Origin of the sequence: Pseudomonas putida (genome assembly GCF_002906855.1) — a bacterium.
Lineage (GTDB): Bacteria > Pseudomonadota > Gammaproteobacteria > Pseudomonadales > Pseudomonadaceae > Aquipseudomonas > Aquipseudomonas putida_N.
Map to the genome: position 1 here is coordinate 168,839 of NZ_MINI01000028.1, position 451,664 is coordinate 620,502.

Here is a 451,664-nt window from a genome sequence, read left to right on the forward strand (position 1 = left end):
GGCCGCCGGTCTTGACCAGATCAGCAATTTCAGAGGTGACGAACAGGATTTTGCGCTTGTTCGGGTTGTGCTGGCGCTGGGCGCCGGGTGCCGTGCCTGTCTTGGCGAAGTCCGGGGTGAGCGGTTCGCGGTTGTCCGGGTTGAATGAATCTACGTGAGGCTCGACAGCGGCACTGATCATACTTCTCTCCGTCCCTAAGTGTTGGCAGGGTGCTGGCACCCGTTGCGATCTTTCGTGTTGGTCTCTCTGAATTTTGTCGTTGCGTAAAGCGATCCATGCCCCGAAGTCGTGCGCACAGGCACAACGCGATCAGCATTCCGGCCGACGGCGATTGGACTGGCTGGGGTAGGCGGGCCGTGCGAAGGAAGTCCTTTTGCGTTTGGCCTACTCAGTAGCTGACACGCCCCCGTTTCCAAAAGTTCGACTTTTTTACGTCGCTCTTCCTCTGAGCAAATGGCGGGCCGAAACCTGAGTGTAGGAGAGCGGGAGATAAAAAAGTGACCCATTGGTCACTTTCGTTATGACGCGAGATAGACGCAAACGTTGGCGTGTGTGACCGAATGTGAACCGAGGTGTTCTAGGGTGGGGCAGGGCTAATTTACGCGTGCGCCATCGGGTGGCCGGCCAGCGTGTTGTGCACCATGATGGGGCGAGATTTCAGCAGTGTGGGAGCGGGAAGCTCCCACCGGGGAGGGGATAAATCAGAGGCTGACGGTTTTGCCGTCGCTACGCGCCTGTTCCAGCAACATATGCAACTGAGCAACCTGCTGGCGCAGCTGGTCACGTTCGTCCTTGAGTTTACGCAGCTCATCGCGGCGCACGGAGACATAGAGGGTCTGGGTTGGAGTAGCAGGCATCAAGGTACCCATGAGCACACCTCGCGGTTTTGGCTGGTGACAGTTAAAGCGTAGTCGCTTCACGCGGCGCGCATTCTGAATTCTTTCTCGGCTCATGGGAACTTTTTTGTTTAACGTTGTCGCGCCGTTCGTCGCTGAACCCTCAGGCGTCGTGCTGGACTAATCTGGAAAGTTGAACTGTGTTTGTCATCCATTTCGAAAGGGGAGCATCGGCTCATGCAATTGGGAATCGTCGGGCTGGGCCGCATGGGCGGCAATATCGCAAGGCGGCTGATGCGCGCCGGCCACCAAACCGTGGTGCACGATCGTAACCGTGATGCCGTCGATACCTTGCATCGCGAGGGCGCCCTGGGCGCCCATGACCTCGGCGCGCTGGTGCAGAAGCTCAAGGCGCCACGCGCGGTGTGGGTGATGCTGCCGGCGGGCGAGCCTACCGAGCAGACCATCGCCCAGCTGGCCGAGCTGCTGGAGCCGGGCGATGCCATCATCGACGGTGGCAACACCTTCTATAAGGATGACATGCGCCGTGCGGCCGAGCTGAGCAAGCGCGGCCTGCATTACCTGGACGTCGGCACCTCTGGCGGTGTCTGGGGCCTGGACCGCGGTTACTGCATGATGATCGGTGGCGAGCAGGAGGTCTTCGAGCGCCTGGAACCGCTGTTCAAGGCGCTGGCACCGGGTGTCGGCGACATTCCGCGTACCCACGGCCGCAACGGTGAGCACCAGCGTGCCGAGCACGGCTACATCCATGCCGGCCCACCGGGCGCCGGGCATTACGTGAAGATGGTGCACAACGGTATCGAGTACGGCCTGATGCAGGCCTACGCCGAAGGCTTCGACCTGCTGCGCAGCAAGGGCGGCAACGAGCTGCCGGAAGACCAGCGCTTCGACCTGAACGTGGCCGAGATCGCCGAGGTCTGGCGACGTGGCAGCGTGGTCACCTCCTGGCTGCTCGACCTCACCGCCGATGCGCTGGTAGCGGACCCACAGCTGGCGCAGTTCAGTGGCTCGGTGTCCGACAGCGGCGAAGGTCGCTGGACCATTGACGCCGCCGTTGAACAAGCGGTGCCGGTGCCGGTGCTGTCCAGCGCGCTGTTCGCCCGCTTCCGCTCGCGTCAGCAGCAGGGCACCTATGGCGACAAGATTCTCTCGGCCATGCGCCTGGGCTTCGGTGGCCACGTCGAGAAAAAAGACTGATGAGCAAACAGACCATTCCTGCTGCTCCGCCCTGCACGCTGTTCCTGTTTGGCGCCAACGGTGACCTGGTCAAGCGCCTGCTGATGCCGGCGCTTTACAACCTCAGCCGTGACGGTTTGCTGGACCGCAACCTGCGCATTGTCGGCGTCGACCACAACCCGGCCACGGCCGATGAATTCGCCGGGCGCCTGCATGCCTTCATGCAGGAACGCGACAAAGGCGGCGAGGGCGCTGCCAAATGCCTGGACGAAAAACTCTGGGCCCGGCTGGCGAAACGTCTGGACTACCAGACTGGCGACTTTCTCGACCCTGCGACCTATGCGGCGTTGGCCAAACGTATCGAAAAAACCAGCCACGGCAACGCCATCTTTTACCTGGCCACTTCGCCGCGCTTCTTCCCCGAGGTGGCTCAACGCCTGGGCGCAGCCGGCCTGCTCGACGAGTCTGCCGGCGGCTTCCGACGTGTGGTGGTGGAAAAGCCCTTCGGCACCGACCTGGCCAGTGCCGAGGCGCTCAATGCCTGCCTGCTGAAGGTGATGAGCGAGCGGCAGATCTACCGCATCGACCATTACCTGGGCAAGGAAACGGTGCAGAACATTCTGGTCAGCCGTTTCTCCAACGGCCTGTTCGAGTCGTTCTGGAACAACCACTACATCGACCATGTACAGATCACCGCCGCCGAGACGGTTGGTGTCGAGACCCGCGGCGCGTTCTATGACACCACCGGTGCCCTGCGTGACATGGTACCCAACCACCTGTTCCAGCTGCTGGCGATGGTGGCCATGGAGCCACCGGCGGCGTTTGGCGCCGATGCCGTGCGTGGCGAGAAGGCCAAGGTGATCGGTGCCATCCGCCCCTGGTCGGCAAAGATGGCCCTGAAGAACTCGGTGCGTGGCCAATACGTGGCGTGCAGGCAGGGCCGCAAGCCGCTGCCGGGGTATCGCCAGGAAAACAACGTCGCAGCCGACAGCCAGACCGAAACCTACGTGGCGCTCAAGGTGATGATCGACAACTGGCGCTGGGCCGGGGTGCCGTTCTACTTGCGTACCGGCAAGCGCATGAGCGTACGCGACACCGAGATCGCCATCTGCTTCAAGCCGGCGCCCTACGCGCAGTTTCGCGAGTCGGAACTGGAACGGCCCAAGCCCAATTACCTGAAGATCCAGATCCAGCCCAACGAAGGCATGTGGTTCGACCTGCAGGCCAAGCGGCCAGGGCCGGAGCTGGTGATGGAGAACATCGAACTGGGCTTTGCCTACAAGGACTTCTTCAAGATGACCCCGGCCACGGGCTACGAAACACTGATCTATGACTGCCTGACCGGCGACCAGACTTTGTTCCAGCGGGCCGACAACATCGAGAATGGCTGGCGCGCGGTACAGCCATTTCTCGATGCCTGGGCCCAGGGGGGCGAGGTGCATGAGTACCCGGCAGGGCAGGATGGCCCCGAAGAAGGCAATGAACTGCTGACTCGCGACAAGCGCGAGTGGCACAAGCTGGGGTGACAGTGCTTTGTTGCCTGCTCGGGCCCCTTCGCGGGGCAAGCCCGCTCCTACAGGAGTACGCAACTCCCTGTAGGAGCGGGCTTGCCCCGCGAAGAGGCCGGCACAGGCAACCTCATAAAGGAGGTTGAATGCCCGCCCACATCGAAGACTACGCCCTGCTCGGCAATTGTCGCAGCGCCGCCTTGGTCAGCCGCGATGGCTCGCTCGACTGGTTATGCCTGCCGCGCTTCGACGCCCCGGCCGTGTTTGCCGCGCTGCTGGGCAACGAAGAGAACGGCCGCTGGCGCCTGGCACCCAGCGACCCCGTCGAGCACTGCAGCCGCCAGTACCTGGGCGACACTCTGGTGCTGGAAACCACCTGGGTCACCGCCAGCGGCCGCGCCCGGGTGCTCGACTTCATGCCGCTGGACGAGGTCAACTCGGTAGTGCGCATCGTCGAGGGGCTGTCCGGCGAGACCAACTTTGAAATGGACCTGGTGCTGCGCTTCGACTACGGTCGCAGCGTGCCGTGGGTAGAGAAAATCGACCCGCTGACGCTCAGCGCGGTGGCCGGCCCCGATCGTGTGATCCTGCGCAGCAGCGTGGTACCCCACGGCCTCGACCACCACACCGTCGCCCGTTTTCGCGTGGGGGCTGGTGAGCGCCAGCTCTTCAGCATGCGTCACCAGCCCTCGCACTTACCGGTGCAACCCGACTGCGACATCGACCAGGCGCTGCATCACACCCTTACCCACTGGCAGGCGTTTGCCGACCGTTGTCCCGAGGTCGGCCCCTACACCGGCCTGGTCCGCCGTTCGCTGCTCACCCTAAAGGCCATGACCTACGCGCCCACCGGCGGCATCGTCGCAGCGGTCACCACCTCGCTGCCCGAACGCATCGGTCACGAGCGCAACTGGGATTACCGCTTCTGCTGGCTGCGCGACGCCACCATGACCTTGCTGGCGTTCATGAACCTCGGCTATTTCGACGAAGCCCAGGCCTGGCGCGAATGGCTGCTGCGCTCGGTGGCCGGCAACCCTGAACAGATGCAGATCATGTATGGCCTGGCCGGCGAGCGCGACCTCACCGAGTACACCTTGCCCTGGCTGGCCGGCTACGAACACTCGCAGCCGGTGCGGGTCGGCAATGCCGCGTCGGAACAGGTGCAGCTGGACATCTATGGCGAACTGGCCGATGCCATGACCCAGGCGATCAAGGGCGGCCTGCCGCGCCACCCGCGCAGTGCGGCGATCTCCCGGCTGATCCTGCCTTATGTCGAGCGCATCTGGCGCGACCCTGACGAAGGTATCTGGGAAGTGCGCGGTGGCCGTCAGCATTTCGTCCACTCCAAGGTCATGGCCTGGGTCGCCTTCGACCGTGCGGCGGGGCTGGCCGACACCACCGAGGAAGGCCGTGAGCATGGCCGCCACTATCGGCAGGTGGCTGACGAGATTCATCGGGAGGTCTGCGCGCGCGGGCTCGATGACAGCGGCCAGCACTTCGTCCAGGCTTACGGTTCGAGTGAGATGGACGCCAGCCTGTTGCAGATCGCCTTGACCGGTTTCCTGCCAGCCCAGGACCCACGCTTTCAGCGCACCTTGGCGCAGATCGAGCAGCGCCTGCTGAAGAATGGCCTGCTGCTGCGCTACGACAGCGACAGCGACAGCTGCAGCGACGGGCTGACGCCGGGGGAGGGCACGTTCCTGGTGTGCTCGTTCTGGCTGGCGGATGTGTACGTGCTGCTGGGGCGCGAGGCCGAGGCCCGGGCGCTGTACGAAAAGCTCACCGGGCTATGCAACGACGTCGGCCTGCTGGCCGAACAGTACGACCCTGCTGGCAAGCGCATGCTCGGCAACTTCCCCCAGGCGTTCAGCCATATCGGCATCATCAACACGGCGCTGAACCTGCACCGGGCAGAGTGCCCGGTGCGCGATCGGGCACGTTGTGGCTAGGGATCAACTTAGTGTGTGACGCATTGCGTCACACATGATACTTTGCTTCGTGTGATGCATGGGGTCACACTCTGGCTGTCTCCCAAATGGACGCGGCGAGCTACCCATGATCATCAGTTTTCGACACAAGGGACTGCGATTCTTCTACGAAACGGGTAACACCCGGGGTATTCAGGCCACTCACGCAAAACGCTTGCAGCGGCAGCTGCAGTTTCTCGACCGCGCCATCGTTGCGCAGGACTTGAGTCTGCCAGGCTGGCAACTGCATCCGCTCAAGGGTGAGCTTTCGGGCTTCTGGTCAGTGAGTGTTTCCGGTAACTGGAGGTTGATCTTTCGTTTCGTGGGTTCGGATGCCGAATTGGTCGATTACCTTGATTATCACTGAACAGGAGGGCTGATCATGCCTTTGCACAATCCGCCGCATCCCGGCGAAACCTTGCGTGAGGATGTCTTGCCAGCGCTTGGCCTGACGGTTAAGGACTTCGCAGCGCATCTGGGTTTTTCTCGAGAAGCGCTTTCGCGGGTACTGCATGGCCGCGCGGCCATGTCGCCAGACTTGGCAGTGCGCCTGGAAATGGCAGGTATCAGCACTGCACGGCTGTGGCTGGCCATTCAGGCCGACTATGACATCTGGCAGGCTCGCCATCGCCATCAGCCCGTAATCACCCGGTTGTTTCAGGCGGCCTGATTCTATCGGGTGAACGTACCGGAGTAGACTAAGGCAACCCCATTCGGCAAGGAGCACGCATGAGCGTTCGTGGCCACGATCGGCAGATCGACAACATCGAGTTCAACGTCAGCGACATCGCACGGAGCAAGGCTTTCTACGGCAGCGTGTTCGGCTGGCGCTTCACCGACTACGGGCCGACCTACACCGAGTTCAGCGATGGTCGCTTGACCGGCGGCTTCTCCACCGGCGAAGCGGTGCGGCCGGGCGGGCCACTGGTGATCCTGTATGCGGACGACCTGGAAGCCACGCTACAGCGGGTCGAGGCGGCCGGGGCAAGCATCAGCCGGGCGACCTTCGCCTTTCCGGGTGGCCGGCGTTTCCACTTCATCGACCCGGACGGGTACGAACTCGCTGTGTGGACGGCCCAAGCCTGATGGCCAACCACAAGATCGAAATCCGCCGTCGCAATATCGAGAAAATCCTCATCGCAGCGGAAAAGGTGTTCGCCGAAAAAGGCTACGGCGCCACCTCGATGGGTGACATTGCCGAACAGGCCGAGCTGCCGCGCTCCAACCTGCACTACTACTTCAGCACCAAGGACGAGTTGTTCCGCGCAGTGCTGCAGGACCTGCTGGATGTGTGGAAACAGGACGCGCTGTGCTTCGAGAACTTCGATGACCCGCGGGTGGTGTTGACCAGCTACATTCGCGCCAAGATGGGCCACTCACGTTCACGGCCGCTGGGCTCGAAGATCTGGGCCGAGGAGATGCTGCATGGGGCACCGGTGCTGGGGGTGAACCTCGCTGAGAGCCTGGTGCCTTGGGCGAAACTCAAGGAAGACAAGATCCGTCGCTGGGTGGCGGAGGGGCGCATCCTGCCGGTGGAACCTTCGGCGCTGCTCTACATGATCTGGGCGTCGACCCAGCACTATGCCGATTTTGGTTATCAAGTGATGTTGCTGAACGAGGGTGAGCCTTTGTCGGACATGGCATTCGAGAGTGCGGTGCAGACGGTGACCTGTGTGATCTTGCGCGGTATCGGGCTGGAGCCATGAGTGGATGGGGCTGCGAAGCAGCCCCATCGACCGCCAGTATTCAGCTGGCCTCGCGGTAGGGGTTGCGCGGATCCTGGGTCCAGTTCAGGTAAGGCTTGCCGGTATCCTGTGGCACCATCTCGATGCAGTTCTCCACCGGGCAGGTGATCTGGCACAGGTTGCAGCCCACGCATTCGTCCTCGATCACGCTGTAGGCATGCGTCCCGTCTGCCTTCAGCGAGCTGGCAATCGCCTGATGTGAGGTGTCCTCACAGGCGATGTGGCAACGCCCGCAACCAATGCACGCCTCCTGGTCGATCTGCGCCACCGACTTGTAGTTGATGTCCAGGTACTTCCAGTCAGTGGTGTGCCCCACGGCCTGGCCGCGGAAGGCCTCCAGGTTGCGGTGGCCGTGCTGGTCCATCCAGCGTTCCAGGCCATCTTTCATGTCTTCGACGATGCGGAAGCCATGCAGCATCGCCGCCGTGCACACTTGCACCGCACCGCTGCCCAGGGCGATGAACTCGGCAGCATCGCGCCAGTTGCCGATCCCGCCGATCCCGCAGATCGGCAAACCTCGGGTTTCCGGGTCGCGAGCGATTTCGGCAACCATGTTCAGGGCGATCGGCTTGACTGCCGAGCCGCAGTAACCGCCGTGGGTGCTCTGGTCGCCAACGATGGGGTGGGCGACCATGCGGTCCAGGTCGACGCTGGTGATCGAGTTGATGGTGTTGATCAGCGACACCGCATCCGCGCCACCGCGATGGGCCGCACGGGCCGACTGGCGAATGTCGGTGATGTTTGGCGTGAGCTTGACGATCACCGGCAGCGAGCAGTGCAGCTTGCACCAGCGGGTGACCATCTCCACGTACTCCGGCACCTGGCCGACCGCCGCCCCCATGCCGCGTTCAGGCATGCCGTGGGGGCAGCCGAAGTTCAGCTCGATGCCATCGGCGCCGGTGGCTTCCACCAGTGGCAGGATGAACTTCCACGACTCCTCCACGCAGGGCACCATCAGCGACACGACCAGTGCGCGGTCGGGCCAGTCCTTCTTCACCTGAGTGATTTCCCGCAGGTTGATCTCCAGCGAACGGTCGGTGATCAGCTCGATGTTGTTGATGCCCTGCACCTGGCGGTTGGGGCCGTAGTGCGCGGAATAACGTGACGACACGTTGACCGCCGCCGGGTCCTCGCCCAAGGTCTTCCAGACCACGCCGCCCCAGCCGGCTTCGAAGGCGCGGACCACGTTGTAGGCCTTGTCGGTCGGTGGCGCGGAGGCCAGCCAGAAGGGGTTGGGCGCCTTGATGCCGGCGAATTCGATGGACAGGTCGGCCATTTACGCTGCCTCCACGTTGAGCATGAGTTGGGCATGGATGGCTTCGGCGGCCAGCTTGCCGTGTTGCACGGCCTGGACGGTGAGGTCCTGGCCCAGGGCGGTGCAGTCGCCGCCGGCGTACACGCCTGGGAGGCTGGTGCGCATGTGGTCATCGACGCGGATACGCTCGCCGTCGCGCGCCAGTTGCGCAGCGACCGGGTCGCCGAGGCTGGCGTCGTCGAAGCGCTGGCCGATGGCCTTGAAGATGGCGTCGGCGGCCAGCTCGAACGTTTCGCCAGTGTCGCGCAGGCGGTCGTCGGCCAGTTCGGTACGCATGAAGCGCATGCCGCACACAAGGCCGTCGTCATCGAGCAGCACGGCATCGGGGCGGGCCCAGGTGTGCAAGCGCACCTGATTGGCCTTGGCAATGTCCTGCTCATGGCCGGTGGCGCCCATGTCGCCGTGGCCACGGCGGTACACCAGGTTGACGTCGCGGGCACCCAGGCGGCTCATCTGCACGGCCATGTCGATGGCGGTGTTGCCGGCACCGATCACCAGGCAGCGGTCGGCCAGTGGCAGTTGCGCCAGGTCGTCGGCCTGACGCAGTTCGCGGATGTATGCAGTGGCGGCGAGCAGGCCAGGGGCTTCTTCGTCGGCCAGGCCGAGCTGGCGCACGGCGTTCAGGCCCAGGCCGAGGAACACTGCGTCGTACTGGTCGCGCAACTCGCCCAGGCCGAGGTTGGCGCCCAGGCGCTGGCCGTGACGGATCTCGATACCGCCGATGCCGAGCAGGAATTCCACTTCACGCTGGGCGTAGTCATCCACCAGCTTGTAGCGGGCGATACCGTATTCGTTGAGGCCGCCGGCTTTCTCGCAGGCCTCGAACACCACCACGTCATGGCCATGCATGGCCAGGCGATGGGCACACGACAGCCCGGCGGGGCCGGCACCGACCACGGCGATGCGCTTGCCGGTGGCGGGTGAGCGCTTGAACGGGTGCTCGCTGAAGTGGGCATTGTCCAAGGCGTAGCGCTGCAACTGGCCGATCAGCACCGGGGCGCATTCCTGGGCGTTGTTACGCACGCAGGCTTGTTGGCAGAGGATTTCGGTGGGGCACACGCGGGCGCAGCTGCCACCGAGGATATTGGCCGAGAGGATACGCTCGGCGGCGCCTTGCAGGTTCTCGTCGCTGATGCGGTGGATGAACGACGGGATGTCGATTTCGCTCGGGCAGGCGTTCACGCAAGGGGCGTCGTAGCAGTACAGGCAGCGGGCACTCTCGACCGCAGCCTGGCGGGCGGTGAGCGGCGGGGCCAGGTCGGTGAAGCGCTCGGCCAGTTGGTCGCTGCCGGCACGCGGGCGCGGCAAATGGTTCAGGGCATCGATCACGGTTGTAGCCTCTCTTTTCTTTTTTGGTTGTGGCAGTCAACGGCAATACGGCGCCGCCCGGCCTCTGGGGGCTGGTACGGCAATGCGGGTCAGCTCAGCGCTGAACGGGTGTCGGGCGCTGTTGCTCGGCGCGCCGGCCCAGCACCTCGTACACCGAAGGGTAGGCCGGGCGCTCTACGTAACGACCGGCGCCCGGCTCGGCACGCAGGTCGCCATCTGCCCAGAGCACCTTGCCCTGGCTGATGGTGTGGCTGGGGATGCCGCGCACGGTGCGGCCTTCGAAAATGTTGAAGTCGACCCGCTGGTGGTGGGTCTGGGCGGAAATGGTACGCGTGCCCTGCGGGTCCCACAGTACCAGGTCGGCGTCGGCACCGACGCGGATGGCACCTTTGCGCGGGAACAGGTTGAAGATCTTCGCGGTGTTGGTCGAGGTCAGCGCGACGAACTCGTGCATCGACAGTCGACCGCTGTTGACCCCGGCGTCCCACAGCACCGCCATGCGGTCCTCGATGCCGGCAGTGCCGTTGGGGATGCGGCTGAAGTCGTTGCGGCCCATGGCCTTCTGCTCGGCGCAGAAGCAGCAATGGTCGGTGGCGGTGGTGTGCAGGTTGCCCGATTGCAGTCCGCGCCACAGCGCCTCCTGATGTTCGCGCGGGCGGAATGGTGGGCTCATCACATAGCCGGCGGCGGTCGCCCAGTCCGGGTGGCGGTAGACGCTGTCGTCGATCAGCAGGTGGCCTGGCAGCACCTCGCCGTACACTGGCTGGCCCTTGGCCCGGGCGTAGGTGATTTCGTCCAGCGCTTCACGGCTGGAGATGTGCACCACGTAAAGCGGCGTGCCGATGGTCTCGGCGATGCGGATGGCGCGGCTGGCGGCTTCGCCTTCGACTTGTGACGGGCGCGACAGCGGGTGCGCCTCAGGCCCGCTCAGGCCCTGGGCCAGCAGCTTCTGTTGCAGGTGATAGACCAGTTCGCCGTTCTCGGCATGCACCGTGGGCACGGCGCCCAACTGCAGGCAGCGCTCGAAGCTGGCCACCAGGGTGTCGTCGGCCGCCATGATGGCGTTCTTGTAGGCCATGAAGTGCTTGAAGCTGTTGACCCCATGTTTGCTCACCAGCTCGCCCATTTCTTCGGCGACCTGCTCGCTCCACCAGGTGATAGCGACGTGGAAACCATAGTCGGACGCACTTTTCTGCGCCCAGCCGCGCCAAGTGTGGAAGGCCTCCAGCAGCGACTGCTGGGGGTTGGGGATGACGAAATCGATGATCGAGGTGGTGCCACCGGCCAGCCCTGCGGCGGTGCCGCTGAAGAAGTCCTCGCTGGCGACCGTGCCCATGAAGGGCAACTGCATGTGGGTGTGCGGGTCGATGCCGCCGGGCATCAGGTACCGGCCGCTGCCGTCGAGGATCTCGCAGTCGGTCGGAGCTTCGAGGTCTTTGCCGATGGCGCGGATCTGGCCATCGACACACAGGACATCGGCGGGATAGCTCTCTTCATGGGTAACCACGGTGGCGCCACGGATCAACAGGGACATGCCGTCTTCCTCGCAGGCTGACCGGTCTGTGCCGGTTCTTGAAGTTGTTATGTGCCAGGGGCTGAAGGCGGCGTACTAATCCTGTCAGACCTGACAAGATTGGAATTTAGATGCAGTTTCAGGATTGTTCAAGAAAATAATTTATATGCTTATGACACTAATAACTAATTGATAATTAACGATTAATTGTTGAAATCACCAAAATGGTGAGGCCTTTCACCATTTTGACGCACTTGACAAGAAGCCAAATTGGTCAAGATTTTCCATGCAAAATCAGCTGCTTGATTCCTGGCTTCGAGGCGCAGGCCGCGCCGTTGAAAAACCAGGCTGCACCAGTTTGAACCTGTTGCAGGGGCCAAGGCCGGCCCACGGCGGCGCAAGCGGCAGGCGAGGGGATAACCGTGCCCGCGCCTGCCGCGCAACAATGCTATGCAGATCAGTTGTTTACCTCCGGTCGGCGGCGGCCGGCCGGGTAGGCGCAAGCCAACCCGGCACGCAATTTGAGTACGGCCACAACCGCCAGGCCGGACCGGAGGAGCAGTACTGGTGGTGTGTGTACTCCGGCCATCGCGTTAGCCCGATGAGCAAACAACTAGAAGAAATCTGGAGAAGGCCCCATGCAACAGAGCAGATCGGAAGTGATCGAGCAGGCAGGCCTGTTCGAGCTGTCCGCGGGCAGTGACGTCCTCGACAGCCCGCGCTACAACCACGACATCGCGCCGACCAAGGTGCACCAGCGCACCTGGAACAAATGGCACATCACTGCGCTGTGGGTGGGCATGTCCATCTGCGTGCCCACCTACACCCTCGGCGGCGTGCTCACGGCCTACTTCGGCCTGAGCGTGGGCGAGGCACTGCTAGCGATCCTGCTGGCCAACCTCATCGTGCTGATCCCGCTGACCCTCAACGCCTTTCCCGGCACCAAGTACGGCATTCCGTTCCCGGTGTTGCTGCGCTCGTCGTTCGGCATCCTCGGCTCCAACGTGCCGTGCCTGATCCGCGCGGTGGTGGCCTGCGGCTGGTTCGGCATCCAGACGATGTTCGGCGGCCTGGCCATCCACCTGTTCCTCGGCTCGATCTTCGACGGCTGGAAGGCGCTGGAAGGTACCGGCGAGGTGATCGGATTCATGATCTTCTGGGCGCTGAACCTGTGGGTGGTGCTGCGTGGCGCCGAGTCGATCAAGTGGCTGGAAACACTGTCGGCACCGCTGCTGGTAGCGGTCGGGTTCGGCCTGCTGTTCTGGGCCTTGCCGCACATGTCGATGAGCGAACTGCTGGCGCAGCCGCCCAAGCGCCCAGAAGGGGCAAGCGTGGTCGGTTACTTCTGCGCCGGGCTCACCGCCATGGTCGGCTTCTGGGCCACCTTGTCGCTGAACATTCCCGATTTCAGCCGCTATGCCAAGAGCCAGAAGGACCAGATTCTCGGGCAGATCTTCGGCTTGCCGTTGACCATGTTCCTGTTCGCTTCGCTGGGGGTGGTGATGACCGCCGCCTCGGCGTCGCTGGTGGGGGAAACGGTGTCCGACCCGGTCAGCCTGATCGGCAAGATCCACAGCCCTGGCTGGGTGGCGCTGGCCATGGCGCTGATCGTGATCGCCACGCTGTCGACCAACACCGCCGCCAATATCGTTTCGCCAACCAACGACTTCCAGAACATCGCCCCACGCCTGATCGGGCGCAGCCGCGCCGTGTGGCTGACCGGCTTCATCGGCCTGGCGCTGATGAGCCACGAACTGCTGAAGAAGCTTGGCTGGATCGTTTCCGACCTGAGCCTGGAGAGCGTCTATTCCAACTGGTTGCTGGGTTACTCCAGCCTGCTTGGGCCGATCGCCGGGATCATGGTGGTGGACTACTTCCTGGTCCGCCGCCAGCGCCTGGACCTGGCCGGGCTGTACCGCGACGACGTGTACCCGGCGTGGAACTGGGCGGGCTTCGCCGCCTTCGCCTTGCCGGTGGCGCTGACCGTGCTGGCCATCGGCAACAGCAGTTTCAGCTGGTTCTACGACTATGGCTGGTTCACCGGGTCGCTGCTGGGCGGGGTGCTGTACTACGCCCTGGGCGGCATGGCGGTGCGCGGGCCGGCGATCGCGCCAGTACAAACCAATAAAAGTGCCTGAGGAGAAACACCATGAGCCAATCCCAGCATGTCTTGAAATCTACCGAACGCCACGTCGACAGCGCACGCCTGTGGCAGTCGCTGATGGACCTTGCCCGCCTCGGCGCCACGGCCAAGGGCGGCGTGTGCCGGCTGGCACTGACCGACCTCGATCGCCAGGCGCGCGACCTGTTTGTTCAGTGGACGGAGGCCGCTGGTTGCACCGTCAGCGTCGACGCGGTGGGCAACATCTTCGCCCGCCGCCCCGGGCGTAACCCCAAGCTGCCACCGGTGATGACCGGCAGCCATATCGACACCCAGCCAACCGGCGGCAAGTTCGATGGCTGTTTCGGCGTGATGGCCGGGCTGGAAGTGCTGCGTACCCTCAACGACCTGGGCATCGAGACCGAGGCACCGCTGGAAGTGGTGGTGTGGACCAACGAAGAAGGTTCACGCTTCGCGCCCTGCATGATGGGCTCGGGTGTGTTCGCCGGCAAATTCACCCTGGAAGAAACCCTGGCCAAGCGCGATGCCCAGGGCGTTTCGGTCGGCGAGGCGCTGAACGCCATCGGCTATGCCGGCCAGCGCGCGGTGCTCGGCCACCCGGTCGGTGCCTATTTCGAAGCGCATATCGAACAGGGGCCGATCCTTGAGGACCAGGCCAAGACCATCGGCGTGGTGCTCGGTGCCCTGGGGCAGAAGTGGTTCGACCTGACCCTGCGTGGCGTCGAAGCCCACGCCGGGCCGACGCCGATGCACCTGCGCAAGGACGCCCTGGTAGGCGCCGCGGCCGTGGTCGAAGCGGTCAACCGCACCGCCCACGCGCATCAGCCGCACGCCTGCGGCACGGTCGGGTGCCTGCAGGCCTACCCCGGCTCGCGCAACGTGATCCCGGGCGAGGTGCGCATGACCCTGGACTTTCGTCACCTGGAGGGCGACCAGCTGGATGCGATGATCGCTGATGTGCGTGCAGTGATCGAGACGACCTGTGCCAAGCATGGCCTGAGCCATGAGCTGGTCCCCACGGCGGACTTCCCGGCGCTGTACTTCGACCGCGGTTGCGTCGGTGCCGTTCGCCAGTCAGCGCAAGCGCTGGGGTTGCCGCACATGGACATCGTCAGCGGGGCAGGGCATGACGCGATCTTCCTCGCCGAACTGGGGCCGGCGGGGATGATCTTCGTGCCTTGCGAGAATGGCATCAGCCACAACGAGATCGAGAACGCCACGCCGGAGGATCTTGCAGCAGGTTGCGCGGTGCTGCTGCGGGCCATGCTGGCGGCGTCGGAGGCGATTGCCAACGGGCGCTTGGCGGCATAGCAGCGCACTGACAGGGGCCGCCATGCGGCCCCAGCGATCTCAAGACTGAACGGTGACCAGGCAGCCATCACGGTCGATATGATAACGCTGCAGATCCTGGGCCAAAGTCAGGTGCCCACTGTAGTGTGCCAACGCCTCATCCCGCACATCTTCAATGGATGGGCTGCGTTTCGGGTCTCCCTGGTACCGCGCACTGAAATGCGTCAGCACCAGATTGCGCACCCCAGCCGCTTCAGCGAACTGCGCTACCGCCGCCGCCGTACTGTGGCCAAACGCATTGCCGCTGCGCTCGACAATGGGCTGGGTATAGGTCGCCTCATGCACCAGCACATCCGCGTCCTTGGCAACCTCGGCGAGCAATGCCGGGCTGTCGTTATCGCCACAGACGATCACCCGCTGCGGCGGCCGCGAGGCTTTCAGGTAGTCACGCGGCTCTAGCCGCTTTCCGTCCAGCTCGACCACCAGTCCCTTGGCCAGGTCACCCCACAACGGCCCGCGCGGGACCCCTTCGGCTTCCAGCCGCTGAATGTCCAGGCGTGGTTCAGGGTTAAGTTCGGTAAACACGAAGCCAACGCTCGGCACCCGGTGCGACAGTCGCACGGTACTGACCTGGACGTGCTCGCTCTGCCACTGCCCCAGGTGCTCGACCGGCACCAGGCGCAGTTCGAACGGCAGGTAGGTTTCGCTGGCTGCCAGGCTCAGGCGCACCCAATCCTGCAAGGCGGCGGGCAGGATCAGGTCGAGCGGTTCGCTGCGCCCGCCCATCCCGGCACTGGCCAGCAGCCCCGGCAGGCCGAAGCAATGGTCGCCATGCACATGGGTGATGAAGATGCCGCGCAGGTCGCGGACCGAGAGTGAGCTGCGCAGCAACTGCTGCTGGGTGCCTTCGCCGCAATCGACCAGGTACCAGTGCTTGCCGCTGGCTTCAATGACAGCGGTGGCGCTGACGTTGCGGGCTTTGGTGGGCACCCCGGAAGAGGTGCCCAGAAACTGCAGGTCCAATGTTTCGCTCCATGCGTGGGGGAGCCACACCTTAGACGGATTGCTGCAGGGCGTCGATGCTCATGGCACGGTAGGGGCGTCCTGACGCCAGATCAGCTTGCTGGTGTCGTAACCCTGCTTGCGGGCAATCGCCAGCAGTTGGTCGCGGGTCTGGTCGGTGATCGCCGGCGTGCGCGACAGCAGCCACAGGTATTCGCGGTTGGGGTGCCCGACCAGCGCCACGCGGTAGTCCTTGTCGTGGTACAGCACCCAGTACTCGCCCTTGGTCATCTCTGGCGCCAGGCGGCTGAACCAGTTGTCGAAACGCACCCAGAGCTTGTCGGTCTTGCCCGGCACCTGGGCTTCGGCAATGCCGCGGGCTTCGTTCCATGTGCCGTCTTTTTCCTTGCAGCGGTTGGTCACGTCGATGCGGCCATCCTCGCGTAGGCCGTAATGGGCTTCGGACTGCACGCAGTTGCGCTGGAAGAACATCGGCAGGCGCGCCAGCTCGTACCAGGTACCCTGGTAGCGTTGCAGGTCGACCTGTTCGGTGGTCGGCGGGGTGTGGTGATCGTCGTTGGAACCGACGCAGCCCATCAGGGCCAGGGTCATGCAGGAAAGCATCAGGGCCGTGCGCATCGCCATGGCAAACCTCCTGTCAGTGAATGTGGGGCTCACCCTTGGTTCGATGCGGTCACCGCGCAAAAGTTGTATCGGTTCAGGCATTGTCCGGTGGCAGGTCGAATGAGCCGGTCTGTACTTCGCCCACTAGCACATAGCGGGCAATGATCACGCCCTTGGGCGTAACCCGCGAATGTTGCAGAGTGAAGGCCCCTGGTGCAGCATCGTCGCCGAACAGGCGCTTGCCATGGCCCAGTAACACGGGGTGAATAAGCAACTGAAGCTCATCGACCAGCCCGGCAGCGAGCAGTTGTTGCACCACATCGGCACTGCCCTGGGTCAGCAGATCGGCACCCTCCTGCTGCTTGAGGGCACGTACCGCCGCGACAATGTCCGCAGCCAGCGCATGGCTGTTGTGCCAATCGAGGCTGTCGGGATGATGGGTGGCGACGTGCTTGGCCACGCTGTTGAACAGTTTCGCGATGGAAAAATCCTCGGTATCGTCTTTCACCTTCGGCCAGTAGCCGGCAAAGATCTCGTAGGTGCGCCGGCCTAACAGCAATTCGAAAGGCTGGCTGAACAGCGCCTGCATGGCCTGGCCGAACACTTCCTCGGCATGGGGCACGAGCCAGCCGCCTAAGGTGAAACCGCCGCTGGTGTCTTCCTGTGGGCCGCCGGGGGCCTGCATGACGCCGTCGAGGCTGACGAAGGCGGCTACGATGAGTTTGCGCATGGGGGGCTCTCCTGAAAGGCTTGTCGAGGGTGATGATTCACCTATGGTCGAACGGCGTGCGGCGATTTCGACAGGGCATGCAGTCCCGTTTTTGGCACAAGCACGGTCATCCGCCTGGGTTACCATCCACGCCGTGAACCCTATCCCCACAGGAGTGCCGCCCGTGACCGAATACACCGCGTTCAAGGTCGAACTGACCGACAACATCGCCCATGTACAGATCAACCGCCCGGAAAAGATCAACGCGATGAACGCGGCCTTCTGGTCGGAAATCGTCGACATCTTCCAATGGATCGACGACACCGATGCCGTGCGCGCGGTGGTGATCAGCGGTGCCGGCAAGCATTTCTCCGCCGGTATCGACCTGATGATGCTGGCCTCGCTGGCCGGGCAGATGGGCAAGGATATCGGCCGCAACGCACGCTTCCTGCGCAAGACCATCCAGCGCCTGCAGGCATCCTTCAATGCCGTGGACAACTGCCGCAAGCCGGTGCTGGCGGCGGTCCAGGGCTACTGCATTGGCGGTGCCATCGACCTGATCTCCGCCTGCGACATGCGCTACTGCAGCCGCGATGTACAATTCTCGATCAAGGAAATCGACATGGGCATGGCCGCCGATGTCGGCACCTTGCAACGTTTGCCACGTATCATCGGCGACGGCATGATGCGTGAGCTGGCCTTCACCGGGCGCAATGTAGAGGCCGACGAGGCCCTGCGTATCGGCCTGGTCAACCGGGTCTATGATGATCAGGCCGCGTTGCTCGACGGGGTCTTTGCCATTGCCCGCGAGATTGCCGCAAAATCGCCGATCGCCGTGGCCGGCACCAAGGAGATGCTCAGCTACATGCGTGACCATCGCATCGACGATGGCCTGGATTACATCGCCACCTGGAACGCCGCGATGCTGCAGTCCGAAGACCTGCGCGTGGCCGTGGCGGCGCACATGAGCAAACAGAAACCGACGTTCGCCGACTGACCGGGCCGGGGGACGCGCAGTAAAGGAACCCCCGACATGTCAGCTCGCTGGACTACCGCAGTACTTGACCCACAGCTCACCGGGGGGCTGGCCGTGGCCCGCAGCCCGGAAGGGTTCCTGGTGGACGCCAACGGTGCGCTGTTCCCCCGTGACTGGCTCAAACGCCAGGACCTGGACGTGCTGTGCGAGCACGGTATCGGCCACTTCGACGGCGAGCCGGTATTTCTGTTGGAGTTGCGCAGCGCGGTCGAGGTGCCGGGCTGTAGCTGGCATGGCTTGCGTGCATTCATGCTGGAAGGCGACTTCGACACCTACAAAGTGCTCGGCTATGCCGCGCAGATCGGCACCTGGGCCCGCGAACACCGCTTCTGCGGCAGCTGCGGCCAGGCGATGACGCAGATCCGCTGGGAGCGGGCGATGTACTGCCAGCCCTGCGACCTGCGCAGCTACCCGCGCATCTCGCCGAGCATGATCGTGCTGGTGACCCGTGGCGACGAGATCCTGCTGGCCCGCTCGCCGCGCTTCGTCACGGGCGTTTACAGCACCCTGGCGGGCTTTGCCGAGCCGGGCGAATCCGCCGAGGACTGCCTGGTGCGCGAGGTGCGCGAAGAGGTGGCGGTGGAGGTGCGCAACATCCAGTACGTCGGCAGCCAGTGCTGGCCGTTCCCGCACTCGATGATGCTGGGCTTCCATGCTGAATATGCCGGTGGCGAGATCGTCATGCAGCCGGATGAGATCGAGGACGCCAAGTGGTTCAGCGTCCACGAACTGCCGCCGCTGCCGGCCGGGCGATCCATTGCCCGGTACTTGATCGACCTTTATGTCGCCAGACGTTTAGGCCTGCCCGAACCAGTGCTGCCACGCTAGGCGCACGGTCAAGGCCAGCACCACGGTGATGAACACCGGGCGGATGAACTTGCTGCCACCGCTGATCGCCGTGCGTGCGCCGAAGAAGGCGCCGACCATGACCGACAGGCCCATGCACAGGCCGACGATGTAATCCACCTGCCCGGAAATGATGAACACCGTCAGCGCCGCGATGTTGCTGACGAAGTTCATGCTGCGCGCCACGCCGCTGGCGCGGACCAGGTCGATGGGGTAGAGCAGCAACGTGCTCACGGTCCAGAACGCACCAGTGCCAGGGCCGGCCACGCCATCGTAGAAACCGAGGGTGAAGCCTTGGGGGAACTGCCACTTCTTCTTGATCGGCGCATCGGCATCCAGCGGTGCCTTGGGCGTGCCGCCGAACAGCAGGTAGATGCCGCAGGCGAAGACGATCACCGGCAGCATCTTGTTCAGCCACTCGGCCGGCATGTAATGGGCCACCACCGCACCGATCGAGGCACCGACCAGCGTTGCGAACAGGGCCGGGCGCCATTGTGCCGGGTGGAACAGCTTGCGCTTGTAGTAGGTGAAGCCGGCGGTGGCTGAGCCGAAGGTCGAGCTGAGCTTGTTGGTGCCGAGCACCAAGTGCGGCGGCATGCCAGCGGTGAGCAGCGCTGGCGTAGTCAGCAGGCCGCCGCCGCCGGCGATGGCATCGATGAAGCCGGCGACAAAGGCGACCAGGGCGAGGATCAGCAGGGTAAGCGGTTCTACGGTAAGTTCGAAGGGCATGGGTGTCTGGCAGGCAGAGGGTATGGCATGCGGCAAATGGCCGCACTGGAAGGGAGACATGGTAAGCCTGGGTGCAAACGGTTGCCAGTGCCGGCCTCTTCGCGGGACAAGCCCGCTTCCACAAACTCTGTAGGAGCGGGCTTGTCCCGCGAAGAGGCCGGTACAGGTAAACCAATCAGCTCTGGATGAATGCCAGCAGATCCGCGTTGATCACATCGGCATGGGTAGTCGGCATGCCATGCGGGTAGCCCTTGTAGGTCTTCAAGGTTCCATTGGGCAGCAACTTGGCCGACAGCGGCCCGGAGTTTTCATAAGGCACGATCTGGTCATCATCCCCATGCATCACCAGCACCGGCTGCTTGATGCCCTTGAGATCCTCGGTGAAATCAGTCTGCGAGAACGCCACGATGCCGTCGAAATGCGCCTTGGCGCTGCCGATCATGCCTTGGCGCCACCAGTTGCCGATGATGCCTTCCGACGCCTCCACACCCGGCCGGTTGTAGCCATAGAACGGCCCGGTCGGCACATCACGATAGAACTGCGCGCGGTTGCTGGCGACCTGGGCCTGGAAGCCATCGAACACCGACTTGGGCAGGCCGCCAGGGTTGGCCGGTGTCTGCACCATCAGCGGTGGCACGGCGGCGATGAGCACGGCCTTGGCCACCGGGTCACCAGGGTGCCGAGCCATGTAGCGCACCACTTCGCCGCCACCGGTGGAGTGGCCGACATGCACCGCGCCCTGGGTACCGAGGTGCGCGACTACGGCGGCCACATCGTCGGCATAGTGGTCCATGTCGTGGCCATCCCACACCTGGCTGGAGCGCCCGTGGCCGCGGCGGTCGTGGGCGACCACGCGAAAGCCCTTGGCGAGGAAGAACAGCATCTGCGCGTCCCAGTCGTCAGCGCTGAGCGGCCAGCCGTGGTGGAAGTGGATGACCGGCGCATCGCGCGGGCCCCAGTCCTTGTAGAAGATCTGAACGCCATCCTTCGTGGTTACATAGCTCATGGTCGTGTCTCCTCAGTGCAGGAACCGAAGTGAGCTGTTGAGAATAGGAGGGATTTCGAAATTTGTGCTGGTAGTCCGGGCCTTTTCGCGGGCAAGCCCGCGAAGAGGCATTCACTTATGTCACATGAACCAGCGATACTCCCGCGCACTGACTTCCTGCATGAACGCCAGATGGTCCTGGCGCTTGTTCTCGCAATACACCATCACGAACTCTTCCCCCAGCCCTTCGTTCACCGCCGGGTGGCTGCGCATGGCCGCGACCGCGCCGAGCATGTCCTTGGGGAAATCGATGCCGCTGCTGCGATCTTCGTTCAGCGGTGCAATGGGTTCCTGCCCGGCATCCAGCCCATGCTCCATGCCGCACAGGATCGCCGCCAGCACTAGGTACGGGTTGGCATCCGCCCCTGCCAGCCGATGTTCGATGCGCAAGTTGCGGGCATCCGATTCGGGAATGCGAATGCACGCATCGCGGTCTTCGAAGCCCCAACTGGCGCGGCTGGCAGCATTGACCATGGCGCCATAGCGGCGGAACGCGTTGTGGTTGGCGGCGAAGATCGGCATGCAGTGCGGCAGCAGCGCCAGGCAGCCGGCCACGGCATGGCGCAGCGGGCGTTGCTGGTCGGCGGCCAGCAGGTTGTTGCCGGCCTGGTCATACAGGCTCACGTGCACATGCATGCCGCTGCCCGGTGCCTGCAGGTAGGGCTTGCTCATGAACGAGGCGCGCAAACCGTGCTTGAGCGCCACACCCCGGGTGCTGCGGCAGAACAGGGCGGCCCAATCGGCGGCTTGCAGGCCGTCGTCGCAGTGGCCGAAGTTGATCTCGAACTGGCCGGGGCCCAGCTCGGCGGTGATGACGTTGGCGTCCACACCTTGCGCATTGGCGGTCTCGACCATGTCGTGCAGCACGTCGCTGAAGCGCGACAGCCGTTCGATGTGCATGTTGGGCTGGTCGTCCGGGTCATCGCTGAGCGGGTCGCGGGGGAACTGTGGCAGGCCTTGCTTGAGCGCGCGGTCGAACAGATAGAACTCCAGTTCGAACGCCACCACCGGGCGAATGCCGCGTCGCTCCAGGCGCTGCAGCACCCGGGCGAGGACCTCGCGGGGTTCGAACTCGATCGGTGCGCCAGTGCCGTCAGAGCTGATCAGCATCTGCCCCAGCGGCTCGCGCTCCCAGGTCACCGGCTTGAGCGTGCCTGGGATCAGGCGGCGGATGGCATCCGGGTCGCCGTCGTTGAAGCAGTAGTCGCCAATCGGGAACAGCCCACCTTGCACGCCCAGCAGCACGCAGTTCTGCGGCAGTTTCAGCGGGCTGCCGGCGGCGACTTTTTCCAGCATGTCGATGGGGTAGCGCTTGCCATAGAAGTGCCCGGGGATGTCCAGGCTGAGCAGGTCGACATGGCTGACGTCGGGGTAGCGGGCACGGAACGCGCGGACTTCACTGAGCAGATCGGGAAAGCCTGTTGTTATGGTCATGCTGTGCTCTCATCGGAAAACCCAGAGGACGCGGGTCGTCTGGTCGGTCAGGTTGGCGTAGCGGAAATGACGGTTGGGCGGCAGCTGGAAGCTATCGTTGGGCGCGAGGGTCACGGCTTGCTCGTCGTCTGCCAGCCAGAGGGTCAGTTCACCTTCGAGGACGAAGCCGCCTTGCTCGGAGCTGTCGTTCAGGTGCCCCTCGCCACTGCTGGCGCCGGGCGCCAGGTGGCTTTCGAGCATGGCGAAACGACCGTTGAGGGTGGGCGAGACCAGCACGTCGCTGATGCCTTCGGCGTAGTAGATGGTGCGCCGCTCGCCGGGGCGGGTGACCCAGTCCAGCGCGGGTGGCTGGCTGGCCTGGTAGAAGTAGGTGGTCGGCACCTGCAGGGCTTCGCTGATCGCTGTCAGGTCGGCCACGGTAGGTTGCGACAGGCCGCGTTCGACCTGGGACAGAAAGCCCAGCGAGCGTTTGACCTTGCCCGCCAGCTCATCGAGGGTCAGCCCGCGGTGCTTGCGCAGGTCGCGGATCAGCAGGGCCAGGCCCTGGGCGTCTTCAGACATGATCGCGCATCCGGTACCAGGCCTTGGCCGCAGCCTCCAGCGGTGCAGCCAACAGATCGCCGCCCGGGAAGCGGCCGTTGTCGATGCCCTGGTACAAGGCCAGCAGGTCGTCGTCGCCGAGGATGGCATCGCTCACTGCCCGCGCGGCGGCCAGGGTCGGCAGCACGCCGTGGCCGGAGAAACCTTGCAGCCAGTAGCGCTGGCCCTCGCGACCGACGTCCGGGGTGCGCTGGATGCTGCAGTCGATGTGGCCGCCCCAGGCATAGTCGATGGCCACCCCGGCCAGTTGCGGGAACACCCGTTCCAGGTAGGGGCGGGTGGCGCTGGCGACGTCCTTGGGGATACCGCCCAGGTAGGTGCAGCCGCCGCCGAACAGCAGGCGGTGGTCGGGGGTGATGCGGAAATAGTCGGGCACGAACTGGTTGTCGATCACGCAGCTGTTGCGCGGCAGCAGCGAGCGGGCAAACTCGGCATCCAGCGGCGCGGTGGCCACCTGGTACGAGCCGACCGGGAGCAGCCGGCGCGAAAGGCCGCGGTCGAGGCGGTCGATGTAGGCGTTGCAGGCCAGTACCAGCACCCCGCAACGTACCTCGCCATGCTCGGTGCGGGCCACGTAGCCGTCGGCGCCGGGTTGATAGTCGAGCACCTGGCTCTGCTCGAAGATGCGCCCGCCATGGGCTTCGATTGTCGCGGCCAGGCCCTGGGCCAGTTTCAGCGGGTTGAGGTGCGCGCCCCTGGCGTCGTACAGCGCGGCCTGGTAGCGCGGGCTGTCGATCCATTGCGGCAGCTCGTCGCGACCGATCAGGCGCAGGGCGTCGTAGCCCCATTTGTGCTCAGCATCGTGCAGGGCTTCTTCGAGCATCTTGATCCGCCGAGGCAGCACGGCGGTCCACAGGCTGCCAAGCCGGTAGTCGATGTCGAAGCCATGGCGCAGTGGCAGCTCGCGCATCTCGTCGGCGGCCCAGCACATGCTATCCCATAGGCGCCGGGTGCGTTCCACGCCCAGCGCTTTCTCCAGTGGCGGCATGTCGCACGACCAGCCCAGCAAGGCCTGGCCACCGTTGCGCCCGGAGGCGGCCCAGGCAACCCGGCTGGCTTCCAGCAGGGTCACGCGCTTGCCGGCAAGGGTCAGGCGCAGGGCGGTGTGCAGGCCGCTGAAGCCGGCGCCGACGATCAGCACATCGGTGTCTTGCGGGCCTTGCAGGGTAGGGCGCAGGGGGATGCTGGCGGGGTAGGTCTGGGCGTAGTAGCTGGCGACGTGCTGGGCGGATTGCTTGAACATGCCTTGGCCTCGTGAAATTTATTGTGGTTATTTTCATGAAAATTTAGCAGGTAATTTTCATGGTGCCAGCACCGTTCGTCTTTCTTGATGGGTTGTATATGATCCGCAGGCCGCTCTGACAGGAGATCCCGATGCGCCGTCTGCCTTCCCTGACTGCCCTGCGTACCTTCGAATGCGCCGCCCGCCATGGCCATTTCGGCCGCGCCGCCGCCGAGCTGTGCGTCACCGACAGTGCCGTCAGCCACCAGATTCGCCAGCTCGAAGAGCAGCTCGGCGTTGCCCTGTTCGAACGCGTGGGGCGCCAGGTGCGCCCCAGTGCCGAAGCCGAACGCCTGCTGCATCATTTGCAACAGGCCTTCGAGCTGATCGGCAAGGCCTGCGACGAACTGCGCGACCCGGCCTCGCAAGCGGTGCTGCGGGTCGCGGTGACGGCGGAGCTGGCGCAAAAGTGGCTGGTCGCACGCCTGGCCGACTTCAGCAGCCGTTACCCGCACATCACCTTGCACCTGCTCGATCAACCGATCGATGCTGGCGCCCCGGCGCTGGACGTCGACCTGGCCATCACCTACGGCACCAGCGCCCTGGACGCCAGTACCCACTTCGTCCGGCCATTGCCGCTGCTGCAGTTCTTCCCCGTCTGCAGCCCGGGCCTGTTCAACCAGGGCGGCCTCAAGCGCCCGCGCGACCTGGTCCGCCACTGCCTGCTGCACGACGACCAGGATGGCCGCACCTGGACCACCTGGCTGGCGACCCATGCCGAGGACGCCTTGCCCACCCGCCAGCTGTACTTCCCCCATGCTGCGCTGGCGCTGGAGGCCGCGTTGCTGGGGCAGGGCGTGGCGATGGGCGATAACCTGACCTGCCAGGCCGACCTGCAGAGCGGCCGGCTGGTGCGCCCTTTCAGTGCCAGCGTGACGGCCCAGGGGCAGTACGCACTAGTGTGCGAACGGCTGCGGCTGGAGCGGGCGCCAGTGGCTGATTTCATCGAATGGTTCATAGAACAGCTGGGCGATAGCTGAATTTAATTCAGCTATCGCTGAGTTTTCATCGTTGGATGCCGCAAGCGGGGCGGCGTAGCGTGCAGCCATCACTCACCGACACGAGGTTGACCCATGGCACGTTCGCTCACCACCACTCCCAAGGCCGATGGTTTCCGCCTGCCCGGCGAATTCGAGCGCAAGGCAGGCTGCTGGCTCGGCTGGCCAGAGCGACCGGATGTCTGGCGCAATGGTGCCAAGCCTGCGCAGAAAGTCTGGGTCGAGATCGTCAGCGCGATCGCCTCCAGCGAGCCGGTCACGGTCTGCGCCTCCGCTGCCCAGTACGCCAATGCCCGGCGCCTGCTGCCACCGCAGGTGCGGGTGGTGGAAATGACCTGCAACGACACCTGGTTCCGTGACAGCGGTGCCTGCTTCGTGGTCAATGACAACAGTGGTGAAGTACGTGGCGTCGACTTCGAGTTCAACGCTTACGGCGGGCTCGAGGGTGGCCTTTACTACCCGTGGGACAAGGACGACCAGATCGCCCAGAAGATACTCGAGATCGAAGGCCTGGACCGCTACCGCGCGCCGCTGATCGCCGAGCTGGGCGGCATCCAGAGTGATGGCCAGGGCAGCTTGCTGACCACCGAGCAATGCCTGCTCAACCGCAACCGCAACGCCCACCTGGGCAAGGCCGAAGTGACCCGTCGCCTGGAAGACTACCTGGGTGCCGAGCAGGTTATCTGGCTGCCGCGTGGCTGCAAGTTCGACGAAACCGATGGCCACGTCGACGACCTGGCCTGCTTCGTACGGCCTGGTGAAGTGGTGCTGCAATGGACGGACAAGCGTGACGACCCGCAGTGGGAAATCTACCAGGAGGCCTACGACATCCTGCGCAGCACCCGCGATGTCCGTGGCCGTGAACTGAAAGTGCACAAGCTGCCACAGCCCGACGTGCTGCAATGGACAGCCGAAGAAGCCGCAGGGCTGGACCAGGTCGAAGGCACTCACTTGCGCGAGGCAGGCACCCAGATTTGTGCTTCGTACATCAACTACTACGCGGGCAACTCGGCCATTGTCGTGCCGCTGTTTGGCGACCGCAATGACGCCATTGCCCAGGCGACCCTGGCGGAGCTGTTCCCCGGTCACCGCATCATCGGTATCGAGAACTCCCGCGAGATCCTGCTCGGTGGCGGTAACGTCGCCTGCATCACCATGCCGCAATACGCTGGAGGCCGCCGCTGATGAAGCTGAGCGCACTCACCCTTGCGCTCGCCCTGGGCTGCGCCGCCTCGGCGGCCCAGGCTGCCGACGCACAACAGCCGACCGTCAACCTGTACATCTGGGGCGAGTACCTTGCCCCCGATACCTTGACCCAGTTCGAGAAGGAAACCGGCATCCGCGTGGTCGCCGACCACTTCGACTCGCTGGAAACTGCCGAGACCAAGCTGTTGACCGGTGGTAGTGGCTATGACGTGGTGCTCACTGCCGGCCAGCACCTGAGCCGGGCTATTGCCAGCGGCGCCCTGCAGCCGCTGGACAAAGCCCAGTTGCCGCACTTGGCAGGGGTGGGTGAAGAGTTTCGCCAGCACATGGCCCTGTTCGACCCAGGCAACCGCTATGCCGGGACCTATGCCTGGGGCACCACCGGGGTGGGCTACCAGCAGCAGGCGGTGACTGCGCGCATGGGCGATGCACCACTGGACAGCTGGGCGATGCTGTTCGACCCGCAGGTGGTGGCGAAATTCGCTGACTGCGGGGTGAGCCTGCTCAACGACCCCAACGAAGTGTTCGCCGCGGTGATGCGCTACATGGGCCTGGACATTAACCAGCAGCGCCTTGAGGACCTGAAGGCGGCAGAGGTGCAACTGCGCAAGGTGCGCCCGTACATTCGCTACTTCGACAATGACCGCAACATCAACGACCTGGCCAATGGCGAAACCTGCGTGGCGATGTCGTGGAACGGCAACGTGGCCATCGCCGAAGGACAGGCGCAGCAGGCCGGCAAGGCGTTTGTGCTGGACTACAGCATCCCGAAGGAGGGCACGTTGATCTGGCTGGACGCGCTGGTGGTGCCCAAAGATGCGCCGCATCCGGATGCGGCGTGGAAGCTGGTGGATTACCTGATGCGGCCGGATGTGATTGCGCCGATTACCGACACCATTCATTACGCCAATGCGATAACGGCGGCGGATGGGCTTGTGGATGCACGGATCAGGAATGCGCCAGGGACCTATCCACCGGCCGAGGTGCGGGCGCGGTTGTATGGCAAGAATGATAATGGCAAGGCGTTCAACCGCGAGTTGACACGGGCATTCAGCCGGTTGAAGAGTGGGACCTAGCTTGTGTGGTGGCTGTACCGGCCTCTTCGCAGGACAAGCCCGTTCCTACAGGAGTACGCAAATCCCTGTAGGAGCGGGCTTGTCCCGCGAAGAGGCCGGTGCAGGCAACCCATCAACTGGAGGCTTTACGCTTCGGTTGTCGTGGCTTGCCACCGGTCGCCTTGGCCTTCCCGCTGCTCCGCCGCTTCTTCTTCCAGGGCGCCGCCTTGCCCACCGCTGGCCCGGTAATGGTCATGCGCATCCCGCGGCAACGCTCCACCAGCTTGCCCATCCACGCCGACTGCCGGGCAACGAACTCCTCCAGGCTCATCTCGCCATTCTGCACCATGTCCAGCGCCTGCTCCCAGATTGCCGTTGTGCCAGGGTCGGCAATGGCGCGGGGCACGGCGTCGATCAGGCTGAACGCTGCTGGGGTGGCGGACAAGGCCTTGCCGTTCTTCACCAGGTAGCCGCGGTCAAGCAAGCCCTGGATGATGCTGGCACGGGTGGCTTCGGTGCCGATGCCGGTGGTTTCCTTGAGCTTCTGTTTCAGCCTTGGGTCATCCACCAGCTTGGCGACGTTCTTCATCGCCTTGATCAGGTCGCCTTCGGTGAAAGGTTTGGGCGGCTGGGTCCACAGGTCCTTCAGTTGCAAACCGTGCACATTGCAGTCCTGTCCCTCACGCAGGATTGGCAGCACCTGGGTTGGCTGGGCCTCGCGGCCCTTGGCCGGGGTCAGTGCCTCGGGCAGGGCGCGGCGCCAGCCGAGTTCGACGATCTGCTTGCCGACGGCGCGCAGGGCATTGCCGGCGCAGTCGAATTCGGCCTGGGTACGGTCGTATTCGTGGTTGGGCAGGAACTGCGCCAGGTAGCGGGCACGGATCAGGGTGTAGACCGCCTTGTGCTTGGCTGGCAGGCGTGCCGGGTCGCTGGCGGCTGCCGTGGGGATGATGCCGTGGTGGGCGCTGACCTTGGCGTCGTTCCACGCGCGTGAGCGGCGCTGCGGCTCCAGATGCGCTTGCAGCGGCGCCAGGCTGGCGTCGGCACGTTGCAGCGCGGCAAGGATGGCTGGCGCCTCGCCGTGCTGGCTGACCGGCAGGTAACCGCAGTCGCTGCGCGGGTAGGTGATCAGCTTGTGGGTTTCGTACAGCGCCTGGGCGATGTCGAGGGTTTCCTGTGCGCCGAGGCCGAACTTTTTCGAGCACAGCTCCTGCAGGGTGCCGAGGTCGAAGGGCAGCGGTGCGGCCTCGCGCACGCGTTCTGTGGCAACTTTCAGTACTCGCGCCGTACCCGCATTGCTCATGTCGGCAGCGGCCTGCTGGGCCAGCGCCTGATTCAGGCAGCGGCCCTGGTCGTCGCAGGTGTCTTCCGGTGCGCGCCACTGGGCGTTGAAAACCTGGCCCGCGCTTTCCAGTTGGACATCGATGGCCCAGAACGGCACCGGCACGAAGTCAGCGATGCTGCGGTCGCGGTCCACCACCAGGCGCAGAGTCGGAGTTTGTACCCGCCCCACCGGCAGTACGCCCTGGTAGCCGGACTGGCGGCCGAGCAGGGTGAACAGCCGGCTCATGTTCATGCCGATCAGCCAGTCGGCGCGGGAGCGGCCCAGGGCCGAGTGGTACAGGTTGAAGGTTTCCTGGCCAGGCAACAGGCGCGCCAGGGCCTTGCGGATCGAGGCGTCATCCAGGGCCGACAGCCACAGGCGCTGGATCGGGCCACGGTAGCGACAGTGCTCGACCAGCTCGCGGGCGATCATCTCGCCTTCGCGGTCGGCGTCGGTGGCGATCACCAGTTCGCGGGCTTCGCCAAGCAGGCGCTTGACCGCCTTGTACTGGCTGGCGGTCTTGGGCTTGACCAGCATCTTCCACTTTTCCGGAATGATCGGCAGGTCGGCGAGGTTCCAGCGCTTGTAGCGGTCGTCGTAGCTGTCGGGCGGGGCGGTTTCCAGCAGGTGGCCAATGCACCAGGTCACGCAGACGTCGGTACCCTGCCAGCAGCCGTCAGCCTTGCGGTTGGCACCGAGCACCTTGGCGATGTCTTTGGCCTGGGAGGGTTTTTCGCAGAGGAACAGGCGCATGGCCGGGAACGCTTCATCGGGGAATGATGGGCACTAGGATGCGCAAGCGGGGGCGCGGAGGCAAGTTTTATCTGGATGGATGTACAGGTTTTTGTCAGCTGATGTGTTGCTACCTGTGCCGCCCTTCGCGGGACAAGCCCGCTCCTGCAGGCCCGTGCGGTACCTGTAGGAGCGGGCTTGTCACGCGAAGAGGCCAGTGCAGGGATCAGGCGCGCGAGTCGCGCACCATGTCCACATGCGGGATGCCGGCTTCGAGGAATTCTTCGCTGACTACGCGAAAGCCCAGGCGCTCGTAGAACGGCGTGGCATGCACCTGGGCACTGAGCATCTGCTGCTTCAGGTCACGGTCCTGCGCCTCGACGATCACTGCATTCATCAGCGCATCGCCGACCTTCAGGCCGCGCCAGTCCTTGAGCACCGAGACCCGACCAATGGTGCCGTCGGGCAGCAGGCGCGCAGTGCCGATCGGGTAGTCGCCTTCCAGCGCCAGGAAGTGCGCGGCGCTCGGATCGTCCGAGTCCCACTCCAGCTCTGGCGGTACATGCTGCTCGGCAATGAACACGGCTTCGCGGATACGGCGGATATCAGCGTTGTCCTTGTGCCAGTCGGCTAGGCGCACACGAATCTTATTCATTGGCGAATCCCAGGCTTCCTTGTTTGATCAGCTGCTGTACCAGCATAAGGCCATCTTCATCCTGCAACCACTGCTCAAGGTTGTCGATGTGTAACGCATCGGCCGAGCACACCAGCTTCAGCAGTTCGCGCAGCTTGGCCGGCAGTGGGCAGCTGCGGCCGCTGGCGAACAGCATCAGGTCGTCGCCGAGCTCGGACCAGGCCATGCGGGCGCTAGGATTGCGGATCAGGATGGCACCGTCTTCCAGGGCTTCGATCAGCTCGTCTTCGTCCATTTCTTCACCAACCACCTGCTCCGGGTAGCGCGGCTCGGTCATGAACTGGCCGAACCAGGTCAGCAGCAGGTCCTTGTCGTTGGTGTGCTTGTCGATCAGCGCCTTGAGGCGGTCGAGAGCGTCGTGCTGGATCTGGTGCGGGTCGCTGGCAGGCTGCGCGTCGGCGTCGCTGTAGCGCTCTTCTTCCGGCAGGAACTGGCCGAGGAAGTCGGTGAAGTGGGTCAGCACTTCGGCGGCGCTTGGGGCGCGGAAGCCGACCGAGTAGGTCAGGCAGTTGTCCACGGCGACGCCGTAGTGGGCCAGGCGCGGTGGCAGATAGAGCATGTCGCCGGGCTCCAGAGTCCACTCGTCGCTCTGTTCGAATTCGGCGAGGATGCGCAGGTCGGCGTGCTCCAGCAGCGGGCTGTCGCTGTTGCACATCTGGCCGACTTTCCAGTTGCGCTCGCCGTGGCCCTGCAGCAGGAACACGTCGTAGTTGTCGAAGTGCGGACCGACGCTGCCACCCGGGGTGGCAAAGCTGATCATCACGTCATCGATACGCCAGCTTGGCAGGAAGCGGAAGTGCTCCAGCAGCTCGGCGACTTCCGGGACGAACTGGTCGACGGCCTGCACCAGCAGGGTCCAGTCCTGTTCCGGCAGCTCGGCGAAGGTGTCTTCGGTGAACGGGCCGCGGCGCAGTTCCCACGGGTGGGCGCCGTGTTCAAGGACGATGCGCGACTCGACTTCCTCTTCCAGGGCCAGGCCGGCCAGCTCGTCGGGGTCGATCGGGCTTTCGAAGTCCGGGAAGGCCTGGCGCACCAGCAGCGGCTTCTTCTGCCAGTAGTCGCGCATGAATTCGCGGGCCGAGATGCCGCCGAGCAGCTGCAGTGGAGTATCAGGATTCATGTTCAACCTATTGAAAAAACGTAATTTTCGTCCGGGAATAAAAACGCCCGGCCAGGCCGGGCGTTGAACGCGACGGTCAGCTTAGATGCGTTTGGCCTGGGCTGCCGCGTTACCGATGTAGGTAGCGGGGGTCAGCAGCTTCAGTTCGGCCTTGGCGTCGGCCGGCATGTCGAGGCCGTCGATGAAGGTCAGCAGCGCTTCTGGCGTGATGCCCTTGCCACGGGTCAGCTCCTTGAGCTTCTCGTAGGGGTTCTCGATGTTGAAGCGGCGCATCACGGTCTGGATCGGCTCGGCGAGGACTTCCCAGCAGGCGTCCAGGTCGGCAGCGATACGGGCTTCGTTGACTTCCAGCTTGCCGATGCCTTTCAGGCTGGCTTCGTAGGCGATGACGCTGTGGGCAAAGCCCACGCCCAGGTTGCGCAGCACGGTGGAGTCGGTCAGGTCACGCTGCCAGCGCGAGATCGGCAGCTTGCTGGCCAGGTGCTGGAACAGTGCGTTGGCGATGCCCAGGTTGCCTTCGGAGTTTTCGAAGTCGATCGGGTTGACCTTGTGCGGCATGGTCGACGAGCCGATTTCGCCGGCCACGGTCTTCTGCTTGAAGTAGCCCAGCGAGATGTAGCCCCAGACGTCGCGGTCGAAGTCGATGAGGATGGTGTTGAAGCGGGCGATCGCGTCGAACAGCTCGGCGATGTAGTCGTGCGGCTCGATCTGGGTGGTGTACGGATTGAACTGCAGGCCCAGTTCGTCTTCGATGAAGGCGCGGGCGTTCTGCTCCCAATCGATCTGCGAGTAGGCCGACAGGTGGGCGTTGTAGTTGCCCACGGCGCCGTTGATCTTGCCCAGCAGCGGCACGGCAGCGACCTGGGCGATCTGGCGCTCCAGGCGGTACACGACGTTGGCCAGTTCTTTGCCCAGGGTGGTCGGCGAAGCCGGCTGGCCGTGGGTGCGCGACAGCATCGGCACGTCGGCGTGGGCGTGGGCCAGGGCGCGGATGGCGTCGGCGATCTGGCGCATCAGCGGCAGCAGCACGTCGTCACGGCCAGCGCGCAGCATCAGGGCGTGGGACAGGTTGTTGATGTCCTCGCTGGTGCAGGCGAAGTGGATGAACTCGCTGACCTTGGCCAGCTCAGGCAGCTTGGCGGCCTGCTCCTTGAGGAGATATTCGATCGCCTTGACGTCGTGGTTGGTGGTGCGCTCGATTTCCTTGACGCGTTCGGCGTGCTCGAGCTTGAAGTCGGTGGCCAGGCTGTCCAGCAGGGCGTTGGCTTCGGCGGAGAACGCCGGCACTTCACCAATCTGCGGGTGGGCGGCCAGGCGCTGCAGCCAGCGCACTTCGACCAGGGCGCGGAAACGGATCAGGCCGAATTCGCTGAAAATGGGGCGCAAGGCCTGGGTTTTGCCGGCGTAACGGCCGTCTACAGGGGAAACCGCAGTGAGCGAAGAAAGCTGCATGGGGTGTTCTCGGACAGTCAGGCTTTTGGAAGGGCGCATATCATACATGAAAATTGCGCCCGAGTCGGTGTCGCCTATCAGGAAGGCGAACGCATCATGTCGTACAGTTCGTTGAGCAGCTTGCGCCGGCTGAACACCAGCTGCCAGCGATGCCCGCCCAGCTGGCGCCACAGGCGCGCGGCGCGGATGCCGGCGAGCAGCAGGGCGCGGATCTTCGAGGCGTTGCTGGCCTGCTGCAGGAAGCGCATGTCGCCGTGCACCTGGATGCGCTGGCGCAAGGTGCTCAGGGTGTCCTGGTACAAGGCTCCGCTGGAGGCGATGACATTTTCGTGAACCAGGCCGAAATGGTCGGCCTGGGACTGGATCTGTGGCAGGCGGTTGCCGATGGTGTCGAGCAGGTCGTCGCGTTTGTTCAGCTGGCGCTCCAGGCCGAGCATCGACAGCGCGTAGCGCAGCGGCTCGCGCTGCAGGCTGCTGGGGTCGCGTTCGAGGGCGCCAACCAGGGCACGATAACCGTCACGCAGGTTGAGGTCGTCGCCGCCGAACACCTCCAAGGTATCCTTGGGGTCACGTACCAGCAGGCTGCCAAGCATGCAGCCAATGTTGGCTTCGCTGGCCTGGCCGGTGCGGGCGATGCGGTCGACCAGCACGGCGGCCTGGAACACACCGCCCAGGGCAATCAACTGCTCCTGCAGGTTGCTCATGCGCGCGGGCTCCACGGCTCGGCGGTTTCGATCACGCCGCCGCCCAGGCACACCTCGCCGTCATAGAACACCACGGACTGGCCCGGGGTCACGGCGCGCTGCGGCTCGTCGAACACGGCACGGTAGCCGGTTTCGGTCAGCTCCAGGGTGCATTGCTGGTCGCTCTGGCGGTAGCGCACTTTGGCGGTCAGCTGGCGCGGGCTGCTCAGGTCGATCGGGTTGACCCAGAAGATTTCCGAGGCGAGCAGGGCGCGGGAGAACAGCCATGGGTGTTCGTTGCCCTGGCCTACCACCAGCACATTGCGGGTCAGGTCCTTGTGCAGCACGTACCACGGCTCGTCACCAGCGTCCTTCAGGCCGCCGATGCCCAGGCCCTGGCGCTGGCCGATGGTGTGGTACATCAGGCCGTGGTGGCGGCCGATCACTTCACCTTCGGTAGTTTCGATGTTGCCTGGCTGGGCCGGCAGGTATTGCTTGAGGAAGTCGCTGAAACGGCGCTCGCCGATGAAGCAGATCCCGGTGGAATCCTTCTTCTTGGCGGTGGCCAGGCCGTGTTTTTCGGCGATGGCGCGCACTTCCGGCTTTTCCAGTTCACCGACCGGGAACAAGGTACGGGCAATCTCTTTGCCGCCGACGGCGTGCAGGAAGTAGCTCTGGTCCTTGTTCGGGTCCAGGCCCTTGAGCAGTTCGGTCAGTTCGTCAGTGTCGCGGCGGCGCACGTAGTGGCCGGTGGCGATCAGGTCGGCACCCAGCGACAGGGCGTAGTCGAGGAACGCCTTGAACTTGATTTCGCGGTTGCAGAGGATGTCCGGGTTGGGCGTGCGGCCGGCCTTGTATTCCTCGAGGAAGTGCTCGAACACGTTGTCCCAGTATTCGGCGGCGAAGTTGGCGGTGTGCAGCTTGATGCCGATGCGGTCGCACACGGCCTGGGCGTCGGCCAGGTCTTCACGGGCGGTGCAGTATTCGGTGCCGTCGTCTTCTTCCCAGTTCTTCATGAACAGCCCTTCCACCTGGTAGCCCTGTTCCATGAGCAGAAGGGCGGAGACGGAAGAGTCCACGCCGCCGGACATGCCGACGATGACGCGGGTCTTGGCGGGGTCTTTGAGTGCTGGGCTGGTCATGGGTACCGGTGTGTATCAAGGGGGAAAAACGCCGATTCTATCAAAACCGGCGCGGCGCGTCAGTCACGCAGCAATTCGAGGCTGTGCAGCGGGCCAGCGAGGTAGTCGTCGAGGCAGCGCGGGACGAGCTCGCTGCGCCAGCGGGTGGGGTCGGCCAGCAGTTCTTCGCGGGTCAGCCACACGGCGCGGACGATGTCGCTGTCCAGGGCCAGGTCCTGGTGGTGGCGCACGGGGCGGGCGGCGAAGCAGATGCGCTGGTAGGTCACGCCGTTGCTTGGGGCGGTATAGAGGTAGATGCCGACCACGCCAGTGAGCTCGACTTCCCAGGCGGTTTCTTCCAGGGTTTCGCGCAGGGCGGCCTGGGGCAGGGTCTCGTTGGGTTCGAGGTGGCCGGCGGGCTGGTTGAAGACGTGCTGGTCGGCCTTGAATTCTTCGACGAAGAGGAACTTGCCCTCGTGTTCGACGATGGTGGCGACGGTGATGTGGGGTTGCCAGGTCATTAACAGCTCCATCAGGGCCAGCGCGAACCCTGTGGGAGCGGGTTTGCGTTGGCCGCTGGAAATCATTAATCCAGAAAGCACAAACCCCGGTGCGTGGCCGGGGTTTGTGCTGTTACTTCAAGCGAACCTTACAGGGCGGCAATGGCGCTGTTAAGGGTCTTGCTTGGGCGCATCACCTTGGCGGTCAGCGCGGCATCCGGAGCATAGTAGCCACCGATGTCGGCTGGCTTGCCCTGGACGGCGTTGAGCTCGGCGACGATGGTCTCCTCGTTCTCGGACAGGGTCTTGGCCAGTGGGGCGAAGCGCGCCTGCAGGGCGGCGTCGTCGCTCTGGGTAGCCAGGGCCTGGGCCCAGTACAGGGTCAGGTAGAAGTGGCTGCCGCGGTTGTCGATACCACCGACTTTGCGCGAAGGCGACTTGTTGGTGTCGAGGAACTTGCCGGTAGCCTGGTCCAGGGTGTTGGCCAGGACCTTGGCGCGCGGGTTGTCGTAGGTGTTGCCCAGGTGCTCCAGGGAAGCGGCCAGGGCCAGGAATTCACCCAGCGAGTCCCAGCGCAGGAAGTTCTCTTCCACCAACTGCTGCACGTGCTTTGGTGCCGAACCACCGGCGCCGGTTTCGAACAGGCCACCGCCGTTCATCAGCGGCACGATCGACAGCATCTTGGCGCTGGTGCCCAGTTCCATGATCGGGAACAGGTCGGTCAGGTAGTCGCGCAGCACGTTGCCGGTCACCGAGATGGTGTCCTTGCCTTCGCGGATGCGAGCCAGGGAGAACTTGATCGCGTCGACCGGTGCCAGGACGCGGATGTCCAGGCCTGCGGTGTCGTGATCCTTCAGGTACTGCTGCACCTTCTCGATCATCACGCCGTCGTGAGCGCGGGCCGGGTCCAGCCAGAACACCGCCGGGGTGTTGCTCAGGCGGGCACGGTTGACGGCCAGCTTGACCCAGTCCTGGATCGGCGCGTCTTTGGTCTGGCACATGCGGAAGATGTCACCGGCTTCGACGTTCTGCTCCAGAACGACCTTGCCCTTGCCATCGACCACACGGACAACGCCGTCGGCCTGAATCTGGAAGGTCTTGTCGTGGGAACCGTACTCTTCGGCCTTCTGCGCCATCAGGCCGACGTTCGGTACGCTGCCCATGGTGGTCGGGTCGAAGGCACCGTTGGCCTTGCAGTCTTCGATGGTGGCCTGGTAGATGCCGGCGTAGCAACGATCCGGGATGATCGCCTTGGCATCCTGCAGTTCACCGGCGGTGTTCCACATCTTGCCCGAGTCACGGATCATCGCTGGCATCGAGGCGTCGACGATGACGTCGCTCGGCACGTGCAGGTTGGTAATGCCCTTGTCGGAGTTGACCATGGCCAGCGCTGGGCGCTCGGCGTACAGGGCCTGGATGTCGGCTTCGATCTCGGCCTGCTTGTCAGCTGGCAGGTCCTTGATGCGGGCGTACAGGTCGCCGATACCGTTGTTGGCGTTGAAGCCGACTTCAGCCAGGACAGCGGCGTGCTTGGCCAGCACGTCGTTGTAGAACTCTTCGACGATGACGCCGAACATGATCGGGTCGGAGACCTTCATCATGGTGGCTTTCAGGTGCACCGACAGCAGCACGCCGGAGGCCTTGGCATCGGCGATCTGCTCGGCGATGAAGGCTTTCAGGGCTTTGCGGCTCATGGTGGCGCAGTCGACGATTTCGGCGGCCTTGACGGCGGTCTTGGCTTTGAGCACGGTGGTGCTGCCATCTTTGCCGACCAGCTCGATGCGCAGGCTGTCGTCAGCCTCGATCAGTGCAGCTTTTTCGCTGCCGTAGAAGTCGCCGTTGTTCATGTGGGCAACGTGCGACTGCGAGTCGGCAGCCCAGGCGCCCATCTTGTGCGGGTGCTTGCGAGCATAGTTCTTGACCGACAGCGGCGCGCGGCGGTCGGAGTTGCCTTCGCGCAGCACCGGGTTCACCGCGGAGCCCTTGATGCGGTCGTAGCGGGCGCGGGATTCTTTCTCGGCCTCGGTGGACGGCTCGTCGGCGTAGTCAGGGATGTTGAACCCCTTGCCTTGCAGTTCCTTGATCGCGGCCTTGAGTTGCGGTACCGAGGCGCTGATGTTCGGCAGCTTGATGATGTTGGCTTCAGGGGTGGTAGCCAGCTGGCCCAGTTCCGCCAGGTGATCGCCTACTTGCTTCTCTGCGCCCAGTTGCTCCGGGAAGGCGGCAAGGATACGGCCAGCCAGGGAGATGTCGCGAGTTTCGACGGCGATGTCAGCGCAAGCTGTAAAGGCTTCGACAATCGGCAGCAGCGAGTAGGTGGCGAGGGCGGGGGCTTCGTCGGTGAAGGTATAGATGATCTTGGAACGGGTGGGCATGCGGGTTAACTCTCTGTGTGCTGAGCGTGCTCGAGTCTCGTGTTGCGCAGGGTAGGCGCATCGCCCTGGCAACGCCATGAGCGGAAAGTCGAGAGGCTGCGAGCGGTGATGGTGGATGCATCAGTCGAGCGTCAATGCTGAGCTGCGGTAACAGTCCAGACTTTTCTGGCCAGGCTTTTCGGCCATTCATGGCCAAGGGCGGTCCGCATTTTCCTGGGATTCGCCCCGATGACCCTTCGGTCGCGGCGGAGTATACCAAACCATTCGGGCTAATCAGCAAGGCGAAGTGACATCGGCGCCATTTATAAGACCAAAGACGTAGGGGCAATGTGGTGTATTGCCGCACTGCTTGCAGGTCAGCAGATGTGGTTTAGGCTCAGTGGATCGCACGATGTCCAATCACACCCGACAGCGGAGTAGTGCAAGCATGGGATACCAGAAAATCAAGGTTCCGACCGACGGCACCAAGATCACCGTCAATGCAGATCATTCGCTCAACGTTCCTGACAACCCGATCATTCCTTATATCGAAGGCGACGGGATTGGCGTCGATGTCTCGCCGGTGATGATCAAGGTGGTCGATGCCGCCGTGCACAAGGCCTACGGCGGCAAGCGCAAGATTGCCTGGATGGAGGTGTACGCTGGCGAGAAGGCCACCCAGGTGTATGACCAGGACACCTGGCTGCCCCAGGAGACCTTGGATGCGGTGAAAGACTATGTGGTCTCGATCAAGGGGCCGCTGACCACGCCAGTCGGTGGCGGTATCCGTTCGCTCAACGTGGCCCTGCGCCAGCAGCTCGACCTGTATGTGTGCCTGCGTCCGGTGCTGTGGTTCCAGGGGGTGCCGAGCCCGGTGAAGAAGCCCGGCGACGTCGACATGGTGATCTTCCGCGAGAACTCCGAAGACATCTATGCCGGGATCGAGTGGAAGGCCGGCTCGCCCGAGGCGAACAAGGTGATCAAGTTCCTAAAGGAGGAAATGGGCGTCACCAAGATCCGTTTCGACCAGGACTGCGGCATCGGCGTCAAGCCGGTCTCGCGCGAGGGCACCAAGCGCCTGGTGCGCAAGGCCCTGCAATACGTGGTCGACAACGACCGCGAGTCGCTGACCCTGGTGCACAAGGGCAACATCATGAAGTTCACCGAAGGGGCCTTCAAGGACTGGGGCTATGAAGTGGCCCGCGACGAGTTCGGTGCCGAGCTGCTCGATGGTGGTCCGTGGATGAAGTTCAAGAACCCGAAAACCGGCCGTGAGGTGATCGTCAAGGATGCCATTGCCGACGCCATGCTCCAGCAGATCCTGCTGCGCCCGGCCGAGTACGACGTGATCGCCACCCTCAACCTCAACGGTGACTACCTGTCCGACGCCTTGGCGGCGGAGGTGGGCGGCATCGGCATTGCGCCGGGTGCCAACCTGTCCGATACCGTGGCCATGTTCGAGGCTACCCACGGCACTGCGCCCAAGTATGCGGGGCAGGACAAGGTCAACCCCGGTTCGGTGATCCTCTCCGCAGAGATGATGCTGAGGCACATGGGCTGGACCGAGGCGGCTGACCTGATCATCAAGGGCACCAATGGCGCGATTGCGGCCAAGACCGTGACCTACGACTTCGAGCGCTTGATGGATGGCGCTACATTGGTGGGCAGCTCGGGCTTTGGTGATGCAATGATCAAACATATGTAAGGCAATTGAAAACCGGCCGCTTCTGCTAAAGAAGCGGCCGGTTCTTTCGTATACCGGCAGAGAGCGGGGTGGTCAGACTTGCACGGTCTCGTCCTCGGACTGGCCAACAGCCTTGGCGGCTGCAGCCGTTGCGGCGTCGATGATCTTGATCGCGTGCAGGCCTTTGGGGCCCTGGATGATCTCGAATTCCACGGACTGGCCGGCCTTGAGCGTCTTGTAGCCGTCCATCATGATCGCCGTGTAGTGGGCGAACAGATCCTCGGCTTTACCCTCCTCATTGACGAATCCGTAGCCCTTGGCATTGTTGAACCACTTGACTTTACCGCTTGCCATCCCTATGTCCCTCTGCAAAGGACTCCATCACTGGAGTATCATCCACTTCATCCGCATACGAACCATGCGAAAAATCTGGTTGACTGCGCGGATCTTTATCGACCACGGTGGGTTCTTATTGGTTGTAACACCGTTTTGCCGATAGTCAAGGTCAGGTGGCGCGTGCGCCAGCGGCCGCAATTGCAGTCAACCCACAACCTTAACCTGACGCTCATGATGAAATTCTTTCCATGCATGCACCCAGTGAGATTCGACTAACATTCAATCAGGATCGCCCGCAAACGAACGAGGACGACGGCTCAGGTCTTGCCGTTCAGGAAGCCAAGCCGATCCTGCAGGCACCACCTATGTACAAGGTGGTTTTGTTCAACGATGACTACACGCCGATGGATTTCGTCGTCGAAGTGCTCGAAACGTTCTTCAGTCTGAACCGCGAGCTGGCGACCAAGATCATGCTGACCGTCCATACCGAAGGGCGGGCAGTGTGCGGATTGTTTACCCGTGACATCGCCGAAACAAAGGCCATGCAGGTCAACCAATACGCCAGGGAAAGCCAGCATCCGCTACTCTGTGAAATCGAGAAGGACGGTTAATCGCCGACCACTTGGGTATGAGGTGAAGCTATGTTAAACCGCGAGCTCGAAGTCACCCTCAATCTTGCCTTCAAGGAGGCTCGTTCGAAGCGTCATGAGTTCATGACCGTCGAACATCTGCTGCTGGCACTCCTTGACAATGAGGCTGCTGCGACCGTTCTGCGCGCCTGTGGCGCCAATCTCGACAAACTCAAGCACGACCTGCAAGAGTTCATCGACTCCACTACACCCCTGATCCCCGTCAACGACGAAGACCGCGAAACCCAGCCGACCCTGGGCTTCCAGCGTGTGCTGCAACGTGCCGTGTTCCATGTGCAGAGTTCCGGCAAGCGCGAAGTCACCGGTGCCAATGTGCTGGTGGCGATCTTCAGCGAACAGGAAAGCCAGGCCGTGTTCCTGCTCAAGCAGCAGAGCGTGGCCCGTATTGATGTGGTCAACTACATTGCCCATGGCATCTCCAAGGTGCCGGGCCATGGTTCGCATTCCGAAAGCGACCAGGAAATGCAGGACGAAGAAGGTGGCGAAACCTCCTCTTCGAGCAACCCGCTGGATGCCTACGCCAGCAATCTGAACGAGCTGGCCCGTGCCGGCCGTATCGACCCTCTGGTGGGGCGCGAGCAGGAAGTCGAGCGCGTGGCGCAGATTCTGGCCCGCCGGCGCAAGAACAACCCGCTGCTGGTCGGTGAGGCCGGCGTCGGCAAAACCGCCATCGCCGAAGGCCTGGCCAAACGTATTGTCGACGGCCAGGTGCCTGACCTGCTGGCACAGAGCGTGGTCTATTCGCTGGACCTCGGTGCACTGCTGGCCGGTACCAAGTACCGCGGTGATTTCGAAAAGCGCTTCAAGGCGCTGCTCGGTGAGCTGAAGAAGCGCCCGCAAGCGATTCTGTTCATTGACGAGATCCACACCATCATCGGTGCCGGTGCGGCGTCGGGCGGGGTGATGGATGCGTCCAACCTGCTCAAACCACTGCTGTCGTCTGGCGAAATCCGTTGCATCGGTTCGACCACCTTCCAGGAATTCCGCGGCATCTTCGAGAAGGACCGTGCCCTGGCGCGGCGCTTCCAGAAGGTCGATGTCAGCGAGCCATCGGTGGAAGACACCGTTGGCATCCTGCGTGGGCTGAAAGGCCGCTTCGAGAGCCACCACAACATCGAGTACAGCGACGAAGCCCTGCGCGCCGCCGCCGAACTGGCCTCGCGCTACATCAATGACCGGCACATGCCGGACAAGGCCATCGACGTGATCGACGAGGCAGGTGCCTATCAGCGCCTGCAGCCCGAAGCCAATCGGGTCAAACGCATCGATGTGCCGCAGGTCGAAGACATTGTCGCCAAGATCGCGCGGATTCCGCCGAAGCATGTCACCAGTTCCGACAAGGAGCTGCTGCGTAACCTCGAGCGCGACCTGAAGCTGACCGTGTTCGGCCAGGACCAGGCCATCGACTCGTTGGCCACCGCCATCAAGCTGTCCCGGGCCGGCCTCAAATCGCCGGACAAACCGGTCGGTTCGTTCCTGTTCGCCGGCCCGACCGGTGTGGGCAAGACCCAAGCGGCGCGGCAGCTGGCCAAGGCGTTGGGGGTCGAGCTGGTGCGCTTCGACATGTCCGAGTACATGGAGCGTCACACCGTGTCGCGCCTGATCGGTGCGCCGCCTGGCTATGTTGGTTTCGACCAGGGTGGCCTGCTGACCGAGGCGATCACCAAGCAACCGCACTGCGTGCTGCTGCTCGATGAAATCGAGAAGGCCCACCCGGAAGTCTTCAACTTGCTGCTGCAGGTGATGGACCACGGTACCCTGACCGACAACAACGGGCGCAAAGCCGACTTCCGTAACGTGATCCTGATCATGACCACCAACGCTGGTGCCGAAACCGCCGCGCGGGCCTCGATCGGCTTTACCCATCAGGACCACGCGTCCGATGCCATGGAAGTCATCCGCAAGAGCTTCACGCCGGAGTTCCGCAACCGTCTGGACACCATCATCCAGTTTGGCCGCCTGAGCACCGAGACGATCAAGAGCATTGTCGACAAGTTCCTCATCGAACTGCAGGCACAGTTGGAAGACAAGCGTGTGCTGCTGGAGGTCAGTGATGCCGCCCGCGGCTGGCTGGCGGTTTCCGGCTACGACGTGCAGATGGGTGCACGGCCGATGGCGCGGCTTATCCAGGATAAGATCAAGCGGCCGCTGGCCGAGGAGATCCTGTTTGGCGAGCTGGCCGAGCACGGTGGCGTGGTGCATGTCGACCTGCGCGATGGCGAACTGGTGTTCGACTTCGAGACCACGGCTGAGGTGGCTTGATCGTACGGGGCCGCTTTGCGGCCCCCTCTGCAATCTGGCAGGCACAAAAAAGCCCGGCACATCGCCGGGCTTTTTCATGGCTAGAACTTAGCGCGCACGGTAAGTGATGCGGCCCTTGCTCAGGTCGTAAGGCGTCAGTTCGACGCGGACCTTGTCGCCAGTGAGAATACGGATGTAGTTTTTGCGCATCTTTCCGGAGATATGCGCGGTTACGACGTGCCCGTTTTCCAACTCCACGCGGAACATGGTGTTGGGCAGGGTGTCGACGACAGTGCCTTCCATTTCGAAGCTGTCTTCTTTCGACATGCAGTAGAGCCCTCGGATCCAGTGTTGGCCCGACGCATAACCGCACCGGGCAAAAAAGTGGCGTGGATTATGCCCGAAAACTGTGTGTCAAGCCAATGCTTTCAGTTGAGGGTGACCCAGCGCTGGTTTATCAACAACTCGATAGGCCGATACTGCGTCTTGTAGTTCATTTTCTTGCAGTTTTTGATCCAGTAGCCCAGGTACACCGCCTCCAGGTCCTGGCGCAGGGCTTCGGTGATCTGCCAGAGGATGGCAAAGCGCCCGAGGCTGCGGCGTTCTTCTTCAGGCTCGTAGAACGTGTACACCGCCGACAGGCCGTTGGGCAGCAGGTCGCAGACGGCGACTGCCAGCAGGCGGCCTTCCAGGCGGAACTCGTAGAACCAGCAGAACGGCAGGTCGCGGACCAGGAAGGTGGAAAACTGGTCGCGGCTCGGCGGATACATGTCGCCATCGGCGTGGCGGGTTTCGATGTAGCGCCGGTACAGGTCGAAATACTCTTCCTTGAACGCCGGGCGGGCAGCGGTCACGGTCAGGTCGGCGTTGCGCTTGAGGATGCGCCGCTGCTGGCGGTTGGGAATGAAGCGTGCGGCGGGGATGCGCGCCGGTACGCAGGCATTGCAGTTCTGGCAGTGCGGGCGGTACAGGTGGTCGCCGCTGCGGCGGAAGCCCATTTCCGACAGGTCGGCATACACATGCACGTCCATCGGCTGGCTGGGGTCGAGGAACAGCGTGGTGGCCTGTTCGTCCGGCAGGTAGCTGCAGGAGTGGGGTTGAGTGGCATAGAACTTCAACCGCGCCAACTCTGTCATGATCAACCCCCTCGGTGAGACTTTGCTTTAAGTGTAAGCCAGCTGGCAGAACTCGCCTAGCAAACCCAGGTGGCGCTGTTGGGCTGGTCGAGGTGGTGCGCCAGGTAGTCGGCGAAGCGGGCGCGGCTGATGGCGCGGGCGCCAAGGCTGTGCAGATGGTTGGTTGGCATCTGGCAGTCGATCAGCACGAAACCGGCCTGGCGCAAATGTTCGACCAGCGTCACGAAGCCAACCTTGGAGGCATTGTCGGCGCGGCTGAACATCGATTCGCCGAAGAACAGCTGCCCGATGGCCAGGCCGTACAAGCCGCCGACCAGCTCGCCGCGCTCGCGCACTTCCACCGAGTGGGCGATGCCGCGTCGGTGCAGTTCGCAGTAGGCATTGCGCATGGTGTCGGTGATCCAGGTACCGTCCGCGTAGTCGCGCGGCGCCGCGCAGGCGGCAATCACCGCCGGGAAGTCGCTGTCGAAGCTGACCTGGTAGCGGCCCTGGCGCATCAGCTTGGCCAGCGAGCGCGAGACGTGCAGCTCGTCCGGGAACAGCACCGTGCGTGGGTCGGGCGACCACCAGAGGATCGGCTGGCCGTCCTGGTACCAGGGGAAGCAGCCATGCCGGTAGGCTTGCTCCAGGCGCTCGGGGCTCAGGTCGCCGCCGGCGGCGAGCAGGCCGTTGGGGTCGTGCAGGGCCTTTTCCAGCGGCGGGAAGGTCAGCGAGTCGCGGGTTAGCCAGGTGAGCATGGTCTATTGTGCGGTGGGGGAGGGGAGAGCGCAGCATGGCGCGCAGGGCTTGCGGGGTCAATGCTGGCAGGGTCAAGAGTCATTGGCGGGCAGCAGAATGGGTAATTTCCTACACATTCATGAAAGCATAGGCACCATCCGCTACATTTGCTGTCACACCTGTGCAAAAACACAGCATAAGCCTTTGTCACAAAAGAAAATGCATGCTCAAATTGCACCTATACGAAAGTCGCCCCCACGCGAGAGCCATACGGCGTGCCGTCATGGCGGCTGGCGGGCAGTAATGTTAAAAGTAGTGGTTCATTGGCCAGACACCGGCCGATCACTACTGGACGCGCAGCACGCGCAGGAATAGACGCGTTTTGAAGAAATCCACCGCAACTCCAGCTCCCTTGCCCGTGCCCCTGTGGCGCCAGCAGCTGCATTACCGCCTCAAGGAAGGTGCGTTGATCGCTGTCGGTGCCCTGTGCCTGTACCTGTGGATGGCACTGCTGACCTACGACACGTCGGATCCGGGCTTCAGCCACACCAGCAACATCGACCAGGTGCAGAACGCCGCCGGGCGTGCCGGTGCGTACTTCGCCGACATCCTGTTCATGGTGCTGGGCTACTTCGCCTACATCTTCCCGCTGCTGCTGGCGATCAAGACCTGGCAAATCTTCCGCGAGCGTCATCAGCCGTGGCAGTGGAGCGGCTGGCTGTTCTCCTGGCGGCTGATTGGCCTGGTGTTTCTGGTGCTGTCGGGCGCGGCCCTGGCGCATATTCATTTCCATCCGCCGGCGAGCCTGCCGTTTTCTGCGGGCGGTGCGCTGGGCGAAAGCCTCGGCGACCTGGCGCGCAACCTGCTGAACGTGCAGGGCAGCACGCTGATGTTCATTGCTCTGTTCCTGTTCGGCCTGACCGTGTTCACCGACCTGTCGTGGTTCAAGGTGATGGACATGACCGGCAAGATCACCCTCGACCTGTTCGAACTGGTGCAGGGCGCGGCCAGCCGCTGGTGGGAAGCACGCAACGAGCGCAAGCGCCTGGAAGCGCAACTGCGTGAAGTTGACGAGCCGGTGTTCGACCTGGCGCCGAAGGCCACCGACAAGCGTGAACCAGCCAAGCCGGCCTTGCGTGAGCGTATCTTCAAGCGTGAGGAAGCGCCGGCCCAGCCCGCTGAACCCCGCGAGCCGACCCTTGGCCGTGAGCCTGTCGTGCGCAGTGAACCGACACTTTCCCGCGAACCTGTCGTGCCGCGTGAACCCGTGGTCCCGCGCGAGCAGCCGCCTGCAGTGGCCCCGACGATTGTGCCACCGGCCGCGGCCAGGGCGCCGGAGCCGAGCAAGCGGGTGATGAAGGAAAAACAGGCGCCGCTGTTCGTCGACAGCGCCGTGGAAGGCACCTTGCCGTCGATTTCCATTCTCGACCCGGCCGAACAGAAGAAGATCGAGTACTCGCCAGAATCCCTGGCCGGGGTTGGCCAGTTGCTGGAAATCAAACTCAAGGAATTCGGCGTGGAAGTCTCGGTGGACTCCATCCACCCGGGTCCGGTGATTACCCGTTACGAAATCCAGCCGGCTGCTGGCGTCAAGGTTAGCCGCATCGCCAACCTGGCCAAGGACCTGGCGCGATCGCTGGCGGTGACCAGTGTGCGGGTGGTCGAGGTGATCCCCGGCAAGACCACCGTGGGTATCGAGATCCCCAACGAAAACCGGCAGATGGTGCGCTTCTCGGAAGTACTTGCCACGCCGCAGTACGACGAGCAGAAGTCGCCGGTCACCCTGGCCCTGGGTCACGACATCGGCGGCAAGCCGGTGATTACCGACCTGGCCAAGATGCCGCACCTGTTGGTGGCCGGTACTACCGGTTCCGGTAAGTCGGTGGGTGTCAACGCGATGATCCTGTCGATCCTGTTCAAGTCCAGCCCGGAAGACGCGCGGCTGATCATGATCGACCCGAAAATGCTCGAACTGTCGATCTACGAGGGCATTCCGCACTTGCTGTGCCCGGTGGTCACCGACATGAAGGACGCCGCCAACGCCCTGCGCTGGAGCGTGGCCGAGATGGAGCGGCGCTACAAGCTGATGGCGGCCATGGGCGTGCGTAACCTGGCCGGCTTCAACCGCAAGATCAAGGACGCCCAGGAAGCCGGCGAGATCATCCATGACCCGCTGTACCGCCGCGAGAGCATGGACGACGAGCCGCCAGCGCTGAAGACCCTGCCGACCATCGTCGTGGTGGTCGACGAATTCGCCGACATGATGATGATCGTCGGCAAGAAGGTCGAAGAGCTGATTGCCCGTATCGCCCAGAAGGCGCGGGCCGCCGGTATCCACCTGATCCTCGCCACCCAGCGCCCGTCGGTGGACGTGATTACCGGCCTGATCAAGGCCAACATCCCGACCCGCATGGCGTTCCAGGTATCGAGCAAGATCGACTCGCGGACCATCATCGACCAGGGCGGCGCCGAACAGTTGCTCGGTCACGGTGACATGCTGTACATGCCGCCGGGCACCAGCCTGCCGATCCGTGTCCACGGTGCATTCGTCTCCGACGATGAAGTGCATCGCACGGTCGAGGCGTGGAAGCTGCGTGGCGCGCCGGACTACAACGACGACATCCTCAATGGCGTCGAAGAGGCCGGCAGCGGCTTCGACGGTGGCGGCGGCGGTGGCGATGGTGACGATGCCGAAACCGATGCCCTGTATGATGAAGCCGTGCAGTTCGTGTTGGAAAGCCGCCGCGCTTCCATCTCGGCGGTACAGCGCAAGCTGAAGATCGGCTACAACCGCGCCGCGCGGATGATCGAGTCGATGGAGATGGCCGGCGTGGTCACCCCGATGAACAGCAACGGCTCGCGGGAAGTGATTGCCCCGGGCGGCCCGCGCGACTGATGAACACCTTGCCGGGCGCCAACGGTGGCGCCCGGCCATTTCAATGCTCAATGAGGATTCCCATGCGCGCGATTCGCATGCTGTTGGTTTCTGCCCTGACCCTGGGCTCGGTTACTGCTTATGCCGGTGAGCAAGACGTACAACGCTTGACCCAGTTGCTGGAAAAATCCCAGACCATCGAGGCCAATTTCTCCCAGCTGACCCTGGACGCCGGCGGCACTAGCCTGCAGGAAACGTCCGGCAAGATGACCGTGAAGCGCCCAGGCTTGTTCTACTGGCACACCAATGCGCCGCAGGAGCAGGTGGTGGTGTCCGACGGCAAGAACGTCACTCTGTGGGACCCGGACCTGGAACAGGCGACCATCAAGAAGCTCGACCAGCGTCTGAACCAGACCCCGGCATTGCTGCTGTCCGGTGACGTGTCGAAGATCAGCCAGAGCTTCGACATCACCTCCAAGCAGCAGGGCGACGTGATGGACTTCACCCTCAAGCCGAAGACCAAGGACACCTTGTTCGACTCGCTGCGTGTGTCGTTCCGCAAGGGCCTGATCAATGACATGCAGCTGATCGACAGTGTCGGCCAGCGCACCAACATCCTGTTCAATGGCGTCAAAGCCAACCAGGCGGTGCCGGACAGCCAGTTCAAGTTCGACATCCCCAAAGGCGCCGACGTCATCAAGGAGTAAGCAGAGCTCGCCATGGACCTGTTTCGAAGCGAACCCGTCGCCCAGCCTCTGGCAGCCCGCCTGCGCCCGTCCAATCTGGACGAGTACGTCGGCCAGGAACACCTGCTGGCGCGCGGCAAACCGTTGCGCGAGGCGCTGGAGCAGGGTGCGCTGCACTCGATGATCTTCTGGGGGCCGCCGGGTGTGGGCAAGACCACCCTGGCGCGGCTGCTGGCACAGTTCTGCGATGCGCACTTCGAGACGGTGTCGGCGGTGCTGGCCGGGGTCAAGGAGATCCGCCAGGCCGTCGAAGTGGCCAAGCAGCAGGCCGGCCAGTATGGCCGGCGCACCATCCTGTTCGTCGACGAAGTGCACCGCTTCAACAAGTCCCAGCAGGATGCCTTCCTGCCCTACGTGGAAGACGGCACGCTGCTGTTCATCGGTGCCACCACCGAGAACCCGTCGTTCGAACTGAACAACGCCTTGCTGTCGCGGGCGCGGGTGTATGTGCTCAAGAGCCTGGACGAAGCGGCGTTGCGCAAGCTGGTCAACCGTGCCCTGACCGAGGAGCGGGGCTTGGGCAAGCGCAACCTGCGTGTGGGTGACGACGCCTTCAAGATGCTCATGGCCGCCGCCGATGGCGATGGCCGGCGCATGCTCAACTTCCTTGAGAATGCCTCGGACCTTGCCGAAGATGGCAGCGAGATCGACGTCGAGATGCTGCAAAGCCTGCTCGGCGACAGCCGTCGGCGCTTCGACAAGGGCGGCGAGGCGTTTTACGACCAGATCTCCGCGCTGCACAAGTCGGTGCGCGGCTCCAACCCCGATGGCGCCCTGTACTGGTTCGCACGCATGCTCGACGGCGGCTGCGATCCGCTGTACATCGCCCGCCGCGTGGTGCGCATGGCCAGCGAGGACATCGGCAACGCCGACCCACGGGCCCTGAGCCTGTGCCTGGCCGCCTGGGACGTGCAGGAGCGCCTGGGCAGCCCCGAGGGCGAGCTAGCGGTGGCCCAGGCCATCACCTACATCGCCTGTGCGCCAAAAAGCAATGCGGTGTACGTGGGCTTCAAGACCGCGTTGCGCGAGGCCGCCGAACATGGCTCGCTGGAAGTGCCGCTGCACCTGCGCAATGCCCCGACCAAGCTGATGAAGCAACTCGGCTACGGCGACGAATACCGCTACGCCCACGACGAGCCCGATGCCTACGCTGCCGGCGAAGATTACTTCCCGGAAGAACTCGAGCCGCGTCAGTACTACCAGCCCGTGCCGCGAGGCCTGGAGCTGAAGATCGGCGAGAAGCTGCGCCACCTGGCCGACCTCGACCGCAACAGCCCCCGCCAACGGAGAAAACCGTGATTGCACTGATAGCCGCCGTCAGCGCGGGCGGTATTGCCGGTACCTTGTTGCGCTTCGCCACCACCAACTGGGTCGCGACCCACTGGCCACGGCACTTCTATCTCGGTACGCTGGCGGTCAACCTGGTCGGCTGCCTGCTGATCGGCCTGCTCTATGGCCTGTTCCTGCACAAGCCGCTGGTGCCGGTCGAACTGCGCGCCGGCCTGATCGTCGGCTTCCTTGGCGGCCTGACGACCTTTTCCTCCTTCTCGCTCGATACCGTGCGCCTGATCGAAAGTGGGCAAGTGCCCCTCGCCTTGGGCTATACCAGTATCAGCGTGGTGGGCGGGCTCCTGGCCACCTGGGCCGGCCTGTCCCTGACCCGATTCTGAACCAACACCTACCTATAACGAGAGAACGATATGCTCGATTCCAAACTGTTACGCGGCCAACTTCAGGAAGTGGCGGATCGCCTGGCCTCCCGTGGCTTCAGCCTGGATGTCGCGCGCATCGAATCACTGGAAGAGCGCCGCAAGGCGGTGCAGACCCGCACTGAGCAGCTGCAGGCCGAGCGTAACGCCCGTTCCAAGTCGATCGGCCAGGCCAAGGCCAAGGGCGAGGACATCGCCCCGCTGATGGCTGACGTCGAGCGCATGGCCAATGAACTGGCCGCCGGCAAGGTTGAACTGGACGGTATCCAGGCCGAACTGGACGGCATCCTGCTGACCATCCCCAACCTGCCGGACGCCAGCGTACCGGTCGGTGCCAGCGAAGACGACAACGTCGAAGTGCGCCGCTGGGGCACCCCGGCCTCCTTCGATTTCGAGATCAAGGACCACGTCGCCCTGGGCGAAGTCAGCGGTGGGCTGGACTTCGAGGCCGCGGCCAAGCTGTCCGGCGCGCGCTTTGCCGTGCTGCGTGGGCCGATCGCCCGCCTGCACCGTGCCCTGGCGCAGTTCATGATCAACCTGCACACCGGCGAGCACGGCTACGAGGAGCACTACACCCCGTACCTGGTGCAGGCCCCAGCCCTGCAGGGCACCGGCCAGCTGCCGAAGTTCGAGGAAGACCTGTTCAAGATCACCCGCGAAGGCGAAGCCGACTTCTATCTGATCCCGACGGCCGAAGTGTCGCTGACCAACCTGGTCGCCGACCAGATCCTCGACGCCAAGCAGCTGCCATTGAAACTGGTTGCCCACACCCCGTGCTTCCGCAGCGAAGCCGGTGCGTCCGGCCGTGACACCCGTGGCATGATCCGCCAGCACCAGTTCGACAAGGTCGAGATGGTCCAGGTGGTCGAGCCGTCCAAGTCGATGGAAGCCCTGGAAGGCCTGACCGCCAACGCCGAGCGCGTGCTGCAGCTGCTGGAGCTGCCGTACCGCGTACTGGCCCTGTGCACCGGCGACATGGGCTTCGGCGCCGTGAAGACCTACGACCTGGAAGTGTGGGTGCCGAGCCAGGACAAGTACCGCGAAATCAGCTCCTGCTCCAACTGTGGTGACTTCCAGGCGCGCCGCATGCAGGCCCGCTGGCGCAACCCGGAAACCGGCAAACCTGAGCTGGTGCACACCCTCAACGGTTCCGGCCTGGCTGTAGGCCGTACCCTGGTGGCCGTGCTGGAAAACTACCAGCAGGCCGACGGTTCGATCCGCGTACCGGACGTGCTGAAGCCGTACATGGGCGGCGTCGAGGTCATCCGCTAAATGGATTACCTGCCGCTGTTCCACAAGCTGCAGGGCGGCCGGGTTCTGGTCGTCGGCGGCGGTGAGATCGCCTTGCGCAAGGCGCGCCTGCTGGCAGATGCCGGCGCCGCGCTGCGCGTGGTGGCGCCGGATGTCGACGGCCAGCTGGCTGCGTTGGCCCGGGAAGGTGGCGGTGAAGTGCTGGTGCGTGGCTATCAGGCGGCCGACCTGGTCGGTTGCCGGCTGGTGATCGCGGCCACCGACGACCCTGGGCTCAACGCCCAGGTGTCGGCCGATGCGCAGGCGTTGAGCCTGCCGGTCAACGTGGTGGATGCGCCGGCCCTGTGCACGGTGATCTTCCCTGCCATCGTCGACCGTTCACCGTTGGTGATCGCGGTGTCCAGTGGCGGTGACGCCCCGGTGCTGGCGCGGCTGATCCGCGCCAAGCTGGAAGCCTGGATTCCGTCGGCCTATGGCGAACTGGCCGGGCTGGCAGCGCGTTTCCGGCACAAGGTCAAATCCTTGTACCCGGACGTCAATCAGCGCCGTGGCTTCTGGGAAACAGTGTTTCAGGGCCCGATTGCCGAGCGCCAGCTGGCCGGGCAGGGCGCCGAAGCCGAACGCCTGTTGCAGGCGATGGTCGAGGGTGCGCCGGTGCAGCAGGGCGGTGAGGTGTATCTGGTGGGGGCGGGGCCGGGCGATCCGGACTTGCTGACCTTCCGTGCCTTGCGCCTGATGCAGCAGGCCGACGTGGTGCTGTACGACCGCCTGGTGGCACCTGCCATCATCGAGATGTGCCGGCGTGATGCCGAGCGTATCTACGTTGGCAAGCGCCGCGCTGACCATGCCGTGCCGCAGGACCAGATCAACCGCCTGCTGGTCGACCTCGCCCAACAGGGCAAGCGTGTGTTGCGCCTCAAGGGTGGCGACCCGTTCATCTTCGGCCGGGGTGGCGAAGAGATCGAGGAGCTGGCCGAGCACGGCATTCCGTTCCAGGTGGTGCCGGGGATTACCGCGGCCAGTGGTTGCTCCGCCTATGGCGGCATTCCGCTGACTCACCGTGACTATGCCCAGTCGGTGCGCTTCGTTACCGGGCACCTCAAGGATGGCACCAGCAACCTGCCGTGGGATGACTTGGTGGCGCCGGCCCAGACCCTGGTGTTCTACATGGGGCTGGTGGGGTTGCCGACCATCTGTGCCGAGCTGATTCGCCATGGGCGGGCGGCGAGTACGCCGGCGGCACTGGTGCAGCAGGGGACTACGCGCAATCAGCGCGTGTTCACCGGTACCTTGGCGGATTTGCCGGAGCTGGTGGCCCGGCATGAAGTGCATGCGCCGACCTTGGTGATTGTCGGGGAAGTGGTGCAGTTGCGCGACAAGCTGGCTTGGTTCGAAGGTTCGCAGAACAGCTGAAGCCGTCGGGGCCGCAAGGCGGCCCCGGCTATCTCAACCCTGCCAGATCCCGTTGCCCACCAACCGTTCCCGATCATGGGGCGCAGTGAAGTCCTGCAACGGCCCCTTGGGCACGATCCCGTTCGGGTTGATGGTCTTGTGGCTCATGTAATAGTGCTTCTGGATATGCTCCATATCCACCGTCCCAGCCACCCCCGGCCACTGGTACAGCTCGCGCAGCCAGTTGGACAGGTTGTGGTAGTCGCTCAATCGCCGTAGGTTGCACTTGAAGTGCCCGTGGTACACCGCATCGAAGCGCACCAGGGTAGTGAACAGGCGCACATCGGCCTCGGTCAGGTACCCGCCAGCCAGGTAGCGATTGCGGCCCAGCAGCGCTTCCAGGTGGTCCAGCTCGTTGAATACCTCGTCGAACGCCGCCTCGTAGGCATCCTGCGTGGTGGCGAAGCCTGCGCGGTACACGCCATTGTTCACCGCCGGGTAGATGCGTTCGTTCAGCGCCTCGATGGTCGGGCGCAGCGGCTCGGGGTAGAGGTCCAGGGTATTGCCTGTCAGCTCGTTGAACGCGCTGTTGAAGATGCGGATGATCTCCGACGACTCGTTGTTGACGATGCGCTTCTCTTGCTTGTCCCACAGCACGGGCACGGTCACGCGGCCGGTGTAGTGCGGGTCGTCCTGGGTGTAGCGCTGGTGCAGATACTGCAGGGCATCGAGGTGGTCGCCGGTGGAGCCTTGCTGCTGGTCGAAGGTCCAGCCATGGTCCTGCATCAGCCAGCTCACCACGGATACGTCGATCAGCGGCTCCAGACCTTTGATGGCGCGCAGAATCAGGGTGCGGTGAGCCCATGGGCAGGCCAGTGAAACGTACAGATGATAACGGCCGGCTTCTGGCGCGGGCAGCTGATTGCGGCGCTGGGCGTTCTCCCGTTTGAAGGTGCCGTCCTTGCCGTTTTCATACCACTGGTCGTGCCAGCGGCCGTCGATCAAAAGGCCCATGGTGAGCTCCTCGGAAACAAAGTTGTTTGTCGTTGGAGCCCAGTCTAGGGCAAATCGTTCGAATAACTAACGCAAAGACAGCGCCTTTATTATCTATTTATTCGATTAGTTTCGTGCGGCCCAGTAAGCACGTGCGGTGGCGAAAGCCTGTTCGCGATCCTGGCCCAGGCCACGCAGCGCCAGGGCCATGGTTGCTACCACGGCCATTTCGCCGTAGCTGTCTTCGGCTTCGCCACGCCAGACTGCCAGTAGCTGCTCGGGTAGCAGGCTCGGTGGTTTCACATGGCGGCGTTCGCTCAGCGCCGGCCATTCCTCGTCCCAGGCTTCGCCTGCGCTGGTGCCATACAGGTGGCTGATGACATCAGGATTGACCTCAATCTCGCCGCCATCGCCCTTGATCACCACGGCATGGTCGCCGAGCAGGCGGCTGGCTTCGCGGTGCACCGCCTGGTAGCCGGGGTGGAAGATGCTTTGCAGGCCACAGCGTGCTCCCAGCGGATTCAACACCCGCGCCAGAGAATGGATTGGCGAGCGCAGGCCAAGGGTGTTGCGCAGGTCGATCATTCGCTGCAACTGCGGCGCCCAGTCGTGCAGCGGGGCAAAGGCCAGGCGCTGCTGGTCGAGCGCCTGGCTGACCGCAGGCCAGTCACGGCACAGCGGAATCTCCAGCAGTGCCAGCAGCTGTTCGGTATACATGCGCCCGGCGGTGTGGGCGCCGCCGCCATGCATGAGGATACGCACGCCATTGGCGGCCAGGCACTTGGCGCTCAGCAGATACCAGGGCAGGTGGCGCTTCTTGCCGGCGTAGGTCGGCCAGTCGATGTCCACGGCGATGCGCGGCGCCTGCAGGTGGGCACGCAGGGCTTCGGTGAAGCCGGCAAGCTCTTCGGCGCTTTCTTCCTTGTGCCGCAGCAGCATCAGGAAGGCACCCAGTTGGGTGTCCTCGACTTTGCCTTCGAGCAGCAAGGTCATGGCGGCGCGGGCTTCTTCGCGGGTCAGGCCGCGGGCACCGCGCTTGCCTTTGCCAAGGATGCGCACGAATTCGGCGAACGGGTGTTCGGCTGGGGTTTCCAGGGTCAGCGGGCGGGCGTCGGTCATATGCAATTGGTCGGCTTGGGCAGGCCCGCCAGCTTGGCGGCGAGTTTGGCGGGGGTGCCGTTGAACAGGCGGTTGAGGTGCGGGCTGTTGCCCTTTTCCGAGCCCAGCTTGAGCGCGGTGTACTTGATCAGCGGGCGGGTGGCCGGCGACAGCTGGTATTCATCGTAGAACTGGCGCAGCAGCTCGAGGACTTCCCAGTGGTCGGCGGTCAGGGCAATGCTTTCGCGCTCGGCCAGCGCCTCGGCGACGGGGTGCGACCAGTCTTGCAGGTCGACCAGGAAACCGTCCTTGTCCAGGGCGATGGCGCGATCGCCAACGTTCAGCGTACTCATAGCCAGCTGTTGACCTTGTCGTAGTGCAGCGACAGCTCGACGAAGGCCTGGTAGCCCACGGCCTTGGCCAGCGCGCCGCTGATGCCACGGGCCTGCAGGTCTTCGTCGAGGGCGAACAGGCGTTGTGCCAAGTTGGCAGCCTGCAGCTGGCGTTGAGTGTCACTGCCCTCGCGCAGGGCATAGACCGCATCGCCGCATAACAGCACGCCGTCGTCAGCGCCCAACAGGCGCAGGCAGCTGTCCAGGCGCTCGTCGCCGAACGGGGAGTGGGATAACACGTGCAGGGTTGCCATCAGAGCGTCACCACTTGGTCGAAACGGGCAATCAGGGTTTGCAGGGCAGTGTCGTCCAGCACTTCCACCGGCAGCTCCAGGCCATCGGCGGCCAGGCCACGGCGCGCCAAGCTGTGCTGGCAGGCAAACAGCTCTTCGACGCCGAACATCGGCAGCGCCTGCAGGTTGGCAGCGAGGTTCTTCTGCTCCACGGCGGCGGGTTGCTGGCCGGGCGCCAACTGGAACACGCCGTCATCGAGAAACAGCATGGCCAGCGGCAGGTCGAAGGCGCCGCCGGCCAGGGCGATATCCAGCGCCTCACGGGCGGACGGACCGTTCCACGGTGCCTGGCGGCTGATGATCAACATGGATTTGGCCATTTCAGTCGCCTCCGAAGCAGACCAGGCGGTCGGCCGTTTGTGCAGCTTCATGCAGCTGGCCGAGGCCAGACAGCTCCCACGGCTTGGGCAGGTTCACTGCCGGGCGCTGGTAGCGGCTGGCTTCGGCTTCATCGAGCACGCCACGGCGCAGGGCGGCGGCGATGCACGCTACCGCGTCGAGCCGGTTGATTTCGATGAAGGCCCGCCACTGGGCGGCGATGTCCTGTTCATCCTGGGGCGTGACCACGTTGGCCGAGGCGCTGTGCACCCCGTCCTGGTAGAAGAACAGCCGGGCAATCTCATGCCCGCCAGCCAGCACTGCCTCGGCGAAGCGCAGGGCGCGGCGCGAGGAGGGCGCATGGGCCGGGGAAAAAACCGCGATAGCGAATTTCATGGGCAACTCGTGTAAAGGAATGCCGCCATGATAAAGCAAAAAGCCCGCGCAAGTGGGCGCGGGCTTCGTCGGCAGGGCAGGCGCGGATCAGGCGTTTTCCTTGCTCTCCGGCAGGAACCAGTTCAGCACCAGGGCGCAGATGCCACCGGTAGCCACACCCGATTCCAGCACATTGCGGATCGCCGCCGGCATGTGCGCCAGGAACTCCGGCACCTGTGCCACACCCAGGCCCAGCGCCAGCGACACGGCGATGATCAGCAGGGCGCGACGGTCCAGGCGAGTACTGGCCAGAATGTTGATGCCCGACGCGGCAACCGCCCCGAACATCACCATCGCTGCGCCACCCAGCACTGGCTCAGGCACCGCCTGGATCACACCGGCCACGCTCGGGAACAGGCCCAGCAGCACCAGCATGACGGCAATCCAGATACCGATATGGCGGCTGGCAATACCGGTCAGCTGAATCACGCCGTTGTTCTGGGCGAAGATCGAACTCGGGAAGGTGTTGAACAGGCCGGCCAGCAGCGAGTTGGCACCGTTGACCAGCACGCCGCCCTTGATGCGCGACATCCACAGCGGGCCTTCGACTGGCTGGCGCGAAACCTTGCTGGTGGCCGTTACGTCACCAATGGCTTCCAGCGAGGTCACCAGGTAGATCACCAGCATCGGGATGAACAGCGCCCAGGAGAAGCCCAGGCCGAAGTGCAGCGGCGTTGGCACCTGGAACAGCGCGGCTTCGTGCATGCCGGTGAAGTCCAGGCGGCCGAGGTAACCCGCCAGGGCGTAGCCGACCGCCAGGGCAATGACGATCGCGCAGCTGCGCATCCACACCACCGGGATGCGGTTGAGGATCACGATCACCGCCAGCACGGCGCCCGACAGCAGCAGGTTTTCACCGTTGGCAAAGGTGCCATTGGCCATGGCGCCGAAGCCGCCGCCCATGCTGATCAGGCCGACCTTGATCAAGGTCAGGCCGATCATTAGCACGACAATACCGGTCACCAGCGGGGTGATCAGGCGTTTGACGAACGGCAGGATGCGCGACACGCCCATCTCGACGAACGAGCCCGCAATCACTACTCCGAAGATCGCCGCCATCACGCTTTCGACCGGCGTGCCCTGCTTGACCATCAGCGCGCCACCGGCAATCAGCGGCCCGACGAAGTTGAAGCTGGTGCCCTGCACGATCAGCAGCCCTGCACCGAATGGGCCGAAACGCTTGCACTGGACGAAGGTGGCAATACCGGAGATCACCAGCGACATGGAGACGATGAGGTTGGTATCGCGAGCCGAAACGCCCAACGCCTGGCAGATCAGCAGGCCAGGGGTGACGATTGGCACGATGATCGCCAGCAGATGCTGCAGCGCTGCCAGCAGGCCGATCAACAGCCGTGGCTTGTCCTCAAGGCCAAGTACCAGTTCGTTGGCAGGCGCCGTGGCGCCCGGGCTGTGTTCGTGTGAGCTCATCGCTGAAGCTGCCCCCGGAAGAAAAAAGGAGCGCATTCTACGGGCAGAAGTGCGATTGCGGTAGGGGAATGCACGATGCCGACAAGATCGGCGATCATTTGCATAGTTATCTGACTTTTAAGTCAAAGAATGGGCGCAAAAAAGCCCGCCGAAGCGGGCTCTTCCGTAAAGCCAACCCAATCAGTCGTCGCGGCCCATGATGCCGAACAGCTGCAGCAGGCTGATGAACAGGTTGTAGATCGATACATACAGGCTGATGGTCGCCATGATGTAGTTGCGCTCACCGCCATGAATGATCGCGCTGGTCTGGAACAGGATGCAGACCGACGAGAACAGCACGAAGCCAGCACTGATCGCCAGTTGCAGGCCGCTGATCTGGAAGAAGAAGCTGGCGACCACCGCGCCCAGCAACACAAAGAAGCCAGCAGTGATGAAGCCGCTGAGGAAGCTCATGTCCTTGCGGGTGATCAGCACATAGGCCGACAGACCACCGAACACCAGCGCGGTCATGGCGAAGGCCGAACTGACCACTTCGGCGCCACCGGCCATGCCCAGGTAACGGTTGAGGATCGGGCCGAGGATAAAGCCCATGAAGCCGGTGAGGGCGAAGGTGGACACCAGACCCCAGACCGAATCACGCAGTTTGTTGGTCAGGAAGAACAGACCGTAGAAGCCGATCAGCACGACGAACACGTTCGGGTAACCGACGCGCATCTGCTGGGCAACGAAGGCCATGACACCGCTGAAGGCGAGGGTGAGTGCCAGCAGGCTGTACGTGTTGCGCAGGACCTTGCTGACCTCCTGCTGCTCGGCTTGCTGGCCGTGGTGTACGGCGTAATCCTGTTCGCGCATGGCGACACTCCTTATGGATCCATGGTTTTGGACGTTCAGATGCAAGCAGTCTAACAGAGGCTCCGCAACCCGCGACACAGAGAGTTTGACAGCGTGTTTCATTACGGTATTATGGCGGCCGCAAAACGAGCTGGAAGCGTGGCCGAGTGGTTTAAGGCAACGGTCTTGAAAACCGTCGATGGGCAACTATCCTAGAGTTCGAATCTCTACGCTTCCGCCATATTCAAAGCCCTGATTATTCAGGGCTTTTTGCGTTTCTGGGGCATGGAAAAACCTCCCGTGGGAACACACTTGGGAATGGCTGTGATGATCGATCTACCGATGCTCCTCGCCTTCATCGCCGCTGCCTCGGTACTTGCCGTAACTCCGGGTGTCGATACGGCCATGGTGCTCCGGGCTGCGGCAGTAGATGGACGTCGTACGGCGCTCCTGGCAGCCGTGGGTGTCGCGCTTGGCTGCCTGGCCTGGGGCGGCGCCGTTTCGCTGGGACTGGGTGTGCTGCTGCAACGTTCCGAGGTTGCCTACACCGTGCTGAAGTCAGCCGGTGCCGCATACCTCCTGTGGGTTGGGATCAAGCTCCTGCTCAAACCCCGTCAGTCCTTCCAGAACAAATTGGAGGGCGATAACACCGTGTCAGGCTGGAGCGCCTTTGCCCGTGGCCTTCTGACCAATCTCCTGAACCCCAAGGTCGGTATCTTCTACGTGACCCTTCTACCTCAATTCATCCCGGCCGGTGTTGCACTGTCGATGTACTCGTTCTTCCTGGCGTCCATTCACGTGCTCTTGACAGTCGTCTGGTTCGGCCTGCTGATCGCGGCCACGATGCCTCTGAAAAACCTGCTGAGTCAGCCGTCAACTGTCAAAGCGCTGGATAGGGTCACTGGGGGTATCTTCATCGCATTCGGGCTGAAAATCGCGGCCTCGTCTGCTCGATAGTCCCCAAGCCTTCCCTGAGATTCCGCAGCGCGGTCGGCATCTGCACCTGAATCAATGCCGCCTCAAGGAACAACCGTAGCGACTCAAGTTCACGTGTCGACGCCACATCATGCCGCGGCTGGCGACTTGGGCTGTAGCAGCATCGCTTGCAAGGCTGACGCTGCTGCAGACGAGTGAGCAAGCTGCAAGAAAGCGAAAAATCTGGTTTCCTGACACGTTCGAACGAATGGTTTCCGAATGCCGACAAGCCACCAGGAATGAAATGAGAAAGTACCTCACCGTAGCAATCTCACTACTGGCCCCGCTGGTGCTCTCTGCCTGCTCCACAACGGGCACCGCAAAGTCGCCCAGCGAAACGGCCATCACAACGCCCAAATACCTGAAAAGTGACCTGTACGGCGTCTGGTACTCCAACGCCGATGACGGCACTTCCCAGGCGCTGGCACTGTTGCTGCTCAAGGCGGACGGTACAGCCACCGACTTCATGATCCTCAACGAAAAAGACTCGATGCAAAAAATCGTACAACAGTCGTCATGGTCGTACGACGCTGAACGTAATGTCTTCGAGCAGACAATCAGCGAGGTATCCGTCCAGAAGGGCAAGGCCCCCGCGCAGGTCACTCATCCGCATGAAGTCATCCGGGCGTCGGTCGAGTTGGTAAAGCTGGATAACAAAGTGATGGGCATCAGGTTCAAGCGGGAAGATGGCGAGGTCACCGGTTACCTCAAAGGCAGCGCCGCCATGCTTGAGAAACTCAAGCACATCCAGTAAGCACTAATCGAAAGCCCGCCGAAGCGGGCTGATTGCTTTCACTGTTCCATGACCGATCATTCCACTCGCAAGAAGGGAAAAAGCTCGTCTGGATTTCGGCATTCATCGTTGAATTTCACGCGTGCCGCTTCTGCCAGCGAACGGGTCGAGTAGCTCGGCTTAAGGCGCAGTTTTTCTTGATTGTCGTAAATGTCGAAACCGCCTGAAATGGTTGCGGCGTAGAAGCGCGACCCTGCTTGAAAGGATTCTTTTTCGATGGGTACAGCTGGAACGATAACAAATCTTGTTTGCATGATTCGCGCCTCCCCAGGCATTAACCTTAGTATTAGCCTGAGGTGTGAAGGCATCAATATGACTCATCGAGACGATTCAATGGCGCGTCGTGTCAGTGCTGACAGGCAACCGTTTGCGGCGTGGGCAGCTGATCAACGTTGGGCTTTCTGCCGCTGCGAGCGCTGGATACGGTTGACCGCGATCTGTACGCAGGCTGCCACAACGCAGAGCAAACCGACTTTCCAGCTACCCTCAAGGCCAAAATGCTCAGCCAGTTTCCCCGCGATGATCACACACACGAAGATGGCCACAGGTAGGATCAGTTTGTTCATCAGGTTTTCCAGGGAGGGGCAAAGAAAGGCGCCAGTCTACTTCACTGGGCTAGCCCCGTGACAACGGACACCAATAAGCGCTTCCCCGTGGCCCAGCTTCAGGCATCATGCTCCCAGCCTCACTCGAAAACCGACCTCAGCCAATGACCGACAGCACCAAACCCAACCGCGCCATCTACGACCTGGACATGCTCCGCGCCGTGGTCATGGTGGCCGACTGCGGCAGCTTCACCACCGCCGCCGCACGCTTGCATTCCACCCAGTCCACGGTCAGCCAGAAGGTGCGCCGGCTGGAGGAAATGGTCGGCCACCAGCTGCTCGACCGGAGCAACCGCGAGGTGCATCCGACCGACGCCGGGGAAACCCTGCTGCGTTACGCACGGCATCTGCTTTCGGTGAGCAACCAGCTGAGCGAAGTGATGTCGGGCGGGGTCTCGGTCACGGTGCGCATCGGCCTGCCGGACGATTTTGTCGCCGGCAAGACGATGCAGGCGCTGGCGGCCTTCAACCGGCTCAACCCGACGGTCAAGCTGGAAATCACCGGCGGCCTGAGCCGTGACCTGATGAGTACCTACGACCGTGGTGAGCTGGACCTGGTGCTGGTCAAGCAGCGGCGTCACAGCCGCGAGGCCAATGCCTGCCAGCCGGAGCGCATCGAGTGGATCGACAGCGCGCAGTATCCGAGCTTTGCCCAGGACCCGATCCCGCTGGTGACCTTTCCGCCGCGTGGCCTGTACCGCGATGACATGATCAGCGCGGTCGAGGCCATGGGCCGCAGTTGGCGCATCGGTTTTACCAGTTCGAGCCTGGCGGGTATCCAGGCGGCGGTGGCCAATGGCTTGGGCGTCAGCCTGTTGCCGTCGCGGGTGGTGACAGATGCGCATCGGGTGCTGGGGGCGGAGCAGGGGTTCAAGCCGATCCGGGTGTTCGAGGCGGCGATCTTCCATCGGCCTACGGCGGACCCGATGGTCAAGGAGCTGGCCGAGATTCTGATCGGCATCCTGCGGGCGGAGGCTGAGTGAGAGGGGGCTGCTTCGCAGCCCATCACCGCATTCGTAGCAGCGCTTGCCGGCGATGGACCGCAAAGCGGCCCTAAAGAACTCGCTAGCGACGCAGTTCAGTGGCGAACTGCGCAGCCTTCAACTGCAACTGCGCAGGCCCGCCCCAGAACGCGCCGTGGCGCACGATCACCCGTTCATGGATGGCTGCCGCCACCGCAGCCGCCGCATTTGGCGCCTTGAACAGGATGAAGCTGGCTTCATTGCCCACCTTCAACCCGTAATCCTGCTTGCCCATCACCTCGGCACTGGCCACGGTCGCCATCTCCAGCGCGACCCGCAGTTCCTCGTCGGTATTGAATCCGGAGCGGTAGCTGACCAGCATTGCCCGTTGCAGCATGTCGCCGTTGCCGTAGGGCCACCAGGCGTCCTGGATATTGTCGTTGCCGGTAAATACTCTCACGCCACCCGCGCGCAGGCGCAGTACGGGCGGGAAGTCGTGCTCGCCGGGGGCGTTGGTCATGATCGACACGCCAGCAGTAGCCAGCACCTCGGCAGTGCGGTCAACCACGGTGTCGGTGACATCACCCAGGCCGTAGGCGTGGCTGACCGCCACCAGGCCCTGCATGCCCAGTGCCTGGGTACGGGCGGCGATGCGCTCGAGCTGGGCGATGCAGATGTCGCCCGGTTCGTGCAGGTGGATATCGACCTTCACACCCTGCCGGTCGGCAATGCCGAAAACGATATCAAGCTGGGCTTCGGCGTCGCCGTCCAAGGTGGTCGGGTCGATGCCGCCAACCACCTGAACGCCTTCGCGCACGGCGGCTTCCATCACTTCGGCAGTGCCGGGGCAGCTCACTACACCGGCTTGCGGGAAAGCCACCAGCTCGATGTCGATCAGGTCTTTCCACTTGTCGCGGGCTTCGAGGATGGCGCTCAGGTTGGTCAGGCCGGTGGTGGCGTCGACGTCGACATGGCAGCGCATGGCCAGGGTACCGAACGAGGTGGCCTGGCGCATCAGCGCTTCGGCGCGCTCGACGATCGGCGGGGCGCTGGCGAGTTCGCGCTTCTCCACGGCCAGGCGTTCGCGCAGGCTGGCCACGGGCTGGTGCGGGCGCCAGCGGTCGCCGACGAAGCTCTTGTCCAGGTGGATGTGGCCATCGACGAAGCCAGGCAGCACCAGCAGGCCTTCGAGGTCGATGGTTTCACCGGCTGCGGTGCTGGCGCGTTGCGGGCCGATGTGGCTGATGCGGCCGCCGCGCACGGCGATATTCAGGGGGTGGCCATCGGCGTCGATGGCATTGATGAACTCACGGTCGTTCATGATGGGGGCCTTTTTTCCGAGGCTTGTGTACCGCCATACGGTAGGGATGATCCAGGCCCCCCACAAATTAATTATCAGGATCGACCGCAGTGCATTTCTTGATGCAGTTGGCCTGCATTAAAAAGTCCACTGAAGTGGATTCCGATAATTAACTTCCAATGCTTTCGAACTCGGCCCAGGATTCACTGCGTGACCGGCCTGGCCGCCTGATACGGCGCTTTCAGGGCTGCTCAACACCCACAATAAAAACAAATGCCGTGTCGGAGTCCTCCCATGATCAATGATTCCAAGCTGCTGCGTGCCGCCTTGATTTTCATTGCCTGTACTTCATTCATCGTCTGTGGCGTGCAACCCATTTTCATGGGGTTGGTCACCGAGCAACTGAGCCTGTCGCTCGACCAGCAAGGCTGGGTGGTGTCGGTCGAGATGATTGGCATGACCCTGGGCACCTTGCTATGCCCGACCCTGATGAAGCGCCACGCAGGGCGCAGCCTGTGCCTGTCGGTCGGTGCGCTGTGTGTGGCCCTGAGTGTCGCCACTGCCTTCGCCAGCACCAATGCGGTGTTGCTGATCGTGCGCCTGGCAGCCGGCACCTGCGCCGGGCTGGTGTATGCCTATGCAGTGTCGACGCTGGGTCGCCTGCCCAACCAGGACCGTTCGTTCGGGCTGATGCTGTTGCTGCAGACCCCTGAGTACTCGCTGTTTTCCGCAGCCTTGCCGATGCTTGCCGCGCAGAGCGGGACGGTGACCGCCTTGTGCGCATTCGGCCTGTGGTACCTGTTGATCTGTGGCGCCAGCCTGGTGTTGCCGCGTCGCCCGGCAGTATCACTGGCAAGCGGCGAAGGCTCGCCTGCCCAAGGGGGGCGGCGCGCACGGGGCGCACGGCGCTGGTGGGCATGCTGTTCATGCAGATCGCCATCTATTGCGTGTGGGGCTTCATCGATCAATTGGCGCGTGACCAGGGCATCGACGCTGTCGATATCGGCTGGGCGTTCGGCCTGTCGGCCATCGGTGGCCTGCCAGGGGCAGGGCTGCCAAGCCTGCTGGGGGCGCGGGTCAACCGTCAGCTGATGATCGCGGTGGGGCTGGTCGCGGTGTTCATCTCGATTGCCATGCTCACCGGTCACACCCGCACGCCGATGCAGCTGTTCGTCGCGCTGCTGCTGATCAACTTTGGCTGGGTGCTGTCGCTGTCGTACTACATGGCGCTGATCACCACCAATGACCCGACTGGCAAGCTCACGCCGCTGGTCAGCATCACCTTGATGGGCGCTGCGGCGGTGACCCCAGCGTTGATCGCCTTGCTGGTGGAGGGCTCCAACCAGCAACTGATCTTCCTGCTGGGCACTGCGGCGTTGCTGGTTGCCTTCGCCGTGACCTGCCTGGGGGCGGGGACCCGGGCGGTCCGCAGCAAGGCAGCCATCTGAACCATCGCGCGTTGGTAATGGTCATTCAATCGACACATTACCCCCCTACAGTCGGGACAGGAGCCTTGCACGGCTCCTGACCGATCAACCGAATGGGATCGCGCGCGCATGAAGGCAATGGACACGGCTACAGCCAGACGCAAGGGCATCAAGCTTCGCGCCACGGTGATCTACCGCAAGGATGGCGAGGTGCTGTTCGTACGCAAGCGCAACGCCAAATGGAACCTGCCTGGCGGCACGGTGGAACACGATGAAACGCCGTTGCAGGCGGCGCATCGCGAGATGGTCGAAGAGACAGGCCTGGCCTTCGACGAGTTGCGCTACATCGCCGAGTTCAGGGAAGACAAGGTCATCCACTACCTGTTCGAGGCCCGAAAGAGCGCGTCTAAACCGCGCCCTTGCAACGAAATCGACGCCTGTCGCTGGATCAAGCCAAAGGCAGTATCGAAGCGTCGGGTGAGGCGCCCGATCAAGACCATTCTCAAGCGCTGCGCCTGAGCTGGCGCACGCGCAAAACGCCCCGTGTTGACGGGGCGTTGGCTTTTCTACTGCAGCGTCGGCGGTTTGGCCGCCTCTGGCAACGCAGCCACCACGGCTTCGATCCGCGAAATTTCCTGCGCAAGCCGTTCAGCTTCCTTGTGCTTGCCCTCGGCTTTCAAGCGATCGCGCTCTCGGCGCAGGTTGAGTAAGTTCTTCTGCAAGGCCAAGCCAGATTTATTGTATTTATCCATGTTTCTCTCGTGCCATTTGCATCCATGCTGTTGTAGGAAAAATGGACCGTAGCAGCGATAAAACCCTGCGGAAACTGAGGTTTCATACAGGAAAATCCAGAAGTCATGATTCTTCTTACATAGCCTGGAAGAAACGTCCTACAAATAGGCTTGCAACCTGTTTCAAGTCATTTAAGTCAGATATCTACCCGATAGCCGAATTTGCCGTGTGTTGCGGCACAGTTTCAGTTTCTGGCGCAGGCGTAAGGCGGCAAGGCGATTCAGCCTTGGCTGAAACGTTATGTAGTAATTGTCACGTCTACTACCGCCATCCAAGCTGCGTGGCCGAGCGCTGTTGCGCCATGGCTACTTGAAGAACTGGCTTGGCGTGATGCCGAACTGGCGCTTGAACATGCTGGCGAAGGCGCTGGGGCTGTCATAGCCGAGCGTGCCTGCAACATCGATGATGCGCTCGCCCAGGGCGATGCGCTCCAGTGCCTGCATCAGCCGCGCCTGCTGGCGCCACTGGCCGAAGGTCATGCCGGTTTCCTTGCGGAACAGGCGCTGGATGGTCTTCTCGTCTATGCCCAGGTGCGCGCCCCAGTCGGCCACGGTCGAGGTGTCGTGGGGCCGCTCGTGCAGGGCCGAACAGATGGCCCGCAGGCGTTTGTCGCTGGGGTGCAGCAGTTTCAGCGGCAGGGTCGGCAGCACGCAGATCTCGTCGAGGATCAGGCGCATGATCCGCGCCTCTCGCGAGTCCTCGACAAATGGCCCTGCAAAGTCGACCGAGGCCTTGATCAGTTCACTGAGCAGCGGCGAGATGCTGATGGCCTTGCTTTCCAGCGGCAGCCCGCACGCCGCATCGGGGCGCACGAACACGCTGCGCATCTTCACGTCACCGACGCAGCGAATGGCATGCACCTGCCCGCAGGGCATCCATATGCCGCGGCTGGGCGGCACGGTCCAGCGCTCGGCCTCGGACTCGACCAGCATCAGGCCCTTGATGGCGTAGATCAGCTGGTGCTTGGCATGCGAGTGGGGGGCGATGTGCCAGTCCGACGGGTAGTCGGTTGCCCGGCTGCCCACCTCCCAGGTCCAGTCATCGACCTCCATCAGCAGTTCGTGCTGGGGTTTGACCATGATGCTCTCGTCCAGTCCAACAAGCGTGGCCATGTTAGCAGCAGCGGGTGGGCCGCGCCTTCGAACGGGTTGCCGGCAGCAGTGCGGTGGCAAGGCCGAGCAGCGGCAGGAACGAGATCACTTGGTACACCCACTCGATGCCATGCAGGTCGGCCAGCTCGCCAAGGCCCGCAGCACCGATGCCGCTGATGCCGAACATCAGGCCGAACATCACCCCCGACACCATGCCGACGCGGCCAGGCACGGCTTCCTGGGCGTACACCACCAGCGCGGCGAAGGCCGACGACATCACCAGGCCGATGGCCACCGCCAGCACCGCGGTCCAGGCCAGGTTGGCGTAGGGCAGGGCGAGGGCGAATGGGGCAACGCCAAGGAACGAGATCCAGATCACTGCCTTGCGCCCGATACGGTCACCGACCGGCCCGCCGGCAAAGGTGCCCAGGGCCACGGCGGCGAGGAACACGAACAGGTACAGCTGGCTTTGCTGCACGCTCAGGCCGAAGTGCTCGATCAGGTAGAAGGTGAAGTAGTTGGTGAAAGACGCAATGTAGACGAACTTGGCGAACATCAGCACGGCAATCACGCCCACGGCGCGCCACATGGCACCTTTCGAAAGGCCGGGCGCCTGTTGCCCTGCCAGGCCCTTGAGCTGGGTCTGCCCGTGGCGGATGGTCCATCCGGTAACGCGCAGCAGCACGAAGATCGCCAGCCCTGCCGCCAGCATGAACCAGGCAATGGCGGGCTGGCCATGGGGGATGACGATGGCGGCGGTCAGCAGCGGGCCGATCGCCGAGCCGGTGTTGCCACCGACCTGGAAGGTCGACTGCGCGGTGCCGAAGCGCCCGCCGGAGGCCATGCGCGCGACCCGTGAGGCTTCGGGGTGGAAGGTTGCCGAACCGATACCCACCACAGCAGCGGCGAACAGCAGCATCTCGTAGCTGTTGGCGAAGGCGAGCAGGGCGATGCCGACCAGGGTGAACAGCATGCCGGTGGGCAGCAGGTACGGCATGGGGCGCTTGTCGGTGTACATGCCGACCCAGGGCTGCAGCAGCGAGGCGGTGACCTGGTAGATCAGGGCGATCCAGCCGATCTGGGCGAAACTCAGCGAGAAGTCACTCTTGAGCATTGGGTAGATCGACGGCAGCACGGCCTGGATCAGGTCGTTGAGCAAATGGGCGAAGGCGGCGGCACCGACGATCCTGACCAGGAAGCCCTGGGGTTGGTCGGCGGCTGTGGCGGGTTGGGCCAAGGAGGCGGCAGGAGTCGTCATGGGCGAGGCTCTTTTTCGAGTGGTGGCAAGGCATTGCCCGACGGAGGTTATCCAGCCGGGCAATGCCTGTCTCACGCCGAACAGGCACTCACTGTCGCGATTCGGGCATTTCGGGCTTTGGTCTGTACTGGCCTCCAGATTCCGACAACCAGCCAGGCAACCGGCTGTCCATCCTGCTATGCCTAAATATGGCGCATTCACCCGCCCCAGGCCCCGGCGCCCCCGGGGTGGGTGTCTGGCACAGGTGCCGAACAACTGGGAGGTGCCATATGCTTTTCATCATTCAATGGAGCATTGCCCCGGAAAACCGCAACGCCGTGATGGCCCGCTTCGCCGAGACCGGCGGCAAGCCGCCCGCTGAGCTCAAGGTCCATGGCCGTTGGCATGCGGTAGGCGAGCTGCAGGGTTTTGCAGTGGTCGAAAGCAATGATCTGCAGCCGGTATTGCACTGGACGATGGACTGGAGTGACCTGGCGCACATGCAGGTCAGCCCGGCGATGACTGATGCCGAGCTGGCTCCGATACTGGTGGCCGCAGTGAGCAAGATGACCCGCTGAGCAACGTCATCAGGATGGCTGGGGGGGCGTGCCTGCTCTGGCCATCCACTTCAACAGCATGGCGATCGGTACGCGGCGATGTACCTCGTGACGCCGGGTATCGCCACCGTCGGCATATCGTTCCCGATAACGGCTGACAATCAGTTCGCGCCCATCCTCCGAGACGCGGGCTTCGAGCTCGTGCAACAGTACAGGCTGCTCGGTCCCGCACTCCACGCGGCGGAACAGTGACACGGCATCATTCACTGGCAGGCCCTCGCTGGCACTGGCCCGGGCGCTTGCCTGGCGCGCCGAGCTGGCCCTCGACCACCCGGTTGGCGCGCTGTTGCGCGGTGAAATCGCGCACGGCCTGGTAGTAATCCGGCTGAGTGCGCAGTTTGTCGGTCAGCGGTAACACCTGCGCTCGACCATCCACCATGCCACCGGCCAGGGCCACAGTGCCCAGGGTCTCGACCGTATCGCTGTTGTCGCCGAACGGGTCCAGTGCCAGGCCCAGTATCCGGCCCGTCGCATCGCGCAGGTTGTGCGAGCCAAGCAGCGGCAACTCGACGATCGGGCCATCGGCGATGTTCCACACACCGAAGGTCTGGCCGAAGTCCGACTCATGGCGGGCAAGTCCCATCTTGCCGGAGACATCGATCAGGCCAGCCACGCCGAGGGTGGTGTTGAAGATGAAGCGGCTCAGGCTGGTCATCGCCCGCTCGCCGTTGCCTTGTAGCAGGTCGTTGGCGAACACCTTTGGCTCACCGAAGTTGGCGGCGAAGTTGTGTACGCCTTGCTGGGCGAAGTTCGGCAAGGCGGTATAGCCGCGGGCGACCGGCGCCAGCAGGTAATCGTCGACGCTGCGGTTGAAGGCGAACACGGCGCGGTTGGCAGGTTCGGCCGGGTCGCTGAGTTGATAGGCGACCGGGCCGCAGGCAGTGGCCGGCGGGCGCTGGCTGCAGCCGCTGGCGGCCAGCAGTGACAAGGCCAGGACCGTGTTGCGGGCAGATAACCAGGCAGCGGAAGGGGTAGGCATGGGCACATTCCTGTGAAGAAGTGGCGCCGATGCTGCGGGGGTTTGATTGCTTGGGAATGTCCAAATTATCTCGCGGCTGACACTTTGTTTCCGGGTTGAAATATATGACGGCAGCCCGCTGATGGCCTTACAGTACACGGTAATTGCCTTTGTTTTCGGTGCCTGTTTTGAGCCATTTGCTGATTGTCGACGATGATGTCGAAGTACTCGATCTGCTGCAGAAGTTTCTCCGCCAGCATGGCTACGAGGTCGACGTGGCCCGCGATGGCAAAGGGCTTTGGCAAGCCCTGGAGCGGAGGGTGCCGGACCTGGTCATTCTCGATGTAATGCTGCCGGGTGACAGTGGCCTGGTGCTGTGCCAGCGCCTGCGTGCCGAGCACAAAGTGGCGGTGATCATGCTCACCGCCATGGCCGAGCTGAGCGATCGCGTGGTCGGCCTGGAGCTGGGCGCCGACGATTACTTGACCAAGCCATTTGCCGCCCGCGAGCTGCTGGCGCGGGTGCGGGCGGTGTTGCGCCGGGCAGGCGAAGCAGCGGACGGCGCGGCTGACGCCCCGCGCACGCTGCTGGAGTTTTCCGGCTGGCAACTGGATGTGGTGCGGCGTGAACTGCGCTCGCCGGAGCAGGTGATGATCCCCCTGTCCAACGGTGAATTCGAGCTGCTGCTGGTGTTCGCCGAGCATCCCCGGCGAGTGCTCAGCCGCCAGCAGTTGCTCGATCTGGCCAGGGGTGAGTCCTATGAAGCCTATGACCGTAGCATCGACGTGCAGGTCAGTCGGCTGCGGCGCAAGCTGGAGAGCGAGGCGGGCGCCGAACCGCTGATCCGCACCCTGCGCAATGTCGGTTACCTGTTCACTGCCACCGTGGTCAGGCGATGAAGTTGTTGGCCAAGCTGCACAAGGCCCTGCCGCGGCCACGCATCACCATCGCCCGCTGGATTGCCCTGACCACCCTGACGGCGATGTTCATCCTGCTGCTGCTCAAAGGGCTTTTCAGCCTGTTGCTGAGCGTGTGGGCACTGCCGCCGTTGCTGGAGAGCGGGGTAATCGAGAAGGTCGCCACCGTCACCCGCATCCTCGATGCCGCGCCCGTGGCGCAGCGCGCCAGCATTGCCAACGCGGCAGGGGATGGCTCTTACTCCGTGCATTGGTTGCGCAGCCATGACGAAGCCGGAATGCCTGAGCTGGTCGATGCCGAGTCTCGCAAGGGCACGCCAACCCTGCGTGCCTTGTTGAAGCGGCCCGAGGCACGGATCGAAGCCTTCGAGCCGTCCGACCTGCTGGAGTATGAACCGGCGCGCGGCTATGCGCTGATGATCGAATTGAGTGACAAGAGCTGGGTGCTGTACCGTGCCACGGACCGCAGCTGGGGCCTGGACGAACTGCCACGCAACCTGATCATCCTCACCTTGATGCTGCTTTCCAGCCTGGTGGTCGCGCTGTTCGCCACGCGCTATCTGGCCCGTCCGCTGGAGCGCTTCGCTGAAGGCGCACGGCGTTTCGGCAAGGACTTCAATGCGCCGCCGATCCCGGTAGTCGGCCCCCATGACCTGCGCCAGGCCATTCTCGCCTTCAATGCCACCCAGGCGCAGCTCAAGCACTTCGTGAATGATCGCACGCAGATGCTGGCGGCGATTTCCCATGACCTGCGCGCGCCATTGACGCGCATGCGCCTGCGCGGCGAGTTCATCGAGGACGCTGAACTGCAGGCCAAGCTGTTCAAGGATGTCGACGAAATGCAGACCATGGTCGATGCCGCACTGGAGTTCTTTCGCGACGATGCGCGGCTCGAACAGAGCACGGCGTTCGACCTGGCCGAGATGCTGCAAACGGTGGTGGACGACTTCAAGGACGCGGGTATAAAGGTTGCGCTCGATGCGCCGCGGCGCTGCGTCTACGTCGGCCGGCCGGTGGGTATCAAGCGGGTGCTGGTGAACCTGGTCGATAACGCCGTCAAGTATGGCCTGGCGCCCGAAATGCGGCTGGTGGTCACTGCCGAGCAACTGGAAATCACCGTGCTGGATCGTGGGCCGGGCATCGCGCCTGAATTGCAGGAGCGTGTGTTCGCGCCCTTTTTCCGTATTGAGGTTTCGCGCAATCGCGACACCGGTGGCGTCGGGCTCGGCTTGCCGGCGGTGCGCGCGATCGTGCTGGAGCAAGGCGGCAGCGTGACCTTGGCCAATCGCCCAGGCGGCGGGCTGGAGGTCAAGGTCAGCTTGCCAGTGGGCTGATCAGAGCCCCAGGTCGCTCAGGCCCGGATGATCATCCGGGCGCCGGCCCAGCGGCCAGTGGAACTTGCGCTCTGCTTCGCTGATAGGCTGTTCATTGATGCTGGAAAAGCGGTTTTGCATCAGGCCATCTTCGGCAAATTCCCAGTTCTCGTTGCCATAGGCACGGAACCACTGGCCGCTGTCGTCGTGGTATTCGTAGGCATAGCGCACGGCGATGCGGTTACCGGTGAAGGCCCACAGCTCCTTGATCAGGCGATATTCCAGTTCGTGGTTCCATTTGCGGGTCAGAAACGCCTCGACCTCGGTGCGGCCACGGGGGAATTCGACGCGGTTGCGCCAGGCAGTATCGACGGTGTAGGCCAGTGCCACTTTGGCAGCGTCGCGGCTGTTCCAGCCGTCTTCGGCGAGGCGGACCTTCTGGATGGCGGTTTCGTGGGTGAACGGAGGCAGTGGAGGGCGGGACATCGGGTGGCTCCTGGGAGTGGTTGGCAGGGAGTAGCGTAGTACTCGCTGGCATAGCCGAGAATCCGTGCCTTTGGCATTTCATTGCTGCGCTTGGTGGAATAGTGGGCGGAAGCGGGGGCATCAAGCGCATGCCTGACGGCAGGCCGTTACCGGCCCGCACACAAAAAATCTGACACCCCCGCGGCGCTCGATTTCACGGGCGCAAAAAGCCCTAAGTCAGGCCCTCAGCGCAACCGCAACGCCCCATCCAGCCCGTCGAGCATCACCTTGAAAAACGGATTCGAGGTCGCCCGCGAAAAGCTCCCCGCATCCACGATCAGCGCCCCACGCTCCCCGCGCATGTTCAAGTTGCCCAGGTTCACCCCGTAATTTTCCTGGCCATCAGGCTGCTGCCCATAAAGCGGATCATCGATGGGAAAGGGCAGTGCCACATGGGACAGCGAGATCAGGCTGGGCGGATACACCGCATCCAGCATCTGTTCGTCAGCCGTGGTTGCCAGGGCCGCGAAATGTGTCGACTTGAGCTGCGCATTGCCCAGGCCTCGGGTCGCAATCAAGGTGCGCGCATAGGGGCGGGCCTGGGGTTTGAACATCCTGTCGCGCAGGGCCGCCACCGACGGCCTGAGCATGTCATCGATACCCAGCGAGCCATTGGTGTCGAACACAACCAGCGCACTGCCATTGGCGGGCAGGCGGTCGTACAGATCGGTCTGGATGGCTTCGGTGCTGACCGTGCCATCAACCAGCGATTGGTAGGTGAGAACCGGTGGCAGCGTAGCCAGACGCTGCGGTTCGCGGGTTTGCGCGAGCAGCTGTTGGCGCACGGCTTCGGTCAGTTCGTAGGACTGGCGCGCGGCATTGACCGGGAACGAGTTGTACTTGAAAGGGTTGAACTCAGGCAGCACGCTCAGCCAGGCGGCTTTGGCGAACGCTGGGAACAACGCCGGCAGGCCGGCGATGCCGGCAAAGCGGGCAAAGCGACTGACGCCGATCATGGGCGAGATCAGCACCAGATGGGTGGGCTTGACCAGGTGCGGGTCCTCCAGCGCGTCGAGGCTGTATTTGACGGCCAATGCACCGCCATTGGAGAAGCCGACGATGTACAGCGGGGTGCCTGCGGGGGCGCGGCGGGTAGCTTCGCGCACGGCCAGGCGGGTGGCGGCCATCCAGTCTTCCCAGTGGGCAGCGGTGAGGCCGGCCGGGACTGTGCCATGCCCGGGCAGGCGTGGGGCGACTACCACATAGCCCAGGTCCTGAAAGTGCCGGGCGAAATGGCGCAGGCTGTACGGCGAGTCGGTCAAACCGTGCAGCAGCACCACCGAGCCTTTGGCGGTTTGGCTGGGTTCGCTGATATAGGAGCGGTTCCAGTCATGGCTGAGATTGCCCGGAAACACCCGGCTGCCGGCTACGAAGCGGTTGTAGGCGGACGGCTGCTCGCTGGCCAGCTGCTCGCGCATTTCCCGGTTGACCTGGTTGAGCACGCGTTGCTCGGCAGCGAGGTAGTCGCCCCAGCTGGCGTGGTCGATGTCGCTGGCCGGCATCTCGTCCGGCACGTAGGTGTGCCACGGCTCCAGCTGGAAATCGGCAATCGCGGTAATGCGCAGGGCGAACAGCGCACTGACCAACAGGGCCAGTACCACCAGTACCACAGCTACCAGCAGACGGCGTATCGGCATCATTGCTCCCTGGACTTTCCCTATGGCGCGATCGGGCGGGCCCGGCTAGTGTCACTGGATTGTCCAGCGAGGCATCGAGCATGAACAGGACGTCAATTGCAGCGATCGGGCTGCTGGCAGTGAGTCTGGCCGCAATTGCCGAAGATGGCGAGCGCGAGGGGGATTATTGGTACGTGCAGACCAGCGCCTATACCAAGCACTGGACCCACGACCCGGAGCACAACAACCACCAGGAGCTGATCGGCATCGAGCGCATCTACACCGACGGCCTGCTGTGGGGCGCGGCGACCTTCAAGAACTCGTTCTCCCAACGCTCCTACTATGCCTATCTGGGCAAGGTCTGGGAGCACGAGCGCTATCCCGTGTACGCCAAGCTGAGCGCGGGGTTGATCGAGGGCTACAAGGGCGAATATGACGACAAGATCCCGTTGAACCATTTCGGCGTTGCGCCGGTGATCATTCCGTCGTTCGGCGTGCATTGGGGGCCGGTGGGGGCCATGGGGGCTGCAAGGCAGCCCCGCTATCAATGTCTCAGTCCCAGGCCGGGGCCAGGTTGGCGGGGCTGACTTCGCGGCCATTGCGTTCGAGCGCGGCAATGCGCGCCATGTCGTCGGCATCCAGGCGCAGGCTCTGGGCAAGCAGATTGCTGGCCAGGTTCTCGCGCTTGGTCGATGACGGGATCACCGCGTAACCCAACTGCATGGCCCAGGCCAGGGCGACTTGGGCGACCGTGGCCTTGTGCTTGCTGGCGATCGCGGCCAGCACCGGGTCTTTCAGGACCTTGCCATAAGCCAGGGTCATGTAGGAGGTGATGGTAATGCCTTGCTCCTTGAGGAACGCGGTCAGCTTGCTGTTCTGCAGGTATGGGCTGAGTTCGATCTGGTTGGTGGCGATTTCGCCTTTGCCAACCACGGCGATGGCTTGCCTGGTCAGCTCGATGTTGAAATTGGACACGCCAATCTGACGGGTCAGGCCCAGCTTCTTGGCCTCAGCCAGGGCTGTCATGTATTCGACCAGTTCAACGCCGTTGCCCGGGGCCGGCCAATGGATCAGCAGCAGGTCGACATGGTCGGTGCGCAGTTTCTGCAGGCTGTCGCGCAGGCTGGGGATGAGCTTGTCCGCGGCGTAGTTATCAACCCAGATCTTGGTGGTGATGAACAGCTCGCTGCGCGGCACGCCGCTCTCGGCGATGGCCTGGCCGATGTCGGCTTCGTTCTTGTAGATCTGCGCGGTGTCGATGACCCGGTAACCCAGTTCCAGCGCCGACTTGACCGAATCTATGACGGTTTGGCCGGTCAGGCGGAAAGTGCCGAGGCCGAAGGATGGAATGCTCATGAATCTGCTCCTGGAGAGTGAAAGGCGAACCGACTGAGCCTAGTCGCTCAGTGGCGGTCGAGCGTCGAATGGGGAGCAGTGTGCGGGTTTCAGCGTGTTCGATTAAGGCAGGGCACGGCCAAGGTCATTTGACGTGAAGTCACGAATGGATCATTGGCTCATGCAGATCCGACAAGGCGACGCTATCAATCCTTGATCAGTGTCGGGCTGGACTGCAGCAACCACAGCTGGCTCAGGCCCAGCAGCTGTTGCTCCAGCGTGGACTGTGCACCGATGCGCTGTGCTTTACGGTCCTGGCGCAGCAATGCGTCGAGGGAGCCCAGCAGGTCACGGTCCTTGCTGCTGGAAGCATTGTTGACTACGTCCGAAAGCTCGATGCCATTCTGGTAGGTGCGAACCCGCTCTTTCTGGGTCGCCTGCTGCGACACACTGGCGTCGGTCAGCACGCCATTGCGCAAGCCCAGGCGAGTAGTGCTGTTCGACTGATCGTTGACTTCGTGGTAGCGGTAGTTCTGCGATTCGCTGTCGCGGGTCAGTTGCAGGGCCACCAGTGGCTTGAACCTTTCGTGCCAGGCGGCCTTGAGGTTGGCCTGTTGTTGCTGCTCCACGCTCAGGTTGGCGCCGCCCTTGATCCTGGTCGACTGTGAAACCTGGTAGTTGAAGCTATCTGGCTCGTCCGGCTTCGCCGGGTTGGGCTGCTGCGTGGGCTGGCTGATCGATGCGTTGAAGTCGGCCAAGCCGCTGAGCAGCAGGCGGCTGTTCTTGTTCATGGCCGTTGCCGAGTTGGCCAGGCGGTTGTTGTCGTCGACGCTGTTGAGCTGGCTGAAAGCATCCTTGAACAGGCTCATCAGCTGTTCGTCGCCGTGGCCGCGCGCTTGTGCGGCGTCAAATTGGCTCAGGTAGTTGGCCACTGCAGCCTGACGCATGGCCTGGCTGCCCAGCAACGCGCCGCCCTGAGTGTCGAAGTTCATCTTCACTTCACCACCGGGGCCCTGCAGTTTCAGGCTACGGGTCTGGTCGTCCAGGCGCAGTTCGAAGGCTTGCTGCTCGCCGCTGCTGGTCACCAGCTGCGCGTCGAGTTGCAGGCCGGTGAACAGGCTCGGGTCGAGCTTGACCAGTGCGCCCAGCTGGAAGCTCGGCGGTTCCTGGGTCAGGCCGTTGATAGCCGACTGGAAGCTGCTGGCCAGCGCGGCCAGGCCATCAAGCTCCTTGGCACTGAGCGTGCCGCCCTGCACCTGTGCATCCACGGCCAGGCCTTGCTCGCTGCTGTACAGTCCCAGAGACACGGTCGCGCCGGAGGCCGTGGTGAGGTTGAAGGTGATGCTGTTGCTGGCGTATTCGCGTAGGCGCGACTGCTGCAGGCCCAGTATCAGCTCATTTGGCGTAGATGCGTCGTTTATCAGCAAGCCGGATTGGGCAATGGTCGCACCGCCATTGGCGGCCAGTTGCGCCAGCAGCGCTGCCCCCAGGCCCTGGAAGCGCGTGCTGGTCGAACTCGACTGCACGACGCCGGCCATGTACTGGCTGAGCTTGTCGACACCTGGCGTTTCCCAGACGTAGCGGCTGGATGAGCTCTCGAGGGTACCTTTGGCAGAGTAGATGTCGCTGCCCATGCTGATCGATTGCTGGCCGAGAACCACCTGTGTACTGGCACGGGTCAACGTGCCGGCGGCTTGGCTGGTTGCGTCCAGCTGAGCAGTCGCTGCAGGCGCAATCTGGACGGGGAGGGTACGAACGGTAGCAATCGGGTTCATCTTCGGCTTTCCATGCAGATTTTGTGGGTATCCATGCTATCGGCGTGCCATCAGGAAACCTGAGTGTGTATTGCGTACAAAAGAAACGGCCCGCCAAAAGGCGGGCCGTCGGGCATTGCTGGTGACGATCAGCGGCGGCGGAACAGTGGCAGCGGCTCATCGGTGGCGCCCTGATAGGTCACCGAGAAGTCCTTCAGGCCCTGCAGTGCGTCTTCCGGGTCCTTGTCGGCACGGATGGCGAACGCGTCGAAGCCGCAACGGGCCATGAAGAACAGCTGGTCGCGCAGCACGTCGCCGATGGCGCGCAGCTCGCCCTTGTAGCCGTAGCGGTCACGCAGCAGGCGCGCATTCGAATAGCTGCGCCCGTCGGTGAAGGCCGGGAAGTTCAGGGCGATGACCTGGAAGTGCTGCACGTCGTCGCCGATTTCTTCCGCTTCCTGGTCGCTGTCCAGCCACACGCCCAGGCCGCCGTCGCGGGCCTTGAGCACGTGGGCATGGTCGCGCCACATCTGCAGCGGGACGATGTAGTCGTCGCAGTTGCTCAGCTCGTCGAACGAGAAGTCCTTGGGCAGCAGGTGCCAGGTTTCGTCGACGATCTGGTTGTTCTTAATGATTCGCTGCATAGACGCGTTCCTTGAAGGGGTCGATGCCGATACGCTGGTAGGTGTCGATGAAACGCTCTTCCTCGGTACGTTCTTCGATGTACACGGTGATCAGCTTCTCGATCACATCGGCCATGTCATTCTGGGCGAAGGACGGGCCGAGGATCTTGCCCAGGCTTGCGTCGCGCGCGGCATTGCCGCCCAGCGATACCTGGTAGAACTCTTCGCCCTTCTTGTCCACCCCGAGGATGCCGATATGGCCGACGTGGTGGTGGCCGCAGGCGTTCATGCAGCCAGAGATGTTCAGGTCGATCTCGCCGATGTCGAACAGATAGTCCAGGTCGTCGAAACGGCGCTGGATGGATTCGGCGATCGGGATCGACTTGGCATTGGCCAGCGAGCAATAGTCACCGCCCGGGCAGCAGATGATATCGGTCAGCAGGCCGATGTTCGGCGTGGCGAAGCCGCCCTCGCGCAGTTCCATCCACAGCGCGTGCAGCTGGCGCTGCTCGACGTCGGCGAGGATGATGTTCTGCTCGTGGGAGGTCCGCAGGAAGCCGAAGCTGTAGCGCTCGGCGAGGTCTGCCACGGCGTCCAGCTGCTTGTCGGTCAGGTCGCCAGGGGCAACGCCGGTCGGCTTGAGCGACAGGGTCACGGCTACGTAGCCAGGGCGCTTGTGGGCGCGAGTGTTGCGCGAGCGCCAGCGGGCGAAGCCTGGGAATTCGGCATCCTGGGCGCTGTAGTCGACGTTGTCGAGGGCCAAGTAGTCCGGGTCGACGAAGTGGCGCGAGACGCGCTGGACTTCGGCTTCGGTCAGGGTGGTGCTGCCGCCACGCAGGTGGGCCATTTCGGCCTCGACCTTCTCGGCGAACACTTCCGGGGTCAGTGCCTTGACCAGGATCTTGATCCGCGCCTTGTACTTGTTGTCACGGCGACCGTAACGGTTGTACACGCGCAGGATGGCGTCGAGGTAGCTGATCAGGTCCTGCCATGGCAGGAACTCGTTGATGAACGAGCCGATCACCGGGGTACGGCCCAGGCCACCACCGACCAGCACGCGGAAGCCCAGCTCGCCAGCGGCGTTGCGCACCGGCTCCAGGCCGATGTCGTGCACTTCGATGGCGGCGCGGTCTTCCTTCGAGCCGTTGATGGCAATCTTGAACTTGCGCGGCAGGTAGGCAAATTCCGGGTGGAAAGTGGTCCACTGGCGGACGATTTCGCACCATGGGCGCGGGTCGACCAGTTCATCCGCGGCAACACCGGCGAACTGGTCGGTGGTGGTGTTGCGCAGGCAGTTGCCGCTGGTCTGGATCGCGTGCATCTGCACGGTGGCCAGCTCGGCGAGGATGTCCGGGATGTCTTCCAGCGCCGGCCAGTTGAACTGCACGTTCTGGCGGGTGGAAATGTGGGCGTAGCCTTTGTCGTAGTCGCGGGCGATCTTGGCCAGGGTGCGAACCTGATTGGCGTTCAGCTGGCCGTACGGCACGGCGACACGCAGCATCGGCGCGAAACGTTGGATATAGAGGCCGTTCTGCAGGCGCAGAGGGCGGAATTCTTCTTCGCTCAGCTCACCGGCCAGGTAGCGGCGGGTCTGATCCCGGAACTGCTTGACGCGGTCCTCGATGATCCGCTGATCGTACTCGTCGTATACGTACATAAAAGTCCTGTCTCAGGCTGCATGCAGCTATTCGCGCGCACGGCCGCGCACTCCGGTTCGGAGCCGGGAAACGATAGCAGGTTGGGTTTATGCGCTAAAGTGATGTTTTTGCATATGAAAAGAACCAAAAGAACTAAGTGAGACTGACTGCCATTTGTTACCCCAGGGTGCGACAGGTTTATACTCGGCGGTTTGTTTCAAAAGGTGTATCCGCATGCTCAAGGTGCTTTGCCAAAGCTTGTGCCTGGGCCTGCCACTGGCAGCCTCCGCTCAGGCCGCCTCGGTGGTCTTTCTCAACCCAGGCCTGTCGGACGAGACGTTCTGGACCAGCTATTCGCGTTTCATGCAGGCCGCTGCAGATGAGCTGGGCATGTCGCTGCGGGTGGAGTACAGCGAGCGCGATGCAGCGCTGGCGATGAGCCAGGCGCGGGCCATTCTCAAGGGGCCGCAGCGGCCGGACTACTTGGTGCTGGTCAATGAGCAATACGTCGCGCCGGAGATCATCCGCCTGTCACAGGGCACAGGGGTCAAGCTGTTCCTGGTCAACAACGGCCTCACCGCCACCCAAGCCAGAAGCATCCAGGCCCAGCCCGACCGTTACGGGCAGATACTCGGCACCTTGACTTCCAATGACGAGCAGGCAGGCTTTCGCATGTTGCACGAGATGGTCGCCTTGCTGCCGCGTGACAATGAGCCGATCGACCTGGTGGCCTTTGCCGGGGTCAAGACCACACCGGCTTCACAATTGCGAGAAGCGGGCATGCGCCGGGCACTGGCCGACTTCCCCCAGGTGCGCCTGCGCCAGGTGGTGTACGGCGGCTGGAACCGTGAACGCGCCTACGAGCAGGCGCAGCAATTGCTGCAGCGCTACCCGAAGACCCGGCTGGTGTGGGCGGCCAACGACCAGATGGCCCTCGGTGCGATGCAGGCGTTCGAGGAGGCCGGGCGCAAGCCTGGGCGCGATGCAGTGTTTGCCGCCGTCAACAGTTCAGCGCAAGCCTTGCGCGCCCGTATCGATGGGCGCCTGGGCGTGCTGATGGGCGGGCACACCACGCTGGGTGGCTGGGCCATGGTGATGCTGCACGACGATGCCCAGGGCCTGGAGGTGAATCGCGACGGCAAGCGTGAGCACACGCTGCCGGTGCTGCAGTCGATCGACCCGGCCAAGGCGCGGCGATGGCTGAAGCTGCTGGAGCGGGACGACTACGGCGTCGATTTCCAGCATTACAGCGCCGAAGGGCGTCCGCCGAGCTACCAATACCCGTTTCTGACGTCACCCGTCGACTATTGAAAGACCTTGATTGAGAGAAGGGCATTGCTCGTCTTAACTGCTGGTGGTGAAGTGCATTCCCATAACCACTACAAGAGGCAATGCAATGGGAAACTCTACCAAAGTCCGCAAAGCTGACAGCAGTGTCGATGCCTGGGCGATCCTCTGCCTGATCGTCCTGGTGGTGGTCACTGCCGTGTATTGGGTCAGCCACCAGTGACTTGAATCTCAAGATCGTGATGCCGCCAGAACGCCTGCGGGAGGGAACCCGCAGGCGTTTTACTTTTTGTAGAGCGCTCAGTGGGCGGTGAGGTGCAGCGCCAGTTGTACCAGGCCGATCAGCACGGCGATGAACACCAAGGTGAACAGCGTGCCCATCACGATGAAGTGGCTGGCCTTGCCGTGGGTGAAGTCGCGGGCGCGGTTCTTGCCGCTCTGCACGCCGAAGGCGGCGGCGAGGATGCTGTGCAGCATCTGCCAGAAGGTTGGGGGTTTGCCCTGGCTGGAATCGTCCATGGTGGCTCCTGAAGAAGCAGAGGCAATCAGGGACAGTGTAGGCAATGAGTGAGAGGTTGCTGTGCTGGCCTCTTCGCGGGGCAAGCCCGATCCTACAGGCGCATGCGTTACCTGTGGAGGAGCGGGCTTGTCCCGCGAAGAGGCCAACGCGGTCTTAGCTGTCGTACCCGAGGTTAGGCGCCAACCAGCGTTCGCTCACGCTGATGTCCTGCCCCTTGCGCACGCTGTAACGCTCGATCTGGTCCTTGTCGACCTTGCCCACCGCAAAGTACTGCGCCTGCGGGTGAGCGAAGTACCAGCCGCTGACCGCCGCTGCCGGGAACATCGCGAAGTGCTCGGTCAGGAACACACCGCTCGGCCCGGTTTCGCCGATGGCGGTGCCATCGAGCAGGCGGAACAGGGTTTCTTTCTCGGTGTGGTCCGGGCAAGCCGGGTAGCCCGGGGCAGGGCGGATGCCGCTGTACTGCTCCTTGATCAGTGCCTCGTTGTCCAGCTGCTCGTTGCGGGCATAGCCCCAGTGCTCTTTGCGCACCTGCTCGTGCAGCCACTCGGCACAGGCCTCGGCCAGGCGGTCGGCCAGGGCCTTGACCATGATCGAGCTGTAGTCGTCGCCCTTGTCCTGATAAGCCTTGGCCACTTCCTCGGCACCGATGCCGGCGGTGGTGATGAAACCGCCGACGTAGTCGGTGACGCCGCTGGCCTTCGGCGCGACGAAGTCGGCCAGGGACAGGTTCGGCTTGCCATCGGGCTTGATGGTCTGCTGGCGCAGGTGGTGCAGGGTGGCCAGGGCCTGGCCGTCCGCACCGTAGACTTCGATGTCGTCATCGGCGACCTGGTTGGCCGGCCAGAAGCCGAACACCGCACGGGCACTGATCAGTTTCTCGTCGATCAGCTTGTCGAGCATCTCGCAGGCATCCTTGTACAGCGCGGTGGCGGCCTCGCCAACCACTTCGTCGGTGAGGATGCGCGGGAACTTGCCGGCCAGGTCCCAGGAGATGAAGAACGGCGTCCAGTCAATGTACTCGGCCAAGGTGCGCAGATCGATGTCTTCCAGCACCTTGACACCGGTGAAAGAGGGCACTGCTGGCTGGTAGCCTGCCCAGTCGTACTTTGGCTTGGCGGCAATGGCCTGGGCGTAGCTCAGGCGCTCGGTGCGGGCGCTGCGGTTGGCGGTGCGCTCACGCACTTCCACGTAGTCCTGGCGGGTCTTCTCGACGAAGCCGGGCTTGAGTTCCTTGGACAGCAGCTGGGTGGCCACACCCACCGCACGCGAGGCGTCGGTGACGTAGACCACAGCGTCGTTGCTGTACTTGGGTTCGATCTTGACCGCGGTGTGTGCCTTGGAGGTGGTGGCACCACCGATCATCAGCGGCAGGTGGAAATCCTGGCGCTGCATCTCGCGGGCGACGTGGACCATCTCGTCCAGCGACGGGGTGATCAGGCCGGACAGGCCGATGATGTCGCACTTCTGTTCGCGGGCGGTCTGCAGGATCTTCTCGGCCGGCACCATCACGCCAAGGTCGACGATGTCATAGCCGTTGCAGCCCAGTACTACGCCGACGATGTTCTTGCCGATGTCGTGCACGTCACCCTTGACCGTGGCCATGAGGATCTTGCCCTTGGCTTCGGGCTTGTCGCCTTTCTCGGCTTCGATGAACGGGATCAGGTGCGCCACGGCCTGCTTCATCACCCGGGCCGACTTGACCACCTGTGGCAGGAACATCTTGCCGGCGCCGAACAGGTCGCCAACCACGTTCATGCCGTTCATCAGCGGGCCTTCGATAACTTCGATCGGGCGTGCGCACTGCTGGCGGCATTCTTCGGTGTCTTCGACGATGAAGGCGGTGATGCCCTTGACCAGCGCGTGTTCCAGGCGCTTTTCAACGGGCAGCGAACGCCACTCTTCGTTTTCCACTTCCTTGGTTGCGCCGCCGCCCTTGTAGTCGTCGGCAATCGCCAGCAGGGCGTCGGTGCCGTGCGGGGTGCGGTTGAGCACCACGTCCTCGACCTTCTCGCGCAGCGCGGCCGGGATCTCGTCGTAGATCTCCAGCTGGCCGGCGTTGACGATACCCATGGTCAGGCCGTTCTGGATCGCGTGGTACAGGAAGACCGAGTGGATCGCCTCGCGCACCGGGTTGTTGCCGCGGAACGAGAACGACACGTTGGACACGCCGCCCGAGCTCAGCGCGTGGGGTAGGTGATCGCGGATGTAGGCACAGGCCTCGATGAAATCGACGGCGTAGTTGTTGTGCTCTTCGATGCCGGTGGCGACGGCGAAGATGTTCGGGTCGAAGATGATGTCTTCCGGCGGGAAGCCCACTTCATTGACCAGGATGTCGTAGCTGCGCTGGCAGATTTCCTTCTTGCGCGCGGCGGTGTCGGCCTGGCCGACCTCGTCGAAGGCCATCACCACCACGGCGGCGCCATAGCGCTTGCACAGGCGGGCGTGGTGCTTGAACTGCTCGACGCCTTCCTTCATGGAGATCGAGTTGACGATGCCCTTGCCCTGGATGCACTTCAGGCCCGCTTCGATCACTTCCCACTTGGAGGAGTCGATCATGATCGGCACGCGGGAGATGTCCGGCTCACCGGCGATCAGGTTGAGGAAGCGGACCATGGCGGCCTGGGAATCGAGCATCCCTTCGTCCATGTTGATGTCGATCACCTGGGCGCCGGCCTCGACTTGCTGAAGGGCGACTTCCAGGGCCTCGGTGTAATTCTCTTCACGGATCAACCGGGCGAACTTGGCGGAGCCGGTGATGTTGGTGCGCTCGCCGACGTTGACGAACAGCGACTGGCGGTCGATGGTGAACGGCTCCAGGCCGGACAGGCGGCAGGCCTTGGCGATTTCCGGGATCTCGCGCGGTTTGTACTTGGCCACGGCCTCGGCGATGGCCTGGATGTGGCCCGGGGTGGTGCCGCAGCAACCGCCGATGATGTTGAGGAAGCCGCTGGCGGCAAATTCCTCGACCACCGCCGCCATCTCGGCCGGGGTCTCGTCGTATTCACCGAAGGCGTTCGGCAGGCCGGCGTTGGGGTGGGCGGACACGTGGGTGTCGGCCTTGGTCGCCAGCTCTTCCAGGTACGGGCGCAGGTCCTTGGCGCCGAGGGCGCAGTTCAGGCCCACGGAAATCGGCTTGGCGTGCCGCACCGAGTTCCAGAACGCTTCGGTGGTCTGGCCCGACAGTGTCCGGCCGGAGGCATCGGTAATGGTGCCCGAGATCATGATCGGCAGTTCGATGCCATCGTCCTCGAACACCTGTTGCACGGCGAAGATCGCCGCCTTGGCGTTGAGGGTGTCGAAGATGGTCTCGATCAGTATCAGGTCGGCGCCGCCCTCGATCAGGCCGCGGGTGGCCTCGATGTAGTTTTCCACCAGCTCGTCGAAGGTGACGTTGCGGTAGCCGGGGTCGTTGACGTCCGGGGAGATCGAGCAGGTGCGGCTGGTCGGGCCGAGCACGCCGGCGACGAAGCGCGGCTTGTCCGGGGTTTCCAGGGTCTTGGCATCGGCCACCTGGCGGGCGATGCGCGCACCTTGGACGTTCAGCTCGTAGACCAGCGATTCCATGCCGTAGTCGGCCTGGGAGATCTGCGTGGCGTTGAAGGTGTTGGTTTCGAGGATATCGGCGCCGGCATCCAGATAGGCTTTCTCGATGGCGGCGATCACGTCCGGGCGGCTGAGCAGCAGCAGGTCGTTGTTGCCTTTCACGTCGCTTGGCCAATCGGCGAAGCGCGTGCCACGATAGTCGTGTTCCTCGAGGCGATAGCTTTGGATCATAGTACCCATGCCGCCGTCGAGGATCAGGATGCGCTCTTTGAGTGCGTGCTGGAGTGCTTGAAGACGAGCGCTGCGGTCGGACATAGGAACTACCTGGTCGGGCAAATATCAGAAGGTGCCGAATCATAACAAAGCTGCGCGGTTTTTAGGCGTATTGCCCATTTGCATGAATTCTGTTCATGTTGGACGGTCGTTGCGCAAGCTATGCAAACAGAGCACCCAAGGACGACCAGGCAAATCGTGATGGCTTTCAATACCCAGGACTTTCCGCACATGGTGCATCGTATCCTTGTCAGCGTCTTCGCCCTGCTCATCAGCAGCGTGGCGTTCGGACAGGCCCCCCAATCGAGCCCGGTCATTTCCTACACCCGGGACATCCAGCCGATCTTCACCGAGAAATGCGTGGCCTGCCACGCCTGCAACGACGCCGCCTGCCAGCTCAAGCTGGAAAGCCCCGAAGGCGCGGTGCGCGGTGCCACCAAGGTGCCGGTGTACCAGGGCGAACGCAGCAAGGCCGTGCCCCCCACGCGGTTGTTCTACGACGCCCACAGTGAAGATGCATGGCGCAAGAAGGGCTTCTACTCGGTGCTCGACAACCAGGGCAGCCAGGCGGCGCTGATGGCGCGCATGCTCGAGCTGGGGCACAAGACCCCTCTCACGCCCAACGCCAAACTGCCCGAGGAGATTGTCCTGGGGCTTAGCCGCAACAACATGTGCCCGCTACCCGAAGAGTTCGACGCCTATGCCGGCGCCCACCCCAAGGAGGGCATGCCATTGGCGGTCACCGGCCTGACCGACAAGGAATACGACACGATGCGCCGCTGGCTGGCCGCCGGCGCGCCGGTCGAGTACCAGCCGATTCAGCCAAGTGCGGCCGAGGCCAGGCAGATCGCCGACTGGGAAGAGTTGCTCAATCGTCCGGGCTCCACCGAGGCGCTGGTCGCCCGCTGGCTGTACGAGCACCTGTTCCTGGCGCACATCTACTTCGTCGGCGGCGAGCAGGGCCACTTCTTCCAGTGGGTACGCTCGCGCACGCCAAGCGGCAAGCCGGTCGATATTATCGCCACGCGCCGCCCCAACGACCCGCCAGGCACCGACTTCTATTACCGGCTGATCCCGGTGCAAGGCGTGATCGTCCACAAGACCCACATCACCTACCCAATGGGGCCGCAAAAGCTCAAGCGCGTGAAGCAGCTGTTCTACGCCGGCGACTGGCATGCCAGCGCGCTGCCGGGCTACGGCCCTCGCCACCGGGCCAACCCGTTTGAAACCTTCGAGGCGATCCCGGCGGTGGCGCGCTACCAGTTCATGCTGGATAACGCCGAGTACTTCGTGCGCACCTTCATTCGTGGGCCGGTGTGCCGCGGGCAGATCGCCACCGATGTGATTCGCGACAATTTCTGGGCGCTGTTCCAGGAACCGGCCCACGACCGCTACATCACCGATGCCAAGTACCGCGGCGAAGCCACGCCGCTGCTGGCCATGCCAGGCCAGATCGACGATGTCGGCAGCGTGCTGAACCTGTGGCATGCCTACCGCGACAAGCGCAACGAGTACGAAAAACTGCGCCGCGAGGCCTATGCTGAAATGCCGGCGCCGGGCTGGGCAACCCTGTGGGCCGGCAACGACAATGCACTGCTGAGCATTTTCCGCCACTTCGACAGCGCCTCGGTGACCAAGGGCCTGATTGGCGACGTGCCGCTGACCGTGTGGTTGTTCGACTACCCGCTGTTCGAGCGCACCTATTACCAGTTGGCGGTCAACTTCGATGTGTACGGCAACGTCTCGCACCAGCTGCAGACGCGCCTGTACTTCGACCTGATCCGCAACGGCGCCGAGGTCAACTTCCTGCGCCTGATGCCGGCCGACCAGCGTGGCGAGATCCTCGGCAGCTGGTACCAGAACAGCGGCAAGGTGAAGATGTGGCTGGACTACGAGGACATCGACACCGACACGCCGAGCGGCATCAAGCTTGACCCGCGCGACCCCAAGCGCGACTTCGGCCTCAAGCTGCTGCAACGCACCGGCAGCCTGAACGCCGCGCCGGACCCGATCAACCGCTGCACCGGCGCCTATTGCTCGCGGCCGCAGATGAACGAGGAATTCCGCAACGTCGAGCAGTCGCTCAGCCGCCTGGTGTCGCGCCCGGCCGCCGGCCTGAAAGTCATCAGCCAGCTGCCCGAGGCGACCATGCTGCGCATCGAAGGCGAGGGCGGCCAGCGCCAGGTCTACAGCCTGCTGCGCAACCGTGCGCACAGCAACGTGGCGTTCCTGCTCGGCGAGGCGTACCGCTACCAGCCGGGGCTGGACACTCTGACGCTGTACCCGGGCGTGCTCAGCAGCTACCCGAACTTCATCTTCAACATCCCGGCCAAGGATGTGCCAGAGTTCGTCGAGGACATGGAGTACGCCAAGGATGACCCGGCGAAGTTCGAGCGCATCGTCATGCGCTGGGGCGTGCGTCGCAGTCATCCGGAGTTCTGGCGCTACTTCCATGACCTCAGCACCTACATCGAGGAAACCGATCCGGTGGAGGACGGGGTGCTGGACATGAACCGCTACGAGAACCTCTGATCGGGTCGGTTGACCTTTGCCAATACGCTGCGGTCGGAAACGGTAGGTGGCCCGGGGGCTGTATAGCCTTCGGGCCTCAATACACCGGCAATCGCAGGTATTCCATGCTGTATTCGCTTCAGGCACTGCGGGCGTTCGCCGCCTGGGTGGTGGTCTGCCACCACTTCATGCAGATCTTCTTCGACTTCCATGCCACCGGCCCCATTGGCCAGCTGCTCACCGACCGCGGCGCTGTAGGCGTCGACATCTTCTTCATCATCAGCGGGCTGGTGATCTACCTGTCGACTCGCGACAAACCCATCGAACCGCGCCAGTTCCTCCTCAACCGGGCCCTGCGCATCGTCCCCGCTTATTGGTTCTACACCGCGCTGATGGCGGCGTTGCTGTTGGCGTTCAGCCAGTGGATGCCGCACCAGGCCTTCAACTGGCATCACCTGCTGCTGTCGCTGTTGTTCATCCCGGCGGAAAACCCCGGCGGTTACGGTTTATATCCGACCCTGAACGTGGGCTGGACGCTGAATTTCGAGATGTTCTTCTACCTGTTGTTCGGCCTGGCTTTCCTCGTGCGCCAGCGCCACCACCTGCTGCTGGTGACCGCTGCATTGCTGCTGGTCAGTGAAGTGCTCGGCCGCATGGGCGTGCTCAGCCGCTTCTACAGCAACGACATCATCTACGAATTCCTGCTGGGCATCGGCCTGGGCGTGATCCAGCGTCGCGGGCTGATCCGCGAGGGCCTGTGGCTGCCACTGGCGGTGCTGGGCGTGGCGGGCTACGCGCTCTATCACCTGGACGCTTCGCAGCGCCTGCTGCACTGGGGCGTGCCAAGCGCCATGATCGTGCTGGCGTTCATCGCCCTGGAGCCGTACTTCAAGGGCAATCGCCTGCTCAAGGCACTGGGTGACTGCTCCTATTCGGTGTACCTGATCCACGTGCTGGTGCTGTATGCCGGCTGGTTCGCCGCCCAGCGCCTGCACCTGAACCCGTACCTGGTATTCGCCGTGTGCGTGCCGTCCATTGGACTAATGTCTTGGTTCAGCTACCAGTGGCTGGAGCGCGGCCTGTACCGGCGGATGCAGGCCTGGCTGGCGGCACCACGGGAGCAAACTCGCGAATTTGCGCTTTCCCGAGTCAAATACTAGGACTTTGTACAAAGGCCAGGTTGGCGTACACTTGGCCGCAAGTCTGTGAGGAACTTCCATGAGCGCTATAACCATTACTGACGCCGCCCATGATTACCTGGCCGATCTGCTCTCCAAGCAGAACACGCCTGGCATTGGCATCCGTATTTTCATCACCCAGCCGGGCACCCAGTACGCCGAGACCTGCATCGCCTACTGCAAGCCGGGCGAAGAGAAGCCCGACGACGAGCCGGTCGGCCTGAAGAGTTTCACCGCCTACCTCGACGCGGTCAGCGTGCCGTTCCTGGAAGACGCGCTGGTCGACTACGCCACCGACCGTATGGGTGGCCAGCTGACCATCAAGGCGCCGAACGCCAAGGTGCCGATGGTCAACGAAGACAGTCCGATCAACGAGCGTATCAACTACTACCTGCAGACCGAGATCAACCCGGGCCTGGCCAGCCACGGCGGCCAGGTGAGCCTGGTGGACGTGGTCGACGACGGCATCGCCGTGCTGCAGTTCGGTGGCGGCTGCCAGGGCTGCGGCCAGGCCGACGTGACCCTCAAGGAAGGCATCGAACGCACCCTGCTCGAGCGCATTCCGGAGCTCAAGGGCGTGCGTGACGTGACTGACCACACCCAGAAAGAGAACGCCTACTACTGATCTTTCCAGGTCAAGGCCTAGCAACAAAGTGTTACGGTTTCAACCCCTGCGACAACAGGCCGCAGCCCGTATTCAAAGGGCTGCGGGCCATCACCGCCTTGGTCGGGTAGAAGCCCACCGGGTGTCATGCCAGAATGCCCCGGTTTTTCGGCCGGCCCGTCCCGAGGGCCGGCACCTTCCCTGTAAAGGATGGTTCAATGAATGATCAGTTTACCCGGCGCGCGGTTGTCGCCGGGATGGGCGTTCTCGGGCTTGGCCTGCTGGCAGGCTGCAACCCGGCCCGGGGGCTCGAGTTCAAGTACGGCAAGAACATGAGCAACGAGATCCTTGGGCGCAAGTTCAGCCTCAAGGACCCCCAAGGCAATGTCCGCACCCTGTCGAGCTTCTACGGCAGCATGCCGATGATCTTCTTCGGTTTCACCCAGTGCCCGGCCGTGTGCCCGACCACCCTGGCGCGTGCGGCACAGATCAAGAAGCTGCTCAGGGGCCGCGACCGCGAGATTTTCCAGGTGGTGTTCATCACCCTGGACCCGGAACGCGACACCCCCGAAGTGCTCGACGCCTACGTCAAGGCCTTCGACCCGTCGTTCACCGCCCTGACCGGCACCCCGGAAGAAATCGCAGCGGTGGCCAAGGAGTTCAAGGTGTTCTACGAAAAGGTCCCGGCCGGTGACACCTACACCATCTCTCATTCGTCCACCAGCTACGTCTACGATACACGTGGCACCCTGCGCCTGAGCCTGGGCCATTCGCTCAATGCCAAGGAATGCGCTGAAGACCTGGCAACCCTGATGGAGATCTGCTGAATGTCGATGCAACCAATCAAGCGCGGCCTGGCCGCCCTGGTACTGATGGGCCTGGCCCTGCCGGCCCTGGCGCAGACCACCGTGAGCGACGCCTGGGTACGCGCCAGCGTGCCGCACCAGCCGTCCACTGGCGCCTTCATGACCCTGACCGCCAGCACTGACAGCAAGCTGGTCGGCGTGGCTTCGCCAGTGGCCAAGACCGTGCAGGTGCACGAGATGACCATGAACGGCGACGTGATGGGCATGAAGCAAGTGAAGGCCGTGGAGCTGCCTGCGGGCAAGCCGGTGAGCCTGGACCCCAATGGCTACCACGTGATGCTGATGGGCTTGACCCAGCAGGTGAAAGAAGGCGAGAAGGTACCGCTGACCCTGACCATCGAAGATGCCAAGGGCGCCAAGGAAACCGTCGAGGTACAGGCAGAAGTGCGTCCGCTCAATGCCGATGCCGGCGGTGGGCATGACCACATGCACATGAACCACTGACCAACGAAAGGGCCGCATCAGCGGCCCTTTTTCATTGTGCTGCGCGCTTCAGCTACGGAAGCGTGGCAGCGGCCTGTCGAGGGTGAGCGAGGTCAGCGTCTTGCGGACCTGGGCCTCATCGGCCTCCAGCGCCTTCAGGCTGGCGCGGATCTTGCCCGCAGCGGGCACATCGCCCTGGCGGTCGATCCAGTCGGCAATTTCCTTGCAGGCACTGCTCAGGCAGGCTTGGCGCTGGTTCATCAGCGATATCAGGGTGGTGAGTTCTCTTTCGGACATGACAGATCCTCCGTTCTGCTCTGTCAGTGTAGCAGTGGCTTGCCGGCTTGCCTGAGGCCTGGCGTCGCAGGCGCTAGCTGTGCAGGCAGGCGCTGCGATAGGCGCCCGGCGTCACGCCAAAGGTCTGCTTGAACTGCCGGCTCAAGTGACTCTGGTCGGCAAAACCCAGGGTAAAGGCCACGTCAGAGGCTGCCAGGCCGCTTTTCAGAAATTCCCGTGCTCGCGCCAGGCGCCGTTGCTTCAACCAGGCATGCGGCGGCAGGCCGGTGGCCTGGCGGAACACCCGGGCGAAATGGAACGGCGAAAGATTGACCGCAGCTGCCAGGGCTTCCAGTGATGGTGGATCTGCCAGTTGGCTTTCCAGCATCTCCCGGGCACGTGCCACCGCCAGCGGTTCATTGCCGGGGGCCGTGGGTTCCGGGCAGTGGCCGTGGCGCTGCACCAGCGCCAGCACCGCCTGGCGCCAGGCGGTCTGTTGTTCCAGGGCGCTGGCGCCGGCTTCCGATAGCTGATGCAGTTGGCTGAAGGCCCGGGCCAGGGCCGGGTCCTGGATCACGCTGTCCTTGAAACGCGGCATGCCGTGCTGGCCCAGTTCCAATTCGTCCAGCACGCCAGTAACCCGTTCATGCTCCGGATAGAAACCCCGGTAGCGCCAACCGGCTTCGTGGGCGGTGGCGCCGGTGTGCAGCTCGTCCGGGTTGATCAGCACCATGCTGCCGACCGGCGCCAGGTGCTCGCTACCGCGGTGCCAGAAGCGTTGTGCGCCCGACTCGATCACGGTGAACACATAGCCTTCATGCACATGCGGGGCGAAGCGCTGCTGGAAGTAGCGCGCGTGCAGCATTTCGACGTCGCCGAGGGCCGGCGCCTGCCAGAGGTGGGTCTGTTCGCGCAGGGGCGTGCTCATGCCAGCCAGCTGCGCAGCAGGAAGAAGATCAACATGCTCGCCAGCATGCTCAGCAATACGCTGCGGGTCAACAGCACCAGCGCAACGGCCACCAGCGCGCCGAGCAGGTAGGGGTTGAGCGGGCTCAGGTCGAGCTGGTGGCCGGGCAGGAAGATGATCGGCCCACAGATCGCCGTGAGCATGCCGGGCACGGCAAAGCCGAGGAACTGCCGGGCGTTCGAGCTCAGGCGCAAGGGCAGGCGCGGTTCCAGGAAGGCGTAGCGGTTGAGGAATACCACGGCGCCCATGGCGAAAATCAGCAGCCAGATCATGGGCGGCCTCCGGTGAATTTCTGGCAGACGAAGCCAGCAGCCATGCCCAGCAGGCCGGCGGCGACCAAGGCGGTTTCCCAGTGCCAGTAGCTGAACAGCACCGAGCAGAACAGCGACACCGCCACGCATACTACGGTGGGGAGGTTGCGCACCAGTGGCGCGATCAGCGCGACGAAGGTGGCGACGATAGAGAAGTCCAGGCCGAGCTGGTCGAGGTGCGGGATGTTCTGGCCCAGCACGATGCCGGCCAGGGTGAACAGGTTCCAGGCGACGTAGAAAGTCAGGCCCACGCCCAAGGCGTACCAGCGGTTGAATTGCTGCTGGTCGTAGTGGCTGGTCAGGGCGAAGAACTCGTCGGTGAGCAGGAAGCCCAGGCCCAGTCGCCAGCGCAACGGCTGGTTGGACAGCACCGGGCGCATGGACAGGCCATAGAGAAGGTGTTGGGAGGTCAGCAGCAGGGTCGTGAGCAGGATCGACAGCAGGCTGGCGCCGCCCTTGAGCATGCCGATGGCAACCAGTTGCGCGGCACCGGCGAAGACGATCGCCGACAGGCCTTGGCCTTGCCAGGCGCTGAGGTTGGCCTCGATGGCCATGGAACCGGCGAGCAAGCCCCAGGGGGCGACGGCCAGGGACAGCGGCAGGATGGCGATGGCGCCGTGCAGGAAGGCTTGGCGGGCGATGGGGGGACTGCTGGGCATGATGGCTGCGACACATTTTGCGAGGTAGGGCAGCATGACAGAGCCGTGGGGTGGGTGGCTTGAACGATCTTGCTTGTTTGCTGCCTGTACCGTGCTCAGCGGCGACTGGTCAGCCGGTGCTGCGCCGCCATGCAGCCATTGATGTCCACGGCCCTCTGCAGCAGTACCTGGCGATGCTGTGGATCGAGGTCGCTCAGCAGCCGGTAGACCTCGGCCTGGTAGTCGCGTTGGCGCCCCCATTGCATCTCCAAGCCCTGCGGGTGGCTGCGACTGCACGCCAGGCGGGTGGCTGGCTGCGGGTAGTAGGGCGCATACAGGGTTGCCATGCTCGGGATCGCTTCCAGCGCTTCGCGGTAGGCCGGGCTGGCATTGTAGTTTGGGCACCAGGTCGCAATCGCTGTCGCCGGCGGTGCAAAACCTTGACTCAGGCTGGCTTCCAGCAGCGGGCAGGCGGCATCGGCGATCTGTGCCGCGGGCAGGTAGGTGGTGTAGTAAAGCGCCAGGCGATACTGCGCCACCGGGTGACCAAGCTCCACTGACTTTTTCAGTAAGGCCACTGCTGTCGGCAGGGTGTGTGCCAGCGCCCGGCCCTGGCGGTTGAGCTCCGGATCGACGCCCATGGCGGTGCGCAGGGGGCCGGTGTCATCCTGCGTGTCGGCCTGCTCCAGCAGCGGCAGCGCCTGGCGGTAGAGCAGGTCGGCGTGTGGATCGATACGGACCTCGAGCGCGTTTGCGGCCATCGGGGCCAGCGCGACGAACATTGCCGATGCCAGAGCGACGCGGCTCACAGGTGTGCCTCGCGCGATGAACGGGGCCGGCAGGCTGCCAGGTAAGGGAGGGCGGCTTGATGATTGATCACAACTTCGCGTACGCCTCGGGCGAATCGGAACGACGGGTATTCTAGCCAAGCGAGGGCCGAAACCGAAACCCCGTCGCTCGTCTGTCAGACGAGCTTGATCGGTGTGACCTTGCGCCGGGCGTATCGTTCCTGGGCCAGCCCCAGCTTGGCGGTGATCACCTTGGCCAGGGCATTGTTGCCCAGGTCGTTCAGGTGCAGGCGGTCGATGAACAGATCGGCACCAAATACCAGCGAGCTGCTGAGCATGCTGTTCATGTCATAGCAGGGCACGGGATCTGCCTGGCTCTTGATGCGACGGAAGAATGCCATGTGCAGTTGGCTGTCGAATGCCCCGTCGAGTAGGCGATCGAAATTCCCCGGGTGTTGCTTGAGGGCGGCCAGCATCGCCTGTTCACCCGCCGGCAGGGTTTCCCGACACCAGGGCAGCAGGGGCTGGAGGATGAAGGTCAGGGTGGCGTGGCTGTCAGCCAGCATGCGCTCCCATTGGCGCAAGGTGCGGCCGATGTTGTCGGCCGCCCGGGCCAGGCGTTCTTCCGGAGCAGACAGCGACCAGTTGGGGAGCGGTTCGTGACGCCGTGGTGCCAGTGCCTGGCCCAGGCGCTGCCACAGCGACTCGCGGCGAGCCGGGCCTACAGGTGGCATGCCTTCGTTGAAACTGTTCAGGTAAGCCTGGTGAGCCTTGGCCTTTTGCGGGTCGTGCGGGCCGGCCAGGACTTCGCCGAGGGCTTCATGGGCCAAGGTGTTGAGGCCGCTGAGCAGCACCACATGGCCCACTTCGCCCAGGCGGTGCTGGTGGGTCAGGAACAGCAACAGTTCCTGGCTGGCATTGAGCCCGCAGCCGGCCAGGCTCAGCCATACCTCACCGGTCAGCATCGACAGGTGCGAGGCCACCGTATGTTCATCGGAGCTGGCGCCGATGCCCAAGGCGGTCGAACCGCCGACCAGCAGGTTGATGCGCGGTGCACTGCCGCGTTCGGCGGCCGAGAAGCGCTTGCCGGCGCAGTGGCTGTAGCGCAGGCCAAAGGCATCGGTGTTGATGGTGCCGGAGCGGTAGCCGCTTTCATGCACATGCAGGGTATGCGGTGCGCGGCGGTTGCCCAGCAGCAGAAAACGCTGGTAGTCGTGATGCAGTGGCGAAGCGAGGCCCTGGATGTGCGTGGCGGTTACGGACGGTGTCATGGGCGCTCCTTCTCGGCTGGCGTGCGGCGGTGCAGGGCTTCAGCCCGCCAGTTCCTTGAGGTTATAGGCCAGGCCACCGACGGCGATCAGCAGCAGGACGACCCCTGAAGCCAGGGAAATCAGGCGGTTGCTGCGCTGCGAGGTGATCTTGCCGATGGCGAAGATGTACAGGCTGAGCACGGCGAAATCGATCAGCACCCACAGCAGCGACAGCACCACCATGCTCTTGCCGAACGACTCGGTGATCTGGATGAACTGCGGGAAGAAGGCGATGAAGAAGATGATGTCCTTCGGGTTGGAAATGCCCACCATGAAGCCTTGCCACAAACCGCCGCGGCCGGGCTTGGCCGGCTGCAGTTCGGCCTCCTCGGCGACAGGCGCCTGCAGGCACTCGCGCAAGGTGCCGACGGCGATGTAACCGATGAACAGGCAGCCCAGCAGGCTCATGCCGCTGAGCCAGGCCTTGTCGATGGCTGCGCTGGTGAGGATGACCCAGGCAGCGGCGCCGATCAGCACCAGTGACGCCCAGTTGGTGCCGACGGCGGTGAACATGGCCTTGCGCGAGCCGGAGGCCGCAGCGGTGTTGACGATCAGTGCCACCACCGGGCCGGGGGTGGCGATCAACAGCAGGACGGTGAGTGCATAAGTCAGAGTCAGGGCGGTATTCACGGTCAATTCTCGATCAGAGTGTCGGGTGTCGCGTGGGCGTGTGCATGAAAGGGGCAGCGCGACGGATTGAGCGAGCCTGCTTCCTGCAGTTGGTACTGCTTCCATTCGAAGTTGTCGTCCTGGCCAAAGAAGCCCAGGGTTTCGGGCATGACCCCGTCGTTGTAATGGCGTACGCGGTCACGAATGCGGGCACGAATGCGTTGCCCGCTTTCGGTGCTGGCGTTGGCCACTTCGTCGAAGTTTTCCCGCGGGTTGATGACGAAAGTGATGTGCGGGCCGAGATTGCGGCTTTTCATCTGCTGGTGGCCGGGGAAGTTCATGTTGATGAACAGCGGCATGCCGGCATAGCAGAACGACCAGGCGTTGTCGTGCGGGTCGGTGGGAACTGCTTGAGGCCACGGATGCGGGTCTCGGGCATGTACCCCGCGCAGTACTTTCCAGGCCAGTGCCTGTTGTTCGGCCAGGCTGCTGTCGGCGGCAGTTTCGAGAAACACCACCAGCGGGCTGCCGATGCGTTGCTTGATCGGCACAGGCGTGATGGTGCGGATATAGTCGGCCAGGCCCTGAGCGATATCGTCGGCCAGTTGTTCGGCACGGGCGAAGAGGATGTGGCAGGATGCGCCGGCTACCGCCTTGCGCCCGAACAGGCACGGAAAGTCGGGGTTGGCGAGTACGCTGCGAAAATGTTGTAAGGTTTGTCGCGTCCAGTGCTGAGTGTTCCGTACATGTTCATCGGCCAGCTCTAGCGCATCCAGGCGATAGCAGTTTCCATAAACCGTAAACATGATTTCCCCAGGAGATTAAAGTAAGAGAGAGTTCCACTCACTATGCAGGCAGGTTGGTTACTTATCTTTGTTATTTACCTGCATTTTCTGAGACGCTCTTCACGTTGTAAAACGCGTGGAACTATGACCTACTATTAGTCTCACTCATGCTTCGAGGGCATCATGTCGGAACGGATTCAAGCACTGCACGCCTTGCGTGCCTTCGAGGTTGCCTCGCGCTACGGCTCGTTCACCCGCGCCGCCGAGGAGCTGGCGCTGACCCAGGGGGCGGTCAGCCATCACATCAAGACGCTCGAATCCATGTTCGGCTGCGACCTGTTCGAACGCCGTGGCCCCAAGCTGAGCCTCACCGAGCATGGGCGGCTGCTGGCCCAGGAGCTCAAGGTCGGTTTCAAGATCATCGAAAACGCCTGTGCGCTGCTGCGCCAGGACCGCTATGGGCTGCGTCTGAAAGCCCCCTCGACGCTGACCGTACGTTGGCTGCTGCGGGCGCTGGACGGTTTCAAGAAGCTCGAAGACAACTGCAGCGTGCAGCTGTCGAGCGTGTGGATGGACATCGACTCGGTGGACTTCTACTCCGAGCCCTACGACTGCGCCATCCTCCTGGCCAACGGCCGTTTCCCGGCCGACGTCGAGAGCGTCAAGCTGTTCGATGAGTGGCTGATCCCGGTGTGCCACCCGGACTACATGACGCAGGCGCAACCGGAGCTGGCCGACCTGCGTCAGTGTGAATTCCTCCACCCATCACCGGACCGCCGCGACTGGCGGCGCTGGTTGGCGCGCATGGATGCGCTGGACATCAGCATCGACCAGGGCCAGGTGTTCGATACCCTCGACCAGGGCATCTCGGCGGCACAGCAGGGCCTCGGTATTTCCGTGGTCGACCTGGTGCTGGCCAGTGCCGATCTCGCGGCCGGGCGCCTGGTGACGCCGTTCAAGCATGCGGTGTCGACCGGTGACGGTTATTACATGACCTGGCTCAAGAGCAGCCCCAAGGCGCGGCAGATGCACAAGCTGCGTGACTACCTGCTCGGCCAGGTGCCACCGCTGAGCTACAAGGACATCAACTACCTGTACGGTTGAACACGCGTTCCAGCATGAAGTCTATGAACACCCGCAGCTTGGGCGGCACGTGGCGCCCGGACGGCCACAACAGGTAGAAGCTGCCACGCCGTTCGATGAAGTCGTCGAGCACGCTCACCAGCGACCCTGCGGCCAGTTCGCGGCGCACGCTGAAGTCCGGCAGGCAGGTAATGCCACGGTGGTTGAGGGCGAAGCAGATACGTGTCTCGACATGGTTGCAGACCATCGAGATGGGGATGTCGTAGCCCTGTTCCGGGTGCTCCTGGCGCAGCGGCCAGATTTCCAGCTTGCCGTTGCTGGGGAAGCGGTAGTGCAGGCAGGTGTGAGCGCTGAGTTCACGCGGGTGTTGCGGCGTGCCGCGCGCGTGCAGGTACTCGGGCGAGGCCACCAGGCAATGCTGGAAGTGCCCGAGAAACTTGGCGTTGAGCCGCGAGTCCAGCGGCTGGCCGCCGCGCATCACCACATCGAAACCTTCACCGACGATGTCGACCATGCGGTCGGTGAACTCCAGGTCCAGCTCCACCTGCGGATAGCGCTCCATGAACTCGGCCAGGGCCGGCATCACCAGCCCGGTCACTTGCGGCAGGCTCACGCGCAGGCGGCCGCGTGGTGTTTCACTGGCCTGCGACAGTGCCTGTTCGGTGGCCTCGATCTCGGCCAGGATGCGCCGGCTGCGTTCGAGAAACAGTGTGCCCTCAGCGGTCAGGGTGATGCTGCGGGTGCTGCGGTGGAACAGGCGCACACCGAGGCGGCTCTCCAGGCGCGCCACACGCTTGCCCACAGCCGAGGCGCTGATGCCCAGCGACTGGCCGGCTGCGACGAAGCTGCGGGTTTCGGCGACCCGGTTGAAGACCACGAAGCCGCTGAGGCTGTCCATCCTGTGCTCCTGATTACGGACATCCACGTCCGGGGTGAGCGGCATTGTAACCATCTTTTTCCGTAATGGCGGGCCTTGCAGACTGTCGGCCTTGATCGAAACCACAAGGCATCCTGCAATGTCCCAGACATCGACTATCCCCCTGACCCGCGCCGAGCGCCTGCCTTTGAGCGGCCTGCTGGCACTGGCCATGACCGGCTTCATCGCCATCCTCAGCGAAACCTTGCCAGCGGGCCTGCTCGACCAGATCGCCGCGGGCATGCATATCAGCCAGGCCATGGCCGGGCAATGGGTGACGGCCTATGCGCTCGGCTCCTTGCTGACGGCCATCCCGTTGGTGACCCTGACCCAGGGCTGGTACCGGCGCCGGGCGCTGCTGCTGGCGATCATCGGTTTCGTGCTGTTCAACGGCCTGACCGCGGTGTCGCCCTCCAACCACCTGACGCTGTTGCTGCGGTTTCTCACCGGCGCCGCTGCGGGCCTGGCCTGGGGCCTGATCGCCGGGCATGCCCGGCGCATGGTGCCGGCGGCCCTGCAGGGGCGGGCGATGGCTGTGGCCATGCTCGGCCAGCCGATTGCCTTGTCGCTGGGCTTGCCGATAGCGACCTGGCTGGGCGCCGGGCTGGGCTGGCGCGCCACCTTTGTCGTGGTCACGCTGGTGGCGCTGCTGCTGGTGTTCTGGGTGCTCAGGGCGGTGCCGGACTATCCGGGGCAGGCGAGCGGCCAGCGCCCGTCGGCGGCGCAGGTGCTGCGCACGCCGGGCGTGGCCCTGGTGCTGCTGGTGATCCTCGCCTGGGTCTTGGGCCACAACATCCTCTACACCTACATCGTGCCGCTGTTGGCGGCGGCGGGCATGACGGCCGAAGTCGGCCAGGTGCTGATGCTGTTCGGGCTCTCGGCGCTGGCCGGGATCGGCCTGGTCGGGCTGATGGTCGATCGGCACCTGCGCAAGCTGGTCGTGCTGAGCCTGGCAGGGTTTGCCCTGGCCACCCTGTTGCTGGGGCAGGCCACACCCTGGGCCATCTACCTGAGTGTGGCGCTGTGGGGCCTGACCTATGGCGGTGCGCCCACCCTGCTGCAGACCGCCTGCGCCGATGCGGCGGGTGAGGGCGGCGATGTAGCGCAGTCGATGCTGGTGACGGTATGGAACAGCGCCATTGCCCTGGGCGGGATCGTTGGTGGCGTGTTGCTCGCCGGCGTGGGCGTCAAGGCATTTGGCAGCGTGGTACTGGCGCTGATCGCAGTGGCGGTGCTGACGGTGCTGGCAGCACGCAGAAGCGGCTTCGTGGCGGGGCCTCGCTAGCGTAGAATCGTGCTTTTCAGCAGAGGTCGACGCGGTGGAGTTGCAGCAGGGCTTTGTCCTCACCCGGCATTGGCATGACACGCCCGAGGGCACCTGCGTGGAATTCTGGCTGGCCACCGATGCCGGGCCACGGCTGCTGCGCCTGGCCCCCCAGGAATCGGTGGCCTTCATCCCGCAGGCGCAGGCCGAGCACGCCCGGGTGTTGTTGGCCAAGGAGCAAGGCGTGCAACTCAAGCCGCTGCGCCTGAAGGACTTTGACCAGCGCACGATGCTCGGCCTCTACACCCGTCAGCACCGCCAGCTGATGCAACTGGAGCAGCGCCTGCGTACGGCCGGTATCGACGTCTTCGAAGCCGATATCCGCCCGCCGGAGCGCTACCTGATGGAGCGCTTCATCACCGCCCCAGTGCAGTTCACCGGCCAGCGCGACGAGCAGGGCGTGTACTGCGAAGCCCAGCTCAAGCCGTTGCAGGGCTACCGCCCGACGTTGCGCCTGGCGTCGCTGGACATCGAGACCAGCGAGCGCGGCGAGCTGTACAGCATCGCCCTGGAAGGCTGCGGCCAGCGCCAGGTGTACATGCTCGGGCCGGCCAATGGTGATGCCGATGGCGTCGATTTCGACCTGCACTATTGCGCTGACCGCGCCGAGTTGCTGACTTGCCTCAACCAGTGGATGGCCGAACATGACCCGGACGCAATCATCGGCTGGAACCTGATCCAGTTCGACCTGCGCCTGCTGCATGAGCACGCCAAGGCGCTGCAGGTGCCGCTGGCGCTGGGGCGCAACGGCGCGCCGATGACCCTGCGTACCCATGCCGGCGGCGGCCACGTGTTCGCCGATGCCCCCGGGCGACTGTTGATCGACGGCATCGAGGCGTTGCGCTCGGCGACCTGGAATTTCCCTTCGTTCAGCTTGGAAAACGTCGCCCAGACCTTGCTCGGCGAGGGCAAGGACAGTGACACGCCTTACCAGCGCATGGATGAGATCAACCGCCGCTTCGCTGAAGACAAACCGGCCCTGGCGCGCTACAACCTCAAGGACTGCGAGTTGGTCACCCGCATCTTTGCCCATACCCGGTTGCTCGACTTCCTGCTGGAGCGTTCGTCGGTCACCGGCCTGGCGGTAGATCGCAGTGGCGGCTCGGTCGCCGCGTTCTGCCACCTGTACATCCCGCACATGCACCGCCTGGGCTTTGTCGCGCCCAGCCTCGGCAGCCGTCCGGACGAGGCCAGCCCCGGCGGCTTCGTCATGGATTCTCGCCCAGGGTTGTACGACTCAGTGCTGGTGCTTGACTACAAGAGCCTGTACCCGTCGATCATCCGCACCTTCCTGATCGACCCGGTGGGCCTGGTGGAGGGCTTGCGCCTGCCCGAAGACGAACACTCGGTGGAAGGCTTTCGCGGTGGGCGGTTTTCGCGCACCGAACATTGCCTGCCGGCCATCGTCGAGCGTGTATGGCAGGGGCGCGAAGCGGCCAAGCGGGAGGGCAACGCACCGCTGTCGCAAGCGCTGAAGATCATCATGAATGCCTTCTACGGCGTGCTTGGCTCCAGCGGTTGCCGCTTTTTCGACCCGCGCCTGGCCTCGTCGATCACCATGCGAGGTCACCAGATCATGCGCCAGACCCGTGCACTGATCGAGACGCAGGGTTATGAAGTGATCTATGGGGACACCGACTCCACCTTCGTCTGGCTCAAGGGTGCCCATGGCGAAGAGGCCGCGGCCCGGATTGGTCGTGATCTGGTGGCGCAGGTCAACGCGTGGTGGCGCGAGCACCTGCAGGCGACCTTGAAGCTGGACAGCGCGCTGGAGCTGCAGTTCGAGGTGCACTACCGGCGTTTCCTGATGCCGACCATCCGCGGCACCGACGAGGGCAGCAAGAAGCGCTATGCCGGCCTGGTGCAACGAGGCGATGGTCGTGAAGACGTGGTTTACAAGGGCCTGGAGTCGGTGCGCACCGACTGGTCGCCACTGGCCCAGCGCTTTCAGCAGGAGTTGTACGGGCGGATCTTCCGCGGCCAGCCGTATCGCGATTACCTGCGCGAGTACGTGCGTCAGACCCTGGCGGGCGAGCTCGACGAGCTGCTGGTGTATCGCAAGCGCCTGCGCCGGCCTCTGGCCGATTACCAGCGCAATGTTCCGCCGCACGTGCGCGCCGCGCGCCTGGCGGATGACTACAACAGTCGTATCGGGCGCCCCAGGCAGTATCAGCGCGGCGGCTGGATCAGCTACCTGATCACCACCGCAGGCCCTGAGCCGTTGGAAAACCAGCAGGCCCCGATCGACTACGAACACTACCTGAGCCGCCAACTGCAACCGGTGGCAGATGCCATCCTGCCTTTTGTCGGTGATGACTTCGCTGCTTTGACCGATCGCCAGCTGCTGTTGTTCTGACAGCGCGGTAACTATCTAGCCCTTGGCGCTAAAGGCCGGCGATTAGCGTCGCACTTCCAGACATTCGGAGGTGCGCCATGCATAGCAGTGATAACCAGACATCCATACGCTCGGCCAACCTGGCGCTGGAGCAACGCTTTCAGGATGGCTTGGTTGCCGGTCGCCTGCCGGCCTGGATCCGCAACCTGCGTGTCGCCAGCAACACGCCCGGCCAGCCACCTGCAGGTGCTTCGCTGACTGCCGAGCAACTCAGGTTCGTGCTCGATGCGCTCGCAACCAGCTACGCCTGCCGTCAGCGCCTGAGCCGCGAGTTTGGACGTATACAGGACATACGCCAGTATTGCGGGCAGTTGTTGCAGCGTGAGCTAAGCAACAGACTGTATGCGTCGGTCGACAGTGAGGCATTGTTCCTGCGCCACTTCTATTACAGCATTGCGCCCGAGCCAGAGTTCGCAACCGGCCACCAGCCACAGCAGGAAAAGAACAGCTACGACATCCCTTTGCTCGACGCGGCAATGGCCAATTTTACCGAGGACGAAGCCCGGGAGGGTGGCCTGCGGCGCAACGACCGCGTGGTGACAGGCGATGGCAGCACGTTCAAGCAGATGAGCGCTTCGGCGTTTGCCAAAGGCTGTCGCAAGCTTGATGTGGGCCAGCGCTATCAGCAGCACCTGGACGCGATCCTGTTTGCACCAGCCGTGGATGGCCACAGTTTCATGTCTTCGATCAAGGATATGCAGGCTGCCTCGATGTTGCTGGATGCCTGCAAGGCCAAGACCGAGGGGATATTGTCGGCCGATGAGCTGGCTGTAGTGATCGCAATCTGTCAGGGCGCGAATGCTGCCACGTTGCAAGGCAAGCCGGTGATTGCCAGGCAAATGAGCGTCTTCGGGTGCAAAGTCGAGCAGTTGGTGGTGTTCGACCAGACCACGACATCGTTGGGTTTCGGCGTCAGTGAGCGCGTACTGGTGTACATCCCAGGTGATCCGGTCAGCCCCTGGAGTGCCGCCCGGGATCTGGATACGTTCATCCGGCGAATTCTGGGTAAACGGTTGGCAGATAACGCCTACCAGCGCTTTTTCAGCCGGTTCATCCGCCTACGAGATAACGCAGCGTTTTTTGCCAAGGTTGCCAGTGAGTTGATGGATGTCGCCATTTGGGCGTCCCGGGACATGGACCAGCACATGGCTGCCTATCCATTGCCTTTGTTCGACCATCTGGCGCAGGCGTACATAGACCGGGTCAAGGATGATGCGGCGTTCATTGCCGTGCCCGTGAAGGTCATCGACGACAGTCAGCGCCAAGCCGAGCACGACCGCCTGATCGCGGCCGCCTGGGCCGTGGCCAGCCTGGCGGGTCTGTTCGTGCCCGGCATTGGCGCCATGCTCGGTGCGGTGATGGTCTGGGACATGCTCAAAGATGTTTTTCATGCCGTCGAGGACTGGCAGGAGGGCGATACCCAGGCGGCGCTGGACCACCTGGTGAAGATTGCCGAAACGGTAGCCATGGTCGGTGTCACTGCAGCGGTCGCAGGTTCAGCAGCGCGGGAGTGGCATCTGGTTGATGGCTTGGCAACGGCCCGCCTTGAGGACGGTAGCGAGAAACTGTGGCGCTTCGACCTGACACCTTTTCATAGCGCGGCACCGCCCCTGCAAGCCCTTGCCGATGCTACTGGGGTCTACCGCCTGAAAGGGCGTTGCTGGGTAAAGATGGATGGCTATTTTTATCAAGTGATGGAGCAGGGCGACGAACAGTGGCAGATCGTGCCGAAGCAAGGGCATGGCCCGCAACTACGAAACAACGGCGCTGGGGCCTGGCGCGTCTGGTGCGAGCAACCTGTCGAGTGGGACGAGCCCCAGCGTCTGTTTCGTCGCCTGGGCAATGAATTCAGCGATCTTGGGGCTGAACAGATCGATCAGGTGCTGGCCATTCATGGCCTGGACGCCAGCCATTTGCGGGGGCTGCATATCTGTGGCCAGGCGCCGGAGGCCTGCGTGGTCGATTCAGTCAGCCGCGTCGCGCTGGTGGCGCGGGTCCAGGCGCTGGTCAGGCAACTGCGCACGGGCAGCCAGGTGGCGGACTCCGTGTTGCTTGCCAGAGTGCGCCGATGGCAGGGAGCCGAGTCGATGCCCGATGCCCGCTTGGCCGAGCTGGTTGAAACCAGGCAGCGGTCATTGGTGGGCCAGCTTTACTATGAAAAGTATCCCGTGACGGCTGCCACCCAGGAGCTGCAAAGGGACTTTGTCAGCCTGCATCGACTTGGGGCCGAAGCGCTGCTGGACACGGTCGACCGGGATGGCATAGGCCTGGCGGCCGCAGCGCTGGTCAGGCGCATCCGCTGCATACGGGTGCATGAGGCATTGCTGTTTGATACGCCGCAGAGCCTGGACCTTGCCCGTGTGGTGCTGAAGTTGCTCGAGACAACACCGGGTGCTGAAAAGGGGCCGTATTGGCAGCTGTTCGATGGTGACCTGGCGGCACCCCTGTTGAGCAATAGCGGCCAGGGACGCATCTTGCGTCTTCGCTATCGGGACGGGGCATATCAATTGTTTGATGAACGGGATCAGGCGCTGGGGGAGCCAGGTGAGCTATTTGATCAGTTGGCTGCCGGGTATACGTATGAGCAGCGCGCTGCGCTGGGTGTGGGTGAGCCGTTTGTGCGGCAGTTGCGATCGCAGATGGCAAGCCGGGTTGCTCAGCGGCGGGAGGTGATCGCAGAGTTGCTCGACATCAAGCAGGACGCTGTTGGTTTCAACGCGCCACAGCGTCTGGCCAACGGCCGGATCGGTTACCCGTTGAGTGGCTGGCGGCAGCGGTTTCATCGCGGCCGGGGCGCGGTGAGAAACCTCTCTGCGGAATTGCGCGATCTGTACCCCGGCTTCGATGATGACGACGTCGAGCGATGGCTGACTCATTTGCGCCAAGCGCAGCGTGATCCGGGGGCCGAGCTGGTCGATCTGAAGCGTCAGCTCAACACACTGCGCAAGGCCCTTGGCGTCTGGCGTATTTCGACGCTCAAGGGCTGGAACTGGAAAGCGCGTCGGGAGTTTGCGCAAGGGCTGATCGCGTGCTGGCGGTATCTGATACCCAAGCAGTTGATAGCGGCAGAAGAGAGCGCGGGATACCTCTTGAGCACCTACCACAGTAACCTGGACGAGTTGCCCGATATTCCGCAGGGGGTTCGTTTTTCACACGTATCGGACCTGGCGCTGCGATCAGTGCAGATACGCCGAGTGCCTGACAGCTTCCTGCGCGCATTCGATGCGTTGCAATCCCTGAGCATTACCAATTGCCGGCTGACCCATCTGCCGCTGACTGCGCAGATGGCACAGCGCCTGCGCATCCTCGACCTGTCGGGTAACCAGTTGAGCCTGGACGACGATGGCGTTGAGCTGCTCGCCAGCTGTCAGCATCTGATCTACCTCAATCTTTCCCACAATCCGTTGCAACGGGTGATTTCCATCGCTCGGATACCCAGCCTCAACGCCTTGATGCTGCGCAATACGCAATTGACTGCGATTCCCGTTGGCGTGATGGAGGCTGGGAGCTTGCACACGCTTGATGTAGGAGACAACGCGATCCGTTCGCTGCCATTTGGCTTCTATCGTTCTGCGCTGTGGCGTTCCGGCCGGGTCAGATTGGCCGACAACCCGCTGCAGGGGGTGGAGGATGCCTGGAGTGAAATGCTCGATAATCAGGTACCCGTGAAGCAGCGCTGGCTGGATTTGGTGGCAGACAACCAGCGAGATCACCTGGCCAATCTCTGGGGCAAGTTGAATGGCAATCCCGCCGCTCGGCAGTTCTTTCATCTGTTGGAACGTTTGACGACTTCGGCGGATTTCCAGAGTGAATTTCTCTCCCGGTACCTGGCAATGCGCGTGCTGCGCATGCTCGACTACATGAGCGAACGACCCGCGTTGCAAACCGAACTGTATGAAAATGCACTGACGGAGCACTGCCAGGACAACGCCACGCTGCGCTTCAGCGACCTTGAAGTGCGCGTTCGTGTGTGGAAGGCCCTCAACCGCGACATGCCCGGCAATCAGGTCCGGGCACTGCTGCACCTGGGAGGGCAATGCTGGCGGCTGGACATGCTCGATGAAGTGGCAGGGCTGCATGCCGCTCGGGTCGGCATGCCCGAGGAATCGCTCGAGTTTGCCCTGGCTTATCGCCTGGGGCTGGCTGACCAGCTGGATTTGCCCATCGAGCACGACGAGATGCTCAACCCTGGTGTGGCCAACCTGTCGAGCACGGACCTGCGCGCGGGCGCAGATATCGTCAGGAGTGCGCAGTCCAGGGATGCGTTGGTCGATTACCTGGCGACGACGCGCTTCTGGCGCGATTACCTGGCGCAAACCTATCCCGGGCGCTTGCAGGTGCCGCAGGTCTTTCACGACGAACGAGAAGCACTGGAGGCACGCCAGGCGACAGCCCAAGCATTCAATCTTCTGCAGGATCGCGTGCAGCAGCGGGAGCTCAACATCTACAAGCAGCTCACCCGGGAAGCCTTGGGCCAGCACTTGACGGCGGTCATGGTTGCGCCGGCAACCCGGTGGCAGTGAGGCCAGACGTTCTGGATGAGGGCACGGTGGCCTCGCGTTTTCGTTCTCGTGCAGGCTTGTGCATGCACGGCGGGAACGATGCAGTGAATACGAAGGTGCATCGATGAACTATGCTCAGGTCGAGTACCGGCATTTTGCGTTTGGCAGCGACTTGGGGGACATGCGAAGTTACTTTTGTGTCAGAGATCCACCGGGTGAGTTGGTTTAGTCTCGCACGTCGGATCTTTCTCCCTGATCTGTAGTCTTTGGTTTATCGAGAGAATAAGGAGATTTGCATGCTCGTCCGCTCACTGACCCTCGCCATCTTGCTCGCTGTTGCCGGTCCGCTGCTAGCGGCCGACAGTGATGCGCCGCTGGCCAAGGAACTGGGCAAGGCCAGGCCATTGGTCGTCATCGCTCCAAGCAGCGCCGACCCCACCCTGCGAGGGTTGAACGAGGCCCTCAAGGATCCGGCGACCCAGGCGGGCTTCAAGGAGCGCAACCTGGTGCTGTTCAGCGTTGCCCAGATGATGGGCAAGCGTGAAGACAAGAACCTCGAGCAACAGACCACGATGGCCTTGATTCGCGAACTCAAGTTGGGCGCCAGCAAGGGCACCAAGGTGATCCTGGTGGGCCTGGACGGTGAGCGTCACGTGCTCAAGGATGATGAGTCAGGCGACAAGATCGACCCGAAGGTGATCTTCGATGCAGTCGACAAGCTGCCCGCGACTGAAAAAGCAGCGACTGCGCCAGAGCCCGTAGCGGCTGCTGTAGCCGAACCGAAGGCCAAGGACAGCAAATCCGCGAAACCTGCGAAGCCGGCCAAACCGGCAGCCCCTCCAAAGCCGTTGGATGACTGAGTGGCGCCAACTGTTGCCAATGGTTGGTGAGCTCCTACATGAGTAGCCGAATCCGGCGATATCGGCCAGGCCTTGAGCACGGTTGAATAGCTCCACTTCCTGACCACAGTGGAGCTTTACCATGACTCATACCCATAACAAACTCGGACTGTTCGGCGCTGCGCTTATCGGCAGCATGGCCGTTGGCAGCCAGGCGTTGGCTGTCGAACCGCTTGCCCACGGTTACCAGCTGGCTTCGGCCAAGGCCCAGGGTGAGGGCAAGTGTGGCGAAGGCAAGTGCGGTAGCAGCGGCAAAGCCGTCCAGGGCGAAGGCAAGTGTGGCGGCAGTGACAAGGCCGGCAAAAGCGAAGGCAAGTGCGGCGAAGGCAAATGCGGTGGCAGTGGCAACCATGGCAAGAGCCAGTCCTGATTCGAATTCCTGAGAAATGTGACGACGCCCCGTCTGCTGGTCAGACGGGGCGTTGTGCTTGTTATGGAGACGCAAAGATGAACACCTCGCCCATGCACGCCGGCCTTGGCCTGCGTCGTAGTCTTTTGCCCGACTTGCTCACACTGGACCCAGGCGCAGTAGACTTTCTGGAGTGCGCCCCGGAAAACTGGATCGGTGTCGGTGGTGCTTTCGGCCGCGACCTTGCGCAGTTGGCCGAGCGCTTTCCCCTGGCCTGTCATGGTTTGTCGCTGTCGCTGGGCGGCAGCTTGCCACTGGATCGTGAGTTGCTCGAGCAGATCCGGCAGTTCCTTGAGCGCCATCAGGTACGCCATTACAGCGAGCACCTGAGTTACTGCTGCGATGATGGCCAACTCTATGATCTGCTGCCGTTACCCTTCACTGAAGCGGCCGTGCGGCAGGTCAGTGCGCGTATTCGCCAGGTGCAGGATGTACTGCAGCGGCGCATCGCCATCGAAAACATCAGCTACTACGCCGCGCCTTACCAGGCGATGAGCGAGCTGGAGTTCATCCGGGCGGTGCTCGACGAAGCAGACTGCGAGCTGTTGCTGGACGTCAACAATGTTTACGTCAACGCCTGCAACCATGGGTACGACGCGTTGGCCTTTCTGCAGGGGCTTCCTGTGATGCGGGTTACCGGCATGCATCTGGCTGGGCACCATGACGAGGCACCCGATCTTAAGGTCGACACGCATGGTGCAGCGGTCAAGCCTCAGGTCTGGTCACTGTTCGCCAGCGCTTGCGAGCGTTTCGGCATCCAGCCGACGGTGCTCGAACGCGACTTCAACTACCCGACCATGGATGAACTGCTGGCAGAAGTTGCGCACATTCGCACCGTGCAGCAGGAGGTGGTGCATGCACCATGTATTGCGTGAGCAGCAATTCTGTCTGGCTCGTCACCTGCGAGATCCTGAACGCCATGCGCCACCGGAGGGGCTCGAGGATCGACGCTTGAGGCTGTACAGGGAATTGTTCTACGGAGGCATCGAGGCCCTGTTGGCGGGGAACTTCCCCGTGCTGCGCAAGACGCTGGGCGATCAGCTTTGGCATGCGCGGGTGCATGATTTCTATGCCAGCTACCGCTGCCGCTCGCCGTTGTTTACCAAAGTCGCGGAGGCCTTCGTTGACTATCTGCAGGGTACCGAACCTGATACCCCCTGGCAGCGGGAGTTGGCCCATTACGAGCTGATCGAGTCGCAGCTCTACCTGAGCGATGTCCAGGACCCTGATCACGATCCGCAAGGTGACCTGCTGCAAGGCGAGCCAGTGTTGTCAGGCACGGCCAGCGTTGTAGCCTACCGCTGGCCAGTGGAGCGTATCGGTCCGGCGTTCCAGCCGCTTGAGGCGCCTGCATTGCCCACTCTGCTGCTGGTCTACCGCGATGCTGCATTGCAGGTGCGTTTCGCACGGCTTTCGCCCATGGCCTACTGCTTGCTGATGCAGGTTCAGGGCAATGGGCGGGAGCGGTTGCAAGCGCTGGCTGCGGATCAGCAGGAGGGCTTGGCATTGCTCGAAAACCTGCGTGAGCTGGGTGTCGTCATCGGTACGCGATAACGGCTGAAGGGGCTGCCTGGCAGCCCCCTGATCTTTACCCCAGTACGCGGTTCCTGATCCAGTGGTCCAGGCTCAAGCGCCCCGACCCTTTGAGCAGCAGCGGCAGCAGGGCGACCAGATAAATGAGCGGCAATTTGAAGTTGCCGAAGCCCTGGTCGGTGATGGCATAACCCTGCGCCAGTTCTGCCAGGCTCGACCAGTGGCTTGGCCAATGCACTGCCGCGATCGCCACCACGGTAACCACCATCAGCCCGGCCGATGCGAGCCGTGTGCCCAGGCCAAGCAACAGCAGCAGGGGGAGCAGCAGCTCTGCCCACATCGACAACTGCCAGTTGAGCTCCGCTGGCAGCACATTGAAAGGGAACGGAAAGCTCGACTGCAGATCGCCGAACCAGTTGCTGCCGTTGAATTTCTCCCAGCCGGACTCGAAAAACTCCCAGGCCAGGAACAGCCTTAACGGCAGGTCGGCACTCCAGCTGCCAAAGCGTTCGAAGGTGGTGAAGGTACGGGTCAGTGTGGTCATGGTGATCATCTCGTTTCAGGAAAGGGCAGAAGCCGTTCGGCGTTGCTGTTGGGCCAGCTTGGCGGTGAGCTTGAAGGTGATGGCGCTGAAGATCAGGGCGAAGGCCAGCGGGTACCAGCCGCCCATGGGGATGCGCTTGTAGAACGACAGGCAGAACACCCCGGCCAGCACCCACATGCCGCTACTGTGCAGGGCCTTCCAGGCGCGGCCGCCGAGCAGGCGCATCGGTGCCTTGAACGAGGTCAGGGTGAGCAGCAGCAGGAACAGGTAGCCGATGCTTCCCGGCAGGCTCGAGGTGACCGTACGCCCGGCCCAGAACAGCTCCGGGAATTGCTGGGCGTAACGGTAGATCAGCAGCCCATGCACGGTGTGCGAGAAGGCGAAGGCCAGGCCCAGGTAGCGTCGCTCGCGGAGCACGCGCCGGCTGCCGCTGCCGGGCAGGAACGTGACCAGTGTCGAGGCCAGGAAGGCCAGCAGGAACAATGCGAAAGAACTTCGGGCGGTGGCGCGGATGGCGCTGCGCAGGCCATCCGCACCGGGCGGGTAGTTGAGCAGTACCGCGGCGGTCATGAGCAAGGTCAGGGCAGCAAGGGCGGCGAACAGCTTCCAGCCGGAGGGCAGGGTGAGCGGCTTCATGGGTGAGGTCTCCCGGAGTGTCGTTGTGTGACCGGGAGTGTGTGGGGAATGGGTATCTGCAGTGTGTCGGTGAAAGCAGTTTTATGTATCGGACTGTAGCCCCAAGGGCTGTAGGGTGGCCCGAGGGGCCACCGTCCAGGGCGTTACAGCTCGATCTGGGCGCACAACCCGCCGGTTTTGCGGTTGCTCAAGGTCAGCCTGCCGCCCATGGCCTGGGTCAGTTGCTGGGCGATGGCCAGCCCCAGGCCAGTGCCTCCGGTGCTGCGATTACGCGAGCTTTCTACCCGGTAGAACGGCTTGAGTACTTCGTCCAGTTCGTCGGCGGGGATCCCCGGGCCTTCATCGAGGACGCGAATCAATGTCCTGCCTTGCTCGCGGCTGACTTCAAGTTGAGCTTTGCCTGCAAACTTCAGGGCATTGTCCACCAGGTTCACCAGCACGCGGCGCAACGCGTGCGGGCGGGTTTCCAACAGGCTGCCGGTATTGCCGTGGCGCTCCACCTGGGCACCGCTGTCCTGGTAGTCGAACACCACGCTGTCGAGGAAGGCGTCGAGGTTGATCCGGCATGGCGCCTCGGTGTTGATGTCCATGCTGCGGGCGTAGGCTACACCTTCGCGGACCAGGTGCTCCATGGCGTCAAGGTCATGCCAGAGCTTGTCCTTCTCGACGCCATCGTCCATGACCTCGACCCGCAGCTTCATGCGCGTGATCGGTGTTTGCAGATCGTGGGAGATGGCGGCCAGTAATTGCATGCGTTCTTTCAGGTAGGCAGCGATGCGTGCCTGCAGGGCATTGAACGCCACGGCGGCGTACTTGACCTCGCGCGGGCCGCTTTCATCCAGCTGTACGCCGGGTTTGTCCGGGTCGAGGTCGTCCACGGCCTGGGCCAGGCGGGTGAGAGGCCCGATGGCCAGGCGCACCGCCAGCCAGGTGCAGAACAGCAGCACGGCCAGCTGGATCAGCAATATCAGCGGCAGCCAGCGCGCCACCGGGACGGGGGATGGCGTGACATCGATGGTCAGCGGCGCACCATCGGCCAGGCGCAAGTGGGCCTGGAAGTGAGCGTTGGGACCGGGGATGTCCTGGAAGGTCAGCGGGTACTGGGCGCCGATGGCCTTGACGATCGATTCGGCGGCCATCGGCGGGTCGGCGCTGGGCATCGCTGACCCCGGCTGGCCTTCGTCCAGCCGGTAACGGTAGGTGCGCCGTTCCAGCCGCGGCAGCCAGGCAGCACGTTCGGCGGCAGGCAGGCGTTCAAGGATGGCCACCGAAGTGCTCACGTCCTGTTCAAGGTTGCTGAGCATCATCGAGCGGCTGCTGATGTAGCGCTCGTAGGCCTGCAGGCTGAACGACAGCCCATAGGCCAGTACCAGCCCGGTGAAGAAGATCAGGGCCAGGCGCGAGGCGAGGGTGCGGGGCCATTTCATGAGGGTGACTCAAGCAGTTGTACGGCCAGCGAGAACACATAGCCCTCGCTGCGCACGGTCTTGATGCAGCTCGGCTCGCGGGCATCGTCGCCCAGGCGTTGGCGCAGGCGGCTGACCAGCAGGTCGATGGAGCGGTCGAAAATGTCTGCCTCGCGCCCCTGGGTCAGGTTCAGCAGCTGCTCGCGGCTGAGCACCCGCTGTGGATGGTCGAGGAACACCCGTAACAAACGGTACTCGGCACCACTGAGGGCCACCAGGGTGCCTTCATTGTCGAGCAGGTGACGGGCGGTGGTATCCAGGCGCCACTGGCCGAAGGCGAGCAGGCGGCTGCTTTCGCTGATGGTCAGGTTCGGTGGCAGCATGCGCGTGCGGCGCAGCACGGCATTGATGCGGGCCAGCAGTTCGCGAGCGGAGAACGGCTTGGTCAGGTAGTCGTCGGCGCCCATTTCCAGGCCGATGATACGGTCGGTCTCGTCATTGCGTGCCGTCAGCATCAATACCGGCGTGTTGCGGTGCTTGCCGGCACGCAGTTCGCGGCACAGCAGCAGGCCGTCGTCGCCGGGCATCATGATGTCGAGAACGATCAGGTCGACACTGTTGGCTTCGAGGAAGGCGCGCATCTGCCGCCCGTCGGCGACGATGCTGGTGCGCAGGCCGTTCTTTTTCAGGTAGTTGCCGACCAGTTCGCGGATCTCACGGTCGTCGTCGACGATCAGGATGTGATCGACATGTTCCATTCGCGGCGTTCCTGTTCAAGGGGGAGTGGGCGCAGTGTACCGAGCACATGGGGGCTTGCCTGCGGGGTTTTGTATTGCAGTGTATCTGGCCTGGGTAGAGATACAGCAGGAAGCAGATCACAGCCTGCGGCGACACAAGCGAGATACCTGGCGGACGTGAAATGGCTCTCGACCGGGGAGCACAGATCCCCCCCCTGAAAGTGTTGCCAAGGAGAGATGCCATGAACTTCAAGACTATCGCCAGCGCCAGCCTGTTCGCCGTGCTCAGCCTCGGTGCCGTTGCCGCCAATGCCAGCTCCACCTCGATGAACGACGCCAGCGTGATGCAGTATCGCTATGGTGATCTTCTGGATGTTAAGAAAGTACTGTCGGTGAAAGATGACCAGAGCAATGCCTGCGGCCCGGTCAAGACGCGCATGGACTACCTCGACTCCAAAGGCCAGCGTGAGAGCGTCGAATACCGCACCTATGCCACGAGCGGTTGCCATGACAACTGATCGCCGACCGCTGTTGAAAGTGGGGGGCGTGGCCTTGGCGCTGGTCGGCCTGGGCCTCGCGGGTGGTCAACTGATGGCTCACGATAACTACGGCGCCATGCCGTCACTGGCTGGCGCCAGCCAATGGCTCAACTCACCGCCACTGGACGCCCCGGCGCTCAAGGGCAAGGTGGTGCTGGTGGACTTCTGGACCTGGGACTGCATCAACTGCCAGCGCAGCCTGCCGCACGTCAACGACTGGGCGCGGCGCTATGCCGACCAGGGCTTGGTGGTGGTGGGGGTGCATACGCCGGAGTACGACTATGAGCATGACGTGGGGCTGCTGAAAAGTAAGGTGGCCAGCCTGGGTATCGCTTATCCGGTGGCGGTGGATAACGACTATCAGGTGTGGAATGCCTGGGGTAACCAGTTCTGGCCGGCGCATTACTTTGTCGATCGGCAAGGGCAGGTGCGGCATGTGCACTTTGGTGAGGGCGACTATGCCGGGCAGGAGAAAGTCATACAGGCGCTGCTGGATGAGAAAGGGTAAGCCTGTGCTGGCCTCTTCGCGGGACAAGCCCGCTCCTACAGGCCCTTGTAGGAGCGGGCTTGTCCCGCGAAGAAGGCGGTGCGATGTGTCAGGAGAAGCTGGCGAAATGCGCCTGCATCCGCTCAGCATCCGCCTGTTTGCCACTGAACAGCTCGAATGCCTTCACCGCCTGGAACACCGCCATGTTGCTGCCATCCAGCGTGCGGCAACCCAGCGCCCGTGCTGCTTTCAACAGTTCGGTCTGCAGCGGGAAATAGATGATTTCAGCCACCCACAAGCGCGGGTGCAACAGCGCCACGGGCAGAGGCGTGCCGGGCAACTTGGCCATGCCCACCGGCGTGGTGTTGACCAGGCCATCGGCTTCGGCCACCTCTACCGCAAGGTCCGTTCCCAGCACCGCACGACCTGGGCCGAAATGGCCGTTGAGGTTGTCCACCAGCGCCTGGGCGCGCGCCGAATCCACTTCGAACAGCACCAGTTGCTCGACGCCTTCGCCCAGCAGCGCATGGGCCACCGCCGAGCCGGCACCGCCAGCACCCATCTGCACCACACGCCGCCGCGACACATCCGGCAGGCCACGGCGCAGGCCTTCGGCAAAGCCCAGGCAGTCGGTATTGTGGCCGACCCGCCTGCCATCCTTGAGCACCACGGTGTTCACCGCGCCAATGCCGCGCGCCTCCTCTGACAGCTCATCGAGCAGTGGCAGGATTGCCTGCTTGAACGGGTAGGTGATGTTGAGCCCGGTAAAACCGGTGTGCTGGGCGGCATCGAGCAGCTGCGCCAGGGCGCTGTCCTCAAGCTTGAGCTGGTCGGCATCAATCAGGCGATAGAGGTAACGCAGGTGCTGGGCGTCGCCTTCGTGTTCGTGCAGGGCAGGGGTGCGCGACAGCTGAATGCCACGCCCGATCAGGCCGGCAAGGATGGCGGGCTGGCTCATGCGCGCGGCTCCTTGAACATCTCGGCAAAGTGGCTCAGGGCCATGCGGTAGCCGTGGCTGCCCAGGCCGCAGATCACGCCCACGGCAATCGACGAGACGAACGACAGGTGGCGGAACGGTTCGCGTTTGTGGACGTTGGACAGGTGTACTTCGATGACTGGGAGCTCACTGGCCACCAGGGCGTCACGGATGGCTATGGAGGTGTGGGTCCAGGCGCCGGGGTTGATCACGATACCGGCGCAGCGACCGCGTGCGGCGTGGATCCAGTCGATCAGCTCACCTTCGTGGTTGGTCTGGCGGAATTCGATTTCCAGGCCGTGGGCATGGGCAGTGTCGGCGCAACCCTGGGCCAGGTCGGCGAGGGTTTCATGGCCATACTGGGTAGGCTCACGGGTCCCCAGCATGTTCAGGTTGGGGCCGTTGAGCACGAGAATAAGGGGCTTCATGGCGAGCATCGCTTTGTTGTTGTTGGATGCCTCTATGTTTGTACCGGGTGGTTAATTTCGTCAATTGGATCAGGGGTCGCAGCTGGGCAAAGTGGGCGATTATCGAACTTGCTCGGTCAGCTCGCCGGATTACGCAATTGTAATGTTCGCGCCACCGCCTCGATAACCAGCCCTCCTTACAGTCCCTCGCCAATGCTTGCCGACGAGGACTTCCGAAGTGCCCACCCCCCGCAAGATCGCCTTGCTCAGCCTGTTGCTGGCTGCCACCGCAAGCGCCCAGGCCGGGCCTGGCATAAGCCTGCCCGAGGCGCTGAGCGCCGCCTTCGCCAACAACCCCGAACTGGCCGCTGCCGGTCGCGAAATCGGTATCGCCGAGGGCGAGCGGCGTCAGGCCGGGTTGATCCCCAACCCTGAACTGGCCTGGGAAATGGAGGACACCCGCCGCGATACCAGCACCAGTACCGTCACCCTCAGCCAGCCACTGGAGTTGGGCGGCAAGCGCGGTGCACGCATCGCGGTGGCCGGTGCCGGCCAGGCCATTGCCCAACTGGACCTCGAACGCCAGCGCAACGGCCTGCGTGCCGATGTGGTCCAGGCGTACCACGCCGCCCTGCGCGCGCAGACTGGCGTGGAACTGGCGCAGCAGTCGCAGGCGCTGACCGAGCGTGGTTTACGGGTGGTCCAGGGCCGGGTCACGGCCGGCCAGTCGTCACCGGTGGAAGCCACCCGTGCTCAGGTGCAACTGGCCCAGGCCCAGGCCGAGGTACGTCGCGCCGAAACCCAGCGCACGGTGGCCTACCAGGCCTTGGCGCGGTTGACCGGCAGCCCGCTGGCGACCTTCGACACGCTGTCGGCGGCCAGCCTGTCACCTGGAGCTGCTCCTTCAGCCGATGCCTTGCTCGGCCAGGTCGAGCGTACCGCCGAATGGCGCCTGGCTGCCGCTCAGGTCGAGCGCGGCGAAGCATCGCTTGGCTCGGAAAAGGCCCTGCGCATTCCCAACCTCACCGTCAGCGTTGGTAGCCAGTACAGCCGCGAGGACCGCGAGCGGGTCAACGTGGTCGGGCTGTCGATGCCCTTGCCGTTGTTCGACCGTAACCAGGGCAATGTGCTGGCCGCCGCACGCCGCGCCGACCAGGCCCGCGACCTGCGCAACGCGGTCGAACTGCGCCTGCGCAGCGAAACCCGCAGCGCCGTCGATCAGTGGCGCACGGCGATGCAGGAGGTGCAGGCCTACGACCGCACCATCCTGCCGTCGGCGCAGCAGGCTGTGGACACCGCCACCCGTGGCTTCGAGATGGGCAAGTTCGCCTTCCTCGACGTGCTCGATGCCCAGCGCACCTTGATCGACGCGCGCGGGCTTTACCTGGAGGCCTTGGCCGCGGCAACCGATGCACGGGCACAGGTCGAGCGGATCTACGGCGACCTGGATGGTTTGAGCAACATTTCGAGCAGCAGGAGCAACAATGACTAACCCCCGCAAACTCGCCCTCCTGGCCACTGCCATTGCTGCTCTCGGCATGGGCGGCCTGGCCTGGACCGGCAACCTTGGCCAGGCCAGTAAAGGCCAAGCCAGTACAGCAGAGCCCCGCCATGACGATCATGGCGAAGACAGCCACGGCCACACTGATGAGGTTGACGATGAGCACCAGGAAAAGGAAGGCGCACTGCACCTGTCGATCGCCCAGATCGAGTCGGCCGGTATCCAGCTAGCCGCCGCCGCCCCCCGCGAGCTGGGCACCGCCATCAGCTTCCCCGGCGAGATCCGTTTCGATGAAGACCGCACGGCCCATGTGGTGCCACGGGTGCCTGGAGTGGTCGAGGCGGTGCAGGCCGAGCTTGGCCAGTCGGTCAATCGCGGGCAGGTGCTGGCGGTGATCGCCAGCCAGCAGATTTCCGACCTGCGCAGCGAACAGCAGGCTGCCCAGCGCCGCCTCGAACTGGCCCGCCTGACCTTCCAGCGCGAGCAGCAACTGTGGCAGGAGCGCATCAGCGCCGAGCAGGACTACCTGCAGGCGCGCCAGGCCTTGCAAGAAGCCGAGATCGCGCTGGCCAATGCCCGGGAGAAGGTGGCTGCGGTCGGCCCGGCAGGTGCCGGTAACCGCTACGAATTGCGCGCCCCCTTCGATGCCGTGGTGGTGGAAAAGCACCTGACCGTGGGCGAAGTGGTCGACGTGACCAGCAATGCCTTCACCTTGTCCGACTTGAGCCGGGTCTGGGCCACTTTCGCCGTCGCTCCCCGCGACCTGGCCCGGGTTACCAGCGGGCGCAGCGTGACCGTCAGCGCACCGGACCTCGGCGCCGAAGTCGAGGGCGAGGTCAACTACGTCGGTAGCCTGCTCGGCGAGCAGAACCGCGCCGCCACCGTGCGCGCCACCCTGGCCAACCCCAACGGTGCCTGGCGCCCTGGGTTGTTCGTCAACATCGCGGTCAATGTCGAGCGCTTCAAGGCTGCCGTTGTCGTGCCTGAGAGCGCGTTGCAGAGCTGGGAGGAGCAGACCGTGGTGTTCGCCCGCACCGATGAAGGCTTCGAGGCCCGCCCGGTGAAGACTGGCCGCCGCGACGCTGGCCAGGTGGAGATCACCGCAGGCCTGGCAGCCGGTACCCAGGTGGCTGCCGCCGGCAGCTTCGTCCTCAAGTCCGAGCTCGGCAAGGCTTCTGCCGAGCACAGCCATTGATCGCGGGGACGCTTGCATGTTCGAACGCCTGATCCAATTCGCCATCGAGCAGCGCCTGGTGGTGATGCTCGCCGTGGTGCTGATGGCTGCCGTGGGCATCCACAGCTACCAGAAACTGCCGATCGATGCGGTGCCAGATATCACCAACGTCCAGGTGCAGATCAACACCGCTGCGCCGGGCTATACGCCGCTGGAGGCCGAGCAGCGCATCACCTTCGCCATCGAGACCGCCATGGCTGGCCTGCCAGGCCTGAAGCAGACCCGCTCGCTGTCGCGCTCGGGGCTTTCGCAGGTGACGGTGATCTTCGACGATGGCACTGATATCTTCTTTGCCCGGCAACTGGTCAACGAGCGCCTGCAGGTAGCCCGCGAGCAATTGCCCGAGGGCATCGAGGCCAGCATGGGCCCGATCTCCACGGGGTTGGGGGAAATCTTCCTGTGGACCGTGGAGGCTGAGCAGGGCGCACTCAAGGACGACGGCACCCCCTACACGCCGACCGACCTGCGGGTGATCCAGGACTGGATCATCAAGCCGCAGTTGCGCAATGTGCCCGGCGTCGCCGAGGTCAACAGCATCGGCGGCCACGCCAAGCAGTACCTGATCGCCCCCGAGCCCAAGCGGCTGGCGGCCTACAAGCTCACCCTCAACGACCTGATCGCGGCGTTGGAGCGCAACAATGCCAACGTCGGCGCCGGCTACATCGAGCGCAACGGCGAACAGTTGCTGATCCGTGCGCCGGGGCAGGTCGCCTCGGCCGAGGATATCGCCAACATCGTCATCTCCAGCGTCGACGGCACGCCGATCCGCGTCAGCCATGTCGCGCAGGTTGGCTTGGGCGAAGAGCTGCGCTCCGGCGCGGCCACCGAGAATGGCCGCGAAGTGGTGCTTGGTACGGTGTTCATGTTGATCGGCGAGAACAGCCGCACGGTGTCCCAGGCGGTGGCGGCCAAGCTCGCAGAGATCAACCGCAACTTGCCCGAGGGCGTGGTGGCGGTCACGGTCTATGACCGCACTCACCTGGTGGAAAAAGCCATTGCCACGGTGAAGAAGAACCTGGTCGAAGGCGCGATCCTGGTGATTGCCGTGCTGTTCCTGTTCCTCGGCAACATCCGCGCCGCACTGATCACGGCCATGGTCATCCCGCTGTCGATGCTGTTCACCTTTACTGGCATGTTCAGCAACAAGGTCAGTGCCAACCTGATGAGCCTCGGTGCCCTGGACTTCGGCATCATCGTCGATGGCGCGGTGGTAATCGTCGAAAACGCCATCCGCCGCCTGGCCCATGCCCAGCAGCGCCATGGCCGCATGCTGACCCGTGCCGAGCGCTTCCACGAGGTGTTCGCCGCTGCCCGCGAGGCGCGTCGGCCGCTGATTTATGGGCAGTTGATCATCATGGTGGTGTACCTGCCGATCTTTGCCCTGACCGGGGTCGAGGGCAAGATGTTTCACCCGATGGCGTTCACCGTGGTGATGGCACTGCTGGGTGCCATGATCCTTTCGGTGACCTTCGTGCCGGCGGCCATCGCGCTGTTCGTCACCGGCAAGGTCAAGGAAGAAGAGGGCGTGGTCATGCGCACTGCTCGCCGGCGTTATGCGCCGGTGCTCGACTGGGTGCTGGGCCGGCGCAAGCTGGCGTTCGCCGCCGCCACGGGGCTGGTGCTGCTGTCCGGGCTGGTGGCCAGCCGCATGGGCAGCGAGTTCATCCCCAGCCTCAGCGAGGGCGACTTCGCCTTGCAGGCGCTGCGGGTGCCAGGCACCAGCCTGTCGCAGTCGGTGGACATGCAGCAGCGCCTGGAACAGGCGATCATCGCCCAGGTGCCGGAAGTGGAGCGGGTGTTTGCTCGCACCGGCACCGCCGAGATCGCCTCCGACCCCATGCCGCCGAACATCTCCGATGCCTACGTGATGCTGCGCCCGCGCGAACAGTGGGGCGACCCCGGCAAACCCCGTGAGGAACTGATTGCCGAGGTCCAGCGTGCTGCTGCCAGCGTGCCGGGCAGCAACCACGAGCTGTCGCAGCCGATCCAGTTGCGTTTCAACGAGCTGATTTCCGGCGTGCGCAGCGATGTGGCGGTGAAGGTGTTCGGTGATGACATGGACGTGCTCAACCGCACCGCCGCGCAAATCGCCAGCAGCTTGCAACAGGTGCCCGGCGCCTCGGAAGTGAAGGTCGAACAGACCACCGGCCTGCCGGTGCTGACCATTAACATCGACCGCGACAAGGCTGCACGCCATGGCCTGAATGTGGGTGACGTGCAGGACGCCATCGCCATTGCCGTTGGCGGGCGCACGGCGGGCACGTTGTATGAGGGCGATCGTCGCTTCGACATGGTGGTGCGCCTCCCCGAAACCCTGCGTACCGATGTCGATGGCCTGGGCAGCCTGCTGATTCCGGTACCCGCCAGTGCTGCAGTCGGCGCGGCACAGATCGGCTTCATCCCGCTGTCGCAGGTGGCCACGTTGAACCTGCAACTGGGGCCGAACCAGGTCAGCCGCGAGGATGGCAAGCGCGTGGTGGTGGTCAGCGCCAACGTGCGTGGGCGTGATCTGGGGTCGTTCGTCGAGCAGGCCGAGCAGACATTGCGCGAGCAGGTGCAGATCCCGGCGGGTTACTGGACCCGCTGGGGCGGCCAGTTCGAGCAGCTGCAGTCGGCGGCCGAGCGCCTGCGGGTGGTGGTGCCAGTGTCGCTGTTGCTGGTGATGGCGTTGCTGCTGATGATGTTCAACAACCTCAAGGACGGCCTGCTGGTGTTCACCGGGATTCCGTTTGCCTTGACCGGCGGGGTGCTGGCGCTGTGGCTGCGGGATATCCCGCTGTCGATTTCCGCAGGGGTGGGCTTCATTGCATTGTCGGGTGTGGCGGTGCTCAATGGCCTGGTGATGATTGCCTTCATCCGCAGCCTGCGAGAGCAAGGGCGCGGTCTGCGTGCGGCAGTCGAAGAGGGGGCGTTGACGCGCTTGCGGCCGGTGTTGATGACCGCTTTGGTGGCGTCGCTAGGGTTCGTTCCAATGGCGCTGGCCACCGGAACCGGGGCAGAAGTTCAGCGGCCGCTGGCGACGGTAGTGATTGGCGGGATTCTGTCGTCGACGGCGCTGACCTTGCTGGTGTTGCCGGCCTTGTATCAATGGGCATACCGGCGCGAAGAGGATTGAGATCGCCGGGGCCGCATAGCGGCCCCGAGTGCCTCAAGTCGAAGTGCGGACCTGAGGGCTCACATCATTTCCGGCTTCATCATGCAACGATATCCGCGATGTCTCCGGCAGCGCCAAGCCGCCCACCAAGGCCACCAGCGCAATCACCACCAGATAGAACGCCGGCGCCAGGCTGCTGCCGGTCTGCCCTATCAACCAGGTCGCCACCAGCGGCGCAGTACCGCCAAACAAGGTGTAGGCCACGTTGTAGGTAATCGCCGAAGCGGTATAGCGGGTACGGGTCGGGAAACTCTCCGACAGCAACGCCGCCGTCACCACGCCGCTGCACAGCGCGCCCACCGCCAGCAGGATCACCCCCAGCAGCGCCCCCGACATCGACCCGGAGCTGGCCAGCCAGTAAGCGGGGAACACGCAAACCATCACCCACAGGCAGGTAAAACCAATGGTCTTGCGCCGCCCGACCCGGTCCGAAAAGGCCCCGGCCAGCGGGCAGCCAACGGCCGCGAACAGCAACGCCACGGTGGTCACCAGCAGCGACTGGGCACGGGTCAGGTTGCCGACCAGTTGCAGGTAAGTGGCGAAGTAAGTGGTGAACATGTAGAACGACAATGCCGTCAGCGAGATGAACATGCCCAGGTTGCGGATCGCCCGGCCGTGGTTGCGCAGGGTTTCCTTGAGCGGCGAGTGTTCATGTTCCTTGCCCTGGGCGACCGCTTCGCGAAACGCTGGGGTTTCCTCCATGCGCCAGCGCAGGTACAAACCCACCAGCCCCAGCGGCGCGGCCACCAGGAACGGGATGCGCCAGCCCCAGGCGGCCATGGCCTCGGCCGACAGGCTGGCCTCCAGGCCATAAGCGATCACCGCCGCACAGGCAAAGGCGGAGAAGGTCGACACCGGCACGAAGCTGCCATAGAACGCACGCTTGTTCCGGGGCGCATGCTCCATCAGGTAGGCGCAGGCGCCGGCGTATTCACCACCGGCGGAGAAGCCCTGCAGGCAGCGCGCCAAGGTCAGCAGCGCCGGTGCCGCAAGGCCGATGCTGGCATAGGTCGGCAGCAGGCCGATCAAGGTGGTGGAGCCGGCCATCAGCAGGATGGTCAGCGACAGGATGCGCTTGCGCCCCAGGCGATCGCCAAGCGCGCCGAACACGATGCCGCCGAGCGGGCGCAAGGCGAAGGCCACGGCGAACACGGCGAAGGTCTTGAGCAGGGCGACGCTGGCATCTTCGCTGGCGAAGAACTGGCTGGCGATCAGCGTGGCGAGGAAGCCATAGACGGCGAAGTCGAACCATTCCACGAAGTTGCCAATGGCCGAGGCGGCGATGACCCTGCGCAGGGTGGCGGGGGATACCTCATGCGATGCAGACATACGGAAGCTCTCCGGTTTCCATAGGCAGCCTGAATGAATGTGGCGCACTCAGGGCGCGCCATCGTTGTTATCAGGGCCAGTAGACCGAGGAGCGTGGTGGGGCGCTTCGTTCAGGGCGACATCGGGATATCTGTTTCGACCGCAGGCGATTATTGCCGGCCGACCCGCCACGCCGTGCATGTCTGCCGAAAACAAAGGAACCACCTTGACTTGCCTGAGCCGGTGCTTCATGTGCCGGCGTGGATGAGGTTGCACATTATCAGAGATGGTGAGCTAGGAATTGAGAGGCAAGAGCTGTAGAAAATTTCTTAAAGTCTATGCCGGCTCGATAGCCGGCATAGACTTGAGCGTCAGAAGCGCAGATCCAGCGCTACTTCGAATGTGCGCGGTGCCCCCATGTAGTACTGCAGCCCATAGGCCTGCTTGGCATACACCTCGTCGGTCAGGTTGCGGACGCGGCCGGTGATGGTGGTGTGTTCATCCAGCCGGTAGCGGGCAAAGGTGCCGAACAAGGTATAGGCAGGCGCCTTGAGGGTGTTGGCGTTGTCGGCGTACACCGGGCCGACATAGCGTGCATCCACCCCCGCCGACCAGGCCGAGGTGAAGCTGTAGGTCAGCCACAGGTTGGCGACATTGGCCGGCACGTTGACCGGGGCATTGCCCTTGCGCGATACCGACACGCCGTTGACTGCTTCATTGAACTCGTCGTATTGCGCATCGACATAGGCGTAGTTGCCCTCGGCCAGCAGCTTTGGCGTGACCTGCAGCCGCCCGGACAGCTCGACCCCGCGCGAGGTCTGCTGCCCGGCCTGGACAGTCAGGTTGGGGTTGCTCGAATCGCGCACGGCAAAGTCCTTGCGCACGATCTGGTACAAGGCCACGGTCGCCGCGCCGCGCCCTTCAAGGAAGTCGAACTTGCTGCCCACTTCCCATTGCTCGCCCTTGGACAGGTCGAAGGTGCCGACGTTGGCATAGGTGGCCGCCGCCAGCGAACCGGCTGGCAGATCGGCGGCGGTGCTGTACTGGGCGTAGATGCTGGCCGACGGCGTCAATTCGTAGGTCAGCCCGACGCGCCCGGACAGCGGTTCCCAGCGCCGCTCGAAGAACGCCGGCGAGGTCGGTGTCACCGCGCCGTAGTTGGTTACCTCCATGTCCAGGTAGTCGTAGCGCAGGGCCGTGAGCAAGGCCAGGCGCTCGGTCAGTTGCAGGCGGTTTTCGGCGAACACGGCGCGGTTGCTGGTGACATGCCGGCGCTGCTTGGTCAGCCCGGCGTTTACCCCGGGGATGTCGTTGAAACTGCCCGGGTCGAAGTGGTCCGGGTCGACCACATCGGTCCAGCTCCCGGACGTCGGGTATACGCTCTGGCGCATGTGCGAGTAGTCCAGGCCCAGCGACCACTGGCTGGCCAGGCCGAACAGCTGGTTGTCGTGGCGCAGTTCGATGCGGTCGCCCAGCACGTTCTGTTCATGGCGCTGCAGGTAAGGGCTGCCACGCTGCACATTGCCGTCGCCGGTGTAGCTGTAGCGCTCGACGTTGCGGTAGTCGCGCTGGGCGCGGTAGTGGTACAGGGTGTTGTGCACGCTGGTGCTGTCGTTGACCTGGTAATCGAGCATCGAGCGCAGCCAGCGCACCCGTTGTTCGTAGCGGCCGTCGGCGACGTTGTAGTTGTCGAAGCGGCGGCTGTTGTCGATCTTCATGGTGCTGCGCCCTGGCAGGATCGGCGCGCCCCAGTAGGGGCTGTCTTCGCGGTCCTCCTGGTATTCCAGCGCCAGGGTGTGGGTCAGGTCGGGCGTCAGGTCGCTGAGCAGGGAAAACGCCAGGCTGTCGGTGTTGCGCTGGTTTCGGTCGATGTAGCCATTGCTGCCGGTATGGCTGAAGTCCAGGCGCATGAAATGGCGGGCATCGGCCGGGTGGCTGGCCAGTGCCTGGTTGATCCCGAAGGCCACTTCCGAGTCGTCGTAGCTGCCATAGCGCACGCGGCCATCGATGATCTGCTGGTCGCGGCTGGCGGTCTTGGTGATGTAGTTGATCGAGCCACCCACGGCGCCTGCGCCATGCAGGAAGGACGACGGCCCGCCAAGCAACTCGACGCGGTCCAGCACCCAGGCGTCCACCGGCCGGGTAGCGCTGCTGTAGCCGAGGTTGATGCCGTTGTAGAGCTGGGTCACCTGGTTCTGGGTGAAGCCGCGGTAGCTGACGAAACCGCCGTAGCCGGGGTTGGCCGATGCGTTCACGCCGGTCATGGCGTTGATCACATCCTGGCTGTCCTTGGCGCCGCGTTCTTCGATGATGCGCCGGTCCGATACGCTGACCGACGCGGGGGTCTCCCGTGCGGTGAGGCCAAGGCGCGAGCCGGTGCTGATCGGCACGTCCAGTTGCACGCCGGAAGGTGCATCGCGCTCGCCATCGATGGTGGTGGCGGTGAGTTCGACGGCGGCATCGTCCGCCCAGGCAAAGGTGCAGGTGCCCATGAGGAGCACCAGGGAGGTATTGCGGAGCATGTTGTTCTGTCTTCCACGCAAAGGTCATGGCTGACGGCGAGCGCGCAGGCAGGCGCGCCCGGCTGAAGTCAGGCGATATGAGTGATGGCTGCGGGGAGTACGACAGGGGGAGCGCGGGGGTGAGGGCAGGGCGTTGGTAACGGGGCGGCGGTTGCGCCCAGCTGCGTACGACGATGGGCGAGATGGCAGCGGCGTGTGCAGGGCTGAGCGACCAGCTGCTGCTGGCGAGCGGCACGGCCAGGCCGAACGAGGAGCATACCGGGCAGTCGAGCTGGGCCATGTGCTGGTCGCCGCCGGCGCCGTCGAGGTCGATGGCCACGCCGTGCTCGCTGTTGATCGAGCAGAAGCCACCTTCCAGGCCGGCCAGGCGCAGTCCGCCCATTTGGCCATGGTGCAGGCCACACAGCAACAGGCTGAACAGGACGCTGGCATAGAGCGTCCAGGCAGTCAGCGTGCGAGTGTGCCGGGTGATTTTCATGGCGGCGAATCTATCACCCGGACGAACGGCGGGGTAGTGCGAGGCTGTGGTGTGTTGTCGCAGTTCAGGCAGCGCGTTCGAGCACGTCCAGCAGCTCGATGAACTCCTGCGTTAGCTTGTGGCGGGGCGCCATGTGCACCAGCGGCACCGAAACCAAGTGCGATTCGCGCATCTTGATCGAGCTGCTGAGGTACACCGGCAGCACCGGCATGCCCTCGTCGCGCAACTGCTCGACCAGGGTCTGGTGCAGCGCGGTGCGCCCGGCGAACTGGTTGACCACTACGCCCTCCACCTGCAGCGCCGGGTTGTGGTCCTGGCGCAGTTCCTCGACTTGGGCCATGACGCTGAGCAGCGCCTGGCGCGAGAAGCTGTCGCAGTCGAACGGGATCAGCAGGCGCTCGGCAGCCACCAGGGCGCTGAAGGTGTAGAAGTTCAGCGCCGGCGGGGTGTCGATGTAGATTCGCTCGTAGTCGTCGCCCAGCTCTATCAGTAGCTTGCGCAGCTTGTTGATCTTGTACTTGCTCTCCAGTTTGCTCTGAAGGTCGCTGAGGTCGGGGCTGGCCGTTACCAGGTGCAGGTTGTCGTAGCGGGTTTCGGTGATCGCCACGCGGTGCTTCTTGCCGGAGGCGGTGACCGGCGAGAGGGTCTGGCGGAAGAAGTCGGCGATACCGGCGGGGATGGCATCGTCGGTCAGCCCGGTGAGGTAGTAGGTGGCGTTGGCCTGAGGGTCGAGGTCGACCAGTAACGTGCGATAGCCTTCGGCGGCGCTTGCCGCGGCGAGGTTGCAGGCGATACTCGATTTGCCCACGCCACCTTTCTGATTGAAAACCACACGACGCATGAGACGCTCATCCATGAAGAGAGAAAATGTCAGGTTGGGGTCAATCCTATGACTGAAACACGACAGATTTATGACAAGTCTTGAAACAATAGTTAAGTTCATCTTTTTCGAAGCGCAAGCGCTCTGTTACGGCGTTTTTACGGTCATGGTCGCTCGACATATCGCCGGTAGAAATCCAGGGTCGCCAGGTTCTTGTCCTTGGCCTCGAACATGATGTCGAAGCGATCGATGAACTGCAGGGCGTAGTGGTTGGTCCAGTCGTTCCACATCTGCGCGCTGTGCTGATACAGGTCACGCTTGTTCACCTTCTCCAGCAACGCCGGGATGGTCAGCTTGCGGTCAGCGTCGAAGCCCAGTGCCAGCAAGCTCTCCGGCGGCTGTGAGTAGTGCATGGTCGGCCGCACTCCTCGCCAACTGTCGATGATGCGCGCCACGCGCGGGTCGTGGGGGGCGATGTAGTCGCCCTCGTGGATCCAGCAGTGGTGAATGTCCAGCACCACCGGCGCAAGGTCGGCCAGTGCCAGGCAATCGTCGACGCCATAGGTCTTCTCGTCGTTCTCGAAGGTGATCACGTGGCGCGCTACCTGCGATAACCTTGGCCACACCTGGCGTACCCCGGCTGCGCCGAGGCGCCCGGCAATATGCACATTGCACTTGAAGTCCTGAAAGCGCTGACCAAAGCCCATCATGCGGATCATGTCGGCGTGGTATTCGAATTCGGCCAGGCTGTTCTCCACCACCTCGGGGCGGTCCGAGCCGAGCACGCAGTACTGGCCTGGGTGGAATGACAGGCGGATATCCTGATCGCGGGCCAGCTTGCCGATGGCCGCAAAGCGTTCAGCCATCAGGGCCTGAAACTCGGTGTCGCGATAGATCGGCCCTACGCTGGGGTGGCTGTAGAGCGGCAGCAGGTCGCTGCTCAGGCGCACCATGCGCAGCATCGGCGGCAGTTCACTGACGTAGGCCAGCAGGCGCAATTGGGCGTCGAGGTTGTGCTGCACCAGCTCCAGCAGCTTGAGCCGGGCCGCTTCCTGGCTGGCACTGGACAGCCAGCGCAGCGTGGTAGTGCGCGGGTTGAAGGTGCGTTCGATGGCCTCAAGCTCTTTCACCGACAGGCTGCGGTGAGGGTGGCGGTACATGCAGGCGAAGCCCAGACGGGGCATGGTTGGTCTCCAGTTTTTGAATGATGGTTGGACACGTCAGCCGAGTGAACGATCAGTTCAACCTGTGCCATGCAGGCACATCAGGAGCCCGGCTTCTCCAGCTCTTCCAGTTCATCCTCCACCTGCTGCATGCGCTGCTCGGCCAGTGCCTGCACCTTCTCATCCCGCGCTGTCTCGCGCATCAGCCCGGTGAGCTTGTTGCTCAGGTGCTTGCCTTCGTCGGTCTGTTCAAGCGCCTTGGCCTTGGCCGGGTCGCGGGTGGCGGCGACGATGGTGGCGAATTCGGCGTCGCTGAAGTTCTTCTCGCTGTAGAGCTTGAACAGGTCCTGACGCTGGTCCTCGACGGTGAGGTGCTTGCGCAGGACCTGGCTGATGGTGGCTGCATCCAGCTGCGGGTGGGTGCGTGTGAGCAGCGCGGCCATACGCTCGATGTTGTGGTCGTAGGCTTCCTGCAGCGGCAGGTTGGCCAGGATCTGCTCTTCGCGGGTGGGCTTCTGGTCGCAGGCGGCGAGGGCGGTAATGAACAGCAAGGGCAACAGCAGCTTCTGGATGGGGGGCATGGGGTGGCCTTGGGCGCGTTTTGCAGAGGGTGATTATAGCTGTGTCGGGTTGCCAGCCATCAGTCCCTGAGGTAGAAAACCCGCCGTTCAGACCACGTTTCCACGCCCATGCCCCACTTGATCATCCAACCGCCCACTCACGAGCACATCAGTGAAGTCGTGGCCTTCATCGACAATGCCCGTCGCGGGCTGTTCCCGATGCTCGCTGGGTCGCTATTGCCGAAGGACCTGGCCCATTTTGCCGAGACTTACCTGTACGGCCATGGCCATTTTCTGGAAGCACGTGATCAAGGCCGGTTGATTGCAGGCATCGGCTATTTGCCCTACGACCATCGCTTCAACCAGCTCGACTATCACGGCAAGCGCGTGGTCGAGGTGGTGCGCCTGTTCGTGCTGCCCGAGTACCGTCGTCGTGGCCTGGCGGCGGCATTGTTCGCCGCCTTGCGCGAGCACGCCCGTGCCGCTGCGGTCGAATGCCTGTACCTGCATACCCATCCGTTTTTGCCTGGTGCAATACGCTTCTGGGAGCGGCAGGGCTTTGCGTTGATCGACGTGGAGGACGACCCGCTGTGGGGCACGACGCACATGGAGCACTGGATCGCCAGGTAGGACCATTCCTACTTCCTGCGGCTGACCGTCACCACCTCGTTCATTTCAATTGCCGGGCGATTTGCTTACCGTCTTCTCCTTCACGATGAAAGAGGAAGGATGCCCATGGCACATCTCGCGCTGTACAAACTCGACCTGCTCGACGCGTTCGAGAATCGCAGGGACGACTGGACCTATGTCGATTTCGAGAAACTGCTGACCAAGGTCAGGCCGTCAGCCAATTACCAGGATGCCAAGGGCATCATCATTGCGGCGCACAAGGATGGCAGCTGGCCGAAGACTGTGAAACGCTACCTGCTGAGCAACTATCGCGCACACCAGAACGTCAGCTCCGAGTTCAACGAGGTGTTTGCCGCCGTCGTGGCGACGCTGACCGAGCAGGAGAAGCAGGTCTGGGGGCTGTCAGAAACCGCCTGATAACGGCCATTCCACCGCCAGGCGGATCTGGTTGCCATCGAGCTCCGCCTGCGCCGTGTTGCCCCGGTGCACGTTGTGCCGCAGTGAGAACGTGGTGCCTTTGGCCTTGCCACTCTGCACCACGTAGCGCGCTTCGAGGTCCCGCTCCCAATGTTTGCCACCCTTGCCATAACCCAGGTACGCATAGCCGCCGTTTGGGTCGACGTGGGTGCCGTCGATATCGAAGCCGCGCACATACAGGGCGGTCAGGTTCAGCCCCGCAATGCCATAACCGCCCATGTCCAGGTCATAGCGCGCCCGCCATGATTTTTCGTTCGGCGCGTTGAAGTCGGACATCTGCACGGCGTTGGCGATGTAGATCGCCCCACGGGTGACGTAGTCGAACGGCGTGTTGCCATCCACCTGCTGCCAGCCGAGGCTGACGCTGTGCGGGCCCTGGCTGTAGCGCGAGACCAGGCTCCAGGTGGTGTTGTCGATGCGCCCGGACAGCGCCTTGCCGGTGTCGGTGGTGCGGTACAGGTTGAGGTCCAGGCTCAGGCTGCGGCGGTCGTCCAGGGCGTGGGTGAGGGTGCTGCCAAGGTAATGCTGGTTCCAGGTGTCTTGGTAGCACGAGGTGTACAGGCTGCCGGTGAAGGCGGCACCGGGGTTCCACACCAGGCCGGCGAGGTCGAAGCTGTTGCCCTGGCGGCCGTCGGAGTAGTTCACCACAAAGCCCTGGTCGTGGCTGGACGCATTGCGGTCGGTGCTTTCGTTGAAGTGGCCAGCGACCAGCTTGAGGGTGTCGATCTCGCCGCTGGTCAGGAAGAAGCCCGTGGCGGTCTCGGGCAGCAGGCGGCTGTCCGAGGAGCTGAACACCGGCGTCTTCACCCGCTGTTCGCCCCATGACAGTACGGTATTGGATACCCGCAGTTTCAGCGCCGCGCCGCCCCGGCTGTATTCGTTCTTGGGATGGCCGTGGTTGTCCAGGCTCAGCAGGCGCGCCTTGCCGGCACGGCCGCCACCGCTGTCGAGCTGCACGCCCTGATAGGCGTGGGCATCGACGCCGACGCCGATCAGGCCTTGGGTAAAACCGGACTGGAACGTGCCCATCAGGCCGTAGGCCCATTCCTCGGCCAGGCCGTTACGTTCGCTGCGTGGCTTGTAGGCATTGCGCGCGCCGCTATTGCGCCCGCCGTGCTTGTAGTCACGCTGGTCGTAGACAGTGCGGTTGAGAATGTTCCAGCTGCTGTCTTCGACGAAGCCGTTGCTTTGTGGTTGCGCCGAATCTGCCTGGGCAAACGGGGCGAGGGTTGCCAGTGGCAAGGCGAGCAGAGCAGCGGGGCGCAACAACATGCGGCAATGGCCTGTCATTCAAGGGGCGCGAAAGCGCAGGATGCGCGCGCCGTCGAAAGGGTCGGTGAGGTAGTGGGCGTGCACGCCGAAGGTGCTCAGCAAGCGTTCGGGGGTGAGCACCTCCAGCGGCTTGCCGAGGGCCACCAGGTGGCCTTTGTCGAGCACCGCCACGCGGTCGCAGGTCAGCGCCTGGTTGAGGTCGTGCAGGGCCACCAGGGTGGTCACCGGCAGGGCCTGTACCTGTTGCAGCAGGCTCAGCTGGTGCTGGATGTCGAGGTGGTTGGTCGGCTCGTCGAGCAGCAGTACCTGCGGGCGCTGGGCCAAGGCGCGGGCGATGTGCACGCGCTGGCGCTCGCCGCCTGACAGCGAACTCCAGACCCGTTCACCCAGGTGCGTGGCGTCGAGGTCGGCCAGGGCCTGTTCGACGATGGCACGGTCCTCCCGGGAGAATGGTGCCAGCGCCGACAGCCAGGGTGTGCGCCCCAGGGCGACGGCATTGAACACGCTGATCGCATCGAGGGTGTCGGCCTGCTGCTCGACCAGCGCCAGCGCCTGTGCGATGCGCCTTCGTGGCAGACGCGCCAGGGGTTCGCCGAGTAGTTGCACACTGCCGGTGCCCGGCGTGCGCAGCCCGGCCAGCAACTTGAGCAGGGACGATTTGCCCGAACCGTTGGGGCCGACGATGCCCAGGGTTTCACCGGCCACCACGTTGAGGTCGATGTTGCACAGCACGGTGTTGCCCGACAGTTGCAGCCCCAGCCCCCGGCAGGTGAGTGGAGCGACGTGCACGGTATTCATGACGGTCATGGGCGCCCCCGGCGGCTGACCAGGATCAGCGCGAACACCGGCGCGCCGATCAAGGCGGTGACCACGCCGACCGGAATCACCTGGCCAGTTATCAACGTGCGCGACAGCACATCGGCGGCAATCAGGAACAGCGCGCCGCCCAGGGCGCTGGCCGGCAGCAGCCGGCCATGGCCGGGACCGAGCAGTAGGCGCAGGGCGTGGGGGATGACCAGGCCGACGAAACCGATGGCACCGACGATCGACACCATCACGGCCGTTACCAGTGCCGCGCAACTGATCAGCAGCAACTGCGTGCGGCGCACGGCGATGCCCAGCGAGGCCGCCGAGTCGGCGCCGAAGGTGAAGGCATCCAGCGCCCTGCGGTGCCACAGGCACACCAGCAGCCCGAACAGCGCCACCGGCAACGCCATCCACACCGACGGCCAGCGCACACCGCTGAGGTTGCCCAGCAACCAGAACAGGATGCCGCGCGCCTGCTCGGCGGTGGCCGACTTGGTGATGAGGAAGGCGGTAAGTGCCGTGAACAGCTGCGAGCCGGCAATGCCGGCGAGGATCACCTGGGCGTTGTTGTTGCTTGGCCCGGCCGCACGGGCCAGCACCAGCACCAGGGCAAAGGCTGCCAGGGCACCGATGAAGGCGCCGCCGGACATGCTCAGGGTGACACTGCCCAAGCCCAGCAGGCCGACCAGCACTGCACCGGTCGAAGCGCCGGCGGACAGCCCGAGCAGGTAGGGCTCGGCCAGAGGGTTACGCAGCAGAGCCTGCAGGATCACCCCGCAGGTCGCCAGACCTGCACCGCAAGCGGCAGCGACCAGCGAGCGGGTCAGGCGGTAGTTCCAGACGATGCCGGCATCGATCGGGTCGACCGGGTAGCCGGCCTGCCACAGGTGGTTGGCCAGCACCTGGCAGACCAAGTTCGGTGGCAGGTTGGTCTCGCCGATGGCGGTACCAGCCAGCACGGCCGCGAGCAGGGCCAGCACGGCCAGGGCGGTGTAGGGCAGGGCGTTCATCGCTGCGCCGCTTTACCGCTGGCGAAGGCCGCAGACAAGGTCTGCAGGCCACGGAACAGGCGGATGCCGGCCTGCATGGCGTCGGCGTCGAGGATGATGATGCGGTCGTTCTTTACCGCGTCCATGTTCTTCGTCACCGGGTCGCTGCGCAGGAATTCGAGCTTCTTCTGGTAGTCGTCTGCAGGGAAGCGGCGGCGGTCCATGCGCGCGATGATCAGCCAGGTCGGGTTGGCCTTGGCCAGGGTTTCCCAGCCCACGGTCGGCCATTCCTCGGTCGATTCGACCACGTTGCGCACGCCCAGGGTGCGCAGCATGAAGTCGGCCACGCCCTGGCGGCCGGCGACGTAGGGGTCGATGTCGAGGTCGGCGCTGGAGAACCAGAACAGTGCCGAAGTCTGCGACAGGTCCTTGCCTGCCAGCTGCTGCTTCGCACTATTCAGGCGTGCCTTGAGGTCGTTGTTCAGCGCCGCGCCACGGTCCTGCACGTCGAAGATCTCGGCCAGCTGGCTGACACTCTTGTAGAGGCTCTCGACCTGAAACGCCTGCAGGCGGGTGCCGTCGGCGCCGACCAGGTTGTCCTTGCCTTCGCAGTCCGAGGGCAGCAGGTAAGTGGGGATCTTCAGCTCACTGAACTGCTCGCGGGTGGCGACCACGCCTTGAGCGCCGACCATCCACTCGAACTGCACGGCCACCAGTTGTGGGCGCTTGCCGACCACCGCCTCGAAGCTTGGGTCGTTGTCGGCCAGGCGCGGCACCTTGGCGTTCACCGCCTGGTATTCGGGGAGCACGTTGTTGAACCACAGCGAGGTGCCGGCCAGCTTGTCGCCCAGGCCCAGGGCATAGAGCATCTCGGTGCCGGCCTGGCCGATGGTGACCGCGCGCTCGGGCGCCTGAGCGAAGGTCTGCGGCGCGCCGCAGTTGTCGACGGTCAGCGGGTAGTGGGTGGCGGCAGCCTGGGCCAGGCCAGTCAGGCTCAGGCCCGCCAGCAAGGATGTGAAGCGCAGCAGCATGCGGGGCGATCTCCTATCGGTCAGTTCTGGTGAGGAACGCACGGACAGGCATCGCCGGCCCTCGCAGGCGCGAGGGCAGCACAGATGGCCATCCCGGACACCCCGCCGGTCGGTGAATGTATGCCGGCAGGTCTCCTGACTGGTGCGTCGTCACCTGGCCCCGGCCTTCCCGGATCATTGATCCAGTGGCATCGATGGAGCAGGCTCGGCACCTACAGTTGCGGGGGCAGTTCCGTTTGGCGCGCCAATTGTGGCGGGCCTGGGATTCCCTGTTAGTTCCGTGGCGGAAACCGGCGGGCCGCATGGTAGACCATCAGACCTCCGGGTGAAAACGTCTAAATCAGAAGTACTTGAGCCAGGCGATGTCACGCCGACGCGCCTTGAGCCGGGCGAACCAGCGCACGGGCAGGTACAGCGCCACGGCCAGCAACACCGCGCTTAGCCACACCGCGCCGATGCCGTCGAAGCCGAAGTAGTCACCATGGTTGAGGCCCTGCAGCGCCACGCACGCCAGGTACAGCAACTTGAGTACGTACAGGTGCAGCAGGTAGAAGAACATTGGCGCTGACCCGAACACCGCCAGGGCGCTGATCCAGCGGGCCAGCCCGGCGCGCTCGAAGGCGCGCAGCAACAGCAGGCCGCAACCCAGGGTCAGGGCCAGGAACAGCAGCGAGGGTGGGTACTTGGTGATGTTGAAGAAGCTCATCAGCGTCTGGGTGACGCTCGGGTAGCCGCTCCACGGCGCCTCGCCGTAGCCGTTGTAGATGCGCAGCACCATGAAGCCGAGCAAGGCGATGACACCGGCCAGCAGCAGGCGGTGCTGGCGCTCGCCGCCGTCGCTGCCACGGGCGAACCACGGGCCGAGGCCGTAGCCCAGGGCGATCACGCCGATCCACGGCAGCACCGGGTAGGAGGTGCGCAGGCGCAGGTTCTCCGAGACGTCGAGCCAGCCGCGGTCATGCAGGATCGCCCACGGCACATGCAGGGCCGATTCCACGCCGAAGTGCAGGCCATCGAACAGGTTGTGCCCGGCGATGATCAGCGCGCCCAGGGCGAGCAGGGCAGGACGCGGCAGCCACACCAGCAGCGACAGCGCGATCATGCTTACGCCAATGGCCCAGATCACCTGCATGTAGACCACGCTCGGCGGCAGCTGGAAGGTCCAGGCGAAGTTGACCAGAGTGAACTCCAGCACCACCAGGAACAGCCCGCGCTTGAACAGGAACGCCGACACATCGCTGCGGCCTTGGTATTTCTCGCCATACAGCCAGGCCGACAGGCCGGTGAGCAGGACGAACACCGGGGCGCACAGATGCGCCAGGGTGCGGCTGGCGAACAGCGACGGGTCGGTGGCATCGATGGTCATCGGATCGCTGACCTGGCGGTGCAGGAAGAAGGTTTCACGTACGTGGTCGAGCAGCATGAACAGGATCACCAGGCCGCGCAGGGCATCGATGCTCTGCAGGCGCTGGGTGAGCTGAGTGGGGAGGGCTGAGGCGCTGGTCATGGAGGGGTCGCAGGCAGGAATGAATGTCAAATGAAACGTTATCTTATAACTATTTCATTTTCTTCCGATAGCGTTTTTTTGTGTCGCCTGTGCCGGCCTCTTCGCGGGGCGATCCGACTTGTCCCGCGAATGGCCACCAAGTCAGAAGGTGTAATCCACGGTAGCGAAGTAGGACCGCGGCGCGCCCATCACCCACTGCTCGTCACTGAATACCGACGCCACATACTCGCGATCGAACAGGTTGTTCACCTGCAACCCCAGGCGCACATCCGGCAGCACCTGCCAGCCAATGTTGGCATCGACCACGGTATATCCCGGCGCACTTTGGCTATTGGCCGTGTTGGCATAACGCTCATCCACATACCGCGCGCCAATCCCGGCCTCGACTTGCTGGTCGAAGCCTTTGCTCAGCCACAGGTTGGCCGTGCGCCGTGGCACATTGGCCGGGCGGTTGCCGGCACGGTCTAGTGCAACGCCATCGACCACCTCGTCGAAATCATCGTACTTCGCCCGTACCAGCGCGGCATTGGCCGACACCTGCCACTGCTGCCCCAGGGCCAGTTCCAGCGACGCCTCCAGGCCGTTGGAGGTCTGCTGCCCGGCCTGTTGCGCCTCGTGGGTGATCGGGTCATCCACCAGCAGCTTCTTCTTGACGATATGGAACGCCGCCAGCGTCCACTCGCCACGGCCCTCCCAGAAGCGCTGCTTGAGGCCTAGTTCGGTCTGCTTCGCTTCGGTCAGGTCGTAGTGCATCTGCGACGGGCTGAGGCTGACCAGGTTATCCACGCCGTCCTCGCTGGTGGAGTACTGGCCGTACAGCGACAGATTGTCGTTGAGCGCGAACACCAGCCCGGCGCGCCAGTTGCCGCCCTGCAGGCTGCGGTCGCTGCGGCTGCCGTCAACCAGGTTGTCGCGGTCGATGTTGTTCTGGTCGCGGCGTACGCCGGTCACCAGCGACAGGCGCTCGCTGAGCTGCAGGCGGTTCTCGGCGAACATGGCAAAGGTGTGGGTGGTGGACAGCGTCTGCGGGCGGGTTGGCGAGTCGCTGTGGAACCAGCCTGCGGTCGGCTGCCACGGGTCGATGTAGTCGCCGCCCACGTCGTTGTAGGGCCGGTTGCTGTCGACGTTGAAACGCACCTTGTTGTATTCGACACCGACCAGCGTCTTGCTGGCCAGGCCGAACAGGCTGTGGTCGAAGGTGAAGGTCTGGCGGTCGCCGATCTGCTCCTGATTGTGCTTGATCTCCAGGTAGCTCTGGCGCTCCAGCATCGCGCGATCGGCGTCCCAGCTGTAGTTTTCGGCATTGCGCCAGTGGCGGCGGCTCTTGATGTAGTAGAGCTGGTTGCTGGCACTGAGCTGGTCGTTGATCGTCCAGTCGGTGGTGAAGCGGGTCCACTCGTCGTGGTAGCGTTGCTCGTCGTTCTGGATGTTGTAGTTCTTCTTGCGCAGGCTGCTGCGGTAATGGCCGTCGATCAGCGGCGTGCCGTAGTAGTTGGCGGGCTGGGCGTCGCCGCGCTCGTGGGCGAGGGTGAAGCTCAGGTCGTCGCTGGCATCGAAGCGCAGCGCGGCACTGAGCGCCAGGCTGCGCGAGTCGGTGCGGTCGACCCAGCCGTTGCCGCCCTGCTGGTTCAGGGTCAGGCGGTAGCTCAGGCGTTCACTGAGGCTGCCGCCGCTGTCCAGCCCCAGTTGTTGGCGATCCCAGGAACCGTAGCCCAGCCGCACGCGGTTGCGGATGTCGCCAGCGAAGGTTTTTTTCGGGATCACGTTGACCACCGCGCCGGTCGCGCCTTCGCCATACAGCACCGAAGCCGGGCCGCGGATGATGTCGATCTGCTCGACCATCCACGGGTCGACCGGGAAGGTCTGGGTGCCGGCCCCGGTATACAGGCGCGCGCCATCGAACAGGGTCATCACCGAGCCATGGCCGGTGAAACCACGCGCCGACAGGCCGGTGCCGCCATCGCCCGGGTTGCCGATGAAGGTGATGCCGGGCGAGCGGGTCACGGCGTCCTGCACGGTGAGGTTGTTGCGCTGCTTGATCTGTTCGGCAGTGATACTGCTGGTGCTGGCCGGGGTTTCCAGGGCAGTGAGGTTCAGCCGTGAACCGGCCTCGGTCGGCGTGGCCAGGTCGACGCGTTGTGGGTCACCGCTATCGGTGATGGCCGTGGAGGGGAGGTTCAGCACGGGTTCGTCGGCCAGGGCTGGCAGCGTGACGGCCAGGCAGGCCGCCAGGGGTTGAAGCTTGAGGAATCGGGACATGTCGTTCCACTGCTGCAGGAATGAATGGATCCCGGTGGAAAACACGCAAAGGCACACCACGCGTGCAGGGGCGCACGCGGATACCGGCCTGCGCCCGCCCACCGCGGGTTGCCAAGTGAGGCTTCAGGCCGGTCTCCGGGCTTGCGAGGGGCATGAGGCCTTCACCTTCCCATGCTGGCGCACAGTGGTGTGTCGAAGGCATCGCTCGCTTACCGTTGCGGGGGCAGCGCCGGACTTGTCGTGAACCACGACGCACCGGCTTCCCGTTTCACCCTGCGTACGGCGGCGCAGGACACCTGAAACTGGCGGGCATCTGACCATCGAATGGCCAGCACGTCAAATGTGCGTGTCAGCGCCCTCGGCGGCGCGACACCCGTGCTTCGATGTTCTTGCGCCCGATCAGCAGGGGAGGCTTTTCCACCACCGGCTCATCGGCCAGCCACTTGTACATCACCAGGCAGTCGACCAACCCGAGGCGGGCATGGCGATAGGCTTTGGGCAGGCGGCCAACGGTCTCGAAGCCGAGCTTGGTCCACAAAGCCACCGCCACTTCGTTGCTCGCCACCACCGAATTGAACTGCAATGCCAAAAAACCTTCCTGGCGCGCCAACTTCTGCGAGTGCTCGCACATCAGCCGGGCCACGCCACGGCCACGGGCGGCGTCGCAGACCATGTAGCCGCAGTTGCCGACATGGGCGCCAGGGCCGGCGGCGTTGGCCTTGAGGTAGTAGGAGCCGAGCAGCTCACCATCGGCTTCGGCCACCAGGGTGTGCAGTGGCAGTTGCAGCCACAGCTGGCGTGCCTGCTCGACGTCCAGTTCGGGGTCGAAGGCGTAGGTTTCGCGGGCCTGGACGATGGCCTGGAAGGTCGGCCAGAAACGCTCGAAGTCTTCGGGCGTCATGGGGCGGATGTGGATCATGGCGGTTCCTGCAATGGCTAGGCCGCCAAGTCTGGGTGGCGCGGCGCCGTCGCGCAAGGGCGGCGACGCCGTCGGGCTTCAGCCGTTGGCCTTGCCCACCGCATCCATGGCGCGGGCCGAATAGACCAGCGCGGCCCCGGCATTCATCGCCACGGCCACACCCAGCGCCTCGGCGATCTCTTCACGGGTGGCGCCGTGCTTGACGGCCTGTTGCGAGTGCACGGCGATGCAGCCGTCGCAACGGGTGGTGACGGCCACGGCCAGGGAGATCAGTTCGCGGGTTTTGGCGTCCAGGTGGTTGGTCTTGGCGCCCGCGCCGCTGGCGGTCATGTAGCCGGCCACGGTGTCGGGGGACAATTGCTTGAGATCGCCGATGCCGGCCATCAGCTGCTTACGGTAGGCGTCCCAGTCCATCATGCTCATCGTCTTCACCTTGGAAAGGTTGCGAGTGGAGCTTTCATGCTAGTCGAAGCGTGGGAAGTGAGGCTTGTACTTTGGTGCTGGCTGGCTTGAAACGGCCAAACAAGGCCGTTTCTGCCATTGCCAACGTGCGTCAGATGTAGACGAACACCAGCACCAGAGCGGCGACCACCAGCCACTTTTCCAGGTAGTAGCGCATGCGGTTGCGCTTCTTCAGCGCCTTGCCACGCTCGCGAATCTTGTAGATACGGGTGAACAGGCGGTTGATGCCACCGGTCTTGTCGCCGGCGTCGTTGGGCGCGGCGGCGGCGGCCATGACGTTGCGGCTGAACCAGCGGTTGAACGCGGTGGCCCAGCGGTACTTCAGCGGGCGCTCGATGTCGCAGAAGAGGATGATGCGGTTGTGCTCGGTGGTGTTGGCGGCATAGTGGATGTAGGTCTCGTCGAAGACCACGCCCTCGCCATCGCGCCAGGAGTACTTCTCGCCGTCCACGTCGATGTAGCAACCGTCATCGTTCGGCGTGTCCAGGCCGAGGTGGAAGCGGTACGAACCGGCGTACGGGTCACGGTGGCGGACCAGCTTGGCACCCGGTGGCAGGGTGGCGAACATCGCCGCCTTGACCGTGCCGATGCCTTGCAGCAGCTCGGTAGTGCGGGGGCACAGGGTCATGGCCGACGGGTGGCTTTCGCCGTACCACTTCAGGTAGAAGCGCTTCCAGCCGGTCTTGAAGAACGAATTGAAACCGACGTCGTCATAATTGTCGGACTTCTTGATCTCGCCCACGTGCAGCAGCTGCTGGCCTTCGGCACGAATCTCCTGCCAGTGCTCCATGAGCGGCTGCAGTTCCGGGAACGCCTCGACCGGCAGGTAGGGCTTGGCCGGGTGCTTGGAAAACAGGTACAGGAAGCTGTTGACCGGGGCCAGGAAGCTGGAATGGTCGCCCAGCTGACGGGTCAGCTTGTGGCGCACCCGACCGCGCAGGTGAACATAGGCGATCGAAAGGACGAAGATCAGTACGAGTGCAATTTTCATGGACGGTTACTTGTCGAAAAATGGCCATGCGCCATGGCATAAGCTCGCCAGCATAAACAATCATGGGGGCAGTTTGTACTTATTGTTACGTTAATGCGGGGCGACATTGGTGTAAGGCCCTATAGCGTGCAAAAACGTTTCACGTGATGGAGTTCACATGATTCAGGACATTCGCCCGAGTGGCACCCCGTTCAAAAGGTTGTTCTTCGCCTTGCCTGTCAGCGACGCCCAGCGCCGTGCGATCAGCCAGTGGCGGCGCGGTTTGAACCTGCGCAGCGGCAAGCCGGTGCCGAGCGAAAACTTCCACCTGACCTTGCTGTTTCTGGGGGATGTAGATGCGGCGCAGGTGCCGGCCATCTGCGCGGCGGTAGACAACTTGGTGCGGCCGGGGGCGCCGCTGCGCCTGCTGCTGGACCAGCTGAAGACTTGGCAGCGCGCCAATGTGCTGGTGCTGGAGCCGCAGGACACGCCGGCCGCCTTGCGCCAGCTGATCTATGGCCTGCAGCAGGCGTTGCTGCCGATGGGGTTCGAAGAACAGGCCCGCGAGTACCGCCCGCACCTCACCCTGTCACGGGACTTTCGCGGCCAGGCCCCGGAGGCGGCTGTGGCGCCTGAGTTCCATCTCAGCGCCAGGCATTTCACCTTGTATGAATCGCGCAAGGGCCGCTACTGGCCGCTGGCGCAATGGCCGCTAACCGACTAGCGCCGCTCAGGCGATCTGGCTGCGGGCCGGCGTGAACAACTGCTCGCCCAAGGTGCGGGCGGTACGCAGGTGCAGGGCGGCATCCGGCCCTTCGCTGTCATCCAGGAGGGTCGAACTGAGCACCTCGGCGCCGCAATAATCGAAGATGCCATGCTCGATCTGCACGCGCATCGCCTCACCGTAGCCATGGCGCTCGAAGCTGCTGGCATCGGCACCTGCCACACCGACCAGGTGCACCTTCATGCCACGCAGTTTCTTGGTAGTGACGCCGCCCTGGTAGTCGAACGCCCAGCCATTGCTGAACACCCGCTCGACCCAGCCTTTGAGCAAGGCCGGCAGCGACCACCAGTAGATCGGGTAGACAAGCACCAGGGTATCGGCGCGGTCGATGCGGGCTTGCTCCAGCAGCACGTCGGCCGGTGGAGCGGCCAGGCCCCGGTGCACGGCGTGGTCAGCCAGACCGAAACGAGGGTCGAAGCCTTCGCGGGCCAGGTCGGCGATTTCGCTACCGTGGCCGGCGCTGGCCAGGCCGTCGGCAATCTGCCGGGCCAGGGCATGGGTAAGGGACTCGGGGTCGTGATGGCCGATGACGATCAAGGCTTGCATGGTGGTCTCTCCAGTGTGAAGGTGCTTTGCTGCCTTGAGCGCTATATACTCAAGGCAAGTTACGTTTAGTAAGTTACTTTTGGTAGGTAATTGATGTCAAGCGATGACAAGGCTCAGCCACGCAAGCGACTTTCCCGGGAAGAGCGGCGGCGCCAGCTACTCGACGTGGCCTGGCAACTGGTGCGCGAGGAAGGCACCGAGGCCCTGAGCCTCGGCCGCCTGGCGGAGCAGGCCGGAGTCACCAAGCCGGTGGTGTATGACCATTTCGAGACCCGCACCGGGCTGCTGGCGGCGCTGTACCAGGATTACGATGCGCGCCAGTCGGTGATGCTCGCGCAGGCCCTGGACGGCTGTGAGGCGACCTTGCCGGGGCGTGCCGGGGTCATTGCCGCGGCCTATGTCGATTGTGTGATGAGCCAGGGGCGGGAGATGCCTGGGGTGTCGGCGGCGCTGGCCGGGTCGCCGGAGCTGGAGGCGTTGAAGCGGGCCTATGAACAGCCGTTTCTAGACAAATGCCGCGCAGCGTTGGGCGAGTTTGCACCGACAAGGGGTGAGATTGGCGCGGCGGGCATGCGCCTGCTGGTGGGCGCGGCCGAGGCGCTGTCGCAGGCGGCTGCGGCAGGTGAACTGGAGGCGAAGCAGGCCAAGGCCGAGTTGCAGGCTGCGATCATTGCCATGGTCGAGCGGCAGTGAACCGGGCCGGGGTCAGACCGGCAGGCTCTGGTAGGGCAGCTCATCCCCCGGGCTGCGGGCAAACTGGCGCTTGTACTCGCGGCTGAACTGCGAGGTGCTCTGGTAGCCCACCCGATGCGCCGCCTGCGCCACCCCCAGCCCTTCACCGATCAGCATCTGCTGCGCCTTGAGCAGGCGCAGGCGCTTGAGGTACTGCATCGGCGCCATGTCGGTGCAGCGTTTGAAGTGCTCGTGGAAGGTCGACACGCTCATGTTGGCGCAGGCCGCCAGCGCCTCGACACTCAGCGGCTCGGTGTAGTGCTCGCGCAAGTGCATGAGTGCCGCACCGATGCGGGCGAAGTGCCCCTGTTGCTCCACCAGTGCCCGCAGCACCCCTGCCTGGGGGCCGCGCAGGGCGGTATACAACACCTCGCGGATGCGCGCCGGGCCCAGCACCTTGGCATCTAATGGGTCCTGCAGGCAGTGCAGCAGGCGTTCCACGGACTCACGCATCGGTGCATCGAGCGCCGCCGAGGTCATCGACTGTGGCGTTTGCGCCTGTACCGCCGGGTCGGGTGCCAGGTCCATGCTCTGCACCAGTTCGCCAAGCACACCACGGTCGATATCCACCGCCACGCCCAGGAGTGGCTCGTCGGCGGTGGCAAAGGTTTCGCACATGAATGGCACCGACAGCGCCTGCACCAGATAATGGCCGGCACCGTACTCCAGGGTGCGCGGGCCCAGGCGCGCCAGTTTGCTGCCCTGGGCCAGGATCATCAGGCTCGGCTCGTAGATCTGCGGGCTGCTGGCCACGTAGTGGTCCCAGCTCAGTACCTGCACCTGGGGCAAGTACGTGGGCGCGAAACCGGGGCGGGTGGCCAGGCTGCGGATCAGCGAACACAGCGGGGCGTTGGCGTCGACGTGGCGGGTCAATTGCATGATGAAACCAGGGCAGAGAATCAGACAGTTTCATGATCGCAGATTGGCTGGCCAGCGCCAGATGGCCGCTGGCAGGTTCGGAGAATCAGGCATGGATGCCGGAGAATCAGCCGTGGGCCGGGAGGACGATGGCGAGCAGAATGCGCGCCCTGAATCGTTTCACTATCCCGTGAGGTCCCGCATGTACACCGCCATCGGTTACGCCGCCCAAACCCCGACCAGCCCTTTGGCCCCCATGACCTTCGAGCGCCGTGCGCCGCGCCCGGACGATGTCGCCATCGAGATCCTCTACTGTGGCGTGTGTCACTCCGACATCCACCAGGCACGCAACGAGTGGGGCATCGCCGTCTACCCGCTGATGCCTGGCCACGAGATCATCGGCCGGGTCACCGCCGTGGGTGACCAGGTCAGCTCGCACAAGGTCGGCGACCTGGTCGGCGTCGGTTGCATGGTCGACTCCTGCCGCCACTGCGAGGCCTGTGCCAAGGACCTTGAGCAATACTGCCTGGAAGGCCCGACCATGACCTACGCCACCCCGGACCGGGTCGATGGCAGCAACACCATGGGTGGTTACTCCAGCAGCATCGTGGTCAGCGAGCACTTCGTGGTGCGCATCCCGGCCGGCATGGACCTGCCCAGCGCAGCGCCGATCCTCTGTGCGGGCATCACCACCTACTCGCCGCTCAAGCACCATGGCGTCGGCCCCGGTCACAAGATCGGCATCCTCGGCATGGGCGGGCTGGGCCACATGGGCATCAAGCTGGCCAAGGCCCTGGGCGCCGAAGTGACCCTGTTCACCCGCTCCCAGGCCAAGGCCGAGGAAGCCCGCCGCCAGGGCGCCGACCACGTGATCGTGTCCACCGATGCCGAGCAGATGCGTGCCGCCGCCGGCCGTTTCGACTTCCTGCTCGACACCATCCCGGTGCAGCACGACCTCAACCCGTACCTGGAGACCCTGAAGTTCGACGGCGTGCACATCCTGGTTGGCCTGATCGAGCCGATCGATCCGGCCGTGCATGCCGCCAACCTGGTAATGAAGCGTCGGGTGCTGGCCGGTTCGCTGATTGGCGGCATTGCCGAAACCCAGGAAGTGCTGGACTTCTGTGCCGCCCATGACATCCGTTGCGACATCGAGATGCTGGACATCCGCAACATCAACCAGGCCTATGAGCGCATGATCGCGGGCGATGTGAAGTACCGCTTCGTGATCGACATGGCGACCCTGCAGGGCTGAACCTGGCGATAGCCTGGCTTGGCCTTCTCGTGGTTGTGAGGGCCAGGCTTGGCGCGTACCATGCGGGCAATCCTTCCAATAACAAACCCGTGCCTCAGCGCGGCCGATACTTGGCCCCTGACGCGCGTCCTTTCGCCTTGCCTGCGGAGAACAGATTCCAGCCCATGAACGGACCCATACCCACCGACCTGCCCCCGACTGCGGGTGACGGCAGCTGGCTGAGCGTGATCGCCCTGGCCCTGGCGGCCTTCATCTTCAACACCACCGAGTTCGTCCCGGTGGCGCTGCTCAGTGACATTGGCAGCAGCTTCGACATGACCACCGCGCAGGTCGGCCTGATGCTGACCATCTATGCCTGGGTGGTGGCGCTGGCTTCGTTGCCGATGATGCTGCTCACCCGCAACATCGAGCGCCGGCGCCTGCTGCTGTTCGTGTTTCTGGTGTTCATTCTCAGCCACCTGCTGTCATGGTTGTCGCAGAGTTTTGCCATGCTGCTGGTCAGCCGAATTGGCATCGCCCTGGCCCACGCCGTGTTCTGGGCCATCACCGCGTCGCTGGCCGTGCGCGTGGCACCGCCGGGGCAGCAGGCCAAGGCACTGGGGTTGCTGGCGACGGGCACGACCCTGGCGATGGTACTGGGCATACCGTTGGGCCGCGTGGTAGGCGAAGCACTGGGCTGGCGCATCACCTTCCTCAGCATTGCCGGTGTAGCGCTGGTGACCATGCTGTGCCTGATGAAGTCGCTGCCGTTGCTGCCGAGCCAGAACTCCGGTTCGCTGCGCAGCCTGCCGATTTTGTTCAAGCGCCCGGCGCTGGTGATTACCTACCTGCTGGTGACCCTGGTGATCACCGCGCAATTCACCGCCTACAGCTACATCGAGCCATTCGCCCTGCACGTGGCGCAGATCGGCGGCGAGCGCACCACGCTGTTGCTGCTGTTGTTCGGTGGCGCTGGCGTGTTCGGCTCGCTGTTGTTCAGCCGTTACAGCGAGCGCTTCCCCCATGGCTTCCTGGTGGGCTCGATCGGCGTGTTGGCGGCTTGTCTGCTGTTGCTGCTGCCGTTGTCCGGCAACTTCTATGTGTTCTCGGCGTTGAGCATGTTCTGGGGCGTGGCGATCCTCAGCTTCAGCTTGTCGCTGCAGTCCAAGACTTTGAAGCTGGCGTCCGATGCCACCGACGTGGCCATGGCGCTGTTCTCCGGCATCTACAACATCGGCATCGGTGGCGGGGCACTGCTGGGCAGTATCGTCAGTAGCCAGATGGGCGTGGCCGATATTGGCATGGTTGGCGGCAGTGTGGCGGTGGTCGGGTTGATCCTGGCAGTGGCCAGTACCCGGCGGTTTCGTGAGGCCCTGAGTCACTGAATACCTGCACCGGCCCAGTTCCTGGCCATGCACCGCAGCTCGTGTCCAGCCAGTTCGGTTCCAGGTACAGGGTCGAATAAGTGAAGCCTTCGGCAGTCGGCGCGTGGCCGTCGTGAAGGTCGCCGGGTTCGAGCAGAAAGACCGGGCCTGCGGTGCTCTGATGTTGCTCATGGCGCTGCGCTGCTGACGGATAGGGCAGTTCACCTTACTGCAGATGCGTCAGCCGGTTTAGAACAATTGTGCAGGCTGCAGCGCGGCAAAACGCTCGCGCAGCCACAGGTGCAGTTGCGTCACGGCGGGCGACAGCTGCTTGCGGTGCGGGCACACCAGCGTCACCGGCGTGGCTTCGCCCTGATGCTCCGGCAGCAGGATTTCCAGTTCACCGGCGGCGATGTTGGCGCTGACGTCCAGCCACGACTTGTAGACGATGCCTTCACCCTCCAGCGCCCACCGCCGCACCACGTCGGCATCGTCGCTGACCAGCGGCCCGCGTACCTGCACGGTGCGGTTGCCAAGCTGCCACTTGTCGTACACGCGATTGTGCTGCAGGTACAGCAGGCAATCATGTTGCTGCAGGTCATCAGGTGTGCGGGGGTGGCCGTGGCGGGCCAGGTAGCCGGGCGCGGCCACCACCACCCGACGGTTCCAGGGGGCCAGCGGCAGGGCAATGTAGTTGGCGTCCTGGTTGAGGCCATAGCGGATGGCGATGTCCACCGGATCACGGCTGAAATCGGCCATCTGGTCGGAGAGGAAGAAGCGCAGGCTCAATGCCGGGTGCTCGCGGCGAAAGGCGCTGAGCCACGGCAGCAACAGGTTGCGGCCGATGTCGGAAGGCGCGGACACCTGCAACACCCCGCGCAAGGTGCTGTGGCTAGCGTGAAGCTGCTCGTGGCTCTGGCGCAGGGTGTCCAGTACACGCTGGGCGGTGGGCAGGTACAGCTCGCCCTCGGCGGTCAGGCGCAGGCTGCGGGTGGTGCGGGCGAACAGGCGCACGTCGAGGTCGCGCTCCAGGCGCTTGATCGCGGCGGCCACTTGCCCCGGCAGCAGGTCGGCTTCATGGGCGGCAGCGGTGAAACTGCCCAGGGCGCTGCTGCGCACAAACAGTTCGAGGTCGGTGAAACGGAGCATTTTCACTCCAAGGGTGAAAGTGTTGCTGCATTCTGCCGCTTTTTTCGGTTTGCAGGAAAGATAAGATGCGCGACAGATCCCGTTTAGTTGATTGGAGTTGCAGCATGGATACCGTCTCCCTGGCCAAGCGCCGCTATACCACCAAGGCCTACGATGCCACCCGCAGGATTCCCCAGGCTACGGTCGATGCGCTGCTCGAACAGCTGCGCCACAGCCCGTCCTCGGTCAACTCGCAGCCTTGGCATTTCGTTGTCGCCGACAGCGCCGAAGGCAAGGCCCGCCTGGCCAAGGCCACCGACGGCCGTTTTGCCTACAACTCGCCGAAAATCCTCGATGCTTCGCATGTGATCGTATTCTGCACCCGTACCGAGATGACCGAGGCGCACCTGAATGCGGTGCTTGACCAGGAACAGGCCGATGGCCGCTTCCGCGACGAGCAGGCACGGGCAGGGCAGAACCAGAGCCGTCGCGGCTATGTGGACCTGCACCGTTTCGATCAGAAAGACCTGCAGCACTGGATGGAGAAGCAGACCTACCTGGCCTTGGGTACCGCGCTGCTCGGTGCAGCGGCCCATGGCCTGGATGCCACGCCGATCGAAGGGTTCGACAGCAAGGTGCTGGATGCCGAATTGGGTCTGCGTGAGCAGGGCTACAGCAGCGTCGTGGTATTGAGCCTGGGCTATCGCAGCGAGGCGGACTTCAATGCCGGCCTGAACAAGTCGCGTCTGCCGGCTTCGACGGTATTTACCTTCCTGTAAGTGCGTTGTCGGCAGTGCCGGCTTGTCCCGCGAAGAGGCCAGCACTGCCAACACAATCCTCAAGCATGAACGATACTGAGAAGCCCACTGAGCGCTTCTGGATCTTGCCATGCCTGACCTGACCCCCAGCGAACAGATCGACACCCGCATCGCCGCCTTGGGCGACTGGCGCGGCCCGGCCCTCGCACGCCTGCGAGCCCTGATCCACCAGGCCGACCCCGAGGTGCTGGAGGAAGTGAAATGGCGTGGCGTCCCGGTCTGGTCCCACGCCGGCATCCTGTGCACCGGTGAAAGTTACAAGGACAAGCTCAAGCTGACCTTCGCCAAAGGCGCACACCTGGCCGACCCGACGGGCCTGTTCAATGCCAGTCTCGACGGCAATACGCGCCGCGCCATCGACGTGTTCGAAGGGGATGATATCGACGAGCAGGCGTTCATCAGCCTGATCCGGGCAGCCGTGGCACTCAACGCGAGCAAGGGCTGAGTGCGCGTTACCAAAGCGCAGCCGAAGCCGCCGTCAAAGCCCGCCCGAACACCGCGATCGCCGTGTCCACTTCGGCCTCGCTGGTAAACCGCCCGATACTCACGCGCACGCTCTTGCGTGCCCGCGCTTCATCCAGCCCCAGCGCCAACAGCACATGCGAGGCGGCGTTGCTCGCCGAGTTGCAGGCCGAGGTGGTCGACAGCGCCAGCTCACTGGCCAAGGCCATGCTGTTGAAGCCGTTGGCTTCGATGCACAGGTTCAGGGTGTGAGGTATCCGCTGCAGGGCACAGCCATTGAGGCTGACCCCCGGCAATGCCAGCAAGCCTTCACGTAGGCGCATGGCCAAGCGTTCGATACGCTGGTGCTCGCTGTCTCCCGGCTCACCGGCCAGGGCAAAGGCACTGCCCATGCCGACGATCTGGTGCGTCGGCAAGGTCCCCGAGCGCAGCCCTTGCTCATGCCCGCCACCGTGGATCTGCGCGCACATCAGCTCACGGGCACGAGGCCCGACATACAGCGCGCCGATGCCTTTTGGCCCATACACCTTGTGCGCCGAGAACGACATCAGGTCCACCGCCATTGCCTGCAGGTCAATGGCCAGCTTGCCGACCGCCTGGGCCGCATCCACATGCAGCAGGGCGCCATGGGCGCGAACCCGTTCGCCTATGGCAGCGAAATCGGTGACGGTACCCAGTTCATTGTTGACGGCCATCAGCGACACCAGGCGGGTGTCCGCGCGCAGCGCTGCCTGCACAGCGTAGGGCTGGATCAGGCCGCTGGCGTCCGGCGCCAGACGGGTGATGGCCCAGCCTTGGCGCTCCAGTTCCTTGACCGTGTCGAGCACGGCCTTGTGCTCCAGCTGGCTGGTGATCAGGTGGCCCGGCTGGGCCATGCCCTGGGCGATGCCCTTGAGTGCCAGGTTGTTGGACTCGGTGGCGCCCGATGTCCAGACGATGTCGTCGGCGCGGGCACCGACCCGCTCGGCCACTTGCCGACGGGCCTGTTCGACTACTTCGCGTGCTGCTTGACCGTAGGCGTGGCCACGGGATGCGGGGTTGCCGAAGTTAACCTGGCGACCGAGACAGGTGAGCATGGTTTCGATGACCCGGTCATCGACCGGAGTGGTGGCGGCGTAGTCGAAATAGAGCGGGGCGCTAGGCATGGGGCGGGTCCGTGCAATGTTACCGTGGTGTCGGCAATCGTTGCATCAAGCCTAAGCGCTGGGGAGAAAATGATTTTGCTTTTTATGCTGCAGATAGCCGGTTAATGGAGAATATTTTTCTCTATCGTTAGACCATTTAAGAATGGTTTTTCTCTCTGTGGGCCCAGGCGAGCCCACAGTGCCATGAGCGCTTCAGGCAGGCTCCAGCGCACGTTCTTCTTCGGCCACCACGCGCTCGCACAATTCGATGATTTGCTCGCGCATCCAGCGGTTGGCCGGGTCCTGGTCGGTGCTCTCATGCCAGTACAGGTGAGTCTCCAGCGCTGGCACCTCCACCGGTAGCGGCTGGAAACGCAGCTGGTGACGGCGGGCGAAGCGCTCGGGTACGGTCATGGCCATGTCGGTCTGCTGCAACACCTGCGAAGCCATCAGGTAATGCTGGGAGCGCAGCGCGACCTTGCGTTGCACGCCCATCTTGCCCAGTGCCAGGTCGACGTAGCCCAGGCCGTTGCGGCGGCTGGAGATATGGATGTGGGTCATGCCCAGGTAATTGTCGAGGGTCAGCTTGGCATCCGCGAGCGGGTGGCCCTGGCGCAGGGCGCAGACGTAGCGGTCCTGCATCAACTTGACGTGGCGCACCTGCGGGTCGGTGTTCAGCGGGGCATCGACGGCGAAGTCCAGGCGCCCGGCGGCCAGTTCCTTGGTGGTTTCGCGGCGTTTGCACAGGAAGCTTTCAATCAGCACTGCCGGGGCCAGGCGGCGCAGGCGCTGGAACAGCGGCGGCAGGATCACCGCCTCGGTGAGGTCGGTCATGCTGATGCGGAAGGTCTTGTTGGCCTGCTGCGGATTGAAAATGCGGCTTTCCTGCACCGAGGTGCGCAGGAGTGCCAGGGCATTGCGCACCGGGCCAATGATGTTCTGGGCCATGGGTGTGGGCACCATGCCCTGGGCGGTACGTACGAACAGCGGGTCGTTGAAGGTTTCGCGCAGTCGCGACAGGGCGTTGGACACTGCCGGCTGGGTGATGCCGACGATCTGCCCGGCGCGGGTCAGGTTGGCTTCGGTGTAGATCGCGTCGAAGACGATGAACAGGTTGAGGTCGACCTTGCTGAGGTTCATGGCGCCGCTCTTTGTTGGAATTATTGGCCGATCATATATCGGTTATGAATGTTTATACACGCGGAAAATAGACTAGGTAGATCGAGGCTGGCTGCTCTAGGCTCTGCCCATGTACTTCGAACCGTGAAGGTAACCCCGATGGATTTCGCCTATTCGCCCAAGGTCCAGGCACTGCGAGAGCGCGTCAGCGCCTTCATGGATGCTTATGTCTATCCTGCCGAACCGGTGTTCGAGCGCCAGGTCGCCGAGGGCGACCGCTGGCAACCCACCGCGATCATGGAAGAACTCAAGGCCAAGGCCCGGGCCGAGGGTTTGTGGAACCTGTTCCTCCCGGAGTCGGAATACGGCGCCGGTCTGAGCAACCTGGAGTACGCGCCGCTGGCCGAAATCATGGGCCGTTCGCTGCTGGGCCCGGAGCCTTTCAACTGCTCGGCGCCGGACACCGGCAATATGGAAGTGCTGGTGCGCTATGGCAGCGAGGCACAGAAGCGCCAGTGGCTGGAGCCGTTGCTGCGCGGCGAGATCCGTTCGGCATTCGCCATGACCGAACCGGACGTGGCTTCTTCGGACGCAACCAACATGGCTGCCACAGCCGTGCGTGACGGTGACGAGTGGGTGATCAATGGTCGCAAGTGGTGGACATCCGGCGCCTGCGACCCGCGCTGCAAGGTGATGATCTTCATGGGCCTGTCGAACCCCGACGGCCCGCGCCATCAGCAGCATTCGATGGTGCTGGTACCGACCGATGCGCCGGGGGTGAAGATCGTTCGCCCATTGCCGGTGTTCGGTTATGACGATGCGCCCCATGGCCATGCCGAAGTGCTGTTCGAGAACGTGCGGGTGCCCTATGAGAACGTGGTCCTCGGCGAGGGGCGTGGTTTCGAGATCGCCCAGGGCCGCCTTGGCCCAGGCCGCATCCACCATTGCATGCGTTCGATCGGCATGGCAGAGCGGGCACTGGAGCTGATGTGCAGGCGCTCGGTCGAGCGCACGGCTTTCGGCCGGCCCTTGGCGCGGCTGGGCGGCAACGTCGACAAGATCGCCGACTCGCGCATGGAGATCGACATGGCGCGCCTGCTGACGCTGAAGGCGGCGTACATGATGGACACCGTCGGCAACAAGGTCGCGCGAAGCGAGATCGCGCAGATCAAGGTGGTGGCGCCGAACGTGGCGTTGAAGGTGATCGACCGGGCCATCCAGATGCACGGTGGGGCTGGGGTGAGCGGCGATTTCCCGTTGGCCTACATGTACGCCATGCAACGAACGCTGCGCCTGGCTGATGGGCCGGATGAGGTGCACCGGGCGGCGATCGGCAAGTACGAGATCGGCAAGTATGTGCCGGTTGAGATGTTGCGTAGCGGAAGGTGATGCAAGCCTGTACTGGCCTCTTCGAGGCGTAAGTTCATCGAACCTGTAGGAAACGTCTATTTTCCCACTTCAGGCACTAAAAGCCTCTGGGCAGCTGTTAGGTTTCAAGCCTGATAAATGCACAGGGATTATTGCCAATGCGGGTCAATCTGGATGGCAGAGGCCAGGCGGTCGATGGTGACGCCACGACCACCGGGGCCATTTGCATCGCCACCGGTACTGGGTACACGTCCGATGGACGCGAGGTGCTCAGGGAAGGCGACCCCACTACGGAGTGTCCGCTTTGTGGGCAGGAGGGGGTGGTTGCTGAAGGGGTGGAGTTCTTCATCTCTTCCGGCAGGCGGGTGGCGATGGATGGCGCGCTGGTCGTCTGTGCCTGTTCGCCTGGCAGTAACCGGGTGGTTGCACCGTTGAATCAGGCACCGCCATCGAGGCAGGCCAGGCCAGCCGTACAGGTGTCTGGGGCTCACACTGAGCACTTCGCGCAATCTGCGATGACATCCATGCCCGGCTCGTTGGAGCCGGGGTTCTATGTGGTGCCCCGGCACATGTCGTTCCCGCAGGTGCTGCTGCAGTTGCAGGCACACGACAGCACCCTGCCGATCTCGCATTTGCAGCGGCTCAACCCCACCTTCGAGCAAGGGTTCAAGGCAGGGGAGATTTTCGTTATTGGTGACCCGGACAATGGCAACGCCTGCACCCGCGAAGAGGCCCAGCTGATGGCGGCCGCCGAGCATGCGCGGCGGGCACTGGCAGCGCTTGATATTGCCGAATCGGATTTCATGATGCAGCACCAGGCCGAGATTGCGGGATTGCTTGCCAACGCCAGCCAATCCATGGGGGTGGGCAAGGACATGCTCGATCAAGGGCTAAAGCAAGTCAGCGGGACATTGACCAAGATCGAGCAGCTGCATCAACGCGAATTCTTGCGCCATGGCCATCTGAACAGCCCGGGTTTCTTTGCTGAGCGGCGGCAGTTGTTGCAGCAACTGGACGGGCAGTTGAAAGCGGCGTTTCTCAACAAAAAGCTCAATCTTGGGAGCTATGAACGGCTGAAGAAGAGTTTGAATATTTCGACCAAAAGCCTTGTGCATCATTGGTCGAAAGCCGGCGGCCCGGGGCAGATACCGGGGTATGCGACGCATCTGGATAAGGTGGCAAAGCTTGGTAAGTACCTTCAGTGGGGGGGGCATGCTGCGGTTGGGCTAGCTGGTACTTCGTCATACATGAAAGTGCAAGAAGTTTGTCGTGCCGGCGAAACCGAGGCTTGTAGGAAGGTGCGGCTAACTGAGACAGGCAGTTTTACTGCTGGTGTTGCCGGGGCAACGCTTGGATCATATGCGGCGACCGCAGCGGTGGGTACATTATGCGGTGTTTTTGCAGCGGGAACAGGAGGTCTAGGCACTCCGCTGTGTGGCATCGTGTTAGTCGGGGGAGGTGGGTTGGCAGGAGGCCTCTTGGGCGCGGACTTTGGAGAGTCAGCGGGTGAGTTTATCTACGAGGTGATCAATGATTGATATTTCAACTTGGTCCTCAGGTCTTAAGCTAATCATTTTGCTTAGCCCCTTCATTGTGGGACTGCCCGGCCTTGTCATGGGTGCTTACATTACGCTGTCCAAAGACTATGGCACTGTCTGCTCTTCAATTACCAGTAATCCATATCTAGAATTATTGAAGAGCACTTGGGGCAATGGTAGCTTCAAGTGGCGATGGATGTTGGTGGGGGCAGTGGGCGGATTGGTTTCATTTCCTTGGTTGGTATTGCGAACTGGGAAGTTGGATGTAGAAGAGTTGAAGGCGTTTCCACTCAGCCTCAAACGAAGGCTCGTAATCTCATCTTGGCTGACTGTGAGCGGATTCGTCGGGATGGCGGCTATGTGGGCATTTGTCCAATTCAAGTAGATCTATGAATCACACAGTGGTTGATATAAATATGTGGCCACTAAATCTTCAGTTGGTCTTCGCAATAACACCTTTTGCATTCATAGTGATTGGTCTGAGCGTCTGCGCGAGTGTCGCCTTCTCCCGCGAGTTTGAAGTCGTAAACCGCTCCATACGTAGCAGCGCTTATCTAGAGCAAATTAAAATGCATTTGGGTACGAGTAGCCATCGCGCGCGGTGGATGATCGTCTGTGGAGTTTGTGCAGCTCTTAATTCTCCTGGGTTCCATTCCCGGATTGGGGTTGTTAGTGCTGATGAGATAAAAAATTCCCATCTGCGATCAAGCGTAAGCTTGTTTTTTCTTCCTGGATGACAATTGTTGGTTCATGTTGGTTGTTACTTGTTTTTCTGTTGATCAAGCTAGCCTGAATTCATAGAATAAGCGCAACGCTTGAAACGAGAGGCAGAGAGCCAGCCACCGGTAGAATCCAGGCTCTCACACCGAAGGATTCAAGCGCAGATGACCAGTAGCGAGGATCAATCTACGCCCGCGCAAGCGCTTGGGCTGGAAGACGCCGTACGAAGTGCATACAGGGGTGAGCGTTGCACTTATGTGTTGAATTCAGGTAGCAAAAAATTAAAAAATGTATCTTTAGACCCGCAACTGCGGGTCCTCCTCCTTCTTCCCTGCTTTGTCATTCCCATCCGATACCTGTTCCAACGCCGTACCGTCCACCACCACCTTCTTCCCCCGCGTCTTGATCAACGAAACCACCACCCCTCCCAGCAACAACCCGAACGTCACCCCCAACGACAGCAACGCCGGCACCTTGCCCACCATGCCGTGGTAGAAAATCTTGCAGCCAATGAAGATCAACACCAGCGCCAACGCATACTTGAGGTAGACGAACCGGTGCATCAGTGCCGACAAGGCAAAGTACAGCGAGCGCAAGCCGAGGATGGCGAAGATGTTCGAGGTGTAGACGATGAACGGATCCTGGGTGATGGCGAAGATCGCCGGCACGCTGTCGACGGCGAACACCAGGTCGGCCAGTTCGATCAGCACCAGCGCCAGGAACAGCGGTGTGGCATAACGCAGTGCCTTGCTTTCGCCGGGCGGGGTAAGGCGCACGAAGAAGTGCGAGCCATGGATCTGGTCGGTCACGCGCATGTGCCGTCGGACAAATCTCAAGATCGGATTATTGGCCAGGTCCGGGTGGCTGTCCTCCTTCGACAGGGCCATCTTCACCCCCGTGAACAGCAGGAAGGCGCCGAAGATATAGAGCACCCAGGCAAAGTTCTGCACCAGCGCCGCCCCCACGCCGATCATGATCGCACGCAGGAACACCACGCCCAGAATGCCCCAGAACAGTACGCGGTGCTGGTAGCGGCGGGGGATGGCGAAAAAGCCGAAGATCATCGCCATGACGAACACGTTGTCCATCGACAACGACTGCTCGACCAGGAACCCGGTGTAGAACTCCAGCGCCGACTGCGCGCCCAGCTCATGCCAGACCCACAGGCCAAACAGCACGCCGACGCTGAAATACCCCGAATACAGCAGCAGACTCTCGCGCATTTCGATCTCGCGGTCCTGGCGGTGCAGCACACCCAGGTCGAGTACCAGCAAACCGATGACGATGGCCATGAACACCAGCCACAACCAAGTGCTGGTGCCAAGAAACGGGGAGGTGAGGAATGTCTGCAGAGCTGTCATGAGCCCCTCCTTGAATGTCGACGTTGCCAAGTGAAGATCGCAACAGTGATCCGACATCACGGCTTGGCAGCCGTCAGAGGGGCCCGGTATCACATGAGCTTGAGCCTAGACCCGTTTGCCAGTGATGCCGAATGGTGAGCTGTTACATTTCTTTGCCTGTCAGTACACCCAGACTTCAACACGACGGTTACGCAAGCGGCCTTGCTCCATGTCATTGCCGGCGATCGGCAACTCGTCGCCCATGCCGGTCACTTCCAGCACCTCGACGCCGCCGCGTGCCAATTCGCGGCGTACGGCCTGGGCACGCAAGCGCGACAGCAACGCTGCACGGCCGGGCGTTTCCTTAGGGTCGCCGAAACCTACCAGCACCGCCTTGCTTTGCAGCTTGCCAGCCTGGCGCAGGTATTCGGCAACCCGCTGCACATCGCGCAGGGCCTTGTTGTCGAGGCTGGCGCTGCCTTCCTGGAAGCGGAAATTGACGCTCAAGCGTTGCGCCTTCTGGGCCAGGCTGCGATAGCGCGGCGGCATGTCGGCCTGCGCTGCTACTGGTTGCGCCTTGACCTGCTGCGAGACGAAGCCCTGTTCGGCGACAATGGCTTGGCCGGCCGCAGTCTGGGCGAAGTCGGCCAGCGCCCGGGCCTGGGGTTTGGCATTGGCTGGCAGGTAGAAGTACAGCCGCCGCGACAGCGGATAGTCCTCACTGGCGACCAGTGGGCGGTCAGGCAGCATGGCCGGTGCATCGCCCTCGGCCACTGCCAGCACCTTGGCCCCATGCACCGCTGCCAGGCTGCTGAAACCGATGGCGTGACGATCAGCGCCGACCCGCTCGGCCAGTGCTTCGCTGGACTCGAAGCGCTGCGCCTGCCTGGCCAGCGCGCCATGGTGCGGTTCCAATACCAGTGCCTTGAAGGTCTCATAGGTCCCAGAGCGATCATCGCGGGCATACAGGTGAATGGCCCCACCCGCCACACCCAGTTGCTCCCAGCGCTGAATCTGCCCGGAGAAGATCTGCGCCAGTTGCTGGGTGGTCAGTTGCGGCAGCGGGTTGTCGGGGTGGACGATGACGGCCACACCATCCAGGCCGATGACCTGTTCGGCACTGGCTGAGCGCAGGTCGCCCAGGACCTTGAGCTGGTTCACTTCGGCATCGCTGATGGGACGCGAGGCCGCCGCCAGGTCTGCCTGGCCCTGGCCGAGGGCGACAAAACCGGTGCTCGAGCCGTGGGCGGCAATCTCGATACGCAAGGGTTGGCCATGCGCATCGCGGGCCTTGATCATGGTTTCGTTGGCCACCTCGCCTGGCAATTGCTCGATGTTCGTCGCCTGCTGCGCGCGCAGCTGCGCTTGCACCAATGCCGGCAGCAACGCCGCGCCAATAGTGTTGGAGCCCTGCACGCGCAATTGCGCAGGTTCGGCCTGGGCCGTCAGGGTCAGCAGGGGAAGCAGCAGGAGCAGCAGGCGGCGCATGCCGGGCAACCTTTGGCATAGAGTTGCCCGGCAGATTACGACGGTGGCGTGACCGAAATGTGACAGTCAGGCGGCATCCAGTGCATCGGCGATGGCCTGGCCGACCGCCTGGGTCGAGCGGCTACCTCGATTCTTCCTTCAAGTGGCCCGCCGTGCGAGCTTTGCGGCGGTGGCCGAGGCCCGTGGCATGTCGGCTGCCTTCGTCACCAAGCGCATCCGCCCACTCGGATCAGTGCGCGCCGGCCGACTTGCTCAGATCACTCTCAGCCCACTCGGTATAGATGCAGGCATCCGCCACCGCCCAGCGCACTTTCACGGTATCCCCAGGCTGCATCGGCATCCCGGCGGCAGACAGCGCCTTCACCGTCAGCTCGGTACCGCCCGCTGTCACCACGTGGCAGGTCTGGCTCTCACCCAGGAACAGCACTTCACCGACCTTGGCACTGACCTCGTTCCAGCCCGCAGGCAATGGCTCGCGCGTGGCCTGTTCGGCGGTCAGGGCCAGGGCTTTCTCCGGGCGCACCATGATCAGTGCATCCTGCTGTGCGCTGAGGCCCGGGGTCAGGCGAATCGCCACCGGCTGGCCTTCGAAGCTGCCCGCGCCATTGCTGCTGGCCTTGATCCGCAGGAAGTTGGAGTTGCCCAGGAACGACGCGACAAAGGCATTCGGCGGGTTCTGATAAAGGTCGTAGCCGGTACCCAGGCCAACGATCTTGCCATGGCTGAAGATGGCGATGCGCTGGGACAGGCGCATGGCCTCTTCCTGGTCATGGGTCACGTAGACGATGGTGATGCCCAGCCGGCGGTGCAGCTGGCGCAGTTCGTCCTGCAGGTCTTCTCGCAGCTTTTTGTCCAGCGCACCGAGGGGCTCGTCCATCAGCAGGATGCGTGGTTCGTACACCAGCGCCCGGGCAATCGCCACGCGCTGCTGCTGGCCACCGGACATCTGCGATGGCTTGCGGTGGGCGAACTTCTCCAGCTGCACCAGCTTGAGCATGGCATCGACGCGCTTGCTGGTCTCGGTGGCGCTGAGCTTGCGGATGGCCAGCGGGAAGCCGATGTTGTCGCGCACGTTCAAGTGCGGGAACAGCGAATAGCGCTGGAACACCATGCCGATGTCACGCTTGTGCGGCGGTACGTTGACCAGCGACTGGCCCTCGACCAGGATCTCACCGCTGCTCGGCGTTTCGAAGCCGGCCAGCATCGACAGCGTGGTGGACTTGCCCGAGCCGCTGGAGCCGAGGAAGGTCAGGAACTCGCCGTCCTGGATCTCCAGGTCGAGGTTGTCCACGGCGGTGAAGTCGCCGTAGTGCTTGTTCAGGCCACGCAGGCTGACCAGGGTCTTGCCGTGGGCGTTGTCTTTGATGACTGCACTCATTGTTGTTTTCTCCGCACGCTCAGGCGTTGACTTCGGTGCGCCGGCGCAAGGCGGCGGCAATGAACATGACAAGCAGCGACAGGCCGATCAGCAGGGTCGAAGCCACGGCAATCACCGGGCTCAGGTCCTGGCGCAGGGTGGTCCACATCTTCACCGGCAGGGTCTGCAGGTCGGGGCTGGCCATCATCACGCTCAGCACCACCTCGTCCCACGACACCAGGAAGGCGAACAGGCCACCGGCGATCATGCCCGGGCGAATCGCCGGGAAGGTCACCTTGAAGATCGCCTGCAGGCGCGAGGCACCGCAGATCACCGCAGCATCTTCGATCGACTGGTCGAACAGCTTCAGCGAGTTGATGATCGAGATGATGGTGAAGGGCAGGGCGACGATCACATGGCTAACCACGAAGGCGAACAGCGTGCCGGTGTAGCCCAGCTTGAGGAACAGCGCGTACACCGCCACGGCGATGATCACCAGCGGCACGATCATCGGCATGGTGAACAGCCCGTAGAGCATTTCGCGGCCGGGGAAGCGGCCACGCACCAGGGCGAAGGCGGTGGGCAGGCCCAGCAGCACCGCGGCGATGGTGGTCAGCACGGCGACCTTGAGGCTGGCCAGGGCGGCGTCCATCCACTCCGGGTTGGAGAAGAACTGGCCGTACCACTTGAAGGTCCAGCCCGGTGGCGGGAACACCAGCCACTGAGACGAGCCGAACGACAGCAGCACGATGAACACCACCGGCAGCAGCAAGAAGGCCGCAATGACCCCGGTGGTCAGGTACAGGCCCGTCCGCAGCGGGCGGCCCATGGCATTGGGAGACAGGAGCATGGCGGTTTACCTCGCATTGCCAACCGGGGATTCCGGCTGCAGCTTCAGGTACAGGTAGAAGAGCACCAGGGTGATCACCACCAGCAGTGCGGCGGCGGCGCTGGCCAGGCCCCAGTTGAGGAACGACTGCACCTGCTGGATGATGAATTCAGGCAGCATCATGTTCTGCGCACCGCCGAGCAGCGCTGGGGTGACGTAGTAACCGAGCGACATCACGAACACCATCAGCGCCCCGGAAAACAGCCCCGAGCGGCACAGCGGCAGAAACACCTTCCAGAAGTTGGTCCAGGGGCCGGCGCCGCAGATTGAGCCGGCCTGCAGCACCATCGGGTCGATGGCATGCATGATCGCTTGCAGCGGCAGCACGATGAACGGGATCATGATGTAGCTCATGCCGATCACCACGCCGGTGAGGTTGTGCACCATCTCCAGCGGGGTATCGATGATGCCCATGGCCATCAACGCCTTGTTGATCACCCCCGAGCTCTGCAGCAGCACCAGCCACGAGTAGGTGCGCGCCAGCAGGCTGGTCCACATCGACAGCAGCACGATGTTCAGCAGCCAACGGCCCCAGCCCTGGGGCACCAGGGTGATCGCCCAGGCCAGCGGGAAGCCCAGCAGCACACTGATCAGGGTGACCACGCCGGCCACCGAGAAGGTGTTGAACAGCACCCGTGCATAGGCCGAGTTGGCGAACAACTGCTCGTAGTTGCCCAGCCCTGGCGTTGGCTCCAGCACCCCGCGCAGCAACAGGCCGACCAGCGGGGCGAAGAAGAACAGGCCGAGGAACAGCAGGGCCGGCAGCAGGTTGCGGCTGCCTTTCCAGCGCTGGCCCAGGCTCACGCGGCGAGGGGCCGTTCCCGGGGCGCCGGTGCCCGTGGGGGCACCTTGCGCGTTCTGCAGGGCATTGATGGCGACTTTCATTTGACCAACCACTCATTCCAGCGGGCTGCGATGGCCTGGCCGTTTTTCGCCCAGTAGGCGAAGTCCAGGGTGACCTGGTCCTGGGCGTAGGCGGTCGGCAGGTTCGGGGCGAGGTCTTTGTCGAGCTTGGCCACGCTGTCGACGTTCACCGGGGCGTAGGCGGTCTTGTTGGCGAACGCGGCCTGGCCTTCGGCGCTGCTGGCATTGGCCAGGAACTTCATGGCAGCGTCCTTGTTCTTCGAGCCTTTCGGGATGACCAGGAAGTCGGCCATGACCAGGTTCTGCTTCCAGCTCACGCCCACTGGTGCACCGTCTTGCTGCAGGGCATAGACGCGGCCGTTCCAGAACTGGCCGAGCGACGCTTCACCCGAGGCCAGCAGCTGCTGCGACTGGGCGCCACCGCCCCACCAGACGATGTCTTTCTTGATGGTGTCGAGCTTCTTGAAGGCGCGGTCCAGGTCCAGCGGGTAGAGGTCCTTGGGCGCTACGCCGTCGGCCAGCAGGGCCAGTTCCAGCACGCCGGGGCTTGGCCATTTGTACAGGGCGCGCTTGCCTGGGTAGGTCTTGGTGTCGAACAGCGCGGTCCAGTCGACTGGCTTGTTGGCACCGAGCTTGCCTTCGTTGTAGCCGAGCACGAAGGAGAAGAAGAACGAGCCGACGCCGTGGTCTGAGACGAAACGCGGGTCGATCTTGTCGCGTTTGATCTGGTTGAAATCGAGGGGTTCAAGCAGGCCTTCGCTGGCGGCACGCAGGGCGAAGTCGGCTTCGACGTCGACTACGTCCCATTGCACGTTGCCGCTCTCGACCATGGCCTTGAGCTTGCCGTAGTCGGTCGGGCCGTCCTGGACGACTTTGATGTCGGTGCTTTTGCTGAAGGGGATGGCCCATGCTTCTTTCTGGGCGTCCTGGGTGGTACCGCCCCAGCTGACGAAGTTCAGGCTGTCAGCGGCCTGGGCGGCCTGACAGGCCAGGGTCAGCAGGCTGGCGGACAGCACTGCGGTTACACGTTTGCTCAACAGCATGGTTACGCCCTCGTTGCTTTTGTTATTCGAGGCGGGGCTTCTGGTGCGCCCGCCAACAGTATTCGGGGAGCAGCTAAAACAAAGTGTCTGGTGGCCGTTTGTAATTGTAGGTGCCGGCCTGCAGATTCAAGGTCTACGGGATATCATATTATGGTATTCCAAACTTTTGGCAAGAGGAATGAGGCTACCGGCCATCACTCCGTTGTCAGTTCGGGGTGGTCTTGCAAGGGAACGAAAGGTTTGCCTGGTTCCTGTAGGAGCGGGCTTGCCCCGCGAACACGGGTGAAGCCCGTGCCATGCACCGCGTCGCCTGCTTCGCGGGACAAGCCCGCTCCTATGGGAGTATGTATTTCAGCCAACCATCCCTGGCTCGAACGGAATGCTCTGCACCACTTCCAGCTCGTACCCGGCCAACCCTGCATATTTCAGCGGCGGGCCCAGGTGACGCAGCTTGCCTACGCCCAGGTCCTGCAGAATCTGCGCTCCGGTACCGACCTCCGAGTACACCTTGGACTGCCCACGCTGATAAGGCCGCACCGGCTGAGTCAGCTGCGGTACGCGTTCGAGCAAGGCTTGTGAGGATTCGTGGTTGGCGAGGATCACCACCACCCCGGCACCTTCCTCCGCCACTCTCTGCAGTGCCGCCCACAGCGTCCAGTTGGCGGGGCCGGCGTATTCGGCACCCACCAGGTCGCGCAGCGGGTCGATCACGTGCACCCGCACCAGAGTCGGCTGCTCACGGCGGATATCACCCATGACCATGGCCATGTGCACGCCGCCTTCGATGCGGTCCTCGTAGGTCACCAGGCGGAACGTGCCGTGCACGGTCGGCAGTTCGCGCTCGCCGATGCGCTTGATGGTCTGCTCGTTGCTCAGGCGATAGTGGATCAGGTCAGCGATGGTGCCGATCTTGATGCCGTGCTGCGCGGCGAACACTTCCAGGTCCGGGCGGCGAGCCATGGTGCCGTCATCGTTGAGTACCTCGACGATCACCGAAGCCGGGGTGAAACCGGCCAGGCGGGCCAGGTCGCAACCGGCTTCGGTATGCCCGGCACGGGTCAGCACGCCGCCTTCGCGGGCACGCAGGGGGAAGATGTGGCCAGGCTGCACCAGGTCTTCGGGGCGGGCATCGGGCGCCATGGCCGCAGCCACGGTGCGCGCCCGGTCGGCGGCGGAAATGCCGGTGGTGACGCCGCTGGCGGCTTCGATCGACACGGTGAAGGCGGTGCTGAACACGCTGCCGTTGGCCGGTACCATCTGCTCAAGGCCCAGGCGCTGGCAGTGGTCGTCAGTCAGGGTCAGGCAGATCAGCCCGCGCGCTTCGCGGGCCATGAAGTTGATGGCCTGGGCATCACAGCGCTCGGCGGCGATCAGCAGGTCGCCTTCATTTTCCCGGTCCTCGTCGTCCACCAGCAGGACCATCTTGCCTTGCCGGTAGTCCTCGAGGAGTTCCTCGATGGTGTTGAAAGCCATGTTGCACGCTCACTGTGGTGGGGTGATTTTTATGGTATACCATCATACACAAAAATCGTTGTAACAGGAGAGCAGCGGATGAAAGCCTATTGGATCGCCCACGTCGATGTGACCGACCCCGAGCAGTACCAGCAGTACACCCAGCGCGCTCCCGCTGCCTTCAAGGCATTCGGCGGCCGCTTTCTGGCCCGCGGCGGGCGCAGCGAGGCGATGGAAGGGCGGCCCACTCCACAGCGTAGCGTGGTGATCGAGTTCGATTCGTATGAGCAGGCGCTAGCGTGCTACCGGTCGGAGCTGTATCAGGAGGCGTGCAGCCATCGCCAGGGGGTGGCCAAGGCTGAGGTGATCATTGTCGAAGGGTTCGAGCCTTGAGGTAAAAGCTGACGGCCCTTTCGCGGGGCAAGCCCGCTCCTACAGGATCGCGCAGTGCCTGTAGGAGCGGGCTTGCCCCGCGAAGAGGCCGGTCCTGTTTATGGCATGCCAGGCAATTCATGCGGTCGCAGGTCGAACACCAGCACCTCGGCATCCACGCCATTGCTCAGGTCCAGCAGCTGTTCATGCCTTACCCGCACCCCATCCCCCTCATTCAGCACCTGGCCATTGAGCTCGATGCTGCCGCGAGCCACATGTACATAGGCATGACGGTTCTCCGGCAAGCTCAGCGTCGCGCGCTCCGCGCCATCGAACAGCCCGGCATATACCCGCGCGTTCTGTCGCACCTGCAATGATCCTTCGGCACCATCTGGCGAGATGATCAGGCGCAACGTGCCGCGCTTCTCCTCGGCACTGAAGTGCTGCTGCTGATAACGCGGCGTCGCCCCTTTGACGTTGGGTACGATCCAGATCTGCAGGAAGTGCACCGGCTGCGCCTGGCTGTGGTTGAACTCGCTGTGCGCCACGCCATGGCCAGCGCTCATCAGCTGCACGTCACCCGGGCGGATCACCGAGCCCGTACCCAGGGTGTCCTTGTGCTCCAGCGCGCCTTCGAGAACGTAGGAGAAGATTTCCATATCGCGGTGCGGGTGCTGGCCAAAGCCCTTGCCAGGGATGACGCGGTCGTCGTTGATCACCAGCAGGTCGGAAAAACCTTGCTCGTCGGGGTTGCGGTAGTGGCCGAAGGAGAAGGTGTGGAAGGATTTCAGCCAGCCGTGGAAGGCCAGGCCGCGGTCTTGGGCGTTACGGACGGTGAGCATGACGAATCTCCAGTAAGGGCAGGGCACCTGGGCCCTGCCGTGCGGTTGGCTGGCGTTATTGCAAGTGCACGTTCAGTTCGTTTGCGGCCTGGCGCATCGCCGCTTTCACCGCCGGCACCTGGCTCAGCGGGTTGAGCAACCCATAGTCATGGATCATGCCGTTGTAGCGCACCGAGGTAACGGTCACGCCGGCCGCATTCAGCTTGCGTGCATAGGCCTCACCTTCATCCCGCAGCACATCGAACTCGGCGGTCTGCACCAGTGTCGGCGGCAGGCCCTTGAGCTGTTCGCTGCTGGCACGCAGCGGCGAGGCGTAGATCTGCTCCCGCGCCTTGGCATCGGTGGTGTAGTTGTCCCAGAACCACTTCATCATCCCGGTGGTGAGGAAGTGCCCCTCGGCGAACTGCTTGTACGACGCTGTCTCGAAGCTGGCATCGGTCACCGGCCACAGCAGCAGCTGGAAGCGCAGGGCCGGGGTGCCGGCCTCTTTGGCCTTGAGGGCGACCACCGCCGCCATGTTGCCGCCGACGCTGTTGCCGGCCACGGCCAGGCGCTTGCCGTCGACACCGATTTCCTTGCCGTGCTCGGCGACCCATTGGGTGGCGGCATAGGCCTGGTTGATCGCCGTCGGGTAGTGCGCCTCGGGTGACGGGGTGTAGTCCACATAGACCGCCACCGCGCCTGAGCCAACCACCAGGTCGCGGATCAGCCGCTTGTGGGTCGGGAAGTCGCCAAGCACCCAGCCGCCGCCGTGGAAGAACATGAACACCGGCAACTCACCTTTGACATTGGCCGGGCGCACCACCTGCAGCGTGATCGACTGGCCGTTGGCCTGGATGGTGCGTTGCTTGACCTCGATACCGGACAGGTCGACCTGCACCGAAGCCTGGGCACCGGTCAGCACGGCGCGGGCGTCTTTCGGGCTGAGCTGTTCGAGCGGTTTGCCGCCACCCTGTGCCAGCGCTTCGAGGAAGGCCTGGGTGTGCTGTTCGACGCCTGGGCTGCCGGCGGCGAAGGCGCTGGAGACGGACAGGGCGAGGAGGGAAGCGGTGAGGGTCTTGTGGACAATGTTCATGAGCGAATCCTTTTCTGGGTAAGTGCTGGTAATGGGCGTCTTGCCTGGCCTTCAGGGCCATCGCTGCGACCTGTGTGTAGATTAGGGAGATGCACTGACGGGAAAAAGCCGCTATAAAGCGTTTGACTGTCACCAAGAGCGAGACAATGAACCCCTACGAAGACATGCGCATCTTTGCCCAGGTCATGGAGGCCGGCAGTTTCACTGCCGCCGCCGAGCGCCTTGGCATGTCCAAACAATCGGTCAGCCGCCGCCTGATGCAGCTTGAAGAGCGCCTCGGCGTGCGCCTGCTCAACCGCTCCACCCGTCGGCTGGACGCCACGCCGCTGGGCCAGCACTACTACCAGTCGGCGCTGCGCCTGCTGGGCGAGGTGCAACAGGTAGAACACGACATCAGCGGCCAGGCCCAGGCTCTGCGCGGCACCTTGCGCCTGAGTGCACCGCTGTCGTTCGCCGTGGCCCACCTGGGCTGCCTGCTGACCGAGTTTCTGCAGTTGCATCCGCAGGTGGATGTGGAGGTGGACCTCAGTGATCGTGCCGTGGACCTGATCGGCGAGGGGTACGACCTGGCGCTGCGCATTGGCGCGCTGGAAGACTCCAGCCTGATCGCTCGGCGCATTGCCGATGTCGAGCGGGTGTATTGCGCGAGCCCGGCGTACCTCGATGTACATGGCGTACCGACAAAGCCTGAGCAACTGGCCGAGCATGATTGCCTGCCCTATGGGCATTCGCGGCAAGTGCAGTGGCAGTTCAGGCAGGGCGGCAAGGTCCAGGTGATTCAGGTGACCGGGCGGATGCGCGCGAACAACGGCGAGTTGCTCCGGGATGCGGCGATTGCCGGGATGGGGGTGACCTATTTGCCGACCTTCATCGTCGGCCAGGCGCTGGCAGACGGGCGGCTGGTGACGGTTCTGGATGAGTGGGTGCCGCCGGCGTTGCAGTTGTCGGCGGTGTACCCGCAGCACCGACAGGTGGCGCGGCCGGTGCAGGGGTTTGTGAGCTTCCTGCGCGAGCGGTTGACTCAACTCTGAGGCCAGGCTGGGCCCTTCGCGGGACAAGCCCGCTCCTACAGAGTCGCGATTCCCTGTAGGAGCGGGCTTGTCCCGCGAAAGGGCCAGTGCAGGTCAACGCATCAATTGATCCACCCCAATCCACCCGCCATCGAACTCATCCATGGCATCCAGCACCGCTTCCTGGAAGTAGGCCAGCGATGCCCGGTCAAACAGCAGCTGTAACGCCGGCAACTCATCACTGCCGACATTCACCACAATCACATTGATCCGCGCCGCTGAAGTCTGCGCCACGGCCCCGACCGCAAACGCCTGCGCCCGCAGGTCGACCCCGCACAACTTGGCCATCACCGCACTGCAATGCTCCCCCGACAGCTGCAACCAGGCGTGGCTGTCCTGACGCGGCAGCAGATAGTTGCGCCGGGCATCCTGCCTCCACGCAGCCTCTTCGGCAGCTACCCGTGCGCCCTGATCGGCAACGCTGCCCAGCAACAGGTACTCGCTGGCCGACAGGCGCGCCACCCAGCCCCCGTCATCCTGGCGCGAGGCCTGGTTGGACTGCGCTGGCAAACGGTAGCCACGCGCCTCCAGATACGCCGCACTGTCCCCGCCGCGAAACCCGACCCGCGCCAGTTCCGTCAGGTCGGTCAACGCACAGCTGTGCAGCAGCTCGGCCCTCGGGGTGCGTGGAATGAAGGCTTCAGCTTTCAAACTGGTCATGGTTCAGAGCTCCTGGCGCAGGTTGTCGGGATCATGGAAGGGCAGTTGCACCACCTTGGCATTGACCATCACGCCGCCTTCCACGCGGATCGGGATGTGCATGCCAGGCGTCGCCTGATGGGCGCCGGCGTAGGCCAGGCCGATGATCTGCCCCAGGGTCTGCGAATACTCGCAGGAGGTGACGTTGCCGCTGATGTTCGGGCCGTCCAGCACCAGGTGGCCTTCCAGCGGCTGCGGGCTGCCCTTGGGCAGGGTGAAGCCGACCAGCTTGCGCTTGAGCGGCTGCGCTTCGAGGATTTCGATCGAACGCTTGCCGACGAAGAATGGCTTCTTGCGGCCGATCGCCCACTGCATGTCGATCTCCGCCGGGTGGGTCATGCCGTCGGTGTCCTGGCTGATGATCACGTGGCCCTTTTCCAGGCGCAGCAGGCGCTGGGTCTCGACGCCGAACGGGCGTATGCCCAGCCCGGCACCGGCCTGCATCAGCGCGTCCCACAGGCGCTCGGCATGACGCGCCGGCACGTGCACTTCATAACCCAGCTCGCCGACGAAGCCGACCCGCAGGATGCGCGCCGGAATGCCGGCCACCGTACCCAGGCGTACCCCCAGGTAGGGGAACGCTTCGGCCGATAGCTCGACATCGCCACACACCTTGGTCAGCACCTGGCGCGACAGCGGCCCGGCCAAGTTGACCGCGGCCAGGGCGGCGGTGACGTTGGTGATGTCCACGTCCAGCCGCCACTGCGCGTTCCACTTGAGCATCTGCTGGTAGATACGATCAACGCCGCTGGTGGTGGCGGTGACGTAGAAGTGCTGCTCGGCCAGGCGCGCGCAGACGCCGTCGTCGATTACCACGCCGTGCTCGTTGGTCATCAGTGCATAGCGGGTGCGACCGATGGCCAGTTTGGCGAAGCCGAAGGTGTACAGGCGTTCCAGCAGTTCGGCGGCGTCAGGGCCGCGCACGTCCAGGCCGCCCAAGGTGGAAACGTCGATCAGGCCGACCTTCTCACGCACATGGCGGGCTTCCTCCTGCATGCAGCGCTCGCGTGCTTCCGGCTTGCCATAGTAGGCCGGGCGCTGCCAGATGCCTGCAGGCATCATCTTCGCGCCCGCTTGCAGGTGGCGGTGGTGCATCGGCGTCTGCCGGTAAGGGTCGAACGCACGGCCGGCGACGTGCGCCAGCTTCTCTGCCTGGAATGGCGGGCGGGCGGTGGTCACGCCGGTATCGCTGATGCTGCGGCCGGTGGCCTGGGCCACCAGGCGTGCAGTGGGCAGCGCCGAGTGGCGGCCCTGGGACGGGCCCATGCCGACCGTGGAGAAGCGCTTGACCAGTTGCACGTCGCGGTAGCCGCTGCGGGTGGCGTTGACGATATCGCGCACTTGCAGGTCCTCGTCGAAGTCGACGAAGTCCTTGCCCTTGGGGTGTGGGAAGATCGGCCAGGGGAAGTTGACCTTGGCCTCGGCAACGTAGGCCGACGGCGTTGCTGCTTGCAGGCCCAGTGCCGCGAGGGCTTCGGCGGCGCTGCGGCTGGCGTCGGTGAGCACGTTGTCCAGGCGATGGCGGCCGTTCACCGAACCGGCGATATCCAGGCCAGTGGGCAGGTTGCTGATGGCAAACTCGTCACGGTTGACGTCATAGGCCAGCTTGCCACCGGCCTGGCACAGCAACTGATACACCGGCATGTAACCGGCGGACATGCACAACAGGTCGCAGGCCACGCGCAGGCCGTGTTCGCCAACTTTGCCTTGGCCGGTGATCGGGCGAATGTCCACGCCCGTAACGTGGCGCATACCTGCTTCGTGCAGGGCTTCATAGACGGTACTGCCCAGGTGCACGGGAATGTCGCGACGCTTGAGCTCGCTGGCCAGTGCAACATCGGCAGGTGCGGCGCGCATGTCGACCAGGGCGGCGACTGCCACGCCTTGCTCCTGCAGGTCGAGCGCGGCCAAGTAGCCGTCATCGTGGCCGGTGAGAATTACCGCGCGTTGCCCCGGCTTGACCGCGTACAGCTTCATCAACCGCTGCGCGGCGCTGGTCAGCAGCACCCCGGGCAGGTCGTTGTTGCGGAACACCACCGGCTGGTCGAACGACCCGGCCGCCACCAGGCAGCGAGTGGCGCGTACCTTGTACAGGCGCTTGTGCTGGATCACAGGCAGGTAGTTGTCGGTGAACCAGCCATTGCAGGTGGCCTCGCACAGCACCTGGATGTTCGGGTGGCCTTCGACGGCGGCGAGCAGTTCCTGGCGCAGGCTGGCGGCGCGGGTGCCGGCGATGTCGAAGCGGGCGTAGGTCAGCGAGCCGCCGAGCACCGGCTGTTGCTCGATCAGCAGCACCTTGGCCCCGGCATTGGCGGCGTCCAGCGCGGCGCGCAGGCCGGCCGGGCCGGCACCGATCACCGCCAGGTCGACAAACAGATAGGCCTTGTCGTAGTACTGCGGCCTGAAGCCGAGGTCGAGCACGCCGAGGCCGGCCTTCTTGCGGATCAGCGGCTCCCACACCTTCCACATGCCCTTGGGCTTGTAGAACGAGCGGTAGTAGAAGCCCACCGGCATGAAGCGCGAGAACTTGCCCAGGTAGGCGTCGCGGTCGTGTTCCAGGCTGCCGTTGAAGTTCTGCCCGGCGACCACCAGGCCATCACGGGCGGCCTCCAGGTCGGCCAGCACGTTGGGCTCTTCGGCGAGCTGCACCAGGGTGTTGGCGTCCTGCCCGGCCATGCTCAGCGGGCCACGCGGGCGGTGGTACTTGAACGAGCGCGACAGCAGCCAGCGGCCGTTGCCGAGCAGGGCACTGGCAATGGTGTCACCGGCAAAACCCGGGCAGGCCTGGCCATCGAATTCGAAACGCAGGGGTCGCTCGCGGTCGATCAGCAGGCCCATGGGCGCGGGGAGGCGAGTGAGGCTGTTCATCCGGCGATCTCCGGGGTGGCGGCGGGGGTGAAGTCGACGCGGCGGTCGAACAGATCTTTCGGGTCGAAGGTGCGCAGCACCTGGTCGCTGACGGTGTGGCGCTCGGCCAGGAACCAATAGCTCGAGGCGTTGTGCAGCCACCACTCGATGACCACGCCGGCCAGGTTGTCGCTGTTGAACACGTAGTCGGCCCACTCGGCGTCAGTGCAACTGGCCGGGTCGGGCATGGGCTTGAACTCGCCGCCGTAGGTGAACTCGCTGATGTTGCGCGGGCCGTTCAAGGGGCAGGTCAGGATTTTCATCGTCGTGTGCTCCTAGTGGCTGGCCGCGGTGGCGCCCATCTCGTTGACTTGCTGGAAGCGGCTGAAGCGCTCCAGGGCAAAGGGCGCGATCATGTCCGGGACCTTGCCGCCGCTGGCAACCAGCTCGGCCATGGTCTTGCCGCAAATAGGCGTGGCCTTGAAACCCCAGGTGCCCCAGCCGGCGTCGAGGTAGTAGTTGTCGACCGGCGACAGGCCCATGATCGGGCTGTAGTCCGGGGTCATGTCGGTGATCCCGGCCCACTGGCGCATCAGCTTGGCGTTGGCCATGAACGGGAACATCTCGATGGCGTGGGCCAGCAGGCTTTCCTTGAGGTCGAGGGTGGAGCGGGTGTTGTACAGCGGGTACGGGTCGGAGCCGCCACCGAAGACAATCTCGCCACGGCTGGTCTGCTGCACGTAGCAGTGCAGCGCCGAAGAGCTCACCAGCGGGTCGAGGAATGGCTTGAACGGTTGGGTGACCATGGCCTGCAGCGGGTAGGTTTGGATCGGCGCACGGATGCCGGCCTTGGCCAACAGCTGCGAACTGGCCCCGGCCACCGCCTGCACCACGCAGCCGCACTGCACGGTGCCGCGGTTGGTCTTGACCGCTTCGATGCGGCCATTGCGGATCAGCAGATCCTGCACTTCGGTGAGCTGGTGAATTTCTACGCCGCGCTTGGCGGCCTGCTTGGCGTAGCCCCAGGCCACCGCATCGTGGCGCGCGGTGGCGCCGTCGATGTGCCAGAGGCCCGCCTGCACCGGCAGATGGCCGGGGTCGAGGTTCAGGCTCGGCACCAGCTCGCGGATCTGCTGGCGGTCGATCATTTCGCTGCGCCCGCCAAAGTGCTTGTTGACCTCGGCGCGCTGGCGGAAGGCACGCACGGTGGCGTCGGTATGCGCCAGCGTCAGCTGGCCGCGCTCGGAGTACATGATGTTGAAGTCGAACTCGTTGGACAGGTTCTGGAACATCCGCACCGATTCTGCGTAGAAGCGCACGCCCTCGGAAGTGAGGTAGTTGGAGCGGATCACGGCGGTGTTGCGCGCCGTGTTGCCGCCACCCAGGTAGGACTTCTCCAGCACGGCGACATTGGTCACGCCGTGGTACTTGGCCAGGTAGTAGGCGATGGCCAGGCCGTGGCCGCCGCCACCGATGATCACCACGTCATAGCGCGGCTTGAGTTCGCACGGTGGCGGCAGGTCGACCTCCACCGGGTAGTCGGCGCTCAGGCCGTATTTCAGCAGGGCGAAAGGCATGGGGTGCGCTCCTGGTGGGCGGCCTGCTGCTGCAGGTCGAGGGCGAGCAGGGTGTTTTTCATCAGGTAGGCGATGGTCATCGGGCCAACGCCGCCGGGCACCGGGGTGATGGCGGCGACCTGGGGCAGGGCGGCGGCGAAATCGACATCGCCGACCAGGCGGCTGTGGCCGCCTTCCTCGATGCGGTTGATGCCGACATCGATCACCACCGCACCGGGCTTGAGCCACTCGGCGCCGATCAGCTTCGGCTTGCCTACCGCTGCGACAAGGATGTCGGCCTGGCGGCATAGCACCGGCAAGTCACGACTACGTGAATGCACCACGGTTACCGTACAGTCGGCCTGCAGCAGCAGTGCGGCCATGGGTTTGCCGACGATGTTCGAGCGGCCGACCACCACCGCATGCTTGCCGCGCAGCTCGCCACAAGCATCGCGCAGCAGGCGCATGCAGCCGCTGGGAGTGCAGGGCGTGAGCACATCGCGCCCTTGGGCCAGGCCGCCGACGTTTTCGCTGTGGAAACCGTCCACGTCCTTCAGCGGGCTGATCGCCTGGAGAATGCGGTGCTCATCGACATGCTCGGGCAGCGGCAACTGCACGAGGATGCCGTTGACCTCGCTGTCACGGTTGAGCCTGTCGATCAGGGTCAACAGCTGCGCCTGGCTGGTGTCGGCCGGCAGGCGATGTTGCAGCGAGCGAATGCCCACTTCCTCGGCGCGCAGCACCTTGTTGCGCACATACACCTGGCTGGCCGCGTCGGCCCCGACCAATACCACCGCCAGGCCCGGCTGCACACCGCCTTGGCGCAAGGTCTGCACCTGCTCGCGAACCTCTGCCAGCACCCGTGCCGCGGTGGCCTTGCCGTCGATCAGCTTGATGCTGGGGATGGTGTTCATTTGAAGATCACCGTGCGGTCGTGGTTGAGGAACACCCGGTGTTCGAGGTGGTACTTGACGGCGCGGGACAGGGCGATGGTCTCGGTGTCGCGGCCGATCGCCACCAGGTCGTCGGGGGCGTAGGCGTGGTCCACGCGCTGCACTTCCTGTTCGATAATCGGGCCCTCGTCGAGGTCGCGGGTGACGTAGTGGGCGGTGGCACCGATCAGCTTGACCCCGCGCTGATAGGCCTGGTGGTACGGCTTCGCGCCCTTGAACCCGGGCAGGAACGAGTGGTGGATGTTGATCGCCCGGCCCGACAGCTGGCGGCACAGGTCGTCGGAGAGGATCTGCATGTAGCGCGCCAGCACCACCAGTTCGGTGCCGGTGTCCTCGACGATGCGCATCAGTGCGGCTTCCTGCTCGGCTTTGGTCTCCTTGGTCACCGGCAGGTAGACGAAGCGGATGCCCTGGCGCTCGGCCATTGGCCGCAGGTCGAGGTGGTTGGAGACCACGGCGGTGATCTGCATGTCCAGTTCGCCCTTGGCATGGCGGTAGAGCAAGTCGGCCAGGCAGTGGTCGAACTTGCTGACCATCAGCAGCACGCGCAGTGGCCGGGCGCTGCTGTGCAGGCTCCAGTCCATGTCGAAGCGCTGGGCGACATCGGCGAAGCCTGCTTCCAGTTGTGGTGTATCACCGCTGACGCCGGTGTTGTAGCGGAACACCGCACGCATGAAGAAGCGGCCATTGTCCTCGTCGTCGAACTGCGCCATCTCGCTGATGTAGCAACCGTGCTCGGCCAGGTAGGTGGTCACCGCCGCGACGATGCCGGACACGGCCGGGCAACTGACGCGCAGGATGAAGTGATCGGGAGCGGGGTGCATGTCGGATAGGCCTCGTGATGGAGTGGGGCAGGTCTGGCACAAGGGCAAAAGAAGCTTCGCGGCGGGCGAAGTGGTGTTTCTTGGTGGGAATATAAATTTCCCTTGGGCGATTTATAGGCGAAGCGAGGGGGCGAGGTCCAGCGGTTTATGAAATTTTTTATCCTGTCAGGAAAGTTTTTCTGAAGCGTTTACTGAGAACGGGACGGTGAAGCTATGCTTGCTCCATGAGCACCCCACCCCCTCTTCGCCAACCGTGCCCCCCTGGCGCCTGTGACTGCGGCCGCGACCACCTGGCCGAACAGCCGCCAGCGGCCCAGCGCATCCTCCTGCTCACCCGCCAGGAAGAAAAGCGCCTGCTCGAACGCCTGGAAAACCTCAAGGACCTGGAAGACCTGCAGCGCCTGCAGCTGCGGCTGTACGAAAACCTCGGCATCCGCGTGCACATCAGCCCCGGCTTCAACGAAGTGCGCACCATGCGCGGCATCGTCATCGAACTCGACGACCAGCCCGGCCTGTGCCGCAAGACCCGCCAGTCGATCCCGGCCGCGATCCGCCGGGGCCTGGAGCGCAATCCGCAGGTGGCGTTCCGGTTGCTTGATGCGCATGACCTGCTGAGAGACGCCTGAGGCTAATTTTTCCGTAGTGCCCTACGTCTACCTGAGAACCTCCCTGCGCCAGGCGCGCAGCGGCAGCCATCACTCAAGGAGACAGGCAATGACTTCCGTATTCGACCGCGACGATATCCAGTTCCAGGTAGTGGTCAACCACGAAGAGCAATATTCCATCTGGCCGGACTACAAGGCCATCCCAGAAGGCTGGCGCGCGGTGGGCAAGAGCGGCCTGAAGAAGGACTGCCTGGCCTACATCGACGAAGTCTGGACCGACATGCGCCCCTTGAGCCTGCGCCAGCAGATGGCCGCAGCTACTGCCCAGTGACCACACTCAACTTGCTGTGCCTGCCGTATTCCGGGGCCAGTGCCATGGTCTACAGCCGCTGGCGGCGCAAGCTGCCGGCCTGGCTGCAGGTGCGCCCGGTCGAGTTGCCCGGGCGCGGCTCGCGCATGGGCGAGCCGCTGCAGACCGACATGCAGGCACTGGCCCGGCAACTGGCCAACGAGCAACGCCTGGCCGCCAACGCGCCTTATGCCTTGCTCGGCCATAGCCTGGGCGCACTGCTGGCCTTCGAACTGGCCCACGAACTGCGCGTGCTGGGCTGCCCGCCGCCGCTGGCACTGTTCGCCTGCGGCACGGCGGCGCCCACCCGGCGCGAGGATTATGACGGCAACAACTGGCGCGACCCCAAGACCGATGAGCAGCTCAAGTCCGAACTGCGCGAGCTCAATGGCACGCCGGAGGAGGTGCTGGCCAACGCCGAGCTAATGAGCCTGACCTTGCCGACCTTGCGTGCAGACTTCCTGCTCTGCGGCCGTTACCTCTACCGTCAACGGCCTGCCTTGCAGTGCCCGCTGCACGTGCTCGGTGGCGAAGCGGACCGGGCCAGCGCAGAGCAACTGCAGGCCTGGCGCAAGGAAACCCTCGGTGATTTCTCGCTGCAGATGTTCCCCGGCGGCCACTTCTTCATCCATGAGCATGAGGACCGGGTGCTCGGTGCGCTGACGCAGGCCCTTGAAGCACATCGGCTTTCTGCCTGATTGACGGCGTCGCCTGCCTGGGGGAGGCTAGGCCTTTTCCCAGGCAAGGGGCAGACAATGCTGATCGAACATCACAAGGCCACGCTGCTGGTCGTCGACATCCAGGAAAAGCTCATCGGCGCCATGAGCGACCCACAGGGCACCCGCGCCCGAGCGCGCTGGCTGCTCTCGGCCTGCAACGACCTGGAACTGCCGATCGTGATTTCCGAGCAGTATCCCAAAGGCCTGGGCCATACTCTGGCGGAACTCATCGCAGTGGCCCCGGCGGCCGAAGTCGTGGAAAAGACCCATTTCTCCTGCGTGGCCGCCGAGTGCCTGCCGGCCAGCCTGATGGCCCGTGAGTAGGTGATCGTCTGCGGCATGGAAAGCCACGTCTGCGTGCTGCAGACCGTGCTCGGCCTGCTGGCCCTGGGCAAGCAGGTGTTCGTGGTCGAGGATGCCTGCGACAGCCGCACCCCGGGCAACAAGGCCGCGGGCCTTACGCGCATGCGCCAGGCCGGAGCACAGGTGGTGACTCGGGAAATGGTGCTGTTCGAGCTCATGGGCAGCGCCAGCCACCCGCAGTTCCGCCACATCAGCAAGACCTACATGGTCGGTGAACAGCCCTGAACGGCCGACTTTTGGCGGCAGGGCTGATGGCCCTGGCGCTGCTGCAGGGCTGCGCCGGGCGCCGCGAGGAAGAGCCTGAGGCCGACCCGGCCAAGGTGCGTGCCCTGTTGCTGCGCCTGTTGCCGGCCCAGGCCAAGGACCGCGAAGGCTGGGCCAAGGATATCCAGGTGGCGTTCGAGGCCCAGCGCATCGCGCCAAGCAAACGCAACCTGTGTGCGGTGTTGGCGGTGACCGAGCAAGAGTCGACCTTCAACGCCGACCCACAGGTACCCAACCTGGGGCGCATCGCCCGTGAGGAAATCGACCGCCGTGCGGCGCGCCTGCACATTCCCACGCTGCTGGTCGACGGTGCACTGAAGACGCCCTCAGGCAATGGCCAGAGCTATCAGCAGCGCCTGCTGGCGGTGCGCAGTGAGAAGCAGCTGAGCGCGCTGTACGACGAGTTCATCGCTCGCCTGCCGTTGGGCAAGACGCTGCTAGGCGGGTTGAACCCGGTGCACACCGGTGGGCCGATGCAGGTCAGCATCGAGTTCGCGGAAAAGCACGCCAAGGATTATCCCTACACCTATGACGGCACTATCCGCCAGGAAGTCTTCAGTCGCCGTGGCGGCATGTACTTCGGCATTGCCCATTTGCTCGGCTACCCCGCGCATTACGAGCGCCAACTGTACCGCTTCGCCGATTTCAACGCGGGCTGGTACGCCAGCCGCAATGCCGCGTTCCAGGCCGCATTGAGCAAGGTCACGGGGGCGGACCTGGCACTGGATGGCGACTTGATCGCCCCAGGTTCGATCTTGCCCGGCAGCACCGAGCAGGCGGCGCGCAAGCTCGGGGCCAAGCTGGGGCTGCGTAATCCACAGATCCGCAGCCAGCTGGAGCTGGGCGACAGCCTGGCATTCGAGGACAGCAAGCTGTACAGCGGGGTGTTTGCCCTGGCCGATGCGGCGGCGGGCAAACCGGTGGCGCGGGCAATGCTGCCGGGGATCGAGCTGAAGAGCCCGAAGATTACCCGCAAATTGACCACCGCCTGGTTTGCCGGGCGAGTGGATGAGCGCTACGAGCGGTGCATGAACCGATAGATTTATGCCAGTGCCGGCCTCTTCGCGGGACAAGCCGGTGCTGGCGACATCACCCTTCGCTCAATGCCCCGACCACCTGCTCGACACTGGCCTTGAGCCCAGCCACCGCATTCTCCGGATCACTCTCCACCACCAGCAACTTCGCCCCGGCCGCCTCGATCACCTTGGCCAGCGCCGCATCCGGCTGCCGATGGTCCAGCACCAGCGCCACGTCCTGCCCCTTGAGGTTCTCACCCAGTGCTTTCAGCGCAGCCTCATCCCACTTGCCATCCGCCGGCAACGGCTGCTCCACCACATCCAGGTTCAAGCCGCTGGCCAGATACCCCAGGCGCTCGGACAGGCTGACCACACTCAGGTTGTCGACCTTGGCCAGCTGCGTCTGGCTGCTGGCGGTCAGCTCCAGCAACTGGCGCTTGAGCCCCGCCAGGTTGCCTTGGATCCTGCCCTTGTCGGCGGGTGCCAGGCGCTCCAGGTCATTGGCCAGCACATCGGCCATGCGCCCCAGGTTGGTCGGGTTCAGCCAGGGGTAGGCACCATAGGCGTCATCGCCACTCACGGCGATGCCCGGCAGTGCGCCATCGACCGGCCGCGCGGCATCGATCTCGACGATGCGAATGTTGCTGCGCCGCGCCATCGGGTACAGCGGGTCGTCACGCCAGATCGAGCGCACGCCGATCACCGCGTCGGCCTGCTGCGCGGCCTTGGCCAGTGCTGCGCCTCCACGGCTGCTGAAGTATGACGGTTGGCGGCTGGCCGGCAGGTTGGCCGGCGCGGCGCGCGTGAGCTGCACGGCGGTACCGTCGAGCAGGGCACTGGCCAGGCTGTGGGTCACCGGCAGAGTGGCCAGCACTTGTGTGGCCGAGGCGAGTGCGGGCACGCCGGCGAGGGCGACGGCCAGGGTGAGGTGTTTCAGGTTCATGCCGGGTTTCCTTGCAAGCGAGGGACGAGGGCGCGGGCCAGCGCGGCGAGGGCGAAGCAGATGCCGGCGACCAGAATGATCGCCGCGCCCGAGGGCACCGGCAGGTCGAGGACGATCGGCAGGAGGATGCCGAGCAGTGTGCTCAGGGTGGCAATCAGCACTGAGACGAAGAAAAACCCCTTCAACGACTGGCTGACCAGGCGCGCCGCCGCAGCCGGGATCACCAGCAGAGCACCGACCAGTATCGCCCCGATTACCTTCACCGAGGCCACCGTGACCAGGGTCACCAGCACCACGAACAGATAGTCCAGGGTTTTCACCGCCACCCCGCGCACGGCAGCCAACTGTGGGTTGAAGCTGGCCAGCATGATGCGGTTGTAAAGCGGCAGGGCCAGGGCCAGCACTAGCAGCGCGATGATGCCCAGCACCACCAGGTCCTGGGCACTGACGGTCAGTACCGAGCCGAACAGCACGTTCTCGAGAATGTGCACGTTGATCTTGCCGGCCAGCATCAGCAGCAAGCTGGCGCCGAGGGCCAGCGACACCGAAAGGAACACGCCGATCAGCGTGTCCGGCGACAGCCCGGTGCGGTTGCGCAGGAAGTTGAGCAGGATGCCGAACAGCAGGCAGTAGCCGAACAGGCTGCCATAGGGGCCGGTATACGGTTCGCCAAGCAGGATGCCGATGGCGACCCCGGTCAGCGCGGCATGGCCGACCGCTTCGGAGAAGAAGGCAAAGCGCTTGACCACCACCAAGGTGCCGAGGCCGCCCAGCACCGGGCCGATCATCAGGCCGGCCAGCAAGGCATTGATCACGAAACCGTAGGCCAGCGCCTCCGGCAGGTAGCCAGCGCCGGCCCATTCCTGGATCAGCTGGCGGAATGCTTCGAAGCTCATCAGGCAAGGCTCTCGCTGCGGGGATGGACGGAGAACAGGCCGAGCAGGCGCTCCGGGGTCAGTGCTTGGGCGGGTGGGGCGTCGAACAGCACTTGGCGGCTCAGGCCGGTGACCCGATCGGCCAGGCGCAGCACGGCCTCAAGGTCATGCTCGATCCACAGCACGGTGGTGCCGGCCTGGCGCCAGCCTTGCAGCAGTTGTTCGAACACCTGGATACCGGCTTCGTCGAGCGCCGACATCGGCTCGTCGAGCACCAGCAATTGCGGCTCGGGAATCAGGCCCTGAGCCAGCAGCACGCGCTGGCGTTCGCCACCAGACAGCGCGCCCATGCGCCGCTTGCGTTTGTCGAGCAAGCCGACCCGTGCCAGCGCCGCATCGACTGCCGGCTGCACTCGGCGTGACAGGCCGAGGAACGCCGGGCGCCGCTGGCACATGGCAGCCATGAAGTCGTCCACGGTCATCGGCAGCCCGCGGTCGAATTCCAAGGCCTGCGGCACATAACCGATCACCTGCTGCGCGCCTGGCCAGTGCAGGCTCAGCTGGCCCTGATGCGGCATCTGCCCGAGCAGGGTCTTGATCAGCGAGCTCTTGCCGCCGCCATTGGGGCCGACGATGGCATGCACGCTGCCCGCGGCGACGCTGAAGTGCACCTGTTCGAGAATACGCGTGCGGCCCAGGGTCAGGTCGATGCCGGCAAATTCGATGCGTGGCCCGCCGGGCGCCGTGAGGTTGGCAGCGGCGGTCATGCGCGGTTCTCCTGGATGGCGCGGACCACGGTGTCGAGGTTGCGCTTCATCTCCACTTCGTATTTGTCCTTGGTGTATTCGCCGTAGGAAATGTGCGTCAGCGGATACAGGCGCACGCCGGATTCGCGCTGGATGGTTTCGACATAGGCCGAAGGGAAGTCCATCTCCGAGAAAATCACTTTCACGTCCAGCGCCTTGAGCTGGTCGATGGTCTTCTTCAGCTGTGCCGGGCTCGGTTCGATGCCATGGGCGGGCTCGACCACCGCGGTCACTTCCAGCCCGAAGTCACGCACCAGGTAGTCGTAGGCAGCATGGATGGTGGCCACGCGCAAGGTTGCGCTGGGCGCCTCGGTCACCTTGGCCAGCGCCTCGGCACGCAAGGCGCGCAGGCGCTTGGCGTAGGCGCGGGCGTTCTGCGTGTAGAGCTTGGCGTTGTCCGGGTCGAGTTTGCCCAGCTCGCGGGCGATGTTGTTGACCTGGGCGATGGTGGTGCTGATCGACAGGAAGGTATGCGGGTTGACCACCTTGCCGGCGCCGCGGGCGGCGATGCCGGTGGCCGCCAGCAACGGCACGTTCTGGTTGGCTTCGATGGTCTTGATGCCGGGCTTTTCGCTGGCGGCGATCATGCGGTCGGCGAAGTCGTCATGGCCGACGCCATTGAGCACCACTACGTCCAGCGTGCCGATGCGCTTGATGTCCTCGGCGCGGGGCTCGTACGCATGGGGGTTGAAGCCCGCCGGAATCAACGGCACCACTTCGGCCTTGTCACCGACGATGTTGCTCACGTAGCTGTAGTAAGGGTGCAGGGTGATGCCGATGCGTAGGGGCTTGCCGGTGTCGGCCAGGGCCAGTGCCGGCAGGACGCAGGCCAGGAGCAGTGCGAGGGCTTTGCGGAACATGGGGAATCCTTGGGTTCAATGGCGGTGTTCGCGGGTAACCCCGGCGTCGTAGTGGCTGACTACCTGCTGCCAGCCGGCGGCGATCAGCGCGGCCTGGCCGAGGTCGTCGGGGAGCACGGCGGTGCTGTCGCGGCGCAGCCAGACGTCGACCTCGGCACTGTCGGCAGCGGGCAGAATCATCAGGAAGCTGCCTGCCACGTGCGGCGCCTGGCTGCGGCCCAGATAGGCACCGCTGGCCAGCCACTGCCACTGGTGATTGCCACGGCTCTGGCTTCCCGCGTCTGCAACGAACGGTGGCAGGCCTTCCTCGGCCAGTATTTCGACACTGGGCGTGGCGGCGCTTTCATCGCGCAGCAGCTGGATTTCGTCGAAGGCCACGCGCAGGTCGGTATAGATACCCTGTTCGGCGGCGGTCAGGTCGCGGCGGGCGTCGATCTGGTGGCTGGCGATGGTCTGCTCGTCGTCGCGCTCGCCGCGCAACAGCACCACGCTGGCGGCGAGGGCGACGATCAACAGGCTGACCAGCAGCACGTAGAGGGTTTCGTGCCCGGCACCAGCCGGGCGCACCACATGGGTATGGCGCATGGCTGGGCTGCTCATGTCTGTGCTGCTCATGGCTGCGCGATGTCGGCGTGGTCGACTTCCACGATATGGCCCGGGCCTGCGTCGAACAGCACGTAGAACTCGCCGTCGGGGCGCTTGAAGGTCAGGCTCGAGTCGTCACCGAGCTTGCCGCCGACCAGTACCTGTTCATCGTAGCCAATCACGTCGAGGGTCACCCCTGGCGCGCCGCTGCCATCGGAAAAGCCGCCGGTGCATTTCACCTGGCCACCCGCCACTTCCTCGCACTCGCACATCGGGTTGTGGGCCAGGGCCGGGCCTGCGACCAGTACCAGCCAGGGCAGGGCGAGCCTGCGCATCAGGTGTTTCATGGTTTGCCTCCTTGTTTTTCAAGCCAGGCCACAGTGGCTGGCGAAGCCTTGGCCAGCGGAACGGAGGCCTGGTGCAGGCTGCCGTCCCAGCCTTCGAGGGTGATCCAGATCTGCGCATCGGCGGGGGTGCGCGGTGGTATGGGCAGGTTGGTGACCATGCGGTACGGCGCGCCGAAGAAAATGGTGCCGGCGGCGCGCAGGCTGCGCGGCTTGCCGATGCGCAGGTAGATCGCCTTGACCTCGTTCACGCAGGCCTTGCACAGCGCCGCGTTGAACAGCTTGAAATGGCCGGCGGGGCCATCGGCGCGCGGGGGCTCGTTGCGCAGTTCGGCGAGATCGAGGCGGTAGGGGCCGACCTGAATGTCGCTGATCGGGTTGGCACCGAGCCCGGCGTCACCGCGCAACAGCCTGACGTCGGCGAAGTACTTGGGCATGAACCCCAGGGGAATGAGGATCAGCAGGATGTTCAGGTGGAAGCGCCACTTCAACCACCATTGCTTGAATGGGCGTACGGGCAGGGCGTTGGCCTGGCTCATGGGCGGACCTCCAGGGTGGTTTCGCGGCTCGTGTTGCGCGGTGCACGCTCGCCGCGCTTGAGCGCCGCGGCGGTGGCCTGGGCGGTGCGTTTGGTCCAGATCAGCAGGCCGCTGAACACCATCAGGGTCAGGATCAGGCCGAAGAAGAACCACACCAGCTTGATCGGCAGGCCACCGAAGTCGCCGGTGTGCAGCGGGCGCATGGATTCGGTGAAGAACTCCAGGGCCGAGCGATCGCTGAGCAGGAACTGGCTGTCGACCTGGCGGGTATAGGGGTTGACCGACGCGCTCTGGAACATCAGCGGGTACCAGCCACGCCCGCCCATTTCGATGTGGCTGTAGGCGGTAGCCGGCAGCGAGACGGAGGTGATGTCCAGGCTCGGGATGGCCAGACCGGCAATACGTGCGGCCTCGTCTACGTCGATACGCGGTGCCGGGCTGCCATCGGCGGTCTGCGGCACCTGCTCACGCGCGATCACCGGGACGATCGGTTCGCTGGAAATGGTGATCTGGTTGTCGAAGAGGATCGCCCGGGTCAGGAACCAGATGCTGGTGATGGAAATTACCGCAATGAACCAGATCGACCAGACCCCGGCCAGGCGGTGCAGGTCGCCCCAGAAGATGCGCGCGCCATGGCCGGTGCGTACCGGTTTGAAGAAGCCTTTCCAGAACTTCTTGTACACCACCAGGCCGGTGACCAGCGACGCCAGCATCGGCAGGCCGAGTAGCGAGACCATGTACCAGCCCCAGCTGAAGCCATTGGTGAACGGCACCAGCCACCAGCCATGCAGGGCGCGGGTGAAGGCTTCGAAGTTGAAGTCCGGCATCTTGCCCTGGATGGCCCCGGTATACGGGTTGACGTAGAGCATCGGGCTGGCGCCATCGGCATAGGTGACCCGCGCCGTCAGCGCGAAATGCGAACCGTCCGGCTGGCTGAGCGAATTGACGGCCATGTCCGGTTCGGCCTTGTGCAGGGCATCGAGCACTTGCTGGAAGCTCAGGCGTTTGGCGTTGTCGTCGGGCTTGCTGGCACGCACGTCGGGGTTGGCCAGCCAGACGATCTCCTGGCTGACCACGGCCAGCATGCCGGTGAAGCAGACGATCAGCACGAAGAACCAGATCGGCAGGGCGAGCCAGCTGTGGACCAGGAACCACAGCTTGGACTTGGATTTTTTCGGGGATTTGGCCATCGGTCCGTCTTCTGAAAAGGTGGGCGAGCACAGGCCCAACCAAGGGGGCTGCTTTAGAAAGGACGAATGAGAATGAAAATCCTGCTGGTTTAAGTGCAAGCAAATGTTTCAGAGGGCACAAAGGCCGACCGGGCGCATGGCGCCCTGTCGGTGGGTGTGCAGCGTGAATCAGGCGCTGGTCAGGGCCACGGCGGGTTGTGCCATACCCTGCTGGCGAGCCAAGTCGTGATATAGCGCCTGGCCGATCTCTGCGGCACGGGAGGGCAGTACCGACAGCAAGGTGTCGCTGAGGCCGTGGCTGTTCTCGCAGAAGCCTTGCAGGTAGACCGAAGCCTGCAAGTCGGGGCTTGCCAGTACCCGGTAGTTGCGATCGACGCTGAAGTCTTCCACGTAGTTGGCCAGTGGTGCCAGCAGGTCGCGGTGCGAGCGGCGTTCGTAGCCGGTGGCGAGGATTACTGCGTCGTAGCGGTGGGTCTGCTGCTGGCCGGTGGCCAGGTCGCGCAGGGTCAGTTCGATGCCGTCGCGGGTGGCCACCACGGCTTCCACCTGGCGACGGCACAGCACGTTGTGGCGGAACTGGTGGGCGACCTTCTGCCGGTAGAGGATGCCGTAGATGCGCTCGATCAGGTCGAGGTCGACCACCGAGTAGTTGGTGTTGTGGTACTCGCCGAGCAATTTGGCGCGTTGGTCGGCCGGTTCGTTGTAGACCAGTTCGGTGTAGTCAGGGGAGAAGATCTCGTTGACGAACGGGCTGTCATCGGCCGGCTTGAGGGCAGAACCGCGCAGCACCATGTCGACCTTGACCGACGGGTAGCTGTCGTTGAGGTCGATGAAGGCCTCGGCGGCGCTCTGGCCCGAGCCGATCACCGCGATGCGCATCGGTTTGCCGGCCGTGCACGGCAGCTTGTTCAGGCTGCTCAGGTACTGGGAATGGTGGAAGACCCGTGGATCATCCTTGAACGCACCGAATTTTTCCGGGATTTTCGGTGTGCCGCCGCTACCGACCACCACCGAACGCGTGCGTCGGCTGAATTCGCGGCCCTGCATATCACGCGATACCAGGCGCAGGTGCTCGACGCGCCCGGCCTTCACTTCAGGCTCGATGCGCAGCACTTCTTCGCCGTACACCGCCTGGCTGGCGAAATGCTCGGCGGCCCAGCGCAGGTAGTCGTTGTACTCCAGGCGGCAGGGGTAGAAGGTGCCGAGGTTGATGAAGTCGGCCAGGCGCTGCTTCTGGTGCAGGTAGTTGACGAAGCTGTACGGGCTGGTCGGGTTGCGCAGCGAGACCAGGTCCTTGAGGAACGAGATCTGCAGTTCGCTCTGGGTGGCCAGGGTATCGCCGTGCCAGCGGTATTCCTTCTGCTTGTCGATGAACAGCGCATCGAGGGCGTGGCCCTGGCTCTGGGCGAGTTCTTCCAGGGCGATGGCCAGGGCCAGGTTGGACGGGCCGAAGCCCACGCCGATCAGGTCCTTGATAGTTTCCGGGTGTGCAGACTGGCTCATGGCTGCGATTCCATAATGGGTCGAATGTGGGCGCATGCCGGGGCTCCGGCGCCTGCGCTTGTACATTGGGTGGAACGAGCCAGTGGCAGGGGAATTTACTGCCTGGGAGCGCGTCTGCGGCCAACCGGGCCTAAAGGTTTTTGCCTGCCGGCCGATACGCAGGTCAACTCAAGGACCCTTTGCAAGGCAGGGAGAAAGACATGGTAGGCATCGCGGCAGTCAGCATCAGTAACACTTCGGCCCAGACGGCCAGCGCTTCGCAGGTCAGCGACACCGAAAAGACTGAATCGGGCAGCTCGACGCTGCAGGTTGACACTTCGAAGCTGCGTGGCGACGGCCAGGCCAAAGGCGCCGAGGGTGCCGAAGGCAGCAGTGGCAGTGGGGAGCCGGCGCATATCACGCAATTGCGCGAGATGATCAAGAAACTGCAGAAGCAGCTGGCGGACGAGCAGAAACAACTGGCCATCCTGATGGCACAGAAAACCGACGAAACCACCAAGCTGGCGGCCGTCGCTGGCAAGCAAGCCAGCATCGCCACTATCAGCGGCGAAATCATGGAGGCTACTGCGCAGCTGCTGGAAGCGCTGCAGAAAACAGGCGGCAACAGTGCCGGCGGGATGGTCGATACCCAGGCCTGAGTTCGACTGCACTGGCCTCATCGCCGCACGCCGCAGATGAGGCCAGCAAGGCCTGCCGTCACTCCGACGCCAGGCGCCCCTTGCCGTGTTTGTCCGTCTTGTACTGCATGGCCACGGCCGGTGCCGGTTTGGTCGCGCCGGTCTCCAGCCATTGACGCATGCGAGTGGCGTCGGCGAAGTGGGTGTATTTGCCGAAGGCGTCAAGGATCACCATGGCCACCGGGCGGTTGTCCATCTTGGTCAACAGCACCAGGCAGTGGCCGGCATCGTTGGTGAAACCGGTCTTGGTCAGCGTGATGTCCCAGTTGCTCTTGTTTACCAGGTGGTCGGTGTTACGGAAGCCCAGCGTGTAGTTCGGCTTGCGGAAGGCCACGGTCTTTTCGCGGGTGGTCGACAGCTCGCTCAGCATCGGGTACTTGCGCGATGCCATCAGCAACTTGGCGAGGTCATGGGCGGTGGAGACGTTCTGTGTCGACAGGCCGGTTGGCTCGATGTAGCGGGTGTGCGCCATGCCCAGGCTGCGGGCCTTGGCGTTCATTGCCTTGATGAAGGCCGGGTAGCCGCCCGGATAATGGTTGGCCAGGGTGGTGGCGGCGCGGTTTTCCGATGACATCAGGGTGATCAGCAGGGTTTCCCGGCGGTTCAGCTCGCTCCCCAGGCGCACACGCGAATACACGCCTTTCATGTCTGGGTTGTTGGCGATGGTCATGGTGAGCATCTCATCCATGGGCAGCTTGGCATCCAGCACCACCATCGCCGTCATCAGTTTGGTCACCGAGGCAATGGGCACCACACGGTCGGCGTGGTTCGAATACAGCTCCTGGTTGGTGTTCAGGTCGATCAGCAGGGCGCTGCCAGACGCCAGGTGCAGCTTGGACGGGTCGCGTTGGACCTGGGCCGGGGGTTGTGCAGCAGCGGTCGACGGAAGGGTCGCAGTTCCTGTGAGCAACAGCAGCAGGCTGAGGATGGACAGGGATGTTTTCACGTTGAGGCTCACTAAAGGTTGGTATGTCGTTGGCTGTGCAAGGGTTTTCCCCCAAAAAACCGATGCATTGTGGAGTATGGCCTAAGTGCTGTCGATTGCTCGTTGAGCCGCTCCCACGAAATGAAAAAAGCTTCATGCTGTATCGGTTTTCCTGGCTCCGTTCGTCGGTTCGCCCAGATAAAAAAAGACCCGCCAACGGGCGGGTCAGAAGAGGCGTAGGGAGCAACGCACAACAAATTCGGTCAAGCGATCAGGCAATCGGCCTGGAGCTGTTCAGCCAGGGCCTGGGCCGAGGCGCGGGTAGCCAGCGGGCCGCTGACGGCCTCGCCATTGCTCATCAGGTACCAGCAGGCCAGCAGGCCTTGCTCACGCAGGGTGACGGGGACGGCAGTGCCGACGACTGACATGATCTGAATAGTGGCCATGGGGACCTCCTGTGAAACATGGCCCTACCTTACGCATCAGCCGACAGGGTTTGAAATCAACACGCTCAATAGTGCTCATCAGTTTTATCAACGGTCACCAGCGTGGCGGGCCGTAATACACCGGTGGCGGGCCATAGTAGGGGTGGTACGCAGGCGGTGGTGGTGCCGGTACGTAGTACGGCTGGTAGTACACCGGCTGCGGTGGGGCCTGCACGTAGACGGGCGGTGGCCCATAGTAGGCAGGCTGGCGCTCAACGTAGACCGTGCGGTCGCGGCCGCCATACACCGTCGCCCCGACCACGGCCCCGACCACGGCAGCGCCGAGCAGCGGCCCTGGGCCATACCAGCCACGGCCGCCGCCACCATGGGCAGAGGCTGGCCCGCTGACGGCCAGGGCACCGACCAGCAGGGCGATTCCGGGGAGAAGACGGTTCATGAGACTTCCTCACAAGGTAACCCCACGCTTGGGGCCTTAATACTATGACTCCGGTCTCTGTCAGCCGAGCGCAGGGAAACGGTAAAGGTTGTGTAAGGGACGACCAGTGGTTGCGTCTGGTAGGCTGAATAAACGATTCAGTTATGAAAAAGGAGCAAGTTATGGCGACAACTCCCAGCAGAGACACCGTGCTGTGCATTTCCTTGGCCGGGCGGCCTGGCACCTTCGGCGTGCGTTTTCATAATCACCTCTACCAGCAGCTTGGGCTCGACTACTACTACAAGGCCATGAGCACCAACGACCTGCCGGCAGCCGTCGCAGGTATCCGCGCGCTAGGCATTCGCGGTTGTGGCGTGTCGATGCCGTACAAGGAGGCTTGCATGGCGCTGGTTGACGAAATCGACCCGTCGGCGGCGGCGATCGAGTCGATCAATACCTTGGTCAACACCGCGGGCCATCTGAAGGCCTACAACACCGATTACCTGGCCGTGCGGCAACTGCTCGAAGAGCACCAGGTCGACCCTGCCACCGCGTTTGCCTTGCGCGGCAGTGGCGGCATGGCCAAGGCTGTGGCCAGTGCCCTGCGTGATGCCGGGTTCCGCGAAGGCATCATCGTCGCCCGCAACGAGCAGGCCGGGCGGCAGCTCGCGGATGTCTGCGGTTATCGTTGGGTGGCTGAACTGGGCGACCTGTGCCCGCCGATGCTGGTGAATGTGACACCGATCGGCATGGCTGGCGGGCCGGAGGCGGATGAGCTGGCCTTCAGCGAGAATGCTATTGCGGCGGCCGAGCGGGTGTTCGACGTGGTGGCGATGCCGGCGCGCACGCCGCTGATCCAGCGGGCCGAGGCGCTGGGCAAGCCGGTGATTACCGGGCTGGAGGTGATTGCGCTGCAGGCCTTGGAGCAGTTTGTGTTGTATACCGGCGTGCGGCCCAGTCGTGAACAGGTTGAAGCGGCGGTAGCTTATGCGCGCGCCGCTCCTGCAGCGAAGTGACCGTGCCGGTCAGAAGGCTTTGTGCCCCTTGTCCAGTTGCTCATCCACCAATGCCCGACCATGTGCCAGCGACACATGCTGCGCATTCTCAAGGTCCGAGAAGAACTTCATCGGCATGGACATTCGCTTGCTGGTGTGCCCCTGAGGATCGGTGATCAGGCAACCGGCGGCGTAGGGCAGGGGGGAGTCGGGGTGGGGCATCACGCTGGCGGTGATGGTGTGGTCGCGGTATTCACAGTGAAGAGATTGCATCGTCCTTACCTCGCTGTGGTATGTGAAGCAGTTACCTTCATATACCACAGCAAGGGGCCAGGAGTTCCCGGCCCGACGAGCGCGAGCTGACGGCGATCAGCCCTTCAGTTCGGTGGGCTGGATCACTTCCACCCAGTAACCGTCCGGGTCCTTGACGAAGGCCAGGTGGTTCATGCGGCCATCTTGCAGGCGTTTCTGGAACGGTACGTCGAGGGCTTCGAAACGGGCACAGGCCTCACGCACGTCCGGCACCGAAATACAGATGTGGCCAAAGCCGCGCGGGTCGGTGTTGCCGTTATGGTAGGCGAATTCCGGGTCGTTCTCGGTGCCGTGGTTGTGGGTCAGTTCCAGTACGCCCGGGATCGACTTCATCCACTGGTGGCGCGCGGTGTCGTCGGCAGGGATCTGCGCCGGGTCGACCAGGGCCAGGAAGTACAGGCTGAAGGCCGCTTCAGGGAAGTCGCGCTTGTCGACCAGGCGGAAGCCCAGCACACGGGTGTAGAAGTCCAGCGACTTCTCGATGTCCTTGACGCGCAGCATGGTGTGGTTAAAGACGAACTGGGCGGTGGCGGCGTCTGGCTGCGCGGTGACGCCAGGCAGGGTTTGCAGATCGTGCAGGCTCATGGGTACTCCAGAGACGGGGCTGGCAACCAGGTGCCAGCGAAACAGACAGGGGGCCATGATACGTCAGTGAAGCGTTTGCGCAAATGAAAGCGCCCTGCTCGGGTGAGCAGGGCGCCGGAATTAGAGGCCCGCATGTGCGGGCGCGTGATGGGGTCGCTAGTCCTTTAGCTGTCTCGATACTGCTGCAGCCGTTGTGAAAAAAGTGTGAAGTGGGTGTTGACGTTTCATCAGCGAACCCAGCTCTCCACGGTAGCGGCCCCATACTGTTCTTTCCACGCCTTGAGGCCGCGGTGGTTGCCGCCTTTGGTCTCGATCAGTTCGCCGGTGTGTGGGTTCTCGTAGACTTTCACCACGCGCGGGCGGCGCTGTTGTTTCGGTGCACTGGCAGCGCCACGGGTAACCGCCTTCGGGTCGAGGATGGCGATGATGTCGCGCAGACTTTTGTCATAGCTTTTCATCAGGCCGACTAGTTTCTGCTCGAATTCGATTTCGCGTTTGAGGCCGGCATCCTTTTTCAGCGCCTCCAGTTGTGCCATCTGTTCCTGGAGCGCTTTCTCGGCAGCACGAAACTCTGCAAGTCTGGACACTGTAATCACTCCTGTACGTCTTCCGTGGCAGGGCGTGACGAACATTGATAAGGACTAAACGCCAGCCACGCGGGTGGGTAAAACTGTTCGCTGAGATCGAGTGTAGACACTTGCAGGACTTCGGTAAACCGCAAACTTTTTATAAGTAATCGGGAACTTTCCAAGTTTTCCACGCTGTAATTCAGATGGTTTTTCGATGCCTCTTCGAGGGGTTCTAGACCATGGTCCAATAGCCTGTGGCAGAGCGGCTGGGCGATGATTTCAGATGATGGTCGACTCATGTTCGGCCGCGACGCATTAGCGTGACGCAGGTGCGTCACGATTCGTTTTTTTGCCTTACTTGTGGATGTGCCCTCGCATGTTTTCCCCCCTTCCTCTCGCCCCCGGGCGCCGTGTTGCCGGCGTGTTCCTCATGTGCGCCGGCGCGCAGGCCCAGGCCGCCGGTTTTGTTGAAGACGCTAGTGCCAAGGTCGAAGCACGCAATGTCTATTTCAACCGGGATTTTCGTGACGGCCACAGCAGTTCCAGCCAGGGTGCGTCAAAACGTGAAGAATGGGCGCAAGGCTTCATTCTGAATGTGCAATCGGGTTATACCCAGGGCCCGGTTGGCTTTGGTGTTGATGCACTGGGCATGTTAGGGATCAAGCTTGATTCCAGCCCGGCCGACAGTAACAGTGGTTTGCTGCCATCTTCCGGCCACGACCCACGGCACTCCGCCGACCAATACGCGAAAATGGGCCTGGCGGCCAAGGTCAAGGTGTCCAACACCGTGCTTAAGTACGGCTCGATGATGCCGGACGTACCGCTGTTGAAATACAACGATGGTCGCCTGCTGCCGACCATGTTCCACGGCGCGATGCTGACCTCCGAGGAAGTGCGTGACCTGAAGTTCACCCTGGCCCGCCTGGACAAGTACACTGCGCGTGATTCCACCGATCGCCAGGATATTCGCGTGCATTGCAAGAACAAGCGCTATGCCTGCGATATCCAAGCCGACCACTTTGACCTGGCCGGCCTGGACTACCGTTTCAATGATCGGCTCAGTGCCCAGTATCAAGTCGCCAAACTGGAAAACATCTACCGCCAGCACTTCCTTGGGCTGGTCGCCAGCCAGCCGCTCGCTGTCGGTAGCCTGTCGGCAGACCTGCGGCTGATCAAGAGCGATGACATCGGCAACGCCCGCGCCGGTGAGATCGACCACCGTGCCTTCAGTGGCATGCTCGGCTACAGCCTGGGCGGGCACAAGATCAGCGCCGGCTGGCAGCGCATGTACGGCGAAAGTGCCATGCCATACCTTGATGGCAGCAACCCGTACCTGGTCAGCTACGCCCAGGTCAACGACTTCGCCGCCGCCCAGGAGCGCTCCTGGCAGCTGCGTTACGACTACGACTTCAAAGCCCTTGGCGTGCCCGGCCTGAGCTTCTTCACCCGCTACATCAACGGCGACCACATCAAGGTGCCGGGCAGCAATGCCGAAGGCAAGGAATGGGAACGCGACACCGAGCTCAAGTACCAGGTGCAGAGCGGCACCTTCAAGGATGTCAGCGTGCGCCTGCGTAACTCCACGTACCGCAGCAACTACGAGAAGTGGGCGCGGGACATGGATGAGACGCGGGTCATCGTCAGCTATAACTTCTCTATCTTCTGAGTCGAGATCGCGGGCGGTGCCATGAAAGACGTTCTGTTGATTGGCATCGGCCCGGGCGACCCCCGGCAGATCACCGTCGAGGCAGTCGAGGCACTGCGTCGCGCCAGTGTTTTGTTCATGCTCGACAAAGGCGCTGGCAAGGGTGAACTGCTGCGCTTGCGCAAGGCGATCCTCGAGCGCTACCGGCCCGAGGGTGGCTACCGCCTGGTGCAGGTGGCAGACCCTCGGCGCGATGCCGAGGCGGATGACTACACAGGCGCGGTGCACGACTGGCATCGCCAGCGTGCTGCGCTGTATGCCCGGTTGATCAGCGAAGAGATGGGCGCCGAGGATATCGGCGCCTTTTTGCTCTGGGGTGAGCCCGGGCTCTATGACAGCACCTTGCGCATTCTTGACCTGGTCCGCGAACGCGGAGTGGCGCTACGCCTGCAGGTGATTCCCGGTATCAGCAGTGTGCAGGCCCTGGCGGCGCGGCATCAGATCCCCCTCAACCGCATTGGCGAGCCGCTGACCGTGCTGCCAGGGCGGCGCCTGGCCGAGCAGGGGCAGGTGGATAATGTGGTGGTGATGCTCGACGGGCAATGCGCCTTTGCCACGCTAGAGGATCCGGCGCTGGTGATCTACTGGGGCGCTTACCTGGGCACCGAGGATGAAGTGCTGATCGCCGGGCCCTTGCAGGCAGTGAAGGCACGGATACTGGAGGTGCGCGAGCGGGAGAGGGTGCGGATTGGGTGGATCATGGATACTTATCTGTTACGCCGAGAGCTTTGAGTTACCTGGCCGCTGCTCAAGGCGTACCCAGAATCTCCACCACCTTGTCGCGCAACTGGTCGATGCTGAACGGCTTGCCGATCATGTGCATGCCCTCCGGCACAGGGAAACTCTCGGCATAACCGCTGGCAAACAGCACCGGCAGCAACGGCCGCTCCGCACGGGCCTTGGCCGCCAACTCTTCACCGCGCATGTCCGGCAAGCCCACGTCGGTCACCAGCAGGGCCAGTGATTGGCTGGCATCCTCGATTACCTTCAGCGCTGCCTTGGCATTTTCCGCTTCGAGGGTGCTGTAGCCCAATTCATCGAGCACTTCGACCATCAGCATACGTACGATGTCGTCGTCTTCGACTACCAGAAGTTGCATGGGAGGTTTCCTGTTGAAAAAGTCATGTCCCTACTCTGTGCGCCAGGCAGTGACAGAAGTTCCCGAGGATACCGACTGTGGCACATCGAGGGAACGATTCTCACACGGGGGCTTCAAATACTGGCTAAATGCCCTGCCGAAGCCGCCCAAGCGGGTTAGACTCGCTTGTTAATCGGTGAGCGCAGCGGCAGAGCCGCCACACTTTTCAATGGACCTTTTTCGCGCGGGCGTTTTCAGATGATTCAAGCAGCCTCGATGGACCAGCAAAGCTTCCGCAAGCTGTTGAGCCGAAATATCAGCCTGCCCCTGGCAGTGGGCCTGCTCGGCGCCGTGGCCTTTGTCGCGGTGATCAACTACCTGCTTTCGGCCATGCAGTGGGTCGAGCACACCGATCGGGTGATCGGCAATGCCAACGAAACGGTCAAGCTGTCGATCGACATGGAAACCGGCATGCGCGGTTTTCTGATCACCGGAGACGAACGCTTCCTCGACCCCTACGAGGTAGCCAAGCCGCGCATCCTCGGTAGCTTGCAGAGCCTGCGCGGCATGGTCGAGGACAACTCGCAGCAGGTCGACCGTATCGACCGGCTGATTGCCTTGCAGCATGCCTGGAATGCATTCGCCGGCGAGATGATCAGCCAGCGCCGCAGTGGCGGCGACTACAGTGCTTCGGTCGGCAATGGCCGCGGCAAGCGCATCACCGACGAAATACGCAAGGAATTCGACGACCTGGTCGTCACTGAACAGCAGCTGCGCATGACGCGCACCGAGAAGGTCAGCGCGGTCACCGTTACCGCCATATCTGGCTTCGTGCTGTTGATTGTCGGCCTCAGCGCCTTGCTCGCCTACCTCGGTCGCCGCGATCTGCTGGCCCTGTCGGGCAGCTACAGCGAAAACCTGCAGGCTCAGCAGCGTGCTGCCGAGCGCCTGGAACACCAGGCCTGGTTGCGCAATGGCCAGACCCAGCTGGCCGAACAAGTGCTGGGCCAACTGACCCTGCCGATGCTCGGCGACAACATCCTGCGCTTCTTCGCCAGCTACCTGGGCAGCGTGGTCGGTGCGCTCTACGTGCGCGACGAACATGGTCGCTTGGTACGCGTGGCCACCTACGGCCTGGCAGCCGAGGAGCAGGCCCGTCAGCAGGTGCTGGGTGACCACGACGGCCTGCTGGCCCAGGCCGTGCGCGAGGGGCGCCTGCTGCGCCTGGACGAACTGCCAGAAGATTACTACCAGCTCAGTTCGGGCCTGGGTCGCGGCCTGCCGCGCAGTGCACTGCTGATGCCGGCCCGCGATGACGGCCAGATCAACGGAGTGATTGAACTGGGCTTCCTGCGCCCGCTGCAGGCGCGCGACGACGAGCTGATGCAGCGGGTCGGCGAAAACCTCGGTATTTCCATCGAAAGCGCCCGATACCGCCAGCGCCTGCAGGAAGTACTGGCCGAGACCCAGCAGCTCAACGAAGAGCTGCAGGTGCAGCAGGAAGAACTCAAGACCGCCAACGAAGAGCTCGAAGAGCAATCGCGGGTGCTCAAGGAGTCCCAGGCCCACCTGGAAACCCAGCAGGCCGAGCTTGAACAGACCAATGAGCAGCTGTCCGAGCGTACCGAGGCGCTGGACCGCAAGAACGACGAGCTCAGCCAGGCCCAGGAAGAACTGCAGGCCCGCGCCGACGAGCTGCAGCGTTCGAGCAAGTACAAGTCCGAGTTTCTCGCCAACATGTCCCACGAGCTGCGCACGCCGCTCAATAGCTCGCTGATCCTGGCCAAGCTGCTGGCCGAGAACGGCGAGGGCAACCTCAGCGCCGAGCAGGTCAAGTTCGCCGAGTCCATCTACTCCGCTGGCAACGACCTGCTGAACCTGATCAACGACATCCTCGACATTGCCAAGGTCGAGGCCGGCAAGCTCGAAGTGCGTCCCGAAAGCACGCAGTTGGAGCGCCTGGTCGAAGGTTTGCGTGGCATGTTCCTGCCATTGGCCGAGCACAAGGGCCTGAGCTTCGACGTCACAGTTGAAGCCCAGGTACCGGCCACCTTGTTCACCGACCGCCAGCGCCTGGAGCAGATCCTCAAGAACCTGCTGTCCAACGCCATCAAGTTTACCGAGCGCGGCCAGGTCAGCCTGAACATCGGCTACCAGGCGGGCAGTGGCATTATCTTCTCGGTGCGCGACAGCGGCATTGGCATCGCCGCCGACCAGCAGCAGGCGATCTTCGGCGCCTTCCATCAGGTCGACGGCACCAGTAACCGTCGCTACGGCGGCACCGGCCTGGGGCTGTCGATCTCGCGCGACCTGGCGCATCTGCTTGGCGGGCACATCAGCGTCGACAGCAGCCCCGGCAAAGGCAGCGTGTTCAGCCTGAGCCTGCCCGAGCGCTATGAGGCACAAGGCGAAGAAATCGAAGCCCTGAGCTTGCGTCCGACCGTCGACAGCCTGCCACCGGCACCCAAGGTCGTCGCGCCGGCGGTGGTCAAGCATCCGCTACTGACGTTCGCCGACGACCGCGAGCGGGCGCCGTTCGGCAACCGTTGCATCCTGGTGGTCGAGGACGAACCGAACTTCGCCCGCATCCTCTTCGACCTGGCCCACGAGCTGGGCTACAGCTGCCTGGTGGCCCAGGGTGCCGATGAAGGCTTCGAATTGGCCGTGCAGTACGTACCCGACGCGATCCTGCTGGACATGCGCCTGCCCGACCACTCCGGCCTGACCGTGCTGCAGCGCCTCAAGGAGCAGGCCAGCACCCGGCACATCCCGGTGCACATCATCTCGGTGGAAGACCGCGTCGAGGCGGCGATGCACATGGGCGCGGTGGGCTACGCGGTCAAACCGACCAGCCGGGAAGAACTCAAGGACGTCTTCGCCCGCCTGGAAGCCAAGCTCACCCAGAAGCTCAAGCATATCCTGCTGGTGGAGGACGACGACCTGCAGCGTGAGAGCATCGCCCGGCTGATCGGCGACGAGGATGTCGAGATCACCGCCGTGGCCATGGCCCAGGATGCCCTGGCGTTGCTGCGCGAGAACATCTACGACTGCATGATCATCGACCTCAAGCTGCCCGACATGCTTGGCAACGAGCTGCTCAAGCGCATGACGGCCGAGGATATCCGGTCGTTCCCGCCGGTGATCGTCTACACCGGGCGCAACCTCACCCGCGAAGAAGAAGCCGACCTGCTCAAGTATTCGCGCTCGATCATCATCAAGGGCGCGCGTTCGCCGGAGCGCCTGCTCGATGAGGTGACGCTGTTCCTGCACAAAGTCGAATCGCAGCTGTCCCATGAACGCCAGCGCATGCTCAAGACCGCGCGCAGCCGCGACAAGGTGTTCGAAGGGCGCAAGGTGCTGCTGGTGGACGATGATGTGCGCAACATCTTTGCCCTCACCAGTGCCCTGGAGCACAAGGGTGCCATCGTCGAGATCGGCCGCAATGGTCGCGAAGCCATCGAGCGCCTGGAGCAGCACGATGACATCGACCTGGTGCTGATGGACGTGATGATGCCGGAGATGGACGGCTTCGAGGCCACCCGCCTGATCCGCCAGCAGCCGCGCTGGCGCAAGTTGCCGATCATCGCCGTCACCGCCAAGGCGATGAAGGATGACCAGCAGCGTTGCCTGCAGGCCGGCGCCAATGATTACCTGGCCAAACCGATCGACCTGGACCGCCTGTTCTCGTTGATCCGCGTGTGGCTGCCGCAACTGGAGCGAATTTGACTAGCGAGCGCAATACCGACATTGAGATCCGACTGCTGATCGAGGCGATCTACCTCAAGTACAGCTACGATTTTCGCAATTACTCCGGCGCTTCAATCAAGCGCCGGATCCTCCATGCACTGCGCCAGTTCGACTGCCTCACGGTATCGGCACTGCAGGAGCGGGTGCTGCACGACCCGGGCATGTTCATGCAGTTGCTGCAGTACCTGACGATCCCGGTCAGCGAGATGTTCCGCGACCCCAGCCACTTCCTCGCGCTGCGCCAGGAAGTGGTGCCGCTACTGCGCACCTGGCCTTCGATCAAGGTGTGGATTGCCGGCTGCAGCACCGGTGAAGAGGTGTATTCGATGGCCATCCTGCTGCGCGAAGAGGGCCTGCTGGAACGCACCATCATTTACGCCACCGACATCAACCCGCATTCACTGGACCGCGCCAAGCAGGGCATCTACTCGATGCAGAGCATGCGCGAGTACGAAGAAAACTACCGCCTCGCCGGCGGGCGCCGTGACTTTGCCGAGTACTACACCGCGGCCTACGGCAACGCCATCATGGATAGCAGCCTGCGTGACAATGTGACCTTCGCCGACCACAGCCTGGCCACCGACAGCGTGTTTTCCGAAACCCAGCTGGTGTCGTGCCGGAACGTGCTGATCTATTTCAACAAGGAGCTGCAGGACCGCGCACTCGGGCTGTTCCACGAGTCCTTGTGCCACCGGGGTTTCCTGGTGCTGGGCAGCAAGGAGTCGGTGGACTTCTCGGCCTACAGCAATTGCTTCGAGCCGCTGGTCAAGCCCGAACGGATCTACCGCAAATCATGAACGGCGTACGCGCGGTGGTCATCGGCGCCTCGGCGGGCGGCGTCACGGCACTGTTCACGGTGCTCGGTGCGCTGCCGGCCAGTTTTGCCATTCCGGTACTGTGCGTGCTGCACCTGCCGGACGGCCGCCACAGCCAGCTGGCCGAGGTGCTGCAGCGGCGCTTGCAGCGGCCGGTGCGCCAGGCGTGTGACAAGGAAACCATTGACCCGGGGCAGATCTACGTAGCCGGACCGGGTTATCACCTGTCGGTGGAAGCCGACTTCAGCCTGTCGCTCAGCCAGGAAGAACCGGTGCACTTCTCGCGCCCGGCCATCGATTATCTCTTCACTTCGGCGGCCGATGCATATGGCCCCGGGTTGCTCGGCGTGCTGCTCACCGGGGCCAACGAAGATGGCGCCGAAGGGCTTGCCTACATCCAGAACAGCGGCGGCCGGACCGTGGTCCAGGACCCCCGCGACGCACAGGTGGCGTTGATGCCGGAGGCCGCCCTGGCCCGGCACGAACCCGACCTTATCCTTTCTCTGAGTGGTATCGGGCAGTTGCTCGCGACCCTGGAACCCAGCGCATGCTAAGCCACACCCCTGCCAAACTGCTGATCGTCGACGACCTGCCGGAAAACCTGCTGGCGCTGGCCGCCCTGATCCAGGGCGAAGACCGCGAGGTGCACCAGGCGCAGTCGGCGGAAGCGGCCTTGTCGCTGTTGCTCGAGCACGAGTTCGCCCTGGCCATTCTCGACGTGCAGATGCCGGGCATGAACGGCTTCGAGTTGGCCGAGCTGATGCGCGGCACGGAAAAGACCCGCAACATCCCGATCGTCTTCGTCACCGCTGCCGGGCGTGAAATGAACTATGCCTTCAAGGGCTACGAGAGCGGCGCGGTGGACTTCCTGCACAAGCCCCTCGACACCCTGGCGGTGAAGAGCAAGGTGTCGGTGTTCGTCGACCTGTACCGCCAGCGCAAGGTGCTCGACCGGCAGCTGCAAGCGCTCGAGCGCAGCCGCCAGGAGCAGGAGCTGCTGCTGGGCCAGTTGCAGGTGGCGCGTGGTGAGCTTGAGCATGCGGTGCGTATGCGCGACGACTTCATGTCGATCGTTGCCCACGAGGTGCGCACCCCGCTCAACGGCCTGATCCTGGAAACCCAGTTGCGCAAGATGCACCTGGCCCGCGGCAACCTCGACGCGTTCAGCGCCGACAAACTGAAGGTCATGGTCGAGCGTGACGAGCGTCAGATAAACAGCCTGATCCGCCTGATCGAGGACATGCTCGACGTGTCGCGCATTCGCACCGGCAAACTGTCGCTGCGGCCGAAGGCGTTCGACCTGGGGCAGCTGGTGGCAGGTCTGGTGGAGAACTTCTCTGCTCAGGCCGCGGCCCTGGACACCCACATCGAACTGCAGCGTTGCGACGCCTTGCAGGGCCTGTGGGACGAATTCCGTATTGAGCAAGTACTGGCCAATCTGTTGTCCAATGCGTTGCGCTATGGCGAGCACAAACCGGTGCATGTGCAGGTATTCGCTCAAGGCGACATGGCCTGGGTGCAGGTGCGGGACCACGGGATCGGCATCAGCGCCAGTAACCAGCAGCGTATTTTCCAGCAGTTCGAGCGGGTTGCCACCCAGCAGGCCAGTGCTGGGCTTGGGCTGGGGCTGTACATATCGGAACAGATCGTCCAGGCGCACGGTGGGCGGATACAGGTCGAGAGCGAGGTGGGGCAGGGCGCGACCTTCAGCCTGGTGCTGCCGTTGGCAGGGGTCAGCGAACAAAACGACCAGCTGCGGGCAACCTCCGCGTAAGCCTGGGGTCAGATGGCAAACTGTATGAATTTCAAGGCGTTGTCATGAGTGAAGATGCACAAGATGTAGTGCTGGTGGTCGAGGATGAACCGGCGATCCGGATGATCCTGCGTGATTACCTGGCGGGAGAGGGCTACCACGTGCTGGTTGCCGAGGACGGTGAGCAGGCCTTTGCGATTCTGGCGAGCAAGCCGCACCTGGACCTGATGGTGACCGACTTCCGCTTGCCCGGTGGTATTTCCGGGGTGGAGATCGCTGAACCTGCGGTGAAGCTGCGGCCGGACCTGAAGGTGATCTTCATCAGCGGCTACCCGGCGGAGATCCTCGAGTCCGGCAGCCCGATCGCGCGCAAGGCGCCGATCCTGGCCAAGCCGTTCGACCTCGATACCCTGCACGAGCAGATCCAGGCCCTGCTGCGTTAGCCTGCACCGGCCTCTTCGCGGGGCTTGTCCCGCGAAATGGCCTGGCCTGTCTATCGCAGGGTCCGCTCGATTCCGCCGACCAACAGGCTTTCCATCAACCCCAGCCCCTGTTCCTCGGGTAAGCCTTTGAGCATCCCCGGCAGTTGGTTCAGCAATGTCGCCACCACATGCGAGGTCGCCACCAATGCCTCGCCCTGCAAGGTCGCCCGTGGCGCGATCAGGCGCAGCAAACCGGCCTCATAGCGCTTGCGCAGCAAACCCAGGCGCGCCTGCTGCTCCTCGCTCAAGCAGCACAGGTCGCGCTCGGCCAGGCGAAACTGCATGGGCCGCTCGGCATGCAACTGCCAGTGCGCGGCAATCAGGCAGCCCATCGCCGAAGCCCCTCGGGCCATGGCCCGGCGCCCTTGCTCCAAGGTGGCCTGCAGTTCCTCGTACAGCTCTTCGATCAGGTCGAACAGCAGGTCCTGCTTGCTGGGGAAATGGTGATACAGCGAGCCGGCGGTCAGGCCCACATGCGCCGCCAGCTCGCGCATGCTGACCTGGCCAAAGCCCTTTTCGGCGAACAGCGCCATGGCCCGGTCGCGTCGCTCTTCGAAGTTGGCACAGCGCATGGCGGCATTGACCGGGGGCATGGCGTGCGCTCCTCAGTAGGTGAAGAAGCCGCGGCCGGTCTTGCGCCCCAGCCATCCGGCCGCGACCATTTCCTTGAGCAGCGGGGCAGGGCGGTATTTGCTGTCGTTGAAGCCTTCGTGGAAGGCCTCCATGATCGCCAGCAGGGTATCCAGGCCGATCAGGTCGGCCAGGGCCAGCGGGCCGATCGGCTGGTTGCAGCCCAGGCGCATGCCGGTGTCGATGTCCTCGGCACTGGCCAGGCCTTCCTGGCGCACGAAGATCGCTTCGTTGATCATCGGCACTAGGATGCGGTTGACCACGAAACCCGGGCGGTTGCCGGCGGTGATCGGCGTCTTGCCAAGCTTCTCGGTGACCACCAGTGCCTGGGCATAGGTGCTGTCACTGGTCTGCAGGCCGCGGATGATCTCGACCAGGGCCATCAGCGGCACCGGGTTGAAGAAGTGCACGCCGATGAAGCGCTCGGGGTGCTCGATGCTGGCGGCTAGCTGGGTCACCGACAGTGACGAGGTGTTGGTGGCGATCAGGCAGTCGGCGGCCACGTTGGCTGCCACCTGCTGCAGGATGCGCTGCTTGAGCTGCAGGTTTTCGGTGGCCGCCTCGATCACCAGCTGCGCACTGCTCAGCTGGGCGTAGTCGGTGCTGGTACGGATGCGGGTTTTTGCCGCCTCGGCGCGCTCGGCGTCGAGCGTGCCCTTGCTCACCTGGCGCTCCAGGTTCTTGCTCAAGGTGGCCACGCCACGCTCCAGCGCGGCGTCGGAAACGTCCACCATCAATACCTGGTAGCCGGCCACCGCGCACACCTGGGCGATACCGTTGCCCATGGTGCCGGCGCCGATCACGGCAATCTGTTCAATCGTCATGGTTCAGTTCCCTCAGACGCGCTCGAAGACCACGGCAATGCCCTGGCCGCCGCCGATGCACATGGTGGCCAGCGCGTAGCGGCCCTGGATGCGTTGCAGTTCGTGGATGGCCTTGGTGGCGATGATCGCCCCGGTGGCGCCGACCGGGTGGCCCAGGGAAATGCCCGAACCGTTCGGGTTGACCTTCTCCGGGTCGAAGCCGAGTTCGCGAGCCACGGCGCAGGCTTGGGCGGCGAAGGCTTCGTTGGACTCGATCACGTCCAGGTCGCTGACATTCAGGCCGGCCTTTTCCAGCACTTTGCGGGTTGCCGGGATAGGGCCCAGGCCCATCAGTTCCGGCTCGACGCCAGCGTGGGCATAGGCCACCAGGCGCGCCAGCGGCTTCAGGCCCAGCCGGCGCACGGCATCACCGGTGGCCAGCACCAGGCCGGCGGCGCCATCGTTGATGCCGCTGGCATTGCCGGCGGTGACGGTGCCGTCTTTCTTGAACACCGTCTTCATGCCGGCCAGTTGCTCGGCAGTCACATCGGCGCGCACATGCTCGTCGACGGCGAATTGCACGGTGCCTTTACGGGTTTTCAGCTCCAGCGGCACGATCTGGCTGTCGAAGCGGCCTTCGGCCTGGGCGCGGGCGGCGCGGCGCTGGCTGGTGAGGGCCAGCTCGTCCTGCATCTCGCGGCTGATGCCGTGTTTGGCCGCGACGTTTTCCGCAGTGATACCCATGTGGAAATGTTCGAACGGATCCTGCAATACGCCGACGGTATAGTCGATGCCTTGCAGGTCGCCCATGCGTGCGCCCCAGCGTGCCTGCGGCAGCAGGTACGGGCCGCGGCTCATGGACTCGGCACCGGCGGCCAGGGCCACGTCGGCGTCACCCAGCAGCAGGCACTGGGCGGCCGAGACGATGGCCTGCAGGCCCGAACCACACAGGCGGTTGACGTTGAAGGCCGGGGTTTCCTTAGGGATGCCTGCGTTCATCGCCGCTACCCGCGACAGGTAGGCATCGCGTGGCTCGGTAGGGATGACGGTGGCCATCACCATGTGGCCGATCTGCTCGGCGGGCACACCCGAGCGCTCGATGGCGGCGCGGGTCACGGCGGTGGCCAGGTCGGCCAGTGGCAGGTCCTTGAGGGAACCACCGAAACCACCGATGGCGGTACGGACGGCACTGACGACGTAGATTTCTGCGCTGCTCATAGAAGCTCCGGTTGCGAAGGCATGGCGGGAGCGGGCCAGGCTCTGCGAGAATGGCCGACGATCCCGAGGTGGGTTCGAGTCTAGGCAAAGGCTCTGTTGCAGCCTATGCCGGATCTGTTCAATCAACCTGGCATTTTTTGCCACTCAGCATAGACAGCGAATTCCGCCATGCGCGATAGCGATTCGGTCGCGGTGTACTTTCTCAATGCCATGCTGCATGCCCTGCGTGACCAGCCCGAAGTGCTGGAGGCGCGGCTGCGTGGGGTGGGCATCGACCCGGTTTTGATCGGCCAACCCCAGGCCCGGGTGCCGGCCAAGGCCTTCGCGCGCTTGTGGCTGGAGCTGATCGAGCTGTTGGACGACGAGTTCTTCCGCCTCGACAGTCATGGCATGCCGCTGGGCAGCTTTGCCCTGATCTGCCGTGGCTTGATCCAGGAACCCAACCTGGAGAAGGCCCTGCGCCAATGCATGAGCAGTTTCGCCCTGTTCCTGCGTGACCTGCGCGGCAGCCTCACGATACGCGGCGGGCGCGCGGTGATCAGCGTGCAGTCGGCGATCGCCGACCCGCTGACCCGGGTGTACGCCGAGGAAACCTATTTGGTGCTGATGATCGGCCTGCTGTGCTGGCTGGCCGGGCGGCGCATCTCTATCGACCGCACGGAGCTGGCGGTGGCGCGCCCGGCCCAGGACGACGACCCGCTGCTGTGGGGGCCGGACCTGCGCCTGGGCAGCGGGCGTACCGAGGTCGAGTTCGACAGTGCCTGGCTGCGCCTGCCGGTGGTGCAGGACCTGGCCGGCCTGAAAACCTTCCTGCGCAGCGCGCCGCAGGGCCTGGTGATCCGTTTTCGCAATCAGAACGGGCTGGTGGCAGAGGTTTATCGGCATTTGCGCGCACGCCGCTATGGGCAATGGCCGACGCTTGCGGCCATGGCCGAGCAGCAGGGGATCAGTGCCAGCACCTTCCGCCGCCAGATGGAGCGCGAAGGGCGTTCGTACCAGCAGATCAAGGATGAAGTGCGCCGGGCGATGGCCTTCGAGCGCTTGCGCGAAGGCACCTTGAGCATCGCCGAGATTGCCGAGCAGGCCGGCTTCCAGGAGCCCAGTGCGTTTCACCGGGCGTTCAAGAAGTGGACAGGGCAAAGCCCGGGCAGCTATCGGGCCAAGTTGGCCGGGCCTGCAAATGTCAATCCTGCAGGTCGGCTGCCAGTGCCTTGACCCGCTTCAGGCTGCCCCCGGCAATTTTTGTAACCCTCGTCCCGTAATCGGCGTCGGCTTTGTACAGGAACGACAGGATGATGTGCTTGCTTTGCTCATCAGCGACGGCCAGCGACTGACCAAAGCTGTTGACCAGATCGCGCTGCTCGCTTTTCGAGTAGGCGCGGTAAAGATCACCGGCCTGCTTGAAGTTCTGTTCCCGGGTGATGCCTCGTTGCTCAGTGGTGCCGCTCAAGGCCAGTTCACTGTAGCGGGCCGAGTCGGTGGTGCTACGCGGCTGCAGGCGGCTGGGCTGGTAGTTGACCATGTCACGGGTGCGGTTGGGGTTGAGTGCACCATCCTGGTTCCCATTGTTGACTGCCGCCCGGGGCTGGTTGATCGGCAGGCTGCCTGCGTTGGCACCGATCCGGTACATCTGGGTGTCGGCGTAGGAGAACAGTCGGCCCTGCAGCAAGCGGTCTTCGGAGGGCTCTATACCTTTGATCAAGTTGGACGGTGCCAGGGCGACCTGTTCGGTTTCCTGGAAGAAATTGCCGACATTGCGCTTGAGCACCATCTGCCCGACCCGGCGCTCGGGCACATCCGGCCAGACCTTGGTGGCGTCCAGCGGGTCGAAATCGAAGGCCGCCAGCTCCTCAGGGCGCAGTGTCTGGATGTAGAGATCCCACTTGGGATAGTCGCCACGGGCAATGGCAGCCACCAGATCCTCGGTCATGTGACTGAAGCTTTTGCCCTGGATCTGCTCGACAGCCTTGGGGTCGAGATTTTCCTGGCCTTGCAGGCTTTTCCAGCGGAATTTGACGTAGGTGGGTTCACCGTTGGCGTTGATGAACTTGTAGGCATGCACACTGTTGCCATCCATGTGCCGATAGCTCTTTGGCGTACCTTCGTTGGAGTAGAGCAGGGTCAGGGTGCGGGTGGCCTCCGGCATGTGCGAGAACAGGTCGAAGCGCCGGGCGTCGTTGCCCAGGTTGTTGCGCGGGTCGGGCTTGAACGCGTGGACCATGTCCGGGAACTTGATGGCGTCGCGAATGAAGAAGGTCGGGAAGTTGTTGCCAACCAGGTCCCAGTTGCCTGCCGTGGTGTAGAAACGGGTTGCGAAGCCTCGCGGGTCGCGCAGGGTTTCCGGCGAGTGCACGCCATGTACAACCGACGAGAAACGCACAAATACCGGGGTCTTTTCACCCGGTGTGAACAGCGGCGCAGAAGTCAGCGCAGACAAGTCTTCGGACGCGGTGAACTCGCCATGGGCGCCAGTGCCACGGGCGTGCACCACGCGTTCGGGGATGCGTTCGCGGTCGAAGCGTTGCAGCTTCTGGATCAGCTGCACGTCCTGCAGCAAGGTCGGGCCAGTGGCGCCGGCCGTCTGGGAGTGCTGGTTGTCGCCTACCGCCGCACCGTTGTCGCGGGTCAGGGGCATGGCGAGGAGCGCGGGGCTTGCAAGAACGGTTGCACACAGCAGCGTCAACGCAGAGCGATGGGAGCGGGTCGGTAGCATGGTCGTGGCACTCGCTAGATCAAGAGAGTGCCGATGCTAGTAATCCTGCAGCAGCCACACAGTAAGGCGGCTCATCTCATGTTGTAGGACATGTCGAGTAGATAGGCAGGTGCAACAGCGTCAATAGCCATCGTCGTTCAACGCCAGGCTCTGGCGCAGCTGTTCGACCATCGACACGCGCAGTGTTTCCGGTGCCTTGACCCGGATCGAGCCGGCCTGGGACAGCAGCCAGCCCATCAGCGCACGGCTGTCTTCGACTGTGGCCGCGAGCATCGCGCCGCCTTTGTCATGCGGAGCCAGGCGCATGTCCTCGGACAGCGGCTGGTCTTCCAGGCGACGGGCGAGGCCATCGTCGACCCAGGCCTGCAGTTCGATCTGTTGCGAGGGGGTGAGTTGGTCTGGTTGCAGTTGCTCGGCCTCATCCAGGCTCAGGCCTGGCTGCCAGTACCAGCCGTAGGGCATGCCCTTGCTGTTGCAGTGCAGCGGGAACAGCGTTGCCAGTTCGTTGAGGTCGCGCTCGACCGTGCGCTTGCTGGTCTTGTGGCCGGCCCTGGCCAGTGCGGCCTGCAATTGCGTGGAGCTCATCCCGGGATGTCGGTCTGGCAGCAGTTTCAGTAACTGCCATTGTCGGGCAATGGTGTGGCGGGTCGGGTGGCTGGGCACGGGAGTTTCGTCCTTGAAGACCAGGTAAAGATACCTGGGTGATGGCACATGGCTACCTCAAGAGCATACTCTGTCAGTGGATGGGATCCAAGTTTAGTGTGTTTTCACATGCTGTGGGAACGCATAGCAAGCCCGCCGACGACAGCTCTCTGAGCAGTTGCGACTCGTTTGTGTCCTATAGATAGACCAAAATATCGTTCTTTATTGAGGTTTTAATTCATGCAGAATATTTTCGCTGACGTGGCCGTAAGCGTGTCGGAGCTGAAAAAGAACCCATCCGCAGTGATGACAGGTGCTGCGGGCATGCCCGTCGCTGTGCTCAATCACAATCGTGTTTTGGGTTACATGGTGCCTGCCGAACTGTACGAAGCCATGATGGAGCGTCTGGGGGATCTTGAATTGACCGAGCTGGCCAAGTCGAGGCTGGGTGAAAAGGGCGTACCGGTAACTCTGGATGATTTATAAGCTCGAATTTCTGCCTTCTGCGATGAAGGAGTGGAGCAAGCTAGGGCACACCGTCCGCGAGCAGATCAAGAAAAAGCTTGGCGAACGCTTGCAGTCACCCAAGGTCCAGGCCGATGCGCTGCGTGACCTGCCGAACCACTACAAGATCAAGCTGAAAGCTTCAGGTTATCGACTGGTGTACAGAGTCGAGGATGAGCGGATCGTTGTAGTCGTGGTATAGGCTGGCAAACGTGAGCGTAGCGAGGTCTACCAAACCGCTCAAAAGCGTTAGGTGACCGCGCCGGAAAGGCACTCCTGCAGGGCCCCGATAAACACCTCTTCGGCCCGGCTCAACCGCTGTTCTCTGTTCCACAACAGGTGAATATCCACATCGGCTATCCCTTCCGCAGGCGGCAGCTTCCACAGCAACCCCGCCACCACATCCGGCGCCACCACATGCTCGGGCAGGCAGCCGATGCCGAACCCGGCAATCACCAGCCGGCGCACCTCTTCAAGGCTGGGCGACGACGCCACGATCCGCCCGGAAAACCCTTGCTGGTCGCGGAAAATGGTCAGCGGCGACAGCATGCCGCCAATCTGGTCGCTGGTGAAACTGACGAAATTCTCCCGCTGCAGATCGCCTTCGTCCTGGCCGAACAGGGCATGGTGTTTGCCGCAGAAAAACGCATAGCGCTGGCGCAGGAACAGGCGCTGTTCCAGCCGTGGCTGCGGCCGGCGGTTGAGGCTCAGGCCAGCGGTGGCGGTCTTTTCCTGCAAGGCGGCGACGATGTCCGAGCTGCGCATCACGTCGATTTCCAGGTCTACCCGTGGGTGCTGGCGGTGGAAGTCCGCCAGAAAGTCATCGAACCGCTCACTGACGATGCGGCTAATCATCAGCAATCGCACCTTGCCTACCAATTCGTCCGCCGGCTGCTCCAGCAAGCCGCCGATCTGCGACATTTGCCCATATACCTCACCGGCCAACTGAAACAGTTGTTCGCCCATGTCGGTGAGTACGAAGCGAGGCCCGCGGCGGGCAATCAACTGGCGACCAAGCTGGTCCTCCAGCCGCTTGAGCGCCTGGCTCACAGCCGGTTGGGTCAGGTGCAGGCGCGCGGCGGCGCGACTGATGGACAACTCCTGGCCAATCACCCGAAAGGTGCGCAGCAGGTTCCAGTCGAGGCGGTCGTTGAGCAGGCGGTCGGACATGGCAGGCTCGATGATAAGCAGGGTTAATAGTTCGAATAATAAATAGAAAATTGACTAATCATAGCCCTGGGACGATAAATCGCACTCATAGCGCCGCCAGAGCGCCACCGTGACCCCGTCAACTCCTGCCAGAAAAACAAGCAAAGGAGCTCCCATGAAGCCTATCGCTTCACCCCAGCCGCGTCGTGCCGCCGCCGCCGCGTTCATCGGCACCATGATCGAATGGTACGACTTCTACATCTACGCCACCGCCGCTGCGCTGGTGTTCGGTGCCTTGTTCTTCCCCTCCGACGACAGCCTGTTCAGCACCATGGCCGCCTTCGGCACCTTTGCCGTGGGCTTCTTCGCGCGGCCGCTGGGCGGCATCGTGTTCGGCCATGTGGGTGACCGCATCGGGCGCAAGAAGTCGCTGGTCATCACCCTGTTGATGATGGGCATCGTCACCGTATGCATCGGCCTGTTGCCGACCTACGCACAGATCGGTGCCGCCGCACCGGTGCTGCTGATCATCCTGCGGGTGATTCAGGGTATTGCCGTGGGTGGCGAGTGGGGCGGCGCCGTGCTCATGGCCGGTGAACATGCGCCCAAAGGGCGGCGCAACTTCTTCGCCTCGTTTGCCCAGCTGGGCAGCCCGGCGGGCCTGATCCTGTCGCTGCTGGCCTTTGGCGCAGTGACCCGCCTGCCCGAGGAAGACCTGATGAGCTGGGGCTGGCGCGTGCCGTTCCTGGCCAGCGCGTTGCTGCTGCTGGTGGGCCTGGCGATTCGCCTGGGGGTCAATGAGTCGCCTGAGTTCATCGCCAGCCGCGAGCAGGCGGCCAGGGCCCAGCGTAAGGAACAGGCGCCGGTACTTGAAGTGCTGCGCACCGCCTGGCGCCCGCTGCTGTTGTGCATTGGTGCCAACACCCTGGGCATCGCCGGGGTCTACTTCACCAACACCTTCATGATCAGCTACGCCACCCAGCAGCTGCACCTGGAGCGCTCGCTGATCCTTGAATGCCTGTTCTTCGTGGCGATCATCCAGTTCTGCGTGCAGCCCCTGGCCGCGTGGCTCTCGGAGAAGCTCGGCGCCACCCGCTTCCTGGCCCTGATCGCACTGCTGGCGATGGCTTCGCCATACCCGATGTTCGTGCTGGTCAGCAGCGGCGAAGGCCCGCTGATCGTGCTTGGCATTGCCCTGGCGGCGGCCTGCATGGCCTCGTTCTACGCGGTGATCGCCGGCTACGTCAGCGGCATGTTCGAAACCCGCGTGCGCTACACCGCGATTTCCCTGGCCTACCAGGTGTGTGGCGCCATCGCTGGCGGCCTCACGCCGCTGATCGGCACCTGGCTGGCCCACAGCTTCACAGGCCAATGGTGGCCGATGGCAGTGTTCTACACCCTGATCGCCACCATTTCACTGGTCTGCGTGCTTGCCCTGGCGCGCCAGTACGCCCGTAGCCAGCGCCTGGAACTGGCCTGATCGATTCACCTGATTTGGAGTACCCGCACATGTTGAAAAGCAATGGCGAACGCCTGTGGGCGAGCCTGATGGCCATGGCCGAAGTCGGCGCCACCGCCCGCGGCGGCAGCTGCCGCCTGGCCCTGAGCGACGAGGACAAGGCTGGCCGTGAACTGTTCAGCCACTGGTGCCGCGAGGCTGGCCTGACGCTGAGCGTGGATGCCATCGGCAACCTGTTCGCCCGACGCGCCGGCAGCGACCCGGCGGCCGCCCCGGTGATGATGGGCAGCCACCTCGACACCCAGCCAGAGGGCGGCCGTTTCGATGGTGTCTATGGTGTGCTGGCCGGCCTTGAGGTGGTGCGCAGCCTCAACGACCTGAACATCCAGACTCGCAAACCGCTGGAAATCGCGGTGTGGACCAACGAGGAGGGCGCCCGCTTCACTCCGGCCATGTTCGGCTCGGCGGTGTTCACCGGCACCCTTGCGCTGGACCAGGCCCTGGCCATCCGTGATGCCGATGGCATCAGCGTCGCCGACGAACTGCAGCGCACGGGTTACGCCGGCCAACGCCCGCTAGGCGGCCAGGTCGATGCCTATTTCGAGGCGCATATCGAGCAAGGCCCGATCCTTGAAGACAACGCCAAGGCCATTGGCGTGGTCAGCGGTGGCCAGGCCATCCGCTGGCTGGACGTGACCGTCGAAGGCATGGCCGCCCACGCCGGCACCACGCCGATGCCGCTGCGCAAGGACGCCCTGTACGGCGCCGCGCGGATGATCCAGGCAGTCGAGCAACTGGCGGCTGATTTTGCGCCAGAAGGCCTGACCACCGTGGGCGAACTGTCGATTGCCAAGTCCTCGCGCAACACCATCCCCGGCGTGCTGCGCTTCACTGTCGACCTGCGCCACCACCGTGACGAAGCCATCGAGGCCATGGAGCGTGACCTGACCCTGAAGCTGCAGGCCATCGCCAACCAGCGCGGCCTGCAGGTGCGCATCGAGCGCCACTGGGTCAGCCCGGCCACGCCATTCGATACCGACTGCGTGGCCGCCGTGCAGCAGGCGGTGGACGGCCTTGGCTATGCCCAGCAATCCATCGTCAGCGGCGCCGGCCACGACGCCATCCTGTTGGCCCGCTACTGCCCGACGGCGATGGTGTTCATCCCCTGCGTCGGCGGCCTGAGCCACAACGAAGCCGAAGACGTGCTGCCCGAGGATGCCCGCCAGGGCGTCGACGTACTGCTCAACGCCGTGCTGGCCCGCGCCGGCCAAGTCGAACAAGGAGAAGCCTGATGCGTTGCTACTTCCACCCCGAACAGCTGCTGCACCACCCGCGCAGCTACTACTCGCGCGGCGCCATGCGCACCCCGCAGGAAATCCCCGAACGCGCCCAGCGCCTGCTGCAGGCGGCCAAGGACCTGGGCTTCGACATCCGCCAGCCCGCCGATGCCGGCCTGGCGCCGCTCAAGGCGGTGCATGGCGAGGCCTACCTGGCGTTCCTCGAAGAAGCCCATGCGCGCTGGAAGGAAGTGCCCGAGGACTGGGGCGACGAGGTGATGTCGAACATCTTCGTCCGCGAGCCTAACGCCTTGCGCGGCATCCTCGCGCAAGCTGGCCGCTACCTGGCCGATGGCAGCTGCCCGGTGGGTGAGTACACCTGGCGTTCGGCGTACTGGTCGGCGCAGAGCGCGGTTGCCGGAGCCCAGGCCATTCTCGATGGCGAACCCGCAGCCTATGCGCTGTGCCGGCCACCGGGGCACCATGCGCGGTTCGATGCGGCGGGTGGTTTCTGCTACATCAACAATGCCGCCCGACGGAAGGGTTTGCGGCGTTGGGTGAGCGGATTCGAGCGCTGCGGTTGCCTTGCGTGATTGTTCAGGAAGGGGGGTATCACCTGGAGAGTCTGGAGGCGAATGCGCAGGCGTTCTTTCAAGGCCAAGAGCAGTGGTTTTAACTAAGCAGTAAAGTGGCTGATTTATTAAAGTTTTCTCCCGCAGGCCCAGTCAGGGGTGAAATGGATTAGGCCTGGGGGAGTTTTTGAACATTAATTATGCTTTACTCAAAGGTGTATTTTTTTTCTAGCAAGAATGCGGGGGCTTCCCAGTTTGGACCCCTGACATAGCGGCCGTCTTGATTCTGGATGAGTCCCTTGCTTTTCATGTCTCTAATGAGTTCGATGAGTTTCATGTTGTCGCCGATGTTTGCCCAATTATTTTGATTGTAGAGCCTGTCGAGCCGTGGATGGTCAATGCCGCTCTTGCTGGTCAGAAACAAGACAACATCAACAGGGTTTTCGTTCTTGATAATGTCACTGATGGTACTCATTTGTATCCTCGCTGAGTTTGCGCCGCGTCAGCCTCTAAGGCCTCGGGTGTGTAGAGCAGTTGGAAGTCAGAGCTTAACCTATAATCTTCGAGTGTGGCGGTGTGAGTGTTATTCCATGTTTCCGACTCGTCGTCAGGCTCGATGCCGTCTGCAATCCCGAGACGGCGGTAGCGCTCTAGCTCTCGGACTTCATGTGTGTAAAATCGTTTATCCGTGTCTGTCACTGCCATTTCTCCATATAGGATTTTTTCAAGCCTGTCGATCATTGTTTTATTTCCATCTGACGATCCGAAACGACTTGTGTGTAATTTCACAAGGTCAATGCCGTCCTGTGTTATTAGAGCTTCCTCCCAGTCTAACTTTTCGATGGGGCCTCCAGCTTTCTCGGGGTTGTAGTAGCGCCCGCTAAACGCACCCAGTATCGTTGCGCCGGGATAGGGAGAACTGAATACAATGTACAAAGGCGGTAGGCCTGACTCCGGTGGGAAGCAGTAGATGCAGTCTTCGAAGTCTTCGGGTTCTAGCGCGGGTAGAGGGGAGGCCTCGATGTGCAGTGGGGTGAGCGTTACGCCGCGATAGGGATAAACAGGTATCTGCTCGCCGGGCTTGATTGTCGAAGCGTTGCCCGGCGTGTGGGCGGGGAACGTTAGCTTGATTGGGAACTGCTGCGAAGGAACAGAGGTATAACTGTTCGTCTCCTTGTCAAAGTGGAGCGGGCGAAGCGGTACTTTATTTTTAGCTCTTGCTGTCTGCGGCTGTTTGATAAGTGTGTAAGTGCCATTTTTTGTATAAACCCGATAGTGCGACTCTGCCACGTCATTGCTAAGGGCTTTTTCGTAAAGCTGATCGGGTAGGTCGGGTATTAATGAGTCTGCCGGAATGCTCAGCGCCGTTTCATGATAGAGGTCACCGTTTCCCAGTTCGGGGGAATAGAAGAGAGCACCTATGCCTACTTTGAAAATTCGCGTTGCCACCGCTCCGGCTAAGCCTGCCAGCAGCTGATACCAGCGCGTAACGCTTTTACTAGTTGACGGTCGTAATGAGAGTCGGCGGCTATCGAGCCCAGGGGGGTGGTGAGTTGGATCGAAGAGGTTGTACTTAAGGTTATGGTGTTGCTTTTCGAGGTGTCAGCAGCGTTGCGGTAATTATAAGATGCAAGTGTTGAATTGAGAGCTCTTATCTCGTGATGGATTGATTTCAGGCTCTGACCTAAAATGATCTCGACTTGTGCGGCGGTAACGCTTCGCATAAGGGCGTACAGGAAACCCTGCACAATGTCGAACTCTTCTTCAATGTCAATGTGGGCGTCGGTATAGAGGTCGAAGAGGTGAGCTGGAGCTTCGCCTTCGGTGTATATATGTATACCCGAGAACTCATCAGTGGGTAGGCGCTTGTAGATGAGCATTTCTTGGAGCTCTTGCAGAAATTGTCTCTTGGCCTTCAGTTTGCTTGGTTCGTCAGTATGGCGAGTATCAATTGCTGCGTAATGACTGTGCAGGTATTGCTTCAGGCCCGGTGGTTCGGAGGGGCGACTTGCTTCAATTGCATCAATGATCGTTTGTGCGATAGCCTCCGGGTCCCAGCCAACTTCGCTATCGAGTAACGCTTCTATGCTCGGAGGCGCTATCGGAAGCGTATATGGCTTTGCCCAATTCAAAAGGGATTCGATGTCATAGCGGAACGGAGCTGGCGAATAGATTTCTTCAATTTCTGAAGCGGTCATTATCCTGCGGGAGGTCATTCAGCTCTCCTGATCACGTGGTGTAGGACAGTGGAATGCTCCAGTGCACGACTATGCCCGCAAAGATGGAATTACTTCGTAGGGATTCTGGTCGAGTAGGCTCTCTGCAAAAAGCTTGTGGTAGTCAACCCATTCAAGGATGAAAGGTCTTGCACGCACCGCTCGACCCTTCACGGCTATGGTGCATGGCCTCGACGGCCTGGCGGCTGCCTTGCTGCAAGGCCTCGATGATGGTCCTGATCTCCTGAGTCGACACCGCTGTGCGCTTGGCCAGTTTGGACAGGGAGAGCGTAGCCGTTTGCCATCATTGTTCCAGAAAGGGTATGCGAATGGATGGTTGGACTGACAGGTGCTTGCCACATTATTTTCAGCGCCTTTGAAATCGAGCGCCGCCCGCGCGGCGCTCGATCTCCCAGGCTCTGAAAATGCCAAGGCGAACACCCCGGCCACACCCCAATCCCTAAATCCCACCCCGCCGCACATGCTTCACCAACACCTTCTCCAACAACTCCCACATCGCAGGATCGGTACTGAACGCCACATTGAAGCGCATCCACCCGGTCGCCTTGGCATCGACCATGAACAACTGTCCAGGTCCGAGCATGATGCCTTTCTCCAACGCATCATCGAGCAACGCCGCGCTGTCCGGAATCGCCGGGTGGCGGGTCCAGATATACATCCCTTCATCCGACTCGATGAACAGTTCGAAGCCCAATCGATGCAGATGCCGGCCGACTTCCTGATGCGCCTCGGCCAGGCGCTGGCGCAGGCGCTTGAGGTGCTTGCGCCAGCGCCCGTCGATGATCGCGGCGTATACCACCCGCTCCATCACCTGCGAGGTGGTCAGCCCCGAGCGCATCTTCAAGTGCAGCAGTTTCTGCATCAGCTCCGGGTTGGCCAGCAGGTAGCCGACCCGCACGTTCGGCGAGATGCTCTTCGAGTAGCTGCCCACGTAGACCACTTGCTGCAGGTGGTCGAGGCTGGCCAGGCACGGCTGCGGTTCGGCAACCATGTCGGCGTACAGGTTGTTTTCCACCAAGCGGAAGCCGTGCTGGCTGGCCAGCTGCAGCAGGCGGTGCAGCTGCGGCAGCGGGGTGCGTGAGCAGGTCGGGCTATGCAGGTGCGGCTGGGTGAAGAAGGCGGTCGGGCGGTGGTGCGCCAGCAGCTGCTCAAGGTGATTGAGGTCATAACCGTTCGGCGTGCGCGGTACGCCGATCAGTGTTGCGCCCTGGGTGCGCAGGATGCTCATCAGGTTGGGGTAGCCCGGGTCGTCCACCAGCACCACGTCACCGGGGCGTACCAAGGTGCGCACGGCCAGGTCCAGCGCCTGGCTGGCGCCGTGGGTCAGCATCAGCTGCGCCGGATTGCAGACGATCGACAGCTCCTGCTGCAGGTTCTGTGCGGTCAGCGCGCGCAGCTCCGGCAGGCCCATCGGGTCGCCGTAGCCAGACAGCTCCAGCGGGCTGCCGGCAACTTGGCGCAGGCCGCGGCGCAGGCCTTCTTCGTACATCCAGTCGTTGGGCAACCAGCCGCAGCCGGGCTTGTACGGCAGTTGGCGGGTTTCGAAGATCTGTTGCAGGTACCACTCGGAATTGAACGTCGGTCGGCCGCTCTCGGCCTCGCTGTTCTGGTTTTCCAGCAGCTCGTTCGCCGCACGATTGACGAAGAACCCCGCATTGCCCTTGCTCACCAGCAGGCCCTGGGCGACCAAGCGGTCGTACGCCTCGACCACGGTGAAGGTGCTCACCGAATAGCTCGCGGCGAAGGCGCGGATCGACGGCACCTTGGTGCCCGGCTTGAGGGTCTGGTTGTCGATCAGCTCGCGCAGGCCGTCGATGATCTGGTTGACCAACGGCGTGGAAGAGTCTGGATGTAATTCGAACATTCGGGGCCTTCAAGAGTGCGAAACGCCAGGTGCAGCGGGGTGTATTGCATCGGCGGCCTGTACAGTGCAGTGCGAGATTCATGCCACTGTGCATGGCTCTCTACGTCGGACATTTTTACATTAGGTGTCAGATATCGCCACATAAAGCATGTTCAGTTCGCCCGAGGTGCCAACCCTGGGGCGCGTCAGCAGGCCGCCACGGAAGGCCTGCGTGTGTTTGCGCACACCATCCTGCCCGCATTAGCACTGATGTACAGGTGAAACCGAGAGCCATCGGGGTTTCACAGTTTTCCTTGGATAAAAAGAAGCACGGGGTACACAACTGATGGACGCAACATCCACAACAACCACCGAGAAAAGCGGGCACGAGAGCAAGCTCAGTGCCTCGCTCAAGTCGCGCCACCTGACGATGATGTCGATCGCCGGGGTTATCGGCGGCGCCTTGTTCGTCGGTTCCGGCAGCGTGATCCACAGCGCCGGCCCGGCCGCAGTGCTGGCCTACCTGGCCGGCGGCATCCTGGTGGTGCTGATCATGCGCATGCTGGGTGAAATGGCGACTTCCTCGCCTGACACCGGCTCGTTCTCCACCTACGCCGACCGCGCGATCGGCCGCTGGGCCGGTTTCACCATCGGCTGGTTGTACTGGTGGTACTGGGTCATCCTGATGGCCTGGGAAGCCTATGTGGCGGGCAAGATCCTGCATGGCTTCTTCCCCGACGTGAGCGTCAACGTGTTCGTGCTGGCCACGACCCTGCTGCTGATCACCGTCAACTTCTTCAACGTCAAGCACTATGGTGAGTTCGAATTCTGGTTCGCGCTGATCAAGGTGGTGGCGATCGTCTGCTTCCTGATCGTGTGTGGCGCTGCCGTGATGAACATCTGGCAGTTCGGTGAAGTACGCGGCATCACCCATTTGACCGCCGAAGGCTTCATGCCCAACGGTATCACCACGGTCATTGGTGCGTTGCTGGGTGTGATGTTCGCTTTCCTCGGCGCTGAAATCGTCACCATCGCCGCTTCCGAAGCCAAGGACCCGGCCACCCAGATCGTCAAGGCCACCAACTCGGTGGTATGGCGTGTGTGCCTGTTCTACGTCGGCTCGATCTTCCTGATCGTCTGCCTGGTTCCGTGGAACGATCCGCAACTGGGCGTTTCCGGCTATGGCGCCTACCGCCGTACCCTGGAGCTGCTGGGCGTGCCGCACGCCGAGCTGCTGATGAACTTCGTGGTGCTGACCTCGGTGAGCAGCTGCCTGATCTCGGGCCACTACACCGCTTCGCGCATGCTGTTCTCCCTGGCTCAGCGTGGCGACGCGCCGTCGTTCTTCAAGATCACCCGCGCCGGCACCGGTGTACCGGTCTACGCGATCATCGGCTCCTGCGCCGTGGCCGTGGTCTGCGCGCTGATCAACTTCAGCGAGACCCTGCGCCCGAAAGACGTGCTGGAAACCCTGATGAATACCACCGGCATGATCGCCCTGCTGGTGTACCTGGTGATCGCCTTCTCGCAGTTGCGTATGCGCCGCAAGCTGATTGCCGAAGGCAAGGAAGTGCGCCTGCAGATGTGGCTGTTCCCGTGGCTGACCTACCTGGTGATCGGTTTCATCATCGCCGCCCTGGTGACCATGGCCTTCATGCCTGACTACCAGATCCTGGTGATCTCCACCGGCATCGCCGCGGCGGTCGTGGTGGCCATGGGCGTGGTCCACCAGATCCGCTCTGCCAAGCAGCAGCACTAAGCGTCATTCGCTGTTGGAAACGGCCGGCTCCCTTGGGGACCCGGCCGTTTCGCGTTGTTGGGGCGGGTGTTTTTCCTCGGGCATGTGAAATCGCTGGTTCATCCATGGCGAACCAAGCAGGGCAGCGGCGGCGATCAGGGCCAGGATGGCAAGGGCCAGGGATAGCTTCATCGGCAGGCGCATGTAGGAACTGACCTGAAGCATAGGCTGACAGTTCAGGTTCATCGGAAACGGTACATGGCTTATGCTCAAGCCACTGCCCGCCAGAAAGGAGCCTTCCATGGCCTGGTCCGCCACCCAGTATTCCCTCTTCGAAGATGAACGCACCCGCGCCGTGCGCGACTTGCTGGCCGCCGTGCCGCCGCGGCCGGTGCGCCATGCCACCGACCTGGGCTGTGGCCCCGGCAACTCGACCGAAGTGCTGCTGCAGCGTTGCCCGGATGCCCAGGTGACGGCGCTGGACAGCGACAAGGACATGATCGACAAGGCTCGCGAACGCAAGCGCCTGCACATTCCGCGGGTACGCTGCGAAATTGCCGATATCAGCGAGTGGTCGGCGCCCGAGCCGCAGGATCTGATCCTGGCCAATGCCTCGCTGCAGTGGGTGCCTGACCACGGCTCACTGTACCCGCACCTGGTACGCCAGCTGAGCGAGGGTGGCAGCCTGGCCGTGCAGACCCCGGACAACCTCGACGAGCCGGCCCATCGGCAGTTGCGCGAAATCGCCAGCCAGGGCCCGTGGGCGGACAAGTTCGTCGACTTCCAGCTGCCACTGCGGCACAACGCAGCCTTCTACTACGACCTGCTCACGCCGTTGTGCGCGCGGGTAGATGTGTGGCGCACTACCTATCACCACCCGTTGGCGGGCGGTGCCGAGGCGGTGGTGGAATGGTTCAAGGGCTCGGCGCTACGGCCTTATCTGGCCAGGCTGGATGTGCAGGAGCAGGCGGACTTCCTGCAGATGTACCTGCAGGCCATGCAGCGTGACTACCCGCCAGCCACCGACGGCAAAGTGCTGCTGCCGTTTCCGCGGCTGTTTGTCGTCGCCACCTGTTAAAAGCGACGCCAGCGCCAGATGACACAGGCGTAGATGGCCAGGTTCAGCACCAGCACGACGCCGCCCAGCAGCAGCTGGATCTGCGGCGTCAGGCCGGCGGGGTAGATCAGCGGCCAGATGTAGTGTTCGACGAAGCCGCCGTGGTAGCCCGCGTCACCGGCAGCCTGGCGCATGCGGTTTTCCCAGTCGGTGAGCGGGCATTGCAGGTGCAGGCCTTCCACCGCCAGGCCCCAGGCCAGGGCGGGGAGGTGCAGAAGCAGGGCGGGGCGCCACTTGAGCACCAGCAGGCCGCCGAACAGAACCAGCAGGATGAAGGCCAGGTGCAGCAGGACCAGGGCGTCGGCGGCCAGGCGGAAAAGCATGGTGGGTGGGCCTGGAAATGAGGTATTCCCAGCATAGTTGTATTGCCTGTGATGGCCTCTTCGCGGGGCAAGCCCGCTCTTACAGGACAGCGGGGTCTCTGTAGGAGCGGGCTTGCCCCGCGAAGGGGCCGGTACAGGCGCTACAACTCTTCCTGAACCATCTGCAGGAAGGTGGCCACCACCCGGCGCGATCGCTGCTCGCTCAGGCACACCAGTGTCTCGGTCAGATGCCGCTGACAGTCGACGATCGGCAACGCACATACCCGCGCATCCGCACCAAACTCGGCCGCCGACACCACCCCCACGCCAATCCCCACTACCACTGCCTCACGCGCTGCCTCGCGGCCTTCCACCTGGATCGCCGGTCGAATCCGCAAGCCAGCGCGCTGCATCTCTTCCTCCAGCGTCTGCCGCGTCACCGACCCCGGCTCGCGCAGCACCAGTGGGGTGTCGTCCAGGTCTGCCAGGCTGATCGACCCGCGGCTGGCCCACGGGTGGTTGTGCGAGACGAACGCCACCATCGGGTCGCGGCGCAGCGGCACGCAGTACAGCCGCTCGTCATCGACATCGCGCCCGAGCAGCGCCAGGTCGGCCTGGTAGCTGAACAGCCGTGCCAGCGACTCATCGGTGTTGCCGGTCTCGACCTTGACCTGGATACCCGGGTAGCGCTGGCAGAAGCGCGCAATCTGCGGCAGCACGTGCACCGGTGCATCCACAGCCAGCACCAGGCTGCCAGTATGCAGGGCGCGTGAGTCCTGCAGCAGGTCATGGGCTTCAGCCTCGCAGGCGAACAGCCGCTGACTGATGCCCAACAGGCGCTCGCCCAGGTCGGTCAGTTGCACCGAGCGCTTGTTGCGGTGAAACAGCAGCACGCCGAAGCGCTCTTCGAGCTTGCGCACCTGGTCGGATACCGCCGGCTGGGTCAGAAACAGCTTTTCCGCCGCGCGGGTGAAGCTGCCGTGCACGGCCACTGCATGGAATGCCTTGAGTTGAGCGTGGGATACCGACATGCCGACTCCAGTAACAAGCTGAGCTTATGTGTGAAATACGATAAATCGATTTTCTTTATCAGTCAGCAACTGTTTCCATACGTTTCAACCCGAGGCCGTCGCCACAAGCAGCGGCCGGGCCATGGCCCGCACACGGTGCCATCTGACCAGATGACGAGCCTTCGTCATGCAGTGCGCAACACAACAACAAGACAGGCGTTTTTTAACAATCTGCCGGCACACTTGAGCAAGAGGTCAGAGTCAATGAATCAATCACTAGCCGCGTTGAAACGCTGGCGCATCCAGATTTTTGCTATCACTTGGCTGGCCTACGCCGCCTTCTACTTCACCCGCAAAGCCTTCTCGGTGGCCAAGCTCGGCATCGCTGAAGACCCGACGTTCATGCTCGACAAGGCCGCCATGGCCAACCTCGACGCCATCTACCTGGCCGCCTATGCCGTGGGCCAGTTCACCTGGGGCATGCTCGCCGACCGCTTCGGCCCGCGTGTGGTGGTGTTGGGCGGGCTGCTGATTTCGGCAGTGGCCGCGGTGGTGATGGGCAGTTACGCGACTTTCCCGATCTTCGCCACCTGCATGCTGATCCAGGGCCTGGCGCAATCCACCGGCTGGGCCGGGCTGTGCAAGAACATCGGCAGCTTCTTCCCGGCCTCGCAGCGTGGGCGGGTGCTGGGGCTGTGGAGTTCGTGCTACGCCTTCGGCGGCCTGGTCGCTTCGCCGTTCGCCGGCTGGTGGGCCTATACCCTGGTGGGCACCTGGCATGCGGCGTTCTTCTCCAGTGCCGCAGTGGTGGCCGGCGTGGCCGTGCTGTTCTTCTTCCTGCAGCGCAACAAGCCCGAAGATGTCGGCCTGGCAGCGGTCGAGCCGGAGCCACAGAGCATGGCCCCGGCCGGCAACCTGTGCAGCGTCTGGGCGCCATTGCGCGAAATCCTGCGCAACCGCACGGTGCTGACCTTGGGCATGGCGTACTTCCTGTTGAAGCCGGCACGCTACGCCATCCTGCTGTGGGGGCCGGTGATTGTCTTCGAGCAGATGCCGTCGGTGGGCAAGGTTGGCGCGGCGATCATCCCGACCGCCTTCGAGCTGGCCGGGCTGCTGGGCCCGATCATCATCGGCCTGGCTTCGGACAAACTGTTCGGTGCCCGGCGCATGCCGGCCTGCGTGATCAGCCTGGTGCTGCTGACCGTGACCCTGGCAGCGTTCATGGGGGCCATGCACAGCGGCAGCATCGTGCTGGTAGTCGCTTTGCTGTTCGTCATGGGCCTGACCCTGTACGGGCCGGACTCGATGATCAGCGGCGCGGCTGCCATCGACTTCGGCACGGCCAAGGCCGGCGCCACCGCGGCAGGCTTCGTCAATGGCTGCGGCTCGGTGGGTGCGGTGCTCGGTGGCCTGCTGCCAGGCTACTTCGACAGTGTCACGGTGTTCATCGTTTTTGCCGGCTGCGCGTTGTTCTCGGCTCTGGTGCTGCTGCCGCACTGGAACAGCCGCCCGGCCAGTACGCCGCAGGCCGAGGACGTGGCACCCAATACCAGCATGGCGATCAAGCCATTGCGTACCTGAAGCAAAGCGCGCAAGGCCGACAAACCGTGAGATTACTTGTCGATCCACTGCCCGAGGGCGTATAAACTGCTCCCACTTTTGGCCGGTCGCTTCCTGAACCGGCCGTTGAAACAAAGAGAGTCGACATGGGCGCACAGTGGAAAGCCAAACATAGAGAAACAGCTGCCAATGCCAAGGGCAAGATCATGGGCAAGCTGGCCAAGGAAATCCAGATCGCGGCCAAATCCGGCGCCGACCCGGACATGAACCCGCGCCTGCGCCTGGCCATCGTCCAGGCCAAGAAAGCCTCGATGACCCGTGAAACCCTGGAGCGTGCCATCAAGAAAGGCGCCGGCCTGGACGGTGAGGCCGTGCAGTACCATGCCGTCAGCTATGAAGGCTTCGCCCCGCACCAGGTGCCCCTGATCGTCGAGTGCCTGACCGACAACGTCAACCGCACCGTGGCGCAGATTCGCGTGCTGTTCCGCAAGGGCCAGCTGGGCGCCAGCGGCTCGGTGACCTGGGACTTCAACCACGTCGGCCTGATCGAAGCCACACCGGAAGGCGATGCCGACCCGGAAATGGCCGCTATCGAAGCCGGTGCCCAGGACTTCGAGGAAGGTGAAGAAGAAGGCTCGACCCTCTTCATCACCGACACCACCGACTTGGATGCCGTGCAGAAGGCGCTGCCGGAGCATGGTTTCACCGTGACTTCGGCGAAGATCGGTTATACCCCGAAGAACCCGGTGAGCGCGGCCAGCCTGAGCGCTGAAGCATTGGCCGAGGTTGAAGCGTTCCTTGAGGCTATCGACGAGAACGATGACGTGCAGAACGTCTACGTTGGCCTGACCGCTTAATCAGCCGGGGCCGCTTTGCGGCCCATTCGCGGGACAAGCCCGCTCCTACAGGAATACGCGTTTGTCTGTAGGAGCGGGCTTGTCCCGCGAATGGGCTAGCAAAACCTACAGAAGGGAGCCTGCATGAACCCGACCTTCGCCTCCCTCAGCCTCGCCCACCTGCGCACCCTCGACTGCCTCCTGCAACTGAAGAACCTCAGCCACGCTGCCGAGCGCCTGGGTGTCAGCCAATCGGCCTTGAGCCGCCAGCTGGCCCACCTGCGCGAAGCCTTCGACGACCCGTTGCTGGTGCGCCAGGGCCGTGGTTATGTGCTCAGCGAATACGCCGAAGCCCTGGTCGAGCCCCTGCGGCAGGTGCTCGAAGAACTCCAGGCCCTGCGGCAACCCGCCGCCTTCGACCCGGCCCGCTGCGAGCGGCGCTTCTGCCTGGCCGCCTCCGACTACGTGGCCGAGCACATGCTGCCGCTGCTGGTGGCTGCCTTGGAACAGGAAGCCCCGGGCGTGTCCATCGATTACCGCACCTGGCAGGCCGGGCAGTACGCCTTGCTCGCCAGTGGCGAGATCGACCTGGCCACCACCTTGTTCGACGAGTCGCCGCCCAACCTGCATGGGCGCCTGCTCGGCGAAGATCGCGCGGTGTGCCTGATGCGCCAGGATCATCCGCTGACCGCGCTGGACGTGCTTGGCCAGGACGACTACCTGGCCTGCAAGCATGTGCGCATTTCCGGTGGTGGCGACAAGGACAGTTTCATCGATCGCCACCTGCGCGCCCAGGGTTTGCAGCGGCGCATCAGCCTGGAAGTACCGTTCTTCTCGGCCACCGTACAGGTGATCGGCAACAGCCAGGCGCTGGCCACGGTGCCCGAGCACATCGCCCGGCAGCTGTGCCGCCTGCATGGGCTGGCGTGGCGGCCGTTGGGGTTTGTCGAGCATACCCAGCGCTATTGGGTGGTGTGGCATCAGCGCTTGCAGGCTTCGGCCGAGCACCGCTGGTTGCGCAACCGGGTGTTCGAGCTGTGGCGGCGGTCGCAGTTCGGGGTGCAGGGCGGGATTGCAGGTTTGCCATAGCAGGTATGCGCGAAGCGGGGTTATTCGCTTGGGCGCAGGCGCCTAGACTGGGGGCACTGGACAATCCTCAGGAGAGCGCGCGTGACCCCAGAACAATTCCGCCAGTACGGCCACCAGCTGATCGACCTGATCGCCGACTACCGCCAATCCGTCGGTGCACGCCCGGTCATGGCCCAGGTCGAGCCCGGCTACCTCAAGGCCCAGCTGCCCCAGGGCGCCCCTCAGCAGGGCGAGTCGTTCGAGGCGATCCTCGACGACGTCAGCCAACTGGTCATGCCCGGCCTGTCGCACTGGCAGCACCCGGACTTCTACGGTTACTTCCCGTCCAACGGCACCCTGTCGTCGGTACTCGGCGATTTCCTCAGCACCGGCCTCGGCGTGCTCGGCCTGTCGTGGCAATCCAGCCCGGCGCTGAGCGAGCTGGAAGAAACCACCCTCGACTGGCTGCGCCAGCTGCTCGGCTTGTCGGCCCAATGGAGCGGGGTGATCCAGGACACGGCGTCCACCAGCACCCTGGTGGCGCTGATCAGCGCCCGTGAGCGTGCCACCGACTACGCGCTGGTGCGCGGCGGCCTGCAGGCCGAGGCCAAGCCGTTGATCGTCTATGTCAGCGCCCATGCCCACAGCTCGGTGGACAAGGCCGCACTGCTGGCCGGCTTTGGCCGCGCCAACATTCGCCTGATCGCGACCGACGAACAGTTCGCCATGCGCCCGCAGGCACTGCAGGCGGCCATCGAGCAAGACCTTGCCGCTGGCAACCAGCCCTGCGCCGTGGTCGCCACCACCGGCACCACCACCACCACCGCCCTCGATCCACTGCGTCCGATCGGCGAAATCGCCCAGGCCAACGCGCTGTGGCTGCATGTCGACTCGGCCATGGCCGGTTCGGCGATGATCCTGCCGGAATGCCGCTGGATGTGGGATGGCATCGAACTGGCCGACTCCGTGGTGGTCAACGCGCACAAATGGCTGGGTGTGGCGTTCGATTGCTCGATCTACTACGTGCGTGATCCGCAGCACTTGATCCGGGTAATGAGCACCAACCCGAGCTACCTGCAGTCGGCGGTGGATGGCGAGGTGAAGAACCTGAGGGATTGGGGGATTCCGTTGGGGCGCCGGTTCCGTGCGCTGAAGTTATGGTTCATGTTGCGCAGCGAAGGCGTGGAGGCATTGCAGCAGCGCTTGCGGCGGGACCTGGAGAACGCCCGCTGGCTGGCGGAGCAAGTGAATGCAGCGGCGGAATGGGATGTGCTGGCGCCGGTGCAACTGCAGACCTTGTGCATTCGCCACCGGCCAGCGGGGCTGGAGGGGGAGGCGCTGGATGCGCATACCAAGGCGTGGGCTGAGCGGCTGAATGCGTCCGGGGCGGCGTATGTGACACCGGCGACGCTGGAAGGGCGATGGATGGTGCGGGTGTCGGTGGGGGCCTTGCCGACCGAGCGCGAGCATGTCGAGAAGCTTTGGGCGAACCTGCAGGAAGTGGTCAAAGGCTGAAATTGTTGGGGCCGCAGAGCGGCCCCCCCCGCAATCTATCAGTTGCTTACCGCCTGAAAGCTGCCTTTGCGGCTGGCCTCGAAGGCTTCTTTCTCCATCGGCTTGGCATCCGGATTACCCAGGTCTTCCATCGCCAACCGGTGGGTCTCCGGCGCAATGTAGGCCGCCAGTGCACACACGCAGGTGATGAAGAACGCCAGGCCACCGATCACCAGCGGAATGTTCTCCGACCCCGGTGGCGCCACCAGGGCGAACAGCGCCGGCAGCATGGCGGTGAGCATGGTGCCGATGTTCTGCGCGATGGCCATGGCCGATACGCGGTAGCGGGTGTGGAACAGCTCCGGGTAGAAGCTTGGGAACACCGCGTTATAGCCCTGGTAGACCATGCCCCACATCACGATCGAGGCAGCGAAGGCCAGTGGCACGTTCTGGATGCTGATCGCATACAGGTAGACAAAGGCCAGCAGGCCAGAGCCCAGGCAGCCGGCGATCATGGTCGGGCGGCGGCCGATCTTGTCGGACAGGTTGCCCACGAACGGGATCACCAGCACCGCGACGATGTTGCCCACTACCGGGATCCACAGGTACACGCTCTTGTCGAAGCCGATGCCGTAGGCCGGCTGCACCGCGTAGGCTGCGCCGAAGATGGTTGCAACCACCGGGATCACGTTCATCAGCGCCATGAACATCACCAGCACCATGTGCTTCCAGCTGTGGCGGAAGGCCTCGCTGATCGGCGACTTGGCAACCTTGTCCTGCTTCTCTTCCTCCACGAACGCCGGGGTCTCGTGCACTTCCTTGCGGATGATGAAGCCCGCGATCAGGACGAAGGCGCTCATCAGGAAAGGAATGCGCCAGCCCCAGTCATTGAAGGCGTCACTCGGCATGAAGTAAGCCAGTGGCAGGAACACCGCCGCTGCCAGCACCTGGCCGGCCTGCACGCCCTGCAAGGTGAAGCTGGCGTAGTAACCCCGTCGCCCGAACGGGGCGTGCTCCATGATCATGGAACTTGCACCGGAGATTTCACCGGCAACGGCAAAGCCCTGGACCAGGCGCAGCAGCACCAGCAAGGCGGGGGCCAGCAGGCCGATGTCGTGGTAGGTCGGCAGCAGGCCCACGGCCATGGTCGACAGGCCCATCAGGAACATGCACAGCAGCAGCACGTTCTTGCGCCCGCGGGTGTCACCCCAGTGGCCCAGCACGAAGGCGCCGATCGGGCGCGCCAGGTAGCCCACGCCGTAGGTGGCCAGCGAGGCGATGATGGCCATTTTCGGGTCGGTATTGGGGAAGAAGATCTGCGGGAAGATCAGCGCCGCAGCCTGGGCATAGATGAAGAAATCGTAGTATTCGAGTGCCGAGCCAATCCATCCGCTGGCGGTCGCTTTCTTGGCTTGAGAGCTTGAGTGAGCCATCGTTGTCTCCGTTGTTCTTGTAGGTCGCCGCACGGCTGGCGTTGCCCAGGGGGCGGCCAAAGGGGGTGCGATCGCTTGTCGGGAGTAGGGCGGTTATAGCGCTGACGATCGCAGGCGGTGTCTGCAAAGGGAGGACGAACGAGCAGGTGCGGATCGCAAGGCGATGGAGGTGTGCATAGGTCGGTACCCGGTTTATTGAACTTATTATGTCGTGACGTTGGGCTTGTCTGCGCAGGTGCTGCCGGACGCCCGTCTGGGCAGAAGAGGGCGGCCGGTGTGCCTGCGTCTGGGTCCATGTTTGCCTAGGGTTGGCAGTGAATCAATTCGCCAAAATCGGTTTTGTGCGGTAATCGAACGCAAAACTAACCATTCCGTACAAACAGATTGCCGGGCCGACTTTACCTGCGAATAATTGACAGTGCCAGAAACCCCACGGGGTTTCGGCGCGTCGTCCGTCCAATAACAAGGAACTTCCCCATGCAGCGTTCGATAGCCACCGTGTCCTTGAGCGGCACCCTGCCGGAAAAGCTCGAGGCCATCGCCGCCGCCGGTTTCGACGGCGTCGAGATCTTCGAGAACGACCTCTTGTACTACGCCGGCAGCCCCCGTGAAGTACGGCAGATGTGCGCCGACCTCGGCATTGCCATCACCCTGTTCCAGCCGTTCCGCGATTTCGAAGGCTGCCGCCGCGACCGCCTGCAGAAGAACCTCGACCGTGCCGAGCGCAAGTTTGACCTGATGCAAGAGCTGGGCACCGACCTGGTGCTGGTGTGCAGTAACGTCCAGGCCGACGCTCTGGGCGATGAACAGCTCCTGGTGGACGATCTGCGCCTGCTCGGCGAACACGCAGGCAAACGCGGCCTGCGCATCGGCTACGAAGCCCTGGCCTGGGGCCGTCACGTCAATACCTATCAGCAAGTCTGGAACCTGGTGCGCCAGGCTGACCACCCGGCGCTGGGCGTGATCCTCGACAGTTTCCACACCTTGTCGCTCAAGGGCGACGCTGCGGCGATCCGCGACATCCCCGGCGACAAGATCTTCTTCGTGCAGATGGCCGACGCGCCGATCCTGAACATGGACGTGCTGGAGTGGAGCCGCCACTTCCGCAACTTCCCGGGGCAGGGCGAAATGGACCTGGCCGGCTTCCTCGCGCCGATCCTCGCCACTGGCTACCGCGGCCCGCTGTCACTGGAAATCTTCAACGACGGTTTCCGCGCCGCACCACCGCGGCAGACCGCCGCAGACGGCCTGCGCTCGCTGCTGTACCTCGAAGAGCAGACCCGCCTGCGCCTGCAGCAGGAAGGCACCGCGATCGAGCCGGGCGTGCTGTTCAGCCCGCCGGCCGCCAGCGCCTATGACGGCGTGGAGTTCCTCGAATTCGCCGTCGACGAAGCCGTCGGCGCGCGCCTGAGCGGTTGGCTCAAGCGCCTGGGCTTTGCCGAAGCCGGCAAACACCGCAGCAAGGATGTGCGCCTGCTGCGCCAGAACGACATCAACATTGTGCTCAACGCCGAGCCGTACTCGTTCGGCCACAACTTCTTCGAGGCCCACGGCCCGTCGCTGTGCGCCACCGCCCTGCGGGTGAAGAACGAGCACGCGGCGCTGCAGCGCGCCACCGACTACCGTGGTCAGCCGTTCCGTGGCCTGGTCGGCCCCAATGAATGCGAAGTGCCAGCTGTGCGCGCGCCCGACGGCAGCCTGCTCTACCTGGTGGAGCAGGGCAAGGAAGGCCCTTCGTTGTACGACACCGACTTCCGCCTCGACCCGGCCGCCAGCGCCACCGGTGGCCTGCAGCGCATCGACCACATGGCCCTGGCACTGCCGGCCGAGTCGCTGGACAGCTGGGTGCTGTTCTACAAGAGCCTGTTCGACTTTGCCGCCGACGACGAAGTGGTGCTGCCCGACCCATACGGCCTGGTCAAGAGCCGCGCCTTGCGCAGCCCGTGCGGCAGCCTGCGCTTGCCGCTGAACATCTCGGAAAACCGCAACACCGCCATCGCCCATGCACTGTCCAGCTATCGTGGCTCGGGTGTGCATCACATTGCCTTCGATTGCGCGGACATCTTCAGCGAAGTGGCGCGGGCGAGGGAGTCCGGGGTGCCGCTGCTGGAAATCCCGCTGAACTACTACGACGACCTCGCGGCGCGCTTCGATTTCAACGACGAGTTCCTCAGCGAACTGGCGTACTACAACGTGCTGTACGACCGTGATGCCCAGGGCGGTGAGCTGTTCCACGTGTACACCGAACCGTTCGAGGAGCGCTTCTTCTTCGAGATCATCCAACGCAAGGGCGGCTATGCCGGATATGGCGCGGCGAACGTGGCAGTGCGCCTGGCGGCGATGGCCAAGCGCCGCAGTGGAGCGGCGCGCAAGCCGGTGTTGTGATTGCGAGGTGCCTGCCGACGGGTCTATGGCGTCTGTGAGATCGAGCGCCGCCCGCGCGGCGCTCGATCTCACCGGCGCCGCAAATATGTCGGCGTGCCACTCGGCGATGCGCCGCTGCAGGGTCAGCGTCGCAACAAATGGCTGACCACCAGCGCAAGCCCTGCAGCCACCGCAAGCGCCGTCAGTGGTTTCTCCCTGACGAATGCCGAGACGTTTTCGAGGGCATCGCCGTAGCGCTTGGTCAGTTCCCCGGACGCCTGACGGGCATCACCTTCAGCTTCCAAGGCCGGGTCCTCCAGCCACTGCCCAGCCGCGCTCTGCGCCTTGCCAGCCAGTTTCTCTGCCACACCTTCGATCTGTTCACGCTTCATGATTAATCAAACCTTCCTGTGAATGGCCATGGGGTTGTCGCACAGGGTTAGGGGGCAGTGGCTATGGCTTAGTTCCCAATACGTATCCTGCACCTCGCACGGCGAGCGAATTCTGGTCACCTATGCTTATGTGACTTCTATCCGGAAGTTGTGAACTGTCCAGTCGAGAGGGCAATCATGAGCAAGGTATTCGTCAACATCGGCCTCAGCCTCGACGGCTACATGGCCCCGGAAGGCATGGATATCGCGCACTGGGACAGCCCCGAGTACAAGCACTGGGGCGCCCGGTGGGGCGAGCTGATGAGCTGGATCCTCAAGCAGCAATACTTCCGCGAGCACCTCATGTTCGCCTCGGGCGGCGAGACCGGCCCGGTCAACGACATGCTCTGCCACACCCTGGAGCGTACCGGCGCCGCCATCATGGGCAAGCGCATGTTCGAGCAGGGCGAGCGCAGCTGGCCGGAGGAAGCGCCTTTCCATTGCCCGGTGTACGTGCTCACCCACGAAAAGCGCGAACCGTGGATGCGCCCGGGCGGGACGACGTTCCACTTCTGCAACGAGGGGCCAGCGCAAGCCCTCGAGAAGGCCAGGGCGGTTGCAGGCGGTCGTGACATCCGCATCTGCGGTGGCGCGGACGTGATACAGCAGTATTTGCGCATGGATGCCATCGACGAACTGGAAGTTGCCCTGGCCCCGGTGCTCTTCGGTAGCGGAAGACGCCTGTTCGACAACCTGCATGAGCCCGTGGCCAAGTTTCGAGTCGAAAAAGCATTCCATACGCCAGACGCCACGCACCTGCGCTATGTGCGAGCGTGAGGGATGTCGAGCCTGGCTATTCGCGTATTCGCGCTGATCGCCTTGCTGGCGTTGGTACCGCCCGCAAGCGCGGATTGGCGCGCGTCACTGCCTGCCGCGCAGGTGGCGGGCAGTGGCGATTTCACCTGGTTCGGCCTGCGCCTTTACAGCGCCCGCCTGTGGCGTGCCAGTGCCTCGTGGAGCTGGGATGAGCCATTCGCCCTCGAACTGGTCTACCACCGGTCGCTATCACGGAACACACTGGTGCAGGCCAGCATCGATGAAATACAACGGCTGGCGAAGCAGCCATTGCCCAGCGACACCGTCAAGCGCTGGTCAGCCGCCATGGCTGAAGCCTTCGTGGATGTGCGCCCGGGCATGAACATCACCGGCCTGTATCTGCCCGGCCTGGGGTGCCGTTTCTACGTCGATGGCCAACTCAGCCGGGAAGTGACGGACCCGGCCTTCGCCCGTGCATTCTTCGCCATCTGGCTGGATCCCCGGGCCCGCGATGCACAGCTGCGCGAGCGCCTGCTAGGGGTGGGCGGGAGCGAACGAGGAGGTTGAGGCATGTACAAGGCACTCATGTTGATCGCCTGCCTGCTGCTGGGCAGTTGCAAGGTCGGGGTCGAGCAGTATGCCCAGGAGCAACCGCGCCTGGACCTGGTGGCGTTCTTTTCTCAGCCGGTGCAGGCTTGGGGCATGTTCCAGAAGCGCTCGGGGGAGGTGGTCAAGCGCTTCCATGTGCGTATCGACAGCCGCCGCGAAGGTGAGCGACTGATCCTCGACGAGCATTTCGTTTACAGCGACGGTACCCGCCAGCAGCGAACCTGGACCCTGACCCCCGACGGCCCCAACCGCTGGCGCGGCACGGCAGGCGATGTGATCGGTGAGGCCACTGGCATCATGGCCGGCAACGCCCTGCAATGGCGCTACCAGCTGGACCTGCCGGTCGATGGTCGGCACTGGACCATGGACATGGATGACTGGATGTACCTGATGGACGAGGACACCCTGATCAACCGCACGCGCATGAGCAAGCTGGGCGTGGAAGTCGGGCAGATCACCTTGTTCTTCCGCCGCATGGCGCAAAGCTCGCCATGAACAAGGGTGAGCTGCCCAGCAAGAACTGTGTCGTCTGCGGCTTGCCGTTCACCTGGCGCAAGCGCTGGGCGCGCTGTTGGGATGAGGTGCGCTACTGCTCCGAGCGCTGCCGCCGCGCAGCCAAACGCCGCGAGCCGCAGGCGAGTGAAGCATCATCTGGTGCAAGGTGAACATGCGCTGAGCCAGCCTAAACAAAAGCCTGCTTCCCAGCCCCTCGCCACTCACGGATAATCCCCCAAATCCCAAAAAATACCCCGTGAGCCGCCATGAGCAACCCCGTAGCCCCTCTCAGCCCGCCTGAACCCTCGGCTACGCGCCAACCGCGCAAGAACAACCCCGAGAAAACCCGCGAGGACATCCTCCAGGCCGCCATCAACGAGTTCGTCCAGCAGGGCCTGGCCGGCGCGCGTGTGGACGCCATCGCCGAGCGCACGGCCACTTCCAAGCGCATGATCTACTACTACTTCGGTAGCAAGGAGCAGCTGTACGTCGAGTGCCTGGTCAAGCTGTATGGCGACATCCGCAAGACCGAGCAGAGCCTGGACCTGGAGTCGCTGCCGGCCGAGCAGGCCATTCGCCGGCTGTCCGAGTTCACTTTCGACCACCACGACCGCAACGTCGATTTCGTGCGCATGGTCTGCACCGAGAACATCCATTACGGCGAGTACGTCAAGAAGTCCCCGGCCATTCGCGAGATGAGCAGCCTGGTGCTGCAGGCATTGGGCAGCACCCTGGCGCGTGGCGTGAAAGAGGGCGTGTTCCGCGAAGGCATCGAGGTCATCGACCTGCACATGCTGATGAGTTCGTTCTGCTTCTACCGCGTGTCCAACCGCCACACCTTCGGTGACATCTTCCAGATCGACCTGGCTGACGAGCAGGTCAAGCAACGCCACCGGCAGATGATCTGCGATGTGGTGCTCAGCTACATCCGCGCCTGAACCCTTTTACTCGCCTAGCCGTTGCTCGCGTGACGGCGGGTAGCCGAAGTAGGCGGCATAGCACTTGCTGAAGTGCGACACTGAGACAAAGCCGCAGGCCACTGCCACCTCCATCACCGACAGGTCGGAGTACTGCAGCAGGCGGCGGCTCTTGGTGATGCGCAGTTCCATGTAGTAGCGCCGCGGCGAAGTGCCGAGCTGGGCCTGGAACAGGCGGTCGATCTGCCGACGCGAGCGGCCGCTGTAGGCCGCCAGCTGGTCGAGGCTCAGGGTCTCTTCGAGGTTGTTTTCCATCAGCTCGACGATGGTGCGCAGGTGCAGGCTCATGGACTTTTTCGCCCCGGGGCCGACCTGACGGTAGCGGGCGCCGGAGAACGACAGGATTTCTTCCACGCCCTCGGCCAGGCCATCGCCATACAGGCGGCGCACCAGGCCGAGCATCAGCTCCATGGCTCCGTTGGGACTGGCGGCGCTGAGGCGGTCTCGATCCAGGGTGAAGCTGGCCGGGGTGATGCGGGTTTGCGGGCTGCGCTCGGACAGGCTGGCGCGCTGTTCGGGGTGGATGCTGCAGCCGTAGTCGTCGAGCACGCCGGCCCGGCCGAGGAACCAGGCGCCGTTCCACAGCCCGCCCAAGGCCATGCCGTGGCTGGCGCAGTCGTCCAGCAGGCGGTCGAGTTCGGGGTATTTCAGCGGTGTGCGCAGGCCGCCGCAGACGATCAGCAGGTCAAGTTCCTTGAGTTCGCTGGCAGACAGTTCGCTGGCGACCAGTTCCAGGCCCAGGTCGCTCAGGACCCGGTCACCCTTGAGTGACAGTGGAGTGAAGCGGAAGCTGTCGGCGCGCAGCAGGTTGGCGGTGACCAGCACGTCCATGGCCACGGTGAAGCTGGCCATCGAGAAGTGCTCGAGCAGGATGAAGTCGACGCGGTAGGGGGCCTCGGGGCTACCGGCGCTGGCCTTGAGCCGCAGCATGTTGCTGGTGCTGGTCTTCTTGCTGAACTGACGTGGGGTGGGCACTCTGGACTCCGCTTCCTGGCTGGCCAGCAGAGTGTGGCGGGAGCGTGCGGGAAAGACAACTTCCGGTGGGCGCGTGTCGTATTGCAGGTCGTGTTGAGGCAAGTGGGCTATGCTGGCGATCCTGTTCTGGAGAACCTCGATGAAATACGCCATCGCATTACTGTTCGGTCTGCTGCCGTTGCTGGCCCAAGCCCTTGAGACAGGCGAGCGGTTGGCGCCCTGGACGCTGCTTGACCAGTACGACCAGCCTTACAGCCTGAACGCCGACACTCACATACTGCTGGTGGCCCGCGACATGGATGGCGCCAAGCTGGTCAAGGCCGCCCTGGCCGATGCGCCCAAGGGCTACCTGGAGGCGCGCGATGCGGTGTTCGTCGCTGATATCCAGCGGATGCCAGCGCTGATCAGCAAGCTGTTCGCCATTCCGGCGATGCGCGATTACAGCTATCGGGTGTTGCTCGACCGCGAAGGCCGTATTGCCAGTCGCTATCCGGGGCAGGCAGGGCAGGTTTCATGGCTGCGCTTGAAGGATGGGGTGCTGGTGAGCGAGCAGGCCTTTGCAGATGCCGTAGCGCTCAAGGCGGCCCTGGACGGGGTGCCGGGGCCCTGATGATGTGCCAGAGCCCTGTCCGTGACAGGGCTCTGGCCGTGGTGACGCAACTGATTGCCCTCATCGTCCAGGCCGCCCGACACTCGGAGACTTGAGACGCACGGGTTGTCACTGAACGCACGCAGCAAATCCGAGTGAACCCTCACGGCTGACTGTAACCCAAACCAGTACATGCCAACGGGAGAGTGCTCATGGAAATCGGAACCATCTGGATCATTGTCGCGGCCCTGGTCATCCTGCTGGAGGTCTTCGCCATCTGGCACATCATCGGCAGCGAACGGCGCGCGGAGCGCAAGATGCTGTGGATCGTGTTCGTGGTCTATGCACCGTTCCCGGGGTTGCTGTTCTGGGCCTGGCGGGGGCCGCGGGCGGTGAAGGGCAGGGCGGTGCTGCAGGAGAAATGACCGGGTAGGTATCAGGCGCAAGGCGCCTGATACCGAAGGTTTCAGTCTGGCGTTATACCGATCTTGATGGCTGGGTCGAGGCCACTGACCATCAGGCTGCCGGCGAAGCTGACCGTCTTGTCTACCTCAAGCGCCTTGAACGCATCGTGGATGCGGGTGCGAATCGACTTGCTGGCTTCTTTGCGTTTTTCCTCCTTCGTACCGGGCGACAGAACCAGCTTACCGTGTAGCGTCGTTTCGACCTTGCCGGAGGTCTTCCAGCCCATCTCTTCACGTAGGTGAGTGCGCGCTACTGCGGCGTCACCTTCGTGCTCTTTGCTCTCAGGGCTGATGGTGTAGGCGAGTTGGAATTCGTATGACGTGCTCATGGCTTTTCCTTCAGTGAAGCGGCGCTACGCCGCGGCTCTGGCCTCCATGCTGGGAGCTGCAATCTAGCGAACTGTGCGGAGCAATCCTACATACGCGGTGTTGAGCTTCTATGCAGTAATAGCGAAATTTCCTACAGCAGCTTGACCTCTACCTAACTCGAGCCCACAGACTCGGATGCTCATTCACACGAAGGAGCGTTCCATGACCCACGCATTCCAGCTGTCCAATCCACAAGGCCTGTACGACCCCAGCGCCAATGCCTACTCCCATGTTGCCGAGGTGACCGCCGGCAGCCGCCTGCTGTTTATCGCCGGGCAGGGTGGGGAGGATGCCGATGGGCAGCTTTCTCCCGAATTTGCAGGGCAGGCCCGCCAGGCGCTGGCCAATCTGCAGACTGCGCTGGCTTCGAAAGGGGCGGAGTTGGCACAGGTGTTCAAGCTGACATTGCTGATTGTCGATCACAGTGAGGAACGCCTGGCGCAGTGGGTGGCTGAAGCGGATCTTGCGTGGGGAGGGCACATGAAGCCGACCTGCACGCTGATACCGGTGCCGCGCCTGGCGCTGGATGGAATGCTGGTGGAGATCGAGGCTGTCGCGGCTATTGCATAAGCTTGCCCCGCGAAAGGGCCAGTACAGGCACTACAAAAGCCTTAGAATGACCTTTTGCCCGAGCCATCCCAGCCATGCTGCCCATTGAACTGCTGCCGACCACCCCCGACCAGGCCGAGCTGATTCGCAACCTCTATCAGTTCTATGCCTACGAGTCCTCCGACTGGGAGCAGGAAGATGTCGAGGTGGACGGCCGTTTCTACATTCACGAAGAGCACCTGCAGCGCTACTGGCAGTCCCCAGGCTGGAGCGCCAGCCTGGTGCTGGTGGACGGTTACATCGCCGGCTTCGTGCTGATCGAACGCAGTGAGCTGGCCGGCATCGAGGCGCTGGAACTGGCCGACCTGTTCATCCTCAAGCGCTATCGGCGCCAGGGCATCGGCCGCGCCGTGGCCAACCAATTTCTCGCCAGCCCGGGTGACTGGCTGCTGCGCTGCTACGCCCTGGACCCGATCGCAGTGGCCTTCTGCAAGGCGGTGCTAGCCGACCTGCATCGGCCAGTGCAACAGATCTTCCCCGGCGATGACCCGGACCTGCTCACCTACCAGGTGACCTCCACTCGGCACTGAATGCCAGTACCGGCTGTTGATCCAGAGCGTGGTGGATTATGCCATCTACCTGCTCACCCCCGACGGTATTGTCGCCAACGGGCGGCCGGCGCCGGCCAGTGAGCGCTCGAAGCAGGTGGCGGTGCTTGGCTGAAGTGCCACTGGGGCTGCTTTGCAGCCCATTCGCGGGACAGGCCCGTTCCTACAGGGATTCGCGTTCCCCTGTAGGAACGGGCTTGTCCCGCGAAGAGGCCCTTGCAGGGCTCAGCTATTCCAGTCCGGGGCAAAGTTCGGGCTGACCACCCGCTGATCCTTCGGCAACCCGGCAATCAGTGCGCGGTCAGCAGCATCCAGTTGTAGCTCGAGCGCCGCCAGGTTGGCCAGCTGATTTTCCCGGCTGCTGGCCTTGGGAATCACCGCCACCCCATCCTGGTCCAGCAACCACTTCAACGCCACCTGGCTCGGCAGCACATCATGCTTGCGCGCAATCTCGCGGATCACCGCCTGCTCCGCCGCACGGCCGCGGGCCAACGGGGTATAGGCGGTCAGCAGCAGGTCATGCTGGCGGGCGTAGTCGAGCAGCGGTTGCTGGCTGAGCAATACGTGGTATTCGACCTGGATCGCCGACAGCGGCGCGCCCAGATCCTCGATCACGCGGCGCAGCAGGCCAAGCGGGAAGTTGGCCACGCCAATGCTGCGCGCCTTGCCTTCATCACGCAGGGCCACCAGGGTTTCGATGCTGCGGGCCAGGTCCCAATCCTTGCCGGGCCAGTGGATGTGGAACAGGTCGACCTGTTCGGTGCCCAGCGCGCGCAGGCTGTCTTCCAGCGACTGGCGCATGGCCTGGGGCGCCAGGCGGTCCCACCAGACCTTGGTGGTCAGGTGGATCTGCTCGCGGGGCACGCGGCTGTCGCGCAGCGCCTGGCCGACGGCAGCCTCGTTGTCGTAGGCAGTGGCTGTGTCGATGTGCCGGTAACCCAGTTCCAGCGCCTGGTGCACGGCGCGGGTGCAGGCGTCGCCGGTCATCGGCCAGGTGCCCAGGCCAATGCAGGGCAGGTCGAGGCCGTTGCGGGTGGTGAGCCGTTGCATGAAAACTCCTTGTTCGAGGTCGAGGGTCCGTCATCGATGGTGCGCGCATTGCCGGTCACGGACCATGCAGCCGGGGCGGAAAGTGGTCGATCAGCGAACGGTATGGCAAACGTGACACGCAAAGCCTGGAAATGAACTTCCTCAAGTCGTCGTATCTCTTCTAGAATCCGTGCTGTCGCACCTTTCCCTGGCGCAGCATGCAGCCGCGCCGCCGTCGAGAACGCCATGAGTTCCAGCACACCGCTGTCCGGAGTCAACCAACCCCTGCGCGGCATCGCCCTGGTGGTGGTGGCGACGTTCCTGTTCGCCAGTCACGATGCCTTGTCCAAGTTCCTCGGTGGGCTGTACCCGATCATCATGGTGGTGTGGGCCCGCTACGTGGTGCACACGCTGCTGATGGCCGGGATCTTCCTGCCCAAGTCGGGCCTCAATGTGCTGCGCACCCGCCGTCCGGTGCTGCAGACCTTGCGGGCGCTAAGCCTGCTGAGTACCAGCCTGCTGTTCACCACTGGCCTGCAATACCTGCCGCTGGCCGAAGCAACCTCGGTCAACTTCCTCGCCCCGGTGCTGGTTACCGCGTTGTCGGCGCCCTTGCTCAAGGAGCGGGTGACGACCGGGCAATGGGTGGCGGTGGTACTGGGTTTCATCGGTGTGCTGGTGGTGGTGCACCCCGGTGGTGCGATGTTCACCCCGGCGATCCTCTATCCATTCGGTTCGGCATTGGGCTTCTGCTTCTATCAACTGCTCACGCGCATCCTGGCAGCCTACGACAGCCCGACCACCAGCAACTTCTACGCCGGGCTGTGCAACACTCTGGTGATGAGTGCGCTGGTGCCGTTCTTCTGGGAAGTGCCGCGTTGGGAGCATGGGTTGCTGATGCTGGCCCTGGGCGGCTTTGGCATGAGCGCGCACCTGCTGCTGACTCAGGCCTTCCGCCATGCCGCGCCAGCGCTGCTGGCGCCGTTCAGCTACTGCCAGATCGTGTTTGCCGGGTTGCTGGGGCTGCTGATCTACGGTCAGGTGCCCGACAGCGCGAGCTTGCTGGGTATCGCCATCATCTGCCTGAGTGGCTTGGGCGCTGCATGGATGCAGCGCAAAAAGTAAATGGGCTTGAGATTGCCGGGGCTGCTGCGCAGTCCTTTCGCGGCACAAGGCCGCTCACAGAAGAATGCAGTTCCATGTGGGAGCCGCGCTTGCCGGCGATGGGCCGCAAAGCGGCCCCATGGCCCTGTCAGGCCAATTGGTAAGTGGTCTTCACCCGAGTAAAGAACTGCCGCGCATGGGTGCCTTGTTCCCGCGACCCCAGGCTCTAAGCACCATTGCCACCAAACGGCACATGGTAAGAGCCTCATATTGACCTGCGCCTGCAACGGCGGTAAAGGGGGCGCGGTGTACTGGGATCCAGTTCGTTCAGTTGGCTGCCGGCCGCGACGAACCCGGCATGTTCGGCCAGGCGCTGGCTGGCGAGGTTGTCGATGTCGGTGGTCAGCCACACCGGGGCATCGATGGAGTCCAGCAGGCAGGTCAGCGCTTCGCGCAACAGGCCCTGGCCGCTGCTGGCCTGGTTCGCCCAATAGCCCACTTCGTATTCGTCATTGCCCGGGCGCAGGCCAATGCAGCCGATGACATCCCCGCTGTCTGCGGCGAGCACGAAATAGCGCTTTTCCTTGGCCGGGTCGAGAAATTCCTCCGCGCTCAGTTGCAGCGTTTCCTGCACTTCCTTCAAGGTCCAGTCGGGCTTGGCCCAGGCCAGGAACGGCTGGTGCAGCGCGTAGCTGTCGAGCAGTGCCTGCCGCAATTGCTGGGCGAACGCCGGCGCGGGGCGGACCACCAGGGTACGGGGCGTGGACAAGGTACGGGGTAGATCGGGGTAGGGCATTACAGGCCTTCCTGGCGGGTTGATCGGGCAAGCTAAGCACATTTTTGTGTAATCTGTGCGAGCTGTTTCGCGGTTTGCCGTGAACGCCCAAACCGATCATTCAAAGGAAACTGAAGGTCCGCCCATGCCCGACTACACGCTGCATTGCTTCGCCGAATCCGGCAACGCCTACAAAGCTGCGCTGATGCTCGAACTCACCGGCCAGGACTGGCAACCGGTGTTCGTCGATTTCTTCAACGGCCAGACCCGCGACCCGCAGTGGCGCGACGAGGTCAACGAGCAGGGCGAAGTGCCGGTGCTGGAACACGCAGGGCAACGGCTCACCCAGTCGGCACTGATTCTCGAATACCTCGCCGAACTTACCGGCCAGTTCGGCCCGCGTGACGACGACGAGAAACGGGAGATCTGGCGCTGGATGCTGTTCGACAACCACAAGTTCACCAGCTACTACGCGGCGCTGCGGTTCCTGCTGTGCCTGAAGAAGACCGGTGAGACCGATGTAACCGGCTTCTTGCGCGAGCGTGCCACGGCGGCATACCGGATTGTCGATGCGCACCTGGCGAAGACACCGTTCATGGTCGGTGGGCGGCTGACCATCGCTGACCTGTCGCTGGCGGGGTATGTGTTCATGCCGGAGGATACCGGGATCGTACTGACCGAGTTCAGCCATATCGAGGCGTGGAAGCAGCGGATTCAGGCAGTGCCGGGGTGGAAACACCCTTATGATCTGATGCCCCGCACGGCGTAAGCCTGTACCGGCCTCTTCGCGGGACAGGAAAAACCAGTCAGTACCTGACTTCAACCCCTACATAAGCCCCGATCCCGTCCCCTGGCCAGAACGACGCGGTATCCAGCCCGCGCGCGTTGTACACCGGCGTCACCGCCGTCACGTAAGCCTTGTTCGCCAGGTTCTTCAGGTCCAGCGACACCTTCCAGTTGCCTTTCGGTGCCTCATAACCCAGGTTCGCCCCCCAGATCGTATACGACGGTGCATAAAGGCTGTGGGCATAGTCCACCGCCGTGCGCGATGCCGATTGCACCTTGACCCCGGTGTACCAGCCGCTGTGGTCCTGGTATTGCATCTCGCCCTGGTAGATGTGCTTGGGCGCGCCCGGCAGCCGGTTGTTGCCGAAGGTCTGTCGACCAATCTGGGCCAGTGCAGGCACATGCAAATTTCAGATGGACAACCGCACCACCCGATTATCCAGCACCTGCGGTGCCTGCGCCCGGCGCTTGTTCACCACCAGCTCGCCGATCGCAATCAGCCGCGTGCGCGTGACGTTGCGCGACAGTCCCAGCAACTGCGCGGTATGCACCTGGTTGTAATGGCAGAAGTGATACGCCGAACGCAGCAGGGCGTTCTCGACCTTCTCGTACAAATCCCCGGGCTGTTCCTCATACAGCCGACTGAACGCCTGCAGTAGCAGATCGTCCACGCCATGGCTCGTCGGCTCCTCCTCCCGGCGTTCCAGGCGCAGGTTGGACAGGCGCAGGTCCTGAGCCTGTACCACCCCGTCGCCGGAGGTCAGCAGGCTGTGGTGAATCACATTCTCCAGCTCGCGAATATTGCCCGGCCAGCTGTACTCGACCAGCTTGGCCTGGGCCTTGGGGCTCAGTTCCACCGGCCCATAGCCCAGCCGCTCGCTGTAGCTGCGGATGAAGTGCCGGGCCAGCGGCAGGATGTCCCCCGGCCGGTCGCGCAGCGGGTGCAGTTGCAGGGTGACCACGTTCAGCCGGTAATACAGGTCTTCGCGGAAGTGCCCGGCATTGATGGCTTTCTCCAACTGCACGTTGGTCGCCGCCAGCACCCGCACATTGATCGGGATGCTCTTGCGCGAGCCCAGGCGCACCACTTCCCGCTCCTGCAACACGCGCAGCAGCTTGACCTGGATCGGCAGTGGCAGGTCGCCGATCTCGTCGAGGAACAGCGTGCCGCCGTTGGCCTCTTCAAACCAGCCGGCCTTGGCCGCCAGGGCGCCGGTGAAGGCTCCCTTTTCATGGCCAAACAACTCGGCCTCGACCAGCGATTCGGCGAACGCACCGCAGTTGACCGCGATGAACGGGCCTTTGCGCCGGCCGCTGAGGTTGTGGATGTGGCGCGCGACCAGCTCCTTGCCCGTGCCGGTTTCGCCAATGATCAGGACGCTGGCCTCACTGGGGGCGACCTGTTGCAGGTGGGCGAGCAGCGCCTGCGACCTGGGGTCTTCGAAGACCTGTGCGGTCGCCCTGATCGAGGTAGCCAGTGTCGGTGACGGGGGGAGGGTCAGCAGTTGCATGGGCGATACTCAGGAATAGAAGGATGGGGCAGGGCGCTTGCCACCGAGGGCCCACTCGCCGAGCTCGTGGAGGCGGTAATCCACCGGGTCGTGCAGGGTTTGCGTCCTCAGGTTGCGCCAGTGGCGGTCGAAGCGCAGCGAGGCATGGGTGGCGCGGGCGCCGGTCACCTCGAACAGGCGGTTGCAGATGTCCAGGCCGTGGCGCGTGGCCGCGGCCTTGGCGGTGCCGATGGCCAGGGCCAGGTCGCCGCGTTCTTCGGCGCTCAGCGCCTGCTCCTTGGCCCAGGCGCTGTCGAGCTGACGGGTGGCGCGGGCGATCAGCAGGCGCACGCTCTCAAGGCCCACCCAGAACTCGCCGTAGTGGCGCAGCACGTAGGGGTCTTCGGCGCTGCTGGCAGCGCTGGAGCGGAACCATGGCCGGCTTTCCTTGAGGCTGTACTGGCGCGCTTCGTCGAAGGCACCTTCGGCAATGCCGAGGAACAGGTTGGCGAAGTGTAACTGGGCGATCAGCGGGCGCAGGGCGGCGAACGGCGTGCTCAACGGGCCGGGGTCGAGCAGCAGCTCGTTTTGTTCGACCCGTACCCGTTCGAAGCTGGCGCTGCCACTGTCGGTCTGGCGCTGGCCGATGTTGTTCCAGTCATTGTGCAAGGTGATGCCGGTGCGTCCACTGGGGATCGCGGCGATCAGCAGCTTGCCGCCAGCACGCTCGTCCACCGCCGAGGCGATCAGCATTTCCGAGTCGCTGGCGCCGGAGCAGAAGCTCTTCTTGCCAGAGAATTCGCACCAGCCATCGAAGTGCTTGACCACGGTGCGGGTGTCCAGCGGGTTGAGTGCGTTGCCCCAGAACCAGTGCTTGCGTGCGGTCTGCTCGAACCACGGCTGCCACTGCTCCGGGCGCGAGAACAGGCGCACGGTGGCCAGCATCAGGTGGTGGAAGCCGAACACGTGAGCGATCGAACTGTCGACCCGGGCGAACTCGCGCACTACCTCGAAGGTGTCGTGCCAATTCGCACCCTGGCCGCCGAACGCCTGCGGAATCACCAACGACAGTAGGCCGCTGCTGCGCAGGGCATCGCGTTCGGCCTTGGGCGTGCCGCCGCGCTCGTCGCGTTCCACCGCGTTCTGGGCGAACTGCGTGGCCAACTCGCGCGCGACCGCCAGTGCTGGCCGGGCCGCATTCAAAGGTGCATTCATGGCAGCTCCTCAGGCGCTTTCACGGAGTGCGTGATGGGCGCCGAACAGCGGCACAGCGCGCTCGGCGGCCAGGCGGATACGCGCGCCAAGGGCATCGCTGGAAACCCGGTAGTCGGCAAGCTCCGCCTGGCTGGCGTAGACGCCGATCGGCAAGGTCAGCGCCTGCAGGAAGCTGAACAGCGGGCGCAGCTGGTGGTCGAGCACCAGCGCATGGCGTTCGCTGCCACCGGTGGCGGCGAGCAGCACCGGGGTATCGACCAGTGCGTCCTGGCCGATCAGGTCGAACAGGTGCTTGAAGTGGCCGGGGAAGCTGCCGCGGTAGACGGGCGCGGCCACCACCAGCAAGTCGGCCGTTTCCACTAGGCGCAGCTGGTGTTCCACTGCTTCGGGCAGCTCGCTACGCCACAGTGCGGCGCCCAGTGGCCGGGCGATGTCGCCCAGTTCGATCAGGTGCGTCTTGATGAGCAGGTGCTGACCCAGTTCGGCGAGGATGGCCTCGGTCAGGGCCAAGGTACGAGAGGGGCGGGTAGTACCGCCAGACAGCGCTACGACGTTCAAAGGGCGGCTCATGGGCTGGTCTCCGGATGAATAAGCGGGACTTTGCTTGAGCAATCGTCGTGCCTGTTTGAAGTTTGTTGAAAATCAACGCCTGGCAGCCTTGATGCGCACTTTGAGTGTTGGCTTTTGGCTGTTTGCTGTTGATCGGCTGTTGCGCTGCAGACAGTTGGCCAGGTGTTGGCGGCTGTACAGTGAGAGCCTTTATAGCGAATGCTGGATAGGTGTTAAAATAATAATAAAAGATATTTATATTCCATTTGGTTATTAATGGTGGTGAGCATACAGTTCCTGCTTAGCGGATTGTCAGAACGGGCTTTAAATCGCTTGGTGCACGCGTCAGTGCAACGCCAATAATCGAGTCTGAGGACAATCAACGATGTCAGTTATTAAGGGGTATTCTGTAATCGGCGGGATCGCGCTCATGAGCGCATTGTCGAATTCCGTTTTGGCGGAATCTTTAATCGACACATTCGCACTCACGCCCGGGGATCAGGTGATTGAAACCGGTGTCAATGACTGCCTGGGTGCTTATCACGCCATGAACGAGCGCATGCTCGATAAACTATCCGGTTTTGATGTTGGCATAGGCATCGGGGTACGGCTCTCTCCCAAAGAGCACAGAGAAGCAATAGACGCACTGAAAGATTTCTGGGACAAAAACGCTCATCGCTACTCCCCGGATAATTCCGCCTTGAATAGTGAACTTAAGCTTTTGAGGGATGCGCTGAACGCAGCCAATCAGAGGTATCTGCGCAGAGGAGCGGATGAGGGGTACATGAAGTCTTTAAGTAGAACGCATTCGGATTTTATATCGGAACGTTTCAGGCTTCGTGAACAGCTGGATGACGTTACTTATGCGTGGGCTCAATGCCCGGCCAAGCGGGCAGGGGCAGCGACTTGCCGGGGCGAGGCGATCAGGCAGCTTGAGGCATATTTCCAGGATGCTCATAAACAACTTGGGAAATTTTTGCCGCGCATGATGAATGCCTACGTGCCGATGGAGAGCGAATGGTGGGTTGCATGCCGGGCGCCAGATTTTACAGGTGCGCGTTGAGGGAGAACATTGACCGGATAGGTTTCCCGATTATTAAAGGTATTGCTGGGCACTAACATCTGTCCGCTTTTCAGGCATCAAGGCCCGCAGGTTGACTCTATGAAGGGTCTGGGTTGCTTTACTCATGTGCGCGCGATTGGACTCAGGCTTGTTGGTTCGCAGGGCTTGGTCGCGCCTAGGGCAATTTCTATTTATTGGGGTTCATGCTCATGTCGAACGTCGTTTCTTTCACTAATCGTAATGTGCTGTTGGAAAATGATATTGCTCGCGAGGTTGCTGATATCATTGGACAGGAAAAACTGCAATTGCCGACAGCTCAATCGCCCTTGGTCGACAGATTTGTCAGTAAGATCGAGGGTAACTACGACACTTCACGGGCGAAGACGGATACTGATCATGCAATCAGTCTTTTGTATATTGCCTATAATACGACGCCGCAGGAACACGGCGACATTCGGGTTAAGATAAGTCGCATCATGAGCCAGTTGGTCGAGGCTCAGCAGGACAGTGAGCTCCGGATCAAGGATTCGGTTCGCATTGCCGCTACGATCGGCAAGCAGCTGACGTCACTGCTGCCGGACTGGCTGGATGTCCGCGATAGCGCCGATCCTGAAGAAATCAAACAGTTCGTCAAGGCAGAGCTGCTGGACATGGCCAAGCGCATCAGCACGGCTGCCTTGGGCGTTCGCAGCAGCCTGACTACGATCATTGTCAAGTACGACAGTATTCTCAAGGACATCAAAGACGTTACTGATAGCAGCGAAATCGCCTTGAGCGAGACCATCGCAGCCAATAAGGCAATCCAGGATGAGATTGTTCAGGCCACGGCGCGTAAAGAAGAACTGGATTCACTGGTCAGTGCGCTGCAGGAGCAGATAGCGCGATTCGAGAAAATGGCCTTCGAGTATGGCAAGCAAGCCCAAAGTGCCGAGCAGAAGTCCTTCTGGGCCTCGGTGATCAAGACCGTCACACAAGTGGTGTCCGCTGTACTGCCGATTGCCGCCATGGCGGCGACGGGCGGGGTTGGTGGAGCGCTCGGGGTTGCCGCCGCAGGTACACCGGGGCTGCTCGGGAACACCAATGTCGACCCGAAGCAGGTGGTGGAAAAGTCCAACCTTGAAGCGGCGCGCAATGCTCAATCAAAGATTGTCGAGGCACGCCAGCAACGCGTCGATGAACTTGAGCAGCAGCAGGTGGCGGCAACCACCGATGCCGAAAGACAGGCATTGAGCAGTGCGCTTGAAAAGGCTCAGGTTGAATTGCGTGAGGGGCAGAACCAGCTGAGCCAAGCTGAAAATCAATTGGGCGCATTTCTGCGTCAACTGGGCGCTGCGGCAGATGAGGCAGGCGCAGAGCAGCAGCGTCAAGGTGCTTCGCTGCGCGAACTAGAGCGGCAGATGCTCGACAATGTCGAGAAGTACGAAGAGGTCAAGCGCGGGCAGGTTGCGGAGTTGGCCAAGATTACCGTGCTGCTCGATGCCAAGCGCAGTGAAGAGCAAACCATCGAGCTTGCAGTCAGGTCGCTGAACCTGAGTGTTTCGGCACTCAAGCGCAGCAAGGAAATCGTCGAAGAGATTGCCTTCTTCTTCAAATCCTTCGCGGACTTCATGCAGTGCATCGTCGATGAAGCCACGATTCGCATGGAAGAGTACGAAAAGGCAGGCAATAGTGCAGTGTTGCGCAAGAGCCGCCTGGAAGCGATCCGGCTAAGTACCGATGAATTCTTCGTCACCCAGGCTGCGGAATGGCTTGCTGTAGGGGTTGTTTCGGAGCGTTTCGCGCAATTGTTCAACGATGGCTGGAGCAAGTTGAACAAGCTGTCGGGTCAATACATTACAGGTGATGAGCTTCAGGCTTACCTGGTACAGGCGTCGCAGCAACTCAAGGTGATCATCGAGGAGCGTGAGGCCGCGAGCAATCAGCGTATCGCCTCCCTGCAGAGCTATCGCGAGGAGCGCGAGGCAACTGCTTGACCTACCGTTACCGCTGAGCGCACGGGTGGAGCCCTGGTTGGCCAGGGCTTCATGTATGGACGAAAAAAAGTCCGCTGACCGAGCGGGCGAAAGATACAACGCTTGCGTGATTCAGTGGGAGCGCATAGTCATCGCAGTGTGTCGCTCGACCTAGCGCGGCCATTTGGCCTGCGTGACATTCTCTTTCGGTTGCCTGACAAAACGCCGTGCGGGGCTGGCAGATGGGTAGGCGCGCGTTTGAAGATCGCTCGGCACACCTTCTTGCACTGCCTCCAGGAGTCATGTCATGAGCGATATCCAGCTGTTACCTGCCGTGGTCGAGTTCCTCGCCAGGCCCCATGGCCACTTCATCGAGGGCCAGTACCTGGCGGGCGAGGCGGGGCCGTCGATCGTCATCCATAACCCATCCAGCGGCACGGTCATCGCTCAAGTGGCCGAGGCCAGCGATGCCGAAGTCGAGCGCGCGGTGCGCAGCGCGCGGCACGCCTTCAAGGGCGACTGGGCCGAGGCTTCGCCATATCATAAAGGCGTGGTGTTGAACCGGCTGGCCGACCTGATCGAGGCCAATGCCGAAGAGCTGGCGCAGTTGGAAACCCTGTGCTCGGGCAAGTCGATCAACCTCACCCGCGGCCTGGAGATCGCCCAGAGCGTGGTGTTCCTGCGCTACTTCGCCGGTTGGGCGAGCAAGATCACCGGGCAGACCATGACGCCTTCGATCCCCTCGTTCGCCGGGGAGCGTTATACCGCGTTCACCCTGCGCGAGCCGGTGGGCGTGGTGGCCGGGATCGTGCCATGGAACTTCTCGGTGATGATCGGCATCTGGAAGATCGCCTCGGCGTTGGTCACCGGTTGCACCATCGTCATCAAGCCGAGCGAGTTTACCCCGCTGACGCTGCTGCGCATTGCCGAGTTGGCGATCGAGGCCGGTGTGCCGGCGGGCGCGCTCAACGTGCTGAATGGCCGGGGGCAGGCCGGGCAGCGGCTGATCGAACACCCGGACGTGGCCAAAGTGGCCTTCACCGGTTCCGTGCCAACCGGTATCGCGGTGGGCAAGGCGGCCATGGCGGCCAACCTGACCCGCGCCACCCTGGAACTGGGCGGCAAGAATGCTGCGGCGCTGCTGGCCGATGTCGACGTCGATGTTGCTGTGGCCGGTATCGTGCAAACGGCCTATGTGCACCAGGGGCAGGTGTGCGCATCGCCCGAACGCCTGTATGTGCACCACAGCAAGGTCGAGGAATTCACCCGCAAGCTGGGTGCCGCGCTGGGGCAGATGAAGATTGGTTCGGCACTGGACCCCGAGGCGCAGTTCGGGCCCTTGGCCAATGCCGCGCACTTGCAGAAGATTCTCGGCTTCTTCGAGCGGGCGCGGGCCAACAACACGGTGGTGTGTGGTGCCAGGGCAGTGGACCGGCCGGGCTACTTCGTCGAGCCGACCGTGGTCCTGGCCAACGGTGCCAGTGACCCGCTGCTGCATGAGGAAACCTTTGGGCCGATCGTCTGCGTGCTGCCGTTCGACAACGAGCAAGAGCTGGTCGAGCTGATCAACGACAGCCCTTTTGGCCTGACCGCGAGCCTGTGGACCAACGACCTGTCCAGGGCGCTGCGGCTGATTCCGCAGATCGAGGCCGGCACGGTGTGGGTCAATATGCACACTTTCCTCGACCCGGCGGTGCCGTTTGGCGGGACCAAGGCCTCGGGGGTGGGGCGCGAGTTCGGCAGCGCGTTCATCGAGGACTACACCGAGCTGAAGTCGGTGATGATCCGGTACTGAGTCATTCCAGGCTTGTGGGCGCGCCTAACGGCGGCTGCGCCCATACGCCTGGCTGATCCGGTCGATCACCATTGCCAGGGCTACGATGGCCAACCCAGCTTCGACCCCTTGGCCGACGTTGAGGGTCTGGATTCCGGCCAGCACATCCTCACCCAGCCCGCGGGCGCCAATCATCGAAGCCACCACTACCATCGACAAGGCCATCATCACCGACTGGTTGAGCCCGGCCATGATGCTCGGCAGCGCCAGCGGCAGGGCGATGCGCCGCAGCCGCTGCCAGCGGCCGGCACCCAGGCCGTGGGCGGCCTGCAGCAGCGAGGGGTCGATCTGGCTCAGGCCCAGCTCGGTCAGCCTCACCAACGGCGGCAGGGCATAGATCAAGGTGGCGAACACCGCCGGCACCTTGCCCAGGCCGAACAGCATCAGCACCGGGATCAGGTAGACGAAGGCCGGCAGCGTCTGCATCACGTCCAGTACCGGCAGCAGCAGGCGCCGGGCCAGTGGGCGGGTGGCCAGGAGGATGCCCAGCGGCACACCGATCAGCACGCACAGCCCGGTACTGACCAGCACCAGGGCCAGGGTCTGCAGCAGTTTGTCCCACAGCCCTAGCATGCCGATGAATGCCAGCAGCGCGGCCAGCACCACGCTGCGCACTAGGCTGCGGCTGGCGTGCCAGGCCAGCAGGCCGACCAGCAGCAACAACAGCCACCAGGGCATCAGGCGCAACAGGCTCTCCAGGCCGACCAGCAATTGCAGCAGCTGGTCGGAGACACTGCGCAGGTGGTCGCCATAGTGCAATACCAACCAATCGACCAGGCGGTTGATGGTGTCGGCGAAGGACAGTTGCAGGGCTTCGGGGAAGCCCGTGCTCATAGGCTGGCCTCGACCTTGCCGGCCACGTCAGCGGGTAGCCAGGCCTTCCACACATCCGGGTTGGCGCGCAGGAAGGCCTTGGCGGCATCGGTGGCTGGCAGGCGTTTTTCGTTCATCTCGGCCAGGGCCTTGTTCAACCGGTCGATGGGCAAATCGACTTTTTCGAACACCGCCACCAGCTGTGGATAGCCATCGCGAAATGCCTTGGACACGCCGATCGACAGCTTTGCCGGCAACGACTGGCTGCCTTTGGGGTTGGGGTTTTTCGCGTCGGTCAGGGTCGCCCAGGCTGCCGCGTCGAACGGGGGTTCCTGCAGACGCACCAAGTCGTAGCGCCCGATCAGTGCAGTGGGGCTCCAGTAGTAGAACAGCACGGGTTTCTTGCGGCGAATCGCCGAGTCCACTTCGGCATCCAATGCCGCGCCTGAGCCAGTGCGGAAGTTGGTGTACAGGTCTTCCAGGCCGTAGGCCTTCAGCTTCTGGCTGTTGACGATCTCCGAGGTCCAGCCGCTGGGGCTGTTGAGGAAGCGGCCTTTGACCGGGTCCTCAGGGTCCTTGAACACCGACGCATAGCGCTTGAGGTCCTCGACACTGCGCAGGCCAGGGGCAGGGGCTTTGTCGCCCTTGACCACGTAGGCGGGGACCCACCAGCCCTCTTCAGCATTCTTCACCGTGTCACCCAGGGCGAACACCTCGCCGGCCTTTTCGGCGTTGACCCAGGCGGGGCTGCGCCCGGCCCATTCTTCGGCGATCACTTGCAGGTCATTGCGCGCCAGCGCCACTTCCATGCTCACGGTGCTACCGGGCAGCGTGTCGGTAGGGTAGCCGTAACCGTGCTCGACGATGTGGCGCAGGATTTCCGTGGTCAGGGCGCCGCTTTCCCAGCCAAGCGCGCCGAAGTGAATGGGTTTGGTTTGTTCCGCCGATGCGGCGCTGTCGGTGCTGGCCAGGCCGATGGTAAGCAGCAGGCCGGCCAGCAGCGCAGGGATTTTCTTCATGGGGGCCTCGTAGGTTGCCACTCATTGGGTTGGGGGCAAGTGTAGACGACGGTTTTTCGCTTCCTGCCGGAAGGCCTTCGCGATGGGCGCAGCCGGGGCATGCGAGAACAATCCTCAGGCGCTGGTCGATCATGGTTGCCCGGCTACGCGGGTGGCGAGCCTGCTGCGGGTACGTACAGAATTCGACCGAGGGTGGTGCTGATCGATGCCCATGCCACTGCGTTGGGGAGGCCTGCAGGCACTGCCGGGGTCTTTGATCTCGAACCGCTGCGGGTAGAGGTGAGCGAGCAGGTCTACCTCAACGCCGACCAGATGCAACACTGCCCGGCACCGAGGTGTTGCCGATGGGTGCCGGGCCCAACGTGCATGGCGCGTTGGTCATGCTTGACCAGATCGTGGCAGGCGGGCGTTTTCACGCCACCTGAGCGCGTGCAGCGCAGGCACGCAGTCGGTCAGACGCGGAACTGGTCCATCAGCGCCTGCTGCTGGTTGGCCAGGCTGTTCAGCGACTGGCTGACCCGCGCCGATTCGTTGGCCTGGCCGGACAGCGATTCGGTGACATCGCGGATGGTCGCGACGTTGCTGTTGATCTCTTCGGCCACCGCACTCTGCTCTTCGGCGGCCGAGGCGATCTGCAAGTTCATGTCGGTGATCACGCTGACCGCCTGGCCGATGCGTTGCAGCGCAGTCACGGCCTGGCCGACCTGCTCGACACCGCCTTGAGCCTGGCGATGGCTGTGGTCCATGCTGCCGACCACATCGCGGGTGCCGGTCTGCAGGGCTTCGATCACCTGGCGGGTTTCTTCCACCGACTCCTGGGTGCGCTGGGCCAGGTTGCGCACTTCATCGGCGACCACGGCAAAACCACGGCCGGCTTCACCGGCACGAGCCGCTTCGATGGCAGCGTTGAGCGCCAGCAGGTTGGTCTGCTCGGCGATCGAACGGATCACCTCCAGCACCGAACCGATTTTTTCGCTGTTCTGCGCCAGGCCTTCGACCTCGGCCATGGCCTGGCTCATGTTGGCGGCCAGGGCATCGATGCTGGTGGTGGTGCGGTCGATTACCGCCAGGCCTTCACGGGTGGCCTGGTCGGCCTCGCGGGCGGCTTGCGCGGCCTGGGCGGCGCTGCGGGCGACGTCCTGGGCGGTGGCGCTCATTTCGTGGGAGGCGGTGGCCACCTGGTCGACCTGGCGGTACTGCTGCTCCATGCCGGCACTGGTTTCAGTGGCGATGGCCGAGGACTGGTCGGCGGTGCCGCGGGCGGCCTGCACCGAGCGCTTCACCTCGGCGATGGTCGGTTGCAGTTTGTCGAGGAAGCGGTTGAACCAGCCGGCCAGCTCACCGAGTTCGTCGCGCTTGTCGTAGGTCAGGCGGCGGGTCAGGTCGCCTTCTCCGCTGGCGATGTCCTTGAGCATCGCCGCCACGCCGAGGATTGGTTTGGTCACGCCTCGGGCCATCAGCCACACCAGCAGCAGGCCGGCGATCGCCGCGGCCAGGCCCAGGCCCAGCTCCAGCAGGGTGCCGCTGGTGTTCAGGGTGTCCAGCTCTCGCTTGAGCGCTTCGGCGGGGCCGGTCAGGGCATTTTCCGGCACATCCAGCAGCACGCCCCAGGGCTGGGCGCCGGGGATCGGCTCGAACGCAGCCAGCACTTTCAGGCGTGCCTGGTCGTGGAGGATGCTCAACTTGCCAGTGGCCAGCTTGCGCACCAGTTCGGCGCCCTGGCGCGGGTCGACTTGGTCGAAACGCTGGGCCAGCTTGCTGGCGTCGGCGCTGTAGCCGGCCAGCAGGCCGACCGGGCTGAGGATGCCGACCGTGGTGCGGCCTTCGTAGAGGCTGCGGCTGGCGTCCTGGCTCAGGGCCTGCAGGCTGTTGAGGTTGATGTCGATGGACAGGGTGGCAATGATCTTGCCGTTGACCGCCAGCGGGAAGACGATGCTGGTCATCAGCACGCGCTGGCCGTCGATGTCGTAGAAGTACGGCTCCACCACGCAGACCTTGCCGGTGCTGCGCGGGCAGCTCCACCAGGTGTTGGCCGGCTGGCCGCTGGGGCCGATCTCGGTGTTGGCCATGTCGTGCTCGGGCAGGGCCATGGCGGTCAGCTGGCCGGCGCGCGGTTGCGACCAGTACAGGGCGAAGCGCCCGGTTTCGTTGCTGCCCAGCTCGGCTTTGCCGACGAACAGGCTGTCCTTGTTGTCCAGCGCATTGGGCTCGAACACCAGCGACAGGCCGAGCAGATCGGGGTTGGCCTGCAGCGCGGCGCGCACCTGGCGGGTCAGGTCCTCACGCAGGTCGAAGGCATCGAGGAAGCGTTTTTCTGCCTGTTCACGCAGGAACAGCACCTGGCGCGAGAAGCCCGCGCCGTACTGGTACGCATCCATGAACTGGCGGCGGATGTTCAGGGCCTGGACTTCACCTTGCGACTCGATCCGCGACTGCGCAGCTTCGGTGAGCATCTGCATGCTGCTGGCCTTGACCAGGTCCGAGCTGTGGTCCATGCGGTACAGTGAAAGGCCGACGAGAAGGGTGACGATGCCGGCGAGGCAGAGACCGGCGAGCAGGGTGATCTTCCACTGGATGGAAAGTTGTCGCAAAGGCATGGGGGTGAATCCCTTTTTTTGGCAGTAAGGGTTTGGTGGTGGGGCTGAGAGGTGTTTGCCTTGGGGTTTTTGGCGCCTGGGAGATCGAGCGCCGCCCGCGCGGCGCATCGCGAGCTGCGCTCGCTCCTACGTTTGTTTCTGGCCAGTAACGCCTGTGACAGGCGCGCGCGACCGCCTTGTTGGTACAACGCAATACCGCGCCATGCGCCAAGGCGTACGCGCAAATCCCACAGGAAAAATTGGCCCGAAACAAACGTAGGAGCGAGCGCAGCTCGCGATGCGCCGCGCGGGCGGCGCTCGATCTCACAGGCACTGAAGACCTAAAGGCAAGCCCCTCTGAGCCTCCTCCTATATCGGCTCAGGCCCTTTTTTCTTTATTCAAACATTCAATTTAAATTACCAGCGAAACTCGCCGTAATATGGCGCTTTTGACATCTCCCTCCCACTCCGTCACAGTGCGCGCTTTTTTGTCTGCCACCATGAGGAACCCCAAACCATGAACGCAGTGATCGCCGCCGTCGGCATCATGCTCATTCTCAGCCTGTCCCGCGTGCATGTGGTCATCGCCCTGATCATCGGCGCACTGGCCGGTGGCCTGGTCGGCGGGCTGGGAATCGAAGGCACGCTCAAGGCCTTCAACGGCGGCCTTGGTGGCGGTGCCACGGTGGCAATGTCCTACGCCTTGCTCGGCGCCTTCGCCGTGGCCATCGCCAAGTCGGGCCTGGCCCATGCCCTGGCCGACCGCGCATTGAACATGATCGACCGCCAGGGCCATGCCAACGGTGGCAAGGTCAAATGGCTACTGATCGGCCTGATGCTGGTGGTGGCGGTGTCGTCGCAGAACATCCTGCCCATCCACATCGCCTTCATCCCGCTGCTGGTGCCGCCGCTGCTGTACGTGCTGACGCGCCTGCGCATCGACCGCCGGCTGATCGCCTGCGTGATCACCTTCGGCCTGATCACGCCGTACATGTTCCTGCCGGTTGGCTTTGGCAACATCTTCCTCAACGAGATCCTGCTGGCCAACGTCGCCCGTGCCGGGGTCGATGTCAGCGGGGTCAACGTCACCCACGCCATGGCCATCCCGGCTGCCGGCATGTTCGCCGGCCTGCTGCTGGCGGTGTTCATCAGCTACCGCAAGAAGCGCGACTACGACCTGGCGCGCATCGAGCAGGTCGAGCAGGTCAACGTGCAGTACAACCCGCTGACCCTGCTGGTGGCGGGGCTGGCAATCGCTGCGGCATTCATCGTGCAGCTATGGCTGGACTCGATGATCATCGGCGCCATGGTCGGTTTCCTGATCTTCTCGCTGTCGGGCATCGTGCGCTGGAAGGATACCGACGACCTGTTCACCGAAGGCATGAAGATGATGGCCATGATCGGCTTCATCATGATTGCCGCGTCCGGCTTTGCGGATGTGATGAAAGCCACCGGCGAAGTGCAGAGCCTGGTCGAGACTTCGGCACAGTGGATCGACCACAGCAAAGTCATTGGCGCCTTGCTGATGCTGCTGGTGGGGTTGCTGGTGACCATGGGCATCGGTTCTTCGTTCTCGACGGTGCCGATCCTGGCGGCGATCTTCGTGCCGCTGTGCGTGCAGCTGGGCTTCGACCCGCTGGCCACGGTGTGCATTGTCGGTACCGCAGGTGCCTTGGGCGATGCTGGCTCGCCGGCGTCGGATTCGACCCTCGGCCCGACCTCGGGGCTGAACGTGGATGGCCAGCACCACCACATCTGGGACACCGTGGTTCCTACCTTCCTCCACTACAACCTGCCGTTGCTGGCATTCGGCTGGCTGGCGGCAATGACCCTGTAAGGCGTCAGCCCTTGTTTGGCGGTGGCGAGATGCTGTTGAGGACGGTACTGCCGTCCTTGCTGCGGGTCAGGTAGATCGGCAGCACCTTGGGCAGGTTGTCCACCAGCCGGGCGACCTCGCGGGTGTTGTAGATGCCGCTGATACGGATGCGCCCGGTGCCGGGGTCGGCCAGCAGCAGCGGAGCGTCGAGGTAGCGGTTGATTACTGGCAGGGCCTGTTCCAGGCTCAGGTTGTCGAGCACCAGCTTGCCGTTGCGCCAGGCCAGGCTGTTGTCGTAATCGTCGTTCTCGGCGAGTTGCGGTTCGAAATCACCCGTGTGGTAGCTGGCCTGCATGCCAGGGCCCAGGCGGTAGCCACCAGCACCGCCGTCGCTGCTGACCAGCACCGAACCCTGCACCAGTGTGACCTTGACCTGATCCTGATACTTCCAGACATTGAACTGGGTGCCGGTGACCCGGGTCTGGCCGCGGCCGGCGCGGACGATGAACGGGTGGCTGCTGTCGTGCTGCACCTTGAAGAAGGCTTCGCCACGCTTGAGCGTAACCTGACGCTGGTCCTTGTAGTTGAGGTAGGTCAGTTCGGTGTGCAGGTTGAGCTCGACCGTGCTGCCGTCACTCAACTGCACGGTCTGCATCTGGTTGCCCGCTTCGAAGTGCTCGTAGTGGTTGGGCAACCAGCCTTGCTCCCAGCCCACCCAGCCGGCCAGCGGCAAGACCAGCAGGGCCAGTGCGGCTGCCGATGCCAGTGGCCGCCAGTTGCGTGCCCGTCGCACATGCCGCGCAGGCGGGTCGAAGTCGATGACCGTGGCGGTGCGTGGCAGCATATCGGCGGTCTGCCAGATTTCCAGCATCGCCTGGTATTCCTCTGCGTGACGCGGGTCGGCTGCCAGCCAGCGGGCGAAGGCTTCACGTTCGACCAGCGTGCAATCGTCGGCGTGCAGGCGCATGCACCAATGCGCGGCGGCATCGGTGATGGCATCGTCTGGGCTGGGATTGAGGCGGTCTTGGTTCATCATGGCTCCGGGTTTTGCGCATTCTACCCCTGGAAGGGGCTCCCGAGAACCGAGGTAATGGCGAATGACTATCAGTTATGTGTGTTTTTCGTCGGTTGCGCAAGGGATTTCCAGCGTTTGAGAACGCTTCGCGGCAAGCACGAAGCGCTCCCTTGCTGCCTCAGAATTGCTCGGCCGCCATCGCATACAGGCTGGCGCTACCGGCGCGGATGCTGGCATCCAGGGCCAGGCTGCGCGGCAGCAGGCGCTGGAAGAAGAACGCCGCACAGGCCAGCTTGGCGCCATGGAAGGCCGGGTCTTCGGCGTGCCTGGCCTGGGCCACCGCCGCCATGCGCGCCCACATGTAAGCATAGGCGGTCAGGCCGAACAGGTGCAGGTATTCCACGGCCACGGCATTGACCAGGTTGGCGTCCTCGCGTGCCCGTGCCTGCAGCCATTCGCTGGTGGCTTCCAGGCGCGCCAGGCTGGCTTGCAAGGCCTCGCGGTGCAGCGGTGCCCCGGCGCTGAAGACCCGTACTTCAGCCGCGAAACAGGCCAAGGCCTGACCGCCATCGGCTAGCACCTTGCGCCCGAGCAGGTCGAGGGCCTGGATGCCGTTGGTGCCTTCGTAGATCTGCGCGATGCGCACATCGCGCACGCGCTGCTCCTGGCCCCACTCGCGGATGTAGCCATGGCCACCGTACACCTGCTGGCCGAGCACGCAGCTTTCCAGACCGTTGTCGGTGAAGAACGCCTTGGCCACCGGGGTCAGCAGCGCGACCAGGCGCTGGGCATGCTCGCGCTCGCCACCGTCCTCGGCGTAGCGCGCCAGGTCGAGCTGCTGGCCGACATAGGCGGCGAAGGCACGGCCGCCTTCGGTGAGGGCGCGCATGGTCAGCAGCATGCGCCGTACATCGCCATGTTCGATGATCGGGTCGGCGGCTTTCTCTGACGCCTTTGGGCCGCTGGCGGCTCGGCTTTGCAGGCGCTCGTTGGCATAGCGTGCGGCGCTCTGGTACGACGCTTCGGCGCATCCGATGCCCTGGATGCCGATGGACAGGCGCTCGTAGTTCATCATGGTGAACATCGCCGCCAGGCCCTTGTTCGGCTCACCGACCAGGTAACCACTGGCGCCATCGAAGTTCATCACGCAGGTGGCCGAGGCCTTGATGCCCATCTTGTGTTCGATCGAACCACAGTAAGCGGCGTTGCGCGGGCCGAGGCTGCCGTCGGCCTCGACCCGATACTTGGGCACCAGGAACAGCGAGATGCCCTTGGCTCCGGCCGGGGCGTCCGGCAGCTTGGCCAGCACCAAGTGAACGATGTTCTCGGTGAGGTCCTGTTCGCCACCGGTGATGAAAATCTTGCTGCCGCTGATGCGATAGCTGCCGTCAGCTTGGGGTTCGGCGCGGCTGCGGATCAGCCCCAGGTCGGTGCCGGCGTGGGACTCGGTCAGGCACATGGTGCCGGCCCAGCGGCCTTCGTATAGCGGCGGCAGGTAGGTGGCCTTGAGTGCTTCACTGGCATGGGCGTCGATGGCCAGGCAGCTGCCGGCGCTCAGCGCCGAATACAGGCTGAAGCTGCAGTCGGCGGCGTAGAGCATTTCTTCAAACAGCACGCCGAGCATTTTCGGCATGCCCATGCCGCCGTACTCGGGGTTGCCGCCCAAGCCGACCCAGCCGCCTTCGCGATAGGTACGCCAGGCGTCGCGGAAACCGTCTGGGGTGGTGACGTTGCCGGCGTCGAAGTGCACACCTTGCTCGTCGCCGTTGCGGCTGAGCGGGGCGATCAGCTGGCTGGTGACCTTGGCGGCCTCTTCGAGAATGGCGTCGGCGGTTTCGCCGTCGACGCGCTCGGCCAGGGCGGGCATGCGCGCCCACAGGGCAGGGCCCTGGAGCACGTCATGGAGGATGAAGCGCATGTCGCGCAATGGAGCGGTGTAGTCGGTCATGTCAGGCTCGATAACGGTTCACAGGTCCTTGGCGCGGTCGCGCAGGACGTATTTCTGGATCTTGCCGGTGGAGGTCTTGGGCAGCTCGCCGAAGACCACGGTCTTGGGCACCTTGAACCCGGCCAGGTGTTCGCGGCACCAGTTGATGATGTCGCTCTCGCGGGTCTGCTCGTGGCCGGGCTTGAGGGCGACGAAGGCGCAGGGCGTTTCGCCCCACTTGTCGTCGGCGCGGGCGACCACGGCGGCTTCCAGCACGGCGTGGTGCTTGTACAGGGTGTCTTCGACTTCGATGGTCGAGATGTTCTCGCCGCCGGAAATGATGATGTCCTTGAGCCGGTCCTTGATCTCGACATAGCCATCGGCGTGCCACACGGCCAGGTCGCCGGTGTGGAACCAGCCACCGCGGAAGGCCTCGGCGGTGGCTTCGGGGTTTTTCAGGTAGCCCTTCATCACCGTGTTGCCGCGCATGAAGATCTCGCCCAGGGTGTTGCCGTCTTGCGGTACCGGCTGCAGGGTCTGCGGGTCGGCGACCATCAGGCCGTCGAGGGTGGGGTAGCGCACGCCCTGGCGCGACTTGATCCGCGCCCGCTCTTCAAGCGGCAGTTCGTCCCATTCATCATGCCAGGCGCAGACGGTGACCGGCCCGTAGACTTCGGTCAGGCCATAGGTGTGGGTGACCCGGATGCCCATCTGCTCGACTGCACCGATGACCTTGGCTGGCGGTGCGGCGCCGGCGACCATGGCCTGTACCGGGTGTTCGATGGCGGCTTTGGCAGCTTCCGGCATGTTGACCAGGGCGTTGAGCACGATGGGCGCACCGCACAGGTGGCTGACCCGGTGCTCGCGGATCAGGGTGAGGATCTTCTGCGGGTCGACCCGGCGCAGGAACACATGGGTGCCGGCCAGTGCGGTGATGGTCCAGGGGTAGCACCAGCCGTTGCAGTGGAACATCGGCAAGGTCCACAGGTACACCGGGCGGTGGCCCATGGCCCAGGTCATCTGGTTGCCGATGGCATTCAGGTAGGCGCCACGGTGGTGATAGACCACGCCTTTGGGGTTGCCGGTGGTGCCCGAGGTGTAGTTCAGCGAGATTGCCTGCCATTCGTCCTCGGGCCACTCCCAGGCGAAGTCCGGGTCGCCTTCGGCCAGCAGGGCTTCATAGTCGAGGTCGCTGACCGCACGGCCTTCGCCGTATTCGGGGTCATCCACGTCGATCACCAGCGGCGGGTGTTCGAGCAAGGCCAGTGCAGCAGCAATCACGCCGTGGAACTCGCGGTCGGTGATCAGCACCTTGGCCTCGCCGTGCTGCAGCATGAAGGCGATGGCTTCGGCGTCCAGGCGCACGTTGAGGGTGTTGAGCACGGCGCCGATCATCGGTACGCCGAAGTGTGCTTCGAGCATGGCCGGAATGTTCGGCAGCATCACCGCCACCGTGTCGCCGCGGCCGATACCACGCCCGGCCAGGGCGCTGGCCAGGCGCCGGCAGCGCTGGTAGGTCTCGCGCCAGTCGCGGCGAATGGCGCCGTGGATCACGGCCGGGTAATCGCCGTACACGGCGGCGGTGCGTTCGATGAAACTCAGCGGGGTGAGGGCGACGTGGTTGACGGCAGCGGGCATCAAGCCCTGGGCGAAGATCGACATACGGTAATCCTGTAGGGGAGGCAGACGCAGCCTGTGCGTGTGGCCCCCCGGTGGCTGATTGTTAGCTCTGATCAGGGTGCGGGCAGCGCGCCGATGGCCGCTTGCCCCTGTCGCAGTTTTACGCGAACCGCTATCCTAGATGGAATATCAACTATAGCAATATAGTAAAACTACTATAAGAACGAGCGGCGACAGTGGATCAGACCTTTTCACCCTTGCTCGCCAAGGACCCACAACCCAGCGTGCTGCTGGCCGCCGATGCCTGCGCCCTGGCAAGCAACCCGGCCCTGCAGGGGTTGATCGGCGCAGGTACCGCGTTGGCCGACTGGCTGCCGAGCAATGCTGCGGCGCTGGTGCGTGCCTGCCTGCGCCAGCACAGGGCAATCGCCGATGTGGAAAAACAGGTCGGCGAACGCATCCTGCTGTGGACCTTCATCCCCGATGACCAGGGCCAGTGGGTGCTGGCACGCTGCCGCGATGCCAGCGAAGAGCGCCAGGGCGCACGTGAGGCCAGCCGCGCCCGGCGCCTGTATCGGCTGATTATCGAGAACACCACCGACCTCATTTCCCGGCACAGCCCGGACGGCCGTTTTCTCGATGCCTCGCCGGCTGCCTATCGCCTGCTCGGCCTGTGGCCGGAGCAACTGCGTGGCATGCCGGTGCGCGCCCTGCTGCACCCGCGCGAGCGGCGCCAGGTGCTACGCCAGGCCGCCGCCGCCCTGGACCAGGACGGTTACCACACCACGACTTGCCGCGTTCGCCATGCCAGCGGCGCCTATCGCTGGTTCGAGATCGCCAGCCGCGCGATCCGCGAGACCTACACGGGCGCCGTGGTGGAAGTGGTCAGCGTGTCGCGGGACATCACCTTGCGCATCGAGGCCCAGGAAAACCTGGCCCACAGCGCCCGGCTCGCCACCCTGGGCGAACTGGCGTCGGGGATTGCCCACGAGATGAATCAGCCGCTGGCGGCGGTGGTCAACTATGCCAATGCCAGCCAACGCTACCTGCAAGGCCTGGAGCGCGACCCGCAGGCGCGTGAGCGGGTCGGCCAGGGCCTGCAACGTATAACCGAGCAGGCGACCCACGCAGCCGAGGTGATTCGCCGCCTGCGTGCGTTCCTGCGCAAGGGGCCGCGGCGCCTGCAGGCGGTGGAAGTGGCCGAGGTGGCGGCCGAAGCCATGCGCCTGTGCGCCTGGGAAGCCGCACGTGATCAGGTCGTGGTCGAGCTGCGCCTCAACGGGCAATTGCCGGCGGTGTTCGCCGACCAGGTATTGCTCGAACAAGTGTTGCTCAACCTGCTGCGCAATGCCATCGAGGCCAACCGCGAGCAGCATGGCGTGCAGCCGTCACGTATCCTGCTCGGCGCCGTGCGCGAGGGGGATGGGGTGCTGATCGAGGTCGCCGACCAGGGGCCTGGCGTGGCTGCCGAGCGCCTGGATGAGATCTTTACGCCGTTCAGTACCAGCAAGGCCGATGGGCTGGGCTTGGGCCTGAGCATGAGCCGCAGCCTGATCGAAGGGTTTGGCGGCAGCCTCTGGGCGCGTGCGGGCGAGGCGGGCGGGTTGGTGTTGTGCTGCCGCCTGGCAGTGAACCGGGGATAAGGAGAGAGCAGGGTGCAAGCGAAGGTATATGTAGTCGATGACGACCAGGGCATGCGTGATTCGACGGTGTGGTTGCTGGAATCGGTCGGCCTGCAGGGCGTGCCGTTCGCCAGCGGCCAGGCGTTCCTGGATGCTTGTGTGGAGGATGGGCCGGCCTGCGTGCTGCTTGATGTGCGCATGCCTGGGCTGGGCGGCATGGCGGTGCAGCAGGCACTGCGCGAGCGCGGCGTGCAGATGCCGGTGATCTTCGTCAGCGGCCATGCCGACGTGCCGATCGTGGTGCGGGCGTTCAAGGCCGGGGCGAGCGACTTCATCGAAAAACCCTACAGCGACCAGCTGCTGCTCGACAGTGTGCAGGCCGCGCTGGAACGGGCAGGGCAGGCGCGCCAGGACGACCTGGTGCTGGCCGCAGTGCAGGCACGCGTGGATGCCCTGACGCCCCGTGAGCGCGACGTGTTCGTGCCGCTGGCCCAGGGCTTGAACAACCGCGAGATTGCCGAGCGCCTGGGTATCAGCGTGAAGACCGTGGACCTCTATCGAGGGCGGGTGATGAAGCGCCTGGAGGCGGGTAGCCTGGCCGAGCTGGTGGGCATGGCGATTGCCTGCGGGGCCGTGCAGGCGCTGGGTTTGCGCGCCCTGTGAAACGTCTCCGGCAACGGCCGTTTCATGAATATTTGCATAGCACCCTAATCAAGGCTTTGACATTCACTGCCTAGGCAGTAATATTTTTATACAATTGCCTGAGCAGACCCGATGTCTCATTTCACCCCGGAAAACTTCCAGACCTGCGCCATCGGCATGCTGCTGGGCCGTGCGGCGATCCTCAAGGACCGCATTCTCGACTGGCACCTCGAATCAGAGGGCGTCACCGCCGCACAGTTCAAGGTGCTGATCATCGTCACCCAGTACCAGGTGGATACCCCGGCCGAACTGTGCCGCTACCTGGGCCTGGACAGCGGTTCGATGACCCGCATGCTCGACCGCCTCGAGCAGAAGGGCCTGATCTTGCGCAACCGCTGCGCCGATGACCGCCGCCAGGTGCGCCTGGGGCTGACCGCCGATGGCCAGCGCCTGGCCGACCGCCTGCCGGAGATCGGCGCGGCGGCGATGAACGAATTGGTCGGCGTATTGCAGCCAGACGAATTGAAGACCCTCGAAGGGTTGCTGGCCAAAGTCCTGCTGGGTGCCGGTGACCCTCTGACGATCCGCCGCTTCGGCGATCGTTGATCCCTGTTACGCATATTCCAAGGTATTGTCATGGCCACTCCCACAGACACCGCAACTCCCTCCGCCGACGCGCCAGCGTCGGGCAAGCGCAAGGCCTGGCTGCTCGGCCTGCTGTTGCTGGTGCTGCTAGCCGGCGCCGGCACCTGGGCCTGGTACAGCCTGGTCGGGCGCTGGCACGAAAGCACCGACGACGCCTACGTCAATGGCAACGTGGTGGAGATCACCCCGCTGGTGACCGGCACCGTCACCAGCATTGGCGCCGATGATGGCGACCTGGTGCATGCCGGCCAGGTGCTGTTGCAGTTCGACCCGTCCGACAGCGAGGTGGCCCTGCAGTCCGCCGAAGCCAAACTGGCCCGCACGGTGCGCCAGGTGCGCGGGCTGTACAGCAACGTCGACTCGCTCAAGGCCCAGCTGGAAACCCGCCAGGCCGAACTGCAGAAGGCCCAGCAGAACTACAACCGGCGCAAGGTGCTGGCCGACAGCGGCGCGATCGCCGCAGAAGAAATCTCCCACGCCCGTGACGACCTGACCGTGGCTCAGGCTGCCGTCAACGCCGCCCGCCAGCAACTCAACACCAGCACCGCGCTGGTCGACGATACCGTGGTGTCCTCGCACCCCGAGGTCATGGCGGCCGCTGCCGACCTGCGCCAGGCCTACCTCGACAACGCCCGCACCACCCTGGTGGCGCCAGTGACCGGCTATGTCGCCAAGCGTACCGTGCAGCTAGGCCAGCGCCTGCAGCCGGGCACCGCGACCATGGCGGTGATCCCGCTGAACGAAGTGTGGATCGACGCCAACTTCAAGGAAACCCAGCTGCGCGACATGCGCATCGGCCAGCCGGTGGAAGTCAGCGCCGACCTGTACGGCAGCGAGGTCAAGTACAGCGGTACGGTCGACAGCCTTGGCGCCGGCACCGGCAGCGCCTTCGCCCTGCTGCCGGCGCAGAACGCCACCGGCAACTGGATCAAGATCGTCCAGCGCGTACCCGTACGCATTCACCTCAGCCCCGACCAGCTCAAGGACCACCCGCTGCGCATCGGCCTGTCCACCGTGGTCGAGGTCGACCTGCACGACCAGAGTGGCCCGACCCTGGCCCAGCAGCCACCGCAGCAGGCCAGCTACACCACCCAGGTGTACGACCGCCAGCTGGTCGAGGCCGATAACCTGATCGCCCGGCTGATCCACGAGAACAGCGCCACCGGCAAGACGGCGCAGCGATGAGCAACAACGCCCCGGCCCAGTTCACGCCGCCGAGTCTGCTGCTGACCACCATCGGCCTGTCGCTGGCGACTTTCATGCAGGTGCTCGACACCACCATCGCCAACGTGGCGCTGCCGACCATTTCCGGCAACCTGGGGGTGAGCTACGAGCAGGGCACCTGGGTGATCACCTCGTTCGCGGTGAGCAATGCCATTGCCTTGCCGCTGACTGGTTGGCTGAGCCGGCGCTTTGGCGAGGTAAAGCTGTTCATCTGGGCCACGCTGCTGTTCGTGCTGGCATCGTTCCTCTGCGGTGTCGCCCAGTCGATGCCGGAACTGGTGGGCTTCCGCGTTTTGCAGGGTGTGGTGGCCGGGCCGTTGTACCCGATGACCCAGACCTTGCTGATTGCCGTGTACCCACCCGCGAAGAGGGGCATGGCCCTGGCCTTGCTGGCGATGGTCACGGTGGTGGCGCCGATTGCCGGGCCGATATTGGGTGGCTGGATCACCGACAGCTACAGCTGGCCGTGGATCTTCTTCATCAACGTGCCGATCGGCCTGTTCGCCGCTGCCGTGGTGCGCCAGCAGATGCGCACGCGGCCAGTGGTCACCAGCCGCCAGCCGATGGACTACATCGGCCTGTTGACTTTGATTGTCGGCGTCGGTGCGCTGCAGGTGGTGCTGGACAAGGGCAATGACCTGGACTGGTTCGAGTCGTCGTTCATCATCATCGGCACGCTGATTTCGGTGGTGTTCCTGGCGATCTTCATCATCTGGGAGCTCACCGACCGCCACCCGGTGGTCAACCTGCGGCTGTTCGTGCACCGCAACTTCCGGGTCGGCACCATCGTGCTGGTCGGCGGTTATGCGGGGTTCTTTGGCATCAACCTGATCCTGCCGCAGTGGCTGCAGACGCAGATGGGCTACACCGCCACCTGGGCGGGGCTGGCGGTGGCGCCGATCGGCTTGCTGCCGGTGATCATGTCGCCGTTCGTGGGCAAGTACGCGCACCGCTTCGACTTGCGGGTGCTGGCGGGGCTGGCGTTCCTGGCGATTGGCACCAGCTGCTTCATGCGTGCCGGGTTCACCAGCGAGGTGGACTTCCAGCACATCGCCCTGGTGCAGTTGTTCATGGGGATTGGCGTGGCGCTGTTCTTCATGCCGACCTTGAGCATACTGCTGTCGGACCTGCCGCCGCATCAGATTGCCGATGGTTCGGGGCTGGCGACTTTCCTGCGTACGTTGGGGGGGAGCTTTGCGGCTTCGTTGACGACCTGGATCTGGATTCGTCGGGCGGATCAGCATCATGCGTATCTGAGCGAGCACATCAGCCAGTTCGACCCGGCGACGAGGCATACACTGGAGCAACTGGGTGGGGCGAGTTCGCAGAACTATGCGCAGCTTGAGCAGATCGTGAATGCGCAGGCATACATGATGTCGACGGTGGATTACTTCACTTTGATGACCTGGGTGTTTGCAGGGTTGATTCTGCTGGTGTGGCTGGCCAAGCCGCCGTTTACCGCCAAGGCAGGGCCGGCTTCGGCGGGGCATTGAGGCAGTAACGCTGCTCTTGCTCTTGCTCTTGCTTTTGCTTTTGCTCTTAAGCGCGCGATAGTTCAGGCGACGCAAATTGCGACTTCAGGAGGCCGAACGCAGGCGTCTGGAGGGCCAGGGTGCGTAGCACCCCTTCGGCGTAGCCGAAGGCGCGAGATGTAGACTTGCGTAGCAAGTCGTAGGCCGCGCGGGCCCGGAGGGCGCCGGAGTGAGGGGACCCCGGAGCGCAGCGTAGGGGCCGGATGATGGGAGCGGGGGGTTTTGCCTACTTTTTGCCCAGTCAAAAAGTAGGTCGCCGTAAAGGCGAAAAGCTGATTCAGCGCCACCATGGCGAATGAATGTTGAGCTGATTTGAAAGCCCACTTCCAAAAGCCAAAAGCCAAAAGCCAAAAGCCAAAAGCCAAAAGCCAAAAGCCAAAAGCCAAAAGCCAAAAGCACGAGCGCGATGGTTTTGATTTAGTCGAATGCATTCATTTGTGATGGCGACGCATAGTCACCTTTCCGCCCTTACGGCGGGTCACTTTTTGACGGGGCAAAAAGTAACCATGAGTGGATTGAGGCGGGTCATTCCAATGACATGCCTTTTCCCCTATTGTCGAGCCTCCCATCCCAAACGATCGGCAGTCCCATGGAGAAAGTCATCGTCATCACCGGTGCCAGCCGTGGCATCGGTGCCGCCACCGCGTTGCAGGCCGCCCGCGAGGGCTACCGCATCTGCATCAACTACCACGCCGACGACCAGGCCGCTGAGCGCATCCTCGCCCAGGTCCGCGCGCTGGGCGCCGAAGCCATTACCGTGCGTGCCGACGCCAGTGTCGAAGACGAGGTGATCCAACTGTTCCACCGCGTCGACCAGGAACTCGGCCCGGTGACCGCACTGGTCAACAACGCTGGCACCATCGGCCAGCAAAGCCGCGTCGAGGCCATGTCCGAGTTTCGCCTGCTCAAGGTGATGAAGACCAACGTCGTCGGCCCCATGCTCTGCGCCAAGCACGCCCTGCTGCGCATGGCCCGCTGCCATGGCGGGCAGGGCGGGGCGATCGTCAATGTGTCCTCGGTCGCGGCGCGCCTGGGGTCACCCAACGAGTACGTCGACTACGCCGCCTCCAAAGGTGCGCTGGATACCTTCACCATCGGCCTGGCCAAGGAAGTGGCGGGCGAGGGCGTGCGGGTCAACGGCGTGCGACCGGGTTACATCCATACCGGTTTCCATGCCCTGTCCGGTGACCCCGACCGGGTGAGCAAGCTCGAACCCGGCCTGCCCATGGGCCGCGGCGGCCGTGCCGAAGAAGTGGCCGAGGCGATCCTCTGGCTGCTGTCGGACAAGGCCTCGTACTCCACCGGCAGCTTCATCGACCTGGGCGGCGGGCGCTGAGTGCTGCCCCTCAGGGCAGCTCATCCGCCAGCAGCTGACGGACCCGTTCGGCCAGTGCCTCCAGCTCGAAAGGCTTGGTCAGCACGCTGGTACCCTGCAGCAACTGGCCGTCGCTGAGCGCCGCACTTTCGTCGTAGCCGGTAATGAACAGCACTTTCAGGTCCGGGTACAGTTGCCGGCAACGTTCAGCCACCTGGCGACCATTGGGGCCGTCGGGCAGGCCGATATCGCTCAGCAGCAGGTCCGGTTGCTCGCACTGCTGCAGGTGCGCCAGCGCGGCAGTGCCATTCTCGAAGACCTCGACCTGATAGCCCAGTTCTTCCAGCACCTCACCAACCACCAGGCGCAGCGCTGCCTGGTCCTCCACCAGCACGATGCGTTGCCCGCCCGAGCTGCCGGCCAGCGCCTTGCGCGCAGACGGCCGGGGGGCCGCAACAGGCTGTTGGTGGTGGCGCGGCAGATACAGCTCGACCCGCGTGCCCTCGCCTGGCGCGGAGTGCAAGCGCAGCTGGCCGCCAGACTGGCGCACGAAACCGTAGGTCATCGATAACCCCAGGCCGGTGCCCTGGCCCATGGGCTTGGTGGAGAAGAACGGGTCGATGGCCCGGGCCGCCACTGCGGCGCTCATGCCATAACCGGTGTCGGCCACGCTCAGGCGCACATAGTCCCCGGCGGCCAGTTCGAGCGGGCGCGCCTGCTCGTTGTCGAGCGTGATGTTGTCGCCCTGGATATCGATGCTGCCGCCGCCCGGCATGGCGTCGCGCGCGTTGATGCACAGGTTGAGCAGGGCGCTTTCCAGTTGCGGTGGGTCGATGAAGCTTGGCCACAGCCGGGCGGCGAAGCGGCTGCGCAAGGTAATTGACGGGCCGATACTGCGGCGTATCAGCTCTTCCATGTCGTTGACCAGCGCCGAGATCTCGGTTGAGCACGGTTGCAGGGTCTGCTGTCGGGAGAAGGCCAGCAACCGGTGCACCAGCGATGAAGCCCGTTGCGCGGAGCCGCTGGACAGTTCGAGCAGCGGCTCCAGCTCTGCATAACGCTGCTGGCCGAGGCGCTGTTGCATCAGCTCTTGGGCATTGATGATGCCACCCAGCAGGTTGTTGAAGTCGTGGGCGATGCCGCCGCTGAGCTGGCCCACTGCCTCCATCTTCTGCGCCTGGCGCAACGCATGCTCGGCCTTGGCCAGGCGTTGCTGTTCCTGGACCCGCTCGGTGATGTCATAGGCGAACAGGTAGGCGCCTTGCACGTTTTCGTGCTGGTCGCGCAAGGCGTTGAAACGCAGTTCGTAGTGGCGAAGTCCGAAAGCGCCGATCTCGATAAACTGTTCGCCTGCCAGCGCCCGTTGCCACATCGGCATTATCAGCTCACGGTCCGCTGGGTGGCCGTCAACAAATGCTGGCAGGTACTCGCCGACTTCGGGCGTGCGGCCGTACAAAGCATGGAAGTCATGCTTGGCCTGGCGGTTGACTGCGAGCCAGCGCAGGTTCGTGTCGACTACATGCACGTTGACTACGCTATCGTCGACCAGCTCGGCAAACAGGCGGCGCTCGGCCAAGGCTGCGCTGACCCGCTGCTCAAGCTCTTCGTTGAGCTGCTGCAGAGCCAGCTCGGCCTTGCGCCGCTCGGTAACGTCTTTGAACAGCACTGCGACCTGGCGGCGCTCCGCCGGCTCCACGCGGAAGGTGGTCACCGACAGCACATGGCCCGTGGCGACCAGCTCCTGTTCGAACTGCAGCGGCTCGCCAGTGCGCAGTACCGCACCGTAGCGGGCGACCCAGTCGTCCGCCTCGTCGGGCACCATCTCGCGCAGCTTCTGCCCGACCACGTTGGGGATGCCGGCATGCTTGGCGTAGGCGGCGTTGGCCAGGATATGCACGTAATCGCTGAGCGGGCCATGGGGGCCGTCGAAGAATTCGATGATGCAGAAGCCTTCGTCCATGGTGTCGAACAGAAATCGATAGATGTTCTGGTCCTGATCGGCGTGTTGCAGCAGCTGGTCTTCCAGCTGCGCATTACGCTGGCGCAGGGTTTCGATTTCCTGACGCAGGGCAAGCAGGTCGCGGTGGGGCATGGCGACGTCCGACAGAAATGAAGGGGCAGACTTTACCTGTCCACGCGGCGAGCGCATAGCGGGCTACAGTGGCAAGCGGCGGTTTTCCAGCAACTGGGCGACGTGCTGGTTAAGGGCTGCCAGTTCGAACGGTTTGTACAACACGGCGCAGTGCTTGCCAGGGTTGACGTCGACCCGGTTGCTGGCATAGCCGGTGATGTACAGCACCGCGACGCTGCCGGGGCGCTTCTGGCAGGCGGCTGCTACCTGGTAGCCATCGATGCCACCCGGCAGGCCGATATCGGTGATCAGCAGGTCCGGGTGCAAGCCTGCCTGCAGGGCTTCCAGTGCGCCTCGGCCATCGCTGAAGGCATGCACAAGGTGCCCTTGGTCCTCGAGTACCTCGCGGATCAGCAGCCGGAGGATGTCCTGGTCTTCCACCAGCATGACCACCTGAGGCGCTGCCTGGGACTGTTGGCTTGGCGTCTGCGGTTGCGCGCACGCGTGCCCGGCAGTGTCGCAGGAGGCCCGTGGCAAGTAGAGGTGGATGCAGGCCCCTTGCCCCGGTTTGCTGGCGATGCGCAACTGCCCACCGGACTGGCGCACAAAGCCATACACGATCGATAGCCCAAGGCCTGAGCCCTGCCCCAGTGGCTTGGTGGTGAAGAAGGGCTCACATGCCCTTTGCAACACATCGGCCGGCATGCCGATGCCGTTGTCGCAGACACTGAGATGCAGATAGGCGCCACCGGTCATGTCCAGCGCGCGTGCCTGCAGCTCATCGAGTTGGGCATTCTCGCTGGCGATACGCAATGTCCCCCCCAGCGGCATGGCGTCGCGGGCATTGATGCACAGGTTGAGCAGTGCGCTTTCCAGTTGGTGCGGATCGATCTGCACCAGCCACTGGTCGCTCTGGGTCTGGTCGATGAAGGTGATGCGCGCATCGAGCGAACTGGCGATCAGTTCGCCCATGCCGGCCACCAGCTGCTGCACGTCCACCGCCTGGGGCACCAGCGTCTGTTGACGCGAGAAGGCCAGCAGGCGCTGCACCAGTGCGGCAGCCCGTTGGGCGTTGTGCCGGGCGACACCAAGCAACCGGCTGGTGTCGTGGTAGCGCTGTTCGGCCTGGCGTTGTTCGGCCATTTCCAGGGCACCGAAAATACCGCCGAGCAGGTTGTTGAAGTCGTGGGCGATACCGCCTGTCAACTGGCCGACCGCTTCCATCTTCTGCGATTGGCGCAGGGCCTCTTCGATCTTGCGCACACGCTCCTGCTCGGCGACCCGTTCGCTGATGTCGTAGGCGAACAGGTAACCGCCCTGGATCCGCTGTTGGGCGTCGCGCAATGTGTTGTAGCTGATTTCGTAATGGCGCAGGGCGTCGGGCGGGCCAAGGGCGATGGTGTCGGTGAACGCTTCGCCGGCCAGCACGCGTGGCCATACCGGCTCCAGCCATTTGACGATGTCGGGCTGGTTGGCGATGAACTGGGGAATGTAGTCGCCCACCTGCGGCACGAAGCCGCGCAGGCGTTTGAAGGTTTCCTGTGCGGTGCGGTTGATCGCCAGCAGGCGGAAGTTGCAATCGGCCGCGAACACGTTGGCCTGGCTGTGGTCGACCAGTTCGCCCAGCAGCTTGCTGTTGGCCTGAGCTTGGTCGATGCGATCCTGCAGTTGTTGTTTGGAAGGCGTCGAGTCATCAGGCTGCATGGGGACGATCCAGCGTGTGGGTCGCCCAACTATAGCCGCACTTTTTCAGGCATTCCTTCAGAACGAGCGGATGATGCGCCCCAAGGTTTCCATGGCGCGTTCGGCGGCCTCGTTCCACGGTGTGCCGTAGTTCAGCCGAATGCAGTTGCCAAAGCGCCGGGTCGGCGAAAAGATCGGCCCCGGTGCGATGCTGATGCCTTGGGCCAGGGCCATGTGGAACAGTTTCAGGGCGTCCATCTGTTCGGGCAGTTCCAGCCACAGGAAGTAGCCGCCGGAAGGCTGGCTGACGCGGGTCTGTGCCGGGAAATGGCGGGCGATGGCGGCCAGCATGTTGGCCTGCTGACCCTCCAGGGCGTAGCGCAGCTTGCGCAGGTGGCGGTCGTAGCCGCCGTGCTGCAGGTAGTCGGCGATGGCCGCCTGGGCTGGCATCGAGGCACACAGCGAGGTCATCAGTTTCAGCCGCTCGATCTTCTGCGCAAAGCGCCCGGCGGCCACCCAGCCGATGCGGTAACCCGGTGCCAGGCTCTTGGCGAACGAGCCACAGTGCATCACCAGGCCTTGGGTATCGAATGCCTTGGCCGGTTTCGGGGCCTGTTGCGAGTAGTACAGCTCGGCGTAGACATCGTCCTCGATCAACGGCACCTGGTGGCGGCGCAGCAGCTCGACCAGGGCCTGTTTCTTCGCCTCGGGCATACTCGCGCCCACAGGGTTCTGGAAGTTGGTCATGCACCACACGGCCTTGACCGGGTGCTTGTCCAGGGTCTGCGCCAGCACTGCCAGGTCCATGCCTTCGCGCGGGTGCACCGGGATCTCCACGGCCTTGAGCTTGAGCCGCTCCAGCACCTGCAGGCAGGCATAGAAGGCCGGCGCTTCGATGGCCACCAGGTCGCCTGGTTCGGTAACCGCCTGCAGGCAAAGGTTCAGGGCTTCCAGCGCGCCATTGGTTATCAGCAGCTCTTCCATCGGCAGCATCAGCCCACCGACCATGTAGCGCAGGGCGATCTGCCGGCGCAGTTGCGGGTTGCCCGGCGACAGGTCGGTGACCACCATGCGTGGGTCCATGGCCCGGCTGGCACTGGCCAGCGAGCGCGACAGGCGTTGCAGCGGGAACAGTTCAGGGCTGGGGAAGGCCGAGCCGAACGGTACGGTGCTCGGGTCCTTGATCGAATCGAGGATGGAGAACACCAGGCCGCTGACGTCCACCTCGGTCGATTCGCTCAGTGGCTCCAGCGCCTGGGGTTCGCTGAACTGGCGCGGCGCGTGGGCGTTGACGAAGTAGCCCGAGCGCGGCCGTGCGCGGATCAGCCCACGGCGCTCAAGCAGGTAGTAGGCCTGGAACACCGTGGATGGGCTGACACCGTGGGTCTGGCTGGCATAGCGTACCGAAGGCACGCGCTGGCCTGGGCCGAGCACCCCGGAGCGGATCAGTTCGGCAATGTCGTCGGCGAAGCGTTCGTAGCGTTTCATGGAGGCTCGGCAGGCAAGGTGAACAAGCAGTGTAAGGGATCAGCGGTTCAGTGGCGCCACGAAGCGGCTGCGGGCCACGCTGCGCACGGCAGGCTGGTCGCTGTCGCGGATTTCGAAGGCCAGCTCCTGTGAGCTGCTGGCCGCGCGCTCGGCCAGCAGCGCCACCGACACCGGCAGCTGGCTCATTTCGCCGGCCGGGATGCTGAGCTCGGTGGTGCCGTGCAGTTCGAAGCCCTCGGCATCGAGCAGGCGCAGGTGGTAACGCTGGGGCTGCGCGGTCTTGTTGATGACCTTGAGCAGGTAGATGTTCTCGATCTGGCCCTGGGCGTTCTCGCGGAACAGGCTGCGGTCCTTGATCACGTCCAGCGACACCATCGGGCGCAACTGCAGGGCCATCACCAGGGCGCCGATCATCAGCATCAGGGCAACGACGTAGCCCAGCAGGCGCGGGCGCAGCCAGTGGGTGGTGCCGCCTTGCAGGCTGTGTTCGGACTTGTAGCCAATCAGGCCGCGGGGGTAACCCATCTTGTCCATGACGTTGTCACAGGCATCGATACAGGCGGCGCAGCCGATGCAGGCCATCTGCAGGCCGTCACGGATATCGATGCCGGTGGGGCAGACCTGCACGCACAGGGTGCAGTCGATGCAATCGCCCAGGCCATGGGCGCGGGCGTCGCTGCCTTTCTTGCGCGGGCCACGGGATTCGCCACGGCGCGGGTCGTAGGCCACGGCCAGGGTGTCCTTGTCGAACATCACGCTCTGGAAGCGCGCATAAGGGCACATGTGCAGGCACACCGCCTCGCGCAGCAATCCGGCGTTGATATAGGTGGCCGCGGTGAAGAACAGCACCCAGAACAGTGCCACGCCGCCCAGCTGTAGGGTGAACAGTTCATGGGTCAGCGGGCGGATCGGTGTGAAGTAGCCGACAAAGGTCAGCCCGGTAAGCACGCCGATGGCCAGCCACAGGCTGTGCTTGAGCGTGCGCCGGGCCAGCTTGTTCAGGCTCCAGGGTGCGGCGGCAAGCTTGATGCGCTGGTTACGGTCGCCTTCGGTGACCTTCTCGCACCACATGAACAGCCAGGTCCAGGTGCTCTGCGGGCAGCTGTAGCCGCACCACACCCGGCCGGCGTAGACGGTGATGGCGAACAGGCCGAAGGCACAGATGATCAGCAGTGCCGAGAGCAGGATGAAGTCCTGCGGCCAGAAGGTGGCGCCGAAGATGTGGAACTTACTTTCGGCCAAGTCCCACAGCACGGCCTGGCGCCCGTTCCAGTCGAGCCAGGCGGTGCCGAAGAACAGCGCGAACAGTGCGCCGGCGAAGGCAATCCGCAGCGTGCGGTACAGGCCGCTGAAGCTACGGGTGTGGATGCCTTGGGGGGCAATCTGGATGGCATGGATTCTATCGGTCATGGCTTCGGTGCTCTCACGGCCTCTATCAGGCACGAGCACTATGGCCCCCGAACTGTTTTCAGCACAGGCTCAGGTCAGGCGATAAAAACCATATCAGATTGCCGCGAAATGTGTCCGCAACCCTAGATCACTGAGCCTGGCGTGCTGGCCTTGAGGTGCCTGCGGCTATCCACCGCACCTGCCACCGTCAGCGCGTCGGCTTCGGCTTCGGTGATCGGGAAGCGCTCGCCGGCGAGGATGGCCACGGACATGCGTAGCTGTTCGTCGGTGATGATTTCGATCTCCGGGCCTGTGCCTTCGATGCGCAGCTTGTCGCCAATCAGGGTGCAGCGTTGGTTGCTTTCTTCGATCTCGATGGGCATGGTCGGGTCCTCCGGGGGCGGTTACAGGTTGTGACCGCAGGCGCAGGGCGGTTGCTGCATCGGGATGCCGGGTGGGCACTTTGCGGGCTGTGCAAGGGTCAACTTTCTTAGGCACAGGCAATAACCAACCAACCCGGTATCTGACCATGGACTTCATCTGGCAAACCATCCAGGCCGAATTCGCCGATGTCACCGATGAGCGCGAGGTCGTGCGGATTCTCGTGCGCCTATTGATGGCGGCCGTGCTCGGCGCGGTACTGGGCTTCGAGCGCGAACACCGGGGCAAGTCCGCCGGAGTGCGTACGCACATGCTGGTATCGCTGGGCGCGGCGTTGTTCGTGCTGGCACCGAGCATGGCCGGTGCCGATGAGCAGGCCTTGAGCCGGGTGATCCAGGGTATCGTGGCCGGCATCGGCTTTCTCGGTGCGGGCACCATCCTAAAGGGTAACGGCCAGGACACCAGCCACGTCAAAGGCCTGACCACCGCTGCGGGGCTGTGGATGACGGCGGCAATCGGTACGGCTGCGGGCATGGGGCGAGAAGCCACGGCGCTGATCAGCACGGTGCTGGCGCTGTTGGTATTGGGCACGATGCCGCTGCTGGTGGGGAAGATCGAGGGGCAGGACGAGGAGAAGCAGAAAGAGGAGGAGGGCAGGAAGCACTGAGGGGAGCCGAAGCTCCCCTCATAAGCGTTGTGGCTTGCTCTTTTTTTATTATTGAGGCCGGCCTTTTGTTGTTTTTGTAGGCTAGCCTGGGTGTCGCGTGCGACCCCCATCCGGGGTCAAGAGCAAACGTATTTTTTTGAGCGCTGACCTGCTTTCATCCTGTGGATCCGAGCCTGACTGCCGCTACCTTCAGGTAGTTTTATTGTTCTGTGTCAGTCCGCGGGGCGAACCCCTGAAAAGCCTGTCGACTCCAAAAAAATCTGCTTGCTGCGCCTCTGCCGTGTTGTTCTTGTTATGTCAGAGCCGTTACATGTTGTTTTTATTGGTTATCGCGTTTTTCTTGTTGTTGTACCAAAGATATAGCAGGTGCCGTGCCAACTTTTGAAAATCATTTAAAATCAATGCCTTGGTGCGAGTTGGCAGAATCGGATAACCTGAAAATCTGTCGATTTGTTTCCCTGTTACCCGATTTTTTGCTGAAAACTGTGGGGGCGGTAACACTCACCCACACTCATGTGACACCTGCATGAAACTCATTGTGCGCTGCGTGCACGTGCCACCCGCGAACCGTTGGCCCGGCCCAGCACGGCGCTGATGCGCTGCCCGGCGGCAATCAGCCGGTCTAGGTCGATACCGGTCTTGATACCCAGCCCCTGCAGCAGGTACAGCACATCTTCGGTGGCGATGTTGCCGGTAGCGCCCTTGGCATAGGGGCAGCCACCCAGCCCGGCGACCGAGCTGTCGAACACACTGATGCCTTCGAGCAGGCTGGCATACACGTTGGCCAGGGCTTGGCCATAGGTGTCGTGGAAGTGACCGGCCAGTTGCGCGCGGGGCACCACGGCCGACACCACCTCGAACAGTCGACGGGTGTCACCGGCCGTGCCGGTGCCGATGGTGTCACCCAGCGATACTTCATAGCAGCCCATCTCGTGCAGCGCTTTGGCCACCGGTGCTACCTGCTCGGCACTGACCTTGCCTTCATACGGGCAACCCAGCACACAAGACACGTAACCGCGCACCCGCACGCCATGGCTGTGCGCGGCCTCCATGATCGGCTCGAAGCGCTGCAGGCTTTCGCTGATCGAGCAGTTGATGTTGCGCTGGGAGAAGGCCTCGGAGGCGGCGGCAAACACTGCCACTTCCTTCACCCCGGCTGCCAGGGCGTCCTCGAAACCGCGCAGGTTGGGGGCCAGCGCGGCATAGGTAACACCGTCGCGCTGCTGGATGCCGGCGAATACCTCGGCGGAGCCGGCCATCTGTGGCACCCACTTGGGCGAAACGAAGCTGCCGACCTCGATGTAGCTCAGCCCGGCGTCGGTCAGGTCGTCGACCAGGCGCACCTTGTCGGCGACGCTGATGGGCTGGGCTTCATTCTGCAGGCCGTCGCGGGGGCCTACTTCGACCAGGCGGACTGTTGCGGGCATGGGCATGGTGGGGTTCCTGTCAGCGTTTGTCATTGTTGTTCAGGGTGGCCGCCAGGGCCTGTTCGCAGCGCTCCTGGGCAGTGTCCAGTTCCAGTTGCATCTGGTGGATGTCGAGCATCTGCTGTTCCAGCTGGGCGCGCCGCTCGGCGATCTTCGCCAGCATGCTGTGCAGCTGCTTGAGGTTGCCGCTGCTGGGGTCGTACAGCTCGATCAGCTCACGGCATTCGGCCAGCGAGAAGCCGATGCGCTTGCCGCGCAGGATGAGCTTCAAGCTGACTTTGTCACGGGCCGAATAGATGCGTTCCAGCCCACGCCGCTCGGGGCTCAGCAGGCCCTGTTCCTCATAGAAGCGGATGGCGCGGGTGGTGATGTCCAGTTCGCGGGAGAGGTCGGAGATGCTGTAGGTCTGGCTGCTCATGCTCGGGCTCGGCGTGGGGTATGCCAGTATCCTGAAGGCAGGTTGACGTATACGTCAAGCAGATCAGTCGGGCTGCACCGCACGCCGGTAACCATTGGGCGTCTGCCCGCTCAGGCGCTTGAAGAAGCGGGCAAAGTAGGTCGGGTCGCTGAAGCCGAGGTTGTCCGACAGCTGGCCGATGCTCATGCGCGTATAGATGAGGTTGCGCCGTGCCTCCAGCAGCAGGCGCTGGTGGATCACCTGCAACGCGGTCTGCCCGCTCAGCGCCCGGCACAGCTGGTTGAGTTGCAGGCTGGGAATGTTCAGGCGCGCGGCGAAGTCCTCCACCGACAGGTGTTCGCGGTAATGCGCTTCGACCAGCCGCAGGTACTGCCCGAGCAACTGCCGGTCACGCTCGTCACGGTTGCGTGGGGCCTGCCCCAGTTGCTGGCGGCGGCTGATCCACACCATCAGCGCGGTCACCAGCGCTTCGAGCATGGTCGCCCGCGCGGGGGCGTTGCCCTGGTATTCCTGTTGCAGCGTTTCGATCAGGCCGCGCAGCTGGACGCGGTCCTTGCCCAATGGGTAACACGCCGCTTTCGCCAGCACCCCTAGCGGTGCGCCCAGGCGCTGTTCGAGGTCGGCCACCAGCGCGGTGCCGAAGGTCAGCACATGGCCCTGGATATCGGCGCTGAAGCGAAAGCCATGCACGGTCAGGGGCGGCACCACCTGTATTGCAGCCTCGAGGATGGTGCTGCGCACACCTTCGATTTCCACCTGGGCTCTGCCGCGTTGGACATACAGCAGCTGAAACAGCTCGGCGTGCTGATGCGGCTTGATCTCCCAGTGGTGCAGGCGGCTGCGTGCCGGGATCGACTCGCAATGCAGCAGGTCGGTGCCGGGCCAGTGCTGGTTTTCGCCGTACAGCTGGAACAGCGGAACGCCGAGGAGGGTGGATCTCATGTCGTGATCGTCTGTCCGCTAATCGAACGTTTTTTGTAAAAGTGCATTTTTTGCATGGGATAACACACTTATTTGCCGGTTAGTACTAGTAAAAATGCAAGAGTACACCCTCTTGATGAGATAAAAACAATGAAAACTCAGGTTGCAATCATTGGCGCCGGTCCGTCCGGCCTGCTGCTCGGCCAGTTGCTGCACAAGGCCGGTATCGACACCGTCATCCTCGAACGCCAGACCCCCGAATACGTACTTGGCCGCATCCGCGCCGGGGTGCTGGAACAAGGCACCGTCGACCTGCTGCGCGAAGCCGGCGTCGCCGAGCGCATGGACCGTGAAGGGCTGGTCCATGAAGGCGTCGAACTGCTGGTTGCAGGCCGTCGCCAGCGCCTGGACCTGAAGGGCCTGACCGGCGGCAAGACGGTGATGGTCTACGGCCAGACCGAAGTCACCCGCGACCTGATGCAGGCCCGCGAAGCCAGCGGCGCGCCGATCATCTACGCCGCCAGCAACGTGCAGCCGCACGAACTCAAGGGCGAACGGCCGTACGTGACCTTTGAAAAGGACGGCCAGACCCACCACCTGGACTGCGACTACGTCGCCGGCTGCGATGGCTTCCACGGCGTATCGCGCAAGAGCATCCCCGAAGGTGTGCTCAAGGAGTACGAGCGGGTCTACCCATTCGGTTGGCTGGGCATGCTGTCCGATACCCCGCCGGTGAACCACGAACTGATCTACGCCCACCACGAACGGGGTTTCTCCCTGTGCAGCCAGCGCTCGCAGACGCGCAGCCGCTATTACCTGCAGGTGCCGCTGGAAGAGCGGGTGGAAGACTGGTCCGACGAGCGCTTCTGGAACGAACTCAAGGCGCGCCTGCCCGCAGACGTGGCACAGCAGCTGGTCACCGGGCCCGCACTGGAAAAGAGCATCGCGCCACTGCGCAGCCTGGTGGTCGAGCCGATGCAGTACGGCCACCTGTTCCTGGTCGGCGATGCCGCGCACATCGTCCCGCCAACGGGCGCGAAGGGCCTGAACCTGGCGGCGTCCGACGTCAACTACCTGTATCGGATCCTGGTCAAGGTGTACCGCGAGGGGCGTACCGACCTGTTGGAACAGTATTCGCCGCTGGCCCTGCGCCGGGTCTGGAAGGGCGAGCGTTTCAGCTGGTTCATGACCCAGCTGCTGCATGACTTCGGCGAGCACAAGGATGCCTGGGACCAGAAGATGCAGGAGGCCGACCGCGAGTACTTCCTCACATCGCCAGCGGGGCTGGTGAACATCGCCGAGAACTATGTGGGGTTGCCGTACGAAGAGGTGGTTTAGGGGTTTTGAGGGGAGGGCGAAAGAGGTTTGTCGCCTGTGAAATCAAGCGCCGCCCGCGCGGCGCATCGCGAGCTGCGCTCGCTCCTACGTTTGTTTCGGGCCAATGATGCCTGCGGGACTCGATATCGAGCCGTACTTCAAAGCGGCCGCGCGCGTTTGTTGCAGGTAAACTGGCCCGAAAGGACGCCGAATACCTTTCGGCGACCCCCCCGAAAGGACGCAACCCAATGCCCCGCCACCTCCCATCCCTCAAACTGCTGATCACCGTGCTGTGCCTGTCTGCCACCAGTGCCGTCACCTGGGCCGACCAGCCGCTGCCCACGCCCCCAGAGCTGCAGTCCGGCTACCGCAGTGGCCTGCATCCGGTGCAGGCCAGCCGGCACATGGTGGCGGCTGCCAACCCGCTTGCAAGCGAGGCCGGACGGGCGATGCTGCGTGCCGGTGGCAGCGCCATTGATGCGGCGATCGCCATGCAGATGGTGCTGACCTTGGTCGAGCCGCAATCCAGTGGTATCGGTGGTGGGGCATTCATCCTGTATTGGGATGGCCAGCGCGTGCAGGCCTTCGACGGCCGCGAAGCTGCACCGGCAGGGGTGACGGAAACGTTGTTCCTGCAAGCGGACGGGGCGCCCATGCCGTTTCGTGCAGCGCAGATCGGCGGCCGTTCCGTGGGTGTTCCGGGCGTGCTGCGGGCATTGAAACTGGCCCATGATCAGCACGGCAAACTGCCATGGAAGGACCTGTTCGGCCCTGCCATCGCCCTTGCACGCAATGGTTTTGCCGTTTCCGAGCGGCTGCACACGTTGGTCGCCGGCGATCCCTTCATTGCCCGCTCGCCGGCCATGGCGCGCTACTTCCTGGATGACCGGGGCAAGCCGCTGGCAGTCGGCACGATCCTGCGCAACTTGGCGCTCGCGCAGACCTTCGAGCGTATTGCAGAGCAGGGCGTCGATGCTTTCTACAGCGGTGAGATTGCCCAAGCCATGGTCGCTGAAGTGCGTCACCACGCCAATGCCGGGCAGTTGTCGCTCGAAGACTTGCAGCGTTACCAGGCCAAGGAGCGCGAACCGGTCTGTGGCCCCTACAAGGCCTGGAACATCTGCGGCATGCCACCGCCGTCGTCCGGTGGGGTGACCGTGTTGCAGACCCTGGGCATTCTCGACGCCTTGCAGCGCAGCTCGGCGCAGCGTGACCTGGCCGACCTGCCGCCGCGCCAGGTGGCCTCCGTGGCGGGGCTCGAACCCGCGCCGCAGGCCGTGCACCTGGTGGCCGAAGCCGAGCGCCTGGCCTACGCCGACCGCGCTCAGTACCTGGCCGACAGCGACTACGTGCCGGTGCCGGTCAAGTCGTTGCTCGACCCGGCCTACCTTGCCGAGCGCGCCAAGCAGGTGGGTGAGTACAGCCTGAAGCACGCCCGCCCGGGCACCCCGCAGGATGCCAACCTGGCCCTGGCGCCCGACCGCTCGCCGCTGCGGATTTCCACCTCGCACCTGTCTGCCGTCGATGACAATGGCCAGGCCCTGGCCATGACCACGTCGGTAGAATCGGCATTCGGTTCGCACCTGATGGTCGGCGGCTTTTTGCTGAATAACCACCTGACCGACTTTTCCTTCCTGCCCGCGGAAAACGGCAAGCCGGTGGCCAACCGGGTGCAGCCCGGCAAGCGGCCGTTGTCGGCGATGGCGCCAACCCTGGTGTTTTCGCGTGCCTCGGGCGAGCTGGTGGCGAGCCTCGGCTCCCCCGGCGGCTCGCAGATCATCGGCTACGTGAACAAGGCGTTGATTGGCCTGCTGGACTGGCATCTTGATCCGCAACAGGCAGCCAACCTGCCCAATTTCGGCAGCCGCAATGCCGGGACCGAAGTAGAAGCCGGGCTGGTCAGCCCGGCGCTGATCCGCCAGTTGGCCGCCTGGGGCCACGAGGTAACGCCGATGACCATGACCAGTGGCATGCAGATCATCCAGCGCACCGCCGAGGGTTGGGCCGGTGGCGCCGACCCGCGGCGCGAGGGTGTGGCGCTCGGCGACTAACGCGTTGCCGGGCCTGGAGTGGCGTGGTAGAAGTCAGTCTTGCCATTCAGTAGTTGAATACCAAGATGTCCATCAGCGTTAAATCGAATAGAGCCCTGTTCGACCTCGACCTGTTGCGCGCCATCGTCGTGGTGGCCGATTGCGGCAGCTTCACCACGGCCGCCGCGCGCCTGCACTCGACCCAGTCGACCATCAGCCAGAAGGTGCGCCGCCTCGAAGACATGGTCGGCCATCGCCTGCTGGTGCGCGGCAACCGCGACGTGTTGCCGACCGACGCCGGCCAGACCTTGCTCGGTTATGCCCGGCACATGCTGGCGCTGAACGACCAGATGCTCGAAGCCCTGGCCGGGGCCATGGTCGGGGTCACAGTGCGCCTGGGCGTGCCCGAGGATTTCGTCGGCGGGCGCACCACCAATGCGCTGTCGGCGTTCAGCCGCCTGCACCCGCAGGTCAAGCTGGAAGTCACCAGTGGCCTGTGCCGCGACCTCAGCCAGGCCTACGACAATGGCGAGCTCGACCTGGTGCTGCTCAAGCAGCGGCGCAACAGCCGCGAAGGCGTGGCCTGCTGGCCCGAGCGCCTGCAGTGGATCGACAGTGCACGCATGCCGGCGTTCGAGCTCGACCCGATTCCGCTGGTGACCTTCCCGCCACGGGGGCTGTACCGCGAAGACATGATCAGTGTCATCGAAGGCATGGGCCGGCGCTGGCGCATCAGCTTCACCAGTTCCAGCCTCAGCGGCATCCAGGCGGCAGTGGCCGACGGCATGGGCATCAGCCTGCTGCCACCGCGGGCGGCGACCGCTGAGCACCGGGTGCTGGGGCAGACGCAGGGGTTGCCGGAGGTGGACAGCTACGAGATCGTCATCGTGCACAAGCCGACGGCGGATGTGATGGTCAAGGATCTGGCCGGGGTGATGAGTCAGCTGTTGGCTGGCGGAGGGATCTGACTCTACTTTCAAGGCTTGCACAATTCCTTGCAGGAGCGGCCTTGCCCCGCGAACACCGGCGAGGCCGGTGCCAGACTATGCGGTTCATGGCAACGGCTTCGCCGGTGTTCGCGGGGCAAGCCCGCTCCTACACGTATCTCATCAGCCCTGGCGTCAAGGCATACCCAACCACTCCGGCAGCGCCAGCGAGATGAATGGCACATAGGTCACCAGCACCAGGAACAGCAGCAGGATCGACAGCCACGGCAGCGCGGCGCGGATTGTCTGCCCCAGCGTCAGCCCGGTCACCGCCGAGGTGACGAACAGGTTCAGCCCCACTGGCGGGTGCACCAGGCCGATCTCCATGTTCACCACCATCACGATGCCCAGGTGAATCGGGTCGATGCCCAGCTTCATGGCGATCGGGAAGAAGATCGGCGCCAGGATCAGGATGATCGCCGACGGCTCCATGAAGCTGCCGGCCACCAGCAGCACGATGTTGACCATGATCAGGAAACCGATCGGGGTCAGTCCCTCGGACATCACCCACTGGGTGATCTGCTGGGGGATCTGCTCGGTGGTCAGCACATGGGCGAAGAGCATGGCGTTGGCGATGATGAACAGCAGCATGATGGTCAGCCGGCCCGACTCCAGCAGCACTTTCGGGCAGTCACGCAGGCGCATGTCCTTGTACACGAACAGCGCGATGAACGCCGAGTAAACCGCCGCCACTGCCGCCGCTTCGGTGGGGGTGAACATGCCGCTGTAGATGCCGCCGAGGATGATCACCAGTAGCAACAGACCCCAGAACGCGCGCCGGGCGGTGCTCAGCCATTCAGTGAAGCTGGCCCGTGGCTGTGCCGGCAGTTTCTTGATGCGGGCGACGATGTAGATCGTCACCATCAGCGCTACACCGAGCAGGATGCCCGGCACCACGCCGGCCATGAACAGCTTGCCGACCGAGGTCTCGGTGGCCGCCGAGTACACCACCATGACGATCGACGGCGGGATCAGGATGCCCAGGGTGCCGGCGTTGCAGATGATCCCTGCGCCGAATTCGCGTGGGTAGCCAGAGCGCACCATGCCGGCCACGGCAATCGAACCGACGGCGGCCACGGTGGCCGGCGACGAACCCGATAGTGCGGCGAACAGCATGCACGCCAGCACCGCGGCTATCGCCAGGCCACCACGGATATGGCCGACACAGGCGTTGGCGAAGTCGATCAGGCGCTGGGCTACCCCACCGGTGGTCATGAACGCGCCCGACAGCAGGAAGAAGGGGATGGCCAGGAAGGTGTAGCTGTCGGAGGTCTCGAACAACTTGATCGCCAGCGAGCTGAGCGAGTCCTGGCTGAACAGCAGGATCGACAGCGCTCCCGACAGGCCCAGGGAGATGGCGATGGGCACGCCGAGGAACATGAACACGAACAGCAGCAGGAACAGGCAGATAACCGTCATCAGTGGTGCTCCTCACCGGGGTTGGCCAGCTTGCTGGCTTCGGCGGCCTCGTCGGCCAGGCCCAGGCCGTACTGGCGGTGGGTGAACAGGCGGTAGAGGATTTCCAGGTAGCGGATGATCACCAGGGCGAAACCGAACGGTACGATCAGCGCGATATGGCCGACCTTGATGCCGTAGCGGTCGAGGTCCTCTGCACCGATGCCGGCCACCAGCACCGCGCTGACCCACTTGATGCTGGCTACCAGGAACAGCCCGGCATAGGCCAGGCAGCAGGCGCAGGCAATCATCGCCAGCACCCGTTGCACCGGCTTGGGCGTGCGTCGCACCAGCACATCGACGCCGAGGTGGCCGGCGGTGCGCACGCCATAAGAGATACCGAAAAAGATCAGCCAGCCGAACAGCGCCTTGGTCAGGGCGATGCTCCAGGTCATTTCCTGGGCGTAGGCCATCAAGTGATCGCCGATGCTCAGCAGGGCGTCACTGGCGAAAGCCCAGTGATCACTGAGCGTGTAGAACATCGTGTAGAGGTTGTTCAGCGCCACGTAGAGAAAGGTCACCAAGGTCATGGCCGCCAGGAGAAAGGCGATCATGCCTTCCTCGAAGTGCTCCCAGACACGCCTGAGCGATTGCATAGGAATTCTCCAGACAGAGAGAGGGCAGGCCACCCGTGGAGCGGGTGGCCGGGGCAGGGCGCAAGAAGGGTCAGGAGGCCTTGTTGGCGTCGTCGGCGGCCTTGATCAGGTCGGCGCCGATCTGGTCGGAGAACTTCTCCCACACCGGACGCATGGCTTCACGCCATTGCTCGCGCTGCTCGGCGGTCAGCGAGTCGATCTCGCTGGTCTTGGCGTCGATGATCTTCTGCCTGGAGGTCTGGTTGAGGGCTTCGGCCTGCTTGTTCACCTCGACGGTGACCTCGTCCATGATCTTCTGCAATTCGCCGCGCACGTCTTCGGGGAGGCCGTTCCAGAACTTGGCGTTGGTGATCACCATGTAGTCGATCAGGCCGTGGTTGGTCTCGGTGAAGAAGGGCTGCACCTCGTTGACCTTCTGGCTCTCATAGTTCGACCAGGTGTTCTCGGTGCCGTTGACGGTGCCGGTCTGCAGGCCCTGGTAGACCTCGGCGAAGCTCATCTTGCGTGGGTTGGCGCGGATCGCTTTGAACTGCTCTTCAAGCACGCTGGAGGCCTGCACGCGGTACTTCAGGCCGCGGGCGTCCTTGGGCAGGATCACCTTCTTGTTCGCTGACAGTTGCTTGAGGCCGTTGTGCCAGTAGGCCAGGCCACGGATGCCCTTGTCTTCCATCGAGGTCAGCAGCGCCTTGCCTTGCGGGCCTTGCTGGAAGCGGTCGACGGCGGCCAGGTCGTTGAACAGGAACGGCAGGTCGAAGATTTGCACCTGTTTGTTGTAGTGCTCGAACTTGGCCAGCGAGGGTGCCAGCATCTGCACGTCGCCGAGCAGCAGGGCTTCCATTTCCTTACCGTCGCCGAACAGCGAGGAGTTGGGGTAGACCTCGACCTTGACCTTGTCCTTGAGTTGCGGGTCGGCGGCGACCAGCTTCTGGAACATCAGCGCGCCCTGGCCCTTGGGCGTGCTGTCGGCCACCACGTGGGCGAACTTGATGACGATTGGATCGGCGGCCTGGGTCAGGCCGGCCATGGACACTGCGGCGGCGCATAGCAGCGCCTGGGTCAGCTTCAACATCGGTGTCACCTCTGATTTATTGTTGTAGGAGGAGTGGAGTAAAGATGGACCAACGGGCTGCGTGTGGAGAATTAGCATTTGTATAAGGCGGCGTTCGGCTGAGGTGAACGCGGTCCTCCTGTACGGCCTCTTCACGGGACAAGCCGGCTCCTACAAGGGGTCACCTCATTCCTGTAGGAGCGGGCTTGTCCCGCGAAGAGGCCGGTATGTTCAGCCGAGACTCCCAGCCACCAACCGCTGCGCCCGCAACAGCACCGGGGCATCGACCATCTGCCCCTCCAGCTGGAAGGCCCCGGCACCGTTGGCTGCTTCACTCGCCGCCAGCACTCGCCGCGCCCATGCCAGCGCTTCGGCACTCGGCGCCAGCGCTGCATGGATCACCGCCACCTGCTGCGGATGAATGCACAACGCCCCGCCATACCCCATGTCATAGGCATGCCGCACGGCCCGCTGCAGCCCCTCGGCATCGGCGATGGCCGGGAACACCCCATCCAGCGGCGGCAGCAGGTCGGCCCCCCGTGAATGTAGCTGCACCGCCATGCGCGCCTGGTCGAGAAACTGCCGGGCCGCCTCGCTCTCGGTGTTCAAGCCCAGGTCCAGCGCCAGGTCGAGGCTGCCGAACGACAAGCGCTCGACACCTTCTGCCGCAGCAATCTGTGCCAGTGCCAGCAAGCCCTTGGCACTCTCGATGATTGGCCACACGGGCTTGCCGCCGTGGAAGGCCACCGCGACCTGAGTGGCGTTCTCCACCTTGGGTAACAGCAGCCCGGCGACCCCCGGCTGCTGTGCGCAGAAGGCCAGGTCGGTGGCGTGTTGCGGATGCTGTGGCGCGTTGACCCGCACCCATACCGAGGCCTGCGGCGTGGCCTGCAGAAACGCGGCCAGGTTGTCGCGGGCCTGCTGCTTCAGCGCCTCCTCGACGGCATCCTCGAAGTCGACGATCACCACATCGGCACCTGCCGCCAAGGCCTTGGCGAAACGTTCAGGCCGGCTGCCAGGCACGAACAGGGCGGAGCGCACCACGCTCATACAACGCCTCCTACGGCCAGGCTGGCGCGCTGTTCGGCGCTCAAGCCCAGTTCAGCGAGGATGCCCGCAGTGTGCTGCCCCAGCGCCGGTACGGCGTCCATGCGTGGGGTGAAGGCGGCATTGCGCCCCGGAGGCAGCAGCGACGGCAACTTGCCGGCCGGGCTATCGACTTCACGCCAGCTGTCGCGGGCCTGCAGCTGCGGGTGCTGCCACACGCCGTGCATGTCGTTGACCCGGGCGTTGGCGATCTGGGCGTCATCCAGGCGCGCCACCACCTCGTCGAGCGACAGGGCGGCGAAACGCTCGACGATGATCTGGCGCAGCACCTCGCGGTTTTCCGAGCGCTTGAAGTTGGCGCTGAAGCGGTCGTCGCTGGCCAACGCCGGGTCGAGCAGTACCTTTTCGCAGAACAGTGCCCATTCCCGTTCGTTCTGCAGGCCGAGCATGATCGTGCCGCCACCGCCGGTGGGGAACGGCCCGTACGGGTAGATGGTCGAGTGCGAGGCGCCCGCGCGCGGTGGGGGCGGCGCGCCGTCGTAGGCGTAGTACATCGGGTAGCCCATCCACTCCACCAGGCTTTCCAGCATCGACACGTCGATGCGGCTGCCCAGGCCGGTCTTGTCGCGCAGCAGCAGCGCCGACAGCACGCCGGTATAGGCATACATGCCAGCGGCGATGTCGGCGATCGAACAGCCGGCCTTGGCCATTTCCTCGTCGCCAGGGCCGCCGGTCACCGAGAGGAAGCCGCCCTCGCTCTGGATCAGCAGGTCGTAGGCCTTCTTCTTTTCATACGGGCCGCCTGCGCCGTAGCCGGAAATGTCGCAGACGATCAGGCGCGGAAAGCGCTGGTGCAAGGCGTCGAACGACAGGCCCATGCGTGCGGCGGCGCCGGGTGCAAGGTTTTGCACGAGCACGTCGGCCTTGGCCAGCAGGGCGTCGAGGATGCCGTCGGCGGCCTGCTGCTTGAGGTCGAGGGTGAGGCTTTCCTTGGAGCGGTTGGTCCACACGAAGTGCGAGGCCAGGCCGTCGACGCGCTGGTCGTAGCCACGGGCGAAGTCGCCGCTGCCGGGCCGTTCGACCTTGATCACGCGGGCGCCCAGGTCGGCCAGCTGGCGGGTGCAGAAGGGCGCGGCGATGGCATGTTCCAGGCTGACGACGGTGATGCCGTCCAGCGGGCGGGGTGCAGTTTGGGTCATGGGGTCACCTGTTCGTCATCAGTGCAGTGCGGCCAGCGATTGCGTATCGCGCAGTTGCCAGACCTGCTCGATCAGGGCCTGGCCCTGGGCCGGGCTGCGGGCACCGGAATAGGCCAGCAGGCGCTGGAACTTGGCTTCCAGCTCCGGGCGCGAAAGGGTGTTGCCGGGGTCGCCCTTGGGTTCGTCGATGGCGGCGTTGAAGTGACGGCCATCGTGGCAGGAGACTTCGACCCGGCCCAGCCAGCGGGCGGGGTAAGCGGCATCCACTTCGGGGTCCAGCTGCATTTCCACCTTTTCACGGAAGCTGGCAACCCGTGGGTCAGTCAGCGCCAGGTCGCGGAATTCAATGAGCTGCGCACTGCCATGCACGGCGATCAGGCCGAGCACGGTGCCCATGGAGAACTTGGCCTGGTGCACAGTGGTTGGCGTGGTGACCCGCCCGAGCACATCGATGGCGCCCTGGTGCACGCGGGTAACCACCTTGGCGATCTGCTCATGCTTCAGGCCTTCGCGTTGCATCAGCTGCAACAGCGCATCGGCGGCGGGATGGGTATGGCGGCACGAGGCGTGGAACTTGAACGAGGTTTCCGCCAGCGCCCAGCGGCTGCCCAGGCGGTCGCTCAGGCGTGCTGGGTCGGCGTCGCTGGACATGCCGGCGGCCAGGCCCTGGTCCCCTTCGAGGATGTTGCGCGCGCCGCTCAGGCCATCGGCGGTCAGGTAGGCGGCGAGCAGGCCATCGGCGGCGGCCTTGGCGGTGTGCAGCTGCTTGGAGTCGGCAGCATCGCGCAGGAACTCCCAAAGCCCGGCGGCCTGGGTGCCGGCGCTGCCGAGCAGGTTGATGAACTGGTCCTTGTCGAAGGCCAGCAGCTTGCCCACTCCCACGGCAGCGGCCAGGGTGCCGACGGTAGCGGTGGTGTGGAAGATGCGGTAATGCGAACGGCCGAGGAACTCACCGATACGGATGCCTGCCTCATAGCCGGCGACGCTGGCCAGCAGCAGGTCCTGGCCGGACTTGCCGAGGTCCTGGGCCGCTGCCAGCACGGCGGAGAACACCACCGTGGCCGGGTGCAGCACCGAGCTGTTGTGCAGGTCGTCCTGCTCGACCAGGTGCGAAGCGGCGCCGTTGACCAGCGCGGCGAAGTAGGGCGATGAGCTGCGCCCGCTGGTCAGCACGCGGGCGTTGTCTTGGGCGGGGCCCATGCGTTCGGCATAGCGTTCGAACAGCGGGATCGGGTGCGCGCCCTGGCTGGCCAGGGTCGAGCCGAGCCAGTCGAGGAACAGGTCTTCGGTGCGGTCGAGCACATGGCCAGGAATCTGTGCGTATTGCAGGTCGGCGAGGAAGCCTGCCAGGGCTTGGGTAGCTTGCATGCTCAGGCCCTCAGAAGCTGCGTGGCAGTTCGAGCAGGTGCTCGGCCACGTAGGACAGGATCAGGTTGGTGGAGATCGGCGCCACCTGGTACAGGCGGGTTTCGCGGAACTTGCGCTCGACGTCGTATTCGCAGGCGAAGCCGAAGCCGCCGTGGGTCTGCAGGCAGGCATTGGCCGCCTCCCACGAGGCCTTGGCCGCCAGGTACTTGGCCATGTTGGCGCTGGCCCCGGCGTTCTGCCCGCTGTCGTACTCGGCGCAGGCGCGCCAGCGCATCAGGTCGGCGGCCTCGATCTCGATATGGGCTTCGGCGATGGGGAACTGCACGCCCTGGTTCTGCCCGATCGGGCGGCCGAACACCACGCGGTCACGGGCGTAGGCGCTGGCCTTTTCGACGAACCAGCGGCCATCACCGATGCACTCGGCGGCGATCAGCGTGCGCTCGGCATTGAGGCCGTCGAGGATGTAGCGAAAGCCCTTGCCTTCCTCGCCGATCAGGCTGCTGGCCGGCAACTCGAGGTTGTCGAAGAACAGCTCGTTGGTCTCGTGGTTGACCATGTTGGCGATGGGCTGCACGCTCAGGCCGCTGCCGATGGCTTCACGCAGGTCGACCAGGAAGATCGACATGCCTTCGGATTTCTTCTTCACCTCCGGCAAGGGGGTAGTGCGTGCCAGCAGGATCATCAGGTCCGAGTGCTGGATGCGCGAGATCCACACCTTCTGGCCATTGATCACATACTTGTCGCCCTGGCGCACGGCGGTGGTCTTGATCTTGGTGGTGTCGGTGCCGGTGGTGGGCTCAGTCACGCCCATCGACTGCAGGCGCAGTTCGCCGCTGGCCAGCTTGGGCAGGTAATGGCGCTTCTGTTCCTCGCTGCCGTGGCGCAGCAGGGTGAACATGTTGTACATCTGCCCGTGCACGGTGCCGGAGTTGCCACCGCAGGCGTTCACCTCTTCGAGGATAACCGAGGCCTCGGCCAGGCCCAGGCCCGAGCCGCCGTATTCTTCGGGGATCATCGCCGACAGCCAGCCAGCATCGGTCATGGCCTTGACGAAGGCTTCCGGGAAGCCCTTTTCTTCATCGATCTTGCGCCAGTAGCAGGCGTCGAACTCGGCGCACAAGGCGCGCACGCCTTCGCGGATGGCGTTGAGGTCATCGCTGTTATACGTATGCATGGGGGATGTTCCCTGTCTGGTATCAGTCAAAAAGCACGTCGGCGCTCTGCGCCACGCCAGCGGCATTGCCGGCCCACAGCTGGGCCTGGCCTGGTGCGCTGATGCGCCCGGCCACTTCGAACGGAGTCGGCACGGTCAGCGGGCGTACGCCGCGGTAGGCGAAATGGCGCACGTGCTTGTCGGGGTTGGCGCGGATGAATGCGCGCAGGTTCAAGGTGGCAATCATCGGGCCGTGCACGACCAGGCCGGCGTAGCCCTCGGTTTCGCTGACGTAGGGGAAGTCGTAGTGGATGCGATGGCCGTTGAAGGTCACGGCGGAGTAGCGGAACAGCAGCGTCGGCGTCGGCGCGACCGCTTCGCTCCAGTCGGCCGGCGCGTCGGCCGGGGCGCTGTCGAGCTTGGGCGGGTTGGGCTCGCGGTAGACGATGTCCTGCTCTTCGCGCACGCACAGCTGGCCGTGTTGCGAGTAGTCGTGACGCACGGTGACGAACAGCAGGGCGCCGGTGCGGCCGTGCTTTTCCTCGATGTGCTGGATGGTCGACAGGCGATGGGCTTCGGCGCCGACCTTGAGCGGGGCGATGAACTCGACCCGGCCCCCGGCCCACATGCGGTTACGGTTGTCGGCCGGGGGCAGGAAGCCGCCGCGTGCCGGGTGGCCGTCCGGGCCCAGTTGCGACTCGGCCACCGGCTCCTGGAAGAAGCACCACATCCACAGCGGTGGCAGGGGTTGGCCGGCGGCAGGAGCGGTTTCGCCGAAGGTGGCGGCGATGCGCTTGATCAGGTTGCGGCTGAGCTCATCGACGGCCTCTTCCGTGCGGCCGATCCAGGCGCTGTAGTCGATGGGCGGGTGGGAAGCAGTCATAACCATGGGCCTCTGCATTTGTTGTTATGGGCCGATCATGCGAGGTGCCCGGCATTCTGTGAATTTGCATTTGTGTAAGGCAGCGTTCATGTATGCTGAACGCCATCGCCACGACCGGACCTCCCCATGCATTTCGACCTGGCAGACCTGCGGCTTTTCATCCATATCGGCGAATCGCCGAGCCTGACCCAGGGTGCGCGCCGGGCGTTCCTTTCGCCGGCCGCCGCCAGTGCGCGGATCAAGGCGCTGGAAGCCCAGCTCGACACGCGCCTGCTGTACCGCGATAGCCGTGGCGTCGAGTTGACCCCAGCGGGGCATAAACTGCTCATGCATGCCCGGCTGATCATGCGCCAGGTCGACTACCTGAAAGCCGAGTTCACCCAGTTCGGCACCGACCTGGCCGGACATATCCGCATCTTCGCCAACACCACTGCCGTCACCGAGTTCCTGCCTGAAGTGCTGGCCGGCTTCATGGCCAAGCGCCCCGGGGTGACCGTCGACCTGCAGGAGCGCCTGTCGCGGGACATCGTGCGCGGCGTGCTCGATGGCAGCAGCGACATGGGCATCATCGCAGGGCCGGTGGAGGCCAGCGGCTTGCAGGTGATGCACTTCAGCACCGACCGCCTGGTGCTGATCGTGCCGGCCGGCCATGAGCTGGCAGGGCGCAAGACGGTGACCTTGAAACAGACCTTGGACTTCCAGCATATCGGCCTGCACGACGGCAGCACCTTGCTGAGCTTCCTGCGGGACCATGTCGAGCGCATGGGCCTGAACCTGTCGCTGCGTATCCAGCTGTCGAGTTTCGAAGCCATCTGCCGGCTGGTGGAGGCGGGGGTGGGCATCGGCATCATCCCCGAGTCGGCAGCGCTGCGGCACAGCCAGACCATGGAACTGGTGACCATCAGCCTGGATGAGCCGTGGGCGGTGCGTGAGCGGAGCATCCTGGTGCGGGAACTGGATGCGTTACCGGGGACGGTGCGGGCGTTGATTGCGACGTTGATGCCAGAAGCTTGATGTCAGCGGTGCTAGCCGCTTCTTGCTCTTGCTCTTGCTCTTGCTCTTGCTCTTGCTCTGCTTTTGCTTTGGCTTATAAGCGCGCGATAGTTCAAGGCGACGCAGAGTGCGACTTCAGGAGGCCGAACGCAGGTCTTGCGGAGGGAGGTGACGGGCATGGATGCCCGTCAAGCGCTGGGCCCCAGGAAGGGGCCTGCAGCGCGGTCCTCCCCGGAGCAAGGCCGGATAATGGGAGCGGGCGGCGTTTGCTGAAAAGCAGAGCAAAAGCAGAGTACTTACTGGTGGAATCAGTCGCCGCTGACGAGCTGATAGGCCAGCTGGTTATGGCGTTCCAGTACGCGGGGCAGGTCGATGGTGATGATGCGGCCATCCTGCACCACCACGCGGCCATTGATCACGCTGGTATCGACGTGGGTCGGGGTGCAGAACACCAGGGCCGCCAGTGGGTCATGCAAGGCTCCGGCATAGGCCACGTGGCCCAGGTCAAAGGCGACGAAGTCGGCGATCATGCCTGGCGCCAGGGCACCAATGTCGCTGCGGTTGAGCACCTTGGCGCCGCCCAGGGTGGCGATTTCCAGAGCTTCGCGGGCGGTCATCGCGTCCGGGCCAAAGCCCACGCGCTGCAGCAGCAAGGCTTGGCGCACCTCGCCGATCATGCTGGCGCCGTCGTTGGAGGCCGAGCCGTCGACACCCAGGCCCACCGGTACGCCGTGGTCGCGCATCTTGCGGATCGGCGCGATACCCGAGGCCAGGCGCATGTTCGAGCAGGGGCAGTGGGCGACGCCGGTGCCGGTGCGGGCGAACAGCTCGATGCCGTGCTGGTCGAGCTGCACGCAGTGGGCGTGCCACACGTCGTGGCCGACCCAGCCGAGGTCTTCGGCGTACTCGGCCGGGGTCATGCCGAACTTCTCGCGGCTGTAGGCGATGTCGTTGACGTTCTCGGCCAAGTGGGTATGCAGCGACACCCCGTAGTTGCGCGCCAGCACAGCGGCTTCGCGCATCAGGTCGCGGCTGACCGAGAACGGCGAGCAGGGCGCCACCACCACGCGCAGCATCGAACCATGGCTGGCGTCGTGGTAGTCCTCGATCAGGCGCTGCGACTCCTTGAGGATGTCGCTTTCCTTCTCCACGACCGTATCGGGCGGCAGGCCACCCTGGCTGCGGCCCACGCTCATGCTGCCGCGAGCGGCATGGAAGCGCATGCCAATCTCGCCGGCAGCATGGATGCTGTCGTCGAGCTTGCAGCCGTTGGGGTAGATGTACAGGTGGTCGCTGGAAGTGGTGCAGCCCGACAGGATCAGCTCGGCCATGGCCGTCTGGGTCGAGACCGAGATCATTTCCGGGGTCAGCCGTGCCCAGATCGGGTACAGGTTGGTCAGCCAGTTGAACAGCTCACCGTCCTGGGCCGCCGGGACTACGCGGGTGAGGCTCTGGTACATGTGGTGATGGGTGTTGACCAGGCCCGGGATGACCACCTTTCCGGCCATGTCCAGGACCACGTCGGCGTGCTGCGGCAGCGTATCGCTGGGGCCGACCTGCTTGATCACATTGTCTTCGATGTACAGGCCGCCGCCTCTGATCTCGCGGCGTTCGCCGTCCATGGTGACCAACAGTGCGGCGTTCTTGACCAGGAGGGTCTTGGGGGAGTGTTGCAGGGAAGCTTGCATGGCTCATGCCTGGCGCAATACGCAGCGACGTTGGCCGGTGTCGTAGGCGCACAGGCATGCATGTAAGCAAAGTTTGAAATTTTTGTATACAGAAAAATGCCGGGGCCCGCAGGCCCCGGTTGGCTTCAACCCGCCTGCACGGGCGCCTTGCTGGTGCCTTTGCGCAGGCCCATGACACCCCAGGCGAGGCCCAGCACGGCCGCGATCACCGAGCCGGACAGCACGCCGAGCTTGGCTGCGCCCAGCGAGGCCGGGTCGCTGTAGGCCAGGTTGGCAATGAAGATCGACATGGTGAAGCCGATGCCGGCCAGCAGGCCGATCAGGGTGATGCCGCGCCAGTTGACCTGGGCCGGCAGGCTGCACCAGCCCAGGCGCACCATCAGCCAGCTGACGCCGATGATGCCCAGCGGCTTGCCGGCCACCAGCGCCACGGCCACCGCCATCATCACCCAGTGCGGCGCCTCGGCGGACAGGTCGATGCCGGACAGGCCCACACCGGCGTTGGCCAGGGCGAACAGCGGCATGATCGCGTACGCCACCCAAGGGTGCAGGGCGCCGCCCACACGGGTCACCGGTGGTACCAGTTCACGCTGGGCCAGACGCAGGCGCTTGAGCGGGGTGCTCAGGTCGCCGGAGTCCTGCTCGGGGGCCTTGGCGCGGCCGAGCAGGTCGTTGGTGAAGCGCGAGACCGCATCCAGCGGGCGCTCGCCCATCGGCATGGCGGCAACCGGGGTCATCAGGCCGAGGATCACGCCGGCCAGGGTTGGGTGGGCACCGGTCATCAGCATGCCGAGCCAGGTGATGGCGCCGGGGATGACATAGGCCCAGGCCGAACCGACGCCTATCTTCTGCAGCCCGACCACCAGCAGCAGGCCGATGGCAGCCACGCCGAAGCCGCTGTAGTCGAGGCCACCGGAATAGAAGATGGCGATGATCAGCACGGCGATGATGTCATCGATGATCGCCAGTGCCAGCAGGAACACGCGGATGTTGGACGGGATCGACTTGCCCAGCAGAGCCAGCACGCCGACCGCGAAGGCAATGTCTGTAGCGGTCGGCACGGCCCAGCCTTGCTGCTCGGCCGGCGCATGGCCGAAGGCCAGGTAGATCAATGCGGGGACGGCGACGCCGCCCACCGCAGCGGCCATGGGCAGCGTGGCCTGGCGCAGGCTGGATAGGGCACCTTCGTGGATTTCGCGACGAATCTCCATGCCCACCACCAGGAAGAAGATGGTCATCAGGCCATCGTTGATCCAGAAGTGCAGGGACTGGGAGAAGCTCAGCGAACCGATGCCGAAGCTGATCGGCGTGTGCCAAAGGGCGTCGTAGCTGGCAGCGGCCGGGGAGTTGGCCCAGATCAGGGCAGCGACGGCGGTGATCAGCAGGACGATGCCGCTGACCGCTTCGATGTGCAGGAATCGCTCGAAATTGGCGAAGGCGCGTTGGGCCAGCAGCTGGGCACGCGTCAATTTGGTTTTTTGCATAGGCGCAAGAACTCCCGCTGGCGGCCCGACCGGCGTTGTTCGATTAACCTGCTTCACTGCACTTTGCAGCTAGCACCCGGGGGGAAGTCTACCGGGTGGTGGCGCTTAGGCCAAGTCGGCGGCGTTGAAATCGGCAATATCGCTGTGCCACTATCGGCCCACCTTGCTGGTCGTGCATGGCACTCGCCCGGCATCATCGTTCTGGCTGTTTACACTGTTGAAATCCCCACTCAGAGGGTGCATGGAATGGAGCAGCCAGCCGTGAGCAATGGCGGACGCGGGGCCCCTCTGCAACTGCTGGTGGCGATGGCCATCATGCTCGGCATGCTGCTGCTCGGCGCCGGCCTGGCCTGGCAGGGCTACCGCGGTATCAGCCAGGCGCTGGTGGCCGCCGCAGGCGATGCCGCGCAACAAGTCGGCAAGACCATCGACGAACGGGCGCGGCGCCTGGTCGATCCTGCACAGAGCAGCATCCGCCTGCTGGCCTTCAACCCGGCCGCAAGCAACCTCTCGCAGCGCCTGGAGCGCTTGGCACAGCTGGTCGAAAGCCTGAATGCCAACAAGATGCTCAGCGCCGCCTACATTGGTTACCCCAACGGCGAGTTCCTGCTAGTGCGCCGCTTGCGCGACCCGCAGTTGCTGGAGCGCTTTGCTGCGCCAGCGGGCACGCGCTTTCTGGTGCAGAGCGTCAGCCTGGGCGAGGGTGGGGCGATGTCGGGGGAATGGCGTTTCTATGACCAGGCCCTGAGCCTGCTCAAGACCCAGGCCATGGCGGACTATCACTACGATCCACGCACGCGGCCCTGGTTCGCTGATGCCTCCGTGCAAGCTGGTACCGTACTGACTCACCCCTACGTGTTTTTCACCACCCGCGAGATCGGCATGACCATGGCCCAGCGCAGCGTCGACGGCGCGGCGGTGCTCGGCATGGATGTCTCGGTCAACGACCTGGCCAGTGAAACCCGCGACCTGCGCATGACCCCGGGCACCGAAATCGCCGTGGTCGACGACCAGGGTAATGTGGTGGCGTACCCGGACCTGCAGCGGGCCATCGTGCACGAAGGTGAGTCGGTGCGTTTGTCACGTGTTGCTGAACTGGGTATCCCCAGCTTGCAGCAGCTCTACAGTCATCTGCCCCAAGGCACCCGACCAGAGGCCTATGAGGTGGATGGCGCAACCTGGTACGGCATGCGCGTGCAGCTGACCAATCTCGCCGGGCAGGACCTGCAAGTGCTGATCGCGGTGCCTGCGCAGGAGCTGCTGGCAAGCGCACGCCAGGTGTTGTTCAGGCAGATGCTGTGGACGGCCATGCTGATGGCCGTGCTGCTTCTGCTTGGCGGGTTGCTCGGCCAGCGCATCGGCCGCCCGCTGCATCAATTGGCCGAGCAGGTACGTGGACTGGCCGACTTCGATTTCAGTCGCGAAGTTGGGGTGGCATCGCGGGTGTCCGAGGTGAAAGAGCTGAGCCGGGTGTTGAGCCGCATGTCCGGCACCATCCGCAGTTTCCAGGCGATGACCCTGATACTCAGCCGCGAGACTCAACTGGAGCGCATGCTCGATGGCGTGCTGACGCATCTGGTGGAGGCTGCCGGGGTCAGCGCAGGCGTGGTATACCTGTTCGAGGAAGACCGTGCCCGCCTGCGCCTGGCGGCTGCGTGCCGAGGCGATGGCTACCCCGAGGCGCTGGCGGTCGGCGAGGGCGATCATCGCGACCTGGCTGCGGCAGTTACCCAGGGCCTGGCACTGGGCGGGCGCAGTCTTGCGGTGGAGCTCAAAGACCGTGGTCACGACCTGCTCGGCATTCTCGTCCTGGCATTGAAGGGCGAGAATGCTGAAGTAGGCGAGCCGTTCCGCCGCTTCGTCGAAGAATTGTCCGGTGCCGCCGCCGTGGCCATCGAGACGCGCCAGCTGGTCGAAGCCCAGAAGCGCCTGCTGGAGTCGATGATCAAGCTGCTGGCTGATGCCATCGATGCCAAGAGCCCTTATACCGGGGGCCACTGCGAGCGCGTGCCGCAGTTGGCGCAGATGCTGCTGGACAAGGCCGTGCAGGCCGACAGTGGCCCGTATGCCGATTTCAGCATGACCGAGGCCGAGCGCTACGAATTCCACATTGCCGCCTGGCTGCACGATTGTGGCAAGGTCACCAGCCCTGAATACGTGGTGGACAAGGCGACCAAGCTGGAGACCCTGTACAACCGCATTCATGAAGTCCGCATGCGTTTCGAAGTGCTCTGGCGCGATGGCGAGCTGGCCTATTGGCAGGGCCTGGCAGCGGGGCAGGACAAATCGGTGCTGCAACGCTGGCTGGAGCAGTACCGTGGCGAGCTGCAGGATGAGTTCGCCTTCGTCGCCAAGGCCAATATCGGCGGCGAGTTCATGCAGGATGAGGACGTACAGCGCTTGCAGCGCATCGGTCAGCGCCGCTGGCTGCGCTATTTCGACAACCGCCTGGGCATTTCCCGCGATGAGGAGCAGCGCCATGCCGGTGCGGCACCAGCGCCCTTGCCGGTGGCTGAGCCGCTGCTGGCCGACCGCCCGGACCACCAGCTACCCTGGGGCCCGCGCAAGCCGCCGGTGGCCAAGGACGACCCGCGTAACATCTGGGGCTTCGACATGCGCCTGCCGGCCAATGCCAGCAACCACGGCGAGCTGTACAACCTGGCAATCCGCCGTGGCACGTTGAACGACGAAGAGCGCTTCAAGATCAACGAACACATCGTGCAGACCCTCATCATGCTCAGGTCGCTGCCATTCCCGCGTCAGATGCGGCGGGTGCCGGACATTGCCGGCAACCACCACGAGCGGATGGACGGCGGCGGCTATCCGCGGCGATTGGGCAGGGACGACCTGAGCATCGCCGAGCGGGTGATGGCCATTGCCGATATCTTCGAGGCGCTGACCGCCGCCGACCGTCCGTACAAGGCGGCGAAGAGCTTGTCCGAGTCGGTGAAGATCCTGGTGTTCATGGCCCGCGACCAGCACATCGACGGGCAGCTGCTGCGGTTGTTCCTCAGCAGCGGGGTGTACCTGGAGTACGCCCGGCGCTTCCTGCGCAGCGAGCAGATCGATGAGGTGGATGTGGCGTATTGGCTGGCCCAGCTGGAGGAGCAGCCCGAGCGGACCTAGCGCACTTTCCGGACCTTGCCCGTACACACGATGCCTTGTACGAACGCCACCATCTGCTCCCGCCCCCAGTGCGCTTGCCCGCGTGAGCCGCCCCTGGCTGGGTTCAGGCCGCATACAGCACGATGGCCGCCAGTTCGATTGCACATAACATGGTGACGCCAAGGGCAAGCAGCAGGTGTTCGGTGACACCGGACACCACGCCCTCGTCGTGCAGGCCGCGCACCAGGTGGTGATAACGCCGCCTCAGGCGCAGCCAGGTGGCGCCGGCCAGCAGCAGGCAAAGTGCCGCGGGTAGCGCCGCAAACCAATGGTGATGGGGCACCCAGCGCAAGTACATGCAACAGCAGACGACCAGCGCCAGGATGGTCCGCCGCCATGCCAGCAAGGTGCGCTCCGGCTGCAAGCCGTCATCGGCGTGGGCCAGTTGCGGGTCAGGCATGGAAGAACACTGCATAGGCAAAGAACACCATCACCAGCGACACGCCAATCGACAGCGCCGGGGCTATCAGCGGGAACGGCAGCGGGCGCTTCTGGCGCATGGCCCGTTCCACATTGAGCCAGCGCACGAAGGCCGGCAGGCTCAGCAGCAGGGCCAGGCTGATCAACGCCACCGCCAGCAGGCGGCGGGTGCCGGGGCTGAAGATCTCGGCGGTAAACATGTCCACGGCGATGCCGCTGGCCAGCAGCGCCAGCGCGGTCCTGATCCAGGCCAGGAAGGTGCGTTCGTTGGCCAGGGTGAAGCGCGGGTCCGGTTCCTGGCCGTCGGCGAGGAGTTTGCTGGCCAGCCAGCCGCGTGAGGGCTCGGTGTTCTTGTTCAAGGGCAGTCGTCCTCCTCGGATAAGGTCGGTGGGCACGTGTCAGCCTCAGTTTGAGTGGCAAACCCTGGCAATGTCCATGGTTCGCCAGCCGCTGGCGCTATTCGTACTCGGTTACGCCGCTGATATGCCGCCCGGCGACATAGCCAAAGGTCAGCGCTGGCCCAAGGTTGATGCCGCCGGACGGGTACCAGCCGCCGAACACGCTGGCCATGTCGGTGCCGGCCGCGTACAGGCCGCTGATCGGCTGGCCTTCGTCGTTCAGCACGCGGGCGTGGCCGTCGGTGCGCAGGCCGGCGAAGGTGCCGAAGCAGCCGGGCTGTACCTTCACCGCATAGAACGGCCCTTGCTCGATGGGCGCCACGCAGGGGTTCGGCCCCTTGTGCAGCGGGTCGCCCTGCTTGCGGTTGAATGGTGTCGAGCCACGGCCGAAGGCCGGGTCCTGGCCTTGGCGTGCATGCTGGTTGAATTCAGCGACCGTGGCGCTCAGGCCGGCGGGGTCGATGCCGCAAGCCTGGGCCAGTTGTTCCAAGGTGGCGCCGCGTTTCAGGTAGCCGCTGCGCAGGTGTGGTCCTACCGGCAGGGGCGCCGGACGCGCATGGCCAAGGCCGAAGCGGCGCAGGAAGCGGTGGTCGCAGATCAGCCAGGAACAGACTTCCTCGCCCTGCGGCACGGCGGCGACCATGGCGGACACATAGTCGTAATAGCCGTGCGCCTCATTGACGAAGCGCTTGCCGTTGGCAAGCACGCCGATGATGCCCGGCTTGCCGCGCTCGATGATGTGCGGGAAGTGGCCGACGCTGCCGTCGCGGTGCGGCACCTTGGACACTGGCGCCCAGGCCACCGGCGACTGCAGGTCAGCGGCCACCACGCCTCCGGCTGATTCGCCCAGGCGCAGGCCGTCCCCGGAGCAGGATGGCGGGGGCAGGGCGAGGTTGTCGTGGCCGCTGGCATCGCGCGGGAACAGTTGCTGGCGCCGTGCTGGGTCATTGGGGAAGCCGCCTGCGGCCAGCACCACGGCCTTGGCGCGAATCGCCCGTTCGCCTTGCGCGGTTGCCACCATAGCCCCCAGCACCTTGCCGTCTTCCACCAGCAGGCCCTTGGCCGCGGTCGACTCGATCATCTGCACGCCCAGGTCATCCGCCGACTTCGCCAGCCGTGCCACCAGCGCCACCCCATTGACCAGGTGCATCGCCCGGCCATGGCGGGCCAGGTGGTAGAGGTGGCGTGTGAAGCGTTTGCACACGTGCAGCAAGGCGCGCGGCGAGCGGGTCATGTTGAGGAAGGCGGCCAGGTCGGCACCGGCCATGATCGGCATGCCGATGAACGAGGTCTCGCGCATCGTCTTGCGCAGGCGCGGCAGCAGTGCGCCGAGCTGGCGGGCATCGTAGGGCGCGGCAATCACCTGGTGGCCACCGAGGGCGGCGCCGGGCGTGTCGCCGTGCATGTCGGGGATGGCGTTGCCGTCGGCGAATTGCAGGGCCGTGTGCTGCTCGAAAAAGGCGACCATGTGCGGGCAGGCTTCAAGGAAGGCATCGACACGCTCGGCGTTGTAATGGCTGCCCAGTTCGTTGCGCAGGTAGGTGCGCGGCTGGTCGATGTCCTCGACGATACCGGCGCGCCGTGCCAGCGGATTGCGTGGCACCCAGGCCCAGCCGCCGGACCAGGCGGTGGCGCCGCCAAGTACCGGGTCTTTCTCGACCAGGATGACCTTCTGCCCGTGCCAGGCAGCCGTGACCGCCGCTGCCAGGCCGGCTGCGCCGGAGCCGATGACCAGTACGTCGCAGTCGCTTGGGAAGGGTTCGGCGGGCATTGCGGTTTCTCCTGTATTATTATTGGAACATGATTCCACAATATTCATTTCTAGCGGATGGCACTGCAAGGCCGACGGCTAATTTCCGGGCGATAACCGGACACTTCAATGCCAGCAGACTGCGGTTGCTATCGACGGCATGGAATCATCTTCTAGAATTCGGCAAATTTTCAGGGATACGTGTCATGGCTGGTAGTCAGATCGAACGCGCCTTCAGTCTTGTAGAAAGCCTCACCGGCGAGCCGCACGGCTTGCCGCTGCAAACCCTGGCCGAGCGCCTGGACATTCCCAAGAGCGCCGCCCATCGCATGCTCACCGAACTGGTGCGTCTGGGTTACGTGCGACAGAACCGCGACAACAGCCGTTATCAGCTGTCGGCCAAGCTGGTGGCGATGGGCTTTCGCTACCTGTCCAGCAGCGGTGCCGACATCATCCAGCCGATCCTCGACCGCCTGGCTCAGGACAGCGGGGAGCTGGTGCGGCTCGGCGTGATCGAAGGCCACCGCCAGACCTGGATCGCCAAGTCCCAGGGCGCCCGTTCCGGGTTGCGCTATGACCCGGACATGGGGCGTGACGCACCGTTGTTCTACACCGCCTCTGGGCATGCCTGGCTGGCCAGCCTGAGCGACGACGAAGCACTGCAGATGGTGTTGCGCCAGGGCATTGCCGACCCGGCCCAGTTCGGCCCCAATGCGCCCCGTTCGACCGATGAGCTGCTGGCCTACCTGCACCGCGCCCGTGAGCGCGGCTATGCCTGGGTCGAGCAGACGTCGGCCATCGGCACGTCAGCCCTGGCCGCCGTGGTGCGGCGCCCGCAGAGCGACGAGGTGATCGGCGTGCTCAGCGTTGCCGGGCCCAGCGCCCGCCTGGCGCACTCCCGCCTGGCCGAGCTGGCGCCGCTGCTGCTGGCGGCGGCAGAAGAGCTGTCGGCCGCCAGCCGGGCCAGCGAATTGTTCGCCTGATGGGCATTTCTGGTCGGTAATCGCACAGTCTGTGGGGTAGGGCGTTCTGAAAAGCTGAACTTGGTTCTACATTGTGCAGTGTCGATTGTGGAACACGGTTTCATAATCGGTACCACGATAACGACAAGAGGACAGTGCGTTGAACTCACCCCTACGAATCGCCCTGATCGGTGCCGGCGTCATGGGCCGCCAGCATCACCAGCACCTGCGCCGGCTGCCCCAAGCCCAGCTGTGCGCTGTGGCAGACCCCGGCCCACAGGCCGAAGCGTTTGCCGCCGAATGCGGGGTTGCCTGCTACGCCGATCACCGGCAGATGCTCGAACAGACCCGGCCCGATGCAGTGATCGTCGCCAACCCCAACAACCTGCACGTGGCCACCGCCCTGGATTGCGTCGAGGCCGGTGTGCCGGTGCTGGTTGAAAAGCCGGTGGGCGTGCACCTGGATGAAGTGCGTGCACTGGTCGAGGCCTCACGCCGCCGTGGCGTACCGGTGCTGGTCGGCCATCATCGCCGGCACAACCCGCTGATCGCCAAGGCCCATCAGGTCATCAGCCAAGGCAAGCTGGGCCGGCTGATCAATGTCACTGCACTGTGGCAGCTGCAAAAGCCCGACAGCTACTTCGAGACGCCTTGGCGCCGCGAGCCGGGGGCGGGCTTTCTGCTCACCAACCTGATCCACGACCTCGACCTGCTGCGCCACCTGTGTGGCGAGGTGGTGCAGGTGCAGGCCTTCACCCGCAACGACGTGCGCGGCTTCGCCAACGAAGACAGTGCGGCGGTGCTGCTGCAGTTCGCCAACGGTGCGCTGGGCAGCCTGACCGGTTCCGACGCGGTCGCCGCACCGTGGAGCTGGGAGCTGGATTCCGGCGAAAGCCCAATCTACCCGCGCCAGGATGGGCAGCCCTGCTACCTGCTGGCCGGCACCGAGGGGGCGCTGAGCATTCCGCAGCTCAAGCGCTGGCATTACGCCGAGGCAGGCTCCGGCTGGCACACGCCGTTACTGCAGAGTGAGGAGGCCATCCCTGCAGGCGAGGCGCTGACCTTGCAGTTGCAGCACTTCATCCGCGTGGTCCAGGGCACGGAGGCGCCGTTGATCGATGCCGCCGACGGTGGCCGCACCCTGGCCCTGATCGAAGCGATCCGCCAGGCCGCCGAAACGGGCCGGGCCTGTGCGCCAGAACTGATCGCCTGACTTCTCGTCCTTAGGTAAATGACATGCCCGACCGCATTTTTTCACTCGCCGCTCTGACGGTGCTCGAACTGTCTCCGCCAGACATGGTGGAAGCCGCCGCCCGTGCTGGCTACAGCCATGTGGGCCTGCGCCTGGTGCCGGCCACCGAGCAGGAGCAGCACTATCCGCTGGTGGCGGACGCCGACCTGCGTCGGCAGACCCAGGCGCGCTTGCGCGACACCGGCATCCAGGTGCTCGACCTGGAGATCCTGCGCCTCAAGGCCGACACCTGCGTGGCCGATTTCGAACCGATCCTGGCGGTCGGTGCCGAACTGGGCGGCACCGAGCTGCTGGTGGCTGGCAACGACCCGGATGAAGCGCGCCTCACCGCGCACTTTGCCGAGCTGTGCGACCTGGCGGCCGGCTATGGCATCTACCCGCACCTGGAGTTCATGCCCTGGACCGACGTGCGTGACCTGCGCCAGGCCATGCGCGTGGTGGCCAACGCCGACCGGGGCAATGGCTGCGTGCTGGTCGATGCCTTCCACTTCAACCGCTCGCGCTCCTCGCTGGATGACCTGGCGCAGTTGCCGGCGCAGTGCATGCGCTACGCCCAGCTGTGCGACGTCGCAGGCCCGGTGCCCGCCGACATGAACGAAATCCTGCGCCAGGCGCGCAATGAACGGCGATTCCCGGGGGAGGGCGATGCTGATCTGGTGGGCCTGCTGCGTGGCTTGCCGGCGACCGTGCCATTGAGCCTGGAGATCCCCACTCGGCAGCTGATGGAACAGGGCATCAGCGCAGAACTGCGGGCTCGCATGGCGCTGGAGAAGGCCAAGGCCGTACTCGCCAGAGTCTGAGCCCATGGCACGGGTTACGCCTGTGAGAGCCGGCAAGCCGGCCTCTCACAGGGCTGTCTCGAGCACAAGGCAACGTCGCACCCCGTGCTGATGGTGTCGCCCAGAGCATGATGGCAACCATTCAACCCGGCTACCCTGCCACCCTGTCAAAGGCCTAATCCTCGAACACCCACCACCCGATCCCATGGAAGCACTGTACATGCCTATCGACTTCAGACCCGCTCAAGCGTCGGACGCGCATGATATTGCGCGATTCTTTCAACTGACATCGGAGGGCATGGCCGATTACATCTGGAGCAAGCTTGCCGCACCTGGCGAAACATTGCTGAGTGTCGGTGCGTCTCGCTATGCCAGGGAGCAGGGCGACTTTTCCTACAAGAACTGCCTGATGGCCACTTTCGAAGGGCGCGTCATCGGCATGATGCATAGCTATGCCTTGCGCGAGACCCTTGACAGGCCCATCGAGACAGACCCGGTCCTCGCGCCTTATTCCGACATGGAAATACCCGATACCTTATACATATCCAGCCTGGCTCTGGATGAGGCTTGGCGCAGCCAGGGGCTGGGGGGGCAGTTTCTTCGCCACGCCCAACAGCGCGCCGAGGACGCTGGCCTGGATGGGCTATGCCTGATCGATTATGCCGAAAACCACGGCGCACGCCGCTTCTACGAACGTCATGGTTTTCAGATTGTGAAAACCTGCCAGATCGTTGCGCACCCAATGCTGGGCGTAACCGGTGAAGCCTATTTGATGTATCGCCCTAGCCACAACGTACTCGAGAAAAAACCATGAACAAGAAGCTGACCGTGTTCCGCGAACTGGATATCCAACCGGTGCGCGACCTGCCCTTTTTTGAAGAGGTCGTGGAAGGCACCCCTCATACGCTGACGTCCAAGTACTATCACGATGAACAGCAAGGTCGGATTTCCGGAGAATGGGAAGCCAGCATCGGAGCGTGGCGCATCGATTACAAAGTCTGGGAGTTCTGCCATGTTCTGAGTGGATGCTGCGTCATCGAGCTTGAGGGTTGTGCCCCCGTCACACTGGCCGCTGGCGACACGTTCATTATCGAACCGGGCGCCAAAGGCAAGTGGACCGTGCTGGAAGACATGAAAAAGAACTTCGTGATCCTCTTGCCCGCGAGCTAGAGACGAGGTCGCGTTTCGTCGAGCGCGACGCAAGGACAGTTCGCATGCTAACCCGCTGGCGGCGTTCGAATGTTTCGTGGCGCCTGCTTCGCAAAGAGTGGTGCTGACCAACTATCGATGCGCTGCCCTTAGTCCGAGCGGCAGCAGTGGATCTTTGAGAAGCGCAATATGGCGCAAGGCGGGAGAAGATTGGCAGATGGCATTCCACCAAGGAACGGCAAGGGCAAGAGAATAAAAAACAGCTGGCAGTACCACGCAGCAGTTGAATGGCCGCTATGGGTGCTTGAAATGATCCCTGATTAGGTCCGCAAGACCAGAAATAGGACGACTGGCATGATCCACCGACTGGAGTCGCACCGCGAACTCGGGCAGTGTCGGTAGCCCACAATCTGCTAGTGACAGGATGATATCTTCAGGCGCGAGACTCCGCAGCCAAGGTGTTACTGCAAGCCCATTGCGAACCATGGTCAATGTAGTATCGGCTGATGTATTTTCGAACACCATCTTTCCGACGATACCTTCTTCGCCGAGACGCTGAAAAACGGTATCACGAAAGGCGCAATTCGCGGTCAGGAAGCACAGCGCCAACGGCCGCTGTGCTGCTGTCGCCTCGCTGCCCAACCATACCAATTGATCCACAGCCAGCCTTTCGCCCAATTCGACGTCGACCGGGCCCTGACTGAGTACCAGATCGAGTTTTCCATTGCTGAACGCCTGGTCGAGATCCGTCGAGGAAGCGCTGAAAATCTTTACCCCTACCCTCGGAAAGACAGTACTAAAAGCTTTAAGTAAGGGGGCAAGCGGGGCTCCGGCCATATCGAAAGGGAGCCCTAGGCGCACCGAGGCGGCTGTTTCCCTACCGCCAATAGATGTACAGAAAGCGTCATGTATCCGCAGAAGGCGACGGGCATCTGGCAGCAACGATATTCCTATTGAGGTCAAACGACTGCCCTGTGTGTCACGCAGTAATAACTGACAGCCGAGGAATGCCTCCAGGCGCTTGATTCGCTGGCTCACAGCTCCTTGAGTCAGATGTAGATTGACTGACGCAACGCTCATGCTTCCCGTATCTGCCACCTCGACAAAGGCTCTGAGCAGCGCCAGATCGAGGTTGTGAGCTTTATTCATATCATGCCATTAGCAACGTTAATGCCGGTATTGTATTTCGTCGCTACTCAGAATTCACGGTTTTCTTTAGATTGCAGGGCTCGGACTGACTAACAGGCAGAAGCAAGAGTATGATAAAAACTTTAGATAGCATTAACCTACGAAGTGAACTGGATGCGCTCAGAGAATACTGGAAGCCGCGAGTCCTTGGTCGCGTCAATAATCAATTCGTCAAAATTGCAAAACTGAAGGGAGAATTCGTCTGGCATGCTCACGAACATGAGGACGAGATGTTTTCAGTGATCTATGGCACGCTTCGTATTCAGCTCGAAGATCGCACCATTGTCTTGAATGCAGGAGAGTTTTGCGTAATTCCCAAGCAGATGCGACACAAGCCGATCGCCGAGGATGAATGTGCGGTGATGATTATTGAAACTGATACCACACTCCATACCGGCGGAGTAAATTCGCCACTTACAGTCTCGATAGATGATCAGTTGTATCCAACCTGATCCAATACAGCGGCCACGTTTTCGCGGTCGAGGTTAAGATGCATGGTCAGATCTTAGCTGGGCGCATTCAATCATGCTGGGGGTAACCATTTCGACTTCTGGCTGCCTACCCGCGTAAGAGATCTTCGGTGAACGCGCATGGCGACTATGACCGTTCCTAGGCCTCGGCAAATGGCCGCGTAAGAAGCCAGAGCACCCAAGCAGCGCTCTGTCGTCATGAATGTCGGGAGGGAGCCCGGCCTCGTCGGACGCCGGGCTTAGCTACATCAGAAGGGCTTGGTAGGCAGGTACTTGCCGTCCAGGGTGATCACAGCACGGTGGCCACCGTCCGGATCTTCGACCTTCTTGATGTCCAGCTTGAAGTTGATGGCACTGATGATGCCGTCGCCGAACTTCTCGTGAACCAGCGCTTTGAGCGTGGTGCCATACACCGACATCATTTCGTAGAAACGGTAGATTGTGGGGTCGGTCGGCACGCCGTCGAAGAAGCTGCCGCGAATTGGCATCGACTGCAGCAGCGCAACTTGGTCGGCATCGAGGTCGAGTTTCTCGCCTACCACCTTCGCGGCGCTTTCAGGCAGCGGATGCTGGCCGAGCAGGGCTGCCGTGACGAAGGCTTCGGACAAGCCGGTGCCGTCAACGATCTCGGCGAAGGACAGGTCCTTGCGGGCTTTGGCCTGGATGATGATTTCGGTCAGTTCCTGGCGAGCGCTGCGGGTAGCTTGAGTCTGGATCATGGTGAATCTCCTGGGTAAGAAAAAGGTGCAGGTACAGGTTTCAGGCAACGTGCCTGGCTTGTTGGGAAACGGCGTGGACTTCTGGGTTTTCAGCGAGGGACACGAAAACGCCGGTGCTGCCATCAAAGGCGTCGATACGGCCGGTCTCGATGTCGTAGATCCAGCCATGCAGGGTCACGCGGCCCTCTTCGAGCGCCAGGCGAACGGAGGGGTGGGTCTGGATGTTGGCCAGTTGCGCGATGACGTTTTCACGCACCATGGAGGTGACTTTGCTGGGTGTGTCCGCGTGCTGGCGGGCCTCGTTGACCACCTTGGCCGAGTCGGCGTAGCGCAACCAGCCGGCCACGGCAGGCATGTGATCCAGGCACTTGCAGGTGGCAATGGCGGTCATCGCGCCACAGTCGGAGTGGCCGCATATGACGATGTCTGCAACGTTGAGCCCGGCGACCGCGTATTCGACAGAGGCCGAAACACCACCTGGCTCTGGCCCATAAGACGGCACGATATTGCCGGCGTTGCGGATTACAAACAGATCGCCAGGCTCACGTTGGGTCACCAGTTCAGGCACCAGTCGGCTGTCGGAGCAGGAGATGAACAGCGCCTTTGGGGCCTGCTGGTTGGCCAAGTCCTTGAACAGTTTGACGCGTTCAGGAAAGGCGTTTTTTTGAAACTTCAGAAATCCGTCGATGATCGCTTTCATGGTGGCTGTCTCAATGTCGCTGGGTGTGAGACAAAGAGTAAGCAGTGCATGACATAAGGTAAAAGTCTGATTTATTATGGTATGGATCAGATTATCTTATGGGTTTAGGCATGCTCGCTCGGCACATCCAATACTTCCTCGCAGTGGCTGAACATCTGAGTTTCACGAAGGCTGCAGCGGCGCTGCATGTATCCCAGCCGGCGCTTTCGCAGCAAGTAAGGCAGTTGGAAGAGAGCCTTGGAGCGCAGTTGTTCGACCGTTCTGGCCGCACAATGCGTTTAACTGACGCGGGGGAGGTGTATCTGCTTTATGCACGCCGGGCGCATCAGGAATTGCAGGAAGCCAAAAGCGCCATACATGACGTCAGCGACCTCAGCCGTGGCTCATTGCGTATTGCCGTGACGCCAACGTTCACTACCTATCTGGTAGGGCCACTGATCGAGGCGTTTCACTCAAGGCACCCTAAAATCACCGTCAACCTGAAAGAGCTCTCCCAGGAGCGCATCGAGGAACTGCTGTTGGCGGGGGAGTTGGACGTAGGGATTGCATTCGATGAAATAAATACACCGGATATCGAAGCCATCCCATTACTGAACGAAACGCTCGCTTTGGTTGTGAGCCGCAGGCACCCCCTGGCCGGGGAGCGCTCCATTACTTCACACGGCCTGAGTACTGAGTCTTTGGTTCTGCTCAGCACAGAGTTTGCCACGCGCGAACAAATCGACCGCTACTGCCGCAAATATGAGATTCGCCCTAAGGTTCAGATGGAGGCCAATGCCCTAGGCGCAGTGATTGAGATCGTTCGCCGGACGAAGCTCTCCACTTTATTGCCTGCGAAGATTGCGCTGGCCCATGACGACCTGGTGGCCATCACCCTTGAGCCGGAACGCCTGCAGCGAAAAGCCGTGCTTATGCGCCGAAAAGAAGCATTTCTGAGCGCGGCGGTGCGAGCTTTCATTGAGCTGGCTAAAGAAGTAGCCAGCGAGCTGAATGTCTCCTAAAACAAAAAACCTGATCCTTCAACGGAGAAGGATCAGGTCAGGGATGACTTACAGGCCCAGCTCACTCAGGCCTGGGTGATCATCCGGGCGGCGACCCAGTGGCCAGTGGAACTTACGCTCGCTTTCCTGGATGGGCATATCGTTGATGCAGGCGAAGCGGCGGTGCATCAAGCCGTCGGCTTCAAACTCCCAGTTTTCATTGCCGTAGGAGCGGAACCAGTTGCCCGAATCGTCGTGCCACTCGTAGGCGTAACGGACGGCGATGCGGTTGTCGGTGTAGGCCCAGAGCTCTTTGATCAGGCGGTAGTCCAGCTCTTTTTTCCACTTGCGGGTGAGGAAGCCCTGCGCTTCTTCGCGATTGTTGGCAAATTCGGCTCGGTTGCGCCACTTGGTGTCCAACGTATAGGCAAGTGCAATTTTCTCAGGGTTGCGAGTATTCCAACCGTCTTCTGCGAGCCGAACCTTTTCAATTGCCGATTCGCGAGTAAATGGAGGAAGTGGCGGACGAGCTTGTTCGTTGGACATGGGGGTGCCTCCAATGTTTTGGATATTTCAGTTGAGTGGGTATTACCTGGAGTTCAGGTGCTTACGCGCTGTACTTCTTTGAGAAGTAGCTTGGCGACTTGCCTTGCACTTTCCAGTGCTGTGAAGTCTCCCATCACGCGGGCGACAGTTATTGTGCCTTCTATCAGCACGAAGAGTTGCTTGGCCAACACGACCGGATCTTCGACATCTAGCGTGTTGGTCAGCTCTAGCGTGTAGTCCAGAAGCTTTTGTTTATGCAGCTTTGCGATCAGTCGAACCGGGTCGTCTGCGTCGCCAACCTCGCCGGCTGTGTTGATGAACGCACAGCCGCGAAAACCGTCAGATTCGAACCAACTTTTGAGCACATCAAAAATGCCAAGAATGCGTTCTTGCGGCGTTCGTGCTTTTTCGCATTCATCCCTGAACCACTGCATCCAACGTATATCGCGTGCATTTAATGCCGCTGCCGCGACATCGTCTTTGGTCGCAAAATAGCGATAAATACTTTTCCGTGCTACGCCCGAAGTCTTTACCAATAGGTCCATGCCGGTGGCGTGAATCCCGTTTTCGTAAATCAGCTTCTCGGCAGTGGCCAGAATTTTTTCGCGTGTATCGGTCATTGGCTTGTTCATGTAGCTAGGGTAGAACGATCGTTCTCCCTGGTCAAGCAGCCTTTGAACTTTTGTTGCTCCGTTGGAATTCATCGCGATTTTTGAACTGCGCCCCATTTGTTGGACAGTCTGTGATTAGGCTGCTGCAGCCTGACTCCTGTATGCCACGGGAGTCAGGCCGCCCAGCCCCATCTTGATTCGATCCAGAAAGGCATGGATGGCTGAAAGTTTGAACTGCTTGGTGTGCTTGCTCACGTAAAACGCCCCTGAGGTTGGATTTTTTGTCCAACATCAGGGGCGCAGTTCATTTTTGTAGGAGCGCCGCACCGCCGCTCCCACAGGAGTCGTGGTTAGCTTGCAGGCCGCTTTTGGTCGGTGGCAGAGAACGGTCGATAACTGCCGGTCGCGAATGACCGCTTTCGACCCAAAGCTGCCCTTCGCGACAGGTAGCTATCGGCCTGAAGCGGTAGCTCAAGTTCAACAGGGCTTGCGTATCACATACGGAAATCCATATATTTGGTTTTCCATATGTAAGGTGAAGCCATGTTCACTCCACCCGAAGTCTTCAAGAACCTGGCCGACGAGACCCGCGCTCGCGCCACTCTGCTAATCGCCAGCCTTGGCGAACTCTGCGTCTGCGAGCTGATGTGCGCGCTGAACGACAGTCAGCCGAAGATCAGCCGTCACCTGGCACAGCTGCGCAGCAGTGGCCTGTTGCTGGATCGCCGCCAGGGTCAGTGGGTGTATTACCGCCTCAACCCCGAACTGCCCGCCTGGGTGCACGAGATGCTGCAGACCACCCTGCAGGCCAACGCGCAATGGCTGGCCGACAACACCCTTCGCCTGCAGAACATGGACGGCCGCCCCGTTCGTGACGCTGCCTGCTGCTGATCATCACCGAGCGAGATATTCATGCTGGTCGCCATTGCCGTCTTTGTTTTCACCCTCATCCTGGTCATCTGGCAGCCCAAAGGGCTTGGAGTCGGCTGGAGCGCCGCTCTCGGAGCCCTCATCGCCCTGGCGGCGGGTGCCGTTTCCCTGCACGACATCCCGACTGTGTGGGCCATAGTCTGGAATGCCACCGCTACCTTCATCGCCGTCATCATCATCAGCCTGCTGCTGGACGAGGCCGGTTTCTTCGAGTGGGCGGCCTTGCACGTGGCGCGCTGGGCGAACGGCAGCGGCTATCGCCTGTTCGCCTTCTGCGTACTGCTCGGTGCCGCAGTCTCGGCACTGTTCGCCAACGATGGTGCGGCGCTGATCCTCACGCCTATCGTCATGTCGATGCTGCTCGCGCTGCGTTTCTCACCTGCTGCGACGCTGGCCTTCGTCATGGCCGCAGGCTTCATCGCCGATACGGCGAGCCTGCCGCTGGTGGTCTCGAACCTGGTGAACATCGTCTCGGCTGACTACTTCAAGCTGGGTTTCAGCGAATACGCCTCGGTGATGGTGCCGGTGAACCTCGTCAGCGTGGCCGCAACCTTGCTGGTGCTGTTCGTGTATTTTCGCAGTGACATACCGAAGCAGTACACGGTCGCGGCCTTGAAGACGCCGAGCGAGGCGATTCATGACCGCGCGACTTTCAACGTCGGTGGCTGGGTGTTGCTGGTGTTGCTGATCGGCCTGTTCGCCCTGGAACCCCTGGGTATCCCGATCAGCGCGGTAGCCGCGGCTTGTGCGGCGGTCCTCTTTGCCGTCGCCGCTCGTGGGCATCGCATTTCGACCCGCCGGGTACTGCGCGAAGCGCCCTGGCAGGTGGTGATCTTCTCCCTTGGCATGTACCTGGTGGTCTACGGCCTGAAGAATGCCGGCCTCACCGATATGCTCACCCACCTGCTGGATCGGCTTGCGCAGCAAGGGCTGTGGAGTGCCGCCATCGGCACCGGGTTGATTGCTGCATTGCTGTCCTCGGTCATGAACAACATGCCCAGCGTGCTGGTCGGCGCCTTGTCGATCCAGGCCAGCGAGGCGCAAGGGCTGGTGCGTGAGGCGATGATCTACGCCAACGTCATCGGCTGCGACCTCGGCCCGAAAATCACCCCCATCGGCAGCCTCGCCACGCTGCTCTGGCTGCACGTGCTGGAGCGCAAAGGCATGCGCATCACCTGGGGTTACTACTTCAAGGTCGGCATCCTGCTGACGCTGCCGGTTCTGTTGATCACCCTTTCGGCCCTGGCATTGCGCCTGAGCCTCTGACATCCGCCACGAAGCGGAGGAGCCCCCATGCGAGTCCTGTTCATGTGCACGGCCAACAGCTGCCGCAGCATCCTTTCCGAGGCCATGTTCAATCACCTGGCACCTCACGGATTTGAAGCCGTCAGTTCCGGCAGTTTTCCGAAGGGCCAAGTGTTGCCTCGCAGCCTGACCACCTTGCAGCATGCCGGCATCTCGACCGATGGGCTGAGCAGCAAGGGCAATGACGCGTTCGAGGCTTGCCCTCCTGACATCGTCATTACCGTGTGCGACAAGGCTGCCGGCGAAGCTTGCCCGGTGTATTTCGGCCCTGCACTGAAGTCGCACTGGGGGCTTGAGGATCCGTCCGATGTCGTGGGTGACGAGGCGTCGGTCGACGCTGCGTTCGGCGCCACGCTGGCCCGCATCGAGTCACGCTGCCAGGCCTTCTTCGCACTGCCTTTCGATCACCTCGACCGTGAACAGCTCAAGCATGAGCTGGATCGCATCGGTACGCTTTGAGCAGGAGGAAACATGTCCGAGCAACTGCCTAATCTCGACCTCGCGCTGTTCGATGTGCCGCCAGCGGCAACCCGTTCCAGCGAGCACAAACCGCGCATCCTGCTGCTGTATGGATCGACCCGCGAACGCTCCTTCAGTCGCTTGCTGGTGGAAGAAGCCGCACGCCTGCTTGAGCACTTCGGGGCCGAGACGCGGGTGTTCAATCCGTCGGGCCTGCCGCTGCCTGACGATGTACCTGTCGAGCACCCCAAGGTGCAGGAACTGCGTGATCTGGTGCAGTGGTCGGAAGGCCAGGTGTGGTGTTCACCAGAGCGCCATGGTGCGATGTCCGCAGTGTTCAAGGCGCAAATCGACTGGGTCCCCCTGGCGCTGGGTGCGGTTCGCCCTACCCAAGGCAAGACCCTGGCGGTCATGCAGGTGTGTGGCGGCTCGCAGTCGTTCAACGTGGTCAACCAACTGCGGGTGCTTGGCCGTTGGATGCGGATGTTCACCATCCCGAACCAGTCCTCGGTACCCAAGGCCTACCTGGAGTTCGACGACGCTGGGCGGATGAAGCCATCGCCATACTACGACCGCCTGGTGGATGTGATGGAGGAACTGGTGAAATTCACCGTCCTGCTGCGCGACCGCCAGGAGTTCCTGGTGGATCGCTATTCGGAGCGCAAGGAAAGCGCCGAGCAGCTTTCCGCCCGCGTGAACCAACGCTCGATCTGAGGTCGCCATGACAATTGAAATCAGAGAAGCACAGCCCGAGGACGCTGCAGCGATCCAGACCATCTACGCACCGGTAGTGACCGGCACGGCGATCTCTTTCGAGGAAGTACCGCCGACTGTCGAGGAGGTGCGCCAGCGCATTGTCACGACCCTGCAGACCTACCCGTACCTTGTTGCAGAGCGCGATGGGCGTCTGGTTGGCTACGCTTACGCCAGCCAGCACCGGGCACGTGCAGCATACCGCTGGGCAGTGGATGTCACTGTCTATATCGCGAGCGCAGAGCGCCGCTCCGGTGTTGGCCGCAGCCTCTATTCCAAACTGCTCCCTATCCTCGCCCGGCAGGGATTCAATGCGGCCTACGCCGGCATCGCGCTACCCAACGCTGGAAGCGTCGGTTTGCACGAGCGGCTGGGCTTCCGGCACATCGGCACGTTCCCCCAGGTCGGTTTCAAGCTGGGCCAGTGGCACGACGTAGGTTACTGGCGCCTGGAGCTGGGTGCGTCGATTAGCTCGCCTGCAGCACCTCTGCGCTACCCGGAAATTGCCGGCTGAGCGTCCGCTAAGGGTCGAAATCTGCCGTTCGCGACAGACCGCTCAACCCCAAAGTGGACAATGTCGGGATAGTGCCTGCGGTCTGCTTGCCGGGAGATTGGGTGAAGGCTGCCAAGTGTTTGTCTCGTGTTCTGAGTTGATGCACAGATCGAGCGCCGCCCGCGCGGCGCTCGATCTAACAGGCGCCAAACAACGCAAGGCGTACAGCCAAAAAAAGGGCCCTTCAGGGCCCCACCGAGGTAACTGGGGTTCGCGCTTACTGGGTTTCGATCTTGCGCGGCGCCATGAAGTACATCCAGATCAGCGCCAGGAAGTACATGGCTGGGATCATGGTGAACAGCACGGCATAGTTGTTGTTGGTCGCCATCAGCACGCTGCCGACGATCTGTGTCATGAACATCCCGCCAATCGCCGCGCACATGCTGGCGAAGCCGAACACCGTGCTGATCAGGTGCTTGGGCGTGTAGTCCATCACCAGGCTCCAGATGTTCGCGGTCCAGGCCTGGTGTGCGCCGACTGCCAGGGCGATGGCCAGCACCGCGATCCACAGGCCGCTGGCATGGGCGGCGAAGGTCACGCTGACCATGGTGCAGGCAAAGATCAGCATCGAAACCAGGCGTGCGGTGGTGGCGCGCACGCCGCGGCCGATCAGCCACGAGGACAGGATGCCGCCGCCGATGCTGCCGAAGTCGGCGGTCAGCCAGATCAGCATCAGCGGGATGCCCATCTGGGTCACGCTGATCCCTAAGTTGTACTGCTGGTTGAGGAACGGCGGCAGCCAGTACAGGTAGAACCAGAACACCGGCGCAGTGATCGCGTAGGCCACGGCAAAGGCCCAGGTGCCACGCATGCCGAGGATGCGGCTGAAAGGCAGGCGCGCCACCTCCGGCTCGACCTCCTGCTGGATGTAGTCGAGTTCGCTCTGGCGCACGCTTGGGTGCTCTTCCGGGTTGAAGTACTTCAGGCCCCAGAACACCAACCAGACCAGGCCCAGGCAGCCCATGGCGATGAACGCGGCCTGCCAGCCCCAGACGGTCAGAATCAGGGGCAGCAGGGCCGGGGTGACCATGGCGCCGACGTTGGTGCCGGCGTTGAACAGGCCGGTGGCGATGGCGCGCTCGCCGGCAGGGAACCACAGGCGCACGGTCTTCACGCAGGCCGGGTAGTTGGCCGCTTCGGTCAGGCCGAGGATGAAGCGGCAGACCATGAAGCCGGCAGCCGAGGTGGCCAGCCCGTGGGCGCCGGTGGCCAGGCTCCACAGCAGCACGGCGGCGAAGAAGGCGCGCTTGACGCCGACCTTGTCGATCAGCCGGCCTTGCAGCACGAAGCCGACGGCATAGCCGACCTGGAACCAGAAGTTGATGTTGGCGTAGTCCATCGCCGTCCAGCTCATGGCCTTGGCCAGTTCCGGTTGCATGATGCCGAGCGCGGCGCGGTCGATGTAGTTCAGGGTGGTGGCGAAGAACACCAGGGCGAGCATGCCCCAACGGGTCTTGCCGACGGCGAAGGCGCCACGGATCTTGTCGCCGATGCCGGCGGATGGCATGCGTGCGCTGGCGGTGGTGAGCTTGGAGTGGTTCATATCCTGGTCGTTTCTTGAAATTGTAATGAACGGCTTTTTCTCGAACGTGACCTGGCCCCAGGCAGGGGGTACACGCAAGGCCGGTGCATGGTGAGCAGTGAATCGGCGACCGTCAATTCGCTGGAGGGGGCTATTGTTCGATAACCGAACAATTGCGAACCCCGCTCACGCGCTGGCCAGCGCCTTGCCGGCCAGATAGCCGAAGGTCATGCCCGGCCCCAGGGTGATACCACCGCTAGGATAATGTCCGGCCATCACGCTGTGCATGTCGTTGCCGACCGCGAACAGGCCGGGTATCGGTTGCTGCGCGTGATCGAGCACGCGAGCCGAGGCATCCGTGTACAGGCCGGCGAAGGTGCCGAGGCTACCAGGCAGCAGCTTCACCGCATGAAAAGGACCGTGCAGCAAGGGGCGCAACGAGGGGTTCGGCCTCTGCAGCGGTTCTCCCTGGGCCCTGTTGTAAGCCGAGGCGCCGCGCTGGAAGGCCGGGTCTGCGCCCAGTGCGGCATGGCGATTGAAGTCGGCCACGGTGTGTTGCAGTTGCGTGGCATCGATCCCGCAGCGCTGCGCCAGTTCTGCCAGGGATTGGCCGCTGAACAGGTAGCCGCGGCGCTGATAGAAGCCGGTCGGGAACGGGAACGGCTTGGCCCAGCCGATGCCGTAGCGCCGTTGCGCGGCATGGTCGCAGATCAGCCACGCCTCGTGCGGTTCGCCCTGCGGCGTGGCGGCGAACAGCGCATTCATGAAGTCGTGGTAGCAGTCGGATTCGTTGACGAAGCGGCGGCCATCACGGCGCACGGCGATGAAGCCGGGCTTGGCGCGGTCGATCAGGTGCGGAAAGTGGCCAACGCTGCCGTCACGGCGCGGCACCCGCGAGACCGGCGCCCAGGCGCCGGCATGGGCAAGCGCGGGGCCAAGCCGGGCGCCGACCTGTTCACCCAGGCGCAGGCCGTCACCGGTGTTCTGCGGTGGCGCGGCCGAGTGATGCTGAGTACCATCGGGCGCATGGGGCATCAGCCGGGCAATGCGCTGGGGATCGTGGGCAAAGCCACCACACGCCAGCACCACGCCACGGCGTGCACGGACCACCTGGCCATCGGCGAACTGGGCGCCGTCGATGCGCCCATTACCGAGCAAGCGAGTGGCCGGCTTGTCGGTGAGCACGGTCACGCCAAGGTCCAGGGCGCTGCGCAACAGGCGGGCGACCAGGGCGTTGCCGTTGACCAGATGCAGACCGCGCCGATGCAGCAGCAGGTCACGGCCATGGCGCAGCAGGCGCTTGCCAACGTGCAGGGCAGCGTTCGGCGAGTGGCGGGCGTTGAAGAAGGCGGCCATGTCCGCGCCACCGGCGATGCCCATGCCCGCCAGGCTGACGATGTCCAGTGGGGGGCGGAGCGTGTGCAGCCATGGGCCAAGCAACCGACCGTCGAACGGCAGCGCGCACAGCGAGCGCCCGCCACGTGCGCTGCCGTCGCCTTCACGCATGTCGGGCATCTTGCTGCCGGACTGGAACTGCACGGCGGTGTGCTGCTGGAAGAACGCCACCATCTCCGGGCCATGGCGCAGGAAGGCTTGCTGGCGAGGGTCCAGTTCGGCGACCTGGGTCTGGGCGCGCAGGTAGCGTTCCGCTGCGTCGTCGGTTTCGACATTGCCTTCGGCGACGGCCAGCGGGTTGCGCGGAATCCACAGCCAGCCCCCCGACCAGGCACTGGTGCCGCCAAGCTGGGCGGCCTTTTCCGCGACGATCACCTGCAGGCCGTGATGCGCGGCGGTAACGGCGGCCGCCAGGCCAGAGGCACCGGAGCCGATGACAAGTACGTCACACGCGAGGGGTTGCATGAATAGATCCTTATGCAGTCAGGCACGGTCATTGTGGGAGCGGCGCTAGTCAGAGGTGAGGGTTATCGCAGCGGCGAAAAAACCGTGGGCCGCAGCAGCCGCGAGTGCAGCTGCAGCACCGCGCCCAGCTCCCGATTGCGCCGCGAGAACTCTGCCCAGCGTGGGTCGGCGGCCATCGCGGCACGGCGTGCCATGCGTTCGTCGAGGCTGGCGTAGGCCCACATATGCACCACCTGGTTGACCTCGCCGAATTCGGTGGTGAAGAAGCCCACCAGGTTGCCCAGGTGCTCGCTCTGCACTTCCAGCGCATGGCTCTGGTACAGGGCCAGCCAGTCGGCCATCTTCAGCGGGTCGACTGTGTAGGTTCTCAGTTCGTAGTACATGCAGGTTTCTCCTGGTGGGTTGCGGGCGCCTGCAGGCGCTCGGCGATATGGCCGGCTGCGATCCAGCCGAAGGTGAGGGCGGGGCCGAGGGTGATCCCGGGGCCGGGGTAGGTGCCGTTCATCATTGAGTTCATGTCGTTGCCCACGGCATACAGCCCGGCAATCGGCGCGCCGCTATGGTTCAGCACATTGGCATTGGTGTCGGTTACCAGGCCGCGCGCCGAGCCGAGATCACCGGTATGGATTCGGATGGCGTAGTACGGCGCCTTGGTCAGTGGCGCCAGACAAGGGTTGGGCTGGTGCTGAGGGTCGCCCATGTAGCGGTTGTAGCTGTTGCCGCCTTTGCCGAATTCACGGTCGATGCCGTTGCGGGCATCGGCATTGAAGTGCTCCAGCGTCTGCTGCAGGGCTTGCGAATCGACATCGATGGCCGCAGCCAGGGTTGGCACACTGTCGGCTCGCATCAGGTAACCGGCTGCAATCAGTGCCGAATTGTCCACCGGCTTAGGCCGCGCCAGGCCCAGGCCATAACGGTTCATCGCCTCGGCGTCGCAGATCAGCCAGCAATGGCCGAGGCCGTTGGCGAACATGGTCTGTACGAAGTGGTGGTAGGAATTGGATTCGTTGACGAAGCGCCGCCCGGCCGGGTCGACCGCGATCACGCCAGGCTTGGCGCGGTCGGTGACCAGGTGCGCAAAGCGCTCGCGCTCGCCATTGGCATGGCGCAGCTCGGACACCGGCGCCCAGAAGAAATTGGCCGCCAGGCCCTCGCCCTGGGCAGCCGCCACCGCCTCGCCAAGGCGCAGGGCGGCGCCGTCGTTGGTGGGCGGCGACATGCTCAGGTGTGGCGCCTCGGCATCCGGGCGATAGCGGGCGGCCAGCTGCCCGGCAGCAAAACCGCCCATGGCGCAGACAACACCACCGCGAGCGTGCACCCGAAGCCGTCGGCCTTCGCGCATCACCACCACGCCGGTCACCCTGCCGCGTTCGACGATCAGTTCCTCGGCCTCGCTGCACAGCCACAGTTCTGTGCCGTGGGCGAAGGCACTGCTGGCGAGGCGCGCGATCAAGGCGTTGCCGGTGGTCAGCCGAGTCCCTCGTGGGTGGCGCAGGCGGTCCCGCGCATACCGCGCCATCAGCTTCAGGCAGTGCCACAGTGAGGCGGGTGAGCGGCGCAGGTTGAGGAAGTGCTGGATGTCCACGCGGTTGACCATCATGCCGCCGAACAGCAGCATGCCCGGCGGCGGCATCTTCAGGTCGCTGAAGCGCGAACCGAGGTGGCGACCGTCGTACTCGACCATCTCCAGGGCGCGGCCGAATTCGGTGGCACCCGGTTCGTCGGGGTAATAGTCCGGCGAGTGCGGGCGCAGGCCGTAGCGCAGTTCGGTGTTGTGCTCCAGCCAGCGCAGGGCCTGGTGACCCCGTTCGATGAAGGTATCCACCAGTGCCGGGTTGTAACCTGCGCCGATGATCGTCTTCAGGTAGGTGCGCATGGCCTCGGGGGAGTCCTTGGCACCGGCAGCCTGGGCCTGATCACTGCCGTAGATCCACGCCGCGCCGCCAGAAATCGCCGAAGTACCGCCAAAGCGCTCGGCCTTTTCCACCACCAGCACCTTCAGCCCGCGGCGGGCTGCTGTGGCGGCGGTGGCGAAGCCCCCAGCACCGCTGCCGAGGACCACCAGGTCGAACACCGCTTGTTCGCTAGTGCTCATGGCTTCAGATCTCCAGCGGGGTGACGCCCATGAAGGCACCGAGGAGGCCCAGCTGGGCGAAGGCCATCTGCGCGCCGGTCTGGACCGGACAGCCGCGTTCCCGCGCCTTGTGCAGCAGCGGGGTGATTTCCGGTGAGGTGACCACGTCAGCTACCAGCGTGGCCGCCTTCAGGGTTTCCAGCAGTGCCTCCGGCAGCGGCAGTTCGCCGCTGTTGCCCATGCCGACAGGGGAGGCATTGACGACCAGGTCGAAGCCCTCCAGCGAGCCGTAGCGCGTGGCGATTTCCAGTTCCGGGAAGGCAGTGCCGAGCACTTCACCCAGCGCCCCGACGCGTTCGGCGCTGGGGTCGCCGAGGGTAATGCTGGCAATGCCCGCTTCGCCCAGTGCATAGGCAATCGCACTGCCGACCCCGCCGCAGCCCACCACCAGCGCACGCTTGCCGCAAGCCTCGAAGCCATGTTGGCGAGCGGCGCCGAGGAAGCCCGCGCCATCGACGTTGTCGCCCAGCAGGCGGCCGTCGCGCTCGCGGCGGATCACGTTGACCGAGCCCAGTGCCTTGGCGCGTTCGCTGAGTCCGTCCAGTTGTGTGGCCAGGACCTGCTTGTAGGGCACCGTAACCACGCAGCCGCGCAGGTTGCGCCAACCACGCAAGTGGTCGACGAAGGCGCCCAGCGCCGTTTCCTGCAGGTCGATGGGAACCATCGCCAGGTCGCGGGCGTTGTTGGCGAACCAGGTGTTGAAGTTTTCCGGCGACTTCACCTGGGCGATAGGCGAACCGACGATGGCGACCAGTTCTGTCGAACCTCGGATCATGCTGACCTCCGTTATGGCTGTTGTTGTGGAAGCCAGCTTGGTGCGGCGCAGTGTCATCGACAATGCGCTTATTGGGCATTCAATGCGATAATCGCAGCTATCAAGCGGTAATCGCATTAGATGCCACTTTCCAAGAGTCGATTTCATGCCCCAGCCCGAGATCCACCCCCGCGACCTGATCGCCGGCCTGCAAAAAGGCCTGGCGCTGATGCAACTGTTCAGTGCCGAGCAACCACGCCTGAGCGTGCCCCAGGCGGCCAGGCTGTCCGGTCTGACCCCCAGTGCCGCACGGCGCTTTCTGCTGACGCTGGTGCACGAAGGCTTTGCCGAGACCGACAACCGCCATTACTGGCTGACGCCCAAGGCCCTGCGCATCGGCCAGGCCTATGTCGATTCGGCGCAGTTGCCGCGCATGCTGCGGCCGATCGTCGAGCAGGTGGCACGGCAGACCCAGGAGCATGTGTCGGTGGGCAGCCGTGATGGCGACGAGATCATTCACCTGGTGCGCAGCCGCTACAGCCACATTGCGTCGTTGTCGATCCGCCCTGGGTCGCGGATGCCGATGTATTGCACGGCAAGCGGCCGGGTCTGGCTGGCGTGGCTGGAGGAGGGGCAGCGGGAGGAGTACTTCGCGCACAACGCGCTGAGTGCGCTGACGCCCTATACCCAGACCGACAGGGCGCAGTTAATGGCAGAGTTGCAGCGGGTGAGGGCGCAGGGCTACAGCATCGTCGATCAGGAATACGAAATCGGCATGCGCGTGTTGGGTGTGCCGCTGCTAAACCGCAGCGGCCAGTTGAAGGCGACCTTGACCATCACCACCCATGCTTCGCGGTTGAGCATCGATGAGATGCGCCTGCGCTATCTGGCGACACTGTATGAGGCGCAGGCGCTACTCAAGCCAGTGCTGGATTGACGCTGAGCTGCGGCCGTTCCGGTCAGGCCGAGCGCTCGAAACGATAAGGGCTGCGGTCGATCAGCCAGGGCCAGGTCCTTGAAGAAATACTTGCCCAGGCTGATCTGCAGGAAGTCGCGCTGGGCGCGCTGCTGCGACAAGTAGCGGCTGCCTATTCTTTGCGGGTAGTTGCACCCGGCATCGTTCGCTGGGCATCATCAACGTCTCTCAACCATGCAAGGAATGCCGACATGCCTGCCTATGTTGTTGCGCAGAACGAATTGCTTGTAGGGGACGGCCTTGTTGTTGAAGCGCCGGCCGGGGAAGGGCCGTACGCCGTGGTGTTCGAGGACGACGAGGAAACCGGCTATTTCTACGCCCTGGATTCCTCCGGCGGCGGCAACCCGATCCAGAATGCGCTGCACATCTACGACGTGGAGAGCATCGCCGACCGCGACAAGCCCTCGACGGTCAAGATTGCCTGGTCCGAGGACCACCGCAAGGCGCTGCTGCTGATCAACGACTACCCCCATGCGGTCTTCGACTTTGAAGCCAAACAGGGGCATTGCCGTACCGGGTTCCCGTTGCCGATGGACAATGGCTGGTCGCACGCGGGCCATGAGTGGGATGACAGCACACTGCGGCATTTTGCCTGAGATGTTCGATCTTGGCGGAATATCAGGGCATATCGCGAGCGCTGGGAGACGATGTCCAGCAGCTGCGCCAGGCGCTGGCTGAGCTTGATCTCGCGCGGTAGTGGGTGGGCCGCCGATACGGGGTCACGAGCAGAGTGACACATGTGAAGCCAGGGGCCGTTGTGCGGCCCCTTTTTTGCCCATCACTTGGTGATGGGAGCAGTCACGCTTTGCCTGTTGCCGACTCCACGGTGATTGCTGCCGGCGTGATCGGACCACTGCCGGTGGTGGAGCCTGGCGAGGGTCAGATCAAGCCTTCGGCCTGCAGGGTTTTCTGCACGGCCGGGCGGCTGGCGACGCGTTTCTGGAACGCCACCACCGTTGGCCAGGGTGAAAGGTCAATGCCCAGCATTGGCGCCCAGTTCACGATGGTAAACAGGTAGGCATCGGCCACGCTGAAGTGCTTGCCGGTCAGGAAGTCGTTGCCTTGCAACGCCTTGTCCACGAAGCCCAGGCGTTTGCCCAAGGTCTCGATGGTCTTGCTCTTGGCTTCTGCGCTGATGCTTGGGTTGAACAAGGCGGCGAGGGTCTTGTGCACCTCGGTGCCAATGAAATTCAGCCATTCCTGTACCCGCGCGCGTTCCAGCGAGCCTGCAGGGGGCAGCAAATTGGCCTGGGGTTTCTGGTCGGCAAGGTATTGGATGATGGCCGGGCCCTCGGTGAGGACTTCGCCGTTATCCAGTTGCAGGGCGGGAACATAGCCCTTGCCATTGATCGTGTAGAAATCCGTACCGCTGGCCGTCTTGTGCTGTTTGAGGTCGACTTTTTCGACGGTGTAGGGCAGGTCCAGTTCGTTGAGGACGATGTGCGGCGAGAGCGAACAGGCACCTGGCGAGTAAAAGAGCTTCATTTTCTTCTCCCATTCGAGTGGGTCAGTCGTGCGAAGGCTGGCGAGGTGAGGCACTGTGCAGCGCACTGGTTATGACACCAAAGCAGGATTTCACGCAAGTCTCTGGCTGTGGGTCAAAGCCTGAATTTACCCACCAGCACTTGCAGGTCCGCGCCCGTGGCAAGTGATGCAGCGGGGTCGCAGCACAGGCTGCGACCCATCGCCAACGATCACCTCCCGTCAGCCAGTCTGTGCTGCCAGGCTGTTGCTGACATTACGCCCCAGCACCAGCACCGTGACAAAGCCGCAGCCCACCAGCGCCGTGGCCAGGCTCAACAGCACCGAGCTGCCCAGCTGGTCGACGATACGCCCACCGAAGAACGAACCCAGGGCGATGATCACCTGGAACATGGCCACGAACAGCGGCATGCCGCGCTCGACATCCTTGGGTGCCACGACGAACATCCAGATGCTGGAGCAGGCCGGGAACGCGCCGAAGGCGAAGCCCCACAGTGCGATCAGCATCGCCGCGCCGGTCAGGCCGGTGGCGAAGTAGGGGAACAGCGCAGTGCTGACGCCGATCATCACCGCTACCAGCATCAGCGTGTGGCGTACGCTCTGGTTGGCGGCGTAGCCGGCGAACAGGTTGCCGATCACCCCGGCCACGCCATAGAGCAGCAACAGCGAGCCGATGGTGGGCCCGTCGAAGCCGGAACTTTGCTTGAAGAACGGCGCGACGTAGGTATACGCGGCAAAGTGCGCCAGGCCAATCAGCAGCACGGCGATCAAGCCAACCCGAGCTTGCGGGTTGATGAACAGCGCCGGCAGGTCACTGACGCGAATGGCCTTGTCCGGGTTGAGTCGCGGCAACAAGAGCAGCTGCGCCAGCAGTACCGGCACGCCGACCAGCGCGGTGGCCAGGAAGGTCATGCGCCAGCCCATCAGGCCGCTCAGCCAGGTACCCACGGGCACGCCCAGCACGGTGGCCAGGGTGACGCCGGCCATGATGATCGAGGTGGCCCGGGCCACGCTCACGCCCTTGGGCGCCAAACGGCCGCTGAGGGCAATGGCAGTGGCCCAGAAGCCGCCGATGCTGATGCCCAGCAGGACACGACCGAACAGCAGCAGGCTGAAGTCGCTGGCATAGGCCACCACCGCGTTGGCGATGATCATGATCAGTGTCAGGCCGATCAGCAGGTAGCGCCGGTCCATGGCGCCAATGCCCACCGACGCGGCGCGGCCAGGGCCGCCATGATACCGGGCAGGGTCACCATCAGTCCGGCATGGCCGGCGCTGATGCCCAGGTCGCTGGCCACATCGTTGAGCACGCCCACCGGGAGAAACTCGCTGGTGACCAGGGCGAAGGCACCCACGGCGACCGAGAGAATCGCCAGCCACTGCTGCCTGACGCTCTGTTGATCATGTTCGGGACGGCCGTGAGAAGCCTGACTGACGCTTGGCATGTTCCTGATTCCAAGGTGAGGTCGCCTGTTGCAGGCGAAGGGGGAGGGAAAATTGAAGGCGATTATAAAGGCCGGTTTCGCCAACCTGGCAGGCGAGCCGCTCGATAGTCATCATCAGCGCTATCGATAGGAAGCGCCGGCCAGAGGGCTGCGCCGGCTTGTATCACAGCGTATCCAGGGGTGATACAGATACGCTTTGAGTTGATTGGCCAGGGATCGTGACACAAGCCAGGTACTTTCCAGTCTTTTAATGGGCTCCATCGAAGCGAGGCAGTAACGCCTCGGTTCAAACACCCCATTGAAGCCCGGAGAGCCCCACCATGAACCGCAAAGCCGTCTACGCCGCCTGCCTGTTCGCCGCACTCAACGTCTGCACCCTGGCCGCCCGCGCCGAAGCTGCCGACAATGTCCGCACCTACACCTATGGCACCCAGCTGGACATCAACAAAGTGTTGTCAACCAGCCAGGACGCTGCGCCGACTTGCGGGGTGGTCAATGCCAAGCTTACCTACCTCGACTCCCACGACCAGACCCAGGTGCTGAACTACCGCACCTTCGGCGACCACTGCATCGGTGAGAACTGAAGCGGGCACTGCCCTGGCCCCGACAGAGGAGTCCTGCCATGAACTGGTAAGCACGACAGCCCGATTGCATGCCCGGCAGGCGCGAAACGGTCTTTACTGTTGAAGCGGAAACCACCGCGCCTGGCGCTCCCAGCCACATTTTCCATGAGAGAAGCAAGATGCTCCTACATCGATCGACCTGGGTTGAAACGGAACGATTCCTCCAGCGCAGCCGGACCATCGTCATTCCCATCGGCTCCAACGAGCAGCACGGGCCGACAGGGCTGCTCGGCACCGACTGGATGTGCCCGGAAATCATCGCCTTCGAAGCGCAGAAGAAGGCGGATATCCTGGTCGCGCCAACCTTCAACATCGGCATGGCCCAGCACCATCTTGGCTTCCCTGGCACCCTCTCGCTCAGGCCATCGACTTTCATCGCCGCGATCACTGACTGGGTTCGCTCACTGGCGGTGCATGGCTTCGAGAAAATCCTCTTCCTGAATGGCCACGGCGGTAACGTGGCCTCGATCGAGGCAGCCTTTTCCGAGATCTATGCCGAAGCCAGCTTTGCCCGCCGCCCGGCAGGGTTTGCCTTGAAACTGATTAACTGGTGGGACCTGGAAGGGGTCGAGGCTCTGGCCAAGAAGCAGTTCCCGACCGGCCACGGCATCCATGCCACACCTTCGGAGATAGCCGTGACCCAGTGGGCCTATCCGGACTGCATCAAAACCGCCGACTATGCGCCGCAGATCGCCAACTGGGGCCCCATCCGCGAGGCCGTGGATTTCCGTGCGCGCCATCCGGACGGGCGGATGGGCTCGGACCCGGCCCAGGCTTCGCCGGAGAAAGGCGGGCAGCTGGTCATGCTGGCGGCGCAGGGGTTGGTGAAAGCCGTGGAAGGGTTCGGCAGCGAAAGCCGGCCGGGATGATGCACCTCAACTCAAAGGCTTGCGTGGCGGTGGCTGCTCCACCGCTAGCAGGCCGATGGGAATCTACGTGTAACCTGTGGCAGCATTTGCCACGTGATGCTTGAGTATGGATGCGAAGAAAACCAACAAATCCGGCTACACCTACCAGGCGGTCTACCGCTATCTGCTCGACTTGATCGAAGCGGCACCCTCGGATATCGAGCAGCGCTTGCCATCTTTGCGCCAACTGGCCCAGCGATTGAACGTTTCAGTCTCCAGCACCCAGTATGCCTATTCACTGCTTGAGGACGAGGGGCGGGTGCATGCACGCCCCAAACTCGGCTATTTCACCCGGGGCAGCAGCACGCCCTTGCGCGTCGAGCGCTCGCCGAGCCTGCTGGACACTGTGTTCGCCAGTGCTCGTCAGCCCGGCATGCTGGCCCTTGCCAGCGATGCCCCGGCCATATTGCTGTCGCTGGAAAAACCGCTGTTGATGATCGAGCGCGAACTCACGCGTCAGTACCCGCGTTCCCATGCGCCGCTCTACCAACCCTTCGGCGAGATGGCTTTACGCAGCGCGCTGGCGGAACTCTATACCCGCTCGGCACACCGTTGCTGGCAGGCCGAGCATGTGTTCGTCGGCTCTGATCTGCGCAGTATCCTCGAACTGTCACTGCGTGCCCTGGATCTCGAAGGCAAGGTGGCATTGGTCGAATCGCCATGCAACTGGGCGGTGCTCAGGCAACTGCTGGCCGCACGCATGACCATCATCGAAGTGCCGTTGGCTGAGGATGGGCGCTTCGACCTGCAGCAGCTGCGCCAGGTACTGAACAGCGAACCGGTGCGCCTGGCGGTGTTGTCGTCGGCGACCAGCGTGCCGCAAGGCGGCCTGATGCCGGCCGCAGACAAGCAGCAGATCTGCCGCTGGCTGGCCGAGTATGATGTGTGGCTGTTCGAAAACGATGGCTACGGCGAGTTCTGCTTCCAGGCCGAGGCGCCACGCTACCGCGATTTCGCCGACCCGGACCGGTTGCTGGTGTTCTCCACCTTCGACAAGGTGATCGGTTCGGAGGCACCCTACGGCTACTTGCTCTGCCGACGTCATACCGAACAGTTGCAGCAGCTGTTTCTGGAGCGTGCTTTCCGCTTGTCGCCGATCCGCCAGAAGTCCATCGCCAAACTGTTCACTTCGCGTCGGTTCGAGCAGCATGTGCAGCGGCTGCGTGCCCTGTTGCGTGAGCGCATGATGCACATGAAGGCCTTGCTGGAAACCTATGGCCAAGGTTGCCTGCATATCCATGAGCCGCAGGGCGGGGCGAGTTTCTGGCTGGAAGCGACCCGCTCGGTGGACATGCGCCGGGTCTTCGAGCGGCTGTTGGCGCAGCGTATCGTAATCGCGCCTGGGGAGGTCTTCAGCCAACGTGGCCTTTGGCGCAGTCACTTGCGCCTGTGCTACACGCTGGACTGGAGCAAAGACATTCCCCAGGCGCTGCAATGCCTGGTCAGGGCGATCCAGGACGAGGCCATTCAGGACAAGGCTCAGACGCCATAGCAGTGGCGCATTTCAGGGAAGGTCCCGTCGCGCACTTCGTCACCGAAGCGGGTACACGCCTCGCGGATCACCTGGGCCACGTCGGCATAAGGCTTTACGAAGCGGGGTACATGATCGCCACCCAACCCTAGCAGGTCCTCGGTGACCAGTACCTGGCCATCGCAAGCCGGTGATGCACCGATGCCGATGGTAGGCTTGTCGGTGGCGTCGGTAATCGCCCTGGCAACCGGTTCCGCGACCCCCTCCAGCAGCAGGCTGAAGGCTCCGGCCTGCAGGTTGGCCTGGGCATCGGCGCGCAATGCCGCGCCGCTGTCAGGGCATAGCCCCTGGGCCTTGTAGCCACCCATGACATTGACGAACTGGGGCATCAGGCCGATGTGTGCCATGACCGGTATGCCGCGCGCGACGAGAAATTCCACGGTACTGGCCAAGGCCTGATTGGCCTCCAGCTTGACGGCGTCACAGCCGGTGCTGGCGAGTACCTGGGCGCAATTGCGAAAAGCCTGTTCATGGGATTCCTGGTAGCTGCCGAACGGCATGTCGGCAATTACGCAGGCCAGCCGCGTGCTGTCGACCACCGCCCGGGTGTGGGCGATGGTTTCGTCCAGGCGCATGCCAAGGGTGGAGGGGCGGCCGTAGCCGACCATTGCGGTGGAGTCACCGACCAGGATGAAATCGACCAAGGGGTCGATCACCTTGGCGATCGCGCTGGAGTATGCCGTCAGCGAAACGATCTTTTGCCGGCCTTTCATGGCGACCAGCTGTGGGACCGTCAGTCGTCTCTTGCGGATAGGCGTGCTCATCAGTGTCTCGTCTCGACAGGTGGCCAAAGGTGTCCTGATTATCGAGCCGTGTAATGCAAACTCAATGTACAGATTTCACCTGAAAACCGGCACAGACGTTTTTCCACGATGCGTGCTGCCGGCTTACTCCAGTGCCTCGGCCACCCCCTGATCCTCACCCAGGAACCCACCGCTCTGGTGCTGCCACAGCCGCGCATAGGTACCGTTCTTCGCCAGTAACTCACTGTGAGTACCTTGCTCGATGATGCGCCCTTCATCCATGACGATCAGCCGGTCCATGGCAGCGATGGTGGACAGCCGGTGGGCGATGGCGATCACGGTCTTGCCCTGCATCATCTCGTCGAGGCTTTCCTGGATGGCGACCTCGACTTCCGAGTCCAGGGCACTGGTGGCCTCGTCCAGCAGCAGGATCGGGGCGTTCTTGAGCATTACCCGGGCGATGGCGATGCGTTGCCGCTGGCCGCCGGAGAGCTTGATGCCGCGCTCGCCGACCAGGGTGTCGTAACCGCTGTGGCCGTCACGGTCGCTGAGCTGGCGAATGAAACCATCGGCCTGGGCGTTGGCAGCGGCGCGCTGGATTTGTGCATCGCTCGCTTCAGGGCGGCCGTAGGCGATGTTGTCGCGGATCGAGCGGTGCAGCAGCGAGGTGTCCTGGGTGACCATGCCGATGGCGCTGCGCAGGCTGTCCTGGGTGACACGGGCAATGTTCTGCCCGTCGATGCGGATCTCGCCGCTGTCCACGTCGTAGAAGCGCAGCAGCAGGTTGATCAAGGTCGACTTGCCTGCGCCGGAACGGCCCACCAGGCCGACCTTTTCGCCTGCACGGATGTTCAGGCTCAGGCCGTCGAGCACCTGGCGCTCGCCGTTGTAGTTGAAGCGCACGTTGTCGAAGGTCACCGCGCCGCCGCGGGTTTCCAGCACGCCGGCATTCGGCACGTCCTGCACCTTGGGCCCGCGGGTGAGGGTGGCCATGCCGTCCTGTACGGTGCCGATGTTCTCGAACAGCGAGGTCATCTGCCACATGATCCAGTGCGACATGCCGTTGATGCGCAGGGCCATGGCCGTGATCGCCGCCACCGCACCGGTACCGACCTGGCCCTGGTGCCACAGCCACAAGGCGTAGCCGCCAGCGCCGAAAATCAGCCCGACCACCAGCGCCTGGTTGACGACCTCGAACTGGCTGACCAGGCGCATCTGGCGGAACCCGGTCTGCTTGAAGTCCTCCATGGCCGCCCGGGCGAAGTGCGCCTCGCGCTTGGAGTGGGAAAACAGCTTCACGGTGGTGATGTTGGTGTAGGCATCGGACACCCGGCCGGTCATCGACGAGCGCGCATGGGCCTGTTCCTGGCCGACCTTGCCCAGGCGCGGCACGAAATACAGCATGGCCAGGCCGAACAGCAGCAGCCAGGCAATGAACGGCAGCATCAGCTTGGCGGCAAAGCCACCGGCCAGGGCGATGATAGCGATGAAGTACACACCGATGCCCGGGACGATCTCGATCATCGTGAATAGCACCTCGCGCACAGCCAGCGCGGTCTGCATCACCTTGGTGGTGACCCGGCCGGAGAACTCGTCGGAGAAGAACGACAGGCTCTGGCGTAACATCAGCCGGTGAAAGTCCCAGCGCAGGCGCAGCGGCAGGTTGATCGCCAGCACCTGGTGCTGCATCAGCGTGCGCAGAGCCACCAGCACGATGCTGGCGATCAGCAGCAGGCCGACGCCCCACAGCACACGGCTTTCTTCCGGGCTCACGCCACCGCCGGCCTGCCAGTTGGAGAGCAGGTCCACTACTTGGCCGAGGAAGGAGAACAACCAGGCCTCGTAGATCGATACGCCGGCACTGAACAGCGCCAGCGCCAGGATATACCCGCGTGCGCCGCGGGTGCAGGCCCACAGGAAACGCAGCAGGCCGACCGGGGGCGGCGGTACCTCGTCGGGCGGGAAGGGGTCGAGCCAGCGTTCAAAGGTACGGAACATGAGGGTCTCCGGGGGTTACTCGGTAGCAATAACCATACAGCACTGGGGCCACCAAGTGCCTGTCGAGCGTTTTGCAGCGCCTATGAGATCGAGCGCCGCCCGCGCGGCGCTTCGCGGGGCAAGCCCGCTCCTACATTTGTTTCGGGCCAGTAAAACCTGTGCCATGGGCGCGCGTACCCTTTGGTGCATGGCTCGATATCGCGTCGTACAAACAAGGGACCGCGCGCTAATGCCTCAGGAATAATTGGCCCGAAAAAAATGTAGGAGCGGGCTTGCCCCGCGAAGCGCCGCGCGGGCGGCGCTCGATCTCATAGGCGCTGAACCTCCCGAGGCGAACACCCCCAAAAACCCCATGCCCCTGATTTTTTACGCTCTTTTTACGACTGAACCGTCGCCCTGCAAGGATACTCACCGCGCGATGCTCAGGGATGGCATGCATATCCAACCGCCAGTCCAGAGAAGCCCTTTCGTGAGCCAGTCCGCCGTCGCAGCAAACTCATCTCAACCCAGCAAGTCCAGCGCCATCGGCATGCTCGTCGCCGCAGTCGGCGTGGTCTATGGCGACATCGGCACCAGCCCGCTGTACACCCTCAAGGAAGTCTTCGCCGGGCACTACGGCGTGCAGGCCAACAGCGCCGGTGTGCTCGGTGTGCTGTCGCTGGTGTTCTGGTCGTTACTGTGGGTGGTGTCGCTCAAGTACGTGCTGTTCATCCTGCGAGCCGACAACCAGGGCGAGGGCGGCATCATGGCCCTGACGGCATTGGCACACCGAGCCGCAGCGCCCTACAAGCGCTTGAGCAAGGTACTGGTGCTGCTGGGGCTGTTCGGCGCCGCGCTGTTCTACGGCGACAGCATGATCACCCCGGCGGTGTCCGTGCTGTCGGCCGTGGAGGGACTGCAACTGGCCTTCGACGGCATCGAGCACTGGGTCGTGCCGCTGGCGGTACTGCTGCTGGTGGCGCTGTTCCTGATCCAGAAGCACGGCACCGCACGCATCGGCATTCTGTTCGGGCCGATCATGGTGCTGTGGTTCGTCGTGCTCGGCGCGTTGGGCATCCACGGCATCGTGCAGCGCCCGGAGGTGCTGCAGGCGCTCAACCCGGCCTGGGCGGTGAAGTTCTTTTTGCTGCACCCGGGCATGGGCGTGGCCATTCTCGGCGCGGTGGTGCTAGCGCTGACCGGCGCCGAGGCGCTGTATGCCGACATGGGGCACTTCGGCCGCAAGCCCATCGCTCGGGCCTGGTTCCTGCTGGTGCTGCCGGGGTTGGTGCTGAACTACTTCGGCCAAGGCGCGCTGATCCTCGGCAACCCGCAGGCGGTGCGCAACCCGTTCTACCTGCTGGCGCCCGATTGGGCCCTGCTTCCGATGGTCGGGCTGGCCACCCTGGCCACGATCATTGCCTCCCAGGCGGTGATTTCCGGTGCCTTCTCCCTGACCCGCCAGGCTATCCAGCTGGGCTATGTGCCGCGTATGTTCATCCAGCACACCTCCAGCGAGGAGCAGGGGCAGGTCTATATCGGCATGGTGAACTGGGCGCTGATGGTCGGGGTAGTGCTGCTGGTGGTCGGCTTCGAGTCGTCCGGGGCATTGGCGGCGGCCTATGGCGTGGCTGTGACCGGCACCATGCTGATCACCACGCTGCTGGCGTCGGCGGTGGTGTTGTTGCTGTGGAAGGCACCACGCTGGCTGGCGGTGCCGATGTTGCTGGCCTTCCTGCTGGTGGACAGCCTGTATTTCGCCGCCAATGCGCCGAAGATCTTCCAGGGCGGTGCATTCCCGGTGATCGCCGGGGTGGCGCTATTCGTGCTGATGACCACCTGGAAGCGCGGTCGCACGATCATCGTCGAGCGGCTGGACGAGAGTTCGTTGCCGCTGGAACTGTTCATCGCCAGCCTGCAGGCCCAGCCGCCGCACCGGGTGAGTGGCACCGCTGTGTTCCTCTCCGCGCGGCCAGAGGCGGTGCCCCATGCGCTGCTGCACAACCTGTTGCACAATCAGGTGCTGCATGAGCAAGTTGTGTTGCTGACCGTGGTGTTCGAAGACGAGCCGCGAGTCAGCGTCGCCAGGCGCTGCGAGGTCGAGGCCTTTGGTGATGGTTTCTTCCGTGTCTGCCTGCACTTTGGCTTCATTGAGGAACCCGACGTGCCCTTGGCGCTGAGCCGCTGCCAGCGGGCAGGCCTGGACTTCGGCCCCATGCGCACCACCTATTTCCTCAGCCGTGAAACGGTCATTGCCGGCAAGCAGCAGGGCATGGCGCGCTGGCGTGAGCACCTGTTCGCGTTCCTGCTGAAGAATGCCAACAGCACCCTCAGGTACTTCAAGCTGCCGTTGAACAGAGTGATCGAGCTCGGGACCCAAGTGGAGATGTGAGGCCCCTGCTGTGCCACCGGGAGCGAAAATCCAGTATGAGTTGCCTTGATGCTTTCACATAATGCAACTAATACTAAAGAGCTGCCAAGAAGAGGGATGGTCATGCAGACGCGCTTCGTTGTGGTTCCCGCTCTACCTCAGGAAAAGGAGTGCCTGCCCAGGCTCGCAGGCTTCCCCAAAGCACTGGGCAACGGCTATGACCTCTATGACACGATCGACAAGCTCAGGCTGGTGCTGAACTTTTCAACACGGGCTGAAGCGGATTACGCCTGTGCCTGCCGTAATGGCCTTTTAGGGGAGCGGGAGGACAGCGCTTCAGGGGGGCGTTCTGGATGGTGCGCCGCAGAAACCTGATGCACCGGGGCAACTGACGACGCCCCGGTGCCAACCGTTGACTCAACGATCCTTGTCTTTGTGCTGGGTGCCGCCCATGCGGCCGGTGTCAGTTTGGGTCTGCTTGCCGCCGGCCTGGCCACCTTGGTGCCCGGTATCCCTGGACTTTTCCCAATCCTTGTCCATCTTGTCGTCAGGTTTCTGCCCGGACTGCTGGCCCCCTTTCTGCGTACCTGCCATGCCACCCTGGCCGCCTTTCTGGCCAGCATCGCCGGAATGGGACTGGTGGCTGCCACCTTGGTTTCTATCTTTGTCTTGATTGTTAGCCATGATCGGTTACCTCAAGTCAGACACAGAACGTTCTGTGTTCACGTGTGACTGGCGAAGGTTGCACCGCTCTGCAAAAACTTTCGGTTATTCGGACGAGGCGCTTTAACCAACCCCGGCCCAACCATTAGCGGGCGAAAGCCTGTCGATCAGTGCTTCATGAGAGGCAGGCGTAAACCACAAGCTCCACCAGCATCTCCTCGCGGGCCAGGCCCGCGACCACCACCGCCGCGCGGTTGGGGTAGGGGGGCTGGAAGTAGTCGCCGTACAGCTGGTTGACCGTGGCCAGGTAGCTGCGGTCGGTGACGTAGATCAGCACCTGGGTCACGGCATCCAGCGAACTGCCGGCGGCCTCCAGGGTGTGGCGCAGGTTGTCCAGGGTCTGGCGGGTTTGCGCCTCGATGCCGCCCGCGACCACCTGGCCCTGGGCATCGATAGGGATCTGCGCGGTATAGAGCGTGCCGTTGCCGACGACGGCCCACTCCAGCGGTGCCTTGGAGGCGTATAGGTCGGTCTTGATTGCCTGTTTCATTGAATTCGGTCCTGAGTGTGCAGCGTCAGTCGGCATCGCTGCCGCCGCCTGCGCCATGGCGGCGCGAGGCTTCGGTGCTTTCGACGAGGATGTGATCGGCCAGTTGCTTGAGCCGCTGCCAGGTGCCTTCATTGACGATGAAGCCCTGGTTCGCGGTGTGCGGTGTGGCGCCCGCGATCGGGAGGGGGCCGGCAGGCCGGGTGAACAGCACGGTGACGCCTTGCTCGAACGCCTCGACGGCAGCGGGCTGGGCATCACTGCGCAGCACAGGGCGTAGCTCGCCTGCGGTAAAGTCGGCCAGGTGGCGCTGGCGAGCGTCTTCCCAGCGGGCCTGCACGTGCAGCCCGCGCCCGGCCACCTTGCTCAGGTAGCCCAGCAGTAGCAGGCGGTTATGGCAATGATGGATCTGCAGCAGCGCCTGGCCACGGCGCATCGCCTTGTCCTGCATCAGCGCCACTGCCGTCGCCGCGCAGCGCAGCACGCTCTGGCCGTGGGCGTCGATTACCAGCAAGGTGCTGTCCTCGAAGCTCAGGGTGAAAGGCTGGCTGGCTTCGCCTTGCAGAGGGTCCAGCGCCTGTGCCAGTGCGCCAATGCCGTCCAGCCCTTGCAAGTGCAGCCAGCCCACCAGCTCGGCCGCGTCCTCGCAGTCGCCAGGGGCAAAGCCCATGCCTTCGAAGGCTTTGCGGCACATCACCTGGATTTCGTTGAGCGATACACGCATGGTCACAATGCTCCCTGCGGCATGACCGCGAAGTTCCAGTCGTCGTCAAACGGCTGGGCTATGTCGTTGAGCCCGATATCGCTTACCAGCGGCGCGCCCTGGAACAGGGTGATGCGTACCCAGCGGCTCGACTTGGGGTCGAACTTGCCCGCACCGAAGAACGCCAGCTTGCAGCGCAGCAGGTGGATCGGCAGCATGTCGCGGTCCAGCAGGTTGGCGCGGATTTCCCCGTAGGTACTCTGCGCCATGCCTTGCAGGCGGCGCACCGTGCCCTTGAGCGTAGGCGCAGCGATGAGCAAATGCGCGGTCAGGGCCTGCGGATGAGCCTGCAGGTGCTCAAGCACGGCGGCGTGGCAGCGCTGGATGTTGCGGGCGATGCCCAGTTGCATTTCCTTTTCCGCGCCCGGTTCCTCGGCGCGCATGCCCAGGCGGGGTTCCTCTTTCTCGGCCGAGCGGTACCAGAAGAAATGCTCGGCTTCCACGCTAGTGAAGTCGTAGGCCAGGGCCCACGCAAACTGCTGCTCGATTAGCCCGCGCAACTGCCGCAGGGGCATCTGCGCGTCCAGTTGCCAGCCTTCGTCGGCACCCATCTGCTCGGCCAGCGGCGTGACCTGCTCGGGGTACAACTCCAGCAGCAGGCTCACCAGCAGCTCCTGGCAGCCCAGCCCGGCGTGCGCTTCGCTCCAGGCCAGCAGCCGAGGCCAGAGATCATCGCCGGCAGGCTGGTCAGCGAGCCAGTCGGCCAGCGCCGCAAGCTCGGCCAGAGTTTGTCGGTTCTGTTGGCCCTGGAGCAGGTCTTCGGTCTGGGTCTGGCTGAGGTGCAGGCGGGCCCGCGTCAGCAAGCCTTGCAGGCGCGCCAGTCGGGCGGGCTCGGCCGGTTGCGCCAAGGCCAGGGCCAGCGCGGTTTCGCGGGTGCTGAGCCAGCGTTCCAGCAATTGCGGGTGGTTGATCAGGAAGGGCGCCATGCCCAGCCCGGTGGCGTTGCCGACCCCCAGGTAGCGTTGCAGGGCCGGGGCCAGTGGCACGGCCCGCTGCGGATCGAGGGCACGGGCCATGTGTTCGATCTGCTCGATGCTGAAATGGCGCAGTAGGTAGACCGTGAACATCTGCGCGCTGAACGGCTGGTTGAAGTCCGGGTTGTCCTGCAGGCAGCCGAAGTCGGCGATGCCGAACTTGCCGTTGCCGTACACCGCAGTGGTGCGGTAGAGGTAGCCGACCTCGGCCAGTTGGTGCGGGTCGGGTTGCTGCCCTTCGGCCAGCGCCGCCAGGAAGCGGTCGAAGTTGCGCAGGCTGCGGTTGGCCCGGGACAGCACCAGCACCCGGGCATCGAAGCGGCCGGCCTCCTGCAGCGGCACGTTGCGCTGCAGGTCGGCCAGTTGCGCCGCGTCGACGTCGCCGGCGACCAGCACGAAGGCAACGTCCCACTGGTCGGCAATCACCCGGTCGCTGCGTTTTTCCGGCGGCAGGTAGGCTGAGAAGATCACGCAGTGGTAATGCCCATTCGGTGTGTCGATGCGGTAGATGGCGGTGCCGAAGCCTTGCGCATCGAGGTCGAAGCGGCTGCGCTGGATCTGCCAGCGCTGGTTCATCATCCGCCGCATGCTGCTGCGCACGAAGCTCAACGGGCTCTGGAAGTGACTGCCCAGCCGGGCCAGGTCCATGACCTGGGCGGCAGGGCGCAAGGCCAGTGATGCAGGTAGGCTGTTGGACATTGTTGTCATACCTGGATGGATCATGTTCAAACGCCTTGTTCGCGGGCCATGTGCCGGGCGATGCGTACGGCATCCCACAGCGCTGGCAGGATCACCAGCGACACCGGCACCGCGGTGATGACAATGAAGGACTGCAGGGCCGTCACGCCGCCCGCGCCAATGGTGATCAGCACCACCGCCGCCAGGCCCATGCCGACGGCCCAGAAACCACACAGCCATTTCTTCGGTTTATCGTTGCTGGACATCGCCAGCGCCACGGTGAAGGCCATGGCATCGCCATTGGTCGCCACCGAGATGAAGCTCAGGAACAGGAACAGTGCACTGATCAGGCCGCCCAGCGGCAGGTTCTGCGTCACCCCCAGCAGCAGGTCTTCGGGCTGCGCGCCATGGGCGGTGACGATGCCCGGTGTCTGCAGCTCCAGGCCGATGCCGGTACCACCGACCACGGTGAACCAGAACATGGTCACCAGCGGCGCGATGATCGACAGCGTCATGATGATCTCGCGGATGGTGCGGCCCCGCGAGATCCGCGCGACGTACAGTGCCACCATCGGTGCATAGCCGATGAACCAGCCCCAGTAGAACACCGTCCACCAGTCCAGCCACTTGGGGTCGGCGCGGAACAGCGTCATCGGGATGAAATGCTCCACATGCAGGGCGAACGCCGCCGGGAAGCCGCCGAGGATGAACAGCGTTGGGCCGAACACCACCATGAACAGCGCCAGGCCGATCATCAGCCAGACATTGATCTCGCTGACGAAGCGGATGCCCTTGAGCCCTACCAGGCAGGACACGGTGTACATCGCCGTGACCAACACGATGGTCAGCGACTGGGTGACGATATCGTTGGGCAGGCCCCACACTGCGTGCATGGCACTGCTGATCTGCAGGCCGAGGAAACCGATCGGGCCGATGGTGCCGGCAACCACGGCGATGATCGAGCTGGCGTCGGCCAGGGTACCGATCGGGCCCTTCAACGCTCGCTCGCCAAACAGCGGATAGAGCAGGGTACGCGGTGCCAGCGGCAGGCCCTTGTCGTAATGCAGGTGCATCAGCACGATGGCCAGCAGGCTGCCGAGCACCGCCCAGGCGAGAAAGCCCCAGTGCACGAAGGATTGCGCCAGTGCCGCGGTGGCTGCGGCCTCGCTGTGCGGTTGCAGCCCGGCGAACAAGGGCGGCGGGCTGGCAAAGTGCATCAGCGGTTCGGCCGCGGCCCAGAAGGCGCCGCCGCCTGCCAGCAGGGCGCACATGATCACCGCGATCCAGTTGAAGGTGCTGATGTCCGGGCGCTGGGCCACGCCGCCCAGGCGCACGCGCCCGCAGCGCGAGAAGCCGATGCCCAGGCTGACCGCGAAGGTCGCCAGCATCAGCACCTGCCAGTACAGGCCAAAGGCCTTGGTCGACCAGGCGAACAGGGTGTTGACCAGCGCCGACACCGTGTCGATGTCGATCAGCGCCGCCAGCAGGAAGGCGCCGAGGAAGCCGCCGCTGATCAGGAACAGCGGCCAGTCGATGTCCCGCGTCAGCGGCAGGCCCATGGCCTGGCCATCAGCCTGCAGGGTGGTTGGGTTTTTCATGAAGCCTCCGGAACCTGCGATTGTTGTTATTGTTGATGCTGTCCGTGCAAGGGGCTCAGGCCTGCGCCGTGGTGGCGGTCTCCAGCAGGCGCAACCAGTTCAGCCCCATGATGTTGGCCACGTCGGCCTCGGCAAAGCCACGGGCACGCAGGCCCTGGGCGATGTTGCCGAAGTCGCGGCTGTCGCGGAACCACTGCAGCGGTGCCGGCCAGTTGGCGTTGTCCTTGGAGCCTTCGCCGTAGTCCTTGTCCTTGCTCCAGCGGCCATTGCGCATCCATTCGAGCACCGCCAGCGGTTGTGCCTGGCACAGGTCGGTGCCGATGCCGATATGCTCCACGCCCATCAGGTCGGCGGTGCGCGCGACCATGTCGCAGAAGCTTTCCAGGCTGCAGTCCGACGCGCCCTTGAGGTGGAACGGGTAGGTGCTGAAGCCCAGCAGCCCGCCGGTTTCGGCGATGCCGCGCAGCACCGCATCGGACTTGTTGCGCTTGGCGGCGTGGAAGCTCGACGGGTTGGCGTGGGAAATGATCACTGGCCGGCTCGACAGCTCGATGGCTTCCAGGGTGCTGCGTTCGGCGCTGTGGGACATGTCGATGAGCATGCCGACCCGGTTCATTTCGGCGATCACCTGGCGGCCGAAGCGGCTGATGCCGTTGTCTTCGCGCTCGTAGCAACCGCTGGCCAGCAGGCTCTGGTTGTTGTAGGTGAGCTGCATGATGAATACCCCGAGCTGGCGGAAAACCTCCACCAGGGCAATGTCGTCCTCGATCGGCGAGCAGTTCTGGAAGCCGAAGAAGATCCCCACCCGGCCTTCCTCGTGGGCCAGGCGAATGTCGCTGGCCGTGCGCACCGGGCGGATCAGCTCGGGCCAGGTTTCGAAGCGGCGGTTCCACTCACCCAGGCGCGACAAGGTCTCGCGGGCGTTCTCGTGGTAGGCGATGGTGGCGTGCACCGCGCTCAGGCCACCGGCCTGCATTTGCTGGAATATTTCCGGGCTCCAGTTGGAGTACTGCAGGCCGTCGATCATCAAGAGGTCGTGCATGGCGCGTATTCCTTCAGGGCCGCAGGTAGGTGGTCTTGACCACGGTGTAGAAGTCGCGGGCGTACTGACCCTGTTCGCGGGGGCCGAAACTCGAGGCTTTGCGCCCGCCGAACGGTACGTGATAGTCGGTGCCGGCGGTGGGCAGGTTGACCATCACGCAGCCGGTCTGGGCACCGCGCTTGAAGGCGCTGGCGTGGCGCAGCGACTGGGTGATGATGCCGGCGGTCAGGCCGTATTCGGTGTCGTTGAGCGTGGCCAGTGCCTCGTCGAAGTCACTTACGCGGATCACGCAGGCGATCGGGCCGAATACTTCCTCGCGGTTGATGCGCATGTCGTTGCGGCTGTCGATGAACAGCGCCGGGCGCATGTAGTAGCCGTCGCTTTCCAGCTGCAAGCGTTCGCCGCCTTCGACCAGGGTGGCGCCTTCGTCCTGAGCCAGCTGCAGGTACGCCAGGTTCTGTTCAAGCTGGCGCGCATCGGCCACCGGGCCGATCTGCACGCCGGCCTCCAGAGCATGGCCGACCTTGAGCTGGCGCATGCGCAGGCGCAGGGCTTCGACGAAACGGTCGTGGATGCCTTCGCAGACGATCAGCCGTGACGAGGCCGTGCACTTCTGCCCGGTACCGAAGAAGGCGCCGTTGAGGGCGCATTCCACCGCCAGGTCGAGGTCGGCGTCGTCCATCACCACCAGGGCGTTCTTGCTGCCCATTTCCAGCTGGCAGCGCACCAGATTGCCCGCCGTGGCGACCGCGACGCGACGGCCGGTCTGCAACGAACCGGTAAAGGTCAGGGCGTCGATCTCGGCCGACTGCACCAGGGTTTCGCCGACGCTGGCGCCGCTGCCCATGACCAGGTTGAAGGTGCCGTTTGGCAGGCCCTGGCGGCTGATGATCTCGGTCAGTGCCCAGGCGCTGGCCGGCACCAGGTTGGCCGGCTTGAACACCACGGCGTTGCCGAACGCCAGCGCAGGGGCGATCTTCCAGGCGGCGGTGGCCATGGGGAAGTTCCACGGGGTGATGATGCCGACCACGCCCACCGGTTCGTGATGCACTTCGATGTCGATGCCGGGGCGCACCGACGCGGCGGTCTCGCCCATCTGGCGCAGCACTTCGGCGGCGTAGTAATGGAAGAACTGGCCACTGCGGGCGACCTCGCCGATGCCTTCGGCCAGCGGTTTGCCTTCTTCCCGGGAGAGCAGCTCACCGAGCTCCTGCTTGCGGGCGATCAGCTCGTCACCGATGGCCATCAGCACCTGCTGACGGGCTTCCAGACCGCTGGCGGCCCACTTCGGCTGGGCGGCGCGGGCTGCCTGGATGGCCTGGCGGGCTTGTTCGGCGCTGGCCTGGTGGTATTCGCCGATCAGGTCGCGGGTGTCCGAGGGGCTGTGGTTGCTCAGGGTGGCGTGGCCTACGCACCACTGGCCATCGATGTAGTTCTTGTAAGTGTTGAGTGACATGGATGAAAGCCTCTGTTTGCCTGGCGTTCATCTTGCGAGCAATATGCAGCAAATAAAAATTAATAAAAAAAATGCTTTGATAAGGAAAGCTAACCATGTTGCCCGAGCTGAAAATCGCCCAGCTGCGCTACTTCCTGCTGGTCGCTGAACTCAAGAGCTTCCACGCCGCCGCGCGCCGGGCGTTTCGCACCCAGCCGGCGATCTCGCTGGCGGTGCGCGAACTGGAGCAGAAGCTGGGCCAGGCGCTGGTCGAGAAGGGCGGCGGCCGTTTCGAGCTGACCCCGTTCGGCGAGCATTGCCTGCCGTTGTTCCGTGGCCTGATCGAGCACCACGACCGCATTGTCCGCGAGGCCACCTTGCTGGCCCGCCACGAGATCGGCCAGGTCAGCATCGCCACCGTGCCGTCGGTGGCCAGCCGCATGTTGCCCGGGCCATTGGCGCGCTTTGTCGCCGAGCACCCGAACGTGCAGGTCAGCATCCAGGACGGCACGGCCGAGCGTGTCCAGCAGTTGCTGGCCCAGGGGCAGGTGGACTTTGGCATCAGCAGCCTGTGGCAGGAGGACGATCAGCTGGATTTTTCCCCGATCGTCAATGATCAGGTGGGCGTGGTGTGCCGCGCCGACCATCCACTGGCGCAGGCCGGCGGTGCCCTGCACTGGTCGCAATTGCAGGGCGTGCCGATGGTGCGCAACGGTACCTCGCAGCTGCTGGCAGGCACCGATGCCGAGTGCTTGCTGGGGCATAGCCGGTTGTTCGTCTCCAACATGATCTCGTTGATCGCGATGCTGGAGGAGGGGGTAGGCATCAGCACCTTGCCGTACCTGGCGTTCCCACTGGAGAACGAAAAGCTGGCGTTCGTGCCGCTGATCGAACCTAAGGTCGAGCGGCACATCGGCATGCTGACGCGCAAGGGGCGCAGCTTGTCACCCGCAGCCGGGGCGCTGATGGCTTTTCTGCAGGTGCAGCTGGCTGCGCAGGATCAGCGGGCGTAGATCTGCTGGCCGGCAAACCAGGTCTGCAGCACTTGCGTATCGCGCAGCGATTCTGGATCGACACTGAGCACGTCGCGGTCGAGGACGATCATGTCGGCCTGCTTGCCGACCTTGAGCGAGCCGACTTGCTGCTCCAGGCGCATGGCCCGGGCGGCGTTGAGGGTATAGGCCTGGAACATCACTTGGCGGTCGATTGCTTCATCGGCATTGAGCACGCCTTTGGGGCCTTTGCGGCTGATGGCCTGGTAGATCGCCTTCCACGGTTCCGGGGTGGTGATCGGCCAGTCGCTGGCACCGGAAATGGTCGCGCCATTTTTCACTAGCGAGCGAGCCGGGAAGGTATGCAGGAAGGCCATTGCGTTCACGTATGGCTTGACCAGGTCCATGTTCGAGGCGTCGGCGCTGGCCCAGTACAGCTGCATGGCGGCAATCACGTCGAGCTGCTTGAAGCGGGCGTATTCCTTGGGGTTGACCATCTGCAGGTGGGTGATGGAGTGGGCGATGCCGCTGTTGCGCTGCCGCCGGGCCTGTTCGATGCCGTTGAGCGCTTCGCGCACGGCGCGGTCGCCGATGGCATGCACATGCACCAACCAGCCACGGGCATCGGCGGCGCTGACCAGCTCGCCAAAGTGCTGTGGGTCCAGCAGCAGCTCGCCGTGCTGGCCGGAGTTGCGATAGGGTTCGAGCATCGCCGCCGTCTGCGCTGGCGCCTCGGCGACACCGTCGGCGAACACCTTGATGCCCGGCAAGGTGAGGTTGTGCACGCCGAAAAATTGCTGGCGCACCTTGTCCAGCTGGTCCAGGTCCGCAGGACGGGCCTTGGAGTCGGCCATCAGCAGGGCGGCGATATGGGCAGTCAGCTCGCCGTGCTCGGAAAGCCGCTTATAGATGGGCAGCACGCCCAGCGAGTCGTTCTTCACATCGGCGCCCGGCCGCTCATTGGCCAGCGGGTCCATCCAGCCGGTGATGCCCAGCTGCTTGTAGTAGTCCAGGGCTCTGCGCCCGGCGCTCATCAGGGTCTCGTCGCTCAGTGGCGGCAGCAAGTCGGTGACCGGGTAGTAGCTGGCGTCGGCGAGAAAGCCGTTCGGCGTGCCGTCCGCGTGCTGGCCCAGGGTGTTGCGCGTTTCGGCGGGGAGGGCAGCGATGGTTTTTGCATCGATCCCGGCGCGCTTGAGCATGGCCTGATTGGCCCAGCCAGTGTGCATGTCGTTGGCGGCGAGGAGGATCGGCTGCTCGGCCCACTCACCGTGGTTGAAGCGCTGCTCCAGTGCGGCAATGTCATCCCAATAGGTGCCAGGCACGCCGCCGACGCTCAGGAACTCGCCACGCACGGCCTTGCCGTCGCTGCGCCACTGACGCAGGCGCTGTTCCAGCTCATCCAGTGATACCTGCTCGCCAGCGAGGTTGGCCAGCTCCAGTTGCAGGCCGCCTTTGATGGCGTGGGAGTGGGAATCGAGCATGCCCGGCATCAGCACCTTGCCGCCCAGGTCGATGACCAGGGTGCCTTCGCGCTTGAGGGATAACACGGCCTGGTCGGAGCCCACCGCGACGATTTTCTCGCCTTCGACCGCAACGGCCTGTTGCAGCGGTTGGCCAGGCTCGGCGGTGTAGACCTTGGCGTTATGCAGGATCACGTCCACCGCCGCGAAACCCGGCAGGGCGGTGCAGGCCAGGCCAGCGCTGATCGCCATCTTCAGCAGGTGCTTCATTTGGTGCCTCGTTGTTGTTGTGGTGGCAGCGCAGGCTAGCCAAGGTGCCAACGCGGTTAAAGGCACGGGCAGGCACAACTTTTTTCGCTCTGGGGAAATAATCCATAGCCTATGATTGCGCGCAGATGCTTACACCCGAACGTCGCCCTTTTCGTTTGTGCCTGACAGGAAGAAACCATGGACAAGATGATGGCCCTGACCATCTTCGTTGCGGCCGCCGAGCACGGCAGCTTCAGCCGTGCCGCCGAGCAACTGGGAAAGACGCCTTCGGCGATCACCAAAGCTGTCGCGCACCTGGAAAGCGAACTGGGCGTGCGCCTGTTCGAGCGCACCACCCGGCGCATGGCGCTGACCGAGGCCGGTAACCTGTACCTGGATGGCGCCCGGCAGGCGCTGATGCACCTGCAACGGGTGACTGAAGAGGTGGAGCAGCTGCAGCACGCGCTACGCGGCACTCTGCGCATCACCGCGCCGCCGTCGTTCGGCCCGGCGTTCCTCAATCAGGTGTGCTGCCGCTTCATGCGCGAGCACCCGCAGGTGCGCCTGGAGGTCAACCTCAACGATGCCAACGAAGACCTGATCGATGGCGGTTATGACCTGTCGCTGCGTGACGGCCCCACCGACCAGCCGGAACTGATTGCCCAGCCATTGATCGAGAACCGTGTGATGCTCTGCGCCAGCCCCACCTACCTGGACCACCACGGCGACGCGATCACCCTGGACAATTACGCCCAGCACGATTGGCTGCTGCTGCGCCACCCGCTGCTCAACCGCAGCTACTGGTGGATCGACCATGAGGGCCAGACCCTGCGCGTGCGCCAGCCGATGCCCAAGCTGGTGAGTGACAGTTTCGATTTCCTCCTGGCTTGCCTGCTTGATGGGCAGGGGCTGCAGTTCGTGCCGACCTGGAGTGTCGCGCCCTACCTGGCCAGCGGGCAGTTGGTGGAGGTGATGCCTGACTACTGGCGGGCCTTGAGCGCGTTCGGGCCGTGGGTCCATGTGCTGTACCTGCCGCATCGGCGCAATACCCGCAAGGTCCAGGCGTTCATCGCCATGCTGCATGAACACCTGCGCGGGCAGGGGGCACAGGTGGCGGGGCGCGGCTGAGTTTTTCCGCGCTGGCACAAAAGTTGTGCGGGTTGTGGCAATGATCGGTGAGAGAACGCTGGTTAGGCTTGCAGCAGTCACCTGACCACCGCGTATCAGGAGTTTCCCGCAGTGAAGATCCACACCCTCGTCACCGACATCCGCATACCTCTCGAGCGGGGCCGCCAGATCGGCGAACGCTTTGCCGAACAGATCCGTACCACCACCGCCCTGTACCTGGACTTCTTCCCACGGGTGGGGGGGTCGCTGGCCGAGGCACAGCGCATCGGCGAAAATAGCCTGGCCGCCCTGGAGGCCTGGAGCCCGAACCTGGCTGCCGAAGTGGTCGGTATGGCCGACGGCGCCGGGTTGCCACTGTGGCAGCTGGCGAGCCTCAACGCGCGTACCGAAGTGCTGGCCGCCCGTACCCGCCACAGTGAATGCTCCACCACCGTGCACGCCCCCCATGGGCCGCGAGCGCCGCAGACCCTGCAGACCTGGGACTGGCACGACAGCCTGTGCCCCCATGGCCTGATGTTGGCGCTGCAGAGCGAGCGTGGCATGCAGGTCAAGCTGTTCTGCGAGTTCGGCATGCTGGCCAAGCTGGGTGTCAACAGCGCAGGTGTGGGCCTGCATTTCAACATCCTTCACCACCGCAGCGACAACGACAGCGGCGGCGTGCCGGTGCACGCGATCGCCCGTCGCCTGTTGGAGGACGCCAGCAGTGTCGAAGAGGCCATCGAGCTGGCACGTTCGGCGCGGGTCAGTGCCTCGACGGTACTGACGGTGTTCTCCCGCCAGGACTGCAGCCCTCGTGCGGTCAGCATCGAGCTGAGCCCCGAGCGCACGGCGCTGGTGTTACCGCGTGAAGATGGCTGGCTGCTGCACACCAACCACTTCCTCGACCCTCAGCTGAGCCTGGGTGAGCAGGTCGCCGACCATGCCGACACCCTGTGCCGCCTGGGCCACCTGGAACAGGTGATCGGCCAGATGGGCAGCGCTGACCTGCGCGTCCGTGCCGAAGCCATGTGCGGTGCCGCAGGCGACCGCGCGCCGATCTGCTTCCACCCGGACATGGCCATGCCCGACACCGAACGTTGGGAAACCCTGCTCAGCGTCGGCATCGACACCGAACGTTGCCTACTGGAGTACGTGGCTGGCACGCCCGTGCACCTGGCCAGGACTGGCTTCCAAACCTTCTGAGCCACACCGGCTGCAGCTTGCCCAGGCCGGCTGCGCCCGCTGAACGAGAACAACAACAATGCATGCGCAACAGACTCAGCCTGCGTCATCCCGCTCCGCCTTCCGCACCTTTTGCGTCTCCGGCATGGGCACGGCGCTGGAATTCTACGACTTCATCATCTACGGGACCGCCGCCGCGCTGGTGTTTCCCCAGGTGTTCTTCCCGCAGATGGATCACCTGACCGCCACCCTGGTGGCGTTCAGCGCTTTTGGTGCGGGCTTTTTTGCCCGCCCGCTAGGGGGCCTGGTGTTCGGCCACTTCGGTGACCGCATCGGCCGCCAGAAGGTGCTGGTCACCACCTTGCTGCTCATGGGCCTGAGTACTTTTCTCATCGGCTGCCTGCCTGGCCATGCCAGCATCGGCGTGGCGGCACCGATCCTGCTGGTGCTGCTGCGCCTGATCCAGGGCTTTGCCGCCGGCGGCGAGTGGGGCGGTGCCGCGTTGTTCGGCATCGAGTCGGCGCCGCCTGGGCGGCGTGGCCTGTGGGGTAGCTTCACCAGCATGGGTATCGGTGTCGGCGGCATTCTCGGGGCTGCAGTGTTCGCCATTGTCAGTGCGGCCTTCAACGACAACCTGGTCGATTTTGCCTGGCGCATTCCGTTCTGGCTGGGAGGCACCTTGGTGCTGATTGGCCTGTACGCACGATTGAAGGCGCCCGCTCCCGCCATCATGCCTGAGGCCAGACCTGCGCGTGCACCGCTGGCCGATGCCCTGCGCCGGCGCCCAAGGCAGCTGTTGCTGTGCACCGGGGTCGCCTTCGGCTACTGCACCATCGCCTATATCGGCAGCACCTTCTTCCTCACCTACGCCACGCAGGTCGGTTTCGGCAGTACCCAGGCGCTGATGTTCGACCTGGCGCTGTCAGTGGCCATCGTGTTTTCTGCGCCGCTGTTCGGCCACCTGTCGGACCGCCTGGGCCGGCGTGTGGTGATGGGTTTCGGTGCAGTGATCATGGCCATGGGGTTGTTCGCGTTCTTCTCGCTGGTGGGCATGAAGAGCTTCGCCATCGCCTTGTTCGCTTATTGCCTGACCGGCCTGCTGATGGGCGCGACCCAGGGCCCAATCCCGGCCTTGCTCGGCGAGCAGTTCCCACGCAGCATGCGCTACTCGGGGATTTCGGCCTGTTATCAGATCGGCGCGGCGTTGGGCGGCGGTACGGCTTCGAGCATCGCCACGGCGATCCTGATCCTGACCGACCACAACCCGCTGGGCGTGGCGTTGTATGGGGCAGCGGCGCTGGCGCTGGTTGCGGTGTGCTCGCTGATGCTACGGGAGACTTCGCGCTTGAGCATGGCGCAGATCGATGAAGAGGATGCCAGCGGCGCTGCGGTTGAACGTTGCCAAGGGCCAGCGCTCATACATGCAAAGGGCACAGCGAGGAGTGTCACCCATGAGCATCGAACGCAGCATCCCCGAGCTTGAGGCCTGGTACGCCCAGTACGATGACATCAGCTACCGCCGCGAGTCGCCGGACGCCTACCACCATGAACTGGTGCGCACCGCCGAGGCCCTGCGCGACGATGGCGCGATCGACTGGGACGACTGGCTGGCGCTGAAGGCGCTGGCTGACGAGGCCCATGTCGGAGCCTTGGAAGACGCCGTGCAGGCCCACGTCAGCGACCCCGACGCATGAAAGCGCTGAAGATCGCCACGTTCAACATCAACGGCATTCGCAGCCGCCTGCCGGCGCTGCTGGCCTGGCTGGAACGGGAGCAGCCGGACATCGCCTGCCTGCAGGAACTCAAGGCGCCCGACGCGCAGTTCCCGCGCCAGGAACTGGAGGCGGCCGGTTATGGCTGCCTGTACCAGGGGCAGCCATCGTGGAACGGCGTGGCGATCCTGGCGCGTGGCAGCGAACCGCTGGAGGTACGTCGCGGCTTGCCTGGCATGGAGGACGACAGCCAGAGCCGCTATCTGGAAGCCGCTGCGCATGGCGTGCTGGTGGCGTGCCTGTACCTGCCGAACGGCAACCCGCAGCCCGGGCCGAAGTTCGATTACAAGCTGCGCTGGTTCCAGTGCCTCATCGAGCATGCCAAGGCACTGTATGGCAGCGGCCACCCGACGCTGTTGGCAGGCGATTTCAACGTGGTGCCTACCGACATGGACATTTACAACCCTCGCTCATGGCTGAAGGACGCGCTGCTGCAACCCGAGTCGCGGGCATGTTTCCAGCAGCTGCTGGAGCAGGGCTGGGTCGATGCCATTCGCCACCTGCACCCCGACGAGCGCGTGTACACCTTCTGGGATTACTTCCGTAATCACTGGGCGCGCAATGCCGGGTTGCGTATCGACCACCTGCTGCTCAACCCGGACCTTGCCCCTTACCTGAAGCGGGCGGGTGTCGACGCCTGGGTGCGCAATGAAGCCAAGGCCAGTGACCACGCGCCGGTGTGGGTCGAACTGGCGGCGCGCAGGAAGGCATGAGCCCTTTCAAGTTGCACTGGCATAACCGAATATCAGGCAATTGACTGCCAGCGGTGCATAACTCAGAACCCTGGGGTGATCTGGCCCTTGTAGCGGGTCAGGATGAAGTTGCGCACTTCGGGCGAGTTGAGCGCCTTGGCCAGTTTCTGGATGCCCGGGTCCTGCAGGTTGTCGGGGCGGGCGACCAGGTATTCCACGTACAGGTCCTTGCCTTTCTCGACGATCAGCGCGCTGTTGGTATCGATGCCGGCCTCCAGTGCGTAGTTGGCGAAGACGAAGGCCAGGTCCACCTGCTTGACCGAGCGGGCCAGCATGGCGCCTTCCAGCTCGCGGATCTTCAGGTGGCGCGGGTTGTCGGTGATGTCGCGCTGGGTGGACTGCGGGTTGCCCGGGTCCTTGAGTTTGAGCAACCCGGCCTCGGCCAGCAGCACCAGGGCGCGGCCGGTATTCACCGGGTCGTTGGGGATGGCCACGCTGGCGCCCTCGGGCAGCTCGGCCAGGGTCTTGTACCGGGCTGAATAGGCACCGAACGGCTCGATGTGCACGCCCACCACCGGTACCAGGTTGGTGTGCCGGGTCTGGTTGAAGTCGTTGAGGAACGGCCGGTACTGGTAGTAGTTGGCATCCAGGTGTTTCTGCGCCAGTTGCAGGTTGGGCTGGATGAAGTCGTTGAACACCTTGATGTCCAGGTCCACGCCTTCCTTGGCCAGGGCCGGTTTGACGAATTCGAGGATCTCGGCGTGGGGTACCGGGGTGGCACCGACCACCAGGTGTTCGGCGGCCTGGGCGCTGAAAGCGATGAAGGTGGCGAGGGCAGTGAGGGTCTTTTTCATGAGGGGATACCTTGCAGGAGTCAGCGTCGGGTGAAATGTCTTACCAGGCGGTCGCCGCTCATCTGCAGCACCTGCACCAGCAGGATCAGCAGCAGCACGGTGACCACCATCACATCGGTCTGGAAGCGCTGGTAGCCGAAGCGGATCGCCAGGTCGCCGAGGCCGCCACCACCGATCACGCCCGCCATGGCGGTGTAGTCGACCAGCACGATGGCGGTGACCGTGACGGCCGCGAGCAGCCCGGTGAGGGCTTCGGGCAGCAGGGTGTAGCGGATGATCTGGGTAAGGCTGGCGCCCATGGCCTGGGTGGCTTCCACCACGCCGTGGTCGACCTCGCGCAGGGCGGTTTCCACAAGACGCGCGAAGAACGGCGTGCAACCCACCACCAGTGGCGGGATGGTGCCCTTGACCCCGAGGGAGGTGCCGGTCAGCAGCGTGGTCAGCGGGATCAGCACGATCAGCAGGATGATGAACGGCAGCGAACGCAGCACGTTGACCACCACGGAAAGGGCTCGGTAAAGCGGCCCGTTGGCCAGCAACTGGCGTTGCCCGGTGAGATACAGCAACACCCCCAGTGGCAGGCCGAACAGCACGGTGAAGCCCAGTGCCGCGCCCAACATGCTCAGGGTATCGAGGCACGCCTGGGCGATTTCGGCCCAGTCGAGGTGGCTCAGCAGTTCGTTCATGGGCGTGCCTCGCGGCGCAGTACGGCCGCCGGGTGCGTGCCTGCCAGGCGGTCGCCGCGACCGAACAGCTTGTTACGCAAGGTGCCGGGTTCATAGGCACGCTTGAACAGCCCCCGCGCCTGCAGCTCCGGTACCAACAGGTCGACCACCGCCTCGAAGGTTTCCGGGGCGACCACGCTGGCCAGGTTGAAGCCGTCTACACCGGTTTCATCTACCCATTCCTGCAATTGATCGGCGACGGTGCGGGCCGAGCCCACCAGCACTGGGCCGTCACCGCCGATGGCGCAGTAGTCGGCAATTTCGGCAGTGGTCCAGGTGCGTGTCGGGTCAGCGCGGGTGAAGGCTTCCACGGCCGACTGAATGGCTTCGCTGGGCACTTCGCGCAGCACCTGGCCGGGTGCGTACTCGGCGAAATCAATGCCGGTCCAGCCGGACATCAAGGTCAAGGCGCCACTGGTGCTGGCGTACTGGCGGTATTCGTCGAGCAGGGCCAACGCCTGCTGATCGGTGGGTGCGACGATGACCGTCAGTTGCTCGAGAATCTGCACATCGTCCGGCGCACGGCCGGCAGCAGCCACGGCCGCGCGCAGCTCCGCCACCTGCTTTTTCAGCACCACCTTGCTTGGCGCGGCGACGAACACGCACTCGGCGTTGGCGGCGGCGAACGCGCGCCCGCGGCTGGAGGCGCCGGCCTGATAGATCACCGGGGAACGCTGCGGCGAAGGTTCGCTCAGGTGAAAACCCGGCACCTTGAACCAGCTGCCCTGGTGGTCGATAGCATGGACCTTGCGCGGGTCGGCATACACACCGGTTGCCCGGTCGGCCTGCACCGCATCGTCTTCCCAGCTGGTTTCCCAGAGCTTGTAGCAGACCTGCAGGTACTCCTCGGCCAGGGCATAGCGCTGGTCGTGGCTGAGCGGGGGCTGGCCGAGGTTGCGCACGCCGCTGGCAAGGTACGAAGTGACGATGTTCCAGCCAGCGCGACCCTGGGTCAGGTGATCGAGGGTACTCATGCGCCGGGCAAACGGGTAGGGGTGTTCGAACGATACCGACGCGGTCACGCCGAACCCCAGGTGGCGGGTGGCAGCCGCCATGGCGGGTACCAGCTGCAACGGGTCGTTGACCGGCACCTGGGCGGCGTTGCGCAGGGCCGCGTCGGCATTGCCGCCATATACGTCATAGACGCCCAGCACATCGGCGATGAACAGGCCGTCGATGCAGCCACGCTCCAGGGTCCTGGCCAGCTCTACCCAGTAGTGGATATCGGTGTAGCGGGTGGCCTGGTCCCGCGGGTGGCGCCACAGCCCGGGCGAAAGGTGGCCGACGGTGTTCATGGCAAAGGCATTGAGGCGGATCTGCTTGGTCATGGTCGGGCAGCCTCAGTTCCAGTCATGGCGGGCAGGCTTGATGCCGTTCAACGCCCAGTTGCCGACCAGGTGATATTTCCAGCGCACCGGGTCGTGCAGGGTGTGCACCCGGGCGTTGCGCCAATGCCGGTCGAAGTTGTGCCGGGTCAGCGACGAGCGCGTGCCGCCCAGTTCGAACAGGCGGTTGCTGGCCTCGATGGCCACCTCGGTGGTGAGCACCTTGGCCTTGGCCACGGCCACCGAGGCCAGGGCCACGTTGTCTTCATCCGGTGCCGGTCTGGCGGCATCCAGCGCCAGGCCTGCACGTTCGAGCAGCGCCTCGGCCGCTTCCTGGCGGATCTCCAGTGAACCGACCTGGATGATGGTCAGCGGGTCTTCACTGGCCTTTTCAACCTTGGCATCGATCCATGGGCGAGCGTGCTCGCGCACGAAAGCGATGGTGTCATCCAGCGCGGCGCGGCCGATGCCGGCATCGATGGCGGCGGTGGTCAGCTGGGCGAAGGGGCCGGCCAGGGTCGGGCTTTCGTAGGAGCGGTAGCTGGGAAACAGATTGAACGGCGGAACCCGCAGGCCATCGAGCAGCACCGTACCGCTGGAGGTGGTGCGCTGGCCCATGCTGCTCCAGTCGTCGACGATCACCAGGCCAGGCGTGCCGCGTTCGACAAATGCCAGCTGCGCACGGTCCTGCTCATCCAGCGCCAGCACCCCGATCCAGTGAGCATACAAGGAGCCGGTGCAATAGCCTTTGCGCCCATCGATGCGATAGCCGTCGCCTTCGGTAACCAGGCGTGTGCGGATGTCCTGCACGGTCTTGCCACCGGTTTCCGACAGGGCATTGGCAAAGCGATGGCCCTGCAGCACCAGGCTGAAGAAGTGGCTCTGCTGCTCGGGCGTACCTTGCAGGCGGATATCTTCGAGCAGGCAATAGTGGTTCTGCGGGATCTGCCCCAGCGAAGGGTCGGCGGCGGAGATGATGGCGATCACCCGGGCGAGGGTGGCGTACGAGACCTGCGCTCCGCCATGTGCCCGGGGCACGGTGATGCCCCAGAGCCCGCTGTTGGAGAAGGCGTCGACAATGTCTGCCGGCACTTCCCGCTGTCGATCGCGTTCGGCTGCGCCTTCGCGCAACAGGGCGGCGACCTGGTAGGCGACGGTGATCGCTTCGGCGTCGTCGCGGATGATGTGTGCCGCGGGAGGGCGGATTTCGTAGGCAGCAGAGAGTATTTCGCTAGGCATGGACAACTCGGTGTGTAGTCGGACGACTTCACATTGCAGCTGTTGTGCCAGCCCGCAGGGGCCCAGAAAATCCGGGCGTTTGAGCCGAGTGGCGCTGAGTCGGCCTGTGTAATTGCATGGACAGTTGTTGCCGAGGTGTTTGCCTGGCAACAGCGTCATGCTTCTAGTGCGTCAGGCTCACGTGCGCAGCGCTTGCACCAACTCTGCCTTGGTCATGCTCGAACGGCCCTTGATGCCCTTGCTGCGCGCCTCCTTGAGCAGGCTTTCCTTGGTCTGGCTTTCCAGCGACCTGCTCGATGTCCGGCCATGGCCTTCGCGCGTCTTGGCTGCGCGCTTGGCCGAATCCGAACGGGCGGTCTTCTTCTCGCCAGCAGACGTCTTGCTACCCGAACCGCCTGACTTCTCGCCACCACCGGACTGCTTGTTGACGGTGGCCCAGGCGCGCGCCTCGGCCTCGTCTTTCGAAACGCCCTTGTGCTCGTAGTTCTCTTCTATGTGCTCGGCCTTGCGTTTCTGCTTGTCGGTGTATTTGTCCTTGTCGCCGCGTGGCATGGCAATCCCTCCTGCGTGGTGTGCCTGAACAGTTGAAGGGCTGGGGCAACCCGAAGTGCCATTGAATGGACAGGCGGTGCGCTCAGGGCTCGCTGATCTGCGACAGCGGCCTGGCCACCTGTTCCAGCGAACGCCGCTCGGCGGCCACGCCCCACAGCGCCTGGGCCAGGGCAGCGATGACCATCAACGCTGCGCCGAGCAGGTAACCGTACAGTACGTTGAGACGCTCGCCGGTTTCGATCAGCGCGCCGAACAGGGTCGGCCCGATCAGGCCGCCCAGGCCGGTGCCAAAGGCATAGAACACGGCAATCGCCAGCGCGCGGATCTCCAGCGGGAAGGTTTCCGCCACGGTGAGGTAGGCCGAACTGGCCGCCGCCGAGGCGAAAAAGAAGATCACCATCCAGGCCAGGGTCTGCTGGGTCACGTCGATCAGCTGCTGCTGGAACAGGTAGCCGCTGAGGGCCAGCAGCACGCCCGAGACCAGGTAGGTCGAGCTGATCATGATGCGCCGGCCGACCACGTCGAACAGCCTGCCCAGCAGCAGCGGGCCGCAGAAGTTGCCCAGCGCGAAGGGCAGGATGTACCAGCCCACCTTGGCCGCTGGCACCTCGTAGAAGTCGGTCAGCACCAGCGCATAGGTGAAGAAGATCGCGTTGTAGAAGAATGCCTGCGCGGTGAGCAAGGTGAGGCCCACCAGTGCACGGCGCCGATGCTCGACGAACAGGCTGTGGAATACCTCGCGCAACGGCGTGTGGTGGCGTGCGCGCAGGCGCAGGGGAGGGGCCTGCAGCGGTGGGATCGCGATCCCGCGCTCATGGTAATGGCGTTCGATGTCGGCGACGATGCGCTCGGCATGCTCCGGCTGGTTGTGGATCATCAGCCAGCGCGGGCTTTCCGGGATCCACAGGCGCATGAACAGGATCAACAGGCCCAGCAGCGCGCCGATGCCGAAGCACAGGCGCCAGCCCAGATCGCCACCGGCCACTGCCGGGTCGAGCAGAATCACCGCACCGGTCGCGCCGAGCGCTGCGCCAATCCAGAAGGTGCCATTGATGGTCAGGTCGACCCAGCCGCGATAGCGCGCCGGGGTGAACTCCTGGATGGTCGAGTTGATCGCCGTGTACTCGCCGCCGATGCCGGCGCCGGTCAGAAAGCGGAACAGCAGGAAGCTCCACAGGCTCCAGGAGAACGCGGTCGCGGCCGTGGCGCCGATGTACAGGAACAAGGTGATGAAGAACAGCCTGCGCCGCCCCAGGCGGTCGGTCAGCCAGCCAAAGCACAAAGCACCGAGGACCGCGCCGGCGATGTAGGTGGCGCCTGCCAGGCCGATCTCGGTGTTGCTCAGGTGCAGTGCGGGGCTGTCCTTGAGCGCACCCGCCACCGAGCCCGCCAGGGTGACCTCAAGGCCGTCGAGCAGCCAGGTGATGCCCAGGGCCAGTACCAGCAAGGTGTGAAAACGCGTCCACGGCAGGCGGTCGAGGCGGGCGGGGATGTCGGTGCTGTATAGCCGCTCGTGTTCCGATGCGCTATCGGGCGGTTGCAGGGCTTGGGTTGCCACGGCGATTCCCCTGCTTTCAGGCACTCAGCCGTCCGATTGCTCTTCTGCCGGAACCTGCCCCTCGGGCCAGTCCGGAGCCTCCTGTTGCGGTTGGTCTTCAGGTTTGGGTATGGGCTCGCCCGGATTGTGCGGCACTTCGTCGACATACGGATCAGGGTGGCTGGGGTCGCTCATGGCTTGGCTCCTGAAAAGACGGTTACCTCCTGTTAGGGCGTGCAGGTGCGCAGGCTGTTCAATCCTATTCGCCAGTGGCTGTTGCGGCGCGTGCTATCAGCGAGCCAGTCGCTCAAGCAATGCCTTGGCCACCCCCTCGGATGAGGCCGGGTTCTGGCCGGTGATGAGATGGCCGTCTTCAACCACGTAGCTTGCCCAGTCCGCTGCCTTGGAATACTCGCCACCCTTGGCCTTGAGCATGTCTTCCACCAGGAAGGGCACCACCTCGGTCAGCCCGACGGCCTGTTCTTCGCTGTTGGCAAAGCCGGTGACCTTCTTGCCCTTGACCACCGGATGGCCGTCTGGCGCCTTTACATGCTTGAGCACCCCAGGCGCGTGGCACACCGCGGCGATTGGCTTGTTGGCGGCATAGAAGGCTTCGAGCAAGGCCCTGGAGTCGCTGTCCTCGGCCAGGTCCCACAGCGGCCCGTGGCCACCGGGGTAGAACACCGCGTCGAAGCCGTACGGGTCGATTTCGCCGAGCGGCACGGTGTCGGCCAGGGCCATTTGCCCGTCAGTGTCGCTGGCGAAGCGCCGGGTGGCGTCAGTCTGGGCGTCCGGCTCGTCGCTTTTCGGGTCCAGCGGTGGCTGGCCGCCTTTGGGTGAGGCGAGGGTGACGTCGGCATTGGCGTCGACGAATACGTAGTAGGGCGCGGCGAATTCTTCCAGCCAGAAGCCGGTCTTCTTGCCGGTGTCACCCAGCTGGTCGTGCGAGGTGAGCACCATCAGGATCTTTTTCATCAAAGCCACTCCTCCAGAGGTGAATGGGCAGTGCGCTGTTCGCCCTGCCTGAAGGTGGGAGGGCAAGGCGCCGCAGGCGTTCCATGATAGCTCTCGAAAAGGATGCGGGGTTTGCCGCTCAGTCAATTACCCTAGCGGCACGATCATTTCATTTATGGATGCCTGCCCATGAGCAACACATCATTCCGCCAACCCGTCATCGCGGACGCCGAGCGCTGCTTCGCGATCGAAATCGGTGCCTACGAAGGTGACGAAGCGGCCACGCTGGAAAAGATTCGCACGCGCATCAGCCAATACCCTGAAGGCTTCCTGCTGCTCGAAGACCCCCATGGCATCGTCGGTTTCATCAACAGCGGCTGCGCCCACGACGTGGTGATGTCTGATGAGGCATTCAAGGAGCTGGTGGGTCATGACCCGCAGGCGCCCAACGTGGTGATCATGTCGGTGGTGGTGGACACGGCACACCAGGGCAAGGGCTACGCCAAGCGGCTGATGAGCGAGTTCATCAGCCGCATGAGGGGGCAAGGCAAACAGACCATCCACCTGATGTGCAAGGAACAGCACGTCGAGCTGTACCGCAAGATGGGCTACCAGTATGTGCGGCCTTCGCCCTCGGACCACGGGGGCATGGCTTGGCATGAGATGGTCATGGCGCTCTGAGCCAGGCGGACGATGACGATGTAACTAGTCACATTTAGTTACTACGAAATGAGGGGGCACTGCGTGTATGCCCCAGTTTAGAGGGGGTGAATGGATCGACTGCCATTCAACAGTCACAAAGCTGTAACACAGCTGATGCAAAGTGTGCTGGCCATCACACGGAGCGCTTTTCCATGATACGCCTTATGAAGTCTGCTGCACTTGCCGTTGCGGTTTCCCTCTCTGCCACTTCGGCCTTTGCCGCGGACAACGTTCGCCTGACCGGTTCCGGCGCGAGCTTCCCAGCACCGATCTACCTGACCTGGTTCAAGGACTTCAGCAAGAACACTGCTGGCGTCACCGTTGACTACCAGTCCAAGGGGAGCGGGGCAGGCGTTCAGGACTTCCTGAACAAGACCGTCGATTTCGCCGCCAGCGACTCGGCCATGAGCGAAGCAGACATTGCCAAGGTCGGCGAAGGCGTGCAGTTGCTGCCGATGACCGCCGGTGAAATCGTCCTGGCCTACAACCTGCCGGGCAACCCGAAAGGCCTGAAGCTGCCACGCGATGTGTACTCCAACATCTTCCTCGGCAAGATCACCAAGTGGAACGACCCGCAGATCGTCAAGGCCAACCCAGGCATGAAGCTGCCTGACCTGCCGATCACCGTGGTCGTACGTGCCGACTCCAGCGGTACCAACGCCGTCTTCACCAAGCACCTGTCGGCCATCAACGCCGACTTCAAGAAAGACCTGGGTGAAGGCAACACCGTCAACTGGCCGGCCACCGACAAGTTCATCAAGTCGCCGAAGAACGACGGCGTGACCGCCACCGTTCGCCAGACCCCGGGCGCCATCGGCTACATCGAATACGGCTTCGCCAAGCTGGCCAAGGTCGACTTCGCCGAGCTGGAGAACAAGGCAGGCCAATACGTCGTGCCTAACGCCGAGAGCGGTGCCGAAGCACTGGCTGCGGTGAAAATGCCGGAAAACCTGATCGCTCACCTGCCAGACCCGGAAGGTGCCAAGTCCTACCCGATCACTTCCTACACCTGGATGATCTTCCGCAAGGACAACGGCAGCCCGGAAAAGGCCAAGGCCATGCGTGACATGGTCGAGTACGGCCTGACCCACGGCCAGAAGATTGCCGACTCGATGGGCTACATTCCGCTGCCACCGTCGGTTGTCGACGAAGTGCGCAAAGCGTCGCAGAGCATCCAGTAATACCTTCAGGCGCTTCCGGCGCGGTGTGAAAACCGTGCCGGGGGTGTTTGCCCTTAGTCCCGGAATCAGCCAGATGAACACACCTTTTGCCATACCGGATAACCCAGACTCCGCGTGCCAGCCGCCGTCCACCAAGGACTTCCTGGTTGATCGCACCTTCCGTGCCCTTGCACGTATCGGTGTGGTGCTGATTCTCGCGCTGGTATTCGCGTTGGTATACGAAGTAGGACGCAAAGCACTTCCAGGAATGGAAAAGCACGGGTTTGACGTGCTGTTCGGCAGTGTGTGGGACGTCAACCAGGGCAAATACGGCATTCTGCCGGCAATCTGGGGCACGCTTTACAGCGCCCTTATCGCCTTGTTGATCGCGGGTTTCTTCGGCGTCAGCATGGCCATTTTCCTTACCCAGGATTTCTTGCCGGCGAGGCTCGCCGCGGTATTTCGTACCATCGTCGAGCTGCTCGCCGCCATCCCCAGCGTCGTTTACGGCCTGTGGGGCATCTATGTCGTGATTCCGGCCATCCGGCCGATGACCGCCTGGCTGAACAGCGAGCTAGGCTGGATCCCTTTCTTCGGCACCTCCCTGAGTGGCCCCGGCCTGCTGCCGGCGGCGTTGGTGCTGGCGATCATGATCCTGCCGACCATTGCCGCGGTTTCCCAGGATGCGCTTACCAGCGTACCGATGAAGACCAAGCAAGCTGCCTACGGCATGGGCACCACCCATTGGGAAGCCATCCTCAAGGTGATGGTGCCGTCGGCCGCCACCGGCATCTTCGGCTCCCTGGTGCTGGGCCTTGGCCGCGCACTGGGCGAAACCATGGCGCTGGCGATGCTGGTCGGTAACGCCAACACCATCACCCTTTCGCTGTTTGCCCCGGCCAACACGCTGGCAGCCTTGCTGGCGCTGAACTTCCCCGAAGCCGGGCCGAACGAGATCGAGGTGCTGATGTACGCCGCCCTGGTCCTGATGTTCATCACCTTACTGGTGAATGTGTTCGGTTCGATGATCATGCTCTACGCCCAGCGGGGTAACAAATAATGACTGACCTCTCTGCAGCTACTACTGCATTGCCCAGCCTGCAGCGCCGCTTCGAAGGCCGCGCCCTGCGCAGCCTGGTGCTGACCTCCACAGTCTGGTGCGTGGCCCTGCTGGCCAGCGTGCCGCTGATTTCCGTGCTGTACATGCTGATCACCCGGGGTGGTGCGCGCCTGAGCCTGGAAGTGTTCACCGAATTGCCACCCACCGGTTTCGAGATGGGCGGCGGTTTCGGTAACGCCCTGGCCGGTACCTTCGTCATGGTCGGCATCGCTGCTGCCATCGCAGTGCCGGTCGGCATCCTGGCGGCGGTGTTCCTCGCCGAACTCGGCCCTGAGAGCAAGCTGGCCAACGCCTCGCGCTTCGCCGCCAAAATGCTCACCGGCCTGCCGTCGATTCTCGCCGGTGTGTTCGCCTACGCCCTGGTGGTGATGACCACCGGTACCTACTCGGCCCCGGCCGGTGGCGTGGCACTGGCCGTGCTGATGCTGCCGATCGTCGTGCTGACCGCTGAAGAAGCGATGAAGATGGTACCCAAGATCATGAAGGACGCCGCCTACGGCATGGGCTGCACCCGCGCCCAGGTGATCTGGAAGATCGTCTTGCCGACCGGCATGCCGGCCATCCTCACCGGCGTCATGCTGGCCGTGGCCCGCGCTGCGGGTGAAACGGCACCGCTGCTGTTCACCGCGCTGTTCAGCAACTACTGGATCTACCACGACGGCAGCCTGGCCGTCATGAACCCCACGGCATCGCTTGCCGTACTGATCTACAACTTCTCCGGCATGCCGTTCGACAACCAGCTGGAGCTCGCCTGGGCGGCCTCGCTGGTGTTGGTGATGATCGTGCTGGTGGTCAACATTCTTAGCCGAATCTTCGGCAAGCCAAAGTATTGAAAGGGAGCATTCGACCGTGAACGTATCAACTGCACAGAGAGCCGCTCCCATGGTCAGCGAAGCGCCAATCGTCATGGACTGCAAGCTGGACAAGATCTTCTACGGCAACTTCATGGCCGTGCGTGACAGCCATGTACCGATCCGCAAGAACGAGATCACCGGTTTTATCGGCCCGTCCGGCTGCGGCAAGAGTACCGTGCTGCGCAGCCTCAACCGCATGAACGACCTGGTCAAGGGCTTCCGCTTTGAAGGCCATGTGCACTTCCTCGGCCAGGATGTCTACGGCAAGGGCGTGGACCCTGTGGTGGTGCGCCGCTATATCGGCATGGTGTTCCAGCAGCCGAACCCGTTCTCGATGAGCATCTTCGACAACGTCGCCTTCGGCCTGCGCTTGAACCGCTACAAGGGCGACATCGGTGACCGCGTCAAGCACGCCCTGCAAGGCGCCGCGCTGTGGGATGAAGTCAAGGACAAGCTCAAGGTCAGCGGCCTGTCGCTGTCCGGCGGCCAGCAGCAGCGCCTTTGCATCGCCCGTGCCATCGCCACCGAGCCGGAAGTGCTGCTGCTCGACGAACCCTGCTCGGCACTCGACCCGATTGCCACCCGCCGCGTGGAAGAGCTGATGGTCGAGCTGAAGAAGGACTACACCATCGCCCTGGTGACCCACAACATGCAGCAGGCGATTCGTGTGGCCGACACCACCGCGTTCTTCTCGGTCGACATCTCCCAGGGCACCCGCACCGGTTACCTGGTAGAGATGGGCCCGACCACGCAGATTTTCCAGAATCCGCGTGAACAACTGACCAGTGACTACATCAGCGGCAAGTTCAGCTGAACCTGCCGGCACCCGCCAGGCGACCCACCCCGCAGGCCAGGACGGCCGAGTGGGGTAGGTCGCTTTCACGTCTGTTCTGTTTCAAGAGATTACCAATGGATGCGACATGTCGTCTTGACCTGCCAGCGGTAGAGCGCGCTCTGCGCGAGGTGCAGGGCCGCTTTGCGGAACTCAGCCAGCATTTCACCGAGCCGCGTGACCCGTTCACCGACGAGGTGCTGCTCAATGTGCTTGAAGGCTATGCCTTGATTGACGACTATGTCGCACGGGGTGTGGACCTGTTCGACCTGCAGCAGCTGAACCTGATGCTGGAGATCAACGCCACCGTGCTGTGCGGCAGCGACCCGGCACGCCGCCGCGAGTTCGCGCCACACCTCGAGGCCACCGAAGCGCGCTTTTTCAACAACGTGGAAGGCGGCATCAAGGATCTATACAACTGGTATTGCTCGTACCGCAGCGAGTCGATCTGGAAGCGGGCAGCCGGCGTTTATGTACGTATCCTCAGCAAGCCGCAGTTGTTCATCGAAGGGAACAATCGCACGGGGTCGCTCATCGTCAGCTATCTGCTGATGCGTGCAGGGCTGCCGCCATTCGTGCTGACGCTGGACAACGCCGAGGGCTACTTCAACCCGTCCTCGGTCATTCGCAACTCCGCCAAGCATGGTGTGAAAGCTTTGTACGAATTGCCCAAGATCAAGAAAAAGTACGCAGCCTTCCTCGAAGCGAAGGCGCCTGAACCCGAAAAGTTCTTCCTGCGTGGCACCTGCGTGCCAGCCCGTCAGGGGAGCCGATGATGGAAAGGTATTCGATGCTGGAACAAGGCAAGGCCGGTGGACGACGCGCGTGGAAAGCCATCGGGCGCAAATTCAACCGCCCACAGATGCGCATTTCCTTCGATATCGATGACACGCTTGCCTGTCTGCCGCACCACGCCGACGAAGAAGACAGCAAGCTGCCGGCGTTCGTACACCGCTGGCTGGGCGAACCGCTGCGCAGCGGCACGCGTTCGCTGATCCGCGACCTGCGCCGCCAGGGCTGCAGCATCTGGATCTACACCTCGTCTGGCCGCACACCGGCCTATATCCGGCGCTGGCTGATGCTCTATGGCATTCACGTCGATGGCGTGGTCAACAGTGATCGCCACCAGCATGTGCTGTCGCAGCACGGGCTTGAGAACGCCCCGTCGAAATACCCGCCGGCATTCGACATCGACTTGCACGTCGATGATTCCGAAGGGGTCGGGATCGAGGGCTTTGACCACGGTTTCCGTGTGGTCGTGGTCAACCCGCAAGATGACAGCTGGGCGCAGAAGGTGATGGATGCGGCGCAGCAGGTGCAGGCTCAGCTGGCCTGGCAGCAACCGCACCGCTACGAGGCACCGCTGGTGCAGCGTCCGCAGGTGCTGGCATCCTGAGCGTCGTTTTCATGTACGGCGTGGGTTTTGTTGCGCCGGTCAGATCGAGCGCCGCCCGCGCGGCGCTCGATCTACGCACTCCCTGAAAACTCAAGCCAAGCACCAATCAGTGGTGCGCGGCGTCCACGGCGATGCTTTCGCCAGACACGTCCTGATACCGCGCACTGCGCTTGGCCATGGCGTAATGGATCAGCCCGCCCAGCCCGGCGCCGAAGAACCAGGAGAACTGCGACAGCGTCTCGAACGCTGGCACCAGCGCCAGCAGGATGGCAATCAGCGAGGCCGGGATGAACGCCGCCACAGCGCGCAGATTGACCCCGCCACGGTAGTGATAGGCGCCTTCAGGGCTTTCGCTGTACAGCTCCGGCAGGTTCACCCGGCCACGTCGCACCAGGTAGTAGTCGGTGACCATGATGCCGTACAGCGGGCCGAGCAGGGCGCCCAGGCCGCCGAGGAAGTACACGATCACCGACGGGCTGTTGTACAGGTGCCACGGCAGGATTACCACCGCGATGGTGGCGCTGAGCAAGCCCGCGCGGCGGAAGTTCAGCACCTTCGGTGCCAGGTTGGTGAGCACGAAGGCCGGGGCGACGAAGTTGGCCATGATGTTCACCGCCACGGTGACCAGCAGGAAGGCCAGGCAGGCCAGCACCAGGCCGGCGGTGTTGGGGATGGCGGCGACGATTTCGCTCGGGCTTTGCACCAGCTTGCCGTCGATGCTGAATTGCGCACCGGCGAGCACCACGGCGATCAGCGCGAAGCCGAGCATGTTCACCGGCAGGCCCCAGAAGTTGCCCACGCTGATGGTCCGTCGATCCGGGCAGTTACGCGTGAAATCGCAAAAGTTGAGGATCATGGTGCCGTACAGCGACACCCACAGCGCGGCGGCACCGAACACTTTCAGCCACATGCCGGTGCCGGTCGGCGCGTTGCCGCTGGACCAGGCAATCGAAAGCCCGCTGCGCCAGTACATCCAGCCCGCCAGGCCGCTGAAGGCGACCAGGATGATCGGCCCGGCGAGGGATTCGAAGCGGCGCACCATCTCCATCCCATAGGCGAAGATCGCCACCTGCACGCACCAGATGCCGAGGAAGGTGACCCAGCCCAGGGTCGACAGGCCGAGGATCGCGTTCTGGTCGTAGGCCTTGAGGTCCGGCGCGATGGCGGTGAGCAGCACGCGCAGGACCACCGAGGCGAGGTAGGTCTGGATGCCGAACCAGGCGATGGCGATCACCGCGCGGATCAGGGCCGGAATCTGCGCGCCATGGATGCCGAAGCTGATCCTGCACATGACCGGGTAGGGCAGGCCGGTCTTCTGCCCCATGTAGCCGGACAGGTTCATCAGGCCGTAGATCACCAGCGCACCGAGGGCAAAGGCAGTGAGGATCTGCGCGCCGCTCATGCCCAGGGCGAACAGGCCGATGGCGAAGGAGTAGTTGGCGATGTTGTGCACGTCGTTGGTCCACAGCGCAAACAGGCTGTAGCGCCCCCAGGTGCGATTGGCCGCACGGGTCGGCGCAAGATCGCTACTGTAAAGGCGTGGGCTCAACGGCGCCTCACTGGGGCCGGCCGTTTCGGCGGGGCAATCGGCAAGCTGGCCAACATCGGAACGGGAAATCGACGCCATCGGGACTCCATGATGGTTGTGTACTTTTATTGTTTGTATTTGTATACAAACAAGATTCGTACCAACCCATGGGCGTGCTGAAATTCACGGCCCCTGTGCTTTCTCGCGGTTTTTTGCGCTGTGGATTACGCTTTGAAGTGGGAAGTTTGTGCACATTTTTGTGTGCGGTTGTTACCCCCGCGCACCGCGATGATGCTCTGGCTGGCTTGCGGGGCATGTTGCGCATAAGCTGAGGCCAGGATGCCATGAGGAACAGTTCGATGTTGCATGCATTGCTCGCGCTGGGTCTGTTGCTTGCCGCCACCGTGGTCGAAGCGGCGCCGCTGCAGGTGCCCACCCCGGCCGCACTGAGGAGCCAGATCGATCACCTCAAGCCTGGCCAGTTTCTCTGGTACCCGCAGGTCTCGCCGGCGGGGCCGGTGACTGTGGTGGTCAGCCTCACCGAGCAACGTGCCTACGTCTATCGCAATGGCATCGCCATCGGCGTCAGCACCGTGAGCAGCGGCAAGGCAGGGCGGGAAACCCCCACCGGGGTGTTCAGCATTCTGCAGAAGAAAGTCGAGTACAAATCCAGCCTCTACAACGACGCGCCAATGCCTTATATGGAGCGGCTGACCTGGGACGGTATCGCCCTGCACGCGGGCCATCTGCCGGGTTACCCGGCTTCCCATGGTTGCGTGCGCCTGCCGTTGGAGTTTGCCAAGAAGCTGTATGAGGCCACCGGCTTCAGTTCGACCACCGTCATCGTTTCCGATACCCACAGTGCACCGGTGGAGGTCTACCACCCTGGCGTGCTGGCGCCAACGGTCAACGCTGGCAAGGCTCAGGGCCCGCTGGTACTGAGTAACCAGCAGTTCTGGAACGACCCGGGCCCGACGGCTGGGCCGCTGTCGATCCTGGTCAGTCGCGCCGACCTGCGCGCCTACGTGTATCGCGCTGGCCAGCTGATCGGCTCGGCGCCTGCACTCTCGCTTGAAAACAGCAAGCACCACAGTGGCATGGCGGTGTATTCGCTGCTGCAAAAACCCTCCGCCCTGGAGCTCGACGGTGCGCTACCCTTACGCTGGTCGGTGGTGGCCCTGAGCAACCCGGAGTACGGGGATACACCCTATGAACAGCTGGGGCAACTGAACATCAACCCGGAGTTTCGCCAGCACCTGCGCGCGGCGATGGACGTCGGCACGATGCTGGTGATCACCGATTGGGCGTCGACCCGGGATACCCGCAGCGACGGAAAGTTCACGGTGATCAGCACCGACGACGGTAAAGAACACAAGCCATTGGTCAAGAAGTGATCGGCAATCCCGAAGAATTCAAGCAAAGTGGTGGCTTTTGGCCGCAAGCCAGCTGACTTTTTGCTGACAGGCCTTTACCGGGGTAACCATGTCGATGTTCCAACCCTTGCGGGGAGCCATTCGGCTCTCAGTGGCCAGTATCGGCCTGTATTTCCTCTGCGCCTGGCAAACCGCCCACGCGCAGCCCCTGCCCAGCGCCGCCGAACTGCAGCAACTGGCGCCCAATGCCAACCTTTCCACCCTGAACCTGGCCCTTACAGCCTATGCGTGTGCCAGCCACAGCGATGGGGACAAGTTGCTGACGGTGATCGATTACTCCAAGGCCTCGCGTGACAAGCGCCTGTGGGTGTTCGACTTGCGTGCGCGCAAACTGTTGTTCGAGGAGTGGGTCGCCCACGGCAAGAACAGCGGCGCCGATGTGCCGACGACGTTCTCCAACGCCCCCAACAGCTACCAATCCTCCCTCGGCCTGTATGAAACCGGCCAGACCTACAGCGGCAAGCACGGCCGCTCGCTGCGCCTGCAGGGGCTGGAGCCGGGGTTCAACGACAACAGCATGTCGCGGGCGATTGTCATGCACGCCGCCGCCTATGCCGACCCCAAGGTCGTTCCCGGTCTCGGTCGCCTGGGGCGCAGCCAGGGCTGCCCGGCCGTTCGGCCGGCAATCGCAGGCAAGCTGATCGACACGCTGCAACGGGGCAGCTATGTGTTTGCTTATTACCCGCAGCAGGACTGGCTGAAGAAGTCGCGTTTTCTCAATGCCCAGAGCTGCCCGCTGGCGAACCAGTCGGTCGCCAGCAAGTAACCCCGCCACAGGTGGCTTATGGATCCATAAATTTCCATAAGCCACTTTTTTATTGACTGATATCCGATTCTTGGTTGTTAATGGATCCACAAAAACAATCAATCGGAGAATCGGATGTTCCCGAAAAACGCCTGGTATGTAGCCTGCACCCCTGACGAGATCACCGAAAAGCCGCTGGGCCGGCAGATCTGCGGGGAAAAGATGGTGTTCTATCGCGGTCAGCAAAACCTGATCTGCGCCGTGGAGGATTTCTGCCCGCACCGCGGGGCACCGTTGTCCTTGGGTTATGTCGAGAACGGCAACCTTGTCTGTGGTTACCATGGCCTGGTCATGGGCGGCGATGGCAAGACCGTCGACATGCCTGGCCAGCGGGTACGGGGGTTCCCGTGCAACAAGGCCTATGCCACGGTCGAGCGCTATGGTTTCGTTTGGGTCTGGCCCGGCGAACAGGCACTGGCCGACCCCGCCAGCCTTTGCCATCTGCCGTGGGCAGAGAGTGACGAGTGGGCTTACGGCGGCGGGTTGTTCCACATCAATTGCGACTATCGCCTGATGATCGACAACCTTATGGACCTGACCCACGAAACCTACGTTCATGCCTCCAGCATCGGCCAGAAGGAAATCGACGAAGCGCCGCCAGTGACCACGGTCCACGGCGACGAGGTGGTCACTGCCCGGCACATGCAAAACATCATGGCGCCGCCGTTCTGGCGCATGGCGCTGCGTGGCAACCAGTTGCCCGACGACCAGCCGGTTGACCGCTGGCAGATCTGCCGTTTCACCCCGCCCAGCCATGTACTGATCGAAGTGGGCGTGGCACTCGCCGGCAAGGGCGGCTACCACGCGGCGGCCCAGGACAAAGCGTCGAGCATCGTCGTCGACTTCATCACCCCAGAGACCGAGACCTCCATCTGGTACTTCTGGGGCATGGCGCGCAACTTCAACCCTCAGGATCAGGCACTGACCGCCAGCATCCGCGAAGGGCAGGGGAAGATCTTCAGCGAAGACCTCGACATGCTTGAACAGCAACAGGCCAACCTGCTGGCGAACCCGCAGCGTCACTTGCTCAAGCTCAATATCGATGCCGGCGGAGTGCAGGCGCGGCGCGTGCTAGAGCGGCTGATCGCCCAAGAGCAGTCCAGCGTCGCTGTACCGCTGATCGCAACCGCGCAGTAACAGTCCCTGTCGATGCCCAGCACGGCTATCCCGGTGGCCGTCCATGCAAGGTGAGCCATGATTGAAGTTGTCGTCACAGCCCGAACCCGTGAAGCCGAAGGTATCTGCAGCTACGAATTGAGCTGCGCCCAAGGCAAGCCGTTACCCGCATTCAGCGCCGGAGCGCACATCGATGTGCACTTGCCCGGCGGCCTGGTGCGCCAGTACTCCTTGTGCAATCACCCGCAGGAGCGCCACCGTTACCTGATCGGCGTGCTTAATGATGCCGCGTCACGCGGCGGCTCCCGCTGCCTGCACGAGCAGGTTGAAGCGGGGCAGCGGCTGCTGATCAGCGAGCCGCGCAATCTCTTCGCCCTGGCACCCGGTGCCAGGCGCAGCCTGCTGTTTGCCGGCGGCATCGGTATCACCCCGATCCTGTGCATGGCGGAGCAACTGTGGCTGCAGGGCGATCACTTCGAGTTGCATTACTGCGCCCGCTCAAGCGAGCGTGCGGCGTTCCTTGAACGCCTGGCGGCGACACCGTTCGCCGGCCGGGTCCATCTGCATTTCGACGCGATCCCGCAGACCCGGCTCGACCTGGCCCAGGTACTGGCAGTGCCCGGCGTGGAGGATCACCTGTACGTCTGCGGACCGAGTGGGTTCATGCAGCATGTGCTGGACAGCGCCCGCAGTCATGGCTGGGAGGACGCCCAGTTGCACCGCGAATACTTCGCCGCCGCGCCGGTCGACACTGCGGATGACGGGGTGTTTTCGGTCAGGCTCGGCAGCACCGGCCAGGTCTTCGAGATCCCGGCGGACAAGACCGTGGTCCAGGTCCTGGAAAGCCATGGCGTGCCGATTGCAGTGTCTTGCGAGCAGGGCGTATGCGGAACCTGCCTGACCCGGGTGCTGGAAGGCGTGCCGGAGCATCGCGACCTGTACCTGACCGAGGATGAGCAGGCCGCCAACGACCAGTTCACCCCGTGCTGCTCACGGGCCAGGACGCCGATGCTGGTGTTGGACCTGTAAAGTGCGCGCCTAGTTGCCCTTGGAAATCACCTGGACGCCACTTGCCGTGCTGGCCGCGCCGAACACTTCGGCATAGCGCAGCGTGGCATTGGCATGTTCGCGCATGATGCTTTCGGCGCGCGCGCCCTGGCCGTTGCGCAGTGCATCGACCAGTGAGTGGTGCTGCATGTGGGCGAAATTGAAGCGCCGGTATTCGCTGGCCATGTCGTCGCGGTCGAAGGCCAGCGCCGATACCGAGGCGAACGGACGATGGTCATTGCGTGCCAGGGCCTCGGCAATTGCCGGGTTGCCACTGCCGGCCACGATCACCTGGTGCAAGCGCACGTTGAGGTCGTGGTAGGCCGCCAGGTCCTGTTCGGTGATGTAGCCCTTGGCGAACAGGGCGTCGCCCTCATCCAGGCACTGCGCCAGTGTGGCCATGGCGTGGGCGTCCAGGCCACGTTCGGCGCACAGGCGTGCCGCCAGCCCTTCAAGGACGCCTCGCACCTCCACGGCGCCGGTGAGGTCGTCGACGCTCAGCGTACGCACCTGGAAGCCCTTGCCGCCATGGCGCACCAGCAGGCCTTCCTGTTCCAGGGTGCGGAAGGCCATGCGCACCGGCATGCGAGACACGCCGAAACGTTCCGCGGTAGGGACTTCCATCAGCCGTTCACCGCCGGCCAGCTCGCCGGAAGCGATCATCTTGCGCAGGGCGACCAGGATGGTCTGGCCGTGTTTGCTCATTGCACGCGACCTCAAAGAAGGGGCCGCCATGGTACCGCAAGCGGCACGGACGTTGCACCGCGCAGGTGGAGCTTGCGGTAATCTGTGCGCGGCATGGAACAGGCCCGCTAACAATAAGGTAAAGACGCTTGAAACTGCACCAACTCAAGGCGCTGGTCGCCATCCATAACGCCGGCAGCATCCTCGAAGCTTCCAAACTCATGCACATCACCCAGCCTGCACTGAGCCGTTCGATCAAGGAACTGGAACGCGAGGTCGGTTTCACCCTGTTGCAGCGCTCACCCAAAGGCATGGTCCTGACCGAGGAAGGCAAGCGCGTCATCCGCCATGCCAACCTGGTGGTGGAGAGCATCCGTCGCCTGCAGATCGAAGCCGCCAGCATCCAGGATGCCGCGTTGGGTGCGGTGTCCATCGGGGTTACTTCGCTGACGGCGATGCTGGACGGGGTCGACGACAGCATCCTGGCCTTCCGGCGCAAGTACCCGCGGGTGAAGATCACCATTACCGACCTGCGCCCGAGCCAGATTCTGCAACGGCTGCGCGATGGCAGCCTGGATTTTGCCCTGACCTCGCAGCAACCGCTGAGCCGGCTGAACCTCGACTGGGAGGCGCTTGGCAGCATCAAGGGCCGGGTAATCTGCCATGCGTCGAATCAGCAGAAGTTCGCCAAGTCGCTGCGCACCTTGCAGTACGCTCCGTGGATCAGCCTGGATGAGCTCTCGGACCAGGCGTCACAGTTTCACCAGCTGTTCGAGAGCAACGGCCTGCGCGTCCCGCAGAACACCGTTGAGTGCACATCCGTGATGATGGCGCTCAAGCTGTTGAAGAACACCGAATCGTTGATGACCATCAGTGAGCTGGCGGTGGACCAGGGGTTTACCTTTGGCGTTGATGCCGAATACCTGGCCGTGGCGGTGCAGGAGCTGATTCCGGATTACCCGGTCAATCTGGTCTGCATCGACCGCCACAGCCTTACCGCGCCGGCTCAGGAACTCTTTCACAGCTTGCGTGGGCAGGTGCTCAGGCAAACCCGCCCGGCGCCGTCAGAAGTGATAGTACATGCCTAGGGAGAGGTTGCTGGGGTCGTCGCCAACCTGGTCCAGCGGGGTGCCGGCGTAGGTGACCGAGGACGCAGGCTGGTTGAAGATCTTGCCAACCCGCCCATAGACAGCCCAGCGCGGGTTGATGAAGTGATCGTAGCCGAGCATCACCCCTTGCGCGTTCTTGTCGCTCGCCGTGACCTGGCGCTGCATCACGGCCAGGCGCAGCACGTCCAGTTGGCCAACCGGTGCCATCACGCCGAAGGTATACAGCGTGGTACTGGGTGTGCCGGGCTGGTCCACGTCCTGGTGTTGCCAGGTCAGGCTGGTGGCTAGCGGGCCGAAATCGTAGAACGTCGACAGGCTCTTGTAATGGTTGGCGGTCTGGCGCGAGCGGCTACCGTCGTCCCAAGGGTCGCTGTAATACAGGTTGTACGAGGCCAGCAGCATCAACTCACTGGTGCGGTATTGCAGGCGGGCGCCGCCACCGCGCACGGTACGCCCCTGGCTGGCGGCATCATCGAAGCCGAAGGTCACAGCGGTGCCGAGGGTGAAACCGTTCAGGGTCGGGCTGGTGTATGCCAGGGTGTGTTTCGGGCGCAGGTCGAGGTTGTAGGCACCCTTGCCAGCGGCAGGCAGGGCCAGGAAGGTGTAAGGCGAGCCATAAGTGGCCAGGAACGGGTCGGCGTAGGTCGGGGTGCCCATGCTGTAGGTCTTGCCGAACTCAAGCTTACCCAGGGTTCGCGAGCGCAGGGCCAGCGTTGCCAGGCGCAGGCTACCGATCGTGTCCCAGGTCCCCTCCAAGGCTTTGCCATTGACGTTGAAGCCTTCCTCGACATCGAGTTCCAGAACGGTATCGGTGCCAACCGCCTTCCTGGCATACAGCCCGAGCTTGTTGGTCCATGCGCCGCCACCGGCCAGACGAAAACCCGAATGGTGCTGCGAGTCGTGATAGCTGGTGAAGGCATCCAAGGTGCCGTAGAGCTTGAGCTTGTCATCGAAACCGTTATCGACCCCGTAAAAACCGAAACCTGGCGCAATCCGACCCAAGGTCGGGAAGCCCTCGGCGTGCGCCGGCACGGCAAGGCAAACACATTGAATCATCAACAGCATCGAGGTAGTGCGAGTGTTCATTCACGACTCCAGGCCAACTCACTGATGGGGTGGCCCGTAGCGTCGGTGAACAGATCGTTTCAGTGCGATTGCTTATTCGGCAACCCTATGCCGCGTGGTTAATCAGGCCCTGGCGCTGCGCGCGTCTGGGCGGGGACGCTTGCTGCAGAGCGGCCGTGAACACCCGACACGCCAGCGTTCGGTGTGCGGATCGGTGCGCGCTAGTGGGGCAGCGGGCACCGGCACGGCAAACAGTGCGCCAGCTCAGGGCATATTGGCCGGCACCTGCACGGGGCGCTTAACCCGCGGTTATTTACATGCCCAAACTGCAAGTGTGTTGATTGCCCGATTGGCCGATAGTCGTTGCACGCCGCGATTTGCCATCGGAGAAAACAATGACAACACCGCTACCCGTATCGACCGCCGTGCAGCCGGGCGCGCATTGCGCCGCGCAGGGGGTGCCTTCCTCGCGCAAGACCTTGATCGCCTGTTCGCTGGGCAATGCGCTGGAAATGTACGACTTCACCATCTACAGCTTCTTCGCCGTGCTGATCGGCAAGCATTTCTTCCCTTCCGAATCGGCGACGGCGTCGTTGTTGATGTCGCTGGCCACCTTTGGTGTGGGCTTCCTGATGCGCCCGATCGGGGCGATGGTCATCGGCCGCTACGCCGACCGGCATGGGCGCAAGGCCGCCTTGAGCCTTACCATTGGCCTGATGACCCTGGGTACAGCGTTGATCGCCTTTGCGCCCACCTATTCGCAGATTGGCATTTTCGCCACGCTGCTGCTGGTGGTCGGCCGGCTCATTCAGGGCATGTCGGCAGGCGGGGAGGTCGGGACTGCATCGGTGTTCCTCATGGAATCGAGTGCGCTGCGCAACCGTTGCCGGAACGTCAGCTGGCAGGCCGCCAGCCAGGGGTATGCTGCCTTGGTGGGCGCCGGCTTCGGCTTTGCGCTGCACCAGTTGCTCGACCCCGTAGCCCTGGAAAGCTGGGGATGGCGGGTGCCCTTCATAGTCGGGCTGCTGATCGGCCCAGTCGGTTGGTACATTCGCACGCGCCTGCCAGAAACCCACGAGGCGACACCAGTGTCCCACGGTGGCCAAGGGCTCGATGCCGAACTGCTCAAGCGCATCGCCCTGGGCATCGGCCTGATGGCCAGTTCGACCATCGGCATGTACCTGTTGGTGTTCTACATGCCCACCTACCTCACCACCACGTTGCAGTATCCGCCTGGCAGCGCCATGGCGATCGCCTGCATCAGCAGCGGCTGCATGGCGGTCATCTGTCCGCTGGCGGGCAAATTTGCCGACAAGTATCAACTGCGCAAGCGCCTGCTGGCGTGGACGGTGGCCACGCCGGTAGTGCTGATCCTGCCAGTGTTCTACCTGCTCGGGCAGGTACGTGACATGGGCCTGGCCATGATGTGCGTCGCCGTGCTGATCCTGCCGACGTGCATCGGCGCGGGCGCGTTCTTCGCACTGATCATGGAGGGCTTCCCGAAAGCCCGGCGGTCCTTTGGTACCTCGGTCAGTTACAGCCTGGGCGTGACGCTCTTCGGCGGCTTCGCGCCGCTGGTGGCTACCTGGCTGATCGCCGCGCTGCAAACCCCGATGGCGCCGGCCTATTTCCTCTTGGGCGGTGGCGTTGTCAGCCTGGTCTGCCTCAACTATTTCCCTGAAAACAAAGGATGCGAATGACATGGGTACGTTCCTGAGCAACCCGCCTCGGTGCGAGGCCGCGGCGCTGGACGAGTTCGTCATGCTGCGCCGACAGATCCACGCCGCGCCGGAACTTGGCGGCGACACCCCCGACACGGCCGCATTGGTGGCCGACAAACTTCAGGCGTGGGGCTACGAAGTGCATCGCAACGTCGGCGGGCATGGTGTGGTCGGCGTGTTGAAGGTGGGCAACAGCCCGCGCAGCATCGGTTTGCGCGCAGACATGGACGCCTTGCCCATGACCGAGAAAAACCCCTTTGCCCATGCCAGCAAGATCCCCGGTCGCATGCATGCCTGTGGCCATGACGGGCATACCGCAATCCTGCTGGCAGCCGCTTCGCAACTGGCGGCCACGCGCAATTTCAATGGCACTTTGAATGTCATCTTCCAGCCGGATGAAGAAGGCCTGGCCGGGGCCAGGGCGATGCTCGACGACGGCCTGTTCGAGCGTTTTCCATGTGATTCGGTATACGCCCTGCACAACATGCCCGGCTTGCCGGTGGGCACCTGCGTGGTGCAGGCCGGGCCAACCATGGCGTCTTCGCAGCGCGTCAGCATTCGGGTCACCGGCAAGGGTGGCCATGGCGCGATGCCGGAGCTTTCGGTCGACCCGGTGATGGCGCTGAACAGCCTGATCAGCGCCGTCCAGACCATCAAGTCGCGCAACCTGAGCGTCGAGGAATACGCGGTCATCAGCATTGGCATGATCCAGGCCGGCACGGTCTACAACATCATCCCCGATGAGGCTTGCATGCTGCTGAGCGTGCGCACCGACACGGCCGAAACCCAGCAGAAAATCAACAGCCGCATTGACGCCCTGGTCAAGGGGCACGCAGAAAGCTTCGGCGTGCAGATCGAAGTGCAGTTTACCCAGTTGGCGCCGGCGCTGTGCAACAGCGACCAGGAGAGCGCGTTGCTGCGTGAAAGCCTGAGGCCGTTGTTCGATGACGGTGCGCTGCTGGACAAGATGCCGAAAAAAGTCATGGGCACCGAAGACTTCGCCTACATGCTGCAGGCACGGCCAGGCTGCTATTTCATGCTGGGTAACGGTATTGGCGAGTTCCATGGCTGCTCGGTGCATAACCCGCACTACGATTTCAACGATGCGCTGGTGAAGATAGGCGCTGAGTGCTGGGTGAAATGGGTCCAGGACTACCTGAGTTGAGTTGCAAAAAAACGCCTATCCATAGCATCAGGCTGGCGGCTGTTGGAACAACTCGCGGATCACGCCTCTGATCCAGCGATTGCCACCATCCTGATGATACCGCGCGTGCCAATGTTGCTTGACGGTAAACCGCTCCACTGCAAACGGGCAGTCATGCAGCCTCAGCCCGTGCATGTCGGCAAGCGTCTGGCCGATGTGCCGCGGTAGCGTGGCGACCAGGTCGGTGGTGCCGACAATCATCCCCAAGCCGAGAAACCCGGGTAGTTCCAGCATGCTCCTGCGCTCGATCCCGGCCCGTGCCAGGCCTGTTTCGAGCAGCTTCTGCCCGGTCCCGGCACTGATCTGCACGTGCCCCTCGGCACGGTAGCGAGCCACGCTCATGCCAGTGCCCAACCGCGGATGCTGTGCGCTGCTCAGGCAAACCCAGTCCTGTTCGAACAGCACCTGTTGATACATGCCCGCGCCAAGCCCGGGTACGAAGCCGATGGCCAGGTCTGCCTCACCCGATTCCAGCGCGCCCTCGGTATTGCCATCGATCCGCGCCGCTTCCAGGCGAATGCCCGGGGCGTGGCTGCGCAAATGGTTGAGGATGCTGGGCAGCAAGGTGATATGGCTGGCATCGCTGACACACAGGCGAAAGCGCCGCTGTGCCGTGGCCGGCATGAACTGCGGTTCCCAGTCGCTCAGGCGGCGCAGCGATTCCAGCACTTCCCGGCACGGCCCTATCAACTGGTCGGCCCGTGGGGTAGGGGCCATGCCACCCGGCGTGCGCACGAACAGCGGGTCGTGCAACTGCTCGCGCAGGCGCGCCAGCCAAATGCTGATGGTCGGTTGGCTTTGGCCTAGCTGCTCGGCGGCGCGGGTCACGCTACGGCACTGGTAGAGCACCTCGAACAACTGCAACAGCTTGGGTTCCGGCAAGGGCTCCAGCGAGGTCATTATTGCGAATCTCAATAGTACTATTGAGGCTATTATATAGCCCAAATAACCCTCACTGCATAAGGTAGTCGCAAACCACAGGAGGTCTGCGACGTGAAAATCTGCATTCTGGGTGCCGGTGCCCTGGGTTGCGCCATTGGCGCGGCCTTGAGCGAGGCGGGGCATGAAACCTGGTTGTTGAACCGTGGCCGTGCGCATGTCGAGGCCATGAACCTGCACGGGCTGCAGGTGCAGGACGAACGCGGCGAGCGCCACGTGCGGGTGAATGCGGCGATCGACGCCGAAGACGTCGGCGTGGCTGACCTGGTGGTGGTGCTCGTCAAGTCGTTCCACACCGCCGAGGCGATTGCCGGCGCCAGCGCGCTGATCGGGCCGCAGACGCTGGTGTTGTCGTTGCAGAACGGCCTGGGCCACGAGGACATCCTGGCCGAGGCAGTAGGGCGCGAGCGGGTGTTGGCCGGCAAGACCTACGTCGGTGGAGTGCTCCTGGCGCCGGGTTCGATCCGTGCCGGTGTGGCGGGCAAGCAGACCTTCATCGGCGAGTTGGACGGCCAGCTCACACCCCGTGTGCAGGCGATTGCCGCAGCCTTCAACGGCGCCGGGTTGGCCACCACGGTCAGCGACAACATCCTCGGCACCATGTGGGACAAGCTGCTGGTAAACGTCGCCACCGGCGCGCTGAGCGGCATCACCATGCTCAGCTACGGCCAGCTGTACAGCGAGCCGCTGCTGGAAAGCACCGCCAAGGCCGCCGTGGCCGAGGCCATCGCCGTGGCCGAGCGCGCCGGTATTCGCCTGAGCCTGACCAGCCCCGAGGCCGCCTGGACGTTGGCCGCCGAAGGCCTGCCGGCGAGCTTTCGCACCTCGATGCTGCAAAGCCTGGAAAAAGGCTCGATCACCGAAATCGACTTCATCAACGGCTCCGTCGTGCGCTGGGGCCAGCGCCATGGCGTGGCCACACCGGTCAACGCAACCCTGGTGGCCTGCATCAAGGGCATCGAACGCGCCATGGCCGATCACCAGAAGAGGGAAAACCCATGAGCCAGCCAAAAGCCTACCTCGAACATGTCGCGTTCTGGGTGCGGGACATCCAGTGGCATATTCGTTTCTTCAGCGAAGTGTGCGGCATGACCATGCGCGAAGTGCAGGGCGACGTCGAGCGCCCCGCGCAGTACTGGACCCTCGGTGGCCTGCAGTTCATCCACCAGCCGGACTTTGCTGGCCCGGAAGGGCGCATGGCGCACCTGGGCATCATGTGCGAGGACCTCGAAGCCGCATTGGCGGCGGCCCAGCGTTTCGGCGTCAGCGAGATGCCCCAAGGGCGTAACTGGCTGCGCCTGCCCGACGGCCTGGCCGTGGAATTCATCCAGGCGATGCCCGCGAAATGCGTGGCTCAGGCCTTGGCCATCGACCCCCGTGCGCAGGTGCAGGCATGAGCGTGGTGGAAAAATACTGGGACGATGCCCGCGAGGGCGATGAATGCATCAGCCCCACCTACATCGTGACCCGCGAACGCATCCTGGCCTACGCCGACCTGACCGGGGACCACACCCCGGTGCACGTCGACGAGGCGTACGCCAACGCCAGCCATTTCGGCTGCCTGGTCGCCCACGGCCTGTTCGGGTTGTCGATTGCCGACGGCCTGAAGACCCAGTGCGAGTACCGTTTCCTGCCGGGCATGTCGCTGGGCTGGACCTGGGACTTCGTGCTGCCGATCAAGGTCAACGATGTGTTGCACGTGCGCATGCGCGTGGGGGCGATGCGCCCGAGCAACAGTCGGCCGGGCTGGGGCATCGTGGTGCTGCCATCGGAATTGATCAACCAGCACGGCGAAGTCGTGCAGCGCGGCGAGCACCGGCTGATGGTGCCGCGGAGGGCAGCAGCATGAGCCAGGCATTGCCATTGGCGGGTATTCGCGTCATCGACTACAGCCACTTCCTCGCCGGCCCCTATGTCGGGCGCTGCCTGGCAGCATTGGGCGCCGAGGTGATCAAGGTCGAGCGGCCGGGCAGCGGCGATGCCGGCCGCCAGCACGCGTTCACCCTGGATGATCAGCAGAGCGGTTACTTCCTGCAACTGAACATGGGCAAGCAGGGCGTCAGCGTGAACATGAAGGATCCGCGTGGCAAAGCCTTCATGCAGCGCCTGACCGATTCGGCCGACGTGTTCATCGAAAACTACCGCCCCGGCGCTCTGGACAAGCTGGGCCTGGGCTATGCCGAGCTCGCGGCGCGCAACCCGCGCCTGGTGTACTGCTCGATTTCCGCCTACGGCCACACCGGGCCGGACGCCCATCGCGCTGGCTTCGGGCTGATCGCCGAGGCCAAGAGCGGAATCATGCAGATGGTCGGCGTGCCCGGCGAAGCACCGCCGCTGCTGCGCATTTCGCTGGGCGACATGTACACCGGCATCCATGCCGTGGCGGCAATCAATGCGGCGCTGCTGGGCCGGGTCAGCAGCGGCCGTGGGCAGCACATCGACATGGCCCTGTACGACACGCTGGTGTCGATGCATGAGTACGCGGTGCAATGCTACACGTTGTCCGATGGCACCGTGCTGCCCGAGCAGACCGGCCATGACATGCCCACCTCGACCTTGTACGGCGTGTGCCGCGCCGCCGATGGCGACCTGGTGATCGCCGCTCAGGTCGATGATGCCTGGCAACGCTTTGCCGCCATGCTCGAAGCCAATGGCGGCCCGAGCGGGTTTGGCAGCGACCAGCGCTACCACAACCTCAACGGTCGCAATGCCCATCGCCAGGCGATCCTGGCCGTGGTCCGCGACTGGGTCGGCGCCCGCCAGGTGGCCGATATCTTGCACTTGCTGGACGGCATCGACATCCCCAGTGCCAAAGTGCAGCGCATCGACGAGGTGCTCGCCGACCCGCAGATCCAGGCGCGCAACATGGTCATCGAACAGCAGCACCCGCGCTACGGTACCTTGCGCCTGCCCAACCTGCCGTTCCGTTTTTCCGACTGTGACACCACGATCCACCAGGTGGCCCCGGACCTTGGCCAGCACAACGCCGAGGTGGCTGCGGCCCTTGGTTTCAGCCCTGAAGAAATCACCACCATGCAGGCAGACGGTGTGCTGTTCACCCACGGAGATGCACGATGAGCGACCGCTATGCAGTGATCGGCCGGCCGATCAACCACACCAAGTCCCCGCTGATCCATGGCCTGTTCGCCGAGGCCACTGGCCAGGCCTTGGAGTACGGCGCCATCGAAGGCGAGCTTGAAGGCTTCGAGACCCAGGTATTGCAGTTGCGCAGCGAGGGCGGGCTGGGCATGAACATCACCGCGCCGTTCAAGCTGCGCGCCTTCGAGTTGGCCGACCGGCGCAGCGAGCGGGCGCAACTGGCACGGGCGGCCAATGCGCTGAAGTTCGAGGATGGCAGTATCTACGCCGAGAACTTCGATGGCATCGGCCTGCTGCGCGATATCGAGCAGAACCTCGGCGAACCGCTACGCAATCGCCGGGTGCTGTTGCTCGGTGCCGGCGGCGCGGTGCGCGGCGCCTTGCTGCCGTTCCTGCAGGCCGGGCCGCGTGAGCTGGTGATCGCCAACCGCGACATGGCCAAGGCGCTGACCTTGCGCAACGAACTGGATCATCCGCGGCTGCGCATCAGCCGTTATGAGGAACTGGAGGGGCAAGCCTTCGACATCGTGGTCAACGCCACCTCCGCGAGCCTGACCGGTGAGTTGCCGCCGCTGCCCGCGGATGTGCTGGGCGAGGCGCGCCTGGCCTATGAGCTGGCATACGGCAAAGGCCTGACACCGTTCCTGCGCATGGCGCAGGCGCACGGTGTAGCGCGCTTGGCCGATGGCGTCGGCATGCTGGTGGAGCAGGCGGCAGAGGCGTTTGCCTGGTGGCGCGGGGTGCGGCCTGAAACCCGTGCCGTGATCGATCGCCTGACCATCCCCCTGGAGTGAGCTATGGCCGCCAATGTCCTGATGCTGCACGGCATCAACCACAACATGTTCGGCAAGCGCGACCCGCGCCAGTACGGCACAGCCACCCTGGCCGACATCGATCAGGCCCTGCAGGCGCTGGGCGAGGAACTCGGTGCGCGGGTCGAGTGCTTCCAGACCAACTACGAAGGTGCAATGTGCGAGCGCATCCATCGTGCCTATGAGGACGGGGTGGATGCAGTGCTGATCAATGCCGGGGCCTGGACCCATTACAGCTACGGCATTCGTGACGCACTGGCCATTGTCGAGGCGCCGGTGGTTGAAGTGCATATGTCGAACATCCATGCCAGAGAGCCGTTCCGCCATCACTCGGTGTTTGCCGAGGTGGTGCGCGGGCAGATCTGCGGATTTGGCGTCGAGACCTACCTGCTGGCGCTGCGTGCGGCGTTGAAGATGATCTGACAGTCTCGCTGCCGGAGCGGGCAAGCCCGCTCCGGCAATGGAGGCTCGCCACATTCAGGAGGATTTGTCAGCTTGACCACCCCCGCAGTCGCGAACCCCTCTCGGCAAACCACCTTCATCGCCTTGCTGGTGGCCATTACCTTCTTCATGGAAAACCTCGACGCCACCGTCATTGCCACGGCGCTGCCGCAGATGGCCAGTGACTTCGCCGAGAACCCGGTCAGCCTGAACATCGGTATCAGCGCCTACCTGCTGGCGGTGGCGGTGTTCATCCCGCTCAGCGGCTGGGTGGCCGACCGCTTTGGTGCCCGGCAGGTGTTCGCCGGGGCCATCGGCCTGTTCACCCTGGCGTCGTGGCTCTGCAGCCTGGCCGCCAACCTGGAGACCTTCATCGCCGCACGGGTGCTGCAAGGCATCGGCGGTGCGCTGATGGTGCCGGTCGGCCGGCTGGTGGTGTTGCGCACCACCGAGAAGCAGGACCTGGTGAAGATGCTCGCGGTGATCACCTGGCCCGGGCTGGTAGCGCCGGTACTGGGGCCGCCCATCGGTGGGCTGATCGTCACCCACCTGTCGTGGCCGTGGATCTTCTACCTGAACATACCGCTTGGCGTGCTGGCCATTGCGGCAGCGTGGTGGCTGATTCCCGCTGGCCGCCCCAGCGAAGCACGCCGCTTCGACCTGCTCGGCTTCGCATTCCTCGCGTCGGCCTGTGCCGCGTGGCTGATCGGCCTGGAAATGCTCGGTTCGCTGGGCGCTGGCAGCCTGCCTGGCGGGGCGGCACTGGTGGCATTGGGCGGGCTGCTGACCTTGCTGGCGATTCGTCATTGCCAGCGCCACCCGGCACCGCTGTTGCCATTGGCGGCCATGAGCATCGCCACGTTCAGGGCCAGCATCGTCGGCGGTACGCTGTTCCGCCTGTCGATCAGCGCCTTGCCGTTCCTGATTCCGCTGTTGCTGCAGGTCGGCGTTGGCCTGTCACCGCTGGATGCCGGCTTGCTGGTGCTGGCGATCTTTGCTGGCAACCTGGCGATGAAGCCGTTCACCACCGGCTTGCTGCGCCGTTATGGTTTCCGTCGCGTCTTGCTGGTCAATGGCGTGATCGGTGTCGGCAGCATCCTGGCCTGCCTGGGCTTGCAGCAGGGCATGCCGTGGTACTGGATGGCGCTGGTGCTGTTCATTGGCGGGCTGTCACGTTCGATGCAGTTCACCACCTACAACGCCGTCGGTTTTTCCGAGGTGCCCAAGCCGCAGATGGGCGAGGCGTCTACGCTGTTCAGCATGTTCTTCCAGTTGGCGATGGCGCTGGGGGTTGCCGTGGCGGCGCTGCTGCTGCGGCTATCGATGATGCTGCGCGGCGGTGAGGGCGGGATCACCGTCAGCGACTTCCACTGGGCACTGCTCGGTGTAGCGCTGATTGCCTGCCTCGCGCTGGTCGATGCCATGCGCCTGTCGGGCAATGCCGGTGAGCAGGTCTTGCGCACCTGACTGGCATTGCGGCCACCCCGGTGGCCGCAACAACAGCGGTTATCAGGACTTCACGGTGCCAGCTGCCAGGCTCCTGCGCTTGCTCATCAGGCGGTAATAGCACGCTGCCGGGAACAGCAGCCCCACCACCCAGGCCAGGTCGATGCCCTGCAACGAGGCGGCGACCGGCCCATGCGCCGCGCGTGACCGTGCCGGTGTTGATGTGCCAGAACACCTGCCGCGTGCTGGTGCGGGTCGGCAGTAAGTTGATGCCAGGCATATCACCTGGGCGTTTCAGGCACTCTTGCGCGATACCATCGCGGTCAAGGCAGCCCTTGCTTCATCGCTGTTGAGCCGCTCGATGAACAGCAGGCCTTCTTTGGCCACTGTGGCGGCCAGCGCGTCGCGCTGCCCGTCCTTGAGCAGACGCCTGCTGATGCGTAGTGCATCGGCCGGCAACTGCTGCAGGCGCCGCGCCAGCTTGACCGCGGCGGCCAGGCATTGCGCGCCATCGTCGAACAGTTCGGTCGCAAGGCCGCACTGCACGGCCTGTTCGCCATTCAGCGCCTGGTTGCACAGCAACAGCTGCGCCGCCCGCGCATGCCCGAGCAGCTGTGGCAGCAACAGGCTCGCGCCAAACTCCGGGCACACACCCAGTGCCACGAACGGAGTACGTAGCTTGGCGTCACGGCTGACCAACACCTGGTCGCAATGCAGCAGCAGCGTGGTGCCGATGCCGATCGCCGGCCCCGCAACCGCCGCGATCAGCGGTTTGTCCAGCGCCAGCACCGCCCACATCATGCGGAACACCGGGCTCTGCAGGTCGGTCGGCGGCTGGTCGAGAAAGTCCGGCAAGTCGTTGCCGGCGGTGAAGCACTCGGTGCTGCCGGTGATCAGGATCACCTCGACCTGCGGGTCATTGTTGGCCGCTTCGAACAGCTCTGCCAGCCGCGTGTACATGGCGTTGGTCAGGGCGTTGAGTTTGTCCGCACGGTTCAGGCGCAGGGTCAGCAGGCCTTCGTCGAGCTGCTGGTGGATCAGGTCGGTCATGGGCGGTGCCTCTGTTGTTGTTATCGTGCCCGAGTATAAACAGGGTATCGCGACCGAGGCGAGTTGCTATACAGTCGTTCAACTGTGCGATCCACGAGAGCCACCCATGACCCAGGAAGCCCGCTTCAGCCGCATGCTGCCCGAACTGCGCAAGGCCAATCTGGTCGAGGCCACCCTGGCCTGCCTGAAGCGCCATGGCTTCCAGGGCGCGTCGATCCGCAAGATATCCGCCGAAGCCGGCGTCTCGGTGGGCCTGATCAGCCACCACTATTCGGGCAAGGACGAGCTGGTCGCCGAAGCCTACATGGCGGTCACCGGCCGGGTCATGCAACTGCTGCGCGAGGCCATGGCCCAGGTCGCACCCAATGCCCGCGAACGGCTGTCGGCATTCTTCCGGGGCTCCTTCAGCGCCGAGCTGCTCGACCCGCAATTGCTCGATGCCTGGCTGGCGTTCTGGGGTGCGGTGAAGACCGCCGAGGCGATCAACCTGGCGCACGACCATTCCTACGGCGAATACCGCCGCGAACTGCGCACGCTGCTCGCGGACCTGGCGCGGGAGGAGGGCTGGGAACGCTTCGATGCCGACCTCGCCGCCATCAGCCTCAGCGCCTTGCTCGACGGCCTGTGGCTGGAGTCTGGGCTGAACCCGGGCACCTTCACCCCGGCCCAGGGCGTGCAGATCTGCGAGGCCTGGGTCGATGGCCTGCAGGCCGGCGGTCGGCAACGCTTCAGCTCGGCCACCGAGGGCTGTTGATCGACCGTTCAGCAATCGCTAGTCTTGGCCCACTCTAATAAAAAAATCGCCTTCGGGCGCTTCAGGACTACCCGCAATGACCTCTCAGGTACTGATCGTCGACGACGATCCGCTGATTCGTGACTTGCTCCAGGCTTACCTGTCCCAGGAAGGCTATACCGTCCACTGCGCCGCCACCGCGGAACAGGCCGAAACGCTGCTGAGCGAGCAGCCGGTAGAGCTGGTGATGCTCGACATCCGCTTGCCCGGCAAGGACGGCCTGACCCTGACCCGCGAGCTGCGGGTGCGCTCGGAAGTGGGGATCATCCTGATTACCGGGCGCAACGACGAGATCGACCGCATCGTCGGCCTGGAATGCGGCGCCGACGACTATGTCAGCAAGCCGCTCAATCCCCGCGAGCTGGTGTCGCGCGCGAAGAACCTGATCCGCCGCGTGCGCCACGCCCAAGGCGCTCGGCCAGCCAGCGTCGCCACTGTCACCCTGAAGCAGTTCGGCGAATGGTCGCTGGACTGCGACCGCCGCCGCCTGATCGATGCGCAAGGCGGCGAAACCCTGTTGACCCATGGCGAGTTCCAGCTGCTCAGCGTGTTCCTGCGCAACAGCGGCCATACCCTGAGCCGCGACCAGTTGATGGACCAGATCCGCAACCGTGAGTGGGTGCCCAACGACCGCTCCATCGACGTGCTGGTCGGCCGCCTGCGGCGCAAGCTGCACGATGACCCCGCCGAGCCCGAGCTGATCATCACCATCCATGGCGCCGGCTACCTGTTCACTGCCAGCGTGGCCGCGTGAGCCAGTACCTGTTCGGCCTGCTGCTGCTGGCCAGCGGTGCCCTGCAGGCTGCCGAGACCGTGCGCTACTGCGATTACCCGGTGTACCCACCGGTGTCCTGGAGCGATGGCAAGCAGCCGCGCGGGCTGGCGCCGACGGTGGTTCGCGAGCTGTTCGGGCGGTTAGGCTACCAGGTCGAGATGGTCGTGCTGGGCAACTGGCAACGCTGCCTGCTCGACGCTGCCGAAGGGCGGGTGGATGTGGTACTGGCCTATACCTCGGAGCAGCGTGCCAAGACAATGCGCTTCTCGCAGGTGCCGGTGCTGCGCGAGGAGGTGGCGGTGTTCGCCAACCGCCAGCACCCACTGCAGTTCGACAAGCTCGAAGACCTGGCCAGGTACCGGGGCGGGCTGCTGTTTGGCGAAAGCTACGGCCCGGCATTCGACCGCTTCGTCGCGCAGCACCAGAACATCGAGTGGGTGTCGGACAGCGGGCAGAACTTCGGCAAGCTGATTCGCGGGCGCATCGACTTCGTGGTCCAGGAGCGGCGCACCGGCCAGCTGTTCGTCGAGCACCTGCCCGGCGCCCAGGACATCGTCGCGCTGCCCCCGGCCCTGAGCGTCGATTACCTGCGCGTGGCGGTATCGCGCCACTCGCCGTTGAGCGCGCGCATGGCCGACATCGACGCGCAACTGCAGCAGATGACCGACGCCGGCGAGTTGGAGCGCTGGCTGCATGAAAGCGAGGTTACCTACCGCGACATGGTCAGCCAGCCATGAACCGCCTGCAACCGGGAGGCCTGTTGCGCCGGCTGCTGCTGTTCATCCTGCTGTTCAGCCTGTGCTTCACGGTGCTGGCCAGCAGCGTGCAGCTGTATTTCGAGTACCGCCGCGAGATGCGCGAGATCGATGCGCGCATGGCGCTGATCCGCGCCGGCTACCTTGCCAGCCTGGAGCGCAGCCTGTGGGACCTGAACCAGGAGCAGTTGAACGTGCAGTTGCGTGGGCTGGTGGACTTTTCCGATGTGGCGCGGGTGCGCCTGAACAGCGCCGACTTCACCCTGCAGCAAGGTGAGCCGAACCCGCAGGGGCCGCTGCGGGTCGAGCGTTTTGCGCTGGATTACAAGCCACCTTCAGGGCCAGCGCGTCACCTGGGCGAGCTGGAAGTCAGCACTGACCTGGGCGCGGTGCATCGGCGGCTGTTCGCCACCGGCCTCACCAGCCTGTTGTGGATGAGCGTGTTTCTCTGTGGCCTGGCGCTGGCGCTGTCGGGGTTGTTCTATCGCCTGGTGACCCGTCACCTGCAGGTCATGGCCGACTTCGCCCGGCGCATCGGTGCCGGGCAATGGCACGAGCCGCTGCGCCTGAACAAACGCCGCTCACCCCATAGCGACGAGATCGACAGCGTGGCGCTGGCGCTGGACGACATGCGCCGGGCGATCCTCAGTGACAGCGAGCGCCGCGAAACCGACCGCCTGGCCTTGCAGGACAAGCGCGACGAGCTGCAGAAGCAGGTCGAGCGGCGCACGGCGAGCCTGATGCGCGCCAAGGACGATGCCGAGGCGGCCAACCTGGCCAAGTCGCGCTTCCTCGCCACCATGAGCCATGAACTGCGCACGCCGCTCAACGGCATCCTTGGCATGGCCGAACTGCTGCGCGGCGCCGGGCTCGCGGTGCCGGACCGTCAGCGCCTGGAAGCGTTGTACAAGGCCGGGGAGGGGCTGCTGAGCATCCTCAACGAGGTGCTGTATTTTGCCCGCCTGGAAGAGGGCGAAAGCCGTCCCGAGGCCGTGGATTTCTCCCTGCGCCAGTTGTGCGCCGAGGTCGTCACCCTGCTCGAACCCCGTGCGCTGGCCAACGACAGCCTAGTGCTGTGCCGCATCGACCCGCAGCTTGCCGCGTACCAGCACGGCGCCGAGCAGTATCTGCGCCAGGTCCTGAGCAACCTGCTGGCCAACGCCATCAAGTTCACCGAGGGCGGCGAGATCCTGGTCGAAGTGCAGGTGTTGCAGGGGCAGCCCGGGCGGCAACGCCTGCGCCTGAGCGTCACCGACGACGGCATCGGCATCTGCGAGGCGATGCAGCCGAAGATCTTCGACCGTTTCGTCCAGGCCAGCGAGGCAGTCGCACGGCGCTATGGCGGCACCGGCCTGGGGCTGGCGATCAGCAAGCACCTGGTCGAGCAGATGGGCGGGCAGATTGGCGTGCGCAGCCGCGAGGGGGAGGGCAGCTGCTTCTGGCTTGAGCTGGAGTTGGAGGCGGCACAAGCGCCCCAAGCCATGGCGGAGGCTGACCGCGCCACGGCGCCACTGCACATCCTGGTGGTGGAAGACATGGCCCTGAACCGTGAGGTGGTGCGCGGGCTGCTGGAGCGTGACGGGCATGAAGTCTGGCTGGCCGAGGATGCCGAGCAGGGCTTGCAGCTGTGCACACGGCAACGCTTCGACCTGCTCCTGCTGGATGTGCACCTGCCAGGCATCAGTGGCGTGGAGCTGTGCCGACAGCTGCGTGCCGGGGCCACCCCCAACCGGGATACGCGCATCCTGGCGCTGACCGCCAGCGTGCAGCCGGGGCTGGTGCGTGCCTACCTGGATGCCGGCATGCAGGGGGTGCTGGGCAAGCCGCTGAAGCTTGCCAACCTGCGCCAGGCGCTGGCGGGGCAGTGTCAGGAGGAAACGCCGGCCACGTCCGCCTGGCTTGACCACGAGTTGCTGAGCACGCACCGCACGCTGCTTGGCGAGCAGAAGCTGCAAGGCCTGCTGGCTGGTTTGCGAGACAGCCTGGCGCAACAGCGCCAGCCCTTGCTGGAAGCGGTCGAGGCGGGGGACTGCACCGAGGTGACCCACCTGGCCCATCGGCTGGCCGGCAGCAGCGATTCCATGGGCTTGTGCGGACTGGCGGCGAGCTTGCGCCAGCTGGAAGAGCATGCCCTGGCCCGTGACAAGGCGGGCGTGCGAGCCATGGGCCGGTTGCTGGACGAGCAGTTACAGCGTGCTGAAAACACCCTGGCCGAACTGCTGCTCGCCTGAGCGACAAAATCCTTACGACTTTTTACATCTTTGATCTTTACGATCAACCGGGCCTTACATCGCTTTCCAATAATCGGACGCAACCGCTGCAAACGCGGTCTTCGACGCTTATTGGAGATAATAATAATGAAAGGCCGTAAAGCTGAAGGTATCCACCTCACACGGGCATTGAAGAGCCGGCACATCTTCATGCTCTCGCTCGGTGGCGTGATCGGCACCGGGCTGTTCATGGGTTCGGGGGTGACCATCAACCAGGGCGGGCCGGTGGGCGCGATCCTGGCCTACCTGGTCGCCGGTTTCCTGATGTACCTGGTGATGGTCTGCCTGGGTGAACTGTCGGTGCAGATGCCGGTGTCCGGTTCGTTCCAGGCCCATGCGACGAAATTCATCGGCCCGGCCACCGGCTTCATGATCGGCTGGGTGTACTGGATGAGCTGGGCCACTACCGTGGGCCTGGAGTTCACCGCCGCCGGCATGCTGATGACGCGCTGGTTCCCGGAGGTGCCGATCTGGTACTGGTCGGCGCTGTTCGTGGCGGTGCTGTTCGGCATCAACGCCCTGGCCACCCGCGCCTTCGGTGAGGCGGAATACTGGTTCTCCGGGATCAAGGTGGCGGCGATCCTCGGCTTCATCATCGTCGGTGTGCTGGTGATCTTCGGCGGCATCTCGCTGAACAGCGGGGCGCCGGCGCCGATGATGACCAACCTGATCGGCGATTCGCTGTTCCCCAATGGCCTGTCGGCGGTGTTCGCGGTAATGATGACCGTGGTCTACGCCTTTCAGGGCTGCGAGATCATGGGCGTGGCGGCGGGTGAAACCGACCAGCCGGAAAAGAGCATCCCGCGGGCCGTGCGCAACGTGGTGTTCCGCGTGCTGATCTTCTACGTGCTGGCGATTGTGGTGCTGTCGGCAATCGTGCCGTGGCAGCAGGCCGGGCTGATGGAAAGCCCGTTCGTGCAGGTGTTCGACATGGTCGGCATTCCCTACGCCGCAGATCTGATGAACTTCGTGATCCTCACCGCCATTCTCTCGGTGGGCAACTCCGGGCTGTATGCCTCCACCCGCATTCTCTGGGCGATGTCCAAGACCGGCATGGCGCCGCGCAGCCTGTCGCCGCTGAGCAGCCGTGGCGTGCCGCTGCGCGCCTTGTTCATCACCTTGTGCTTTGCGCTGGTGTCGCTGATGACCAGCTTTGTCGCCGCCGACACCCTGTTCATGGTGCTGATGGCGGTGAGCGGCATGTCCGGCACGGTGACCTGGATCGTCATCGCCCTGGCGCAGTACCGCTTCCGCCAGCAGTTCCTGCGTGATGGCGGCCAGTTGAGCGAGCTCAAGTACCGCGCGCCGCTGTATCCGCTGGTGCCGTTGCTGTGCATCACCTTGTGCAGTTCGCTGTTCGTGTTCCTGGCAATGGACGAGACGCAGCGGCCTTCGCTGTACTGGGGCTTTGGCTTCATTGCGTTGTGCTATGCGGCGTATTTCCTGGTGCAGCGTAAGCGTCAGGGTGTGGGGCTGGAAATTCCGGTGGCGTGAGGGCCAGCAGGTGTCCGCCGGTGTTTTAGTAGCGCCTGTGAGATCGAGCGCCGCGCGGGCGGCGCTCGATCTCATGGGCGCTGCAACCCTGTCGCCATGCACCTTGTGGCCCAAACACGATCTGCTCTACCCCTCATTTCCCACCACTTGTTCGAAGTTGTAACACCGCTTCCTCCCCAATTGCCTCCTTGTTGAACACTCGTTTAGCATGAGCCTCACCTCTCACAGCAATCACAATAATCCGAGGCCTGTCATGACCGCTCCGTCGTCCCTACTCACCCAGGTTGAAGCCGGCGTTGCCTGGATCACCCTTAACCGCCCCGAGCAGCGCAACGCGCTGGACATCCCCACCCTGAAGCAGCTGCACGCCACCCTCGAGGCGTACAACCTCGACCCGGCCGTGCGCGTGGTGGTGCTGACCGGCACAGGCCGCAGCTTCTGCGCTGGCGCCGACCTCGCCGAATGGGCCGAAGCCGAAGCCCGTGGCGCACTGGAAACCTACGGCTGGACCGAAACCGCCCACGCCCTGATGCACTGCCTGCACACCCTGGACAAGCCCACCATCGCCGCCATCAACGGCACCGCCGTCGGCGCCGGCATGGACCTGTCGCTGTGCTGCGACCTGCGCCTGGCGGCCCAGTCGGCTCGGTTCAAGGCTGGCTACACCAGCATGGCCTATTCGCCGGATGCCGGCGCCAGCTGGCACCTGCCCCGGCTGATCGGCAGCGAACAGGCCAAGCGCCTGCTGTTCCTCGACGAACTGTGGGGCGCCGAACGCGCCCTGGCGGCCGGCCTGGTCGGTGAAGTGGTCGCCGACGATCAACTGCCCGCCGCCACCGCCGAGCTGGCGGGGCGCCTGGCCCAGGGGCCGACCTTCGCCTACGCCCAGGCCAAGCGCCTGATGCGCGACGGCGCCTCGCGCAGCCTGGCCGAGCAGCTCGCTGCGGAACTGGCTGCCGGTCTGCTTTGCGGGCGCAGCGCCGACGGCGCCGAGGCCTTGCGCGCAGCCACGGAAAAACGCGCACCACGTTTCAGCGGCAAATAAGCACGCTCTCTTTCCCCGCTTACCCAGGAACAGGCCATGAATTTCCAACTGACCCAAGAACAAGAAATGTTGGTGGATGCCGTACGCAGCTTCGTCGCCAAGGAGCTGTTGCCCCATGAAGAAGCCGTGGACCGTGCCGACGAAGTGTCCCCGGAGCTCGCCGCGCAGATCCGTGGCAAGGCAATCGCCGCCGGCTTCTACGCCTTCAACATGCCCGAGGAAGTCGGTGGCGGTGGCCTCGACTACCTGTCCCAGGCCCTGATCGAGCGCGAGCTGTCGAAGGTCTCCTGGGCGCTGCACGTGTTCGTCGCCCGGCCTTCGAAGATCCTCATGGCCTGCACCGGCCAGCAGGTCGAGGACTACCTGCTGCCGTGCATTCGTGGCGAGAAGACCGATTGTTTCGCCCTGACCGAACCGGGCGCCGGCTCCGACGCCAACTCGATCAAGACCCGCGCCGTGCGCGAAGGCGACGACTTCGTCATCAATGGCAGCAAGCACTTCATCAGCCATGCCGGGCACGCCGACTTCGCCATCGTCTTTGCCGTCACCGACACTTACGAGCACAACGGCCGCAAGCGCAATGCCGTCACCGCCTTCCTGGTCGACCGTGGCACCCCGGGCATGACCATTCGCCGTGGCCCGAAATGCGTGAGCAACCGTGGCTACCACACTTACGAGCTGTTCTTCGACGACTGCAAGGTGTCGGCCGCCAAGGTGCTCGGTGAAGTCGGCAAGGGCTGGGACGTGGCCAACGCGTGGCTCACCGCAGGCCGGGTCATGGTCGCTGCCAACTGCGTCGGCCAGGCCCAGCGTGCGCTGGACGTGTCGCTGCAATGGGCGGCAGATCGCAAGCAGTTCGGCCAGCCGATCGGCACCTACCAGGGCGTGTCGTTCAAGCTCGCCGACATGGCCACGCAGATCCGCGCGGCCGAATTGCTGACCCTGCACACCGCCTGGAAGATGGATCAGGGCAGCATGACCGACGGCGAGGCGGGCATGGCCAAGCTGTTTGCCAGCGAAGTGCTCGGCAAGGTCGCCGACGAGGCGGTGCAGATCTACGGCGGCATGGGCCTGATGGACGAGGGGCCGGTCGAGCGCATCTGGCGCAACGCACGCATCGAACGGATCTGGGAAGGCACCTCGGAGATCCAGCGGCACATCATCTCGCGCGAACTGCTGCGCCCACTGCTGCGCTGACCGGAGCATCCCCATGTCGCAAGCCATTCGTGACAACCTCAAACGCCTGCTGGCACCCCGGCACCTGGCTTTCGTCGGCGGGCGCAGCATGGCCCGTGCGCTCAAGCGCTGTGCCGAGGGCGGCTACCCGGGCCAGATGTGGTTGGTCAACCCGCAGCAGGACAGCATCGACGGGGTGCCCTGCGTGCGCAGCGTGGCCGAGCTGCCTTGTGCGCCGGACGCGGTGTTCATCGCCACTAACCGCGAACTGACCCTGACCTGTGTCGCCGAGCTCGCCGCCAAGGGCGCGGGCGGGGCGATCTGCTATGCCTCGGGCTTCGCCGAAAGCGGCGCCGAGGGCCAGGCGCTGCAACAGCAGCTGCTCGAAGCCGCCGGCAACATGGCTCTGCTCGGGCCCAATTGCTACGGGCTGCTCGACTACCTGCACAGTGCCGCCCTGTGGCCCGTGGCCCACGGTGGCAAGGCGGTGGACAAGGGCGTGGCGGTACTGACCCAGAGCGGCAACTTCGCCTACAACCTGTCGATGAGCGACCGCTCGCTGCCGGTGGCCTACATGGCCTCAGTCGGCAATCAGGCGCAACTGGGCATCGCCGAGTTGATGGATGTGCTGCTCGATGAACCCCGGGTCACCGCCATCGGCTTGCACCTGGAGGGCCTGAAGAACGTGCCGGGCTTTGCCCGCGCCGCGCACAAGGCGCTGGAGAAGGGTATCCCGATCGTTGCGCTGAAGACCGGCGTGTCGCAGATCGGCGCCGAACTGGCGCTGAGCCACACCAGCTCGCTGTCCGGCTCCGATGCCCTGTACGACAGCCTGTTCGAGCGCTTGGGAGTGATCCGCGTCAGCGGCCCGGTGAGTTTCGTCGAAACCCTCAAGGCCGCCGCCTGCGGCAACCTGCCCAAGGGCCCCAGCTTGATCGCGCTGGCCTGCTCGGGCGGCGATGCCGGGCTGATCGCCGACTACAGCGAAAGCAACCAGCTGAGCCTGCCGGCTCTGGACGCCAGCCAGGTCGAGGAACTGGCCCACGTGCTGCCGGCCTATGCCAACCTGGTCAACCCGCTGGACTTCACCACGGCGATCTGGGGCGACGGCCCGGCCAAGGCGCGCATGCTCGACAGCGCGCTGCGCAGCGACGCCGACGCGGCGATGCTGGTACTCGATTACCCCGCCGAGTTCACCGGTGAGCGCAAGGAATGCGACCTGCTGCTGGAGCTGTACTGCGCGGCGCTCAAGCGCCATGGCCAGACTGGCTTTGTCACCTCGGCCTTCCCCGAATTGCTGCCGGCCAGCGCCCGCGAGCGCCTGCACGCGGCCGGTGTGCCAGCGCTGCAAGGGGTGGAGGATGGCCTGGCGGCCTGGGGCCGGGTTGCCCGTTACGCGCAGCAGCGCCCGGCCTTGCTGGCGCTGGGCGAGTCGGCGCTGGTGCCACTGTGCCCGCAGCCATTGGCCGGTGACAGCCGCCTGCTCAACGAGTGGGATTCCAAGCAGGCCCTGCGCGGCTTCGGCCTGCCCATTCCGAATGGCGTGCTGAGCAGCCCGCAGAACGCGCTGGCCGATGCTGGAAAGGTGGGTTTCCCGCTGGTGCTCAAGGCCGTCAGCGCACAGTTGCCGCACAAGACCGAGGCCGGCGCAGTGGCGCTGAACCTGGCCGACGAGGCAGCCGTCAGCCGCGCCCTTGAGCAGATGCGCACGCGCATCGCCGCTTACGCGCCGGGCGTCGCCTTCGACCAGGTACTGCTCGAACCGATGGCCGGCGCGCCACTGGCGGAGCTGATCGTCGGCATCAAGCGCGAGGCGGATTTCGGCCTGGCGCTGGTGATCGGTGCCGGCGGCATCCTCGTCGAACTGCTCAAGGACAGTAACAGCCTGCTGCTGCCAACCACCGACGGCGCCATCCGCAAGGCCGTGCTCGGCCTGCGCAGTGCGGCCTTGCTGCAGGGCTTCCGTGGCAAACCGGCGGCCGACCTGGATGCACTGGTCGCCGCAATCCGCGCGGTGGCCGACTACGCCTGCGAAAACGCCAGCCAGCTGCTGGAGCTGGATGTGAACCCATTGATGGTCGGTGCCAATGGCACCACGGCGGTCGATGCCTTGATCCGCCTCGGCCAACTGTAAGGACATGAACATGACCCACCCCACACTCACGGGCGGCCAGGCGCTGGTGCGCCTGCTGGCCAACTACGGCGTCGACACCGTGTTCGGCATCCCCGGCGTGCACACCCTGGAGCTGTACCGAGGCCTGCCCGGCAGCGGCATTCGCCATGTGCTCACCCGGCACGAGCAGGGCGCCGGCTTCATGGCCGACGGCTATGCCCGGGTCAGCGGCAAGCCGGGCGTCTGCTTTGTGATCACCGGCCCCGGCGTGACTAACGCGGCCACCGCCATCGGTCAGGCCTACGCCGACTCGATTCCGCTGCTGGTGATTTCCAGCGTCAACCACACCGCCAGCCTGGGCAAGGGCTGGGGCTGCCTGCACGAGACCCAGGATCAGCGCGCCATGACCGCGCCGATCACTGCTTTCTCGGCCGTGGCACTGAAGGCCGAAGATCTGCCGGAGCTGATCGCCCGCGCCTATGCCGTGTTCGACAGCGAGCGCCCGCGCCCGGTGCATATCTCGGTGCCGCTGGATGTGCTGGCGGCGCCTGTGGCGCGAGACTGGAGCAATGAAGTAGTGCGCCGCCCCGGACGTGGGCCGGCCTGCCTCGACAGCCTGCAACAGGCGGCGGCCAAACTGGCGGCAGCGAAGCGCCCGATGATCATTGCCGGCGGGGGTGCCCTGCAGGCGGGTGCCGAGCTGCAGCAGCTGAGCACACGCCTGGCGGCGCCACTGTTCACCAGCGTCGCCGGCAAGGGCTTGGCGCCGCTGGACTCGCCGCTCAACGCCGGCTCCACCCTGTGCGTGGAACCGGGCTGGGCGCTGATCGCCGAGGCCGATGTGGTGCTGGCGGTCGGCACCGAAATGGCCGACACCGACTTCTGGCGCGAGCGCCTGCCACTGACCGGCGAGCTGCTGCGGGTGGATATCGACCCGCGCAAGTTCAACGACTTCTACCCCTGCGCGCTGGCGTTGCACGGCGATGCCCGGCAGACCCTGGCGGGGCTGTTGGAACAGTTGCCGGACGGCCTGCGCGATGCAGCCCAGGCAAGCGCGGCAGTGGCCCGCCTGCGCGCTGCCGTGCAGGCGAACCACGGTCCCTTGCAGGCAATCCACCAGGCGATCCTGCAGCGGGTCGCGGCCGAGCTGCCAGAAAACGCCTTCATCAGCACCGATATGACCCAGCTGGCCTACACCGGTAACTATGTGTTCAGCAGCCGGGCGCCGCGCAGCTGGCTGCATCCGACTGGCTACGGCACCCTCGGCTACGGCCTGCCGGCTGGTATCGGCGGCATGTTCGCCACGGCCGACCGCCCGGGCCTGGTGCTGGTGGGCGATGGTGGCTTCCTCTACACCGCGCAGGAGCTGGCGACCGCGGTCGAGGAGCTGGACCGCCCGCTGGTGGTGCTGCTGTGGAACAACGACGCGCTGGGGCAGATCCGCGACGACATGCTCGACCTGGACATCGAGCCCATTGGCGTACTGCCGCGCAACCCGGACTTCGCGGGCCTGGCCCGCGCCTTCGGTTGCGCGGTCGCGCAGCCGCAGAACCTCGACGAACTGCAACGCGACCTGCGCGGCGGCTTTGCCCGCAACGGCGTGACCCTGATCGAGCTCAAGCACGCCTGCGCGCGTTGAGCCCACCTCGCACAACAGGACGACCAGCCATGCGATTTTCCTCATTGACCCAACGGATCGCCGGTGACGGCGCTGCCGCCTGGGAGATCCACTACCGCGCCCTGGCCATGCTCGAAGAAGGCCGCGACGTACTGCTGCTGTCAGTGGGCGACCCGGACTTCGACACCCCGGCGCCGATCATCCAGGCGGCCGTGGCCAGCCTCGAAGCCGGCAACACCCATTACGCCGACGTGCGCGGCAAGCGCAGTCTGCGCGAGGCTATCGCCCGTCGCCACCAGCAACGCAGCGGCCAGGCGGTCACCGCCGACCAGGTGACGGTGCTGGCGGGGGCGCAGTGCGCGCTGTTCTGCGTCGCACAATGCGTGCTGGAGCCGGGCGATGAAGTGATCGTCGCCGAGCCGATGTATGTCACCTACGAAGCGGTGTTCGGTGCCTGCGGTGCCAAGGTGGTGCCGGTGCCGGTGCGCCCGGAGCATGGTTTCCGCGTGCAACCCGAGGACGTCGCCGCACGGATTACCCCGCGCACTCGTGCCCTGGCGCTGAACAGCCCGCACAACCCCTCCGGCGCCAGCCTGCCGCGCAGCACCTGGGAGGCCCTGGCCGAGCTGTGCATCGCCCATGACCTGTGGCTGATCAGCGACGAGGTCTACAGCGAGTTGCTGTTCGAAGGCGAGCACATCAGCCCCGCCAGCCTGCCGGGCATGGCCGAGCGCACGGCCACGCTGAACAGCCTGTCCAAGTCCCATGCCATGACCGGTTGGCGGGTCGGCTGGGTGGTCGGCTCGCCAGCGTTGTCCGGGCACCTGGAGAACCTGGCGCTGTGCATGCTCTACGGCTCGCCGGACTTCATCCAGGATGCCGCGGTGGCTGCGCTGGAGCAGCCGTTGCCGGAACTGGACGGCATGCGCGAAGCCTACCGCCAGCGCCGCGACCTGGTGTGCGAGCGTCTGGCGCACTGCCCGGGCTTGCGGGCACTCAAGCCCGATGGCGGCATGTTCGTGATGGTCGATATCCGCGAGACCGGGCTCAGCGCACAAGCCTTCGCCGACCGCCTGCTCGACCAGCATGGGGTGTCGGTGCTCGCCGGTGAAGCGTTCGGCCCGAGTGCGGCCGGGCATATCCGCCTGGGCCTGGTGCTTGGCGCCGAGCCGCTGGGTGAAGCCTGCCGCCGTATTGCCCTGTGTGCCAGCGAACTGATGGAGGCGCAGCGCAATGCGTGAATACAGTCGTCTGTTCATTGATGGCCGCTGGCAGCAGCCAGCGGGGCAGGGCATGGCCGAGGTGATCGACCCGGCCAGCGAGGCGGTGGCCGGCAAGGTGCCGCTAGGTAACGAAGACGATGTGGAACGCGCCGCCAACGCAGCGCGCAAGGCGTTTGCCGATTGGTCACGCACGCCGTCCAGCGTGCGCGCCGGGTTCATTCGCGCCCTTGCCGAACAGCTCAAAGTACGGGCTGACGAGATGGCCGCGGTGATCACCACCGAGCTTGGCATGCCGGTGCAGTGGTGCCGCTCGGTGCAGGTCGACGGGCCCATCGTCGGTCTTGAACAGTACGTCGAACTGGCCAGCAAGATGGACGAGGTACGCGAAGTCGGTAACTCGCTGCTGTACCGCGAGGCGGTGGGCGTGTGCGCGTTCATCAACCCCTGGAACTACCCGCTCCATCAACTGATCGGCAAGTTGGCACCGGCCTTGGCTGCAGGCTGCACGGTGGTGGTCAAACCGAGCCAGGAGACCCCGCTGCATGCCTTCCTGCTGGCGGAAATGATCGAGGCCATCGGGCTGCCCGCCGGGGTGTTCAACCTGGTCAGCGGGCCGGGAGCGAAGGTCGGTGAGGCGTTGGCGCGGCATCCGCTGGTGGACATGGTCTCGTTCACCGGGTCCACCGGGGCGGGTGTGCGGGTTTCCCAGGCCGCAGCGCCGTCGGTGAAGCGGGTGTGCTTGGAGCTGGGTGGCAAGTCGCCGTTCCTGATCACCGCCGATGCCTCGCTCGACGCAGCGGTGCGCCATGGCGTGCAGGACGTGATGATCAACTCGGGGCAGACCTGCACGGCACTGACGCGCATGCTGTTGCCGGCTTCGCGCTATGCCGTGGCCGTGGAAATCGCCGTGGACGAGGCCCGCAGCCTGGTGATGGGCGATCCGCAGGACCCGCGCAGTTTCCTCGGGCCGATGTGTTCGGCCGGGCAGCGGCGCACGGTGCAGGAGTACATCCGGGTGGGGCAGGAAGAGGGGGCGCGGCTGGTGTGCGGCGGGGAGACGGCTCCGGGCTTCGAGCGCGGGTTCTATGTGCCGCCGACGATTTTCGCTGACGTTGACAACCGCATGCGCATTGCTCAGGAGGAAATCTTCGGACCGGTGCTGTGCCTGATTCCCTACACCGACGAGGCCGAAGGCATAGCCCTGGCCAACGACTCGCCGTTCGGGCTGTCCAGCGCGGTGTGGGCGGGTAGCCGCGACAAGGCGCTGCAACTGGGCCGCCAGTTGCGTGCGGGGCAATGCTTCGTCAATGGCGGGGCGTTCAACTACCAGGCACCGTTCGGCGGCTACAAACAGTCGGGCAATGGCCGCGAGTGGGGGGAGGAGGGCCTGCACGAGTTCGTCGAGGTGAAGGCCATTCAGCTCTGAATGCCGGGGGAGCAACTGTCTTGCTCAAATCTTAAAAACTGGCGTTCAGGCTGAGTGTTCCTTAGGGGTATCGAACGCCACAAACAACTGGTCCGCGGTGATCGCCCCCAAGTCCAGGCGCATGTTCTGCTCCAGCATTGCGAACAGCCGGGTGAATACCTCGTACACCTTGCAGTGGTCTTCAAGCCCGGCAAACGGGTTGTCGATCTTCTCGGCGATCAGTGAGCTTTCCTGCACTGCGTCATACACCTCGCGCAAGGTGATCTGTTGCGGCGCGCGGGCCAGGGTCACGCCACCCTGGGCGCCGCGATACGAGGTCAGGATATTGGCCTTGACCATCTGCGACACCATTGAGCGCACGCGGGTCGGGTGCACCTTGACCCATTTGGCGATGGTCTCGGTGCGCAACTTCTGCGGGGCATTGGCCGCCACGAACGAAAGGATGTACGAGGCGGTGATGAGTCGGGTCGATTGGCTCATGGGGCAAAGGCTCCCTGCGAAAACGTCAATGGTACACCAGTGAAAAAGCCCGGTATCGGGCGCTGGAAATCAGCTTGTCCTGCCGCTAATGTATTTGTTACGGTAACAATTACAAATTGTAAACAGCTTCTACGCAATCCGCTTTGACCGAACAACAATTTCTTGCGGTTCAACAGGGGCAAATGCCATGAGCGATAACAACAAGAACAATCCTCACGCCATCCTCGACGGCGGCCTGCCGCGCCGGGATTTCCTCAAGTACAGCGCGGCCGCTGCGGCCATCGCCGGGGCCTTCTCCCTCGGCTTGCCGCTGCCTGGCCATGCCGACGAGGCCACGCCCAAGCCGGGCGGCACCTTGCGCCTGGGCCTGGCCGGGGGCAGCACCACCGACTCCAAGGACCCAGGCTCGTGGGTCGATACCTTCACCTTCATCGGCTTCTCGGCGGTGTACAACACCCTCACCGAAATTTCCGTGGAAGGCACTGCCATCCCTGAGCTGGCCGAGCGCTGGGAGTCGAGCCCCGACGCCAAGGTCTGGACCTTCACCCTGCGCCAGGGCGTGACCTTCCACAACGGCAAGGCCCTCAACGCCGACGACGTGGTGGCCTCGATCCAGCACCACCTGGGCGACAAGTCCACCTCCGCCGCCAAGACCGTGCTGGGCGATGTAGCCAAGGTGAGCGCCAGCGCCCCCGACACCGTGGTGTTCGAGCTGCACTCGGGCAACGCCGACTTCGCCTACGTGGTCGCCGACTATCACCTGGTGATCATGCCCGCCAAGGATGGCCTGGCCGACTGGCAGGCCGGCGTCGGCACCGGCGGTTACCGCATCAAGGGCTTCGAGCCGGGCGTGCGCATGGACCTGGAGCGCAGCCCGGACTACTGGAAGCCGGGCAGGGCGCATTTTGCCAGTGCCGAGCTGATCGCCATCGCCGACGGCGCCGCACGGGTCAACGCCCTGGTCACCGGCAAGGTCGATGTGATCAACAAGGTCGACCTCAAGACCGTGTCCTTGCTCAAGCGCAACCCGAAGCTGGTGATCGAGGAAACCAAGGGCGCCCAGCACTACACCTTCCCGATGCTCACCGACAGCGAGCAGTTCCGCGACAACAACGTGCGCATGGCCCTCAAGCACGCGATCAACCGCGAGACTCTGCTGGCCTCAGTGCTCTACGGCTACGGTCAGGTCGGCAACGACCACCCGCTGCAGCCGGCCAACCGCTTCATCAACCCGGCGCTGGAACAGCGCGTCTACGACCCGGACAAGGCCCGTTTCTACCTGCGCCAGGCCGGCATGGACAACCTCAAGGTGCGCCTGCAGGCCTCCGATGCCGCATACAGCGGCGCAGTGGATGCCTCGGTGCTGTTCAAGGAGCAGGCGCGTCAGGCCGGCATCGACATCGAGGTGGTGCGCGAACCGGCCGATGGGTTCTTCACCAATGTCTGGATGAAACAGCCGTTCACCACCTCGTTCTGGTACTCCAGCCTCACCGCCGACCGCATGTTCAGCATCGGCTATGCCAAGGGCGCGGCGTGGAACGAGACCCACTGGGACAACCCGCGCTTCAACCAGCTGCTCAACGCCGCCCGCGGCGAGATGAACGAGCCGCTGCGCCGCGAGATGTACAACGAAATGCAGGCGCTGTGCCGCGATGAAGGCGGGGCAATCGTGCCGCTGTTCGCCAGTTCCGTCGCCGCCCGCTCCAGTCGCGTGGCCCATGGCCCGCTCACCGCGCCCTATGGCGAGCTGGATGGCCTGCGGGTGATCGAGCGCTGGTGGCAGGCCTGAGCCGCTGACGTTTCGCAAGCATCCAGACGAGGAGTGGTACGGTGAACAATCTTGGCAAACTGCTTGTGCAGCGGCTGGCCCTGGGCCTGTTGTCGCTGTTTGCGGTCTCGGTGGTGATTTTCCTGGCAGTCAGCATGCTGCCAGGCGACATCGCCCAGGCCATGCTTGGCCAGTCGGCCACCCCGGAAACCGTGGCGGCCCTGCGCGCCCAACTGGGGCTGGACCTGTCGCCCGTGCAGCGTTTCGTGCAGTGGGCGTGGCGCCTGTTGCACGGTGACCTGGGCGTGTCGCTGGCCAACCAGCGGCCGATCATCGAGCTGGTCGGCGCACGGCTGGGCAACACCTTCAGTCTGGCTCTGCTGGCGGCGCTGTTCTCGGTGCCGACAGCGTTGCTGCTGGGCATGCTCGCGGCGTTGTACCGCAATAGCTGGTTCGACCGCCTGCTCAATACCGGCGCCTTGAGCGCGGTGTCGTTCCCCGAGTTTTTCGTTGCGTACCTGCTGATCCTGGTGTTCGCGGTGAAGCTCGAATGGCTGCCGGGCATCTCCAGCCTGCCTGCGGATGCCTCGCTGGGTGAGGTGCTGGAAGTCTCGGTGCTGCCGGTGGCGACCCTGAGCCTGGTGGTGATCGCGCAGATGATGCGCATGACCCGCGCCTCGCTGATCAACCTGCTGGCCAGCCCTTACATCGAGATGGCCCGGCTCAAGGGCGTGTCGCCGGCGCGGGTGATCTTCAAGCATGCCTTGCCCAATGCGCTGGCGCCGATCGTCAACGTGGTGGCGCTGAACCTGGCGTACCTGGTGGTGGGTGTGGTGGTGGTGGAAGTGGTGTTCGTCTACCCGGGGCTCGGCCAGTTGCTGGTGGACTCGGTGGCCAAGCGCGATATCCCGGTGGTGCAGGCCTGCAGCCTGATCTTCGCCGGCACCTACATCCTGCTCAATACCGGCGCCGACGTGCTGTCGATTGCCAGCAACCCACGCCTGATGCATCCGAAGGGGTAGACCATGAGCCTGTTCACACCTGTGCTGCGCGCGCCCCTGAGCGCCAAATTCGGCCTGCTGGTGATTGTTGCCTACGCCGTGGTGGCGCTGTTCGCGCCGCTGCTGGCGCCTTACGGCGAAACCCAGGTGGTCGGCGAGGGCTTCGCGCCGTGGAGCCCGCAGTTCCTGCTGGGCACCGACAACCTTGGCCGCGACACCTTCAGCCGCCTGCTGTTCGGCGCCCGCAATACCCTGGGCATCGCCTTCCTGACCACCAGCCTGGCATTCCTGCTGGGTGGCCTGTGCGGGCTGGTCGCGGCCATCAAAGGTGGCTGGATCGACCAGGGCCTGTCGCGCCTGGTGGACATCCTGATGGCTATCCCGCAGCTGATCTTCGCTTTGCTGATCCTCAGCGTGATCGGCACCACGGCCACCTCGCTGGTGCTGGTAATCACCCTGCTCGACGCCACGCGGGTGTTCCGCCTGTCGCGGGCGGTGGCCATGAACGTGGTGGTGCAGGACTTCGTCGAGGCCGCACGGCTGCGCGGCGAAGGGCTGTGGTGGCTGGTCACCCGCGAAGTGCTGCCCAATGCCGCCGCGCCACTGATTGCCGAATTCGGTCTGCGTTTCTGCTTCGTTTTCCTGTTCATCAGCGCCTTGTCGTTCCTCGGCCTGGGTATTCAGCCGCCGACCGCCGACTGGGGCAGCATGGTGCGCGACAACGCGGTGCTGATCACCTTCGGTGACATCAGCCCGCTGCTGCCGGCCCTGGCGGTGGCGTTGATCACGGTGAGCGTGAACTTTGTCGTCGACTGGGTGCTGCACCTGTCCAGCGGCTTGAAGGAGTGCTGAGCATGAACCCTGATACCTTGCTGGAAATCCGTGGCCTGCGCATCGAAGGCCACCATGACGACGCCTGGCACCCGCTGATCAAGGGCATCGACCTGACCCTCAAGCGCGGCGAGGTGCTGGGCCTGATCGGTGAGTCCGGCGCCGGCAAGTCGACCCTGGGCCTGGCCGCGATGGGTTACGTACGCGACGGCTGCCGGATTACTGGTGGCAGCGTGTGCTTCGATGGCATTCAGTTGCTCGAGTGCAGCGCCGAAACCCTGCGCAGGCTGCGCGGCCTGCGCATCGCCTATGTGGCGCAGAGCGCTGCCGCCTCGTTCAACCCGGCGCACCGGCTGATCGACCAGCACGTCGAAACGGCAGTGACCAATGGCGGCATCGACCGCGCCAAGGCCGAGGCCGAGGCGGTGGAGCTGTACCGCATCCTGCGCCTGCCCGACCCCGAGCACATTGGCCAGCGTTACCCGCACCAGCTGTCCGGTGGCCAGCTGCAGCGGGTGATGACTGCCATGGCCATGGCCTGCCACCCTGACCTGATCATCTTCGACGAACCGACCACGGCGCTGGACGTCACCACCCAGATCGAGGTGCTGGCGGCGATCCGCGACGCGGTGAAGACCTTCGGCAGCGCCGCGCTGTACATCAGCCATGACCTGGCGGTGGTGGCGCAGATGGCCGACCGCATCATGGTGCTGCGCCACGGCAGCCTGGTGGAGGAGGCGCAGACCCGCCACATGCTCAGCGCCCCGCAGCAGGAATACACCCAGTCGCTGTGGGCGGTGCGCAACTTCCACACCACCGCCAAGGCCTGCCCGCGCGATGAAAAGCCCTTGCTGGAAGTGCGCAACGCCGATGCCCGCTATGGCCAGCAGCCGGTGCTGCACGACGTTTCGCTGAAGCTCTATCGCGGCCAGACCCTGGCAGTGATCGGCGAGTCAGGCAGTGGCAAGAGCACCACGGCACGCCTGATCAGCGGCCTGCTGCCGCCGACCTCGGGCCAGGTGCTGTATGACGGCGAGGCCCTGCCGGCCGACTACCGCCAGCGCAGCAAAGAGCAGCTGCGGCGCATCCAGATGATCTACCAGATCCCCGACACCGCGCTCAACCCACGCCAGCGCATCGTCGACATCATCGGCCGGCCGCTGAGCTTCTACCTGGGGCTCAAGGGCAAGGCGCTACGCGAGCGGGTCGCCGACCTGCTGCGGATGATCGACCTGGAGCCGGCCAAGTACATGGACCGCCTGCCACGCGAACTGTCGGGCGGGCAGAAGCAGCGGATCTGCATCGCCCGTGCCTTGGCCGCCGAACCCCAGCTGATCATCTGCGACGAAGTGACCTCGGCGCTCGACCAGCTGGTGGCCGAAGGCGTGCTGAAACTGCTCGACCGTATCCAGCGCGAGCTGGGTGTGGCCTACCTGTTTATCACTCACGACGTGGCCACGGTGCGCGCCATCGCCGACGAAGTGCTGGTGATGCAGCGTGGGCGGGTGGTCGACCATGGCCGCCGCGAGGCGATCTTCCAGCCGCCGCACCGCGACTACACCGGGTTGCTGTTCTCCTGCGAACCGGAGATGGACCCCGACTGGCTCGACCGCCTGCTGGCGACGCGTAACTCCAATTCCCCTTTGGCAACTGTTTGAGGATTGCCCATGAAAGTCCTGATCGTTCACGCTCACCCCGAGCCTCAATCCTTCACCGCCGCACTGCGTGACCAAGCGGCGCAGACCTTCCGTGCCCAGGGCCATGAGGTGCAGGTCAGCGACCTGTACGCCATGGGCTGGAACCCGGTGGCCAGCGCCGATGACTTCAGCCATAGGGAAAACCCGCAATACCTGGTGTATGCGCTGGAGCAGCGCCTGGGCGTGAAAAGCGGTTCCATCGCGCCGGATATCCAGCAGGAACTGGACAAGCTGCTGTGGGCCGACCTGCTGGTGCTGAACTTCCCGATCTTCTGGTTCTCGGCACCGGCGATGCTCAAGGGCTGGATCGACCGGGTGCTGGTGTCCGGAGTGTGCTATGGCGGCAAGCGCTTCTACGACCAGGGCGGCCTGGCCGGCAAGCGCGCGCTGGTGACCGTGACCCTGGGCGGGCGCGAGCACATGTTCGGCGAGGGGGCGATCCATGGGCCGCTGGAGGACATGCTGCGGCCGATCCTGCGCGGCACCCTGGCCTATGTCGGCTTCGAGGTGCTGGAGCCGTTCGTGGCCTGGCATGTGCCGTACATCAGCGACGAGGCGCGCCAGGCGTTCCTGCACAGTTATGAGCAACGCCTGCAGCACCTGTCGGATGACCTGCCGCTGAATTTCCCACGGCTGGATCAGTTCGATGAGGCGCTGTATCCGTTGCCACGCTGACCACGTATGCCGCTCCTACAATGGAGCGGCCGACGCCAGGTTCATCCCTTGTCCGCCTTGCCGGCTGCGGCGGCGAACTTGGCCAGGCGAACATCCAGCCGGCGAGGGCGCCGGCCAAGGTCCTCGGCACGCTCCTTGCGGCGAATGGCATTGCGTACCATCAATGAACCCAGGTAGCGGATGGGTTCCGGTGGGAAATGCCCGAGCGGGCCGTTGAGCAACGGCGAGCGGGTCCAGGGGTTATCCAGCCCCAGCACCAGCGACGACAGGATCTGACCGCCCATGTGGCAAGGGCCCACACCGCTGCCGGAATAACCGAAGCCATAGAAGATATTGCCCTTGGCGCCCATGCGCCCGAAGAACGGCAAACCGGTGACCGAGCGATCCGAAGGGCCGTTCCAGGTCGCTGCGATATCGACGCCGGTGAACGCCGGGAAGAACTTTTCCAGGGAGTCGCGCAGCAGGTTTGCATAGGGTGATGGCTGGTCGAACACCGGCAGCATGCGCCCGCCGAAGGCAAAGGTATTACCGCCTTTGCCCAGCATGATTCGCCCGTCGGGGGTGTTGTGGTAGTAGTGAACGAAGATGCGCGAGTCGAGCACGGTCACGCCGCTGGTCAGGCCGATGCGCTCCAGCAGGTCTGGCCGAGGTTCGGTAATGATCATGTCGCTCGAGACAATGGCCACTGAACGCGAGAATTGTGGAAAAGTCCGGGCCATCCAGGCATTGATCGCCAGCACCATCTTGGCGCAGGTGACTTTGCCGTGGGGTGTGACGACCCTGGCGGGCTGCCCTTCGTCCAGGCCGACCATGGGCGAGCCTTCATGGATGCGCACGCCCAGCCCCAGTGCCACGCGGCGCAGGCCACGTACCAGCTTGGCCGGTTGTGCGCTGGCCGCTGCGGGCGAATACCAGCCTTCCAGGTGCTGGGCCGAGCCCGCCATCCGTTGCACATCAGCGAGCGGGCGTTTGCAGAAAGTGTTGATGCCATGGCGCTCCAGCGCCGCAACCACCGCGTCCGTAGAGCCGACCTGAGCCTGGCTGGTCGAGGTGTACAGCGTGCCATCGAGTCGGTAGTCGGCATCCACACCGTACTTTCTGCAGAAGTCGCCGATCGCGTAGATGCTCTGCTCCGATGCCTTGACCAGGCGCACGGCCTCTTCGAGCCCGAACAAACGCTCCAGAGTAAAGAACTTCGCCGACCAGGACAGCGCACACCCACCGTTGCGCCCGCTGGCACCCGCGCCGCAGATGTCCGCCTCGACGATGACCACATCAAGCTCGGGGTTCTGTTCCTTGAGCATGATGGCGGTCCACAGCCCGGTGTAGCCGCCGCCGACGATGCAGACATCGGCGTGGGTGTCCTGCCGCAGGGGCGGGCAGGGCTCGTCGGGCTGATTCTTCAGGGCTTGTTCCAGCCAGAAAGGGCGCATCGTGCTTCTCCAGAAAGGGACCGAAAAGGGCGCCGACCAAGGTGCGCCCTGTGTCCCGCATCCTTGCAGGGCATTGTTCATAAATAAAATCGATTTAACGTATGTATATATAAGCTCAGGCTATGTATGAGCGACCCCACCCATTCGGGTTATGGCCCCGTGGGCAAATCCCCCGGATAGTGGCTCCATCCGCTCACCCGAGCCGATCCTGATCACACGATGGAGTTGCTATGCGCAAGGCATTGAAGGTGATTTCCAGTCTGCTGATGTGTTGTACCGCCACGGCCACCCTGGCCACCGAGGCAGACACCAGCAACACGCTCAGGTTGTACAACTGGACCGACTACATCGGCGAAAACACCCTCGCCGATTTCGAGAAGCAGACCGGCATCAAGGTGATCTACGACACCTTCGACGGCTACGAAACGGTCCAGACCAAACTGCTCACCGGCCGCTCCGGCTACGACCTGGTGATGCTCAACGGCTCGCTGGTGCCACCGCTGATCAAGGCCGGGGTGTTCCAGCCGCTGGACAAGTCCAAGCTGCCCAGCTGGGCCAACCTCGACCCGCAAGTGGTGCAGAGCCTGCAGGCCTTCGACCCCGGCATGCGCTACTCGGCGCCCTACACCTGGGGCAGCTCCGGCATCACCTACAACGTCGACAAGATCAAGCAGCGCATGCCCGACGCGCCGATCGGCTCGCTGGCCATGCTGTTCGACCCGAAGATCGTCTCGCGCTTCGCCGACTGCGGTGTGACCGTGATGGACGCGCCCAGCGAAGTCATCCCGCTGGCCCTCAAGTACCTCGGCAAAGACCCGCAGAGCGCCAAGCCGGCGGACCTCAAGGCTGCCCAGGACGTGCTCATGGGCATCCGCCCCTACATCAAGAAATTCGACTCGGTGAACTACCTCACCAGCCTGCCCAACGGCGACGTGTGCATGGCCCTGACCTGGTCCGGTGACTACGCCACCGCCCAGGCCCGCGCGGTGGAGGCGAAGAAGGACATCAACCTGGCGTTCTTCATTCCCAAGGAAGGCTCGCTGATCTGGTTCGACAGCCTCTACCTGCCCAACGATGCCCCCCACGTGGCCAACGCCCACCGCTTCATCGAATACCTGCTGCAACCCAAGACCATGGCCGACGTGACCAACTACATCCACTACGCCAACAGCAACGCCGCCGCCACACCGCTGGTGCAGGCCGATATCCGCAACGACCCGGCGATCTACCCCGACGAGCCAACCCGCGAGCGGCTGTTCACCCAGAAGTCCCAGGACCCCCAGGCCATGCGCGCTATCACCCGGGTCTGGAGCACGGTCAAGACCGGCATCTGACACCTTTTACCGTACCGATCCGACAAGGAATTGCTTATGGCTACCCCGACTCGCCCCTTGGCCGCCACCTCGCACAACGACCAGCTGGTGAAAGCCGACAAAGCCCACTACATGCACGGCTACCACATGTTCGACGAGCACGCCGAGCAAGGCGCGCTGAACATCCAGGCCGGTGACGGCGCCTACATCCACGACACCCAGGGCAACCGCTTCCTCGACGCCGTCGGCGGCATGTGGTGCACCAACATTGGCCTGGGCCGCGAGGAAATGGCCCTGGCCATCGCCGACCAGGTGCGCCAGCTGGCCTATTCCAACCCGTTCTCGGACATGGCCAACCCGAAAGCCATCGAGCTGTGCCAGAAGCTCGCCAGCCTGGCGCCGGGCGACCTCGACCACGTGTTCCTCACCACCGGCGGCTCCACGGCCGTGGACACCGCCTACCGGCTGATCCAGTACTACCAGAACTGCCGCGGCAAGCCGAACAAGAAGCACGTGATCGCCCGCTACAACGCCTACCACGGCTCGACCTGCCTGACCATGTCGATCGGCAACAAGGCCGCCGACCGGGTGCCGGAGTTCGACTACGCCCACGAACTGATCCACCACGTCTCCAACCCTAACTTCTACCGGGCGGGCGACGACATGGACGAGGCCGAGTTCCTCGACTTCCTGGTGGCCGAGTTCGAGGACAAGATCCTCTCCCTGGGCGCGGACAACGTCGCGGCCTTCTTCGCCGAGCCGATCATGGGCTCGGGCGGGGTGATCATCCCGCCCAAGGGCTATTTCCAGCGCATGTGGCAGGTGTGCCAGACCTACGACATCCTCTTCGTCGCCGACGAAGTGGTCACCTCGTTCGGCCGCTTGGGCACCTTCTTCGCCTCCGAAGCGCTGTTCGGCGTCACCCCGGACATCATTACCACCGCCAAGGGCCTGACCTCGGCCTACCTGCCACTGGGCGCGTGCATCTTCTCCGAACGCATCTGGAAGGTGATCGCCGAGCCGGGCAAGGGCCGCTGCTTCACCCACGGCTTCACCTACAGCGGGCACCCGGTGTGCTGCGTGGCGGCGCTGAAGAACATCGAGATCATCGAGCGGGAAAACCTGCTGGCCCACGTCAACGATGTCGGCAGTTACCTGGAACAGCGTCTGCAGACCTTGGCTGCACTGCCTCTGGTGGGCCAGGTGCGCTGCATGAAGCTGATGGCCTGTGTCGAATTCGTCGCCAACAAGCAGACCAAGGCGCTGTTCCCGGACGCGGTGAACATTGGCGAGCGCATTCATGTGCGGGCCCAGGCCAAGGGGCTGCTGGTGCGCCCGATCATGCACCTGAACGTGATGTCGCCACCGCTGATCATCACCCACGCCCAGGTCGACGAGATCGTCGACACCCTGCGCAGCTGCATTCTCGAGGCGGCGCAGGAGCTGACCGAGCAGGGCCTGTACCACGGCCAATGATCGACCTTCTGCCAAAGATGCACGCGCGTGCCCCGGCCGGTAGACTGCGGGGCATGAGCCGAGCACACGAAAACACCACAATAAACCTGCCGTTTCATGCCCTGCAGCAATGGCACAGCGCCTTGCAACAGGCCTTCGCCCACAGCGAGGGCCCGGACGCGCTGGCTTGGCTGGCGGCAGCCATCAGCCAGCTGGTGGCCGCCGAGTCGATGCTGATCAGCCTCGAACGCAAGGGCCAGCCGCCGCAGCTGCTGTATCAGCAGGGCATCCCGGCCCGCTACCACGAGGCGGTGCTGGAGCGCTATTTCGCCGCGGGCTACCTGCTCGACCCGTTCTGCCTGGCGGTGCAGAAGGGCCTGGCGCAGGGCTTCTACCACCTGGAAGACATCGCCCCGGACAACTTTTTCGACAGCGACTACTACAAGACCTACTACCTGGGCACCGGCTGCAGCGAAGACAGCTACTTCATCGTCGACCTGGGTAACGACAGCAAGATCTCCCTGAGCCTGTTCCAGGGCTGCAGCGGTGCGCGCCTGGGTGTGGAACAACTGCACCTGTTGCAGGCGGTGGAACCGATGGTGCGCGAGCTGCTGATGCGCTTTGCCCGGCATGGCCTGGAGCAGCAGCCAGAAGCGAAAGAGAGCGTGCAGGCCGCGTTCGACAGCTTTGGTTGCGGGGTGCTGACCGAGCGCGAACGGCAAGTGGCGCAGATGGTGTTGCAGGGGCATTCGGTGAAGTCCACGGCCCATGAGCTGGGCATCTCACCCGAGACCGTGCGGATGCACCGCAAGAACTTGTACCTGAAGCTGGACATCAACTCGCAATCGGAGCTGTTCGCCCAGTTCATCGGCTGGTTGCGGCGGATCTGAGCGGGCTCACCAGCGCAGCAGGCGCGGGCCCAGCCAGGTGCCGAGCGCGGTCGGCAGCAGCATGCCAAGCACGTACCACAGGCCCCAGAACGGCACGCCCATCTCCGGGCAGTGCAGGCAGTAGGCCAAGGTGGCGGTTGACCCGGCTAGAAGGCCGCCAGCGGCACCCGCCTGGCGCAGGCGGGTCGGGGCCAGGCCGCGCAAGGCCCAGAACACGCTGACCAGTCCTGGCAGCGACAACAAAGTGATGTTCAGCGCGCATGTGCGCCAGGTGCGGCCGAACAGCAGGTCGGCGCGCGCATCCAGCGGGGCGCCGGCCAGGCTCAGCGCCGCGCCCAGCCACAGCAGCAGCAGGGGCAGGCCCAGCAGCCCCCAGGCCAGGCCACCGCGCACGCCCGGCCTGGCCAGCCGGCTGGTCAGCCACAACCCGAGCAACGCCAGGCTGCCGGGCAAGGCCACCTTGGCCCAGAACAGCGGCGTGCGCGCCACCTCGGCCAGGTCGCTGCGCACGCCGTAGAGGGCCGCGGTCATCAGCACTGCGGCCAGGCCGCCCAGCAACACGGCCAGCCCCAGGCGCCGAATCGTGGCGTTGTGCTGTACCGGGCCTTCGCCTGCAGCCAGCAGGCAGATCAGGTCATCGGTCTTCATCGTCGTATTTACCTCCAATCAACCTGGCCAGGGCCTTCAGGCCACGGTGTATGCCCACCTTGACCGCTGAGCTGGAAAGCCCGGTCAGCTGCGCGGTTTCCTCCACCGACAGTCCCTGCAACTTCACGTGGACAATCGGCAGCCGCTGGCGCTCGGGCAGCTGTTGCAGCAGCTTGGCCAGGTCGCGGCTGGCTTCGGCCGGCTCGGCATCGCTGCTGGCGAACAGTTCTGCGTCGTCATCCAGTGGCGCGCTGTGCGCATCAAGGCGGGCGCGGTTACGCAGGTAGTCGACCAGCTTGTAGCGGGCGATCGCCTGCACCCACGCGGTTAGCGGCTGTCGTGCCTGATAAGTATGCCGCGCGTTGTGCACCGCCAGCAGCACCTCCTGCAGCAGGTCCTCGATCTCGGCCGGGCGACTGGCCAGGCGCCGCCGCAGAAACGCCCGTATATGCAGCGCCAGGGCGGCGAGGAAGGCCCGGTAGGCCTGCGCGTCGCCCGCCAGCCCGGCCAGCAGCAAGGCTTGCAGCTGGGCTTCGCGCGCATCGAGCACTGCCTGTGAGTTAGTTCGTTGCATGGGCCGCCTGGGTTACACCGTGGGTGCATTTTCGGTGAGCCAGCCGTCGGCGACCCCCTGGATTGAAACCATAGGCGCTGTACGGAAAATATCTACAAACCATTTTCAGCGCCTATGAGATCGAGCGCCGCCCGCGCGGCGCATCGCGAGCTACGCTCGCTCCTACGTTTGTTTCGGGCCAATTATTCCTGTGGGATTTGCGCGCGAATCCCTTGGCGCCTGTCTATATATCGCGCCGTACCAACAAGGCGGTCGCGCGAGCCGTCACAGGCGTTACTGGCCCGAAACAAACGTAGGAGCGAGCGTAGCTCGCGATGCGCCGCGCGGGCGGCGCTCGATCTCATAGGCGCTAAACCTCTCAGATCAGGCTCAGCACCACCCGGTTGAGCGAAAAATTTTTCCAGGGCTGTAACCGGATCCGCACACGCCACGAACTACTCCATGAGCCGCCGGTAAACCTGCCACGGCCACCCACTCTGGAGACTTCAGCATGAAAACCTTAGCCCTCGCCACCGCTGCCCTGGCCCTCGCTTCGCTGGCAAGTGCCGCCATCGCGGCCACCCCCACCCAGCCAGCCGGCAGCGGCGCCGCCATGGAAAAATGCTACGGCGTCGCCATGGCCGGCAAGAATGACTGCAAGGCGGGCGCCGGTACCACCTGCGCCGGTTCTGCAAAAAAGGATTACGACGGCATGCACTGGAAGAACGTCCCGGCCGGCACCTGCACTTCGATCAAGACCCCGAACGGCATGGGCTCGCTGACCCCGATCCAGTCCTGAGCAGCGGAGGCCGACCATGAATGGCAAGGCAGCACTGGGCGCCGGGATCGGGCTCAAGGCCGAGCACTACGACGCGGCGCTGGCGTGCAGCGCCGAGGGGCTCTGGTTCGAAGTTCACCCGGAGAACTACATGGTCGGCGGCCCGCGCCTTGCCTGGTTGTTGCGCATCGCCGAGCACCACCCGCTGTCGCTGCACGGCGTGGCGCTGTCGCTGGCGGCCGATGCCGACCCGGACCCGCAGCACCTGCAGCGTTTGCGCACGCTGATCGACCAGGTCCGGCCGCTGCTGGTGTCCGAGCACCTGGCCTGGTCGACCTGGCGCGGCGCCTATCATCCCGACCTGCTGCCGTTCCCGCGCAGCAGCGAGGCCCTGGCCCGTATCAGCCGCAACATCCAGCGCAGCCAGGAAGCGCTGGGGCGGCGCATCTTGATCGAGAACCCCAGCCATTACCTGCAGCTGGACGGGCATGAATGGGACGAAATCGACTTCCTCGCCGAACTGGCCCGGCGTACCGGTTGCGGGCTGCTGCTGGACGTCAACAACGTGTACGTCAGTGCGCACAACCTGGGTTTCAGTGCCAGCGGTTACCTGGACCGCTTTCCCGCACAGGCGATCAGCGAAATCCACCTGGCCGGTTACAGCCACGACGCACAAGGCAGTTTGTTGATCGACTCGCACGATGCGCGTGTCGCAGCGCCGGTCTGGGCGCTTTACCGGCGCCTGATCGCCCGCATCGGCCCGCGCCCGACGCTGGTCGAGCGTGATGGCAATGTCCCGTCGTTCAATGAACTGCTGGGCGAACGGGCCGTGGCCCAGGCGACCCTGAACAGCTCTGGAGAGCAGCCATGAACCTCACCTTGAGCCAGTTCCAGGACGCGTTCGTCGCAGCCCTGCAGGGGCGCCCGGCGCCAGGGCTGGCGGCGCTCACCGAGCAGCCAGCGTTCGCGGTGTACCGCAACACGGTCATGGCCGGCTGCGTGGAGGCGTTGTGTGACAACTTTCCCAGTGTGCTGGCCCTGGTCGGGCGTGAATGGATGGAAGCGGCCGCAGCGGCCTACGCACGGCAAGCGCCACCCGACGACCCCCGACTGATCCATTACGGCGCAGCCTTCGCCGACTTTCTCGAGCAGGCGCAGGCACAACATGGCGTGCCGTACCTGGCCGCGGTTGCACGGCTGGATGCCCGCTGGAACGAGGCCTTCAGCGCGCTCGATGCGCCTTGCCTCGACTTGGCCGAGCTGGCGGGCATGACGGCCGGCGACCTGGCGCGTAGCGTCCTGTACCCCCGTGACAATGCCCGCTGGCACTGGTGCGCGGCGCATCCGGCCTACCGCCTCTGGCGCTGTGGCCGCGAGCAGCTGGCCTGGGCGGATGATCAACCCTGGGCCGGTGAAGGCGTGCTGTTCGTCGGCGGCCCCGAGGGCGTCAGTCACCAGCCGCTGGAGCAGGGCGGCTGTGCGTTCCTGCAGGCCTGTGCAGCCGGGCAGTCCCTTGAACAGGCTTCTGAGTTTGCCCAACACACCCAACCGGATCTGGACTTCGGCGACCTGCTCGGCCGCCTAGTCGCTGCACAGGTCTTCCGACCGCTCAGCTTTTCTTGAGGAAACCGCCATGGACCACGTTCACCCCACACCCTCGGCCAGTAGCCTGCGGCACGCCTGGAGCAGGCTTGCCGATGCGCTGCAGCAACTTCTGGGCGACAGCGTCTTGTGTCTGGTTGCGCGGTTCGGTATTGCCTCGGTGTTCTTCCTTTCCGGGCGAACCAAGGTCGAAGGCTGGCTGACCATCACGCCGAGTACCTATGAGCTGTTTCGTACCGAATACTCGCTGCCGCTGATTTCCCCCTGGCTGGCGGCGCACCTTGCGACTTACGCCGAGCACCTGTTCTCGCTGCTGCTGGTGCTGGGCCTGATGACCCGTCTGTCGGCCCTGGCGTTGCTGGGCATGACCACGGTGATCGAAGTCTTCGTCTACCCCGATGCATGGCCCACCCACCTGACCTGGGCAGGCCTGCTCCTGCTGTTGATTGCGCGAGGGGCGGGCCGGTTGTCCCTGGATCACCTGCTGAAAGTGCGCTGATCGCTGGTCGGCACCACCCGCCACACGGCAAGCATGCAGTGTTGGCGAGCGGGGATCGTCCGTTTCGAGTAGCGGGGCGAATCAGGGAGAGCCAGGCTGCGCTGCGCAGGTATCGAGGTCTTCGAGGAACGCCTGGAGGATGGGCGGGCGCGATACGCCGCGGCGGGTGACCATATCGAATGGCGAGCTCAGGTCCAGCGTGCTGGCGCCCAGGCGGCGCATGTCGCCGGTCTTGATCCATTGCTCGGCGAAGTGCACCGGCAGGAAGCCGATATAGGCGCCGGAAATGATCAGGATCGCCGCCGCCTCAATGTTCTCCACGGTGGCATCGGCCTTGGTGATGCCCAATTGTTCCAAGTCGTACTGCTGCATGTAGCCGCGCACCACGATCCGGCTCTGGCGCACGTCCTCCATCAGCCGGCCGTTACTGGCGTTGCTGGCGAACAGCGGGTGACGCCGGCCACAGTAGAGCCCCAGGGCCTCGTCATACAGCGGCTGGTAGGACAGCCCCGCGACCCGCAAAGGGAAGTGGCCGATAGCCAGGTGCAGCCGGCCATCGAGCACGCGTTCTTCAAGTTCCGCCGGGGCACCAATGTAGATGTGCAGGTGGGCATCGTGGCCGCGTGAAACAAAGCGCTGGGTGGTGCGCGGCAGGGGCGAGACGGGGTCGGTCAGGGTGGAGTCGATGATGCCCAGGTTGAGCTGGCCACTGATGTGCTGCTTGAGCACGTCGGCATCCATGCAGAAGCTCTCCACGGCACTGAGCAGGCGCAGGGTCGCTTCATGGATGGCCACCCCTTGCTCGGTCAGGCGAAAGCCACTGCGCCCGCGCTGGCAGAGCTTGACCCCCAGGCGGGTTTCCAGGTGCGACATCTGTTCGCTGATGGTCGACTGGCCGGCATTGAGCGCGGCCTGCGCCGCCGAAAAGCCGCCGCACCTGACAATCGTGGTGAAGACCCTAAGCAGCTTCAGGTCGACATCGTGGAGCTGGATCACCATAGCCTCCCGGCCGGGTTTCACATCGCCAGTGCTGATATGAACACCCGTGCATTGTTCTTGTCACGCAAGCTAACCATGAGTGCCTGGCCACTGCAATGCCGGGCATCGCCGGGTTGAAGCGCCGATGGATACTTCGGATGGCGCGATGTATGTATCTGCACTTGCGCATTTTTCCCCGCCGCAACGCTAGCCATAGTGGGTCGCAACGGTGGTCGAGCAGTCGCCCCGTCTCCTGAAACAGAACAAGAACTGGAGAAACCAGAACATGGCAAAGCACGGTTACGAGTCCGGCCGCCTGAACCTGCCCTTTGTGGGCCATTGCACGTTCGCCAAGGCCCCGGTGTGCACCGACTGGGCGGCGATCGACGCCGATGTGGCAATCCTTGGCGCACCCAACGATATGGGCACCCAGTGGCGTTCCGGCGCACGTTTCGGACCCCGCGGCATTCGCGAGGCATCGACGTTGTTCTCCTTCGGCCATGCCGGCGCCTACGACTTCGAGGATGACGCCACCTACCTGACCGAAGACCAGGTGCGCATGGTCGATGTCGGTGATGCCGATATCGTGCACACCGATATGGCCAGCAGCAATGCCAACATCGAGGCGGCGGTGCGGCAGATCCTTGCAGCAGGGGCCATGCCAGTGGTGCTGGGCGGTGACCATTCGGTGCACGCCCCAGTGATCAAGGCGTTCGAAGGCCACGGGCCGATCCATATCGTGCACTTCGATGCCCACCTGGATTTCGTCGACGAGCGCCATGGCGTGCGCTACGGGCACGGCAGCCCGCTGCGCCGGGCATCGGAGCTGGAGCACATCGTTGGCATGACCCAGATGGGCATCCGCAACGTGTCGTCCTCCAACCGAGACGACTACGATGCCGCGCGCGAGGCCGGCTCGCAGATCCTGTCGGTACGTGACGTGCGCCGGCTGGGCTGTGCGGGCGTACTGGCGAAGATCCCCGAAGGCCGCAATTACTACATCACCATCGACATCGACGGCTTCGACCCGTCCATCGCTCCAGGCACCGGCACCCCGAGCCATGGCGGATTCTTGTACTACGAAGTGCTGGAGATCATCCAGGCGCTGGCCCAGCGCAGCCACGGCCGCATTGTCGGCATGGACCTGGTCGAAGTGGCCCCGGCCTACGACCCCACCGGCATCACCTCGATCCTTGCCGCGCAACTGCTGATGAACAGCATCGGCTTCATCTTCCACGCGCGCGCCAAAGCCCGCTGATTCGGAGACTGTACTGTGGACCACAAGGTAAAAGCCTACTTGCAGGCCTTCGGTGTTTCCGAGGCGACCCAGCACTTTCTCAGCAAGCCGCAGCGCATGTTCATCGACGGCGCCTGGCTCGAGGCCAGCGATGGCGGCAGCGCCGAGGTGGTCGAGCCATCCACCGAGGGCGTGCTGACGCGCATCCCCATGGCCACCGCCGATGACCTCGATCGCGCCGTGCGAGCAGCACGGGCGCAGTTCGATGGCGGTGCCTGGAGCCAGCTCAAGCCGCTGGAGCGCGAGCGCCTGATCCATCGCCTGGCGGACCTGATCGAAACCCACGGCGACGAACTGGCGCAGATCGAGGCCATCGACATGGGCAAGTCGGTCGCCCAGGCGCGGGCGGTGGATATCCAGGGCACGGTCGATACCCTGCGCTATTTCGCCGGTTGGGCCAGCAAGATCCACGGGCGCACGGTCGAGCCTTCGCTGCCTGGCAACTACCTGGCATACACGCGCAAGGAAGCGGTGGGGGTGGTCGGCGCCATCGTGCCGTGGAACTTCCCGCTGCAGACCATGGCCTGGAAGCTCGGCGCGGCGCTGGCGACCGGTTGCACCGTGGTGGTCAAACCGGCTGAGCTGACCTCGTTGTCGGCGCTGCGCTTTGCCGAGCTGGTGCAGGCCTCGGGTATTCCCGACGGGGTGATCAACATCGTCACCGGGCGCGGCAGCGTGGTCGGCGAGGCGATGTCACGCCACCCAGGCATCGACAAGCTGAGCTTTACCGGCTCGACACCGGTCGGCTGCTCGGTGGGCAAGTCGGCGATGGACCAGATGAAACGCCTGACCCTCGAACTGGGCGGCAAGTCGCCGGTGATCGTGTTCGCCGATGCGGACATCGAGGCAGCGGCGCAAGCGGTGGCCAATGGGGTGTTCTTCAACTCCGGGCAGGTGTGCGACGCTGGCACCCGTGCGTATGTCGAGCGCAGCGTCTACCCGGCGTTCCTCGAAGCGCTGGCACGCTACACCGCCACCTTGAAGATCGCCCCGGGCCTGGACCCGGACTGTTTCATCAGCCCCATGGTGTCGCGCCAGCAAAAGCAGCGGGTGCTGGACTACATCGCCCTGGGCAAGGCCGAAGGCGCGCAGGTGTACTACGGCGGCGAGCCGCTGCACGGCCCGGGCTTCTTCGTGCAGCCCACGGTCTTCGCCAACTGCAGCAACGACATGCGCGTGGTGCGCGAGGAGATCTTCGGCCCGGTGCTGGTGACCCAGCCGTTCGACACCCAGGAACAGGCGCTGGCCCTGGCCAACGATTCGGAGTTCGGCCTGGCGGCAGCGATCTACTCCAACGACCTGGGCAAGGTCCATGGGCTGATTCCGAAACTGCGTGCGGGCACGGTATACGTCAACGCCCACAGCACCCTGGACCCGTCCATGCCGTTTGGCGGCTACAAGCAATCGGGCTATGGCAAGGACATGGGCGCAGAACAACTGGAGTTCCTGCTGGAGACCAAGGCGGTCTGGATCACCCTGCCCTGAGGTAGCAGGGCCGTCCTGCGCCGCTGAAGGTTGGCCGGCGGCGCAGGTTTATCGAATGCATCGAATTTCAATAACAAGAACCTGTCGAGGTGATGCCGATGAACAGCCAAGTGGATGTCGAGCGTGCGCAAGACCTGGAAAGGCGCCTGCGCGCCTATGAAGAGCTGGAGAACAGCGCCCGCTGGCCGGGCGCCCTGACTGCGCGGGACGTGGTGGCGCTGGCGCTGCTGACGCTGGTGATGGTGGCCGGCGCGTACTACCTGGGAGGCCAGCCATGAGTGCTTCCCGCGAGCAAGAATTTCGCCTGAGTGCGGAACGTGGCGACACCCCCTTGCTGCCCAATGAGCGGGTGTGGGGTTTCTGGGGCTTTGCCTACGCCAACTCGGCGCTGGCAGTGGCCACCTGGGTGTTCCTGATCGGCGGCGCCACCGCGCTGTTCGTCGGGCCCTTGCAAGGGATTGCCGCGATCATCATCGGCAACATCATCGGCGTGGTCCTCGCCGCATCGTCCACCTGCCTGCCGTGTGGCAAGTACGGCGTCGAGCAGTTCACCTTCCTGCGCAGCATGTTCGGCTTCAACGGCAGCCGCCTGGTGTACTTCCTGTCGGTGGTGGTGCTGACCCTGGGCTGGCTGGCGGTGCTGGGGCTGATGTGCGGGCGTGCGCTGGACAACCTGCAAACCCTGGTACAGCAGCGCCAGGCCAACGCTGACGACTGGCTGGTGACCGCCGGGGGCTTGCTGGCCATCGTGCTGGCGGCGCTGGTGGCCATGCGCGGGCCGGACATGATCCGCCGGCTGAGCGCGGTGATTGCGCCCAGCCTGATCCTGATCATGCTGGCGCTGATGTATTTCATTTCCCGCCGCTACAGCTTCGACGAACTGCTGGCCATGCCGCCCTTGCAGCCGCCGTTCGAGAACCCCCACGTCAACTTCATGGTCGCCGTGGAAATCAACATCGCCGCAGGCTTCTCCTGGTGGCCCTACATCGGCAACCTGTCGCGCCTGTGCAGCAACCAGCGCACGGCCTTCTGGCCCAACCTGGTGGGCATCTTCGGGGCGGCGTCGCTGGGCGAGTCGGTCAGCCTGTTCGCCGCCACCACCCTGGGCAGCAGCGACCCTACCGCCTGGATGCGCCTGGCGGGTGGCATGGGCTTCGGCGTCATCGCCCTGAGCTTCCTGGCACTGGCCAACCTGACCGGCATGGTCAACATCCTCTACACCGCGGTGATCGGCTTGCGCCAGCTGGCCGGCGAGCGCCTGCGCAGCGTGGGCTGGGGGGTACTGATCGGGCTGTTCTGCATCATTCCGGTGGTGATCGTGGTGTTCCTGCCGGGGATCTACGACGGCTTCTTCATCTTCCTGGTGTGGACGTCCGCGCTCAACAGTGCCCTGGCCGGCATCGGCATCGCCGATTACTTCTTCCTGCGCAAGCAGCGCCTGAACCTGCGCCAGCTCTATGCCGAGCAAAGCGGGTCGCCGTTGCGCTACTGCAAAGGCTTCAACCCCATCGCGCTGCTGGCGCTGGTGGCGGGCTTCGCGATCTATGTGGTGGTGTTCAACCCGCAGACCCTGGCCCATGCCGACTTCTTCACCTACGCCACCGCCTCGCTGCCGTCCTGCCTGCTGGCCGGGCTGGTGCACTACGGCCTGACCCGACTGCTGGCGGCGCGCCTGGGTTGGGGCGGCTACCCAAAGCGTAATGAAAACATCCTCCAGGCTGCCGGCCTGCGTGCACAGGACTAGAACCATGACCAAGCGATACGACTACATCATCATCGGCGCAGGCTCTGCCGGCTGCGTCCTGGCCAACCGCCTGAGCGAAGACGCCGGTACCTCGGTGCTGGTCCTGGAGTTCGGCGGCAGCGACCGCAGCGTGCTGATCCAGATGCCCAGTGCCTTCTCGCTGCCCATGAACACCAAAAAGTACAACTGGCGCTATGAGACCGTTGCCGAGCCGCACCTGGACAACCGCCGCCTGCATTGCCCGCGGGGCAAGGTGCTGGGCGGCTCGTCGTCGATCAATGGGCTGGTCTACATCCGTGGCCATGCCTGCGACTTCGATGAATGGGAAAGCCTTGGGGCGAAGAACTGGAGCTACCGCAACTGCCTGCCGTACTTCAAGCGTGCCGAGCAGTACAAGTTCGGTGGCGATGACTACCGCGGTGGCATGGGGCCGCTGGCCACCAACAACGGCAACAACATGCAGAACCCGCTGTACGGCGCCTGGGTCGAGGCCGGTGCCGAAGCCGGCTACATCAAGACCGATGACTGCAACGGCTACATGCAGGAAGGCTTTGGTGCCATGCACATGACGGTCAAGGATGGCGTGCGCTGGTCCACGGCCAACGCCTACCTGCGCCCGGCCATGGGCCGGCCGAACCTGACCGTGATCACCCATGCCATGACCCGGCGCATCCTGCTCGATGGCAAGCGGGCGGTGGGTGTGGAATATGACCACGATGGCCAGACCCACAAGGTGCTGTGCAACCGTGAGGTGCTGGTGTCGTCCGGCCCGATCGGTTCTCCGCACTTGTTGCAGCGCTCCGGCATCGGCCCCGAGGCCGTGCTGAAGCAGGCCGGCATCGAGGTGCGCCACGCCCTGCCTGGGGTGGGCGAGAACCTGCAGGACCACTCGGAAATCTACATCCAGTATGCGTGCAAGGAGCCGGTGACCCTCAACGGCAAGATGAACCTGCTGGGCAAGGCGATGATCGGCCTGCGCTGGTTGCTGTTCAAGGACGGCCTGGGCGCCAGCAACCACTTCGAGGCGGGCGGTTTCATCCGTTCGTCCAAGGGCCTGCGCTGGCCGGACATCCAGTTCCATTTCCTGCCGGCGGCCATGCGTTATGACGGCGACAAACCGTTCAAGGGCCATGGCTTCATGGTACTGACCGGGCCCAACAAGCCCAAGAGCCGCGGCCACGTGCGGGCGCTGTCGGCCGACCCGTACCAGCATCCGGAAATCCGCTTCAACTACCTCGAGAGCGAGGAGGACCGAGAGGGCTTCCGCCGTTGTGTACGGCTGACCCGCGAAATCATCGCCCAGCCGGCCATGGACCGCTTCCGCGGCGAGGAGCTGGCGCCCGGGCCGCAGGTGCAGACCGATGAGCAGATCGACGCGTTCGTGCGCGCCAACATGGAAAGCACCATGCACCCGTGCGGTTCGTGCCGGATGGGCGAGGATGATATGGCCGTGGTCGATTCGACCTTGCGCGTGCATGGCTTGCAGGGGCTGCGGGTGATCGACTCCTCGGTGTTCCCGAGCGAGCCCAATGGCAACCTCAACGCGCCGACCATCATGCTGGCCGAACGTGCTGCCGACCTGGTGCGCGGGCGCCAGCCGCTGGCACCGAGCGATGTACCGGTTGGCCTGGTGGCGGGCTGGGAGGAGCAGCAACGCAGCCGCGCGCCGCAGCGCGAGATGCCTGTTCGCTAGCGATACCGGGGCCGCCAGGCGCGGCCCTGGCCGGACCGAATGTGCTCCATTGGAGCGAATTCGCTACAAGCGGCGCTGGCGCAAGGTTCACGACGTCTGGCGCTGTTCTGCCGCCTGATTGGCGCTGTTTTGTGGAGCGACTTCTTTACAGCCAATCCGGCAACATTCAATCAAACCCCGGTAACTCGGGCGTTTTCCGGCTGGCACAGTGCTTGCTCTCTACCTGGCACGCGAGCGGATTTGAAAGTTGTTCATCCGGCCGCGAGGTTTGAACTTGTGACGTTATAAAAACAATTAGACTAGCAAGGTAGAAATCAATGAATAACTTGCCCCACGGTCACCGCCCGCCTGACGGTGACCCACACGAACTCAAGCGCAACCTGTCCAACCGCCATATCCAGCTGATCGCCATTGGCGGTGCGATCGGCACCGGCCTGTTCATGGGCTCTGGCAAGACCATCAGCCTGGCGGGGCCCTCCATCATTTTTGTCTACATGATCATCGGCTTCATGCTGTTCTTTGTCATGCGGGCAATGGGCGAACTGTTGTTGTCCAACTTGCAGTACAAGTCGTTCATCGATTTTGCGGCGGACCTGCTTGGCCCGTGGGCGGGGTTCTTCACCGGCTGGACCTACTGGTTCTGCTGGATTGTCACCGGTATCGCCGACGTCATCGCCATCTCAGCCTATTCGCAGTTCTGGTTCCCCGATATCCCCTTGTGGATACCGGCGCTGGCCTGTGTCGGCCTGTTGCTCACCCTGAACCTGATGACGGTAAAGATGTTCGGAGAAATGGAGTTCTGGTTCGCCATGATCAAGATCGTCGCCATCTGCGCGCTGGTCTGCACCGGCTTCTACATGGTGGCGGCGGCTTACCAGTCGCCGGCGGGGCAGGCGGCATCGCTGGCCAACCTGTGGAATGACGGCGGCATGTTCCCCCATGGCGCCATGGGCTTCTTCGCCGGCTTCCAGATTGCGGTGTTTGCCTTTGTCGGCATCGAACTGGTAGGCACCACCGCCGCCGAAACCAAGAACCCGGAACGCAACCTGCCACGGGCGATCAACTCGATTCCGTTGCGCATCATCGTCTTCTACGTGCTCGCGCTGGTCGCCATCATGGCCGTCACGCCCTGGCGTGAAGTGGTGGCCAACAAGAGCCCCTTCGTCGAACTGTTCGTGCTGGCCGGCCTGCCGGCGGCGGCGGGCATCATCAACTTCGTGGTGCTGACCTCGGCCATGTCGTCTGCCAACAGCGGCGTGTTCTCAACCAGCCGCATGCTCTATGGCCTGGCGGTGGATGGCGATGCGCCAGGCCGGTTCGGAGCGCTGTCCAGCCGTGCGGTACCGTCCAACGGCCTGATCTTTTCATGCGTGTGCCTGACGGGCGGGGCGCTGGTCATCTACCTGGTGCCGAACATGCTCGCCGCCTTCACCCTGATCACCACGGTGTCGGCCCTGCTGTTCATGTTCGTCTGGTCGATCATCCTGCTGTCGTACCTGGCGTACCGCAAGCAGCGTGACCCGCTGCACCAGGCATCGAAGTACAAGATGCCGGGCGGCACGCTGATGTGCCGGGTGTGCCTGGTGTTCTTCGCCTTCATCCTGGCCTTGCTGGCACTGGAGGCCGACACCCGCAGCGCGCTGTTCCTGATGCCGGTCTGGTTTGCCGTGCTAGGCCTGGCCTATCGCTCGATCCGGCGCAAAAGGCAGCAGGCCGTGCAGCTGTCATTCGATGCCGATTGATCCACACCTTCACTTTCCACCCAAGGGGGGCAGCGCCATGCGCTGTCCCCCTGTCGTCTTTTTACCCCGCAGGGAATTCTCATGAGAATCCACGTCAACTTTCTCGACCGTGTCGGTATCACTCAGGAAATCCTCTCGCTGCTTGGGGCGCGCAACCTCAACCTGGACGCCGTGGAGATGATTCCGCCCAACGTCTATATCGATGCCCCGACCTTGTCGCCAAGGGTGCTGGACGAGCTCTACGCAGCCCTGCTGGGCGTAGACGGGGTGCAGGAGGTGGCGCTGGTTGACTTCCTCCCCGGCCACCGCCGGCGCCTGCAGCTGGAAGCGTTGCTGGCAGCGATGAGCGACCCGGTGCTGGCGGTGGACCCTGGCGGCCATGTGCTGCTGGCGAACCCGACCCTGGTCGCCCTGGTGGGCCGCGAGCCGGCCGGTGAGCCGTTGAGCCGGTTGTTTGCCGAGCCGAACCTGGCCCAGACCCTGATCGACAAGGGCTTCCGACTGCCGATGTGCGAGGTGGGCTTTCAGGGCCAGGCCCTGCTGCTGGAGGCCACGCCGATCAGCGGTGGCGCCGATGGCCTGGTGGGCGGCCTGCTGACCTTGTACCCGCCCAGCCGCATCGGCGAGCGCCTGGCCTCGCTGCTGCATGACAACAGCGAAGGCCTGGGGGCGTTGCTTGGCGAGTCGGCGGCGCTGCAGGCGCTCAAGGCCCGCCTGCACAAGGTGGCGAGCCTGGAGGCGCCGGTATTGATCCAGGGCGAGACCGGTACCGGCAAGGAACTGGTGGCTCGTGCCTGCCACGCGCTGAGCGCCCGGCGCGATGCCTCGTTCCTGGCGCTTAACTGCGCGGCGCTGCCCGAGAGCCTGGCCGAAAGCGAGCTGTTCGGCTACGCCGCCGGTGCCTTTACCGGCGCCCAGCGGGGCGGCAAGCCGGGCCTGCTGGAACTGGCCGATGGCGGTACCGTGTTTCTCGATGAAGTGGGCGAGATGTCGCCATACTTGCAGGCCAAATTGCTGCGTTTTCTCAATGACGGCAGCTTTCGCCGGGTGGGCGGTGGCAGCGAGGTGCAGGTGAATGTGCGGGTGGTTTGCGCCACCCACCGCCACCTGGAAAGCATGGTGATCGAAGGCGGCTTTCGCGAAGACCTCTACTATCGCCTCAACGTGCTCAACCTACAGGTGCCGCCACTGCGCGAGCGCGGCAAGGACATCCTGCTGCTGGCCGAGCATTTCCTGCGCCAGGCCTGTGCGCAGATCCAGCGCGCCCCGTGCCGGCTGGCGCTGGCCACCCATCCGTTGCTGCTGGGCAATCGCTGGTCGGGCAATGTGCGCCAGTTGCAGAACGTGATCTTCCGCGCGGCGGCCATCAGCGAAGGCGACGTGATCGACTGTGATGACCTGGAGCTGGCTGGTACCGCCTTGAGCAGCCAGCAAGCCGAGGGGCAGGAGATCGTCAGCCTGGAAGCGGCCGTGCAGGCCTTTGAAAAATCCTTGCTGGAAAAACTCTACGCAAGCTATCCCTCGACCCGGCAACTGGCGGTGCGTTTGCAGACATCGCACACGGCAATCGGCCAGCGTTTGCGCAAGTACGGTATCGCCAGCCGGGTCTCGTAGCCGGCCCGGTGCGAATACGCTCCGCTGGAGTGAGTGTGCTCCAGGCGGGCGTGGTCCCGGGTTCATTGGCCCATGTTGTCAGGGTGGGCTGCCGGGCCCAGGTCACGGAGCGAATTCGCTCCATCGCGCAGGTGCGGGGTTGTCCGAAAATAAACAGTAAGATATTGATATATATGGATATTATTGGGTTGGCATCGCCCTTGCTCTGTATCAGTCAGTCCTGCATCGGGACCCATCTGATAACAAAAGAGGAAGATCCATGACCACACTGCGTTTTACTCCTGAACACGAATGGCTGCGTCTGGAAGCGACGGGTGAACTGACCGTCGGCATCACCAGCTATGCCCAGCAGGCTTTGGGCGACGTGGTGTTCGTGCAATTGCCGGAGCCGGGCGAGTATGGAGAGGGCAACGAAGTCGCGGTGCTGGAGTCGGTGAAGGCCGCCAGCAACATCACCATGCCGTTGCGCGGTACCGTGGTGGCCGTCAACCAGGCTCTGGCCGACGTCCCCGAGCTGGTCAACACCTCGCCGATGCAGGACGGCTGGTTCTTCCGCATCCAGGCGGCCAACCCGGCGGAACTCGACGGCCTGATGGACCAGGACGGCTACGACCGCTTCCTGGCCGACAACGCCTGAGCCAGGGTGCCGACATGACCAACGCATCCATCCCGCTGGGCACCGACAACGAGTTCATCGCCCGCCACATCGGCCCGCGCGAGGGCGACATCGACGCCATGCTGGCGCTGGTCGGCCATGACTCGCTCGACGCCCTGATCGACAGCGTCATCCCTGTCAGCATCAGGGGCAGCAGTGTGCTCGAACTGTCCAAGGGGCAGGGCGAAGCTGAAGCCCTGGCCGCACTCAAAGCCATCGCGGCCAACAACCAGCTGTTCAGCAACCATATTGGCCAGGGCTATTACCCGTGCCACACACCAACGCCGATCCAGCGTAACCTGCTGGAGAACCCGGCCTGGTACACCGCTTACACGCCGTACCAGCCGGAAATCTCCCAGGGCCGCCTGGAGGCGTTGCTGAACTTCCAGACCCTGGTCAGCGACCTCACCGGCATGCAGATCGCCAACGCCTCGTTGCTCGACGAAGCCACCGCTGCCGCCGAGGCCATGACCTTCTGCAAGCGCCTGGCAAAGAACAAGGCCCCGGCGTTCTTCGCCTCCAGCCATTGCCACCCGCAAACCCTCGATGTGCTGCGTACCCGTGCCCAGCCACTGGGTATCGAAGTGGTCATCGCGGATGAAACCGACCTGGATGGCCAAAGCCTGGACGGCTATTTCGGCCTGTTGCTGCAATACCCGGCCAGCACCGGCGCCATCAGCGACCACCGCGCCCTGGTGCAGCGCGCCCATGGCGCGGGTGCGCTGGTGGCCGTGGCCGCCGACCTGCTGGCGCTGACCTTGCTGACCCCACCGGGCGAGTTCGATGCCGACGTGGTGCTGGGCAGCGCCCAGCGCTTCGGCGTGCCGCTGGGCTTTGGCGGCCCGCATGCGGCGTACTTCGCCACCCGCGACGGGTTCAAGCGCGACATGCCCGGCCGCCTGGTGGGCGTGTCCATCGACCGCTTCGGCAAGCCGGCCCTGCGCCTGGCCATGCAAACCCGCGAGCAACACATCCGCCGCGAAAAGGCCACCAGCAACATCTGCACCGCGCAGGTGCTGCTGGCCAACATCGCCAGCATGTATGCGGTCTACCACGGCCCCCACGGCCTGGAGCAGATCGCCCGGCGGGTACACCGCCTGACCGCAATCCTGGTGCAAGGGCTGCAGCAGCTGGGGCACAAGGTCGAGCAGGCGCGCTTCTTCGACAGCGTCAGCGTGGTCACCGCGAGGCCCGTGGCCGATGTACTGGCGGCAGCCCAGGCCGGGCGACTGAACCTGCGGCTGATCGATGAGCGGCGGGTTGGCGTGGCCTTGGATGAAACCTGCGAACAGGCCAGTGTGGAGGCCCTGTGGCAGGTGTTTGCCGAAACCGGTCAGGCGCTGCCGAACTTCACCGGCCTGGCCGCCAAGGCGGTCGATTGCCTGCCAGCGCCCTTGCTGCGCACGACGCCGTTCCTGCAGCACCCGGTGTTCAATCGGTATCACAGCGAAACCGAGCTGATGCGCTACCTGCGCCGCCTGGCCGACAAGGACCTGGCTCTGGACCGCAGCATGATCGCCCTGGGCTCGTGCACCATGAAGCTCAACGCCGCCAGCGAGATGGTGCCGATCACCTGGCCGGAATTCGGCGCGCTGCACCCGTTCGCCCCGGCCGAACAGACGCTGGGCTACCGCCAGCTGACCGATGAACTGGAGGCCATGCTCTGCGCCGCCACCGGCTATGACGCCATGTCGCTGCAGCCCAATGCCGGCTCCCAGGGCGAGTACGCCGGCCTGCTGGCCATCCGCGCCTACCACGCCAGCCGTGGCGAGGCAGGGCGCGATGTGTGCCTGATCCCGTCGTCGGCCCATGGCACCAACCCGGCCACGGCGCAGATGGCCGGCATGCGGGTGGTGGTGGTCAACTGCGACGAGCGTGGCAACGTCGATGTCGCCGACCTGCAGCACAAGGCCGAGCAGCACCGGGCGCAGCTGGCCGCGCTGATGATCACCTACCCCTCGACCCACGGTGTGTTCGAGGATGCCATCACGCACATCTGCGACATCGTTCATGAGCACGGTGGCCAGGTGTACCTGGATGGCGCCAACATGAACGCCATGGTCGGCCTGTGTGCGCCGGGCAAGTTCGGTGGCGACGTGTCGCACCTGAACCTGCACAAGACCTTCTGCATCCCCCACGGTGGCGGCGGCCCCGGTGTCGGCCCGATCGGCGTCAAGGCGCACCTGGCGCCGTTCCTACCCGGCCACGCGCAGCTGGCCAACCCGCAGGGCGCGGTCAGCGCGGCGCCTTATGGCAGTGCCAGCATCCTGCCGATCACCTGGATGTACATCCGCATGATGGGCGGGGAAGGGCTCAAGCGTGCCTCGCAGCTGGCGATCCTCAATGCCAACTACATTGCCCGGCGCCTGGAGGAGCACTACCCGGTGCTGTACACCGGCGAGAACGGCCTGGTCGCCCACGAGTGCATCCTCGACCTGCGCCCGCTCAAGGACAGCAGCGGCATCAGCGTCGAGGACGTGGCCAAGCGCCTGATCGACTTCGGCTTCCATGCCCCGACCATGTCGTTCCCGGTGGCTGGCACGCTGATGGTCGAGCCGACCGAGAGCGAGTCCAAGGAAGAGCTGGACCGCTTCTGCGCCGCGATGATCTGCATCCGCGAGGAAATCCGCGCCGTGGAAAACGGCACTCTGGACAAGCTCGACAACCCGCTGAAGAACGCCCCGCACACCGCCACCGAGCTGGTGGGCGAATGGCCCCATGGCTATGCCCGGGAGCTGGCGGTGTACCCGCTGGCAGAGTTACGCGACAGCAAGTACTGGCCGCCGGTGGGGCGCGTGGACAACGTCTACGGCGACCGCAACCTGGCCTGTGCCTGCCCGCCGCTGTCGAGCTATCAAGATGTCTGACCTGCCGGCCCGGACCCGGTCCGGGCCGTGTTTGCCAACCGAACAACAAGGAGTCACACCCATGTTCCATAAAAGCCTGACCCTGTCCGATTTCGACCCAGCACTTTCCGCGGCCATCGGCCGTGAAGTGCAGCGCCAGGAAGACCACATCGAGCTGATCGCTTCGGAAAACTACACCAGCCCCCAGGTGATGCAGGCCCAGGGCACCGAACTGACCAACAAGTACGCCGAAGGCTACCCAGGCAAGCGCTACTACGGTGGCTGCGAGCATGTCGACGTGGTCGAGCAGCTGGCCATCGACCGTGCCAAACAGCTGTTCGGTGCCGGTTATGCCAACGTCCAGCCGCACTCGGGCTCCCAGGCCAACGCGGCGGTCTACCTGGCCCTGCTGCAGGCCGGTGACACCTTGCTGGGCATGAGCCTGGCCCACGGCGGCCACCTGACCCACGGCGCCAAGGTGTCGTCCTCGGGCAAGCTGTACAACGCCGTGCAATACGGCATCGACGGCAACGGCCTGATCGACTACGACGAAGTCGAGCGCCTGGCCGTCGAGCACCAGCCAAAGATGATCGTGGCCGGCTTCTCGGCCTACTCGAAGACCCTCGACTTCCCGCGCTTTCGGCAGATTGCCGACAAGGTCGGGGCCTACCTGTTCGTCGACATGGCCCACGTCGCCGGGCTGGTCGCGGCAGGCCTGTACCCCAACCCGCTGCCGTATGCCGACGTGGTCACCACCACCACCCACAAGACGCTGCGCGGGCCGCGCGGCGGCCTGATCCTGGCCAAGGCCGACCCGGAGCTTGAGAAAAAGCTCAACTCGGCGGTGTTCCCGGGCGGGCAGGGCGGGCCGCTGATGCACGTGATCGCGGCCAAGGCGGTGTGCTTCAAGGAGGCTCTGGAGCCTGGTTTCAAGGAGTACCAGCGCCAGGTCATCAGCAACGCCCAGGCCATGGCGCAGGTGTTCATGCAGCGCGGTTTTGACGTGGTGTCCGGTGGCACCGACAACCACCTGTTCCTGGTCAGCCTGATCCGCCAGGGCATCACCGGCAAGGACGCCGACGCCGCGCTGGGCCGTGCGCACATCACGGTGAACAAGAACGCCGTGCCCAATGACCCGCAGTCGCCGTTCGTGACCTCGGGCCTGCGTATCGGTACCCCGGCTGTGACTACCCGTGGGTTCAAGGAGGTGGAGTGCCGCGCCTTGGCGACCTGGATCTGCGACATCCTCGACCACCTCGGTGATGCCGACGTCGAGGCCCAGGTGGCGCGCCAGGTAGCGGAATTGTGCAAGCTGTTTCCGGTCTATCCGGCCTGACACACGGGGGCCGCAAAGCAGCCCCCGGTAATGCTGTCAGTCAATATCAACGCGGGGCCAGGAGCCAGCCATGTCCAGCGAACAACTGCAACACACATCGCCGCGCCCGCAGCCCTTGCAGGCCGGGGTGAAACTGCGCGGCGCCGACAAGGTGGCGCGCATTCCGGTGAAGATCCTGCCCACCGAGCAGGTGCCGCGCAAACCCGACTGGATTCGCGTGGCGATTCCCACTACGCCGGAAGTGGCGCGGGTCAAGGCCCTGCTGCGCAAGCACAGGCTGCACAGCGTGTGCGAAGAGGCGTCCTGCCCGAACCTGGGCGAGTGCTTTTCGGGCGGTACGGCGACCTTCATGATCATGGGCGATATCTGCACCCGCCGTTGCCCGTTCTGCGATGTCGGCCATGGCCGGCCCAAGCCGCTGGATGCCGATGAACCGAAGAACCTGGCCATCGCCATTGCCGACCTTGGCCTGAAGTATGTGGTGATCACCTCGGTGGACCGTGACGACCTGCGCGATGGTGGCGCCGGGCACTTTGCCGATTGCCTGCGCGAGATCCGCAGGCTGTCGCCGGGGATTCAGCTGGAGACCCTGGTGCCGGATTACCGTGGCCGCATGGACGTGGCCCTGGACATCACGGCGCAAGAGCCGCCAGATGTGTTCAATCACAACCTGGAAACCGTACCGCGCCTGTATCGGGCGGCACGGCCAGGCTCGGACTTCGAATGGTCACTGGACCTGCTGGAGCGCTTCAAGCAACGCCTGCCGACGGTACCGACCAAGTCCGGCCTGATGCTCGGCCTGGGCGAGACCGATGCCGAGGTGGTCGAGGTGATGCAGCGCATGCGTGAGCACCAGGTCGACATGCTGACCTTGGGGCAGTACCTGCAACCGTCACGCAGCCACCTGCCGGTGCAGCGCTTCGTGCACCCCGACACCTTCGCCATGCTTGCCGAGCAAGCATTGGCGATGGGGTTCAGAAACGTGGCAGCCGGGCCGCTGGTGCGCTCGTCCTACCACGCTGACCGGCAACTGCAAGCCGTGTAAGGCTGTGCCCGGCAGGGCAGGCGTTGGTCACAGGTGAGTGCCTGCCTTGCCGGTTTCACAGCCCGCCGTCGATGAGGGTTCAGTTCACCAGCACTTCGTCCAGTGCCTGCTCAAGGGTGCTGACGGTGCGCTCGATGTTGTGCAGTTTTTCCAGCCCGAACAGACCGATGCGGAAGGTCTGGAAGTCGGCAGGCTCATCACATTGCAACGGCACGCCGGCGGCTATCTGCAGGCCGTGCTCGGCGAATTTCTTGCCGTTCTTGATATCGGCATCATCGGTGTAGCTCACCACCACGCCCGGGGCCTGAAAACCGGCTGCGGCCACGCTCCTGATGCCTTTGCCGGCCAGCATGGCGCGTACCCGATCGCCCAGCGTCTGTTGCTCGCCGCGAAGCTTGTCGAAGCCATAGGCTTGCATCTCGTTCATCACCTCGTTGAAGCGCGCCAGTGAATCGCTGGGCATGGTCGCATGGTAGGCATGCCCGCCCTGTTCGTAGGCCTGCATGATTTGCAGCCACTTTTTCAGGTCGCAGGCAAAGCTGCTGCTCTGCGTCTGCTCGATGCGCGCGAGGGCCAAGGCACTGAACATCACCAGCGCGCAGCAAGGCGAGGCGCTCCAGCCTTTTTGGGGGGCGCTGATCAGCAGGTCTACGGCGCACTTGTGCATATCGACCCAAACCGTGCCTGAGGCGATGCAGTCCAGCACGAACAAGCCCCCCACCGCATGCACGGCGTCACCGACGGCCCGCAGGTAATCGTCGGGCAGGATCATCCCGGATGAGGTTTCAACGTGGGGGGCGAAGACAACCTGCGGCTTGTGCGCCTCAATGGCCGCCAGCACTTCGTCCAGAGGGGGAGGCGCGTAAGCCGCCTGGCGCCCTGTGTCGACCGGCCGGGCTTTGAGCACCGTGGTGGCCGCCGCGATGTTGCCCATCTCAAGGATCTGGCTCCAGCGATAGCTGAACCAGCCATTGCGTATCACCAGGCATTGCTGGCCGCTGGCGAACTGTCGCGCTACCGCCTCCATGCCGAAGGTACCGCTGCCTGGGACGACTGCAACGGCCTGGGCGTTGTAGACCTGTTTCAGGGTGCTGGAAATGTTCTTCATCACACCTTGAAAGGCCTGCGACATGTGATTGAGCGAGCGGTCGGTGTAGACCACCGAGTACTCGACCAGCCCCTCGGGATCAATTTCGGGATAGATCTTTGACATGGGTGACTCCTTCGGCAGAGATGTCCTTGATATCGACCTTGGCCCAAGCATTGGCAAATGACAAGAATGATCGGGGCGGATTGCAGGTATCAGCGGGTTTCAATGTGCGCCTGCAACTGCCCGCCGACGATGGATATTTCTTTGAATTGTCGACCCTCGCGCAGCACGAACAACGCGTCCATCCCGCGCGCCTGCGCCAGGCGTGGGCCCTCGGTTTCGCCCAGGACCATCAGCGCCGTGGCCCAGGCATCGGCGAGCATGCAGGAGGCCGCCACCACGGTGACGGCAGCGAGCGGGTTGCACAGGGGCGCGCCGGTGGCCGGGTCCATGGTGTGAGCATAGGACTGACCGGCCACCTCGACCCAGTGTCGATAGTCCCCCGAAGTCGCGATCGCGGCATCGCTGAGCTCCATCACGCCCATGACTTCACGCACGCCCCGCGTGGGTTTTTCCAAGGCCACGATCCAGCACTGGCCGTCAGGCTTGACGCCTCGGGCGCGCATCTCGCCATCGATACCGACCAGGTAGCGGGTGATGCCCAGACCCTCCAGGCAACGGGCCAGTTCATCCACGCCAAAACCTTTGGCGATACCACTCAAGTCAAGGTTCAGCGGCCCGCGCTTGCGCACCTGATTGCGCTGGGGCTCCACCACCAATGCGGCGCTGGCCGACAGCCGGGCACGCGGCGCAACCGTGCCGCTAGCCTGCGCCGTGACCGTCTGCTCCCCTGGGCCGAAGCCCCAGGCGTTCACCAGGTCACCGACAGCGATGTCGAAGGCGCCGCCGGATTGCTGGCTGACGCGCAATGCCGCAGACAGCACCGTGGCCAGTTCCTTGGGCACCGACAGCCATTGCTGCTCGGGGGCGGCATTGAGGCGGTTGAGGTCCGAGTCGGGTTTCCAGGTGGACATTTGCTGGTCCACCCGGGCCACGGCGCGGGCCAGTTGCTGGCCCACTTGTTCGGTGTCGATCCCGGCCCCGGCATAGAACAGAGCGGTGTAGCGGGTGCCCATGGTTGCGCCGTTCAGGCTGTAACGCTGCAACTCAGTAGACATCTTCACGGTAGCGTCCTTGTGCCTTGAGAGTGAGCACACTGAGGTTGAGAGGCGCCAACACTTCATCAAGGGCCTGCATCACGCCTTTGGCCATCTCGCGACTGCCACACACCAGCACCTGGGCACCTTTTTCAATCAGCCGGCGCAAGGCCAGGGCATCGCTGATCAGCCGGTCTTGCACGTAGCTGCGGTCCTGAACCTGAGAAAAGGCGGCACGCAATGCCGTGAGGCGGCGGTCCGACAAGTATTGGTTGAGCTCGGGTTCGTAGAGAAAGTCCGAGGCCGGGTTGCGTCCGCCCCAATACAGGTGCATTGGGTGTCGGGCCTTGTTGTTGCGGATAAAACCGGCCAGAGGACCGATGCCGGTACCGGCGCCGATCAGGATCACCGGGTGTGCGCCCGATGCCGGACGAAACTGCGGGTTGGGCTGGATGAAGGCGTCGATCTGCGCACCGATGTCCAGGCCGTGAAGAAATTCCGAGCACAGGCCGCCGTTGTGTTTGCGCACGCAGATCTCCAATACGCCGTCCTGGGAACCGCTGGCCAGCGAGTAGAAACGCGGGATTGGGCTGCCCGGGGGCAGAATCCCGAGCAGGTCGCCGGCCAGAAAGCCCGGTAGTTCGCTGCAGGCTTTGAAGCGCAGGACGTGGGTCGGTGCATTCACCTGTTCGCCATAGGCAATCCGCTCTGTCAGCGTCAATCCATGGGTACGCGGTTGCTGCGGGGTGTGAACCAGCGCCAGCTCCTGCCCCAACACCTCGCTCAATGCCTGGCCCCAGCGGGCAAACTCCTGAGAGGACTGGCGGTTGATGGTTTCCAGCCTGAGCAGTGGCGAGCCACCGGCCTGCAACATTGCATCCTGCACGTGATGGGCGTACTGACAGAACTGCGTAAACTGGCGGTCGCCCAGGCCCAGCACCGCGAACGGCAGGCCGGGCTTGAGGCCGGTCTTGGCCAGCCGCGCCAGGAACTGCGAAGCCGAGGCCGGCGCATCGCCGTCACCGTGGGTTGCGGTGAGGATGAACAGCCGTTGGGCATTGCGGTAGTCGCCCGCCCATTCATTCATCGCCGCGCTGTGCACCTTGTGGCCACGCTGGTGCAAGGCGTCGTGCAGGGTCTTGGCAAAACCCCAGGTGCTGTTGTTCTCACTGCCCACCAGAATCACGCTGTCGGCAGCGTGGGCCAGGCTGTTGTGGCGGATGTTCGGGCCAGCCCTGCGGCGCCGCCACCACAACAGAATGCCGGTCACGCTCATCAACGGCACGCAGAGGGCGCAGACTCCGAGCAGCAGGCCCAGCCACCACAGGCCCTCGCCAGTGTGCAGTTGGTAGATCAGGTCATAGAGGTTGCGCATCGAGTCGTGGGCTTGATAGGACAACACTGCGCCGCTGGCCTGATCCACGTAGCCGTCGCCCTGGGCGGTGCGCAGGGAAAACATATCGCGGGGGTCGCCGGGGGTTGGGTAGACCAGCTCGCGCAGGTCATTGAGGTCGGTGGCCTGCAAGGCCTGCAGCGTGGCCACCGGCAAGGCCGGGCCGGAGCTGACGTGGGCCGGGAAGGCGGGTTCACGTTCACTACCGTCGGCGATCAAACCAAACGTGGTGGCGGACATGTACAGCCCGCTCAAGGCCGTCAGCAGTAGCCCGAGCAAGGCCAGCCGCCCGACTTCAGCATGCCAGCGCTGGCTGAAACTGCCCCGCAGCGGGCGCAGCAGGTTGCGCCAGCCGCCCAGGCGCCGGGCCAGCAGCAGTGCGCCGGACACTGACAGCGCCAGCATGATCAGGGCGCCAGCACCCGACACCCCATGGCCCGGCGTGCCAAGCAGCAGCGAGCGGTGCAGGTCCTTCACCCACTGGGAGAACGCGGATGGCTGGTAAGGACCGAGGCCCTGGCCCGTCAGTGGGTCGACCTGTTCCGCACTGGCCTGGCCATTCTGGTTGTAATAGACGATCACCGTGCCGGACGCTGAGCGCTGGATCTGCTCCACGCCCGTGAAGTGGCTGGCAACGCGCCCGGCCAGTTGGCCGACGTTGAGTTGTCCGGCCGCAGTGGAGGTGCCGTGCAGGCGTTCCAGCGCCGGCTGGACAGACAGGATCGCGCCGCTGATGGCTAATACCATGACCAACAGGGCGGCGATCAGGCCAGGCAGGGAATGGAACCGACGAAGCATATTCAGCCTCCAGAAGTGTCCGGCGCTACAAGTCGTAAGTGAAGGTGTCGACGTAAGCACTGCCGGTCGTGGGCTTGCCAGAGCCTTGGGCCGTCAGCGCTACGCTGACATCGCCACGGGCGTCACGTTGGTCCTCGACGGCGCTGTCGATGCGGATCTGGTAGCCGGCATCAATCAGCGTGTCTGCCAGTTCCACGCTGACCTTGAGCGTGCCCCCACTGCCGACACTGGCGCCGCTGACTCCGTCAAACTCGCTCGGATTCATCCCGCTGCCACGTGCCCAGTCGCCCAGGTGCTTGTAATACTTGGCCTTCTTCCCGGCCACCCAGAGGGTTTTCTGATACTGGCCACTGGCGTCGGTGACGTAGATCGCCAGGTAGGCATCGTTGCCGCTGTAGTCCTTGAGCTGTGTGGTCAAGGTCACTTCCCGGGCCTGGGCCAGCGCCGGCAGGGCGATGGCGCCGACCAGGCAGGTTGCTGCGATGATCTTTTTCATGACGGTGTCTCCGGTCGAGGGCGGCGTCTGTGGCATACCCTAAAGTGCCTTCCTGAAGGCCAGCTGAATTTTCAGATTCATGTCACCAAGGTGATTAAGGTGCTGCAAGACAACCATCACTGGAGGTGTCAGATGCGGGTTTTACTGGTTGAGGACGCTCCGGGCTTGGGTGAAGCGCAGCGCGGGCAGATTGACCGTGTAGTCGATGTGATGGAGGCGTTGGTGAAATTCACGTTGCTGGTTCGTGGTCGTGAGGGCTACCCGGTAGATCGTTATTCGGAGCGAAAAGAAAGCGCGCAGGCTTTATCGGCCAGGGTGAATCAGCGCTCCATCGAGACGGCGCGCAGGACCGGAAGGGCTTGCAGTGCGGTGATCTTCGCTTGAATGTCAGCCATCTTGTTGGCGACCAGGGCCGCGCCTTGCGCGCAATCGATCGTATTACCCCGCCTGGCCTGAGGGATGTCCCTGATCTCGGCGAGCGAAAAACCGCCGCCCTGGGCACTCTGAATGAAGGCCAGATCGACAACGGTCTGATCGGTATAGCTGCGGTAGTTGGGGGCTTGGTGATCGGCCACGATTAGCCCGAACTGTTCGTAATAGCAATGCATGGCGGCCGAGCCCACTGCGGCGCGTCAACTCTCCAATACTTACAGTAAAACTCCTTGACTGTAGAGTACCCTCTATACCTTAGCCTGCGCCGATCTTCCAAACAAGGAATCAGGCATGAGCGTGGAATGGAGAGCAGGTAGGCCGACTGGGCGGCAACCCTGCATGTATCCGTTGATTACCCGTCAATGAGGGCACACCGAACCGTCAGGGGATGCTTGCGCAACTGGCAAAAACGCTGGAAGTAAAGGCCCCTCGACGCCATGTAGCGATAGGCTTGCTCAAGTGGCTGTTGACGATTCCCGGGCTGGCGGCCCGATTCTCGATCAGCACCGAGTCGTTGAACTTTATTCAGACGCAGCGCTTTGACATGAGTCACAGCAAGCAATTGGAGCGCAAGTATCAATTAACACATCCAGACATGGCACGAACACTGGAAAAGACGGTGCGTTACGTCAAGGGTTACTTGCCCAACTGAGCCCACCCATGACAAGGAATGTAATGATGCAATCTCATTTCGGCAAAGGCGTCCTCTTTGCACTCTGCGCCGCGGCATTGAATGCAACAATCGGCGTACTCAGCAAGGTGTTGATGAACAGTGGATTCAGCTCCAGCAGTATCGCCTTGATAAAAACCCTACTCGGCTGCCTGCTGCTGTCAGTCTTGCTACTGTGCCTCAAGCGACCCTTGCACGTGGCTAAGTGGCTCCCTGCAGCCGTGTGCGCCTTTCTCGGCATTTTCATGCTGTTCCACTTTGAAACTTCGGCCTATCGCCATTACGCCGCGGCCGGGGTCGTGGTGATCCTGATGGCTAGCGCATCCATTTCTTCGATATTACTGGGACGGATAGTCCTCAACGACCCCATCACCGCCAACGTGACGGTAGGCGCCGGATTGACGATAGCCGGTATTGCGGTAATTTTCGGGGCCGATATGGAGCAGGGCTTTACCCTGCAAGGTGCAGTGCTCGCGTCGATCGCAGGCTGCAGTTACGGGGCATTCTCGGTAGCCATGAAGCGCATGGGTGTGGCTGGGGGGTTGCATTTTACTCGGCAACTTTTGTTTTTCGGCAGCCTTTACCTGCTGATGCCGGCGGCGAGCGATGGGTTCGTCATGGGAGAGCTGTCGCTGCTGGCGGTCATGGCATTGCTCGCTCTGGCGACACTGCCGACCATCCTCGGTTTCTTCTGCACCACCAAGGCCATCGAGTATTTGAAGCCGTCGCAAGTTCAAGCACTGGAACTGACTGAACCGCTGTTTGCCGCGCTGTTGGCGTTCGTGGTCCTCAATGAGGTGCCGCGAGACACTTTGTACCTGGGGGCCGGTTTGATCCTCTTTGGGCTGTGTTTCTCCAATGAGCTGATCCGCTTAGGCAAGAAAGCGCCACAGCCGTCCGGTGTATAGGCGGGTTGCAATGCTGTTCATGGCTACTCCCAGTGGCGGGAGGGCAAGGATGGTGAGCCTTTGCGGGCGCTGACCGACCCATGGCTTGCGGTCGGCCATAGCCTTGGCCAATCGGCGGTCAGTGCTGCCCGCTCATTGCAGCGGCGCCCGTGGGTTGGTAAACACATACACCAGCTCGTCGGCGAGCAGCCGGGCTTCTCGTGTGAGCAGCTCCTGGTTTCGATAAACCAGGGAGATGTTGAGCGCTGGCGGCTGTTCCTCGATGTTCAGTATTTCCATCGCCTGGCCATCTCGGTTGACGTAGTCGAGCATGCGAAGCGGCCAAAAACTGATCACGTCCGTGCTGCGGGCCAGTTCGCAAAATATGATTCCAGCCGAGCATTCAAGAATGTTCTCCGGGGGCGGCAGCTGGTACTGCTCGAACATCAAGCCGATTTGTGAGCTTTCCAATGGCTCCTGCAGCAGCCAGCGCTGCTCGCGTAGTTGTTCAAGGGAGCGCGTGTGGCGCAGTGGGTGGCCTCTGCGTACCACCAATGCGGTCGGCTGATGGTAAAGCTCGGTCCATTGGAACCCGTCACCATAGCGACTGGCCGGTTGGCACGACAATGCCAGGTCCAATTGCCCTTCACGCAGGCCCTCCATCAGCTTTGAAGGACGCATCTCATGAATGCGCAGCCGCACCTTTGGGTAGCGTTCGCTGTATTGATTGATCGCCGCGATCACCTGTGCACGGGGTGTTGCCGGTGATAAGCCGAGTGATACCCGGCCGTTGGTTTCCCCCTTCAGTGCTGCGATTTCTTCCCGGGCACGATTGGCCTCTTCCAGCATCAGGCGAGCCCTGCGTATCAGGCGTTCGCCGTATTCGGTGGTGGTGATGCCGCGGTTGGAACGGACCAGCAGGGGCACCCCCAGCGTTGTCTCAAGTTCCTTGATGGTTCTGGAGAGCGCAGGCTGGGAAAGGTGCAGCAAACGTGCAGTTTCCTGAAAGCTGCCGCTCTCACAGATGGTGACCAACACTTTCAGTTGATGGAGCTTCATGGGCGTTGTACATCGGCTACGTGGTGCAGCGTGGGCGCCCTGTTGGTCGCCCGCTGCCCCGGGGGCTTTCAGGATTCGCGCGAGAGCGCTTGTGAACGAGAATGGGCAGCTTGCACGGCGGCGTCGACCAGCTGGCGCAAGCCGTCATTGTGTTCGAACGCGGCGATCGCCGCCGCTGTGGTGCCATTGGGCGAGGTGACCGCGGTGCGTAGCGCTGCAAAGTCGGCGTCTGGCTGGGTTTGCAGCGTCGCGGCCCCCAGCGCTGTCTGCGCTGCCAGGGCTTTTGCCAGTTCCGGGCTCAGGCCCAGCGCTACACCTGCGGCGGCGAGGGCTTCGCTGAACAGGTGGTAGTAGGCAGGGCCGCTGCCGGACAGCGCCGTCACGGCATCCAGCAGGCCTTCGTGCTCCACCCAACTGGCGCTGCCGACGGCTTCGAACAGCCGAGTCACCCGCTCGCGCAGGGTTGCCTTCAGGTCAGGGCCGGCGAACAGGCCGGTGCAGCCCGCGTTGACCAGTACTGGCGTGTTGGGCATTGCGCGGACCACCGGGCAGCTGTGCCCGAGCGCCAGGCTGAGCTTGTCATGCGGCACACCGGCGGCGACCGAAATCACCACGGCGTGCTCGCGCACCGCGCGGGGTAGCGCGGCCAGCACTTCGCAGGCGTAGTTCGGCTTGACCGCCACCACAATGATGTCAAAGGGCTGCGTAGGCAGGGCTTCGACACTGCTGTAGAGGGTGATTTGGCTGGCTGTTTGCAGATAGGGGTCAACGGCGCTGACCTGGCTGACCAGGCCGGCCTTGAGCCAGGCTTGGCCAATGGCGCTGCCCATGCGGCCGTAGCCCAGGAAAAGTGCGTTCATGGTGGTTCCTCGTGGTGGTGCGAAGGTGCGCAGCGCAAGGGTGCGCTGCGCGGGTTCCGATCGTGGCGCCTAGCAGATGGTCATGAGATTGGCGTTACCCCCGGCCGCTGCGGTGTTAACGCTAAGGGCATGCTCGATCAACAGGCGCTCCAGCGGAATGTCAGTGTCTGCTCGGCCCAGGCCATGGACGCCGACGATGGCGCCGCGGCGCCGTGCAGACAGCTGGCTGACATAGCGCAACTGATCGCTATCGCCGTGGTGCAGGATCGCGTCGAAACGGGCTTGCGGGTCGGTCCAGTCGCTGATGCTGTCGATGCGTGCTTGCACCGCTGCTGGCAATTGCGCGCGCAGGGTGTTGTGGCTATCCAGCCAGAGCACGCGGCTGCCGACCGCCAGGCAGGCGGCGAGTTGGGCGAGCAGGTCCAGGCGGTTTTCGGCCAGGTTCAGCACCACCTCCCGCGGCAGCAGGGTGTAGCTGTTGCGCTCACCGGTGGGGCCGGCGAGCAGGTGAGTGGTGTAGCTTTGCGACTGCTGCAGGTACCGGGCAAACAGGTTGGCGATGCCCGGTTCGGTCTGCTCGGCCCAGGCGGCAAATGCCTTGCGCGCATTTTGCAGGTCTGTGGGCGCTGCAACGGCATGCCCATCGCCGTCAGCCAGGGCCTGCGCCACGGCATCGTGTGGGCGGGTGGCTAGCAGGCGATACAGGTACAGCGGGCCACCCGCCTTCGGGCCGGTGCCGGACAGCCCTTCACCGCCGAACGGCTGTACCCCGACCACGGCCCCAACGATGTTGCGGTTGACGTAGAGGTTGCCGACGCGGGCGGTCTCGACCACCTGGGCGATGGTCTCGTCGATGCGGGTATGCACGCCAAGGGTCAGCCCGTAACCGCTGGCGTTGATCTGCTCCAGGAGTTCGTTGAGCTGGCTACGCTGGTAGCGCACCACATGCAGCACGGGGCCGAAGATCTCTCGTTCCAGTTCGTCAAGACTGTCCAGTTCAATCAGGGTGGGCAGCACGAACGTGCCCCGTTGCAGCAGCTGGCCATCGGCCCGTGCAGCCTGGAAGACGCTACGGCCTTTACGGCGCATGTGCTCGATGTGGTTGACGATGTTGTCGCGCGCTTCGCGGTCGATCACCGGGCCAATATCGGTATCCAGCCGCTCCGGCGAGCCAACGCGGTATTCGGCCATTGCGCCACGCAACATCTGGCAGACGTGGTCGGCCACGTCTGCCTGCACGCACAGTACCCGCAGCGCTGAACAGCGCTGGCCGGCGCTATCGAACGCAGAGCTGATGACATCCACGACCACCTGTTCGGCCAGTGCCGAGGAGTCGACAATCATGGCGTTCATGCCGCCAGTTTCGGCAATCAGCGGCAGCGTCTGGCCCTGGCCATCCAGGCGCCCGGCAAGGTTACGGCTGAGGATACCGGCAACCTCGGTGGAGCCAGTGAACATGACCCCCCTGATTCTGCTGTCGCCGACCAGGCTCGCGCCAACGGTCTCGCCGCGGCCTGGCAGCAGTTGCACGACACTGGTCGGCACCCCGGCTTGATGGAGGATACGCACGGCCTGGGCGGCGATCAGCGGCGTCTGCTCGGCAGGCTTGGCCAGCACGGTGTTGCCAGCGGCCAGGGCAGCGGCGACTTGGCCACTGAAGATCGCCAGCGGGAAGTTCCAGGGGCTGATGCACACCACAGGGCCCAGTGGGCGATGGCTGTCGTTGCTGAAGCTGGCAGCCTGGGCGCCGTAGTAGCGCAGGAAGTCGACCGCTTCACGAACTTCGGCGATCGCGTTGCTGAAGGTCTTGCCAGACTCGCGTACCAACAGGCCCATCAGTTGCTGCATCTCGCTTTCCATCAGGTCGGCGGCGCGCTCCAGAATGGCCGCGCGCTCGGCGGGCAGGGTCGACTGCCAGATCGGCCCGCTGGCCTGGGCGCACAGGATGGCGTTTCGCACATCGCTTTCGTTGGCTTCGTACACCTGACCGATTAGGTCGCGATGATCCGCCGGGTTGCGCACGGCGCTGACGGTGCGCGGGTGGCTGGAATCGTTGCTTGCGGTTGGGCCGGCAGTGTAGGGCTGGTTGGCGCTGGCGAGCAGCGCCGAGGCCAGTGAACCGAGCCGGTGCTCATTGGACAAGTCAAGGCCGCTGGAGTTGAGGCGCGTGCCGCCATACAGGTTGCGCGCAAGCGCGATGCGCGGGTGCGGCAGGCCCAGTGCGCCTTCCTGAGCGGCCATCTTCTCCACCTGCAGCACGGGGTCTTCGACCAGCTCATCAAGGCTGATGGAGCGATCGGCGATACGGTTGACGAACGAGGTGTTGGCGCCGTTTTCCAGCAGGCGGCGCACCAGGTAGGCCAGCAGGGTCTCGTGGCTGCCGACCGGTGCATAGATACGGCAAGGGCGGTTCAGTTTGCCGTCGGCCACGTTGTCCACCACTTGCTCGTACAGCGGCTCGCCCATGCCATGCAGGCACTGGAATTCGTATTGCCCCGGGTAGTAGTTTTGCCCGGCAATATGGTAGATGGCCGCCAGTGAGTGAGCGTTATGGGTGGCGAACTGCGGGTAGATGGCCTCCGGTACCGACAGCAGCTTGCGGGCGCAGGCGATGTAGGACAGGTCGGTGTACACCTTGCGGGTGTAGACCGGGTAGCCTTCCAGGCCGTCGATCTGGGCGCGCTTGATCTCGCTGTCCCAGTAGGCGCCTTTCACCAGGCGTATCATCAGGCGGTGGCGGCTGCGCTTGGCCAGGTCGATGACGTAGTCGATCACGTACGGGCAGCGCTTCTGGTAGGCCTGGATGACGAAGCCGATACCGTTCCAGCCGGCCAATGACGGCTCGAAGCACAGGCGCTCGAGCAGGTCGAGCGACAGCTCAAGGCGGTCGGCCTCTTCGGCGTCGATGTTCAGCCCGATGTCATATTGCTTGGCTAGCAGGGTCAGCGACAGCAGGCGCGGGTACAGCTCTTCCATTACGCGTTCATACTGGGCGCGGCTGTAGCGTGGGTGCAGCGCCGACAGCTTGATCGAGATGCCCGGGCCTTCATAGATGCCGCGGCCGTGCGAGGCCTTGCCAATGGCATGGATCGCCTGTTCGTAGGCGGCAAGGTAGTTCTGCGCATCGTGCTCGGTCAGTGCGGCTTCACCCAGCATGTCGTAGGAGTAGCGGAAGCCTTTTGCTTCACGACGTGCCGCGTTGGCCAAGGCCTCGCCGATGGTTTCACCGGTGACGAACTGCTCGCCCATCAGGCGCATGGCCATGTCCACACCCTTGCGAATCAGCGGTTCGCCACGCTTGCTGATGATGCGGTTGAGTGAGGACGACAGGCCCGTCTCATTGTGGGTCGACACCAGTTTGCCGGTGATCAGCAGGCCCCATGAGGCGGCGTTGACGAACGTCGACGGGCTCCGCCCCAGGTGCTGGCTCCAATTGCCATTGGCGATCTTGTCGCGGATCAAGGCGTCACGGGTGCCCTTGTCAGGGATGCGCAGCAGGGCCTCGGCCAGGCACATCAACGCCACACCTTCCTGCGACGACAGCGAGAACTCCTGCAGCAGGCCTTGTACCAGCCCCTGACGGCCGCCGGCGCTTTTCTGGTTACGCAGCTTCTGGGCGATGCTGTAAGCCAACTGGTGAGACGCTTTCGCCATCTCTGCCGGCTGGCGCGCCTGCTCCAGCAGCATCGGTATGGCGTCCGCTTCGGGGCGGCGGTAGGCCGCAGTGATGGCCGCGCGCAGCACCGATTGGGGAAGGATGCTCTCGGCGAAGTCGAGAAATACCTGCAAGGCACGCTCATCCAGATGTTCTGGCTGCTCATCGCCTGCAACAGCAGCCAGGCCAGACTGCTGGGCAGGGGTCACACCGCTTTCAATCTGCTCCAGGTAATTGAAAATAGCCTGTTTAATCATCCAGTGCGGGGTTTGGGCGATGTGTTGTGCAGCCTGTTTAAGTCGCTCGCGGATGGCGTCGTCAAGCTTCACGCCAAGTGTGGTGGTTGCCATGTTGTTATCACCGGGTAGGGAGTTGGCTAAACGGAATGGTGCACAGATTAAACCCGGAATCAATAAAGGTGCAACCAAGTGCAACCCAATGTTCGCAATGAACGTTATTGGATCTTTGTTCAATAAAAACAATTGTGTGCCAATCTAACGCAGCAAACGTTTGGCACGGGCTTGGCCTGCACTGCAATGGTGCATTCAGGCGTCATCCACCCCTTTTGTTATACCCATAGAAAAGTGTGCGGTTGCACCCTGTGCCTCATGAAATCTAGGATCGGTGCTACCCAGTGACACTTGGGCTATCGTGGCCCAAGCAAAAAAATAAGGCATACAACATGAGTAATTCCCTCGCCGAGGCACAATCGGCCAAGACCCGGCGTCGTGCATTGGTCGCCAGTCTCACGGGCAGTTCGATTGAATGGTTCGACTACTTCCTATACGGAACAGCCGCCGCACTGGTTTTCAATAAACTGTTCTTTCCAAACTTTGATCCCGTCGTTGGGCTGTTGCTGGCTTACTTGTCGTTTTCCCTGACGTTCTTTATTCGTCCTATTGGCGGCGTGCTGTTTGCGCATATCGGCGACCGCATCGGGCGCAAGAAGACCCTGGTCATCACCTTGTCGCTGATGGGGGGCGCCACCGTGTTGATCGGCTGCCTGCCTACTTATGAACATATCGGCGTCTGGGCACCGATCCTGTTGATCCTGCTGCGGGTGATTCAAGGCCTTGGTATTGGTGGCGAGTGGGGTGGGGCGTTGTTGCTGGCCTATGAATACGCACCGGCCAACCGCAAGGGCCTGTTCGGCAGCGTGCCGCAAGTGGGCGTGACCCTTGGCATGCTGCTCGCCACCCTGGCAGTGAGCCTGATGGCGATGCTGCCCGAGGCAGACTTCCTCTCCTGGGGCTGGCGTGTGCCCTTCGTGCTGAGCGCCGGCCTGGTGTTCCTCGGCCTGTGGATCCGCCACGGCCTGGACGAAACCCCGGACTTCAAGAAAGCCAAGGCCAGCGGTAATGTCTCGAAAATGCCGGTCGTTGAGACGCTGCGCAATCACTGGCGTGAAGTGCTGATCGCCGCTGGCCTGAAAGTGGTCGAGACGGCGCCGTTCTACATTTTCTCGACCTTCGTCGTCAGCTATGCGGTAAACAACCTCGGCTACCCGAAAGTCTCAGCGTTGAATGCTGTGATGGCGGGTGCCCTGGTGGCCTCGTTGCTGATCCCGTTCATGGGCTGGCTGTCTGACCGCATCGGCCGCAAGCGCGTGTACATCGGCGGCATCCTGGCCATCGCGCTGTACATCGCGCCGTATTTCATGCTGCTCGATACCCGCAGCCAATGGGGCATCACTGTCGCCACCGTGATCGGCTTTGGCGTGCTCTGGGCGCCGGTCACCGCCGTGCTCGGCACCTTGTCTTCGGAAATATTCTCCACCCGTGTGCGCTACACCGGCATCACCCTGGGCTATCAGCTGGGTGCTGCCCTGGCAGGCGGCACGGCACCGCTGATCGCAACCTGGCTGCTGTCCGAGTACAAGGGCAACTGGCAGCCGGTGGCCCTGTACATGCTGGCAACCGTAGCCATCTCGCTGGTTGCCATTCTGTCCGTTGGTAAACGTCGCAAAGACGACGAAATTCAAGGCGGCGCTCGCACTGCCTGAATGCAATAACCGGAGCCTGCGCGCTCCGGGTTCTACCTGTCGCCACTCCGTATCCGTTCCCGGGGCTTGCCTTGCCATGGCAGCACTGCGGGGACCTGCGTCCTAAAAAAAAAGCAATACAAGGGAGAGTCGCTTCACATGAAGAGAAAACTATTGAATCTGGCCATTCTTGCGGCCACGGGGGGGGGCGGCGGGCACGCGCTGGCCGCAGGGTTCGTCGAAGACAGCACGGCGAAGCTTGAGCTACGCAATTTCTATTTCAACCACGATTTCCGTGATACCGATACCCAAACCCAGGACGAGTGGGGCCAGGCCTTCCTGCTCAACGTGCAGTCCGGTTTCACCCCTGGGGTGGTCGGCTTCGGTGCCGATGCCACCTACACCCTGGGCGTCAAACTCGATGCGCCAGGCGCGCGGTCCATTTTCCCGGCCGACAGCGACGGTGAGGCCGTGGACAACTTCAGCCGCGGTGGCCTGACCGGCAAGGTACGCGTGTCCAAGACCGAGGCCCGCTATGGCATCCTCACGCCGAAGCTGCCCATCCTGTGGTCGAACGACGGCCGCTTGCTGCCACAGCTGTTCGAAGGGGGACAGATCACCAGCAGCGAGATCGACAACCTGACCCTCACCGGCGGGCAGATCGAACATGTGGTGGGGCGTATGTCGAGCAACTTCACCGGCATGGCTATCGCCGGTGCCAGCCAGCAAAGCAACCATCTGCGCTTTGTCGGGGGCGACTACAAGGGCATCAAGGACCTGACCCTGCAGTATTACTTCGCCAACCTCGAAGACTATTACGACCAGCACTTCCTCGGTGCGCTGCACAGCCTGCCACTGGGCCCCGGCGTGCTGAAGACCGACCTGCGCTACTTCCGCACCACCTCTGATGGCAAGAATGCCGACCTGACCGCAGGCTACCTGGCATCGACCAACGGCAGTGGCAATGATGGCGAGCTGGACAACTCGACCTGGAGCGCCAAATTCACCTACGCCTTGAGCGGCCATGCCCTGACCCTGGGTTATCAGCAGGTGTCGGACGACAGCATCTTCACCCAATTGAACCAGGGCGGCCTGGCCAACGAGGGCGCAGGCGGTACCAGCACTTATGTGATCACCGACAGCCTGGTGCAGAACTTCACCTATGCCGGTGAGCGCACCCTCCTTGGCGGCTACGCCTACGACTTCGCCGCGCTCGGCGTCCCTGGCCTGAACGCCAGCGTCACCTGGCTCAAGGGCGACCAGATCAAGACTGCCGTCGGCTCCGACCGTGAAGAGTGGGAGCGCGACATTGTGCTGAGCTACGTGGTGCAGGGCGGACCATTGAAAGGCGTGGGCGTTGCCTGGCGCAACGGTGTTCTGCGCAGCGACGTGCTGGGCGATATCGACCACAACCGCCTGACCGTCAGCTACACCTTGCCGATCTGGTAAGGCTTCGAAGCGATGCCATGAATTTTCCTCCTCCCGCAACCCTCGGGAGGACCGGAGCGGTGCGTCCGTGATTTGCCACGAGCGACTCAGGGAGCATCGGTGCTTGAGCTGTTTTGCCCCGCTGGCGCAGGGGGCTGCATGACGCAGTGAGCGACGGCGACGCCGTCACGATCATTCCAAGGAGACAGTTATGCCTTTCAAGTTCCGCTCCATGCTTATCTCGACTTCGATGTTCTTCACCCTGGCCATGGCGGCGCCGTTTACCTCCGCCGCCGAGGCTGTGCAGATGGGCGCCGTGCTCTCCCTGACGGGCGCCAACGCTACCGTTGGCGAAGACGTACGCCGCGCCGTCAAGCTGGCTGAAGACAAGGTCAACGCCGACGGCGGTGTGCTTGGCAAGCCATTCCAGGTCATCGTCGAAGATTCCGGCGGCAATCCCACCACCGCCATCAACGCCGCACGCAAGCTGGTCAGCGTTGACAAGGTGCCGGTGGTGATCGGCGAATACTCGTCGGGTATCAGCATGCCGATGGGCCAGTATCTGGTGAAAGAAGGTGTGGTGCATATCAACATCGCCAGCACCAGCGTGAAGATCCGCGACCTGGGCAGCAGCTCGTTCAACCTGATTGGCCTGGAAGACAAGGGCAACAAGTTTTCTTCCCAGGATGCCTGGGACCTGGGCTTTCGTAACGTCGCCGTTCTGGCACCGAACAATGCCTACGGCCAGGGCGTAGCTCACGGCTTTCGCGCCGAGTTCGAAAAGCTCGGCGGCAAGGTCGTCAACGAGACGCTCTACACCGCCGGCCAGTCAACCTACCGCCGTGAGCTGCAACAGATTGCCCGCAGCAAACCGGACGCATACATCTATACCGCCTACGGGCAGGAGTCTGCGGTGATCAACCGCGAGGCACTGGAACTGGGGCTGCGTGAACAGCCGTGGTACGCGATCCTGTTGTCCATGAGCCTGTCGGACACGCCGGCCAACATCGCCCAGGGCCAGCTGGGCATGGAGGTTGGCTCGTTCGTTGGCGCGACCGGCAAGGCCTACGCCGATGCCTTTGCCGCCAAATACAAGGAAGGCATGAAGACCTCCTACACCGGCTATGCCTACGACGCCGTGCTGATGGCAGCCAAGGCGATCGAAAAGGCCGGCAGTACCGAGCCGAGCGCAGTACAGGCCGCGCTCAAGGAGGTGGGCAAGGGCTATGACGGCGTGACGGGCACAGTCGCCTTCGACGACGGCCGCCAGCGGCTCGACCCGCCCTACGCCAAGCTCAAGTATGACAGCGGCAAGGTCGTACCTCGATAAGTACGCGATACGCCCGCCCGGTGCGCCGGGCGGGCTTGTGCCTGCTCTTGCGGAGTGTTTTCCATGTTGCAGTTCCTGATTGATACCTTGCTGCGGGCAACCGACCTGGCGCTGATCGCCTTCGGCCTCAGCCTGGTGTATGGCCTGGTCAAGTTTCCCAATATCGCCCACGTACAGTACGCCATGCTGGGAGCGTACCTGGCCTATGGCCTGGACGCCGCTGGCGTGCCCTTGCCGCTGGCCTTGCTGTTTGCCGCACTGCTGGTCGGTGCCCTGACCCTGGCGCTGCAGCGCCTGGTGTTTGAGCGTTTGCTCAAGAGCGGCCCGGCCATCGCCATGATTGGCTCGCTGGCCATTGCCATGCTGCTGGTCGCCGCGCTCCAGGCCAGCGCGGGTACCTTCCCGCGGATGTTCGAGCTACCGCTGAAGGCGCCGATCCTGTTGGGCGATGCGCGCATCACCCACACCCAGCTGTACTTCTTCGCCACCACCCTGGTACTGCTGGCAGCTTTTACCGTGGCACTGTTCCATACCCGCCTGGGGCGTGCGATGCGCGCGCTGGCCGGTAACCCGGCACTGGCCAACGCCAGCGGCCTGCCCGCTGCCCGGATTACGCTGACGGTGACCTTCGCCAGTGGTGCCATTGCTGGTCTGGGCGGCGGCCTGCTGGCATTGTCTACCGGTGCCCACATCAACCTGGGGCATGACCTGCTCCTGCCGGTGTTTGCTGCGGCGATCCTCGGTGGCCTTGGCAACCCCATGGGTGCGGTCGCCGGCGCCTTGTTGATCGCCTTCACCGAAACCCTGGTCACCAACCTCAACGTGGGTTGGCTGATGGGGCGGGAAATGGCCTTCCTGCCGGTATCCTACATCAGCGGCGCTGCATTCCTGATCCTGCTACTGGCCTTGCTGTTCAAGCCCTATGGCCTGTTCGACCGGGAGGTGCGCCGTGTTTGATTTCCTTGTTTCCGCGCTTACCTTCGCCAGCCTCTACGGCCTGATGGCACTGGGGCTCAACCTGCAGGCCGGCTACGGCGGGCTGCTCAATTTCGGCCACATCGCCTTCGCCGGCCTCGGCGCCTACGCCACCGGCATCGCGGTGCAGGCGGGTTATTCGCCCTGGCTTGGCATGGCCGTTGGTGTGCTTCTGGCCGTGGCTTTGGGCGGGTGCGTGGCCCGCCTGGGGCGCAAGCTGGCTTCGGACTACTGGGGTATCGCCACCCTGGCAATTGCCGAAATCCTGCGTGTGGTGGCGACCAACGAGGGTTGGCTCACCGGTGGTGCGCAAGGCATCGGCGCGATCCCTACGCTTTTCGACGGTGTCGGTTTTCTGCTGATGATGCTGGTGCTATTGGGCAGCGCCACTCTGCTTTGCCAGCGTCTCGCCGATGGCCGCTTCGGGCGTGCCCTGCGGCTGATGCGCGAGGAACCGCAACTGGCCGCATGCATGGGTTATGACCTGACCTCACTGAAGTCGCGGGCGATCATGGCCAGCGCTGCGCTAACCGCCGTCGCCGGTTCGCTGTACGCCCACTTCATGAGTTATGTCGGCCCCGACTACCTGCTCGCCTCCGAGACGTTCCTGCTCTGGACCATGTTGATGATCGGTGGCCTGGGCAACCTGCGCGGCGTGCTGCTGGGGGTGTTCCTGGTACAGGCCGCCTACAGCCTGGTGCCGTTTGCCAAGGATTACCTGGGCTTTGACTCCGACCTTGCCGGCGCCCTGCGCCTGGGCCTGATCGGCGCGATCCTGCTGGCCTGCCTGATGTGGCGCAGTGAAGGTCTGATCCCTGAAAAAGTAAGGAAGATCGCATGAGTGCTTCCCGTGAATACCTGCTCAGCGTGCAATCGGTAGCCAAGGCCTTTGGCGGCAACCAGGTGCTGCGCGACGTGAGCTTCAGCGTGCAGCGCGGCGAAATCGTGGGCCTGCTTGGACCCAACGGCTCCGGGAAAAGCACCTTGCTCAACTGCATCACGGGCTTTGAAGCGGTAGATGGCGGCGCGATTGCGCTTGGCGCACGGCGTATCGAGCGGTTGCAGGCCCACCGTATCGTCCGCCACGGCATTGCCCGGACCTTCCAGCTGCCTTCCATGCCCACCAAGATGTCGGTCATCGAAGTGGCGATGGCCGCCTGCACTCGCCAGCACGGTGTGTTCGCCACGCTGCTCGGCCTCCCGGCGCTGCGCCGGGCTGAAGAACAGGCGCGGGCCAAGGCCGAGCGGCTGATCGATGAGCTGCTGCTCGGCCCTGTGCGCGACCTGCCGGCTTCGGCGCTGTCGGGCGGGCAGAAGAAACTGCTGGGCATTGTCTGCGCCTTGATGGGTGAGCCCGAGCTGGTATTGCTCGACGAGCCTACCGCCGGGGTGCACCCCAACCTGCGTCGTGACTTGGTAGAGGCGCTCAAGCGCCTGAATGCCCAGGGCATGACGCTGGTGATCGTCGAGCATGACATGCACTTCATCCGCGATGTCTGCAGCCGCTGCGTGGTCCTGGACCGCGGCGAGATCGTCGCCAGTTGCAGGCCCGACAAGCTGGCTTCCAACGCGCGGGTGATCCAGGCCTACCTGGGTGGCCGTCACAGCCCGCAAGCCCTCGAGGAGAACGCGCCATGATTGAAGTGAAGGACGTCGTCGCCGGCTACACCGCCGAGGTGGACATCCTGCGCGGCATGACCTTGCATGCCGAACAGAAGGAGATCGTTACCTTGCTGGGCCCCAATGGTTGCGGCAAGAGCACCTTGCTCAAGACCATCGCCGGTTACCTGCTGCCGCGCAAAGGGCAGGTCCTGCTGCAGGGGCAGGACGTGTCGCGGGTACCGGTGCACGAGAAGATCCGGCGCTGCCGGCTTGGCTTCGTGCCGCAGACCGACAACGTCTTCGCCAGCCTGAGCATCCGCGAGAACCTCCACGTGGGCGGGCATTACCAGCGCCCGCAGGACAACCAGCGACGTATCGATGAACTGTGCTCGGCCTACCCGATCCTGGCCAAGAAGTTCAACGCACCGGCGGCGTCCATGTCCGGTGGTGAGCGACAGATCCTCGCCCTGGCCAGGGCGCTGATGCCCAGACCTAGCCTGCTGCTGCTCGATGAACCCTCGGCGGGCCTGTCGCCCAAAGTGCTGCTGGAAGTGTTCGAAGCCATCCAGCAGGTCCGCGACCAGGAAGGCGTGACCATCCTGATGGTGGAGCAGAACGCGATGGAGGCCCTGCGTATCTCCGACCGCGCCTATGTGCTGTCGATGGGCAGTGTGGCGTTGACCGGTAATGCTCGGGCGCTGATGCACGACCCGCAAGTCAGCGAACTGTACCTGGGAGGGCGGATCGCCTGAGCGTCTGGCGGCATTCGCGTCCTCGCGCTCCTGGGGCCGCGAATGGCGTAGTGCGTGTTTGGCCGCGCAGCTTGTACTGCGCGGCCCTTTTTTAGGGCCTTGATGATGAAATTCAGCCACAAGATTCTGTTGGCCGCTGCCCTGGTCGTGGTCAGCGCCTTCGCCTCGTTCACCCTGTACAACTACCTCTGGCAAAAGCGCCTGCTGGCTCGAGAGCTACAAAGCCAACTGCGCGAGGTTGGCGCCCTGGCTGCCGACAGCGTTCACAACTGGCTTGGCGGGCGAGTGCTGCTGGTGGAAAGCCTGGCACAACGATTGGCCGCCGATACCAGCGAGGCCGCCGTCGACCAGGCCTTCGGCCAGGATGTATTGAAGAACACCTTCAACATGGTGTACCTGGCGCGCGCCGACGGTAGTTTCAGCATTCGCCCGCAGCAGGAGATGCCCGCCGGTTATGATGCCCGCCAGCGCGACTGGTACCAGCGCGTGCAGGCGCGTAACGACAGCGTCCTCACCGAGCCCTATGTCAATGCCGCTACTCAGGAAATGATCATGGCCGCCGCCGCCCCGGTGCTGCGTGCCGGCGAGTTGCTTGGCGCGGTGGGGGCGGGAATGCCGATCGATACCCTGGTGCAGATCATTGGCAGCGTCGACCTGCAAGGAAAAGGCTATGCCTATCTGGTCAATGGTGCGGGCAAGATCCTGGTGCATCCACAGACCGAGCTGATCAACCGTCGTCTCAACGAACTGGACCCGGTGCACCCGCTGAGCGTCAGTCGTGACCTGCAAGAGCACGAGGTCAATGGCCGGGTACGCATCGACACCTTCATTCCGGTACCCGGGCTGCCGGCTGCCGACTGGTATGTCGGGCTTTCGGTCGATCGTAATCTGGCCTACCAGCAGTTGCGCGACTTCAGCGGTTCGGCATTGATCGCCATGCTGGTGTCTGTGCTGCTGGTGATGCTTGCCCTCGGTGTGCTGCTGCGTTTACTGCTAAAGCCGCTGTTGCGCATGATCGTTGCCATGCAGGACATTGCCGCCGGTGAAGGCGACCTTACTCAGCGCCTGCCTGCCGCCGGCCGTGACGAGTTGGCCCAGTTGGCCCAGGCCTTCAACCTGTTCGTCGAGCGCATGCAGCGCACCATCGGGCTGGTCGCCAATGGCAGCGTCGGCGTCGATGAAGGAGCGCGCAGCGTGGTCCAGGCCAGCCAGGCTACCCTGCGCCAGTCAAGCGAACTGGTGCAGCGCAGCGACACGGTTGCCGCTGCCATTGAGCAATTGGGTGCCGCCGCCCAGGAAATTGCCGGCAGCGCCGCCAGTGTCTCGGTGCAAAGTGCCGCGGCGCGCAGCCAGGCAGAGGAGGGCCAGCGTATTCTCAGCGATGGCTCCAAGGCACTTGCTGCGCTCGCGGCCCAAGTTGAAACGGCCCGCGCGAGCATGGATCAATTGGGTGGCCAGACCGAAGCCATCGGCCGCATCCTCGAAGTGATTCACAGCATCGCCCAACAGACCAATTTGCTGGCGCTCAACGCAGCCATTGAGGCTGCGCGCGCAGGGGAGTCTGGCCGAGGTTTTGCGGTGGTGGCGGACGAGGTGCGTCAACTGGCGCATCGCAGCCAGGGGTCGGCGCAGGAGATCCATGAGATGATTGAATCGCTGCAGGTCGGCGCCCAGGCCTCGATTGCATCGATGGTAGCCAGCCATCGGCACGCCGAGCGCAGTGTTCACGTCATCGCCCAGGCCTGCGAGGGTATTGATGCAGTGATAGGGCGTTTGGCCGACATCGATGAAATGAACCAGTCCGTTGCTGCCGCCACGGATCAGCAGCGCGCGGTGGTCGAGTCGATAAGTCGCGAAGTGGGCGAAATCGCCACGCTCAATCAGCATGTTCAAGTGGGTCAACAGCAGACGCTGGACGTTTGCAAGATGATGGATGGCAAATCGGCTGAATTGCGCCAGATGGTGGCAAGCTTCTGCATCAAGCGTTAGTCAGAATGAAGCCGGTAGGGCGAGGGAAAGTGCGAGTCGTTTCACGCTTTGTTTCCCTCGAATCGCCCGAGGAAGATGGCAACCTCAGAAGTGATACTTGACCAGGGCACTCGCGGTGTTCTGGTCGGTGGTGAAGCCTTCCGAGTCCCTGATGCCGTACTTGTCCGACCAGTAGTCATACTCCAGGCCCACATACAGGTGCTTGGCATCAAAGCCCATGGCCTTGCCGAGGTCGTACTTGAGCTGCGGGTTGTCCTATTGAGTAGTTTGCCTGGAGGGCTCTGTCAAATGGCGCAGGCCTTTACAGCCCGCCGCCGAAGCGATACTGCCAGACCATGCCGGCCACATCGAATTCGCTGCCGGTGCGGGTGTGGGCACCATTGCTGGCAAACAGCTTCACCGAGTTGTTGCGGTTGACCGGCAGGGTGAGGGTGCAGCCATAGCGGGTGTTTTCCTGGAAGTCGTGGTTGCCCACCCCGTCGACCGAGGTGTTGCCGCCAGCGAAATAGGTGCCGTCCAGCGAGGTCCAGACACCATTTTGAAAGGCGTAGATCAGGTGTACCTGGGTCTGGTAGATCGGCCGCTGGGAAAAGCTGCGGTTGCCGAGGTACTGGTTGTTGTCGGTGAAGAAGGTGCCTGCGCCCGACAACTCCAGGGTCACTGCGCCGATGCGCTTGGAGATGCCGATTTCAGGCTTGAACGACCAGCGATTGTTGCCGAGGTTGACCAGCCGGCTGGAGTCGTATTGGCCAAGCGGCGCGGTGATCGCCAGGCTGGTGCCGATGATCACGTCCTGCTGGTAGCTGGGAAACTCCGCCAGCGACAGGGCCGGGGCTCCATACCAGTTGACTGAAAAACGCAATCTCGGGTCGATCAGACCGGTCACATTGCGCTCCCTGGGTTCGCCGGCGAACAACGCAGAGCCGGTCAACCTGGCTTCGGGCACGACGACATCGAACTTGGCGGAACGGCCCCAGACATCCAGTGACCTGGCATAGGCAAACACCACTGTTTCGATGTCGAGATTGGCATCTTTCAGCGGCACCGAGGGGTTGGCGGTCACGTTGCCCCGCAGGTCGCTGTAGCCCAGCAGCAGGAAGTTGATGCCGACTGGGGTATTGGCGTAGGCCCTGGGCTCGAGATCCTCGGCGTTGGCGCCCTGGGCGGCCAGCAGCAGCGGCGCCAGGCTCATCGGAGCCAGCCTGACCACGCGGGGTCTGTGTTTCGACGCCATTCGCTCGCTTCCTGTCAGGCTGCCCGGGTGCTATGTACTGTTGTAGTTGATCCGGCAGCGGACGTCGCCCCGTGTATCAATGGATGCCTTGATCTTCCAGTACCTTGCGCAAGGCATGCACGCCGACCGCGACGATCAGCCCGGTCATGACGATGCCTGCCATTCCGATCAGCATGGCCAGGCAGCGTGCCAGGCCAAGCTTGGGCACCAGGTCCCCATAGCCAATGGTCAAGCCTGTCACGAAGGAAAAGTACAGGCCATCGCCCACTGGCCAGCCTTCGAGCTTGCCGACGACCAGCCCGAGCAGGGCCATGAACACCAGCAGCACCGACACGATCGGCCAGACCACCCGCAGCCCGCGCCAGAACTCACCGATGAAGTCACGCCGCAACTGTTTCATGGCTCGCATGGGACACTCCTTGAAAGAAGCAAACGACGGATTTGTTCACCCTCACAGCTGGCTGCACTGCCAATCACCAGCCATCATCATCTAGCAGAATCTAGCTGTACTGGCCGTATTGCGGGTGTGCTGTACCTGGCTGGCCGACGCTTTTGCAGTGCAATCCCCTCTTTGGCATCGACGCTTGGCGCGGAGGTCATCATCGTGCGCGATCCTGCAAAAAAAATGGGCCTGGTCGGGCTCACCACGTTGGTCACGGTGAACATGATGGGCTCCGGCATCATCATGCTGCCGGCAAGCATGGCGCAGATCGGCGCCGTCTCGCTGTTGTCCTGGGTGATCACGGCTGTGGGCTCGATGGCCATCGCCTATTGCTTCGCCCAGTGCGGCATTTACTGCACGCGCTCAGGCGGCATGTCGGCCTACAGTGAAGAGGCGCACGGCAAATCCGCGTTCTTCCTCTGTTCCTACCTTTATTTTCTGTCACTGATGATCGGCAACGTTGCCATCGGCATTTCTGCCGTGGGTTACCTCACGCCCTTCATCCCCTGGCTCGGCAGCGGTGCGCTGCCGCTGCTGGTCGGGGCGGTGGCGCTGATCTGGTTCGCGACCCTGGCCAATCTGGGGGGCGCTGACATCACCGGGCGCCTGGGGGCAATCAGTGTCTGGGGCGTGATCGTGCCGGTGGCAGGCCTGAGCCTGATCGGCTGGTTCTGGTTCAGCCCTGCAACCTTCAATGAAGCCTGGAACCCAGGGCAGGTGCCGGTCGGCCAGGCGATCACCAGCAGCATTCCGCTGACCTTGTGGGCGTTCCTGGGCATGGAGTCGGCTGCGCAGAACTCGGACGCGGTGGAGAACCCCAAGCGCAATGTGCCGCTGGCCTGCCTGTTCGGCACGCTGGGCGCGGCTGTGGTGTACATCCTTTCGACCAGCGTCATCCAGGGCATCGTGCCCAACCCCGACCTGGCCAACGCCAGTGCACCGTTCGCCCTGGCTTACGCACGGATGTTCGATGACACCGTTGGCAACGTGATCATGGGCCTGGCGGTGATCGCCTGCGTCGGCTCTTTGCTGGGCTGGCAGTTCACCCTGGCAGAGACCGCCAAGGTCACGGCCGGGCAGGGGCTGTTCCCGAAACTGTTCACCCGCACCACGGCCCGGGGCGTGCCCTTGGCCGGGATGCTGACCTGTGCGGTGATGCAGAGTCTGATTGCCCTGTCGACCTTGTCACCCAACGCCAGCGCCCAGTTCGGCAGGCTGGTCAACCTGGCGGCGGTCACCAACATCATTCCCTACATCACCTCGCTGACCGGCTTGCTGGTGATCATGTACAAGGCCCAGGTGGACATCGCCATTTTCCGCCGCAACAGCGCCATCATGCTGGTCGCCGTGTGCTATTGCTTCTATGCGCTTTACGCCTCGGGGTTGGAAGCCGTGTTTGGAGCGGCGCTGATCATGGCGTTGGGTTACCTGTTGTTCGGTTTCATTGCCAAGCGATTCATCAAGGGACTGGACATGATCGGAGGCGCGCCATGAGCAACAAGGCGAAGTTGGCCAGCCTGTGCCTTGCCAGCCTGATTGGCTGGGCAACACCCTATGCCACGGTTGCCGCAGCGGATGTCATGGGCCGGATACGTGACAGCCAGGTGCTGACGCTGGGGTACATGGACGGTTTTGCGCCGTTTTCTTCGGGCAATGAACAGGCCCCGCAAGGTTACGCGGTCGAATTATGCCGGGCAGTTGCCGAACGGCTGCGCCAGACGCCCGGTTTTGCCGGGCTGCAGGTGCGCTGGCGGGCGCTGCCGGAGCAGGAGGTTGCGCGCTCGTTGAGCGAGGGGCAGGTCGATCTGTTCTGCACGCCTGCGGTGGAAACCCTCGCCAGGCGCAAAACCCTGGACTTCTCCATCCCGGTGTTCACCTCCGGCTTGGCCGCCATGGTCAGGCGCGATGCACCCGCGACCTTGCTCGGGCCGCTCAACGGCCGTGCCGGTGATAGCGGCCCTCGCTGGCGCGCGACGATCAATGCGGGCTTGAGCAAACACAGCTTTGCCGTGCTGCAAGGCACGGTGAGCAGCGATTGGGCCCGGCAACGGATTCGCCAGCTTGGTTTGCAATCCACCTTGCAGGAGGTGCCCACTTATCAGGAAGGGGTGCGCCGAGTGGCGGCGCGCGAGGTTGATGCCTTCCTCGGCGACCGCATGGTACTGCTGGCCTACCAGGCCGGGCAGGCCGAACGTGAGCAGCTGTGGGTGCCGGACCGCCTGTTCGACATGCACCAGGTAGCGCTGGCGATGGCCCGGGGCGATGAGGATTTTCGGCTGCTGGTGGACAGCGCCTTGAGTCAGGTGCTTGCAGGGCAGCGCGGCGAGGAGCTGTACACGCGTTACCTGGGGCCGCAGTCGGCGCAGGACCGTTTGCTGCAGGGCCTGTACCCGCTGCCAGATTAACTGGGCCGGTAGCGCTCAGGTGTTCGCCGGCAGTTATGCAGCGCCTGTGAGACCGAGCGCCGCTTGTGCGGCGCACCCTTTGATCATCCCCTCGCCGCGAACCGCAAAGTCAGCGGCAGCGCCAGTGCCCAGACGGGCGCCAGGATAAGCGCGGTGTCCAGGCGCCCCAGTGGCAAGTCGATACCGGCCAGCCGGGCGCCAGCCAGATAGGCCAATGGGCCACCGAGCAGGCCCAGCAGCACCGCGAGCCATGCTGGCTGGCCGAGCCCTGCCAGGCTGTGGCGCATGCCGCTGGCCAACACCAGCCACAGCAGTGCCAGCCACAGAGGCAGCGGCCACTGGCCGAAGCTGAATACGCCGAGCATGCCCAGTGTGCTGTCCAGCAGGCAGCCAGCCACCGCTACCCACAGCAGCACACGCAGTTCACCGCCTGGGCTCAGCCACAAGTGCAGCAGCAGGCCGAACACTACTATCAGCAACAGCCAAGGCCTGTGCGCCCCCAGTACACACAGCCACCAGCCAGCCTGCAGCCACAGCGCATTGCCGAGCAGCCAGCCACGGCGAACCATGTTCTCAGGCACCCGGTAGTGGCGCCCGTCGCGCCTGGGGCCCGGCCCACAGCATCTGGGCCACGCCGATGGTCCGTTCCTCGAATCCGCCCTGGCAATAGCAAAGGTAGAACTCCCACAGGCGCTGGAAGGTGTCGTCGTAACCGAGCCTGGCCAGCTCCGTGCGCGAATGGCGCAGGTTGTCACGCCAATGGCGCAGGGTGCGCGCATAGTCCTGGCCGAAATCTTCGAGGTGCACCAGGTTCAGCGCAGTCTGGCGGCTGGCGGTGTCGAGCAGGACGCTCAGCGAGGGCAGGGCGCCGCCGGGGAAGATGTAGCGCTGGATGAAGTCCACCGAGCGCCGGGCCTGGGCGTAGCGCTGGTCGCGGATGGTGATGGCTTGCAGCAGCATCAGGCCGTCGTCCTTGAGCAGTGCGGCGCACTGGCGGAAATAGGTGGGCAGGTAGCGGTGGCCGACGGCCTCGATCATCTCGATGGACACCAGCTTGTCGAAGCGCCCGCGCAGGTCGCGGTAGTCCTCGTGCAGCACGGTGACCAACCGTTCCAGGCCCAGCGCCTTGACCCGCTGCAGGGTGTAGGTGTGCTGCGCGGCGGAGAGCGTGGTAGTGGTGACCCGGCAGCCATGCTCCAGGGCCGCATGGATGGCCAGGCTGCCCCAGCCGCTGCCGATTTCCAGCAGGTGTTCGCCGGGCTTGAGCTCGAGCCGCTGGCAGATCTGCCGGAGCTTGTTCGACTGGGCCTGCTCCAGGCTCTGTTCGGCGCTGTCGAACCGTGCGGAGGAATACATCATGGTCGGATCGAGCAGCCGCTCGAACAGCGCATTGCCAAGGTCGTAGTGGGCCAGGATGTTGCGCCGCGCACCGCGCCGGCTGTTGCGGTTGAAGTGGTGCAGCAGGCGCAGGGCCGGGCGCGCCAGGCGGGCCAGGCCGCCTTCCATGGCGTCCAGCACGTCGAGGTTGGCGACGAACAGCCGGGTCACCGCGGCCAGGTCCGGGCTGCGCCAGTAGCCGTGGATGTAGCCTTCGCCCGCGCCGATCGAGCCATTGCGGGCCACCAGGCCCCAGGCGGCCTCGTCAACAATTTCCACTTCCGCGTAGAGCGGGCTGGCGACGTCGCCGAAGGTCCATTGCCGGCCCTGGCTGATCAGGCGCAGATGGCCACGACTCAGCTGGCGCAGTTGCGCCAGCACCGCACGACGGGCCAGGCTGCCGAGCAGCGGCGTGATACCAGCGGATTTGCTAACGCTCAAGGTCGGTTCGGACATGGTCGGGTTCCTCGCGGATGGCTTGACCAAGCGCCAGGTCGTGCTGGCTGGTGGTGTGGTTGTGCACGGGGGTGCGTTTGAGTAGCAGGCGCAGGGCTTGCCAGTAGATGCCGCTGACGGTACGCAGGCTCATCCAGGGAAAGGCCAGCAAGTGCCGATGCAGGCTGGCGCGTTGGAGCGGCTGGCGTTGCACGGCAAGGTCTGCTGCGAACACCGGGTGCCCGGCGCGCCAGTTTTCCATGTGCACGCGTACGCGTTGTGCATCGACGGCGAAGCGCAGCCGGTAGTCCATGTCCATTGGCATGAACGGCGAAACGTGGAAGGCCTTGGCCGCGGCAAATGGCTGGGTCAGGTCGCCCTGTACCGGCAACACGTAGTGGAAGCGCTCGCGCCAGGGGGTGTTGCGCACCTCCAGCAGCACGGCCGCGACTTGCCCTTGGCGGTCGTGGCAGAAGTAAATGCTCACCGGGTTGAACGACAGCCCCCAGCAGCGCGGTTGCGTCAGCAGATGCACGGGGCCTTCGGGCACCTGCCCGGTGGCCTGGCCAACCAGCAGGCGCGCGGCCTCGATCAGGGGCATGCCTTGGCGGGTCAACGCGGGCAGGTAGTCGGTTTCGCGCCAGCACAACGGCGCCAGGCGCGAGCGGCCGAGCCAGCGGGAGAGGCTGAGCAGGTGCGGCAGTTCGTCGAGGTCCAGGTAGAACAGGCCGATGCGGTAGCGAAATGCATGGGGCCTGGGCGTCAGGCGCCGGTGGCTGAGCCAGCCGTGGCACAGGCTACTGTTCACAGCTGCTCTCCAAAGTGCCTGGCGACGATCAGTGCACTGAGCACGCCGTCTTCGTGAAAACCATTGGCCCAGTAGGCACCGCAGTAATAGCTGTGCAGTGGGCCCTGCAGTTCGCCCTGACGGGCCTGGGCGGCCACGGCGGCGAGGCTGTACTGGGGATGCGCGTAGTCGAAGCGGGCGAGTATCTGTGCCGGGTCCACCAACGCCGTCTGGTTGAGGCTGACGCAGAAGGTGACCGGGGCCTCGATGCCCTGCAGGATGTTCATGTCGTAGGTAAGTGCAGCGGGGGCCTGTTCGCTGCCACCCAGGCGGTAGTTCCAGCTGGCCCAGGCCCTGCGCCGGCGCGGCAGCAGGCGGGTATCGGTGTGCAGCACCACGTCGTTGCTGGCATAGCGAATGGCGCCGAGGATCGCCTGCTCCTGCTCGCTGGGGCTGCCCAGCAGCGCCAGGGCCTGGTCGCTGTGGCAGGCGAAGACCACCTTGTCGAAACGTTCGCTACCGACTGCCCAGGTCACGGTCACGCCTTCATCGTCGCGGTTCACCCGTTGCACCGGGCAGTTCAGGCGGATGCGTTCGGCAAAGGGCCGGCACAGCGGTGCCAGGTAGCTGTGTGAACCGCCCTCGATCACCCGCCATTGCGGGCGCTGGTTGACCGACAGCAGGCCGTGGTTGCGGCAGAAACGCACGAAGAACTGCAACGGAAAATGCAGCATGTCGGCCCGTGACATCGACCAGATCGCCGAGCCCATGGGCACGATGTAATGCTCGATGAAGCGCTGACCGTAACGATTGTCATGCAAGTAATCGCCCAGGGTGGTCGCGCCATCGATGCGTTGCTGGTCGAGGTCGGCCAGTGACTGGCGGTTGAAACGCAACACATCGCGCAGCATGCCCCAGAAGCCTGGCGACAACAGGTTGCGGCGCTGGGCAAACAGGCTGCGCAGGTTGTGCCCGTTATACTCGAAACCGGTTTGTGGATCGTGCACCGAAAAGCTCATCTCGGTGACCCGCGAGGCCACGCCCAGGTGTTCCAGCAGGCGGATGAAATGCGGATAGGTCCAGTCGTTGAAGACGATGAAACCGGTGTCGACGGCGAAGTGCTGGCCGCGCCAGTGCACATCGACAGTATGGGTGTGCCCGCCAACCCGGTCTGCCGCTTCGAATACCGTGACATCGTGCTGGCGTGACAGCAGGTGGGCGCAGGTGAGGCCGGCGATGCCGCTGCCGATGATGGCGATGCGCATGGTTCAGCCCTCAGGTTGGCGCGCCAGGCGCTGGCCCAGCTTCAGGCGCCAGCGTGCCGGCAGCGCGCCGAGCAGGCGCAGCAACAGGGTGAAGCTGGCGGGGAAGGTGATCTCCAGTGGGCGACGGGGCAGTCGTGCGAGAATGTGCGCGGCGGCGCGCTCGGCGCTCCACAGCTGGGGCATGGGGAAGTCGTTGCGGCGGGTCAGGGGGGTATCGACGAAGCCGGGGTTGACCAGGGTGACATCAATGTTCTCGTGGGCCAGGTCCAGGCGCAGGGATTCGACCAGATAGCGCAGCGCGGCCTTTGACGCGCCATAGGCACCGGCCCGCGGCAGGGCAAACCAGCTGACCGAGCTGCCCATCACCACCAGGTGCGGGTGCTGGCTGCGGCGCAGCAAGGGCAAGGCCGCGGCCAGGCAGTGGCTGGTGCCGATCAGGTTGGTGCGGATCACCCGCTCGACCAGCGCCGGGTCGAACTGTCCGGGCTCCAGGTATTCGCAGGTGCCGGCATTCAGGATTACCAGGTCCAGCGAGCCCCAGGCTTGCTCGATCTGCGTGGCGATCAAGGCAACCTGCTCAGGCTGGTCGACATCGCCGACAGCCAACAGGACCTGGCCCGGAAAGTGTGCGGCGAAGTTTGCCAGGCTTTCTGCCCGACGCGCCCCTAACGCTACCTGGTGGCCTTGCTCCAGCAAGCGCTGCGCCAGGACCGCGCCGATGCCGCTGCTGGCACCGGTCAGCCAGCAGCGGCTCATGCCAGCCTGCCCTTGAGCCAGCGCACCGCGCCGCCCAAAACCGGCACATGCTCATACAGCAAGGCGCCGGCGTCGAAGTAGTCCTGGTGAAAGTGCACCCGTGCGCGCCAGCGCAAATGGCTGCAGCCCTGCAGGCTGATCGGCTGGCCGCCAGCCAGGCGTGGGTGGCGATAGTGCAAGGTCCAGCGGATGTAGCCGTGGCCCGGCTGTGGCTCGTCCAGGCCCTCGAAGGTGTAACGGACCTCGGTA

Annotated in this window: 423 protein-coding genes, 1 tRNA gene, 13 pseudogenes and 2 riboswitches (2 of these 439 running past the window's edge); of the genes and pseudogenes, 213 read left to right on the plus strand and 224 right to left on the minus strand. The window is 63.8% G+C overall.

All coding sequences use genetic code 11. The features are described 5' to 3' along the window. Positions 1-181, minus strand: the 5' portion of a protein-coding gene (gene glgA, locus BGP85_RS01030; protein ID WP_103448097.1) for a glycogen synthase GlgA. It extends 1,379 nt beyond the left edge of the window; the window shows 181 of its 1,560 coding nt (coding positions 1-181); the start codon lies at positions 179-181; its stop codon lies off the left edge, out of view. Between the two features lie 521 nt (positions 182-702). Further along, positions 703-870 (minus strand): DUF6026 family protein, encoded by a 168-nt coding sequence (locus BGP85_RS28810; RefSeq protein WP_165837327.1) that lies wholly within the window; start codon positions 868-870, stop codon positions 703-705. Between the two features lie 204 nt (positions 871-1,074). Here BGP85_RS28810 and gnd point away from each other — a divergent pair, with 204 nt between their 5' ends. From gnd to BGP85_RS01065, 7 genes are all read left to right on the plus strand, one after another. Then, positions 1,075-2,055: a phosphogluconate dehydrogenase (NAD(+)-dependent, decarboxylating) gene (gene gnd / locus BGP85_RS01035; RefSeq protein ID WP_103448096.1), complete on the plus strand. Its 981-nt coding sequence runs from the start codon at positions 1,075-1,077 to the stop codon at positions 2,053-2,055. Further along, the gene (gene zwf / locus BGP85_RS01040) at positions 2,055-3,560 is read left to right on the plus strand and encodes a glucose-6-phosphate dehydrogenase (protein WP_103448095.1); all 1,506 of its coding nucleotides are present in this window, start codon (positions 2,055-2,057) and stop codon (positions 3,558-3,560) included. Before gnd ends, zwf begins: the two co-directional genes overlap by 1 nt. Before the next feature lie 128 nt (positions 3,561-3,688). Continuing rightward, positions 3,689-5,491, plus strand: a complete 1,803-nt coding sequence (locus tag BGP85_RS01045) for a glycoside hydrolase family 15 protein (protein WP_103448094.1) — start codon at positions 3,689-3,691, stop codon at positions 5,489-5,491. 106 nt (positions 5,492-5,597) lie between these two features. Then, positions 5,598-5,876: a type II toxin-antitoxin system RelE/ParE family toxin gene (locus BGP85_RS01050; protein ID WP_103448093.1), complete on the plus strand. Its 279-nt coding sequence runs from the start codon at positions 5,598-5,600 to the stop codon at positions 5,874-5,876. 15 nt (positions 5,877-5,891) lie between these two features. Beyond that, positions 5,892-6,179 carry a HigA family addiction module antitoxin gene (locus tag BGP85_RS01055; protein ID WP_103448092.1) on the plus strand — a complete coding sequence of 96 codons (288 nt, stop codon included), beginning with the start codon at positions 5,892-5,894 and terminating at the stop codon, positions 6,177-6,179. Positions 6,180-6,238: 59 nt separating this feature from the next. Continuing rightward, positions 6,239-6,595, plus strand: coding sequence for a VOC family protein (locus BGP85_RS01060; RefSeq protein WP_103448091.1), 357 nt, complete (start codon positions 6,239-6,241; stop codon positions 6,593-6,595). Further along, positions 6,595-7,215, plus strand: a complete 621-nt coding sequence (locus tag BGP85_RS01065) for a TetR/AcrR family transcriptional regulator (RefSeq protein ID WP_103448289.1) — start codon at positions 6,595-6,597, stop codon at positions 7,213-7,215. The genes BGP85_RS01060 and BGP85_RS01065 overlap by 1 nt, the downstream gene beginning before the upstream one ends. Positions 7,216-7,255: 40 nt before the next feature. Here the strand turns inward: BGP85_RS01065 and preA are convergent, their stop codons facing one another. The 3 genes from preA to hydA form a co-directional block, all read right to left on the minus strand. Further along, entirely contained in the window at positions 7,256-8,530 is a 1,275-nt protein-coding gene (preA, locus tag BGP85_RS01070; protein ID WP_103448090.1) for an NAD-dependent dihydropyrimidine dehydrogenase subunit PreA, read from the minus strand. Next, a complete protein-coding gene (locus BGP85_RS01075; protein ID WP_103448089.1) occupies positions 8,531-9,898 on the minus strand; it encodes an NAD(P)-dependent oxidoreductase in 1,368 nt (455 codons plus the stop codon). Positions 9,899-9,992: 94 nt separating this feature from the next. Then, the gene (gene hydA, locus BGP85_RS01080; protein WP_103448088.1) at positions 9,993-11,432 is read right to left on the minus strand and encodes a dihydropyrimidinase; all 1,440 of its coding nucleotides are present in this window, start codon (positions 11,430-11,432) and stop codon (positions 9,993-9,995) included. A 617-nt stretch (positions 11,433-12,049) separates the two neighbouring features. Here hydA and BGP85_RS01085 point away from each other — a divergent pair. Next, positions 12,050-13,549 carry an NCS1 family nucleobase:cation symporter-1 gene (locus tag BGP85_RS01085; protein WP_103448087.1) on the plus strand — a complete coding sequence of 500 codons (1,500 nt, stop codon included), beginning with the start codon at positions 12,050-12,052 and terminating at the stop codon, positions 13,547-13,549. 11 nt (positions 13,550-13,560) lie between these two features. Next, on the plus strand, positions 13,561-14,844 hold the full coding sequence (locus tag BGP85_RS01090; protein ID WP_103448086.1) for a Zn-dependent hydrolase: 1,284 nt from the start codon (positions 13,561-13,563) through the stop codon (positions 14,842-14,844). A 39-nt stretch (positions 14,845-14,883) separates the two neighbouring features. Here BGP85_RS01090 and BGP85_RS01095 read toward each other — a convergent pair whose 3' ends face one another. From BGP85_RS01095 to BGP85_RS01105, 3 genes are all read right to left on the minus strand, one after another. Then, positions 14,884-15,846 carry a ribonuclease Z gene (locus BGP85_RS01095; protein ID WP_103448085.1) on the minus strand — a complete coding sequence of 321 codons (963 nt, stop codon included), beginning with the start codon at positions 15,844-15,846 and terminating at the stop codon, positions 14,884-14,886. A 60-nt stretch (positions 15,847-15,906) separates the two neighbouring features. Further along, positions 15,907-16,470, minus strand: coding sequence for a lipocalin family protein (locus BGP85_RS01100; protein ID WP_103448084.1), 564 nt, complete (start codon positions 16,468-16,470; stop codon positions 15,907-15,909). A gap of 73 nt (positions 16,471-16,543) precedes the next feature. Further along, positions 16,544-17,179: a dihydrofolate reductase family protein gene (locus BGP85_RS01105; protein WP_103448083.1), complete on the minus strand. Its 636-nt coding sequence runs from the start codon at positions 17,177-17,179 to the stop codon at positions 16,544-16,546. Between the two features lie 163 nt (positions 17,180-17,342). Between BGP85_RS01105 and BGP85_RS01110 the strand changes: the two genes are divergently transcribed. Both BGP85_RS01110 and nudC read left to right on the plus strand, forming a co-directional pair. Continuing rightward, positions 17,343-18,155: a crotonase/enoyl-CoA hydratase family protein gene (locus BGP85_RS01110; protein WP_103448082.1), complete on the plus strand. Its 813-nt coding sequence runs from the start codon at positions 17,343-17,345 to the stop codon at positions 18,153-18,155. 36 nt (positions 18,156-18,191) lie between these two features. Beyond that, positions 18,192-19,022, plus strand: coding sequence for an NAD(+) diphosphatase (nudC, locus tag BGP85_RS01115; RefSeq protein WP_103448081.1), 831 nt, complete (start codon positions 18,192-18,194; stop codon positions 19,020-19,022). Here nudC and BGP85_RS01120 read toward each other — a convergent pair. From BGP85_RS01120 to BGP85_RS01140, 5 genes are all read right to left on the minus strand, one after another. Then, positions 18,990-19,769, minus strand: a complete 780-nt coding sequence (locus BGP85_RS01120; protein WP_027919712.1) for a TSUP family transporter — start codon at positions 19,767-19,769, stop codon at positions 18,990-18,992. The two genes, nudC and BGP85_RS01120, sit on opposite strands and share 33 nt — an antisense overlap. Before the next feature lie 175 nt (positions 19,770-19,944). After that, a complete protein-coding gene (locus tag BGP85_RS01125) occupies positions 19,945-20,775 on the minus strand; it encodes an alpha/beta fold hydrolase (protein ID WP_103448080.1) in 831 nt (276 codons plus the stop codon). Positions 20,776-20,895: 120 nt separating this feature from the next. Continuing rightward, complete coding sequence (locus BGP85_RS01130; RefSeq protein WP_181004520.1) at positions 20,896-22,242, minus strand: glutamine synthetase family protein; 1,347 nt, start codon at positions 22,240-22,242, stop codon at positions 20,896-20,898. 15 nt (positions 22,243-22,257) lie between these two features. Beyond that, positions 22,258-22,809 carry a helix-turn-helix domain-containing protein gene (locus BGP85_RS01135; RefSeq protein WP_103448078.1) on the minus strand — a complete coding sequence of 184 codons (552 nt, stop codon included), beginning with the start codon at positions 22,807-22,809 and terminating at the stop codon, positions 22,258-22,260. Continuing rightward, a complete protein-coding gene (locus BGP85_RS01140) occupies positions 22,802-24,091 on the minus strand; it encodes an NAD(P)/FAD-dependent oxidoreductase (RefSeq protein WP_103448077.1) in 1,290 nt (429 codons plus the stop codon). The genes BGP85_RS01135 and BGP85_RS01140 overlap by 8 nt, the downstream gene beginning before the upstream one ends. Before the next feature lie 131 nt (positions 24,092-24,222). On the opposite strand from BGP85_RS01140, the gene BGP85_RS01145 reads away from it, so the two are divergent. The 3 genes from BGP85_RS01145 (at position 24,223) to BGP85_RS01155 (ending at position 27,410) form a co-directional block, all read left to right on the plus strand. After that, positions 24,223-25,110, plus strand: a complete 888-nt coding sequence (locus BGP85_RS01145) for a LysR substrate-binding domain-containing protein (RefSeq protein WP_103448076.1) — start codon at positions 24,223-24,225, stop codon at positions 25,108-25,110. A gap of 93 nt (positions 25,111-25,203) precedes the next feature. After that, positions 25,204-26,313 carry an agmatine deiminase gene (aguA, locus tag BGP85_RS01150; RefSeq protein WP_103448075.1) on the plus strand — a complete coding sequence of 370 codons (1,110 nt, stop codon included), beginning with the start codon at positions 25,204-25,206 and terminating at the stop codon, positions 26,311-26,313. Continuing rightward, positions 26,313-27,410, plus strand: a complete 1,098-nt coding sequence (locus BGP85_RS01155) for an extracellular solute-binding protein (RefSeq protein ID WP_103448074.1) — start codon at positions 26,313-26,315, stop codon at positions 27,408-27,410. The genes aguA and BGP85_RS01155 overlap by 1 nt, the downstream gene beginning before the upstream one ends. Positions 27,411-27,522: 112 nt before the next feature. Here BGP85_RS01155 and BGP85_RS01160 read toward each other — a convergent pair whose 3' ends face one another. The 8 genes from BGP85_RS01160 to BGP85_RS01195 form a co-directional block, all read right to left on the minus strand. Then, on the minus strand, positions 27,523-29,466 hold the full coding sequence (locus BGP85_RS01160; RefSeq protein ID WP_103448073.1) for a DNA topoisomerase III: 1,944 nt from the start codon (positions 29,464-29,466) through the stop codon (positions 27,523-27,525). 205 nt (positions 29,467-29,671) lie between these two features. Next, positions 29,672-30,100, minus strand: coding sequence for a GNAT family N-acetyltransferase (locus BGP85_RS01165; RefSeq protein ID WP_060511170.1), 429 nt, complete (start codon positions 30,098-30,100; stop codon positions 29,672-29,674). Further along, positions 30,093-31,259 carry a ribosomal protein uL16 3-hydroxylase gene (locus BGP85_RS01170; RefSeq protein ID WP_103448072.1) on the minus strand — a complete coding sequence of 389 codons (1,167 nt, stop codon included), beginning with the start codon at positions 31,257-31,259 and terminating at the stop codon, positions 30,093-30,095. The genes BGP85_RS01165 and BGP85_RS01170 overlap by 8 nt, the downstream gene beginning before the upstream one ends. An 81-nt stretch (positions 31,260-31,340) precedes the next feature. Then, entirely contained in the window at positions 31,341-32,711 is a 1,371-nt protein-coding gene (gene purB, locus BGP85_RS01175; protein WP_103448071.1) for an adenylosuccinate lyase, read from the minus strand. Between the two features lie 77 nt (positions 32,712-32,788). Beyond that, a complete protein-coding gene (gene hflD, locus BGP85_RS01180) occupies positions 32,789-33,415 on the minus strand; it encodes a high frequency lysogenization protein HflD (protein WP_103448070.1) in 627 nt (208 codons plus the stop codon). After that, the gene (gene mnmA / locus BGP85_RS01185; protein WP_103448069.1) at positions 33,412-34,536 is read right to left on the minus strand and encodes a tRNA 2-thiouridine(34) synthase MnmA; all 1,125 of its coding nucleotides are present in this window, start codon (positions 34,534-34,536) and stop codon (positions 33,412-33,414) included. The genes hflD and mnmA overlap by 4 nt, the downstream gene beginning before the upstream one ends. Before the next feature lie 59 nt (positions 34,537-34,595). Beyond that, the gene (locus tag BGP85_RS01190; protein ID WP_103448068.1) at positions 34,596-35,036 is read right to left on the minus strand and encodes an NUDIX hydrolase; all 441 of its coding nucleotides are present in this window, start codon (positions 35,034-35,036) and stop codon (positions 34,596-34,598) included. Between the two features lie 128 nt (positions 35,037-35,164). After that, the gene (locus BGP85_RS01195) at positions 35,165-37,390 is read right to left on the minus strand and encodes an NADP-dependent isocitrate dehydrogenase (protein WP_103448067.1); all 2,226 of its coding nucleotides are present in this window, start codon (positions 37,388-37,390) and stop codon (positions 35,165-35,167) included. A gap of 427 nt (positions 37,391-37,817) precedes the next feature. Between BGP85_RS01195 and icd the strand changes: the two genes are divergently transcribed. Next, positions 37,818-39,074: an NADP-dependent isocitrate dehydrogenase gene (icd, locus tag BGP85_RS01200; RefSeq protein WP_103448066.1), complete on the plus strand. Its 1,257-nt coding sequence runs from the start codon at positions 37,818-37,820 to the stop codon at positions 39,072-39,074. A 72-nt stretch (positions 39,075-39,146) separates the two neighbouring features. Here icd and cspD read toward each other — a convergent pair whose 3' ends face one another. Further along, positions 39,147-39,407: a cold shock domain-containing protein CspD gene (gene cspD / locus BGP85_RS01205; RefSeq protein ID WP_103448065.1), complete on the minus strand. Its 261-nt coding sequence runs from the start codon at positions 39,405-39,407 to the stop codon at positions 39,147-39,149. Between the two features lie 230 nt (positions 39,408-39,637). Here cspD and clpS point away from each other — a divergent pair, with 230 nt between their 5' ends. Further along, entirely contained in the window at positions 39,638-40,000 is a 363-nt protein-coding gene (gene clpS, locus BGP85_RS01210; RefSeq protein WP_016488124.1) for an ATP-dependent Clp protease adapter ClpS, read from the plus strand. A 30-nt stretch (positions 40,001-40,030) separates the two neighbouring features. Continuing rightward, a complete protein-coding gene (gene clpA / locus BGP85_RS01215) occupies positions 40,031-42,301 on the plus strand; it encodes an ATP-dependent Clp protease ATP-binding subunit ClpA (RefSeq protein WP_103448064.1) in 2,271 nt (756 codons plus the stop codon). 87 nt (positions 42,302-42,388) lie between these two features. Here the strand turns inward: clpA and infA are convergent, their stop codons facing one another. The 3 genes from infA to aat all read right to left on the minus strand — a co-directional run bounded on the left by infA (position 42,389) and on the right by aat (position 44,153). Beyond that, positions 42,389-42,607 (minus strand): translation initiation factor IF-1, encoded by a 219-nt coding sequence (infA, locus tag BGP85_RS01220; protein WP_002553999.1) that lies wholly within the window; start codon positions 42,605-42,607, stop codon positions 42,389-42,391. A 101-nt stretch (positions 42,608-42,708) separates the two neighbouring features. Next, entirely contained in the window at positions 42,709-43,416 is a 708-nt protein-coding gene (locus tag BGP85_RS01225; protein WP_054886817.1) for an arginyltransferase, read from the minus strand. Positions 43,417-43,472: 56 nt separating this feature from the next. Further along, positions 43,473-44,153, minus strand: a complete 681-nt coding sequence (gene aat, locus BGP85_RS01230) for a leucyl/phenylalanyl-tRNA--protein transferase (RefSeq protein ID WP_103448063.1) — start codon at positions 44,151-44,153, stop codon at positions 43,473-43,475. 302 nt (positions 44,154-44,455) lie between these two features. Here aat and BGP85_RS01235 point away from each other — a divergent pair, with 302 nt between their 5' ends. The 6 genes from BGP85_RS01235 (at position 44,456) to cysG (ending at position 52,127) form a co-directional block, all read left to right on the plus strand. Further along, the gene (locus BGP85_RS01235; protein WP_374755304.1) at positions 44,456-47,029 is read left to right on the plus strand and encodes a DNA translocase FtsK; all 2,574 of its coding nucleotides are present in this window, start codon (positions 44,456-44,458) and stop codon (positions 47,027-47,029) included. A 62-nt stretch (positions 47,030-47,091) separates the two neighbouring features. Then, complete coding sequence (lolA, locus tag BGP85_RS01240) at positions 47,092-47,715, plus strand: outer membrane lipoprotein chaperone LolA (RefSeq protein ID WP_103448061.1); 624 nt, start codon at positions 47,092-47,094, stop codon at positions 47,713-47,715. A 12-nt stretch (positions 47,716-47,727) separates the two neighbouring features. Beyond that, positions 47,728-49,053: a replication-associated recombination protein A gene (locus BGP85_RS01245; RefSeq protein WP_103448060.1), complete on the plus strand. Its 1,326-nt coding sequence runs from the start codon at positions 47,728-47,730 to the stop codon at positions 49,051-49,053. Continuing rightward, the gene (crcB, locus tag BGP85_RS01250) at positions 49,050-49,424 is read left to right on the plus strand and encodes a fluoride efflux transporter CrcB (protein ID WP_103448059.1); all 375 of its coding nucleotides are present in this window, start codon (positions 49,050-49,052) and stop codon (positions 49,422-49,424) included. The genes BGP85_RS01245 and crcB overlap by 4 nt, the downstream gene beginning before the upstream one ends. A 30-nt stretch (positions 49,425-49,454) precedes the next feature. Next, positions 49,455-50,735 carry a serine--tRNA ligase gene (gene serS / locus BGP85_RS01255; protein ID WP_103448058.1) on the plus strand — a complete coding sequence of 427 codons (1,281 nt, stop codon included), beginning with the start codon at positions 49,455-49,457 and terminating at the stop codon, positions 50,733-50,735. Then, positions 50,736-52,127 carry a siroheme synthase CysG gene (gene cysG, locus BGP85_RS01260; protein ID WP_103448057.1) on the plus strand — a complete coding sequence of 464 codons (1,392 nt, stop codon included), beginning with the start codon at positions 50,736-50,738 and terminating at the stop codon, positions 52,125-52,127. Between the two features lie 33 nt (positions 52,128-52,160). On the opposite strand, the gene BGP85_RS01265 is transcribed toward cysG, so the two are convergent. The 8 genes from BGP85_RS01265 to BGP85_RS01305 all read right to left on the minus strand — a co-directional run bounded on the left by BGP85_RS01265 (position 52,161) and on the right by BGP85_RS01305 (position 57,915). Next, complete coding sequence (locus tag BGP85_RS01265; RefSeq protein WP_103448056.1) at positions 52,161-53,120, minus strand: glutathione S-transferase family protein; 960 nt, start codon at positions 53,118-53,120, stop codon at positions 52,161-52,163. Positions 53,121-53,225: 105 nt separating this feature from the next. Then, the gene (locus BGP85_RS01270) at positions 53,226-54,218 is read right to left on the minus strand and encodes a glycosyl transferase family protein (RefSeq protein WP_103448055.1); all 993 of its coding nucleotides are present in this window, start codon (positions 54,216-54,218) and stop codon (positions 53,226-53,228) included. Next, complete coding sequence (locus BGP85_RS01275; protein WP_103448054.1) at positions 54,215-54,550, minus strand: TusE/DsrC/DsvC family sulfur relay protein; 336 nt, start codon at positions 54,548-54,550, stop codon at positions 54,215-54,217. The genes BGP85_RS01270 and BGP85_RS01275 overlap by 4 nt, the downstream gene beginning before the upstream one ends. Next, positions 54,547-54,843: a sulfurtransferase complex subunit TusB gene (gene tusB / locus BGP85_RS01280; RefSeq protein ID WP_103448053.1), complete on the minus strand. Its 297-nt coding sequence runs from the start codon at positions 54,841-54,843 to the stop codon at positions 54,547-54,549. The genes BGP85_RS01275 and tusB overlap by 4 nt, the downstream gene beginning before the upstream one ends. Continuing rightward, on the minus strand, positions 54,843-55,202 hold the full coding sequence (tusC, locus tag BGP85_RS01285) for a sulfurtransferase complex subunit TusC (RefSeq protein ID WP_103448052.1): 360 nt from the start codon (positions 55,200-55,202) through the stop codon (positions 54,843-54,845). The genes tusB and tusC overlap by 1 nt, the downstream gene beginning before the upstream one ends. A 1-nt stretch (position 55,203) precedes the next feature. Then, positions 55,204-55,596 carry a sulfurtransferase complex subunit TusD gene (gene tusD, locus BGP85_RS01290; RefSeq protein ID WP_103448051.1) on the minus strand — a complete coding sequence of 131 codons (393 nt, stop codon included), beginning with the start codon at positions 55,594-55,596 and terminating at the stop codon, positions 55,204-55,206. Positions 55,597-55,683: 87 nt separating this feature from the next. Continuing rightward, a complete protein-coding gene (locus BGP85_RS01295; RefSeq protein ID WP_103448050.1) occupies positions 55,684-57,063 on the minus strand; it encodes a nucleobase:cation symporter-2 family protein in 1,380 nt (459 codons plus the stop codon). Between the two features lie 180 nt (positions 57,064-57,243). Then, the gene (locus tag BGP85_RS01305; RefSeq protein ID WP_060511118.1) at positions 57,244-57,915 is read right to left on the minus strand and encodes a Bax inhibitor-1/YccA family protein; all 672 of its coding nucleotides are present in this window, start codon (positions 57,913-57,915) and stop codon (positions 57,244-57,246) included. A 132-nt stretch (positions 57,916-58,047) separates the two neighbouring features. On the opposite strand from BGP85_RS01305, the gene BGP85_RS01310 reads away from it, so the two are divergent. From BGP85_RS01310 to BGP85_RS01320, 3 genes are all read left to right on the plus strand, one after another. Then, positions 58,048-58,135 (plus strand) — tRNA-Ser (locus tag BGP85_RS01310). A gap of 86 nt (positions 58,136-58,221) precedes the next feature. Next, a complete protein-coding gene (locus BGP85_RS01315; RefSeq protein WP_103448288.1) occupies positions 58,222-58,851 on the plus strand; it encodes a LysE family translocator in 630 nt (209 codons plus the stop codon). Between the two features lie 109 nt (positions 58,852-58,960). Continuing rightward, on the plus strand, positions 58,961-59,623 hold the full coding sequence (locus BGP85_RS01320) for a hypothetical protein (protein WP_181004507.1): 663 nt from the start codon (positions 58,961-58,963) through the stop codon (positions 59,621-59,623). A gap of 56 nt (positions 59,624-59,679) precedes the next feature. On the opposite strand, the gene BGP85_RS01325 is transcribed toward BGP85_RS01320, so the two are convergent. Together BGP85_RS01325 and BGP85_RS01330 are read right to left on the minus strand one after the other, a co-directional pair. Further along, positions 59,680-59,916, minus strand: coding sequence for a hypothetical protein (locus BGP85_RS01325; protein ID WP_103448287.1), 237 nt, complete (start codon positions 59,914-59,916; stop codon positions 59,680-59,682). Positions 59,917-60,048: 132 nt separating this feature from the next. After that, the gene (locus BGP85_RS01330; RefSeq protein WP_103448047.1) at positions 60,049-60,228 is read right to left on the minus strand and encodes a hypothetical protein; all 180 of its coding nucleotides are present in this window, start codon (positions 60,226-60,228) and stop codon (positions 60,049-60,051) included. Positions 60,229-60,371: 143 nt separating this feature from the next. Here BGP85_RS01330 and BGP85_RS01335 point away from each other — a divergent pair, with 143 nt between their 5' ends. Next, on the plus strand, positions 60,372-61,250 hold the full coding sequence (locus BGP85_RS01335) for a LysR substrate-binding domain-containing protein (RefSeq protein ID WP_103448046.1): 879 nt from the start codon (positions 60,372-60,374) through the stop codon (positions 61,248-61,250). 82 nt (positions 61,251-61,332) lie between these two features. On the opposite strand, the gene BGP85_RS01340 is transcribed toward BGP85_RS01335, so the two are convergent. Further along, positions 61,333-62,550, minus strand: a complete 1,218-nt coding sequence (locus BGP85_RS01340; RefSeq protein ID WP_103448045.1) for an amidohydrolase family protein — start codon at positions 62,548-62,550, stop codon at positions 61,333-61,335. A 273-nt stretch (positions 62,551-62,823) separates the two neighbouring features. Between BGP85_RS01340 and BGP85_RS01345 the strand changes: the two genes are divergently transcribed. The 3 genes from BGP85_RS01345 (at position 62,824) to BGP85_RS01350 (ending at position 64,475) form a co-directional block, all read left to right on the plus strand. After that, positions 62,824-63,621 (plus strand): MFS transporter, encoded by a 798-nt coding sequence (locus BGP85_RS01345; protein WP_258035878.1) that lies wholly within the window; start codon positions 62,824-62,826, stop codon positions 63,619-63,621. Continuing rightward, complete coding sequence (locus BGP85_RS29080) at positions 63,621-63,977, plus strand: hypothetical protein (protein WP_258035877.1); 357 nt, start codon at positions 63,621-63,623, stop codon at positions 63,975-63,977. The genes BGP85_RS01345 and BGP85_RS29080 overlap by 1 nt, the downstream gene beginning before the upstream one ends. Before the next feature lie 117 nt (positions 63,978-64,094). Beyond that, a complete protein-coding gene (locus BGP85_RS01350) occupies positions 64,095-64,475 on the plus strand; it encodes an NUDIX domain-containing protein (protein ID WP_258035876.1) in 381 nt (126 codons plus the stop codon). 47 nt (positions 64,476-64,522) lie between these two features. On the opposite strand, the gene BGP85_RS01355 is transcribed toward BGP85_RS01350, so the two are convergent. The 3 genes from BGP85_RS01355 to BGP85_RS01365 all read right to left on the minus strand — a co-directional run bounded on the left by BGP85_RS01355 (position 64,523) and on the right by BGP85_RS01365 (position 67,097). After that, a complete protein-coding gene (locus BGP85_RS01355; protein WP_103448043.1) occupies positions 64,523-64,708 on the minus strand; it encodes a hypothetical protein in 186 nt (61 codons plus the stop codon). A 345-nt stretch (positions 64,709-65,053) separates the two neighbouring features. After that, positions 65,054-65,827 carry an AraC family transcriptional regulator gene (locus tag BGP85_RS01360; protein ID WP_103448286.1) on the minus strand — a complete coding sequence of 258 codons (774 nt, stop codon included), beginning with the start codon at positions 65,825-65,827 and terminating at the stop codon, positions 65,054-65,056. A 34-nt stretch (positions 65,828-65,861) separates the two neighbouring features. Then, positions 65,862-67,097 (minus strand): MFS transporter, encoded by a 1,236-nt coding sequence (locus BGP85_RS01365; protein ID WP_103448042.1) that lies wholly within the window; start codon positions 67,095-67,097, stop codon positions 65,862-65,864. A 269-nt stretch (positions 67,098-67,366) separates the two neighbouring features. On the opposite strand from BGP85_RS01365, the gene BGP85_RS01370 reads away from it, so the two are divergent. After that, on the plus strand, positions 67,367-67,654 hold the full coding sequence (locus BGP85_RS01370) for a DUF3303 domain-containing protein (protein WP_103448041.1): 288 nt from the start codon (positions 67,367-67,369) through the stop codon (positions 67,652-67,654). 9 nt (positions 67,655-67,663) lie between these two features. Here BGP85_RS01370 and BGP85_RS01375 read toward each other — a convergent pair whose 3' ends face one another. Together BGP85_RS01375 and BGP85_RS01380 are read right to left on the minus strand one after the other, a co-directional pair. Then, entirely contained in the window at positions 67,664-67,900 is a 237-nt protein-coding gene (locus BGP85_RS01375; protein ID WP_103448040.1) for a hypothetical protein, read from the minus strand. Next, the gene (locus BGP85_RS01380) at positions 67,893-68,672 is read right to left on the minus strand and encodes an MlaA family lipoprotein (RefSeq protein ID WP_103448039.1); all 780 of its coding nucleotides are present in this window, start codon (positions 68,670-68,672) and stop codon (positions 67,893-67,895) included. The genes BGP85_RS01375 and BGP85_RS01380 overlap by 8 nt, the downstream gene beginning before the upstream one ends. A gap of 167 nt (positions 68,673-68,839) precedes the next feature. On the opposite strand from BGP85_RS01380, the gene BGP85_RS01385 reads away from it, so the two are divergent. Both BGP85_RS01385 and BGP85_RS01390 read left to right on the plus strand, forming a co-directional pair. Then, complete coding sequence (locus tag BGP85_RS01385; protein ID WP_103448285.1) at positions 68,840-69,550, plus strand: response regulator; 711 nt, start codon at positions 68,840-68,842, stop codon at positions 69,548-69,550. Next, a complete protein-coding gene (locus BGP85_RS01390) occupies positions 69,547-70,902 on the plus strand; it encodes a sensor histidine kinase (protein ID WP_103448038.1) in 1,356 nt (451 codons plus the stop codon). The genes BGP85_RS01385 and BGP85_RS01390 overlap by 4 nt, the downstream gene beginning before the upstream one ends. Here BGP85_RS01390 and BGP85_RS01395 read toward each other — a convergent pair whose 3' ends face one another. Further along, the gene (locus tag BGP85_RS01395; RefSeq protein WP_103448037.1) at positions 70,903-71,367 is read right to left on the minus strand and encodes a nuclear transport factor 2 family protein; all 465 of its coding nucleotides are present in this window, start codon (positions 71,365-71,367) and stop codon (positions 70,903-70,905) included. It abuts the gene before it with no gap. 224 nt (positions 71,368-71,591) lie between these two features. Beyond that, the gene (locus tag BGP85_RS01400; protein WP_308450716.1) at positions 71,592-73,043 is read right to left on the minus strand and encodes an alpha/beta hydrolase; all 1,452 of its coding nucleotides are present in this window, start codon (positions 73,041-73,043) and stop codon (positions 71,592-71,594) included. Positions 73,044-73,123: 80 nt separating this feature from the next. Here BGP85_RS01400 and BGP85_RS01405 point away from each other — a divergent pair, with 80 nt between their 5' ends. Then, positions 73,124-73,609 carry a sn-glycerol-3-phosphate transporter gene (locus BGP85_RS01405; protein WP_103466428.1) on the plus strand — a complete coding sequence of 162 codons (486 nt, stop codon included), beginning with the start codon at positions 73,124-73,126 and terminating at the stop codon, positions 73,607-73,609. On the opposite strand, the gene dkgB is transcribed toward BGP85_RS01405, so the two are convergent. From dkgB to BGP85_RS01425, 4 genes are all read right to left on the minus strand, one after another. Continuing rightward, positions 73,575-74,378, minus strand: coding sequence for a 2,5-didehydrogluconate reductase DkgB (gene dkgB / locus BGP85_RS01410; protein ID WP_103448035.1), 804 nt, complete (start codon positions 74,376-74,378; stop codon positions 73,575-73,577). The two genes, BGP85_RS01405 and dkgB, sit on opposite strands and share 35 nt — an antisense overlap. 185 nt (positions 74,379-74,563) lie before the next feature. Beyond that, positions 74,564-76,132 (minus strand): hypothetical protein, encoded by a 1,569-nt coding sequence (locus tag BGP85_RS01415; RefSeq protein ID WP_103448034.1) that lies wholly within the window; start codon positions 76,130-76,132, stop codon positions 74,564-74,566. 128 nt (positions 76,133-76,260) lie between these two features. Beyond that, positions 76,261-76,755 (minus strand): DUF934 domain-containing protein, encoded by a 495-nt coding sequence (locus BGP85_RS01420; RefSeq protein ID WP_103448033.1) that lies wholly within the window; start codon positions 76,753-76,755, stop codon positions 76,261-76,263. After that, complete coding sequence (locus BGP85_RS01425; RefSeq protein WP_103448032.1) at positions 76,739-78,391, minus strand: nitrite/sulfite reductase; 1,653 nt, start codon at positions 78,389-78,391, stop codon at positions 76,739-76,741. The genes BGP85_RS01420 and BGP85_RS01425 overlap by 17 nt, the downstream gene beginning before the upstream one ends. Positions 78,392-78,605: 214 nt before the next feature. On the opposite strand from BGP85_RS01425, the gene BGP85_RS01430 reads away from it, so the two are divergent. After that, positions 78,606-79,682 carry an ABC transporter substrate-binding protein gene (locus BGP85_RS01430; RefSeq protein ID WP_103448031.1) on the plus strand — a complete coding sequence of 359 codons (1,077 nt, stop codon included), beginning with the start codon at positions 78,606-78,608 and terminating at the stop codon, positions 79,680-79,682. Between the two features lie 276 nt (positions 79,683-79,958). Here the strand turns inward: BGP85_RS01430 and BGP85_RS01435 are convergent, their stop codons facing one another. After that, positions 79,959-80,177, minus strand: a complete 219-nt coding sequence (locus tag BGP85_RS01435; protein ID WP_103448030.1) for a DUF2970 domain-containing protein — start codon at positions 80,175-80,177, stop codon at positions 79,959-79,961. 154 nt (positions 80,178-80,331) lie between these two features. Then, a complete protein-coding gene (metH, locus tag BGP85_RS01440; RefSeq protein WP_103448029.1) occupies positions 80,332-84,039 on the minus strand; it encodes a methionine synthase in 3,708 nt (1,235 codons plus the stop codon). Between the two features lie 189 nt (positions 84,040-84,228). Between metH and BGP85_RS01450 the strand changes: the two genes are divergently transcribed. The 5 genes from BGP85_RS01450 to BGP85_RS01470 all read left to right on the plus strand — a co-directional run bounded on the left by BGP85_RS01450 (position 84,229) and on the right by BGP85_RS01470 (position 89,600). Beyond that, positions 84,229-86,529 carry a fatty acid cis/trans isomerase gene (locus tag BGP85_RS01450; protein ID WP_103448027.1) on the plus strand — a complete coding sequence of 767 codons (2,301 nt, stop codon included), beginning with the start codon at positions 84,229-84,231 and terminating at the stop codon, positions 86,527-86,529. 104 nt (positions 86,530-86,633) lie between these two features. Further along, positions 86,634-87,668, plus strand: a complete 1,035-nt coding sequence (locus BGP85_RS01455) for an acyltransferase family protein (RefSeq protein WP_103448026.1) — start codon at positions 86,634-86,636, stop codon at positions 87,666-87,668. A 58-nt stretch (positions 87,669-87,726) separates the two neighbouring features. After that, positions 87,727-88,311, plus strand: coding sequence for a Fe-S biogenesis protein NfuA (gene nfuA, locus BGP85_RS01460; RefSeq protein WP_027919855.1), 585 nt, complete (start codon positions 87,727-87,729; stop codon positions 88,309-88,311). A gap of 197 nt (positions 88,312-88,508) precedes the next feature. Beyond that, positions 88,509-89,117 (plus strand): SCO family protein, encoded by a 609-nt coding sequence (locus BGP85_RS01465; protein ID WP_060511040.1) that lies wholly within the window; start codon positions 88,509-88,511, stop codon positions 89,115-89,117. Further along, on the plus strand, positions 89,118-89,600 hold the full coding sequence (locus BGP85_RS01470) for a copper chaperone PCu(A)C (protein WP_103448025.1): 483 nt from the start codon (positions 89,118-89,120) through the stop codon (positions 89,598-89,600). It begins immediately after the preceding gene. 48 nt (positions 89,601-89,648) lie between these two features. On the opposite strand, the gene BGP85_RS01475 is transcribed toward BGP85_RS01470, so the two are convergent. From BGP85_RS01475 to BGP85_RS01510, 8 genes are all read right to left on the minus strand, one after another. After that, positions 89,649-89,876 (minus strand): hypothetical protein, encoded by a 228-nt coding sequence (locus tag BGP85_RS01475; protein ID WP_027593874.1) that lies wholly within the window; start codon positions 89,874-89,876, stop codon positions 89,649-89,651. Positions 89,877-89,949: 73 nt separating this feature from the next. After that, a complete protein-coding gene (locus tag BGP85_RS01480; RefSeq protein WP_103448024.1) occupies positions 89,950-90,783 on the minus strand; it encodes an AraC family transcriptional regulator in 834 nt (277 codons plus the stop codon). After that, positions 90,780-91,094, minus strand: a complete 315-nt coding sequence (locus BGP85_RS01485; RefSeq protein ID WP_103448023.1) for an AzlD domain-containing protein — start codon at positions 91,092-91,094, stop codon at positions 90,780-90,782. Before BGP85_RS01485 ends, BGP85_RS01480 begins: the two co-directional genes overlap by 4 nt. Beyond that, on the minus strand, positions 91,091-91,792 hold the full coding sequence (locus BGP85_RS01490) for an AzlC family ABC transporter permease (RefSeq protein WP_103448284.1): 702 nt from the start codon (positions 91,790-91,792) through the stop codon (positions 91,091-91,093). Before BGP85_RS01490 ends, BGP85_RS01485 begins: the two co-directional genes overlap by 4 nt. A gap of 95 nt (positions 91,793-91,887) precedes the next feature. Continuing rightward, a complete protein-coding gene (locus tag BGP85_RS01495; RefSeq protein WP_103448022.1) occupies positions 91,888-92,553 on the minus strand; it encodes a hypothetical protein in 666 nt (221 codons plus the stop codon). A 182-nt stretch (positions 92,554-92,735) separates the two neighbouring features. After that, positions 92,736-93,830, minus strand: a complete 1,095-nt coding sequence (locus tag BGP85_RS01500; RefSeq protein ID WP_103448021.1) for a hypothetical protein — start codon at positions 93,828-93,830, stop codon at positions 92,736-92,738. A 39-nt stretch (positions 93,831-93,869) separates the two neighbouring features. Beyond that, a complete protein-coding gene (locus BGP85_RS01505) occupies positions 93,870-94,499 on the minus strand; it encodes a LysE family translocator (protein ID WP_103448020.1) in 630 nt (209 codons plus the stop codon). A 2-nt stretch (positions 94,500-94,501) separates the two neighbouring features. Further along, on the minus strand, positions 94,502-95,284 hold the full coding sequence (locus tag BGP85_RS01510; RefSeq protein WP_103448019.1) for a YqcI/YcgG family protein: 783 nt from the start codon (positions 95,282-95,284) through the stop codon (positions 94,502-94,504). Between the two features lie 162 nt (positions 95,285-95,446). On the opposite strand from BGP85_RS01510, the gene BGP85_RS01515 reads away from it, so the two are divergent. Further along, positions 95,447-96,367: a LysR substrate-binding domain-containing protein gene (locus BGP85_RS01515; protein ID WP_103448018.1), complete on the plus strand. Its 921-nt coding sequence runs from the start codon at positions 95,447-95,449 to the stop codon at positions 96,365-96,367. Here BGP85_RS01515 and BGP85_RS01520 read toward each other — a convergent pair. Further along, on the minus strand, positions 96,348-97,244 hold the full coding sequence (locus BGP85_RS01520; protein WP_103448017.1) for a LysR family transcriptional regulator: 897 nt from the start codon (positions 97,242-97,244) through the stop codon (positions 96,348-96,350). The genes BGP85_RS01515 and BGP85_RS01520 overlap by 20 nt on opposite strands. 118 nt (positions 97,245-97,362) lie before the next feature. On the opposite strand from BGP85_RS01520, the gene BGP85_RS01525 reads away from it, so the two are divergent. From BGP85_RS01525 to BGP85_RS01555, 7 genes and pseudogenes are all read left to right on the plus strand, one after another. Further along, positions 97,363-98,547, plus strand: coding sequence for an MFS transporter (locus BGP85_RS01525; RefSeq protein WP_103448016.1), 1,185 nt, complete (start codon positions 97,363-97,365; stop codon positions 98,545-98,547). 34 nt (positions 98,548-98,581) lie between these two features. After that, on the plus strand, positions 98,582-100,942 hold the full coding sequence (locus tag BGP85_RS01530; protein WP_103448015.1) for a DNA polymerase II: 2,361 nt from the start codon (positions 98,582-98,584) through the stop codon (positions 100,940-100,942). A gap of 77 nt (positions 100,943-101,019) precedes the next feature. Further along, positions 101,020-105,504, plus strand: a complete 4,485-nt coding sequence (locus BGP85_RS01535; RefSeq protein ID WP_103448014.1) for an NEL-type E3 ubiquitin ligase domain-containing protein — start codon at positions 101,020-101,022, stop codon at positions 105,502-105,504. A 275-nt stretch (positions 105,505-105,779) separates the two neighbouring features. Then, positions 105,780-106,343, plus strand: a complete 564-nt coding sequence (locus tag BGP85_RS01540; RefSeq protein ID WP_103448013.1) for a DUF4174 domain-containing protein — start codon at positions 105,780-105,782, stop codon at positions 106,341-106,343. 121 nt (positions 106,344-106,464) lie between these two features. After that, positions 106,465-106,719 (plus strand): annotated as a pseudogene (locus BGP85_RS01545) (HvfA family oxazolone/thioamide-modified RiPP metallophore); the annotation flags it as partial. Between the two features lie 110 nt (positions 106,720-106,829). Continuing rightward, positions 106,830-107,666, plus strand: coding sequence for an HvfB family MNIO-type RiPP peptide maturase (locus BGP85_RS01550; RefSeq protein WP_103448012.1), 837 nt, complete (start codon positions 106,830-106,832; stop codon positions 107,664-107,666). Next, positions 107,647-108,345: an HvfC family RiPP maturation protein gene (locus BGP85_RS01555; RefSeq protein WP_103448011.1), complete on the plus strand. Its 699-nt coding sequence runs from the start codon at positions 107,647-107,649 to the stop codon at positions 108,343-108,345. The genes BGP85_RS01550 and BGP85_RS01555 overlap by 20 nt, the downstream gene beginning before the upstream one ends. Before the next feature lie 34 nt (positions 108,346-108,379). On the opposite strand, the gene BGP85_RS01560 is transcribed toward BGP85_RS01555, so the two are convergent. The 4 genes from BGP85_RS01560 to BGP85_RS01575 all read right to left on the minus strand — a co-directional run bounded on the left by BGP85_RS01560 (position 108,380) and on the right by BGP85_RS01575 (position 111,668). After that, complete coding sequence (locus BGP85_RS01560) at positions 108,380-108,868, minus strand: HvfX family Cu-binding RiPP maturation protein (protein ID WP_103448283.1); 489 nt, start codon at positions 108,866-108,868, stop codon at positions 108,380-108,382. A gap of 15 nt (positions 108,869-108,883) precedes the next feature. Continuing rightward, a complete protein-coding gene (locus tag BGP85_RS01565; protein WP_103448010.1) occupies positions 108,884-109,504 on the minus strand; it encodes a ferric reductase-like transmembrane domain-containing protein in 621 nt (206 codons plus the stop codon). Positions 109,505-109,647: 143 nt separating this feature from the next. Next, positions 109,648-110,931 carry a sensor histidine kinase gene (locus BGP85_RS01570; protein WP_103448009.1) on the minus strand — a complete coding sequence of 428 codons (1,284 nt, stop codon included), beginning with the start codon at positions 110,929-110,931 and terminating at the stop codon, positions 109,648-109,650. Next, positions 110,928-111,668, minus strand: a complete 741-nt coding sequence (locus BGP85_RS01575) for a response regulator (RefSeq protein ID WP_103448008.1) — start codon at positions 111,666-111,668, stop codon at positions 110,928-110,930. Before BGP85_RS01575 ends, BGP85_RS01570 begins: the two co-directional genes overlap by 4 nt. Positions 111,669-111,889: 221 nt before the next feature. Between BGP85_RS01575 and BGP85_RS01580 the strand changes: the two genes are divergently transcribed. Next, entirely contained in the window at positions 111,890-112,165 is a 276-nt protein-coding gene (locus BGP85_RS01580; RefSeq protein WP_103448007.1) for a DUF2790 domain-containing protein, read from the plus strand. Continuing rightward, positions 112,155-112,694, plus strand: coding sequence for a thioredoxin family protein (locus BGP85_RS01585; protein ID WP_103448006.1), 540 nt, complete (start codon positions 112,155-112,157; stop codon positions 112,692-112,694). The genes BGP85_RS01580 and BGP85_RS01585 overlap by 11 nt, the downstream gene beginning before the upstream one ends. Positions 112,695-112,782: 88 nt before the next feature. On the opposite strand, the gene BGP85_RS01590 is transcribed toward BGP85_RS01585, so the two are convergent. Both BGP85_RS01590 and aroQ (BGP85_RS01595) read right to left on the minus strand, forming a co-directional pair. Beyond that, the gene (locus BGP85_RS01590) at positions 112,783-113,631 is read right to left on the minus strand and encodes a shikimate dehydrogenase (RefSeq protein ID WP_103448005.1); all 849 of its coding nucleotides are present in this window, start codon (positions 113,629-113,631) and stop codon (positions 112,783-112,785) included. Then, on the minus strand, positions 113,628-114,077 hold the full coding sequence (gene aroQ / locus BGP85_RS01595; RefSeq protein WP_103448282.1) for a type II 3-dehydroquinate dehydratase: 450 nt from the start codon (positions 114,075-114,077) through the stop codon (positions 113,628-113,630). Before aroQ (BGP85_RS01595) ends, BGP85_RS01590 begins: the two co-directional genes overlap by 4 nt. Before the next feature lie 217 nt (positions 114,078-114,294). On the opposite strand from aroQ (BGP85_RS01595), the gene BGP85_RS01600 reads away from it, so the two are divergent. The 3 genes from BGP85_RS01600 to BGP85_RS01610 are packed head-to-tail and all read left to right on the plus strand — an operon-like array spanning position 114,295 to position 119,906. After that, positions 114,295-115,548: a TolC family protein gene (locus tag BGP85_RS01600; protein ID WP_103448004.1), complete on the plus strand. Its 1,254-nt coding sequence runs from the start codon at positions 114,295-114,297 to the stop codon at positions 115,546-115,548. Then, complete coding sequence (locus BGP85_RS01605) at positions 115,541-116,752, plus strand: efflux RND transporter periplasmic adaptor subunit (protein WP_103448003.1); 1,212 nt, start codon at positions 115,541-115,543, stop codon at positions 116,750-116,752. Before BGP85_RS01600 ends, BGP85_RS01605 begins: the two co-directional genes overlap by 8 nt. A gap of 16 nt (positions 116,753-116,768) precedes the next feature. Next, positions 116,769-119,906 (plus strand): efflux RND transporter permease subunit, encoded by a 3,138-nt coding sequence (locus tag BGP85_RS01610; protein ID WP_103448002.1) that lies wholly within the window; start codon positions 116,769-116,771, stop codon positions 119,904-119,906. 33 nt (positions 119,907-119,939) lie between these two features. Here BGP85_RS01610 and BGP85_RS01615 read toward each other — a convergent pair whose 3' ends face one another. The 6 genes and pseudogenes from BGP85_RS01615 to BGP85_RS01640 form a co-directional block, all read right to left on the minus strand. Then, complete coding sequence (locus BGP85_RS01615; RefSeq protein ID WP_103448001.1) at positions 119,940-121,274, minus strand: MFS transporter; 1,335 nt, start codon at positions 121,272-121,274, stop codon at positions 119,940-119,942. A 350-nt stretch (positions 121,275-121,624) separates the two neighbouring features. Then, positions 121,625-123,775 carry a TonB-dependent receptor gene (locus BGP85_RS01620; protein ID WP_103448000.1) on the minus strand — a complete coding sequence of 717 codons (2,151 nt, stop codon included), beginning with the start codon at positions 123,773-123,775 and terminating at the stop codon, positions 121,625-121,627. A 68-nt stretch (positions 123,776-123,843) separates the two neighbouring features. Then, positions 123,844-124,253: pseudogene (locus BGP85_RS29420) on the minus strand (DUF2946 domain-containing protein). 64 nt (positions 124,254-124,317) lie between these two features. Then, positions 124,318-125,094, minus strand: coding sequence for a ParA family protein (locus BGP85_RS01630; protein WP_103447998.1), 777 nt, complete (start codon positions 125,092-125,094; stop codon positions 124,318-124,320). A 143-nt stretch (positions 125,095-125,237) separates the two neighbouring features. After that, a complete protein-coding gene (uvsE, locus tag BGP85_RS01635; protein WP_103447997.1) occupies positions 125,238-126,257 on the minus strand; it encodes a UV DNA damage repair endonuclease UvsE in 1,020 nt (339 codons plus the stop codon). 80 nt (positions 126,258-126,337) lie between these two features. After that, positions 126,338-126,817, minus strand: coding sequence for a hypothetical protein (locus tag BGP85_RS01640; RefSeq protein WP_103447996.1), 480 nt, complete (start codon positions 126,815-126,817; stop codon positions 126,338-126,340). A 108-nt stretch (positions 126,818-126,925) separates the two neighbouring features. On the opposite strand from BGP85_RS01640, the gene BGP85_RS01645 reads away from it, so the two are divergent. Both BGP85_RS01645 and BGP85_RS01650 read left to right on the plus strand, forming a co-directional pair. Further along, entirely contained in the window at positions 126,926-127,426 is a 501-nt protein-coding gene (locus tag BGP85_RS01645; protein WP_103447995.1) for a GNAT family N-acetyltransferase, read from the plus strand. A gap of 105 nt (positions 127,427-127,531) precedes the next feature. Beyond that, positions 127,532-127,843, plus strand: coding sequence for a hypothetical protein (locus BGP85_RS01650; protein WP_103447994.1), 312 nt, complete (start codon positions 127,532-127,534; stop codon positions 127,841-127,843). Here BGP85_RS01650 and BGP85_RS01655 read toward each other — a convergent pair. The 9 genes from BGP85_RS01655 to lpxO form a co-directional block, all read right to left on the minus strand. Beyond that, a complete protein-coding gene (locus BGP85_RS01655; RefSeq protein WP_103447993.1) occupies positions 127,829-129,175 on the minus strand; it encodes an OprD family porin in 1,347 nt (448 codons plus the stop codon). The two genes, BGP85_RS01650 and BGP85_RS01655, sit on opposite strands and share 15 nt — an antisense overlap. A gap of 18 nt (positions 129,176-129,193) precedes the next feature. Continuing rightward, positions 129,194-129,973: an ABC transporter ATP-binding protein gene (locus tag BGP85_RS01660; protein WP_374755305.1), complete on the minus strand. Its 780-nt coding sequence runs from the start codon at positions 129,971-129,973 to the stop codon at positions 129,194-129,196. A 5-nt stretch (positions 129,974-129,978) separates the two neighbouring features. Further along, on the minus strand, positions 129,979-130,992 hold the full coding sequence (locus tag BGP85_RS01665; protein ID WP_103447991.1) for a FecCD family ABC transporter permease: 1,014 nt from the start codon (positions 130,990-130,992) through the stop codon (positions 129,979-129,981). Beyond that, positions 130,989-132,002 (minus strand): ABC transporter substrate-binding protein, encoded by a 1,014-nt coding sequence (locus tag BGP85_RS01670; protein ID WP_103447990.1) that lies wholly within the window; start codon positions 132,000-132,002, stop codon positions 130,989-130,991. The genes BGP85_RS01665 and BGP85_RS01670 overlap by 4 nt, the downstream gene beginning before the upstream one ends. A gap of 108 nt (positions 132,003-132,110) precedes the next feature. After that, positions 132,111-132,312, minus strand: a riboswitch (cobalamin riboswitch). A gap of 30 nt (positions 132,313-132,342) precedes the next feature. Further along, positions 132,343-133,509, minus strand: a complete 1,167-nt coding sequence (locus BGP85_RS01675) for a DUF1624 domain-containing protein (protein ID WP_103447989.1) — start codon at positions 133,507-133,509, stop codon at positions 132,343-132,345. 141 nt (positions 133,510-133,650) lie between these two features. Beyond that, positions 133,651-135,768, minus strand: a complete 2,118-nt coding sequence (locus BGP85_RS01680) for a TonB-dependent receptor (protein WP_103447988.1) — start codon at positions 135,766-135,768, stop codon at positions 133,651-133,653. A gap of 109 nt (positions 135,769-135,877) precedes the next feature. Continuing rightward, a riboswitch (cobalamin riboswitch) is annotated at positions 135,878-136,083 on the minus strand. 34 nt (positions 136,084-136,117) lie between these two features. Further along, on the minus strand, positions 136,118-136,687 hold the full coding sequence (locus BGP85_RS01685; protein ID WP_103447987.1) for a GNAT family N-acetyltransferase: 570 nt from the start codon (positions 136,685-136,687) through the stop codon (positions 136,118-136,120). Between the two features lie 78 nt (positions 136,688-136,765). After that, positions 136,766-137,110, minus strand: coding sequence for a carboxymuconolactone decarboxylase family protein (locus BGP85_RS01690; protein WP_027919898.1), 345 nt, complete (start codon positions 137,108-137,110; stop codon positions 136,766-136,768). A 130-nt stretch (positions 137,111-137,240) separates the two neighbouring features. Further along, complete coding sequence (gene lpxO / locus BGP85_RS01695; protein ID WP_103447986.1) at positions 137,241-138,140, minus strand: lipid A hydroxylase LpxO; 900 nt, start codon at positions 138,138-138,140, stop codon at positions 137,241-137,243. A gap of 157 nt (positions 138,141-138,297) precedes the next feature. Between lpxO and thpR the strand changes: the two genes are divergently transcribed. Beyond that, positions 138,298-138,843: an RNA 2',3'-cyclic phosphodiesterase gene (thpR, locus tag BGP85_RS01700; RefSeq protein ID WP_103447985.1), complete on the plus strand. Its 546-nt coding sequence runs from the start codon at positions 138,298-138,300 to the stop codon at positions 138,841-138,843. 6 nt (positions 138,844-138,849) lie between these two features. Here the strand turns inward: thpR and BGP85_RS01705 are convergent, their stop codons facing one another. Beyond that, on the minus strand, positions 138,850-139,449 hold the full coding sequence (locus BGP85_RS01705) for an NAD(P)H-dependent oxidoreductase (RefSeq protein ID WP_103447984.1): 600 nt from the start codon (positions 139,447-139,449) through the stop codon (positions 138,850-138,852). A 93-nt stretch (positions 139,450-139,542) separates the two neighbouring features. Between BGP85_RS01705 and BGP85_RS01710 the strand changes: the two genes are divergently transcribed. Next, positions 139,543-140,142 carry a TetR/AcrR family transcriptional regulator gene (locus tag BGP85_RS01710; protein ID WP_103447983.1) on the plus strand — a complete coding sequence of 200 codons (600 nt, stop codon included), beginning with the start codon at positions 139,543-139,545 and terminating at the stop codon, positions 140,140-140,142. A 12-nt stretch (positions 140,143-140,154) separates the two neighbouring features. On the opposite strand, the gene BGP85_RS01715 is transcribed toward BGP85_RS01710, so the two are convergent. After that, positions 140,155-141,060, minus strand: coding sequence for an AraC family transcriptional regulator (locus tag BGP85_RS01715; protein WP_103447982.1), 906 nt, complete (start codon positions 141,058-141,060; stop codon positions 140,155-140,157). Positions 141,061-141,241: 181 nt separating this feature from the next. Between BGP85_RS01715 and calA the strand changes: the two genes are divergently transcribed. Continuing rightward, complete coding sequence (calA, locus tag BGP85_RS01720; protein ID WP_103447981.1) at positions 141,242-142,294, plus strand: vanillin reductase; 1,053 nt, start codon at positions 141,242-141,244, stop codon at positions 142,292-142,294. 164 nt (positions 142,295-142,458) lie between these two features. Then, positions 142,459-143,658 carry a sugar transporter gene (locus BGP85_RS01725; protein WP_103447980.1) on the plus strand — a complete coding sequence of 400 codons (1,200 nt, stop codon included), beginning with the start codon at positions 142,459-142,461 and terminating at the stop codon, positions 143,656-143,658. Here BGP85_RS01725 and BGP85_RS29495 read toward each other — a convergent pair. Continuing rightward, positions 143,636-143,833 (minus strand): annotated as a pseudogene (locus tag BGP85_RS29495) (AraC family ligand binding domain-containing protein); the annotation flags it as partial. The gene BGP85_RS01725 and the pseudogene BGP85_RS29495 sit on opposite strands and share 23 nt — an antisense overlap. 53 nt (positions 143,834-143,886) lie before the next feature. Beyond that, a complete protein-coding gene (locus BGP85_RS01735; RefSeq protein WP_103447979.1) occupies positions 143,887-144,786 on the minus strand; it encodes a LysR family transcriptional regulator in 900 nt (299 codons plus the stop codon). A 104-nt stretch (positions 144,787-144,890) separates the two neighbouring features. On the opposite strand from BGP85_RS01735, the gene nfsB reads away from it, so the two are divergent. Then, entirely contained in the window at positions 144,891-145,544 is a 654-nt protein-coding gene (gene nfsB, locus BGP85_RS01740) for an oxygen-insensitive NAD(P)H nitroreductase (RefSeq protein WP_103447978.1), read from the plus strand. Between the two features lie 109 nt (positions 145,545-145,653). Further along, the gene (locus BGP85_RS01745) at positions 145,654-146,028 is read left to right on the plus strand and encodes a DUF1801 domain-containing protein (RefSeq protein WP_103447977.1); all 375 of its coding nucleotides are present in this window, start codon (positions 145,654-145,656) and stop codon (positions 146,026-146,028) included. A 7-nt stretch (positions 146,029-146,035) separates the two neighbouring features. On the opposite strand, the gene BGP85_RS01750 is transcribed toward BGP85_RS01745, so the two are convergent. Together BGP85_RS01750 and BGP85_RS01755 are read right to left on the minus strand one after the other, a co-directional pair. Then, on the minus strand, positions 146,036-147,190 hold the full coding sequence (locus BGP85_RS01750) for a cysteine desulfurase family protein (RefSeq protein WP_103447976.1): 1,155 nt from the start codon (positions 147,188-147,190) through the stop codon (positions 146,036-146,038). 192 nt (positions 147,191-147,382) lie between these two features. Continuing rightward, positions 147,383-148,309, minus strand: a complete 927-nt coding sequence (locus BGP85_RS01755) for a LysR family transcriptional regulator (protein ID WP_103447975.1) — start codon at positions 148,307-148,309, stop codon at positions 147,383-147,385. Positions 148,310-148,447: 138 nt separating this feature from the next. Between BGP85_RS01755 and BGP85_RS01760 the strand changes: the two genes are divergently transcribed. Both BGP85_RS01760 and BGP85_RS01765 read left to right on the plus strand, forming a co-directional pair. Beyond that, a complete protein-coding gene (locus BGP85_RS01760; RefSeq protein WP_103447974.1) occupies positions 148,448-149,677 on the plus strand; it encodes an acyl-CoA dehydrogenase in 1,230 nt (409 codons plus the stop codon). A gap of 137 nt (positions 149,678-149,814) precedes the next feature. Further along, on the plus strand, positions 149,815-151,194 hold the full coding sequence (locus tag BGP85_RS01765) for a PAAR domain-containing protein (protein ID WP_103447973.1): 1,380 nt from the start codon (positions 149,815-149,817) through the stop codon (positions 151,192-151,194). 1,016 nt (positions 151,195-152,210) lie between these two features. On the opposite strand, the gene BGP85_RS01775 is transcribed toward BGP85_RS01765, so the two are convergent. The 7 genes from BGP85_RS01775 to ribBA form a co-directional block, all read right to left on the minus strand. Then, positions 152,211-153,275 carry a TerC family protein gene (locus BGP85_RS01775; RefSeq protein WP_103447971.1) on the minus strand — a complete coding sequence of 355 codons (1,065 nt, stop codon included), beginning with the start codon at positions 153,273-153,275 and terminating at the stop codon, positions 152,211-152,213. A gap of 159 nt (positions 153,276-153,434) precedes the next feature. Then, complete coding sequence (locus BGP85_RS01780; protein ID WP_103447970.1) at positions 153,435-154,742, minus strand: substrate-binding domain-containing protein; 1,308 nt, start codon at positions 154,740-154,742, stop codon at positions 153,435-153,437. 229 nt (positions 154,743-154,971) lie between these two features. Then, positions 154,972-156,120 carry an ABC transporter ATP-binding protein gene (locus tag BGP85_RS01785; RefSeq protein WP_103447969.1) on the minus strand — a complete coding sequence of 383 codons (1,149 nt, stop codon included), beginning with the start codon at positions 156,118-156,120 and terminating at the stop codon, positions 154,972-154,974. 19 nt (positions 156,121-156,139) lie between these two features. Further along, positions 156,140-156,949, minus strand: coding sequence for an ABC transporter permease (locus BGP85_RS01790; RefSeq protein WP_027919924.1), 810 nt, complete (start codon positions 156,947-156,949; stop codon positions 156,140-156,142). A 6-nt stretch (positions 156,950-156,955) separates the two neighbouring features. Then, on the minus strand, positions 156,956-157,873 hold the full coding sequence (locus BGP85_RS01795) for an ABC transporter permease (RefSeq protein ID WP_103447968.1): 918 nt from the start codon (positions 157,871-157,873) through the stop codon (positions 156,956-156,958). Next, the gene (locus tag BGP85_RS01800; protein ID WP_103447967.1) at positions 157,870-158,895 is read right to left on the minus strand and encodes a polyamine ABC transporter substrate-binding protein; all 1,026 of its coding nucleotides are present in this window, start codon (positions 158,893-158,895) and stop codon (positions 157,870-157,872) included. Before BGP85_RS01800 ends, BGP85_RS01795 begins: the two co-directional genes overlap by 4 nt. A gap of 351 nt (positions 158,896-159,246) precedes the next feature. Beyond that, positions 159,247-160,368, minus strand: a complete 1,122-nt coding sequence (gene ribBA, locus BGP85_RS01805) for a bifunctional 3,4-dihydroxy-2-butanone-4-phosphate synthase/GTP cyclohydrolase II (protein ID WP_103447966.1) — start codon at positions 160,366-160,368, stop codon at positions 159,247-159,249. Positions 160,369-160,446: 78 nt separating this feature from the next. Between ribBA and BGP85_RS01810 the strand changes: the two genes are divergently transcribed. Further along, positions 160,447-160,740 (plus strand): DUF1330 domain-containing protein, encoded by a 294-nt coding sequence (locus tag BGP85_RS01810; RefSeq protein WP_025339641.1) that lies wholly within the window; start codon positions 160,447-160,449, stop codon positions 160,738-160,740. A 98-nt stretch (positions 160,741-160,838) separates the two neighbouring features. Here the strand turns inward: BGP85_RS01810 and BGP85_RS01815 are convergent, their stop codons facing one another. Together BGP85_RS01815 and BGP85_RS01820 are read right to left on the minus strand one after the other, a co-directional pair. Beyond that, a complete protein-coding gene (locus BGP85_RS01815) occupies positions 160,839-161,561 on the minus strand; it encodes a pirin family protein (RefSeq protein WP_103447965.1) in 723 nt (240 codons plus the stop codon). A gap of 55 nt (positions 161,562-161,616) precedes the next feature. After that, positions 161,617-162,636, minus strand: a complete 1,020-nt coding sequence (locus BGP85_RS01820; RefSeq protein ID WP_103447964.1) for an alpha/beta hydrolase — start codon at positions 162,634-162,636, stop codon at positions 161,617-161,619. 146 nt (positions 162,637-162,782) lie between these two features. On the opposite strand from BGP85_RS01820, the gene BGP85_RS01825 reads away from it, so the two are divergent. Next, positions 162,783-163,667: a LysR family transcriptional regulator gene (locus BGP85_RS01825; protein WP_103447963.1), complete on the plus strand. Its 885-nt coding sequence runs from the start codon at positions 162,783-162,785 to the stop codon at positions 163,665-163,667. A 93-nt stretch (positions 163,668-163,760) separates the two neighbouring features. On the opposite strand, the gene BGP85_RS01830 is transcribed toward BGP85_RS01825, so the two are convergent. The 6 genes from BGP85_RS01830 to purU are packed head-to-tail and all read right to left on the minus strand — an operon-like array spanning position 163,761 to position 170,585. Next, a complete protein-coding gene (locus tag BGP85_RS01830; RefSeq protein WP_103447962.1) occupies positions 163,761-164,366 on the minus strand; it encodes a sarcosine oxidase in 606 nt (201 codons plus the stop codon). A gap of 3 nt (positions 164,367-164,369) precedes the next feature. Further along, positions 164,370-167,273, minus strand: a complete 2,904-nt coding sequence (locus BGP85_RS01835) for a 2Fe-2S iron-sulfur cluster-binding protein (protein ID WP_103447961.1) — start codon at positions 167,271-167,273, stop codon at positions 164,370-164,372. Next, positions 167,270-167,575 carry a sarcosine oxidase subunit delta gene (locus tag BGP85_RS01840; RefSeq protein ID WP_103447960.1) on the minus strand — a complete coding sequence of 102 codons (306 nt, stop codon included), beginning with the start codon at positions 167,573-167,575 and terminating at the stop codon, positions 167,270-167,272. The genes BGP85_RS01835 and BGP85_RS01840 overlap by 4 nt, the downstream gene beginning before the upstream one ends. A 12-nt stretch (positions 167,576-167,587) precedes the next feature. Then, positions 167,588-168,829: an FAD-dependent oxidoreductase gene (locus BGP85_RS01845; RefSeq protein WP_103447959.1), complete on the minus strand. Its 1,242-nt coding sequence runs from the start codon at positions 168,827-168,829 to the stop codon at positions 167,588-167,590. Then, positions 168,811-169,722 (minus strand): bifunctional methylenetetrahydrofolate dehydrogenase/methenyltetrahydrofolate cyclohydrolase FolD, encoded by a 912-nt coding sequence (gene folD, locus BGP85_RS01850; RefSeq protein ID WP_103447958.1) that lies wholly within the window; start codon positions 169,720-169,722, stop codon positions 168,811-168,813. Before folD ends, BGP85_RS01845 begins: the two co-directional genes overlap by 19 nt. Beyond that, positions 169,719-170,585 carry a formyltetrahydrofolate deformylase gene (gene purU / locus BGP85_RS01855; RefSeq protein ID WP_103447957.1) on the minus strand — a complete coding sequence of 289 codons (867 nt, stop codon included), beginning with the start codon at positions 170,583-170,585 and terminating at the stop codon, positions 169,719-169,721. Before purU ends, folD begins: the two co-directional genes overlap by 4 nt. A gap of 224 nt (positions 170,586-170,809) precedes the next feature. Here purU and BGP85_RS01860 point away from each other — a divergent pair, with 224 nt between their 5' ends. From BGP85_RS01860 to BGP85_RS01880, 5 genes and pseudogenes are all read left to right on the plus strand, one after another. Continuing rightward, a complete protein-coding gene (locus BGP85_RS01860; RefSeq protein ID WP_103447956.1) occupies positions 170,810-171,211 on the plus strand; it encodes a hypothetical protein in 402 nt (133 codons plus the stop codon). Positions 171,212-171,299: 88 nt separating this feature from the next. Beyond that, positions 171,300-171,521 (plus strand): MbtH family protein, encoded by a 222-nt coding sequence (locus tag BGP85_RS01865; RefSeq protein ID WP_103447955.1) that lies wholly within the window; start codon positions 171,300-171,302, stop codon positions 171,519-171,521. After that, positions 171,518-172,237 carry a thioesterase II family protein gene (locus tag BGP85_RS01870; RefSeq protein ID WP_103447954.1) on the plus strand — a complete coding sequence of 240 codons (720 nt, stop codon included), beginning with the start codon at positions 171,518-171,520 and terminating at the stop codon, positions 172,235-172,237. The genes BGP85_RS01865 and BGP85_RS01870 overlap by 4 nt, the downstream gene beginning before the upstream one ends. A 57-nt stretch (positions 172,238-172,294) precedes the next feature. Further along, positions 172,295-172,846 (plus strand): annotated as a pseudogene (locus BGP85_RS01875) (hydrolase). A gap of 26 nt (positions 172,847-172,872) precedes the next feature. After that, positions 172,873-173,925, plus strand: coding sequence for a DUF1615 domain-containing protein (locus BGP85_RS01880; protein ID WP_103447953.1), 1,053 nt, complete (start codon positions 172,873-172,875; stop codon positions 173,923-173,925). A gap of 49 nt (positions 173,926-173,974) precedes the next feature. Here the strand turns inward: BGP85_RS01880 and BGP85_RS01885 are convergent, their stop codons facing one another. From BGP85_RS01885 to BGP85_RS01925, 9 genes are all read right to left on the minus strand, one after another. Beyond that, on the minus strand, positions 173,975-174,844 hold the full coding sequence (locus BGP85_RS01885; RefSeq protein WP_103447952.1) for a metal ABC transporter solute-binding protein, Zn/Mn family: 870 nt from the start codon (positions 174,842-174,844) through the stop codon (positions 173,975-173,977). Further along, positions 174,841-175,740 (minus strand): metal ABC transporter permease, encoded by a 900-nt coding sequence (locus BGP85_RS01890; protein ID WP_103447951.1) that lies wholly within the window; start codon positions 175,738-175,740, stop codon positions 174,841-174,843. Before BGP85_RS01890 ends, BGP85_RS01885 begins: the two co-directional genes overlap by 4 nt. Then, positions 175,740-176,486 (minus strand): metal ABC transporter ATP-binding protein, encoded by a 747-nt coding sequence (locus BGP85_RS01895; RefSeq protein WP_103447950.1) that lies wholly within the window; start codon positions 176,484-176,486, stop codon positions 175,740-175,742. The genes BGP85_RS01890 and BGP85_RS01895 overlap by 1 nt, the downstream gene beginning before the upstream one ends. Further along, positions 176,483-177,385, minus strand: coding sequence for a metal ABC transporter substrate-binding protein (locus BGP85_RS01900; protein WP_103447949.1), 903 nt, complete (start codon positions 177,383-177,385; stop codon positions 176,483-176,485). Before BGP85_RS01900 ends, BGP85_RS01895 begins: the two co-directional genes overlap by 4 nt. A 15-nt stretch (positions 177,386-177,400) precedes the next feature. Then, the gene (locus BGP85_RS01905) at positions 177,401-177,985 is read right to left on the minus strand and encodes a DUF6162 family protein (protein ID WP_103447948.1); all 585 of its coding nucleotides are present in this window, start codon (positions 177,983-177,985) and stop codon (positions 177,401-177,403) included. An 11-nt stretch (positions 177,986-177,996) separates the two neighbouring features. Continuing rightward, positions 177,997-178,317 carry a hypothetical protein gene (locus BGP85_RS01910; RefSeq protein ID WP_103447947.1) on the minus strand — a complete coding sequence of 107 codons (321 nt, stop codon included), beginning with the start codon at positions 178,315-178,317 and terminating at the stop codon, positions 177,997-177,999. Further along, entirely contained in the window at positions 178,314-178,853 is a 540-nt protein-coding gene (locus tag BGP85_RS01915; protein ID WP_103447946.1) for a thiamine pyrophosphate-binding protein, read from the minus strand. Before BGP85_RS01915 ends, BGP85_RS01910 begins: the two co-directional genes overlap by 4 nt. Then, on the minus strand, positions 178,850-180,043 hold the full coding sequence (locus BGP85_RS01920) for a PepSY-associated TM helix domain-containing protein (protein WP_103447945.1): 1,194 nt from the start codon (positions 180,041-180,043) through the stop codon (positions 178,850-178,852). The genes BGP85_RS01915 and BGP85_RS01920 overlap by 4 nt, the downstream gene beginning before the upstream one ends. A gap of 168 nt (positions 180,044-180,211) precedes the next feature. Further along, positions 180,212-181,546, minus strand: a complete 1,335-nt coding sequence (locus BGP85_RS01925) for a lysine N(6)-hydroxylase/L-ornithine N(5)-oxygenase family protein (RefSeq protein WP_103447944.1) — start codon at positions 181,544-181,546, stop codon at positions 180,212-180,214. Between the two features lie 200 nt (positions 181,547-181,746). Here BGP85_RS01925 and BGP85_RS01930 point away from each other — a divergent pair, with 200 nt between their 5' ends. After that, entirely contained in the window at positions 181,747-182,184 is a 438-nt protein-coding gene (locus BGP85_RS01930; protein ID WP_103447943.1) for a hypothetical protein, read from the plus strand. A gap of 58 nt (positions 182,185-182,242) precedes the next feature. Here the strand turns inward: BGP85_RS01930 and pbpG are convergent, their stop codons facing one another. From pbpG to BGP85_RS01945, 3 genes are all read right to left on the minus strand, one after another. Next, entirely contained in the window at positions 182,243-183,169 is a 927-nt protein-coding gene (gene pbpG / locus BGP85_RS01935; RefSeq protein WP_103447942.1) for a D-alanyl-D-alanine endopeptidase, read from the minus strand. A 242-nt stretch (positions 183,170-183,411) separates the two neighbouring features. Beyond that, a complete protein-coding gene (locus BGP85_RS01940; protein WP_103447941.1) occupies positions 183,412-183,594 on the minus strand; it encodes a hypothetical protein in 183 nt (60 codons plus the stop codon). Positions 183,595-183,688: 94 nt separating this feature from the next. Next, positions 183,689-184,030 carry a hypothetical protein gene (locus BGP85_RS01945; RefSeq protein ID WP_103447940.1) on the minus strand — a complete coding sequence of 114 codons (342 nt, stop codon included), beginning with the start codon at positions 184,028-184,030 and terminating at the stop codon, positions 183,689-183,691. A gap of 161 nt (positions 184,031-184,191) precedes the next feature. On the opposite strand from BGP85_RS01945, the gene BGP85_RS01950 reads away from it, so the two are divergent. Then, a complete protein-coding gene (locus BGP85_RS01950; protein ID WP_103447939.1) occupies positions 184,192-185,025 on the plus strand; it encodes a shikimate 5-dehydrogenase in 834 nt (277 codons plus the stop codon). Between the two features lie 9 nt (positions 185,026-185,034). Here BGP85_RS01950 and BGP85_RS01955 read toward each other — a convergent pair whose 3' ends face one another. From BGP85_RS01955 to BGP85_RS01965, 3 genes are all read right to left on the minus strand, one after another. Further along, positions 185,035-185,277: a hypothetical protein gene (locus BGP85_RS01955; protein ID WP_054883229.1), complete on the minus strand. Its 243-nt coding sequence runs from the start codon at positions 185,275-185,277 to the stop codon at positions 185,035-185,037. Between the two features lie 96 nt (positions 185,278-185,373). Then, positions 185,374-185,901, minus strand: coding sequence for a lactoylglutathione lyase (gene gloA, locus BGP85_RS01960; protein WP_054883228.1), 528 nt, complete (start codon positions 185,899-185,901; stop codon positions 185,374-185,376). 227 nt (positions 185,902-186,128) lie between these two features. Next, on the minus strand, positions 186,129-186,488 hold the full coding sequence (locus BGP85_RS01965) for a histone-like nucleoid-structuring protein, MvaT/MvaU family (protein ID WP_103447938.1): 360 nt from the start codon (positions 186,486-186,488) through the stop codon (positions 186,129-186,131). 358 nt (positions 186,489-186,846) lie between these two features. On the opposite strand from BGP85_RS01965, the gene BGP85_RS01970 reads away from it, so the two are divergent. Both BGP85_RS01970 and cobF read left to right on the plus strand, forming a co-directional pair. After that, positions 186,847-188,136 carry an OprD family porin gene (locus BGP85_RS01970; RefSeq protein WP_103447937.1) on the plus strand — a complete coding sequence of 430 codons (1,290 nt, stop codon included), beginning with the start codon at positions 186,847-186,849 and terminating at the stop codon, positions 188,134-188,136. Positions 188,137-188,157: 21 nt separating this feature from the next. After that, a complete protein-coding gene (gene cobF / locus BGP85_RS01975; RefSeq protein WP_103447936.1) occupies positions 188,158-188,907 on the plus strand; it encodes a precorrin-6A synthase (deacetylating) in 750 nt (249 codons plus the stop codon). Between the two features lie 16 nt (positions 188,908-188,923). Here the strand turns inward: cobF and BGP85_RS01980 are convergent, their stop codons facing one another. Continuing rightward, entirely contained in the window at positions 188,924-189,274 is a 351-nt protein-coding gene (locus BGP85_RS01980; protein WP_103447935.1) for a response regulator, read from the minus strand. Positions 189,275-189,511: 237 nt separating this feature from the next. Between BGP85_RS01980 and BGP85_RS01985 the strand changes: the two genes are divergently transcribed. Genes BGP85_RS01985 through BGP85_RS02005 form a run of 5 tightly spaced genes read left to right on the plus strand, consistent with a single transcriptional unit; the run spans position 189,512 to position 196,011 of the window. Beyond that, the gene (locus BGP85_RS01985; protein WP_103447934.1) at positions 189,512-192,979 is read left to right on the plus strand and encodes a response regulator; all 3,468 of its coding nucleotides are present in this window, start codon (positions 189,512-189,514) and stop codon (positions 192,977-192,979) included. Next, complete coding sequence (locus BGP85_RS01990; protein WP_103447933.1) at positions 192,976-193,797, plus strand: CheR family methyltransferase; 822 nt, start codon at positions 192,976-192,978, stop codon at positions 193,795-193,797. Before BGP85_RS01985 ends, BGP85_RS01990 begins: the two co-directional genes overlap by 4 nt. Continuing rightward, positions 193,794-194,369: a chemotaxis protein CheB gene (locus tag BGP85_RS01995; RefSeq protein ID WP_103447932.1), complete on the plus strand. Its 576-nt coding sequence runs from the start codon at positions 193,794-193,796 to the stop codon at positions 194,367-194,369. Before BGP85_RS01990 ends, BGP85_RS01995 begins: the two co-directional genes overlap by 4 nt. Next, positions 194,363-195,589 carry a hybrid sensor histidine kinase/response regulator gene (locus BGP85_RS02000; protein ID WP_103447931.1) on the plus strand — a complete coding sequence of 409 codons (1,227 nt, stop codon included), beginning with the start codon at positions 194,363-194,365 and terminating at the stop codon, positions 195,587-195,589. The genes BGP85_RS01995 and BGP85_RS02000 overlap by 7 nt, the downstream gene beginning before the upstream one ends. A gap of 44 nt (positions 195,590-195,633) precedes the next feature. Beyond that, on the plus strand, positions 195,634-196,011 hold the full coding sequence (locus BGP85_RS02005) for a response regulator (RefSeq protein ID WP_023629509.1): 378 nt from the start codon (positions 195,634-195,636) through the stop codon (positions 196,009-196,011). A gap of 50 nt (positions 196,012-196,061) precedes the next feature. Here BGP85_RS02005 and BGP85_RS02010 read toward each other — a convergent pair whose 3' ends face one another. The 3 genes from BGP85_RS02010 to BGP85_RS02020 are packed head-to-tail and all read right to left on the minus strand — an operon-like array spanning position 196,062 to position 198,701. After that, positions 196,062-196,643: a TetR/AcrR family transcriptional regulator gene (locus BGP85_RS02010; protein WP_103447930.1), complete on the minus strand. Its 582-nt coding sequence runs from the start codon at positions 196,641-196,643 to the stop codon at positions 196,062-196,064. A gap of 12 nt (positions 196,644-196,655) precedes the next feature. After that, complete coding sequence (locus BGP85_RS02015; RefSeq protein WP_103447929.1) at positions 196,656-197,504, minus strand: 3-hydroxybutyryl-CoA dehydrogenase; 849 nt, start codon at positions 197,502-197,504, stop codon at positions 196,656-196,658. A gap of 12 nt (positions 197,505-197,516) precedes the next feature. Next, the gene (locus BGP85_RS02020) at positions 197,517-198,701 is read right to left on the minus strand and encodes an acetyl-CoA C-acyltransferase family protein (protein ID WP_103447928.1); all 1,185 of its coding nucleotides are present in this window, start codon (positions 198,699-198,701) and stop codon (positions 197,517-197,519) included. A gap of 168 nt (positions 198,702-198,869) precedes the next feature. Between BGP85_RS02020 and BGP85_RS02025 the strand changes: the two genes are divergently transcribed. Continuing rightward, entirely contained in the window at positions 198,870-199,916 is a 1,047-nt protein-coding gene (locus tag BGP85_RS02025) for an AraC family transcriptional regulator (RefSeq protein ID WP_103447927.1), read from the plus strand. Here the strand turns inward: BGP85_RS02025 and BGP85_RS02030 are convergent. Next, positions 199,885-201,336, minus strand: coding sequence for a catalase (locus BGP85_RS02030; RefSeq protein ID WP_258035873.1), 1,452 nt, complete (start codon positions 201,334-201,336; stop codon positions 199,885-199,887). The two genes, BGP85_RS02025 and BGP85_RS02030, sit on opposite strands and share 32 nt — an antisense overlap. Positions 201,337-201,534: 198 nt before the next feature. Continuing rightward, positions 201,535-202,077, minus strand: coding sequence for a WYL domain-containing transcriptional regulator (locus BGP85_RS02035; RefSeq protein ID WP_099814564.1), 543 nt, complete (start codon positions 202,075-202,077; stop codon positions 201,535-201,537). A gap of 219 nt (positions 202,078-202,296) precedes the next feature. Here BGP85_RS02035 and BGP85_RS02040 point away from each other — a divergent pair, with 219 nt between their 5' ends. Beyond that, positions 202,297-202,542: a type II toxin-antitoxin system Phd/YefM family antitoxin gene (locus BGP85_RS02040; protein ID WP_103447925.1), complete on the plus strand. Its 246-nt coding sequence runs from the start codon at positions 202,297-202,299 to the stop codon at positions 202,540-202,542. Then, entirely contained in the window at positions 202,532-202,762 is a 231-nt protein-coding gene (locus tag BGP85_RS02045) for a type II toxin-antitoxin system RelE family toxin (RefSeq protein ID WP_103447924.1), read from the plus strand. The genes BGP85_RS02040 and BGP85_RS02045 overlap by 11 nt, the downstream gene beginning before the upstream one ends. 47 nt (positions 202,763-202,809) lie before the next feature. On the opposite strand, the gene BGP85_RS02050 is transcribed toward BGP85_RS02045, so the two are convergent. After that, positions 202,810-203,730, minus strand: coding sequence for a LysR family transcriptional regulator (locus BGP85_RS02050; protein WP_103447923.1), 921 nt, complete (start codon positions 203,728-203,730; stop codon positions 202,810-202,812). A gap of 154 nt (positions 203,731-203,884) precedes the next feature. Between BGP85_RS02050 and BGP85_RS02055 the strand changes: the two genes are divergently transcribed. The 3 genes and pseudogenes from BGP85_RS02055 (at position 203,885) to BGP85_RS02065 (ending at position 207,121) form a co-directional block, all read left to right on the plus strand. After that, a complete protein-coding gene (locus tag BGP85_RS02055) occupies positions 203,885-205,189 on the plus strand; it encodes an MFS transporter (RefSeq protein ID WP_103447922.1) in 1,305 nt (434 codons plus the stop codon). A 29-nt stretch (positions 205,190-205,218) separates the two neighbouring features. Next, the gene (locus tag BGP85_RS02060; RefSeq protein WP_103447921.1) at positions 205,219-206,460 is read left to right on the plus strand and encodes a Zn-dependent hydrolase; all 1,242 of its coding nucleotides are present in this window, start codon (positions 205,219-205,221) and stop codon (positions 206,458-206,460) included. Then, positions 206,460-207,121, plus strand: a pseudogene (locus tag BGP85_RS02065) (hypothetical protein). Before BGP85_RS02060 ends, BGP85_RS02065 begins: the two are co-directional and overlap by 1 nt. 101 nt (positions 207,122-207,222) lie before the next feature. Here BGP85_RS02065 and BGP85_RS02070 read toward each other — a convergent pair. The 4 genes from BGP85_RS02070 to BGP85_RS02085 form a co-directional block, all read right to left on the minus strand. Then, positions 207,223-207,492, minus strand: a complete 270-nt coding sequence (locus BGP85_RS02070) for a hypothetical protein (protein WP_103447919.1) — start codon at positions 207,490-207,492, stop codon at positions 207,223-207,225. Next, positions 207,489-208,466 (minus strand): S-type pyocin domain-containing protein, encoded by a 978-nt coding sequence (locus tag BGP85_RS02075; RefSeq protein WP_181004506.1) that lies wholly within the window; start codon positions 208,464-208,466, stop codon positions 207,489-207,491. Before BGP85_RS02075 ends, BGP85_RS02070 begins: the two co-directional genes overlap by 4 nt. Positions 208,467-208,474: 8 nt before the next feature. Beyond that, entirely contained in the window at positions 208,475-209,233 is a 759-nt protein-coding gene (locus BGP85_RS02080) for a hypothetical protein (protein ID WP_103447917.1), read from the minus strand. A 460-nt stretch (positions 209,234-209,693) separates the two neighbouring features. Continuing rightward, positions 209,694-211,118: an aminotransferase-like domain-containing protein gene (locus BGP85_RS02085; RefSeq protein WP_103447916.1), complete on the minus strand. Its 1,425-nt coding sequence runs from the start codon at positions 211,116-211,118 to the stop codon at positions 209,694-209,696. 325 nt (positions 211,119-211,443) lie between these two features. Here BGP85_RS02085 and BGP85_RS02090 point away from each other — a divergent pair, with 325 nt between their 5' ends. Beyond that, positions 211,444-212,856, plus strand: a complete 1,413-nt coding sequence (locus tag BGP85_RS02090; RefSeq protein WP_103447915.1) for an amino acid permease — start codon at positions 211,444-211,446, stop codon at positions 212,854-212,856. Between the two features lie 3 nt (positions 212,857-212,859). Here BGP85_RS02090 and BGP85_RS02095 read toward each other — a convergent pair whose 3' ends face one another. Beyond that, positions 212,860-213,039, minus strand: a complete 180-nt coding sequence (locus BGP85_RS02095; protein ID WP_103448281.1) for a hypothetical protein — start codon at positions 213,037-213,039, stop codon at positions 212,860-212,862. Between the two features lie 97 nt (positions 213,040-213,136). Between BGP85_RS02095 and tam the strand changes: the two genes are divergently transcribed. After that, entirely contained in the window at positions 213,137-213,913 is a 777-nt protein-coding gene (gene tam / locus BGP85_RS02100) for a trans-aconitate 2-methyltransferase (protein WP_103447914.1), read from the plus strand. On the opposite strand, the gene BGP85_RS02105 is transcribed toward tam, so the two are convergent. Together BGP85_RS02105 and BGP85_RS02110 are read right to left on the minus strand one after the other, a co-directional pair. Then, complete coding sequence (locus tag BGP85_RS02105; protein ID WP_103447913.1) at positions 213,910-214,275, minus strand: DUF2784 domain-containing protein; 366 nt, start codon at positions 214,273-214,275, stop codon at positions 213,910-213,912. The genes tam and BGP85_RS02105 overlap by 4 nt on opposite strands. Before the next feature lie 140 nt (positions 214,276-214,415). Further along, a complete protein-coding gene (locus BGP85_RS02110; RefSeq protein ID WP_103447912.1) occupies positions 214,416-215,285 on the minus strand; it encodes a LysR family transcriptional regulator in 870 nt (289 codons plus the stop codon). Between the two features lie 243 nt (positions 215,286-215,528). On the opposite strand from BGP85_RS02110, the gene BGP85_RS02115 reads away from it, so the two are divergent. From BGP85_RS02115 to BGP85_RS02130, 4 genes are all read left to right on the plus strand, one after another. Further along, on the plus strand, positions 215,529-216,845 hold the full coding sequence (locus tag BGP85_RS02115; protein ID WP_103447911.1) for an MFS transporter: 1,317 nt from the start codon (positions 215,529-215,531) through the stop codon (positions 216,843-216,845). Between the two features lie 125 nt (positions 216,846-216,970). Then, the gene (locus tag BGP85_RS02120; protein ID WP_051097568.1) at positions 216,971-217,681 is read left to right on the plus strand and encodes a YebC/PmpR family DNA-binding transcriptional regulator; all 711 of its coding nucleotides are present in this window, start codon (positions 216,971-216,973) and stop codon (positions 217,679-217,681) included. Positions 217,682-217,804: 123 nt separating this feature from the next. Further along, complete coding sequence (locus BGP85_RS02125; protein ID WP_103447910.1) at positions 217,805-218,749, plus strand: LysR family transcriptional regulator; 945 nt, start codon at positions 217,805-217,807, stop codon at positions 218,747-218,749. Positions 218,750-218,830: 81 nt separating this feature from the next. Next, positions 218,831-220,243, plus strand: a complete 1,413-nt coding sequence (locus tag BGP85_RS02130) for a DOPA decarboxylase (RefSeq protein WP_103447909.1) — start codon at positions 218,831-218,833, stop codon at positions 220,241-220,243. Between the two features lie 38 nt (positions 220,244-220,281). Here the strand turns inward: BGP85_RS02130 and BGP85_RS02135 are convergent, their stop codons facing one another. After that, positions 220,282-221,655: an MFS transporter gene (locus tag BGP85_RS02135; protein ID WP_103447908.1), complete on the minus strand. Its 1,374-nt coding sequence runs from the start codon at positions 221,653-221,655 to the stop codon at positions 220,282-220,284. Positions 221,656-222,132: 477 nt separating this feature from the next. Between BGP85_RS02135 and quiC the strand changes: the two genes are divergently transcribed. Beyond that, on the plus strand, positions 222,133-224,040 hold the full coding sequence (quiC, locus tag BGP85_RS02140) for a 3-dehydroshikimate dehydratase QuiC (protein WP_103447907.1): 1,908 nt from the start codon (positions 222,133-222,135) through the stop codon (positions 224,038-224,040). Positions 224,041-224,162: 122 nt separating this feature from the next. Here the strand turns inward: quiC and BGP85_RS02145 are convergent, their stop codons facing one another. Next, on the minus strand, positions 224,163-224,411 hold the full coding sequence (locus BGP85_RS02145; RefSeq protein WP_103447906.1) for a CsbD family protein: 249 nt from the start codon (positions 224,409-224,411) through the stop codon (positions 224,163-224,165). Positions 224,412-224,588: 177 nt separating this feature from the next. Between BGP85_RS02145 and BGP85_RS02150 the strand changes: the two genes are divergently transcribed. The 5 genes from BGP85_RS02150 to BGP85_RS02170 all read left to right on the plus strand — a co-directional run bounded on the left by BGP85_RS02150 (position 224,589) and on the right by BGP85_RS02170 (position 227,248). Next, positions 224,589-225,227, plus strand: a complete 639-nt coding sequence (locus BGP85_RS02150) for a dihydrofolate reductase family protein (RefSeq protein WP_103447905.1) — start codon at positions 224,589-224,591, stop codon at positions 225,225-225,227. Between the two features lie 3 nt (positions 225,228-225,230). After that, a complete protein-coding gene (locus BGP85_RS02155; RefSeq protein WP_103447904.1) occupies positions 225,231-225,773 on the plus strand; it encodes a chalcone isomerase family protein in 543 nt (180 codons plus the stop codon). Between the two features lie 3 nt (positions 225,774-225,776). Continuing rightward, positions 225,777-226,310, plus strand: a complete 534-nt coding sequence (locus BGP85_RS02160; protein ID WP_103447903.1) for a DUF3833 domain-containing protein — start codon at positions 225,777-225,779, stop codon at positions 226,308-226,310. Continuing rightward, positions 226,307-226,480, plus strand: a complete 174-nt coding sequence (locus BGP85_RS02165; RefSeq protein WP_103447902.1) for a DUF2256 domain-containing protein — start codon at positions 226,307-226,309, stop codon at positions 226,478-226,480. The genes BGP85_RS02160 and BGP85_RS02165 overlap by 4 nt, the downstream gene beginning before the upstream one ends. 96 nt (positions 226,481-226,576) lie before the next feature. Further along, positions 226,577-227,248: a TetR/AcrR family transcriptional regulator gene (locus BGP85_RS02170; RefSeq protein ID WP_103447901.1), complete on the plus strand. Its 672-nt coding sequence runs from the start codon at positions 226,577-226,579 to the stop codon at positions 227,246-227,248. A gap of 6 nt (positions 227,249-227,254) precedes the next feature. Here BGP85_RS02170 and BGP85_RS02175 read toward each other — a convergent pair whose 3' ends face one another. After that, positions 227,255-228,262: a GlxA family transcriptional regulator gene (locus BGP85_RS02175; protein WP_103447900.1), complete on the minus strand. Its 1,008-nt coding sequence runs from the start codon at positions 228,260-228,262 to the stop codon at positions 227,255-227,257. Positions 228,263-228,401: 139 nt separating this feature from the next. On the opposite strand from BGP85_RS02175, the gene BGP85_RS02180 reads away from it, so the two are divergent. Beyond that, entirely contained in the window at positions 228,402-228,872 is a 471-nt protein-coding gene (locus tag BGP85_RS02180) for an FAD/FMN-containing dehydrogenase (RefSeq protein WP_103447899.1), read from the plus strand. Positions 228,873-229,063: 191 nt separating this feature from the next. Beyond that, complete coding sequence (locus BGP85_RS02185; protein WP_103447898.1) at positions 229,064-229,276, plus strand: PLDc N-terminal domain-containing protein; 213 nt, start codon at positions 229,064-229,066, stop codon at positions 229,274-229,276. A gap of 41 nt (positions 229,277-229,317) precedes the next feature. Here the strand turns inward: BGP85_RS02185 and BGP85_RS02190 are convergent, their stop codons facing one another. Further along, positions 229,318-229,644: a hypothetical protein gene (locus BGP85_RS02190; RefSeq protein WP_103447897.1), complete on the minus strand. Its 327-nt coding sequence runs from the start codon at positions 229,642-229,644 to the stop codon at positions 229,318-229,320. 202 nt (positions 229,645-229,846) lie between these two features. Here BGP85_RS02190 and BGP85_RS02195 point away from each other — a divergent pair, with 202 nt between their 5' ends. Both BGP85_RS02195 and BGP85_RS02200 read left to right on the plus strand, forming a co-directional pair. Next, positions 229,847-230,254, plus strand: coding sequence for a RidA family protein (locus tag BGP85_RS02195; RefSeq protein WP_103447896.1), 408 nt, complete (start codon positions 229,847-229,849; stop codon positions 230,252-230,254). Between the two features lie 74 nt (positions 230,255-230,328). Beyond that, positions 230,329-230,823, plus strand: a complete 495-nt coding sequence (locus BGP85_RS02200; protein WP_103447895.1) for a GNAT family N-acetyltransferase — start codon at positions 230,329-230,331, stop codon at positions 230,821-230,823. Positions 230,824-231,066: 243 nt separating this feature from the next. On the opposite strand, the gene BGP85_RS02205 is transcribed toward BGP85_RS02200, so the two are convergent. Beyond that, on the minus strand, positions 231,067-231,891 hold the full coding sequence (locus BGP85_RS02205) for an aldo/keto reductase (RefSeq protein ID WP_103447894.1): 825 nt from the start codon (positions 231,889-231,891) through the stop codon (positions 231,067-231,069). A gap of 225 nt (positions 231,892-232,116) precedes the next feature. Between BGP85_RS02205 and BGP85_RS02210 the strand changes: the two genes are divergently transcribed. Beyond that, positions 232,117-232,995, plus strand: coding sequence for a DMT family transporter (locus BGP85_RS02210; protein ID WP_103447893.1), 879 nt, complete (start codon positions 232,117-232,119; stop codon positions 232,993-232,995). Positions 232,996-233,239: 244 nt separating this feature from the next. Here BGP85_RS02210 and BGP85_RS02215 read toward each other — a convergent pair whose 3' ends face one another. Further along, positions 233,240-233,770: a GNAT family N-acetyltransferase gene (locus BGP85_RS02215; protein ID WP_103447892.1), complete on the minus strand. Its 531-nt coding sequence runs from the start codon at positions 233,768-233,770 to the stop codon at positions 233,240-233,242. Between the two features lie 124 nt (positions 233,771-233,894). On the opposite strand from BGP85_RS02215, the gene BGP85_RS02220 reads away from it, so the two are divergent. Further along, positions 233,895-234,518 (plus strand): glutathione S-transferase family protein, encoded by a 624-nt coding sequence (locus BGP85_RS02220; RefSeq protein ID WP_103447891.1) that lies wholly within the window; start codon positions 233,895-233,897, stop codon positions 234,516-234,518. A gap of 37 nt (positions 234,519-234,555) precedes the next feature. On the opposite strand, the gene BGP85_RS02225 is transcribed toward BGP85_RS02220, so the two are convergent. From BGP85_RS02225 to msuE, 4 genes are read right to left on the minus strand one after another with little or no spacing between them, the layout of a single operon-like run. Then, entirely contained in the window at positions 234,556-234,936 is a 381-nt protein-coding gene (locus BGP85_RS02225) for a TonB-dependent receptor domain-containing protein (RefSeq protein WP_258035872.1), read from the minus strand. A 9-nt stretch (positions 234,937-234,945) separates the two neighbouring features. Continuing rightward, positions 234,946-236,046 (minus strand): sigma54-dependent transcriptional activator SfnR, encoded by a 1,101-nt coding sequence (sfnR, locus tag BGP85_RS02230; protein ID WP_103447890.1) that lies wholly within the window; start codon positions 236,044-236,046, stop codon positions 234,946-234,948. Between the two features lie 9 nt (positions 236,047-236,055). Then, entirely contained in the window at positions 236,056-237,240 is a 1,185-nt protein-coding gene (locus BGP85_RS02235) for an acyl-CoA dehydrogenase family protein (protein ID WP_103447889.1), read from the minus strand. A gap of 9 nt (positions 237,241-237,249) precedes the next feature. After that, positions 237,250-237,810, minus strand: a complete 561-nt coding sequence (gene msuE, locus BGP85_RS02240) for an FMN reductase (protein ID WP_103447888.1) — start codon at positions 237,808-237,810, stop codon at positions 237,250-237,252. Positions 237,811-238,219: 409 nt separating this feature from the next. Here msuE and BGP85_RS02245 point away from each other — a divergent pair, with 409 nt between their 5' ends. The 3 genes from BGP85_RS02245 (at position 238,220) to BGP85_RS02255 (ending at position 242,599) form a co-directional block, all read left to right on the plus strand. Further along, entirely contained in the window at positions 238,220-238,852 is a 633-nt protein-coding gene (locus BGP85_RS02245; RefSeq protein ID WP_146048957.1) for a hypothetical protein, read from the plus strand. 209 nt (positions 238,853-239,061) lie between these two features. Next, positions 239,062-240,825 carry a tyrosyl-tRNA deacylase gene (locus BGP85_RS02250; protein ID WP_146048958.1) on the plus strand — a complete coding sequence of 588 codons (1,764 nt, stop codon included), beginning with the start codon at positions 239,062-239,064 and terminating at the stop codon, positions 240,823-240,825. A 286-nt stretch (positions 240,826-241,111) separates the two neighbouring features. Continuing rightward, complete coding sequence (locus BGP85_RS02255; protein WP_103447885.1) at positions 241,112-242,599, plus strand: aldehyde dehydrogenase family protein; 1,488 nt, start codon at positions 241,112-241,114, stop codon at positions 242,597-242,599. Positions 242,600-242,623: 24 nt separating this feature from the next. On the opposite strand, the gene BGP85_RS02260 is transcribed toward BGP85_RS02255, so the two are convergent. The 4 genes and pseudogenes from BGP85_RS02260 to BGP85_RS29775 form a co-directional block, all read right to left on the minus strand. Further along, entirely contained in the window at positions 242,624-243,472 is an 849-nt protein-coding gene (locus BGP85_RS02260) for an ABC transporter permease (RefSeq protein ID WP_103447884.1), read from the minus strand. After that, positions 243,469-244,470, minus strand: a complete 1,002-nt coding sequence (locus BGP85_RS02265) for an ABC transporter substrate-binding protein (RefSeq protein ID WP_103447883.1) — start codon at positions 244,468-244,470, stop codon at positions 243,469-243,471. Before BGP85_RS02265 ends, BGP85_RS02260 begins: the two co-directional genes overlap by 4 nt. Positions 244,471-244,922: 452 nt before the next feature. Next, positions 244,923-245,678 (minus strand): methyl-accepting chemotaxis protein, encoded by a 756-nt coding sequence (locus tag BGP85_RS29770; RefSeq protein ID WP_422764118.1) that lies wholly within the window; start codon positions 245,676-245,678, stop codon positions 244,923-244,925. 102 nt (positions 245,679-245,780) lie between these two features. Then, a pseudogene (locus BGP85_RS29775) lies at positions 245,781-247,175 on the minus strand (PDC sensor domain-containing protein); the annotation flags it as partial. A 388-nt stretch (positions 247,176-247,563) separates the two neighbouring features. Between BGP85_RS29775 and BGP85_RS02275 the strand changes: the two are divergent. Next, positions 247,564-248,883, plus strand: coding sequence for a Na+/H+ antiporter family protein (locus BGP85_RS02275; RefSeq protein WP_103447881.1), 1,320 nt, complete (start codon positions 247,564-247,566; stop codon positions 248,881-248,883). 4 nt (positions 248,884-248,887) lie between these two features. On the opposite strand, the gene BGP85_RS02280 is transcribed toward BGP85_RS02275, so the two are convergent. The 3 genes from BGP85_RS02280 to BGP85_RS02290 form a co-directional block, all read right to left on the minus strand. Further along, a complete protein-coding gene (locus BGP85_RS02280; RefSeq protein WP_103447880.1) occupies positions 248,888-249,895 on the minus strand; it encodes a FecR family protein in 1,008 nt (335 codons plus the stop codon). 160 nt (positions 249,896-250,055) lie between these two features. Next, on the minus strand, positions 250,056-251,825 hold the full coding sequence (locus BGP85_RS02285) for an acyl-CoA dehydrogenase C-terminal domain-containing protein (protein ID WP_103447879.1): 1,770 nt from the start codon (positions 251,823-251,825) through the stop codon (positions 250,056-250,058). Between the two features lie 18 nt (positions 251,826-251,843). Continuing rightward, positions 251,844-253,466: an acyl-CoA synthetase gene (locus BGP85_RS02290; protein WP_103447878.1), complete on the minus strand. Its 1,623-nt coding sequence runs from the start codon at positions 253,464-253,466 to the stop codon at positions 251,844-251,846. A gap of 194 nt (positions 253,467-253,660) precedes the next feature. Between BGP85_RS02290 and BGP85_RS02295 the strand changes: the two genes are divergently transcribed. The 6 genes from BGP85_RS02295 (at position 253,661) to BGP85_RS02320 (ending at position 260,425) form a co-directional block, all read left to right on the plus strand. Next, positions 253,661-255,067: a sensor histidine kinase gene (locus BGP85_RS02295; RefSeq protein ID WP_103447877.1), complete on the plus strand. Its 1,407-nt coding sequence runs from the start codon at positions 253,661-253,663 to the stop codon at positions 255,065-255,067. A gap of 12 nt (positions 255,068-255,079) precedes the next feature. Continuing rightward, a complete protein-coding gene (locus tag BGP85_RS02300; RefSeq protein WP_103447876.1) occupies positions 255,080-255,709 on the plus strand; it encodes a response regulator transcription factor in 630 nt (209 codons plus the stop codon). Positions 255,710-255,820: 111 nt separating this feature from the next. After that, a complete protein-coding gene (locus BGP85_RS02305; protein ID WP_103447875.1) occupies positions 255,821-256,294 on the plus strand; it encodes a MarR family winged helix-turn-helix transcriptional regulator in 474 nt (157 codons plus the stop codon). Between the two features lie 30 nt (positions 256,295-256,324). Further along, positions 256,325-257,518 (plus strand): HlyD family secretion protein, encoded by a 1,194-nt coding sequence (locus tag BGP85_RS02310; protein WP_103447874.1) that lies wholly within the window; start codon positions 256,325-256,327, stop codon positions 257,516-257,518. Beyond that, a complete protein-coding gene (locus BGP85_RS02315; RefSeq protein ID WP_103447873.1) occupies positions 257,515-259,050 on the plus strand; it encodes a DHA2 family efflux MFS transporter permease subunit in 1,536 nt (511 codons plus the stop codon). The genes BGP85_RS02310 and BGP85_RS02315 overlap by 4 nt, the downstream gene beginning before the upstream one ends. A 628-nt stretch (positions 259,051-259,678) precedes the next feature. Beyond that, positions 259,679-260,425 (plus strand): SDR family oxidoreductase, encoded by a 747-nt coding sequence (locus BGP85_RS02320; RefSeq protein ID WP_103447872.1) that lies wholly within the window; start codon positions 259,679-259,681, stop codon positions 260,423-260,425. 10 nt (positions 260,426-260,435) lie between these two features. Here BGP85_RS02320 and BGP85_RS02325 read toward each other — a convergent pair whose 3' ends face one another. The 5 genes from BGP85_RS02325 to BGP85_RS02345 form a co-directional block, all read right to left on the minus strand. Beyond that, a complete protein-coding gene (locus BGP85_RS02325; RefSeq protein WP_103447871.1) occupies positions 260,436-262,496 on the minus strand; it encodes a hybrid sensor histidine kinase/response regulator in 2,061 nt (686 codons plus the stop codon). 63 nt (positions 262,497-262,559) lie between these two features. Continuing rightward, positions 262,560-264,179 carry a PAS domain-containing sensor histidine kinase gene (locus tag BGP85_RS02330; RefSeq protein ID WP_103447870.1) on the minus strand — a complete coding sequence of 540 codons (1,620 nt, stop codon included), beginning with the start codon at positions 264,177-264,179 and terminating at the stop codon, positions 262,560-262,562. A gap of 57 nt (positions 264,180-264,236) precedes the next feature. Further along, positions 264,237-265,646 carry a GntR family transcriptional regulator MpaR gene (gene mapR / locus BGP85_RS02335; RefSeq protein WP_103447869.1) on the minus strand — a complete coding sequence of 470 codons (1,410 nt, stop codon included), beginning with the start codon at positions 265,644-265,646 and terminating at the stop codon, positions 264,237-264,239. A 39-nt stretch (positions 265,647-265,685) separates the two neighbouring features. Next, positions 265,686-267,056: a cytochrome c oxidase accessory protein CcoG gene (gene ccoG / locus BGP85_RS02340; RefSeq protein WP_103447868.1), complete on the minus strand. Its 1,371-nt coding sequence runs from the start codon at positions 267,054-267,056 to the stop codon at positions 265,686-265,688. Between the two features lie 122 nt (positions 267,057-267,178). After that, positions 267,179-267,418, minus strand: a complete 240-nt coding sequence (locus tag BGP85_RS02345) for a DUF3203 family protein (RefSeq protein ID WP_103447867.1) — start codon at positions 267,416-267,418, stop codon at positions 267,179-267,181. A gap of 146 nt (positions 267,419-267,564) precedes the next feature. On the opposite strand from BGP85_RS02345, the gene BGP85_RS02350 reads away from it, so the two are divergent. After that, positions 267,565-268,083: an MgtC/SapB family protein gene (locus tag BGP85_RS02350; RefSeq protein WP_103447866.1), complete on the plus strand. Its 519-nt coding sequence runs from the start codon at positions 267,565-267,567 to the stop codon at positions 268,081-268,083. A gap of 533 nt (positions 268,084-268,616) precedes the next feature. Here the strand turns inward: BGP85_RS02350 and BGP85_RS02355 are convergent. The 3 genes from BGP85_RS02355 to BGP85_RS02365 form a co-directional block, all read right to left on the minus strand. After that, positions 268,617-269,516: a hydroxymethylglutaryl-CoA lyase gene (locus BGP85_RS02355; RefSeq protein WP_103447865.1), complete on the minus strand. Its 900-nt coding sequence runs from the start codon at positions 269,514-269,516 to the stop codon at positions 268,617-268,619. Between the two features lie 13 nt (positions 269,517-269,529). Continuing rightward, entirely contained in the window at positions 269,530-269,928 is a 399-nt protein-coding gene (locus tag BGP85_RS02360; RefSeq protein WP_060513138.1) for a MerR family transcriptional regulator, read from the minus strand. Between the two features lie 63 nt (positions 269,929-269,991). Continuing rightward, positions 269,992-270,870 (minus strand): helix-turn-helix domain-containing protein, encoded by an 879-nt coding sequence (locus BGP85_RS02365; RefSeq protein WP_103447864.1) that lies wholly within the window; start codon positions 270,868-270,870, stop codon positions 269,992-269,994. Between the two features lie 129 nt (positions 270,871-270,999). Between BGP85_RS02365 and pobA the strand changes: the two genes are divergently transcribed. The 3 genes from pobA (at position 271,000) to BGP85_RS02380 (ending at position 275,164) form a co-directional block, all read left to right on the plus strand. Beyond that, entirely contained in the window at positions 271,000-272,187 is a 1,188-nt protein-coding gene (gene pobA / locus BGP85_RS02370) for a 4-hydroxybenzoate 3-monooxygenase (RefSeq protein ID WP_103447863.1), read from the plus strand. Positions 272,188-272,414: 227 nt separating this feature from the next. Further along, complete coding sequence (ggt, locus tag BGP85_RS02375; protein WP_103447862.1) at positions 272,415-274,217, plus strand: gamma-glutamyltransferase; 1,803 nt, start codon at positions 272,415-272,417, stop codon at positions 274,215-274,217. A 65-nt stretch (positions 274,218-274,282) separates the two neighbouring features. After that, positions 274,283-275,164, plus strand: a complete 882-nt coding sequence (locus tag BGP85_RS02380; protein ID WP_103447861.1) for a LysR substrate-binding domain-containing protein — start codon at positions 274,283-274,285, stop codon at positions 275,162-275,164. A gap of 153 nt (positions 275,165-275,317) precedes the next feature. Here BGP85_RS02380 and dctM read toward each other — a convergent pair whose 3' ends face one another. The 8 genes from dctM to BGP85_RS02420 all read right to left on the minus strand — a co-directional run bounded on the left by dctM (position 275,318) and on the right by BGP85_RS02420 (position 283,931). After that, complete coding sequence (dctM, locus tag BGP85_RS02385) at positions 275,318-276,601, minus strand: C4-dicarboxylate TRAP transporter large permease protein DctM (RefSeq protein WP_103447860.1); 1,284 nt, start codon at positions 276,599-276,601, stop codon at positions 275,318-275,320. Next, a complete protein-coding gene (locus BGP85_RS02390) occupies positions 276,601-277,233 on the minus strand; it encodes a TRAP transporter small permease (RefSeq protein WP_103447859.1) in 633 nt (210 codons plus the stop codon). Before BGP85_RS02390 ends, dctM begins: the two co-directional genes overlap by 1 nt. A 70-nt stretch (positions 277,234-277,303) precedes the next feature. Then, positions 277,304-278,302, minus strand: a complete 999-nt coding sequence (locus BGP85_RS02395) for a TRAP transporter substrate-binding protein (RefSeq protein ID WP_103447858.1) — start codon at positions 278,300-278,302, stop codon at positions 277,304-277,306. A 210-nt stretch (positions 278,303-278,512) separates the two neighbouring features. Further along, complete coding sequence (locus tag BGP85_RS02400; protein ID WP_103447857.1) at positions 278,513-279,331, minus strand: HpcH/HpaI aldolase/citrate lyase family protein; 819 nt, start codon at positions 279,329-279,331, stop codon at positions 278,513-278,515. Beyond that, the gene (locus BGP85_RS02405; RefSeq protein WP_103447856.1) at positions 279,328-280,527 is read right to left on the minus strand and encodes a CaiB/BaiF CoA transferase family protein; all 1,200 of its coding nucleotides are present in this window, start codon (positions 280,525-280,527) and stop codon (positions 279,328-279,330) included. The genes BGP85_RS02400 and BGP85_RS02405 overlap by 4 nt, the downstream gene beginning before the upstream one ends. A gap of 18 nt (positions 280,528-280,545) precedes the next feature. Next, positions 280,546-281,895 (minus strand): MmgE/PrpD family protein, encoded by a 1,350-nt coding sequence (locus BGP85_RS02410; RefSeq protein WP_103447855.1) that lies wholly within the window; start codon positions 281,893-281,895, stop codon positions 280,546-280,548. 10 nt (positions 281,896-281,905) lie between these two features. After that, a complete protein-coding gene (locus BGP85_RS02415) occupies positions 281,906-283,069 on the minus strand; it encodes an acyl-CoA dehydrogenase family protein (RefSeq protein ID WP_103447854.1) in 1,164 nt (387 codons plus the stop codon). A 22-nt stretch (positions 283,070-283,091) separates the two neighbouring features. Next, a complete protein-coding gene (locus BGP85_RS02420) occupies positions 283,092-283,931 on the minus strand; it encodes an FAS1-like dehydratase domain-containing protein (RefSeq protein ID WP_103447853.1) in 840 nt (279 codons plus the stop codon). A gap of 126 nt (positions 283,932-284,057) precedes the next feature. Here BGP85_RS02420 and BGP85_RS02425 point away from each other — a divergent pair, with 126 nt between their 5' ends. Further along, entirely contained in the window at positions 284,058-284,945 is an 888-nt protein-coding gene (locus BGP85_RS02425; RefSeq protein ID WP_103447852.1) for a LysR family transcriptional regulator, read from the plus strand. Between the two features lie 287 nt (positions 284,946-285,232). Here BGP85_RS02425 and BGP85_RS02430 read toward each other — a convergent pair whose 3' ends face one another. Then, complete coding sequence (locus BGP85_RS02430) at positions 285,233-286,612, minus strand: 8-oxoguanine deaminase (protein WP_103447851.1); 1,380 nt, start codon at positions 286,610-286,612, stop codon at positions 285,233-285,235. 125 nt (positions 286,613-286,737) lie between these two features. Continuing rightward, on the minus strand, positions 286,738-288,096 hold the full coding sequence (gene nhaA / locus BGP85_RS02435; protein ID WP_103447850.1) for a Na+/H+ antiporter NhaA: 1,359 nt from the start codon (positions 288,094-288,096) through the stop codon (positions 286,738-286,740). Between the two features lie 246 nt (positions 288,097-288,342). Between nhaA and BGP85_RS02440 the strand changes: the two genes are divergently transcribed. Continuing rightward, positions 288,343-291,222, plus strand: a complete 2,880-nt coding sequence (locus BGP85_RS02440; protein WP_103447849.1) for an HD domain-containing phosphohydrolase — start codon at positions 288,343-288,345, stop codon at positions 291,220-291,222. Between the two features lie 103 nt (positions 291,223-291,325). On the opposite strand, the gene BGP85_RS02445 is transcribed toward BGP85_RS02440, so the two are convergent. From BGP85_RS02445 to BGP85_RS02455, 3 genes are all read right to left on the minus strand, one after another. Then, the gene (locus tag BGP85_RS02445; RefSeq protein ID WP_103447848.1) at positions 291,326-291,661 is read right to left on the minus strand and encodes a DUF202 domain-containing protein; all 336 of its coding nucleotides are present in this window, start codon (positions 291,659-291,661) and stop codon (positions 291,326-291,328) included. Next, positions 291,654-292,040 (minus strand): YidH family protein, encoded by a 387-nt coding sequence (locus tag BGP85_RS02450; RefSeq protein ID WP_219811526.1) that lies wholly within the window; start codon positions 292,038-292,040, stop codon positions 291,654-291,656. Before BGP85_RS02450 ends, BGP85_RS02445 begins: the two co-directional genes overlap by 8 nt. 97 nt (positions 292,041-292,137) lie before the next feature. Next, positions 292,138-293,850: an FAD-dependent oxidoreductase gene (locus tag BGP85_RS02455; RefSeq protein ID WP_103447847.1), complete on the minus strand. Its 1,713-nt coding sequence runs from the start codon at positions 293,848-293,850 to the stop codon at positions 292,138-292,140. 185 nt (positions 293,851-294,035) lie between these two features. Here BGP85_RS02455 and BGP85_RS02460 point away from each other — a divergent pair, with 185 nt between their 5' ends. The 5 genes from BGP85_RS02460 to BGP85_RS02480 all read left to right on the plus strand — a co-directional run bounded on the left by BGP85_RS02460 (position 294,036) and on the right by BGP85_RS02480 (position 297,992). After that, positions 294,036-294,812: an IclR family transcriptional regulator gene (locus BGP85_RS02460; protein ID WP_103447846.1), complete on the plus strand. Its 777-nt coding sequence runs from the start codon at positions 294,036-294,038 to the stop codon at positions 294,810-294,812. A gap of 139 nt (positions 294,813-294,951) precedes the next feature. After that, a complete protein-coding gene (locus BGP85_RS02465) occupies positions 294,952-296,004 on the plus strand; it encodes a Gfo/Idh/MocA family protein (RefSeq protein ID WP_103447845.1) in 1,053 nt (350 codons plus the stop codon). Between the two features lie 23 nt (positions 296,005-296,027). Next, positions 296,028-296,843: a sugar phosphate isomerase/epimerase family protein gene (locus BGP85_RS02470; RefSeq protein ID WP_103447844.1), complete on the plus strand. Its 816-nt coding sequence runs from the start codon at positions 296,028-296,030 to the stop codon at positions 296,841-296,843. Positions 296,844-297,042: 199 nt separating this feature from the next. Further along, complete coding sequence (locus BGP85_RS02475) at positions 297,043-297,636, plus strand: GNAT family N-acetyltransferase (protein WP_258035871.1); 594 nt, start codon at positions 297,043-297,045, stop codon at positions 297,634-297,636. After that, positions 297,633-297,992: a cupin domain-containing protein gene (locus BGP85_RS02480; RefSeq protein ID WP_103447842.1), complete on the plus strand. Its 360-nt coding sequence runs from the start codon at positions 297,633-297,635 to the stop codon at positions 297,990-297,992. The genes BGP85_RS02475 and BGP85_RS02480 overlap by 4 nt, the downstream gene beginning before the upstream one ends. Before the next feature lie 273 nt (positions 297,993-298,265). On the opposite strand, the gene BGP85_RS02485 is transcribed toward BGP85_RS02480, so the two are convergent. After that, positions 298,266-299,120, minus strand: a complete 855-nt coding sequence (locus tag BGP85_RS02485; RefSeq protein ID WP_103447841.1) for a LysR family transcriptional regulator — start codon at positions 299,118-299,120, stop codon at positions 298,266-298,268. Positions 299,121-299,230: 110 nt separating this feature from the next. Between BGP85_RS02485 and BGP85_RS02490 the strand changes: the two genes are divergently transcribed. Continuing rightward, complete coding sequence (locus BGP85_RS02490) at positions 299,231-299,611, plus strand: cupin domain-containing protein (RefSeq protein ID WP_103447840.1); 381 nt, start codon at positions 299,231-299,233, stop codon at positions 299,609-299,611. Positions 299,612-299,877: 266 nt separating this feature from the next. On the opposite strand, the gene cynS is transcribed toward BGP85_RS02490, so the two are convergent. Both cynS and BGP85_RS02500 read right to left on the minus strand, forming a co-directional pair. Beyond that, the gene (cynS, locus tag BGP85_RS02495) at positions 299,878-300,348 is read right to left on the minus strand and encodes a cyanase (protein ID WP_103447839.1); all 471 of its coding nucleotides are present in this window, start codon (positions 300,346-300,348) and stop codon (positions 299,878-299,880) included. 40 nt (positions 300,349-300,388) lie between these two features. After that, positions 300,389-301,048, minus strand: coding sequence for a carbonic anhydrase (locus tag BGP85_RS02500; RefSeq protein ID WP_103447838.1), 660 nt, complete (start codon positions 301,046-301,048; stop codon positions 300,389-300,391). Positions 301,049-301,158: 110 nt separating this feature from the next. Between BGP85_RS02500 and cynR the strand changes: the two genes are divergently transcribed. Beyond that, positions 301,159-302,049: a transcriptional regulator CynR gene (gene cynR, locus BGP85_RS02505; RefSeq protein WP_103448279.1), complete on the plus strand. Its 891-nt coding sequence runs from the start codon at positions 301,159-301,161 to the stop codon at positions 302,047-302,049. Between the two features lie 48 nt (positions 302,050-302,097). On the opposite strand, the gene BGP85_RS02510 is transcribed toward cynR, so the two are convergent. Beyond that, positions 302,098-302,574 carry a nuclear transport factor 2 family protein gene (locus tag BGP85_RS02510; RefSeq protein WP_103447837.1) on the minus strand — a complete coding sequence of 159 codons (477 nt, stop codon included), beginning with the start codon at positions 302,572-302,574 and terminating at the stop codon, positions 302,098-302,100. A gap of 53 nt (positions 302,575-302,627) precedes the next feature. Further along, complete coding sequence (locus BGP85_RS02515; RefSeq protein WP_103447836.1) at positions 302,628-303,206, minus strand: TetR/AcrR family transcriptional regulator; 579 nt, start codon at positions 303,204-303,206, stop codon at positions 302,628-302,630. A 522-nt stretch (positions 303,207-303,728) separates the two neighbouring features. Between BGP85_RS02515 and BGP85_RS02520 the strand changes: the two genes are divergently transcribed. Genes BGP85_RS02520 through BGP85_RS02540 form a run of 5 tightly spaced genes read left to right on the plus strand, consistent with a single transcriptional unit; the run spans position 303,729 to position 307,146 of the window. Further along, positions 303,729-304,076 (plus strand): metalloregulator ArsR/SmtB family transcription factor, encoded by a 348-nt coding sequence (locus BGP85_RS02520; protein ID WP_103447835.1) that lies wholly within the window; start codon positions 303,729-303,731, stop codon positions 304,074-304,076. Between the two features lie 21 nt (positions 304,077-304,097). Then, a complete protein-coding gene (locus BGP85_RS02525) occupies positions 304,098-305,381 on the plus strand; it encodes an arsenic transporter (RefSeq protein ID WP_103447834.1) in 1,284 nt (427 codons plus the stop codon). A gap of 27 nt (positions 305,382-305,408) precedes the next feature. Beyond that, a complete protein-coding gene (locus tag BGP85_RS02530) occupies positions 305,409-305,879 on the plus strand; it encodes an arsenate reductase ArsC (protein ID WP_103447833.1) in 471 nt (156 codons plus the stop codon). Positions 305,880-305,891: 12 nt separating this feature from the next. Continuing rightward, positions 305,892-306,593: an arsenical resistance protein ArsH gene (arsH, locus tag BGP85_RS02535; RefSeq protein ID WP_103447832.1), complete on the plus strand. Its 702-nt coding sequence runs from the start codon at positions 305,892-305,894 to the stop codon at positions 306,591-306,593. 7 nt (positions 306,594-306,600) lie between these two features. Next, positions 306,601-307,146, plus strand: a complete 546-nt coding sequence (locus tag BGP85_RS02540) for an arsinothricin resistance N-acetyltransferase ArsN1 family B (protein WP_103447831.1) — start codon at positions 306,601-306,603, stop codon at positions 307,144-307,146. Positions 307,147-307,402: 256 nt separating this feature from the next. Here the strand turns inward: BGP85_RS02540 and BGP85_RS02545 are convergent, their stop codons facing one another. The 5 genes from BGP85_RS02545 to BGP85_RS02565 form a co-directional block, all read right to left on the minus strand. Continuing rightward, positions 307,403-308,728: an MFS transporter gene (locus BGP85_RS02545; protein WP_103447830.1), complete on the minus strand. Its 1,326-nt coding sequence runs from the start codon at positions 308,726-308,728 to the stop codon at positions 307,403-307,405. A 165-nt stretch (positions 308,729-308,893) separates the two neighbouring features. Beyond that, the gene (locus BGP85_RS02550) at positions 308,894-310,567 is read right to left on the minus strand and encodes an FAD-dependent oxidoreductase (protein ID WP_103447829.1); all 1,674 of its coding nucleotides are present in this window, start codon (positions 310,565-310,567) and stop codon (positions 308,894-308,896) included. A 62-nt stretch (positions 310,568-310,629) separates the two neighbouring features. Next, positions 310,630-310,950, minus strand: coding sequence for an NIPSNAP family protein (locus BGP85_RS02555; protein WP_103447828.1), 321 nt, complete (start codon positions 310,948-310,950; stop codon positions 310,630-310,632). Continuing rightward, positions 310,935-312,662: an FAD-dependent oxidoreductase gene (locus BGP85_RS02560; protein WP_103447827.1), complete on the minus strand. Its 1,728-nt coding sequence runs from the start codon at positions 312,660-312,662 to the stop codon at positions 310,935-310,937. The genes BGP85_RS02555 and BGP85_RS02560 overlap by 16 nt, the downstream gene beginning before the upstream one ends. A 4-nt stretch (positions 312,663-312,666) precedes the next feature. Further along, positions 312,667-313,476, minus strand: a complete 810-nt coding sequence (locus BGP85_RS02565) for a shikimate dehydrogenase family protein (protein WP_103447826.1) — start codon at positions 313,474-313,476, stop codon at positions 312,667-312,669. Positions 313,477-313,621: 145 nt separating this feature from the next. Here BGP85_RS02565 and BGP85_RS02570 point away from each other — a divergent pair, with 145 nt between their 5' ends. Further along, positions 313,622-314,392 carry an IclR family transcriptional regulator domain-containing protein gene (locus tag BGP85_RS02570; protein WP_103447825.1) on the plus strand — a complete coding sequence of 257 codons (771 nt, stop codon included), beginning with the start codon at positions 313,622-313,624 and terminating at the stop codon, positions 314,390-314,392. Positions 314,393-314,622: 230 nt separating this feature from the next. Then, on the plus strand, positions 314,623-315,027 hold the full coding sequence (locus tag BGP85_RS02580; RefSeq protein ID WP_103447823.1) for a DUF2251 domain-containing protein: 405 nt from the start codon (positions 314,623-314,625) through the stop codon (positions 315,025-315,027). Between the two features lie 283 nt (positions 315,028-315,310). Here the strand turns inward: BGP85_RS02580 and gstA are convergent, their stop codons facing one another. Beyond that, positions 315,311-315,916, minus strand: a complete 606-nt coding sequence (gene gstA, locus BGP85_RS02585) for a glutathione transferase GstA (protein WP_103447822.1) — start codon at positions 315,914-315,916, stop codon at positions 315,311-315,313. Between the two features lie 219 nt (positions 315,917-316,135). Further along, positions 316,136-317,358, minus strand: a pseudogene (locus tag BGP85_RS02590) (MFS transporter). Between the two features lie 320 nt (positions 317,359-317,678). Here BGP85_RS02590 and BGP85_RS02595 point away from each other — a divergent pair. The 3 genes from BGP85_RS02595 to BGP85_RS02605 all read left to right on the plus strand — a co-directional run bounded on the left by BGP85_RS02595 (position 317,679) and on the right by BGP85_RS02605 (position 320,381). Next, entirely contained in the window at positions 317,679-317,942 is a 264-nt protein-coding gene (locus BGP85_RS02595; protein WP_103447821.1) for a DUF2790 domain-containing protein, read from the plus strand. A gap of 158 nt (positions 317,943-318,100) precedes the next feature. After that, entirely contained in the window at positions 318,101-318,850 is a 750-nt protein-coding gene (locus tag BGP85_RS02600; RefSeq protein WP_103447820.1) for a creatininase family protein, read from the plus strand. Between the two features lie 106 nt (positions 318,851-318,956). Then, complete coding sequence (locus tag BGP85_RS02605; protein WP_103447819.1) at positions 318,957-320,381, plus strand: aminotransferase-like domain-containing protein; 1,425 nt, start codon at positions 318,957-318,959, stop codon at positions 320,379-320,381. Here the strand turns inward: BGP85_RS02605 and panB are convergent. Both panB and BGP85_RS02615 read right to left on the minus strand, forming a co-directional pair. Next, positions 320,369-321,184: a 3-methyl-2-oxobutanoate hydroxymethyltransferase gene (gene panB / locus BGP85_RS02610; protein WP_103447818.1), complete on the minus strand. Its 816-nt coding sequence runs from the start codon at positions 321,182-321,184 to the stop codon at positions 320,369-320,371. The two genes, BGP85_RS02605 and panB, sit on opposite strands and share 13 nt — an antisense overlap. A 123-nt stretch (positions 321,185-321,307) precedes the next feature. Further along, positions 321,308-323,161, minus strand: coding sequence for an ABC transporter ATP-binding protein (locus tag BGP85_RS02615; protein WP_103447817.1), 1,854 nt, complete (start codon positions 323,159-323,161; stop codon positions 321,308-321,310). A gap of 529 nt (positions 323,162-323,690) precedes the next feature. On the opposite strand from BGP85_RS02615, the gene BGP85_RS02620 reads away from it, so the two are divergent. After that, on the plus strand, positions 323,691-325,532 hold the full coding sequence (locus BGP85_RS02620) for a potassium transporter Kup (RefSeq protein ID WP_374755306.1): 1,842 nt from the start codon (positions 323,691-323,693) through the stop codon (positions 325,530-325,532). 96 nt (positions 325,533-325,628) lie between these two features. Then, positions 325,629-325,886, plus strand: coding sequence for a hypothetical protein (locus BGP85_RS02625; RefSeq protein ID WP_258035870.1), 258 nt, complete (start codon positions 325,629-325,631; stop codon positions 325,884-325,886). Positions 325,887-325,928: 42 nt separating this feature from the next. Here BGP85_RS02625 and BGP85_RS02630 read toward each other — a convergent pair whose 3' ends face one another. From BGP85_RS02630 to BGP85_RS02660, 7 genes are all read right to left on the minus strand, one after another. Continuing rightward, positions 325,929-326,195 carry a hypothetical protein gene (locus BGP85_RS02630; RefSeq protein WP_103447816.1) on the minus strand — a complete coding sequence of 89 codons (267 nt, stop codon included), beginning with the start codon at positions 326,193-326,195 and terminating at the stop codon, positions 325,929-325,931. Positions 326,196-326,349: 154 nt separating this feature from the next. Further along, positions 326,350-326,724 carry a RidA family protein gene (locus tag BGP85_RS02635; RefSeq protein ID WP_103447815.1) on the minus strand — a complete coding sequence of 125 codons (375 nt, stop codon included), beginning with the start codon at positions 326,722-326,724 and terminating at the stop codon, positions 326,350-326,352. 25 nt (positions 326,725-326,749) lie between these two features. Next, positions 326,750-327,445, minus strand: a complete 696-nt coding sequence (locus BGP85_RS02640; protein WP_103447814.1) for a DUF3726 domain-containing protein — start codon at positions 327,443-327,445, stop codon at positions 326,750-326,752. 2 nt (positions 327,446-327,447) lie between these two features. Continuing rightward, positions 327,448-329,157 carry a hypothetical protein gene (locus tag BGP85_RS02645; protein ID WP_103447813.1) on the minus strand — a complete coding sequence of 570 codons (1,710 nt, stop codon included), beginning with the start codon at positions 329,155-329,157 and terminating at the stop codon, positions 327,448-327,450. Positions 329,158-329,183: 26 nt separating this feature from the next. Beyond that, positions 329,184-330,734, minus strand: coding sequence for a BCCT family transporter (locus BGP85_RS02650; RefSeq protein ID WP_103447812.1), 1,551 nt, complete (start codon positions 330,732-330,734; stop codon positions 329,184-329,186). A 55-nt stretch (positions 330,735-330,789) separates the two neighbouring features. Then, entirely contained in the window at positions 330,790-331,776 is a 987-nt protein-coding gene (locus BGP85_RS02655; protein WP_103447811.1) for a dipeptidase, read from the minus strand. A 13-nt stretch (positions 331,777-331,789) separates the two neighbouring features. After that, entirely contained in the window at positions 331,790-333,232 is a 1,443-nt protein-coding gene (locus tag BGP85_RS02660) for an aldehyde dehydrogenase family protein (RefSeq protein WP_103447810.1), read from the minus strand. Positions 333,233-333,327: 95 nt separating this feature from the next. Here BGP85_RS02660 and BGP85_RS02665 point away from each other — a divergent pair, with 95 nt between their 5' ends. Beyond that, positions 333,328-334,224, plus strand: coding sequence for a LysR substrate-binding domain-containing protein (locus BGP85_RS02665; protein ID WP_103447809.1), 897 nt, complete (start codon positions 333,328-333,330; stop codon positions 334,222-334,224). Here BGP85_RS02665 and BGP85_RS02670 read toward each other — a convergent pair. Continuing rightward, a complete protein-coding gene (locus BGP85_RS02670; RefSeq protein ID WP_103447808.1) occupies positions 334,212-335,933 on the minus strand; it encodes an amidohydrolase in 1,722 nt (573 codons plus the stop codon). The genes BGP85_RS02665 and BGP85_RS02670 overlap by 13 nt on opposite strands. A 177-nt stretch (positions 335,934-336,110) precedes the next feature. On the opposite strand from BGP85_RS02670, the gene BGP85_RS02675 reads away from it, so the two are divergent. The 5 genes from BGP85_RS02675 (at position 336,111) to xth (ending at position 340,686) form a co-directional block, all read left to right on the plus strand. Continuing rightward, complete coding sequence (locus tag BGP85_RS02675) at positions 336,111-337,040, plus strand: LysR family transcriptional regulator (RefSeq protein ID WP_103447807.1); 930 nt, start codon at positions 336,111-336,113, stop codon at positions 337,038-337,040. 111 nt (positions 337,041-337,151) lie between these two features. Continuing rightward, complete coding sequence (locus BGP85_RS02680) at positions 337,152-338,222, plus strand: C45 family autoproteolytic acyltransferase/hydolase (RefSeq protein ID WP_103447806.1); 1,071 nt, start codon at positions 337,152-337,154, stop codon at positions 338,220-338,222. Positions 338,223-338,280: 58 nt separating this feature from the next. After that, entirely contained in the window at positions 338,281-339,684 is a 1,404-nt protein-coding gene (locus BGP85_RS02685) for an MFS transporter (protein ID WP_103447805.1), read from the plus strand. Then, positions 339,653-339,895 carry a hypothetical protein gene (locus BGP85_RS02690; protein ID WP_103447804.1) on the plus strand — a complete coding sequence of 81 codons (243 nt, stop codon included), beginning with the start codon at positions 339,653-339,655 and terminating at the stop codon, positions 339,893-339,895. Before BGP85_RS02685 ends, BGP85_RS02690 begins: the two co-directional genes overlap by 32 nt. Beyond that, positions 339,892-340,686 (plus strand): exodeoxyribonuclease III, encoded by a 795-nt coding sequence (xth, locus tag BGP85_RS02695; RefSeq protein WP_103447803.1) that lies wholly within the window; start codon positions 339,892-339,894, stop codon positions 340,684-340,686. The genes BGP85_RS02690 and xth overlap by 4 nt, the downstream gene beginning before the upstream one ends. A 62-nt stretch (positions 340,687-340,748) precedes the next feature. Here the strand turns inward: xth and BGP85_RS02700 are convergent, their stop codons facing one another. The 8 genes from BGP85_RS02700 to BGP85_RS02730 all read right to left on the minus strand — a co-directional run bounded on the left by BGP85_RS02700 (position 340,749) and on the right by BGP85_RS02730 (position 347,872). Next, on the minus strand, positions 340,749-341,519 hold the full coding sequence (locus BGP85_RS02700) for a MetQ/NlpA family ABC transporter substrate-binding protein (protein ID WP_103447802.1): 771 nt from the start codon (positions 341,517-341,519) through the stop codon (positions 340,749-340,751). Between the two features lie 20 nt (positions 341,520-341,539). Further along, positions 341,540-342,205: a methionine ABC transporter permease gene (locus BGP85_RS02705; protein ID WP_103447801.1), complete on the minus strand. Its 666-nt coding sequence runs from the start codon at positions 342,203-342,205 to the stop codon at positions 341,540-341,542. After that, complete coding sequence (locus BGP85_RS02710; RefSeq protein ID WP_103447800.1) at positions 342,202-343,572, minus strand: LLM class flavin-dependent oxidoreductase; 1,371 nt, start codon at positions 343,570-343,572, stop codon at positions 342,202-342,204. The genes BGP85_RS02705 and BGP85_RS02710 overlap by 4 nt, the downstream gene beginning before the upstream one ends. A gap of 12 nt (positions 343,573-343,584) precedes the next feature. Next, positions 343,585-344,808, minus strand: coding sequence for an SfnB family sulfur acquisition oxidoreductase (locus BGP85_RS02715; RefSeq protein WP_103447799.1), 1,224 nt, complete (start codon positions 344,806-344,808; stop codon positions 343,585-343,587). A 177-nt stretch (positions 344,809-344,985) separates the two neighbouring features. Continuing rightward, positions 344,986-345,360, minus strand: a complete 375-nt coding sequence (locus tag BGP85_RS02720) for a termination factor Rho (RefSeq protein WP_103447798.1) — start codon at positions 345,358-345,360, stop codon at positions 344,986-344,988. A gap of 82 nt (positions 345,361-345,442) precedes the next feature. After that, a complete protein-coding gene (locus tag BGP85_RS02725) occupies positions 345,443-346,918 on the minus strand; it encodes an MFS transporter (protein WP_258035869.1) in 1,476 nt (491 codons plus the stop codon). A 24-nt stretch (positions 346,919-346,942) separates the two neighbouring features. Then, positions 346,943-347,092, minus strand: a complete 150-nt coding sequence (locus BGP85_RS28815; protein ID WP_181004505.1) for a hypothetical protein — start codon at positions 347,090-347,092, stop codon at positions 346,943-346,945. Between the two features lie 96 nt (positions 347,093-347,188). Next, complete coding sequence (locus BGP85_RS02730; RefSeq protein WP_103447797.1) at positions 347,189-347,872, minus strand: type 1 glutamine amidotransferase domain-containing protein; 684 nt, start codon at positions 347,870-347,872, stop codon at positions 347,189-347,191. Positions 347,873-348,040: 168 nt separating this feature from the next. Here BGP85_RS02730 and BGP85_RS02735 point away from each other — a divergent pair, with 168 nt between their 5' ends. The 7 genes from BGP85_RS02735 to BGP85_RS02765 all read left to right on the plus strand — a co-directional run bounded on the left by BGP85_RS02735 (position 348,041) and on the right by BGP85_RS02765 (position 353,915). Next, the gene (locus BGP85_RS02735; RefSeq protein WP_103447796.1) at positions 348,041-348,532 is read left to right on the plus strand and encodes a GNAT family N-acetyltransferase; all 492 of its coding nucleotides are present in this window, start codon (positions 348,041-348,043) and stop codon (positions 348,530-348,532) included. Between the two features lie 173 nt (positions 348,533-348,705). After that, a complete protein-coding gene (pstS, locus tag BGP85_RS02740; protein ID WP_103447795.1) occupies positions 348,706-349,734 on the plus strand; it encodes a phosphate ABC transporter substrate-binding protein PstS in 1,029 nt (342 codons plus the stop codon). A gap of 73 nt (positions 349,735-349,807) precedes the next feature. After that, entirely contained in the window at positions 349,808-350,773 is a 966-nt protein-coding gene (pstC, locus tag BGP85_RS02745) for a phosphate ABC transporter permease subunit PstC (RefSeq protein ID WP_103447794.1), read from the plus strand. Then, positions 350,773-351,666, plus strand: coding sequence for a phosphate ABC transporter permease PstA (gene pstA, locus BGP85_RS02750; protein ID WP_103447793.1), 894 nt, complete (start codon positions 350,773-350,775; stop codon positions 351,664-351,666). Before pstC ends, pstA begins: the two co-directional genes overlap by 1 nt. Before the next feature lie 49 nt (positions 351,667-351,715). Beyond that, the gene (gene pstB, locus BGP85_RS02755) at positions 351,716-352,501 is read left to right on the plus strand and encodes a phosphate ABC transporter ATP-binding protein PstB (protein ID WP_027918791.1); all 786 of its coding nucleotides are present in this window, start codon (positions 351,716-351,718) and stop codon (positions 352,499-352,501) included. Between the two features lie 95 nt (positions 352,502-352,596). Next, on the plus strand, positions 352,597-353,295 hold the full coding sequence (locus tag BGP85_RS02760) for a hypothetical protein (protein ID WP_103447792.1): 699 nt from the start codon (positions 352,597-352,599) through the stop codon (positions 353,293-353,295). Further along, positions 353,295-353,915 (plus strand): hypothetical protein, encoded by a 621-nt coding sequence (locus BGP85_RS02765; RefSeq protein WP_103447791.1) that lies wholly within the window; start codon positions 353,295-353,297, stop codon positions 353,913-353,915. The genes BGP85_RS02760 and BGP85_RS02765 overlap by 1 nt, the downstream gene beginning before the upstream one ends. A 106-nt stretch (positions 353,916-354,021) precedes the next feature. Here the strand turns inward: BGP85_RS02765 and BGP85_RS02770 are convergent, their stop codons facing one another. Next, complete coding sequence (locus tag BGP85_RS02770) at positions 354,022-355,542, minus strand: NCS1 family nucleobase:cation symporter-1 (RefSeq protein WP_103447790.1); 1,521 nt, start codon at positions 355,540-355,542, stop codon at positions 354,022-354,024. A gap of 260 nt (positions 355,543-355,802) precedes the next feature. Here BGP85_RS02770 and BGP85_RS02775 point away from each other — a divergent pair, with 260 nt between their 5' ends. The 4 genes from BGP85_RS02775 (at position 355,803) to BGP85_RS02790 (ending at position 359,826) form a co-directional block, all read left to right on the plus strand. Further along, the gene (locus tag BGP85_RS02775) at positions 355,803-356,837 is read left to right on the plus strand and encodes a L,D-transpeptidase (protein WP_103447789.1); all 1,035 of its coding nucleotides are present in this window, start codon (positions 355,803-355,805) and stop codon (positions 356,835-356,837) included. Positions 356,838-356,931: 94 nt separating this feature from the next. Then, positions 356,932-357,642, plus strand: coding sequence for a murein L,D-transpeptidase catalytic domain family protein (locus BGP85_RS02780; RefSeq protein WP_374755307.1), 711 nt, complete (start codon positions 356,932-356,934; stop codon positions 357,640-357,642). A gap of 114 nt (positions 357,643-357,756) precedes the next feature. Then, entirely contained in the window at positions 357,757-358,818 is a 1,062-nt protein-coding gene (locus BGP85_RS02785) for an aromatic ring-hydroxylating dioxygenase subunit alpha (protein WP_103447787.1), read from the plus strand. A 57-nt stretch (positions 358,819-358,875) separates the two neighbouring features. Further along, positions 358,876-359,826 (plus strand): PDR/VanB family oxidoreductase, encoded by a 951-nt coding sequence (locus BGP85_RS02790; RefSeq protein WP_103447786.1) that lies wholly within the window; start codon positions 358,876-358,878, stop codon positions 359,824-359,826. A gap of 9 nt (positions 359,827-359,835) precedes the next feature. On the opposite strand, the gene BGP85_RS02795 is transcribed toward BGP85_RS02790, so the two are convergent. Further along, positions 359,836-360,549 carry a GntR family transcriptional regulator gene (locus BGP85_RS02795; protein WP_103447785.1) on the minus strand — a complete coding sequence of 238 codons (714 nt, stop codon included), beginning with the start codon at positions 360,547-360,549 and terminating at the stop codon, positions 359,836-359,838. Between the two features lie 128 nt (positions 360,550-360,677). Between BGP85_RS02795 and BGP85_RS02800 the strand changes: the two genes are divergently transcribed. Then, a complete protein-coding gene (locus BGP85_RS02800) occupies positions 360,678-361,616 on the plus strand; it encodes a LysR family transcriptional regulator (RefSeq protein WP_103447784.1) in 939 nt (312 codons plus the stop codon). Here BGP85_RS02800 and BGP85_RS02805 read toward each other — a convergent pair. Further along, a complete protein-coding gene (locus BGP85_RS02805) occupies positions 361,593-362,723 on the minus strand; it encodes a porin (protein ID WP_103447783.1) in 1,131 nt (376 codons plus the stop codon). The genes BGP85_RS02800 and BGP85_RS02805 overlap by 24 nt on opposite strands. Positions 362,724-363,097: 374 nt before the next feature. Here BGP85_RS02805 and BGP85_RS02810 point away from each other — a divergent pair, with 374 nt between their 5' ends. Next, positions 363,098-364,402, plus strand: a complete 1,305-nt coding sequence (locus tag BGP85_RS02810; RefSeq protein ID WP_103447782.1) for an MFS transporter — start codon at positions 363,098-363,100, stop codon at positions 364,400-364,402. A gap of 1 nt (position 364,403) precedes the next feature. Next, positions 364,404-365,588: a M20 aminoacylase family protein gene (locus BGP85_RS02815; RefSeq protein ID WP_103447781.1), complete on the plus strand. Its 1,185-nt coding sequence runs from the start codon at positions 364,404-364,406 to the stop codon at positions 365,586-365,588. Between the two features lie 27 nt (positions 365,589-365,615). On the opposite strand, the gene BGP85_RS02820 is transcribed toward BGP85_RS02815, so the two are convergent. Further along, positions 365,616-366,527 carry a LysR family transcriptional regulator gene (locus tag BGP85_RS02820; protein WP_103447780.1) on the minus strand — a complete coding sequence of 304 codons (912 nt, stop codon included), beginning with the start codon at positions 366,525-366,527 and terminating at the stop codon, positions 365,616-365,618. Positions 366,528-366,620: 93 nt separating this feature from the next. Between BGP85_RS02820 and BGP85_RS02825 the strand changes: the two genes are divergently transcribed. The 7 genes from BGP85_RS02825 to BGP85_RS02855 all read left to right on the plus strand — a co-directional run bounded on the left by BGP85_RS02825 (position 366,621) and on the right by BGP85_RS02855 (position 372,385). Then, positions 366,621-367,568 (plus strand): ketopantoate reductase family protein, encoded by a 948-nt coding sequence (locus tag BGP85_RS02825; protein ID WP_103447779.1) that lies wholly within the window; start codon positions 366,621-366,623, stop codon positions 367,566-367,568. Beyond that, positions 367,565-367,963, plus strand: a complete 399-nt coding sequence (locus tag BGP85_RS02830) for a VOC family protein (protein WP_103447778.1) — start codon at positions 367,565-367,567, stop codon at positions 367,961-367,963. The genes BGP85_RS02825 and BGP85_RS02830 overlap by 4 nt, the downstream gene beginning before the upstream one ends. Continuing rightward, positions 367,960-368,415, plus strand: a complete 456-nt coding sequence (locus BGP85_RS02835) for a MaoC family dehydratase (protein WP_103447777.1) — start codon at positions 367,960-367,962, stop codon at positions 368,413-368,415. The genes BGP85_RS02830 and BGP85_RS02835 overlap by 4 nt, the downstream gene beginning before the upstream one ends. Beyond that, entirely contained in the window at positions 368,412-369,644 is a 1,233-nt protein-coding gene (locus BGP85_RS02840; protein WP_103447776.1) for a CaiB/BaiF CoA transferase family protein, read from the plus strand. Before BGP85_RS02835 ends, BGP85_RS02840 begins: the two co-directional genes overlap by 4 nt. After that, a complete protein-coding gene (aroE, locus tag BGP85_RS02845; RefSeq protein WP_103447775.1) occupies positions 369,641-370,459 on the plus strand; it encodes a shikimate dehydrogenase in 819 nt (272 codons plus the stop codon). The genes BGP85_RS02840 and aroE overlap by 4 nt, the downstream gene beginning before the upstream one ends. 3 nt (positions 370,460-370,462) lie before the next feature. Then, positions 370,463-370,900 (plus strand): type II 3-dehydroquinate dehydratase, encoded by a 438-nt coding sequence (gene aroQ, locus BGP85_RS02850; RefSeq protein ID WP_103447774.1) that lies wholly within the window; start codon positions 370,463-370,465, stop codon positions 370,898-370,900. Positions 370,901-370,972: 72 nt separating this feature from the next. Next, positions 370,973-372,385, plus strand: coding sequence for an MFS transporter (locus BGP85_RS02855; protein ID WP_258035868.1), 1,413 nt, complete (start codon positions 370,973-370,975; stop codon positions 372,383-372,385). 273 nt (positions 372,386-372,658) lie between these two features. Here BGP85_RS02855 and BGP85_RS02860 read toward each other — a convergent pair whose 3' ends face one another. Then, on the minus strand, positions 372,659-373,414 hold the full coding sequence (locus BGP85_RS02860) for an enoyl-CoA hydratase-related protein (protein ID WP_103447773.1): 756 nt from the start codon (positions 373,412-373,414) through the stop codon (positions 372,659-372,661). 106 nt (positions 373,415-373,520) lie between these two features. On the opposite strand from BGP85_RS02860, the gene BGP85_RS02865 reads away from it, so the two are divergent. From BGP85_RS02865 to BGP85_RS02915, 11 genes are all read left to right on the plus strand, one after another. Beyond that, the gene (locus BGP85_RS02865; RefSeq protein WP_103447772.1) at positions 373,521-374,168 is read left to right on the plus strand and encodes a TetR family transcriptional regulator C-terminal domain-containing protein; all 648 of its coding nucleotides are present in this window, start codon (positions 373,521-373,523) and stop codon (positions 374,166-374,168) included. A 76-nt stretch (positions 374,169-374,244) separates the two neighbouring features. Beyond that, on the plus strand, positions 374,245-374,961 hold the full coding sequence (locus BGP85_RS02870; protein WP_103447771.1) for a response regulator: 717 nt from the start codon (positions 374,245-374,247) through the stop codon (positions 374,959-374,961). Continuing rightward, positions 374,958-375,719 (plus strand): substrate-binding periplasmic protein, encoded by a 762-nt coding sequence (locus BGP85_RS02875; protein ID WP_103447770.1) that lies wholly within the window; start codon positions 374,958-374,960, stop codon positions 375,717-375,719. The genes BGP85_RS02870 and BGP85_RS02875 overlap by 4 nt, the downstream gene beginning before the upstream one ends. Continuing rightward, positions 375,716-377,968 (plus strand): ATP-binding protein, encoded by a 2,253-nt coding sequence (locus tag BGP85_RS02880; RefSeq protein ID WP_103447769.1) that lies wholly within the window; start codon positions 375,716-375,718, stop codon positions 377,966-377,968. Before BGP85_RS02875 ends, BGP85_RS02880 begins: the two co-directional genes overlap by 4 nt. 126 nt (positions 377,969-378,094) lie before the next feature. Further along, on the plus strand, positions 378,095-379,501 hold the full coding sequence (locus BGP85_RS02885; RefSeq protein WP_103447768.1) for an amino acid permease: 1,407 nt from the start codon (positions 378,095-378,097) through the stop codon (positions 379,499-379,501). A 253-nt stretch (positions 379,502-379,754) separates the two neighbouring features. Continuing rightward, positions 379,755-380,546 carry an enoyl-CoA hydratase/isomerase family protein gene (locus tag BGP85_RS02890; protein WP_103447767.1) on the plus strand — a complete coding sequence of 264 codons (792 nt, stop codon included), beginning with the start codon at positions 379,755-379,757 and terminating at the stop codon, positions 380,544-380,546. Positions 380,547-380,582: 36 nt separating this feature from the next. After that, positions 380,583-381,743, plus strand: a complete 1,161-nt coding sequence (locus tag BGP85_RS02895) for an acyl-CoA dehydrogenase family protein (protein ID WP_103447766.1) — start codon at positions 380,583-380,585, stop codon at positions 381,741-381,743. A 13-nt stretch (positions 381,744-381,756) separates the two neighbouring features. Further along, complete coding sequence (locus BGP85_RS02900) at positions 381,757-383,856, plus strand: acetate--CoA ligase family protein (RefSeq protein WP_103447765.1); 2,100 nt, start codon at positions 381,757-381,759, stop codon at positions 383,854-383,856. Between the two features lie 10 nt (positions 383,857-383,866). Further along, on the plus strand, positions 383,867-385,474 hold the full coding sequence (locus BGP85_RS02905; RefSeq protein ID WP_103447764.1) for a 5-guanidino-2-oxopentanoate decarboxylase: 1,608 nt from the start codon (positions 383,867-383,869) through the stop codon (positions 385,472-385,474). 29 nt (positions 385,475-385,503) lie between these two features. Beyond that, on the plus strand, positions 385,504-386,694 hold the full coding sequence (locus BGP85_RS02910; RefSeq protein ID WP_103447763.1) for a pyridoxal phosphate-dependent aminotransferase: 1,191 nt from the start codon (positions 385,504-385,506) through the stop codon (positions 386,692-386,694). Then, on the plus strand, positions 386,687-388,102 hold the full coding sequence (locus BGP85_RS02915; protein ID WP_103447762.1) for an aldehyde dehydrogenase family protein: 1,416 nt from the start codon (positions 386,687-386,689) through the stop codon (positions 388,100-388,102). Before BGP85_RS02910 ends, BGP85_RS02915 begins: the two co-directional genes overlap by 8 nt. A gap of 45 nt (positions 388,103-388,147) precedes the next feature. Here BGP85_RS02915 and BGP85_RS02920 read toward each other — a convergent pair whose 3' ends face one another. After that, the gene (locus BGP85_RS02920) at positions 388,148-388,582 is read right to left on the minus strand and encodes an RrF2 family transcriptional regulator (RefSeq protein ID WP_103447761.1); all 435 of its coding nucleotides are present in this window, start codon (positions 388,580-388,582) and stop codon (positions 388,148-388,150) included. A gap of 187 nt (positions 388,583-388,769) precedes the next feature. On the opposite strand from BGP85_RS02920, the gene BGP85_RS02925 reads away from it, so the two are divergent. The 5 genes from BGP85_RS02925 to BGP85_RS02945 are packed head-to-tail and all read left to right on the plus strand — an operon-like array spanning position 388,770 to position 394,554. Continuing rightward, entirely contained in the window at positions 388,770-390,371 is a 1,602-nt protein-coding gene (locus BGP85_RS02925; RefSeq protein WP_103447760.1) for an ABC transporter substrate-binding protein, read from the plus strand. A gap of 41 nt (positions 390,372-390,412) precedes the next feature. Next, entirely contained in the window at positions 390,413-391,372 is a 960-nt protein-coding gene (locus BGP85_RS02930; RefSeq protein ID WP_103447759.1) for an ABC transporter permease, read from the plus strand. A gap of 3 nt (positions 391,373-391,375) precedes the next feature. After that, positions 391,376-392,203, plus strand: coding sequence for an ABC transporter permease (locus BGP85_RS02935; RefSeq protein ID WP_103447758.1), 828 nt, complete (start codon positions 391,376-391,378; stop codon positions 392,201-392,203). Between the two features lie 2 nt (positions 392,204-392,205). Continuing rightward, positions 392,206-393,840, plus strand: a complete 1,635-nt coding sequence (locus BGP85_RS02940) for an ABC transporter ATP-binding protein (RefSeq protein WP_181004504.1) — start codon at positions 392,206-392,208, stop codon at positions 393,838-393,840. A 9-nt stretch (positions 393,841-393,849) separates the two neighbouring features. Beyond that, positions 393,850-394,554, plus strand: coding sequence for an NAD(P)H-dependent oxidoreductase (locus BGP85_RS02945; RefSeq protein ID WP_103447757.1), 705 nt, complete (start codon positions 393,850-393,852; stop codon positions 394,552-394,554). 41 nt (positions 394,555-394,595) lie between these two features. On the opposite strand, the gene BGP85_RS02950 is transcribed toward BGP85_RS02945, so the two are convergent. Further along, positions 394,596-395,987 carry an FAD-dependent oxidoreductase gene (locus tag BGP85_RS02950; protein ID WP_103447756.1) on the minus strand — a complete coding sequence of 464 codons (1,392 nt, stop codon included), beginning with the start codon at positions 395,985-395,987 and terminating at the stop codon, positions 394,596-394,598. A 230-nt stretch (positions 395,988-396,217) separates the two neighbouring features. Here BGP85_RS02950 and BGP85_RS02955 point away from each other — a divergent pair, with 230 nt between their 5' ends. Genes BGP85_RS02955 through BGP85_RS02965 form a run of 3 tightly spaced genes read left to right on the plus strand, consistent with a single transcriptional unit; the run spans position 396,218 to position 399,645 of the window. Then, positions 396,218-397,321, plus strand: a complete 1,104-nt coding sequence (locus tag BGP85_RS02955) for a polyamine ABC transporter substrate-binding protein (RefSeq protein WP_103447755.1) — start codon at positions 396,218-396,220, stop codon at positions 397,319-397,321. Between the two features lie 36 nt (positions 397,322-397,357). After that, positions 397,358-398,776: an aminotransferase gene (locus BGP85_RS02960; RefSeq protein WP_103447754.1), complete on the plus strand. Its 1,419-nt coding sequence runs from the start codon at positions 397,358-397,360 to the stop codon at positions 398,774-398,776. Between the two features lie 53 nt (positions 398,777-398,829). Then, positions 398,830-399,645, plus strand: coding sequence for a helix-turn-helix transcriptional regulator (locus BGP85_RS02965; protein ID WP_103448273.1), 816 nt, complete (start codon positions 398,830-398,832; stop codon positions 399,643-399,645). A 6-nt stretch (positions 399,646-399,651) separates the two neighbouring features. On the opposite strand, the gene BGP85_RS02970 is transcribed toward BGP85_RS02965, so the two are convergent. After that, a complete protein-coding gene (locus BGP85_RS02970; protein ID WP_103447753.1) occupies positions 399,652-400,293 on the minus strand; it encodes a DUF1109 domain-containing protein in 642 nt (213 codons plus the stop codon). Beyond that, on the minus strand, positions 400,280-400,867 hold the full coding sequence (locus BGP85_RS02975; RefSeq protein ID WP_103447752.1) for a sigma-70 family RNA polymerase sigma factor: 588 nt from the start codon (positions 400,865-400,867) through the stop codon (positions 400,280-400,282). Before BGP85_RS02975 ends, BGP85_RS02970 begins: the two co-directional genes overlap by 14 nt. 490 nt (positions 400,868-401,357) lie before the next feature. On the opposite strand from BGP85_RS02975, the gene BGP85_RS02980 reads away from it, so the two are divergent. Genes BGP85_RS02980 through BGP85_RS02995 form a run of 4 tightly spaced genes read left to right on the plus strand, consistent with a single transcriptional unit; the run spans position 401,358 to position 403,725 of the window. Continuing rightward, the gene (locus tag BGP85_RS02980; protein WP_103447751.1) at positions 401,358-401,645 is read left to right on the plus strand and encodes a BufA1 family periplasmic bufferin-type metallophore; all 288 of its coding nucleotides are present in this window, start codon (positions 401,358-401,360) and stop codon (positions 401,643-401,645) included. A gap of 16 nt (positions 401,646-401,661) precedes the next feature. After that, the gene (bufB, locus tag BGP85_RS02985) at positions 401,662-402,495 is read left to right on the plus strand and encodes an MNIO family bufferin maturase (RefSeq protein ID WP_103447750.1); all 834 of its coding nucleotides are present in this window, start codon (positions 401,662-401,664) and stop codon (positions 402,493-402,495) included. After that, positions 402,492-403,247 carry an HvfC/BufC N-terminal domain-containing protein gene (locus BGP85_RS02990; RefSeq protein ID WP_103447749.1) on the plus strand — a complete coding sequence of 252 codons (756 nt, stop codon included), beginning with the start codon at positions 402,492-402,494 and terminating at the stop codon, positions 403,245-403,247. Before bufB ends, BGP85_RS02990 begins: the two co-directional genes overlap by 4 nt. Before the next feature lie 10 nt (positions 403,248-403,257). Further along, positions 403,258-403,725 carry a DoxX family protein gene (locus BGP85_RS02995; RefSeq protein WP_103447748.1) on the plus strand — a complete coding sequence of 156 codons (468 nt, stop codon included), beginning with the start codon at positions 403,258-403,260 and terminating at the stop codon, positions 403,723-403,725. 81 nt (positions 403,726-403,806) lie between these two features. On the opposite strand, the gene BGP85_RS03000 is transcribed toward BGP85_RS02995, so the two are convergent. Further along, complete coding sequence (locus BGP85_RS03000; protein ID WP_103448272.1) at positions 403,807-404,721, minus strand: LysR family transcriptional regulator; 915 nt, start codon at positions 404,719-404,721, stop codon at positions 403,807-403,809. 268 nt (positions 404,722-404,989) lie between these two features. Here BGP85_RS03000 and speB point away from each other — a divergent pair, with 268 nt between their 5' ends. The 11 genes from speB to lipA all read left to right on the plus strand — a co-directional run bounded on the left by speB (position 404,990) and on the right by lipA (position 420,160). Continuing rightward, positions 404,990-405,961, plus strand: coding sequence for an agmatinase (gene speB, locus BGP85_RS03005; protein ID WP_103447747.1), 972 nt, complete (start codon positions 404,990-404,992; stop codon positions 405,959-405,961). A 15-nt stretch (positions 405,962-405,976) separates the two neighbouring features. Next, positions 405,977-407,485: an aldehyde dehydrogenase family protein gene (locus BGP85_RS03010; RefSeq protein ID WP_103447746.1), complete on the plus strand. Its 1,509-nt coding sequence runs from the start codon at positions 405,977-405,979 to the stop codon at positions 407,483-407,485. A gap of 98 nt (positions 407,486-407,583) precedes the next feature. Beyond that, on the plus strand, positions 407,584-407,763 hold the full coding sequence (locus tag BGP85_RS03015) for a hypothetical protein (RefSeq protein ID WP_103448271.1): 180 nt from the start codon (positions 407,584-407,586) through the stop codon (positions 407,761-407,763). Then, positions 407,760-409,229: a purine-cytosine permease family protein gene (locus tag BGP85_RS03020; RefSeq protein ID WP_103447745.1), complete on the plus strand. Its 1,470-nt coding sequence runs from the start codon at positions 407,760-407,762 to the stop codon at positions 409,227-409,229. The genes BGP85_RS03015 and BGP85_RS03020 overlap by 4 nt, the downstream gene beginning before the upstream one ends. 4 nt (positions 409,230-409,233) lie before the next feature. Then, on the plus strand, positions 409,234-410,922 hold the full coding sequence (gene betA, locus BGP85_RS03025; RefSeq protein ID WP_103447744.1) for a choline dehydrogenase: 1,689 nt from the start codon (positions 409,234-409,236) through the stop codon (positions 410,920-410,922). Positions 410,923-411,239: 317 nt separating this feature from the next. Then, the gene (gene cycA, locus BGP85_RS03030; RefSeq protein ID WP_103447743.1) at positions 411,240-412,664 is read left to right on the plus strand and encodes a D-serine/D-alanine/glycine transporter; all 1,425 of its coding nucleotides are present in this window, start codon (positions 411,240-411,242) and stop codon (positions 412,662-412,664) included. Positions 412,665-412,745: 81 nt separating this feature from the next. Then, positions 412,746-414,278 (plus strand): sigma-54-dependent transcriptional regulator, encoded by a 1,533-nt coding sequence (locus BGP85_RS03035; RefSeq protein ID WP_103447742.1) that lies wholly within the window; start codon positions 412,746-412,748, stop codon positions 414,276-414,278. 259 nt (positions 414,279-414,537) lie between these two features. Then, complete coding sequence (gcvH, locus tag BGP85_RS03045; protein ID WP_103447741.1) at positions 414,538-414,915, plus strand: glycine cleavage system protein GcvH; 378 nt, start codon at positions 414,538-414,540, stop codon at positions 414,913-414,915. A 14-nt stretch (positions 414,916-414,929) separates the two neighbouring features. After that, positions 414,930-417,800: an aminomethyl-transferring glycine dehydrogenase gene (gcvP, locus tag BGP85_RS03050; protein ID WP_103447740.1), complete on the plus strand. Its 2,871-nt coding sequence runs from the start codon at positions 414,930-414,932 to the stop codon at positions 417,798-417,800. Positions 417,801-417,861: 61 nt separating this feature from the next. Continuing rightward, positions 417,862-419,115, plus strand: coding sequence for a serine hydroxymethyltransferase (gene glyA / locus BGP85_RS03055; protein ID WP_103447739.1), 1,254 nt, complete (start codon positions 417,862-417,864; stop codon positions 419,113-419,115). Between the two features lie 70 nt (positions 419,116-419,185). After that, positions 419,186-420,160 (plus strand): lipoyl synthase, encoded by a 975-nt coding sequence (lipA, locus tag BGP85_RS03060; protein WP_103447738.1) that lies wholly within the window; start codon positions 419,186-419,188, stop codon positions 420,158-420,160. A gap of 79 nt (positions 420,161-420,239) precedes the next feature. On the opposite strand, the gene BGP85_RS03065 is transcribed toward lipA, so the two are convergent. The 4 genes from BGP85_RS03065 to BGP85_RS03080 all read right to left on the minus strand — a co-directional run bounded on the left by BGP85_RS03065 (position 420,240) and on the right by BGP85_RS03080 (position 425,094). Further along, positions 420,240-421,373: an aminotransferase class V-fold PLP-dependent enzyme gene (locus BGP85_RS03065; protein ID WP_103447737.1), complete on the minus strand. Its 1,134-nt coding sequence runs from the start codon at positions 421,371-421,373 to the stop codon at positions 420,240-420,242. Between the two features lie 89 nt (positions 421,374-421,462). Then, positions 421,463-422,428 carry an FAD:protein FMN transferase gene (locus tag BGP85_RS03070; protein ID WP_103447736.1) on the minus strand — a complete coding sequence of 322 codons (966 nt, stop codon included), beginning with the start codon at positions 422,426-422,428 and terminating at the stop codon, positions 421,463-421,465. Beyond that, positions 422,418-424,598 (minus strand): PepSY domain-containing protein, encoded by a 2,181-nt coding sequence (locus BGP85_RS03075; protein WP_103447735.1) that lies wholly within the window; start codon positions 424,596-424,598, stop codon positions 422,418-422,420. The genes BGP85_RS03070 and BGP85_RS03075 overlap by 11 nt, the downstream gene beginning before the upstream one ends. 25 nt (positions 424,599-424,623) lie before the next feature. Beyond that, entirely contained in the window at positions 424,624-425,094 is a 471-nt protein-coding gene (locus tag BGP85_RS03080; protein WP_103447734.1) for a DUF2271 domain-containing protein, read from the minus strand. Positions 425,095-425,286: 192 nt separating this feature from the next. On the opposite strand from BGP85_RS03080, the pseudogene BGP85_RS29085 reads away from it, so the two are divergent. Continuing rightward, positions 425,287-425,478: pseudogene (locus BGP85_RS29085) on the plus strand (hypothetical protein); the annotation flags it as partial. On the opposite strand, the pseudogene BGP85_RS03090 reads toward BGP85_RS29085, so the two are convergent. Further along, positions 425,451-425,739, minus strand: a pseudogene (locus tag BGP85_RS03090) (MerR family transcriptional regulator); the annotation flags it as partial. The pseudogenes BGP85_RS29085 and BGP85_RS03090 sit on opposite strands and share 28 nt — an antisense overlap. A 139-nt stretch (positions 425,740-425,878) precedes the next feature. On the opposite strand from BGP85_RS03090, the pseudogene BGP85_RS03095 reads away from it, so the two are divergent. Both BGP85_RS03095 and BGP85_RS03100 read left to right on the plus strand, forming a co-directional pair. Further along, positions 425,879-426,178 (plus strand): annotated as a pseudogene (locus BGP85_RS03095) (SDR family oxidoreductase); the annotation flags it as partial. A gap of 26 nt (positions 426,179-426,204) precedes the next feature. Continuing rightward, a complete protein-coding gene (locus tag BGP85_RS03100; RefSeq protein ID WP_103447732.1) occupies positions 426,205-427,104 on the plus strand; it encodes a DMT family transporter in 900 nt (299 codons plus the stop codon). Positions 427,105-427,236: 132 nt separating this feature from the next. Here BGP85_RS03100 and BGP85_RS03105 read toward each other — a convergent pair whose 3' ends face one another. The 3 genes from BGP85_RS03105 to putA all read right to left on the minus strand — a co-directional run bounded on the left by BGP85_RS03105 (position 427,237) and on the right by putA (position 433,007). After that, complete coding sequence (locus BGP85_RS03105) at positions 427,237-428,142, minus strand: LysR family transcriptional regulator (protein WP_103447731.1); 906 nt, start codon at positions 428,140-428,142, stop codon at positions 427,237-427,239. A gap of 68 nt (positions 428,143-428,210) precedes the next feature. After that, positions 428,211-429,002, minus strand: a complete 792-nt coding sequence (gene proC, locus BGP85_RS03110) for a pyrroline-5-carboxylate reductase (protein ID WP_103447730.1) — start codon at positions 429,000-429,002, stop codon at positions 428,211-428,213. Between the two features lie 69 nt (positions 429,003-429,071). Then, positions 429,072-433,007, minus strand: a complete 3,936-nt coding sequence (gene putA, locus BGP85_RS03115) for a trifunctional transcriptional regulator/proline dehydrogenase/L-glutamate gamma-semialdehyde dehydrogenase (protein ID WP_103447729.1) — start codon at positions 433,005-433,007, stop codon at positions 429,072-429,074. 332 nt (positions 433,008-433,339) lie between these two features. Between putA and BGP85_RS03120 the strand changes: the two genes are divergently transcribed. From BGP85_RS03120 to BGP85_RS29780, 9 genes and pseudogenes are all read left to right on the plus strand, one after another. Further along, entirely contained in the window at positions 433,340-434,659 is a 1,320-nt protein-coding gene (locus BGP85_RS03120; protein ID WP_103447728.1) for an MFS transporter, read from the plus strand. 138 nt (positions 434,660-434,797) lie between these two features. Continuing rightward, positions 434,798-436,087 carry an OprD family porin gene (locus BGP85_RS03125; protein ID WP_103447727.1) on the plus strand — a complete coding sequence of 430 codons (1,290 nt, stop codon included), beginning with the start codon at positions 434,798-434,800 and terminating at the stop codon, positions 436,085-436,087. A gap of 190 nt (positions 436,088-436,277) precedes the next feature. Then, complete coding sequence (locus BGP85_RS03130; protein WP_103447726.1) at positions 436,278-437,396, plus strand: ABC transporter substrate-binding protein; 1,119 nt, start codon at positions 436,278-436,280, stop codon at positions 437,394-437,396. Positions 437,397-437,459: 63 nt separating this feature from the next. Further along, complete coding sequence (locus BGP85_RS03135) at positions 437,460-438,353, plus strand: branched-chain amino acid ABC transporter permease (RefSeq protein ID WP_103447725.1); 894 nt, start codon at positions 437,460-437,462, stop codon at positions 438,351-438,353. Continuing rightward, positions 438,346-439,212 (plus strand): branched-chain amino acid ABC transporter permease, encoded by an 867-nt coding sequence (locus BGP85_RS03140; RefSeq protein ID WP_103447724.1) that lies wholly within the window; start codon positions 438,346-438,348, stop codon positions 439,210-439,212. Before BGP85_RS03135 ends, BGP85_RS03140 begins: the two co-directional genes overlap by 8 nt. Further along, positions 439,209-440,009: an ABC transporter ATP-binding protein gene (locus BGP85_RS03145; RefSeq protein WP_103447723.1), complete on the plus strand. Its 801-nt coding sequence runs from the start codon at positions 439,209-439,211 to the stop codon at positions 440,007-440,009. Before BGP85_RS03140 ends, BGP85_RS03145 begins: the two co-directional genes overlap by 4 nt. Beyond that, on the plus strand, positions 440,006-440,725 hold the full coding sequence (locus BGP85_RS03150) for an ABC transporter ATP-binding protein (protein ID WP_103447722.1): 720 nt from the start codon (positions 440,006-440,008) through the stop codon (positions 440,723-440,725). The genes BGP85_RS03145 and BGP85_RS03150 overlap by 4 nt, the downstream gene beginning before the upstream one ends. A 105-nt stretch (positions 440,726-440,830) precedes the next feature. Continuing rightward, positions 440,831-441,850 (plus strand): annotated as a pseudogene (locus tag BGP85_RS29500) (HAMP domain-containing protein); the annotation flags it as partial. A 342-nt stretch (positions 441,851-442,192) separates the two neighbouring features. Continuing rightward, a pseudogene (locus tag BGP85_RS29780) lies at positions 442,193-442,714 on the plus strand (methyl-accepting chemotaxis protein); the annotation flags it as partial. Between the two features lie 84 nt (positions 442,715-442,798). Here the strand turns inward: BGP85_RS29780 and BGP85_RS29090 are convergent. The 3 genes and pseudogenes from BGP85_RS29090 to BGP85_RS03165 all read right to left on the minus strand — a co-directional run. Continuing rightward, positions 442,799-442,966 (minus strand): annotated as a pseudogene (locus tag BGP85_RS29090) (outer membrane protein OmpK); the annotation flags it as partial. Positions 442,967-443,015: 49 nt separating this feature from the next. Next, entirely contained in the window at positions 443,016-443,948 is a 933-nt protein-coding gene (locus BGP85_RS03160; protein WP_103447720.1) for a transporter, read from the minus strand. Between the two features lie 76 nt (positions 443,949-444,024). Continuing rightward, a complete protein-coding gene (locus tag BGP85_RS03165; RefSeq protein ID WP_181004502.1) occupies positions 444,025-444,357 on the minus strand; it encodes a potassium channel family protein in 333 nt (110 codons plus the stop codon). Positions 444,358-444,552: 195 nt separating this feature from the next. Between BGP85_RS03165 and potE the strand changes: the two genes are divergently transcribed. Next, positions 444,553-445,884, plus strand: coding sequence for a putrescine-ornithine antiporter (gene potE, locus BGP85_RS03170; RefSeq protein ID WP_103448269.1), 1,332 nt, complete (start codon positions 444,553-444,555; stop codon positions 445,882-445,884). After that, positions 445,881-446,795 carry a transporter substrate-binding domain-containing protein gene (locus BGP85_RS03175; RefSeq protein WP_103447719.1) on the plus strand — a complete coding sequence of 305 codons (915 nt, stop codon included), beginning with the start codon at positions 445,881-445,883 and terminating at the stop codon, positions 446,793-446,795. Before potE ends, BGP85_RS03175 begins: the two co-directional genes overlap by 4 nt. 83 nt (positions 446,796-446,878) lie before the next feature. On the opposite strand, the gene BGP85_RS03180 is transcribed toward BGP85_RS03175, so the two are convergent. The 6 genes in view from BGP85_RS03180 to BGP85_RS03205 are tightly spaced (at most 4 nt apart) and all read right to left on the minus strand, a layout consistent with a single transcriptional unit that may run on beyond the window. Next, entirely contained in the window at positions 446,879-447,364 is a 486-nt protein-coding gene (locus BGP85_RS03180) for a DUF2878 family protein (protein ID WP_103447718.1), read from the minus strand. 4 nt (positions 447,365-447,368) lie between these two features. Beyond that, positions 447,369-448,628: an SAM-dependent methyltransferase gene (locus tag BGP85_RS03185; RefSeq protein WP_103447717.1), complete on the minus strand. Its 1,260-nt coding sequence runs from the start codon at positions 448,626-448,628 to the stop codon at positions 447,369-447,371. After that, a complete protein-coding gene (locus tag BGP85_RS03190) occupies positions 448,603-449,415 on the minus strand; it encodes a DUF1365 domain-containing protein (protein WP_103448268.1) in 813 nt (270 codons plus the stop codon). Before BGP85_RS03190 ends, BGP85_RS03185 begins: the two co-directional genes overlap by 26 nt. Beyond that, positions 449,412-450,659 carry an NAD(P)/FAD-dependent oxidoreductase gene (locus BGP85_RS03195; RefSeq protein ID WP_103447716.1) on the minus strand — a complete coding sequence of 416 codons (1,248 nt, stop codon included), beginning with the start codon at positions 450,657-450,659 and terminating at the stop codon, positions 449,412-449,414. The genes BGP85_RS03190 and BGP85_RS03195 overlap by 4 nt, the downstream gene beginning before the upstream one ends. Positions 450,660-450,662: 3 nt before the next feature. Continuing rightward, positions 450,663-451,415, minus strand: coding sequence for an SDR family NAD(P)-dependent oxidoreductase (locus tag BGP85_RS03200; RefSeq protein WP_103447715.1), 753 nt, complete (start codon positions 451,413-451,415; stop codon positions 450,663-450,665). Further along, positions 451,412-451,664: the 3' portion of a nuclear transport factor 2 family protein gene (locus BGP85_RS03205; protein WP_103447714.1), read on the minus strand. 170 nt of this gene lie beyond the right edge of the window; 253 of the gene's 423 nt are visible here — the last part of the coding sequence; its start codon lies beyond the right edge, outside the window; the stop codon is at positions 451,412-451,414. The genes BGP85_RS03200 and BGP85_RS03205 overlap by 4 nt, the downstream gene beginning before the upstream one ends.

Coding starts and splice junctions, on each gene's coding strand:
- BGP85_RS28810 (WP_165837327.1), bottom strand. CDS start 870: ATGGGTACCTTGATGCCTGCTACTCCAACCCAGACCCTCTATGTCTCC.
- gnd (WP_103448096.1), top strand. CDS start 1,075: ATGCAATTGGGAATCGTCGGGCTGGGCCGCATGGGCGGCAATATCGCA.
- zwf (WP_103448095.1), top strand. CDS start 2,055: ATGAGCAAACAGACCATTCCTGCTGCTCCGCCCTGCACGCTGTTCCTG.
- BGP85_RS01045 (WP_103448094.1), top strand. CDS start 3,689: ATGCCCGCCCACATCGAAGACTACGCCCTGCTCGGCAATTGTCGCAGC.
- BGP85_RS01050 (WP_103448093.1), top strand. CDS start 5,598: ATGATCATCAGTTTTCGACACAAGGGACTGCGATTCTTCTACGAAACG.
- BGP85_RS01055 (WP_103448092.1), top strand. CDS start 5,892: ATGCCTTTGCACAATCCGCCGCATCCCGGCGAAACCTTGCGTGAGGAT.
- BGP85_RS01060 (WP_103448091.1), top strand. CDS start 6,239: ATGAGCGTTCGTGGCCACGATCGGCAGATCGACAACATCGAGTTCAAC.
- BGP85_RS01065 (WP_103448289.1), top strand. CDS start 6,595: ATGGCCAACCACAAGATCGAAATCCGCCGTCGCAATATCGAGAAAATC.
- preA (WP_103448090.1), bottom strand. CDS start 8,530: ATGGCCGACCTGTCCATCGAATTCGCCGGCATCAAGGCGCCCAACCCC.
- hydA (WP_103448088.1), bottom strand. CDS start 11,432: ATGTCCCTGTTGATCCGTGGCGCCACCGTGGTTACCCATGAAGAGAGC.
- BGP85_RS01085 (WP_103448087.1), top strand. CDS start 12,050: ATGCAACAGAGCAGATCGGAAGTGATCGAGCAGGCAGGCCTGTTCGAG.
- BGP85_RS01090 (WP_103448086.1), top strand. CDS start 13,561: ATGAGCCAATCCCAGCATGTCTTGAAATCTACCGAACGCCACGTCGAC.
- BGP85_RS01100 (WP_103448084.1), bottom strand. CDS start 16,470: ATGGCGATGCGCACGGCCCTGATGCTTTCCTGCATGACCCTGGCCCTG.
- BGP85_RS01105 (WP_103448083.1), bottom strand. CDS start 17,179: ATGCGCAAACTCATCGTAGCCGCCTTCGTCAGCCTCGACGGCGTCATG.
- nudC (WP_103448081.1), top strand. CDS start 18,192: ATGTCAGCTCGCTGGACTACCGCAGTACTTGACCCACAGCTCACCGGG.
- BGP85_RS01120 (WP_027919712.1), bottom strand. CDS start 19,769: ATGCCCTTCGAACTTACCGTAGAACCGCTTACCCTGCTGATCCTCGCC.
- BGP85_RS01125 (WP_103448080.1), bottom strand. CDS start 20,775: ATGAGCTATGTAACCACGAAGGATGGCGTTCAGATCTTCTACAAGGAC.
- BGP85_RS01135 (WP_103448078.1), bottom strand. CDS start 22,809: ATGTCTGAAGACGCCCAGGGCCTGGCCCTGCTGATCCGCGACCTGCGC.
- BGP85_RS01140 (WP_103448077.1), bottom strand. CDS start 24,091: ATGTTCAAGCAATCCGCCCAGCACGTCGCCAGCTACTACGCCCAGACC.
- BGP85_RS01145 (WP_103448076.1), top strand. CDS start 24,223: ATGCGCCGTCTGCCTTCCCTGACTGCCCTGCGTACCTTCGAATGCGCC.
- aguA (WP_103448075.1), top strand. CDS start 25,204: ATGGCACGTTCGCTCACCACCACTCCCAAGGCCGATGGTTTCCGCCTG.
- BGP85_RS01155 (WP_103448074.1), top strand. CDS start 26,313: ATGAAGCTGAGCGCACTCACCCTTGCGCTCGCCCTGGGCTGCGCCGCC.
- BGP85_RS01160 (WP_103448073.1), bottom strand. CDS start 29,466: ATGCGCCTGTTCCTCTGCGAAAAACCCTCCCAGGCCAAAGACATCGCC.
- BGP85_RS01165 (WP_060511170.1), bottom strand. CDS start 30,100: ATGAATAAGATTCGTGTGCGCCTAGCCGACTGGCACAAGGACAACGCT.
- BGP85_RS01170 (WP_103448072.1), bottom strand. CDS start 31,259: ATGAATCCTGATACTCCACTGCAGCTGCTCGGCGGCATCTCGGCCCGC.
- purB (WP_103448071.1), bottom strand. CDS start 32,711: ATGCAGCTTTCTTCGCTCACTGCGGTTTCCCCTGTAGACGGCCGTTAC.
- hflD (WP_103448070.1), bottom strand. CDS start 33,415: ATGAGCAACCTGCAGGAGCAGTTGATTGCCCTGGGCGGTGTGTTCCAG.
- mnmA (WP_103448069.1), bottom strand. CDS start 34,536: ATGACCAGCCCAGCACTCAAAGACCCCGCCAAGACCCGCGTCATCGTC.
- BGP85_RS01190 (WP_103448068.1), bottom strand. CDS start 35,036: ATGACCTGGCAACCCCACATCACCGTCGCCACCATCGTCGAACACGAG.
- BGP85_RS01195 (WP_103448067.1), bottom strand. CDS start 37,390: ATGCCCACCCGTTCCAAGATCATCTATACCTTCACCGACGAAGCCCCC.
- icd (WP_103448066.1), top strand. CDS start 37,818: ATGGGATACCAGAAAATCAAGGTTCCGACCGACGGCACCAAGATCACC.
- cspD (WP_103448065.1), bottom strand. CDS start 39,407: ATGGCAAGCGGTAAAGTCAAGTGGTTCAACAATGCCAAGGGCTACGGA.
- clpS (WP_016488124.1), top strand. CDS start 39,638: ATGCATGCACCCAGTGAGATTCGACTAACATTCAATCAGGATCGCCCG.
- clpA (WP_103448064.1), top strand. CDS start 40,031: ATGTTAAACCGCGAGCTCGAAGTCACCCTCAATCTTGCCTTCAAGGAG.
- infA (WP_002553999.1), bottom strand. CDS start 42,607: ATGTCGAAAGAAGACAGCTTCGAAATGGAAGGCACTGTCGTCGACACC.
- BGP85_RS01225 (WP_054886817.1), bottom strand. CDS start 43,416: ATGACAGAGTTGGCGCGGTTGAAGTTCTATGCCACTCAACCCCACTCC.
- aat (WP_103448063.1), bottom strand. CDS start 44,153: ATGCTCACCTGGCTAACCCGCGACTCGCTGACCTTCCCGCCGCTGGAA.
- lolA (WP_103448061.1), top strand. CDS start 47,092: ATGCGCGCGATTCGCATGCTGTTGGTTTCTGCCCTGACCCTGGGCTCG.
- BGP85_RS01245 (WP_103448060.1), top strand. CDS start 47,728: ATGGACCTGTTTCGAAGCGAACCCGTCGCCCAGCCTCTGGCAGCCCGC.
- serS (WP_103448058.1), top strand. CDS start 49,455: ATGCTCGATTCCAAACTGTTACGCGGCCAACTTCAGGAAGTGGCGGAT.
- cysG (WP_103448057.1), top strand. CDS start 50,736: ATGGATTACCTGCCGCTGTTCCACAAGCTGCAGGGCGGCCGGGTTCTG.
- BGP85_RS01265 (WP_103448056.1), bottom strand. CDS start 53,120: ATGGGCCTTTTGATCGACGGCCGCTGGCACGACCAGTGGTATGAAAAC.
- BGP85_RS01270 (WP_103448055.1), bottom strand. CDS start 54,218: ATGACCGACGCCCGCCCGCTGACCCTGGAAACCCCAGCCGAACACCCG.
- BGP85_RS01275 (WP_103448054.1), bottom strand. CDS start 54,550: ATGAGTACGCTGAACGTTGGCGATCGCGCCATCGCCCTGGACAAGGAC.
- tusB (WP_103448053.1), bottom strand. CDS start 54,843: ATGGCAACCCTGCACGTGTTATCCCACTCCCCGTTCGGCGACGAGCGC.
- tusC (WP_103448052.1), bottom strand. CDS start 55,202: ATGGCCAAATCCATGTTGATCATCAGCCGCCAGGCACCGTGGAACGGT.
- tusD (WP_103448051.1), bottom strand. CDS start 55,596: ATGAAATTCGCTATCGCGGTTTTTTCCCCGGCCCATGCGCCCTCCTCG.
- BGP85_RS01295 (WP_103448050.1), bottom strand. CDS start 57,063: ATGAGCTCACACGAACACAGCCCGGGCGCCACGGCGCCTGCCAACGAA.
- BGP85_RS01305 (WP_060511118.1), bottom strand. CDS start 57,915: ATGCGCGAACAGGATTACGCCGTACACCACGGCCAGCAAGCCGAGCAG.
- BGP85_RS01315 (WP_103448288.1), top strand. CDS start 58,222: ATGATCGATCTACCGATGCTCCTCGCCTTCATCGCCGCTGCCTCGGTA.
- BGP85_RS01320 (WP_181004507.1), top strand. CDS start 58,961: ATGCCGCGGCTGGCGACTTGGGCTGTAGCAGCATCGCTTGCAAGGCTG.
- BGP85_RS01325 (WP_103448287.1), bottom strand. CDS start 59,916: ATGCAAACAAGATTTGTTATCGTTCCAGCTGTACCCATCGAAAAAGAA.
- BGP85_RS01330 (WP_103448047.1), bottom strand. CDS start 60,228: ATGAACAAACTGATCCTACCTGTGGCCATCTTCGTGTGTGTGATCATC.
- BGP85_RS01335 (WP_103448046.1), top strand. CDS start 60,372: ATGACCGACAGCACCAAACCCAACCGCGCCATCTACGACCTGGACATG.
- BGP85_RS01340 (WP_103448045.1), bottom strand. CDS start 62,550: ATGAACGACCGTGAGTTCATCAATGCCATCGACGCCGATGGCCACCCC.
- BGP85_RS01345 (WP_258035878.1), top strand. CDS start 62,824: ATGATCAATGATTCCAAGCTGCTGCGTGCCGCCTTGATTTTCATTGCC.
- BGP85_RS29080 (WP_258035877.1), top strand. CDS start 63,621: ATGATCGCGGTGGGGCTGGTCGCGGTGTTCATCTCGATTGCCATGCTC.
- BGP85_RS01350 (WP_258035876.1), top strand. CDS start 64,095: ATGGACACGGCTACAGCCAGACGCAAGGGCATCAAGCTTCGCGCCACG.
- BGP85_RS01355 (WP_103448043.1), bottom strand. CDS start 64,708: ATGGATAAATACAATAAATCTGGCTTGGCCTTGCAGAAGAACTTACTC.
- BGP85_RS01360 (WP_103448286.1), bottom strand. CDS start 65,827: ATGGTCAAACCCCAGCACGAACTGCTGATGGAGGTCGATGACTGGACC.
- BGP85_RS01365 (WP_103448042.1), bottom strand. CDS start 67,097: ATGACGACTCCTGCCGCCTCCTTGGCCCAACCCGCCACAGCCGCCGAC.
- BGP85_RS01370 (WP_103448041.1), top strand. CDS start 67,367: ATGCTTTTCATCATTCAATGGAGCATTGCCCCGGAAAACCGCAACGCC.
- BGP85_RS01380 (WP_103448039.1), bottom strand. CDS start 68,672: ATGCCTACCCCTTCCGCTGCCTGGTTATCTGCCCGCAACACGGTCCTG.
- BGP85_RS01390 (WP_103448038.1), top strand. CDS start 69,547: ATGAAGTTGTTGGCCAAGCTGCACAAGGCCCTGCCGCGGCCACGCATC.
- BGP85_RS01395 (WP_103448037.1), bottom strand. CDS start 71,367: ATGTCCCGCCCTCCACTGCCTCCGTTCACCCACGAAACCGCCATCCAG.
- BGP85_RS01400 (WP_308450716.1), bottom strand. CDS start 73,043: ATGCCGATACGCCGTCTGCTGGTAGCTGTGGTACTGGTGGTACTGGCC.
- BGP85_RS01405 (WP_103466428.1), top strand. CDS start 73,124: ATGAACAGGACGTCAATTGCAGCGATCGGGCTGCTGGCAGTGAGTCTG.
- dkgB (WP_103448035.1), bottom strand. CDS start 74,378: ATGAGCATTCCATCCTTCGGCCTCGGCACTTTCCGCCTGACCGGCCAA.
- BGP85_RS01415 (WP_103448034.1), bottom strand. CDS start 76,132: ATGAACCCGATTGCTACCGTTCGTACCCTCCCCGTCCAGATTGCGCCT.
- BGP85_RS01420 (WP_103448033.1), bottom strand. CDS start 76,755: ATGCAGCGAATCATTAAGAACAACCAGATCGTCGACGAAACCTGGCAC.
- BGP85_RS01425 (WP_103448032.1), bottom strand. CDS start 78,391: ATGTACGTATACGACGAGTACGATCAGCGGATCATCGAGGACCGCGTC.
- BGP85_RS01430 (WP_103448031.1), top strand. CDS start 78,606: ATGCTCAAGGTGCTTTGCCAAAGCTTGTGCCTGGGCCTGCCACTGGCA.
- BGP85_RS01435 (WP_103448030.1), bottom strand. CDS start 80,177: ATGGACGATTCCAGCCAGGGCAAACCCCCAACCTTCTGGCAGATGCTG.
- metH (WP_103448029.1), bottom strand. CDS start 84,039: ATGTCCGACCGCAGCGCTCGTCTTCAAGCACTCCAGCACGCACTCAAA.
- BGP85_RS01450 (WP_103448027.1), top strand. CDS start 84,229: ATGGTGCATCGTATCCTTGTCAGCGTCTTCGCCCTGCTCATCAGCAGC.
- BGP85_RS01455 (WP_103448026.1), top strand. CDS start 86,634: ATGCTGTATTCGCTTCAGGCACTGCGGGCGTTCGCCGCCTGGGTGGTG.
- nfuA (WP_027919855.1), top strand. CDS start 87,727: ATGAGCGCTATAACCATTACTGACGCCGCCCATGATTACCTGGCCGAT.
- BGP85_RS01465 (WP_060511040.1), top strand. CDS start 88,509: ATGAATGATCAGTTTACCCGGCGCGCGGTTGTCGCCGGGATGGGCGTT.
- BGP85_RS01470 (WP_103448025.1), top strand. CDS start 89,118: ATGTCGATGCAACCAATCAAGCGCGGCCTGGCCGCCCTGGTACTGATG.
- BGP85_RS01475 (WP_027593874.1), bottom strand. CDS start 89,876: ATGTCCGAAAGAGAACTCACCACCCTGATATCGCTGATGAACCAGCGC.
- BGP85_RS01480 (WP_103448024.1), bottom strand. CDS start 90,783: ATGAGCACGCCCCTGCGCGAACAGACCCACCTCTGGCAGGCGCCGGCC.
- BGP85_RS01485 (WP_103448023.1), bottom strand. CDS start 91,094: ATGATCTGGCTGCTGATTTTCGCCATGGGCGCCGTGGTATTCCTCAAC.
- BGP85_RS01490 (WP_103448284.1), bottom strand. CDS start 91,792: ATGCCCAGCAGTCCCCCCATCGCCCGCCAAGCCTTCCTGCACGGCGCC.
- BGP85_RS01495 (WP_103448022.1), bottom strand. CDS start 92,553: ATGTTCGTCGCGCTGGCCCCGATGGCCGCAAACGCGCTCGAGGTCCGT.
- BGP85_RS01500 (WP_103448021.1), bottom strand. CDS start 93,830: ATGACACCGTCCGTAACCGCCACGCACATCCAGGGCCTCGCTTCGCCA.
- BGP85_RS01510 (WP_103448019.1), bottom strand. CDS start 95,284: ATGTTTACGGTTTATGGAAACTGCTATCGCCTGGATGCGCTAGAGCTG.
- BGP85_RS01515 (WP_103448018.1), top strand. CDS start 95,447: ATGTCGGAACGGATTCAAGCACTGCACGCCTTGCGTGCCTTCGAGGTT.
- BGP85_RS01520 (WP_103448017.1), bottom strand. CDS start 97,244: ATGGACAGCCTCAGCGGCTTCGTGGTCTTCAACCGGGTCGCCGAAACC.
- BGP85_RS01525 (WP_103448016.1), top strand. CDS start 97,363: ATGTCCCAGACATCGACTATCCCCCTGACCCGCGCCGAGCGCCTGCCT.
- BGP85_RS01535 (WP_103448014.1), top strand. CDS start 101,020: ATGCATAGCAGTGATAACCAGACATCCATACGCTCGGCCAACCTGGCG.
- BGP85_RS01540 (WP_103448013.1), top strand. CDS start 105,780: ATGCTCGTCCGCTCACTGACCCTCGCCATCTTGCTCGCTGTTGCCGGT.
- BGP85_RS01550 (WP_103448012.1), top strand. CDS start 106,830: ATGAACACCTCGCCCATGCACGCCGGCCTTGGCCTGCGTCGTAGTCTT.
- BGP85_RS01555 (WP_103448011.1), top strand. CDS start 107,647: ATGCACCATGTATTGCGTGAGCAGCAATTCTGTCTGGCTCGTCACCTG.
- BGP85_RS01560 (WP_103448283.1), bottom strand. CDS start 108,868: ATGACCACACTGACCCGTACCTTCACCACCTTCGAACGCTTTGGCAGC.
- BGP85_RS01565 (WP_103448010.1), bottom strand. CDS start 109,504: ATGAAGCCGCTCACCCTGCCCTCCGGCTGGAAGCTGTTCGCCGCCCTT.
- BGP85_RS01570 (WP_103448009.1), bottom strand. CDS start 110,931: ATGAAATGGCCCCGCACCCTCGCCTCGCGCCTGGCCCTGATCTTCTTC.
- BGP85_RS01575 (WP_103448008.1), bottom strand. CDS start 111,668: ATGGAACATGTCGATCACATCCTGATCGTCGACGACGACCGTGAGATC.
- BGP85_RS01580 (WP_103448007.1), top strand. CDS start 111,890: ATGAACTTCAAGACTATCGCCAGCGCCAGCCTGTTCGCCGTGCTCAGC.
- BGP85_RS01585 (WP_103448006.1), top strand. CDS start 112,155: ATGACAACTGATCGCCGACCGCTGTTGAAAGTGGGGGGCGTGGCCTTG.
- BGP85_RS01590 (WP_103448005.1), bottom strand. CDS start 113,631: ATGAGCCAGCCCGCCATCCTTGCCGGCCTGATCGGGCGTGGCATTCAG.
- aroQ (WP_103448282.1), bottom strand. CDS start 114,077: ATGAAGCCCCTTATTCTCGTGCTCAACGGCCCCAACCTGAACATGCTG.
- BGP85_RS01605 (WP_103448003.1), top strand. CDS start 115,541: ATGACTAACCCCCGCAAACTCGCCCTCCTGGCCACTGCCATTGCTGCT.
- BGP85_RS01610 (WP_103448002.1), top strand. CDS start 116,769: ATGTTCGAACGCCTGATCCAATTCGCCATCGAGCAGCGCCTGGTGGTG.
- BGP85_RS01615 (WP_103448001.1), bottom strand. CDS start 121,274: ATGTCTGCATCGCATGAGGTATCCCCCGCCACCCTGCGCAGGGTCATC.
- BGP85_RS01620 (WP_103448000.1), bottom strand. CDS start 123,775: ATGCTCCGCAATACCTCCCTGGTGCTCCTCATGGGCACCTGCACCTTT.
- BGP85_RS01630 (WP_103447998.1), bottom strand. CDS start 125,094: ATGCGTCGTGTGGTTTTCAATCAGAAAGGTGGCGTGGGCAAATCGAGT.
- uvsE (WP_103447997.1), bottom strand. CDS start 126,257: ATGCCCCGTCTGGGCTTCGCCTGCATGTACCGCCACCCTCACCGCAGC.
- BGP85_RS01640 (WP_103447996.1), bottom strand. CDS start 126,817: ATGCCCCCCATCCAGAAGCTGCTGTTGCCCTTGCTGTTCATTACCGCC.
- BGP85_RS01645 (WP_103447995.1), top strand. CDS start 126,926: ATGCCCCACTTGATCATCCAACCGCCCACTCACGAGCACATCAGTGAA.
- BGP85_RS01650 (WP_103447994.1), top strand. CDS start 127,532: ATGGCACATCTCGCGCTGTACAAACTCGACCTGCTCGACGCGTTCGAG.
- BGP85_RS01655 (WP_103447993.1), bottom strand. CDS start 129,175: ATGTTGTTGCGCCCCGCTGCTCTGCTCGCCTTGCCACTGGCAACCCTC.
- BGP85_RS01660 (WP_374755305.1), bottom strand. CDS start 129,973: ATGAATACCGTGCACGTCGCTCCACTCACCTGCCGGGGGCTGGGGCTG.
- BGP85_RS01665 (WP_103447991.1), bottom strand. CDS start 130,992: ATGAACGCCCTGCCCTACACCGCCCTGGCCGTGCTGGCCCTGCTCGCG.
- BGP85_RS01670 (WP_103447990.1), bottom strand. CDS start 132,002: ATGCTGCTGCGCTTCACATCCTTGCTGGCGGGCCTGAGCCTGACTGGC.
- BGP85_RS01675 (WP_103447989.1), bottom strand. CDS start 133,509: ATGACCAGCGCCTCAGCCCTCCCCACTCAGCTCACCCAGCGCCTGCAG.
- BGP85_RS01680 (WP_103447988.1), bottom strand. CDS start 135,768: ATGTCCCGATTCCTCAAGCTTCAACCCCTGGCGGCCTGCCTGGCCGTC.
- BGP85_RS01685 (WP_103447987.1), bottom strand. CDS start 136,687: ATGATCCACATCCGCCCCATGACGCCCGAAGACTTCGAGCGTTTCTGG.
- BGP85_RS01690 (WP_027919898.1), bottom strand. CDS start 137,110: ATGAGCATGATGGACTGGGACGCCTACCGTAAGCAGCTGATGGCCGGC.
- lpxO (WP_103447986.1), bottom strand. CDS start 138,140: ATGAAAATTGCACTCGTACTGATCTTCGTCCTTTCGATCGCCTATGTT.
- thpR (WP_103447985.1), top strand. CDS start 138,298: ATGATTCAGGACATTCGCCCGAGTGGCACCCCGTTCAAAAGGTTGTTC.
- BGP85_RS01705 (WP_103447984.1), bottom strand. CDS start 139,449: ATGCAAGCCTTGATCGTCATCGGCCATCACGACCCCGAGTCCCTTACC.
- BGP85_RS01710 (WP_103447983.1), top strand. CDS start 139,543: ATGTCAAGCGATGACAAGGCTCAGCCACGCAAGCGACTTTCCCGGGAA.
- BGP85_RS01715 (WP_103447982.1), bottom strand. CDS start 141,060: ATGCAATTGACCCGCCACGTCGACGCCAACGCCCCGCTGTGTTCGCTG.
- calA (WP_103447981.1), top strand. CDS start 141,242: ATGTACACCGCCATCGGTTACGCCGCCCAAACCCCGACCAGCCCTTTG.
- BGP85_RS01725 (WP_103447980.1), top strand. CDS start 142,459: ATGAACGGACCCATACCCACCGACCTGCCCCCGACTGCGGGTGACGGC.
- BGP85_RS01735 (WP_103447979.1), bottom strand. CDS start 144,786: ATGCTCCGTTTCACCGACCTCGAACTGTTTGTGCGCAGCAGCGCCCTG.
- nfsB (WP_103447978.1), top strand. CDS start 144,891: ATGGATACCGTCTCCCTGGCCAAGCGCCGCTATACCACCAAGGCCTAC.
- BGP85_RS01745 (WP_103447977.1), top strand. CDS start 145,654: ATGCCTGACCTGACCCCCAGCGAACAGATCGACACCCGCATCGCCGCC.
- BGP85_RS01750 (WP_103447976.1), bottom strand. CDS start 147,190: ATGCCTAGCGCCCCGCTCTATTTCGACTACGCCGCCACCACTCCGGTC.
- BGP85_RS01755 (WP_103447975.1), bottom strand. CDS start 148,309: ATGAACCTCAGCAAGGTCGACCTCAACCTGTTCATCGTCTTCGACGCG.
- BGP85_RS01760 (WP_103447974.1), top strand. CDS start 148,448: ATGGATTTCGCCTATTCGCCCAAGGTCCAGGCACTGCGAGAGCGCGTC.
- BGP85_RS01765 (WP_103447973.1), top strand. CDS start 149,815: ATGCGGGTCAATCTGGATGGCAGAGGCCAGGCGGTCGATGGTGACGCC.
- BGP85_RS01775 (WP_103447971.1), bottom strand. CDS start 153,275: ATGACAGCTCTGCAGACATTCCTCACCTCCCCGTTTCTTGGCACCAGC.
- BGP85_RS01780 (WP_103447970.1), bottom strand. CDS start 154,742: ATGCGCCGCCTGCTGCTCCTGCTGCTTCCCCTGCTGACCCTGACGGCC.
- BGP85_RS01785 (WP_103447969.1), bottom strand. CDS start 156,120: ATGAGTGCAGTCATCAAAGACAACGCCCACGGCAAGACCCTGGTCAGC.
- BGP85_RS01790 (WP_027919924.1), bottom strand. CDS start 156,949: ATGCTCCTGTCTCCCAATGCCATGGGCCGCCCGCTGCGGACGGGCCTG.
- BGP85_RS01795 (WP_103447968.1), bottom strand. CDS start 157,873: ATGAAAGTCGCCATCAATGCCCTGCAGAACGCGCAAGGTGCCCCCACG.
- BGP85_RS01800 (WP_103447967.1), bottom strand. CDS start 158,895: ATGCTGTTGAGCAAACGTGTAACCGCAGTGCTGTCCGCCAGCCTGCTG.
- ribBA (WP_103447966.1), bottom strand. CDS start 160,368: ATGGCTTTCAACACCATCGAGGAACTCCTCGAGGACTACCGGCAAGGC.
- BGP85_RS01810 (WP_025339641.1), top strand. CDS start 160,447: ATGAAAGCCTATTGGATCGCCCACGTCGATGTGACCGACCCCGAGCAG.
- BGP85_RS01815 (WP_103447965.1), bottom strand. CDS start 161,561: ATGCTCACCGTCCGTAACGCCCAAGACCGCGGCCTGGCCTTCCACGGC.
- BGP85_RS01820 (WP_103447964.1), bottom strand. CDS start 162,636: ATGAACATTGTCCACAAGACCCTCACCGCTTCCCTCCTCGCCCTGTCC.
- BGP85_RS01825 (WP_103447963.1), top strand. CDS start 162,783: ATGAACCCCTACGAAGACATGCGCATCTTTGCCCAGGTCATGGAGGCC.
- BGP85_RS01830 (WP_103447962.1), bottom strand. CDS start 164,366: ATGACCAGTTTGAAAGCTGAAGCCTTCATTCCACGCACCCCGAGGGCC.
- BGP85_RS01835 (WP_103447961.1), bottom strand. CDS start 167,273: ATGAACAGCCTCACTCGCCTCCCCGCGCCCATGGGCCTGCTGATCGAC.
- BGP85_RS01840 (WP_103447960.1), bottom strand. CDS start 167,575: ATGAAAATCCTGACCTGCCCCTTGAACGGCCCGCGCAACATCAGCGAG.
- BGP85_RS01845 (WP_103447959.1), bottom strand. CDS start 168,829: ATGCCTTTCGCCCTGCTGAAATACGGCCTGAGCGCCGACTACCCGGTG.
- folD (WP_103447958.1), bottom strand. CDS start 169,722: ATGAACACCATCCCCAGCATCAAGCTGATCGACGGCAAGGCCACCGCG.
- purU (WP_103447957.1), bottom strand. CDS start 170,585: ATGCACCCCGCTCCCGATCACTTCATCCTGCGCGTCAGTTGCCCGGCC.
- BGP85_RS01860 (WP_103447956.1), top strand. CDS start 170,810: ATGAGCACCCCACCCCCTCTTCGCCAACCGTGCCCCCCTGGCGCCTGT.
- BGP85_RS01865 (WP_103447955.1), top strand. CDS start 171,300: ATGACTTCCGTATTCGACCGCGACGATATCCAGTTCCAGGTAGTGGTC.
- BGP85_RS01880 (WP_103447953.1), top strand. CDS start 172,873: ATGGCCCTGGCGCTGCTGCAGGGCTGCGCCGGGCGCCGCGAGGAAGAG.
- BGP85_RS01885 (WP_103447952.1), bottom strand. CDS start 174,844: ATGAACCTGAAACACCTCACCCTGGCCGTCGCCCTCGCCGGCGTGCCC.
- BGP85_RS01890 (WP_103447951.1), bottom strand. CDS start 175,740: ATGAGCTTCGAAGCATTCCGCCAGCTGATCCAGGAATGGGCCGGCGCT.
- BGP85_RS01895 (WP_103447950.1), bottom strand. CDS start 176,486: ATGACCGCCGCTGCCAACCTCACGGCGCCCGGCGGGCCACGCATCGAA.
- BGP85_RS01900 (WP_103447949.1), bottom strand. CDS start 177,385: ATGTTCCGCAAAGCCCTCGCACTGCTCCTGGCCTGCGTCCTGCCGGCA.
- BGP85_RS01905 (WP_103447948.1), bottom strand. CDS start 177,985: ATGAGCAGCCCAGCCATGCGCCATACCCATGTGGTGCGCCCGGCTGGT.
- BGP85_RS01910 (WP_103447947.1), bottom strand. CDS start 178,317: ATGAAACACCTGATGCGCAGGCTCGCCCTGCCCTGGCTGGTACTGGTC.
- BGP85_RS01915 (WP_103447946.1), bottom strand. CDS start 178,853: ATGAGCCAGGCCAACGCCCTGCCCGTACGCCCATTCAAGCAATGGTGG.
- BGP85_RS01920 (WP_103447945.1), bottom strand. CDS start 180,043: ATGGCCAAATCCCCGAAAAAATCCAAGTCCAAGCTGTGGTTCCTGGTC.
- BGP85_RS01925 (WP_103447944.1), bottom strand. CDS start 181,546: ATGAGCCAGTCTGCACACCCGGAAACTATCAAGGACCTGATCGGCGTG.
- BGP85_RS01930 (WP_103447943.1), top strand. CDS start 181,747: ATGGTAGGCATCGCGGCAGTCAGCATCAGTAACACTTCGGCCCAGACG.
- BGP85_RS01940 (WP_103447941.1), bottom strand. CDS start 183,594: ATGGCCACTATTCAGATCATGTCAGTCGTCGGCACTGCCGTCCCCGTC.
- BGP85_RS01945 (WP_103447940.1), bottom strand. CDS start 184,030: ATGAACCGTCTTCTCCCCGGAATCGCCCTGCTGGTCGGTGCCCTGGCC.
- BGP85_RS01950 (WP_103447939.1), top strand. CDS start 184,192: ATGGCGACAACTCCCAGCAGAGACACCGTGCTGTGCATTTCCTTGGCC.
- BGP85_RS01955 (WP_054883229.1), bottom strand. CDS start 185,277: ATGCAATCTCTTCACTGTGAATACCGCGACCACACCATCACCGCCAGC.
- gloA (WP_054883228.1), bottom strand. CDS start 185,901: ATGAGCCTGCACGATCTGCAAACCCTGCCTGGCGTCACCGCGCAGCCA.
- BGP85_RS01970 (WP_103447937.1), top strand. CDS start 186,847: ATGTTTTCCCCCCTTCCTCTCGCCCCCGGGCGCCGTGTTGCCGGCGTG.
- cobF (WP_103447936.1), top strand. CDS start 188,158: ATGAAAGACGTTCTGTTGATTGGCATCGGCCCGGGCGACCCCCGGCAG.
- BGP85_RS01980 (WP_103447935.1), bottom strand. CDS start 189,274: ATGCAACTTCTGGTAGTCGAAGACGACGACATCGTACGTATGCTGATG.
- BGP85_RS01985 (WP_103447934.1), top strand. CDS start 189,512: ATGATTCAAGCAGCCTCGATGGACCAGCAAAGCTTCCGCAAGCTGTTG.
- BGP85_RS01995 (WP_103447932.1), top strand. CDS start 193,794: ATGAACGGCGTACGCGCGGTGGTCATCGGCGCCTCGGCGGGCGGCGTC.
- BGP85_RS02000 (WP_103447931.1), top strand. CDS start 194,363: ATGCTAAGCCACACCCCTGCCAAACTGCTGATCGTCGACGACCTGCCG.
- BGP85_RS02005 (WP_023629509.1), top strand. CDS start 195,634: ATGAGTGAAGATGCACAAGATGTAGTGCTGGTGGTCGAGGATGAACCG.
- BGP85_RS02010 (WP_103447930.1), bottom strand. CDS start 196,643: ATGCCCCCGGTCAATGCCGCCATGCGCTGTGCCAACTTCGAAGAGCGA.
- BGP85_RS02015 (WP_103447929.1), bottom strand. CDS start 197,504: ATGACGATTGAACAGATTGCCGTGATCGGCGCCGGCACCATGGGCAAC.
- BGP85_RS02020 (WP_103447928.1), bottom strand. CDS start 198,701: ATGAGCAGCGCAGAAATCTACGTCGTCAGTGCCGTCCGTACCGCCATC.
- BGP85_RS02025 (WP_103447927.1), top strand. CDS start 198,870: ATGCGCGATAGCGATTCGGTCGCGGTGTACTTTCTCAATGCCATGCTG.
- BGP85_RS02030 (WP_258035873.1), bottom strand. CDS start 201,336: ATGCCCCTGACCCGCGACAACGGTGCGGCGGTAGGCGACAACCAGCAC.
- BGP85_RS02040 (WP_103447925.1), top strand. CDS start 202,297: ATGCAGAATATTTTCGCTGACGTGGCCGTAAGCGTGTCGGAGCTGAAA.
- BGP85_RS02045 (WP_103447924.1), top strand. CDS start 202,532: ATGATTTATAAGCTCGAATTTCTGCCTTCTGCGATGAAGGAGTGGAGC.
- BGP85_RS02050 (WP_103447923.1), bottom strand. CDS start 203,730: ATGTCCGACCGCCTGCTCAACGACCGCCTCGACTGGAACCTGCTGCGC.
- BGP85_RS02055 (WP_103447922.1), top strand. CDS start 203,885: ATGAAGCCTATCGCTTCACCCCAGCCGCGTCGTGCCGCCGCCGCCGCG.
- BGP85_RS02060 (WP_103447921.1), top strand. CDS start 205,219: ATGTTGAAAAGCAATGGCGAACGCCTGTGGGCGAGCCTGATGGCCATG.
- BGP85_RS02070 (WP_103447919.1), bottom strand. CDS start 207,492: ATGAGTACCATCAGTGACATTATCAAGAACGAAAACCCTGTTGATGTT.
- BGP85_RS02080 (WP_103447917.1), bottom strand. CDS start 209,233: ATGACCTCCCGCAGGATAATGACCGCTTCAGAAATTGAAGAAATCTAT.
- BGP85_RS02085 (WP_103447916.1), bottom strand. CDS start 211,118: ATGTTCGAATTACATCCAGACTCTTCCACGCCGTTGGTCAACCAGATC.
- BGP85_RS02090 (WP_103447915.1), top strand. CDS start 211,444: ATGGACGCAACATCCACAACAACCACCGAGAAAAGCGGGCACGAGAGC.
- BGP85_RS02095 (WP_103448281.1), bottom strand. CDS start 213,039: ATGCGCCTGCCGATGAAGCTATCCCTGGCCCTTGCCATCCTGGCCCTG.
- tam (WP_103447914.1), top strand. CDS start 213,137: ATGGCCTGGTCCGCCACCCAGTATTCCCTCTTCGAAGATGAACGCACC.
- BGP85_RS02105 (WP_103447913.1), bottom strand. CDS start 214,275: ATGCTTTTCCGCCTGGCCGCCGACGCCCTGGTCCTGCTGCACCTGGCC.
- BGP85_RS02110 (WP_103447912.1), bottom strand. CDS start 215,285: ATGTCGGTATCCCACGCTCAACTCAAGGCATTCCATGCAGTGGCCGTG.
- BGP85_RS02115 (WP_103447911.1), top strand. CDS start 215,529: ATGAATCAATCACTAGCCGCGTTGAAACGCTGGCGCATCCAGATTTTT.
- BGP85_RS02120 (WP_051097568.1), top strand. CDS start 216,971: ATGGGCGCACAGTGGAAAGCCAAACATAGAGAAACAGCTGCCAATGCC.
- BGP85_RS02125 (WP_103447910.1), top strand. CDS start 217,805: ATGAACCCGACCTTCGCCTCCCTCAGCCTCGCCCACCTGCGCACCCTC.
- BGP85_RS02135 (WP_103447908.1), bottom strand. CDS start 221,655: ATGGCTCACTCAAGCTCTCAAGCCAAGAAAGCGACCGCCAGCGGATGG.
- quiC (WP_103447907.1), top strand. CDS start 222,133: ATGCAGCGTTCGATAGCCACCGTGTCCTTGAGCGGCACCCTGCCGGAA.
- BGP85_RS02145 (WP_103447906.1), bottom strand. CDS start 224,411: ATGAAGCGTGAACAGATCGAAGGTGTGGCAGAGAAACTGGCTGGCAAG.
- BGP85_RS02150 (WP_103447905.1), top strand. CDS start 224,589: ATGAGCAAGGTATTCGTCAACATCGGCCTCAGCCTCGACGGCTACATG.
- BGP85_RS02155 (WP_103447904.1), top strand. CDS start 225,231: ATGTCGAGCCTGGCTATTCGCGTATTCGCGCTGATCGCCTTGCTGGCG.
- BGP85_RS02160 (WP_103447903.1), top strand. CDS start 225,777: ATGTACAAGGCACTCATGTTGATCGCCTGCCTGCTGCTGGGCAGTTGC.
- BGP85_RS02165 (WP_103447902.1), top strand. CDS start 226,307: ATGAACAAGGGTGAGCTGCCCAGCAAGAACTGTGTCGTCTGCGGCTTG.
- BGP85_RS02170 (WP_103447901.1), top strand. CDS start 226,577: ATGAGCAACCCCGTAGCCCCTCTCAGCCCGCCTGAACCCTCGGCTACG.
- BGP85_RS02180 (WP_103447899.1), top strand. CDS start 228,402: ATGAAATACGCCATCGCATTACTGTTCGGTCTGCTGCCGTTGCTGGCC.
- BGP85_RS02185 (WP_103447898.1), top strand. CDS start 229,064: ATGGAAATCGGAACCATCTGGATCATTGTCGCGGCCCTGGTCATCCTG.
- BGP85_RS02190 (WP_103447897.1), bottom strand. CDS start 229,644: ATGAGCACGTCATACGAATTCCAACTCGCCTACACCATCAGCCCTGAG.
- BGP85_RS02195 (WP_103447896.1), top strand. CDS start 229,847: ATGACCCACGCATTCCAGCTGTCCAATCCACAAGGCCTGTACGACCCC.
- BGP85_RS02200 (WP_103447895.1), top strand. CDS start 230,329: ATGCTGCCCATTGAACTGCTGCCGACCACCCCCGACCAGGCCGAGCTG.
- BGP85_RS02205 (WP_103447894.1), bottom strand. CDS start 231,891: ATGCAACGGCTCACCACCCGCAACGGCCTCGACCTGCCCTGCATTGGC.
- BGP85_RS02210 (WP_103447893.1), top strand. CDS start 232,117: ATGAGTTCCAGCACACCGCTGTCCGGAGTCAACCAACCCCTGCGCGGC.
- BGP85_RS02215 (WP_103447892.1), bottom strand. CDS start 233,770: ATGCCCTACCCCGATCTACCCCGTACCTTGTCCACGCCCCGTACCCTG.
- BGP85_RS02220 (WP_103447891.1), top strand. CDS start 233,895: ATGCCCGACTACACGCTGCATTGCTTCGCCGAATCCGGCAACGCCTAC.
- sfnR (WP_103447890.1), bottom strand. CDS start 236,046: ATGCAACTGCTGACCCTCCCCCCGTCACCGACACTGGCTACCTCGATC.
- BGP85_RS02235 (WP_103447889.1), bottom strand. CDS start 237,240: ATGAATGCACCTTTGAATGCGGCCCGGCCAGCACTGGCGGTCGCGCGC.
- msuE (WP_103447888.1), bottom strand. CDS start 237,810: ATGAGCCGCCCTTTGAACGTCGTAGCGCTGTCTGGCGGTACTACCCGC.
- BGP85_RS02245 (WP_146048957.1), top strand. CDS start 238,220: ATGAGCGCATTGTCGAATTCCGTTTTGGCGGAATCTTTAATCGACACA.
- BGP85_RS02250 (WP_146048958.1), top strand. CDS start 239,062: ATGTCGAACGTCGTTTCTTTCACTAATCGTAATGTGCTGTTGGAAAAT.
- BGP85_RS02255 (WP_103447885.1), top strand. CDS start 241,112: ATGAGCGATATCCAGCTGTTACCTGCCGTGGTCGAGTTCCTCGCCAGG.
- BGP85_RS02260 (WP_103447884.1), bottom strand. CDS start 243,472: ATGAGCACGGGCTTCCCCGAAGCCCTGCAACTGTCCTTCGCCGACACC.
- BGP85_RS02265 (WP_103447883.1), bottom strand. CDS start 244,470: ATGAAGAAAATCCCTGCGCTGCTGGCCGGCCTGCTGCTTACCATCGGC.
- BGP85_RS29770 (WP_422764118.1), bottom strand. CDS start 245,678: ATGGAGCAGCAGTACCGCCAGGTCGACCAGGTGGCCACCGCCTCCCAC.
- BGP85_RS02275 (WP_103447881.1), top strand. CDS start 247,564: ATGAACGCAGTGATCGCCGCCGTCGGCATCATGCTCATTCTCAGCCTG.
- BGP85_RS02280 (WP_103447880.1), bottom strand. CDS start 249,895: ATGAACCAAGACCGCCTCAATCCCAGCCCAGACGATGCCATCACCGAT.
- BGP85_RS02285 (WP_103447879.1), bottom strand. CDS start 251,825: ATGACCGACTACACCGCTCCATTGCGCGACATGCGCTTCATCCTCCAT.
- BGP85_RS02290 (WP_103447878.1), bottom strand. CDS start 253,466: ATGTCGATCTTCGCCCAGGGCTTGATGCCCGCTGCCGTCAACCACGTC.
- BGP85_RS02305 (WP_103447875.1), top strand. CDS start 255,821: ATGTCTCATTTCACCCCGGAAAACTTCCAGACCTGCGCCATCGGCATG.
- BGP85_RS02310 (WP_103447874.1), top strand. CDS start 256,325: ATGGCCACTCCCACAGACACCGCAACTCCCTCCGCCGACGCGCCAGCG.
- BGP85_RS02315 (WP_103447873.1), top strand. CDS start 257,515: ATGAGCAACAACGCCCCGGCCCAGTTCACGCCGCCGAGTCTGCTGCTG.
- BGP85_RS02320 (WP_103447872.1), top strand. CDS start 259,679: ATGGAGAAAGTCATCGTCATCACCGGTGCCAGCCGTGGCATCGGTGCC.
- BGP85_RS02325 (WP_103447871.1), bottom strand. CDS start 262,496: ATGCCCCACCGCGACCTGCTTGCCCTGCGTCAGGAAATCGAAACCCTG.
- BGP85_RS02330 (WP_103447870.1), bottom strand. CDS start 264,179: ATGCAGCCTGATGACTCGACGCCTTCCAAACAACAACTGCAGGATCGC.
- mapR (WP_103447869.1), bottom strand. CDS start 265,646: ATGAAACGCTACGAACGCTTCGCCGACGACATTGCCGAACTGATCCGC.
- ccoG (WP_103447868.1), bottom strand. CDS start 267,056: ATGACCGATAGAATCCATGCCATCCAGATTGCCCCCCAAGGCATCCAC.
- BGP85_RS02345 (WP_103447867.1), bottom strand. CDS start 267,418: ATGCCCATCGAGATCGAAGAAAGCAACCAACGCTGCACCCTGATTGGC.
- BGP85_RS02350 (WP_103447866.1), top strand. CDS start 267,565: ATGGACTTCATCTGGCAAACCATCCAGGCCGAATTCGCCGATGTCACC.
- BGP85_RS02355 (WP_103447865.1), bottom strand. CDS start 269,516: ATGCCCATGCCCGCAACAGTCCGCCTGGTCGAAGTAGGCCCCCGCGAC.
- BGP85_RS02360 (WP_060513138.1), bottom strand. CDS start 269,928: ATGAGCAGCCAGACCTACAGCATCTCCGACCTCTCCCGCGAACTGGAC.
- BGP85_RS02365 (WP_103447864.1), bottom strand. CDS start 270,870: ATGAGATCCACCCTCCTCGGCGTTCCGCTGTTCCAGCTGTACGGCGAA.
- pobA (WP_103447863.1), top strand. CDS start 271,000: ATGAAAACTCAGGTTGCAATCATTGGCGCCGGTCCGTCCGGCCTGCTG.
- ggt (WP_103447862.1), top strand. CDS start 272,415: ATGCCCCGCCACCTCCCATCCCTCAAACTGCTGATCACCGTGCTGTGC.
- BGP85_RS02380 (WP_103447861.1), top strand. CDS start 274,283: ATGTCCATCAGCGTTAAATCGAATAGAGCCCTGTTCGACCTCGACCTG.
- dctM (WP_103447860.1), bottom strand. CDS start 276,601: ATGACGGTTATCTGCCTGTTCCTGCTGCTGTTCGTGTTCATGTTCCTC.
- BGP85_RS02390 (WP_103447859.1), bottom strand. CDS start 277,233: ATGCAATCGCTCAGGCGTGTCTGGGAGCACTTCGAGGAAGGCATGATC.
- BGP85_RS02395 (WP_103447858.1), bottom strand. CDS start 278,302: ATGTTGAAGCTGACCCAGGCGCTGCTATGCGCCGCCGCAGTGTCCATG.
- BGP85_RS02400 (WP_103447857.1), bottom strand. CDS start 279,331: ATGAGCGTGGTGCGCTCCGCCCTGTTCGTGCCTGGCAGCCGGCCTGAA.
- BGP85_RS02405 (WP_103447856.1), bottom strand. CDS start 280,527: ATGACCCAAACTGCACCCCGCCCGCTGGACGGCATCACCGTCGTCAGC.
- BGP85_RS02410 (WP_103447855.1), bottom strand. CDS start 281,895: ATGCAAGCTACCCAAGCCCTGGCAGGCTTCCTCGCCGACCTGCAATAC.
- BGP85_RS02415 (WP_103447854.1), bottom strand. CDS start 283,069: ATGCATACGTATAACAGCGATGACCTCAACGCCATCCGCGAAGGCGTG.
- BGP85_RS02420 (WP_103447853.1), bottom strand. CDS start 283,931: ATGACTGCTTCCCACCCGCCCATCGACTACAGCGCCTGGATCGGCCGC.
- BGP85_RS02425 (WP_103447852.1), top strand. CDS start 284,058: ATGCATTTCGACCTGGCAGACCTGCGGCTTTTCATCCATATCGGCGAA.
- BGP85_RS02430 (WP_103447851.1), bottom strand. CDS start 286,612: ATGCAAGCTTCCCTGCAACACTCCCCCAAGACCCTCCTGGTCAAGAAC.
- nhaA (WP_103447850.1), bottom strand. CDS start 288,096: ATGCAAAAAACCAAATTGACGCGTGCCCAGCTGCTGGCCCAACGCGCC.
- BGP85_RS02440 (WP_103447849.1), top strand. CDS start 288,343: ATGGAGCAGCCAGCCGTGAGCAATGGCGGACGCGGGGCCCCTCTGCAA.
- BGP85_RS02445 (WP_103447848.1), bottom strand. CDS start 291,661: ATGCCTGACCCGCAACTGGCCCACGCCGATGACGGCTTGCAGCCGGAG.
- BGP85_RS02455 (WP_103447847.1), bottom strand. CDS start 293,850: ATGCCCGCCGAACCCTTCCCAAGCGACTGCGACGTACTGGTCATCGGC.
- BGP85_RS02460 (WP_103447846.1), top strand. CDS start 294,036: ATGGCTGGTAGTCAGATCGAACGCGCCTTCAGTCTTGTAGAAAGCCTC.
- BGP85_RS02470 (WP_103447844.1), top strand. CDS start 296,028: ATGCCCGACCGCATTTTTTCACTCGCCGCTCTGACGGTGCTCGAACTG.
- BGP85_RS02475 (WP_258035871.1), top strand. CDS start 297,043: ATGCCTATCGACTTCAGACCCGCTCAAGCGTCGGACGCGCATGATATT.
- BGP85_RS02480 (WP_103447842.1), top strand. CDS start 297,633: ATGAACAAGAAGCTGACCGTGTTCCGCGAACTGGATATCCAACCGGTG.
- BGP85_RS02485 (WP_103447841.1), bottom strand. CDS start 299,120: ATGAATAAAGCTCACAACCTCGATCTGGCGCTGCTCAGAGCCTTTGTC.
- BGP85_RS02490 (WP_103447840.1), top strand. CDS start 299,231: ATGATAAAAACTTTAGATAGCATTAACCTACGAAGTGAACTGGATGCG.
- cynS (WP_103447839.1), bottom strand. CDS start 300,348: ATGATCCAGACTCAAGCTACCCGCAGCGCTCGCCAGGAACTGACCGAA.
- BGP85_RS02500 (WP_103447838.1), bottom strand. CDS start 301,048: ATGAAAGCGATCATCGACGGATTTCTGAAGTTTCAAAAAAACGCCTTT.
- cynR (WP_103448279.1), top strand. CDS start 301,159: ATGCTCGCTCGGCACATCCAATACTTCCTCGCAGTGGCTGAACATCTG.
- BGP85_RS02510 (WP_103447837.1), bottom strand. CDS start 302,574: ATGTCCAACGAACAAGCTCGTCCGCCACTTCCTCCATTTACTCGCGAA.
- BGP85_RS02515 (WP_103447836.1), bottom strand. CDS start 303,206: ATGAACAAGCCAATGACCGATACACGCGAAAAAATTCTGGCCACTGCC.
- BGP85_RS02520 (WP_103447835.1), top strand. CDS start 303,729: ATGTTCACTCCACCCGAAGTCTTCAAGAACCTGGCCGACGAGACCCGC.
- BGP85_RS02525 (WP_103447834.1), top strand. CDS start 304,098: ATGCTGGTCGCCATTGCCGTCTTTGTTTTCACCCTCATCCTGGTCATC.
- BGP85_RS02530 (WP_103447833.1), top strand. CDS start 305,409: ATGCGAGTCCTGTTCATGTGCACGGCCAACAGCTGCCGCAGCATCCTT.
- arsH (WP_103447832.1), top strand. CDS start 305,892: ATGTCCGAGCAACTGCCTAATCTCGACCTCGCGCTGTTCGATGTGCCG.
- BGP85_RS02540 (WP_103447831.1), top strand. CDS start 306,601: ATGACAATTGAAATCAGAGAAGCACAGCCCGAGGACGCTGCAGCGATC.
- BGP85_RS02545 (WP_103447830.1), bottom strand. CDS start 308,728: ATGAACCACTCCAAGCTCACCACCGCCAGCGCACGCATGCCATCCGCC.
- BGP85_RS02550 (WP_103447829.1), bottom strand. CDS start 310,567: ATGCAACCCCTCGCGTGTGACGTACTTGTCATCGGCTCCGGTGCCTCT.
- BGP85_RS02555 (WP_103447828.1), bottom strand. CDS start 310,950: ATGTACTACGAACTGAGAACCTACACAGTCGACCCGCTGAAGATGGCC.
- BGP85_RS02560 (WP_103447827.1), bottom strand. CDS start 312,662: ATGAGCACTAGCGAACAAGCGGTGTTCGACCTGGTGGTCCTCGGCAGC.
- BGP85_RS02565 (WP_103447826.1), bottom strand. CDS start 313,476: ATGATCCGAGGTTCGACAGAACTGGTCGCCATCGTCGGTTCGCCTATC.
- BGP85_RS02570 (WP_103447825.1), top strand. CDS start 313,622: ATGCCCCAGCCCGAGATCCACCCCCGCGACCTGATCGCCGGCCTGCAA.
- BGP85_RS02580 (WP_103447823.1), top strand. CDS start 314,623: ATGCCTGCCTATGTTGTTGCGCAGAACGAATTGCTTGTAGGGGACGGC.
- gstA (WP_103447822.1), bottom strand. CDS start 315,916: ATGAAGCTCTTTTACTCGCCAGGTGCCTGTTCGCTCTCGCCGCACATC.
- BGP85_RS02595 (WP_103447821.1), top strand. CDS start 317,679: ATGAACCGCAAAGCCGTCTACGCCGCCTGCCTGTTCGCCGCACTCAAC.
- BGP85_RS02600 (WP_103447820.1), top strand. CDS start 318,101: ATGCTCCTACATCGATCGACCTGGGTTGAAACGGAACGATTCCTCCAG.
- BGP85_RS02605 (WP_103447819.1), top strand. CDS start 318,957: ATGGATGCGAAGAAAACCAACAAATCCGGCTACACCTACCAGGCGGTC.
- panB (WP_103447818.1), bottom strand. CDS start 321,184: ATGAGCACGCCTATCCGCAAGAGACGACTGACGGTCCCACAGCTGGTC.
- BGP85_RS02615 (WP_103447817.1), bottom strand. CDS start 323,161: ATGTTCCGTACCTTTGAACGCTGGCTCGACCCCTTCCCGCCCGACGAG.
- BGP85_RS02620 (WP_374755306.1), top strand. CDS start 323,691: ATGCTCGTCGCCGCAGTCGGCGTGGTCTATGGCGACATCGGCACCAGC.
- BGP85_RS02625 (WP_258035870.1), top strand. CDS start 325,629: ATGGTCATGCAGACGCGCTTCGTTGTGGTTCCCGCTCTACCTCAGGAA.
- BGP85_RS02630 (WP_103447816.1), bottom strand. CDS start 326,195: ATGGCTAACAATCAAGACAAAGATAGAAACCAAGGTGGCAGCCACCAG.
- BGP85_RS02635 (WP_103447815.1), bottom strand. CDS start 326,724: ATGAAACAGGCAATCAAGACCGACCTATACGCCTCCAAGGCACCGCTG.
- BGP85_RS02640 (WP_103447814.1), bottom strand. CDS start 327,445: ATGCGTGTATCGCTCAACGAAATCCAGGTGATGTGCCGCAAAGCCTTC.
- BGP85_RS02645 (WP_103447813.1), bottom strand. CDS start 329,157: ATGTCCAACAGCCTACCTGCATCACTGGCCTTGCGCCCTGCCGCCCAG.
- BGP85_RS02650 (WP_103447812.1), bottom strand. CDS start 330,734: ATGAAAAACCCAACCACCCTGCAGGCTGATGGCCAGGCCATGGGCCTG.
- BGP85_RS02655 (WP_103447811.1), bottom strand. CDS start 331,776: ATGCACGACCTCTTGATGATCGACGGCCTGCAGTACTCCAACTGGAGC.
- BGP85_RS02660 (WP_103447810.1), bottom strand. CDS start 333,232: ATGTCACTCAACACTTACAAGAACTACATCGATGGCCAGTGGTGCGTA.
- BGP85_RS02665 (WP_103447809.1), top strand. CDS start 333,328: ATGTTGCCCGAGCTGAAAATCGCCCAGCTGCGCTACTTCCTGCTGGTC.
- BGP85_RS02670 (WP_103447808.1), bottom strand. CDS start 335,933: ATGAAGCACCTGCTGAAGATGGCGATCAGCGCTGGCCTGGCCTGCACC.
- BGP85_RS02675 (WP_103447807.1), top strand. CDS start 336,111: ATGGACAAGATGATGGCCCTGACCATCTTCGTTGCGGCCGCCGAGCAC.
- BGP85_RS02685 (WP_103447805.1), top strand. CDS start 338,281: ATGCATGCGCAACAGACTCAGCCTGCGTCATCCCGCTCCGCCTTCCGC.
- BGP85_RS02690 (WP_103447804.1), top strand. CDS start 339,653: ATGAGCATCGAACGCAGCATCCCCGAGCTTGAGGCCTGGTACGCCCAG.
- xth (WP_103447803.1), top strand. CDS start 339,892: ATGAAAGCGCTGAAGATCGCCACGTTCAACATCAACGGCATTCGCAGC.
- BGP85_RS02700 (WP_103447802.1), bottom strand. CDS start 341,519: ATGAAAAAGACCCTCACTGCCCTCGCCACCTTCATCGCTTTCAGCGCC.
- BGP85_RS02705 (WP_103447801.1), bottom strand. CDS start 342,205: ATGAACGAACTGCTGAGCCACCTCGACTGGGCCGAAATCGCCCAGGCG.
- BGP85_RS02710 (WP_103447800.1), bottom strand. CDS start 343,572: ATGACCAAGCAGATCCGCCTCAATGCCTTTGCCATGAACACCGTCGGC.
- BGP85_RS02715 (WP_103447799.1), bottom strand. CDS start 344,808: ATGCCTAGCGAAATACTCTCTGCTGCCTACGAAATCCGCCCTCCCGCG.
- BGP85_RS02720 (WP_103447798.1), bottom strand. CDS start 345,360: ATGCCACGCGGCGACAAGGACAAATACACCGACAAGCAGAAACGCAAG.
- BGP85_RS28815 (WP_181004505.1), bottom strand. CDS start 347,092: ATGAGCGACCCCAGCCACCCTGATCCGTATGTCGACGAAGTGCCGCAC.
- BGP85_RS02730 (WP_103447797.1), bottom strand. CDS start 347,872: ATGAAAAAGATCCTGATGGTGCTCACCTCGCACGACCAGCTGGGTGAC.
- BGP85_RS02735 (WP_103447796.1), top strand. CDS start 348,041: ATGAGCAACACATCATTCCGCCAACCCGTCATCGCGGACGCCGAGCGC.
- pstS (WP_103447795.1), top strand. CDS start 348,706: ATGATACGCCTTATGAAGTCTGCTGCACTTGCCGTTGCGGTTTCCCTC.
- pstC (WP_103447794.1), top strand. CDS start 349,808: ATGAACACACCTTTTGCCATACCGGATAACCCAGACTCCGCGTGCCAG.
- pstA (WP_103447793.1), top strand. CDS start 350,773: ATGACTGACCTCTCTGCAGCTACTACTGCATTGCCCAGCCTGCAGCGC.
- pstB (WP_027918791.1), top strand. CDS start 351,716: ATGGTCAGCGAAGCGCCAATCGTCATGGACTGCAAGCTGGACAAGATC.
- BGP85_RS02760 (WP_103447792.1), top strand. CDS start 352,597: ATGGATGCGACATGTCGTCTTGACCTGCCAGCGGTAGAGCGCGCTCTG.
- BGP85_RS02765 (WP_103447791.1), top strand. CDS start 353,295: ATGGAAAGGTATTCGATGCTGGAACAAGGCAAGGCCGGTGGACGACGC.
- BGP85_RS02770 (WP_103447790.1), bottom strand. CDS start 355,542: ATGGCGTCGATTTCCCGTTCCGATGTTGGCCAGCTTGCCGATTGCCCC.
- BGP85_RS02775 (WP_103447789.1), top strand. CDS start 355,803: ATGTTGCATGCATTGCTCGCGCTGGGTCTGTTGCTTGCCGCCACCGTG.
- BGP85_RS02780 (WP_374755307.1), top strand. CDS start 356,932: ATGTTCCAACCCTTGCGGGGAGCCATTCGGCTCTCAGTGGCCAGTATC.
- BGP85_RS02785 (WP_103447787.1), top strand. CDS start 357,757: ATGTTCCCGAAAAACGCCTGGTATGTAGCCTGCACCCCTGACGAGATC.
- BGP85_RS02790 (WP_103447786.1), top strand. CDS start 358,876: ATGATTGAAGTTGTCGTCACAGCCCGAACCCGTGAAGCCGAAGGTATC.
- BGP85_RS02795 (WP_103447785.1), bottom strand. CDS start 360,549: ATGAGCAAACACGGCCAGACCATCCTGGTCGCCCTGCGCAAGATGATC.
- BGP85_RS02805 (WP_103447783.1), bottom strand. CDS start 362,723: ATGAACACTCGCACTACCTCGATGCTGTTGATGATTCAATGTGTTTGC.
- BGP85_RS02810 (WP_103447782.1), top strand. CDS start 363,098: ATGACAACACCGCTACCCGTATCGACCGCCGTGCAGCCGGGCGCGCAT.
- BGP85_RS02815 (WP_103447781.1), top strand. CDS start 364,404: ATGGGTACGTTCCTGAGCAACCCGCCTCGGTGCGAGGCCGCGGCGCTG.
- BGP85_RS02820 (WP_103447780.1), bottom strand. CDS start 366,527: ATGACCTCGCTGGAGCCCTTGCCGGAACCCAAGCTGTTGCAGTTGTTC.
- BGP85_RS02830 (WP_103447778.1), top strand. CDS start 367,565: ATGAGCCAGCCAAAAGCCTACCTCGAACATGTCGCGTTCTGGGTGCGG.
- BGP85_RS02835 (WP_103447777.1), top strand. CDS start 367,960: ATGAGCGTGGTGGAAAAATACTGGGACGATGCCCGCGAGGGCGATGAA.
- BGP85_RS02840 (WP_103447776.1), top strand. CDS start 368,412: ATGAGCCAGGCATTGCCATTGGCGGGTATTCGCGTCATCGACTACAGC.
- aroE (WP_103447775.1), top strand. CDS start 369,641: ATGAGCGACCGCTATGCAGTGATCGGCCGGCCGATCAACCACACCAAG.
- aroQ (WP_103447774.1), top strand. CDS start 370,463: ATGGCCGCCAATGTCCTGATGCTGCACGGCATCAACCACAACATGTTC.
- BGP85_RS02860 (WP_103447773.1), bottom strand. CDS start 373,414: ATGACCGACCTGATCCACCAGCAGCTCGACGAAGGCCTGCTGACCCTG.
- BGP85_RS02865 (WP_103447772.1), top strand. CDS start 373,521: ATGACCCAGGAAGCCCGCTTCAGCCGCATGCTGCCCGAACTGCGCAAG.
- BGP85_RS02870 (WP_103447771.1), top strand. CDS start 374,245: ATGACCTCTCAGGTACTGATCGTCGACGACGATCCGCTGATTCGTGAC.
- BGP85_RS02880 (WP_103447769.1), top strand. CDS start 375,716: ATGAACCGCCTGCAACCGGGAGGCCTGTTGCGCCGGCTGCTGCTGTTC.
- BGP85_RS02885 (WP_103447768.1), top strand. CDS start 378,095: ATGAAAGGCCGTAAAGCTGAAGGTATCCACCTCACACGGGCATTGAAG.
- BGP85_RS02890 (WP_103447767.1), top strand. CDS start 379,755: ATGACCGCTCCGTCGTCCCTACTCACCCAGGTTGAAGCCGGCGTTGCC.
- BGP85_RS02895 (WP_103447766.1), top strand. CDS start 380,583: ATGAATTTCCAACTGACCCAAGAACAAGAAATGTTGGTGGATGCCGTA.
- BGP85_RS02900 (WP_103447765.1), top strand. CDS start 381,757: ATGTCGCAAGCCATTCGTGACAACCTCAAACGCCTGCTGGCACCCCGG.
- BGP85_RS02905 (WP_103447764.1), top strand. CDS start 383,867: ATGACCCACCCCACACTCACGGGCGGCCAGGCGCTGGTGCGCCTGCTG.
- BGP85_RS02910 (WP_103447763.1), top strand. CDS start 385,504: ATGCGATTTTCCTCATTGACCCAACGGATCGCCGGTGACGGCGCTGCC.
- BGP85_RS02915 (WP_103447762.1), top strand. CDS start 386,687: ATGCGTGAATACAGTCGTCTGTTCATTGATGGCCGCTGGCAGCAGCCA.
- BGP85_RS02920 (WP_103447761.1), bottom strand. CDS start 388,582: ATGAGCCAATCGACCCGACTCATCACCGCCTCGTACATCCTTTCGTTC.
- BGP85_RS02925 (WP_103447760.1), top strand. CDS start 388,770: ATGAGCGATAACAACAAGAACAATCCTCACGCCATCCTCGACGGCGGC.
- BGP85_RS02935 (WP_103447758.1), top strand. CDS start 391,376: ATGAGCCTGTTCACACCTGTGCTGCGCGCGCCCCTGAGCGCCAAATTC.
- BGP85_RS02940 (WP_181004504.1), top strand. CDS start 392,206: ATGAACCCTGATACCTTGCTGGAAATCCGTGGCCTGCGCATCGAAGGC.
- BGP85_RS02945 (WP_103447757.1), top strand. CDS start 393,850: ATGAAAGTCCTGATCGTTCACGCTCACCCCGAGCCTCAATCCTTCACC.
- BGP85_RS02950 (WP_103447756.1), bottom strand. CDS start 395,987: ATGCGCCCTTTCTGGCTGGAACAAGCCCTGAAGAATCAGCCCGACGAG.
- BGP85_RS02955 (WP_103447755.1), top strand. CDS start 396,218: ATGCGCAAGGCATTGAAGGTGATTTCCAGTCTGCTGATGTGTTGTACC.
- BGP85_RS02960 (WP_103447754.1), top strand. CDS start 397,358: ATGGCTACCCCGACTCGCCCCTTGGCCGCCACCTCGCACAACGACCAG.
- BGP85_RS02965 (WP_103448273.1), top strand. CDS start 398,830: ATGAGCCGAGCACACGAAAACACCACAATAAACCTGCCGTTTCATGCC.
- BGP85_RS02970 (WP_103447753.1), bottom strand. CDS start 400,293: ATGAAGACCGATGACCTGATCTGCCTGCTGGCTGCAGGCGAAGGCCCG.
- BGP85_RS02975 (WP_103447752.1), bottom strand. CDS start 400,867: ATGCAACGAACTAACTCACAGGCAGTGCTCGATGCGCGCGAAGCCCAG.
- BGP85_RS02980 (WP_103447751.1), top strand. CDS start 401,358: ATGAAAACCTTAGCCCTCGCCACCGCTGCCCTGGCCCTCGCTTCGCTG.
- bufB (WP_103447750.1), top strand. CDS start 401,662: ATGAATGGCAAGGCAGCACTGGGCGCCGGGATCGGGCTCAAGGCCGAG.
- BGP85_RS02990 (WP_103447749.1), top strand. CDS start 402,492: ATGAACCTCACCTTGAGCCAGTTCCAGGACGCGTTCGTCGCAGCCCTG.
- BGP85_RS02995 (WP_103447748.1), top strand. CDS start 403,258: ATGGACCACGTTCACCCCACACCCTCGGCCAGTAGCCTGCGGCACGCC.
- speB (WP_103447747.1), top strand. CDS start 404,990: ATGGCAAAGCACGGTTACGAGTCCGGCCGCCTGAACCTGCCCTTTGTG.
- BGP85_RS03015 (WP_103448271.1), top strand. CDS start 407,584: ATGAACAGCCAAGTGGATGTCGAGCGTGCGCAAGACCTGGAAAGGCGC.
- BGP85_RS03020 (WP_103447745.1), top strand. CDS start 407,760: ATGAGTGCTTCCCGCGAGCAAGAATTTCGCCTGAGTGCGGAACGTGGC.
- betA (WP_103447744.1), top strand. CDS start 409,234: ATGACCAAGCGATACGACTACATCATCATCGGCGCAGGCTCTGCCGGC.
- cycA (WP_103447743.1), top strand. CDS start 411,240: ATGAATAACTTGCCCCACGGTCACCGCCCGCCTGACGGTGACCCACAC.
- BGP85_RS03035 (WP_103447742.1), top strand. CDS start 412,746: ATGAGAATCCACGTCAACTTTCTCGACCGTGTCGGTATCACTCAGGAA.
- gcvH (WP_103447741.1), top strand. CDS start 414,538: ATGACCACACTGCGTTTTACTCCTGAACACGAATGGCTGCGTCTGGAA.
- gcvP (WP_103447740.1), top strand. CDS start 414,930: ATGACCAACGCATCCATCCCGCTGGGCACCGACAACGAGTTCATCGCC.
- glyA (WP_103447739.1), top strand. CDS start 417,862: ATGTTCCATAAAAGCCTGACCCTGTCCGATTTCGACCCAGCACTTTCC.
- lipA (WP_103447738.1), top strand. CDS start 419,186: ATGTCCAGCGAACAACTGCAACACACATCGCCGCGCCCGCAGCCCTTG.
- BGP85_RS03065 (WP_103447737.1), bottom strand. CDS start 421,373: ATGTCAAAGATCTATCCCGAAATTGATCCCGAGGGGCTGGTCGAGTAC.
- BGP85_RS03070 (WP_103447736.1), bottom strand. CDS start 422,428: ATGTCTACTGAGTTGCAGCGTTACAGCCTGAACGGCGCAACCATGGGC.
- BGP85_RS03075 (WP_103447735.1), bottom strand. CDS start 424,598: ATGCTTCGTCGGTTCCATTCCCTGCCTGGCCTGATCGCCGCCCTGTTG.
- BGP85_RS03080 (WP_103447734.1), bottom strand. CDS start 425,094: ATGAAAAAGATCATCGCAGCAACCTGCCTGGTCGGCGCCATCGCCCTG.
- BGP85_RS03100 (WP_103447732.1), top strand. CDS start 426,205: ATGCAATCTCATTTCGGCAAAGGCGTCCTCTTTGCACTCTGCGCCGCG.
- BGP85_RS03105 (WP_103447731.1), bottom strand. CDS start 428,142: ATGAAGCTCCATCAACTGAAAGTGTTGGTCACCATCTGTGAGAGCGGC.
- proC (WP_103447730.1), bottom strand. CDS start 429,002: ATGAACGCACTTTTCCTGGGCTACGGCCGCATGGGCAGCGCCATTGGC.
- putA (WP_103447729.1), bottom strand. CDS start 433,007: ATGGCAACCACCACACTTGGCGTGAAGCTTGACGACGCCATCCGCGAG.
- BGP85_RS03120 (WP_103447728.1), top strand. CDS start 433,340: ATGAGTAATTCCCTCGCCGAGGCACAATCGGCCAAGACCCGGCGTCGT.
- BGP85_RS03125 (WP_103447727.1), top strand. CDS start 434,798: ATGAAGAGAAAACTATTGAATCTGGCCATTCTTGCGGCCACGGGGGGG.
- BGP85_RS03130 (WP_103447726.1), top strand. CDS start 436,278: ATGCCTTTCAAGTTCCGCTCCATGCTTATCTCGACTTCGATGTTCTTC.
- BGP85_RS03135 (WP_103447725.1), top strand. CDS start 437,460: ATGTTGCAGTTCCTGATTGATACCTTGCTGCGGGCAACCGACCTGGCG.
- BGP85_RS03145 (WP_103447723.1), top strand. CDS start 439,209: ATGAGTGCTTCCCGTGAATACCTGCTCAGCGTGCAATCGGTAGCCAAG.
- BGP85_RS03150 (WP_103447722.1), top strand. CDS start 440,006: ATGATTGAAGTGAAGGACGTCGTCGCCGGCTACACCGCCGAGGTGGAC.
- BGP85_RS03160 (WP_103447720.1), bottom strand. CDS start 443,948: ATGGCGTCGAAACACAGACCCCGCGTGGTCAGGCTGGCTCCGATGAGC.
- BGP85_RS03165 (WP_181004502.1), bottom strand. CDS start 444,357: ATGCGAGCCATGAAACAGTTGCGGCGTGACTTCATCGGTGAGTTCTGG.
- BGP85_RS03175 (WP_103447719.1), top strand. CDS start 445,881: ATGAGCAACAAGGCGAAGTTGGCCAGCCTGTGCCTTGCCAGCCTGATT.
- BGP85_RS03180 (WP_103447718.1), bottom strand. CDS start 447,364: ATGGTTCGCCGTGGCTGGCTGCTCGGCAATGCGCTGTGGCTGCAGGCT.
- BGP85_RS03185 (WP_103447717.1), bottom strand. CDS start 448,628: ATGTCCGAACCGACCTTGAGCGTTAGCAAATCCGCTGGTATCACGCCG.
- BGP85_RS03195 (WP_103447716.1), bottom strand. CDS start 450,659: ATGCGCATCGCCATCATCGGCAGCGGCATCGCCGGCCTCACCTGCGCC.
- BGP85_RS03200 (WP_103447715.1), bottom strand. CDS start 451,415: ATGAGCCGCTGCTGGCTGACCGGTGCCAGCAGCGGCATCGGCGCGGTC.